Here is a 342,720-nt window from a genome sequence, read left to right as displayed (position 1 = left end):
GGGAGGAATAGTCCCGACCGTTCACAGCGTCCTCGCTGTGTTTTACTTCAAAGGAACCTCGCCCCAGCAGAGCTGGAGACGGGGTATCAACATATCTGGCGTTGACTTTTGGCACGCTGTTGAGTTCTCAAGGAACGGACGCTTCCTTCGTACTCACCCGAGAGACTCTCTCAGGCTTTCCTCCGGGCGCTTCCCTTCGGTGCTCCCAACTCTATCAGCGTTTTTCCGTCTCTCTGACCACCGTTCTGCGGGCATGCAGAAGGGCCCCCGAGAGAGGATCCGACAAGTTGGGTGCTGCCAGGCAAGGACGCTTGTTCGCATCACTCGGCCTCAGGCAGGGCTACGACTGTACACGGGGCCGCGGACGAGGTGCAAATCGATTACGGGACGCTCCGGGGGGGGCGCCAACCGCTACGTCTCGCGCGGAACCCGCAGTTCATATGACATACGCTGCACAGCAGTGCGCCGTCCGGGACAGGCAGTGACGGCCCATTTGGATCTCCACCCCTGGGAGGCTTCCCATGACCACCGTGACGTCCCCTCTCGCAGGACGCGCGATCGGACTGGCCGCAGTGCCCGACCCCGTCTTCTCAGGAGCGATGGTCGGGCCCGGCGTTGCGATCGACCCCGCGCGTGAGCCCCTCGAGGCCGTCTCCCCCGTGGACGGGGTCATCGTTTCGCTTCACCCGCACGCCTTCGTCGTGGTCGACGGTGAAGGCCACGGTGTGCTGACCCACCTCGGCATCGACACCGTGCAGCTCAACGGCGAGGGCTTCGAGCTGCTCGTCAACAAGGGTGACACCGTCACGCGAGGTCAGGCCATCGTGCGCTGGAACCCTGCCGCCGTCGAGCAGGCCGGGAAGTCTCCGGTGTGCCCGGTGGTGGCGCTCGAGGCCACGGCCGATTCCCTCTCCGGTCTCCGTGAGGACGGCGATGTGAAGGCAGGCGACCAGCTCTTCGCCTGGCAGTGATGTCAGCGCCGTACGGAACGGCAGAACAGACAACCATCGCGGTGGCGATACCCGCCGCATGATTCGGAGACGGGTGAGATGGAGACAACGCTGCGAGGCGTCGGTGTGAGCCACGGTGTGGCGATCGGCGAGGTCCGGCACATGGGGACGGCGGTGCTCGAGCCCCCGGCGAAGCAGATTCCGGCACAGGACGCGGAGCGCGAACAGGGGCGCGCCCGCCAGGCCGTGGATGCTGTGGCCGCCGATCTTGTCGCGCGCGGCAATCTGGCGGGTGGCGAGGCGCAGGCAGTCCTTGAGGCTCAGGCGCTGATGGCCCAGGACCCGGAGCTGATGGCGGATGTGGACCGTCGTATCGCCGTCGGCAGCACGGCGGAGCGCGCGGTCTACGACGCGTTCGCCGCATACCGTGAGCTGCTGGCGAACGCCGGGGAGTACCTGGCCGGACGGGTGGCCGACCTCGACGACGTGCGGAATCGTATCGTCGCACGCCTGCTCGGGGTGCCCATGCCAGGTGTTCCGGACAGCGACGAGCCGTACGTCCTTGTCGCCCGTGACCTCGCGCCCGCGGACACTGCCCTGCTCGACCCGGCCCTGGTGCTCGGCTTCGTCACCGAGGAGGGCGGCCCTACCAGCCACAGCGCGATCCTGGCGCGGGCACTCGGTGTTCCGGCCGTCGTGGCGCTGCCTGGCGCGGGTGAGCTCGCCGAGGGCACGGTGATCGCCGTCGACGGCAGCACCGGCGAGATCTTCGTGAACCCGAGCGACGAGAAGCAGACGCAGCTCGAGGCCGCGGCCGCCGAGCGCAAGGCCGCCCTCGCGGCCTCGACCGGGCCTGGTGCCACCGCCGACGGTCACAAGATGCCGCTGCTGGCGAACATCGGCGGTCCCGCGGATGTCCCGGCCGCTGTCGAGGCCGGGGCCGAAGGTGTCGGTCTGTTCCGTACGGAGTTCCTGTTCCTGGACGACAACAAGAACGCGCCGTCCGAGGAGAAGCAGGTCGAGGCGTACCGGCAGGTCCTCGAGGCCTTCCCCGAGGGCCGTGTCGTGGTCCGGGTGCTGGATGCCGGTGCGGACAAGCCGCTGGACTTCCTGACCCCGTCGGACGAGCCGAACCCGGCGCTGGGCGTGCGTGGTCTGCGGGCGCTGCTCGATCACCCCGAGGTGCTGCGCACGCAGCTGACCGCACTCGCCAGGGCCGCGGCGGGGCTGCCGGTCTACCTCGAGGTCATGGCGCCGATGGTCGCCGACCGCGTCGACGCGAAGGCGTTCGCCGACGCGTGCCGTGAGGCCGGGCTGCAGGCGAAGTTCGGTGCCATGGTGGAGATTCCGTCGGCGGCTCTGCGGGCGCGCGCGATCCTGCAGGAGGTCGAGTTCCTCTCGCTGGGCACCAATGATCTGGCGCAGTACACGTTCGCCGCGGACCGTCAGGTCGGTGCGGTGTCGCGTCTGCAGGATCCGTGGCAGCCGGCGCTGCTCGACCTGGTCGCACTGTCCGCGGAGGCGGCCAGCGCCGAGGGCAAGACCTGCGGCGTCTGTGGTGAGGCCGCATCGGACCCGCTGCTCGCGTGTGTCCTGACCGGTCTGGGTGTCACCTCCCTGTCCATGGGCGCGGCGTCGATTCCCTATGTCCGCGCCACGCTGGCGAAGTACACGCTGGCGCAGTGCGAGCGTGCCGCGGCGGCCGCGCGTGCCGCCGACACCGCCGATGAGGCGCGCCGGGCGGCTCAGGCGGTGCTGTCCGGCGAGTAGCCGGGACGGGTCGTCGCTCCGGGCGTCGTGGTGAGGGGCACTCCACCTGCGGGTGGGGTGCCCCTCACCCCTTTTCGTGCGGGTGACCTGTCGGCTTCAGTGACTGTGGCCCGTGGGGTCGGTGTCGATTCCGAGGTCGGGTGGGGCGCAGTAGTCGACGTCGGACTCCGGGGAGACCAGGTCTCCGGACTCGATGTCGGTGCAGTAGGCGTCGAAGACCTCTGCCGCGGTGAGCGGTTCCAGGCGTTCTCCGCGCAGGCGCCAGCCGTAGACACGGTCCGCGGTGCCGGGTGCGGTGGTGCGCATGACGAGTCCGCCGGCGCTGTGGGTGGCGATACCCAGCGCGAGGACGGAGGTGAATTCGAGTGCCTCTGTTTCGTCGATGCGGGTCGTGCCGTCGGGGTCCTGGTCGGCGTGGAGGACCGCGACGAGTGTCTCGGGTGCCGCCGAGACGCTGCACACGAGGTGCCGGTGGCCGGGGCTGGCGGTGTCGAGGATGCGGGTGAGGAGCCGGGAGGCCTGAGCGAAGGCGGCGCGTCCGATGTCCTCGCCGCACGAGGCACAGCTGCCGAGGTGGGCGAGCACCGTGGTCGCGTACTGCCAGGCGGCCTGACGTACGGCTTCGTCGACCAGTTCCGGGACGAGTTCGGCCAGTGGCTGTCCCTCGTACGGGACGGTCGCTCCGGTGGCGGCCAGTTCCGCCGTGAAGCGGGTGCGGCTGGCCGGGGCGTCCGGTTCCAGGCCGCCCTCGGCGCAGTAGTCGGCGTACTCCTGTGGGTCGAAGAGGGCGACCGTGGTGTGGCTGCCCTGGGCGGCGAGGGTCTTGAGCAGGTGTTCGACCTGCTGGAGGTAGGCGGTGTGGTCGTCGAAGGCGAAGGTGCGGTAGCGCCGCATCGCGATGAAGTCGTGTTCATCGGTCAACAGGCCGATGGTGCCCGCGATTTCGCGGCGCAGGACGCGTCGGATCGCCCGGTTCTCGGTGTGCGCCATTTTTCCCCCTACGTACAGTCGATCATTCCTCACTCACAGTAATCGAAGCCACTGACAATGCCTTCGACGGGGGCGAACGGTGGTCAGGCTCGCTTGCGGGCCAGGTCCTCGTAGAAGTGCAGCAGGTCGAGGTTGTCGACGGAGCCCGGATTGACGGCCTTCTCCAAGGGGGTCCCCTGAAGAAGTCGTTTGACCGGGACCTCGATGCGCTTGCCGGTGAGGGTGTGCGGGACGCCCGGGACCTCGATGATCTCGTCGGGTACGTGACGGGGTGAGAGCTCCTCGCGGATGGTCCGCTTGATGCGGTTCAGGAGGGTGTCGTCCAGGACGACACCGTCGGCCAGGTGGACGAAGAGGGGCATCCAGTAGCCGCCGTCGGTCTGTTCGATGCCGATGACGAGGGACTCCTTGATCTCGGGGAGGCGCTCGACGGCTTCGTAGATGTCGGCCGACCCCATACGGACGCCCTGGCGGTTGAGCGTGGAGTCCGAACGGCCATGGATGATCACCGAACCGCGGGAGGTGACGGTGATCCAGTCGCCGTGGCGCCAAACGCCCGGATACATGTCGAAGTAGCTGTCGTGGTAGCGGCTGCCGTCGGGGTCGTTCCAGAAGCGGACCGGCATGGAGGGCATCGGGTTGGTGACGACCAGCTCGCCGACCTCGTCGATCAGGGGTTCGCCGCTGGGGTCCCAGGACTGCAGGTCGGTGCCGAGGCCGGGCGCCTGGAGTTCGCCGATCCAGACCGGGAGGGTCGGTACGGCTCCGGCGAAGCAGGAGCACACGTCCGTACCGCCGCTCACGGAGGCGATCCACAGGTCGTCGCGTACCTCGTCGTGGAGCCAGGCGAAGCCGTCCGGCGGCAGCGGCGAGCCGGTCGTGGCCACGCACTGCACGCGGGCGAGGTCGTAGTCGCGCACCGGGTGCACGCCGGCCTTGCGGCAGGCCATGACGTACGCGGCGGAGGTGCCGAAGAGCGTGGCCCCGGTGCGCTCGGCAACGCGCCACTGGGCGCCGGTGCCGGGATGCCCGGGGCTGCCGTCGTACAGGACGATCGTGGTGCCCGTCAGGAGGCCGGAGACGAGGAAGTTCCACATCATCCAGCCGGTGGACGTGTACCAGAAGAGGCGGTCCCCGGGGCCGAGGTCGCAGTGCAGGCCGAGCTGCTTGAGGTGCTCGACCAGGATGCCGCCCTGGGACTGGACGATGGCCTTGGGCAGACCGGTGGTGCCCGAGGAGTACAGCACCCACAGCGGGTGGTCGAACGGGACCTGTTCGAAGACGGGCTCGACGTCCGCCGACGTCAGGGCCGACCACTCCAGGGCGCCTTCGGGGGCTTCGGTGCCGAGCAGCGGGATATGGACGACGGCGCGCAGGGTGGGCAGTTCGCGGCGCAGCTCGGCGACGGTCTCGCGGCGGTCGTGGTCCTTGCCTCCGTAGCGGTAGCCGTCGACCGTGAACAGGACGACGGGCTCGACCTGCTGGAAGCGGTCCAGGACGCTGCGGGCGCCGAAGTCGGGTGCGCAGGAGGTCCACACGCCTCCGACCGCGGCTGTGGCGAGGAGGGCGACGACGGCCTGCGGGATGTTGGGGAGGTACCCGCTGACTCGGTCTCCAGGGCGTACACCGAGGGCGCGCAGTTCGGCGGCGAGGGAGCCGACCTGGCGGCGCAGCTCGGACCAGCTGACCGGGCGGGGCTCGTGGGTCTCGTCGAGGGCCAGGACGGCTGGTTCGTCGGCATGCGTGGCCGCCGCCCGGAGGGCGTGTTCGGCGTAGTTCAGGGTCGCCCCGGGGAACCATTCCGCGCCCGGCATGGAGCGGTTGCCGAGCACGCGCGCGTAAGGCGCGGAGAACCGGACGTCGAACCACTCGGTGACGGCCTTCCAGAAGGTGTCCAGTTCGGCCACGGACCAGCGGTGCAGGGCCGCATAGCCGCCCTCGGAAGGGGCCCCGTGGTGTTCGGCCGCCCAGGCCTGGAACCTGGTGATCTGGGCCCGGGCGATGCGGTCGGCATCGGGCTGCCAGAGTGGCGTGGGGTTCGCTGAGGTCATGGGCCTGCTCCCGGACTGTGCGCGTCGTGTGCGTGGGTCGCGCACGAGCGGGGTGTGCGCGTACGCGGCTGACACGGACGATGCCATGTGATCGACTTCTGCACCAGGGTGTGCCACACATAGTCGGCGTCGTGGACGTGTTCTCTCGCCACGGGTGAACGACAGTTGAACGGCGCACCCGTACGGGGACGTCAATGGCAGGGTGAGCAGCATGGACGGTCGTGACCTGGTGCGTTCGGTGAAGGCGGTCGGTTCGGGAGGTGCGGCACAGGGCCTGCGCACCATGCGGGCCGCATGGCGCAGAAGGCGTGCCGACGCCAGCGGCCTGCCGCGACGGCGTGCGGAGCGGGCGCGGGTGCCCGGCCCCGTGCAGGACGTGGAGCCGGGAACGGGCGGCGGGGTCGTACGCTTCGCCCGGACCGAGCTTCGGATCACGGTCGCGGTGAACGGTGCCGTGTTCTGGGGCTGGGACGGGGCCGGCCCGGAGCCTTCCTACGCACTCGCGGGCCACGGCCCCGAGCCGGATCCGCGGGCGGTGCTGGAGCCGGACAAGGACGGCGGCTGGCGGGTCGTGGCGGAGCGCGTCACGGTCGTGGTGTCGCGGCACGGCGCGATCGAGGTGCGTACGCCCGGCGGGGTCACCCTGCGCCGGGATCTGCCGCCCCGGTGGTGGGAGCCGGCGGACGGGGGCGGCGCGCGCTGGATGCAGCGGTCGGAAGTCCTGCCGGACGCACGGTTCTTCGGGCTCGGCGGGCGGGCAGCGGGACCACGGTTGCGGAACGGGACGTACCGGCTGTGGAACACGGACCCTGGACGCCCCTTCGGGCCCGGTGACGACCCCCTGTACATCACCATGCCGGTGCAGATGGTGGTCGCCGACGCTGCCACGCACCTGGTGTTCCACGACACCTCGTGGGACGGCATGGTGACGTTGCGCGAGGGCGAGGAGGGCGCAGGATCGGGGCACGACCGGCCGGGGACCTGTGACCTGCGGATGGACGGCGGGCCGCTGCGCTGCTGGGTGATGGTGGGCACCCCCGCGCGCGTGCTGCTCGTCTGGGCGTCCCTGACGGGGGCTGCCGCCCTGCCGCCGGCCTGGGCGCTGGGTCACCATCATGCGCGGTGGGGCTTCGGCAGTGAGCAGGAGGTGCGGCGGATCGTCGCCGGCTACCAGGAGCGCGGTCTTCCGCTCGACGCCGTGCATCTGGACATCGACCACTACGACGGCCACCGGGTGTTCACGGTCGACCGGGAGCGCTTTCCGAAGCTGCCGGTGCTGGCCGAGGAGCTGCGCCGGGACGGGATCCGTCTGGTGTCGATCGTGGACCCGGCGGTCAAGGCCGAGCCCGGTCATTCCGTGTACGACAGCGGTGGCGCCGAGGACGTGTTCGTGCGGAACGCCTCGGGCCGGCTCGTCGAAGGGGTCGTATGGCCCGGGGAGGCGGTCTACCCCGACTTCACGCACGCGGGCGTGCGCACCTGGTGGGGCGGACTCTACGAGGAACGTCTCGCGCAGGGCTTCGCGGGATTCTGGCACGACATGAACGAGCCGGTGTCGTTCACGGCCTTCGGGGAGAAGACCCTGCCCCGTTCGGCCCGGCACGCGCTGGAGGGGCGGGGCGGTGACCACAGGGAGGCCCACAACGTGTACGCGCTGTGCATGGCCCGTGCCGGGTACGAGGGCCTGCGCGACCTGGTCCCCGAGGAGCGGCCGTTCCTCTTCTCGCGCTCGGGGTGGGCGGGAATGCAGCGCTACGGGGGGACCTGGTCCGGGGACGTGGCCACGGGCTGGCCCGGACTGCGTGCCTCGCTGTCACTCGTGGTGGGTCTCGGTCTGTGCGGGGTCCCCTATTCCGGGCCGGACGTGGGCGGCTTCGACGGAAGTCCGTCGCCGGAGCTGTATCTGCGCTGGTTCCAGCTGGCCTCGTACCTGCCGCTGTTCCGTACCCACGCGAGTATCCGGGCAGGGCGCCGGGAGCCCTGGGAGTTCGGCGACGACGTCCTCGAGCACGCGCGCGTGGCGCTCGTCGAACGGCGCCGCCTGCTGCCGTACTTCGTCACACTGGCGCATCTGGCACGCCGCACCGGTGCGCCCTATGTGCGGCCCCTGTGGTGGGGCGCGCCGGAGGACCGGGCGCTGAGGGACTGCGAGGACACCTTCCTGCTCGGGGACGGCCTGCTGGTGGCACCGGTGCTGGATCCCGGCGCGGTCCGGCGGACGGTGCCGCTGCCGCGGGGGCGCTGGTACGACACGGTGACCGAGCAGGCGTACCAAGGGCCGGGTCAGGTGGTGATCGACGCCCCCCTGGGGCGGATTCCGGTGCTCGCGCGCGCGGGCACCGTCCTGCCCGTGCGGGGTGAGGACGGCGGCTTGGAGCTGGAGGTCTGGGCACCCGAGCGAGGGCGGTCCGGGGGCGGGCTGGTGGTGCCTGACGCGGGCGACGGCTGGGACGAGCCGGAGATCGAACGGTATGTGACGCGGTGGAAGGGCCGGCGGGTGGTGGTCCGGCGGGAGGGGGCCGAGGGCCGGAGCGAGTCCGCGTATCCGGTGCGTGTGCGGGGCCTCGGCTCGGGGTGAGGCGGCGGCACGCGGTGCCGTCCCCGGCCGTGGCGCGGCGGGACGCGCAAGGGCCGTCCCGCCCGCGGCTCACACGTAGCGCCCCTCGAACCATCCCTGCACCGCCAGCGTGTGCAGCGGGAAGGCGAGTTCGGCCGGTCGGCGCAGCAGGTGCCAGCCCTCGGTCTCGTCCGTGCCGGCGGACGGCGGCAGGTCCGCGGCCGGACGCTCGGGGAGGAGCCCGAACAGCAGCAAGTGACCGTCGGGTGAGCTCATCGCGTCGACGAGCCGCACGTCCCGGGCGGCTGCGTCGATGCCCGTCTCCTCCTTCAGCTCACGCACGACGGCATGCCGCCAGTCCTCCCTGTGGTCGATGAACCCTCCGGGCAGGGCGATGCCGCCGCGTGCGGGACGGATCGTGCGGGTGATGACGACCAGGGCCGAGCCCTTGGTGTCGTACACGGGCTGGAGGGCCACCGCTACGGGCAGCGGATTGCGGTAGGCCACCGTGCCGCACGCGGCGCAGGTGCGCGGCCAGCCGGAGACGCCTTCTCCGTAGGACGCCCCACAACCGGAGCAGTGGGAGTCCGGCACGGAGCCGGCGGATGGGAACGAGGATTCGGACACGGGGCGGACTGTAGCCGATCACCGGGAGGGCGTCTTCCGGGGCGGTTCAGTGGTGGGAGGTGAGCGAGTTCATGGAGACCGGGAAGTCGAAGTACGTGTCCGGGTAAGGCTCCGGCTTGTAGGTGTAGTGCCACCACTCCTCGGCCAGGTTGACGAAACCGAGGCCCTCGAGCGTGCCCTTCAGGAGCTGCCGGTCGGCACGCTGCTCGCCGACGATCCGGGGGTCGTCGGTGTGGGCGAGGGTGTCGAAGCAGTCGAATCCCGTCCCCATGTCGACGGAGTTGTCCGGGAAGCGCTCGCTCTTGGGGGCATAGCACGGCACGAGCGGTTCGCCCGGAACATAGGGCCGGGTCGGCCCGGCCGGAAGCCGCACGATCGTCAGGTCCATGGTGGAGCCCCGGCTGTGGCCCGACTTCGCCGCGATGTAGCCGTCCGCGAACAGGCGGGTCTTGTCGACCTGCGGATAGAACTCGGTCTGCATCCTCCGGTCGTCGAGGTCCTTTGCCCACCGCACGAAGTGGTCGACGGCGCGCTGGGGCCGGTAGCAGTCGTAGACCTTGAGTGTGTAGCCCTTGCGGAGCAGCTTCGTCTGCGCCTTGTGTAGGGCTTCGGCGGCCGGGCGGGTGAGGATGCACAGGGGCTGGCGGTAGCCATCGATGCGTTCGCCGACGAAGTTGTGCGGGGTGAAGTAGCGGATCTCCTGGAGGATCGTCCGGTCCACGGATCTCAGCGCCACGAAGTCCTCGGGGGCCTTGGGTTCGGGCGTGGCCCGGGCGGTGGCGGAAGCGGACGCGACGGCCAGAAGTGCGGCGAACGCGGTGACGAGACCTCGTACCGCGACAGAGAGACATGTCATGCCCACTCCATTTATCAGCCAAGAGTTCCGACGGGGAAGCACAGATGCGGCCCTCCGTGACGGCTGCCGATTTCCGGCCGCCCGTGGCACACTTCTGACGAGTCGTCAGATTAGATACCGGGAGGGGCCATGTCGCGTACCCGCACCCCCGTGGTGGCCGGATGGTTCACCGGCGAGGGGGACGAGTTCCGTCTCGTCGGCACGCGCTGTTCGGCGTGCCGGTCGGTCTTCTTCCCGCGGGAGGACGTCTTCTGCCGCAATCCCGGGTGCGAGGGCGGGGATCTCGTCGCGGTGTCACTGTCCGGACGAGGACGAATCTGGTCGTACACCGACACCCGGTACCGACCTCCGTCACCCTATGTGACGAATCCGGAACTTCCGTGGGAGCCCTACGCGTTGATCGCGGTGGAACTGGAAGCAGAGCGGATCGTCGTGCTCGGGCAGGCGGTTCCGGGGGTGACCGTCGCCGATCTGGCGGTGGGCATGGAGGTGGAGGTCGTCCCCGGAGTGCTGAGCGAGGACACGGAGACCATCTGGACGACATGGCACTGGCGGCCGACGGGGGTGGCGGTATGACGGACGACGTGGCGGTGCTCGGCGCGGGCATGCATCCCTGGGGGAAATGGGGACGCGGCTTCGCCGTGTACGGGACGGCGGCAGCGCGTGCGGCGCTCGCCGACGCCGGGCTCGACCGGCGGGACATCGGCTCGATCGTGGGCGCGGACACGGTGCGGGGCGGCTATCCCGGGTACGTGGCGGGAGCGACGTTCGCCAAGGCTCTCGGCTGGCAGGGGGCTCGGGTCACGAGTGTGTACGCGGCGTGCGCGTCGGGCGCTCAGGCCATCGGCACGGCACGGGCGCAGATCCTCGCGGGACTCTCGGACGTGGTGCTCGTGATCGGTGCGGACTCGGCGCCCAAGGGGTTCTTCCGCCCGGCGGGCGGGGACCGGCCCGACGATCCGGACTGGCTGCGGTTCCGGGTGCTCGGAGCCACGAATCCGGCGTACTTCGGGCTGTACGCACGTCGGCGGATGGCCATGCACGGGGACACCGTCGACGACTTCGCCCGCGTCAAGGTGAAGAACGCGACCGCGGGAGCCCTCAACCCGAACGCCCGCTATCGCAAGCGGGTCACCGCCGAGGAGGTCGCCGCCTCCGCGGTCGTGGCCGATCCCCTCCGGCTGCTCGACATCTGCGCGACCTCGGACGGCGGGGCGGCACTCGTGCTGTCGAGCATGGCGTTCGCGCGACGGCACGGAGCGACGGATCCGGTGCGGATCCGGGCGGTGTCGACGATCACGCCCCGCTACCCCAACACCGTTCTGGACCTGCCCGACATCGCCACGGACTCGGCCGTGGCGGTGGAGCCGACGGGTGAGACGTTCCGCGCGTCGATCGTGCGGGCCGCGTACGACGAGGCGGGGACCGGGCCCGAGGACCTCTCCCTCGCCGAGGTCTACGACCTGTCCACCGCCCTGGAGTTGCAGTGGTACGAGGACCTGGGCCTGTGCGGGGAGGGTGAGGCGGCGAAGCTGCTGCGGGACGGGGCCACGACGCTCGGCGGGCGGATACCCGTCAATGCGAGCGGCGGGCTGGCGTCCTTCGGAGAGGCCGTTCCGGCTCAGGCGATCGCCCAGGTGTGCGAGCTGACCTGGCAGTTGCGGGGCGGCGCGGGCGACCGGCAGGTGGCGGGAGCCCGGGTCGGGATCAGCGCGAACCAGGGGCTGTTCGGACATGGGTCCGCCGTGATCGCGGTGCGGTGATCGGTGACGGCGAAGGCCCTCGCGACTGCGGGCGAGCCGGGGGGCAGGCCGCCATGTCCTTCGGACGGCGACCGTCAACCCCTCTCCCCACAGAGGCCGTTCACACGCTCCGTGATCGCCCGGGAATCCTGTGTGAACAGGTCATGAACCGGGCCCCAGGGCGCACCGACGGCGTCATGATGCTGCCGTGCCCTCCTGGACGGATACTCTCCGCTTCGCCTTCCAGCCGGTGGTCAACTTGACGACCGGAGGCGTCACGGCGCTGGAGATCCTCGCACGCCCGGAGACCGGCGACGTCCTCGCCCAGGCCCGCCGGGACCCCGGACTCGACGGGAATCTGGCCGCGCTGGCGGTCCGCGCCGCGGCGCGCAAGGAAGCGCTGCTGCCGCTGCACGTCAATGTGTTCGCCGGAACCCTCGCCGACCTCGGCGGCCTCGCCGCACTTCGGGAGGCCGTGGCCGAGGCGGGACGCCTGCCGTGGGAAGTGACGGTCGACATCTGCCCGCCGTACGCACATGTGCCGCACCGCGCGCTGCTGGAGGCGCTCACAGTGCTGCGCGCCGAGGGCTTCCAGATCTGCGCGGACGGCGTCGGCGACGGCGACCTGCCCCTGCGGCTGCTCTCGGACTTTGAGCCGGACCTGATCAAACTCGACGTGTCCCTGCTGACGCGGCCGGCCGCTGTGCGGGCCATGCGGACGCTGTGCGAGCAACTGGGCGCGCTGCTCTCGGTGGAGGGCGTGGAGACCGAGCTGCAGTGCGCGGACGTGAGGGCGGCGGGCGCGCAGTTGGCGCAGGGCGACCTGTTCGCACCGCCGTCACGGCGGCCCGCAGCGGACGTATACATTCCGGGGCTGCCGGCTTCCGTGGTGGCGACACCGCGCATCGGGCCGTCGGTGCGGCAGTTCCTGCGGCCCGCTGCGTTGCTGCCGGTCACGGCCTCGGCCGGGCAGGTGCGGGCGCTGCTCACCGGATCACCCGAGGTGTCGGGGGTGCTGCTGGTGGATCCGGACGGGACACCGGTCCGTTCGGTGCACCGCTCGCGCTTCCTGCTGTCGTTGTCGGGACGCTACGGCCATGCGCTGTACGCCGACCGGCCCGCCGCGAAGCTCGGTGATGCGCCCCGTACGGTCGGAGTCGACGCCACCGCCTGGGAGGTGCTCGACGTGGTCGCGGACGGGGAGCGGGACCGCACCTCGGACGACGTGGCGGTCGTCGACCACCATGGGCGGTGCGTGGGCGTCGTACGCCTCGCGGATCTCGTACGGGCGCTGGCCGAGAGCCGGGTCGAGGAGGCGGCGGGGCTCAATCCCCTGACGCGGCTGCCCGGTTCGGACGCGATCACAGGTGAGGTGGACCGGCGGATCGCTGACGGTCGGATGTTCGCGCTGAGCTGGCTGGACGTCGACCACTTCAAACAGGTCAACGACGGGGCGGGGTTCGCCGCGGGCGACGAACTGATCCGCGCGGTGGGACGGGCGTTGCAGGCAGTCGCGTCCGGGAGCACGCGCGTGGGGCACATAGGCGGGGACGACTTCCTGGTGCTGGCGGACCCGGAGGGGCTCGATCCGCTGGCCGTTTCGCTGCTGGACGCGCCCTGGTCGGCCGGTGGGCGCATGGTCACGTTGTCCCTGGCCACGGTTGTGTGCGCACCCGGCAGCGTGACCGATCACCGTCAGGCGGCGGCTTGCCTCGCGCCTCTCAAACAGGCCGCGAAAGCGCTGAGCGGGGCAAGTTGGGTGTTGGGCCGAGCCGGTCTGCCCGGCCATGAGATCCTTCGCGGCTCGGCGCCGGCCCCGGCCGGGGCGGGCGGCCCGAGATGGGGTTGAGTCGGCCGCACCCGGCCTTCCGCGGCTCGGCCGCCCTTCGCACCGGACCGGGGATACCGCTCCCAACCGATGCCGTCGCCGACCTTGACGCTCCGTGGTAGCCGGGGAAAACTTCCGGTTGTCAGTCGGCATCGCCGCATTCGGGCGTATTCAGATGGCGGGCCCCCGAAGCCCACGCCGGTCCGACGGGTCATCCCCCACGGGCGATTCCGCTGCACAGGCACGCTCGTCGCGGACGCCGGGCGGGGCGCGGCGCCCTCCCTGCCATCGGCTGAAGTCGCCAAGGGAAACGCACCCTGCACGGAGGACGGACACGGGGCGGGACAGCCCCGGGCGAGGGCCTAGGAGCCGCCATGACCCATGGAAGCATCTTCGTCGGCGAGTTGATCGGAACGGCCATCCTCATCCTGTTCGGCGCGGGTGTCTGCGCCGCCGTCACTCTCCACCATTCCAAGGCCAAGGACGCGGGCTGGATCGTCATCGCGTTCGGCTGGGGCTTCGGCGTGCTGGCGGGCGCCTACTCCGCCGCTCCGAAGTCGGGCGGTCATCTCAACCCGGCGGTGACCCTCGGTCTCGCCGTCGCCGGCATCACCAAGTGGGGGGACGTCCCCTACTACCTGCTGGGGCAGATGGCGGGCGCGATCCTCGGCGCCGTCCTGACCTGGCTGCTCTACTTCGCCCAGTTCCAGGCCAACGCCGAGGAGGACAGCGCCCAGCCCACGCTCGGGATCTTCTCCACGGCCCCGGAGATCCGCAATCCGGTCGCCAACCTGATCACCGAGATCATCGCGACCGCCGGTCTCGTGCTGCCCATCCTGTTCTTCGGCAAGAACCTCGGCACCGGCATCGGCCCGATCCCCGGTACGACGGCGTACGGCTCCGGCATCGGAATCCTGCTCGTCTCCCTGCTGGTCGTCGGCATCGGCCTGTCCCTCGGCGGGCCGACCGGGTATGCCATCAACCCCGCCCGCGACCTCGGCCCCCGCATCACCCACTCCCTGCTGCCGATACCCAACAAGGGGACCTCGGACTGGGGTTACGCCTGGATACCGGTGGCGGGGCCGCTGATCGGCGGGGCGCTGTCGGCCCTTGTGTACAAAGCAGCCTTCTGACCTTTGACGAATCCGACCCTTTGACGAAGGGGACGTCATGACGGACAACGCCCAGAAGTACGTCGCCGCGATCGACCAGGGCACCACGTCCAGCCGCTGCATCATCTTCGACCACGACGGTGCGATCGTCGCCGTCGACCAGCGCGAACACCGCCAGATCTTCCCCAAGCCCGGCTGGGTGGAACACGACGCCACGGAGATCTGGTCCAAGGTGCAGGCGGTCGTGGCGGGCGCGATCGCCAAGGCCGGACTGCGCGCCGACCAGATCAGCGCGCTCGGCATCACCAACCAGCGGGAGACAACGGTCCTGTGGGACCGTGCCACGGGCAAGCCCGTGCACAACGCGATCGTCTGGCAGGACACCCGGACGGCCGCGCTGTGCAACGAACTCGGGGGCTCCGACGGGCAGGATCGTTTCCGTGAACCGACGGGACTGCCGCTGGCGAGCTACTTCTCCGGGCCCAAGGCGGCCTGGCTGCTCGACAACGTGCCCGGCCTCAGGGCCCGCGCGGAGCGCGGCGAGATCGCCTTCGGCACCATCGACTCCTGGCTGATCTGGAACCTGACCGGCGGAACGGACGGCGGGCAGCACGTCACCGACGTAACCAACGCCGGGCGCACCATGCTGATGAACCTGGAGACGCTCCAGTGGGATTCCTCGATCCTTTCGGCCATGAACGTCCCGGAAGCCGTCCTGCCCGAGATCAGGTCGTCCGCCGAGGTGTACGGCGCCGCCGTCGGCCAGCTCGCGGGCGTCCCCGTCGCATCGGCGCTGGGCGACCAGCAGGCGGCCGTGTTCGGACAGGCCTGCTACGACGTGGGCACGGCGAAGAACACGTACGGCACAGGCAGCTTCCTGCTGCTCAACACCGGGAACCGGCCGGTTCCGTCGAAGAACGGGCTGCTGACGACCATGGGTTACAAGATCGGCAGTGAGGCGCCGGTCTACTGTCTGGAAGGCTCGATCGCGATCACGGGTGCACTGGTGCAGTGGTTCCGCGACCAGCTCGGCATCATCCGCACGGCGGACGAGATCGAGACCCTGGCGGCGAGCGTGGAGGACAACGGCGGAGCGTACATCGTGCCCGCGTTCTCCGGCCTGTTCGCGCCGTACTGGCGTTCCGACGCGCGCGGAGTGATCACCGGTCTGACGCGGTACGTCACCAAGGCACATCTCGCGCGGGCGGTGCTCGAGGCCACGAGCTGGCAGACGCGCGAGGTCGTGGACGCCATGTACCAGGACTCCGGGGTGCAGATCACCACGCTCAAGGTTGACGGCGGCATGACCAAGAACGATCTGCTGATGCAGCACCAGGCGGATGTGCTCGGCGTGCCCGTGATCCGTCCGAGGGTCTCCGAGACGACGTGCCTGGGCGCCGCATACGCGGCCGGCCTCGCGACCGGGGTGTGGAACGACCTCGACGAGCTGAAGTCGCACTGGCAGAAGGACGTCGAGTGGACGCCCGTCATGGAGGCATCGGTGCGCGACCACGAATACCACAACTGGCGCAAGGCCGTGGAGAAGAGCTTCGGCTGGCACGAGGACGGGGCGCACTGACCTCCCTCCACGCGCGCGTGCCTGACGTGTGAGCCACGCGCGCGTGCACCGCTGCGGCTCGTACCCCGGTCGGCGGGGGTACGGGCCGCATGTGCCGCACAGGGGTCAGGTGGTGAGACTTTCCCGACGGTGGTCGGCCGAGTGCGTCATGGCGTGCCGGACGACCTCGACCAGGACCTCCTTGACCGACTCCCGATCGCGGGCGTCGCAGAGGACGACCGGCACGTCGTCATCCAGGTCGAGGGCCCGTCGTACGGCGTCGGCGGGGTAACGGGCTGCTCCTTCGAAGCAGTTGACGCCGACGATGAAGGGGATGGAGCGGCGCTCGAAGTAGTCGACGGCGGCGAAGCAGTCCCCCAGGCGGCGGGTGTCTGCCAGGACGACGGCACCCAGGGCACCGGTGGCCAGTTCGTCCCACAGGAACCAGAAGCGGTCCTGGCCCGGCGTCCCGAACAGGTACAGCACCAGGTCCTCGCGGAGCGTGATGCGGCCGAAGTCCATGGCGACGGTGGTGGTGTGCTTGGCCTCCACGCCGCTGGTGTCGTCGACCGGGCGGCCCGCCTCGGTGAGCAGTTCCTCGGTGCGCAAGGGCCTGATTTCGCTGACCGCACCGACGAGGGTCGTCTTGCCCACGCCGAAACCGCCGGCCACGAGGATCTTGAGCGTGACGGGCTCGACCGGAGGCTTGCCGCGCTCACTGCGCCCGACGATCATCGTTCTCTTCTCCTGCTCGGTGGGGGTCGGTCGGCGGCGTTCCGTAGCCTCCGCCGCCGGGGGTCTCGATGACGAGCACGTCGTCGGGGCCGACATCCACCGCATCACTGCCTGCAAGATGCAGCACGGTGCCGTCCACGCGTTCCACGCGGTTGGCGCCGAGCGCTCCCGGCTCGCCCCCCGCCATCCCGTAGGGCGGGATCCTGCGGTGCTGGGAGAGGGTGGAGACGGACATGGGCTCCCGGAAGCGGACACGGCGGACGGCGCCGTCCCCGCCGCGCCAGCGGCCGGCACCCCCGCTGCCGTACCGTACCGCGAACTCCTCGACCAGGACGGGCAGTCGCCACTCCAGCACCTCGGGATCGGTCAGGCGGGAGTTGGTCATATGGGTCTGTACGACCGGTGCGCCCGGGAAGCCGTCCCCCGCGCCGGAGCCGGAGGCCACGGTCTCGTAGTACTGGTACCGGTCGTTGCCGAAGGTGACGTTGTTCATGGTGCCGGAGCCCTCGGCCTGCACGCCCAGGGCGGCATACAGGGCACCGGTGATGGCCTGCGAGGTCTCGACGTTGCCGGCAACGACTGCGGCCGGGGGCTCGGGCGCCAGCATCGAACCGGCCGGCACGACGATGTCGAGGGGGCGCAGGCAGCCGTCGTTGAGGGGGATGTCGTCGGCGACGAGGGTGCGGAAGACGTACAGGACGGCGGCGTTGACGACCGAGAACGGCGCGTTGAAGTTGGTGGCCAGCTGAGCGGACGTGCCGGTGAAGTCGACGGTCGCGCAGCGGTTCTCACGGTGCACGCGGACGCGGACGCGGATGACCGCGCCGGAGTCGGTCTCATAGGCGTACTCCCCGTCGTCCAGGGCGTCGATGACGCGGCGGACGGCTTCCTCGGCGTTGTCCTGGACGTGCTTCATGTAGGCCTGGACGACGTCGAGCCCGAAGTGCTCGATCATGCGGCCGACTTCGTCGACGCCCTTCTGGTTGGCGGCGATCTGGGCCCGGAGGTCGGCGAGGTTGGTCCCCGGATTGCGTGACGGATAGGGCGCCCCGGTGAGCAGGCGGGACGTCTCCTGCTCCCGGAAGCGGCCTGCTTCGGCGAGCAGCCAGTTGTCGAAGAGGACGCCCTCCTCCTCGATGGTGCGGCTCTGGGCGGGCATGGAGCCGGGCGCGATCCCGCCGATCTCCGCGTGGTGGCCGCGGGAGGCGACGTAGAACAGGATCCGCTCACCGTCCGTGTCGAAGACAGGGGTGATGACGGTGACGTCGGGCAGATGGGTGCCGCCGTGGTAAGGGTCGTTGACGGCGTAGGTGTCGCCGGGGCGCATGCTGCCCGCGCGCCGCCGGACGACCTCCTTGACGCTGGTGCCCATCGAGCCCAGGTGCACGGGGATGTGCGGGGCGTTGGCGACCAGGTTGCCCTCGGGATCGAACAGGGCGCAGGAGAAGTCCAGGCGCTCCTTGATGTTGACGGACTGGGCGGTGGACTCCAGTCGGGCGCCCATCTGTTCGGCGATGGACATGAAGAGGTTGTTGAAGACCTCGAGCAGAACGGGATCGGCTTCCGTGTCCAGATGGGAACTCTCCGTAACCGCCGCGCGTTCCATGACCAGATGTCCGTCGTCGGTCGCCGCGGCCCGCCAGCCGTCGTCGACGACGGTCGTCGCACTGGCCTCGGTGATGATCGCGGGGCCGGTGACGGTTTCGCCGGGAGGCAGATCCTCGCGGCGGTGGAGAGGTACGTCGCGCCAGGCGCCGCCCGTGTGGAGGCGGACGGTCCGGGGGGCGGCGGAGCGGCCTTCGTACGGGGCGAGGGCGGAGAGATCGGGGGGTTCGGTGATGCCGGTGGCTTCCACGGAGAGGGCTTCGACGACGATCGGGCGGTCGAGTGCGAAGGAGTACGTGGCGCGATGACGTTCTTCGAAGGCGTGACGCATCGTGTCGGGCTCCGCAAGCTCGACCGTAAGGGTGGTGTCGGTGCCGTCGTAGCGCAGCTGGGCCTTGCGGGTGATCCGGATGCGGTCCTCGGGCACGTCCTCGGCGCGGAGTTCGGCACGGGCGGCGTCCGCCAGGTCGTCGGCGGTCTTGAGGACGCCGGGCATCGAGGCCGGCTCCAGGGGTGCCTCGACGGACTGTTCGCGCATGGCGGTGGTGTCGGCGAGCCCGATGCCGAGCGCCGAGAGCACCCCGGCCATGGGCGGTACGAGAACGGTGCGGATGCCCAGGGAGTCGGCGACCATGCACGTGTGCTGGCCACCTGCACCGCCGAAGGTGGTGAGCGCGTAACGGGTGACGTCGTGGCCCTTCTGCACCGAGATCCGTTTGACGGCGTTGGCGATGTTCGCGACGGCGATCTGCAGGTAGCCCTCGGCGACCTGTTCGGCGGTGCGGTCGTCCCCCGTCTGCTCGCGGATCTCGCATGCGAGGGCGGCGAAGCGGTCGCGGACCAGCGTGTCGTCCAGAGGCTGGTCGCCGTCGGGGCCGAACACCCGGGGGAAGTAATCGGGCTGGATGCGGCCGAGCATGACGTTGGCGTCGGTGACGGTGAGCGGGCCGCCGCCCCGGTAGCAAGCCGGCCCCGGGTCCGCGCCCGCCGAGTCCGGCCCTACGCGGTAGCGGGAGCCGTCGAAATGGAGGATGGAGCCACCGCCCGCCGCGACCGTGTGGATGTCGAGCATGGGCGCCCTCAGCCGGACTCCGGCGATCCGGGTGGTGAAGACGCGTTCGTACTCGCCGGCGAAGTGCGAGACGTCGGTGGACGTGCCGCCCATGTCGAAACCGATGACACGGTCGAAGCCGGCGAGCTGCGACATCCGGGCCATGCCGACGATGCCACCCGCGGGCCCGGAGAGGATGGCGTCCTTGCCGCGGAACTGCCCGGCCTCGGCGAGCCCGCCGTTGGACTGCATGAACATCAGCCGCACGCCTTCGAGTTCATCGGCGACGTGCTGGACGTAGCGGCGCAGTACGGGCGAGAGGTAGGCGTCGACGACGGCCGTGTCGCCGCGCGGTACCAGCTTCATCAGAGGGCTGACCTCGCTGGAGAGCGAGATCTGCGGGAATCCGGTGCGGGCGGCCAGCTCGCCGATGGCCTGCTCGTGGGCGGGGTGCAGATGGCTGTGCATACAGACCACGGCCAGCGCGCGGATCCCGTCGTCGTACGCCTCCCGGAGCGGTCCGGCCAGAGCGTCCAGGTCGGGGGCGCGCAGGACGGTACCGTCGGCGGCGATGCGTTCGTCCACCTCGACGACCCGTTCGTACAGCAGCTCGGGCAGTTCGATCGCCCGGGCGAAGATGCGCGGACGGTTCTGGTAGGCGATGCGCAGGGCGTCACGGAAGCCGCGGGTGATGACGAGCAGGGTGCGATCGCCCTTGCGTTCCAGGAGGGCGTTGGTGGCGACCGTGGTGCCCATGCGGACCGCGTCGACGGGGGCGCCGTCCTCGAGGAGCTCGCGTACGCCCGCGACGGCCGCGTCGGCGTAACGGTGGGGGTTGTCCGACAGCAGCTTGTGGGTGAGCAGGCGGCCGTCCGGGTGACGCGCGACGACGTCGGTGAAGGTGCCGCCGCGGTCGACCCAGAACTGCCAGCCCCTGGCCCTGGTCACGTCCGTCTCTCCGATCGCACTGCTCGGAACCGGATCCGCAGGCGGCTGATCGGCGCGCTGCGGTCAATGGTCGACGATCGCTCAGATCATATCGGGAGGACCGCCTCGACGCCGGTCCGAGGACTTCGGCGCCCCGGCGGTCCGCACGCGTGCCGGGCAGGCGGCGGGCTACGCCGTCCCGGTCACCGGCCGCGGGTGCCCGGCGGCACCTGGGGGACGACGGCCGCCGCCGAGCCGCGACGGCCGGTCGTCCGGTCGGCCGGGGTTTCCGTGCGCTCTGGCGAGGCGGACGGAAACCCTCGCTCACAGGGCCCGCAGGCCGCTGATCACATCACGCAGAATGCTCTCGTCCACCAGTTCGGCGGGCGGCACGGGACGCGTCACATGCACCAGTTCCTCGTCCACGAGGTCCCCGACGAGCACACGCACCACGCCGACGGGGAGATCGAGTTCGGTGGCGAGTTCGGCGACCGACTGGGGGGTGTCACGGCACAGGTCGACGATGTCCACGTGTTCCGGGGACAGCGACGGGTCCGCCTCGGTATCGTCCACGTGCGGTTCCGTGACGACCACCGCGATCAGGTCGAGGCGGTGCTGGACTTCGTGGCTGGTGCGGCCGCGCGTCATGGCGTACGGGCGGACCACCGGTCCGGCTTCGTCGTCGAACCAATGGCTGCTTCCCTGACCGTCTCCACTCATGCCATCTCACTACCCGCCCGAGGGCAGATCGGTGCGCGGAGCCGACCCCAGATGTACTCCGACCCGCTTGACGAGCAGGGTCATCTCGTAGGCCACCTGGCCGATGTCGGAATCGGCGTCCGACAGGACGGCCAGGCAGCTGCCGTCGCCGGCGGCCGTGACGAACAGGAACGCCTCGTCGAGTTCGACGACGGTCTGGCGGACGCCGCCCGCGTCGAAGTGCCGGCCGACGCCCTTGGCGAGGCTGTGGAATCCGGAGGCGACCGCCGCCAGGTGCTCGCTGTCCTCCCGGCTCAGTTCCTTGGAGACTCCTGTGGGCAGGCCGTCGCTCGAGAGCACGAGCGCCTTGCGGATGCTGGCGACGCGCTCCACCAGGTCGTCGAGGAGCCAGTTCAGCTCTCCCGACCCCGTGTTGATCGCATGGGACCCTGCGGCCTTCGGTGCGGTCATCGACCGTCCCCCTCTGTCGTTCCTCGTGCTGAGCCGTCCCGGGCCTCGTCGCCCGCGGCGTTCTCCTTGCGGCCGCGCTGCCAGCCCCGCTGGAGCGAGGCGAAACGGCTGCGTACCTCGTCGGCGTCGCGCTCGGCGAGCCCCGCCCGCTGCGCGGTGCGGGACCGCTCGCGCTCGGCGAGCCGGTCGGGGTCTTCCTTCAACTGCGGGGCAAGACTGGCCTGCCGCACCCGGCGGGGCAGAGCGCCCCCGCCCGATTCTGCCGGTCCGGCCGCGGTGTCCGGGTGCGGGGTGGACCCGTCCGGTCCCCCCGGAGGCCGGGTGCGGCGCCGCTGAGGCAGGGCAGGGGCCTCGTCGCGGTCATCGGGCAAACGCGCGGCGCCTCCCCTGGGTTCCCCTGAGCGGCCGGCCGTTCGCCTGGCCTCCTGAAGCTCGGTCACGCGCCCTTCGAGCGGATCGGGCCCCTCGTCCGCTGCCCCGCGCCGCGGCCCCGATCCCGTGACGGGGCGGCCGTGCGAACTGACGAGCTTGGGGGTCCGGCGCCGCGGCAGCGGGACCGGGGCGCCCGGGTGGTCGGTGTCGCCAGGACAGCCGGACTCGGGCCTCGTGTCGCGGCCCGGCTGGTGCTGCCGGCCCGGCGTGTCCGCCAAGGAACGCCGCGGGCGGAAAAGACCGCCGGGCCGGCTGTCCTCCTCGCCGAGAGCGCCCGGGAACCCGTCGAGCGTGTCCAGATCGACGGGGGCCTCCAGTTCGACCGGACCGTCCAGGATCGATGCCGGGATACCGGGCAGCGCGACGGGCCCCGGAGGCAGCCCCGGGTCCTCGGCGGCGGCGGCCTCCGGGTCGGGCAGCGCGCGGTCGAGCCGGAAGCCCATGCCGTTGGTGTCGGGGGCGTCGTCGGTGAGCAGTGCGTCGGGGATGAGGACGATCGCCGTCGTGCCGCCGTACGGAGAAGGCTGGAGGGAGACGCGGACGTTCTGCCTGCGGGCGAGCCGGCTGACCACGAAGAGGCCGAGCCGGTCGGTGTCGGAGAGCTCGAACTCGGGGGTCTCGGCGAGCCGTAGGTTGGCGTCCAGGAGCGCCTCGGCCGCCATGCCGAGGCCGCGGTCGTGGATCTCCAGGGTGAAACCGTTGGCGACGCGTTCGCCGATGACCTGCACGGCGGTGTGCGGCGGCGAGAACACCGTGGCGTTCTCGAGGAGTTCGGCCACCAGGTGGGTGAGGTCGGCGACCGCGGGGCCGGTGACGGCGACACGGGGCAGCCTGCGCACCTCGATGCGCTCGTAGTCCTCGACCTCGGCGACGGCGGCGCGCACCACGTCCATGAGCTGGACGGGCTTGCGCCACTGCCGGGAGGGGGCAGCGCCGGAAAGGATGACCAGGCCCTCGGCGTGCCGGCGCATGCGTGTTGTCAGGTGGTCGAGGCGGAACAGGTCGGCAAGTTCCTCGGTGTCATCGGTCCTGCGCTCCATCGTGTCGAGCAGGGTGAGCTGCTTGTGCAGCAGGACCTGGCTGCGGCGGGCAAGGTTGACGAAGACCTCGGAGACCCCGGCACGCAGCTCGGCCTGTTTGACGGCGGCTTCGACGGCAGCGCGCTGAAGGGTGTTGAGGGCCTGGCCGACTTCGCCGATCTCGTTCTTGTCGAACTCGAGGCGCGGTACCTCGGTTTCCACGTCGACGTGTTCGCCCGCCGACAGACGGCGTATCACGCTGGGCAGCCGCACCCCGGACGCCTCGTGGGCCTCCAGGCGCAACCGGCGCAGGTCGCGGATGAGGCCGCGGCCGATGCGTATGGACATGATCAGCGCGACCAGCAGGGCGACGAGTCCGAGGACACCCGCGACGGCCGCCTTCACGATGACGTCGACGGCGAGGGGGCGGGCGCGGTCCTGGTAGCGGTCGCCCGCCTGGGTGCTCATCGTGTCGAGCCGGTCGAGGACTTGGCCGGCGGCCTCGTCCCAGCTCTTGGCGCTCACGCCGTGCGGGGCGCCGGGGGCGGCGCTGATGACGGACTGCTCGGCCGCGCGCAGGGTTGCGGTGTCGGCGTTCTTCCAGTAGCCGTCGAACCGCTCGCTCTCCGAGTCCGGCAGCAGCGGCAGGCTGACGTCGTACATCACGGCCCGCTGGGCGACGAGGTCGGAGACGTCGTGGATGGTGGTGCGGGCGATCCGGCCGGAGACGAGCGCGGAGCCCAGGAGCGCGTCCTCGCGGGAGAGCAACTCGCGGGCGCGGAAGACATTGACGAGCGCGCGACCCTCCTTGTCCACGTCCACGTCGTCGAGGACGTGGAGATTGCCCAGCAGCGTGAAGCAGGGGTCGACCAGCCGGTTGTAGAGGTCGAAGGCCTGGGAGGCGTTGACAGTGCCGTCCTCGACGCCGCGGCGCAGCGATTCGACGCCGTCGAGGGCGTCCAGGATCGAGGTGAGTCTCTCGGCGGTGCCCTCTCCCATGACCTCGTGGAGGTCCTCGTCCTTGCTGTTGCGACGGAGCTTCGCCACGACCTGGTCGGTGGCTGCGCGGCTGCGGCGCAGTGCGACGAGAGCTTCGGAGGCGCGCGGGTCGGCGAGGTAGACGAGCGTCTGGCGGCGTTCCTGCTGCAGGACGCGGACGGTGTCCTCGGTGGGGTAGCCCGCCTTTTCGACGATGGACGAGACGTTGAACAGCGACTGTGCCTCACGACCTGTGATCACGGTCGCGAACGCCCAGATGGCGGTCAGGGACAGCAGCGGCACGAGGAGCAGCGCCACGATCTTCCGGCGGATGGACTTCCCGCGAAAGCGCATGGCCTCCCCCAGCTCGACCCCCTCGGCCCGGGGGTACACATGTGCGTCAACAAACGGCGTGAGCCTACTACCGACACACAGGTATCTCGAAGGGCCGACGGGGCGCACCACCCCATGGACAGCGAACCGGACATGGGCAGTTGTCCCGCCATTACGGGAGATTGCCTCCCGGAGCCGACGTGGGGTCCAGGGGGACGTGCGGTGCGGAACAGGGGCCGGTTGGCCGGAATTTGCCGTTCGTTGGGAATCTTCGCGGCACATCCGTCGTCTTCATGTACGGGAAACCGGGGGCGGAATCGGCCACAGGCGCCGCATGCCGCACTCAGGCGGCATAAAACAGCGTAAGCCGGGCAGCCACTGGGGAGCCGGGTTCGGTGACACCGGGACGAGCGGTCCTCGGGGGATGGGGAGTGACAAGGTGATGGGCACGGTGGAGCAGCGCGAGAAGCCCGTGGCGGGCATTGCGACGTCCACGACGGCGCGGCGGGGCCCGGAGACACCGGATCACGGCATTCAGGAGGGCATCGACCGCCGGACGACGACAGTGCGCGACCCCGCGGACGGGTGTGGCGCTCCGGCCGCCGCGCGAAGCGCCACGACGGAAGAGGGAGAGTACGAGGCGTCGTACTACCGGCCGTTGTGGGTGGAGGAGCCCGCGCGTCGGCGGCGGCTGCCGGATCCCGTGCGAACGGCGGCGGTGCGGGCGGTGCTCATCATCGCCCTGACGCTGATGCAGGCGGTGATCGCCTTCCTGTGCACCCTGGCCGGATCCTGGCTGGCGTTCCCCATGGTGCTGAGCAGCGTGGCGAGCACGGTGGTCGCCACGTGGGGCGTGCTCGATGTGTGGGTGACGCGCCAGGTGTGGAACCAGCGTCATGGCGTGGTGTCGGCCCCCAACAGCACGGCCCGGGCCCTGCGCCGCGAGCGCCGGATGGCCCGCCGTCAGACGCGGGCCGCGGCGCGGGCACAGGAACGCATACGCAGGCAGAGCGGGGCCGGGCAGCTGTCGCACCCGTGACCTGTTGGCCGCGGGGCGGGCCCGCCGCCGGTGGCCGCGGGGCGGCTTCCTCGGCGAGCCCGTCGCGGAGCGGTCGGCGCGGTCGAGGGGCGCGGACTCCACCGGGTCGGCGCCACACGCCAGTTCACGCCGGACCGGGACTGTCATGGCGGATCTGATCTCCGTCAACCCGGGCGTCACGACGATGACGATCGGCGAGAGGTGCGCGGATCCTCTGAAGGAGGACGTGTGACGGCTACGCGGGTCGTTTGAACATCCGTGTCGCCGTGATCTCGCTGTGCACCGCCTCTCCGGCCTGGGGCTGCTGCGGCAGTCCCGGCCGGAGGTGTTCCTCCACCCGGATGTACTTCAGCCCGGCCCGCAGGTCGGCGTCGTTGCGCAGCCGGATCACCAGGGGGAACTCGGCGAGTGCGGTCGTGTCGAACAGACCGGTGGTGTAGAGGAGCTGAACGCCGAGCGCGTCCGACACGGCCCGCTGGAGTTCCAGCAGGTACGTCGCGTTGGCGCGCCCGATGGGGTTGTCCAGGAACAGCGTGCCCGCGTGGCGGTGCTTGTCGCGGCCGCGGTCGTTGGAGCGCAGCGCGGCCATCGTGCAGTACAGGGCGATGGCGGCGGTCAGCAGCTGGCCGCCCGAGAACACGTCACCCATCTGTCCGACCGGCACGCGCTCGGCGCGCAGCACGGCGTCCGGCTTGAGGATCTCGACGGCCACTCCCCTCGGATGGAGCGCCGCGCCGACTCCCCGCAGGAGCAGCGACATCCCGTCACGCCTGAGGTCGGAGTTCTTCTTGACGGCCGCACGGGTCGCGTCGTCGATCACCTCACCGAGGCGTTCGACGAGCGTGGCCTGGTCGGGCTCCTCGAAGCGGATACGCAGGAACTCCTGCCCCGACCACTCGCCCAGTCCCTCCGGCAGTCGGGAGAGCCGCTGCGCCGACCGCAGCGTGGCGAGGGCCGACTCGACCAGTCCCCGCAGCCGGTCCACGATCGAGTCGCGGTTGCGCTCCAGCTGCGCCAACTCGTCCGTGAGGACCCTGAGGCGAGGCGCGAACGCCTCGGCCCACTTCTGTGCGTGCTCCGGCAGCGCGGACCCGGGCAGCTCGCGGATCTGCTGCCGGGCGGGCGTGCGGACCTGCTCGTACCGGGTGGAGTTGGCGTGCCGCACGAGTACGTCGCTCGCCTCGCGCACGGCCGTCTCGGCTGCGGACAGGTCGCCGGCACAGCCACGCAGCGACCGTCGGGCCTCGGCGGCGGTGTGCCGGGCCTCCTCGAGCGTGCCCGGATACGGCTCCTGTTCCTCCTGCTCCTCGTCCGGTGTGTGCTCGCGCAGCAGGTCACGGAGCATCGCAGCGATCTCGTCGAAGCCGCTCGCCGCGTCCGCGGCGGCTCGGTGGGCTTCCAGGAGTTCGGTGTGGGCCTCCCGTGCCTGGCTCAACGCGTCGGTGCGGGAGGCGAGTTCGGCCGTCGCCGTGCGCAGCAGGGCCTGGGCCTGCTCGGTGTCGCCGGGGACCAGCTCCTCGGGCAGCTCGGTGTGGGCCCCGCCGCTCTCGGGCGCGTGCCGCTCGGCCTCGCCGCGCAGCCGGCCGAGTTGCTCGCTCGCCGTGGACATGCGCGTCTCCAGGAGCTGCACCAGCTCCTCGGCGCGCGCGGCGGCCGCCTGCCGGGAGGGGCCGTCGGAGCCGTCCGGCGACTGGAGGAGCTGCTCGGCGCGGGTGCGCACCTTGTTGCTGAGCCGGTCCAGTTCGGCGAGCGCGGCGGACTCGTCGCTCTCGGCCCGCGCCTGTTCGGCGCGCAGGTCGGCACCGACGCCGACCTTCTCGTAGACCTGAGAGGCGGCCCGGTAGGCCTCGCGGAGGGCGGGCAGGGACGCCTTGGGCGCGTCCGTGTCGTCGTCCGGTACGTCGTCGGGGGCGCCCGCGATCTCCGCGCGCTCGGCGCGCAGCGCACGCGCCGTGCGACGGGCGTCGTCGGCGGCGCGCTGGGCGGCACGCCGGTCCTCGTCGGCGGCTCGGGCGCGCTCCAGACAGGACTGGGCGCGGCCCTCCGACTCGACCGCCTCGTCGGCGAGTTCTCTCAGTTTGACCTGCCAGCCCGCGCGCTCGCGCAGCCGGAAGGCGAGCCCGGCGAGCGCGTCGGCGGCACGCCGGGCCTTCTGCGCGGCCTCCTGCCGCTCGTCACGCACCTGGGAGGCCTCCGCCGCCGCCTCGTCGGCCTCGGCCCGGGCGGTGCGCGCCTCGGCCAGCTCCGCCTCGGACTCCTCGGCGAACGCACGCGCGTCCAGGGCGGCCGTGGCGAGTTCGGCGAGCCGTCCGGCCGGGCAGCCGGTGCGCCAGGAAGCCAGCCGGGCCGCGAGTTCCCGGTCCTTGCCGAGCCGGGCCGCGAGCGCCCGGATCTCCTCGTCCCGCTCGGTGGCCCGGGCACGCAGCCCCCGCCGCTCCTCGTCGGCCGCGTGCTCGTCGTGCATGGCCGGGTTCGGTGGTACGAGGAAGACGCCGCCGACTGCGCTGTCGCCCTCGTCGAGGGCCGGTGTCGGGGCGAGCAGCGCGGCGGCGGTGCCGACGGCGACGGCGGAGCGCGGCAGCAGCGCGGCCTCGCTGAGCGTTTCGCGGGCCCGGGCGTGCGAGGCGGGGTCGGTGATGATCACGCCGTCGACCAGCTCGGGGCGGGCGGCCAGCACGCGCGCGTGGTCGGCCGGGTCGACGGCCTGCGCGAGATAGCGCCAGCCGGGGAGCGCGGGGATGCCGTGCTCGCCCAGGAACTCGACGGTCGCCAGCACGTCCGGGCCCGGCGGCAGCAGCCCGCCGTCACCGAGCGCGCCGAGGATACGGGCGTCGTCGGCCGCCGCGGTCCGCAGCTCGAAGAGGTGCCGTTCGGCGGAGGAGACGGAGGCGTCGAGCAGCGCACGCAGTTCGTCGGCGAAGCGGTCCAGCTCCTCGGCGGCGAGAGGGCCCTCCTGGGCGGCCGGGGCGTGGGCCGCGCTCGTGTCCTCGTCGCGGCGGGGCCCCGACACCCACGTACGCGCGTCCGTGCCGGACAGGCTGAGCAGTTCGGCGAGCCGCTCCTCCGCCGCCAGCGTCTCGGCCGTCCGGCGCTCGGCCTCGTACGCCCGCTCCGCGGCCGTCGCCGCGTCCGCCGCTCGAGCCGCCGTCAGTTCCGCGCGGGACTCGGCGGAAGCCGTCTCACGCGCGTGCTCGGCGGTCCGGCGGGCGGCCTCGCGAGCGGTGTCCCAGGCGGCGACGGCCCTCTTCTCGGCGTCGCTCGCGGCGAGTGCGGCCCGTGCCGGGTCGGCGTCGGGCGCGCTGTCGTCCAGCCAGCCGACTCGCACGGCCTCGGCGGTCTCCTGCTCCACCTCGGAGAGACGCTGGCGCAGATGTCCGCTCTCGCTGCGGGCGCGCTGGGCCTCGGTGGCGGAGGCGGTCGAGTCGCGGTACGCGGACTCGCTCACTTCCTGGAGCGCGGCGGACCGCTCCTCCTCCTCGTTGGCGAGGGACTCGGCGCTCTCGGCGGCGGCGTGCAGCGCCCGTACGAGGTCGACGGCCGCCTTGGCCCGGGCGGCGAGGGCGGGTGCGGCGTCCCGCTCGGCCTCGCGGATCGCGGCGGCCACGCGTGCGGAGCGGTCGGCGGCGGCGCGGTGTCGCAGCACGGCCTCGGCGGCCTGCCACGCGGAGTACAGCTGGCGTGCGTCGGCCAGCTCACGCTTCTGCGCGGCGGCGGCCTTCTCCGCTCCGGCGAGCGCCAACGAGGCGTGGCGGTACGCGAGTTCGGCGGCGATCAGGGCACTGCGTTCCCGGGCGCCCTCGGCGTGTGTGACGGTGTGGGCGGCCGCGGTCACCCGCTGGGCCAGGTCGGCGGCCCGTACCCGCTCCTGCACCCCGCGCGCGGACAGCCGTCGTGCCAGTGTTCGCGTGCGCCGCTCGGCGCCGGTGTGGATGTCACGCGCCCGCGACCGCGCCTGAGCGGCGTCGACGATGCGGCCGAGCAGGTCCACCGACCCGGCGGTGAAGTCGCGTTCGGCGATCAGTTCGGAGCGCCGTCCCAGCTTGTTGCCGAAACCGCCGACCAGGTCGGCGAGCCCGTCGGTGTCCCGGGTGTCGGTGACTGCGCGCAGCAGCAGGTCCGTGAAGTCGGAGTCCTTCTTGACCGCGAAGAGACCGGCGGCCTCACCCTCGTCGGCGTTCATCTCCCGCTGGTAGCGAAAGAGTTCGGGATCGAGCCCGAGGTGCGTCAGATGCTCGTTCCAGCGGTCGTGAATCTCCTCCCAGTGCACCTCCAGATGCGGATAGGCCTTGCCCGCCTCCGTCAGGGCGTCCCGGAAGCCCTTCATCGTGCGGCGCCGCCCCTGAGCCCCGGACGCTCCCTCGACGGGCGGCCGTACCGCGGTGGACTCGGCGACCGGCAGATTGTCCAGGCTGAGTCCCGGGCCGGGCCGGAAGGAGTACCAGGCCTCCGCGAACTTCCGCGGGTCGTTGGAGACCTGGCGCCCGCGCCATTCGCTCACCTTGCCGACGACGACGCACTCACCGGTCAGCGTGTGCTGCCACTCCAGCGCCACATGCCCGCAGTCGTCGGCGAGCAGGAACTTGCGCAGAACACCCGAGCTGGCGCCGCCGAGGGTGTTGCGGTGGCCCGGAAGCATCACCGAGAAGATCAGCTTGAGGAGCACGGACTTGCCGCCGCCGTTCTCCAGGAAGAGGACGCCGGCGGGCGCCGGCCGGCGCGGCGGCCCGACGGGCTCCTCCTCGAAGAACTCCGCCTGGGTGGGCGCGGGGTCGGGCACCGGATCACCCACACCCCGCAGGTCCAGCACGGTGTCGGCATAGCGCGCACCGGCAGGCCCGATGGAGTAGAGGCGGACCCGGGACAGCTCGTACATGGCGGCGGACTCTCGTCGTTGGTCTTGCTAAGTCTTCGGAAACGTAGGGAAGTTCGTGAGCGAGGTGGGCTCGTGGGCGTGGTGGGTGCAGTGGGTGCGGTGGGCGCGTCAGGCGCTTCCGGAGTGGAACGGCAGCCCGGCGTCGGCCACCAGCTCCAGGCCGTCGGTGTCCTCGGCGGGCAGCAGGGTGGCGGTGCCGTCGGTCACCGGGACGACGCCCAGTTCGAGGAGTTCGGACATCGCGGCGCTGCCCGCCATGTCCCGCACCTGGAGCTGGTAGCGGGCCGTCGTGCGGTAGGTGCCGCCGCTCTCGTCGCCCGTGCGCTGCAGGAACCCGGAGTCCGTGAGGAACGCGACGGCCTTGCCGACGATTCCGGTGGTCGAACCGGCCAGTCTGCGCGCGTCCTTGGTGGCCCCGGTCGCGCTGCGTCTGGCCCAGATGCGCCAGGCAGCCTCCAGGCCCGGCGCGTCCGTGGCCGGGTCGGTGTTCTCACCCTGTTCGTCGGCCCGCTCCTCGAGGCGACGGCAGGCCTGGCGCACGAACGCGTCGACGCCGTTGACCGTGACGCGCCCGATGTAGCCGTCGTCGGCCAGGTCCTCGGGGCGCGGGAACGCGAGGGCGGCGACGGCGAGATGGGCGAGTCCGTGCAGGAAGCGGTCACCGGAGTCGGCCGACGTGCGACGCGCGTAGTCACCCATGCGGACGGCGAACACGGAGTCCTCGGCTGCGGTCACGGCCATGCCCGCGCGCGGGGACACCTCGAGGACGACAAGACCGAGCCCGGCGGCGACGGCGTCCGCGAGCCGCGCGAACGGCGGGTCCTCGCGGTAGCGGCGCAGCAGCTCCGCGTACTCCTGGTCGCGGGCGGGCTGCAGCTTCGGCTGCAGCCCGAAGGCGACGAGCCGCGCCGCGTCGGCGGCGTCGGCGGGGGTGACGGCGCTGCTCACCGACGCGGCGGCCTCCGGCTCACTCCACTCGACGTGCTCGGTCACGGTTGGGACTCCTTGTCGCGCTGGTACTCGTACGTGCTCATGCCGCTTCCGACCGGTCCGCCGCCATGCCCACCGCGTCCAGCAGGGCGGTCCCGACAATGAGGTCGGCACCGCCGAACTCCGGGTCGTCCAGCTCCGTACCGTCGTCCACGGCGAACAACAGCTTCTCCTCGCCCTGCCGATACGCGGTGCCGACCGGCGGACTGGCCGCGTGCACGGCCAGCAGGGCGACGAGGTAGGGCAGGTCGGGATCCTGGCGGCGCGCCTGAGCCAGCAGCCCGGACAGCCGGCGCGGCGCGTCCGCCGGCAGGTCGAGCAACTCCATGGCCGCGGCCAGTTGCTCCTCGCTGAACCGGCTGTCGTCCGGCGTGGCGATCAGATCCGGCTCGGGCATCTCGGCCCCGAGGTGCTCGCGCTCCACCGGGGGCGTCAGCAGCAGGTCGACAAGGTCCCCGACCCGCACGGCCCCGGGTGTGCGCAGCCCCGTCCCGTGTGCGAAGAAGGCGTCCGTGACACGGATCGCCTGCTCCAGCGGAAGCGGCAGCACCGGTGCGACGAGATGGCCGTACAGATCTGTCCCCGAAGTCGTCATCGGCGTGGCGAACGCCTGCCGGTCCTGCTCGGCACGGAACAGCGGGCCCGCTTCGAGGAGCCGCGACTGCAGCTGCGTATGCCGGCGGATGCAGTCCTTGACGATGTCGACGAGCTCGGCGGCCCGTCGCTTCTGCTCGGGGTCCTCGGACTCGTCACGGGCCTTGCGGATGTTGGTGAGGATCGCGTTCTCGTGTCGGTAGCGGTCGGCGACGTGGTCGAGGGCTTCGGCGATCATGTCCGGCACCGCGTTCAGCCAGTCCACCGCCCGCACATTGCGCCGGGTCGCGTCCAGGGCCTTGCGCAGGGTCTCCGAGTACTGCACGGTGCGGTAGCGCGCCTGCTCGGCGGCGAGCTGGGCGTCGGCGAGGCGCCCACGGCTGATCAGCACCTCCAGCTTGACCTCGGCGGCGATCTGGGCGCTGGTGACGTCCGTGTCCAGGGCGCCGACGAGGACGTTGACCGCCTCGTCCGTCGTTCGCAGGTAGACGCTCCCGCCGTATCCCGGCACCTCTTCGATCAGTTTGAAGTCGTAGTCCCTGCGGACATAGGTTCCGTCCGGCGCGAACGTGCCGTAGACAGCGCGGAAACCGCGGTCGACGCTGCCGACGTTGATCAGGTTCTCCAGGACCCACCGGGCGACGCGTTCGTGCTCGACGACCGGTCGCCGCGGAGCCTGGGCGGCGATGCGCGGGATGAGGCGGGCGACTATCTGGTCGTGGTCCGCGCCCGTGTCGAAGTCCATGTTCAGCGTGACCAGGTCGATGGCGGCGAGGGCGACCTCCGCCATCCCGTACACCGAGTACTCACCCGCGAGGTTCGCCTTGCGCGCGTCCAGGTCGTGCAGCGGCGCGGTGCAGGCGAGCGCGCGCAGCCGCCGCGCCAGCCCCTCGTCGGCAGCCGGGCCCGAAGCGGGGCGCGGCCCCGCGCTGAGCTGGGGCGGAACCCTGTCCGTCGATGCAGGCGAAGTCACGGTGCACAGACTAGGTCCTCGGTCCGACAACGACCCAAACGACGCAGATGCGCCCTGGCGTCCGGGCTGTCCCACCGCTGCGACCGGCCCGCTACTCGTCCTCGCCGACCCGCCGCCGGTACACCTCCACGACCCGTGCCAGCGAGTCGTCGAGATAGACCGCGAGCAGATTCTCGGCCTCGGTCCGCTCACCCTCCTGCAGGGCCTGGAGGATCTGCTGGTTGCGCACGAGATACGGCTCGTGCAGTCGGCGCGGGTCGTCCACGACGTGGAAGGCGAGCCGCAGTTCGGCGAAGACGCTGCGCATCAGCTCGTCCGTGCGTTCGCTGGCCGCGAGCGCCACGAGTTCGCGGTGGAAGTGGATGTTGGCCGTGCCCAGCCCTTTCCAGTCACCTTCGCGCGCGGCCCGCTGCCCCTCCGCCACGGCCTCGGCGAGCCCGTCGAGCGGGTACGGAGGCTCCCCGAGCCCCCGCACGACGGCGCACTCGACGAGTCCCCGGGTGCGGTAGATGTCCTCGACGTCCTCGACGGTCAGCACCCGCACGAAGACCCCGCGGTTCAACTCGTGGACGAGCAGCCTCTCGTGTGTGAGCAGCCGGAACGCCTCTCTCAGGGTGTTGCGGGAGACACCGAGCGCGCCGCCGATGCTCTCCTCCGACAGCCGGGTGCCGGGCGGGAAGTAGCCCTCGGCGATCCGGCTTCTGAGGATGTCCGAGACCCGCTCGGCGGTGCTGGTGCGCCCCAGCAGGGCACGGTCGTCGGCCAGGCCCGTCAGCTGCTCTGCCATGCCCGGAATTCAACCGCAGACACCAGAACGAAACAACAGGGGTATTGAAGGATCGTTCAACGATCCTCTACCGTGCTGCACGGCTCATCGCACGGCTCGTTCCGCACGCACCCTTCGTCCCTCATTGCGAGGTGCCCATGAGCACGACCCCTCCATCCCGGTCCCTGACCACCGACACCCGCTCCGGCGCGGGCGAACGCGGCGCCGACGACGGCCCGTTGGGCTGGCTCCGCGCCCTGGGGCCGCGCGGCCGGCGCGCCTTCGCCGGCGCCTTCGGCGGCTATGCCCTGGACGCCTACGACTACTTCACGCTGCCGCTGAGCATGGTCGCGCTCGCGGCCCACTTCGGTCTGAACAGTGGCCGGACCGGCCTGTTCACCACGGTCACCCTCGTCGTCTCGGCGGTCGGGGGCGCCGTCGCCGGCGTGGTCGCCGACCGCATCGGACGGGTCAAGGCCCTGATGATCACCGTGGTCACGTACGCCGTCTTCACGGTCGCCTGCGGCTTCGCGCCCACCTACGAGACGCTGCTGGTCTTCCGTGCCCTCCAGGGCCTCGGCTTCGGCGGCGAATGGGCGGTCGGCGCGATCCTGGTGGCCGAGTACGCGAGCGCACGGCACCGGGGCCGTACGCTCGGCGCCATCCAGAGCTCCTGGGCCGTGGGCTGGGCGCTGGCCGCGATCGTCTACACCCTGGTGTTCACCTTCGTGGGCAACGACCTCGCCTGGCGCGTGATGTTCTGGACCGGCGCGCTGCCGGCGCTGCTGGTGATCTGGGTGCGCCGCCGGGTGCACGACGCCCCACAGGCGCAGGCCGAGCGCGAGCGGAGCGACCAGAAGGGATCCTTCGCGGCGATCTTCAAGCCGGGGACGGCCGAGGCACCGGGGCTGCTGCGCACGACGGTCTTCGCCTGCCTGCTCTCCACCGGTGTCCAGGGCGGGTACTACACCCTGGCGACCTGGGTGCCGACGTACCTGAAGACGGAACGCGGCCTGTCCGTCGTCGGCACCGGCTCCTACCTCACGTTCCTGATCTCGGGAGCCTTCATCGGCTATCTGACCGGCGGACATCTCACCGACCGGCTGGGCCGCAGGCGCAACATCTGGCTCTTCGCGCTGCTCTCGGCGGTCTGCGTCCTGGCGTACGCGAACATCCTCGGCGGCGCCAACACCCTGCTCCTGGTGCTCGGCTTCCCGCTCGGGTTCTGCATGTCGGCGATCTTCAGCGGCTTCGGGTCGTACTTGAGCGAGCTGTACCCGACGCCGGTGCGGGGCACGGGACAGGGCTTCACCTACAACACCGGCCGCGCCGTGGGCGCCGTCTTCCCGACCCTCGTGGGCTTCCTCGCCGACGGCTGGGGCGTGGGCGGTGCGCTGGTCTTCGGCGCGATCGGATACGGCCTCGCGGCACTGGCGCTGCTGGGACTGCCCGAAACGCGCGGGAAGGAGTTGCAGTGAACCGTACGGAAGACCGCCCCCTGACCCTCGTCGACGAGCACGCGCACGCGTGGAGCGCGAAGGACGCCCGGGCCCGCTTCCGGGAAGGGCTGACCGGTCCGACGGCCGGGGCCGCCGCGGGCCACACCCAGGTCAATCTCGTCTCGGTCCCCGCCGACTGGGCCTATGAGACGCTGCTGTTCTGCCAGCGCAACCCGAAGCCCTGCCCGGTTCTGGACGTCACCGACGCGGGCTCCGTCACGACGGTCCTCGCCGAGGGTGCCGACCTGCGCACCGATCTGCCGCGCTATCGGGTGTGGCGGGACGGTGAGCTGGTGGACGAGCCGACGAACGTCCGGGAGCACTGGCGCGACGACCTCGTCTCCTTCCTCATCGGGTGCAGCTTCACCTTCGAGTGGGCACTCACCGAGGCGGGAGTCCCCCTCCGCCACATCGAGCAGGGCCGCAACGTCCCGATGTACGTGACCGGCCGCCAGTGCCGTCCGGCGGGGCGGCTGCACGGCCCCATGGTGGTGTCCATGCGCCCGGTTCCGCCGCAGCACCTGGCCGCCGCGATCCGGGAGAGCAGTCTGCTGCCCGCGGTGCACGGCAGCCCCGTACACTGCGGCGATCCGGCGGGCCTGGGCATCGAGGACCTCGGGCGCCCCGACTTCGGCGACCCCGTGGACGCCGAACCGGACGACATCCCGGTGTTCTGGGCCTGTGGTGTGACCCCGCAGGCGGCGGTGACGGCCTCGCGCCCCCCGTTCGCCATCACCCACGCACCGGGGCAGATGTTCATCACCGACGCCCGCGACGACCAGTACCGCGTCGTCTGACGTCGAACGACGGGGAGGGACCATGATCGATCTGAACGCCGACCTCGGCGAGGGTTTCGGCCGCTGGCGGCTCACCGACGACGAGCGGCTGCTTTCGGTCGTCACGAGCGCCAACGTGGCCTGCGGCTTCCACGCCGGGGACGCGGCCACCATGCGCCGGGTGTGCGAGCTGGCGGCCGAACGCGGCGTACGGATCGGCGCCCAGGTCTCCTACCGCGACCTGGCCGGCTTCGGGCGGCGCGCGATGGACGTGCCGCCCGCCGAGCTGGCGGCCGAAGTGGCGTATCAGATCGGCGCGTTGGAGGTGTTCGCACGCGCGGCGGGCTCCCGGGTGTCCTACGTGAAGCCGCATGGCGCGCTCTACAACCGGGTGGTCCACGACGAGCGGCAGGCCGGGGCCGTCGTCGACGGCGTGCTGCTCGCCGACGCCACCCTGCCCGTGCTCGGGCTGCCCGGATCACGCTTCCTGGAGGTGGCCGGGAAGGCCGGACTCCCGGTCGTCGCCGAGGCGTTCGCGGACCGCGCGTACACCGAGGAGGGCACCCTCGTACCGCGCGGCGAGGAGGACGCGGTGGTCACCGACCCCGACACGGTCGTGGAGCGCTCGGTGAGCCTGGCCCGCCTCGGGGTGGTCGCCGCGCGCTCCGGGCGGGAGATTCCCGTCCGGGCGCGCTCCTTGTGTCTGCACGGCGACACGCCCGGCGCGGTCGACCTGGCCCGCCGGGTGCGCGCCGCGCTGGATGCCTCGGGCGTCCCGGTGGAGGCCTTCGCATGAGGACACTGCCCGTCGGTGACGACGCCCTGCTGGTGGAGCTCTCCTCCGGCGACGAGGCCCAGGCCCTGCACGCCGAGCTGCTGCGCCGCAGGGCGGCGGGAGAGCTGACCGTGGGCGAGATCGTCCCCGCTGCCCGTACGGTCCTCCTCGACGGTCTGTCCGAGCCCTCCAGGCTCGCGGCCCGGCTCGCCGGATGGAACATCCCGCATGTCCCCCCGCGCGCGGAGGAGGCGATCGAGATCCCCGTACGGTACGACGGTCCCGATCTGGCGGACGTGGCCGCTCTGTGGGGCGTACCGCGGCACGAGGTGGCGCGGATCCACGCGGCCGCCGAATTCCGGGTCGCCTTCTGTGGGTTCGCGCCCGGCTTCGGCTATCTGACCGGTCTGCCGGATCGCTACGACGTGCCGCGCCGCGCCACCCCGCGCACGGCCGTCCCCGCAGGCTCGGTGGCGCTCGCGGGCCCGTACACCGGCGTGTACCCGCGCTCGTCGCCGGGCGGCTGGCAGCTCATCGGCACGACCGACGCGGTCCTGTGGGACCACGCGCGCGTGCGGGCCGCACTGCTCGCTCCGGGCGCCCGGGTCCGCTTCCTCCCGGTGGGTTCCTGATGACGGACCGTGCGCTCTGCGTCGTACGCGCCGGGGCGCTGACCACCGTCCAGGACCGGGGGCGGCCCGGCCACGCCCACCTCGGTGTGCCGCGCTCCGGGGCGCTCGACGCGCCCGCGGCGGCGCTCGTCAACCGGCTGGTCGGCAATGTGCCTGAGGCGGCCGTGCTGGAGACCACTCTCAACGGCTGTTCCCTGCGTCCACGTTCGACGGTCGTCGTCGCGGTCGGCGGCGCGCCCTGCCCGGTCACCGTGGACGGGCGCCCCGCACCCTGGGGGGCGCCGGTGCGCGTCCCGGCCGGGGCGCTGCTGGACATCGGGCCCGCCCGGCGTGGGGTACGGAGCTATCTCGGTGTCGCGGGCGGCGTGGCCGTGGAGCCGGTGCTCGGCAGCCGCTCGACGGACCTGCTCTCCGGTCTCGGGCCGCCCCCGCTGGCGGACGGCGCCGTTCTCCCGCTGGGAAGGCCGGTCGGGCCGCCCGCGCACGTGGACGCGGCTCCACAGCCGGGCCCGCCGGCCGAGCTGGTGCTGCGGGTGACGCCGGGACCACGCGACGACTGGTTCACGGCGGACGCGGTGCGCACCCTGCTCACGCGCGCGTACCGCGTGTCCCCCGCGAGCAACCGTATCGGCCTGCGCACGGAGGGGCCCGCCCTTGCACGTGCTGTGCCGGGCGAACTGCCCAGTGAGGGAGTGGTGCTGGGGGCCGTCCAGGTGCCGCCGGAAAGCGGACCGGTCGTCTTCCTGGCCGACCATCCGACCACCGGGGGCTACCCGGTGGTCGCGGTCGTGCGGGCCGCCGACCTCGCGGCCGCCGCCCAGGCGACTCCGGGAACCCCCGTGCGCTTCACGGCCGTGGGCCGGCGTTGAACGTCCACTCAAGGGCGGAGTGCCCACTCGGGGGCGGAGTGCTCGCACACGGTCGGACAGCCCGGTCACAGTCGGACCGCCCGCGCAGACGAACCGCCCGAACACGATCGAACAGCCCGGTCACAGTCGGACCGCCCGCCCACAGGCAAACCGCCCGCACAGACGAACCGCCCGCACAGACGAACGGCCCTCATACGGTAGAACGATCCTCATACGGTCGAACGGTCCGCTCAAGCCGCGTCCGGCTGCTCGGTCACGGACAGCGCGGCCAGCGCCGATGCCACCGCGTGCGAGGCGCTCAGATCCAGCCGGGAGCTGGTCCCCCAGGCCTTGTGGCGCACCTCGGCGGCGGCCAGGGTGAGCAGCTGCGGCAACAGGTCGGTGCACCGCCGCGCCACCCAGCCCGTTCCGGCGGTGGCCAGCCACCAAAGGCTGGCCGATCGCGTGGGCGCGGGGAACTCGGGCTCGGCCGCGGGAGCGGTGCCCGTGGCGAGACCCGCCTCGGCGAGCACCGCGTGGAATCGCAGAGCGAGCTGCCGGTGCCCGCGCTCGCCCGGGTGCAGCCGGTCCGAGCTCCACATCGAACGGTCGGTGACCCAGCCCCCTTCCGCGGCATGCAGGTGCACCGCCTCGTACCGTTCGGACAGCGCGTGCACGACCGTGTTCACGGCCCGCTGCCGGCGGGCCAGCGGACGCGCCAGCGCCCCGGGCAGCCGGAGCATCGTCCCGGGGTCGGGCAGGCAAGCCGTGAGCAGGACCGCGCCCTGCTCCCGGAAGGCGGCGTACACCTTGTCGAGCCGGGCCGCCACGGCATGGATGTCGAAGGTGCATCGCAGCGTGTCGTTGACGCCGATGACGACGGAGACGATGTCCGGACGCAGGGCGAGCGCCGCCGGGGTCTGCCGTTCCAGCACGTCCCGGGTCTGGGCGCCGCTGACGGCGAGGTTGGTGAACTCCGCGGGGGCGTGGGCCGGACCGATTCCTTCGGCGAGGAGCGCCGCCCACCCCCGCCAGGCGTCCCCGACGGGGTCGCCCACGCCTTGCGTCAACGAGTCACCGAGCGCGACGAACCGCAGCGGTCTCATGCGACGCCCTCCCGGGCGGCGTCCCGCGCGCGGGCGTCACCGGCCGCCGACGGCGCGGCGCACGGCTGCGCGCCGTGGGCGGCGCACGGCTGGGCGTCGTGCGCGGCGAGGAATGCGTCCACCGCGGTCTTCCAGCCGAAGCACTCGGCCCGCGCGCGTGCCGCCTCCCGGCGCTCGCCCTCGGACCGCTCCATCAGCAGCCCGACCGCGTCCGCGAAGGCGTCACCGGTGTTCACTGCGGTGGCCCCGGCGGAACCGATCACCTCGGGCAGCGCGGAAAAGGCGCTGGCCACCACGGGGGTTCCGCAGGCCATCGCCTCCAGGGCGGCGAGCCCGAACGTTTCGGCCGGCCCCGGGGCCAGGCATACGTCGGCCGAGGCCTGGAGCGCGCCGAGAAGCTCCCGGTCGGCGACATGGCCGAGGAAGGTCACCGGCAACCGCCGCTCGTGCGCCCGCTGTTCGAGCCGGGGGCGCAGCGGCCCGTCACCGGCGACGACGAGCACCGTGCGCCGTCCTCGCAGCAGCAGTGCCTCCAGGGCGTCCAGCGCGGTGCCGGGGCGCTTCTCCACGGAGAGGCGGGAGCACATGACGAGCAGGGCCTCGTCCGCGCGCGCGTACCGGTCGCGCAGGGCCGCGTCCCGCAGCGCGGGGCTCCGCTGTTCCAGATCGACGCCCAGCGGGGCCCGTACGACGTTGCGGGCCCCGATCCGTACGAACTCCCGCTCGGCGAACTCGGTCGTGCACACCACGCGCGCGTAGGTGTGCGCCGTACGGGTGTTGAGGGCGTCCGCGGCGCGCCGGGACAGGTTCTCGGACAGGCCCCAGGTGCGCAGGACGCCGTCGGCGGTCTCGTGGGAGACCATCACGGCGGGGATCCGGGCGCGCCGCGCCCACTTGCCGGTCCAGCGCAGCGTGGTCCGGTCGGAGACCTCCAGCCGGTCGGGGTCCAGCTCCTCCAGGAGGGCGGCGACGCGCCGCTTGTCCGTCAGCACGCGGTAGCCGCCCGTGCCGGGCAGCAGCGGCCCGGGCAGGGTGATGACCCGTCCCTGCTCGGTCTCCTGGTCCGTGTGGCGCTCGCCGGGCACGATGAGCACCGGTTCGTGGCCGGCCTCCTTGAAGCCCTTGCCCAGCTCGCGCAGCGCGGTGCGCAGCCCGCCGGACGCGGGCGCGACGAAGTTGGCGAGTCGCACGATCCGCAGAGCGCCGCCGGTCCGCTCGGTGGCGAAACTCATGCCGCCACCGCCGTCCTGCGCTCGGCGAGCACATCCGTGTAGTGCCCGATGAGCTGGTCGCCGACGGCCGCCCAGGTGCGCCCCTCGACGGTGGCGCGTCCGGCGGCCCCGTACGCGTCCCGCAGTGCCGGGTCGGCGGCCAGGGTCCCCACGGCGTCCCGCACCGCGTCCGCGTCTCCGGGAGGGACGAGGAGTCCGGTGCGGCCGTGCGCCACCAGGTCGAGCGGTCCGCCCGCGGCGGGCGCGACGACCGGCACTCCGCTCGCCATGGCTTCCTGCACGGTCTGGCAGAACGTCTCGAACGGGCCGGTGTGAACGAAGACGTCCAGGGAGGCGAAGATCCGGGCGAGTTCGCCGCCGGTGCGGCGGCCCAGGAAAGCGGCGCCGGGAAGGGCGCCCTGCAGGGTCGTCTCGCTGGGCCCGTCGCCCACGACGACGACGCGTACGCCGTCCAGTTCGCAGACACCGGCGAGGAGTTCCACCTGCTTCTCGGGGGCGAGCCGGCCCACGTAGCCGACGATCAGCTCGCCGTTCGGGGCGAGTTCGCGCCGTATCGCCTCGCCGCGAAGGTCTGGCCGGAAACGGACGGTGTCGACGCCGCGCGGCCACAGTTTCACCCGGGGCACACGGTGCGCCTCCAGGTCGCGCAGGGCCGCGCTGGAGGGCGCGAGGGTGCGGTCGGCGGCGGCGTGCACGGAGCGGATGCGCCGCCAGGCCGCGGCCTCACCGGCGCCCATGTAGGTACGGGCGTATCCGGCCAGGTCGGTCTGGTAGATGGCGACGGCCGGGATGCCCAGCCGGGCGGCGGCCGCCATGCCGCGGACACCGAGGACGAAGGGGCTGGCCAGGTGCACGATGTCGGCGCGGTGTTCGGTGATGGCCGCTGCGACGCGTCGGCTGGGGAGGGCGACGCGGACCTGGGGGTAGCCGGGGAGCGGAAGGGAGGGGACACGGACGACGGGGCACGGTGCCAGGGCGTCGGCCCCGGCCCCGGCGACGGAGGCACCTCCCTGTTCGAGCGAAGTCGAGAGCTTGGGGGAGGTGGCCGGGGCGACGACGAGGGGAGCGTGACCGCGATCGACGAGGTGCCGGGCGGTCTGGAGCGCGCAGTGGGCCACGCCGTTCACATCGGGGGGAAAGGATTCGGTCACGATGACGACACGCATAACCGTGTTCTCGCCGTGCCGGACGTGGCCGCGTCAACGTCGATCTTTCCGGCCGGGGAACGTCCTGTGAGCGTTGAGATGCGCGACCGACCAGGTCAGCGGGCGTCCATACGCTCCTGACCTCCGGGTCACCGAACGTTCATACGGCCGGCATGTCGGGGCCGATCCTGCTGCGTACGGCCGTCTGGACCTCGGCCTCCTCGGCCGGATCCGCGGCCAGCCGACGCAGTTGCTCCACGACGCGTGCGTCCCCGGTCTCGGCGTGCCGTGCGGCGATCTCACGGGTGGACTCCTCGCAGTCCCACAGGCATTCGACGGCGAATCCGGCGGGGAAGGAGGGGTCGGTGGCGGCCAGCGCGCGGGCCGCGCGGCCACGGAGATGGGAGGAGGCGGTCTCGCGGTAGACATGACGCAGAACCGGTGCGGCGCAGGCGATGCCGAGTCTTCCGGCACCGTCGACAAGGGTCCACAGCGTGGGCGCGTCGGGGCCCTCGCCCCGTACCGCCTCCCGCAGCGCCGCGAGCACCGTGTCGCGGTCCTGTACCCCGCCCCGGCAGGCGAGCATGCGGCCGGCGGCGGCCCCCAGGGCGTCCGGCCGGCGGGCCCAGCCGCGTGCCCGGTCGACGGCGGCGAGACTGTGCATGCGTTCGAAGGCGGCCACGGCGGCGTCGACGACGAGAGCGGATCCGGTGGAGACCGCACCCTCGATGAGGTCGAGGGCGGCGGGATCATTGCTGTCGGCGAGGTAGCGCAGCGCGGTACAGCGCGCACCGTCGCCACCCGATCGGGCGGCCTCCACGATCTCGGGCCGGTCCTCTGGGCCTGCTACCGCCGTGAGGCAGCGGGCGGCGGGCACATGGAGCACGGCACCGCGTTCGATGCCCTGCTGGGCCCAGTCGAAGACGGCCTGCACGCTCCACCCCGGCTGGGGCCCCTGCGGCCGCATCTGTCGCTGCCACCGGTCGAAACAGCCGGCCTCGTGGGCGGCACGCACACGCGTGGCGATGGATTCGCGCGGGTCCTCGGCCCACAGGCGCCAGGGCCGCGGCTCGAAGGCGTCCCGGACGGCGGCGGCGAGTTCGGCCTCGCCCTCCGCGTCCGCGGGAAAGCGTGCCAGGACGGGAGCGGCGAGGGCGCGCAGCCCCGCGTCGTCGTCGCGCAGTGCCAGCTCGTCCAGGGCCCAGGCCCAGTTGGAACCCGTGGCCGCGTACCTGCGCAGCAGTTCGAGCGCGTCACGCCTGCCGTACGAGGCGAGGTGCCCGAGGACCGCGAGGGCGAGACCCGTGCGGCACTCTTCGGTGTCGAGGACGTCCTCGGCGCCGAAGAGGTGCGCCTCGATGCCGTCCAGCTCACCGTTCAGATCGAGATAGAGCCGGGCGTAGTACAGAGAGCGGTTCTCCACCTGCCAGTCGTGGCGGGGATCGCGCAGCACACAGTGGTCGAGAGCCGCGAGCGCCTCGGCCCGCGGAGCGGTGAGCGCGTGCAGCGTGCCGTCGCCGCGGCCCCTCTGGAGCAGGCCCAGCAGCGTACCGCTGGGCGCTATGACCGGTTCGAACATGGGAAACAGCCTCACATCAAGCGTCGACGCAACCGGGGAACACGCATTACCTGGCCGCGTGACAACACGTCGGAGCGCCCGCCGTCTCTTGCTTGCTGTAGACCATCTTCCTCTGCCTCTCGTTGGTGGCCCATGCGGACCGCATCACGGTCCGCGCGGTGCGGCAACACCTGCCCAGCCATCGCGTCCGTGAATCACGACGTCATGATGACCCGGCGTCTCTCGCTGCCGCGACCTTATTTCGGGCGGCCCCGTTCCGCCTCCCCCGTTTTCGTTGTTGTCGCTGGTCAGAGCGTTCGCATCAGTGTGCGCCGAACAGTTCGAGCAGTTCCGTCTTGCCGAACATCTGGGCGGTGTCGATGGCCGAGGGAGTACCGGCGGCCGGGTCGGCACCGGCGTCCAGCAGGGCTCGCACGACCTCCATCTCACCCTTGAAGACCGCGCCGGCGAGCGGGGTTTGGCCTCGGTCGTTGATCCGGTCCGCCTCCGCCCCGCGCTCCAGCAGGGCCCGGACGGTGCCGGAATGACCGTGGTAGGCGGCGAGCATCACGAGCGAGTCGCCGCGGTCGTTGGTGAGGTTGGCCGGAACGCCCGCGTCGACGTAGGCCACGAGCGTCTCGGTCTCGCCTCGGCGCGCCAGATCGAAGATCTTGGTCGCGAGCTCCACGACCTCGGGGTCGGGGGCTTCACTCATCGGCCGGACCGCCTCTCACTACGACTGCTGGGGACTGCGGGAGCGTACGACAGCGAGCGCTGCGGTCGTACACGGGTTCGTGCGGCGACGAGCGGTGACGCCGTACGGGTGAATCGCCAGCGTACTGGCTTCCATGACACACGGCAGGCATCGCACCAGGCAAAGATCAGGGGAGCGCCCACTGAGCGCACATCCCTGCTCAGGCAGTGCAGGCGGCTCCGCCGGTCGGGGGAAAACCAGGAAATTTCACCCAGTTGCACCTTTTATCCTATGGATACATTCTGTGATCCTGGAAGGACTCATGGTGACTGTCCCCACGAACCAGGAGAGAGCAAATGATTCTGAACATCTCGGGCGTCGTCCTGCTCGGCACCGTCGTCTTCCTGTTCTGCCGCAAGGACGGCCTGAAGGGCTCTCACGCCACGGTCTGTGGGCTCTTCGGGTTCTACCTCTCGAGTACCGCCATCGCCCCGAGCATCAAGGCCGGTGGTCAAAGCCTCGCGGGACTCCTCGGCGGGCTCAATTTCTGACCCCGCTCCCGTTCGCACGTACCACCAGGAGAACCCCGTGGCCCGGCGCCCACTCCCCCGCATTCTGAGCAACGGCAGCGCCCAGATCGCCCGCACTCGGGAGCTGGCTCGGACCGCGGCCGGCGGCGCCAACGACGTCCTCCAGCCACTGATCACCATTACCCGCGGGCTGCGCCTGCTGGCCGGGGCAGGGCGGCGCAAGTGGAGGGAGACACCCAAGGACCGGCGGGGACCGCTCCTCTTCCTGATCGCCGCGGTGATCCTCGTCGTGGCCCTGGTGCCGTACGGGCCGCTGCTCGCCGCCGTCACGGTCATGGCGGCGGCGGCCTGGCAGGGGCGCGACCGAAGGGCGCCCGCGCCCACGGGTCCGGGCGACGCGGGGACCAAACGCCTGCGGTCGCTCTACGAGGCGCTCGTGCCGTACTTCTCCGTCGCCGAGGACCCGGCCCCGCTGTACGCGCACGGCGGGGACTGGACGCAGGCGTTCCCCTCCTACGACTTCGACGACAGCGGCCGCATCTCGCGCCTGCTCATCCGCTACCCGGCCTACTTCACCGACGGCGAGGCCGCCTCCCGGGCCCGGATCGAGCAGCTTCTGCACGCCAAGTCGGGCCGGGGCCGCGAGTACCACTTCGCGTGGAACGAGGAGGGCAACGAGCTGACGCTGACCGTGCTGCCGCCCCTGCCCACCGATATCGCCGCCCAGCGGTTCGTGACCACCCCGGGCGAGACGGTCCTGGGCTTCACCGACCCCACCGGCGTCCAGCGCACCCTCCCCCTCACCCACGGCGAGGAGCAGCGCGACGTCCCCCCGGTGGTGTGGCGCACGGGGATGCGCTCCACCGAGCCGCATCTGCTGGTCGTGGGCGGCCCGGGCAGCGGAACGACGACGCTGGTGCGTTCCATCGCGCTGCAGGCGCTGCAGCACGGCGACGTCCTGATCGTCGAGGGCGGCGGCACCGGAGAGTACGCGTGCCTGACGGGCCGGCACGGCGTGCTGGCGGTGGAGTGCGGGCTCGCCGGCGCGATGGCGAGCCTGGAGTGGGCCACGCATGAGACGGAGCGACGGCTGATCGCGGCGAACCGTGCCCGGCAGGCCGGACATCCCCCGCCGGACGACGTCAGGCGCCCGCTGTGGATCCTGCTGGACCGGCCCGGCGTACTGGGGCATCTCGCGGCGGCCGACGGACGGGGGGACCCGCAGGCGCTGCTCCAGGTGCCCCTGCGCCATGGGCGTGCGGCGAACGTCACGGTCGTGGTCGCCGAGCAGTTCGACGGACTGGAGGGGCTGTCCGACGCGGTCCGGCAGTACACCCGCGCGCGCGTGGTGCTCGGCCCCGCGGCGCCGGACGAGCTGGAAGCCGTGCTCGGTGCGCCGCCGCACACCACGCCGGTGAAGGACGTCCCGCCCGGTCGCGGCTACGCCCGCCTGGGGTCGGGGCCGGTCCACCGCCTCCAGGTGCCCGCCACCCCGGATCCGTACGACGACGCGACCAGTGAACAGCACCGGCAGGCGGTCCTGGGACTGCTGCCGCGCCGCAGCGACCCCGTCGAGGCAGTGCCGATGGAGGCGGTGCCGATGGAGGCGTTGGCGACAGAGGCGGTCGCGACGGAGAGCTGAGGGGGCGCCCGCCGAGGCACGGCGGCGGAGCACTCCGGGCCGGTGGCCTGCCGCCAGTGCCCTGCCTCCCGTGCCCTGTTGGGGGCCCGGCCGCATATCCACCCGACGGGCCGGCAACCCGCCGTCCCATGCATCCGACGAACCGGCAGACGTCAAGCCCACGTCGGCTGACACACCATCAAAGGCCACGCCGAAGAGACACCCCGCGGCTCGACCCCGTACAGCCGCCCCCGGCCGCAGTCGGGCCCGCACTGGAGGGCTCCGGTCCGGGGCGGCTGATCAGGCGACGAAGGTGCGCGGTGCCTCCGTCGGACCCGACGCGCCCGTCTCCACCAGGCGCGCCGCGGCCGCCAGGCGTACCGCCGCCTCCTCCGCCACCGCGCCGCCCACCGTGAACGGCAGCCGCACATACCCCTCGAACGCACCGTCCACGCCGAAGCGCGGCCCCGAGGGAACCCGGACGCCGACCCGCTCCCCGGCCTCCGCGAGACGGGACCCGGACAGACCGCCTGTGCGCACCCACAGCGTCAGCCCGCCCTGCGGCACCGAGAACTCCCACGACGGCAGCTCCCGGCGCAACGCGGCGACCAGCGCGTCCCGGTTCTCCCGGGCCTGCCCGCGCCGCAGCTCCACCGCCTGCTCCCAGCCGCCCGTGCTGAGCAGCCAGTTCACGGCCAACTGCTCCAGCACCGGCGTGCCCAGGTCGGCATAGGCACGGGCCGCGACCAGGCTGCGGATCACATCGGGGGCGGCCCGCACCCAGCCGATGCGCATGCCCGCCCAGAACGCCTTGCTCGCCGAGCCGACGGTGATGACCGTCGAGCCCGCCGGGTCGAAGCCGCATGTCCGGCGCGGCATCGCCATGCCGTCCTCGAGATACAGCTCGCTCATCGTCTCGTCGACGACCAGGACCGTCCCCGCGGACCGGGCCGCCTCCACCAGACGGCGGCGCTGGCCCTCGTCGGCCAGGGCGCCCGTCGGATTGTGGAAGTCCGCCACCACGTAGGCGAGCCGCGGCGCGGCCTCGCGCAGCACCTGGCGCCAGCGGTCCATGTCCCAGCCGCCGAGCCCCTCGGCCATGGCCACGGGGACGAGGCGGGCGCCGGCCTCCCGCATCAGCTGGAGGATGTTGGCGTACGACGGCGACTCCACCGCGATGCGCTCACCGCGCCCGGCGAACAAGTGGCAGATCGCGTCGATCGCGCCCATGGCGCCCGTGGTCACCATGATCTGCTCGGGCATGGTCGGGATGCCGCGTGCCGTGTAGCGGTCGGCGATCGTGGAGCGCAGTGCGGGCAGGCCCGCCGGGTAGTCGCCGTGCGTGTGCGCGTACGGCGGCAGCTCCTCCAGGGCGCCCTGTACCGCGCGGGTGAGCCACGGCTCGGGGGCGGGCAGCGCCGCACAGCCCAGGTCGATCATCGAGCCCAGCGCCTCGGGCGGGAGGGGCTCGAGTCCACGCGCCGGAAGCGGGTTTCCGGCCGGAACGGCGGTCCAGCTGCCCGCTCCGCGGCGGGACTCCAGGAAGCCCTCGCTGCGCAGCGCCTCGTACGCGGCCGCCACCGTCGTACGGCTCACGGACAGGGCGAGCGCGAGCTCACGCTCGGCGGGCAGCCGGGCCGCGACCGGCACCCTGCCTTCCAGGACGAGCAGCCGGATGCCGTCGGCGAGCGCGCGGTAGGCGGGCGGACGGCGGGTGCCCGGGCCCGCCGGACGGTCGTGCTGGGAGTTGAGCAGCCGGGCGAGCTGCGCCGCACCCACCGCTGAGGTCCACTGCGCCATGATTCCCAGTCCACCTTCCCGGAATTGGCCATGGATGGCTTCTCTTTCCAAGCCACAGAGTGACATGCACCAGGCCACTAACACCACAGGGGGGCACGTTTTGTCCGCTGATGCGTCCGAGTCGTCGACGTCGTCGACGTTGTCCACGTCATCGCCGTCGTCGACGAGGAGCCGTATCGTCCCGCGACTGATCCAGCTCTACGCGGGCCTCGCGCTGTACGGCGCGAGCTCCGCGCTCCTAGTGAGAGCCGGCCTGGGCCTCGAGCCCTGGAACGTCCTGCACCAGGGTCTCGCGCAGCTCACGGGGCTCAGCATGGGCCTGACGCTGACGATCGTGGGTGCGAGCGCCCTGCTGCTGTGGATCCCGCTGCGCCAGCGCCCGGGTCTCGGCACCGTCTCCAACGTCCTCGTGATCGGTTTCGCCATGGACACCGCCCTGGCCGTGTTCCCCGCCGCGCACTCGCTGGTCGTGCGGGTGCCCCTCCTCCTCGCGGGCATCGTCCTCAACGGGGTGGCGACCGGCCTCTACATCGCCGCCGCGTTCGGCGCCGGTCCGCGCGACGGTCTGATGACCGGACTGCACCGGCGCACCGGCCGCTCGATCCGGCTGATCCGCACGGCCGTGGAGATCGCCGTCGTCGCGACCGGATTCGCTCTCGGCGGCACCGTCGGGGTGGGCACCGTCCTGTACGCGCTGTCCATCGGACCGCTCGCCCAGCTGTTCCTGCGCGTGTTCGCCGTCGTCCCGGCATCGGGGCGCAGCACGGTCGTTGCCACCGGGCAACCGGAACGAGCGATACTGCCCGGGTGACCACCCTTACACGCCACCCCTACCTCGACCATCCCGGCCCGATCGCCTTCGCCCACCGGGGCGGGGCGGCGGACGGCCTGGAGAACACCCTGGCCCAGTTCCGGCGCGCGGTGGCGGCGGGATACCGCTACATCGAGACGGATGTGCACGCCACGGCCGACGGGAAACTGGTGGCGTTCCACGACGCGACCCTGGACCGGGTGACGGACGGGGCGGGGCGGATCGCCGACCTGCCCTGGGAGGACGTACGGCACGCACGCGTGGCGGGCGTCGAGCCGGTGCCCCTCTTCGAGGAGCTGCTGGAAGAGTTCCCCGCGGTGCGCTGGAACGTCGACGTCAAGGCGGAGCCCGCCCTGCGCCCGCTGCTCGACCTGATCGAGCGCATGGACTGCTGGGAGCGGATCTGCGTCGGCTCGTTCTCGGAGGCACGCGTCGTCCGCGCCCAGCAGCTGGCCGGGCCGCGCCTTGCGACGTCGTACGGCACACGCGGCGTACTGGGCCTGCGGCTGCGCTCCTGGGGCATACCGGCGCCGCTGCGCCGCTCGGCGGTCGCCGCCCAGGTCCCGGAGATCCAGTCGGGCGTCCAGGTGGTCGACCACCGCTTCGTGCGCACCGCCCACGCGTACGGGCTGCAGGTGCACGTGTGGACCGTCAACGAACCGGATCGCATGCACCGGCTCCTGGACCTCGGAGTGGATGGCATCATGACCGATCACATCGACACTTTGCGCAAGGTCCTCGAGGAACGGGGCACCTGGGTCTGAACGCCCCGCGCGCGGTCACGTTCACGGGGAAGCGAGGGCACGGGTGGGCATCGAAACCGTGCAGACAGCCGTCGCCGACGAGGCCGCCGAACGGCGGCGCGAACAGCGCGGCTGGTACATCTACGACTGGGCGTGCTCCGTCTATTCGACGAGCGTGCTGACCGTGTTCCTCGGCCCCTACCTGACGTCCGTGGCCAAGTCGGCCGCGGACGCCGACGGCTATGTGCACCCGCTGGGTGTCCCGGTCCGCGCGGGCTCGTTCTTCGCGTACTCCGTCTCCGCCTCCGTGGTCCTGGCGATCCTGGTGATGCCGCTCGCGGGCGCGGCGGCCGACCGCAGCGGCCGCAAGAAGCCCCTGCTCGCGGGCTGTGCGTATCTGGGTGCCGCCGCCACCGCGGGCATGTTCTTCCTGGACGGGGACCGCTATCTGCTCGGCGGTCTCCTGCTGGTCGTCGCGAACGCGTCGGTGGCCGTCTCGATGGTCGTCTACAACTCCTATCTGCCGCAGATCGCCCCGCCCGAGGAGCGTGACGCGGTCTCCTCGCGCGGCTGGGCCTACGGCTATGCCGCCGGTTCCCTGGTGCTGGTCGCGAACCTGGTCCTCTTCACGGCACATGACTCCTTCGGGGTCTCCGAGTCCATGTCCGTGCGGATCTGCCTGGCCTCCGCGGGTCTGTGGTGGGGCGCCTTCACGCTCGTACCGCTGCGGCGGCTGCGCGACCGGCGTACGACGTCGTCCGCGGCCCCGGCGGTGCACGGCTGGCGGCAGCTGGCGGCCACGGTGCGGCACATGCGCCGCACACCGCTCACCCTCGCCTTCCTGTTCGCGTACCTCATCTACAACGACGGCATCCAGACGGTGATCTCCCAGGCCTCGGTGTACGGCTCGCAGGAGCTGGGCCTGAGCCAGTCCACACTGATCGCCGCCGTCCTGCTGGTGCAGGTGCTCGCGGTGGGCGGCGCCCTGGGCATGGGACGGCTGGCCCGGACCTACGGCGCCAAACGCACCATCCTCGGTTCCCTCGTCGCCTGGACCGTGACGCTGGGCGCAGGCTACTTCCTGCCCGCGGGCGCGCCGACGTGGTTCTTCGTCCTCGCCGCCTGTATCGGACTGGTACTCGGGGGCAGCCAGGCGCTGTCCCGGTCCCTCTTCTCCCATCTCGTGCCGCCGGGCAAGGAGGCCGAGTACTTCTCGGCGTACGAGATGAGCGACCGCGGCATGAGCTGGCTGGGCCCGCTGCTGTTCGGGCTCACCTTCCAGCTGACCGGAAGCTACCGGGACGCGATCATCTCGCTGGTGGTCTTCTTCGTCCTCGGGTTTGCGCTGCTGGCCCGGGTCCCGGTACAGCGGGCGGTGCGCGACGCGGGCAATCCGGTACCCGAGAGGATTTAGCACCCGGACGCAAAGGGCTGTAGTGTACGCGTTTGGCCTGCCTGGCGTACCGTTACTGCGCGTCAATGGAGCCGAAACGCTGGGTGACATCTGCTAGCAGATGTGACAAACCGGGCGCCGGTGGGTACAACAAGGGGCGGCTACGACGGCGACGCACGACCCGGAACGGGACTCGGAACGGGAATCTTTACCGCCGACCGGACGTTGACCGGATGACGACGACAGCGACACCTGTCCTGTGGGCGACAAGCCCGGGAGGCACGATTCATGAGTGAGCGAGCTCTTCGCGGCACGCGCCTCGTGGTGACCAGCTACGAGACGGACCGCGGCATCGACCTGGCCCCGCGCCAGGCCGTGGAGTACGCATGCGAGAAGGGGCACCGCTTCGAGATGCCCTTCTCGGTCGAGGCGGAGATCCCGCCGGAGTGGGAGTGCAAGGTCTGCGGAGCCCAGGCACTCCTGGTGGACGGCGAAGGCCCGGAAGAAAAGAAGGCCAAGCCCGCGCGTACGCACTGGGACATGCTGATGGAGCGGCGCACGCGCGAGGAGCTTGAAGAGGTCCTCGAGGAGCGCCTGGCCGTTCTCCGTTCCGGCGCGATGAACATCGCGGTTCATCCTCGGGACAGCCGCAAGTCCGCGTAGTCCCCTGCGGGGGTTGGGCGGCATACAGCGCACGCTGATTGGCAGTGGGCGCCGCACGTCGATGTGACGTGCGGCGCCCACTGTTGCGTGTGTGCGGTGTGTCGGCCCGCGGGCAGGGCTCAGCGGGTCAGCGGCGGGCGCGGCTCAGGGGAGGCGTCGTTCCCGCCCTGCGTGTCATCCCTGATCACCTCGCCCTGGACGATCTTGCCGTCCGGGCGATGGATACGGGCCTGCTGGAACGCGTCGCCGAAACTCCCGTAGGGCGTCTGGCGCAGCTTGCGGTCGATGGTGCGCTCCGTGGAGCTACGCACCGTCTTCTGGACCGGCGGGAGCAGGAGCAGCAGGCCCGCCACGTCGGAGATCAGGCCCGGCAGCATCAGCAGCAGGCCGGCCAGCATCGTCAGGCCGTTACCGCTCTCGCCCCTGGCTTGTGTGCCGGACTCCTCCGAACCGGCCGAGCGGGCCTGGAGCGACTCGGTGAGATTACGGAAGGCGCGGCGCCCGGCCCGCTTGATGACCACGGAGCCGAGCACGAAACCGGCGACCAGCAGCAGGAACACCGTGATCCCGCCGACCGTGCCCGCCACCAGTGTGAGCAGCCAGATCTCCAGCACCAGCCACGCGGCGATACCCAGCGGCAAGAACGTGCCCAGCCGGGAACGCCGTGGCCGGGCGGGGTACGAGGAGGTCGATGCGCCAGTCGTCATGCTCCCAGTCTGCCTGGCGCATCCTCAATGCGGGATAAAGGGGTTGATCAACGGCCCCTGCGCACTCAGGGCCCGCCCCCGTGAACCCGTACGAGCGATCACGGGAAGCACGCCCTGGTTGACAAAGCGGCCCGCGGGGCGCCGCGGCCTCGCTCAGGAGGACTTGCGGCGGCCCTTGACCTTGGCGACGCGGTCCCCGACGCCCCATGCCGTGACCCGCCACAGCGCCTCGACCAGGATGTCGCGGCTCATCTTGGAGTCGCCGAGCTCCCGCTCCACGAAGGTGATCGGCACCTCGACCACGTGGTAGCCGGCCTTGACCGCGCGGCGGGCCAGGTCGACCTGGAAGCAGTACCCCTGCGAGGCGACCTCGTCGAGGCCGAGGCCATCGAGGGTCTCGCGGCGGAAGGCGCGGTAGCCGCCGGTGATGTCGCGCAGCGGCAGGGCGAGCGCGAGGCGGGAGTAGAGGCTGCCGCCCCGGGAGATGAACTCGCGGGTCTTGGGCCAGTTCACGACCCGGCCGCCCGGCACCCAGCGGGAGCCGAGCACGAGGTCTGCGCCCTTGAGCGCGGTGAGCAGGCGCGGCAGCTCCTCCGGCTGGTGGGAGCCGTCGGCGTCCATCTCGACCAGCACGCCGTAGTCGCGCTCCAGGCCCCACCGGAAGCCCGCCAGATACGCGGCGCCCAGTCCTTCCTTGCCCTTGCGGTGCAGCACGTGGACGTGGTCGTCCTCGGCCGCCAGTTCGTCCGCGAGCTTGCCCGTGCCATCAGGGCTGTTGTCGTCGGCCACAAGGATGTGCGCCTCGGGCACAGCCGACCGCACCCGGCCGACGATCGTCTTGATGTTCTCCGCCTCGTTGTAGGTCGGGATGATCACCAAGGCCGTGCCGAGCGGACCGAACTGCCTCCCCTGGGCTCCAGCCGCAAGGGTCCCGTCGCCGTCGTTCACTGCTGCCCCTTCATGTCCGTTCGCAAGGGGACCAACCATAGTGTCCCCCGTATGCACCGACGTGACCGCACGGTCGTATGGGGGTGTCGATTCCACAAGAGTCGGGTAAGAGGGCCGCTCGCGCTTCCGGGGCCGTGCAGCGGTCGTTGCGGGCTGTCCGGGGCGGCCGGTGGGGCGAGACCGAGGGCGGCTCCGGATGAACCCGGCCGCCGGGCCACGCTGCGGATCGGGGCCCGGCGCCCTTCGGGCCGACCTGGGACCCGCTGGCTGCGGGTCGACCGAAAGCCGTTGTCTACTGGACGTCCGGGCCCCACCCGGGTCACACCCTGCCGACCGAAACGTTGCCCTCGCCGTGGCGCGGGCGCTGAGCCTGGCTCCCAGTGGTGGTGCGCCGGTGCGGCACGCCATCCCTGACCCAGCGGCGCTCCGGCGACTGCGCGGAGGTTTCCGGTCGGCCGTCCGGTGGTGGACTCGGCCGAACCTACCGGCCCCACGCGCCTCGCTGTCAACAGTCCCCCGACCTGCGGGTCTTTCGTCAATGGCCTGGTCAGGGCGGAGGATACGCAGGTCGTACGACGCGGTCCCGGCGGGTGAGCGCCCCCGCGCCACCCCCGGAGATCACTCGCCCGGCCGTACGAACACCGTCCGGCCGCCGACCACGGTACGCAGACAGACGGGGAGGTCGGCGTCCGGCGTCAGATCGGGAAGTCCCGGGGTCCCGGAACGCGGATCCGTGGACCAGCGGGCCACCCGGTCGTCGGGGGCCTGGACGACCAGCTCGCCGGTGCGCCACACCGCGTAGTCCGCGGGCGCGCCCGGCACCAGCACACCGGCGTCGTCCCGGCCGATGGCCCGCCAGCCGCCGCGCGTGTGGGCGGTGAAAGCCGCGCGTACGGAGACCCGGTGCTCCGGGGTGCGGTGGAGGGCCGCCGCCCGGACCGTGCCCCACGGATCCAGTGGGGTGACGGGGCTGTCGGAGCCGAAGGCAAGCGGGACACCGGCGCGCAGCAGAGCCGCGAATGGATTCAGCGCCCGGGCCCGCTCGACGCCGAGGCGCTGGGCGTACATGCCGTCCGCACCGCCCCACAGCGCGTCGAAGGCGGGCTGGACGGAGGCGGTGAGGCCGAGTTCGGCGAAGGCCGCGATGGTCTCGGGCGTCAGCATCTCGGCGTGCTCGACCCGGTGGCGGGCGGCGCGGACGCGGCCCAGGCCGACCTTCTCGGCGGCAGCGCGGATCCCCTCGACCACCGAGGTGACGGCGGCGTCACCGATGGCGTGGAAGCCCGCCTGCAGCCCGGCCTCGGTGCAGGCGACGACATGCGCCGCGACGGCGGCGGCGTCCAGGTACTCGGTGCCGGTGTGGCTCGCGTCGGCGTACGGGGCGTGCAGGCACGCGGTGTGCGAGCCGAGGGCGCCGTCGGCGAACAGGTCACCCGCGGCGCCGAGCGCGCCCAGCTCCCGTGCCCTGGTGACGCCCTCCTCGCCCTCCTCGGCCCAGTATCCGACGACGCGGGGCCCGGTCTGCTCGGCGGCCAGACGCAGCAGACCGGTGAAGTCGTCCTCGGAGGAGATCTCCGGTCCGGCGCACTCATGGACCGAACCGATGCCGAGGGACGCGGCGTGCGCGAGGGCCGCGCGCTGGGCCTCGGTGCGCTGGGCGGGGGCCAGCGCCGCGAGCGCGGCGGCGCGCACGGCGTGGTGGGCGTCGCGGGTGAGCGGTTCCCCGTCGGTGTAGCCGGACCTGTCGCGCACGCCCGGCACCAGCTCCAGCAGGGCGGCGGTGACGACGGCCGAGTGCACGTCGATCCGGCTGAGGTAGAGCGGGCGGCCGCCGGTGGCCTCGTCGAGTTCGTCCCGCCGGGGGGCCCGGCGCTCGGGCCAGCGGGCAGCGTCCCAGCCGTGGCCGAGGAGGACGCGGTCGTCCGGGCGGGCGGCCGCGAAGTCACGGACCAGGCGGAGCGCTGCGGTCAGGGAGGACGCGCCGGACAGGTCGAGACCCGTGAGGGCAAGGCCCGTCGCGGTGGTGTGCACGTGCGCGTCGGTGAACGCCGGGGTGACGAGCGCGCCGTCCAGGTCGATGACCTCGTCCACGCCCTCCGCGAAGGCGTCCGCGGCGCCCTCGGAGCCGACCCAGGCGACCTGTCCGCGCTCGACGACCATGGCGGTCGCGAAGGGATCGGCAGGGCTGTGGACTTCTCCTCGGCGCAAAAGGACGGTCTGCGACGGGGCGCTGCGCTCATTCATGGGGAACAGTCTCGCGCCTCCCTCGAGCCGCCCGGCACACAGGGCCGCCGTGTGCGGGACCGCCGCCCCGTGAGGCATCCGCCCCCGAACGGGCATCGAATACGGGACGGTCCAGCCCCCGAACGGCATCAGATGCGGGGCGGCCGAGCCTCGTACGGTGTCGAGAGCACCACTGTCGTACGCGTCGAGACCCCCGCGATGGTGCGCAGGCGCGCCAGCAGCTCCTCCAGTTCATGGGGAGTGGCCACACGGACCTTGAGGATGTAGTTCTCATCGCCCGCGACGCTGTGGCACGCCTCGATCTCCGGGACGCCTGCCAGGCGTTCGGCGATGTCGTCGGGCGCGCTGGGGTCGAACGGCTTCACCGAGATGAAGGCGGTCATCGGCAGGCCGACGGCCTCCGGATCGACGACCGCCGCGTACCCGCGGATGACGCCCCGCTGCTCCAGCCGGCGCACCCGCTGGTGCACGGCCGACGTGGACAGGCCCGTGGCCTTGCCCAGGTCGGTGTAGCTCATCCGCCCGTCCTTGACGAGCAGCTGCACGATCTGTCGGTCCAGCTCCTCCATGGCGCTAGAACTTACAGTGCGCTTGATCCGCGCGGATACCTCGGCGGCGCAGGCCATGCCCGGTTTGTGATGTGGCCGCGAGCGGTGTTTGAGCCGTCCGTGGGACAAAGCCGCCGTGCTCGGCACCTGCGGGCGGCATGTGACGAATGCCACAAGGCCCGGATGGGCTTCGTGATGTGCTCGTGATTACCGCCGAGACCGGACGGGAAGTGCTTGCTGTGGTCGAGGCCACAGCGCCTCGCCGGCCCAGCCCGAGGGGGAGAATCCCATGCACAGTCTCAAGCGCCCTGGTCGTACCGTGCCCAAGCGGCAGCAGCCGCTCGTCGAGCCCGAGCCGGAGGGCGTCGAAACCGCCGACGACGAGTTCGACGCGTACGACACCTTCGAGATGTACCGGGTGATCTGCCCGGACTGCGCGCAGCCCATCGCCCTTCTGGCGGACGAGGAGGTCCTGCCCGAGCACGCGCTGTGCGCGTCGCCGTGGAACCCGTTCGGTCTCACCGTCTGCGCCGGTACGGGTCGCGCGGCGGCCGGTCTCGAGCCCGCGGACGAGTCCTCGGCGCCCCAGGAGCAGGACACGGCCCTGCTGTTGACCCTCCCCCAGGGACTCGACTGGCGGACGCAGCCGTTCTCGCACGTCGGCGGCCCGGGCTCGCGCCCGATGCGCATGAGGACGCGGCGGCGCCAGGCCGCCTGACCCGCACGCCCACAGGCACTGCGGGGCCCGGATAGCGCCTGGCGCGCCGTCGTGCCCGAAGAAGGCGCGTCATGCCCTCGTACGAGCCCCCGGGGAACTCACGCGCGATTGCCGAGGCCGGTGACCTGCGCACAGGCCCCGGCGTTCCCCAGGCATGACGCCTACACCATCGGCGACCGGACACCGGCGACGGGTGTTCGTTCCGGCACCGGCCGACTGGCTTCCGCCGCCTCAGCTCCCCGATCCGCCCATCTACCGCGCTCTGATGCGGACCTGGGCCGACCGCGGCCGTACGCTGCCCGGGCGCCACGACCCCGAGTGGGTACGGCTCGCGGCGCCACCGGCGGGGCCGGGTCGGCGCGGGGCGGGCCAGGTCCCGTTCAGCGCGACTCCGGACCTGCCAGGTGACGGGCGATGACCATCCGCTGGATCTGATTCGTCCCCTCGACGATCTGCAGCGCCTTGGCCTCGCGCATGTAGCGCTCGACCGGGAAGTCCGCGGTGTAGCCGTACCCGCCGAGCACCTGGACGGCGTCGGTGGTCACCTTCATCGCCGTGTCGGTGCAGTGCAGCTTGGCCATAGCCGCCTGTTTGGCGAACGGGCGGCCGGCGTCGCGCAGCCGCGCCGCCGCCAGATACAGCGCCCGGCCCGCCTCGATCTGCGTCGCCATGTCGGCGAGCATGAAGCGCAGCCCTTCGAAGTCGGAGATCGGCCGTCCGAACTGCCGTCGCCCGGTGGCATACGCGAGGGCGTCGTCGAGGGCCGCCTGGGCCACGCCGATCGCACAGGCCGCGATGCCGAGGCGTCCGGAGTCGAGCGCGGACAGGGCGATCGCGAAGCCCTGCCCCTCCTCGCCGACACGCCGCTCGTCGGGCACCCGCACCCCGTCGAAGTGGACCTGCGCGGTGGGCGAGCCCCTCATGCCCATCTTCTTCTCGGGTGCCGCACCGCTCAGCCCCTCGGCGTCGCCCGGCACCAGGAAGGCCGTGATGCCGCGCGGGCCCTCCTGGCCCGTCCGCGCCATCACGGTGTAGAAGTCGGCGATGCCGCCGTGGGTGATCCATGCCTTGGTGCCGGTGATCGCCCAGTCGTCGCCGTCACGGACGGCCTTCGTCCGCAGGGACGCGGCGTCCGATCCGGACGATGCCTCGGACAGGCAGTAGGCACCCAGCAGACCGCCGCCGAGCATCGCCGGGAGGTGCTCGACCTGCTGTTCCTTGGTGCCGTAGTGCGCGAGGGCGTGGCAGGCCAGGGTGTGGACGCTGACGCCGAGGCCCACGGTGAGGCGGGCCGCGGCCAGTTCCTCGAGCACCTGGAGGTAGACCTCGTAGGGCTGGTCGCCGCCGCCGTACGCGGAGTCGTAGGGCAGGCCGAGGAGCCCGGACTCGGAGAGCAGTCGGAAGATCTCGCGCGGGAAGCGCCCGGCATCCTCCTCCTCGGCCGCCTTCGGGGCGATCTCGTGCTGCGCTATGTCACGGACGAGCGAGATCAGGTCCCGGGCCTCCTCCGAGGGCAGTTGACGGTCCACCGGCTGCGGGGCGCGGTCGGGCATGGCGGCGCTCTCCTCCCTGTCGGGCACATCGGCGGGCGTGCGCCTTGGGTGGGGCGCCCCCGCCGGGTCTCACTGGGCCCAGCCGATGCTCGCCGCTCCGGGTCTCGGAGGCGGCTGACCAGCAACTGTGGCGCTTGGAGTATGCCCGATCGGAGGCACCGCGTCACTGGTTAACGACCGCTCACTTCAAGAAACCTGCAACGGTCCGCGGTGGATCCCTCCCAGCCGGGGTTGCATTGGTCCAGTCCTCACCTGGTTCAGCCCCCGAGCAGAGCGCCCCGACGGGGCCGCCGCCCGGGGCGGAGCCGAGGCGGCTTCCGCCCCGGTGGGAGGTCAGGTGTCCCGTCGGGCGGGGAGCGGGGCCGCGTACGCGGGTGCCAGCTCCTCGATGGCGCGCAGGGTGCCGCCGAGCGTCTTCACCAGCAGTTCGCACATGGCCTCACGGGACAGCTCGGGACGGTCGATCCAGTCGAGGGTCGCCCCCTCCACACTGCACACCCACCCGAGCAGGCCCATGCGTGCCAGCGGGTCGATGTCACGCCGGCCGTACGCCCCCTCCGCGATGGTGGCGACGATCGCCTCGCGCACCCCGTCCCGGATGGCGTGCACCTGGGCGTCGAACCCCACGCCGCCGCTGACAATCGTGCGATAGGCGGCCTGGTTGTTCTCGGCATAGCGCAGGTAACGGTCGATGGTGCGGTGTACACGCTCCACCGGCGGCAGTTCGAGACCGCCGGCCGCCCGGGTGACGAGATCGGCAACGGAATCCTCGACAATGGCCAGGTAATAACCGCGCTTGGATTTGAAGTAGTAGTAGATCAGCCCTTTGGCCACGTGGGCGTGGCGCGCGATGTCGTCCATCGACAACGCGTCGTAGGAGGTGTCGGCGAATAACTTCCGCCCGATGGCGATGAGTTCGGCGCGGCGCGCCAGAGAGCGATCGTTACCGCGCACCCGGGGGCGTACGGCGCCTCGCTGTTGACTGTTGTTCAATTTCGGCCCAAGTCTCCGACTGCCGGCGGAACAGCGGCAGTATTGCAGAACGGCACCGTCGGCATGTTCGACTCTGATCGACAGATCGGATGCCGTGTCGAAATCAACCGGCCGACGCGGAAATGACGGGGCCGTCCGGCTCAGAGCAGGCCGAGCTGCGTGATCAGCATGGCGAGGACCACGACGAGCGCCCAGCCCGCGATGTGCTCGAGGACCTTGGGCCCGTCGTCCTTCGGGCCGCCCGTGCGGGCGCGGAGACGGGCGGAGGCGGCGGAGGTGGCGGTCATGGCAACTCGCTGGTCTCGGGCTGTGCGGTGGACTCCCCCCACGGGTTGTCCACCTTGCCACCCCTGCGGACCGGAGCGGCCGAGATCTTGGTCACACGCGTGGCCCCCGGCATTCCGGGAGCCACGGCGTCGCCGGGGATCGCGCGGTGTCAGCGGACGCCCACCGCCGCCAGCGCCTTGCGCTGCCCGGCGGTGAGACGGGCGGGGAAGTACAGGTAGCAGACGCCGCCGCTCCCGGAGACCACCTTGCCGGAGGCGTTGTGGCGCTTGGTCCTGAGCCAGATGTTCTCGAACTCGCGCCGCTTGTAGACCCGGCGTACCGCCTGATCGCTGGGCGAGGCGGGGTCGTTGGCGATGACGTCGCCGTCGGCGGTGAAGCCGATCACGGCCATCAGATGACCCGAGGTGCCGTACCCCGCCCCGGTCAGCTCCTCCTTCAGGAACGACTGGGACGTTATGGCCGGGATGCCCGCAGCGATCAGCGTCTCCAGGTCGGTGAGCGAGGACAGCCGGGTGACCACGCCCTGGAGGTCCTTGAACGTAGCCGCGTAGGCCGCGTTGAACGGCCAGTTGCCGCACCCCTGGTACTGGTAGTCGTACGTGAAACGGGCCGCGTTGCAGACCTGCGGGTCGGCGAAGGACGGATTGACCCAGGCCAGCTGCTCACGGGTGAGTTTCCGACCCCAGTACTCGATGATCATCTGCGAGGAGGTGGGACTGCACCAGGCCTCGCCGCCGTTGTCGTACTCCGGGTACTGGCCCTTGTGGATCTCCTGCGAGTAGCGCGGGACGACCAGCTCATGGGCGAGCCGCGGCGTGGAGGCCGGGACCGTGAAGCGGTCGGGGACGGCGGAGCCCATGGCTCCGAGCCGCCACACGGTCGGGGTGGCCTTCGTACCGGGCTTGCGGTAGAGGGTCAGACGCAGACGGCAGGAGACCAGACGCAGGCCCGATGCGGCGTCCGCGACGGCGAAGGTGTCGGTCGAGATGCTGCTCTTGCCGTCGGTCTGGTTGTCGACGGAGGTCCGCCGGATGTCCTGGTCGCCCGCGGCCCAGCGGCCCATCACGTACCAGGGGGTGGCCGTGCCGTCGGAGTAGGTGCCCATCAGTTCGACCTGGAGCCAGGTGCCGGCCGGGGTGCGCGCGTTCCACGACGCGACGGCCTCGGTGGCGGGGACGGCGAGCCGGTGCTCCGGGGAGGTCCAGATGGCGTACTCCCAGGTGGCCGTCCTGCCGGTGTGCGGGTCGGTGTAGTCGGTGCGGCCGGCGGGGGTGGCGATCTCCACGCCGGGGCGGGTACCGGGCACGGCACGGACGCCTTGCGCGTTGCCGCTGCGCCATTCGGAGTACGAGGTCCAGGCGTGGTAGTCCACGAGGCTCGGGGATGCTTTCGTCGGCCCGCCGGCCGGAGTGGCCGCGACCGCCGGGCCCGTGGCCCCGGCCGCCGTGGCCGCGGCGGCCGCCACGGCGAGGAGGGTTCTGCGGGACGGCTCTGCGGCTCTGGTCATCGGTGTGTGACCCCCAGTTGTCCGGATGGCGGCGGTTCGAACGCTTGGTGTGCGCCAACTATGGCCGTCGCGCGAGCACTTCTGCCAGCACTTCGACCGTCGGCGCGTCTCCCAACATTGGTCTCGACCACTGGCACGACTGGGGTGCCGCGGCCCCGGCGGACACGGATCGCCGTACGCCGGAGCCGCGGCAGCGCTCAGACGAGGTCCATCGCGGCGACCTCGTCCGGACGCCCGTAGCTGACCGGTCCCCGGAAGCGGCGCCGCGCGGTGGCGAACCACCACACCGTGGCGACGACCAGTACGGCAGCGAGCGCGATCGGCGCGTAGTTGAAGGAGTCGACGGTGATCGGGGACGCCTGGGGCAGCATGAAGAGCACGCTGCTGAGCAGGATCCAGACGACGGCGAGCGCACCGATGGGCTTGCTCCAGCGCCCCAGGTGCCAGGGCCCGGGCCGGAACTCGGCACCGAGTCGCAGCCGCAGGAAGATCGGCACGGCATACGCGAGGAACAGCCCCACGACGTTGACGCTGACGATCGCGGTGAAGGCCGTGTGGGACCACCAGCCGGGCAGCACCAGGACGAGCGAGCAGGCGACCGCGAGCCAGACCGCCTTGACCGGGGTACGGGTGCGCGGCGAGACCGAGTGCCACCAGCGGGAGCCGGGCATCGCGCCGTCCCGGGAGAAGGCGAAGATCTGCCGCGTGTTGCTGGTCAGGTTGGCCAGACCGCAGAAGAGCATGGCGCCGATGACGATCAGTAGCAGCGCCTTTGCAGTGCCCATGCCAAGCCCGTCGATGAGGATCTGGACGGGCGGAGCCGAGGAGCCGGCCACCTTGCCGTAGTCGCCGATGCTGTACACCAGGGCGAGGATGAGGATCAGACCCGTCACCGCCGAATAGCCGATGGAGCGGGTGATCCCCCGGGGCGCGTTAACCGTCGCCCGGACCGTCTCCTCGGACATGTGGAAGCTTCCGTCGAAGCCGGTGAAGGTCCAGCTGGTGACGAGCAGTCCGAGCATGCCCCCGTACAGCCCGTTGCTGAAACCGGTGTTGTTCACGAAGTGGGTGGCGAACGACGCGGGCCGGTGCTCGTGCGGCCCCGCGACCAGTGCGCCCACGATCACCACGAGCCCGATCAGCAGCCACCACACGGAGATCCGGTTGAGGACGGCGACGAGCCGCACGGTGTAGGTGTTGGCCAGCCCCTGGACCGCGATGATCAGCGCCGTGATCAGCACCGTCTGGTGCACGGTCGGCTCGTACGAGGGCCACTGGAGGGCGAGGAAGGCCTGAATGAAGGTCGCGGCCGCGTATCCGGTGGCCGCCGTGCCGCCCACCTGCCCCACGAAGTTGAGCCAGCCCGTATACCAGGACCATGCGCCGTGATGCCGTTTGGCGAGTTTTCCTGCGGAGAAATACAGGGCCCCGCTCGTCGGATATGCGGAGGCGACTTCCGCCATCGCGGCGCCGATGAACAGCACCATGACGGAGACACCGATCCATCCGAATACGAGAATGCGCGGACCGCCCGCGTTCATACCGAACCCGAATGAGGAGAAGATTCCGGAGAGGATATTGATGATGGTGAAGGATATGGCGAAGTTGTCGAATGCCTGGAACCGCCGGGTGAGTTTTCGCGGATATCCCATCGCGTGCAGGGTCGCGTCGTCGTCGATCACGACGGGTTCCCGGCCCGCATGTCGCCTCGTACGGGGCACTGACGTCCGTTCTGACACAACCGGACCTCTCTGTGTGGGGGTGGGTGGAAAGGAGGATCGAGGGGTCAGGGGGCTCCCGGCACGGGCAGTCCGCAGGCGCGGCGGGCACGCGAGAGCTGCTCCTCGGGATCGCCGAAGGCACTCCAGGGCATGCGGGAGGCGTAGGGCCCCATGGCCATGAGGACGGCGCGCGCTTCGAACTCGCACTGGGCCATGACCAGCGCATGCCCGAGGTATGCCAGATCGAGCACGGGCGTGAACCGGTAACCGGCCACCTCCGGCAGCCAGTTCTGGTAGTTCGCGAGTGCGGCGGAGCGCCACTGCGGCTGCTCCCAGACTCGGTCGGCGAGCAGTTGTGAGGGGTTGTAGCTCTCGACGAGCGCGACCAGGGGCAGCAGGCGCAGCGACGACGTGGCGGGGGCCCGCTGGCCGAGGAAGGCAGCGACGTCCCAGGCGGCGTTCACCGAGCCGCCGTGGCGCACGAAGAAGTAGGCGAGGAATCGGTGGTGGCCCTCGCGATGGAAGGGGTCGAGCCGCAGGATGTGCGAGAACAGCTGCCAGGGGCCCGGCGGCGCGGTGAGCAGCCCCTGCGGGGCGGGCTCCCTGATCTCGTGCAGCCGCGCCAGTGCCAGCCTGGCCACCCAGGGCGTGGGATCGTACGGCGCCATGGCCGTGGCGCGTTCACAGGCGCTCAGCGCGATGAGCTCCAGCGCGCGGGCCCGCTCGTCCTGGGCGTCGGCGGCGCGCAGCGACCGCAGGACGGCAACCCGGGCCCACATCAGCGCGGCCTCAGGGGTGGGTTCCTCGGCCAGCCAGCGTTCGGCGAGGTCGGAGTCGGCGGCCTCGGAGGCCAGCACGAGGGAGCGGTGGGCGCGCAGCCCCATGTCCTCGCGCGTCTCGGCGAGCAGTTCGTACGCGCCCCGATAGCGACCGGCCCGCACTTCCACGCATACGCTCGCCAGCTCACGGTCGTCGGCCGCCGGATGCCACACGTACTGCCCTTCGAATAACCCCGCGGCCATGCTCCCCTGTCCGTCCCCGTACGACACCACGCAGTTGCGCAGCAGGCACACTACTCAGCATCGGGCGCAACCGGAACGGCCATTCCCAAATAGTCGGCCGAAAGCGTTCCTCCGGGTCAGCGAGGGCGATAGGACGACGCCATTGATTGATCGATGAACAGTTCAATGCAATACGATTTCCGTGTCCAGGCCCAGGCCGGGCCGTGCGCCTGCCGTCGTCCGCCCGGCCGTGCGGCTTCAGGACCCCCGTAAAATGTTCCTCCGGAATACGCCAGAGTCCCTCGCACCCCGGGAATCGCCATTTTTCACCTCCTCGCATCCCGACTGCGGCGCCTGCCGCCGTCCTGCGGCCCCGTCCGCCTCATCGGCGTCGACGGTCACGCAGGCTCCGGGAAGACCACGTTCGCCGGGCGGTTGGCGGCGGCACTCGACGGCGCGCCCGTGCTGCACCTCGACGACATCGCCACCCACGAGGAACTGTTCGCCTGGACGGAGCGACTACTGCGGGATGTGATCCAGCCACTGGGCCGCGGCGAGGTCGCGCACTACCGCCCCTACAACTGGCGGGCCCGGAGCTTCGGCCCCGCATGCGCGCTACCGCCCGCCCCCGTGGTCCTGGTCGAAGGGGTCGGCGCCGGCCGCCGGGTCCTGCGCCCCCATCTGGCGCGGCTGGTGTGGATGGAACTGACCCACGAGGAGGCCTGGACCCGCGGACGGGTCCGGGACGGCGAGGAGCAACACACCTTCTGGGCCGAGTGGGTCGAGGCGGAGCGCCGGCACTTCGCCGGGGACCCGTCACGGCCGTTCGCCGATCTTCTGGTGCGGCAGGGGACCATGGGATACGAGGTGCTGCCGGGGCCCGCCGGGACTTCTGGTCCGGACCAGGATCTCACCGACAGTGACGGATCATCGGCAGCGAGCTGAGCTTGTGAAGGCCCTTGCGGGAGAACTTCCTTGACTGCTCCAGGTCGGCTTGACCCGGGGACCGTACAGGTCTTACGTTCTCAATGTGCGGCTTTCGTGGTCGCCCCAAGTCGCGAAGCCCCCGGTTGTTCCCCCGTGATCGGGGGCTTCGTTCTGTTCCGGACACCTTCTCCGGGCGCCCCGTGGCGTGGCGCGCTCACCCTCGGTCACCACGTGGAGTGCGCCCCATCTGCTCCCACCTCGCCAAACGGCCTGTGCGGCACCCTTCGGTGCGCCACTGCCCCGCGGGTACGATGCCTCTCGGTGCGACCTTCGGATGACGCTGCTCTGCGCACCGTTGCAACTCCGGTCCGCTGCACGGCGGTTCGAGCAAGGCGGCCGCCGGGCACGGGCCCGGCGGTGAACCAACGGGGGCACGGTTTGTGGGGGACGTGATGGACTTCGGCACGCAGGGCCTCGAGGCCCCGGCCGACCTCGCCTGGTTGCGAGGGGTCGACGCCTACACGATGGGCGCCTATCCGCAGGCGGAGGAGGAGTTCCGCGCTGCGGTCCGGATGGATCCGGGGATGGCCGACGGCTGGCTCGGGCTGCACGCACTGCGGGTCGACACGACGACGGCACTGCTGAGGATGTTCCGCCACCGGGACCGCTTCGGGGAGCAGCGCGCCCGGCATCGGCGCACCCTCAACTCCTGGTACTGGCTGGGCTGGTGGGTGCAGCCGGTCCTGGAGAGCCCCCGCGACCTGCTGCTCGCCCACGCCTCGCACTGGCTGGACGGCCGCCACGTACCCGAACTGGACCGGGCCCTGGCGGGGCTGCCGCCCGTGGACACCGACGCCCAGGTCCGTTTCCTGCACGCCTGCCGGGCCTATCTGGTCAAGGACTGGGAGGAATTGATCCGGCACACCGACCCGCTGATCGACGACCCCATGCTGGGCATCGAGGCCGGGCTGTTCGGCGGGATGGCCCGGGTCCGTCTGGAGATGTACGGGCAGGCCGAGCCGCTGCTGTCCGCCGCACTGATGCGCTGCCGCAGCGAACAGCCGCAGCGCAAGGAGCTGCGGTACTGGCTGGCCCGGGCCCACGAGGGCACGGGCCGCTCGGCCGCCGCGCTCCCTCTGTACCGTGCGGTGCACCGCGTGGATCCGGCCTTCATGGACACCTCGGCGCGGCTCGCGGCGATCGCCGAGGGCGACGGGTACGACGAGTCCGCCGACTTCACGGCGATGGCGTTCGCCGGGGGCGGTGACGCGCTGGAGAGCCCTGACGGTCTCGATCCGCTCTTCGGCTCGGACGGCAGGGACGTGAAGCTGTCCGACCCCGAACCGCCGCCGGGTGCGCTTCCGGCACAGAGCGATCTCGTGCGGGAGAAGGCCGCGGCATCGACGCAGCCGTTGCCCGCGGGGCCCACCGATCCCGCGCTGCTGGAGGAGGCGCTCGCCGAGCTGGAGCGGATGGTCGGCCTGGAGCCGGTGAAACGCCAGGTCAAGGCGCTGTCGGCGCAGTTGAACATGGCGCGCCTGCGGGCGGGGCAGGGCTTACCCGTGCAGCCGCCGAAACGGCACTTCGTCTTCTCCGGCCCCTCGGGCACCGGCAAGACCACCGTGGCGCGCATTCTGGGCCGGGTCTTCTACGCGCTCGGGCTGCTCGGCGGCGACCATCTGGTGGAAGCCCAGCGGGCGGATCTGGTCGGCGAGTACCTGGGCCAGACCGCGGTGAAGGCGAACGAGCTGATCGACTCGGCGATCGGCGGCGTGCTGTTCGTGGACGAGGCCTACTCACTGTCCAACTCCGGGTACGGCAAGGGCGACGCGTACGGCGACGAAGCCCTGCAGGTGCTGCTGAAGCGCGCCGAGGACAACCGGGACCACCTGGTGGTGATCCTCGCCGGCTACCCCGAGGGCATGGACCGCCTCCTGGCCGCCAACCCCGGCCTCTCCTCCCGCTTCACCACGCGGGTCGACTTCCCCTCGTACCGCCCCCTCGAGCTGACCGCGATCGGCGAGGTACTGGCCGCCGAGAACGGTGACGTCTGGGACGAGGAGGCACTGGACGAACTCCGCTCGATCGCCGGGCATGTCGTGGACCAGGGCTGGATCGACGAACTGGGTAACGGCCGGTTCCTGCGCACGCTGTACGAGAAGAGCTGTGCGTACCGGGATCTTCGGCTGAGTGGGTACCCGGGGGTGCCGACTCGGGACGAATTGTCGACTTTGCGGTTGCCGGATCTGATGCAGGCGTACGGGGAGGTCCTGTCCGGGCGCGGTCCTCAGGACCCTTCCGGTTTGTGACCGTCCCCGGGAGCCAGGGCGGTGCTGACGCTCTGCGGGTGCTGGTGCACCGTGGTTGGCGCGCCCACGCGGCGGAGCCGCGTATGGACACGGGGCCCCGCGCCCCTTCCGGGGCGCGGGGCAGACCGGACTCAGCTCGGCACCGCCTCCTTCGGCGGTTCCGCCATGCGGGGCTGGGGCGGAGCCTCCCGGTGAGCCGGGTCCCTGACCTCGCCGACGAGGAGTTCCAGTACGTCCTCCAGGGCGACCAGGCCGAGCACCCGGCCGGCGCCGTCGGCCACCTGGGCCAGGTGCGTGGCGGCGCGGCGCATCACCGTGAGCGCGTCGTCCAGCGGCAGATCCGCCGCGAGCGTGGTCATCGGCCGCCAGAGCTGCCGCGGCACCGCCCACTCCGAGTCCTCCAGGTCGAGGACGTCCTTCACATGCAGATAGCCCATGAAGGCGCCGTTCTCCGCGACGACGGGGAACCGCGAGTAGCCGGTGCGCGCGGTGAGCGCCACGACCTGGCCCGGCGTGACCATGGGCCCCACGGTCACCAGCAGGTCCGGGTCGAGGAGCACATCCGTCACCGGCCGGGAGCCCAGCTCGAGCGCGTCCTCCAGCCGCTCCTGCTCCTCGGGGTCGAGCAGTCCGGCCTGGCCCGCGTCCTCCACCAGCTGGTTGAGCTGTTCGCTGGTGAAGACCGCCTCGACCTCGTCCTTGGGGTCCACCCGGAACAGCTTGAGGATCACCTTGGCGCAGGCGCTCAGTGCCACGGTCACCGGCCGGCACAGCCGGGCGAACGCCACGAGCCCGGGGCTCAGCCACAGCGCGGCCTTCTCCGGCGCCGCCATCGCCAGGTTCTTCGGCACCATCTCACCGATGACCAGATGGAAGAAGACGACCGCGGCGAGCGCGATCACATACCCGAGCGGGTGCACCATCTCGTCGGGGATGTGCGCCGCCGCGAACACCGGCTCGAGAAGATGTGCGACCGTGGCCTCGGCGACGGCGCCGAGCGTCAGCGAGCACACGGTGATGCCGAACTGGGCGGCCGCCATCATCTGCGGCAGCCGCTCCAGCCCGTACAGCACCTGCCGCGCCCGCGCGGTTCCGAGGGGCTCGATCTGACTGCGGCGAACGGACACGAGCGCGAACTCGGCGCCGACGAAGAACCCGTTGACGAGCACGAGCAACACGGCGAACAGCAGTTGGAGAAGGCTCATCGCACTGCCTCCGGACCCAGGGCCGGGGCGTCCGCCGTCTTCACGAGCCGCACCCGTTCGGCGCGGTAGTGCCCGACCTCGCGGACCGTGAGGCGCCAGCCCGGCAGTTCGGCCCGGTCGCCGGAAGCGGGGATCCGGCCGAGCAGGTCGGCGACGAGTCCGGCCACGGTCTCGTAGGGCCCCTCGGGCACGTCGAGGCCTATCCGCTGCAGGATGTCGACCCGGCAGCTGCCGTCGGCGTCCCATGCGGGGCGCCCGTCCTCGGGCGGCACGGCGGCCAGCTCGGGCAGGTCCAGTCCGTCGTGCTCGTCGCGCACCTCGCCGACCAGCTCTTCGACGATGTCCTCGAGGGTCACGACGCCCGCCGTGCCGCCGTACTCGTCGACGACGACGGCGATGGGCTGCTCGCTGCGCAGCCGCTCGAGGAGGGGCTGCACGGGCAGCGTCTCCGGGACGAGCAGCGGCGACTGGGCGATTCGGGTGACGGGCGTGCGCAGCCGGTCGTGCGAGGGCACCGCGAGGGCGTCCTTGAGGTGCACCATACCGACGATCTCGTCGATCCTCTGCCGGTAGACGGGGAAGCGGGACAGCCCGGTTGCCCGGGTCAGGTTGACCACGTCCTCCGCGGTGGCGGACGACTGAAGCGCGCTCACCTTCACCCGCGGGGTCATCACGTGCTGTGCGGTCAGCTCGCCCAGGGACAGCGTCCGTACGAACAGGTCGGCCGTGTCCTGTTCCAGCGCGCCGGCCCGCGCGGAGTGCCGGGCCAGGGAGACGAGTTCGTCGGGGGTGCGGGCGGAGGCCAGTTCCTCGGCAGGCTCCACGCCCAGGGCGCGCACCAGCCGGTTGGCGACCGCGTTGAGAGCGGCGATCACCGGCCGGAACAGCCGTGAGAAGACGTGCTGCGGGCCCGCGACGAAGCGTGCGACCTGCAGCGGTCGGGACACCGCCCAGTTCTTGGGGACGAGTTCGCCGATCACCATCTGGGCGGCCGACGCGAGCAGCATGCCGAGGACCACGGCGACTGGGTCCGCCGCGCCCTCGGGTATCCCGACGGCGGTGAACGGGTCGTGCAGCACCTGGGCGAGCGCCGGTTCGGCGAGCATGCCGACGACGAGCGAGGTGATGGTGATTCCGAGCTGGGTGCCGGAGAGCTGGAAGGACAGCTCCTTCAGCGACTCGACGACCGAGACGGCCCGTCGGTCGCCCTCGGCCGCTGCCTTCTCGGCGTCGGGCCGCTCGACCGTGACCAGTCCGAACTCGGCCGCGACGAAGAAGCCATTGGCCAGGATCAGCAGGAACGCCGCTCCGAGGAGCAGCAGGGGCATGGTCATGATGCCGCCGCCTCCGCGTGCGCGCGTACCTCATGGGTGCGGTGCGCGCTATGTCGGCAGGGGGCGGCGCAGGTACTACAGGACGATCCGTCCATCGCCGGAGGGAGTCACTCCTCGGATAGCAGGTGCCCCCGAGTCCCGGGCGGAGCATCAGGGGCGAAGGCGCCGTGCGAGCGCCTCCGCATCCAGATTAATCAAGACACCGGCATGTGCGTCAGGGTGGACGGTACCGAGTCAGTCGCGATGTCGCTCCGGCTCGGCCGTGGAGCGGGCCTCGGCGAGCGCCCGGAGGGTGCGCGCGTCCTCGATGGCGCGCTGTTTGGCGATGCCGGGCTGGATGCCGAGGACGGGCATGCTGGTGCCGTCGCTCAGGTCGAGGAACACCCAGGGATCGCCGGGACGCAGGTTGACCTGGAGGATCTGCGCCCAGTCCAGGTGGCGTCGGCCGGCGATGTTGACGACGGTGACCCCGGTCTCGTCGGCGACGACCTTGGGGCGGGAGAGCATGAGCAGCACCCCGCAGAGGACCGCAGCCATGAAGACGAAGCTGAGGCGCTCTCCGGGGGTGAGACGCTCCAGGAGCATCGCGACCGTGGTGATGACCACGAAGATCGCGACGCCCGCGGTGAGCAGCACGGCACGGGTGCGGCCCGGCCGGAAGGTGACGGGGAGGGTGGGCAGGTCCGACATCGCCGTGCGTCCCTCACAGACGGCAGGCGTGGATGGCCGTGGTCAGGATGGCCCGGGCGCCGATGTCGTACAGGTCGTCCATGATCCGCTGGGCCTCCTTGGCGGGGACCATGGCACGCACCGCGACCCAGCCCTCGTTGTGCAGGGGCGAAACGGTCGGGGACTCCAGACCCGGGGTGAGCGCGACTGCCTTGTCGAGCTGCTCGACACGGCAGTCGTAGTCCATCATCACGTACGTCCGGGCCACCAGGACGCCCTGGAGGCGGCGCAGGAACTGCTGGACCTTGGGCTCCTCGGTGCCCGCGCCGGTGCGGCGGACGACGATGGCCTCGGACTTCATGATCGGCTCGCCGATGACCTCCAGACCGGCGTTGCGCAGGGAGGTGCCGGTCTCGACGACGTCGGCGATGACCTCGGCGACACCGAGCTCGATGGCGGTCTCTACGGCGCCGTCGAGGTGGACGACGGAGGCGTCGACGCCGTTGTCGGCGAGGTGCTTGGCGACGATGCCCTCGTAGGAGGTGGCGACCGTCATGCCGTTCAGGTCCTCGACGCCGTTCGCCGTACCGGCCTTGGTGGCGTAGCGGAAGGTGGAGCGGGCGAAGCCGAGCGGCAGGATCTCCTCGGCGTTGGCGCCGGAGTCGATGAGCAGATCGCGGCCGGTGATGCCGATGTCGAGGCGGCCGGAGGAGACGTAGATCGCGATGTCGCGGGGGCGGAGGTAGAAGAACTCGACCTCGTTCTCCGGGTCGACGATCCTCAGCTCCTTGGACTCGCGGCGCTGCTGGTAGCCGGCCTCATGCAGCATCTCCGCCGCAGGGCCGGACAGGGAACCCTTGTTCGGGACGGCGATGCGCAGCATGGGGTCGGCTTCCTTCGTTCGTCGCGTGCTGTACGCGTGCGTGCGGTGTACGGCTGTGCTTGGTGCGGCTCAGAGGTGGGCGTAGACGTCGTCCAGGGAGATACCGCGCGCCACCATCATCACCTGGACGTGGTACAGCAGCTGCGAGATCTCCTCGGCGGCCTCCTCCTTGCCCTCGTACTCGGCGGCCATCCAGACCTCGGCGGCCTCCTCGACGACCTTCTTGCCGATGGCGTGGACGCCCTTGCCGACCAGCTCGGCGGTGCGGGAGGTGGCGGGGTCGCCGTGGGCGGCCTTGTGCTGGAGCTCGGTGAAGAGCTCCTCGAACGTCTTCTTGGACATGGTGGTCCTAACCCTACGCGCTCGGGGCCGCTCCTCAGTGCCAGGGTTCGGATACTGAACGCAGCGTGGCGGCCGTGGCGACCGCCGCCGTCACCGCCTCGTGGCCCTTGTCCTCGTTGGAGCCTTCCAGGCCGGCCCGGTCCAGCGCCTGCTCCTCGGTGTCGCACGTCAGCACCCCGAAGCCGACGGGGACGCCGGTCTCGACGGAGACCTGGGTCAGGCCCTGGGTGACGCCCTGGCACACGTAGTCGAAGTGGGGGGTGCCGCCGCGGATGACGACCCCGAGGGCGACGATCGCGTCGTAACCACGGCCCGCGAGGACCTTGGCGGCGACCGGGAGCTCGAAGCTGCCGGGGACCCTCAGCAGGGTCGGTTCGTCGATCCCCAGTTCCCGCAGGGCGCGCAGCGCGCCGTTCACCAGACCGTCCATCACCGTGTCGTGCCACTGTGCCGCGATGACGGCGACCCGCAGATCGCTCGCGTTGCGTACGGACAGCTCCGGTGCACCCTTGCCGCTCACGTCTCTCCTCAGTGCTCTCTTACTGGTTGCCGCAGGTGGACACGGCGGGCGCGTCCAGCCAGGGCAGGTCGTGCCCCATCCGGTCCCGCTTGGTGCGCAGGTAGCGGAGGTTGTGTTCGCCCGCCTGGACGGGCATCAGCTCCCGGCCGGTGACCTTCAGGCCGTGCCGGAGCAGGGCTTCGGTCTTGTCGGGGTTGTTGGTCATCAGACGCAGGCTGCGGACGCCCAGGTCCTCCAGGATCCGTGCGCCCGCCGCGTAGTCGCGGGCGTCCGCGGGCAGGCCCAGCTCCAGGTTGGCGTCCAGGGTGTCACGCCCGCGCTCCTGGAGTTCGTACGCGCGCAGCTTGGACATCAGCCCGATGCCACGGCCCTCGTGGCCGCGCAGATAGACGACCACTCCGCGGCCCTCGGTCTGGATGCGCTGCATCGACGTCTCCAGCTGGGGGCCGCAGTCGCAGCGCAGCGAGTGGAAGACATCGCCCGTGAGGCATTCCGAGTGGACGCGCACGAGGACGTCCTCGCCGTCGCCGAGGTCCCCGTGGACGAGGGCCACGTGCTCGACTCCGTCGACGGTGGACCGGTAGCCGTACGCCGTGAACTCCCCGAAGGCCGTGGGCAGATGGACCTCGGCCTCACGGCGGACGGTGGGCTGCGACGCGGCTCCACCCCGCTCATGGAGGTCCTCCCGCTCGAGCGAAGCCGACGGTGAGGGAGAAGACGGCGGCTCGAGGGAGCGCCGATGGGCGATCAGGTCCTCGATCGAGATGATCGTCAAGCCGTGCTTGCGGGCGAACGGGATCAGCTCGGGCAGGCGCAGCATATGGCCGTCCTCCCCCGCGATCTCCACGATCGCCCCGGCCGGGCGCAGCCCCGCCAGCCGGGCGAGGTCGACGGCGGCCTCGGTGTGGCCGTTGCGTACGAGCACACCGCCGGGCTTGGCGCGCAGCGGGAAGACATGGCCGGGCCGGACGAAGTCGCCGGGTCCCGCCTCTCCCCCGGCCAGCATCCGCAGTGTGGTGGCACGGTCGGAGGCGGAGATGCCGGTGGTCACCCCGTGGGCGGCGCTCGCGTCGACGGACACGGTGAACGCCGTGCGCATCGACTCGGTGTTGTCGTCCACCATCTGCGGGAGCTGGAGCCGGTCGAGTTCGTCGCCCTCCATCGGGGCGCAGATCAGACCGCGGCACTCGCTCATCATGAAGGCGACGACCTCGGGCGTGGCCTTCTCGGCGGCGACGACGAGATCGCCCTCGTTCTCCCGGTCCTCGTCGTCGACGACCACGACCGGGCGGCCGGCCGCGATGTCGGCGATGGCCTGCTCGACCGGATCGAGCGAGAAGTCCTCGATGTTGTCCGTGCGGTACAGGACCGGCGCGACCGTCATGCCGGGGCTCCTTCCAGAACGGGCCGCGCCGCCTTGCGGGAGCGCAGCCACCAGTCGCGCATGCCCCACAGGACGAGCGCGCCGTAGATGACGTAGACGAAACCGGAGAAGGCGAAGCCGCCTGCGAAGTTGAGCGGGACGCCGACGACGTCGACGAGCAGCCAGGCGAACCAGAACTCGACCATGCCGCGCGCCTGGGCGTACATGGCGACGATCGTGCCGACGAAGATGTACGCGTCCGGCCACGGGTCCCACGACAGCGTCGGGAAGGCGGTGAACAGGCCCGCCACGGCGAGCGTGCCCACGGCCGCGGCGCCCGCCAGGACCGCGCGCTCGAGCCAGGTGGCGAACCGCACGGCGATGTGGCCGTCCTGCTCCTGGCTCGTGCCGCGCTTCCACTGCCACCAGCCGTAGGCGGCGACGACCATGACGACGACCTGCTTGCCGGCGCTGCCGGACAGGTGGGCCGTGGCGAAGGCCGAGAAGAGGATGACGCCGGAGAGGAACTGCGCCGGCCAGCTCCATATGGAGCGCCGCCACCCGAAGGCGAGGGCGATCAGGCCGATCACGTTGCCGATCATGTCCGACCACTTGATGTGCTGGCCGAAGAGCGTGAAGGCCTCGGAGTTCAGCCAGTTCACCGCGTGGCCCCCTGACCGGCCAGCAGTCGCTCGACGTACTTGGCGATGACGTCGACCTCGAGGTTGACCGGGTCGCCGGGCTGCTTGATGCCGAGCGTGGTCAGCGCGAGGGTCGTCGGGATGAGGCTGACGGTGAATCGGTCGGGGCCGGCCTCGACGACGGTGAGGCTGATGCCGTCGACGGTGATGGAGCCCTTGTCCACCACGTAACGGGACAGCTCCGCCGGGAGCGAGACCGTGACGAGCTCCCAGTTGTCGGAGGGCCTGCGCTCCAGGACCGTGCCCGTGCCGTCGACGTGGCCCTGCACGATGTGCCCGCCGAGGCGCGCGCCGACGGCGGTGGGGCGTTCGAGGTTGACGCGGGAGCCGACCGTCAGGGCGCCGAGGCTGGACCGCTTGAGGGTCTCCGCCATGACATCGGCGGTGAACTCGTCGCCCTCGTGCTCCACGACGGTGAGACAGACGCCGTTGACGGCGATGGAGTCCCCGTGCTGGGCACCTTCGGTGACGACGGGTCCACGGAGCCGGAAGCGGGAGGAGTCGCCGAGGTTCTCGACGGCGGTGACCTCACCCAGCTCTTCGACGATTCCGGTGAACACTTCCCGGGTCCTCCTGCCACGTTCGGGCACGGACTCCGGGGACTGTCGATGACGACAGCGGACGCGAGCGAGAACACCGGGACGACGCCGGACGGCGCCCGTCCGTGTGGACGAGCCGGTACGGCGGCGCGCACGAATGCCCGCCCGCCGCGCACTGCCTCCCATCCGGACTTTAACCGTCGGTCCAGGAATTTCACCTGGTCAACCGGCCGCTGGAAGCGACCGGGTCGCGGACTGTAACCGCCGGTTCGGACTTTCACCGACCCCGGAGTGCGCTGCTTCTGGTACAGCCTCAGTCTGCCACGCCCGATCGACGGCCATGCGAGTGAACGACTGTGTGCTGGATCACATGTTCACATACTGGACTTCCACGGCCGCTCGTACGGGGTTCGCACCCGCTGCCACCAGGGGCAACTCCCGCACCACGCAACACCAGTTGACGATTGGTCCATACCTATTGACGGTGTTGGTCTAGTCCTCTTATGGTCGGCGTCCCGGCGCTGCACGCGTCCACGAACGGCTCGGCGGCGGTGACGGTGGCCCTTGCCCCGCCGCCGGGCCTCCACCATGCGGTACGAGCCGTGTCACATTCCGGAGGCTCTGTCCGGTCGTAGGGGATGAAGGGCACTCCACGAGGGAGCGCCCGGCGTCCGGAAGGCTGAACAGCATGACCACGATCCTGGTGACCGGCGGCACCGGAACCCTCGGCCGGCTCGTCGCGAAGCGGCTTCGCACGGACGGGCACGAGGTCCGCGTCCTGTCGCGGCACGCGCAGCCGTACGCCGTCGATCTGATCCGGGGCGGCAGCGGTCTGGACGCGGCCGTCGCGGGCGTGGACACGATCGTGCACTGCGCGACCACGCCGCGCGGCGGCGACGAGAAGGCGGCCGTCCATCTGATCGAGGCCGCGCGGCGGGCGGGCGTGGCCCACCTCGTGTACATCTCCATCGTCGGCGTGGACGTGGTGCCCCTCGGCTACTACCGGGCCAAGTACGCCGTCGAGAAGCTGATCGAGGAGTCCGGTCTCGGCTGGACGATCCTGCGGACCACGCAGTTCCACGATCTGCTCGTGCGAGTGTTCGAGGCGATGGGCAGACTGCCTGTGCTGCCCGTCCCGGCGGGGACGAGCGACCAGCCGATCGAGGTCGCCGAGGTGGCGGAACGACTGGCGGAACTGGCGCCCGGTGAGCCGAACGGACGGGTCGAGGACATGGGCGGGCCCCAGGTACGGACGCTCCCGGACCTCGCGCACGCCTGGCTGCGCGCGACGGGGCGCCGACGGCCGGTGACGGCCGTACCGGTGCCGGGCAGGGCGTTCCGCGCCCTGCGGACCGGCGGCCACCTCACGCCCGGGAACGCGACGGGCAAGGGCACGTTCGAGGAGTACCTGGCGGCACGGTACGGGGGCGGGTCCACGGGACGTTGACGGGGCGGTCCGGGACCGGGCGGCCGAGGTGAGGGGCCGTCGGCGCAACCGTGCCGGCGGAAACCCCGGGGGGAGCCGCCGGGTCAGCGGGCCGGTCGCGCGAAGAGTTCGTCCTGGGCGCCGTCGCGCGCCGTGAGCAGCGCACCGCGCAGCACCGCGCCACCGCCCAGCGCGCTCGCTCGCACCTCGGTCGGCAGCGGCGACATCCGTTTCAGCCGCTCCTCGACGCGCGCGGCGAGCTCGTCCCCGCCCGCCTGCCCGATCTCGCCGCCGAGCACCACACAGCCGGGGTCGAGGATGGCGGTGACCGAGGCGGCACCGATGGCGAGGCGGTCGGCGAGCGCGGCGAGGAAGCGCGCGGCGCGCGCGGCGTCGGCCGCGCCGGACGCCATCGACCGCACGGCGCCCCGCACCAGCCCCGCGGCCGGCGGTTCGCGGTCCGTGCCGCGCGTCAACAGGCCGTGCTCCCCGGCCAGTTCCGCGATGGCCGATGCTCCCGCCAGGGAGTGGAAGCCGCCCTCGCAGTCCGTTGCCGACGGCAGCGTTCCGGTGCCCGGCACCGGCAGGAAGCCGATCTCGCCGGTGCCGCCCGACGCGCCCCGGCGCAGCGCGCCGTCCAGCACCACGGCCGCACCGGTACCGTGCCCCAGCCACAGCAGTACGAAGGTGTCACGGTCCCGGGCGACGCCCTCGCGCTGTTCCGCCAGGGCGGCCAGATTGGTCTCGTTCTCCACGATCACACGCGCGGGCAGCCGTTCGTGGAGCGCGGCGACCAGACGGCGGTGCCACTCCGGCAGCCCCGAGGAGTCGCGCAGTTCGCCGCCGGCCGGATCGATGAGCCCGGGCGCCCCGATACCGACCGTGTGCAGCCGTTGGGCGCCGGCCTCCTTCGCGGCGCGCTCCACGAGCGCCACCGCCTGTTCGACCGCGGGTCCCGTTCCGGTGTCGCCGCCGATCGGCACCGACGCCTCGGCCAGCACCCCGCCGAGCAGATCCGACACGAGGACGGCGACGCCTTGGGTACGCACGTCGAGCGCCGCGAGATGGGCCCGGTCGGCGACGATCCCGTACAACCGCGCGTTCGGACCGCGCCGCTGCTCGCCCGACTCCCCGACCACCGCGACCAGTCCGGCGTCGGTGAGCCGTTCCACCAGGTCGGCGACGGTGGGCCGGGACAGTCCGGTGAGCTGCTTCAACTGCCCGGCCGTCAAAGGGCCTTCCTGCTGCAGCAGCCGCAGGGCGAGGCGGTCGTTGATGACCCGGGCGGTGCTCGGGGATGCGGGCATGCCGGGATCCTCCCAGATCGGCGGGGCCGCTCACCGGACGGCACGTCGGTCCCCCGGTCGCTCCCTATCTATCAGGCAGGGTTCCTGATAGTTTACGCGGGCAGTCGGCGCGGACACAGCCGGGAGGGGCCGAGGATGGACGGGGTGGCCGAGGGGGGCCGACGGCAACGCGAGGTGAGGCGCGCCCGTTACGCCGTGGCCGCGGTGTTCGCGGTGCACGGCGCCGTCACCGGTTCATTCGCCACCCGTGTGCCGTGGATCCAGGACCACGCGCAGGTCGGTCCGGGGCAGCTGGGCTTCGCCCTCGCCTTCCCGGCACTCGGCGCGTCCGTCGCCATGCCGCTCGCGGGCCGGATCAGCCACCGCTTCGGCACCCGCACGGCACTGCGCGGACTGATCTCGCTGTGGACGCTGTGCCTGATCCTGCCGTCCCTCGCCCCGAGCCTGCCGACGCTGTGTCTGGCCCTGTTCGTGTACGGCGCCTCGTCCGGCATGGCGGACGTGGCGATGAACGCGCTGGGCGTGGAGGTCGAGAACCGTCTCGGCAGGTCGATCATGTCGGGTCTGCACGGCCTGTGGAGCGCGGGCGCCCTGGTCGGTTCGGCGGCCGGAACGCTCGCCGCGCACCTGGGCTCGGATGCCCGCCTGCACCATGCGCTGGCGTCCGCGGTGCTGACCGTGCTCGGCCTCGTCGCCTGCACCTGGGTGCTCGATCTGCAGCCCGCCGAGGGCGAGGAACCACCGCCCCGGTTCGCCCTGCCGCCCCGGTCGGCGCTGCTCATCGGCGCGGTCGGCTTCTGCGCGGTGTTCGCGGAGGGGGCGAGCCTGGACTGGTCGGCGGTGTACCTGCGCGACCGGTTGGGCAGTTCGGCGGGTCTGGCCGCCGCGTGCACCACGGGATTCACGCTCACCATGGCGGTCGCGCGGATCGCGGGCGACCGGGTGGTGGACCGGTACGGCGCAGTGCGAACCGTCCGGGTCGGCGGTGTGCTCGCCGCGCTCGGCGGGCTGCTCGTCGTCGTCGCGGGCCACCCCGCGCCGGCGATGGGCGGGTTCGCGCTCATGGGCCTGGGCATCGCGGTCGTCGTGCCGCTGTGCTTCGCTGCGGCCGGCCGCAGCGGTCCCAACCCGAGCCAGGCCATAGCGGGCGTCGCGACCATCACCTACACCTCCGGGCTCGTCGCCCCGAGCGCGATCGGCACGCTGGCCCAGGCGACGAGCCTGGTGGTGTCGTTCGGCCTGGTCACAGTGCTGGCGTGCGGGCTGGCCGGGTTCGCCGGTGTCCTGCGCGCGGGCGACCGCGACCGCCCGAGGGTCAGTCGGCCGGGCGCAGCAGTTCCCGGCCCACGGCCCTGAACCGCTCGCTCCACGACGTCGGGCGCAGCGTGGCCGCGTCGAGCCGGACGAGAACCCGGGTGCCGTGCGCGTACGTCGTGGCCCCGTCGGCCGAGCAGAACCGGAACCCGTACGTCAGTCCGGTGTTCCCGAGCCGCTCCAGCCACAGGTGCACGGCGTAGGCGCCCGGCTTGTTCACCGGGGCCTGGTAGGTGATCCGCAGCTCCTTGACGGCGTTGCAGAAGTCGCCCGCCGCCTCCCAGTCGCCGTCGAAGCCGAAGCCGCGCTCGTGCCACAGGGTGGTCCAGGCGCGCTCGACCATGACCGGGTAGCGGGCGTTGTGGAGCAGGCCCAGAGCGTCCAGGTCGTCGAAGTGGACGGCAACAGCGATCAGCCGGCCGTGGGACAGAGCGGGCACGGCCTGGGCTTCGGCGGTCACGGGCGGGGCTCCTCGGAGTGGCCTGGTGAGGCGCTCGCGACACCGCGGCGCTGGACCCGGCAATGGTAAGCGGTCGCTCAGAAGGCTTTGCCCATGGGCCGGCCCGCGATCCCGGCTGCCATACGCTGCGGGCGCCGGGACCCGCGCACCGCGGGACGCAGGAGCCGCTGCTCGACTCGGTGGACCGCGATCCAGCCGAGGACCTGGGAGTCGACGGGCCGGTCGAGCCGGGCGTCGGCGGCCACAGTCGTCGGACTTCCGGTGGGCGGGGAGGCCGTCCGGCCCGGCGCGGCGGACGACGGCCTCGGGGGGCTCGGTGCCGGGCCGGGGACGGAGGGCGTGCTCGGCGCCGACGGCGGGGGCAGCGGCTGCACGGGCGTCGAGCGGGCGACGGCCGGACGGGCCCGGTCGACTCCGCCGCTGCCCTCGGACCCGTCGAACGCCGACATCGTCGCCACCGCGGTGCCCACCGCCACGACCACCGAAGCCACCGCGACCATGGCCGCGCGCCGGGCGGCACGCCTGCGTGCGGCCCGGCGGCGCGCCGGGCCGGACGCGTAAGCCCGACACGGACCGCTCACCCCCTTGTCCCCCGTACGGCCCACCGGTGGGGTCCCCCGTTCCGGGGAAGCCCGCGGGCCGGTCGCACTGCGGGCAGCCTGCGCCTGGAACCCTGCCTCCATGGTGCTGTTGGAGCAGTTCACGACCGACGTGGACACGGTCGTCTCACGTATGCGCGCGCTCCGCGCGACCTGGCCGGAGCAGGACGGGGTCGCGGTGTTCAACCGCGTCTACCTGACCGTCACGGAGGAGGTCGACCGCCGGCTCGACACCGGGTGCTTCGCGGACGCCCAGGCGGCGATCACCCTGGACGTGCGGTTCGCCGAGCGGTATCTGCGTGTGGCGGAAGGGGGGCCCGTGCCCGCCTGCTGGCGGCCACTGTTCCAGTTCCGGCGCCACCCGGGCGTACGTCCGCTGCAGTTCGCGCTCGCGGGCATCAACGCGCACATCGGGCACGATCTCGCGCTCGCCGTCGTGGACGCCTGCCGTACGCTCGGCTGCGAACCGGCCGATCTCGAGGACGAGTTCGACCGCGTAGGCGACATCCTCGTCTCGCTGGAGGAGCGGATCCGCGACGATCTGATGCCCGGTCCCGATCTGCTCGAGGTCGCCGATCCGCTCACACATCTGTTCGGCGCGTGGAGCCTGGAGCGGGCCCGTGAGGCCGCCTGGTCGGCGGCCCGTGCACTGTGGGCGCTACGGGAACTTCCGGATCTGGCCGAGGAGTTCGGGCGCCGCCTGGACGCGGCGGTGGGATTCGCGAGCCGGATGCTGCTCACACCGCTGCCGCACTGATCGGGCCATCCGTGCCTGTCGCGGCCGGAACTGCCGTGTGATCACGGTACGTTGAGCCCGAGGCACATCCATTGCGAAGGAGCAACAGGTATGGTGACCCGGCTCGGACTCAGCCTCCCCCAGAACAAGCAGTACGACATCGGGCGCGACGTGCCGGACGTGGCACGCGCGGCCGAGGAGATGGGCTACGAGAGCCTGTGGGTGTACGAGCGGGCCCTGTTCCCCGAATCCGCCTCGCAGGGCCTGTACGGCATCGAGGGACTGCCCTGGCCGGACAGCTACCGCGGGGTGGCCGAACCGCTCGTGACGCTCACGCTCGCCGCCGCCGCCACCCACCGCGCCCGGCTCGGTACGAGCGTGTTGGTGGCACCCCTGCACGTGCCCTTCCAGCTCGCCAAGGCCTTCGCCTCGCTGGACGCGGCCGCCGGCGGCCGGGTCGTGGCGGGCCTGGGCACGGGCTGGTCCCTCGACGAGTACGCCGCGGCCGGCATCCGCCCCTTCGAGGAGCGCGGCCGGGTCATGGACGAGGTGATCGACGTGTGCCGCGCGGTCTGGGGCCCCGACCCGGTCAGCTACGAGGGCACGATCACGAGGATCGACTCAGCGGTGGTCGCGCCCAAGCCCGCCAGGCCGATCCCCATCCTGCTGGCGGCGAGCAACAGGACCGCCCAGCGGCGGCTCGTCGACAAGGCCGACGGCTGGATCCCGGTGGGCCTGGGCGCCGAGGCGCTCGCCGCGCAGTGGCGCGAGGTGCAGGAGCTGGCCGCCGAGCGGGGGCGTACCCAGCCTCTCCAGACCGTGCTGCGCACCAACGCCGCGTACTCGGCCAAGGCGTACGACGGCCCGGACCGCGGCCCCTTCCAGGGCAACGTCGATCAGATCGTGGACGACCTCGCGGCCCATGCCGAGGTCGGTCTCGACGAGATCTTCATCGATCTGCAGGGCACGGCACGGGACGCCGAAGAGCTGAAGGACGTTGCCGCCGAGCTGTACACGGCGGCGCGGGCGGCCGGGATCTGACCGGTCGGCCTCCGACCGGCCGCCCGGACACCGGCCCCGCTCAGTCCTCCGGCAGTTCGACCGGGGCGATCTCGTCGTAGACGTCACCGGGGCCGGGGTTGGCCGGGTCGGTCGCACCACCGAGGTGGTGCATGACGCCCCACACGGCGTTCAGCGCGGTCTGCACGGCGCCCTCGGCCCAGCCGGCGGTCCAGGAGATGTCGTCGCCGGCAAGGAAGATGCCCCGCTTGTCGGCGGGCAGCCGGTCCTGCATGAAGTGCGTGAACAGGCGGCGCTGATAGCGGTAGTGACCGGGCAGGTTCGCCTTGAACGCGCCCATGAAGTAGGGCTCGTTCTCCCAGGAGACCGTCACCGGGTTGCCGATGATGTGCTTCCTGATGTCGACGTCCGGGTAGATCTCGCCGAGCGACTTCAGCATGACCTCCATCCGCTCGTTCGCGGACAGCGGCAGCCACTTCAGGCTGTCGTCGCACCAGGTGTACGACAGGCAGATGACGGCGGGCTTGTCCGGACCGTCGTCGAGCAGGTAGGTGCCGCGGGTCATGCGGTCGGTGAGCGTCATCGACATGACGTCACGCCCCGTCTTCTCGTCCTTGTCCAGCCAGAACGGCCGGTCGACCGGGACGAACAGCTTGGAGCTCTCCATGTAGTGGGTCCGCTCCATCGCCGTCCAGTGGTCGATCGGGAAGAGCGAGTCGTCACAGGCGATCTTGGACAACAGCATCCAGGACTGGGCGGTGAAGATGGCCGCCTGGTACGTACGGATGTCGCCGTGCGCGTCGGTGACGGTGATCCGGTTGCCCGCGGTGCGGTGCAGCCGGGTCACGGCCGGACGGGGCTCGCCGTTCTCGTGCAGGGACTTCAGCGAGGTGCCGTGGGCCCAGTGCACGATCTTCTCCGGCTCACGCTCCCACAGGCGCAGCGGCAGCTGCTGGGAGCCGCCGACGATGCCGCGGTGGTGGTCGTCGGCCTCGGTGTAGACGACCCGCAGGATCTCCAGGATGGAGTTCGGGAAGTCGGTGTCCCAGCCGCCGGTGCCGAAGCCGACCTGGCCGAAGATCTCGCGGTGCCGGAAGGACTTGAAGGCCTGCGAGTCACAGAGGAAGCCGTAGAACGTCTGGTTGTCGAGCTTCTCGACGAGCTTCGCCCAGATCTCGCGGATGCGCGGGACGTCCCGCTCGCGCATGGCGCGGTTCATGTCGGAGAAGTCGGCGCCCTCCTCCAGGCAGGCGTTCCAGGCGTTCGCCACGTCGCGGTAGACCTGCGGGAGGTCGTCCAGCGTCTCGGCGTAGTGGGCCTCGCCCTTCAGGTCGACCACGGTCGACGGGGTCGCCTCGGCCAGCGGGTTGGGGAACGGCCTGGTCTCAAGGCCCACCAGGTCGATGTAGTGCTGCAGCGCCGTGGAGGACGGCGGGAAGCGCATGGCGCCCATTTCGGCAGTCAGGGCGGGGTCGCAGCCCTCGAAGCCGACCGTGCGCAGCCGGCCGCCGATCTGGTCGGCCTCGTAGACGACGGGCTTGAGGCCCATCTTCATCAGCTCGTACGCGGCCACGATGCCGGACAGGCCGCCGCCGATGACCGCGACCTCGGTGCCGTGCTCGGTCGCGGGTATCTGGCCCAGACCGGCCGGGTGGGCGACGAAGTCGTCGTACGCGTACGGGAAGTCCGGGCCGAACATGGTGATCGGCGGCTGCTGCTCGTCTGCGTGCTCGACGGCGTTGGGCACCATGGACGTCATGGGGTAGGGACTCCTTGCGCGGGAAGAACTCTGGGAAGAGGGCTGCGGGGGTCAGGCGAGGGACCCGTAGAGACCGGGGCGGCGGTCCTTGAGGTACGGGTTCGCCTCGCGGGAGGCGGCGAGGTGGGCGGGATCCACGTCGGCGAGGACGAGCTGCTCGCAGCGGCCGGCCCGGGCACGGGCGATCCCGTCGGGCCCGGCGAGCGTGGAGAGCCCGACGAACTCGAACTCCCCTTCATGTCCGACGCGGTTGACGTACGCGACGTACATCTGGTTCTCGAAGGCCCGTACCGGGACAAGGGACTCGGCGACGAACTGGAACGGATGCATCTGGGCCGTCGGCACCACGAGGAGGTCGGTTCCGGCCAGGGCGTGGGCGCGGACGTTCTCCGGGAACTCGACGTCGTAGCAGATCATCAGGCCCACGGTCAGCCCGTTGACCTCGGCCTGCACGACAGGCTTCTCGCCCGGCGTGAAGTGATCGCGCTCGAAGCAGCCGAAGAGGTGGGTCTTGCGGTAGTTCGCGAGGCGGGTGCCGTCGGAGGAGATCAGCTGCGCGGAGTTGAAGACGGTCTCGCCGTCCCGCTCGGGGTAGCCGTAGGCGACCGCGAGGCCGTGGCGCGAGGCGATCTCGGCGACCGTGTCCGCCGAGTCGCCGTCGGCCGGCTCGGCGAGCCGGCCGATGCCGTCGCCGATCGCGTACCCGGTGAGGAACATCTCCGGCGCCACCAGCAGCCCGGTGCCCACGGCGGCGGCACGGCCTGCGGCCTCGTCGAGCACCTTGAGGTTCTCGGCGACCGAGCCGGGGCGTCCGGAGCTCTGGAGCAGGGCGGTGCGCATGCGTGTTCTCCACTGGGGCGGGAGGGGGACGGGGACAGAAAGACGGTACGGTCGGCGCCCTCGGCCGGACAAGGAGGAGTCGTTGCGCGCCGGTGAGCGGATCGTTGCGTGCACTCCGTGCCGGGCGGCGATTCGTTGCGCGCCCTCCGCCTGTGACCTGCGTCTCAGAGCGGACAGGGCCGCCGTCTCACAGCTCGCGCAGGCGCTCCACGATCTCCTTCAGCAGGTCCGGGTCGGCCGTCGGCGCGCCCCGGGGCACACGCCGCGGTGCGTCGATGCGCACCAGCCCGTCCTCGGCCAGGTCACCGAGCAGGACGCGCACGACGGTCAGCGGCAGATCGGAGTCCGCGGCGAGCTCGACGACGGGCCGCGGTCCTCGGCGCACCAGGTCCAGCAGGGCCGCGCGGGCGTGGTCGACACCCGGTGTCCCGTCGTCCGTCTCCACGGCGGTGACCCGCGACATCAGGTCGATGCTGTGCCGGTCCGAGGGGCGCGTCCGCCCCCGGGTCACGGTGTAGGGGCGCACCATCGACCCGGTCTCGTCCTCGTACCAGTGGTCGTCGGCCACGGCCGGTCAGGAGCCGGCGGGGTCCGCCGCCGAGCGCACGGCGGCGTCCAGGTGGCGGCCCACCCGGCGGACGAGCAGTTCCATCTCGTGGGCAAGCTGCCCGACGTCGGTCTGCACCTCGCTGAGGACGGCCAGCCGGGTGCCGTCGCCGGCCGGGGTGATGAAGAGGTAGGCGTCGTCGAGCATGACCATCGTCTGCCGTACCTTTCCGGCACCGAACCGCTCCCCTGCGGACAGGGCGAGGCTGTGGAAGCCGGAGCAGACGGCGGCCAGGTGCTCGATGTCCCGTCTGCGCATGCCCTCCGAACGGCTCAGGGGAAGGCCGTCCGCGGTGAGGAGCACGGCCTGGCGGACATGGTCGGTCCTGGCGACGAGGTCGTCCAGCAGCCAGCCGAGGTCCGTGCCCGGCGGCTCGACGGCCTCGGCGGAGTACTCGGGGTCCTGGTCACGGCGCATCGTCGGCCACCGTTCCTTCCTCGGTGTCGTTTCGTTCCGTCGGGCCCGTACCCGTGGGGATGCCCCTGCGGCCCCGGTCGATGCCGCGCTGGAAGGCACCGAAGACGGCCCTCATCTCGTCGGCGCTCACCTCGCGCCCCGCGGCGCCGTCGTCGGCCGGGCTCTCGTCGCGCAGCCCGGGGGCGAGGGAGGTCTGACGGACGCGGGTGGGGAGGGCGCGGGCAGGGCCGCTGTCCGGTCCGTCCGTCCCGAGGCCCATACGCGGGCCGTCCGCCGTACGGCCCGTAGCCGGGCTGTCCGCGCTGCGGCTTGTGTCCCGGCCGTCCGCCGTACGGGCCTCCACCTCGCTGTCGGCCGTCCGCGTTTCCTCCCCGCTGTCGGCCGTGGGGCCGACCGCCCGCAGTCCCTGCTCGCGCGAGCGCTGCGGCGCCCGTTCCCGGGCGAGCACGGCTGTTGTTCCCCGCCGGGCGGGCAGCGCGCGCACCGGCGCGTCCGCCGGGTGGACGGGCATCGGGGGCTCCACGTCCGCCAGCACCGCCTCCGGCAGCAGCACCACCGCCGTCGTACCGCCGTACGGCGACCGGCACAGCGTGACCTCGATGCCGTGCCGGGCGGCGAGCCGGCCCACGACGTACAGCCCCAGCCGGTCGTGCCGGGTCGGGTCGAAGTCGTCCGGGCGGGTGAGGGTCCGACGGGCCTCGTCGCTCTGCTCGGGGCCGAGGCCCAGGCCGCGGTCGTCGATCTCCAGGACGAAACCGCCGCGTGCCCGGCCGGTGCGTAGGGTGACCCGGGTGTTCGGTGGCGAGAACACGGTGGCGTTCTCGAGGAGTTCGGCGATCAGGTGCACGACGTCGGCGACGGCGTCCGCCGCGACTCCGACGGCCGGCATCGGCGGGACCACGACGCGCGCGTAGTCCTCGATCTCGCTGACCGCGGAGGACACCACGTCGGCGACCGGCACGGGCCGCCGCCATTTGCGGCCGGGCGCCGCGCCGGAAAGGATGATCAGGCTCTCCGCGTGGCGCCGCATACGGGTGGTCAGATGGTCGATCCGGAAGAGCTCTTCCAGGACGTCCGGGTCGTCGGTGCGTCGTTCCAGCGTGTCGACGAGCTTCAACTGCCGGTGAACCAGCGCCTGATTGCGCCGCGCGATGTTGAGGAGGACCGCGAACAGCCCCCGGCGCAGGGTGGCCTGCTTGACGGCGGCCTCGACGGCCGCGAGACGCGCGGCGTTGAAGGCCCGGCCGACCTGGCCGATCTCGTCGGGCTTCAACTCCTCGTCGGCCAGGGGCGGCGCCTCGGCCACGGCGTCCACCTCCTCGCCCTCGCTCAACCGCTCCATGACGTGTGGCAGTTGCCGGGTGGTCAGCAGGTCGGCGGTGTCCCGCAGGGTCTCCAGACGGCGTGAGATACGCCGCGCGCCGCGCACCGCGAACCACAGTGACAGGCCCATGGCGGCGAGGCCGACGACCCCGACGACGGCGGCCTTGAAGAACTCCCGGTAGGCGAACGCCCGCCCGCGCGCGGCGGAGTTCTTGGCCGACTGCGTGCACAGCAGCATGTACTGCTTGACCGCCCGGTCGGTGGTGGTGCGCCACGAGTCGGCCGCCACGGCCTGACCCGCGCGGCCGGCCCCCGCCCGCAGCAGGGCGTCCTCCCCCCGGGTCAGCGCCTGGTGCACCGCGCCGCGCTGAAAATCCTCGAAGAGCGCCCTCGAGTCGGACGGCAGGTCGGGGACGTACGTCCGCTCGAAGACGCGCCGGTCCTCGATGGTCGCCGTCAACGTGTCGTACTGCCCGTCGGTCAGGCGGCCCGCGGCCCGCGCCCCCGCCACGAGCGCGTCCTCGCGCGAGACGAACTCCCGCACCCGCACCAACTCGACGACGACCTGCGCCTCGCGCGCGAGCTGCCCCGCTTGCAGGGCGGTGAGCGAGGACTGCACGCCGAAGCCCGGTTCGACGAGGGTGCTGTACTCGGCCACCGCGCCGTCCCAGGAGATGCGGCCCCCCAGCACGCGTTCCCGAAGCCCCTCCAGCTTGCCGAAGGCGCCGAGCGTGCCGTCGAGCACCTGGCGCTGCCGTGCGGACAGCCGGCTGCGGTCCCCGTTCTGGATCGCGTCGCGCATCGCGTTCACGGCCTGGTCGGTGCGGCGCTGCTGCTCCAGCAGGTCGACCGCCGCGCCGTTGCGGTGACCGCCGCCCAGGTACGCGGCCGCGAGCCGCCGCTCGATCTGGATCTGCCCGATCGCCGTGTCGACGGGTGTGCCGAAGTCCACGTACACGCCCTGGAGTCTGACGAGCGCGCGGAGTTCGCCGGTGACCGACACCATGGCGAAGCTCCACAGCGTCATCAGGGCGAGAGCCGGAGCGAGCGCGAGCGCCACGATCCGGGCTCGTACCGTGGTGGGACGGCCGAAGGGCCAGCGCATGGTCTCCCCAGGGCGACAGGACGTGCGATATAAGCCGGGCGGGTCGGGTTACCCGCAGTTACCCGCCGGTAGCGAGTGCGGCACAACCTACGGGATGACCTCCCGGACCGCAATGGTTGCCTTGGGTAACACCGCGTCAGGACGTCCGCGGCACGCCGAAAGTGGTGACCACCGCCGCGTGGTCCGACGGCCAGTCGTTCCCCGCGACATCGGGCCAGGGGCGCGGGGTGCCCACGACGTACGTCCGGGAGTCCAGGACCGTGAGACCGCGGTGCAGCACGTAGTCGATCCGGTCCTGCGGTTCGGGGCGTCCGCTGCCGTCCTCGTGCACGGGATGGATCGGCGACCAGGTGGTGCCCGGGTCGGCGAGCGCATCCGGGTGCGCCTGACGGTAGGAGTCGCGCAGGCCCGCCCGCTCGGCGGCCTTCGTCACCGGCCACTCCACGTCCGGCCAGTCCAGGTGCGAGGGGCAGTTGAAGTCGCCCACGAGGACGACCGGGACGCCGTCGGCGCAGGACTCGCCGATCCGCCGCAGGGTGTCCCGCATCTGTGTGAGCCGCACCTCCTCGTGTGCGATCAGCTCGGCCGGCGGGAGCCCGTCGAAAGCGGACTCGTAGGGCCCGTACGGCGTGTAGTGGAGATGGGCGGTCCAGACGTCCACCTCCAGCCCCCGGTCCATCCGGATGCGTACGCCCGCCGCCCCGTAGAAGCCCACGGTGGGGTCCCCGAAGCGAGCCGTGATCGGATACCGGCTGATGACACCGAGGTTCTCCCCGGCGCGGTGGTGGTACCAGCCGAGCGCCTCGGCCAGTTCCTGGGCCGCGGTGCCGCCCGTCTCCTGCAGCCCCACGACGTCCGCCCCGCTCTCCAGAACGGCCTTGAGCTGCTTGGCCCGGTGGTCGTCGACCTCGCTTCCGCCGAGCCAGAGGTTCCAGCTCATGACGCGCAGTTCACGGGTGACCAGGGCGCCGAGCTCCTGCGGGGTGACACCGGTGAGGCTTTCCCGCACGGTCCGGCCGGGCGCCGCGTCGATGGGTGCCAGCGACGGCACCGCGAGCACCGCGCAGCCCGCCGCCTCGGCGGAGGTGACACCGGTCTCGGTGTCCTCGACGGCCACGCAGTCCACGGGGTCGACGCCCAGTGCGCGGCAGGCGGCGAGGTACGGGTCGGGCGCGGGCTTGGTGCGCTCGGTGTCGTCGGCGGTCACGGACACGGCGAAGCGCTCGGCGCCGAGGGCCTCGAGCACGGTGTCGGCGACGGCGCGAGGGGAGGCGGTCACCAGGGCGGTGGGGACGGCGTCACGGGCGAGGGCGTCGAGCAGTTCCAGGGCTCCGGGGCGCGGCACGATTCCGGTGCGGACGCGGCCGGTGAACTCCCGGTGCAGCGCGGCGGCGAGGTCCGCGACGGGCGCGCCCGTGGCCGCGCCCAGCCACGCCGCGGTGTGCTCGACCGGCCGGCCGAGCACCTCCGGCTGGTCCGCCTCGGTCAGGGGCCTTCCTGCGACGTGCTCCACCGCCTCCCACCACAGCCGCTCGGTGTCGACGAGCGTGCCGTCCATGTCGAACAGAACGGCCTGGAGCGGGAGTCGGGGGTGGGGGGTCACGTTTCTCTCTTTCACGAGTGGTTCGTACGTTCTGCCACCAGGACCGGACGGTCGGGCAGTGACACGCCGACGGAGGTCCCGGCGCCGAGGCCGGCGGCCTCGTGGGCGGGGACGTCGGCCTTCAGCTCGGTGCCGTCGGCGAGCCGGACGGTGACGCGGACGGCCGCGCCGAGGAAGGCCGTGGCCACGACCCGCGCGTCGCTCTTCTCGTCCGGCTGCACCCGGACCGCCTCGGGCCGCACGAGCACGTCGACCTCCGTCGCGGCGGGCGCCTCCCCGTCGACCGGCAGCGACCGGCCGAGCACGTCGACCGTGTCGCCCTTGCGCACACCGGGGATCCGGCTCATCGTGCCGACGAACTCGGCGACGAAGGCGGTCGCCGGACGGCCGTACAACTCGTCCGGGGCGGCGCACTGTTCGAGCTTCCCGGCACGCATCACCGCGACCCGGTCCGCCATGGACAGCGCCTCCTCCTGGTCGTGCGTGACGAACAGGGTGGTGATGCCGAGTTCCTGCTGCAGGCGGCGGATCTCCTCGCGCAGGGTGAGCCGCACCTTCGCGTCGAGCGCGGACAGCGGCTCGTCGAGCAGCAGGACGCGCGGGCGCAGGGCGAGCGCGCGGGCCAGTGCGACACGCTGCTGCTGCCCTCCGGAGAGCTGGTGCGGGAAGCGCTCGCCCTTGTCGCCGAGGCCCACCAGTTCGAGCAGCTCGGCGGCCCGGGCCCGGCGCTCGGACGTGCGCACCTTGCGCATCCGCAGCCCGAACGCCACGTTGTCGAGGACGCTGAGGTGCGGGAAGAGGCTGTAGGACTGGAAGACCATCCCGGCGTCGCGGCGGTGGGCCGGGACACGGGTGACGTCCCTGCCGTCGACGAGCACCTCACCGGAGTCGGGGTGCTCGAAACCGGCGAGCATGCGCAGGGCGGTGGTCTTGCCGCAGCCGGACGGACCGAGCAGGGCGAGGAGTTCGCCGGGCCGCACCGTCAGGTCGAGCCCGTCGAGGGCGACGGTCGGTCCGAATTCCCGGCGCAGGCCCTGGAATTCGACGGTGGCGGCCTTTTCGCGGGTCGCGGCCATGTCGAGCGTCATGTGATTCATCCCTTGGCGGCGGTACGGGAACGTCCGCCGAAGACGGCGAGCGAAAGGAGCAGGGCCCAGGTGACGAGCAGGCTGAGTACGGAGACGGCGACGGACAGCTGGGCCTGCGAGCCGCCGACGCTGTAGATCCACACGGCGAAGGGCGTGAAGCCGAGCAGCTGGGCGACGGTGAACTCACCGAGGACCAGCGCCAGGGTGAGGAAGGAGGCGTTCAGCAGCGCGCCGCGCAGATTGGGCAGCACCGCCTGCATCAGGGCCCGCGGCAGGCTCGCCCCGCAGCTGCGCGCGGCCTCCACGAGGGTGCGTACGTCGATGGCGCGCAGTCCCGCGTCCAGCGCCCGGTACACGAACGGCAGGGACATCACCGCGTAGGCGAGCACGAGTACGAACGGGAAGCTCGGGTTCTGGATCGCCATGATCGTCTGGAAGAACGGGGTGCGCGACAGGTACTCGGGCCCCCACTTCAGGACCGTGCTGATCCCCGCGACGAACGCGATCGGGGGTACGACCAGCGGCAGCGAGCAGATCACCTCGACGACGGGCCGCAGCCGGGGCGCGCCGAGCCGCAGCGCGACCGTGGCGGGCACCATCAGCAGCAGGACCACCGCGATGGTGGCGACGGCCAGCTCCAGCGAGAGCAGCAGGCTGGAGCCGAAGCCGGGGGCGGTGACGATCTGGCGGTAGGCGTCGAAGGTGATCCCCTGGCCGGGCACGTCGATGGTGAAGACCACGGACGCGGCGAGCGGGACCAGGAAGTACAGTCCGGCGCAGGCCAGGACGGCCCAGCGCCACAGGTTCAGGCGAGCCATCGCGCACTCCGTCGTTGCAGGGGCAGGTAGACGGCCATGACCAGGGCGGCGACGAGGACCATGTCGAGGCTGAGGGCGAGTGCCACGTTCTCCTGGCCGACCAGGACGTTGCCGGAGATGGCGTCGGCGATCTGCAGGGTGACCAGCGGGACCGCGCTGCCGACCATGGCTGCGGCGGTGGCGTAGGCGGCGAAGGCACTGCCGAAGAGCAGCACGAATCCGCCGAGCAGGGAGGGCAGCAGCACGGGCAGGGCCACATGGCGCCAGTACTGGAAGCCGGTGGCACCGTTGTTCTGCGCGGCCTCGCGCCACTGGGAACGCAGGCCCTCCAGGGCCGGGGTGATGGTGAGGACCATCAGCGGGATCAGGAAGTACAGATAGACGATGACCAGACCCCAGAAGCTGTAGAGACTCCAGCCCTTGTCGGTCAGGCCCAGGTGGCGGGTCAGGACGCCGGAGTTGCCCAGGGTGGCGACGAAGGCGAACGCGAGGGGGACGCCGCCGAAGTTGGCGAGGACACCGGAGGCGGTCAGCACGGCCTCGCGCAGGGCCCGGGCGCGGGAGGTCACCACGGCCTGGGCGAGCAGCAGTCCGAGCACGGTGCCGAGGGCGGCGGAGAGCGCGGACAGCTTGATGCTGCCGATCAGGGCCGTGAAGTAGGCGCCGTGCAAAGAGGCGGTCAGGTTTGCCGTGCTGTACGAGGTGGCGCCCGACGTCGGGTCCTTGACGGTGAAGGCGCCGTTGAGCATGGCGAGGGCGGGGATCCCGAAGGCGATCGCCGTCACGACGAGCAGCGGGACGACGGCGAGCCAGCCGGGGGTGCGGCGCCGCCGCTGCTGCGGTGCAGCGGCGGGCGCCACCTCGGCCTCGGTGAGGACGACGGTCATCCGGAGACGGCCTTCCCCCAGCCCTGCGCGATGACCGTCTTGGCCTTGCTCTGCTGGGCCTCGGTCGGGAAGGCGGGCGTGCCGCTGACCTTGGGCAGCTTGGCCGCGGCGGCCGAGTCGAGCGTGCCGGCCTTCTCCATCGCGGTCATCAGCGCGGGGCGCGCGTACCCCTTGAGCCACAGGTTCTGGCCCTCGGCGCTGTAGAGGTACTCCTGCCACAGCCGGGCGGCCGCCGGGTGCGGGGCGTCCTTGTTGATGGCCTGGGAGTAGTACTGGGCGTACGTCCCGTCGGTCGGGACGGCGACCTTCCAGTCCACGCCCTTGGACTTGAACTCGTCGGCGTACCCGGCGTTGAGGTAGTCCCAGTCGATGCTGATCGGCGTCTCGCCCTTTTCGACCGTGGCGGGCGTCGACTCGACCGGCGTGTAGTTGCCGCTCTTCTTCAGCTTGGCGAAGAAGTCGAGGCCCGGCTGAATGTTGTCGAAGGATCCGCCGTTCGCGAGGGCCGCCGCGTAGACACCGCCGAAGGCCGAACCCGACTTGGTGGGGTTGCCGTTGAGGGCGACCTGGCCCTTGTACTGCGGCTTGAGCAGGTCCGCGAAGGTGGTCGGGCACGTCTTCACGCGCTTGGCGTCGCAGCCGATGGAGACGTAGCCGCCGTAGTCGTTGTACCAGCGCGCCTGCGGGTCCTTCTGGGTGGTGGGGATGTCGGCGTACCCGGTCACCTTGTACGGCGCGAGCAGCCCCTGCTGGGCGGCGCTCAGCGCGAAGGAGCTGCCGAGGTCGAGGACGTCGGGGGTGCGGTCCTGGCCCTTGCGGGAGGTGACGGCGTTGATCTCGTCCTGGCTGGAGCCGTCCGGGTTCTCGACGTCGACCTTGATGCCGTACTTCTTCTGGAAGCCGTCGATCAGGGCGCCGTAGTTGGCCCAGTCGCGGGGCAGGGCGATCGCGTGCAGCGTGCCCTCCTTCTTGGCCGCCTTCACGAGGGCGTCGAGGCCGCCGAAGTCCGCGGCCGAGGCGGCGGAGGCCGCGCTCTTGCCGTCGGCGGTGGTGGCGGCGTTGTCGGGGGCGGCACCGCAGGCGCTGAGGGCGAGTGCGGCGACGACGGCGAGGGCGCCGCCGAGGGCGGCTGTTCTCGGCAGGGACACGGTCACGGGTCTCTCCAGGAGTGCGCGCGAGGGTTGGGAGCGAAGGAGAACTTGTCTGAACAAGTTGGCCTCAGTCAGCCTGCCAATGGTGTCCAACTCGTAAACACCTGCGAAACCCTGGCCCGCGATTCTTTGCACAATTGGGAGCCTCACCGATCACTTCGGCTTTCGATTAGGCTGGTCACGCTGTGCACAGAAGCCGACTCAGAGGGGAAGCATGGCGGCGCGACATGAGGAGATCGCGGACGAACTGCGGCGGGCGATCGACCGCGAGGAGTACACGGTGGGCAGTCTGCTCCCGGCGGAGACGGACCTCGCGGCCCGGTACGGTGTCTCGCGCGGCACGGTCCGCCAGGCCGTGGCGGCCCTGACCGCCGAGGGGCTCATCGGCTCCCGGCAGGGCGCCCGCCGGGTGGTCCTCGCGAGCCGCCGCAGCCAGAGCTTCGCCGAGCTGCGCAGCTTCGCGCAGTGGGCGCGCGCGATGGGGCGCGAGGCGACCGGTCGGGTGGTGGAGCAGGAGTACCGGCCGGCGACGAAGGAGGACGCCCTGCGCCTCCATCTGCGGGAGCGGACACCCGTGTTGCATGTGCTGCGGGTGCGCGGGCTGGACGGCGAGCCCGTGCTGCTCGAGCGGACCGTGTACGCGGACTGGATCTCCCCGGCGGTCGAGTCCATCGAGCCCGACTGCCCCTCCGTCACCCAGCGGCTCCTCGACGACACGGGCCTGGTCTTCGCGTACGGCGAGCACGTCATCGACGCGGTCGCGGCGGGCGCCCAGGACGCCGAGCTGCTCGGCATCCGGCGCACCAGCCCGCTGCTGCGCGTCCGCCGCGTGACGACCACACGCGAAGGGCGCCCGGTGGAGTGGTCGGACGACCGCTACCGCTCGGATGCCGTGAGCTTCAGCGTCCACAACTCGATCGGGAACAACGCGCTGGCACGCAAGACGGCGGACTGACCGGGCGCGGGGCGGGTCCTCAGGCGCCGGCCCCGCAGTCTCCTGGCCAACGACCCGCTCAGCCGCGGGCGTTCACGAACAGGCTCTGCACGCTGCGGCCGATCGGGCCCTGCGCGTCGTGGAGCGCGGCTTCCGCCATCCCCAGCCCGTCGGCGTCGATGCTGGTCCGAGCGTCGACGCAGACCCATTCACCCGCCGGATGACGGTGCAGGTGCACGGTCAGGTCGGGGTTGATGAACACGTGCGACGCGAAGTCCAGCACATTGCTCAGCCCGTTGCCGGAGTCCGCCGCCACCAGGACGCGGTCGAGCGGCATGATCTTCTCCCCCGTGACCAGGGGGACCTTCATCCGCAGCCAGCAGGTCGCCGGCCCCCGTGCGAGGAAGGAGCCCGCCGCGAACCGGGCCTCCATGGCCGTGTGGTAGCCCGCGTCCCAGGGCACCGGGAAGAACGGCTCGGGACGGGACCGCTCGGGGACCGGGACGGCGAGAGCGCCCTTCGTCGGCGACACGGAGCCGGGAGCGGTCCGGATACGCAGGGCTCTCGCCCGCATCACCTCCTGCCCGCCGTCCGGGGTCAGCGACGCCTCGACCAGCTCCACACTGCGTCCTTCCCTCAGGATTCGCGTGGTAACCGTCAGCGGGCGCAGCGGCACGGGCCGCAGGATCTCGAGGGTGATCCGGGCCAGGCGCATGTCTTCGCGGGCGCCCGGACGCAGCTGGACGGCCCGGCCGAGCAGGGCGGCGGGCGGGCCGCCGTGCTGGCTGTGCTGATCCCAGGGGCCCCGGGTGTAGGCGGTGGGGACGAATCGATCGTCCGCCACCTGCTCGAAGAACGCCTCGGCGTCACCGACAGACACGGCCACGGTTTCTCCGCTCCTTCCGACCGGGGGCCGTCATGTTACTCGCTGGTCACTCCTGCCTCTCCCACCGGTCCGACGGCCTCGGTCGCGGCTCGTGCGCCCGCGGGGGCGGAGTCCTGTACGGGGTCCCGGCTGCCGCACCGGGCGCGCCCTCCCCAGGGACGTCAGAACCAGCACCTGCCCAACTGCGGGGCATCTCCCCGTCATTGACAGCGAACGGCCCCAGTGGTTCAGTGGCTGAGCCACCGAACCACTGGAACCGGACTCCACAGAGGACCGACGGATGAGCACACGCGGCACGGCCTTCGCCGAGACGATGCTCGGCACCCTGCTGCTCCCCGGGAAGACCGAACCACGGAGAGTCCGCCTGGACCTCACCGTCCGTGCGGAGCAGGTGCTCGCGCCACACCGCACCACCAACGCGCGGGTCTCCGGGCGAGTCCGGATCCAGGGTCTCGCCGACGACCCCGACGCCACCGGAGAGATGGAGATCTCCCCGATCGCCCGGCGCAGGATCCTCTACCGCGTCCGGTTCACGGCTGCCGGCCGGCGACACCTCCTCATGGGCTGGAAGTCGGTCTCCCTGCGCCGGCCGCTCACCTCGATGACAGTGCTGCCGTACGGCGTCTACGTGGACGGCCAGCAGGTCGGCCACGGCACGCTGCGGTTCCCCCTCGCGAGCCGACTGGTGCCGTTCCTGAGGAGCTGGCGTTTTCCCCGCCAGGAGAGCCCGTCCGCCTACGCAGCGCGCTGGGACGGCTCGCCGGGGCGGACGGAGGTCTGGTACACCACCCTCACCGATCCCGTCACCGGCACCGGTGTGTGGCTGCACCACGAGTTGACGGCGCCCACCGGCGGTTCCCCGGCGTACGCTCACGGCTGGGTCGCGGTCTTCCCGCCCGACGGACCCGTGGAGCACGCTCGTTTCGGCCCCGAACCCTGGTCGGATCCCTCGCAGGGCTTCACCGCCGCCGGGACCGAGGTACGGCCCGACAGGCTGCGCGGCACGGCCGGGGAGTTCCGCTGGGACCTGGAACAGGACCCGCTGGGCCAACCCCTCTACACCTTTCCGCGCTGGGCCTGGCAGCGCTCGGTGCTGCCCGCGGCACACATGCTCCCGTCCTCCGGATCGCATTTCAGCGGTGCCGTGAGCCACCCCGGCGGCCGGCTCTCCCTGCACAAGGCACCCGGGGCCACCGCACGGATCTACGGACACGGCAACGCCCGGCGTTGGGCTTGGCTCCATGCCGATCTCGGCGGCGGAGACGTGCTGGAGGTCGTCGCCGCGGTCGCGACACGGCCCGGGCTGAACAGGCTCCCGCCGTTGGTGTTCCTGCGGCTGCGCCACCGTGACCGCACCTGGCCGCGCCTCGGACTGCGCTCGGCAGTCGGCTGGGCAGGAGCCGGTCGATTCCGCGCGCGCATCGGGCTGCCGGTGTGGTCGGTCACCGGCCGAGCCGGACTGCGCCGTATCCGCGTCACGGTCGCCCAGCCCGAGGAACGCACCCTGACGCTCGACTACGCCGATCCCGACGGCAGCGGCCCGGTGTGCCGAAACAGCGAATCCGCCGATGCGCACATCGTCCTGGAACGGTGGTGGGGCCGCTGGCGGCCCGAGGCGCGATGGACGCTGGAGGGGACCGCTCACGCGGAGGTGGGCGAGCGATGAGCCGCAGCCTGCGCGGCCTGACCGCCGCACTGCTCGCCGACGACGGCTCGGAACACTGGCCGACGGCGGTTCCGCACCGACTGGAATCCCTTCTCGCGACGATTCCGCGGCCCGCCCGCGCGGGGATCCGATGCGCGGCTGCCGCCGTCGACGTCTACGCGGCTCTGCGCACCGGGGCGAGACTCGACCGCCTCACCCCCGGCGAACGTGACGAGGTACTCGCCTCCCTCGCCGCCCGGCCCGCGCTGCTCCCCGTGCTCGACGCGCTGAAGGTTCCCGTCCTGCTCGCCGGGGCGACCGAACGCATGCTGCAACGTGATCCTCGTCCGGCCGCGGCTCCCCCGGCGTCCGACGACCCTCCGCTGGACTGTGTGTCCTCCTCGCAGTGGCCGGACCGGTCCACGGCCGACGCAGTCGTCGTGGGGTCCGGGGCCGGAGGTGCGATCGCCGCGCGCACCCTGGCCCGTGCGGGACTGCGTGTCGTCGTCCTCGAGGAGGGCCGCCGGCACACCACTGCCGACTTCGCCCGCCGCCTACCGCTGGACCGCTTCGCGGAGCTCTACCGGGACGGCGGGGCGACCATGATGATCGGCAGACCGCCTGTTCTCCTCCCGACCGCCCGGGCCGTCGGCGGTACCACCGTCGTCAACGCCGGCACCTGTTACCGCACCCCCCACCGCGTCCTCGCCCGCTGGCGTGACGTCCACGGAGTGGGCCTGGCCGATCCGGCGGTCTTCGCCGCACATCTCGACAACGTCGAACACACCCTCGGCGTGGCGCCGCAGCCGCTCGATGTGCTCGGTCGCAACGGCCTGCTGGCCCTGCACGGAGCCGGGAGTCTGGGCTGGAGGGCCACCCCGTTGCGCCGCAACGCACCGGGCTGCAAAGGCTCCTGCCAGTGTGTCGTGGGATGTCCGACCGGGGCCAAACACAGTGTTCAGCTGTCGGTGCTGCCCGATGCGTGCTCGGCGGGTGCCCGGATCGTCACCTCCGCCCGCGCCCGCCTCGTCCTGGTCGACCCCGACCGCCCCGGCGGCCCGCGCGCCGCGGGCATCGCGGCGGCACGGCCCGACGGGTCACGATTCGAGATCCTCAGCCCGATGGTCGTGGTCGCGGCGGGCGCCCTGCAATCTCCCCTGCTGCTGCGGCGTTCGGGGCTTGCCGGGCATCCGGGGATCGGCCGCAATCTCGCCGTGCACCCCGCCACCAGCATCGCCGGCCGCTTTCCCGACACCGTCCACGACGGCCCCGCGGTATTGCAGAGCGCCGCGGTCGAGGAACTGCACGATGACGGCATCCTCATCGAGGCGACCGCACCGCCGCCCGGCATGAGCTCCTTCGTTCTGCCCGGCGTCGGACGGCAGCTGCGGGCCGGACTCGAGGAGGGCGAGCGCCTCGCGACCCTGGGAGCGATGATCGCCGACCGGCCCGGCGGCAGGGTTCTCGGCACCCGGCGTCCGGTGCTGCGCTACGACCTCGACCCCGTGGACGGGGCATCACTGGTGCGTGCCGTCGCCGCGATGGGTGCGGTGCTCTTCGCGGCCGGGGCCGAGGAGGTCCTCACCGGCGTGCCGCACACCCCGACGGTTCGTTCCACCGACGAACTGCACCGCGCCCTCAGCAATGTGACTCCCCGTCAGTTGCACCTTTCGGCCTTCCATCCGACGGGAACCATCGCCATGGGGACGAACGACCAGAAGGCCCCCGCCGATCCCCGGGGATGGCTGCGAGGCGTGCGGGGCGTCCTCGTCGCGGACGGATCCGCCCTGCCGAGCTGCCCCGAGGTGAACCCACAACTCACCATCATGGCAGTTGCGTTGGCCGTGTCCTGTGCTGCGGCCGGATCCGTCTGACGGTTGGCTTCGGCCGGCCGCTCACCGGATCGCGTGTGCCTGATTCGCCTTGTCCAGCGCGCCCAGCATGAGCTTCTCCGTCTCGCGCAGATACCTCTCCGCCGCGCGTTCCGCGTCCTGTGGGCGACGGTCGATCACTGCGCGGACGACCGGGTCGAGCCGGGCGGCAGCCTTGGCCGGGTCCTCGAAGGGTGCGCACAGCGCCCGGCGGACCGGCATATAGGCGTTGAAGAGCGTATTGGTGAGCAGCAGGTACACCCGGTTGCCGGTGGCCCGGGCCAGCTCGCGATGGACTTCGACGTCGGCCAGTTGGGCGGCGTCGGCGTCGGGCGCCGCGGCCACCGCCTCCAGCAGCTCGGCCAGCCGCCGCGACTGCCGGGCCGTACGGCGGGTTGCAGCACGCCGAGCGATCAGCGAGCCGATGTGCCGCCGTACCTCGAAGATCTCCACCAGCCAGCCGCTGTCCTGGGAGGCAAGCATCGGCAGCAGGTCGGCCCCGCCGACCCGCAGGAAGTCCCGGACCCGGGTGCCGATGCCGTGGCGGGTGCTCACCATCCCGGCCTGCTCGAGCCGTGAAAGGGCGTGCTTGAGGGTGGTACGGGTGACGCCGTATCCGGCCGCGAGTTCACGCTCGGGCGGCAGGAGCGTGCCAGGGGTGTGCCTCCCGCGCAGAATGTCCTCGCGCAGCCTGGCCTCCAGCAGGTCCACGACCGACTGGTGCTGGATGCTCTCGACGGTCACGGAGGTACTCCCGGTGCGCGCTGACTGCGGACCAGTGGCTGAGCCACCGTTCCGCAGTCAAACAGGTGTCACATCCTCGGGTCAACTCTCCGCCCGAGCAGGCAAACAACGCCCCCGGACACACGTCTACGTCGGCGAACCCGACGAGAACCGCCGCAGCAGCGGCGACAGTACGAGCACGGACTTCGTCCGCTCCACGAACGGCTCCCCGGCGATGCGTTCGAGGACGCGCTCGAAGTGACGCATGTCGGAGGCGAAGACCTGGGCGATCGCGTCCGCCTCACCGGTGACGGTGGAGGCGGCCACGACCTCCTGGTAGCGCTCCAGGCCCCGCTGGATGGTCTCCGGCGAGGTGTTGCGCCGGCAGTAGATCTCGACGAACCCCTCGGTCTCCCAGCCGAGCGCCGCCGGATCCACCCGTACGGTGAACCCGGTGATGGCGCCGGTCGCCCGCAGTCGGTCCACGCGCCGCTTCACGGCGGGCGCGGACAGGCCGACCAGTTGCCCGATGTCCGCGTAGGAGCGGCGGGCGTCCTCGGCGAGGGCGTGGACGATGCGTTCGTCGAGATCGTTCAGCACGGCGGGCGGTTCACTTCTGTGCGGTGACTGCGGGGGCCGCGGGCTCCACGGCGGCCAGCCGGGAGCGCCGGTGGCCATACAGGAAGTAGAACACGAGCCCGACGGCCATCCAGACACCGAAGACCACCCAGGTGACGGCCGAGAGACTGCCCATCATCCACACGCAGAAGGAGAAGCCGATCGCGGGCAGCACCGGCGACAGCGGCACCCGGAAGGTGCGGGTCATGTGCGGCCGCGTCCGGCGCAGCACCACCACCGCGACATTGACCAGCGCGAAGGCGAAGAGGGTGCCGATGCTGGTTGCGTCGGCGAGCTGCCCGAGCGGGATCGCCGCGGCGAGGACGCCGCAGAAGACGGACACGATGACGGTGTTGGCGCGGGGGGTGCCGGTCCGCGGGTGGACGCGCGAGAAGACCTTGGGCACCAGGCCGTCCCGGGACATCGCGAAGAGAATGCGCGTCTGGCCGTAGAGCACCGTCAGCACGACGCTCGCGATGGCGATGACCGCGCAGGCCGCGAGCAGCGTGCCCCAGAAGGTCTGTCCCGTGACATCCTTCATGATCTGGGCGAGTGCGGCCTCGGAGTCGTTGAACCGCTTCCAGGGCTTCGCGCCCACGGCGACGGCCGCGACGACGACGTACAGCGCCGTGACGATGACGAGCGACAGCATGATCGCGCGCGGCAGGTCGCGCTGCGCGTTCTTCGCCTCCTCACCGGCAGTGGAGGCGGCGTCGAAACCGATGTACGAGAAGAAGAGCGTCGCCCCGGCGGCGCTGACGCCGGCCATGCCGAGGGGCATGAAGTTGGCGTAGTTGCCCGAGCGGAAGCCCTGGATGCCGATCAGGCAGAACAGCAGCAGCGCGGCGATCTTCACGAGGACCATGATCGTGTTGGCGCGCGCGGACTCCTTGGCGCCGCCCAGCAGGAACGCCATGGCGAGCAGGACGACGATCAGCGCGGGCAGGTTGAAGATGCCGCCGTCCCCGGGCGGCGCGGACAGGGCGGCCGGGATGGTGACCCCGATGGTCCCGTCCAGCAGCTCGTTGAGGTACTGGCCCCAGCCGACCGCGACGGCCGCAACCGACACGCCGTACTCCAGGACCAGGCACCAGCCGCAGACCCAGGCGATCAGCTCGCCCATCGTTGCGTAGGCATACGAGTACGACGACCCGGAGACCGGGATGGTGCCCGCCAGCTCGGCGTACGAGAGGGCGGAGAACAGCGCGGTGAGACCGGCGATCACGAAGGAGAGGGTGACGGCGGGACCGGCCTTGGGGACGGCCTCGCCGAGGACCACGAAGATGCCGGTGCCGAGCGTGGCACCGATGCTGATCATGGTGAGCTGCCACAGCCCGAGGGAACGCCGCAGCGTGCCTCCCTCACCCTGGCCGCCCTCGGCGACCAGGCTCTCCACGGGCTTGCGGCGCATCAGACGCGCGCCGATGCCGGGTGTCGCGGGGACTGGATGACTGCTGGACTGCGGAGGTGCGCCTTGGTCGAGCACGCGTCGGCTCCTTATCGCTGCCGGGCAAGGGGGCAGGCGGGACCGGCGGCACCCCACAAGGGCGGGGACCACCGAGCGGGTCCTCACCACGCCACGTACAGCGCATGACCCTACGAGTCCGCCCTCCACGGGCGTAATGCAGCAGCCTTGCGCATCTCCGCAAGATCATTGCGTTCATCGGGCGGGTGCGGATGTTCGTTGCGCAGGCCCTTTCGATGTTTGCGCAGCCCGGCCGCGGGGTGCGGGTTCCCAGCCGTCCTGCACGGCCCCGGCGATCGTGCGTGCCTGGGCTTCGTCCGCCGCGTCGGAGCCGGTCACCATGGAGCCGACCGTAGGACGCGGGTCGTCGCGTCTCCCGGTGTCTCCCGGTGTCTCCCGGTGTCTCCCGGCTTTCGGCCGGACGCGCGGACGGCCCCCGCGGTCCCGCGACGGGACAACAGGGGCCGTGCCGAAGGGGGGTGTCTCAGCTCCAGCTGGCGTGCAGGGGCTCGCCCTCCGCGTAGCCCGCCGCGCTCTGGATGCCGACGACAGCGCGCTCCGCGAACTCCTCGAGGGAGCCCGCGCCCGCGTAGGTGCAGGAGGACCGGACGCCCGCGATGATCGAGTCGATCAGGTCCTCGACACCCGGCCGGCCAGGGTCGAGGAACATGCGGGAGGTCGAGATGCCCTCCTCGAACAGGGCCTTGCGGGCACGGTCGTACGCCGACTCCTCGGACGTCCGGTTGCGGACGGCGCGGGCCGAGGCCATGCCGAACGACTCCTTGTACAGACGGCCGTTCGCGTCCTGCTGCAGATCGCCGGGGGACTCGTACGTGCCCGCGAACCACGAGCCGATCATCACGTTGGACGCGCCCGCCGCCAGGGCCATGGCCACGTCGCGCGGGTGACGGACGCCGCCGTCGGCCCACACGTGCTTGCCGTACTTCTTCGCCTCGGCCGCGCACTCCAGGACCGCCGAGAACTGCGGGCGGCCGACGCCCGTCATCATGCGCGTGGTGCACATGGCGCCGGGGCCCACCCCGACCTTGACGATGTCCGCGCCCGCCTCGATCAGATCGCGCACGCCCTCCGCGGCGACGATGTTGCCCGCCGCGAGCGGCACGTTCGGGTCCAGCGCCCGTACGGTCCTGATGGCGCTGATCATCGACTCCTGGTGCCCGTGCGCGGTGTCGATGACAAGTGTGTCGACACCGGCGTCGAGCAGCTGCTTGGCCTTGCCCGCGACGTCGCCGTTGATGCCGACGGCGGCGGCGATGCGCAGCCTGCCGCCCGCGTCGGTGGCCGGCGTGTAGAGCGTGGCGCGCAGGGCGCCCTTGCGGGTCAGGATGCCGGCGAGCCTGCCGTCCTTGTCGACGGCGGGCGCGTAGCGGCGGTTGGCGCCGTCGAGGATGTTGAAGGCCTCCCGCGGGTCTATGCCGGCGTCGAGGAGCAGCAGGTCCTTCGACATGACGACCTCGAGCTGCGTGAAGCGGTCCACTCCGGAGAGGTCCGCGTCGGTGACCACACCGATCGGCCGGTGCTCCCCGTCGACGACCACACCGGCGTTGTGCGCGCGCTTCGGCAGCAGTGACAGCGCGTCGGCGACGGTCTGGTGCGGGGCCAGCACGATCGGGGTGTCCAGCACCAGGTGGCGGCTCTTCACCCAGGAGACGACCTCGGTGACCACATCGATCGGGATGTCCTGGGGTATGACGACGAGGCCGCCGCGACGAGCCACCGTCTCCGCCATACGCCGGCCGGCGATCGCGGTCATGTTGGCGACGACCAGCGGAATGGTGGTGCCCGTGCCGTCCGGGGAAGCGAGGTCCACGCCCTGACGGGAGCCGACCGCGGAGCGGCTCGGCACCATGAACACGTCGTCGTACGTCAGGTCGTACCCGGGCTGGATGTCATTGAGGAAACGCACGTGCTGCACATCCCAGTCGATCAGAGGCGGCCCCCGGACAGGACAGCCAGGGGGAAGAGCACGTACTTCATTCTCCCATGGCGGGGGCCGTACGGTCCCCGGACAGATCATCCAGGCAGGTCAGCGGGGTCTTCGTGGGATCCTCCAAGCGCGAGCGCGACGGAGAGCCCCGGCGTGCGGTCCACCGCCTCGGCGAACACGCCCTGAGCGATCTCCCACTCCTGCGGGCGCGCCGTCGCGTAGCCCCGCCAGCCGGTGACGACGATCAGCAGCCCCTGCCCGGCCGCGGCCTCGGGCCAGACCGAGGGGTCGGTGAGCGAGTCGGCGAGCGCGTCCCAGTTGCGGCCGAACCAGTCCGGCAGGTCCAGGGCGCGGACGGCCCGCTCCATGAACACGGCCTTGTCGGCGACCCCGTCGAGGTTCAGCGCAACCACGAACCGGCCCCTGAGGTCGTCGGTCATCTCAGCACCGCCCTGAAGGAGTTGTAGTGATCGTCGGTGTAGTAGATCTCACCGCCCTGCCCGGTCACGATGCGCCGGGCCCCACGGTCGCGCGAGCCCGGCATACGCACCGTGTACTCGTGGTAATAGCCGCGCGGGTGCGGTGGCAGCCGGCGCTCGAAGTTGCCGAAGACGACGCCGTCCTGGGTGTAGGGGTACGGGCCGCCCTTGTCGATGAGGACGAGGGTGTGCCGGGCCTCCGCGGGGAGCTCGGACTCCTTCACGGTGGCCAGGTGCCGAGCCCAGGAGGGGACCGGAGCCGAGGCGGGGGCACGGGTCGCCGGGCCGGCGGTGTGCGTCGGGGAGCAACCGGTGAGCAGGACGGTCAGACAGACGAGGAGCCCCGCGAGCATGCGAGGGACGGACCGCAGCAGCATGGCGCCGATGCTGCCACAGCCGTCCCCGCGCGGGCGGTCGTCAGGACCCGTCGGGGTCCGCGCGGTTCAGCGCGGGCTTCGGCGTCGGCCCCGCCGTCATCAGGTAGTCCGCCGCCGACGTGTCCGTCACCAGGCTGGTGACGAGCCCGGACCGCAGAACCGCGTCGATCGCGGCCGCCTTCCGCTGTCCGCCCGCGATCGCGACGACCTCTGGGATACGACGGAGCTGGTCCGCCTTCACCGTGATGCACCGTTCCCCGAGGTCCCGTCCGACCCGGCGGCCCTCGGCGTCGAAGAGGTGCGCGGACATCTCGGCGGCTACACCGAGGGACGCGTAGTGGGCGCGTTCCTCGTCGCTGAGCATGTCGTGCACCGTCGAGATGCCGGGCTCCCAGGAGCCGATGGAGACGCAGGCCACCGTGACCTTGTCGAAGTACTCGAAGGCGCGGGCGATCCCCGTCTGGTTGCGCAGCGCCGCCGCGGTCGCCGCGTCGGGCAACAGCATCGGCGCGTAGATGGGGTGCGCGTCCCCGCCCGAGACCTGCGCGGCGCGGCGAACGGCCTCCACCGAACCGCGCTCGGCGGTCCCGGCGTCGTACACGCCCGTCAGCTGCACCACCGTGCACGGTGGCAGCCGATCCAGGGCCGCCGCCATGTGGATGGTGGAGCGCCCCCAGGCCAGGCCCAGCACATCGCCCTCGGCGACCAGCTCGCCGAGCAGGTCGGCGGCGACCTCCCCGAGGTTCTCCGGGTCGGGCGACTCCTCGGCCTCGGCCGGGGACTCGACCACGACCGCGTGCCTGAGGCCGTAGCGGGCGCGCAGCGCGTCGGAGCGCTCGGCGTCCAGCTCGGCCGGAACACGGATCTCGATCCGTACGAGATCCCGTTCGAGGGCGGTCTCCAGGACCCGGGCCACCTTGAAGCGGCTGACGCCGAACTCCTCCGCGATCTGGATCTTGGATTTGCCCTCGAGATAGAAGCGACGGGCCATGGCCGCCGCCTGCACCAGCTCAGCGGGTCCCATCCGCATGGCTGACCGGCCCGCCGACATACCCGACACGGCCATCTCCTCACTGCTGTGCACACACTGCATTCGCCGTTCATCCTTGCAGATCCGGCGAACTTGATCAGCCCGGACGGTCGGCGTTCAGGTTCCGTTGGCTCAGTCGTCGCACGCCCAGGACGCACGGGCGGTCGCCCGCTCCGCCTGGGTGCGCAATGCACGTACCGCCGCGGACGGGTCGGCCGCGCCGTACACCGCCGAACCGGCGACGAAGACGTCCGCCCCCGCCTCGGCGCACTGCTCGATGGTGGAAGCCGAGACACCGCCGTCGACCTGCAGCCAGAGCTCGAGGCCGTGCTTGCTGATCAGCTCTCGGGTGCGGCGGATCTTCGGCAGCATGATGTCGAGGAACGACTGGCCGCCGAAGCCGGGCTCGACGGTCATGATCAGCAACATGTCCAGCTCGGGCAGCAGGTCCTCGTACGGCTCGATGGGCGTGGCGGGCTTGAGGGCCATGGAGGCCCGGGCGCCCTTGGCCCGGATCTCGCGCGCCAGTCGCACCGGCGCCGAGGCCGCCTCGACGTGGAAGGTGACCGATCCGGCGCCCGCCTCGACGTACTGGGGCGCCCACCGATCGGCGTCCTCGATCATCAGGTGCAGGTCCAGCGGGGTGTCCGTCGCACGGACCAGGGACTCCACGATCGGCACGCCGAGCGTGAGGTTCGGGACGAAATGGTTGTCCATGACGTCGACGTGGAGCCAGTCGGCCCCTTCCACGGCCTTCGCCTCCTCGGCGAGGCGGGCGAAGTCGGCGGACAGGATGCTGGGGTTGATCTGCACGGCCATGAGCCAAGCCTGCCATGCCCGGCGCCGACTGTTGTCGTCGGTCCGGCTGGTGGATGGGGCCCGGATCCGGCCATCCCCCTCGTCTCGACGGCGACCGCTGCCGTGCGGGCGTGCGGTGCACAGGTCAGGCGGTCCGGCGGACGAGCGCCAGGTACATCGCGTCGGTGCCGTGCAGATGCGGCCACAGCTGTACGTCGGGGCCGTCGCCGAGGGCCGGTACGCCGGGCAGCAGCGGCCGGGCGTCGACGAGTTCGGCGTTCCGGCACTGCTTGAGCACGTCGTCGACCACGGCACGGGTCTCGGCGAGGTGGGGCGAACAGGTGGCATAGCCGACGACGCCACCGACGCGCACCGACTCCAGCGCCGTTCGCAGCAGGGAGCGCTGCAACGGCGCGAACCCCTCGAGGTCCTCGGGCCGACGGCGCCACCGCGCCTCGGGGCGGCGGCGCAGCGCCCCGAGACCCGTGCAGGGCACGTCCATCAGTACGCGGTCGAAGGAACCGGGCAGCCACGGCGGACGGGTGCCGTCGGCGGCGATGACCTGGTACGGCCCGGGGTTCCCGGCGAGCGCCTTCGCGACCAGACCGGCCCGGTGCGGCTGCTTCTCGGAGGCGAGCAACGCGGCACCGCGCTCGGCGGCCAGGGCGGCGAGCAGCGCGGCCTTGCCGCCGGGCCCCGCGCACCCGTCGAGCCAGCGCTCGTCGGGCCCCTCCAGGGGCGCGTTCGCGAGTGCCAGCGCGACGAGCTGGCTGCCCTCGTCCTGGACACCCGCACGTCCTTCCCGTACGGCCTCGACGGCGCCGGGCTCGCCGCCCTCGGTCAGCCGGACGGCGTACGGGGACCAGCGGCCCGGCGCCGCGGACTCTTGGCGGAGCAGCTCCTCGGTGGTGGCACGGCCGGGACGGGCGACGAGGGTGACCTCGGGCCGTTCGTTGTCGGCCGCGAGAAGGTCCTCGATCCCGGCGCGCCCGCCGCCGAGCGAGTCCCACAGGGCGGAGACGACCCAGCGCGGGTGCGAGTGCACGACGGCGAGGTGGTCCTCGGGGTCCTCCTCGTAGGGCGGCGCGACCCGCTCCAGCCAGCCGTCCAGGTCGTCCTGGGCCACCTTGCGCAGCACCGCGTTGACGAACTTGGCGCGCCCGTCGCCGAGGACGACCCGGGCGAGTTCCACGGTGGCGGACACGGCGGCGTGCGACGGGATCCGCGTCGCGAGCAGCTGATGGACACCGAGACTCAGCACGTCGAGGACGGGCGGATCGACCTCTCGCAGCGGCCGGTCGACACAGGCCGAGAGGATGGCGTCGTACGTCCCCTGCCTGCGCAGCGTCCCGTACACCAGCTCGGTGGCGAGCGCCGTGTCCCGCCCGTCGAGGCCGTCCCGCTCGCGCGCCTTGCGCAGCAGCGGCGGCAGGACGAGGTTCGCGTACGCGTCCCGCTCGTCCACGGCTCTGAGCGCGTCGAAGGCGAGGATGCGGACGGGGTCCTTCTTGGGGCGGCGGTAGGGCTTGCCGGGCTTGCGGGGACGACGGGACTGGTCGCTCACGAAAAAGGTGCTCCGGGTGTGGGACGACGTGCGCTTCCAGCGTACGTCCGTGGGGTGTCGGGCAGGAGTGGAGGTCAGTTCCCGAGGGTCTCCCCCGCTCCGATCCGCACCCCGCGCGCCCAGTCCGCGGCCCGCATCGGCTTCTTGCCCTGGGCCTGCACCCACACGAGCTCGACGGCGTACGAGCCGGTGCCGACGTACACGTTGTTCTTGCCGATGGACAGCTGCCCGGGGGCCAGGTCCGTCCGGTCGGGGAGAGGCGTGACCTGGATGAGTTTGAGCCGCTCGCCGCGGAAGGAGGTCCATGCTCCGGGTGCGGGCGTGCAGGCGCGGACCATCCGGTCGACGCGGAGCGCGGGCGCGGCCCAGTCGACGTGCGCGTCCTCAACGGTGATCTTCGGCGCGAGAGTGACGCCCTCGGAGGGCTGCGGGACAGCCTTCAGGGTGCCGTCCTCGATGCCGTCCATGGTGGCCTCGAGCAGTCCCGCACCGGCGAAGGCGAGCCGGGTGAGGAGGTCGCCGCTGGTGTCGGTGGGGCGGACCTGCTCGGTGACGGTGCCGTAGACGGGCCCGGAGTCGAGTCCCTCTTCGATGAGGAAGGTGGAGGCTCCGGTGATCTCGTCCCCCGCGAGGAGTGAGTGCTGCACGGGGGCTGCGCCGCGCCAGGCGGGGAGCAGGGAGAAGTGCAGATTGACCCAGCCGTGGGCGGGGATGTCGAGTGCGACGCGCGGCAGGAGCGCACCGTAGGCGACGACGGGGCAGCAGTCGGGCGAGATGTCGCGCAGCCGGGCGAGGAAGTCCTCGTCCCGGGGCCTGTTCGGCTTGAGGACCTCGATGCCGGCCTCGTCCGCCCGTTCCGCGACGGGACTGGCGACCAGCCTGCGCCCACGCCCCGCCGGCGCGTCGGGCCGCGTGACGACGGCGGCCACCTCGTGCCGGCCGGACGCGATCAGGGCGTCCAGCGCGGGAACGGCGACCTCGGGGGTACCTGCGAACACAAGCCTCATGGGTGAGTGACGGCCTCTCGGGCGGGAGTTTGACGGTGCCGTACGCTTCCGGCTGCGCGCGGCGGGCGGGCAGCGCACCAGTCTATGGGGGCCGGGGCATCGTGGGCGCGACGGCTGCCACGACCCGCGTCGCATACGTCTCGCAGCGCACACCACCCGTGGGGGCGTACGCATATGCCCTTACGCCCCCGCACCGTGACCACAGGCCAATAGACGCGTTGGTCAAGAGAGAGTTGACCGCTCCGGGCCGCGATCGCGGCCCGATCCTTTTCAACGCCGGTTCGAGAGGCTTGTTCATGGCCGACCACGCAACCCACGACGCCCAGGCCCGGGCCAGCCTGCACTTGCTGGTGCGGGACATCGAGCGGGTCCGCCGGCAGGTGGACGCGCTGCGCACGCTCACCGCCCAGTTGGGCAACGTCTACCGCCCGCGCCGCTCCGGCCCGTCCACGGGCTTCGTCGTCTACGGACGCGCCCCCGCCCCGACCGTCCGTCTCGCGCAGGAGTTGCGGGACAGTGTCGAGACCCTGGTCACGGCGGCCGTGGACTTCGACCGCTCGCTCGGCTTCTCGTGGGACGCCGTGGGCTCCGCACTCGGGGTCACCAAGCAGGCGGTCCACCGTCGTTACGGCGCCCGCCGCGCCGCCGCCCAGCCAGCGGCCGAGACCGAGCGCGCACCGGAGCCGTCCGGCAGCCGCACGCTCAACGTAGGCGCGGGCATCCCCACCGTCCCCGCGGCCCGCTCGATGCCGACCCAGCCGACAGCGGGCAGCCCCACCCTGCGCGACGAGGCGCGCCCGTCGGCCTTCCCCGGCCCGCGCAGCGGCTGAGCCACCCTCGGTGCCCTGCCGGGGGGCGTCCGTGATGTGTGCCTGAGCAGCACCGACGGGCGCCCCCCGGACGCGCGACGGCCCCGCCGCGGGACGGCACCACGCGCACACGCCACGCGGACCTGGCCGCCGGTCCCCCCCCCGGCCGCCGGATCGATCCGGCTGGACCGGGAATCACCCTGAAATCGACCCGAAATCGACCCACGATGGCCGGAATCAATCTGTAGCGGCCGGGGTCGATGCGCAGCGATCCTGATCCATCCGCAGCCGCCGCGTTCGGCTCTCAGCCGATGTCGGGCGGATCGATCCGGATCCGCACCGCGTCACTTCCTCCCCGCGCCGTCCGGGCCGCCTGTGCGGTCTTCAGCCCGGCGGCCAGTGCGGCCCCGCTTCCGGGTGGCACCCGGAAGAGCACCCGCACCCACCGCTCCCCCGATGGCGGCCCCCCAGCCCGCCGTGGCCGCCCGGCCTCGGTGACCGGCACCGGCACGGGTCCCAGCACCTCGGCGTCCGGCGGGAGTTCGGCGCCGGCGAGGAAATCCGCCACGGCCTCCGTCGGCCCGGACACCGCCGCCATCCGCGACACCGGCGGAAATCCCAGTTCCGCCCGCTCGGCGAGCTCCCGCACCGCGTGTCCGACGGGATCCCAACGGACGAGCGCCTGAACGGGCCGCAGCGTCGGCTCGGCGACGACCACGACGGTTCCACCCGCCGACTGCGGACGTACGAGCGCACCCGCGCCGATCCAGCGCCGCAGCGCGTCCTCGCCCGCACGCAGATCGGGGCGCCCGAGCATGGCCCACCCGTCGAGGAGCAGCGCGGCCGCGTACCCGCCCTCGGCGACGGGCTCGGCACCGGGCGTACTGACGACCAGGGCGGGTGTCCCCGGCACCGTGTCCAGCACCTGCTCACGTCCCGAGGTCCGCACCGGGACGGCCGGAAACGCGCGCCCCAGCTCCTCGGCGGTCCTCCGGGCCCCAACGACCTGGGCCCGCAGCCGGAATCCGCCGCACTCAGGGCAGTGCCACGCGGTCTCCTCACGTCCGCACCACCCGCACCGCAACTCCCCGGCGTCCCGCGCCGTCAGGGGCCCGGCGCAGTGGCGGCACCGGGCGGGCGCGCGGCACTGCGCACAAGCCATCCGGGGTATGTAGCCACGCCGCGGCACCTGCACCAGTACGGGGCCCTGCCGCAGCCCGTCCCGTACGACCTCCCAGGCGAGTGTCGGCAGACGCGCGGCCCTGGCCGCCTCGTCCCGGGCGAGGTCTCCGTCCCCCACGGTCCGTACAAGCGGCGCGGTCGCCCGCACCCGCTCGCGGTCCGCAACGAGCGGCGCCGCCCAGCCGGTCTCGACGAGCTGGGCGGCCTCCACGGTGCAGCTCCAGCCGCCCAGCAGAAAGCCGCATCTGTCGCGGGAGGCGCGCAGCTCCAGGACCTCGCGGACATGCGGAAAGGGAGCGTTGTCGTCGCTGTGACCGGCATCGCCGTCGTCCCAGACGACGACGAGCCCGAGATTCTGCACGGGCGCGAACATGGCGGCCCGCGTCCCCACCACCGCCCGCACCGCGCCGCGCCGTACCGAGAGCCACTCTCGGTAGCGCCGCTCCTGCCCGGCGTCGGCCGTCAGCACCGCATGCTGCCCGTCGCCCATCAGCCCGCGCAGCGCCGCGTCGACCCGCGCGGCGGGCCGCCCGGCGGGCACGACGACCAGCGCCCCCCGGCCGGAGGCCAGCGTCGCCTGCACGGCTCGGGCGATCTCCTCCGCCCACTCCGGCCCGGGCAGGGCGGTCCACACGGCCCGGGGCGCAGCTCCGGCAGCCAGCGACCGCAGGAATTCCGCCCCCCGCCCGTACCGCCGCCACGACCCGGGCTCGGGCGCCGGAGGAGGCGGGGGCGGCGCACCCGTCTGTGCGGCCTCGGCCCGGGCGTGCCGCGGCGGCACGGCCAGCTGCAGTACGTCGGCGAGGCTGCCCGCGTACCGGTCGGCGACGCCCCGGGCGAGCCCCAACAGCTCGGGCGACAGGACGGGCTCGGGTGACACCACCTGGGCCAGGGCCGCGAGGGGTCCCGCGTAGTCGGACTCGGCCACCCGCTCGACGAGGAACCCGTCGATCAGCCCGCCCCCCTCGCGGCGCCCTTCGCGCACATTGCGCCCGCCGGCCCCGAACCGCACCCGGACCCTGACCCCGGGCTGTGCGACGGCGTCCAGCTCCTCGGGCACCGCATAGTCGAAGTACCGGTCGAGATGCAGCACGCCCTTGTCGACCAGCACACGCGCGACGGGCAGCTCCTTGGCCAACGCGGCCCCCCGCCACGTCCGCGGCTTGGCCCTGGGTACCTGGGCCTTCCGCACGGCCTCCCGCATCAGCGCAAGCTGCTCGGGCGGCGCGGCTTCTCCCTCGCCCGCCCGATGCTGCCCGTTCCCGCTGCTCACGCTTGCATTCTTACCAAAGACCACTGACACCGGGGCGGGCCCGAGCTCACTCGGCCGTCGCTCGCCCGCGTCCGAAGGCGGTGTCCGAGGCGTTCCGACGCGACGAAGCCCGGTCGCCCCAAGGGCGCCGGGCCTCGTCGCGGACGTGTGGGAAGGGCTACAGCCCCGCCGCCTTCCGCAGGGCGTCCACGCGGTCCGTGCGCTCCCAGGTGAAATCGGGGAGTTCGCGGCCGAAGTGGCCGTACGCCGCCGTCTGGGCGTAGATCGGGCGGAGCAGGTCGAGGTCGCGGATGATCGCGGCCGGGCGCAGGTCGAAGACCTCGGCGATCGCTTGCTCGATCTTCTCGGCGTCGACCTTGGCCGTGCCGAACGTCTCCACGAACAGACCCACCGGCTCGGCCTTGCCGATCGCATACGCGACCTGGACCTCACAGCGGGAGGCCAGACCCGCGGCCACCACGTTCTTGGCGACCCAGCGCATCGCGTACGCCGCCGAACGGTCCACCTTGGACGGGTCCTTGCCCGAGAACGCACCGCCACCATGACGGGCCATACCGCCATAGGTGTCGATGATGATCTTCCGGCCGGTCAGTCCGGCGTCACCCATCGGACCGCCGATCTCGAAACGCCCGGTCGGGTTGACCAGCAGACGGTAGCCGTCCGTCTCCAGCTTGATGCCCTCGTCCAGCAGCGCCTTCAGCTCCGGCTCGACCACGAACTCACGGATGTCGGGAGCCAGCAGGGACTCCAGATCGATGTCGCTCGCATGCTGCGAGGAGACCACCACCGTGTCCAGACGGACCGCCTTGTCACCGTCGTACTCGATGGTGACCTGCGTCTTCCCGTCCGGACGCAGATAAGGGATCGTGCCGTTCTTGCGGACGTCCGACAGACGCTTCGACAGACGGTGCGCCAGGAAGATCGGCAGCGGCATCAGGGTCGGGGTCTCGTCCGTCGCGTATCCGAACATCAGACCCTGGTCACCGGCGCCCTGGCGGTCCAGCTCGTCGTCGTCGCCTTCGACACGGGACTCGTACGCCGTGTCCACACCCTGCGCGATGTCCGGGGACTGGGAGCCGATCGAAACCGAGACACCACAGGACGCGCCGTCGAAGCCCTTCTTCGACGAGTCGTAGCCGATCTCCAGGATCTTCTCGCGCACCAGCTGGGCGATCGGCGCGTACGTCTTGGTCGTGACCTCGCCGGCCACATGCACCAGGCCGGTCGTGATGAGCGTCTCCACGGCGACCCGGGACGTCGGGTCCTCGCGCAGAAGCGCGTCGAGAATGGTGTCGCTGATCTGGTCAGCGATCTTGTCGGGGTGGCCCTCGGTCACGGACTCCGAGGTGAACAGGCGACGGGACACAACGCTCCCTGTGGTTGCAGCGGCTGCTGGCTGATCATTGGCGGACGGGACGGGGGCTGCGCCCGGCGTCGTCCGGAGACAGTTTATCGGTCGCGCTCGGCCACCGGCCCACGTGTCTCGCCTCTCGGGAGCGCTGTGACCTGCGGCACAGGCATTCTGCCCAATGCCGCACGCTCATTTCCAGGGTCGCCACGCGTGAATGTCCGGGGTTCGGACGGGTCTCGTACGAAATGAAACGTTCAGGCCAGGCGGCGTGCCACGAGGTCCCACACAGTTTCGGCCAGCGCTTCCTTCGGCCCGTACGGCACCGGGGTCTCACTGCCGTCGACACCGAGCACGACCGCCTCGTTCTCCTCGGAGCCGAAGGTCTTGCGCTCGCCCACCTCGTTCACCACCAGCAGGTCGCAGCCCTTGCGTTCCAGCTTCGTCCGGCCGTTCGCCAGCACGTCGTCCGTCTCCGCGGCGAAGCCGACGACCACCTGGCCGGGTCGGGCGCGGTCGGCAGAGATCTCCGCGAGAATGTCCGGATTCCTGACCAGGACGATCGGCTCGGGGTCCTGGCCGTCCTTCTTCTTGATCTTTCCCGACGCGTACACCGCGGGGCGGAAGTCCGCCACCGCGGCCGCCATCACCACGGCGTCCGCGTCCGCAGCGGCCTTCAGCACGGCCTCGCGCAGCTGCACCGCGGTCCCCACCTGTACGACGTCCACCCCGGCCGGATCGGGCAGGCCCGTGTTCGCGGCGATCAGGGTGACACGGGCGCCCCGGGCCGCTGCCGTACGAGCCAGGGCGTAGCCCTGTTTGCCGGAGGAGCGGTTGCCGAGGAAGCGGACGGGGTCGAGCGGCTCGCGGGTGCCTCCGGCGCTGACCACGACGTGCCGGCCCGTCAGGTCCGGCTCGGTCACGCCCCGCGCGAGCACCCGGCGGCACACCTCGAAGATCTCGGCCGGGTCGGGCAGCCGGCCCTTGCCCGTGTCCACGCCGGTCAGCCGGCCCACGGCGGGCTCGATCACCACGGCGCCTCGACGCCGCAGCGTCGCCACGTTCTCCTGGGTGGCCGGGTGCTCCCACATCTCGGTGTGCATCGCCGGGGCGAAGACGACCGGGCAGCGAGCGGTCAGCAGCGTGTTGGTGAGGAGGTCGTCGGCGAGGCCGTGAGCCGCCTTGGCGAGCATGTCGGCCGTCGCGGGCGCCACGACCACCAGGTCCGCGTGCTGACCGATACGGACGTGCGGGACTTCGTGGACGTCGTCCCAGACCTCCGTGGAGACGGGGTTGCCGGAGAGGGCGGACCAGGTGGCGGCGCCGACGAAGTGGAGGGCGGAGGCGGTGGGCACCACACGCACGTCGTGCCCGGACTCGGTCAGTCTGCGCAGCAGCTCGCACGCCTTGTACGCGGCGATGCCGCCGCTGACGCCCAGAACCACCTTCGGCTTGTCCACCGTCTCTCCCCGGCCTCGGAAACGTACATCCCCATGCTGCATCACCGCGGGGGACGATCCCCCGCCTCCGAGCAGACCACAGGCCCGGCAGCCGCGCTGCCGGGCCTGTGGAAAAACCTACTGCGGTCCGCAGATATGACTTACTGCACCCGGGCCTGTTACGCCGGGCCCTCGACGGCCTCGGACGTCAGCAGACCCGCGTTGATCTCGCGCAGGGCGATGGAGAGCGGCTTCTCGTGGACGTGGGTGTCGACGAGCGGACCGACGTACTCGAGGAGGCCCTCACCGAGCTGCGAGTAGTACGCGTTGATCTGGCGGGCCCGCTTGGCCGCGTAGATCACGAGGCTGTACTTCGAGTCGGTGGCCTCGAGGAGCTCGTCGATCGGCGGGTTGATGATGCCCTCGGGCGCGGTGATGGAAGAGGACACGCTCTACCTTCCGAAAGATGGGAAAGATCAGACCTGGTCACACAACCCTGATCAGACAACGTCCGTCAAGGCTAGCAGCTCGCGCGCCACGTCCTCGACCGAGGTGTTGACCAGGGTTGCGTCGAACTCGGGCTCCGCCGCCAGTTCGATCCTGGCCGCCTCCAGACGGCGCTCGATCACCTCCGGCGGCTCGGTGCCCCGTCCGGTGAGCCTGCGCACGAGCTCCTCCCAGGAGGGGGGAGCCAGGAACACCAGCTGGGCCTCGGGCATGGACTCGCGGACCTGCCGCGCGCCCTGGAGGTCGATCTCCAGGAGGACCGGCACACCCGCCTCCAGGTGCTCCAGCACGGCCGCTCGCGGGGTGCCGTAGCGGTTGCCCGCGAACTCGGCCCACTCCAGCAGCTCGCCATTGGCGATCAGCTTGTCCATCTCGTCGTCGGTGACGAAGAAGTAGTGGACTCCGTGCTGCTCACCGGGGCGGGGCTTTCGGGTCGTCGCCGAGACCGAGAGCCAGACCTCGGGGTGTTCCTTGCGCATATGGGCGACGACCGTGCTCTTGCCGACCCCTGAGGGGCCGGAGAGCACGGTCAGCCGCGGACGTTCACTCATGCAGCGATTATTCCAGCAATCCCGGAGTGCCCGGGACTCAGCTGGCGGTACCGCCGAACTCGCGCTCGAGGGAGGCGATCTGGTTGGACCCGAGGCCCCGCACGCGGCGGCTCTCGGAGATACCGAGTCGCTCCATGATCTGCTTGGCGCGGACCTTGCCCACGCCCGGCAGGGACTCGAGGAGGGCGGAGACCTTCATCTTGCCGATGACGTCGTTCTCCTGGCCCTGCTTGATGACCTCATGAAGGGAGGCGCCGGAGTGCTTGAGTCGATTCTTGACCTCGGCCCGCTCCCGGCGAGCCGCGGCGGCCTTTTCGAGCGCGGCTGCGCGCTGTTCAGGGGTAAGGGGCGGAAGAGCCACGCCTACGTCACCTCGGATGTCGAACTGTCGGATACGGACCGGTGAGGAACCTAGTCGCCCCACACCTGGGGAGCTACGAGCAACACGCTTGCCCGTTCACTCTCGTCGGAGACTAGCGGGCAAGTGCGCCAGAGTCAGCGAGAACAGCGGAAAAGTCCTGGTCAGCCTCCGTCGAGCCGGACTTTTCGGACATACTGCCCCGGATTTGAGGATGTATTCAGACTTGAGCCGCGTCGAAGACACTCATCGGAGGACTCACAGGGCCCCCGCGGAGGGTCTAGCGGGCGGCCACGGAGGCCCGGATCTCCTGCGCGAAGCGTTCCGCGGCGTCACGCAGAGCGACGACATCGGGACCGTGCCGCAGCACTCCCCGGCTCACGTTCGGCACCACATTGCGCACCGCCGCCCCGAAGACCCCGGGAAGATCGGCCGGAGTGGCTCCCTGTGCCCCGATGCCGGGCGCGAGGAGCGGTCCGTTGATGTCGAGGTCGTAGGACGACAGGTCGCCGAGCGTGGCGCCGACGACCGCGCCGAAGGAGCCGAGGGGCTCCTCCCCGGCGTTCTCGGCCGCGAGGTGGGCGAGCACCGTAGCTCCGACGTTCCGGCCGTCGGCGCGGACGGCGTGCTGTACCTCGCCGCCCTCCGGGTTGGAGGTCAGAGCGAGCACGAAGAGCCCGGCGCCACTCTCGCGCGCCAGCTGCACGGCCGGCTCGAGCGCCCCGTAGCCGAGGTAGGGCGAGACGGTCAGCGCGTCCGAGAACAGCGGGGAGTCCTTGCGAAGGAAGGCCTCGGCGTAGGCGGCCATGGTCGAGCCGATGTCGCCTCGCTTGGCGTCCATGACGACGAGCGCTCCGGCCGCCCTCGCCTCCTCGACCGCCTTCTCCAGGACGGCGATGCCGCGGGAGCCGAAGCGTTCGAAGAAGGCGCTCTGCGGCTTGAGGACCGCCACCCGCTCGGCCATCGCCTCGACGACCGTGCGGCTGAACCGCTCCAGGCCCGCCACGTCGTCGTTCAGGCCCCACTCGGCGAGCAGCGAGGCGTGCGGGTCGATGCCGACGCACAGCGGGCCGCGCTCGTCCATGGCACGGCGCAGGCGCGCGCCGAAGGGTTCCAGACCTGTCATGCGGGCTTCCTCACGTCGGCGCCGACCGCGTCGGCGAGGGTGGCGTACGGGCTGGTGCGCAGGCGCGCCGCGAGCCCCTTGTGGATGGCGCGGGCCCAGAAGGGCCCTTCGTAGATGAACGCGCTGTAGCCCTGCACCAGCGTGGCACCGGCGAGGATGCGCTGCCAGGCGTCCTCGGCGTTCTCGATGCCGCCGACGCCCACCAGGGTGATGCGGTCGCCCACGCGCGCGTAGAGGCGGCGCAGAACCGCCAGGGAGCGCGTTTTCAGCGGCGCGCCCGACAGCCCGCCGGTCTCCTTCACCAGGGAGGCCGCGGACTTCAGACCCAGGCCCTCACGCGCGATGGTGGTGTTCGTGGCGATGATCCCGTCCAGGCCCAGTTCCACGGCGAGGTCGGCGACGGCGTCGATGTCCTCGTCGGCGAGGTCGGGGGCGATCTTCACCAGGAGCGGGACGCGCCGCGTGGCGACCATACGATCGGCGGCCTCGCGGACGGCGCTCAGCAGCGGGCGCAGTGCCTCGGTCGCCTGCAGATTGCGCAGGCCGGGTGTGTTCGGGGACGAGACGTTGACGACCAGGTAGTCGGCGTACGGTGCGAGCCGCTCGGCCGACTTCACGTAGTCCCCGACGGCCTCGGCCTCCGGGACGGCCTTGGTCTTGCCGATGTTCACGCCCACGACGGTCCGGAAGACGGGCGTGCGCGAGGCCAGGCGCGCGGCGACGGTCAGCGAGCCGTCGTTGTTGAAGCCCATCCGGTTGATCAGCGCCCGGTCCGCGACGAGTCGGAACAGCCGCTTCTTCGGGTTGCCCGGCTGCGGTTCCCCGGTCACGGTGCCGATCTCCACGTGGTCGAAGCCGAGCATCGACATCCCGTCGATCGCGACGGCGTTCTTGTCGAAGCCGGCCGCCAGCCCGAAGGGGCCGTGCATACGCAGCCCGAAGGCCTCCGTGCGCAGCTCCTTGTAGCGAGGCGCGAGGGCGGCCGCGAAGAACGTGCGCAGTACGGGGATGCGGACGGCGCGGCGGATCCAGCGGAAGGCCAGGTGGTGGGCCTGCTCCGGGTCCATCCGCTGGAAGACCAGACGGAAGAAAAGCTTGTACATCACTCAGTGTCCTCACGAAGAGGGGGACACCGTTTCCGATGTCCCCCTCAGGGCTGCTAGTCGCGGGCGGCGGTCAGGTGTTCCGCGTGTTCCTGGAGCGAACGGACGCCGACGTCGCCGTGGTTGAGCGCGTCGATGCCCTGGACCGCCGCGGCGAGCGCCTGGACCGTCGTCAGGCACGGCACGGACCGGGCCACGGCCGCCGTACGGATCTCGTAGCCGTCGAGGCGGCCGCCGGTGCCGTACGGGGTGTTGACGATCAGGTCGACCTCGCCGTCGTGGATGAGCTGGACGATGGTCTTCTCGCCGTTCGGGCCGGTGCCCTCGGACTGCTTGCGCACGATCGTGGCGTTGATGCCATTGCGCTTGAGCACCTCGGCTGTGCCGGACGTGGCGAGCAGCTCGAAGCCGTGGGCGACCAGCTCACGCGCCGGGAAGATCATCGAGCGCTTGTCCCGGTTGGCGACCGAGATGAAGGCGCGGCCCTTGGTCGGCAGCGGACCGTAGGCGCCCGCCTGCGACTTGGCGTACGCCGTACCGAAGACGGAGTCGATGCCCATGACCTCGCCGGTGGAGCGCATCTCCGGGCCCAGGACCGTGTCGACGCCCCGCCCGTGGATGTCACGGAAGCGGGACCACGGCATCACGGCCTCCTTGACGGAGATCGGAGCGTCGAGCGGAAGCTCGCCGCCGTCGCCGTGCGCCGGCAGCAGCCCCTCGGCCCGCAGCTCGGCGATGGTCGCGCCCAGGGAGATCCGGGCGGCGGCCTTCGCCAGCGGCACCGCGGTCGCCTTCGAGGTGAAGGGGACGGTGCGGGAGGCACGCGGATTGGCCTCGAGGACGTAGAGGATGTCGCCCGCCATCGCGAACTGGATGTTGATCAGCCCGAGTACCCCGACGCCGCGCGCAATCGCCTGGGTCGAGGCCCGCAGCCGCTTGATGTCGAAGCCGCCCAGCGTGATCGGCGGCAGCGCGCACGCCGAGTCGCCGGAGTGGATGCCGGCCTCCTCGATGTGCTCCATGACCCCGCCGAGATAGAGCTCCTCGCCGTCGTAGAGGGCGTCGACGTCGATCTCGATCGCGTCGTCGAGGAAGCGGTCGACCAGTACCGGCCGGGAGGGGCTGATCTCGGTCGACTCGGCGATGTACGACGCCAGCCGGGCCTCGTCGTACACGATCTCCATGCCGCGTCCGCCGAGGACGTAGGAGGGCCGGACGAGGACCGGGTAGCCGATCTCGTCAGCGATGGCCTTGGCCTCCGCGAAGGTGGTGGCGGTGCCGTGCTTGGGGGCCGGGAGGCCGGCCTCCGCGAGCACGCGGCCGAACGCGCCGCGGTCCTCGGCGGCGTGGATCGCCTCCGGGGAGGTGCCCACGATCGGCACGCCGTTGTCCTTGAGCGCCTGCGCCAGGCCCAGCGGGGTCTGGCCGCCCAGCTGGACCACGACACCCGCGATCGGGCCGGCCTGCTGCTCCGCGTGGACGATCTCCAGCACGTCCTCCAGCGTCAGCGGCTCGAAGTAGAGCCGGTCGGAGGTGTCGTAGTCCGTGGAGACCGTCTCCGGGTTGCAGTTGACCATCACGGTCTCGTACCCGGCGTCGGACAGTGCGAAGGAGGCGTGGACGCAGGAGTAGTCGAACTCGATGCCCTGGCCGATGCGGTTGGGGCCGGAGCCCAGGATGATCACCGCGGGCTTCTCACGCGGCGCGACCTCGCTCTCCTCGTCGTAGGAGGAGTAGAAGTACGGCGTCTTCGCCGCGAACTCGGCGGCGCAGGTGTCGACCGTCTTGTAGACCGGGCGGATGCCCAGCGCGTGCCGGACCTCGCGCACGACGTCCTCGCGCAGCCCGCGGATCTCGCCGATCTGCTGGTCGGAGAAGCCGTGCCGCTTGGCCTCGGCGAGCAGGTCGACGTCCAGGCGTTCGGCCTCGGCCAGCTCGTCCGCGATCTCCTTGATGAGGAAGAGCTGGTCGACGAACCACGGGTCGATCCTCGTGGACTCGAAGACCTCCTCGGGTGTGGCGCCCGCGCGGATGACCTGCATGACCGTGTTGATCCGGCCGTCGGTGGGACGGGCGGCCTCGCGCAGCAGCTCGTCCTTGTCGCCGGGGTCCCCGACGAACGTGAACTGGCTGCCCTTCTTCTCCAGCGAGCGCAGCGCCTTCTGGAAGGCCTCGGTGAAGTTGCGCCCGATCGCCATGGCCTCACCGACCGACTTCATGGTGGTCGTCAGCGTGCTGTCGGCGCTCGGGAACTTCTCGAAGGCGAACCGCGGAGCCTTGACGACCACGTAGTCGAGGGTCGGCTCGAAGGAGGCCGGGGTCTCGCGGGTGATGTCGTTCGGGATCTCGTCGAGCGTGTAGCCGACGGCCAGCTTGGCCGCGATCTTGGCGATCGGGAATCCGGTCGCCTTGGAGGCGAGGGCCGACGAACGCGACACGCGCGGGTTCATCTCGATGACGATCACACGGCCGTCGTCGGGGTTCACCGCGAACTGGATGTTGCAGCCGCCGGTGTCGACGCCGACCTCGCGGATGACGGCGATGCCGATGTCGCGCAGGATCTGGTACTCGCGGTCGGTCAGCGTCATCGCCGGGGCGACGGTGATCGAGTCGCCGGTGTGCACGCCCATCGGGTCGAAGTTCTCGATGGAGCAGACGACCACGACGTTGTCGTGCTTGTCGCGCATCAGCTCCAGCTCGTACTCCTTCCAGCCGAGGATGGACTCCTCCAGGAGCACCTCGGTGGTCGGCGAGAGGGTCAGGCCCTGTCCGGCGATGCGGCGCAGCTCGTCCTCGTCGTGCGCGAAGCCGGAGCCGGCGCCGCCCATGGTGAAGGACGGGCGGACGACGACCGGGTAGCCGCCGAGCCGCTCGACGCCGGCCAGCACCTCCTCCATGGAGTGGCAGATGACGGACCGGGCGGACTCGCCGTGCCCGATCTTCCCCCGGACGGCCTCCACGACCTCCTTGAACTGGTCGCGGTCCTCGCCCTTGTGGATGGCCTCGACGTTGGCGCCGATCAGTTCGACGCCGTACTTCTCCAGTACGCCGTTCTCGTGCAGCGAGATGGCCGTGTTGAGCGCCGTCTGGCCGCCCAGCGTGGGCAGCAGCGCGTCCGGCCGCTCCTTGGCGATGATCTTCTCGACGAACTCCGGGGTGATCGGCTCGACGTACGTGGCGTCGGCGATCTCCGGGTCGGTCATGATCGTCGCGGGGTTGGAGTTGACCAGGACGACCCGCAGGCCCTCGGACTTCAGGACCCGGCACGCCTGGGTGCCGGAGTAGTCGAACTCGGCGGCCTGGCCGATGACGATCGGGCCGGAGCCGATGACCAGGACGGACTGGATATCGGTGCGCTTAGGCACGCTGGCCCTCCATCAGGGATACGAAGCGGTCGAACAGGTAGGCGGCGTCGTGCGGACCCGCGGCAGCTTCGGGGTGGTACTGGACGCTGAAGGCCGGCCGGTCGAGCAGTTGGAGACCCTCCACCACGTTGTCGTTGAGGCACACGTGGGAGACCTCGGCACGGCCGTAGGGGGTGTCGGACACCTGGTCGAGCGGGGCGTCGACGGCGAAGCCGTGGTTGTGCGCGGTGACCTCGACCTTGCCGGTCGTACGGTCCTGCACCGGCTGGTTGATGCCGCGGTGGCCGTACTTCAGCTTGTAGGTGCCGAAGCCGAGCGCGCGGCCCAGGATCTGGTTGCCGAAGCAGATGCCGAACAGGGGTGTGCCGCGCTCCAGGACGGCCTGCATGACCGAGACGGGGTGGTCGGCGGTGGCCGGGTCACCGGGGCCGTTGGAGAAGAACACGCCGTCCGGGTTCACGGCGTACACGTCCTCGGCGGTCGCCGTCGCGGGCAGCACATGCACCTCGATGCCGCGCTCGGCCATGCGGTGCGGGGTCATGCCCTTGATGCCGAGGTCGACGGCGGCGACGGTGAACTTCTTCTCACCGATCGCGGGGACGACGTAGGGCTGCGTGGTGGCGACCTCGGCGGAGAGGTCCGCGCCCTTCATCTCGGGGGACTGGCGGACCTCGGCGAGCATCGTGCCCTCGTCGGGCAGCGCGTTGCCGGAGAAGATGCCGACGCGCATGGCGCCGCGCTCGCGCAGATGGCGGGTCAGCGCACGGGTGTCGATGCCGCTGATGCCGACGACGCCCTGGTGGCGCAGTTCCTCGTCCAGCGAGCGCTTGGCGCGCCAGTTGGAGGGCACGCGGGCGGGGTCGCGTACGACGTAGCCCGCGACCCAGATCCGCTTCGACTCGGGGTCCTCGTCGTTGACGCCGGTGTTGCCGACGTGGGGGGCGGTCATCACGACGACCTGGCGGTGGTACGACGGGTCGGTGAGGGTCTCCTGGTAGCCGGTCATACCGGTCGAGAACACTGCCTCGCCGAAGGTCACCCCCACGGCCCCGTAGGCACGGCCGCGGAAGATCCGGCCGTCCTCCAGGACAAGAACGGCGGGAGCCTTCGCAGCTCCCCTGGTGGAGGTCGTCATCGTGCGCCTTCCGTCTTGTTGATCATCTGGTTCAGGGTGGCGACCCACTCGTTGTGCTCGGCCGCGCGGTCGGAGCGGAACCCCGAGTCGATCAGCCTGTCGCCGTGCGCCCAGGTCACCACCAGCAGACCGCCCTCGGTGAGGACCTTGCCCGCGATGCCCTTGTCGAGCCGGGCCTCACGCAGCTGCGCGGCCGGGACGAAGAAGTCGCTCGCCCCGGGGCGTACGACGTCCAGGCCCGCCTCCGTGAGCGTGAGCTCCACCCGGCTACGAGTGCCCAGCCCATGGGCCACGATGCGGTCCAGCCACTGTCCTGCGGTGGTGGAGCCGTGGTAGCGACCGCTCATGCTCAGTTTCGCCGGGCCCGGCTCCTCGGGCGCGCTGGGCAGCTCCGGAAGGTCGCCCTGGAGGGTGCCGCGCCACTTCCAGCCCTCGCGCATCAGCCAGTAGACGAGGGCGACGAGGAGGACGAGTCCGACGAGCCAGCCGATACGGGCGGCCCAGTCGGTCACTTCCGCCGATTTCTTTTCGGCGGCGAGCAGGATGAGAGGTGTCACGCGAGCTTCCCGTCGACGAGCGTGGCCTTGCCCCGCAGCCAGGTGTGGGTGACACGGCCCGGCAGCTCACGGCCCTCGTACGGAGTGTTGCGGCTGCGCGAGGCGAAGCCCGCGGGGTCCACGAACCCACGGTATGCCGTGTCGACGAGCGTGAGGTTCGCGGGCTCACCTGCCGAGACGGGGCGGCCGTGGCCGGTGGCCCGGCCGATCTTCGCGGGCTGGATGGACATGCGGTCCGCGACGCCCGACCAGTCGAGCAGCCCGGTGTCGACCATCGTCGCCTGGACCACGGACAGGGCGGTCTCCAGACCGACCATGCCCATGGCGGCGGCGGCCCACTCGCAGTCCTTGTCCTCGTGCGGGTGCGGGGCGTGGTCGGTGGCGACGATGTCGATCGTGCCGTCGGCGAGGGCCTCGCGCAGCGCCCTGACGTCGCGTTCGGTGCGCAGCGGCGGGTTGACCTTGTAGACCGGGTTGTAGGTGCGCACCAGCTCGTCCGTGAGCAGGAGGTGGTGCGGGGTGACCTCGGCGGTGACGTCGATGCCGCGGGACTTCGCCCATCGCACGATCTCGACGGACCCGGCGGTCGACAGATGGCAGATGTGCACCCGGGAGCCGACGTGCTCGGCGAGGAGGACGTCGCGGGCGATGATCGACTCCTCGGCGACCGCCGGCCAGCCCCCGAGCCCCAGCTCGGCGGAGACGACGCCCTCGTTCATCTGGGCGCCCTCGGTCAGCCGCGGCTCCTGGGCGTGCTGGGCTACGACACCGCCGAAGGCCTTCACGTACTCCAGCGCCCGGCGCATGATCACCGCGTCGTCGACGCACTTGCCGTCGTCGGAGAAGACCGTGACCCCGGCCGCCGACTCGTGCATGGCGCCCAGCTCGGCGAGCTTCCTGCCCTCCAGGCCGACGGTGACGGCGCCGATGGGCTGCACATCGCAGTAGCCGTGTTCCCTGCCGAGCCGCCAGACCTGCTCGACGACACCGGCGGTGTCGGCCACCGGGAAGGTGTTGGCCATGGCGAACACGGCCGTGTAGCCGCCGCTCGCGGCGGCCCGCGTACCGGTCAGGACGGTCTCGGAGTCCTCGCGGCCGGGCTCGCGCAGATGGGTGTGCAGATCGACGAGGCCCGGCAGCAGCACCTTGCCGTCCGCCTCGACGACCTCGGCGCCCTCGGCGGACAGCCCGGCACCACTCCAGTCGATTTCGCCCTGCCGGGCGGTGGCGGCGATCGTCTCGCCGTCGATCAGCACGTCCTGCGGCTCGCCGCCGAGCACCTTCGCACCACGGATCAGGATCTTGCTCATGGGTTCTACTTCTCCTCGGTACGGGTCTGGGTGGCGGCGGGCGCGTGGTTCGCGTCGGGGGCGGCCTTCGTCTCCGCCACGGCCCCGCCGAGCAGCAGGTAGAGGACCGCCATGCGGATGGAGACGCCGTTGGCGACCTGCTCCACGGCGGTGCAGCGGTCGGAGTCGGCGACCTCGGCGGTGATCTCCATGCCGCGGACCATCGGGCCGGGGTGCATCACGATGGCGTTCTCGGGCATCTTCGCCATGCGGTCGGCGTCGAGGCCGTAGCGCCGTGAGTACTCGCGCTCGGTGGGGAAGAAGGCGGCGTTCATGCGCTCGCGCTGGACGCGCAGCATCATCACCGCGTCGGACTTGGGAAGGGTGCTGTCGAGGTCGTAGGAGACCTCGCAGGGCCAGGACTCTATGCCGACCGGCAGCAAGGTGGGCGGGGCGACGAGGGTGACCTCGGCGCCGAGCGTGTGCAGCAGGTCGACGTTGGAGCGGGCGACACGGCTGTGCAGCACGTCGCCGACGATGGTGATGCGCTTGCCGGCCAGGTCGCGGCCGAGCCCGGCGTCCCGGCCGACGAGGCGGCGCCGCATGGTGAAGGCGTCGAGCAGGGCCTGCGTGGGGTGCTGGTGGGTGCCGTCGCCGGCGTTGATCACGGCCGCGTCGATCCAGCCGGAGTTGGCCAGCCGGTAGGGGGCCCCGGAGGCGCCGTGCCGGATGACGACGGCGTCGACGCCCATGGCCTCCAGGGTCTGGGCGGTGTCCTTGAGGGACTCGCCCTTGGAGACGCTGGACCCCTTGGCGGAGAAGTTGATGACGTCCGCCGACAGGCGCTTCTCGGCGGCCTCGAAGGAGATCCGGGTGCGGGTGGAGTCCTCGAAGAAGAGGTTGACGACGGTGCGGCCGCGCAGGGTCGGCAGTTTCTTGATCGGCCGATCCGCGACCCGGGCCATCTCCTCGGCGGTGTCGAGGATCAGGACGGCGTCGTCACGGGTGAGGTCGGCGGCCGAGATGAGATGACGCTGCATCTTTCAGGCTCCGTAAGACATGTCAATCGGGAGGATTCGGGCGGACGGGCGCGCGTGAGAGCGCACTCCGGGCCATACGCCGGTGGCGTACGCCGGAGTGCTACTGCTGTGCGCCCGGGGCGGCCTGCTTCACGCCGAGCAGCACGGTGTCGCGACCGTCCTCCTCGGCGAGCTGGACCTTGACCGTCTCCCGCAACGACGTGGGGAGGTTCTTGCCGACGTAGTCGGCGCGGATCGGCAGCTCGCGGTGGCCTCGGTCCACGAGGACCGCGAGCTGGACCGCGCGGGGACGCCCGATGTCGTTCAGGGCGTCGAGGGCGGCGCGGATGGTACGGCCGGAGAAGAGGACGTCGTCCACGAGGACGACGAGGCGGCCGTCGACGCCGTCACCGGGGATCTCGGTGCGGGCGAGCGCACGCGGCGGCTGCATGCGCAGATCGTCCCGGTACATGGTGATGTCGAGGGAGCCGACCGGTACGGAGCGGCCGGTGATCTGCTCGAGCTTGGCGGCCAGCCGCCGGGCGAGGAAGACCCCCCGGGTCGGAATGCCGAGGAGAACCACGTCGTCGGCTCCCCTGGCGCGCTCGACGATCTCGTGGGCGATACGGGTCAACACCCGTGCGATGTCAGGGCCTTCGAGGACGGGCCGTGCATCGGAATACTGCATGTCCATACGAAACGGACCTCCTTCTCCGCCTCACGGGACGGACCTTAAAGGACGTCGGAATTGCGCCATACACGCTACCAGCCCGCCGACGGTGGCTCTTCACCCCCCTGGCGTCTCCCGTCACTCGTGTGGCGTTACCGCACGTCATCTACCACGGAAGGGTCGGTCGGAACCATTCGGCTTGACGGGGGAGAGTCACGCTGCGTAACCTCACAGTGAGTCACCAGCCTTCGTCCGGGGAGCCATATGTCCAGCGAATACGCCAAACAGCTCGGGGCCAAGCTCCGGGCCATCCGCACCCAGCAGGGCCTTTCCCTCCACGGTGTGGAGGAGAAGTCCCAGGGACGCTGGAAGGCGGTCGTGGTCGGTTCGTACGAGCGTGGGGACCGCGCCGTCACCGTGCAGCGCCTCGCCGAGCTGGCGGATTTCTACGGTGTTCCGGTACAGGAGCTGCTGCCCGGCACCACCCCTGGTGGGGCCGCCGAGCCGCCGCCGAAGCTCGTCCTTGACCTGGAGCGCCTGGCCAACGTGCCCGCCGAGAAGGCAGGCCCCCTCCAGCGGTATGCGGCGACGATCCAGTCCCAGCGCGGTGACTACAACGGCAAGGTGCTGTCGATCCGCCAGGACGACCTGCGCACGCTCGCGGTCATCTACGACCAGTCGCCGTCCGTCCTGACCGAGCAGCTGATCAGCTGGGGCGTCCTGGACGCGGACGCACGCCGCGCGGTCTCCCACGAGGAGAGCTGACCGCTCCAGTCCCAGCAGAAACGTGCCGCCCGGGGTGACCGGACCACTGTGGTCCGGTCACCCCGGGCGGTTTTCGTACTCCGCCGGGCACGGGAGCGCCGTGCTCGCTCCAACGGAAGCGCCGGCCCGCCCGTACGCCGGGGGCCCGCAGCACACTGGCTGCGGGCCCCCGGCATTCGTATGACGTTGTGCTTCCGGTGATCACCGTGCCCCCGAGGGGCGCACCGGGCGGAGCGGCGTCGCGGAGCTACTCTCGGCGCAACGACGGCTTCAGATCCTTCAGCCGGCCGAGCAGCCCGTTGACGAAGGCGGGCGACTCGTCCGTGGAGAACTCCTTGGCGAGCTGCACCATCTCGTCCAGCACCACGGCGTCCGGGGTCTCGTCGACCCAGATCAGCTCGTAGGCGCCGAGGCGCAGAATGTTGCGGTCGACCACCGGCATCCGGTCGAGCGTCCAGCCGACCGCGTACTGCGCGATCAGCTCGTCGATGCGCTTCGCGTGCTCCGAGTAGCCCTCGACAAGCTGCATCGTGTACTCGCTCACCGGCGGCTGCCGGGTGTCGGTCCGCGAGTGCCGGATCCAGTCCGCGAGGACCGTGAGGACGTCGGCCTCGCGCTGGTCACCCTCGAACAGGATCTGGAAGGCGCGCTTACGGGCCGTGTTACGAGCAGCCACGGTTAGCTGTTCACCCGGCCGAGGTAGTCGCTCGTACGGGTGTCGACCTTGATCTTCTCACCGGTGGTGATGAAGAGCGGGACCTGGATCTGGTGGCCGGTCTCCAGCGTGGCGGGCTTGGTGCCGCCGGTGGAGCGGTCGCCCTGGACGCCCGGCTCGGTCTCGGCGATCGTCAGCTCGACGGCGGCGGGGAGCTCGACGAAGAGCACCTCGCCCTCGTGCCGGGCGACGGTGGCCGTGAAGCCCTCGATCAGGAAGTTGGCGGCGTCACCGACGGCCTTGCGGTCCACGTGGAGCTGGTCGTACGTCTCCAGATCCATGAAGACGAAGTACTCGCCGTCCATGTACGAAAACTGCATGTCGCGCTTGTCGACAGTGGCCGTCTCCACCTTGACGCCGGCGTTGAACGTCTTGTCGACGACCTTGCCGGAGAGCACGTTCTTGAGCTTGGTGCGCACGAAGGCCGGGCCCTTGCCGGGCTTGACGTGCTGGAACTCGACGACGGACCAGAGCTGGCCGCCTTCGAGCTTGAGCACCATGCCGTTCTTGAGGTCGTTCGTGGAAGCCACGGTTGCGGAATCTCCTGGACTGACGTACGACCCCGGGGCGCGCGCTACAGCGCGAGCAGCTCCTTGGTCGTGATGGTGAGTAGCTCGGGTCCGCCGTCCGCCTCGGGGCGTACGACGAGCGTGTCATCGATCCGGACACCGCCCCTGCCGGGGAGGTGGACCCCCGGTTCGACAGTGACCGGCACGCAAGCGTCCAGTTTACCCATGGCCGCGGGAGCCAACTGCGGGTCCTCGTCGATTTCGAGCCCCACACCGTGCCCGGTCAACGGCGGAAGGCCCCCTCCGTACCCCGCGGAATCCAGTACCTGACGTGCGGCGCGGTCCACGTCCCGGTACGCGGCGCCGGGCGCGAGAGCCTGGCGTCCGGCGCGCTGGGCAGCGAAGACGAGGTCGTACAGCTCGATCTGCCACTCGGCGGGCGAGGTGCCGATGACGAACGTACGGCCGATCTCGCAGCGATAGCCGCGGTAGGTGGCTCCCAGGCAGACGGAGAGGAAGTCCCCCTCCTCCACGCGCCGGTCGGTGGGGCGGTGACCACGGCGGCCGGAGTTCGGGCCGGTGGCGACCGAGGTGGTGAAGGCCGGCCCGTCGGCTCCGTGGTCGACGAGGCGACGCTCCAGCTCCAGGGCGAGATGGCGCTCGGTGCGGCCCACGAGGATCGATTCGAGCAGCTCGCTCAGGGCCTGGTCGACGATCTCCGCCCCGATCCGCAGCAGGGAGATCTCCTCCTCGTCCTTGATGAGGCGCAGCTGCTCGACCGCGCTGCCGAGGTCGGCGAGCCGCAGCCGGGGCGCGATCGTCCGCAGGGCGCGGTGCCGGGCGACGGTGAGGTGGTGCTCCTCGACCGCGAGGGACTCCGCACCCTGTGCGGCGGCCAGATCGGCCGCCGCGACGGCCGGGTCCTGGCCGGTCACCGGCAGCACCTGCACCCGCAGCGCCTCGTCGGGGCGCCCGTAGGCGGGGTGGTCGTCCGGCGGCCCGGCGCACAGCAGTACGTCCTCGCCGAGTCCCAGCAGCAGTACGGCGCCCTTGGGAGCGGCGCCCGCGAGATAGCGGACATTGGCGGGACGGGACACCAGCGTCGTCGCACTGCCACCCGCGCTGCAGCGTTCCCTCAACCGCTCCCGGCGGGCCGCGTACACCTCTGACATGACCCGAGCCTACGAGCGGTGGCCGGATGTCGCCGGTCCAGCGGGTCCGGACGGGCGGTGGGCGCCCGTCCGGGGCGCCGGGGGCTCTGGGCAGCTCCCGGCGCCCGACGATCCGGGAGGCGCCCTCCTACGGCTTTTCCATGGCGGCGGTCAGCACCTCACCATGGGGGCGGGCTCGCGATCGAGCGGGCCAGTACCTCGTCCAGTACCCGGGCCGTGCCCACCACGTCGAGCTGGGAATTGTCGATGATCGGCAGCCCCGAGCCGTACCAGCCGGCCATCCGGCCGTGGATCCGGGCGACCTCCTCGTCGGTGAGACGGCGGTTGCCGGTGCGCTCCGCGTTGCGCTCCAGGACTATCTCCAGGCCGGGGAGCAGGACGACCGGCAGCAGACCGGGACCCACATGCCGTTTCCAGCCACCGAGGCCGACGACGGGGCGGTCCGGGAAGACGGCGTCGTCGAGGATGCAGGATATGCCGTTGGCCAGGAAGTTTCGGGCCGCGAAGCCGCAGGTGCGGCGGGCGAGACGGTACTGCGCCTCCGAGTTGTCGTTCCACCCCGACTGGGGGTCGGCGAAGCCCGAGCGCACCCATTCGCGGACGTCGTCGAGGCTGATGTGAGCCGTGGGGACCCTTCGGTGGTCGGCCCAGTACTTCGCCACGCTGGTCTTGCCCGCACCGGCCGGGCCGATGAGCAGCACGGCCAGCGTGGTGCAGGAGGGGTCGGGCGCGCCCGCGGCGGGCGGCGTGGCCGGTATCCCGACCGGATCGCCCTGCGGAAGCTGCACATGGCCCGTGGTGTCGGATGCCGGAGGTGCGGGTGCGGGATGCGGCGGAATGTGCATGTGGGGTGCACCGGGAGGCACCGGTGGTCCCGTGAAGCCCGGCGCGGGAGCGGGCGGAATTCCCGGCACTGGGCCCGGATGGGCGCCCGGCTGTCCCGGGTGGTGTGCGGCCGGGGACCAGGCGGTCCCCGGATCGTGCCCCGGCTGGTGGGGCGGCGGCAGCGGAGCTCCCACTGCGTGCTGCATCCGGTGCCACTCCGTCTCGTTCTTTCGGGCTCGTTCGCCTCCGGGGCGCCAGAGCCGGTGCCGAGCACCTCGGTTCACCCGCTGCAGGCGATTGTCGCTGGCAGCAGGGCCTGACGCCCTGCTCCCACCGAACGGTACCGTCCCCGGCCGTCGTTGTGTGAACGGCCGGGGACGGCCCGAAGTGCCCATCGCCACAGGCAAATCCGGTCAACCCGCTCCGACGGTGACGACCCGCCCGCCGCGGTGCCGGGGAGGAGCTACTCCCCCACTTCGCCGTACGCGGCGAGGAGAACGGCGGGGTCGGGGCCTTCCAGGACGGTGGGCTTGGCCAGGCCGTCCAGGACGATGAAGCGGAGCAGGTCACCGCGGGACTTCTTGTCGACCTTCATGGTCTCCAGGAGCTTGGGCCACTGGTCATAGCGGTAGTGCAGTGGCAGCCCCACCGACTCCAGGATCGTGCGGTGCCGGTCGGCGGTGGCGTCGTCCAACCGGCCCGCCAGGCGCCCCAGTTCGGCGGCGAAGTGCATACCGACGGCGACGGCGGCGCCGTGCCGCCACTTGTACCGTTCGTTCTTCTCGATCGCGTGACCGAGCGTGTGCCCGTAGTTGAGGATCTCCCGCAGACCGGACTCCTTCAGGTCCGAGGAGACCACCTCGGCCTTGACCTTGATGGAGCGCTCGATCAGCTCGGCGGTGTGCGGGCCCGCCGGAGTGCGGGCGGCCTGAGGGTCGGACTCGATCAGTTCCAGGATCACCGGATCGGCGATGAAGCCGGTCTTGATGACCTCGGCCAGCCCGGAGACGTAGTCGTTGACCGGGAGCGAGTCCAGCGCCGCCAGATCGCACAGCACGCCCGCGGGCGGATGGAATGCGCCCACCAGGTTCTTGCCCTCGGCCGTGTTGATGCCTGTCTTGCCGCCCACCGCCGCGTCCACCATCGCCAGCACGGTGGTGGGGATCGCGATCCACCGCACCCCGCGCAGCCAGGTCGCGGCCACGAACCCGGCCAGGTCCGTGGTGGCCCCGCCGCCCACGCCCACAATGACGTCGCTGCGGGTGAAGCCGGACTGGCCCAGCGCCTTCCAGCAGTAGGCGGCGACCTCCGCGGTCTTCGCCTCCTCCGCGTTCGGCACCTGGATCGCGATCGCCTCGAAGCCCTGCCCGGCCAGGTCGGCGCGGAGCGCGTCACCCGTCCCGGCCAACGCCTCCGGGTGGATCACCGCGACCCGCTTGGCCTTGTCGCCGACCAACCCGGCGAGTTCGCCGAGGAGTTGACGGCCCACCAGGACCTCGTACGGGTCGGTGCCCGCGGTGCCGCCGACCTGGATCCGCGTCACTGCCTCGCTCATGCTTCCTTCAACTCCAGTGCGTCCAGGACGGCTTGCGTGACCTCTTCCGGGCCCCGCCGGTCGGTGGCGACGACGGCCGTCGCGACCTCCTCGTACAGATGGCGGCGGGACTCCATCAGCTCGCGCCACTGCCGGCGCGGATTGACCGCCAGCAGTGGGCGGGCCGCGTTCAGACCGGTCCGCTTGACCGCCTCCTCGACGTCCATCGCCAGATAGACGACAGGCCGGCCGGCCAGCAGCTCCCGGGTGTCAGCGTCGAGGATCGCTCCGCCGCCCAGGGCGAGGACGCCGTCGTGCTCGGCGAGCGCCCGCTGCACCGCCTGCTTCTCGATCGCGCGGAAGACGGGCTCGCCCTCGTCCACGAAGATGTCGGCGATGGTGCGGCCCTGTTCGGCCACGATGTCCTCGTCCGTGTCCCGGTAGCCCACGCCCAGCCGCTCGGCCAGCAGCTGCCCGACGGTGGACTTGCCCACGCCCATCGGGCCGACCAGGACGACCAGCGGCGTGTTCACCGGATGGCCAGGTTCTCGAGGTACGACCGCACGTTGCGCCGGGTCTCGGTCACGCTGTCGCCGCCGAACTTCTCCGCCACCGCGTCCGCGAGGACGAGGGCCACCATGGCCTCCGCGACGATGCCGGCCGCCGGCACCGCGCACACGTCCGAGCGTTGGTGGTGCGCCTGCGCCGCCTCGCCGGTGGACACGTCCACCGTCTGCAACGCCCGCGGCACCGTCGCGATCGGCTTCATCGCGGCACGCACGCGCAGCAGCTCACCCGTGGACAGACCGCCCTCGGTGCCGCCGGAGCGGCCCGTGGCCCGCCGGATGCCCTCGTCGGTGACGACGATCTCGTCGTGCGCCTTCGAGCCCGGCACGCGCGCCAGCTCGAACCCGTCACCGACCTCGACGCCCTTGATCGCCTGAATGCCCATCAGCGCCGCCGCGAGCCGGGCGTCCAGGCGCCGGTCCCAGTGCACGTGCGAGCCCAGCCCGACCGGAACGCCGTACGCCAGCACCTCGACCACTCCGCCGAGGGTGTCACCGTCCTTGTGCGCCTGGTCGATCTCCGCGACCATCGCCTTCGAGGCGTCCGCGTCAAGGCAGCGCACCGGGTCCGCGTCGAGCCTGTCCACATCCGCGGGGGTCGGGTGGACGCCGTAGGGGGCCTTGGCCGAGGCCAGCTCGACGACGTGCGAGACGACCTCGATCCCGGCCGTCTCCTTCAGGTACGACCGCGCCACCGCTCCGAGCGCCACCCGCGCCGCCGTCTCACGGGCCGACGCACGCTCGAGAATGGGCCGCGCCTCGTCGAACCCGTACTTCTGCATGCCCGCCAGATCCGCGTGCCCGGGACGCGGGCGGGTCAGCGGCGCGTTGCGGGCCAGGGCGGCCAGGGTCTCCGCGTCCACCGGGTCGGCAGCCATCACCTGTTCCCACTTGGGCCACTCGGTGTTGCCCACCATGATCGCCACCGGGGAGCCGAGCGTGAGGCCGTGCCGGACGCCGCCCAGGAAGGTGACCTCGTCCCGCTCGAACTTCATGCGCGCACCGCGCCCATAGCCCAGCCGCCGCCGCGCCAGGTGATCCGCCACCATCTCGGTGGTGATCGGCACGCCGGCGGGAAGGCCCTCCAGCGTCGCGACAAGTGCGGGACCGTGGGACTCCCCCGCGGTCAGCCAGCGCAACCTGCTCAACGGTGCTCCTCAGTGCTCGCGCCCTGGTACTGCCCTGCGTACGCGCGTCCTCGCGTACGGCGACGGCGCGACCGGGTGCGCGGCCCCGGCCCGCCACCTCCGATCCTCCCACGTCCGGCGGCACGAACCGGTCCCAGGTCCATCAGGCGGACGCGAGCGGGCACGGGTCGGCACTCCACCGTCACCGCCTCCGGGCGAGTCCGTCCTAGCGGGCCGCCAGGGCGTGCTCACCCGCCTTGCGCATGGCGTCCAGCGGGGCGGGTGCGCGGCCCGTCATCTGTTCGACCTGGAGCACCGCCTGGTGAACAAGCAGATCAAGGCCGCTGACGACGGCGCCGCCGTACCCGGACCAGCGCGCCGCGAGAACGGTGGGCCAGGGGTCGTACAGCACGTCGAACAGGGTCGCCGGACGCTCCGGGACGGCCGCGGCCAGGGCGTCCGTCGTCCCGGCCGGAGTGGTGGCGACGACCAGTGGCGCGCGCAGCGCGCGTTCGGCGTCCGCCCAGTCCGCGGTCCGCACGTCGACCTCGAGCCGCTCGCCCCACTGCCGCATCTCGGCGGCACGGGCCTCGCTGCGCACATAGGCGACGACCTCGCCGGTGCAGATCCGGGCGAGCGCGGCGAGCGCGGAGGAGGCGGTGGCACCGGCGCCGAGGATCGCCGCCGAGTCGACCTGTTCGATCCCGCGCTCGCGCAGGGCGGCGACCATGCCGGGGATGTCGGTGTTGTCGCCGACGCGCTTCCCGTCCCGGGTGAACACCACGGTGTTGACGGCCTCCACCGAAGCCGCCGTGTCGCTGATCGAGTCGAGCAACGGAATGACGGCCCGCTTGAGCGGCATGGTCAGCGACAGCCCGGCCCACTCGGGCCCGAGCTCCGCGAAGAACCCGGGCAGCGCCTCCTCGTCGACCTCGAACCGGTCGTACGACCAGCCCTTCAGCCCCAGTTCCTCGTACGCGGCGCGGTGCAGCACCGGTGAGAGGGAGTGGGCGATCGGGGAGCCGAGGACGGCGGCCCGGCGCTTGCTGGCGGTGCCCGTCATCGTCCCTTCATTGTCCCTTCTTCTGCTCTTGAAGGTATTTCTCGCGGTTGCGGTTCTGCTCCGCGTTCGTCTCGGCGAAGAGCGTCTCGTTGTCGCTGATCGAGACGAAGTAGTACCAGTTGCCCTTGGCGGGGTTGAGGGCGGCCTGGATGGCCACCTCCCCGGGGTTGTCGATCGGTCCGGGGGGCAGGCCCTTGATCTTGTACGTGTTGTACGGGTCGTTGATCTGCCGCAGTGCGTTGACGGAGCCGGTGGCGAGCTTGGACTGTCCACGCAGGTAGTTCACCGTCGAGTCGAAGTCGAGCAGGCCGTAGGTCTCGGTGTTGTCCGGCTTGAGCCGGTTGTAGACGACCGTGGCGACCTTCTCGAAGTCGTGTTTGTACTTGCCCTCGGCCTGGACGAGGCTCGCGACCGTCAGGACCTGCAGCGGGTTCTGCAGATTGAGGCTCTGCGCCTTGGCCTGGATGCCGAACTCGGCGTACTTCGCCTTGGCCATGTCGACCATTTGCTTGAGGACGTCCTCGGGTGTCATGCCCTTGGCGACCGGATAAGCGGAGGGGTACAGGAATCCTTCCAGCGGATCCTTGATCCCCTTGCCGGTGTCGGCCCAGTCGGGAAGCCCGAAGGTCTTCCACTTGCTCTTGGCGATGTCGCTGGTGGTGCCTGCCTTGAGCTGGAGACGGGAGTCGATCGCCGCGTAGATCTTGGTGTTGCGCCAGCCCTCGGCGATGATCAGGTTGTTCTTGCTCTTCGGGCTGAGCATCAACTCGACGGCGGCGGCCGCGGACATGTGCTTGTTCAGCGTGTACGTGCCCGCCTGGATGGTCTTGCCGTTGGGGTTCTGCGCCTGCGCCGCCACGAACGCGTCCACGCTCTTGACGACACCGGCCTGTTTCAGCACCTGTCCGATGGTGTAACCGCCGGACCCCTTCGGGATGGTGACCGTGACCTGCTCGCCCGTGCCCTCCCCCACATAGTCGGGCGCGGCGCCGAAACGGCTTTTGTAGTACTGATACCCGAAATATCCGGCTCCGCCGATGCCACCGCCGAAGACCAGCACGACCACCAGGCAGGCGCAGCCGTTGCGGCGCTTCTTCCCCTTGCCCTTGCCGCCGCGCCCCCGGCGGTCGTCCTGCTCGTCGTCCTCCGCCTCGTCATCGTCGCCCCCGCCCGCAAAGAAGGCGTGTTCGCCCTCGTCGGGCCCCGGGTCCCAGTCGGTCTGGGGTTCCGGTTCCGCGCGCCGCCGGTTCGGCGGCTCGGGCGGCGGGTACGCGTCGGGCGTCTGGTAGAAGTCGGGCTGCCCATCGCCGTACGTGCCGGCCTGCGTGCCGTACGGATCGGCGGGGTCGGCCGGGTAGGGAGCATGGCCCTGCCCGCTGCCGTCCCAGCCTCCGTTGCCGTACTCCTGCGGCGTTCGACCGGGGTAGTGCTGCCCGTGCGGTTGGGGTCCTGGCTGCTGGTACTGCTGCTGCCCCTGGCCCCCGTACTGGTCGTGGCCCTGCTGCCCCTGGTTCCCGTACTGGTTGTGGCCCTGCTGCCCCTGGTTCCCGTACTGGTCGTGGCCCTGCTGCCCCTGGTTCCCGTACTGGTTGTGGCCCTGCTGCCCCTGGTTCCCGTACCGCTGGTAGTCGTTGTGCCCCTGGTCGTATCCGGCCTGCGGACCGCTCTCCCAGTCGCCGTAGTGCTGCTGCGGCTGCCCCGGGTAGTGCTGCGGCTGGCCGCCGTAGGGGGACTGGGCCGCGTGGGCCTGCTGTCCTCCCCATCCGCCGTCCCCGTACAACGGGTCCTCCGGATGCCACGGTGCGGAGCTTGAGCCCCGGCCATACTCAGTCATCGATCCCCTTGAGCCGCGAGACGGCGGTCGCGGCCGATCCCGACCCGGCTTCCGATCCGCCTCTTGCTGTGCGATGGCTGTTCGAACACCCTCGCATCGCGCGGAACGTTACCGTATCGCGATCAGATGACCACTTCGACGCCCTCGCCGGGTGATTGTCCTGACACCCGTTCGGATTCCAGCGCCTGCTGCAGGATGATGACGGCGGCCGCCTGGTCGATCACGGACCGGCCCTTCCTGGACTTCACGCCCGAGGCTCGCAGCCCCTGACTGGCCGTCACCGTGGTCATCCGCTCATCCACCAGCCTGACCGGAACGGGCGCGATCGAACGGGCCAGTTCCTGGGCGAAGCCGCGGACCTTGACGGCAGCCGGGCCCTCGCCGCCCTTGAGGGAGCGAGGGAGACCCACGACGACCTCGATGGGCTCATACTCCTCGACGAGTTGCTTCAGCCGGCGATGGGCCGCCGGGATGTCCCGCCCCGGGACCGTCTCCACCGGAGTGGCCAGGATCCCGTCGGGGTCGCACGAGGCGACCCCGATCCGGGCGTCACCGACATCGATCGCGAGTCGGCGTCCTCTTCTCATGCTCGCGGCCGTTCCTACTTGGCTGTCTCGGCGACCAGGCGCTCCACGGCGTCGACGGCCTCGCCGACGGCGGACGGGTTCTGGCCACCGCCCTGCGCGACGTCCGGCTTGCCGCCACCGCCGCCGCCGAGCGTCTTGGCGGCCGTACGGACCAGTTCACCGGCCTTGAGACCGCGCTCGCGGGCGGCCTCGTTGGTGGCGATGACCGTCAGCGGCTTGCCGTTGTTGACGGTGAACAGGGCGACGACCGCCGGCCGCCCGCCCTGGATACGGCCGCGTACGTCGAGAACCAGCTTGCGCAGGTCGTCGGGCGTGGTGCCGTCGGGGACCCGGCCGGTGACGACCGCGACGCCGCGGACGTCCTTGGCGGCCTCGGCGAGACCGGCAGCGGCCTGCAGCACCTTCTCGGCCCGGAACTTCTCGATCTCCTTCTCGGCGTCCTTCAGCTTGCCGAGCATGCTGGAGACCTTCTCGGGCAGGTCCTCCGGACGGCCCTTGAGCAGCTCGGTGAGCTGGTTGACGACCGTGTGCTCGCGGGCGAGGAAGCTGTAGGCGTCGACGCCGACCAGGGCCTCGATACGGCGGACACCGGAGCCGATCGAGGACTCGCCGAGCAGCTTCACCAGACCGAGCTGGGCGGTGTTGTGCACGTGGGTGCCGCCGCACAGCTCCTTGGAGAAGTCGCCGATGGTCACGACGCGCACGCGCTCGCCGTACTTCTCGCCGAACTCGGCGATGGCGCCCTGCTTCTTGGCCTCGTCGATGCCCATGATCTCGGCCTGCACGTCCAGGTCTCGGGCGAGCACCTCGTTGATCTTCTGCTCGACGTCGGTCATCACGGCCGTCGGGACGGCCGACGGGGAGCCGAAGTCGAAGCGGAAGCGGCCGGGCTGGTTCTCGGAACCCGCCTGGGCGGCCGTCGGACCGAGGGCGTCACGCAGGGCCTGGTGGGTGAGGTGCGTGGCCGAGTGGGCGCGGGCAATGGCCTTGCGGCGGCGCGAGTCGATCGAGGCGTGGGCCTTGGCGCCGACGGTCACCTCGCCGACCTGCACCACGCCCTTGTGGACGTACACGCCCGGGACCGGCTTCTGCGTGTCGCGGACCTCGATCACGGCACCGGAGTCCACCTTGATGCGGCCGGTGTCGCCGATCTGGCCGCCGCCCTCGGCGTAGAAGGGGGTGCGGTCGAGGACGACCTCGACCTCGTCGCCCTCGGTCGCGGCCGGCGAGGAGACGCCGTCGACGAGGATGCCGACGATGGTGGACTCGCCCTCGGTGTCCGTGTAGCCGATGAAGTCGGTCTCGCCGGCGGCGTCGGCGATCTCACGGTAGGCGCCGAGGTCGGCGTGGCCGGTCTTCTTGGCCTGGGCATCGGCCTTGGCGCGCTCCCGCTGCTCCTTCATCAGCCGGCGGAAGCCGTCCTCGTCCACGGAAAGCCCCTGCTCGGCGGCCATCTCGAGGGTGAGGTCGATCGGGAAGCCCCAGGTGTCGTGGAGCAGGAAGGCCTTGTCGCCGGGCAGAACACTGCCGCCGGCGGCCTTGGTCTCGGTCACCGCCGTGTCGAGGATGTTGGTGCCGGCCTTCAGCGTCTTCAGGAAGGCGGCCTCCTCGGCGAGGGCGACCTTCTCGATGCGCTCGCGGTCGGTGATGAGCTCGGGGTACTGCTGGCCCATCATCTCGATCACGGTGTCGATGAGCTCCTGGACCACCGGGCCGGTGGCGCCGAGCAGGCGCATGTTGCGGATGGCGCGGCGCATGATGCGGCGCAGCACATAGCCGCGGCCCTCGTTGCCCGGGGTCACTCCGTCACCGATGAGCATGGTGGCGGTGCGCATGTGGTCGGTGACGACGCGCAGCGAGACGTCCGAGTCGTGCGAGTCGCCGTAGGCGACGCCGGTGAGCTCGGTGGCCTTCTTGATCACGGCCATGGAGGTGTCGATCTCGTACATGTTCTGCACGCCCTGCAGAATCATGGCGAGCCGCTCCAGGCCGAGGCCGGTGTCGATGTTCTTGCTCGGCAGATCGCCGAGGATCTCGAATTTGTCCTTGCCGGTGCCCTCGCCGCGCTCGGACTGCATGAAGACGAGGTTCCAGATCTCCACGTACCGCTCGTCGTTGACGGCGGGGCCGCCCTCGACGCCGAACTCCGGGCCGCGGTCGTAGTTGATCTCGGAACAGGGGCCGCAGGGGCCGGGCACGCCCATGGACCAGAAGTTGTCCTTCATGCCCAGACGCTGGATGCGCTCGGCCGGGACGCCGATCACGTCGCGCCAGATCTGCTCGGCCTCGTCGTCGTCCTGGTAGACCGTGATCCACAGGCGCTCGGGGTCGAGGCCGTAACCGCCCTTGTCCTGGGGCGTGGTGAGCAGTTCCCAGGCGAACTTTACGGCGCCTTCCTTGAAGTAGTCGCCGAAGGAGAAGTTGCCGCACATCTGGAAGAACGTGCCGTGCCGCGTGGTCTTGCCGACCTCTTCGATGTCGGGCGTGCGCACGCACTTCTGCACGCTGGTGGCGCGCGGGAACGGCGGCTTGACCTCACCCAGGAAGTAGGGCTTGAAGGGCACCATGCCGGCCGGGACGAGCAGCAGAGTCGGGTCGTCCGCGATGAGCGACGCCGAAGGGACGACGGTGTGACCGCGCTCCTCGAAGAAGCTCAACCAGCGGCGGCGGATTTCAGCCGACTCCATCAGTGGTCCTCATTCCGGTTGTACGAGTACGTCGACGTGTCGATGTACTTCGGGTCGTTGCGGTTCTCGACGGCGGTGTACCGCCGGGGTGCGGGGAGCTGGTCGACGGGCGCGTTCAGCCCGAGCGCGTCGTCCAGCTCGGCCTCCCGCTGGGCCATGCCCGCGCGGACGTCGGACGCGAAGTCCAGCGCGCGGTCCTTGAGCCGGTGGCCCGTCTCGACCGCCTTGTTCGCCGCCTGCGCGGCCAGGCTCTCGGGGGTCAGCTGCCTCAGCTTGCGGTTGACCTTGGTGGTGGCCCACACACCGGCGGCGACGCCCGTGGTGAACCAGAAGGTACGGCGGAACATCGCTCGGTCAGTTCCCCTTATCCCGGTTGTTTCCCCGGCTGTTCCCCCGGTCGTTCCGCTTCTCCCGTCGCGGGGACGGGACGGTGCGGCCCACGATCACGGTACGCCGGGGCGCCTTGGCGGGCACGTTCTCACGACGGCCGGCGATCGCCCGGCGCACGCCGTAGCCGAAGGCGGCGACCTTGACCAGGGGGCCGCCGAAGGTGGACGCGACGGTCGTCGACAGAGCCGACGCGTTCGACGTGACCTCCTGTACGTCCGAGGCGATCGCGTCGACCCGGTCGATCTGGCTCTGTGCGGAGCGCACCGCGGTGGAGGCCTCGGCCAGCAGCGGTACGGCCTGGTCGGTCACGTCCGCCACCAGCTTGGTGGTCGCCTTGAGCGTCTGGGCCAGCCTCGCCAGGGCGACGGCGAGGAAGGAGACCAGGATCGCCCAGAAGACGGCCACGAGGATCCCGGCCACTTCTCCACCGGACACCGCGCGCACCCGCTCCCTAGAACGTGCCTGAACATCGAAAAGTCGTGCCCCGAGCCTATCGCGCCGGGGCGGCCGGTCCGTACCGGATTAGGGGCCGCCCCTCGGGGAGTTGCGCCGGGCCAACGCGGCAGCCCGCCGTCCCGCCCGGCCCGGTGGGGCGGGGGGACGACGGGCTGCTGTGCTGGGAGTGCTGCGTCCGCGGAAAGCGATCAGCGGGCGTAGTACTCGACGACGAGCTGCTCGTCGCAGATCACCGGGATCTCCTTGCGGTTCGGCTCGCGGTCCAGGCGGAACGCCAGGGCCTTGAGGTTCACCTGGAGGTAGCGCGGGGTCTCGCCGTCGGGGGCGAAGCCACCCTCGCGGGCGACCTGGAAGAGCGTCTTGTCACGGCTGCGCTCGCGGACCATCACGACGTCGTCGGGACGGACGCGGAACGACGGCTTGTCGACCTTCTGGCCGTTGACCTCGATGTGGCCGTGGACGACCATCTGGCGGGCCTGGTAGATCGTGCGGGCGATGCCCGAACGCAGGACCAGCGCGTCGAGACGGCGCTCGAGCTCGATGATCAGCGCTTCACCGGTCTTGCCCTGGACCTTGGAGGCACGCTCGTAGGCGCGCACCAGCTGGCGCTCGGACACGTCGTACTGCGCGCGCAGACGCTGCTTCTCCAGCAGACGGACCTTGTAGTCCGAGTTCTGCTTGCGGCCGCGGCCGTGCTCGCCCGGCGGGTAGGGGCGGGCCTCGAAGTACTTGACGGCCTTCGGGGTCAGCGCGATGCCGAGGGCACGGGACTTCTTGACCTTGGGGCGGGACTGGTTCGCCATGAACCAAACACCTCGTGTTTCTGTGTGTAATCGGCTTCACCAGGGTTAGGGAGGTCGCATCCGCAGCCGGGGAAACCCTGCGGGTCCGCGTGGGACCTGCCGGGCAGCCGCTCCCCTGGTCTGGGCACATACGTGCAGCACGCGAGTGGCCCACCGACCTGTCCCCGGGGCTTCCGGGGAGGTGGTGGGCTGCCCGCGACACCGTTCGACGGTGCGCGACGCTCCTGGATCCCCATGCCGTACGGCGGTGGGGTTCCGGCTGGATGTCCCGCTCTGGTGGCGCCGGCTCCCCTTTTGTGAGGTGCCGGACACGGGACGCAGCGCTTCGGGTAAGTCTACAGGCTGACTACGGCTGCTTCCGACCCAGGTGCTTGCGGGTCCACTCCACGGCGTCCGCGTACCGCGCCTCGGCGCCGTGGCGGGTCGGGGTGTAGTACTCCCGGTCCTTGAGCGCGTCCGGGGCGTACTGCTGGGCGGCTATGCCTTCGGGCAGGTCGTGCGGATACACATACCCCTGTGCGTGGCCGAGCTTGGCCGCGCCCTTGTAGTGCCCGTCGCGCAGATGCGGGGGCACGGGCCCGGCCAGTCCCTTGCGGACGTCCTCCATGGCCGCGCCGATCGCCGTGGTCGCCGCATTGGACTTGGGGGCGAGGGCGAGGGCGATGGTGGCGTGGCTGAGGGTGAGCGCGGCCTCCGGGAAGCCGATCATCGCGACGGCCTGGGCGGCGGCGACGGCTGTCGGCAGCGCGTTCGGGTCGGCGAGGCCGATGTCCTCGCTCGCGGAGATCATCAGACGCCGGGCGATGAAGCGGGGGTCCTCCCCGGCCTCGATCATTCGGGCCAGGTAGTGCAGCGCGGCGTCGACGTCCGAGCCACGGATCGACTTGATCAGGGCGCTCGCCACGTCGTAGTGCTGGTCGCCGTCGCGGTCGTACTTCACCGCGGCCCGGTCGACGGTCTCCTCCAGGGTCGTCAGACCGATCTCCGGCTCGTCCTTGTCGAGGGCGGCCCCGGCCGCGGCCTCCAGGGCGGTCAGGGCGCGGCGGGCGTCGCCGCCGGCGATCCGCAGCAGATGGGCCTCGGTGTCCTCGGGGAGCGTGACGGCGCCCGCCAGGCCGCGCTCGTCGGCCAGGGCCCGGCGCAGCAGTCCGCGCACATCGTCGTCCGTGAGCGGCTCGAGGGTGAGCAGCAGGGAGCGGGACAGCAGTGGGGAGATCACCGAGAAGTACGGGTTCTCCGTGGTCGCCGCGATCAGGGTCACCCAGCGGTTCTCGACGGCCGGGAGCAGGGAGTCCTGCTGGGCCTTGCTGAAGCGGTGGATCTCGTCCAGGAACAGGACGGTCTCCTTGCCGAAGCCGCCGGTGGCGCGGCGGGCGCCCTCGATGACCGCGCGGACCTCCTTCACGCCCGCGGTGATCGCCGACAGCTCCACGAAGCGCTTGTTGGTGGCCTTCGAGACGACATAGGCCAGGGTCGTCTTGCCGGTGCCGGGCGGGCCCCAGAGGATCACCGAGGAGGGACCGGCGGGCCCTCCGCTGCCCTCGCCGACCAGTCTGCGCAGCGGGGACCCCGGCTTGAGCAGATGCTGCTGGCCCACCACCTCGTCGAGGGTGCGCGGGCGCATGCGTACCGCCAGGGGGCTGCCGGTCGGGTCCTTCTCCTGGCGTTCTTCTGCGGCGGCGGTGAACAGGTCGGGCTCCACGCTGAAACCCTACCGGGGGTCTCGGGGTGTACCCCGCAAAGCGCAGTACCCCACTGGCGACGCCGCCCGGCCCGGCGACCGGCCCCGGCTCAGGCCCAGAGCTGGCTTCCCCACCGGGTCAGGATCAGCATGGCGATGATGCCGACATGGGTGACGGGGAGGACCCACGTGAACTCGCCGAGGAAGTTCTTCAGCGGGCGCGGGGCGGGCAGGAAGTCGTTGCGCACGTTGAACGAGGTCACGTACCAGAACATGGTGATCGTGGCGACCCACGCCAGCGAGCACCACAGGCACAGCGCGTTGATCCGGTACAGCGACTCGAACTGCAACCAGGTCACGAAGGCGACGCCGAACAGCGTGCCGAAGTTGAAGGTCAGCCAGTACCAGCGCGGGAAGCGGGCGCGCGCGAGCAGGCTCATGCCGACGCAGATGACGATGCCGTAGCAGACGAGGCCGAGCATCGGGTTGGGGAAACCGAAGACGGCGGCCTGCTTGCTCTCCATGACGCTGCCGCAGGACACGATCGGGTTGATGCTGCAGCCGGGGGTGAACGTCTTGCCGCTCACCTTGCCCTCGAGAATCTTGAACTTGTCGATCGTGATGACCCACGCGGCCAGCAGACCGGCGGCACCGGTGATCACCAGCAGCACGGCGAACGCGCGGCTGCCGCCGGCCGTCCGGGGCGCGTCCGTGCGTTCCGGCTCGGTGTATCCGGTGGAGACGTCCCTAACTGTCGTCTTGGTCATCACGCCGATTCCGATGCTCGGGGTTGGATCTGCGGGCTGAGGTCATTGTGCCGCACACGTGCCTGTGTCCACCGTTCGATGGACATAAGGAAGTACGCACGGTCGTCGCGGAACGTTCGGTTCAGGCCGAGGCTCGTGGCCATGACCACATACGCGAACGGACTCGCGGTGGACGTACGAGGGCTGCGCAAGCAGTACGGGGACGTCACCGCGGTCGACGGAATCGATCTGGAGATCCGGCGGGGCGAGGTGTTCGGCCTGCTCGGACCCAATGGAGCGGGCAAGAGCACCACCGTGGAGATCCTCCAGGGAAACCGCGACCGGGACGGGGGAGAGGTGTCCGTGCTCGGGGCGGACCCGGCGCGCGCCGCACGCGCGTGGCGCTCGAAAATCGGGATCGTCTGGCAGGACGAATCCGCGCCCGCGGAGTTGACGGTCCGCGAGACCGTGCGGCATTTCGCCCGCTACTACCCCCGGCCGCGCGACCCGGAGAAGGTCATCGGGCTGGTGGGACTCGAGGCGAAGGCGGACAGCCGGATCAAGGGGTTGTCGGGTGGCCAGCGCCGCCGTCTCGACGTGGCGCTCGGCGTGATCGGCGACCCCGAGCTGCTGCTCCTGGACGAACCGACGACGGGATTCGACCCGGCGGCCCGGCGCCAGTTCTGGGAGCTGATCCGCACGCTCGCCGACGAGGGCACGACCATCCTGCTCACCACCCACTACCTGGAGGAGGCCGAGGAACTGGCGGACCGGCTGGCAGTGGTGGCCAAGGGCCGGGTGGTGGCCGAGGGCACCGCGTCGGCACTGCGGAACCGATTCGGCAGCGAGGCCATCGTCGAGTGGACGGAGGCGGACGGCAGGAACCGCCGTGAGCGCACCGGGACGCCGACCCGCACGGTCACCGAGCTCACGCGCCGCTTCGACGGAGAGATCCCGGGGCTGCGGATCAGCCGCCCCACCTTGGAGGACGTGTATCTGCGGCTGACCGGGCAGGAGGACGCGCGATGACCACGACAGCCGTACGGACCCGGACGGAGGCCTCCGCCGGGCGGCTGCCCGGGGCCTGGGTCCTCGGACTGCACCGGGGCGCCCTGGAGATCAAGCAGTTCTTCCGGCAGCGCGAACAGGTGGTGTTCACCTTCGCCTTCCCGGTCGTCTTCCTGTTCCTGTTCGCGTCGATCTTCCACGACGCCGTGCGCGGCACCGGCGTCACCGCCTCGCAGCTGTACGTCCCCGCGATGATGGCCTCGGGCATCATGTCGACGAGTTTCCAGTCCCTGGGGATCTCGATCGCGGTGGAACGCGACGAGAGGGTCCTGCGCAGGCTGCGCGGCACCCCCATGCCCCCGACGGCGTACTTCCTGGGGAAGATCTGGCTCGTCCTGTTCACCGGTGTCCTGGAGACGGCGATCCTGCTGCTCGTCGGGACCACCGTGTACGGCGTCGATCTGCCGTCGGACGCCGGGAAGTGGTTCGACTTCGGCTGGATCTTCGTGCTCGGGCTGACCGCGTGCGCGCTGCTCGGCATCGCGATCAGCTCCGTACCGAAGTCCGCCAAGAGCGCCAGTTCGGTGGTCGTCCTGCCCTTCCTGGTGGTGCAGTTCGTCTCCGGGGTGTACATCTCCGTCAACGCCATCCCCCACTGGATGCTCGACATCGGCGCCCTGTTCCCGTTGAAATGGCTGTGCCAGGGGTTGCGGGGCGTGTTCCTGCCCGACTCGGCGAAGGTCCTGGAGCAGGCGGGAAGCTGGGAGTTCGGGCGGATCGCGCTGGTGCTCGCGGCCTGGTGCATCGCAGGATTGGCGCTGTGTCTGCTGACGTTCCGCTGGAAGGACCGGCGCGAGGGATGACGGAGCCCGGCACGGCGCGAGGGGCGACCGATCCCGGCACGGCGCGCGCCGCGCATGCCTGGGACCGTTCGATCCGGCTGTGGGACACGTACTTCGCGGTCGCCTGGGCGGCCACCCTGGCGTTCGTGCTCGACGCCGCCCACTCGGGGTGGACCGCCCGTGCCGTGGCGGCCGGGCTGCTCGTTCCGCTGGTGCCCTGGTACGTGGTGGTGGGTCGCGCGCTGCTCCAGGGGGATCCGCCGAAGGAGCGGCGGGCGCTGTGCTACCTCGGCGGGGCGATGGCGTTGTTCCTGCCCTCGGCGGTCCTGGTCGGCGAGACACGGCTGATGTCGTTCGCGCTCATCCCGCAGTGCTTCATGGCGCTGCGGATGCCCCGGGCGCTCGTCGCCGTGACGCTCATCAACCTGCTCCCCGTGGCGGGCTGGGCGCTGCTGTGGCGCCCGGCCGCCGGGGATCTCGTCTCCAACGCCCTCTTCGCCCTGGTGACCCTCGTCTTCTCGGTGGTCATCGGAAGCTGGATCATCCGGATCATCGAACAGAGCGGGGAACGGGCCGAGCTGATCGCGGAGCTCGACGCCAGCCGGCACGAGATCTCCCGTCTCTCCGCCGCGCACGGTGCGCTCACCGAACGCGAACGGCTCTCCCGCGAGATCCATGACACGCTCGCACAGGGCTTCACCAGCCTGCTGATGCTGGTCCAGGCGGTGGAGGCCGAACTCGAGCACGACGTGCCCCAGGCCCGGCGCCATCTGGCCCTGATGGCGGAGACTGCCCGGCAGAACCTCGCCGAGGCGCGCGCCCTGGTGGCCGGGGGTGCGCCCGCCGACCTGGACGGGTCGTCGCTGCCGGACGCCCTGCGGCGACTAGCGGCACGGCACGACGCGCTGGTGGAGGTCACGGGGCCGGTGCGCGCGCTGCCCGCGGGGCCGGAGGTCGTGGCGCTGCGCTCGTGCCAGGAGGCGCTGGCCAACGCACGTAAGCACGCCGGGAGTTCGGTGTCCCTCACGATCACACTGGCGTACGCCGACGACGCGTTGACGGTCTCCGTGCGGGACGACGGCTGCGGCTTCGACCCGACCGCGCCGGCCGCCGGCTACGGTCTGAACGGGCTGCGGGCGCGCGCCGCCGAGGTGGGCGGTGCGGCGGTGGTCCGCAGCGCGCCCGGCGAGGGCACCACCGTCACCGTCCGGCTGCCCGCCCTGTCCGCTCTCGGGAGTGCCTTGTGATCCGTATCGTCCTCGCCGACGACCACCCCGTCGTACGGGAGGGGCTGCGCGCGATGCTGAACGCGGAGCCCGACCTGGAGGTCGTCGCCGACGCCGCCGCCGGGCCACAGGCCGAGGCCCTGGCGGCCCGGCTCCGGCCGGACATCGTGCTGATGGATCTGCGGATGCCGGGCGGCGGAGGTGTCGACTCCATTGCCCGGATGACTCAGGCTGGGCTGCCGTGCCGGGTGATCGTCCTGACGACGTACGAAACGGACCGGGACATCCTGCGGGCCGTGGAGGCCGGGGCGGCGGGCTATCTGCTCAAGGACCTGCCGCGGGCCGAGCTGGCGGACGCGGTACGGGCGGCGGCCCGGGGGGAGACGGTGCTGGCGCCCTCGGTGGCGGCCCGCCTGGTCGACCGGCTCCGCACCAAGCCGGAGCGCCCACGCCTGTCGGACCGGGAGACGGCGGTTCTGCGGCTGGTGGCCGAGGGCTGCACCAATGCCGAGATCGGGCGGCGGCTGTTCATCGGGGAGTCGACGGTGAAGACCCATCTGCTGCGGATCTTCGGAAAGCTCGGGGTGGACGACAGAACGGCGGCGGTGATCAGCGCGATGCGGCACGGGCTGCTCGACCGATGAACACCACAGCTCGGTGACCGGCGCCCTGCGGCACGATCGGCCGATCCACGGGGAAGGGCCCCGGGCAACGTGTGCCCGGGGCCCTTCTCATGTGGTGGTGTCGTACCGGTTCAGCCGAGCCGGGACTCCAGCTCCGCCACGATCTCGTTCACCCCGATCGCCGTCTGCTCGCCGGACTCCATGTCCTTGAGCTGGACGACGCCCTCGGCGAGGTCGCGTTCGCCCGCGACGATCGCGTAGCGGGCGCCGCTGCGGTTCGCGCTCTTCATCGCACCCTTGAGTCCCTTGCCGCCGTACGAGAAGTCCGCCGCAATGCCCACCTTGCGCAGCTCCGTGACCTTGGCGAAGAGGACGCGCCGCGCCTCCTCGCCCAGCGGGACCGCGAACACACTGGTGGACGCGGGCAGTTGGAGTTCGACGCCCTCCGCCTCCAGGGCCAGCACGGTGCGGTCGACGCCCAAAGCCCAGCCCACGGACGGCAGCGCGGGGCCGCCGATCATCTCGGACAGACCGTCGTAGCGGCCGCCGCCGCCCACCGCGGACTGGGAGCCCAGACCGTCGTGGACGAACTCGAAGGTCGTACGCGTGTAGTAGTCCAGCCCGCGCACCAGCTTCGGGTCGTCCTCGAACCCCACGCCTGCCGCCGTGATCAGCTCACGGACCTCCTCGTGGTACGCCTTGCACGCATCGCACAGGTAGTCGCGCAGCAGCGGGGCGCCCGTCAGCTGCTTCTGGACCGACTCGCGCTTGTCGTCCAGCACCCGCAGCGGGTTGATGTCGACGCGGCGGCGGGTGTCCTCGTCCAGGTCCAGACCGCGCAGGAAGTCCTGCAGGGCGGCCCGGTAGACCGGACGGCACTCCTTGTCGCCCAGGCTGTTCAGCAGGATGCGGAAGTTCCTGAGGCCCAGCGAGCGGTACGCCTGGTCCGCCAGGATGATCAACTCGGCGTCGAGCGCCGGGTCCTCGGCGCCGATCGCCTCCGCGCCGACCTGCGAGAAGTGGCGGTATCGGCCCGCCTGCGGCTTCTCGTACCGGTAGTACGAGCCGGAGTACCAGAGCTTGACCGGGAGGTTGCCCACCTTGTGCAGGTTGGCCTCCAGCGCCGCACGCAGTACGGAGGCGGTGCCCTCCGGGCGCAGGGCCAGCCTGTCGCCGCCCTTGGTCTCGAAGGCGTACATCTCCTTCGTCACGATGTCGGTGGACTCGCCCACGCCACGCGAGAACAGCTCGACGTTCTCGAACCCGGGCGTCTCGATGTAGCCGTAACCGGAGTTGCGCAGCGGAGCGGCGATCGCCTCGCGGACCGCCAGGAACGTCGCAGAGCGCGGCGGGATCAGGTCGTACGTGCCCTTGGGGGCCTTGAAGGTGCTCACGAAAGGTCTCGTCACATTCCTCGTCGGGGAGCGTCGTCGAGGTGCGCTCCCGGGCCGGCCGCCACCTGGCGCAGATAGGGGTTGGTGGCGCGCTCCTGGCCGATGGTCGTCTGGGGGCCGTGGCCGGACAGCACCACGGTCGAGTCGTCGAGCGGCAGGCACACACGGGCCAGCGAGTCGAGGATCTCGGCCATGTCGCCGCCGGGCAGGTCGGTGCGTCCGATGGAGCCGGCGAACAGCAGGTCGCCCGAGAAGAGGATCGGCGGGATGTCCGCCGCCTCGGGCATGCCGAAGGTCACCGACCCCTTGGTATGGCCGGGCGCGTGCGCGACGGACAGCTCCAGACCGGCAAGCTCCAGCCGCGTACCGTCGGCGAGTTCCTTGACGTCGTCCGGCTCGCCCACCGTGAGCTCGCCCATCAGCGGCATTCCGATGGATCGCCCGAGCGCCTTCTCCGGGTCGCTCATCATGTACCGGTCCTCGGGGTGGATCCAGGCCGGCACGTCGTGGGCTCCGCACACCGGCACGACCGAGGCGACATGGTCGATGTGGCCATGGGTGAGGACGACTGCGACGGGCTTGAGCCGATGCTTCCGGAGCGCCTCCTCGACTCCCTGGGCGGCCTGGTGGCCCGGGTCGATGATCACACACTCCTCACCCGCGGCGGGGGCGACCAGATAACAGTTGGTCCCCCAGGCCCCGGCGGGGAACCCGGCAATCAGCACGATCGTCCTTTGTTGTGGCGTACGGGTCACTGGCTGTGGGTCAGAGCCTACCGGCGCTGCCGATTCCTCAGCGAACCCATATACGGTACGGGGCACGCGCATGCGGTCGGCACACCAGACGCACGCGTACCGGTCGGCGTACGAGACGCATGAGGAGAAAACCCCGTGGTCACCCAGGAACAGCGGCGGCGACAGCTCGCCCGGGAGAAGTTCTTGCGGCAACAGCAGCGGCGCACGGAGGCGCGGCGCAAGGCCCGCGTGCGCAATTCCGTGATCGCGTCGGTGCTCGGCGTGGTTCTGGTGGGCAGCGTCGTGTCGTTCGCGACCGGAGTCTTCAAGAACGACGGCAAGAAGGCCAACGCGGGCGCCGAGGTGTCCCCCAGTGCCTCCGCCCCCAGCAAGGCTCCGGACCCGTGCGGTAAGCCCGCCGCGGGCAAGGTCAAGCCGCTGAGCTGGAAGCAGGAGCCGGCGATGACCATCGACACGTCCGCGAAGTACACGATGAAGCTCGCGACGACGTGCGGCGACATCGGCATCGCGCTGAAGACGGCCGCCGCCCCGCACACCGTGAACTCGTTCAACTTCCTCGCGGGTCAGGGCTTCTTCGATCACACCAAGTGCCACCGGCTCACCACCAACGGCATCTACGTGCTGCAGTGCGGCGACCCCAAGGGCACCGGCACCGGCGGACCCGGATACACCATCCCGGACGAGAACCTCAAGGACACGAGCCTCAAGGGGAACGTGTACCCGGCGGGCACGATCGCGATGGCGAACACCGGGCAGAAGCACACCGGCGGCAGCCAGTTCTTCCTGGTGTACCAGGACAGCCAGTTGCCGCCCACCTACACACCGTTCGGTACCGTCGACGCGGCGGGCCTGAAGGTCCTGAAGAAAATCGCCGCCGCCGGCGAGAGCACGGGAGCGGGCGACGGAGCACCCAACGCAACCGTCGTGATCAACAAGGCGACTGTGACGAAATCCTGACCGTCAACTGCGAAATTTCGGTCGCGCGGGATGCGGACAGCCGCCCCGCCGTTCGCCTATGTTGGCCGTGACGAAACTGTGGACGATGCTCGGGGGCGCTGAGGCTCCCCATAGGCATCATGTGGAGGAGGCGCTGTGAGCAGCGACCCGTGGGGCCGCGTCGACGAGACGGGGACCGTGTACGTGCGTACGGCCGACGGCGAGCAGGTCGTCGGTTCCTGGCAGGCCGGCTCCCCTGAGGAAGCGCTGGCCTACTTCGAGCGCAAGTACGAGGGCTTGGTTGTCGAGATCGGCCTCCTCGAGCGGCGTGTGCAGACCACCGACCTGTCGGCGAAGGACGCCCAGACCGCCATCGACCACCTGCGCGAGCAGGTGGAGGCCCACCATGCGGTCGGTGACCTGGACGCGCTGCGGGAGCGCCTGGACAAGCTCGTGAAGACCGTCGAGTCGCGCCGTGAGGAGCGCAAGGCGCAGCGGGCCAAGCAGTCCGACGAGGCCCGTCACGCCAAGGAGGCGCTGGTCGTCGAGGCGGAGGAGCTGGCGCAGTCCGACCAGTGGCGCGCGGCCGGCGAGCGGCTGCGGGCGCTGGTGGACACCTGGAAGGGGCTGCCCCGGCTCGACCGGAAGTCGGACGACGAGCTGTGGCACCGCTTCTCGCACGCCCGGTCGGCGTTCTCCAAGCGCCGCAAGGCGCACTTCGCGCAGCTCGACGCACAGCGCGAGGATGCCCGCAAGACCAAGGAGCGGCTGGTCGCCGAGGCCGAGGCCCTGTCGGACTCGACCGACTGGGGTCCGACGGCCGCGCGCTACCGCGATCTGATGTCCGAGTGGAAGGCGGCGGGCCGCGCGCAGCGCGAGCACGAGGACGATCTGTGGAACCGCTTCCGCGGCGCCCAGGACGTCTTCTTCGCCGCCCGCAGCTCGGTCTTCGCGGAGCGGGACGCCGAGCAGGCCGAGAACCTCAAGCTGAAGGAGGAGCTGGCCGAGGAGGCGGAGAAGCTGCTGCCGATCACGGACCTGAAGGCCGCCCGTGCCGCCTTCCGCTCGATCAACGAGCGCTGGGAGGCCATCGGTCATGTGCCGCGCGATTCGCGTCCGCGGATCGAGGGCCGGATGCACGCGGTCGACCGCGCCATTCAGGAGGCCGAGGAGACCGAGTGGCGCCGGACGAACCCGGAGGCGCGGGCTCGCGCCGAGGGCCTCACCGGCCAGCTCCAGGCGGCCGTGGACAAGCTGCAGGGCCAGATCGAGCAGGCTCGGGCCCAGGGCAACAACGCCAAGGCCGACAAGCTGGAGAGGGAACTGGAGGGCCGCCAGGCGCTCCTGGACCAGGCGCTGAAGGGCCTGCAGGAGTTCGGCGGCTGAGGCTCCCGTCCCCTGCCTGCGAGAGGGGCTCCCGTACGGTGCGTACGGGAGCCCCTCTCGTCTGCCGTGCCGACGGCCGGCTACGACGGCCTGCGGGCCGATGTCACGCGGTACACGTCGTACACGCCCTCCACGCCCCGTACCGCCTTCAGGACGTGGCCCAGGTGCTTCGGGTCACCCATCTCGAAGGTGAAACGGGAGGTGGCCACGCGGTCGCGGGAGGTCTGAACCGCCGCCGAGAGGATGTTGACGTGCTGGTCGGACAGGACCCGGGTGACATCCGAGAGCAGTCGCGAGCGGTCCAGCGCCTCCACCTGGATCGCGACCAGGAAGACGGACGACTGGGTGGGGGCCCACTCCACGTCGAGGATGCGCTCGGGCTCGCGCGACAGTGACTCCACGTTCACGCAGTCGCTGCGATGAACCGATACGCCGCTACCGCGCGTGACGAAGCCGATGATGGGGTCGCCGGGGACGGGCGTACAGCAGCGGGCCAGTTTGACCCAGACGTCATCGACGCCCTTGACGACGACGCCGGGGTCCTCCCTGCGGCGCCGCTTACGGCCGCGGCTCCGCGACGGCGGAACGGCCTCGTCGATCTCCTCGGTGGCCGCTTCCTCGCCGCCGAGGGCCTGCACCAGCTTCTGCACGACGTTCTGCGCGGCCACATGGCCCTCGCCGATCGCCGCGTACAGCGAAGAGATGTCGGGGTAGCGCATCTCGTGGGCGAGAGTCACCAGCGAGTCGCCGGTGAGGATGCGCTGGATCGGCAGGTTCTGCTTGCGCATCGCCCGCGCGATCGCGTCCTTGCCCTGCTCGATCGCCTCGTCGCGCCGCTCCTTGGAGAACCAGGCGCGGATCTTGTTGCGGGCGCGCGGCGACTTCACGAAGCCGAGCCAGTCGCGGGACGGGCCCGCGCCGGGTGCCTTGGAGGTGAAGACCTCCACCAAGTCGCCGTTGTCCAGGGTGGATTCCAGCGGGACCAGCCGTCCGTTGACCCTGGCCCCTATGGTGCGGTGGCCGACCTCCGTGTGGACCGCGTAGGCGAAGTCCACCGGAGTGGCGCCGGCCGGCAGCGCTATGACGTCGCCCTTGGGGGTGAAAACGAAGACCTCGTTGCGGGACAGGTCGAAGCGAAGGGACTCCAGGAACTCGCTCGGGTCCTCGGTCTCCTTCTGCCAGTCCAGCAACTGGCGCAGCCACGCCATGTCGTTGACGGCGTCGTGGTCCTTGGCGTTCTTGGCGCTCGACCGAGGCGCGTCCGTACGGATCTTGGAGGCGCCCGCGACGGCCTCCTGCTTGTACTTCCAGTGCGCGGCGATGCCGTATTCGGCACGACGGTGCATGTCGAACGTGCGGATCTGGAGTTCGACGGGCTTGCCGTTGGGACCGATCACCGTCGTGTGCAGCGACTGGTACATGTTGAACTTGGGCATCGCGATGTAGTCCTTGAACCGCCCCGGAACCGGGTTCCAGCGGGCGTGGACCGTGCCCAGTGCCGCGTAGCAGTCGCGGACCGTGTCGACGAGGACGCGGATGCCGACCAGATCGTAGATCTCCGCGAAGTCCCGGCCGCGGACGATCATCTTCTGGTAGACGCTGTAGTAGTGCTTGGGGCGGCCGGTGACGGTCGCCTTGATGCGGGCGGCGCGCAGGTCGGCCTGGACCTCGTCGGTCACTATGGCGAGGTACTCGTCGCGTTTGGGGGCGCGCTCGGCGACCAGGCGGACGATCTCGTCGTACATCTTGGGGTAGAGGATCGCGAAGGCGAGGTCCTCCAGCTCCCATTTGATGGTGTTCATGCCCAGCCGGTGGGCGAGTGGCGCGTAGATCTCCAGCGTCTCGCGCGCCTTCTTCTCCTGCTTCTCGCGCTTGAGGTAGCGCATCGTGCGCATGTTGTGCAGGCGGTCGGCGAGCTTGATGACCAGGACGCGCGGGTCCTTGGCCATGGCGACGACCATCTTGCGGACGGTCTCGGCCTGCGCGGCCTCGCCGAACTTGACCTTGTCCAGCTTGGTGACGCCGTCGACGAGGAGCGCGACGGTGTCGCCGAAGTCGCGGCGCAGCTGGTCCAGGCCGTACTCGGTGTCCTCGACGGTGTCGTGCAGGAGGCCCGCCATGAGGGTGGCCGGGTCCATGCCGAGCTCGGCGAGGATGGTGGTCACGGCGAGCGGGTGCGTGATGTACGGGTCGCCGCTCTTGCGCTTCTGGCCGCGGTGCCAGCGCTCGGCGACCTGGTAGGCACGCTCGATCTGGCGGAGGGTCGCGTTCTCGATCTTCGGGTCGTTGCTGCGCACTATCCGAAGCAGCGGCTCGAGGACCGGGTTGTACGGGTTGGCGCGCTGTACACCGAGACGGGCGAGGCGGGCGCGGACGCGGTTGGAGGAGCCGGAGCGCGCGGGCGGGGCCGGAGCCGGGCGGACCGCCGGGGTGCGCTCGGGCGGGACCGGCTTGGGACGTGGCTGCTCGGCTGCCTGCTCGACGGGCGCGGACTGGGCGTGCTCGACCGGCCCGTGCGAGGCGTCCTTCGCGGCGCGCGCGGGCTGGGCCGCGGCCTTCGACGTCGGGTCGGGCTTGGCCGCGGTCAGGTGCTGGGCCTCGTCTGCCAAGAGGGCTCCTCGTGCGCGATCCGGGTCCCCCGGTCAGGCTCCGGAGACCCCATGGTAGCGATCCCGGGCTCCGGGCTCGCCCGGAGGCCGCCGAGATCGCCTTCACAGGAGAAACGCACGAGGCGGGCGCCGGATTCCTCCGGGCCCGCCTCGCGGCGTCCTACGGCCGTCCTTGTCCTTGCGCGGAGGTGTACCGCGCGGGTCTCACACCTGGAGCAGCGCCTCCAGCGGCGCACCGTCCAGGGCCGGCTCCAGCCGGGCGCGCCCGCCCAGGAAGCCCAGCTCCATGAGCACGGACACACCCGCGACCTCGGCGCCCGCCCGGCGGATGAGCTGGAGCGAGGCCTCGGCGGTGCCGCCGGTGGCGAGCACGTCGTCGATGACCATCACCCGGTCGGCGGGGGCCAGGTCCTCGGCGTGCACCTCGATCTCGGCGGAGCCGTACTCCAGGTCGTAGGCCTGCCTGAGCGTTGCTCCGGGGAGCTTGCCCGCCTTGCGCACGGGGACGAAGCCGACGCCCGCGCGGACGGCGACCGGGGCGCCGAGGATGAAGCCGCGGGCCTCCAGGCCGACGATCTTCGTCGCTCCGTGGCGCACGGTCAGCTCCGCCAGAGCGTCGGTCAACGCGGTGAACGCCGCCGGGTCCGCGAGCAGCGGGGTGATGTCCTTGAACATCACACCCGGCTCGGGGTGGTCGGGGACGTCACGGATGCGGCTGAGCAGAAGCTCCCTGATCTCGGTCGTCGGCGCCTCTATGTCCGTCATCGGCGCTTCCCGGAGGGTCGGCCCCGGCCCCGTCCGCGGGACGCGGGCTGGCTGCGCTGGCCGACGACCGCGGGCGCGGCATCCTCCGGATCACCGGCGCCCGATCCGTCGTCGGCGCGCGCCGCGACGAGCTCTTCCCCGGCGGCGGCCTGTGCCCGCTTGGCGAGGACGCGCTTCCTCAGGGCCTTCATCTGAGGCTCGCGCTCCTTGAGGTCGGCGACGAGCGGCGTGGCGATGAAGATCGAGGAGTACGCACCGGCCGCGAGGCCGACGAACAGCGACAGCGAGATGTCGTTGAGCATGCCGGCGCCGAGGACGCCGCCGCCGATGAACAGCAGGCCCGCCACCGGCAGCAGCGCGACCACCGTGGTGTTGATGGAACGCACCAGGGTGCTGTTGATCGAGCGGTTGGCCACATCGCTGTAGGTCCAGCGGGTCTGCTTGGTGAGGTCCTTCGTCTGCTCCTTGAGGCTGTCGAAGACGACGACCGTGTCGTAGAGCGAGTAACCGAGGATCGTCAGCAGACCGATCACGGTGCCGGGCGTGACCTCGAAGCCGACGAGCGCGTAGATACCGGTGGTGATGGTGATGTCGTGGACCAGGGCGACGAGCGCGGCCACGGCCATGCGCCACTCGAAGGCGATCGCCAGGTAGATCACGACCAGCACCATGAAGATCGCCAGGCCCTCCCAGGCCTTGTCGGCGATCTGCTGGCCCCAGCTGGGGCCGACCAGGTCGGCGTTGATCTTGTCGGAACCGACGTTCAGGTCCTTGGCCAGCGTGTCCTTGACCTGGTCGGACTTGCCGGTGTCGACCCCGGCGATCTGGATGCGCAGGCCGCCCGTGCCGAGCTTCTGCACCACGGCGGTGTGACCGGAGGCGTCCTGGGCGTAGGTCTCGGCCTGGGCCACCGAGACGCTTGTCTTCGGGGTGGTGAGGACCGCTCCGCCCTGGAACTCGATGCCCATGTTCAGGCCCCGCACCGCCAGGCCGAGGATGGCCGTGATGGTGATCAGGATGGAGATGCCGTACCAGATCTTGCGGTTGCCGACGAAGTCGTAACCGACCTCGCCACGGTGCAGTCGGGCGCCGATGTTGCCGAGCTTCGACATCTCACGCCTCCTTCGTCTCGACGGGGGCGGAGGGACGGCGGGTGCGCCGCAGCGGGGGCTTGGCACCCAGTCGCTTCGGATCGAGGCCCGACCACCTGTGACCGCTCGCGTAGAACTTCCGTCGGGCCAGGAGCGTCAGCAGCGGCTTGGTGAAGAGGAACACCACCACCACGTCGAGCAGGGTGGTCAGACCGAGCGTGAACGCGAAGCCCTGGACCTTGCCGACGGTGACGATGAAGAGCACCGCGGCGGCGAGGAAGGACACGAAGTCGGAGACCAGGATGGTGCGCCGGGCGCGGGGCCAGGCCCGCTCGACGGCGGGGCGCAGGGAGCGGCCTTCCCGGATCTCGTCGCGGACACGTTCGAAGTAGACGATGAACGAGTCCGCCGTGATACCGATCGCGACGATGGCACCGCACACTGCGGGCAGGTTCAACGCGAAGTGGATCGTCGGGCCGAGCAACGCCATGATCACGTAGGTGAGGCTCGCGGAGACCATGAGGGACGCGACGGCGATCACGGACAGGCCGCGGTAGTAGACGACCAGGTAGATCACGACCAGGGCCAGGCCGATGGCGCCGGCGACCAGACCGGCCTGCAGCTGCTCACCGCCGAGCGCGGCGGTCACCGTGGTGACGCTCGACTCCTTGAACGTGAGCGGCAGCGCACCGTACGACAGCATGTTGGCGAGGCTCTGGGCGTCCTGCTGGCTGAAGCTGCCGGAGATCTCCGCGTTGCCGCCGGTGATGGGCGTCTGGACGTACGGGTGGGAGACGACCTCGTCGTCGAGGACGATCGCGAACTCGTTCTGCGGGGTCGTCTTCCGGGCCAGCTGGCTGGTGATGTCGGCGAACTTCTTGGTGCCGCTGGAGTTGAAGGTCATCTGGACCTGCCAGCCGGCGGCGCTCTGGGTGTCGTAGGCGGCCTGGGCCTTGTTGACCTCCGTGCCGTCGACCGCGACCGGGCCGAGCAGGAACTTGGTCCACACCTTGCCGTCCTTGCCACAGGCGACGGTGGGCTCGCCGGGCTTGGCGCCCTTGCCGGCCGTGGCGCGCTGCTCGGGCTTGCTGCAGTCGAGCGCGGCGTACTGGGCCTGGAGCTTGCCTGCGGCGTCGGCGGGGGCACCGCTTGCGGACGGCGAGGCGCCGCCGGGAGCCTTCGCCGAGGGCTTGGCGGAGGTCTTGGCCGATGCGGAGCCGGCCGCCGACGGAGAGGGGGAGCCGGCCTTCAGCGCGTCGGTGACGGCACGGCCCTGTGACGTGGCCGACGCCGTCGGGCTGGCCGATCCGGACGTCGCCTTCTGCTTGCCGTTCGCCTTGGCGGAGCTCGACGGGCTCGGCGAGGCGCCGCTGCCCGCGCCGGAGCCGGTGCTCGGGCTGGCGCTCGGGGTGGTCGAGGCGCCGGTACCGGAGACGTCCCGCTGGATGACCGGGCGGAAGTAGAGCTTGGCGGTGGTGCCGACCTGTGCCCGGGCCTCCTTGGAGTTCGTGCCCCGGGGGATGTTGACGATGATGTTGCGATCGCCCTGGGTCTGCACCTCCGTCTCGGAAACGCCCAGACCGTTGACACGGCGGTTCATGATCTCGACCGCGGTGTCCATGTTGGTCTTGTTGATCGCGTTGGGCTGACCGGGCTCGTTGACCGCCGTCAGTGTGATGCTCGTGCCACCGGCGAGGTCGATGCCGAGACGCGGAGTGGTATGCCCGGAGGCGAACATTCCCCCGGTGAGCGCCGCGATGGCGATCAGGATGAGGGCCAGCGAGCGCCCCGGCCTGCTCTGGGCGCCCGCGCTCCGGCCCTTCTTAGGTGCTGCCACCTTCTCGTACTCCCTCTCGGGCCGCCCGGCGCCGGACGGGCGCGCGGACGGCCATGACATGGTGTCGGGATTCCGTGCGCGAAACGCACGTCCCGGGAGGCAGGTGACGCGGGTGGTCGTGATCCGCGCCGCACTCCCGGGGCGTGACTACTTCGCGTCGGACCCGCCGTCGGTCTTCTTCGGCTCTGCTTCCTCGGCCTTCGCGTCGGCCTCGTCGGCCTCGTCGGCCTTCGCGTCGACCACGTCGTCCGCGTCCTTCTTGCCGAGGTCGATCGCCTTGCCTTCGGAGGCGTCGGAAGAGGCGTCGGCGGCGAGCTCGTCACTCTCGGTGAGCGAGGAGGCGTCGTCCGGCACGACGGTGCCGTCACCCTTCAGGTCGTGCTCGATGCCGTGGACGATGCGGTTGTACTCGTCGTCGGAGAGGACGGCGCCGATCGCGTTCTTGGCGAAGAGCAGCTCCACGCCCGGGCCCGCGTCAAGGAGGACCGTGTCCTCGTGGACCTCCTTGACCGTTGCGTACATGCCCCCGATCGTGCGGACGCCGCTGCCGGGCTGCATCTCGTTGCGCATGTGAGCGGCCTGCTGCTGCTTCTTCTTCGCAGAGCGGGTCATCAGGAACATGGCCGCGATGAGCACGATGAACGGGAGAAGGGTCAAGGTATTCACGGGACGGAGTTTCCTTCGCACGACCGCTGGATCTGCGGCCTGGTGGATGGGGGTGGTGGGCACCGCCCGCAAGGGCGGCATCGGCGGAGTCTAAGCGAGTCCGCGCACATGGAACAACGCTCAGCATGGCACCCGAGTTCCTGCTGAGGCGAGTACCGCGCCGTCAGGCCCCGAACAGGTCCTGTTGTCCGTTCCCCCCGGTCGCCCCGCGCGGTGCGGTCAGACCGAGGTGCGCCCAGGCGGCAGGGGTGGCCACACGCCCGCGCGGAGTCCGGGCGAGCAGACCTTCCCTGACCAGGAACGGCTCGGCGACCTCCTCCACGGTCTCACGCTCCTCCCCCACCGCGACCGCGAGAGTGGACAGCCCGACGGGCCCGCCGCCGAACAGCTTGAGCAGGGCCTGAAGGACGGCCCGGTCCAGGCGGTCGAGGCCGCGGGCGTCGACCTCGTAGACACTGAGCGCGGCCGCGGCGATCTCCCGGGTGATGACGCCGTCCGCCTTGACCTGCGCATAGTCCCGGACGCGGCGCAGCAGACGGTTGGCGATACGGGGCGTGCCGCGGGACCGTCCGGCGATCTCGGCGGCGCCTTCGGGGTCGATCTCCACGTCGAGGAGGTGCGCCGACCGGTGGATGACGCGCTCCAGCTCGGCGGGCTCGTAGAACTCCATGTGCGCGGTGAAGCCGAAGCGGTCGCGCAGCGGGGGCGGCAGCAGGCCCGCGCGCGTGGTGGCTCCCACCAGGGTGAACGGCGGCAGCTCGAGCGGGATGGCGGTGGCACCGGGGCCCTTGCCGACGATCACATCGACCCGGAAGTCCTCCATGGCCATGTAGAGCATCTCCTCGGCGGGCCGGGACATGCGGTGGATCTCGTCGAGGAACAGGACCTCTCCCTCCTGGAGGGAGGAGAGGATCGCGGCGAGGTCGCCGGCGTGCTGGATGGCGGGTCCGCTGGTGATACGGATGGGGGCGCCCATCTCGGCCGCGATGATCATCGAAAGTGTCGTCTTGCCCAGACCGGGGGCGCCGGACAGGAGGACATGGTCGGCGGTGGCACCCCGTGCGCGGGCCGCTCGCAGGACGAGGTCGAGCTGCTCGCGGACCCTCTCCTGGCCGATGAACTCGTCCAGGTCCTTGGGGCGCAGGGCAGCCTCGACGGCCTGGTCCTCACCGTCGGCGGCGGAGCCCACCAGCCGCTCCGCCTCGGGGCCGACGAACCGCTCGGGGGCGGGGGTGTCGGTCGTGTCGTCCCAGTTCATTGCGTGTGCCTCGGGGTCGCGGTCGGGTGGAATCGTACGGGCGTGGGATGCCCTTGCCGGGCTGCGTCAGGCCGTGGCGGTCGCAGGGTCGGGGCCGCCCTCGCTCAGCGCGCCCTGTTCAGGGTCTGCAGGGCCGCCTTGAGCAGGACGCCCACCTGGGGCGTGCCCCCGGTGGCCTCGGCCTGCGGGGCGACGGCGGTGACGGCGTCGTCCGCCTCGCGGGTGGCGTACCCGAGGCCGATCAGCGCGGCGTGCAACTGGTCGCGCCAGCCGGAGGTGACCGGTGCGCCGACCGTGGGCGAGCCGATCGGCTCGCCCAGACGGTCCTTCAGCTCCAGCAGCAGCTTCTGGGCGCCCTTCTTGCCGATACCGGGGACGGCCACGAGCGCCTTCTCGTCACCGGTCGCCACGGCACGGCGCAGGGCGTCGGGGCTGTGGACGGCCAGCATCGACTGGGCCAGGCGGGGGCCGACGCCGCTCGCGGTCTGCAACAGCTCGAAGACCTGGCGCTCGTCGTCGTCCGCGAAGCCGTACAGCGTCAGCGAGTCCTCCCGCACCACCAGGGACGTGGCGAGCTTGGCCTGCTGTCCGATCCGGAGTCCGGAGAGGGTGTTCGGCGCGCACTGGACGGCGATGCCGACGCCGCCCACCTCGACCACCGCGGAGTCGGGGGCGAGGGCGGCGACCGGGCCGCTGACGAAGGCGATCATGCGGTACGGCCTTTCGATGCATGCAGGGCGACGGCCTGCTGGAGTCGGTTCTGGGCGGGCGCGCGCCAGATGTGGCAGATGGCGAGGGCGAGGGCGTCGGCGGCGTCGGCGGGCCTGGGCGGGGCGTCCAGCCGCAGCAGCCGGGTGACCATGGCGCCGACCTGAGCCTTGTCCGCCCGTCCGCTGCCGGTGACCGCGGCCTTGACCTCGCTGGGGGTGTGCAGGGCGACGGGGATGCCGCGGCGGGCGGCGCAGAGCATGGCGATGGCGCTGGCCTGGGCCGTGCCCATCACCGTACGCACGTTGTGCTGGCTGAACACACGCTCCACGGCGACGACGTCGGGCCGGTGCTCGTCCAGCCACTGCTCGATGCCCTGTTCGATGGCGACGAGGCGGTGGCCCAGGTCCGCGTCGACGGGGGTGCGGACGACACCGACACCGCGCATCGTCAACTGCCGCCCCGGGACGCCCTCGACGACTGCGACGCCGCATCGGGTCAGTCCGGGATCCACACCGAGTACACGCACCTCGCTCCTTCGCCTCCCCGCCTCTGTCCGTGGCCTGTCCGTCCTGCTGCGTCAGGCTATCCGCCGCCACCGACAACGCGTCGCCCCCCCGTCCCCGGAAGGGCTCCGGAGCACCGGCCGAAGGACCGACGTGCACGCCGCCCGGCTCCCTCATGATCCTTAAAGGAGAAGTAAAGGATCATGCTGGAGTGGCCCACTTTGCCCGACAAGTCATCAGAAAGCAGGTCGGCAACGGCCATTCATCGTTGCTTCACATCCTTGATCACTTATAACTTCCGGTGCGGCGCGAACAGAGGACCACTGTGCGCGCTCAAGCGAACTGACGTTCGCATCGACCACATCGGACAAGAATCGGGGAATCCATGCGCTCCATAGCCAAGGCTGCTGTGACCGCGTCCGTTCTGCTGGCCGGCATGGCCATCGCGACTCCTGCGCAGGCCGCGGCCGACTCCAAGCACACCGGCCACAGCGGGTGCTTCAACTGGTCGTGGGCCGACGGCATTTCGACCACGACCGTCTACTTCCACAACACCTGCAACACCACGTCGACCATCAACATCTGGTGGAAGGACGGCCAGTTCGAGGACATGCGCGCGGCCACCGTCCCCGCCGACGGCAAGGGTCACCTGAAGCACACCGGCACGGTGAAGAGCATCGACGGCTGATCGAACACCGCGCGTCGGCCGCCCCTCGAGGCGCCGGTAACGCATAGCGATGGCCCGCCGAAGAGACTTCGGCGGGCCATTCGCATGTCCGGCGGCCGGCGCCGGACCAGGTGTCCGGCGCTCGGCGCTCAGGCCTCGACCTTCTCCATGACTTCGTCGCTCACATCGAAGTTGGCGAAGACGTTCTGCACGTCGTCGCTGTCCTCGAGCGCGTCGATCAGCTTGAAGATCTTCTTGGCGCCCTCCTCGTCCAGCTCGACCTGGACGGACGGCACGAAGTTGGCCTCCGCGGAGTCGTAGTCGATCCCGGTCTCCTGGAGGGCGGTGCGGACCGCGACCAGGTCGGTGGCCTCGCTGATCACCTCGAAGGACTCGCCGAGGTCGTTGACCTCCTCGGCGCCCGCATCGAGCACGGCACCCAGGACGTCGTCCTCGGTCAGCCCGCCCTTGGGCACGATCACGACGCCCTTGCGGCTGAACATGTACGAGACGGAGCCCGGGTCGGCCATGGAGCCGCCGTTGCGCGTCATGGCGACGCGGACGTCGGAGGCGGCGCGGTTGCGGTTGTCGGTGAGGCACTCGATGAGCACCGCGACACCGTTCGGTCCGTAGCCCTCGTACATGATCGTCTCGTAGTCGGCGCCGCCGGCCTCGAGGCCCGCACCACGCTTGATCGCCGAGTCGATGTTCTTGTTCGGAACCGACTGCTTCTTCGCCTTCTGCACGGCGTCGTACAGCGTCGGGTTACCGTCCACGTCGGCGCCGCCCATGCGGGCCGCGACCTCGACGTTCTTGATCAGCTTCGCGAAGAGCTTGCCGCGCTTGGCGTCGATCACGGCCTTCTTGTGCTTCGTCGTGGCCCATTTAGAGTGGCCGGACATCTGCCTGTCTCCTTCGCGTAACCCATCTCTGCAACGAACGCCAGAGATCCTACAAGGACTCCGCCGTCCGTTCGGCGCGCACCATGTCGACGAACAGGGCGTGCACACGGTGGTCTCCGGTCAGTTCCGGGTGGAACGACGTGGCCAGCGCGTTGCCCTGGCGTACGGCGACGATGTGACCGTCGTACTCGGCGAGCACCTCGGCCTCGGCCCCGACGGACTCCACCCAGGGGGCGCGGATGAAGACGCCCTCTACAGGATCGCCCTCGACTCCGCTGACGTCGACCGCCGCCTCGAAGGACTCGTTCTGACGTCCGAAGGCGTTGCGGCGCACGATCATGTCGATCCCGCCGATGGTCTCCTGGCCCGAGCGCGGGTCGAGGATCTTGTCGGCGAGCATGATCATGCCCGCGCAGGTGCCGTAGACGGGCATGCCGCCGCGCACGCGCGCGCGGAGGGGTTCCATCACTCCGAACAGGACGGCCAGCTTGGAGATGGTGGTGGACTCGCCGCCGGGGATGACGAGGCCGTCGACCTCGGCGAGCTCTTCGGGGCGCCGCACCGGCCTGGCCACGGCGTCGGCCGCGGCCAGGGCGATGAGGTGCTCCCGTACGTCGCCCTGGAGGGCCAGGACGCCTATGACGGGTGCGTCAGTCATGTAAGTGATGTCCTCGAGCGGTGACCGGTGACTTACCAGCCGCGGTTGGCGTAGCGCTGGGCCTCGGGGAGGGTGTCGCAGTTGATGCCGACCATGGCCTCGCCGAGGTTGCGGGACGCGTCCGCGATGATCTTGGGGTCGTCGTAGAAGGTGGTGGCCTTCACGATGGCGGCGGCGCGCTTGGCCGGGTCCCCGGACTTGAAGATGCCGGAGCCGACGAAGACGCCCTCGGCGCCGAGCTGGCGCATCAGAGCCGCGTCGGCCGGGGTGGCGACGCCACCGGCGGAGAACAGCACGACCGGGAGCTTGCCCAGCTCGGCGACCTCCTTGACCAGCTCGTAGGGGGCGCGCAGCTCCTTGGCGGCGGCGTACAGCTCGTGGTTGTCGAGGCCGCGCAGACGGGCGATGTCGCCCTTGATCTGGCGCAGGTGACGGACCGCCTCGACGACGTTGCCGGTGCCGGCCTCGCCCTTGGAGCGGATCATGGCGGCACCCTCGGCGATGCGGCGCAGGGCCTCGCCGAGGTTGGTCGCGCCGCAGACGAACGGCGTGGTGAAGGCCCACTTGTCGGAGTGGTTGACCTCGTCGGCCGGGGTGAGGACCTCGGACTCGTCGATGTAGTCGACGCCGAGGGACTGCAGGACCTGGGCCTCGACGAAGTGACCGATGCGGGACTTGGCCATGACCGGGATCGAGACGGCGTTGATGATGCCCTCGACCATGTCCGGGTCGGACATCCGAGCAACCCCGCCGTCCTTGCGGATGTCGGCCGGGACCCGCTCCAGAGCCATGACGGCAACGGCGCCCGCGTCCTCGGCGATCTTCGCCTGCTCCGGCGTGACGACGTCCATGATCACGCCGCCCTTGAGCTGCTCGGCCATGCCGCGCTTGACGCGGGCGGTGCCGGTCTCGGGGGTCTGGGGGGTGGAGAGCGTGCTGGACACGGGTTCGACCTCACTCTGGAAAAGAGGGAATTCTGCTCGACCGAGGAAACGGGAGGGGACCAGGCCACAGCAAGGGCCAATGAGGAGGCGGTGGATCGTTTTGCGGACCACCGGGGGTACGTGCCGGGGTCGCGCCGGGACGTCACCCGCGCCGGCCCGGACCCGCTCTCACACCGTCGAACGGTCCGTCAGCGCCGGCGGCGGCTCGTCGTCCATCTCGAAGGCCATCGGGAACGGGGCGTGGCCGGCGAGGCGGAACCAGCGCACCTTACGGTGACGCCGCAGCGCCCGGACCGCCCGCACGGCGTCGTTGTGGAACCGCCGCGCCATCGGCACCCTCCGCACCGCCTCGGTCAGCTCCCGGGCCGCCGCTTCCCCGCCCGGTGCCTCCCGGACCGCCTCCACCTGCTGCGCCTCGCCGAAGACGGCCCGCAGCGCCTGGCTCAGCTCGCTCTCGGCGACCTCACGCTGCTCCTCCTCCGCCTGCCGGGCCGCATGGGCGGCCTCGTAGAGGACGATCGACGCGGCCGGGTCGAGCACGCCGGCGGTCGCCAGCTCCTGGGCGACCGAGGCGCGGCGCAACAACTGCGCGTCGAGTGCGGCGCGCGCCGCGTCGATGCGGGAGTGCAGCCGGTCGAGGCGCCCCGCGGTCCAGCTCAGGTAGAGGCCGATCACCACGAGGGCGACGAGGATCCAGATGAGGGTTGCGGTCACGGGCGGCAAGGCTACCTGTCCGCGCTCCCCTCACCTGGAGCTTCGGGACGCCGCGGCTGGAGCTTCGGGGCGCCGCGGCGGCCGCCGGACCGTGGCGTCCAGCCGGGCCCGGCGGCCAACTGCTGCCGGCAGTCGGCCCCAGCCCCGCCCACCAGGCCGCGCCCCCGATCACGGCACTCCGACCCGCCCGGCCCCGTGGTCGGCCGTACCGGCGCGCGGTGGTCGGAACGGGTCAGTCCCGGGCCAGGCCGAGGCGGGCGCGCAGGCCCGTCCGTTCGTCCGCGGCCACCGCCGCCGTCCCGTCCGTCACCGTCTCGTAGACCGACAGGATGTCCGCCCCGACCGTCGACCAGTCGAAGCGCCGTACGTGGGTGCTGCCGCGCTCCCGCAGTTGTGCGCGCCGCTCGGGGTCCCCCAGCAGCCGCACCGCCGCATCGGCGAGTGCGTCGGCGTCCTCGTTGGCGAACAGCTCGCCGGCCGCCCCCCGGTCGAGGACCTGGGCGAAGGCGTCCAGGTCGGAGGCGAGCACGGGGGCGCCCGCGGACATGGCCTCCACCAGAATGATCCCGAAGCTCTCGCCCCCGGTGTTGGGAGCCACGTACAGATCCACGCTGCGCAGGAAGCGGGCCTTGTCCTCGTCGCTGATCATCCCGAGGAACTCCACGCGCGAGCGCAGCCGAGAGGGGAGCGTCTCCACCGCCTCCTTCTCGTCGCCCCGGCCGGCCACCAGCAGCCTGGTCTCCGGGCGGGCGGCCAGGATCTTCGGCAGGGCCTTCATGAGGACCGGAAGGCCCTTGCGCGGTTCGTCGATGCGCCCCATGAAGCCGATCGTGTTCCCCTGCCACTCGGCCTTGGGCTCGGCCTTCGCGAAGAAGTCGACGTCCACGCCGTTCGGGATCACCACCGCGTCGCCGCCGAGGTGTTCGACCAGGGTGCGCCGCGCGTACTCGCTCACCGCGATGCGCGCGCTGATCTTCTCGAGGGCGGCCTGGAGGATGGCGTACGCGGCGACCATCGCCCGGGAGCGCGGGTTCGACGTGTGGAAGGTCGCCACGATCGGGCCCTGCGCCGCCCAGCAGGCCAGCAGGCCCAGCGACGGCGAGGTCGGCTCGTGGATGTGGATCACGTCGAACTCGCCGTCGTGCAGCCACCGCCGGACCCGCGCGGCACTGAGGAAGCCGAAGTTCAGGCGGGCCACCGAGCCGTTGTACGGCACCGGGACCGCGCGGCCCGCCGAGACGACGTACGGCGGCAGGGGTGTGTCGTCGTCCGCGGGGGCCAGGACGGAGACCTCGTGCCCGAGCCGGATGAAGTACTCGGCGAGATCCCGGATGTGGAACTGGACGCCGCCCGGAACGTCCCAGGAGTACGGGCAGACGATGCCGATCCTCACGGCGTGCCCTTCCGCGGGTCCTTGCCGGGGTCGAGGTCGGCGAGCCACAAGCGCTGCAGCATGTGCCAGTCCTCCGGATGCTCGGCGATCCCCGTGGCGAAGGCGTCGGCCACCGCCTGGGTCATCACGGACGCCTTCTCGGCCCGGCTGCCTTCCTCCGGCACCCCGATCGGAGGGTGAACGCGCCCCTGCATGACGGGCGAGTCGTCGTACCAGAGCGTCACCGGCAGCAGCAGCGCGCCGGTCTGCTGGGCGAGCAGCGCGGGCCCCGCGGGCATCCGGGCCGTCTCACCGAAGAAGGTGACCTCGATGCCGGAGTCGGACAGGTCACGGTCGGCGACCAGGCAGACCAGCCCCCCGTCGCGCAGCCGCCGGGCCAGGGTGCCGAACGCGGAGCCGCCGCTGTGCGGCAGCACCTCCATGCCGAGGCCCTCACGGTAGGCGACGAACCGGTCGTACAGCGTCTCGGGCTTGAGCCGCTCGGCGACCGTCGTGAACGGCGTCTCCAGTTTGGTGGTGACCCAGGCGCCCGCCAGATCCCAATTGGCCAGGTGCGGCAGCGCAAGGACGACGCCCCTGCCGGAAGCCAGTCCGTCGGTGAGGTGGTGCAGATCCTTGGGTTCGAAACCGCCCTTGACGCGCTCCTCGCTCCACGCCGGGAGCCGGAAGGACTCCATCCAGTAGCGCAGGTACGAGCGCATGCCCGCCCGGCTGAGTTCGGCGAGCCGCTCGGGACTCGCGTCGGGCACCACGCGCGCGTAGTTGCTCTCGAGCCGTCGCACGCCCGCGCCTCGCTGCTTCCAGACAAGGTCGGCGATGGACCGGCCCAGCGCGGTGGCCACAGGTTCGGGCAGCTTCTTGACCGTGCTCCAGCCGAGGCCGTAGAGCCCGTCCGTCAACCGCTCCTGGAGGCTGGTCATGAGGCCGCCTCTCCGTCCTGCTCTCGGTCCTGCTCTCGGTCCCGCCCGTCGTTCACGTGGCCGCCTCGCTCCCGTGCGAGGCATTCTCGCTCTTCTCGTCGGCCGCGGCGGCGTCCGCCTCGGCGGCTTCCCGGCGCACCGTGACCACCCGCTGGATCAGCGTGACCAGGCTGCCGACGGCGACGATCCACAGCGCGATCGGCAACAGGACCTGGATGCCGGGCACACCGAACCTGTGCAGGCCCGCGAGACCGGCCGCGACCAGCGAGATCACCAGGCGTTCGGCGCGCTCCACGAGCCCGTTGACCGCGACGGGCAGGCCGATCGACTCGCCCCGGGCCTTGGTGTACGACACGACCTGGCCGCTGGCCAGGCAGAAGATCGAGACCGCGCACAGGACGTCGTCGTGGCCCTTGCCCGCGTACCAGAGGGCGAACCCTCCGAAGATGGCACCGTCGGCGACCCGGTCGAGCGTGGAGTCCAGGAAGGCTCCCCAGCGGCTGGAGCGGCCGAGCTGGCGGGCCATGTTGCCGTCGACGAGGTCCGAGAAGACGAACAGGGTGATGACGACCGTTCCCCAGAAGAACTCGCCCCGGGGGTAGAAGACCAACGCGCCCGCGACCACTCCGGCGGTACCGAGGAGCGTGACCGCGTCGGGGCTGACGCCCCTCCGGATCAGAAACGCGGCGAACGGTGTGAGGACACGCGTGAAGAATGCACGCGCGTACTTGTTCAGCATGGCCTTCCCGACGGTCGGTGCGCCGCGCGGCCCCTGCTGGCCACCGGCTGGCCCATCGTAGCCACGCGCGCGGGTGCGCGACGGCCGGGCACCCGCACCCCGTGTCACGTCCTGACGGCGGGGGCCACGGCGCGATCGCGGGCCGACGCGGCACGCACGGGTGGCGGGATCGCGTCCTTCGTATGGACGCACCGTGACGCGAGTGCGAAGCTCGAAGACACCGCGGGCGCCATCGGAGCCGCCACCGCACGCGGGTCCGCATGTCCCCGCCCACAGTGACCTCACCGTGCACGGGAGGCAAGGCCATGGGCGACAAGGCGAATACACACACCGGAGCCGCCGGCAGGGCAACGGCGGCCGACCGCCCCGCGTCCGTACGGAATGTGGTGCTGGTCGGCCACAGCGGATCGGGAAAGACGACTCTGGTGGAGGCTCTCGCGCTGACGGCGGGAGCGGTGAACCGGGCGGGCCGTGTGGAGGACGGCGGCACCATCTCCGACTACGACGAGATCGAGCACCGGCAGCAGCGCTCGGTGCAGCTCTCCCTGGTCCCCGTCGATTGGGACGGGATCAAGATCAACTTGCTGGACACTCCTGGATACGCCGACTTCGTCGGGGAACTCAGGGCCGGTCTGCGCGCCGCGGACGCGGCCCTTTTCGTCGTCTCCGCCTCGGACGGGGTGGACGGCTCGACCCGCATGGTCTGGGAGGAGTGCGCGGCGGTCGGTATGCCGCGCGCCATCGTGATCACGCACCTGGAGGCCGCAAGGGCCGACTTCGAGGAGATGACCCGGGTCTGTGCGGAGGCGTTCGGGGCGGACGACCCCGATGCCGTACTGCCGCTGTACCTGCCGCTGCACGGCCCACAGGGGCCGGACGGGCACGCGCCCGTGACCGGGCTGACCGGCCTGCTGTCGCAGAAGCTGTTCGACTACTCGACCGGCGAGCGCAAGGAGTCCGAGCCGGGGCCCGACCAGCTGCCGCTGATGGAGGAGGCCCGCAACCGGCTCATCGAGGGGATCATCGCGGAGAGCGAGGACGAGACCCTCATGGACCGCTATCTGGGCGGCGAGGAGATCGACTTCGGCACGCTGGTGCAGGACCTGGAGCGGGCCGTCGCCCGCGGCAGGTTCTTCCCGGTCCTGGCCGCCGCGCCCGCCTCCGACGGCGCCCGGCAGGGCCTCGGCACGGTCGAGCTGCTCGAGCTGGTCACGGGCGGCTTCCCGACTCCGCTGGAGCGGGAGGCACCGACGGTCACCACACCGGACGGCAAGCCGCGCGACCTCAAGCTCTGCGACCCGGACGGGCCACTCGCGGCGGAGGTCGTGAAGACGTCGTCCGACCCGTACGTGGGGCGTGTCTCGCTGGTCCGCGTGTTCTCGGGCACTCTGCGCCCCGACGAGACGGTCCATGTGTCCGGGCACGGGCTCGCCGACCGCGGCCACGAGGACCACGACGTCGACGAGCGCATCGGCGCCCTGTCCGCGCCGTTCGGCAAACAGCAGCGTCCCCTCACCCATTGCATCGCCGGCGATCTGGCATGCGTGGCGAAGCTGAACCGGGCCGAGACCGGCGACACCCTGTCGGCCAAGGACGACCCGCTGCTGCTGGAACCCTGGGAGATGCCCGACCCGCTGCTGCCGCTCGCCATCCAGGCGCACAGCAAGGCGGACGAGGACAAGCTCAGCCAGGGGCTGGCACGGCTGGTCGCCGAGGATCCGACCATGCGGCTCGAACAGAACCAGGACACCCACCAGGTGGTGCTGTGGTGTCTGGGCGAGGCCCACGCGGACGTCGTCCTCGAGCGGCTGCGCAGCCGGTACGGCGTCCAGGTCGATGTGGTCCCGCACAAGGTCTCCCTGCGGGAGACTTTCGCGGGCAGGTCTGCCGGGCGCGGCCGCCATGTGAAGCAGTCCGGCGGCCACGGGCAGTACGCGATCTGCGAGATCGAGGTCGAACCGCTGTCCGGCGGCTCCGGCATCGAGTTCGTGGACAAGGTGGTCGGCGGGGCCGTGCCCCGGCAGTTCATCCCGTCCGTCGAGAAGGGCGTCCGGGCCCAGGCCGCCAAGGGCGTGGCCGCCGGCCACCCCCTCGTCGACATCCGCATCACGCTCCTCGACGGCAAGGCGCACTCCGTGGACTCCTCCGACGCCGCCTTCCAGACGGCGGGCGCGCTGGCCCTGCGCGAGGCTGCGGCCGATGCCACGATCCACCTCCTGGAACCGGTCGCCGAGGTGACGGTGCTGGTCGGCGACGAGTACGTCGGCGCCGTGATGAGCGACCTGTCCGGGCGGCGCGGCCGGGTGCTGGGCACCGAGCAGACGAGCGGCGGCCGCACCCTCGTACGGGCCGAGGTGCCGGAGATCGAGATCGGCCGGTACGCGGTCGACCTGCGCTCCCTCTCGCACGGCACCGCGCGCTTCAGCCGCTCCTACGCCCGGCACGAGCCGATGCCACCGCAGCTCGCCGTGAAGGTCCGCGAACAGGAGCGTGAGGCCTCGTAGTTGGACCTGTGTTCCCTTTCCCTCCCGTCGGTGGACGGCTTCCGGCCGTCCACCGACGAATGCCGGCGCCTGCGGATACGCTGATGACCTGATCAAGTTGAGACGCGACCAGCACGATGACCTGTTCAACAGGTGTGCGGGGCAAGGAAGTCGGGAAGGCCGCAGGAGCGGGTTCGGCGGCGATGGGGGCGGCAGTGACGGACGGATTCGATTTCAGCCCCGGGGCCCAGGTGCCCCTGTCGGGCTCCGCGGGCCAGACGGCGGCGACCTTCGCGCTGGCCTCGGCGGCCTACCGCGACGCGAAGGTCGAGACGATCCTCGACGCCGACAACGAATGGCACCAGTCGGCCGTCACCCCCGGCCGCTCCTGGGCGAGGATCTTCCGGCCCAACCTCGGGGAGGCCTTCTCGCTGGCGGTGCGGGACCGGATGCTGGGAGCCGGCCGCAAGCCGCTCATCCAGTCCTTCGGCACCGAGCCGCAGGTGGTCGTGGAGCACTGCCTGGCCGCGCACCGCATCCGCCGGGAGCGCGACAACTGGCTGTCGGCGGTGACGGTGCTGTGCGGGGTGCTCTTCCTTCCGGGGCTCCTGGTGTGGCTGCTGGTCTTCACGATCCGGGCCACCATCACCCGGCGGGACGCCAAGCGCGGTTCCGCTCTCGGCACCACGCTGCTGGCCGCGGTGGGCGTCCTCGCGGTGATCTTCCTGATCCGCATTCCGTTCGGCGGCTTCTGGGCGTGGTACGCACGCGCGGCGGTCGTGCTGCCGGTCGTCGGCTGGTTCTGGGCGAAGCAGATCTGCGAGCGTACGGCGCGCGACCTGCGGGAGCGCTGGGACAGCCTGCTCTCCGGCGGCGGACTCGGCGCGAAGATCCCGGAGGCGGTGCCCGGCAGCCCCGGGGAGAGCGCCGCCGAACTGCTGCGCCAGGCGCTGGTCCGGCTGAGCGCCGAGCAGCAGTCCAACTCCGTCTTCTACGCCGGGCCCAAGGGCATCCTCGGCATGGGCACGCGCTGGGGCAGCTGGCAGCTCGCCGAGGACCTGGTGCCGCGCGATCCGGACAAGGAGATCCATCCCTTCCGCAGCTGGGACGTGATCAGGGCCATCCACGACCAGCTGCGCATGCTGGAGCGGGGGCCGCTGAACACCGGAGGTTTCACCACCCCGTCGATCCGGCACTGGGTCGTCAACCCGATCGGGGAGAACGCGAAGGAGGTGTCCCGTCCCGAGGGCACGGACGTGGACGCGTACCAGATCAAGACCCACGCCATCCAGGACATCTGCAACAAGCAGCAGTTCGGCAGCGGTGAGCGGCACTACCTGGGGGTCCAGTGGACGCTCTGGGACGGCCAGCTGATCATCACCATGCTGATCACGGTGACGGTCCTGCACGAGACGCTGCGCATCGAGGTCACCGGGCATGCCCTGGGCCCCGTGAACGCGCTGTTCACAACCAAGCCGGCGGCGCCGACCAAGACCGTGCAGAAGCAGGTCAAATTCTGGGAGACCCGAGAGGTGAAGCTCCCGCTGGTCGACACGGACGAGGTGGTGCGGCTCGCCGTGCGCGCCCCGCTCACCTGGTATCCGCCGCTGCTGAACTGGCTCGGCGGCTCGCTGACGCTGCCCGAGCCGTTCGGTCTGCGCCACGCCTGGGCGGACCAGCCGTGGCGGCACCGGTTCATGGCGGACGACGCGCTGCGCGCGGCCACGCCCGTGCTGCGGGTGGTGCACGCGGCGGCGATCCGGGTGCTGGAGGAGAACGGCGTGGACACGGAGAAGTTCGGCACGCGGTCGTCGTTCCTCAGCACGCAGGTGCAGGACGTGTCGCCGCGGAAGGCCGACGTCTACGACGCCTAGTCCCTTGGGCGGTGAGCCGGGTCCGCCCCGCCGGACGGGGCCGCCCGTCCCCGGGGGCCGCCGTCCCGGGAGGCACGCCTGCCCGAGGCTAGCCGGACGTCGTCGGCCAGGCCTCCGCCAGCATCTTCCTGGTGTCGGCCAGCAGTTGCGGCAGGACCCTCGTATGGCCGATCACCGGCATGAAGTTGGTGTCGCCGCCCCAGCGCGGGACGACGTGCTGGTGCAGATGGGCGGCGATGCCCGCGCCGGCGACCGTCCCCTGGTTCATGCCGATGTTGAAGCCGTGCGCCCCGGAGGCCGTGCGCAGAGCGGTCATCGCCTGCTTGGTGAGCTCGGCGAGTTCCGCGGTCTCCGGCTCGGTCAGATCCGTGTAGTCGGCGACGTGGCGGTAGGGCACGACCATCAGATGGCCGCCGTTGTACGGGTACAGGTTGAGAACCACGTACACCTGCTCACCGCGCCTGACGATCAGCCCGTCCTCGTCGGACTTGGCCGGGATCGAGCAGAACGGGCAGCCGTCGCCGGCCCCGGGGCCGGTCGGCTTGTTCTCGCCCTGGATGTACGCCATCCGGTGAGGCGTCCACAGACGCTGGAACGCGTCCTGGGTCCCCACTCCGATCTGCTGTTCCGGCTCACTCGTCATGCAGTGCAGCATATGGCTTCGCTCGTTCGCGGCGTGTCGGCGGGGCTCGGGCAAAACGGTCGCGGGCCAAGCTGGGCCGATGGACGACGACAGCCGTACGGCCCGCTGGGAGCGGCGGGCGGGGATCCCGCTCGGCGCGGCCTCCCTGCTCTTCCTCGGCTCGTACGCGGCACGGGTCCTGGGCGAGGGGCTGCCCGGTCCGGTTCGCGACATGTGCCTGGCGGTGACGTACGGAACCTGGGCGCTGTTCATCGTCGACTACTCGGTGCGCTGGCATCTGAGCGGTGAAGGTGTGCGCTTCGTCCAGCGGCACTGGCTGGACTCACTGGTCGTGCTGCTGCCTCTGCTGCGGCCGGTGCGCATCGCACGGGTCTACGACGCCCTCCAGGAGCACCGCCGGGGGACGCCCCGGCTCTCCCTGCAGGCGCGGGTGATGCTCTACGCGGGTCTGTCGGCCGTGCTGCTCGGCTTCTCCGCCGCGCTCGCGGTGTACGAGTACGAGCACACCGACCCGGACGCGACGATCCGCACGTTCGGTGACGCGCTGTGGTGGGCGGCCTCCACCCTGGCGACGGTGGGCTACGGCGATGTCGTGCCGGTGACGCTGCCGGGTCGGCTGGTCGCGGTGGTGCTGATGGGCTGCGGCCTCGGTCTGCTGGGCGCGGTGACGGGGTCCTTCTCGTCGTGGCTGATGCAGCGGTTCACGGTGCGGGACGACGGCGGAGGGCCCCCGGGGAGGTGAACTCCCGGGGGCCCTCCGGCACGCACGACGGGTCAGACCTGCGCCCGCTCCTCGACCACCTTCGCGATCTTCGCGATGGCCTCGTCGAACGGGATGCCGTTCTCCTGCGAGCCGTCCCGGTAGCGGAACGACACCGATCCGTTGGACATGTCCTCGTCGCCCGCGATGACCATGAAGGGCACCTTCTGCTTCTGGGCGTTGCGGATCTTCTTCTGCATCCGGTCGGAGGAGGAGTCCACCTCGACGCGCAGCCCCTTCTTCCGGGCCGCCGCGGCGAACTTCTCCAGGTACTCCACGTGCGCGTCGCCGATCGGGATGCCGATCGCCTGCACCGGCGCCAGCCACGCCGGGAACGCGCCCGCGTAGTGCTCCAGGAGCACCGCGAAGAACCGCTCGATCGAGCCGAAGAGGGCACGGTGGATCATGACCGGACGCTGCTTGGATCCGTCCGGACCCGTGTACTCGAGGTCGAAGCGCTCCGGCAGGTTGAAGTCCAGCTGCACCGTGGACATCTGCCAGGTGCGGCCGATCGCGTCCTTCGCCTGCACCGAGATCTTCGGGCCGTAGAAGGCCGCGCCGCCCGGGTCGGGGACGAGCGGCAGGCCCTGCTTCTCGGCCACCTGGCGCAGGGTCTCGGTGGCTTCCTCCCAGACCTCGTCGGAGCCGACGAACTTCTCCGGGTCCTTGGTGGACAGCTCCAGGTAGAAGTCCGTGAGGCCGTAGTCGCGCAGCAGGTTCAGCACGAAGGTGAGCGTGCGGTCGAGCTCGTCGGCCATCTGCTCGCGCGTGCAGTAGATGTGCGCGTCGTCCTGGGTGAAGCCGCGGGCACGGGTCAGTCCGTGCACGACGCCCGACTTCTCGTACCGGTACACGGTCCCGAACTCGAAAAGGCGCAGCGGCAGTTCACGGTACGAGCGGCCACGCGCGTCGAAGATCAGGTTGTGCATCGGGCAGTTCATGGGCTTGAGGTAGTAGTCCACGCCCTCGTCGAGCTGCATGGGCGGGTACATGCCGTCGGCGTACCAGTCCAGGTGGCCCGAGGTCTCGAAGAGCTTCCCCTTGGTGGCGTGCGGGCTGTAGACGAACTCGTAGCCCTCCTCCTCGTGGCGGCGCCGCGAGTAGTCCTCCATCACCCGGCGGACGATGCCGCCCTTGGGGTGGAAGACGGCGAGACCGGAGCCGATCTGTTCCGGGATCGAGAACAGGTCCAGCTCGGCGCCCAGCTTGCGGTGGTCGCGCTTCTCGGCCTCGGCGAGGAAGTCGAGGTGCGCCTTCAGCTCGTCCTTGGACGGCCAGGCGGTGCCGTAGATGCGCTGGAGCATCGGGTTCTTCTCGCTGCCGCGCCAGTACGCGGCGGCGTTGCGCATCAGCTTGAACGCCGGGATGTTGCGGGTGGAGGGCAGGTGGGGACCGCGGCAGAGGTCCTTCCAGCACAGCTCGCCGGTCTTCGCATCGAGGTTGTCGTAGATGGTCAGCTCGCCCGCGCCGACCTCGACGTCCGCGCCGTCCTCGCTGGACGCCGAGCCCTTGAGGCCGATCAGCTCCAGCTTGTACGGCTCGTCCGACAGTTCCTCACGGGCGGCCTCGTCGGTGACCACACGGCGCGAGAAGCGCTGGCCGCGCTTCTGGATCTCCTGCATCTTCTTCTCGACGGCCTTGAGGTCCTCGGGCGTGAACGGCTTCTCGACGTCGAAGTCGTAGTAGAAGCCGTCCCGGACCGGCGGGCCGATGCCCAGCTTGGCCTCGGGGAAGAGCTCCTGCACGGCCTGGGCCATCACATGCGCGGTGGAGTGGCGCAGGATGTTCAGGCCGTCCTCGGAGGAGATCTCGACGCCCTCGACGGTCTCGCCGTCCTTCACCTCGTACGCGAGGTCCTTCAGCTCACCGCCCACGCGCGCGGCGACGATCGAGCGCTCGCCGGCGAAGAGGTCGGCGGCCGTTGTGCCCGTCGTCACCACGCGCTCTTCCCGCTCGGAATCGCGTTGGATGATCACACGGACGTCTGACACCGGTCTCTCCTGACTGCTGATGGATGCGGCGCCATACCTGGAGCGCGCGCATGACTGGGATCGTACCGACCCGCAGCCCCCCGCCGCGAAACGGTAACCGTCACTCCCCTCCGCAGGCCTCCTCGAAGAACGCCGTGATCTCCGCGGTCTCCTGGAGCGACTTCATGAGCCGGTCCCGCTCGGCCTCGTCGACCTGCACCGGCGCCACCCCGGACGCGGCCACGAGCCGCCGGAACCCGCCCCGGCTCTCCAGCCGTCCGTGCACCCGCACCGGGAGCCCGACCAGATGCGCGTGGCCCGCGATCCGGTACGACTCCTCGTCCAGCGTCATCCGTACGTGAGGGACCTCGGCCCCGGCGATGACCCGCAGCCGCACGGTGCCCTCGCCGCGCGGCCCGGACCTGCGCAGACGGACGACGGCCCCGGTGATCCGCACCGGTACGGACGGCTCCGCGCGCAGATAGCGGGCCCCGGCCTCGCGCAGCACGGGCAGGTCGCCCGGTGAGAACTCGACCGGCTCGGACTGTGTCGCACAGCCCTCGGGCACAGCGGCCCCGGGCGCCCATTCGACGGCGATCCGGGCGCCCTCCGAGCCTCGCACCAGGGCGACCAGCGCCTCGGTCAGCTCGTGGCTCACGCCCGCCTCGACGGCCGCGTCGAAGGCATCCATACCGCCGGTGGCCCGCTGGTAGTCGACGGCCTCCCGGGCCGCATACAGCGCCTGGTGCAGTCGCACGGCGAGCGGCCGGCCCGTGGAGACGGGCAGGAAGGCAGTGAGCCTCCGGCCGCCGGGGGCCGCCCCGACCAGGACGTTCTCCAGGGACGCTGCGGCGGGCCCCCGGTGCCGGGCCCCGTAGTAGCCGGCACGGGCGCGGGTGGCGAGCGCCCCCGCCAGCAGCATCTGGCGTGCGGCGGTGCGCAGCTGGTCCTCGACGGCCCAGGAGGCTGCGTCGACGGGGCCCGTGGGCACGTCCCGCCACCAGCGGATCTCGTCGCTGGGCACGGCGAGTGCGACCAGCACGTCGTGGGCGGAGGGCGAGCCGCTGCGGGACAGTGCCATGAGGGCCTCACCGAGCAGGTCCTCACTGTCGGGGAAGGCCCGGCTCTCCGGCACCAGCAGGCTCGTCCCGCTGCCGCCGGGGCCCGGCGAGGTCCACCGGCCGTAGCGTCCGGGGGCGCCGCCGCGGCGCTGCCAGCCGTGGCGGTGCAGAAGGGCGCTGAGTACGGCCGGGTCGACCTGGGCGGGGTCGGGCGGCTGATTCCAGAGCGGCGGCTCCACCGGGTGCGGCCGGACGATGCGGGCGGGCTCGTCGAGGGGACGGTGTGTCATGGTCTGCCTCCCGTTCCGACCCGGGTCATGATCTCGCAGAGCGCACGGTCGTCGAAGATGCGCGCGGTCGGGATGCGCACGGTGGTGCGGTGCCGGCCCGTGATCGGATGTCCGGCGAGGTTGATCCAGTAGCAGCAGTGCCGCAGGTCGAGGCGATCGTGACCGGCCCGCAGCCACTGCTCCTGGGAGCGGGGGACGATCATCACGACGAGGATCTTGTGCACCGAGACCGGGGTGCGGGCGAGCTTCGCCAGGTGCTCGTTGTCGAGCGTGAAGGAGAAGGAGCGGCCCAATCGGGGAGGCGGGGGCGCAGCACCCTCCGTCGAGGGGTGTGACGGGGGAAGGGAGGGCACGTTGGGCGCGATCTGGTACGTGCACTTCAGCTGCACCTTGATGGTGACCTCGTCGTCGACGGTGTGGCCGGGTGCGCTGTGGCTGACGTGCCAGTCGATGCCGTTGTCCGGAAAGGGCTGTGACAGCGAACAGCCGGCCGCCGCGGCGACCGCGTGCAGATAGCCCACCTGCAGGGTCTCCATGCAGGCGGTGGTGGCGAGTGTGCCGCGCTGGGGCGCCGTCCGCTCCGGAAGCAGCCCGCCCCGCTCGGGCTGCGCTATCGCCATGGCCAACAGCCTTCCCACCGGATGTATCCCCGCGACGGGCCCCTGAACTGCAAAGACCCGTACTCCTGTTGTGTCCTTCCGGCGTACGGCGCAAACAGCCCGGGTATCACCGAATCGGGCAGCGGACGGTATGTCAACTGCCGAGCGTGATCAAGGAGTTGGGTGCGCATGACGTGCTGGTACGAGGGGCCTCTGGCCGCCTTCGACACGGAGACCACGGGCGTGGACGTCGAGACCGACCGGATCGTGTCGGCCGCCGTCGCCGTCCAGGACGCCCCGGGCACCCGGCCGCGGGTGAGCCGCTGGCTGGTGAACCCGGGGGTGCCGGTGCCGGCGGAGGCGACGGCGGTGCACGGGCTGACACAGGAGTATCTGCAGCGCAACGGCCGCTGGCCGTCGCCGGTGATGGAGGAGATGGCCAGGGCGCTGGGCGAGCAGGCCGCGATGGGCCGGCCGCTGGTGGTGATGAACGCGCCGTTCGATCTGACGCTCCTGGACCGGGAGTTGCGCCGCCACCGCGGCTCCTCGCTCGACCGCTGGTTCACGTCGGCGCCGCTGTGCGTGCTCGACCCCCGGGTCCTGGACAAGCACCTGGACCGCTACCGAAAGGGCCGCCGGACGCTCACCGACCTGTGTGCGCACTACGAAGTCGTGCTGGAGGGCGCGCACGACGCGGCGGCGGACGCGCTGGCCGCGTTGGAGGTCGTACGGGCGGTGGGGCGCCGCTTCGCGGGCCGTCTGGAGCGGCTGTCACCGGCGGAGCTGCACACCCTGCAGACGGGGTGGCACGCGGCGCAGGCGCGCGGGCTGCAGGCGTGGTTCGCGCGCAGCGGCACGGAGGAGACGGTGAATCCGGACTGGCCCCTGCGCCCGGAGCTCCCGGCGGCGGCCTGAGCATGCGAAAGCCGGCCCGTCGATGACGGACCGGCCCTCTCCGGGTGGGCGATACTGGGTTCGAACCAGTGACCTCTTCGGTGTGAACGAAGCGCTCTCCCACTGAGCTAATCGCCCGGGAACGCAGTGAACAATACAGGTCCCGGCGGGTTTCCTTCAAACCGCTTCGAGGTGCGCCACGAGCCCCCGCCGTCCGGCCCGCATCATCAGCCGGTGGTTGGCGCGGAAGACGGGCCGTCCCACCACGGCGAACCGCCTGAGCAGCGCCTTGTTCACGTCGACGACCTGGTCGTAGCGGGCGACGGAACCGGAACCGGCCGCGACGACCGTCCAGCGGGCCCAGCCGTCGATGTCACCGGACATCGCGATCTCCAGCACACCGGCGACGGGATCGCGGCGCACCTGGCGTGCGGTGAAGGTGATGGCGTACGGCAGCAGGGACCGGACGGTGATCAGGGCGTGGCTGTCGTCGAACCGGTTCACCGCCCGCACCTGCGGCCACCAGCGGGGATAGCCCTCGGCCTGTTCCAGCGCGGCGTACGCGCGGCCCGGCGGCACGGGCAGCGCCCACACGCTGCGGAAGCGGTAGTGGTACCAGTCCATGGGCCGAGTCTGCCCGTGCGGAGCCGTCGTGGCGCGGTACCCGGGTACGGATCTGAGTACGCGCACCCATGCAAAATCACGTGACGCGCGCCACACTCCCTGGTATGACCCACATACCGCCCCCGGCGGAGGAGTTGCGGATCCTCGACGCCGAGCTACGGCAACTCGATGTCCGCCGGGCCCATTTGCTGGCGCGTCGTGCCGTACTCGTCGGGCTCCTCCGGCCCGCCTTTCCGCCCGCTCCTGCGGTGCCACCGCGGCCGGAGACCACGGCCCCCCACGCGCCGAGGCGCCCCGAGACCACGGCGTCCGGCGTGCAGAATGTGCTCCTCGTACTCGGCGGCGTCCTCCTGACCGTGGCCGCGCTCGTGTTCACCCTGGTCAGCTGGGGGCTCCTGGGGATCGCCGGGCGGTCGCTCGTGCTCGGCGCGGTGACCGCTGCGGCACTCGGCGTGCCCTGGGCGCTCGTGAGGCGCGGTCTCCGCTCGACCGCCGAGGCGGTGGCGGGACTCGGTCTGGCACTGACGGTGCTCGACGCCTACGCGCTGCACGAGGTCGCTTTCACGGTGTCGGACGGCGCGGGGTACGCGGCGGTCGCGTCCGGGGTCCTGGCCGGGGCGTGGACGGTGTACGGCCTTGGCTTCGGCGCGCTGCCCGGCCCGGCCGCCGCCGGCGCGGGCCGCGGTACGACGGCGGAGTCCCGGCCCGAGGGCCTTCACGATCCGGCGGGGCTCCGGCTTCCTGCGCTCCGCATGCCGCTGCCCATGGCGACCGTGGCCGCCCAACTCCCGCTGCTGCTGTGGGTGATCGCGGTGGATGCGGGGCCTGCCGCCACGGCGGCCACGCTCCTGGTGACGGCCGCGGGCGACACCGTCCTCGCGCTCCGGGTGCCTCTGCGGTCCATACGGGTCGTCGCGGCGGCCGGTGCGTGCGGAATGGGGACCTGGGGCGTCCTGGCGGCCTGCTGGCTGTCCCTGACGGCCACGGGCCCGAGCGCCGCCGCCCGTGCGGCGGCGCTCCTCGCCCTCGCGGCGGCGATCGCACTGGGCGTCGCGTGGCGAGCCCCGGGGCCGGGCCTGGCCACCGGCGCCACGGTGACCGGCGGGCTGCTGCTGGTCGCGGGCTTCGGCGGTGTCCCGCGCGCGGCACTGCCCCACGTGTGGGCGGTGCCCGGCTACCTGGTGTGCGGAGTCGCACTGCTGCCGGCCGTACGCTCTGCGCTCCCGGGGCACATGCGGCGCGGCTTCGCCTGGGCCTCGGGCTGTGTGCAGGCCCTGGCGGTGGTGTGGGCACTGCCGGTGGTCGTCGTCGCGCTGCTGGGGCCGGTCGGCCGGGCGGCGCACATCTGGGCCGGCGCTCCGTCGGATCTGCGCGCCGCGCTGTGGGCGCCCTGGCCGCCGGACGCGACGGCGAGAACAGCGGTACTCGCGGTGGTCGCCGTGATGCTCGCCCTGGCGGCCCGTGCCACCACGGCCTGGCGTGCCCAGGCCGCGACCGGTGCTGTTGCCCTGGCCTGGGCCACCGCGCTCGTCCTTCCGGCGGCACTGCAACTCCCCTACGCCGCCGGGCTGTTCGCGCAGGGGCTGACACTGGTGGCGGGGCTGGCCGTGGCGGCGTACGCGCGTCGGGCGCCGACGTCCCTGACCGCCCTTCTCCTATCGCTTCTCACGGCACTCGGCATCGCCGCGCTGTCGCTCGCCTCCCGGACCGCGACCCTGGTCGTCCTCGCCGCGCTGACCGCACTCTTCGCGACCGCCGCCGCGCACCGGCGACTGACCGCGGTCTCGGTGTGTGCATCCCTGGCCGGCGCGACCGGTCTGGCCTGCGCGGTGGGTGCCGCGGCGGACTGGCGGGCGCCGCACGCCGCCCTGCTGGTCGTGGTCGTCCCGGCCGTCGCGGCTCTGCTCGCCGCGCGTGTCCCGCGGACCGGGAGTCCGGTCGAGGCTGTCGGAGCCGCCGCGGGGCTGGTGGCCATCGGGCTCGCCGTCACCGACGGACCCGTGCTGGCGCTCGTACTGGCCCTGTGCGGCGTGATCGCGGCCGGGACCGCCCTGCGCACGGACCGCCGTCCGGCCGGTTACCTGGCCGCCGCCCTGTTCGTACTGGCCGCCTGGGTGCGGCTCGGCTCCTGGGCCGTGGGCGCCCCGGAGGCGTACACCCTGCCGGTGACCGTCCCGGCGCTGGTCGTGGGGATCGTCCGGCAGCGCCGGGACCCTCTGGCCTCGTCCTGGACGGCGTATGGTCCGGGCCTCTCGGTGACACTTGTACCAAGCCTGCTCACGGCGTGGGACGACGCTGACTGGCGGCGCCCGCTGCTGCTCGGCACCGCGGCCCTCGCCCTGACGCTGCTGGGCGCTCGCCATCGACTGCAGGCGCCGCTGGTCCTCGGCGGGAGCGTGCTCGTACTGGACGCGCTGCATGAACTCGCCCCGTATCTGGTGCAGTTGACCGGTGTACTCCCCCGCTGGGTGCCTCTCGCGCTCGCCGGACTGCTGCTCCTCGCGCTCGGGGCGACGTATGAGCAGCGGATCCGCGACGCCAAGCGGGTGCGGGAGGCACTGGGGCGGATGCGCTGAGCGAGGGTTGCGGCATCCCGGCCACGGCAACGGCAGGAATGCCGAGCAGCTTTCCGTGGGCCTCTCCGACCTTGGCGACGCCCTTCCGGAAGCTGACCGTCCACAAATTCCCGGCGTCCATCCGGGACTTGAGATCGAGCAGAACACCTCTCTTGTCGTACTTCCGCAGAAATCCCACGGCGTTCCGGAATACGTCCGGGGGATTTCCGCGCGCCACCCGGGGCGGGTACTTCTCCCAAAAGACCGCGGAATCCCGGAAGTCAGTCTTGACTTGATCTTCGGGTACATCTGCCGGTACATCATGAATCGTTTCAAGAGACTCGCACCCACAGGGAAGTCCTCGTCGCCTGCCGCCCGCCGGGGCACCCAGGAGGGCCCTGACACCCCGAGCCCGCGCAGGCACGGGGAGTTGAGCCGCGCACTAGGGGCTCATCGGGCCACCGGGAAGCCGACGGGAGTTCCGAAGAACTCCACGGGAAGCCATCGGACACTGGCCCAGCCCACCCCGGACAACTCCCGTCACAGGGACGGCGCGCAGGCATCCGCGGCGAGTGATGGCATTCATCGGCACCCTCGCGGACCGGGCCGCCGGGCGGCCAAGGGGTGGGAACGCAACGAGGGCGGCACGACCCGCGTTGTCCGCGAGTACACGCCGCCCTCGACCCTGTGGGCGATACTGGGATCGAACCAGTGACCTCTTCGGTGTGAACGAAGCGCTCTCCCGCTGAGCTAATCGCCCGGGCACAGGAAGAACATTACCCCATGTCAGGGGTGCCCCCGACCACGCAGTGGATCACTCGTCCTTGATCCTCCAGGGCATCGCGAGGCCGAACTGCCAGACGTAGAGGCCCAGGAGAGCGGCCACGATCGTCACACCGACCGTCGTCAGAACGATGTTGCGGCGGCGCACCCTGGGCTCGAGCGCGCGCCGGGGCGGCGTCCGTGACCTTGCGCCTCGTCCAGCGGAGCACCAACCGGGCCCAGACGAACTCGGTCGCCCAGACCGCCATTCCGGCGAAGATCACCAGCCAGCCCGGACCGGGCAGCGGAAGCATGATCACGCCCGCGCCGACCACGGCGAGGCCGACCAGGAAAACACCGGCCTGCCAACCGACATGCAGCGCCCGTCGCGCCTTGATGAATTCCGGCGCCCTGGAACCGAGCGCCCGCTCGGCCTTGGATTCCCCGTCGGTCACGACGATCTCGCCCTGTTCGTCACTCCCCGTATTCGTACGGGGAAACCCTACCGGAGAGAAACCAGTCACCGGAATGGCCGTACCTCGCGAACGATGTCTCGGCCGGATGAGCTACGTAAAGACAGGCAAAACACTCAGAGGGGTTTACAACGGCACCGTAGGTGGCATGTCGATTTCGCCGACGTGCGAATCCCCGAGCGCACACTGAGCGAAAGGCCCTGGCGCTTATGAACACCACGGTCAGCTGCGAGCTGCACCTGCGCCTCGTTGTGTCGAGCGAGTCCTCACTGCCTGTACCCGCGGGACTGCGGTATGACACGGCCGATCCCTACGCCGTGCACGCCACCTTCCACACCGGAGCCGAGGAGACCGTCGAGTGGGTGTTCGCCCGCGACCTCCTCGCTGAGGGCCTCCATCGGCCCACAGGGACCGGTGACGTCCGCGTCTGGCCGTCCCGCAGCCACGGTCAGGGCGTCGTATGCATCGCCCTGAGCTCTCCGGAGGGCGAGGCCCTGCTCGAGGCCCCGGCGCGGGCCCTGGAGTCGTTCCTGAAGCGGACGGACGCTGCCGTGCCGCCGGGCACGGAGCATCGCCATTTCGATCTGGACACGGAGCTCTCCCACATCCTGGCCGAGAGTTAGTCCACGATCCTCAAGCCGCCCGTCGCCATCCACTCGGGGAGATGGCCCGGGCCAGGACAACCGCATACGGCACACCCGGGCGCCGTCGCCGCGAGCCCTCGCGGAGGCGGCGCCCGGGTGCATGCGGAGGGTGACATTACGGGTCGGGTCCGTGACCGAAGGGTGGCCCCGGGGTCACGGAGTCGTTGCGGTCGCCACGAGGCGCCCCGGCTTGATCTGCGGCGGCCCGATAGCGGCGGCGGAGCCGCTAGGCTCGGCCAGCGTCGGCGGGCGCCCGCCCGACCCCCCAGTCCAGGGAGCACACGTGCTGATCACCCACGACACCCGGTGCGCGCTCGATCTCGTGGTCGACCTGGTGAACACCGCGCCCGAGGGCGACGAGACGGACGGGCTCCCGGATGTCGGAGCCCTCGATGCATTCGCCCACAAGTTCGCCCTGAGTGATGTCGGCACCCTGTCGGACCTCGACCTCTCGGCGGTGCGCAAGATCCGCGGACGGTTTGCCGCGGTCTTCGCCGAGACGGACGCCCGGACCACCGCCGGGCTGATCAACGAGCTGGTCGCCGCGGCAGGGACGACGCCCCGGCTGACCGACCACGACGGCTACGACTGGCATGTGCACTACTTCGCACCCGGCGCCTCCCTCGCCGATCACATCGCCGCCGACTGCGGGATGGCGCTGGCTTTCTTCGTGGTCGCCGGGGAGCAGGAGCGGCTCCGCCGCTGCGAGGCGCCCGACTGCCGACGCGCCTTCGTCGACCTCTCCCGCAACCGGTCGCGCCGCTACTGCGACAGCAGGACCTGCGGAAACCGTCTGCACGTGGCCGCGTACCGAGCCCGCCGGAAGGAAGCGGCGGGCTGAGCGGTGCACGGCTCCGGCATGGACCCGGGTGCGGCCGGAAGTGGACCGGGTGCGGCCGGCATGGGGGCTTCACTCGCACTCCGTGTCACCGGACGCTGACCGGGCGAGAGCACCCTTCTTACTCTCCGTGACCGAGATGACCGAGCGCCTGGACCGTCGCCGCCCTCTCCGCGATCCCGCTCCCCTCCGCGATCCGCGGTGCCGGCCGACGGAGCCCTCGACGGGTGACGCCAGGGGCTCCGCATACGGCTCAGAGCAGCAGCAGGTCGTGCAGTGATGCCATGAGCAGCAGACAGCCGATCACCGCAAGGAAGATCATCAGCGGTGGCTGGGAAAGCGCGAAGAGACAACCCCGGCGCTCCTCGGGAGGAGCAACGGTGTCGCTCTGGGTTCTGTCCAGCATCTCGCGGCGATGATGACGCAGGTGACAGCGGCAATGCGATCAACACGCCCGGAATGACGGGGAGTTCGCCAATATCCGCGACGTCGCGAACGAAGATGATCTCTCCGTGAGCGCCCGTGATCATCCGGCACGGTGAGCCACCGATCGCTGTGTCGTTTCAATCGGTCATATGCCGTGCTTCTTGAGGATGGCCTCGATGTCGCTGAAGTCGTCCTTGGAGTCGGCCGCCCGGGGCGCGGACGCGGGCGGGGCCGCGGGACGGCCGCCGGTGCCCAGCGCCGGCGTGCTGGAAGCGGAGGACGAGGGAGCCACCACCTCGCGCTGCGCGGCCCGCGCCGCCCTGCGCTCCTTGCGGTTCCGACCGCCCCGGCGTTCCACGGTGCGGGTGGACGTGAACAGCAGCCAGGCGACGGCGAGCACGCCGAAGCCCGCCCATGCCGTGGGGCTGAACGCCGTGTGGGCCAGCCAACCCACGGCTCCCGTCATCACCAGGCCGATCGGCACGAGCGCGTACGCGGCGATACGGGCCGCCGCGAGGAAACGCTTGCGGTAGGCGGTGACCGCTGCGATGCCCAGGCCCGCCACGGAGGCGGCGGAACAGACTGTCTCGGCAATCATCCGGTCCTCCAGGCGGTGATCGGTCGGGCGGGTCGGTTCGTCCTTTCCATCCTGCACCGCCCCCTGCCCGGCATGCCACGCTCCGACCGCACCTCAGGGACATCTCCGGGTCCGGCTCGGGGTCTGCTCCTCCTCAGGGTGCGGTCTCGTCTCCACCTGTGACCGCACAGGTCCCGCTCACACCTCCGCCCCGAGCCGTCGGGGGTCCCGGTTGGGCGCGCTCCCCGGTGCTGGGAGACTGGTGACCATGAGTGACTCCTCCCCGACACGGACCGCCGCCCCCGTCCTGGACGTCTGGTGCGAACTCCAGTGCCCCGACTGCCGCACCGCCCTCGACGACCTGCGTGCGTTGCGCGCTCGCTACGGCGACCGGCTGGAGCTGCGGCTGCGGCACTTCCCGCTGGAGAAGCACAAGCATGCGTTCGCCGCCGCGCAGGCCGCCGAGGAGGCGCTGGAACAGGGTCAGGGCTGGCCGTACGCGGAGGCCGTGCTCGGCAGGGTCGAGGAACTGGACCGCAGGGGTGAGGAGCTCCTGATCGAGGTGGCCGCTCAACTGGGGCTGGACGCAGAGGAGTTCGACACGGCGCTGATCGACGGCCGTCACATCCTGATCGTCGACGCCGACCAGGCCGAGGGCAAGGCGATCGGCGTGACCGGCACTCCTACGTATGTCATCGGCGGGGAACGCCTCGACGGCGGCAAGAGCCAGGAGGGGCTGCGCGGGCGTATCGAGGAGATCGCGGACCGCCTGCTGGCCGAGCGGGAGGCCTGACGCGTCGATGTCCCGGGCCAGGCCGTTCCTCGCGGTGCCCGGCCGTCACACCAGCGGTTTGTACAGGGCGTACTGCGTCGTCTCGTAGCCCATGGACTCGTAGAGCCGCTCGGCCGGGGTGTTCCCCGCGAACACGTTCAGGCCGAGGACACGTCGGCCGGCGGCGGTCGCCTGGATCTCCGCCAGCAGCATGAGCGCCCGGCCGTGACCCCGGCCTCGGTGGTCCGCGTCGGCCTCGACGTCGAAGACGAAGGCCTTCTCCTCACGCAGCGCCACCCAGAGGGTGCCCACGCGTGTCCCTTCCTGTTCCAGGACGCTGAACAGCATGTTCTCGGTGGCCGCCCCCTGCGGCAGGAGCTGGTCGTGATCGCGCCGTGCCTTGGCGTACGCCTCGGCCTCCGGCACGCCCCGCTCGATCCACGTGCGCGCGTAGTGCTCGAACTCGTACGCCTGCCACGCGTCGAACTCCGCCTCGGTCATGGGCCGTCCGCTGCTGCCGACGGGCAGTTCGGGCGGGGTGTCACCGAGCTTCTTCTCCATGCCCCGGTTGCGCAGGACGTAGCCGAGCGCTTCCGTTAGCCGCAGTCCGGCCTCGGCGCCGGCGGGGACGATCGTCTCGATCTGCCGGCACCCCCAGCCGCGCGCCACCTCCTCGGCGGCGAGCGCCGCCACCGTGCCCCGGCCGCGCCGCCTGTCCGGCTCCTCGATGCGCAGATCCAGGATCCGGGCCACCGAGTCACCGAAGGAGGGAGAGGTGCCGAGGTGTATCGCACCGACGGGACGGCTGTTCACGCACACCTGGTAGCGGCGTGAACGCGTCCCGTCGGCCGCGCGCTGGAGCGGCTCGGTCGGCCGCAGGGTCGTGGTCATCAGGGGTGTTCTACCCGTCGCGAAGACCCGGGTCAGCCGAATTTCCGCGGCTTTTCACGGCTCGAGGTCGTTCCCGGACCGCTCGTCGAAGATCCGCATGGCCTTGGCGGTCACCGGGCCCGGCGCGCCCGGCATTTCGCGGTCGTCGATCCGGTGGACGGCCTGCACGTCCCGCAGGGTGGACGTGAGGAACACCTCGTCCGCGTGCTCCAGGACGTCCCACGGAAGGTCGGTCTCCTTCGCCCCGGTCCACTCGATGGTGAGCGCGCGCGTAATGCCCGCCAGACAGCCGGAGGCGAGCGGCGGGGTATGGATCTCGCCGTCGAGGACGACGAAGACGTTCGACCCCGTGCCCTCGCAGAGCTGTCCCACCGTGTTGGCGAACAGCGCCTCGGACGCGCCCTGTTGGGAGGCACGGGCGAGGGCGACGACGTTCTCGGCGTACGACGTGGTCTTGAGTCCGGTCAGCGCGCCGCGTTCGTTGCGGGTCCACGGCACGGTGATCACGGCGGTGGAGTCGGGGCGCCGGCTGGTCCCGCCGAGGGCGACCACGAGGGTCGGGCCGTGCTCGCCACGGTCGGAGCCGAGCGGGCCGTGACCGCCGGTGTACGTGATGCGCAGGCGGCCGAGCGGCATCGGATTGGCCTCCAGTACCGCGGCGCATGCGCGGCGGACCTCGTCGTGGTCGGGGTCGGGCAGACCCAGGCCACGCGCGGAGCGGGTGAGCCGGTCGAGGTGGCGGGTCAGCGCGAAGGGTCGCCCGTCCACGGCCTTGACGGTCTCGAAGACGCCGTCGCCGACGGTCAGTCCGTGGTCGAAGACGGAGACGCGGGCGGACTCGGCGTCCTGCAGCCCGCCGTCGAGCCAGATCTTCACGTAAGGGTCCTTCCACTCGCCTCGTACTCTCCCGACGCTACCGCGAGCAGCCGCGCGGCCTTCAGCTCGGTCTCGTGCCACTCCCCCTCGGGATCGGAGCCCCAGGTGATCCCCGCGCCGGTGCCGAAGCGCAGCACGCCCTCGGCCCGGTCGATCCAGAAGGTGCGAATGCCGACGGCCAGCTGTCCCGCCCCCCGGTCCGCGTCGACCCATCCGATGCCCCCGCAGTAGGGCCCGCGCGGCGCGGTCTCCAGTGCGTCGATGATCCGCAGGGCGCTGGACTTGGGGGCGCCGGTGATCGAGCCGGCCGGGAATGTGGCGGCCAGCAGCTGCGGCCAGCCGGCGTCCGCGCGCAGTTCGCCGCGGACCGTGGACACGAGGTGGACCAGGCCGGGGTGCTTCTCGACGGCGCACAGGTCGGGGACGGTGACGCTGCCGGTGACGCAGACGCGCCCGAGGTCGTTGCGGACCAGGTCCACGATCATCACGTTCTCGGCGTAGTCCTTCGCCAGGAGGTCCGCCTCGGTGCGGCCGGTGCCCTTGATCGGACCGGATTCGACGACCCGTCCGTCGCGGCGCAGGAACAGCTCGGGAGACGCGGTGGCGATCTCCACGCCGTGATCCGGCAGACGGATCGTTCCTGCGTAGGGCGCCGGGTTGCCGCATGCCAGCACGGAGGTCAGCGCGTCCACGTCGGCGTCGGGCTCGATCGGCGCGGAGAGCACACGGCAGAGGTTGGCCTGGTAGACCTCGCCGGTCGCGATGCGCTCGCGTATGCTCCGCACCCCCGCCGTGTACGCGGCGCGGTCGAGCGAGGACGTCCAGTCACCGGTCGCCGGCCCCCGCCAGCCCCCCGGCACGGGGGCGGGCACCGGCTCTTCGCGTACGTCCGCGAACCGGGCACAGGTCAGACGTCCCTCGTAGTCCGCGCACACCGCCCAGAAGCCGGTGGAGTCCAGGGCCGCGGGGTCGCTGGTGACATCGAGGAGACCGGTGGCGACGCGGTCGCCGAAGCGGGCAAGAGGAGGCAGGTCGAGCACGCAGTCGAGTCTATGGCGGTGTCCCGCGGGTGGCCCGAGCATGTCCCCTTGGTGCCCTGGCCATGTCCCTGACCAGGCGCAGGGCAGCACGCTGCGCAAACGCGTTTTTGTACTGGCCCGGGAATCCGCTAGAGTTCAACACGTCGCCGGGCCGCGGGAGCGGACCGAAACGACAAGCGGACGTAGCTCAGTTGGTAGAGCGCAACCTTGCCAAGGTTGAGGTCGCGAGTTCGAGCCTCGTCGTCCGCTCGAAAACCAGGGGATCTTCGTGACCCCCTGCACTCCTGGTGGAGTGGCCGAGAGGCGAGGCAACGGCCTGCAAAGCCGTCTACACGGGTTCAAATCCCGTCTCCACCTCCAAGGACGATTAGCTCAGCGGGAGAGCGCTTCCCTGACACGGAAGAGGTCACTGGTTCAATCCCAGTATCGTCCACTGGTCCGCAAGGACGTCGGCCCGCAAGGGTCTGTATGATCCCCGAGGATCCCCGCGCGATTAGCTCAGCGGGAGAGCGCTTCCCTGACACGGAAGAGGTCACTGGTTCAATCCCAGTATCGCGCACGCAGTACTCATGGCCGTCCGCAGGGCATGGCCATGATCCCGAGGACGATTAGCTCAGCGGGAGAGCGCTTCCCTGACACGGAAGAGGTCACTGGTTCAATCCCAGTATCGTCCACGCACCGAAGCCCCCGGCCCCGCGGCCGGGGGCTTCCTCGTGGCCTCAGCTGGAGAACAGCATGTGGCCGAAGCTCTTGTGCCCGTGGTGGCCGTAGTGACCGTGGCCTCCGTGGTGGCCGCCGTGCGGGGCGCCCCAGGCGGGCACGGCGGGGTATCCCCCCGGGGCCGGCGGGGGCGGCGGGGCCGGCTGCGCCCACTGGGCCTCCAGACGGGTCAGGGCCTCCAGCTCGCCGTAGTCCAGGAAGATGCCGCGACAGCCGCTGCACTGCTCGATCTGGACGCCGTTGCGGTTGTACGTGTACATCGGCGCATGACACTTCGGACACTGCATGGTCGGCTCAACTCCTCGCCGGTCGGTGGTGCTTCGCCAGGTAGGGACTCGTTCCGGTCCTGGCCGGTTGCAGCCCACGTCGCACGTCCTTACGACAACTCAGGCGAAATGGTGCTCATTCGGGCACAGGCGTCGACCACCGCCCGCTCCACCTCGTCCAAGGGGCGTTTCGCGGCGACGGATTTGGCGATCGCCAGGGCCGCCGTCTGCACGGTGAGGGCACGGGCCGGGACGTCCAGGGCGCTCCACGGGTCGCCGGAGGCGGGGACGGCCGGGCCGCCCTCCTGCCGGTATGCGGACAGGAAGCGGGCCCATACGTCGGGCGGGAGCAGACCGCAGGCGTACCAGGCGGCCGGACGGGCCAGATCCCAGGCCGGGCCGCCCACTCCGAGGTCGTCGACGTCGATGAGGAGCCAGGGGCCGGTGTCCACGGGGTGGCGTACGAGCTGCCCGAGGTGCAGGTCGCCGTGGCAGAGGGTCCGCGCGGACGGTACGGGACTCTCGGCGCGGGCCCAGGGCGGAAGCGCGGCCCAGGCGCGGAGGACCGGCTCGGCGGCGGGACGGGGGCCGACGGCACGCAGACGCCGGATCGCGCGGGCCGCCTTGGCGGGGCCGCCCATGGGCGGCAGGCCGGCGGGAACGGGAAACCGGTGCAGCCGGGCGAGGAGGGACGCGGCCGCCTCCCACGGCGCGGCCTCGGGGGTGTCCGGGTCCACGGGGGTGCCGTACGGCCAGAACGTCACCGGGCGTCCGTGGAGGTCGACGGGGGCCGGGCGGAGGGGGGCGAGAAGGATGCCCGGGAGCCGGGCGGCGGCCGTGAGGCGGAGGGAGAGGCGGGCGGGGTCGGCAGCGGCGGCGTGGGCCTTGGCGACGGTGTCTCCGTGCCGGACGACGGTGGCGTCCTCGCGGTCGGCGAGGACCGTGTCGGGGGCCGGGCAGCGGCAGTGCGTGCGGGTGGTCCTGTGCACCGCGGCGCGTGCCCTCGCATGGAGTGCGGGCAGCAGGGCGTTCACGGGCTCCCTCGGGTCGTACGGCGTGTCGGGGAGCGTACGTGGTCGTGCGGCCGGGCGCGACGGGTGCCCGCGAACATGACCGCCACGCTTGCCTCACGGTCGGCAGTACCGCTCCCAGCCGTGCGCACAAACGCAACGCCCGCGCAGCTCCCCAGCTGCGCGGGCGTGTGTGCCGTCCGCCGCACCCCCGTCCCCACGGGGTTTCATGGGTTGATGTCCCCGCCCGGACCGCTCTTCCGGGCCCGGGGCGCCGCTCAGCGCCCCAGCATCACGCCCACGGACGACGCTTGTGTGACCACTGCATCCCAGCCGCCGAAGGCGTACGCGAGCAGGGCCGCCAGGGGGAGGACCATCGCGGTCGCCACCAGCGGGTGGCGACGGCCCGGGCGGCGGGTGCGGAACGCGGCGCCGTGCGCACTGCGTCCCTGCGTGCGGACCAGTGCCCGCGGTGCCGTCGGGGTCAAGGTCCCTCTCCTGACCGTAGTGCTGTTGTCGTTGGCAGCGGCGGGTACCTGACCTCGGGGGACGAGTGCTGCACCCGCCGCTTGACCTCAAATCTAGGCGCCGGGCGGGCTGGGGTCGTCATGCCCTCGTATCGATTGCCTGGCCTCCCGAAGGATGAGCGATGACCTGCGGTGTACTCCCCTGGGTGGAGACGCGGTCCCAGGTCTCAGGGTCTTCCCGGAGGGGAACGCCCCGTGTGCCCCATCCGGGACCCCCACGGGTGACTTCCCTCACTTCCAGGGCGTCCCCGCCCACCGCCGTCCCCGAGCGTCGGCCCGCCCTGCCCGCCGGCGCCCCGTGGGTGCTTGTCGTGTCGCCGGAGTCCACGCACCCCTTCACGCGATCCCCTCCAGCCCCTTCAACCACCCTTGGCCGATGGGTGGTTGGGATCACCGGCGGCACATCACCACAGGGCTCGCACCTCCCCTGACCACCTCTCAAGTTTCCTGCCCTGCACAGACAATCGATGGGGGCGAGAGGGCGCGGCCTCTGCGCGCACCCGGCCGTGGAAACGTAAGCTGTGGCTCGTCAAACGGACCGGGCAGCGGGGATGGACATGGCGATGATGCGCCTGAGGCGTGAGGACCCGCGTGTCGTCGGCTCGTTCAGGCTGCACCGGCGGCTCGGCGCGGGTGGGATGGGCGTCGTCTACCTGGGCTCCGACAAGCGGGGGCAGCGGGTCGCGCTGAAGGTGATCCGGCCGGATCTCGCGGAGGATCAGGAGTTCCGGTCGCGGTTCGCACGTGAGGTCTCGGCGGCACGGCGGATCCGTGGCGGCTGTACGGCCCGGCTCGTGGCCGCCGACCTCGAGGCGGACCGTCCGTGGTTCGCCACCCAGTACGTGCCCGGGCCCTCCCTGCACGACAAGGTGGCCGAGGAGGGCCCGCTGACGGCCGCCGAGGTCGCGGCCGTGGGCGCCGCCCTGTCCGAGGGCCTGGTGGCGGTGCACGAGGCCGGGGTCGTCCACCGCGATCTGAAGCCGTCCAACATCCTGCTGTCCCCGAAGGGGCCGCGGATCATCGACTTCGGCATCGCCTGGGCGACGGGCGCCTCGACGCTCACACACGTCGGCACGGCCGTCGGCTCACCCGGCTTCCTCGCCCCCGAGCAGGTGCGCGGGGCCGCCGTCACCCCGGCCACGGACGTGTTCTCGCTGGGCGCCACGCTGGCGTACGCGGCCACCGGCGACTCGCCTTTCGGGCATGGCAGTTCCGAGGTGATGCTCTACCGGGTGGTCCACGAGGAACCCCATCTGAACGGCGTGCCGGACGCGCTGGCCCCGCTCGTCCGTGCATGTCTGGCGAAGGATCCCGAGGAACGGCCCAGCACGCTCCAACTCTCCCTCCGGCTCAAGGAGATCGCGGCCCGCGAGGCCCAGGGGCTCGCGGACGTACGGCCGCCCGCACAGCGCGGTGAGCCGGACCGGCCGTCGGGAAGGCTGGCGGAGCAGTACGCCGAGCAGCGCACCCTGCGGCGACCGCAGGGGCCGGGGACTCCTCCGCCCCGTAGCCACGGTTCCCGGCCCGGGGCCCGCCCGACGCCTGCGCAACGCAACACGACCCGCTCGGGCAGCCGGCCGGGGCCGCGCAGCGGGGCCGGCCGGCCGGCTCCCCGCACCACGGGGACCGGGCGGCGCCCCGCCAACCCGCGGTTGCTGCGCCAGCGGCTCTTCGTGTTCGTCGTGGTGACGCTGCTGGTCGCGCTGGGCATCGCGGCGGCCCAGGGCTGCCAGGGGCCGGCGCGCGGGCTGCACGACGGCCGCGTACGCAAGGACGTGGGGCCGCAGCAGCCGTACGCGCCCCCGCCCGGGGGCCTGCTGGCCGAGCAGTACCACAGCGAGCTCAACACGGACCGCTGATCCCCGAGTACCCGGCCCGGCCGGGCTCCGCGGGCGTCACAGCCGTGGCAGGATCCGCTCGAAGAGCTCGGGGTCGCAGTCGAAGCCCGGATCCATCGCGACGAACTGGGCGTGAGGAACCGAGCGATGCGCCGCGGGACCCCGTTGGATGAGGAGCATCCGGCCGGGGCGCCGCGACACCGCGACGATCTCCTCGCGCCGGTCCACAGGGGCCATGGGGAACAGGGCCTATGGGGACGGGGGGCGGCCGGTGGCCACCGCATAGAAGGCGACGGCTGCCGCGGCGCCCACATTGAGGGAGTCGACGCCGTGGGCCATGGGGATGCGGACCCATTCGTCGGCGGCGACCAGTGCCTGGGTGGACAGGCCGTCGCCCTCCGCGCCCAGCATCAGCGCGACGCGCTCCATCAGGTGCGGTGCCGTCTCGTCGAGGGTCTTGGCCTTCTCGTCGGGAGTGAGCGCGAGGAGCGTGAAGCCCGCCTCGCGGACCGACTCCAGGCCCTTGGGCCAGGTGTCGAGGCGGGCGTACGGCACCGAGAAGACCGCGCCCATCGAGACCTTCACACTGCGCCGGTAAAGGGGGTCGGCGCAGTCGGGCGAGAGCAGGACGGCGTCCATGCCGAGGGCGGCGGCCGACCGGAATATCGCGCCGATGTTGGTGTGGTCGTTCACGGACTCCATGACCACGACCCTTCGGGCGGCCGCCAGGAGTTCATCCGCCGTCGGCAGCGGTTTGCGCTGCATGGAGGCGAGCGCGCCACGGTGCACGTGGTAACCGGTGACCTGCTCGGCCAGCTCCGGGCTGACCGCGTAGACCGGGGCCGGGAGTTCGTCGATGACGTCCCGCATGACGTCGACCCACTTGGCGGACAGCAGCATGGAGCGCATCTCGTAGCCGGCCCCCTTGGCCCGTCTGATGACCTTCTCGCCCTCGGCGATGAACAGGCCCTCGGCGGGTTCGCGCTTGCGGCGCAGCTCCACGTCGGTCAGGCCCGTGTAGTCGCGCAGGCGCGGGTCGTCGGGGTCCTCAACGGTGATGAGATCGGCCACAGGGGTGATACTGCCTTGTCCTGGGAGCGGTGCCAACGGCTGGAACTGGACGGGTTACCCCGGGTTACTCGACCGGTCGCGGTCCGGCCTTCACGACCTCGCCGATGACAATGACCGCCGGGGGCTTCACGCCCTCGGCCCGTACGGTTTCGGCGACGGTCGCGAGGGTGGCGTCGACCCGCCGCTGAGCGGCCGTGGTGCCCTCCTGGACCAGGGCGACCGGGGTTTCGGGAGCCTTGCCGTGGGCGACGAGCGTCTCGGCGATCTTCCCGATCTTGTCGACGCCCATGAGGATCACCAGCGTGCCGGTGAGCCCGGCCAGGGACGGCCAGTCGACCAGCGAACGCTCGTCGTCAGGGGCGACATGGCCGCTGACCACCGTGAACTCATGTGCGACACCGCGGTGGGTGACGGGGATGCCGGCTGCGCCGGGCACCGAGATCGAGCTGGAGATGCCCGGGACCACCGTGCAGGGGATGCCCGCCTCGGCAAGCGCCTGGACCTCCTCCATGCCACGGCCGAAGACGAACGGGTCGCCGCCCTTGAGCCGGACGACCGACTTGCCCTGCCTGGCGTGTTCGATCAGGGCGTTGTTGATGGCCTCCTGGGCCATGAAGCGGCCGTACGGGATTTTCGCCGCGTCGATCACCTCGACGTGCGGCGGGAGTTCGGCGAGCAGGTCGCGCGGGCCGAGGCGGTCCGCGATGACCACGTCCGCCTCGGCGAGCAGTCGCCGCCCGCGGACGGTGATCAGGTCCGGGTCGCCGGGGCCGCCGCCGACCAGTGCGACGCCGGGGGTGCGGGTGCGGTGGTGCGGTGCGACGAGCGTGCCGTCGCGCAGACCCTCGACCACGGCGTCCCGGATGGCGGCGGTGTGACGGGGGTCCCGGCCCTTCGCGGCGGTGGTCAGGACGGCGACCGTGACGCCCTCGCTGTGGCCCGTCGCGGGGGTCCAGGCGGTGGCCGCGTCGGCGTCGTCGGAGCGGACGCACCACACCCGGTGTGCCTCGGCCTCCGCGGACGCCCGGCGGTTGGCCTCGGGATCGCTGGTGGCGATGAGGGCGTACCAGGCGTTCTCCAGGTCCCCGGGCTCGTAGCGGCGCTTCAGCCAGCTGATCTCACCCGAGTCCGCCATCGCCTCGACCGACGGGGTGGCCTCCGGCGATACGAGGAGGACGTCGGCGCCCGCCGCGATGAGGGCCGGGAGGCGGCGCTGGGCGACCTGGCCTCCGCCGAGGACCACGACGCGACGGCCGGAGAGACGGAGGCCTACGGGGTAGGGCGGGTGTTCGGCCATGGAGATGCGGCTCCTCGTCCAGGCTGTGCGGAACGATGCCTCTGCGGCTCTGCAGTGGCCCTGACATGCGGATTTTACGGTGCGGGTGAGCTGACGGGTCAGGTACCCCCATGAGCTGGGCACCGTCGCCGGCTGCTGGGCCCCGGGCGTTCGCGCCCACCCGTTCCGCCCGGGGAACGGATGCCCGAGACCGCCGCACGGTGACGCGTCGCCGGGGCCGCGGCCCCGGGCACCGCCCTACTTCTCCGTCACCCCGGCCGAGTCGAACGTCGCCACCTCGTGCATCGCCCTGGCCGCACTCTGGACGAGCGGCAGGGCGAGCAGCGCACCGGTGCCCTCGCCCAGACGCAGGTCCAGATCGACCAGGGGACGCAGCCCCAGCTTGTTGAGGGCGGCCACATGGCCGGGCTCCGCGCTGCGGTGACCGGCGATGCACGCCGCGAGGACCTCGGGAGCGAGTGCGCGCGCCACCAGGGCGGCGGCGCCGGCGCTGACACCGTCCAGGATCACCGGAGTGCGCAGGGAGGCGCCGCCGAGCAGGAGGCCCACCATCGCCGCGTGCTCCAGACCGCCGAACGCGGCCAGCACGCCGATCGGGTCGGCCGGGTCCGGCTGGTGGAGCTCGATGGCCCGGCGGACGACCTCCGTCTTACGGGCCAGCGTCTCGTCGTTGATACCCGTCCCACGGCCCGTCACCTCGGAGGGGTCGGTGTCCGTGAAGACCGAGATCAGGGCGGCCGAGGCGGTCGTGTTCGCGATGCCCATCTCACCCGTGAGCAGTGCTCTGTTGCCCGCCGCCACGAGGTCGCGGGCCGTCTCGATGCCCACCTCGATCGCCTGCTTGACCTCCTCGCGGGTGAGCGCGGGGCCGGTGGTCATGTCCGCGGTGCCCGCGCGGACCTTGCGCGGCAGAAGGCCCGGAGTGGCGGGCAGATCCGCCGCCACTCCCACATCGACGACACACACCTCGGCGCCGACCTGGTTGGCGAAGGCGTTGCAGACCGCGCCGCCGCCGAGGAAGTTGGCGACCATCTGGCCCGTCACCTCCTGGGGCCAGGGGGTGACGCCCTGGGCGTGCACACCGTGGTCGCCCGCGAAGATCGCGACGGCCGCGGGCTCGGGGATCGGCGGAGGGCACTGCCGGGACAGGCCGGACAGCTGCGCGGAGATGATCTCCAGCATGCCGAGCGCGCCCGCGGGCTTGGTCATGCGCTTCTGCCGCTCCCAGGCCTCGCCGAGCGCCTTGGCGTCCAGCGGGCGGATGCCCGCCACGGTTTCGGCGAGCAGGTCGTGCGGCTCCTCGCCGGGCAGCGCGCGACGGCCGTACGTCTCCTCGTGCACGACCCAGGACAGGGGGCGCCGCTTCGACCAGCCCGCCTGCATCAGCTCGGGCTCCTCCGGGAACTCGTCGACGTAACCCACACACAGATAGGCCACGACCTCCAAGTGCTCGGGCAGGCCGAGCGCGCGGACCATCTCGCGCTCGTCGAAGAAGCTGACCCAGCCGACGCCGAGGCCCTCGGCGCGGGCCGCGAGCCACAGGTTCTCGACGGCGAGGGCGGAGGAGTACGGAGCCATCTGCGGCTGGGTGTGGCGGCCGAGGGTGTGGCGGCCGCCCCGGGTCGGGTCCGCGGTGACCACGATGTTCACCGGGGTGTCGAGGATGGCCTCGATCTTCAGTTCCTTGAACTGCTTCGCGCGGCCCTTGGGCAGCGACTTCGCGTAGGCCTCGCGCTGGCGCTGGGCCAGTTCGTGCATCGTGCGGCGGGTCTCGGCCGAGCGGATGACCACGAAGTCCCAGGGCTGGGAGTGGCCGACGGAGGGCGCCGTGTGGGCGGCCTCCAGGACGCGCAGCAGCACGTCGTGCGGGATCGGGTCGCCGCGGAAGCCGTTGCGGATGTCGCGGCGCTCGCGCATCACGCGCAGCACCGCCTCGCGTTCGGCGTCGTCGTATCCGGGGGCCGCCGGGCCGGTGGACTCTCGTACGTCTGCCACTTCGGCCGTGCTCTCTTCCTGGTCGGCGGCCCTGGTGTCCAGGTCGTCCGCCTGCTGTGCGACTACGGACTCCGGGTCCGCGGCAAGCGGCTCCGGGGCGGGTGCCTCGCCCTCGCGCGGGGCGGGAACGATGACGACGGGCTCCTCCGCCGCCGGCCGGTCGGTCACCGGCTCCTCCTGCTCGGCGGCGGCCGGAGCAGGCTCCTCGGCAAACTGCTGCTCCTGGGCGGGCAGCGGCGGCACGCTCAGGGCGTGCGGCGGGGTGGGGGACAGGTGCGACGCGTGCGGCACGGCGCCCTCGACGGGCAGGAACTGGCCCAGCGAGGGGTCCTGGGGGGACTGGGCGGAGGCAGCGGGCACGGCGGCCGGCTCGGCGTGCGCGGGCTGCTCGCCCGGACCCTGCTCGGCCGTCGCCTGGAGTACCACGCCCTGGGCGGTGACAGCCGAGGGCACGGTCCGGGCGGCCTCGGCCACGGCGGGCCGCTCCACCTCGGTGGCCGCGGGCTCCGCCAACTGGGCCGCGGCGTCCGGGACCTGACCCTCGGTGTCCGCGACGTGGACGACCGGTGCGACGGGCCCCGGCTCGGGCGCCTGCCCACCGGGCACGGGCGTCATGCCCTCGGCGGGGTCCTGAGCCTGCTCGGCCGGAGCGGGAGGGACGGGCTCGGGAGCCTGCGCGGGCGGCGGAATGGCGCCGGGGTACGCGGGGACGTCGGCGCCGGCGGTCTGCCCGGGTACGCCTGCGTCGGCCGCGGGCACGGCCGCGCCCGCGTGTGCCGTGTCGTCCGCCTGCTGCCGGGCGTCCGGCTGGGGCGCGAAGGCCGTGGCGTCCGGCGACAGGGCGTGCGGCACTGCCTCCGCCGTCGGTACGGCGTCGAGGGTCCCTGATACGTCCGGCGTCGGCGACAGGGCCGCCGCTTCGGGGATCTGGTGGAGGGACGGGGCCGACGCGTCCTGCGGCGCGTGCCCGGGCTCGGCACCCGGCACGCCTCCGTGCAGGCCGAAGGCACCGTCGGGCGCCGGCACGCCATGTGTGGCGTCGGCAACGTGCGGCGTGGCCGCCTGGGACACCGACCCGCCCTGGGCGTCCTGCGTCACGCCCGGCACCTGCGGCAGCTCGGCGTCGGCCGGCGGCGCGGAGGCCTCGAGCGCCTCGGACCCGGCCGGGGCAGCGTGTCCCGGCAGCGGCCCGGAACCCACCGGTGCCCCGGGCTCCGCCTCGACGGCCGGAGCCGGCACCGGCTCGGGCATAGGCGCCGGAGCGACCGTTTCTGCGGCCATCCCCTCGAAGCCGGCCGGCGGAACGGGCTGCGCCTGCGGCGGAGCACCCCACGGCACCGCGCCCTGCGGGGAGTTCTCCCCGAGCTGCGGCACGTCGAGGTACTCGGGTCCGGCCGTCGGCGGCCCGGAGGCACGCATCGGGACGTCCGCGGGCCCGCGGTCGGCGAGCGAACGAACCGGGCTGGACGACGCGTCCGGAGTCGGCGGGCCGAGGTGCAGCGGGCGGCGCTGCGGCGCGGACGCCTGGGACGGCGTACGGACCCCGCCGAGGTCGATCGAACCGCTGTCCCGGCCGGCCGCCTCGTGCGGGCCCGGCTCGTGGGCGAATTGCGCCGGGGCCGGGCCGGGCTGCGGCATCTCGTTGCCCCACGCGCCCTGCTGGCCGGGCATCAGGAGCAGGTCGTCGTCCTCGGCGGGGGTGTCGGAGGGGTCGAGGTAGGTGTACGCGCCCGGCGTGAGGACGCCCGGCTGCTCCACCGTGCCTGCGTTCTCCGGCAGCCCCTCGCCCGGGACCTGGCCGGTGTCGGTCATGCGTACCCCTCGCCCATCGGTTAGTGCTTCTACGACCAGCTCGCCCGGAACGTCGCGCCGACCGCCCGCAGTGAAGAACGAGCGTGCGTGCCCAGCGGCACGAACGACCCGCCAACAAAGCGACAAAGCCATTGAAGGGCATTGTCGCGGTCGTCCCACCGTCGCGACAGCTTGATCCGCGGCGGTCCGCTGTGGACTGCGCCACGTTGCGCGTCCTCCGGTTCTGCCGTACCACACTCGCCCCAAAAGGGGCGTGGTTTCCGGACATTGACTGACGAAGTGCCGGATCACCCGAGTGGAGTACAACGATCGGCCAGCCTACCGCGCCGGTACGACAACCGGATCACGGGCAGCGGTCGGTCAATCGGCCGCTGAGCAGGAACGCGACACTCCGTTCCTTCTCCGTCCAGGCCCGCGTGTCGAGTTCCACGGACTGCAGCAGGGCGCACTCGACGTCGTAGCCGTGTTCGGACAGGTCCCGGCCGACGAGTTCGGCCGCGTCCCGGGTCGCGGCGTGCGCGACGATGCACTGCGGGCGGCGGTCGGCGACGGCCGAGACGACCGCGGCTCCCCCGCCGCCGACCCGAACGACGTCCGGTTCGGGCAGGTTCTCCAGGATGTGCGGAGCGGCGCCGTGCACCACCTGGAGCTGCACTCCGAAGTGGCGGGCGGCGGCCGCCGTGCGGCCGCAGGCGTCCCTGTCCCGGTCGACGGCGATGACGGCGGCCCCGCAGCGGGCGGCCTCCACGGCGAAGGCACCGCTGCCCGCGCCGATGTCCCACACCAGGTCGCCCACCCTCGGGCCCAGGCGGGCGAGTTGGGCGGCGCGCAGCAGATCCGTTTCACCTTCGCCGAGCAGGCCGCCGTACGCCTCCGCGGGCAGCGCCCAGCCGCGCGGCCCCGCGCCCGGGTCGCGACCGGCGATCCAGCCGCCGCCGGCCGCGGTGACGGGGCCGCCGATGACGATGACGACGTTGGGATCGCGCCAGGTGTGGTCGGCGGCCTTGTCGGAGGTGACGACGGTGACCTGTTCGCGTTCGGTGCCCAGTTCCTCGCAGATGACGAAGGTGCGGTGGATCCCGTCCAGGAGCAGCCCGAGTTCGGCGGGCCCGGCACCCGGTGAGGTGAGCACCGCGACCTTGGTGTGGGCGCGGCATACATTCACGGCGCGTCGCAGGGTGCGGCGGTGTGCGACGACCACCTGTGCGTCATCCCAGGGCATCCCGGCCCGAGCAAAGGCGGCGGCCACCGAGGACACGGCCGGCACGACCTCGACCTCCAGACCGAACTCGGGGACGCGCAGGGTGCGTACGACGCCGAAGAAGCCCGGGTCGCCGTCGGCGAGCACGACGGCGGTGCCGCGGTGGGCGGCGATACGGCGGGCGGCGAGCTCGACGCTGCCGAGACGGATGCGTTCGGCCGTCCTCGGCACATCGGGGAGCGCGAGATGGTGGGCCGCGCCTGCGACGAGCGTGGCGGCCCCGAGGGCCGAGCGCGCCGCGGCGGTCAGCGGCGAGCCGTCCCAGCCGATCACCGTGACCCGGTCGGCCATCGTCGTCAGTCTCCAGGGGGTTTGCGCAGGTCGTCAGGGACAGCCCGTACGGCGGGCTCCGTGAGGGTACCTGGTTCGGCCGTGTTCGGCGGTGCGGTGTCCGGCCCGCGGGAACGGCTCCCGGCCATCAGTTCCAGTTGGAGAACGACGTGAAACCACCGGTGTCGGCCAACCCCTCGCCGACCCCGTCGAGGTCCTCCGGCAGCAGGCTCCACACGATGAAATCGGTCCGTACGTCGGTCCAGATGCCGTCCTCGGTACGGACGTGCGCTATGCAGGCGTTGCGCAGCACGCCCTCGCTGATGCAGCCGATCTTCTGGGCGACCTGCTGGGAGGCGGTGTTGTCGGCCGCCGTGCGCAGTTCGATCCGCTCGAACTTCTGGTCGCCGAGAAGCCATTGGGCGATGGCGAGCGCCGCCTCGGAGGCATACCCCTCGCCGCGGGCCCAGGGGGCGATGACATACGACAGTTCGGTGGACCGGACGTGCCAGTTGGTCCTGCCGAGCTGGACGACACCCACCAGCCGCTGGGTGAGGAACTCGGTGACCGCGAGGTCGAGGCCGCGGCCCGCGGCGCGTTCCGCGGGGGCGTGCTCGGTGATCCAGATGCGGGCCGCCGCCTCGGTGAACGGCTGGGGCACGTCGGTCCAGGCGCCGACCAGTTCGTCGTTCATCATCTCGGCCAGCGCCGGAACGTCGTCGTCCTCGAGAGGGCGCAGTACCAACCGCTCCGTGCTGATGGAGACGTTGGGGAAGGTGCTCGTCATTGCGCCGCTCCGTAACCTTCGGAAACCGTCAGTACCTGCTGAGCTGCCCAGCATGCAACATGGAAGCACCGAGCCGCACCACGGGGTCCACTCCCGGTGAGGGAGCGGACCCCGTGCGTATCGGTACGCGGTTTCCGTGGGACGGCTCAGAAGGACGCGATGACCGAGCCCTGGTACTTGTCCTCGATGAACTTCTTCACCTCGGGAGAGGTGAGGAGCTTCGCGAGCTTCTGAACGCGCGGGTCCTTCTCGTTGCCCTTCTTCACCGCGAGGAAGTTGCCGTACGGGTTGTTCTTCGCGGACTCCAGGACGATGGCCTGCCTGGCGGGGCTGAGGCCCGAGGAGATGGCGTAGTTGCCGTTGATCACCGCGGCGTCCACGTCGTCCAGGGAGCGCGGGGTCTGTGCCGCCTCAAGCTCCTTGAACTTCAGGTTCTTCGGGTTCTTGGCGATGTCCTGGGGGGTCGCCTCGCTGCCCACGCCGCTCTTGAGCGTGATGAGCCCGTTGGCGGCGAGCAGCTTGAGCGCCCGCGCCTCGTTGACCGTGTCGTTCGGGACGGCGATGGTCGCGCCGCTCTTCAGCTCGTCGGCCTTCTTGACCTTGTGGGAGTAGAGACCGAGCGGCTCCAGGTGCACCGTGACGACGGGCACGATGTGGGTGCCGTTCTTCTTGTTGAAGTCGTCGAGGTAGGGCTGGTTCTGGAAGTAGTTGGCACCGACGGACCCGTCCTCGGTCGCCGTGTTCGGCGTGACGTAGTCGGTGAACTCCTTGACCTGGAGGTCCAGGCCCGCCTTCTTCGCGAGGTTGTCCCTGATGTAGTCGAGGATCTCGGCGTGCGGGGTGGGGCTCGCGGCGACGATCAGCGGGCCGCTGGTGTCGGAGGCGGCGGAGGAGCTCTTGCCGGAGCCGCAGGCGGTGAGCCCGAAGGTGAGGGCTCCGGCGGCGAGAACGACGGTGGTGATCTTGGCGGTGTTACGCACGAAAAGTGCCTTTCCTGGAGGGGTGGTGCGGCCCCTTGAATCAAGGGGCGGCGGCGCGAAGCGCCGTCGGGGAGGGGTGATGGTCGGGTGGTGGATGTGCGGCCGTGGAGTTCTGGGTGGGGCGACCGGGTTCAGGCGACCTTGCTCACGTCGGCGGCGGTCTCGTCCGCGACGGTCCCGGCCGTAGCGGTCTCGGCCGCGACGGTCCCGGCCGTAGCGGTCTCGGCCGCGAGCGTCCGGTCCCTCAGCAACCGGAGCCGGGGCGCCGCACCCGAGCCCCCGCCGCGGCGGTGCAGTGCGCGGGCCGCGTAGTCACCGGCGAACTGGATCAGCGAGATGACGACGGCGAGGATGCCGACGGTGATCCACATCAACTGGGTCTCGAAGCGCTGGTAGCCGTAGCGGATGGCGATGTCACCGAGCCCGCCGGCGCCGACCGTGCCGGCCATCGCGGAGTAGCCGATGAGGGCGACGACCGTGGTGGTGGCGGAGGAGATCAGGGAGGGCAGGGCCTCCGGTACGAGGACCTTGCGCACGACCGTCCAGGTGTTGCCGCCCATCGCCTGGACGGCCTCGACGAGCCCGCCGTCGACTTCACGAACGGCCGTCTCGACGAGCCGAGCGAAGAACGGGATCGCGCCGATGGCCAGGGGCACGATCGCGGCCTCGCGGCCGATCGTCGTCCCCGTGACGGTGCGCGTGAAGCTCATCAGCGCGACCATCAGGATGATGAAGGGCATCGAGCGGGCGACGTTCACGACCTGCCCGATGACCTTGTTGGCGACGACGCTCTGGAGGAGTCCGCCGCGGTCGGTCAGCACGAGGAGAACGCCGAGCGGGAGCCCGCCGACGACCGCGATCAGGGTGGACCAGCCGACCATGTAGAGGGTGTCCCAACAGGCCTCGGACAGCAGCGGCTGCATCGCCGGCCAATCCGTCCAGGTCACTTGGCACCTCCCTGAACCAGCGCGGGCTCGGGGCCCAGGACGTCGATCTGCAGGCCCTGCTCGCGCAGGAAGCCGATCGGCACGACGTTCTCCTCGTAGGGGCCGGGCAGTTCGATGCGCATCCGGCCGACCTGCCTGCCGCCTACGGTGTCCATCGCGGCGCCGAGGATCGAGATGTCGATGTTGTAGGTGCGCGAGAGCTGCGAGACGACGGTCTGGGTGGCCGCCTCGCCGTGGAAGGTGACGTCGACGACGGTGCGGTCGTCACCGGAGGCGTCGCCGCTGACCGGGAAGAGCGCGGCGGCGAGTTCGGACCCGGGGGTCGCCAGCAGTTCGCTGACCGTGCCGGACTCGACGATGCGGCCCTTCTCCATGAGGGCGGCGGAGTCGCAGACGCTCTTGACGACGTCCATCTCATGCGTGATGAGCAGGACGGTGAGGCCCAGCTGCCGGTTGAGGTCGCGCAGCAGCTGGAGGATGGAGCGGGTGGTCTCCGGGTCGAGGGCGCTGGTCGCCTCGTCGGAGAGCAGCACCTTGGGGTCGCCGGCGAGGGCGCGGGCAATGCCGACGCGCTGCTTCTGGCCACCGGAGAGCTGGGCCGGGTAGGCCCCCGCCTTGTCGGCGAGGCCGACGAGGTCGAGCAGTTCCAGGGCCCGGCAGGAACGTTCCTTCCCAGACCTGCCGAGGATCTCCAGCGGTAGCTCGACATTGTCCTGGACGGTGCGCGAGGACAGCAGGTTGAAGTGCTGGAAGACCATGCCGATCCGGCTGCGCGCCTGCCGGAGCTCCTTTCCGGCGCGTGGTCCGCGGCCGGTGAGCGCGGTGAGGTCCCGGCCGGCCACGGTGACCGTGCCGGAGGTGGGGCGCTCCAGGAGGTTGACGCAGCGGATGAGCGAGGACTTGCCGGCGCCGGACTGGCCGATGACGCCGAACACCTCCCCCTCGCGTACGTGCAGGTCGACGCCGTCGAGGGCGGTCACCTCGCGGCCGCGCGAGCGGTAGACCTTGGTCAGGCCCGATGTGGTGATCACTGGGATTCCGTCACTGTCGAGTGCAGGGCGTGGATGTGCGCCGGGCACGGGTGCATTGCGTGGGAACGCGGCACGGTTCTCGCAATGGCGATCGAACCGGGGAGAACGTGTGCGCGGTGGGTCCCCATGCCGTTCAGGCGGTGGGGGCGGCGCGGTCACGTACGAGGCAGGTGTACGGACATGCCGGGGCGGTCTCGCTTCGGGGCGCGAGGCTCTGGGGTGGTGCAGGGGCCCTCTAGCAGGCGCACATTCGACACATACAACGAGCACCGGGCGTCATGGTCGCCTCGGTCGCAAAGGTGCGGCTGCTCGTCGTGGTCATGGGATCAAGTAAAGCAGACACAGAGCCGGAACCTGCCACGCCTGTCCGAATAGCGGACAGGCGTGGACAGTCTTCAGCCGTAGACGGAGTTCTCCACGGCTCCCTCCGTGACCAGGGCGGACAGGGCCGAGCTGTCCTTCACCGCGAGATCGGCGTCTCCTTCGCGGGCCGGACGGGTTGTGGCCAACGCCACGGCGGCCACACCGGCGGCACGGGCGGCCGCCGGATCCGGCGGGGGTCTTCGCGGACGACGCGGCGGCACGGGTCGACGCCCCCGCCCTGCGCGTCCTCGGCCTCCAGCCGCTCGCTCCGCCCGGGGCCGAGCGCATCGGGGCGTTTGGTCCGTAATAGGGTCACGGCATGCTTGATGCCCTGACGCTGGCGACCGGTGTCGCCGCGCTGCTGCTCGCCGCCTGGTGCGGGTGGGCGGCCTACCGCGACCAGCCCACGAAGGACTGGCACTTCATCGGCATGGCCGTGGTGACTGTGCTCGCCTTGGTGCAGCTGGTCGTCGGTGTCGTCCAGTTGGCGCGGGGCGAGAAGCCGGCCCAGGGCACGACCATCTTCGTCGCGTATCTGCTCGGTGCCTTCGCGTGCATCCCGGCGGTGGGTTTCATGTCGCTGGCGGAGCGCACGCGCTGGGGTTCGGTGACGGTCGCGGCCGGCGGCGTGGTCCTCGCCGTGCTCGAGGTGCGGCTCTACGACATCTGGGGAGGCTGAGATGACGGCCACGCAGGAGAGGCCGGCGAAGGCACGGCTCATCAGCGGGCCCGGCATGCTGCTGGTCTGGCTGTACGGCGTGATGGTCGTCGGGGCGGTGTCGCGCTCGGTCGTACAGATCTCGACGCAGTTCGACAAGGCTCCGCTCGCGTACTCCCTTTCCGCCGTCGCCGGTGTCGTCTACGGCTTCATCACCTACTCGCTGGTCCGCGGTGGCGAGACGGCGCGCAGAGCGGCACTGGTGTGCTGCGCGGCCGAGCTGGTGGGAGTGCTGACCGTGGGCACATGGACGCTGGTCGAGCCGTCGGCGTTTCCGGACGCGACCGTGTGGTCGGACTACGGCATGGGGTACATCTTCATCCCGGTCCTGTTGCCGCTGTCGGCCATGTACTGGTTGCGGAAGGGATCCACGCGACAGGGAGACGCGGTCTGAGCCCGTTGCGCGACTGCGGGTCGCCACGGCCGGGCGCGCCCCTTGCGGGGCGCGGCACTCACGCCGTCGTCGCGTAGGCTCCCGCCGGCTTCTCCAGGACGACCATCGGGACGCCGTCGTCGCCCTGGGAGGTGCCGACCGCCTGGTAGCCGACACGGCGGTACAGGCGCAGGTTGACCTCGCTGCGGTGACCCGCGCTCAGACGGAACTTCTTCGCGCCGCGCTCCTCCACCAGCGCCGCCTCCGCCGCGCGCAGCAGCCGGGCACCGATGCCGTGGCCCTGCAGCCGCGGGTGCACGCAGAGCTTGCCGATGGACGCCGCACCGTCCTCGGTCACACTGCCGCGCACCGAGCCGACCACCTCGTCGCCCAGCCGCGCCACGAAGACGCAGTCCGAGACGACCTCTTCGCGGACCGAGTCGAGGCTCTGCACGAGCGGGTCGATGCGGTAGTTGCCGTACAGGGCGGCCTCGCTCTGGAAGCACAGGTACTGCAGCCTGAAGATCTGCTCGGCGTCCTGCTCGGTCGCCCCAGAGATGGTCACGCTCATGCCCATGTGCGCATGCCTCCCGCTCACCTGATCACCGATCGTCCCTCACTCCTATCCCCGCGGTTCATGAGCCGCAACCTCCGCGGCCAGCAATCGCCGTAGACATCCCAGGCATTTGGAGCGTTCCGGGCCGAGACTCCCCTGTGAGATACCCAACTCCCCTGCGATTTCCCGATAGGTCAGGTCCTGCGGGGACAGCAGCGCCGCCATCAGGCGGGGACAACGGCCGGGAAGGCGGCGCACGGCCGCGTACAGCGCCCTGCGGCGGGCCGCCGTGAGTGCCTGCTGCTCGGGACCGGGCCCCGTGTCGTCGGCGGGCTCGGCACGGTACGGCAGCTCGAGGCGAGCGGCACGGCGGCCGCGGCGCGCCTCCGAGCGGACGGCCCGGCGCAGCCACCCCTGCGGGTCGACGAGCGGCCGGTCCACCTCGAGTCGCTCCAGCAGCCGCAGCCACACCGCCTGTTCCAGGTCGCCCTGGTCCATCCCGCACGCATACGCCTCCGCCGAGGCCTCGGCGGCGAGCAGGGGACGCAGTGCCGCGAGCATCTCGTGGGTCATATGCGGCGTGACGTAACCGCCCCGGCGAGGGGTTGCCGTGGCAGGCCGAAAGTCACCCGAATCGGTGTTGGTGCGTCAGATATTGACCCCGCGATGGTGCAGGAAGTCCTCGCGGGCCAGCACCCCGGTGTCGGCGTTGTCGGTGAAGACGCCGTCGATGCCGGTCGCGAAGTACGCCTTGAAGGCGCCGAATACGTCCCCGTAAGCGGCCGGGTCCTTGCCCTTCTGGAAATTTGCGGGCAGGAAGGTGTTCTCGTCGCGCATGGTGTACGGGGTGAGGATGAGGCCCGCGGCGTGTGCGTCGGCGACGAGGGTGGACGGCTTGGTGAGGTTGCCGTTCGCGTCCTTGGGGATGACCAGGTCGAGGGTCGGGCCGATGCCCTGCGCGTACGACGCGATCTCCTTGAGGCCCTTGGGGGTGATGAGGTCGGCGACCGTGCGCCTGTCGCCCGTCTCGACGAAGTCCCAGGGGCGGGTGCCCGCTGCGGACAGCAGCACCACGAGCGGGTTGCCGACGAGCTTGTTCAGGCGCTGGATGCTGCTCGGCTCGAAGGACTGGATGAGGACCGGTGAGTTCTTCCTGTCCTTGCCGTGCCTGCGCAGGCTCTTCGCCAGCAGCTGCTCCATGTCGAGGCCCTGCTTGCGGAAGTAGGTGGGGTGCTTGGTCTCGGGGTAGATCCACACCTGCTTGCCGCGCTTGCGGGACTGCTCGTCCTGCCAGGTGAGCACCTCTTCGAAGCTGGGGATCTCCCAGCGGCCGTTGTAGATCGTGTTGTGCTGGCGGGTGGCGGGGATCCGCTCGATCGCCCGCAGGGTCTTCAGCTCGGCGAGCGTGAAGTCCTCGGTGAACCACCCGGTGGTGGAGACGCCGTCCAGAACCTTGGTGGTCTTGCGGCCGGCGAACTCGGGGTGGTCGGCGACATCGGTGGTCCCGCCGATCTCCGGCTCGTGCCGGCACACCAGGTGGCCGTCCTTGGTGGGCACCAGGTCACCGGCCTCCACGATGTCGGCGCCCAGGTCGAGCGCCAGGTCATAGGAGCCGAAGGTGTGCTCCGGCCGGTAGCCGCTGGCCCCGCGATGCCCGATGATCATCGGCACCGGCAGGCCCTTGAGTCCGCCGCCGTGCCGCGCGTCCGCCGTCGCGGCGGCGGGCAGTCCGAGGACCGCTCCGCCCGCGCCGAGCACCGCGGCCCCGAGCAGCGCCCGCCGGCCCGTCCCTCGTCCCTGCTCGTACGACTCCTGCGTCGCCATGTATTCCTCCCACCACACCAGTCGAGTGCGGATCGATCGTAGGTGCGTTCGGGTGACGGCCGGGAGAAGTACACGGGAACGCATCGCGGACGGGGACGGTCCTCAGGGATGCCCGGGGTGCGTGGCGGCATGCATGGGTGACGGCGTAGGGGACACCCGGATAATGACGGCCCGTCATACGTCGGGTGCGATGTCCGTCACACCCGGCCGGCGCATGACGGCCGGGCAACACCGGGCCGCCGCAGGTAAACACTCGTCAATGACATGTATCCACTCGGTGACCCGATGTGCGATCCGCCGCCGGCCACGAGTAATGTCCTCACCTGCACAGACTCATAACCGCATCCCTTGACATCGGAGGGCCCGTTGTCCCGCTTCGTGCTCATCAAGGCAGTGCTCGCACCGATCATGCGCCTGATGTTCCGCCCACGGGTGGAGGGTGCGGAGCACATCCCGGCCGACGGCCCGGTCATCCTGGCCGGCAACCACCTCACGTTCATCGACTCGATCGTGCTGCCGGTGGTGACCAAGCGGCAGGTCTTCTTCATCGGCAAGGACGAGTACGTCACCGGCAAGGGTCTCAAGGGCCGGCTGATGGCCTGGTTCTTCACGGGCGTCGGCATGATCCCGGTGGACCGGGACGGCGCGAGCGGCGGAGTGGCCGCGCTGATGACCGGCCGCCGGGTGCTGGAGGAGGGCAGGATCTTCGGCATCTACCCGGAGGGCACCCGCTCCCCCGACGGCCGGCTGTACCGCGGCCGCACCGGAATCGCCCGCCTGACCCTGATGACCGGCGCCCCGGTCGTGCCGTTCGCGATGATCGGCACGGACAAGCTGCAGCCGGGCGGTCGCGGTATGCCGCGTCCGGGGCGGGTCACCGTGCGCTTCGGCGAGGCAATGGAGTTCTCCCGGTACGAGGGTATGGACCGCGACCGGTATGTGCTGCGTGCGGTGACCGACTCCGTGATGACGGAGGTCATGCGGCTGTCGGGACAGGAGTACGTGGACATGTACGCCACGAAGGCGAAGGCCGCGTAGCGCCTTGGGCGGTTTGCCGGTTTGCCGGTGCGGGTCGTCCGTGGTTGCTCGCGCAGTTCCCCGCGCCCGTGTCGGGGCGCGGCCCAGGGGATCACGAAGTGCCCTCCAGCCTCTGTCCCCGCAGCAGGATCCAGGCCGCCACAGCCGTGGCCAGCAGGACCGCCGCGCCGGCTCCTGTCGCGAGCGTGAGGCCGTGGACGAAGGCCTCGCGGGCCGAGGACAGCAAGGCCTGGCCGGTGGCCGTCGGCATGGCGGCGGCCGACTCGACCGCGCCGCCCAGTGATTCACGGGCCACGGCCGGGGTGCCGATGGGGCCCGTGAAGTCCCGGTAGACGCCGGTCACGATCGAGCCCAGCAGGGCGATGCCGAGGGCCGCGCCGAGTTCGTACGCCGTCTCCGAGACCGCGGAGGCGGCTCCCGCCTGCTCCTTGGGCACGCTGGAGAGGATCACATCGGCGGTCACGGTGAACGACAGTCCCGCGCCGACGCCCACGACGAGCAGCGCGGTCCCGATGAGCGGGTAGCCGGTGGACCGGTCGAGCACGGTGAGGGCCGCCAGCGCCAGGCCCACCGCGGCGAGCCCGCCCGAGACCACGGTCCGCACCGAGGAGCGCCGCGCCGCCGCGCCCGCGACCATGCCCGCGACCACCGCGCCGACAGCGGCGGGCAGTTCGGCGAGACCCGCCTCGAACGGCCGCCTGCCCTGCACCAGTTGCAAGTACTGCGAAAGGAAGAAGACCAGTCCGGACATGCCGAGTACGGTCAGCAGGTCGGCGAGCACGGCACCGCTGAAGCCGCGGCGGTGGAACAGCCGCATGTCCAGCAGCGGTACCGGCAGCGTCAGCTGACGGCGCACGAAGCCGTGCAGCGCGGCGGCGCCGAGGACACCGGTGGCCGCGGCCGGCCAGGTGAACCCGTGCGCGGCCGCCTCCTTGACGGCGTACACGGTGCCGACCATGCCGACGAGCGACAGTAGGACGCTGATCAGGTCCCAGGGGCCGGGGTTCGGATTGCGGGACTCGGGCAGCGTCCGGATGCCGACGACGACAAGGACCACCATCACCGGCAGGTTGATCAGAAAGACCGAGCCCCACCAGAAGTGCTCGAGCAGGAAGCCGCCGACGATCGGCCCGACCGCGGTACCTGCCGAGGCGGTGGCGCCCCAGATTCCGACGGCGAGGCTGCGCTCGCGCGGGTCGAGGAAGAGGTTGCGGATCAGGGCGAGGGTGGCGGGCATCAGGGTCGCGCCCGCGACACCGAGCAGCGCACGCGCCAGGATCATCGTCTCGGGCGTCGCCGCATAGGCGTTGAGGACGGATATCAGTCCGAAGGCGGTGGCGCCGCCGAGCAGGATCCGCTTGCGGCCGATGCGGTCGCCGAGGCCGCCCATGGACACGAGCAGACCGGCGATGACGAACGAGTAGACGTCGCCGATCCACAGCAGCTGGGTGCCCGAGGGCCTCAGGTCCTCGCTGATGTAGGGGGTCGCGAGGCCGAGGACTGTCGCGTCCACGGCCACCAGCAGCACGGCGAGCACGAGGACGCCGAGCGCGAGCCAACGGCCCGGACGCTTCTCCGTCCGTGACGCGATCTCCCCCGGGCTCTCGGCATTGCTCGAGCGGGGGGCACCCCCGTGCTGCAGGGTGCTGGTCATGATTCCTCTCTCCGTAGTGCGCCGCCGAGCAACAGCTCGACGATCATGTGGGTGAAGTCCTTGGGGGCGAGGCGCCCCTCCGTCACGGCCCAGGCGCCGGAGGCCAGCAGGCCGTAGAGCGCCTCGGTGAGCCAGGCCGGGGTGAGGTCGATACGGAACTCGCCGCTCGCCTGGCCGCGTCGGAACAGCGCGGCGATCCGGGCGTCGATCCGGGCCCAGCCCGCGTTCTGCTCCTCGCCCTCGAACAGCTGGTTCTCCGTGTAGAGAAAGGCGAGGAGCCCCGCGGCGGACTCGATCTCCGTCACGAAGCGGCGCACGGCCTCCTGAGCCGAGTCGTCGTCGAGCCGGGCGGCGTCCAGGGCCGCCTCGCACTCCTCGATGCCGAGTGCCTCCAGCGCGCGTACGAGCGCGTCGCGCCCGGCGAAGTGGCGGTGCAGCGTGGCCCGGCTGATCCCGGCCGCCTTGGCGACCTCGTCCATGGTGGCGGTGGATTTCCGGGTGAGCAGGGCGGCTGCGCTGCGCAGCACGTGGTCACGATCGACAGCCATGAGACAAATATAGCCCATGTGAGACATCCATGTCTCACAAGAACCATGCGCGTCTCACAAACTCGTTGAGCGGTTACTCTTGGTATCCAGCAGTGGCGCTCAGTGCCAGGGCAGCTGTCCGCGCCGTTCCCAGTACGTCCTCGGCTCCTCGGCGAGCTCCTCGAGGCGGGCCAGCTGGTCCTCGTCCAGGTCGACGGCGGCGGCGTGCAGGTTCGAGGCGAGCTGGCCGGTGGTGGCCGCGCCGGAGAGGACGACGCCCACCCAGGGCCGGCACAGGATCGCGGCGAGGGCGACCGCGTCACAGCCGAGGGACGTCTCCGCGGCCACGGCCCTGAGGACCTGAGGAGCATGCGGGGCGGCCAGCCGTCCGTTGGCCATGCCCTCCTTGACGATCACCGTCAGGCCGGCGTCGTGGGCCTCGGCGAGCGCGGGGGCGGCCGAGGTCTCCAGCAGGTTGTAGGTGGACTGGACGGTGCGGAAGAGCGGCTCGCCGTCGACCGTCACGGCGAGCGCGGCGCGGATCGCGTCGGCCTGGGCCGGGCCGCTGGTGGAGAAGCCGATCGTGATGCCCTCCGCCGCGGCCTCGGCGAGCCTGGCGTGGAGTTCCTTGTCGGTGAGGGCCGGGCTGTCGGGGGTCACCGAGTGGATCTGGTAGAGATCGAGCCGGTCGCCGAGCAGGGCGGCGGTCTCGGCGCGCTGCCGCTCATAGGTGGCGACGCCGTGGTCCTTGACCTCGTGCTGCGCGGCGTCGGTGCTCCAGCCCGCGGTGTACGTGTAGCCCCATTTGCTGCCGACGACGACGTCTTCGATGCCCGGGCGCGCGTTCAGCCAGTCGGCGAGGAACTCCTCCGAGCGCCCGTACGAGCGGGCCACGTCGAAGTAGCGGACGCCCTGGGCATGGGCGGCGTCCAGGAGTTCGTGGGTGCGCTCGCGCAGGGCCTCCACGGTCCGCTCGGCCGGGAGGTCGTCCTCCCGGCCGAGATTGATGTAGCCCGGACGGCCCACGGCTGCCAGTCCGAGTCCGATGTGTGCGGTGGGCGTGGTCGCGGTGGCCAGGCGGCTGAACGGCATGCGGACTCCCTGCACGATCGGCGGACCGGAACCCGCACCAATCTACCGGCGCCCTGCGGTTCAGCCCGTGCTGACGCAGCGCGGCTCGAAGGCCGGGTCGGCCGGTCCGTTCCGCTGCAGGGCGTTGAGCACCCACTGTTCGACCAGCGGTGACTTGGGTGCCTGGTCGTGTTCGGTGGTGTCGAGCGGACAGCGGTCCTGGAGCAGCACGTTGGTCACACGGGAGGCCGGGCCGTCGAGGAAGGCGCTGGTGTACGGGACCACGACCTCGTCGTTGCGGGTGGCGATCGCCGTGTAGTCGGGGCCGGTCGGGGTCTCCGGGTCGGAGTTGAGCTTGGCCAGGAAGTCCGAGCCGGCCGTCTGGTCGGCGCAGGAGGGGCAGACGGTGGCGCCCGCCGCGAGGGCGAGGGGGTTGGTGGTGCCGTGGTTGGAGGGCACGATACCGACGAGGTCGTCGACCTTGGTCGCGCCGCCGAGGAACTTGACGTAGTAGCGGGGCATCATGCCGCCCTGACTGTGGCCGACGATGTCGACCTTCTTGGCGCCGGTCGCGCCGAGCACGGCATCCACGAAGTCGCGCAGTTCGGCCGCCGAGTCCGGTATCGGGGCGGTCTCCAGGCCGCCGTAGCCGAACGAGAAGACGCAGTAACCGGCGTTCACCAGCGCGGGCGAGAGGGTCAGCCAGTTCTCGTACGAGGTCTTGAAGGTGCCGTTCACCAGGACCACCGGCTGTGGGTGGGCCGCGTCCGGCTTGCAGGACCAGTTGTTGGCGCCCGGTGGCGGAGTGTCGGCGGTGTCCGCGCTCGCGGGGGCCGTGAGGCCGAAGGCGCACAGGGCCGCGGTTGCGACGGCGGCGAGAAGGCGGGCGGCTCGTCTTGCGCGCATGGTGTCCCTTTCCTGCTGAATCCTGGCCGACCGGTGTTCGGCAATGCCGACCAGCAAACGGAATAGTCACCTCCGCACAGATGCCACGTCAAGGATTCGGACACTGGCTGAATCCCATCTGTTACCCGGCGGGCCCGGACACGACGAAGGGCCCGGACGCGATGTCCGGGCCCTTCCGAGGGAACCGTGGGGCGGCCGTTTCGCCGACGGCACGGCCCCCGAGTACCGCTACGCCTTCTTGGCGGTGGCCCACGCGTGCTGTGCCGCGACGTCCGCCTTCACCTCGGCGAGCTGGACGGCGACCGCCTCGGGGGCCGTGCCGCCGCGGGCGTTGCGAGAAGCCAGGGCGCCGGGGACGTTGAGGACGGACCGCACCTCGGGGGTCAGATGGACGGAGATCTTCGCGAACTGCTCGTCGGTGAGCTCGTCCAGCTCCTTGCCCTCGGCCTCGGCTGCCTTCACGCACTCCCCGGCGACCTCGTGCGCGACACGGAACGGCACGCCCTGCTTGACCAGCCACTCGGCGATGTCGGTGGCGAGCGAGAAGCCGGCCGGGGCCAGCTCCTCCATCCGCTCACGGTGCACGGTCAGGGTGGCCATCATGCCGGTGAAGGCCGGAAGCAGGACCTCCAGTTGGTCGATCGAGTCGAAGACCGGCTCCTTGTCCTCCTGCAGGTCGCGGTTGTACGCGAGCGGCAGGGCCTTGAGGGTGGCCATGAGCCCGGTGAGGTTGCCGATCAGACGGCCGCTCTTGCCGCGCGCCAGCTCCGCGATGTCCGGGTTCTTCTTCTGCGGCATGATCGACGAGCCGGTGGAGAAGGCGTCGTGGAGCGTGACGAAGGAGAACTCCTTCGTGTTCCAGATGATGACCTCCTCGGCGATCCGGGAGAGGTCGACGCCGATCATCGCGGTGATGAAGGCGAACTCGGCGACGAAGTCGCGCGAGGCCGTGCCGTCGATGGAGTTGGCCGAGCTGCCGCGCTCGAAGCCGAGGTCCCGGGCGACCGCCTCGGGGTCGAGACCGAGGCTGCTGCCCGCGAGCGCGCCCGAGCCGTACGGCGACACGGCCGTGCGCTCGTCCCACTGGCGCAGCCGCTCGGCATCCCGGGACAGCGCCTGGACATGGGCGAGGACGTGGTGCGCGAAGAGGACGGGCTGGGCGTGCTGGAGGTGTGTGCGACCGGGCATCGCCGCGTCCGGGTGGGCCTCCGCCAGACCGATCAGAGCGTCCTGGAGGTCGGCGATCAGACCGCCGACGATCCGGGCGTGGTCGCGCAGGTACATACGGAAGAGGGTCGCGACCTGGTCGTTGCGGGAGCGGCCCGCACGGAGCTTGCCGCCGAGGTCGGGGCCCAGACGCTCGAGCAGGCCGCGCTCCAGAGCGGTGTGGACGTCCTCGTCGGCGATGGTGCCGGTGAACTCGCCCGAGGCCACGTCCGCTTCCAGCCGGTCGAGCCCCGCGAGCATCCGCGTCAGCTCGTCGTCCGAGAGGAGCCCCGCCTTGTGCAGCACGCGCGCGTGGGCACGGGAACCGGCGATGTCGTAGGGCGCGAGCCGCCAGTCGAAGTGGACGGACGCGGACAGCTTCGCCAGGGCCTCGGCGGGGCCGTCGGCGAAACGGCCGCCCCAGAGCCGTACGTCACCGCTGTTGCTGCTCACTTGCGTTGCTCCTCGGAAGGTCTGGATGTGCCGCCGCCTCCCCACCCGGGAGTGAGGAGGCGGCTGTCAGGCTGATGCGTGTGGGGTGCCCGGAGGCCGGTGCTCGAGGTCCGCGTCAGGCGCCTGCGAGATCCCGTCGCGCGGCGATCTTCGACGACAGACTGTAGATGTCGATGAAGCCCCTGGCAGCCGACTGGTCGAACGTGTCGCCGGTGTCGTAGGTCGCGAGGTTGAAGTCGTACAGCGACTCCTGGGAGCGCCGGCCGGTGACGACCGCGCGGCCGCCGTGCAGGGTCATCCGGATGTCACCGGAGACACGCTGGTTGGCCTCGTTGATGAAGCCGTCCAGGGCGCGCTTGAGCGGGGAGAACCACTGGCCGTCGTAGACCAGTTCGCCCCAGCGCTGCTCCACCTGCCGCTTGTAGCGGGCGAGCTCCCGCTCGACGGTGACGTTCTCCAGTTCCTGGTGGGCGGTGATCAGGGCGATCGCGCCCGGAGCCTCGTACACCTCGCGGGACTTGATGCCGACCAGCCGGTCCTCGACCATGTCGATCCGCCCGATGCCCTGGGCGCCCGCGCGCTCGTTGAGCTGCTGGATGGCCTGCAGGACGGTGACGGGCTTGCCGTCGATGGCGACCGGGACACCCTCCTTGAAGGTGATGATCACCTCGTCGGCCTCGCGGGACTCGGCCGGGTTGGAGGTGTACTCGTAGATGTCCTCGATCGGGGCGTTCCAGATGTCCTCCAGGAAGCCCGTCTCCACCGCGCGCCCGAAGACGTTCTGGTCGATCGAGTACGGGGACTTCTTGGTGGTGGCGATCGGGAGCTGCTTCTCCTCGCAGAAGGCGATCGCCTTGTCCCGGGTCATCGCGTAGTCGCGGACCGGGGCGATGCACTTCAGGTCGGGGGCGAGGGCGACGATGCCGGCCTCGAAGCGGACCTGGTCGTTGCCCTTGCCGGTGCAGCCGTGGGCGACCGTGGTGGCGCCGTGCTTCTTGGCCGCGGCGACGAGGTGCTTGACGATCGTCGGCCGGGAGAGGGCGGAGACCAGCGGGTAGCGGTCCATGTAGAGGGCGTTGGCCTTGATCGCCGGGAGGCAGTACTCGTCGGCGAACTCGTCCTTGGCGTCGGTGACCTCCGCCTCGACGGCACCGCAGGCGAGCGCGCGCTTGCGGATGACGTCCAGGTCCTCGCCGCCCTGGCCGACGTCGACCGCAACGGCGATGACCTCGGCGCCCGTCTCCTCGGCGATCCAGCCGATGGCGACGGAGGTGTCCAGACCGCCTGAGTAGGCGAGTACGACGCGCTCGGTCACGGGTTTCTCCTCACAGTGCATTCGCTGACATGCATGAGTATGCAGAAGTCTGCATGGTTCGTCAATCCTGGACGGTCCGGCGTGGCGGATCGGGGCGGCACGGCGGGTCGGCCGGGGCGGCCACGGATTCCACGGGGCCCCGACGCATCCCGACGCCGCAATTCCTTAGACGGCCGAAAGGCTTTCCGGCGATAATCCCTGGACATGGGAAAGACCTATGAACGCATTGACGGCAGACTGTGCACGTTCATCGAGGCACAGCCCCTGTTCTTCACCGCGACCGCTCCGCTGGCCGCCTCCGGCACGGTCAACCTCTCCCCCAAGGGGCTCAAGGGCTCCTTCGCGGTGGTCGACGAACACACCGTCGCCTACCTCGACTTCGCCGGGTCCAACGCCGAGACGATCGCGCACCTGCGCGAGAACGGCCGGATCACCCTGATGTGGTGCGCGTTCCAGGGCCCGCCGAACATCGTGCGGGTGCACGGACGCGGGGAACCGGTCTTCCGCGACGACCCGCGCTTCCGGCACCTCCTCGGCCACTTCCCGGGCATCGACCCGACGCCGCACGGCCTGCGGGCGATCATCGTCGTGACGGCCGAGCTGATCCGTGACACCTGCGGATACGCGGTGCCCTTCATGGCGTACGAAGAGGAGCGCGATCTGCACGGCAAGCGGTTCGCACGCGAGGACGACACCTCCCTCGATGCGTACTTCAGGGCGAAAGACCACGTCGAAACCAGCCTGGACGGCCTGCCGGGGCTGCCGTTGCCCCTGCCGCCCTCTACGTTCTGAGCCATGCGCCCCGGTGTCGTCGCCGCCCTCGCCTCCGCGTCCCTCCTCGTGCTCGGCGCCGCGCCGGGCAGCGCCGAGGAGGCCACGCTGCCCGAGCGGATGGCGGACACCGGCGGCGGCACCCAGCTGATCACCGCGCAGGCGCCCCGCGCGGGAGCGACATCCGGGACGGTCACATGGTGGGACCGCCGGGGCGGACGCTGGGGGAAGTCCGGTACGGCCGCCGCGCGCTTCGGGGCGAACGGGCTCGCCGAGGGCACCGCCCGCAAGCAGAGCACCAGCACCACGCCCACCGGTCTGTACGACCTGCCGTACGCGTTCGGCATCAAGGCCGCGCCCACGGGGACCAAGGCGCGGTACCGCCGGGTGCGCCAGGACTCCTGGTGGTGCCAGGACATCGGCTCACACTCCTACAACCGGTGGACGGAGCCTCTTGCTGCCGACTGCCGGGCCTCCGAGTCGGAGCACCTGATCTCGTACAGCCCGCAGTACGCCTACGCCTTCGTCATCGGGTTCAACTACGACAAGCCGGTACGGGGGCGCGGCGCCGGGATCTTTCTTCACGTCGACGGCAAGGGCGCGACGGCGGGTTGTGTGTCGGTGCCGGTGGATGCGATGCGACGGGTTCTGGCGTGGGCGGATCCTGCCCGAAGGCCGCACATGGCGATCGGGACGGCCGGCGGGGCTACGGCGATCACGCGCTACTGAGCGGTGCGGCCGGGGTCGGCACACCCCCTGCCACCTACTCGGCAGCCGGTAGATCCACGGTGAACGTCGTCGACCCCGGGCGGCTCGCCAGCCGCACGGTTCCCCCGTGCGCCTCCGTCACCGCCGCGACGATCGCCAGGCCCAGCCCGGCGCCGCCGCCCCGGTTCTCCGGTCGGCGTCGGTGGTCGGCGCGGGTGAAGCGTTCGAAGACACCGGGCTGGATGTCGTCGGGGACACCCGGGCCGTCGTCGTGCACCGTGAGGACGGCGGTCGTGCCCTCGGTCTCCAGCGCGATGGTCACCTTGGTGCCCACGGGGGTGTGCAAACGCGCGTTGGCCAGCAGGTTGGCCAGCATCTGGTGAAGCCGGTGCTCGTCGCCGGTCACGGTCACCGGCTCCTCGGGCAGCTCCAGCGTCCAGCGGTGCTCGGGACCGGCCGCGCGCGCATCCGTCACCGCGTCCAGGACCAGCCGGGTGAGGTCGACCGGGCGGCGCTCAAGGGGGCGGCCCGCGTCCAGTCGCGCCAGGAGCAGCAGATCGTCCACCATCTCCCCCATGCGCGCCGACTCCGCGGCGATCCGCTCCAGTGCGCGGGTGACCTCCGCCGGGACCGGGCCCGGGTGCAGCAGCGCCAGCTCGGCGTGGCCGCGGACCGACGCGACCGGCGTGCGCAGCTCATGGCTGGCGTCGGCGGCGAAGCTGCGCAGCCGTTCCTCGCTCGCGTGCCGCTTGGTCAGCGCGTCCTCGACATGGCCGAGCATGCGGTTGAAGGCGGTGGCGACCCGGCCCACCTCGCTGCGCGGATCGCTCTCGGGAGCGCGCGACGGCAGCACGACCTCGCCGCTGGCGAGCGGGAGCTCGCTGACCCGGGTGGCGGTGGCGGCGACCCGGCTGAGCGGCAGCAGCGACCAGCGCACCCAGAGGGCGCCCGCGACGCCGGTGACCGCGAGGGCCGCGCCGAAGACGACGGCCGCGACGAGTTCCAGCCGGTGCACCGCGGCCTCCACCGGTTCCAGCGGGAGTCCGGTGATCAGTACGTCGCCGTCCAGACCGGTCGTCGCCATGACCCGGTATCCGCCGAGGGAGGACAGGTGAACGCTGTGGCCCCTGCCGTCCGTGGGTACCGCTGCCAGCATGTGCCTGTCCCGCTCGTCCAGCGGGGCGCTCAGATCGGTGCTGTCGCTGCGGGGGCGCACCACCGCCACATTGGTGACCGTGCCGCTCACCAGCCGGGCCCCGAAGGTACCGGCGGACTGCTTGCGGGTGTCGCCGTGCTCGTCGCCGTCGTGGTCCGAGGGTATGAGGCCGTGCTCCAGACTCGCGGGGAACCGCGGGCCGACGTCGTGCAGCTGCTGGTCCAGCCGGCCGGTGAGGAAGCCGCCCAGTTCGACCACCGCGGCCACCCCGACCGCGGCGCAGCTGAGCGTGAGCAGCGCGACGAGCCCCGCGGTGAGCCGGGCCCGCAGCCTGCGCGGCCGGGGCAGGCGTCGCGCCCACCGCACCGCGGCCCACGGTCCCGCCCTCACCGGGCCACCGGCTTGAGCACGTAGCCGGCCCCGCGCACCGTGTGGATCATGGGCTCCCGGCCCGCGTCCACCTTCTTGCGCAGATACGAGATGTAGAGCTCGACGACATGCGCCTGGCCGCCGAAGTCGTACGACCACACCCGGTCGAGGATCTGTGCCTTGCTGAGCACGCGCCGCGGGTTGCGCATCAGGAAGCGCAGCAGTTCGAACTCGGTGGGCGACAGCTCGATCAGCTCACCTGCCCGGGTCACCTCCCGGGCCTCCTCGTCCATGACCAGGTCTCCGACGGTCAGCCGGGGGCCCTCCTCCAGCTGCCGGGCCATGCCGGCGCGGCGCAGCAGTCCGCGCAGCCGGGCGACGACCTCTTCCAGGCTGAACGGCTTGGTCACATAGTCGTCGCCGCCCGCCGTGATGCCGGCGATGCGGTCCTCGACGGCGTCCCGCGCAGTGAGGAAGAGCACACAGACGTCGGGCTTCACCTCGTGCAGGGAGTGCAGCACGGCGAAGCCGTCGGTGTCCGGGAGCATCACGTCCAGGACGACGGCGTCGGGCATCAGGTCGCGGGCCTCGGTGACGGCAGCGGCGCCGTCACCGGCCGTGCGCACCTGCCAGCCCTCGTACCGCAAGGCCCCGGACAGCACCTCGGCGAGGTCCGGGTCGTCGTCGACGACGAGGACCCGCAGGGGCGTGCCGTCGGGGCGGGCGAGGGCGGGGCGGCGGGAGCGTGGTGTGTTCATCGCGCCTACCAGCATCGCCCACCCGCGGGAGTGGCCGGCGACGCCGGTCCCTCTGAGTTCCCTATGAGTGCCGGGGTGCGCCCGCCGGGACTTCCCTGCGCAGGGCTCGTGTGTCCCCGGGCCCTTCAGCACAGCCTCAGATTCCTCAGAGCCGCCTCAGAGGTTCCACCCGCACAGTGACGTCCTCGATGCCGGAAAGGAACGGATCATGGCCACGGTCCACCAGCAGCAGGCGCCGCCCTTGCCACCGCTCGTCAGGCGCTCCCCTGCGGGCCCGGTGCTGGCACTGCTGTGGGCCGGGGCGGCCGCCGTGGTGGCCCTGTGGTGGCAGGACACCGGATCTGTGGTGGGCACGGCCGGCTGGCTGACCGGGGCCGGACGGATCGCGGGGCTGCTGTGCGGGTACGCCTGCGTCGTGCTCGTCGGGCTGATGGCCCGCGTGCCGCTCCTGGAGCGGCGGATCGGCTCGGACCGGGTGGCCCGCTGGCACGCGATGGCGGGCCGGTACACGGTCTGCCTGCTGGTCGCGCACATCGTCCTGGTCCTCTCCGGGTACGCCGCCCAGGACCGCGCCTCGCTGGTGCACGAGACGGTCACCGTGGTGCTGGACTACCCGGAGATGCTCAAGGCCACCATCGGCACGGTCATCCTGCTCGCCGTCGGGATCACCTCCGCGCGGGCCGTCCGCCGCAAGGTCGGCCACGAGTTCTGGTACTACGTGCACCTGCTCACGTACGCGGCGGTCTTCCTCGCCTTCGGTCACCAGCTCGCACTGGGCGCGGAGTTCACCGGGAACGCGGTTGCGCAGGCCGCCTGGTACGCGCTGTACCTGGGTGTCGCGGCCCTGGCGGTGTGGTTCCGGGTGCTGACCCCCGTGCGGCTCAACCTTCGTCACCGGCTGCGGGTGGAGTCGGTGCACCAGGAGGCGCCCGGTGTGTGGTCCGTCGTCATGCGGGGCCGCCGCCTGGACGAACTGGGCGCCGAACCGGGGCAGTTCTTCCGGTGGCGGTTCCTCACGGACGGCCTGCGCTGGACGTCCACGCCCTACTCGCTGTCAGCAGCGCCTCGCCGGACCCGGCTGCGCGTCACCGTGAAGGCGCTCGGCGACCACAGCGCCTCCGTGGCCCTGCTGCGTCCGGGCACCCGGGTGTGGGCGGAGGGCCCGTACGGGTCGCTGACCGCCGGCCGGCGGACCACCGGCAAGTCCCTGCTGATCGCGGGCGGTGTCGGGGTCACGCCGCTGCGCGCACTGTTCGAGACGCTGCCGGGCGAGGTGACGCTGTTGTACCGGGCGCGCTCGGCCGAGGACCTGGCACTGGGCGGGGAACTGGAGGCCATAGCCCGCCAACGTGGCACGCGGGTGCTGTACGCGCTCAACGGCGAGGACGGCTCGCGCCCGCGCCTCACACCCGGCGCGCTGCTCGGCGCCGTGCCCGACCTCGCCGACCACGACGTCTATCTGTGCGGTCCGGCCGGATTCGCCGAGGACATGTACGAGGCGCTGCGCGCGGCGGGGGTCCCCGACCGCCGAATCCACCACGAGTCGTTCGAGCTGTGAGGCCGTCATGCACGCGTTGAAGAGGAAGAGCCCGCTCCGCCGGATGGTGCTGGCCGGCGCCGCCACCGTCTCCGGGATGGTGCTGCTGCTGTCGATGAAGCCGCATTCCACGGCCGGGGTCGCCGTGGCCGCCCCGGCACCGTCCAACGGTGCGCATGCGTCGGCCGGATTCGGCGGTTCCGGGGGTTCCGGGGGTTCCGGGAGTTCCGGCGATTCCGGGGGTTCCGGCGGTTCCGGGAGTTCCGGGAGTTCCGGGGGTTCCGGCGGGTCGAGCGGGTCGAGCGGGTCGGCCACGACCGGCACGAGGACCGTCACCGGCGAGTCGGTCCAGACCCGGTACGGCCCCGTGCAGGTCCGGATCACCCTGAAGCACGGCAGGCTCACGGACGTCACGGCGGTGTCCTACCCCCAGGACAGCCCGAGGGACCAGGAGATCAACAGCTATGCCGTCCCGCAGCTGACGCGGGAGGCGCTGGCCGCGCAGAGCGCGGGCATCGAAGCGGTCTCCGGGGCCACTTACACGAGCCAGGGCTACCAGCAGTCACTTCAGTCGGCGCTGGATGCCGCGCGGGGTTGAACACGCGGACGCTCCGCCACGTACCTCTGGGCCAAGGGGGCCACTGGCCTCACCCGCCCCACGGAGGACCACGGAGGAGACCGTGTCCACGATCGCCGGTGGCCGCGCCGCGCGGCGCCAGACGATGCGCGCCATTCGCCCACGCCGCTCCCCTGCCGTCCCGCTGCTGGCCGCCGTCTGGGCGGGCGCGGCGGGCGTCATCTGGCTCTGGTGGATGAACACCCCGTCCATCGCCGACAACAACAGCAGGATCCTCAACGCGGGGCGGATCACCGGCCTGCTCGCCGGCTATCTGATGGCCCTCGTGGTGCTGCAGATGGCGCGGGTGCCCGCGCTGGAGCGCCGGGTCGGCTCCGACCGGGTCGCCCGCTGGCACGCGATGACCGGGCGGTACACCATCTGCCTCGTCCTCGCCCACCTCTTCCTGACCATGTGGGGCTATGCCCTGCAGGCGGGCAAGGGGCTCGGCGGGATCGTGCAGCAGACCATCGATTCGGTCAACCAGTTGCCGGACGTGGGCAAGGCCGCCATCGGCACGGGCCTGCTGGTGCTCATCGGCCTGATCTCGATCGGCCCGATCCGCCGCAGGATCTCGTACGACCTCTGGTACCACGTCCATCTGCTCACCTACGCGGCCACATATCTGTCGTTCTGGCACCAGCTGTCGACCGGCAACGAGTTCGCCGCCCAGCCCGGAGCGAAGACCGCGTGGTACGCGTTGTACGGCTCGGTGACCGCGCTGGTGATCTGGTACCGGATCCTCACGCCGATCCGGCTGAACATGCGCCACCGGCTGCGGGTCGAGGCGGTCATCGAGGAGTCGCCCGGAATCGTCTCGGTGCTGATGACGGGCCGGAAGCTGCACCGGATGGGCGCGGAGGCCGGGCAGTTCTTCCGCTGGCGGTTCCTCGCGCCCGGTATGCGCTTCAGCTCGCACCCGTACTCGCTTTCGGCCGCTCCCCGCCCCAACATGCTCCGCATCACGGTGAAGGCGATCGGGGACCACAGCTCCGCGCTGCGCGACCTGCAGCCCGGCACCCGGGTGTGGGCGGAGGGCCCGTACGGGGCGCTGACCGCCGACCGGCGCAGCCGAGGCAAGGTGCTGCTGGTGGCCGGTGGTGTCGGTATCACTCCGATGCGGGCGCTGTTCGAGACGCTGCCCGGGGCCGCCGGCGATCTGACGTTGCTGTACCGGGCCAACAGCACCCAGGACCTCGCCCTCTGGGACGAGCTGGCGCAGATCGCCGAGGAGCGCGGCGCCCGGCTGATGTACGCGGTCAACAGCCCCGACGGGGAACGCCCGGACATCTCGCCGGACACCCTGCGCCGCAAGCTGCCGGACATCGACGACCACGACGTCTTCATGTGCGGGCCGCCCGGCTTCGCGCAGCAGGTGTACGAAGCACTGCGCGGCGCGGGGGTCCCCGCCCGCCGCATCCATCACGAGTCGTTCGAGATGTGAGCGACGGGAATTCAGGAGCTCAGGAACGATGAGGAAGAGCCACCCCATTCGGCGATTCGTGCTCGCCGGGGCCGCCACCGTGTCCGGAATCGTGCTGCTGCTGTCGCTGAAGCCGGCGTCCGGCCCGGCCTCGGCCCAGGCGGCGGGCGGAGTCGCGCCGCAGCAGGGCGCGGCGGCCCAGGCATCGCCGCAGGGCGGCAGCTCCCAGCAGGCGGGCACGCGGACCGTCACCGGCGACGTGGCGCAGACCCAGTACGGCAACGTCCAGGTGCGCCTCAGTGTCAGCGGCGGAAAGATCACCCAGGCCGAAGCCGTCCAGGCACCCAAGGGCGGCCTCAGCGACCAGAAGACCGCCATGGCCGTCCCCAAGCTCAACCAGGAGGCGGTGAGCGCACAGAGCGCGAACATCGACGCGGTCTCGGGCGCCACGTACACGAGCGGCGGGTACAAGAAGTCGCTGCAGTCGGCGCTCGACAAGGCGAAGGCCGCCTCCTCGGGCGGCAGCTCGTCCGGCGCCGCCAATGGTTCCGGGTCGTCGGGGTCGTCGGCCAAGGCGCGCACGGTGACGGGTAACGTGGCGCAGACCCAGTACGGCAACGTCCAGGTGCGCCTCACCGTCAGCGGCGGAAAGATCACCCAGGCCGAAGCCGTCCAGGCACCCAAGGGCGGCCTCAGCGACCAGAAGACCGCCATGGCCGTCCCCAAGCTCAACCAGGAGGCGGTGAGCGCACAGAGTGCGAACATCGACGCGGTCTCCGGTGCGACCTACACCAGCACCGGATACAAGCAGTCCCTGCAGTCGGCCCTGGACAAGGCCGGTGGCTGAGTGGCCGATCAGGTGACCGACCCCGCCGAGGCACCGCCCGCGCTGCGCCACGCGGAGGAGGTGATGGGCACCGTCGTCTCCTTCGACGTGCGCGGCGGCGATCCCGAAGCCGTGCGGGCCGCGCTGGTCGAGGCGATCGCCGGACTGCACCGGGTGGACGAGGTGTTCAGCACCTACCGGGAGCGGAGCCAGATATCGCGGCTCGCCCGCGGAGAGGTGACCGTCGGGGAGTGCGCCCCGGAGGTCGCCGAGGTGCTCGCCCTGGGCGCGGAGGCGGAGCGGCGGAGCGACGGCTGGTTCAGCACGCGGTACGAAGGCCGGATCGACCCGACCGGGATCGTCAAGGGCTGGGCGGTCGAACGGGCGGCCCGGCGGCTGGCGGCGGCCGGGGTGAGCGGGGTGAGCGTCAACGGCGGCGGGGACGTGCAGGTGTACGGCGTGCCCGGGCCGCACCGACCCTGGCGGGTCGGCGTGTCGGATCCGCTGCGGCCCGGTGGGCTCGCCGCGGTGGTCTCCGCGGCCGGCGTCGGTGAGCTGGCGGTGGCCACGTCCGGGACCGCGGAGCGCGGCGCGCACATCGTGGACCCGCGCACGGGCCGCTCCGCGGTGACCGACCTGGTGGCCGTGACGGTGGTGGCCCCTCGCCTTACCTGGGCCGACTGCTGGGCGACGGCCGCGTTCGCGATGGGGTCGCGTCAGGGGCTGGCCTGGCTGGAGTCCCTGCCGGACGTGGAGGCGCTGCTGATCACGGCCGGGGACGAGGTGCGGTGCACGGGAGGACTGGCGGCACGGCTGGGATGACCAAGTACGAGGCGGGCGTACCGATTCCGGTACGCCCGCCTTGCAGGTTTCAGCTCCCGTTCTGCGCCAGCCGCAGCAGATGGTCCGCGAGCGCCTGCCCGCCGTCCGGAGCCCGGCTGATCAGCAGCAGCGTGTCGTCACCCGCGATGGTGCCGAGGATGTCGTGCAGTTCCGCCTGGTCGATGGCCGAGGCCAGGAACTGCGCCGCGCCCGGCGGGGTGCGCAGGACCACGAGGTTGGCGGAGGCCTCCGCGGAGATCAGCAGCTCCTGGGACAGGCGCCGCATCCGCTCCTCCTTGGCCGACTCGCCCAGCGGTGCGCGCGGGGTGCGAAAGCCGCCCTCGCTCGGTACCGCGTAGATGAGGTCGCCGTCGGTGTTGCGGATCTTCACCGCGTTCAGCTCGTCCAGGTCGCGGGAGAGCGTGGCCTGGGTTACGGTCAGCCCGTCGTCGGCCAGAAGCTTCGCCAACTGGCTCTGGGAGCGCACCGGCTGCCGGTTGAGGATGTCCACGATCCGGCGGTGGCGTGCGGTGCGGGTCTGCGGCACGGACGGCCCCGCGTGCTCGTGGTCCTGCGCCTGACTCATCGTCGTCTCATTCTCCGGATCGTCCGTCCCCGTGCACTGCGTCGAGGACACCGGGGAGCGCCTGCAGAAAGGCCGCCACGTCGTCGTCGCCGAGGTTCAGCGGCGGCATCAGCCGTACGACGTTCGGGGCGGGCGCGTTCACCAGGAGACCGGCGTCCTGAGCCGCCTGCTGCGCCTGCGGCGCGAGCGGCTCGGTGAGCACGATACCCAGGAGCAGGCCCGAGCCCCGGACATGGTCGATGAGCGGGTGCGCCAGCGCCTCGATTGCGTCCCGCAGCGTCTCGCTCTGCCGCTTCACGTTCTCCAGCAGGCCCTCGGCCGCGATGGTGTCGAGGACGGCGAGCCCCGCGGCGCACGCGACGGGGTTGCCGCCGAAGGTCGTGCCGTGGTGACCGGGCCGGAGCAGCTCGGCGGCACGGCCGAAGGCGACGGTGGCGCCGAGCGGCAGTCCTCCGCCGAGGCCCTTGGCGAGCGTGACCACGTCCGGCAGGACGCCCTCGTGGGCCTGGTACTCGAACCAGTGCCCGGTGCGGCCGATGCCGGTCTGCACCTCGTCGAGGACGAGCAGCGCCCCGGTGGCCGCGGTGATCGCGCGGGCCGCCTTGAGGTAGCCGGCGGGCGGGACGACGACCCCGTTCTCGCCCTGGACGGGCTCGATGATCACGAGGGCGGTGTCCTCGGTGACCGCGGCGGCCAGTGCCTGGGCATCGCCGTACGGGACGTGCGTGACGTCGCCGGGCAGTGGCAGGAAAGGCTCCTGCTTGCCGGGCTGGCCTGTGAGGGCCAGGGCGCCCATGGTGCGGCCGTGGAATCCGCCCTGGGTGGCGACCATGTGGGTACGCCCGGTCAGCCGGCCGATCTTGAAGGCGCCCTCGTTGGCCTCGGCCCCCGAGTTGCAGAAGAACACCTTGCCCTCGCGGCCGAACAGCTGGAGCAGCCGTTCGGCGAGCGCCACGGGCGGTTCGGCGATGAACAGGTTGGAGACATGGCCGAGGGACGCGATCTGCCTGCTGACGGCCTCGACGACCGCGGGGTGGGCGTGGCCGAGCGCGTTGACCGCGATACCGCCGACGAAGTCGACGTACTCCTTGCCGTCGGCGTCCCACAGACGGGCGCCCGCGCCACGGACGAGGGGCAGTCGGGGGGTGCCGTAGTTGTTCATGAGCGCGCCCTGCCACCGCTGGGTGAGCTCCTGGTTGGCCGTCATGCCCGGCATGCCCGTCATCCCTTGTCCCCCTCGTGCTCGTCGGGCAGCACCATCGTGCCGATGCCCTCGTCGGTGAAGATCTCCAGCAGGATCGAGTGCTGGACCCGGCCGTCGATGACGCGGGCCGTGCGCACGCCGTTGCGCACGGCGTGCAGACAGCCCTCCATCTTCGGCACCATGCCCAAGGACAGCTCCGGCAGCAGCTTCTCCAGCTGGGAGGCGGTGAGGCGGCTGATCACCTCGTCGCTGTGCGGCCAGTCCTCGTAGAGGCCCTCGACGTCCGTGAGGACCATGAGGGTTTCGGCGCCCAGTGCCGCAGCGAGTGCCGCAGCCGCCGTATCAGCATTGACGTTGTAGACATGTCCGTCGTCCTGGCTCCGGGCGATCGAGGAGACGACCGGGATACGGCCGTCCGCGAGCAGGGCCTCGATCGCGCCCGTGTCGATCCCGGTGATCTCGCCCACCCGTCCGATGTCGACCAACTCGCCGTCGATCTCGGGCTGGTGCTTGGTGGCGGTGATGGTGTGCGCGTCCTCGCCGGTCAGGCCGACGGCGAGCGGTCCGTGCTGGTTGAGCAGCCCCACCAGCTCGCGCTGCACCTGCCCGGCGAGGACCATGCGGACGACGTCCATGGCGTCCTCGGTGGTGACGCGCAGGCCCGCCTTGAACTCGCTGACGATGCCGTGCCGATCGAGGGCGGCGCTGATCTGGGGGCCGCCGCCGTGGACGACGACCGGCTTGAGCCCCGCGTGCCGCAGGAAGACGACGTCCTGGGCGAAGGCGGCCTTCAGCTCCTCGTTCACCATGGCGTTGCCGCCGAACTTGATGACGATCGTCTTGCCGTGGTGCCGGGTCAGCCAGGGCAGCGCCTCGATGAGGATCTGGGCCTTGGGCAGCGCGTTGTGCTTGCGCGTCGTGCTCGTCTTGTCGGGGGTCTCGCTCATGAGGAGTAGGCGCTGTTCTCGTGGACGTAGTCGGCGGTGAGGTCGTTGGTCCAGATGGTGGCGGTCTCGGAGCCGGCGGCGAGGTCGGCGACGATGTGCACCTCGCGGTAGCGCATGTCGACGAGCTCCCGGTCGTCGCCCACGGAGCCGTTCTTGCAGACCCAGACGCCGTTGATGGCGACGTTGAGCCGGTCGGGGTCGAAGGCGGCGCTCGTGGTGCCGATCGCCGACAGGACGCGGCCCCAGTTGGGGTCCTCGCCGTGGATGGCGCACTTGAGGAGGTTGTTGCGGGCGATGGAGCGGCCCACCTCGACGGCGTCCTCCTCGGTCGCCGCGTTCACCACCTCGACCTTGATGTCCTTGCTGGCGCCCTCGGCGTCCCGGACGAGCTGCTGTGCGAGGTCGTCGCAGACGGCGCGGACGGCCTCGGCGAACTCCTCGAAGCCCGGGGTGACTTCGCAGGCGCCCGAGGCGAGCAGGAGCACGGTGTCGTTGGTGGACATGCAGCCGTCGGAGTCGACGCGGTCGAAGGTGACCTTGGTGGCTCCGCGCAGTGCCTTGTCCAGCGTCGCGCTGTCGACGTCGGCGTCCGTGGTGAGGACGACGAGCATGGTCGCCAGGCCCGGCGCGAGCATCCCGGCGCCCTTGGCCATGCCGCCCACGGTCCAGCCGTCCCCGCTGACGACGGACGTCTTGTGGACGGTGTCGGTGGTCTTGATGGCGATGGCGGCCTTCTCGCCGCCGTGCTCGCTCAGGGACGCGGCCGCGGTCTCGATTCCCGGGAGCAGCTTGTCCATGGGGAGCAGCACGCCGATGAGACCGGTGGAACAGACGGCCACCTCGGCGGCGCCCACGCCCAGGACGTCGGCGGCCTTCTCCGCGGTGGCGTGGGTGTCCTGGAACCCCTTGGGGCCCGTACAGGCGTTGGCGCCACCGGAGTTGAGGACGACCGCGGAGAGCTGTCCGCTCTTGAGGACCTGCTCGGACCACAGCACCGGCGCGGCCTTCACACGGTTGGAGGTGAAGACGCCCGCGGCGGCGCGGCGGGGCCCGTTGTTGACCACGAGGGCGAGGTCCGGGTTGCCGTTCTCCTTGATGCCTGCTGCGATGCCGGAGGCGGTGAAGCCCTTGGCAGCGGTGACGCTCACTGCATCTCCTTGTTCGCTTCTCCGCCCGTGCAGCGCAGAAGTGCGGGTTTCGTCGTTGGCTGCGGCCCGGTGGCTGCCCGTGCGTCGCTCACGGTGCGACTCCGATCGTGGAAAGCCCGGTGGTCTCGTCGAGCCCGAGGGCGATGTTCATGCTCTGGACGGCACCGCCCGCGGTGCCCTTGGTCAGGTTGTCGATGGCGCTGATCGCGATGATGCGGCCCGCGGTCTCGTCGTACGCGACCTGCACCTGAACGGCGTTGGAACCGTGGACGGACGCGGTGGCGGGCCACTGCCCCTCGGGGAGGAGGTGCACGAAGGGCTCGTCGGCGAACGCCTTCTCGTAGGCGGCGCGGAGTGACTCGGCGGTGACGTCGGCCCTGGCCTTGGCGCTGCAGGTGGCGAGGATGCCCCGGGACATGGGCGCGAGGGTGGGCGTGAAGGAGACGGAGACGGCCTTCCCGGCGGCGGCGCTGAGGTTCTGGACCATCTCGGGGGTGTGCCGGTGGACGCCTCCGACCCCGTACGGGGACATCGAGCCCATGACCTCGCTGCCGAGCAGGTGCGGCTTGGGGGCCTTGCCGGCGCCGGAGGTGCCGGAGGCGGCGACGATCACCGCCTCGTGCTCGGCGAGCCCGGCGGCGTACGCGGGGAAGAGGGCGAGCGAGGCGGCGGTCGGGTAGCAACCGGGCACCGCGACGCGCTTGGACCCCTCCAGCGCGGCGCGGGCACCCGGCAGTTCGGGGAGGCCGTAGGGCCAGGTCCCGGCGTGCGGCGAGCCGTAGAACTTCTCCCAGCCGGCCGCGTCCTTCAGCCGGAAGTCGGCGCCCATGTCGATCACCAGGGCATCCGGCCCCAGCCGCTCGGCGACTGCGGCGGACTGCCCGTGGGGCAGGGCGAGGAAGACGACGTCGTGCCCGGAAAGAATCTCCGGGGTGGTCTCCGCCAGCGTACGGTCGGCCAGGGGCAGCAGATGAGGCTGCAGCGCGCCGAGCCGCTGTCCCGCGTTGGAGTTCCCGGTCAGGGCGCCGATCTCGACCTCGGGATGCGCGAGGAGCAGACGCAACAGCTCCCCGCCTGCGTACCCGCTCGCTCCGGCCACCGCCGCACGTACCGTCATCGATCCTCCTCCTGGATGGCATGACTATACGTTGTGCTGCACGTTTATGCAATCCTCGCCTGTGCCGGAGGTTGCTTCCGGTCACCGACCGACCACGTCCGCCTTTGCCGGCACGCACAGCCACGCAAAAGCCGCGGCCGTCAGGTAGGCGAGGGCCCCGATGACCATGCTGGTGCGCAGTCCGGTCCCGTAGTCGGTGCTGGTGGCCAGCAGGCTGCCGCCGAGTGCCACGCCGGTGGCGCTGCCGATCTGGCGGGTCGTGTTGAACAGGGCGGAGGCGGCCCCCGCGTACGCCAGGGGTGCGGCACCCATCACGGTGGTGGTCGAGCCGGTGAGCGCGAAGGACGTACCGAACCCGGTGGCCATCATCGGGGCCACCAGCAGCGGGTAGGCGGGATCGGATCCCGCGGCGGCCCAGCCGGCCAGGCCGAGGGCGCCCAGGAGCATGCCGGAGACGACCAGCGGGCGATCACCGGTGCGGCGGGTCAGCCGCCCGGACAGGACCGAGGCGAACATGGTCATCGCCACCGCCGGGAACAGGGCGAATCCGGTCTCGAGGGCGCTGAATCCGCGCTGGTGCTGGAAGTCCAGACTGGCTGTGAACACCATGCCGTAGAAGCCGAAGTTGAACAGCAGGCCGACGACGGCCGCGCCGCTCATCGCGCGCGAGCGCAGCAGACGCAGCGGGAGGGCAGGAAACCGGGCGAACCGCTCCCGGCTCACGAACGCTGCGACGGCCAGCACGGCCAGGCCCAGTCCGGCGAGTACAGCGGGATCGGACCAGCCGCGCCGTCCGGCCTCGTTCAGCGCGGCGGTCAGCAGGGCCACCGCCGCCACCACGGCGCACTGTGCCGGCCAGTCCAGGGCCCGGTCGCAGTGCCGCGCCGAGGGCGCGACGTACCGCAACGTCAGCACCAGGCAGGCCACGCCGACGGGCAGATTGATGAGGAACACCCACCGCCAGCCGACCGTGGACACCAGCAGCCCGCCCAGCAGCGGCCCGGAGGAGGCCGCGACGCCCGCCATCGACCCCCACAGCCCAAAGGCGCGTGAGCGTGCCGCCGGCACCGGATAGGCCTCCTGGAGCAGGGCGAGGGAGCCGGGGACGATCAGCGCCGCCCCGAGCCCTTCCACGAGTCGGGCCGCGACGAGAAAGGAGGCACTCGGCGCGAACGCGCATGCGGCCGAGGACACCGTGAACACCATCGTGCCCGAGGAGAAGATGCGCCGGTTGCCCAGCCGGTCTCCCAGCGCGCCACCGGTCATCAGGAACCCGGCGAAGACCAGGGTGTACCCGTCCGTGATCCACTGGATGCCGGTGAGCGAGGCCGACAGTTCCCGGCCCACCACGGGCACGGCGACGTTGATGATCGTGACGTCCAGGATGACCATGAAGTACCCGGCGCACACGGCCAGCAGCGGTACCGCAGAGCGCCCCCCGACCGTCGAGGCCGGCCCAGGGGGGCCGGGCTCACCGCCACTGATCGACTCCGCGAGGGGCACGTCGCCGACTCCGTCCTGTCCGCGGAATCCCTGAGCAGTCAGCATGCTAAGGGGGACGGAACGGCGAGTCGACGACCTCCGGCCCTCCAAGCGCCCGGATGTCGGACGCGGCTTACGGCAGTTGCTGATCCACGCAGTTCAGGCGTACTGCGGACGCCGGTCGACGGCATCGCTTGACCTGGAGCACACTCCAGGTTCTACGGTTCTCTTCATGACCAGCGGACAGCCCCTCCCGCAGGACCGGCAGCAGTCTTTGACCATCGCCCAGGTCGCCGAACGCACCGGCCTCACACACGACACGCTGCGCTACTACGAGAAGGCCGGCCTGATCGAGCGGGTCGGCCGGACCACCGGCAACCAGCGGCGTTACCAGGCGGCCGACCTGGCCTGGCTGGAGTTCCTGCTGCGGCTGCGCGAGACGGGCATGTCGATCGCCGACATGCAGCGCTTCGCCGGGCTGCGGGCCCGGGGCGACGAGACGGTCGCCGACCGGCTGTCGATGCTGCGGGAGCACCGCGCCGAACTGGCGGAGAGGATCCGTGCGCTGCGCCGGAACGCGGCCGCGCTGGACGACAAGATCGATCACTACGAACGGCTGCTCGACGAGCGGCAGCCGGGGACGGACGGACCGACATGAGCGACAGCACCACCCGAACCACCCGTGACGAGCGCTTCGCCCAGGGCCTGGGGGTTCTGAAGCAGGTCGACGGCGAGGCCGGGCAGCGGGTCGTCGACTCGCTCGCCGACGTCAGCCCCGAGCTCGGCCACCAGATCGTCGCCTGGGCCTTCGGAGAGATGTACGACCGGCCCGGGCTCGCTCCACGCGACCGGCAGCTGGTGACGCTGGGCGTGCTCACCGCGTTGGGCGGCTGCGAGCTCGAGCTGGATGTGCACGTCAACGCGGCCCTCAACGTGGGCCTGGCTCCGGAGCAGATCGTCGAGGCCCTGCTGCACTCCGCGGTGTACTGCGGCATACCCAGGGCGCTGAACGCGACTCTCGCCGCGAAGAAGGTCTTCGCCGAGCGCGAGCTGCTGCCGCTGGGCGGTGTCTGACAATCCGCGTCGGATCAGCGCGCGGCGTCCGGTGCAGGGGGCACCTCCCAGCGGTGGCCGGGGGAGCATCGCAAGGCGGAGGGTCTCCCCGCGTACTGGGCGTACTCGGGTGGTCCGACAACGCGGCGAGGCGCCGTGCCAGGCGTCGCGCGCCCGGCGGGAATTGTCGGACACCGCCCGGGGCGGCAGCCCGCGGACCGGCGGCTGACTCTGCCCGGTCCGCAGGAAGGCGACCGAGTTCGCCGGGAAGGTGCACATGGACCGTTCGGCGACTCCCGTGCAGGTGGGGGTGTCCGGGGCGAGCGCGGTGGACGTGCCGGTGTGCATCGCGTCGAGCGCAGCGGCCGGTGCGGTCACGCGCCGGGAGACCCTGGGGCCCGCCACGCGGAACCGTCATGGACGTAAGGTCGACCCAGCCGCCCGACCGGTGGCGACCGAAGAGGGGATGACGATGGGCGAGTTCCTGGCCCGTGAAGAACGTGCTGGTCCATCTGGCCGGGTGCTGGCGCGTGGAGCGCACGGTGCAGGACCTCGCGAGCGGGGAGGAGGGACGCTTCAGCGGGACGACCGTGTTCTCGCCGCTGGAGGACGGCGGTGACGGTCTTCTGCACCAGGAGTCGGGCACATTCCTGTGGCGGGGTGCCTCTCGTCCCGCCGAGCGGACGCTGTGGTTCCTGCCGGGCGACTCCCCCGGCACGTCGCTGGTGCGGTTCGCCGACGGCCGCCCGTTCCACGACCTCGATCTCACGACCGGGCACCACATCACCGAGCACCCGTGCGCCGCGGACCTCTATGGCGGCGAGTTCACGGTCCACGACGAGGACCACTGGCGCACGGTGTGGCGGGTCGGCGGGCCCGCGAAGGACCTCGTGCTGACCACCGAGTACACGCGCGAGCCCCGGACGTCAGACCCGCTGTCGTGACGAGGCCTCCAGACGGAGGTTCCAGCGCCCGTGGTGCCCGGCGAGCGTGACCGTCGACAGCGGGCGGACGTCGATGTTCCAGTACGTCGCCGGCTGTGCCCTGAGTGCATAGACCAGCGCGGCCCGCACCACCGACGGCTCCGCCACGGCGACGATGCGGCTGCCGTCGTCCACAGGGCGCGTATCCAGCCAGCCGCCGACCCGGGAGATGAAGGACATCAGCGACTCGCCGCCGTGCGGCGCGGAGCGGGGGTCCGCCAGCCAGGCATCCACGGCCGAGGGCTCCCGGGCCATCGCCTCGCCCAGTGTGAAGCCGCGCCAGCGGCCCATGTCGCAATCCCGCAGCGCGGGCTGCACGAGCGGCGCGTACCCGAGCGAGTCCCCGGTCGCCCGGCTCCGTGGCGTCGGTGAGCAGTAGCGCAGCTCGGCCGCCGCGAGCGGCACCAGGTCCCCGGCGACACGCTGCACCTCGTCCCAGCCCGCCTGGTCCAGCGGCCGGTCGTCCTCGAAGCGCTCCGCGAGCAGCGAGGAGCTGCGCGCGGCGGCGACGAACGTGACCCGAAGATGCATGCGGCGATCGTGGGCCGCACAAGTGTGCAGGTCAAGAGGCGCCATTCAGGAGTTACCGAGGGTGCCGAAGGCCTCACGCAGGGCTCTGGGCCGCCCGGTCGAACCAGAGCACCATCCACTGGTCCGGTCGGTCGAGCGGCTCGAAGCCGAGCTTCGCATAGACCCCGTGCGCGTCGTGCGTGGCCAGCAGGACGCGGCGCAGGCCGAGCGGGGCGAGGTGGTCACGGACCGCGCCGACGAGTGCGGTACCGATGCCCTTGCCGCGCACCGACCGGTCGACGTACACGTCGCAGAGCCAGGCGAACACCGCCTCGTCGCTCACCACGCGCGCGTACGCCACCTGATCACCCGACACGGCCTCGTACACGCCGAAGTTGAGCGAGCTGGCGACCGCGCGCTCGTGCTTCTCGCGGGGACGGCCCATCGCCCAGTAGGCGTCGGTCGACAGCCAGTGGTGGGTGCGTCCGACGTCGATACGGGCGGGGTCGGCGGAGAACTCGTACCCTTCGGGCAGGCGTGGTGCGTCGGTCATGTCGGGAGGCTCGCAGGCCGGGGCGGTGCTGTCGAACGGTTTTCGCCCGCTCGGCGTGGGCGTTGTCGGTGGTGGGTGCGATGCTGCGGGCATGACGGGAGAGACGACGGCGGCGGACCATACATGGCTCGGCGAGCAGTACGACGACCCGATGCCCTGATGCGGGCGTACTGCGTGCCGCCGGTGCGCGGACTCGCACCGGATGCCCTGCTCGAACGGCAAGGCGGCAAGGCGGACATACGGCCCCGGGGGGGGCGGCGGACCTGACCGAGCGGGCGCACGACCCCCGGGACGCGTACGACGGCGACCGGCAGTTCGTCGCGGTCGCTGCGTCCGGCCCCGCTTCGAGCCGCTGTTCCCGAGCGCGCGGCACGGGAGCGGCCCCGCCGAACTGGTCGCGGTGATGCGGGAGCTGGGCCTCACCCGAGCGAGGGAGACGACCGGTCGCACGAGACGCAGACCCGAGCCGCGTTCGCGCCGTCCGGGCGCATCACCGGCGACCGCGCGACGCCGGAGCTGTTCGCGTCCCCTGAGTTCGTCTGCGGGCCGGTACCGATGCGCTAGTGCGGCCCGAGCACCGCGTCGCAGGCGGCACGCAGTCGGCGTACGCCCTCGGCGATCTCCCCCGCCCCCGCGACGGCCGCGAAGCTCAACCGCAGGTGTCCGGCGGGCGGTTCGGCACTGAAGTAGGGGCGGCCCGGAGTGACCGCCACGCCCGCGCGCAGGGCGCCCGCGACGAGGAGCGTCTCGTCGGTGCCCTCGGGCAGGCGCACCCAGAGGTGGTAGCCGCCGGACGGCACGTGCGGCAGGGCGAGTTCGGGCAGGACCAGGCGCAGGGCGGCGGTCATCGTGTCGCGACGCTGCTTCAACTCGGCGGAGACGGCGCGCAGATGGCGGGGCCAGGCGGGCGAGCCGACGAGTTCGAGCGCGGCCTCCTGCAGGGGGCGGGGCACAAAGAAGGTGTCGACGATCTGGATGGCGCGCAGGCGCTCCACGACCGGACCGCGGGCAGCCAGGGCGCCCACCCGGAAGCTGGGCGAGGTGGCCTTGGTGAGCGAGCAGACGTGGACCACGACACCGTCCGGATCATCGGCGGCGAGCGGAGGGGGCAGCGGGCCCGCGTCCTCGTGCACCAGCCGGCGTACGAAGTCGTCCTCCACGACGAACGCTCCGGCGTCGCGCGCGATACGCAGCACCTCGCGCCGGCGGTCGGGCGCGAGGACCGCACCGGTGGGGTTCTGGAAGAGCGGCTGGCAGACGAAGACGCGGGCGCCGCTCGCCCGGAAGGCGTCGGCGAGCAGGGCCGGCTTCACCCCGTCCGCGTCGACCGGAACGGGCACGGGCCGCAGGCCTGCCGCGCGGGCGATCGCCAGCATGCCGGGGTAGGTCGGCGACTCGACCAGGACCGGGGCGCCCGGGGGTGCCAGTGCTCGCAGTGCGGTGGTCAGCGCGGACTGGCCGCCCGCCGTGATCAGTACGTCGGCCGCGGTGATCGCGCCGCCGATGCTCCGGGCGAACCACTCGCGCAGCTCGGCGATCCCCTCGACGGGCGGGCGCGCCCATACGCCGGGCCGTCGCCCGGCGCGCGACAGGGCCGCGCCCATCGCGCGCTCCGGTTGCAGCGACGGATGCAGATAGCCGCCGTTGAACTCGACGACCCCGGCGGGCGGGGCGGTCAGCGATACCACCACGCCGGACGCGTCGACACTGCGCGGCACGAGTTCGGCGGAGGCGTCGGCGCTGAGCGCGACCTCCTGCCAGGCGGTGTCCCCCACCGCCGGGGCGGCGGCGCGCGGCTCGGCGCGAAACGCCCCGGCCCCCGGGCGCGTGACCACGAGCCCCTCCGCGGCCAACTGCCCCAGGGCCCGTGACACGGTCACCGGACTGACCCGGAACCGCTCGACGAGCGCCCGGCTCGACGGCAGCTTCTCTCCGGGCGAGTAGCGCTTCAACTCCACTCGCAGCCGGTTCGCGAGTTCACCCACACTGCTACGCTCTTGCATGAGAGCTCAGGATAGCGCTACTACCGATTCCTCGATAGCAGCCGAGGCCACCGCCCGGAGTGGGCGCCCGGCTGCCACCGCACGCCCGGAGCCCGCCGCCTCTCCGGCCCGGCCGGGCACCCCAGCCGCGGGCCGACGGTCCGGCACCGTGCAGGCGGCCCTCGGTGTCGTCGCTTTCTCCCTCACGTTCCCCGCCACCGCCTGGGGACTGGAAGGGTTCGGCCCCTGGTCGCTCGTGGGGATGCGCAGCGTGCTGGCCGCCGTCATCGCCGGCAGCTGTCTCCTCGCCCTGCGCGTCCCCCTGCCGGCGCGGACGCACTGGACGGGACTCGCCGTCGTCGCGGCCGGCGTGGTCCTCGGCTTCCCACTGCTGACCACCCTCGCCCTGGAGACGTCGACCACCGCCCACGCCGCGGTGGTCGTCGGGCTGCTCCCGCTCACGACGGCCGTCCTGTCGGCCCTGCGGGTCGGCGCACGCCCCTCGCGCACCTTCTGGCTCGCCGCCCTGGCAGGCGCCGCCGCCGTCATCGCGTTCACCGTGCAGCAGAGCGGCGGCGCGCTGACCGCCGCGGACGGATATCTCTTCGCCGCGCTGCTGGTGTGCGCCGCGGGGTACACGGAGGGAGGAAGGCTGGCCCGGATCATGCCCGGCTGGCAGGTCATCGGCTGGGCGCTGGTGCTGTGCCTGCCGCTCACGGTACCGGCGGCAGTCGTCGCGCTCTCGTATGAGCCGGTCCGCCTCACGGTGCACGGAGTGGCCGGACTGCTGTGGGTGGCGGCAGGTTCGCAGTTCCTCGGCCTGGTCGTCTGGTACCGGGGCATGGCCGCCATCGGAATACCGAAGGCCAGCCAGTTGCAGCTGGCGCAGCCGCTGCTCACACTGGTGTCGTCGGTACTGCTCCTCGGCGAGCACCTCACCCCGGCCGCACCGCTCACGGCCGCCGCGGTACTGGTTTGCATCGCGGTAACCCAGCGGGCGCGGGGCTGATCGGGGCGGCGCGCGCGGACCGGGTCGACCGGCGTCCCGGCCGTGGACCCGCGGCCTCGGACCGATACACCCGCACGTGACGAGGAGGCCCATCAGATGCACGCAACCGTGGGCGACAAGCTGGTGCAGCACGGCAGGGTCGTCGGGCAGCACGACAAGGTCGCCGAGATCGTCGAGGTGATGGGCGCGGAAGGCACCCCTCCGTACCGCGTCCGCTTCCAGGACGGGCAAGAGGCGGTGTGCTGCCCGGGCCCGGACTCGGAGATCCGTCACAAGGACATGAGCCGACAGATCGGCTGAGGGGTTCAGCGCGGGGGCTTCGCCGGCCGCTGATAGTGGTCGGCGACCACCCGCGCCATCGCGCCGACGGGGTCCGCCGCCACGTCCCGGGCGGCGAAGAAGACATGCCCGCGCACCTGCGGGTAGCGCCGGGCGAACGTGAGGTGCCGCGAGAGTTCCGCAGGGTCCTGCCAGGCGGCGGGCTGCGCCGCGGCACCGGCCTTGTACAGCGCCTCCCCGAGGTACAGCTGCGCCTGCGTGCCCTGGACGACCTGCGCCCACCAGGGCACGAGTTGCGCGTAGTCGGCGTCGGCGAAGCCGATGTTCCAGTACAGCTGGGGGCAGATGTAGTCCAGCCAGCCGGATCTCACCCATTTCCTGGTGTCCGCGTAGAGGTCGTCGTACGTCTGTACTCCCGCTCGGGTCGCCGAACCCCGCACGTCGGTCTGGGCGTTGCGCCACACCGCGAAGGGGCTGATCCCGAACCGGGCGGCGGGCCGGAGTTCTCTGACTCGGGCCGCAGTCTCCCGTACCAGGAGATCGATGTTGTTGCGGCGCCAGGCGGCCCGGTCCGGGAAGCCCCGGCCATGGGCCTGGTACGCCGCGTCGTCGTCGAAGGCCTGGCTCGCCACGGGATACGGGTAGAAGTAGTCGTCGAAATGGACGCCGTCGACCGGATAGCGGCGTACGGCATCCAGGATCGCCTCCTCGACGAAGGCGCGGACCTGCGGCAGTCCGGGGTTGTAGTACAGGCCACCGCCGTAGGCCACGATCCAGTCGGGGTGCGTGCGGGCGGGATGCGAGACCGCGAGCCGACTCAGGTCGGTGTGGGGGGCGACCCGGTAGGGGTTGAACCAGGCGTGCAGCTGCAGTCCCCGCGCATGCGCCTCCTCGAGGGCCGTGCCCAGCGGGTCCCAGCCCGGGTCCGTCCCCTGAGTGCCGGTGAGGTAGCGGGACCAGGGTTCGTACGGCGAGGGCCACAGCGCGTCGGCCGAGGGCCGCACCTGGAAGAAGACGGTGTTCAGCCCGTGCCGTACCGCGGTGTCGAGCAGGGCGCGCAGCTCGGCACGCTGCACGGAGCCCGTCAGCCCGGAGCGGGAGGGCCAGTCGCGATTGCCCATGGTCGCCAGCCACATGCCCCGCATCTCGCCCGAGGCGGCGGGCATCCCGCCGGGCGCCGGAGCCCTCCCCGCTGTCGCCGTGCGCCGCGGCGCGGCGGCGGCGTCGCCCGCCGCCACCAGCGTCGTGAGCGCGGCCACCGTGAACGCCCGGCGTGACATTCGTCCCATGCACTCATCCCCATACGCTGCGGATCCGCCCGGTCACGGATCGTGTCCCGGCACAGCATGCCGGACCCGGACGATCGATCATCGGTGCCTCGGAGGTAACGTGCACGAACGGAGCAGGCACCGAACCACGGGGGACCTGCCGGAGGGCGTCTCGTCGTGCCGCGAGCCGGCGTGAACCAGGGGACCCCTCACCAGGCCCGATGATCAGCGAAGGGGACGATGTGACCGACATCGAACGCGTCGGAGTGGTGGGCTGCGGCCAGATGGGAGCGGGCATCGCCGAGGTGTGCGCCCGCGCCGGGCTGGACGTGAAGGTCGCCGAGACCACCGGCGAGGCCCTGGAGATCGGCAGGACCCGTCTGTTCACCTCCCTGTCCAAGGCGGCCGAGCGCGGCAAGATCTCCGAGGAGGAGCGGGAGGCGACGCAGGGGCGCCTCACCTTCACCACCGACCTCGGCGAGTTCGCGGACCGCGACCTGGTGATCGAGGCGGTCGTCGAGAACGAGCAGGTGAAGACCGAGATCTTCCAGGTGCTCGACCAGGTGGTGACCCGCCCGGACGCCATCCTCGCGTCCAACACCTCCTCGATCCCCCTGGTGAAGCTCGCGGTCGCCACCTCGCGGCCGGACCACGTGGTCGGCATCCACTTCTTCAACCCGGCTCCGGTGCAGAAGCTCGTCGAGCTGATCCCGGCCCTCACCACCTCCGAGGGCACCCTCGGCCGGGCCCAGCTGTTCGCCGAGAAGGCCCTCGGCAAGCACGCGATCCGCGCCCAGGACCGTTCCGGCTTCGTGGTCAACGCGCTGCTGGTGCCCTATCTGCTCTCCGCTATCCGTATGTTCGAGTCGGGCATCGCGGGCCGCGAGGACATCGACAACGGCATGGAGATGGGTTGCGCCCACCCGATGGGCCCGCTGAAGCTCGCGGACCTGATCGGCCTGGACACCATCGTCTCGATCGCCAACTCGATGTACGAGGAGTACAAGGAGCCCCTGTACGCGGCTCCTCCGCTGCTGCAACGCATGGTTGAGGCGGGCCGGCTCGGCCGGAAGACGGGCTCGGGCTTCTACACGTACTGACGAGCGCGGCGACGCCGCCAAGTGGTGCTGTTCCAGGGCGAGTTCACCCGGAACAGCGCTCACTCGGGTGCCGCGGCCGGCGCCTCCGAGGCGACCGTCAGGTCCTCGTCCGCGCGCCCTCACCCAGCCCGGGCGGACGACAGGGGGACGCGGCCCGGCGAGCGGGTTCGACTGACAGCAAACCGCCCCTGAACTGGGCCCTTGCTCCTTTCGAAGCTGTCGGTCTCTTTCCTGCTTACTCAGCGGAATGTCCCTGAAAAGTCCCTGGGAGCTCCCCGCCTCGGAGCAACCCGACCAGCGGTTACGAGCCCGCACCGGTGTCGTCTCGGCGCCGCTGGACCTACCCGACGCCGCGGTCGCCTTCGACGCCCTGGAACTCGGCCGAAGCGAACACCTCCTGGCTGGTCGAGACCCATCAGCCCACCGCCCACAGTCAGCTCACGGCCTGCCGTGGCGGGACATCGCCGTCCATCACACCGGCCTCGGGCCAGCGGGCGCGGACGCCGCGAGTCCCGCTCGATCAAGAACTCCGGGCGATGCGCGCATCAGCCTGGGCTACTGACCTCTCAGCGCAACCAGAGCCCCTGTCACGACGGCCATCAACGTAAGTGTGGCCGCGAACGCCTTCGCCGACCGACTCAGTGCAGCGGGGTAGGAGGCGCTGTCCCGGCGAGCCAGATAGCCAGCTGCGACCGCGACCAGTACCGCCACCAAGACAAACAGGGCAAAAGCCAACGCCGTTACGGCACCGTTGTCGTGCGTCATGGCATCTCCATCCTTCATACCGGTTGAGTGGTGCAGTTAAGAATTGACAAGCAATGCGTTCACCGTGACATCCGCGAAAAAATACGAGAACCGGCGCACAGCACGACATGTTCGGCGGGACCTGATCCGGGATCTAAGGGATGCGAGAAAGCACAAAAGACTGTCGCGCCACGAGTAAGGGTGGTGGATCTCGGGAGTACATTTTCCGCCCCGCCGATTTTCCCGCTCAACCACGAACGAGCCAACCACGACAGTTCCCTCCGACACGCAATGGAGCCTTCTCAAGATCACCCCCTCATCTCATCCCACGACAACCCGAGAGCTACCCGTCCTGGCTGCCCCAGCATGTAGCCGAAAGTCCGTCGACACAACTCGACTACCAACCAACGAGAGATCTGTGATACGGCAACGAACATCTACATCAAAAATGGGAAGAATCCCCCTGCTGCCCACGATCGCCACGCAACGCGCATACCTTCCACCTAGGCAGAAGGAGTGCAAGCAGAACCAAACGCGACTATTAGGAATAGTTGCCAGAAACTGCGCAACTTCGCGGAGGCTCAACCCGTTGCAAGCTCATTCTCAGATGCATGTAATCCGTCGCCGAAAGTTCTTGCGTCGAATTGAGGGGCTTCGTTAAGATGCGACCCTTGGACCCGGCGCATTCGCCGCGGATCTCATAGACCGGGGGAGTCGTCAAGCATGTCGAGCCGCGCCATGCCTTCAAGTCGCCACATCAACGACTGAAAATCATTTTTTCGATCAGGCCTTCGGTCGAAGATCTCATTGCCTGTACTGAAGACTGCTTTCTTTCGAAGCAATCTGGGGGATGTTCTGTCGTGTCCTTTTCTGTACCGGAAACGAACAGTGTCGTAAAGATGGTCGAGGACCTGTCAGAGCGGGTCCTGAATGTCTACAGAGCCGACCCGGGCCACGTCCTGGAGCACGCGAACAACGAGCGACGCATCACCCAAGGGGGTTACGGTGAGCGACAGATCTACGAACTCGTCCAGAACGGCGCGGACGAGAACATGGAACGGGGCCCCGGAGTCGCGGGCACGATCCACGTGCTTCTCACGGCCACACACCTCTACTGCGCCAACACCGGCACGCCCATAACCCCTGCCGGCACCGACACGATCCTGCGCATGGCGGTGTCCCGGAAACGAACCGGGAAGATCGGACGCTTCGGGGTGGGTGTCAAGTCGGTGCTGAGCGTGTCGGACACTCCTCGCTTCTACAGCACGACCGGCTCGTTCGGCTTCGACAAGGATTGGTCGGCCCGGGTCATCCGGGACACGGTCCCCGACCTCTCGGCGCTGGACCCCACCCCGGTGCTGCGGATGGCGCAGTCGCTGGACCTGGACTCGGACCGTCGGCTCGACAAGCATCTCGACGAACTCATGACGTGGGCGTCGACAACGGTGGTGCTCCCCCTGCACGACGGTGCCGACGACAGACTGGGGCGGGACATCGTCAACTTCCCGGCGCATTTCATGCTCTTCTCCCCCCACATGGACCGCCTCGTTCTTGAGGACGCTCGTGCCGGCCACGAACTGTGCCGGGATATCACGCAGGAGAGGGAAGGCGTCCAGCGCCGAGTCGTGGAGCAGCACGACGGTGCCCGCCACAGCAGTGAGCGCTGGTTCGTCTTCAGCGTCGACCACGAGCCGAGCCCAACTGCGGCGCAGACAGCGGGAGAGCTGCATGATCGGCCTGTCGTCACCATCTCCTGGGCGGTTCCCGACAAAGGCGTCCCGCTGCGCCTGAAACGAGGAAACTTCTGGGCCTACTTCCCGACCAACTACGACACGACCCTGACCGGCATCCTCAACGCGCCCTGGAAGACCCCGGAGGACCGCCAGAACCTGACCAAGAGCGACTTCAACGAGGAGTTGGTGACCAGGGCGGCGGAGCTCGTGGTCGACTCGATCCCTCAGCTGTATGAGGAGAAGGACCCGGCGTCCTACCTCACCCTGCTCACGGCCCGCGGCCGGGAAGCCTCTCAATGGGGCGACGAGATGCTGAGCCAGAAGGTGCTGCAGGCGGCTGCCCGCAGGCCCTCATTGCCGGACCAGGACGGAATCCTCCGCCTCCCCAAGGAACTGCGCCTGCATCCGGAGAACCTCGCACCGACCTGGCTGGAGCAGTGGGCAACCCACCCGGGCCGTCCCAAGCACTGGTGCCACCACAGTGTGGAAAATCGTGAAAGGCGGTCCCGGGCAAGGGACATCCTCGACCAGGCCGGCGTCGCTCCGTCCTCGCTGCGCGACTGGCTGGAAGCACTCGTCTCCGACCGCAGTGTCGAAGGGGCGAAGTGCGCACTGGCCCTTGCAGCCTCGGTCGTGGAGGCCGGCAACCAGCTCCAAGTGGCCGAGGCGCGGGCTGCGCGGCTCCTGCTGACCGAGCGGGGTGACTTCCGTTCGTCTTCCGAAGGCACGGTTTTTCGCCGACACGACGGCATTCGTCTGCCGTACGAGACGACGGTGTACCTGCACGAATTGATCGCAAACGACGTCGAGATGCTCCACTCGCTGAAGGTCCTGGGTGTCGAGGAGGCCAATGCCGCCGGACGGCTGCGGGCCGCCGTGTCGTCGGGCTTCGCCAGGTACAAGAACAACGACTGGGAGGACTTCTGGTCTCTCGCACGCACGGTCGAGCGCGACGAGTTGGTCAGCATCGTCAAGGAGCGTTACCCCGAGCCCGAGAACGTTCTCAAGGTGCACACCGCCACCGGCCAGTACCGGGTCATCCGTGACTGCATCCTGGGGGGCCCCGTTGTGCCCGTGGACGGACAGCGCGATGCCTCGATCCTCGTGGACCCGGTTTTCCATGCAGGCGACGCGGAGGTACTCAAGGCCCTTGGTGCCGTTGATCGACCGGCGACCCGGGTGAATCCTCGCCCGGACTCCTGGTTCAGCGATTACAGCAATGTCATGTACAACGAGTTCTGCGCGACCCTCGGGCCCAACAGCTCCCGCCCACGGGCGTCCTCCGTGAGTCTCATCGGCCAAGATCCCCCCGGACCCCTGCACCTTCTGCGGGAGCTCTCCCCCGAAGGTCGAGCCGCTTTCGCGCGGGAGCTCCCTGATCTCGGAATCGTGCCCGACTGGCGATGCATCCGGACCTCCGGACAGGGTGGGGACCTCCGTGTCGTGTCGCCCCTGGTCTGGCTGCTCCGTCAGCAGGGCATGCTCGGTACCTCGCTCGGAGTGAGGCGGCCGACTGCCGCGGTGAGCCCCGAGCTGGACGTGGACAGCACCCTGCTCCCCGTTGCCGATCTTTCCGTCACGTATGCGCGTGCGCTCGAGCTGCCTTCCAACATCCAGGACGTACCGGCTGCTTTGTGGGCCGAACTGGTCCAACGAGCGGACTCGGGGACGGATACCGAATTCGTCGGAAGGGCCTACGCGTTTCTGGCCCGATCAGCGCCCTCAGGCACTCTGAAGCACGAGGAGCACCTTTTCCGTTGCCGGGTGGGTGACGACTGGGAGGTGCAGCGGAATGAGAGCATCGCCGTCACATTCGACGAAGCCCAGTACGACGTCCTGCTCCGTGAGCGTGTGCCCGCACTCCTCGTCCCCACCGACACCGACGCACATTTCCTGGTCGACCGATTCCGTTTCCGGATCCCCTCCGACCTTCTGGTCGAGGAGATCCACTCCGTCCCGCTGGCGGAGCCGGTTTCCCTGACCGACGTCTTCCCACGGTTGCGTCAGGTTCTGCCTCGAGGGTCGGCCTGGAAGCTGGCGCATTGCTCCGACCTGGTCAGGATCATCCGTGGGCCGGAGGGTCGACGGGAGCAGGCACTGACCGAAACTGTCCAGGGGCTCACCGTTCTGCTCTGTGGGGGGCACGACGAGAAGTCGAGCCTGGAAGCGGTGGATCGGCTCCTGGGGCTGCGACTCGGGGTCGAGGGACGCGAAGCGCTCCTCCGCCAGCAGGAACAGGACCAGAACGACAGAAGGTTGCTGAAGGTCCGCCAGGAGACCGACCCGGCCACCAAGCTCTTGCTCGCCCTCGGCGAGAGTCGACTGATCTCCGAGCTCCCTCCAGGACTGGCGCTCGCCGACGCGGAGTTGCGCGGAACCGGCATCGACGGCATGCGCGCGGCGGAACTGCTTCTCGCCGCTCATGGAGAGGACATCCTGCGTGTACTCGCATCAGCGCTCGCCGAAGCGGGCTTCGACGTGCCTCAGACATGGACGGGTGGGTCGGCTGCGCGGAGCTTCGTCCGTGCGTTCGGTTTTCCGGAGTCCTGGGCCGGCGACCCGCAGACTTCCGGCTCCCCCTCCCCGTACGAGACCGTCCCTGGCCCACGCAAGCCTCTGGAGCTTCATGACTACCAGAAAACACTGGTGCGGCGCATGTACGACCATCTCGCCCAAGGCGAGGAGAGAAGGGCGATGCTGCAGACCCCCACTGGGTCTGGCAAAACGCGGATCGCTGTCGAGGCAGGAGTCCGGGCGATGCGCGACGGCCTCCTCGACCGCCCGATCCTCTGGATCTCCCAGAGCCAGGAACTAGCGGAACAGGCCATCGAGACCTGGGCCTACGTCTGGCAGACGGAGGGAACGGATAAGCCGCTACGAATCACCCGATTGTGGGGCGGAATGCCGGATGCCGTTCCCGTCCCCGACGGGCCGCAGGTGGTCGTCGCCCTCGACGACACCGCGGTGCTAAGGCTCCCGAAGGAGGACTACGCCTGGCTGCGTGACTGCGCCCTCGTCATCGTCGACGAGGCCCACTTCGCCGTACCGAAGACCTACACGCGCATCCTCGACGCTCTCGGTATCGACCAGTATCGGACCTCGCGTCATCTGGTCGGTCTGACAGCGACGGCCTTCCGCGGCGACAGCGACGACGAGACTCGGACCCTGGCCTCCCGTTTCGGGCACAAACGCCTCGACTTCGGCGTGTTCCAGGACGACGACGCCTACAGGCATCTGCAGTCCTTGGAAGTCCTGGCCGAGGTCGAGCACGAGGAGCTGCTCGGCGGCTCCTACGCACTGGACCCGAAGCAAGTGGCCGAGATGCAGAGCACGCACGCGATGGCCCTGCCTGCGGACGTCGTCAGGCGCCTCGCCCAGGACGTCCCACGCACCCGGCGAATCGTGGACAGGATCGAGGAATTGCCCCCCGACTGGCCCGTCCTGGTCTTCGCCACCTCCGTGGAGCATGCTCAGGTCCTTGCCGCACTGTTGCAGGACCGTGGCATCACAGCGGCCTCGATCGACGGAAGGACACCGCCGAGCATCAGGCGACGCCGCATTGCCGCGTTCAAGGAGAACAGAATCAGGGTCCTGACCAACTACAAGGTGCTGACTCAGGGATTCGACGCTCCTGCTGTCCGCGCCGTCGTGGTGGCCCGCCCCACGTTCAGCCCGAACACCTACATCCAGATGATCGGCCGAGGCCTGCGCGGCAAGCTCAACGGTGGCAAGGGGTCCTGCCTGATCCTCAACGTGGCCGACAACATCGAGAACTTCGGTCGCGGGCTCGCCTACACGCGTATGGAGCATCTGTGGCACAGGAGGACCCCGTGACCGCATCCGCAGCGGTGGCAGATGAACCGACGGACGGCCAGCGCCGCATCATCGAGGAGCATGCCGGACGCAAGGTGCTGGTTACCGCGGGCGCCGGAACCGGTAAGACCTTCACATTGGTCAGGAGGATCGAGCATCTCTCCTGGGAAGGTCTGGCCGGCGGAGACCTCCTGGTCCTGACCTTTTCGCGCGCCGCCTCGGCCGAGTTGCGCGAGCGACTGCGGTCACTCGGCGGCAGGTCGCAACACGTGCGTGTCTCGACGTTCGACGCCTGGGCCCTTGCGTTGCTCAGGGAGACCTCGAACGACGATGCCTGGCACGCCTCCTCCTTCGACGAGCGGATCCGTGCGGCCGCTCGGCTCATCGAGGACGAGACGACCGCTCCCGAGTCGCTCGACGAGATTCGACATGTCATCATTGACGAGGTCCAGGACCTTGTCGGCGATCGCCGGCGGCTCGTGACGACCTTTCTGGAAGCCTACGAGTGCGGCTTCACCATTGTCGGCGACCCGGCCCAGGCCATCTACGGCTTTCAGGTGAAGGATCCGGAAGAGCGGGCCCACGAAACGGGCAGGTTCTTCTCCTGGCTCCGCACGCGGTTCGAGGGCGAACTCATCGAGTTCACCCTCGCCGAGAACTTCCGGGTCGCTTCCGACGAAGCGGGCTGCGCGCTCCCCTACGAGGCCGCGGTTCGCTCCTGCGTCACCTCCTCGGAAGCCGACACAGTGCACGAGCATCTCCGCACGGAGTTGGCCACCAGGCTGGAGTTCGGCGACCTGGAGGTCCCTTACGTGCGGGCCCACCTCTGCGACTCCAGCATGACGACCGCCGTCCTGTGCCCCACCAACGGCGATGCACTGCTGATCTCTCGCTGGTTGGCCGATCTGGGCATCGGCCACCGGGTCCGCAGAGGCGCCGGTGAACATGCCGTTCCCTCATGGGTCGCAGGGGTCGTGTCCCAGCTGTCGGACGCCGTCTCGGTCTCGGAGGACCGGTTCCTCAAAGCATGGGAGGCTCTGCAGCACGCGCCCGGCCCCGACCGAAGCCGGAGCGCGTGGCGGTTGCTTCTGCGGGCCGCGTGCGACCGCAGCGGACGTGTCGTGGAGGTGGGGCGGCTCCACGAAGCCGTCGCCCGTGGGAACCTGCCGGACAGCCTCGTGGCGCAGGAGGACGACGGCCTGCTCGTCTCGACGTTCCACCGCGTCAAGGGTCTCGAGTTCGACCGGGTGCTCGTCGTCGACCCGGGCCCACCGGACGACGGGCGCGAGCAGGTGGCTGCCGATCGCTGCGACGTCGCCCGGGCCCTTTACGTGGCGATGACCCGGGGCCGTCACGAGCTCTACCGCCTGCAGCCGCCCGACGCATACCTCACCCGTTCCCGCGGATTCCGACTGGTACGGAAGGTCAAGGGCACGGATCGATGGGGGCGGTACGGCTACAAGCGGAGCCATCGGTTGGGTCTTTCCGTCCTGGCCGGGGACGTCCATCGTGACCACCCCGTAGGGCTCGAACACGTCATTTGCGACCCCGGGCAGGTGCAGAAGTACCTGGCCTGCAGAGTCCTCCCGGGTGACGAGGTGGTTTGGACACGACTGGACGAGGTGGTCGAGACACACGAGAGCCGAACGGCCCCCGGTTACGCCCTGCTCCACGACGAACAAGTCGTCGGCGTCGCCTCTGAAGCCTTCCGTCGCGACCTCTACCGCTTCATGCAACAAGGGAAGTCACACCAGCCGGCGCACTGGCCTCGCAACATCACCGGAACCCGGATCGATCTCGTCGAGACCGTCGCCGGCGAGGACGCCGCAGCCGTGCGTGCCGGTCTCGGCGCGCGCGGACTCTGGCTTGCACCGCGGCCGATCGGTATCGGCCGGTTCCACTACGACGGCAGGATCGAGGACGCATGACGGACGACCACGAGCAGCACTACGGCTTCCGCGAGCAGTTGGTCGAGCGATTGAAGTCGGACCTGCTCGGCCCGCACGGAGAACACGGCCAGGACGTCGAGATCCTCGACGACTGGCCGGTCACCACCTACTCCACCGGGGTACTGTTTCCGCGCGTCGTAGGCCCGACAGAATCGGAACGGTCCGATCCGGAAACTGCGGAGCAGGACCTCGACGATGCCGACTCCACTGTGGCGGTGAACGAGTCCCCCGATGCGGACATCGTGCTCACCAAAGTCAAGCGTCCCTCGGCGACCGGTCTCACCTTTGCCGTCGACCCGGCGCGCAGCCGCCACATACTCGTGCACGTGTCCGCGGCCGTGTACGAGCCGGTGGGGCCCTCGGGTGAACCTGTGGTACCCGAACGTGCCGAACAGGGCAGCACCGAAATACCCCAGGTGCGCTGGCGCCGCCGTCCCCTCCGACTCCCCCCTACACCCGTTGACGTTCAGGGCCCACGCGCAGAAAAGGTGGAACTCGACAACGGCCTGAGCCTGCGCCTGCGCGTTCGTCCTCCTCGCGGGCCCCGAAACACGATCTCCGTGACCGCCACCCTTGTGAACACCCACCCCGTGGAGCAGCAGGAGATCAAAGATCTGAAGTGTTTCTTCCAAGTGGGACTGCGGATCACGGTTCCCGACCGAAGCGCGGCGCTCGTGGAACGCCCGACGGTCCGCGAACTCGACGACGAGAGCCGGCTCACCCTGCTCCTCCACCGTCACGCCCCCACATTCGCCGTCGGCCACGGCTGTGCGGTGGACTGGTCCTGGACCCCCTCGCCGGTCGGAGGGCCCGCGCGACATGAGACGCCCGCGGGAGTCAGCTCCGTGTGGACGGAACACGTCCCCGTGAACGAGGTCCTCCTCGCCGACTCGAACTCCTCCGTACCCGGCACCCTCCTGAGCATGCAGTACCTCGCCGCTGCACCGAAGCACGAACTGATCGACTCCCTACGCAAGTTCGTCTCGCTGTACCGGAACTGGATCGACGACCGTGTCGCAGACGCGGAGCTGCTGCGCGACGGAATCTACGACGATCCCTCCTACGTGCACCTTGCCGAGGAGCAGTTGGAGCGCTGCCGTGTCGCCCAGCGGCGCATGAGCGCCGGTGTGGACCTCTTGGAGCGCGATCCCGATGCATTGGAGGCATTCCGCCTCGCCAACCGCGTCATGGCGCTCCAGCGCGGCAGAGGCCAGTGGATCAAGCGGGAGCGTGTGGGAGAACCGTCGCCCGGGGGCTCGTGGCGGCCGTTCCAGCTCGGGTTCATCCTGCTGTGTCTCAACGGCATGGTGGATCCGGCGCACTCCGACCGATCCGTCGCCGACCTCCTCTGGTTCCCGACCGGTGGTGGCAAGACGGAGGCATACCTCGGGCTGATCGCCTTCGCAGTCTTCCACCGACGTCTGCGCCACGGCCCGTCGGGGGGCGGAGTGAGTGTGCTCATGCGGTACACCTTGCGATTGCTCACCCTTCAGCAGTTCGAGCGTGCAGCCCTGCTGATCTGTGCGATGGAGAGCGTACGGGCCGAGCAACCGAAACGCCTGGGGCAGGAACAGATCTCCATCGGCATGTGGGTGGGGAGGGCTGCCACACCCAACAATCTCAAGGATGCCGAGAAGGCGCTGAAGAAGCTCATGCGCGGTGAGAAGCTCCAGGAGGAGAACCCCGTCCAGCTCAAGGCCTGTCCCTGGTGCGGCACCTCCTTGTTGGTCCGCAACCATGAGGTCGACGTGCCCGGGAACCGCATGGTCATCCGCTGCGACGACCGCGCGTGCGACTTCTCCCCCGGGCTCCCTGTGCACGTCGTCGACACGGAGCTCTACCGAGTCCGACCCACGCTCGTCATTGCCACTGCTGACAAGTTCGCCCGTGTTGCCTGGCGTGAGGACGTCGCGGCGCTCTTCAACCGGGACAAGGGCAGGCTCTGGCAAAGCACCCCACCACCGGAGCTGGTGATTCAGGACGAACTTCACCTGATCTCCGGACCACTCGGAACCCTCGCCGGCCTCTACGAAGCGGCCGTGGACATCGCGTGCGCCCGCCCGAAGATCATCGCGTCCACGGCAACGATCCGGCGCGCCCAGGAGCAGGGACGAGCGCTGTTCGGGAGGGACGTGGCGCAGTTCCCACCGTCCGGCCTGGACGCCCGCGACTCGTGGTTCGCTGTCGAGGCCCCCAGGGAGCGGAAACCGTCACGGCTCTACGTGGGTCTTCTCGCGCCCGGGCTCTCCCAGGCGACCCTCCTCATCCGCGCCTATGCGTCCCTCCTGCACAACGCAGGGCACCTCCGGTGTCCGGACCATGCGGTACGGGACACCTACTGGACGCTGCTGGGGTACTTCAACAGCCTGCGACTGCTCGGTGCTGCCGAGCTGCAGGTGAACGCGGACGTCAACGAACGCCTCAGGGCACTGGCCGCGCGTGACGATGTGGAACCTCGGCAGGTCGTCCCGACCGAGATCACCAGCCGTGTCCCGTCCAGTGACCTTCCAGGGCTCCTCGGCGCCCTCGGACAATCCCTTGGGACCGGGTCTGCTCTGGACGTGCCGCTGGCAACCAACATCATCTCCGTCGGTGTCGACTTCGACCGCCTCGGCCTGATGGCCGTGACCGGGCAGCCACAGACAACTGCCGAGTACATCCAGGCCACCAGCCGTGTCGGCCGCGCCCACCCCGGTCTCGTCGTGACCCTGTTCAACGCGGCTCGATCCAGGGACCTCTCCCATTACGAGAACTTCGTCGGCTACCACTCGGCTCTCTACCGGCAGGTCGAATCGACCAGCGTTACCCCCTTCGCGGCGCGCGCCCGTGACAAGGCTCTCCATGCCGCGTTCCTCGGACTTGCCCGCCTCCTCCACCCGGAGATCCGCGCGAACGTCGACGCCAAGGACGTGAACAGCTTCGGTCAGCAACTGGCTGCGGTCCGCGAGCAGTTGGTGAACCGTATCCGACAGGTCTCACCTGCCGAGGCCGAGCACGCAGACGCGGAGATGCGTGCTTTCGTCGACCACTGGCATCAACTCGTGGAGACCAACGATGAGCTGAAGTACGAGGCCGATTTCGAGTTCAAGGCCGACCCTCACCGCAGGCCGGACCTGGCCCTGCTCCGCACCCACGTGGACCACGACCTCACCGAGGCCCGCCAAACCTTGTGGAGCCTGCGCGATGTCGACGTCGAGTCCCACCTGTACCTGGAGAGCTGACATGCCTCGCAGAACCAACTCCGGCACTACCGGGACCGACGACGCCCGCAAACGCCCGTCCGTCGGCTCCGTCCGGCGTGCCCAGCAGATCACCACGTACGGCGTGGGTGGCCTGCTCGCTGTCGCCGACCAGTCGTACATCGTCAGCGGGCTGGACACCTGGGACGTCACGGGCGAGCCCGATCTCCGGGATCAGCGCCTGGAACCGATACTGCAGGTCAGCGGGTTCCGCCGCCCGCCCGCAGCCCGCGTCCCCACGGGACGCGGCGTCCGCGTGCGTCGTTTTCCCGACACGTACTCGTGCCCTGAATGCAAGGCCCTCAAGGCATTCCGCCACCTCAGCGCAGGGCCGGACAGCAATCGTTGTGCCCGGTGCTCGACCCTGCTGGTGCCCTCGCGCTTCATGGTGGCCTGCGAGGACGGACACCTCGACGAATTTCCCTACTGGGCTTGGGTCCACGCCGACCCGGAGCGCAAGAGCGGTGCCCCCACCTCGTGCTCGCGGGCCACCGCTGAACTGACTCTGGAGACCGACGGCCGCACGTCCAGTCTCCGCAGCGTCGTGATCATCTGCAGCTGTGGGAAGAAGGCATCGATGGACGGTGCCTTCGGTGAGAAGGCCCTCGTCCGCCGGGGCCTTCGCTGCCATGGTACCCGCCCATGGCTGGGGCGCGACGCAGCGGAGCGCGATTGCAGTCGGCCTCCGCAAACCCTCCAGCGAGGATCCTCGGCAGCCTGGTTCGCCGAACTGCGCTCGGCTTTGTCGATCCCCCCGTGGCACACGGAGCTGATGGAGCTCGTCGAGGCAGACCGCAAACACCTCGTCGGCAAGAGCGACGAGCGCATCGCGGAGTTCGCAGAGGACGAAGGCTGGCTGAGGCCCGGCGGATTCTCCCTTTCACAGGTGCTGCGCACAGTCCGAACGCTTGAGAACGCAAACCGGCCCGAGCCAACGCCCGACGACGAGGACGAGATCCGGTTCGCCGCCGGCGAGTTGCTCCGGCAGGAGGAGTACGAACAGCTCCGCAAGGTCACCGAGGACACGCCCGAGAACAAACATTTCGTCTGTGAGCCCCCCAAAGACCGAGGCCCGTCCGACATTCCAGGCGTCGGCCATGTGATGCAGGTCAAACGCCTCCGCGAGGTTCGGGCCCTGACCGGCTTCACCCGCATCCGCCCTTCGCAGGGCTCGAAGGCCGACCGGGCTCGTGTTGGCAGTCTGAGCAAGAATCCGGACCTCGGCTGGCTCCCGGCGATCGATGTCGTCGGCGAGGGCGTCTTCCTCACCCTGGACCAGACGCGACTCCGGCAATGGGAGTCGGCGGTGCACCCCACCGAATCCGACCGGATCCGGCGCATGCGGGCCGCTCACGAGGCCATGCTCCGGGAGCAGGGGTGGGAGAAGCCCCACTCGCCGCTGACGTCACGCTTCGTCCTTCTTCACACGCTCGCTCACGTGCTGATCAACGAATGGAGCCTCGACTGCGGCTATCCCGCGGCGTCCCTGCGGGAACGGCTGTACGTCAACGACGAGATGTGCGGTGTCCTCCTCTACACCGCGACGAGCGACTCGGCAGGCAGCCTGGGCGGCATCGTCGCGCGAGGGGAGATCGCACAGCTGTCCAGGAGCCTCTTGTCCGCCCTGGAACGTGCTTCCTGGTGCTCGTCCGACCCACTGTGCATGGAGGCCGACGCCAACGGTGTCAACGGGCTCAACCTTGCGGCCTGTCACGCATGTGTCCTGCTGCCCGAGACCAGCTGCGAGATGAACAACACGTTCCTCGATCGTGCGCACCTTGTCGGGGCGCACGACGAGGGCTTCCTCGGCTATTTCGACCCGTGGTCCACCTTGGGCGGATGAACCCCGCGCTCGCGCTCATCCGCGTCCTGCGCGAGCCGACGGCGCGGGTCCTGCACCCGAACGCATGACGTCGTGGCGCTGCCTACGCGGGTGGTACCACGCAGACGGAGAAGCAGGGGCAGGCCTCCCTCCCCGATGGAGAACTAATCCGCCTCTCACCGACGCCAGGTCAGAGGCCTCTCCAGCGCACTGTTCAGTTCGGCATCGAGGCCCAACGCTGCGGCCAGGATGTGCATGCCGAAGCGCGGCGGAACAGCGTTGCCGATCTGTTGTGCGATGACGCTGCGCGCGCCGGGTGCGCTTCCGTCGTCGCCGTTACGGCGTCGCCACGGATAGTCCGCCGGGAAGGTCTGCAGCTGTCCCAGCTCGGCCAAGCCGAATTCGCCGAGCTTGTGTTCACCCCATACCAGTTTGTTCCGTGACCCCTTGCCAGTGACCGTGGCCGACGGCTGATCGTGACGCCGCCGCCCCCGGGCCTTGGGATCGCCCCCTGTGCCGTAGTTGGACACCACCTCGAACGGACCTCGGCGAGCCAGCACCATGCCCATGGTGACCCATTCCTTCAGCGCCGGATCACCGGCGTCACGAGGAATGCTTCTCCTGTAGGGCCGGTGGGTGGGCTCAGGCAGCTTCGGCTGCTCCGGCAGGAGTGCTCCCGGTCCCTTCCATCGCGCGATCATGATCGCCCTCCGGCGCGTCTGCGGCACGCCGTACTGCTCGGTTCGCAGTATGTCCGGCTCGGCAACGCTGTAGCCCTTTTCCGAGAGAATACCGGCGAACACCTTCCATACCGGAAGCACGGCCGGTACTTGCTCGAGAACGATCGCCTGGTAGGGCTGCCTTCCTCTGAGCAACGCCTCAAGAACCCACCGAAGGGGCTCGAGCACCAAGCCGGTGCGCTCGTCACTCAGGTGTTTCAGTTCCTCGCCGATCGATGCGAAGTCTTCGACGATCTCGACTTCGGCGTACCGTTCGGCGAACTTCGTCACCTCGTGCAGCGCAGCACGCCCCTCCCCGTTGCCAGCTACAGTGAAGGTCTGGCAGGGCGGGCCGCCGACGAGTACGTTCGCCTCGGAATAGTCCTCGGGCCCGAGCTCCCGCACGTCCCCGCAGTGTGTGGGCAGATCCGCGGCAACGCGAGTGGCGCACGCATCCTGGTCCCACTCGATCCCTTCGACGACCTTGATGCCCAGGTTTCGAGCGGCCACGTCGAATCCGCCCGGGCCGGCGAAGAGATCGAGGATCTTGAAGGTGTCGGACACGCGCAATCCTTGCAGGGCGAGGAGGGGACAGGCTGGCTTTCCTCGCCGCTCCCCTGGTCAGGGCATGGAACAGCCCCCATGGTAGCCGGCAAGGCGGCCTGTGAGAGCCGCCTTCGACTGCCATAGCACAAGACGAACCGCGCTCGCCGCAGTCCGGGCCGGTCGAGCACGCCTTGGCGCACCTGAAGAACTGGCGCGTGCTCGACAAGGTCCGTACCGACCCGGCATGGGCGACCGCCCTGGTGAGGGCCCTGCTGGTCCTGATGAACCACGAAGTCTCCCGCTGGCCGACGATCTTCACCGAAGTCATCCACCCACGACCAGCACGAGGATCGAGAACCCCGCGCATACCAGACCGTGACCTGCAACTTCACGATGCACACTGCTCAATGTCCGGGGGCCTGGCGGCCGAAGGCCTCGGCGGGGCGGTCGTGGATCGAGCGCATGCCGACGATGCGGGCGCCCTTGGAGGCGTCGGGCCTGCTGCAGGGCCCGAGGACGGTACGACGGCTGGGCAGCGTCACGTCCAGGCAGGCGAGCTCGCCCTTGGGCAGTGCGTAGATCCAGATGTAGACGGCCTCGTGGAGATTGTTTCCCCGCCAGCCGGGAGCGAGCCTTCCATGAGGGCCAAACTCGCGTCTGTGGCCTCGAGTTTCAAACGGCCCGCAATTTTCAAACGGCCCGCAATCTGGTTCGTTGTCCGCCCGTACCGCAGGTCCGCCAGCATCCGCTCCCGCAGAACCAAGTTCCTGTCCAACAATTGCTGTTGAGGTCGCCGGCACCGCTGAGCAGCCCGGTGGTGGGCGGTCGAGGCCCGGTAGCCGCGAGTAGAGGAGTTACGTTCCAGCTCCCGACTGACCACGGACGGGGCCCGACCGATCCGCCGGGCGATCTCCCGCACTCCCTCGTTCCGGGCGCGGCCGACCGCGATCTCCTCACGCTCCTCGAGGGCGACGGTCTCCGCACTGCCACGAGCAGCCCTTCTCACCTGCACTGCTGCTTCGAGGCTATGACACCGCCGACCCCTGTTCCGCTGCCTAGCTAGATCCCGAATGTGGTCTAACATCGAGGCATGTCACAAGAGGCGCTGGCAATTATGCTACGTTCGGTCGCTAAGCGAATGAGGGCCGATTTCGACCGGTCGAAAGTTCTCAACCACAACGGTGAAGCAGGAACTTCGAGAGAGGTTTTGGTTCGCGACTTTCTTTCATCCTGCTTGCCGGCGCATGTGCAAGCAATCCATAACGCGGAGATCGTTGCAAGCGACGGTGGCGTGTCGCGACAGTGTGATGTTGTAGTTGTCAATCGGGAGACGCCCCCCTCTCACGTCGTTGGATGGATATCGAGTAATCCTAACGAGTGTATCTACGGGCTGGTCGAAGTGAAGACCAACTTGACTCGCAAAGATCTTCTAGACTCCTGCGAAAAGATCAGAAATGCTCGGCGATTTGAGCAAGACCGCATATCTTAGGGTGCCGGGCCCTATCATGCGAACGACAAGCGCCTATGGCCGCACTCACGACCATTTCCTAACTTCTGGAATCGTGGTCGCATTTGACGGGTTGAACCTGCAAACCCTGGGTGATCACCTTGTTGAGTGGTGCAAGGAGCGTCCCGTTTGGGAGTGGCCAGACAGTATCTGGGTCCTTGGAAAGGGGGCACTTCAGTGGAGGAATGCAACGAGTGGGTTGCTGGATCGGACGCCTTCACCCGGGGCTCACCTAGTACAGGTAGACGCTCCAGAGGGTGAAGATGTCCTACTGCCTCTGGCGCGCCATCTGAACATCCAATTCTCCGAGGCGTGGATGCATCCGGTTGACCTGGTGCCCTACGCCGGTAAGGCTGTGCTGGGCACAGCGGTTAGAGAATGGACTGTCCTGTAATGGGTCGGTACTCGTGAAGGCAGCGAATCGCTTATAGAGATCTCTCGAAATCTCCATTCTTAGTGCGGTAGACCAACGATGTCTCGTGGTCCTTCAGTAGTCCCTCGATGTCCCTATCAGGGCGTCCAGGCAGAAGGACTACGGTGTCGGGCCCATATTGACGGTCGCGCTGCCTGACATACCTGCGGTAGTCCAGTAGTCACCCAAGGGCTGTCCTCACAGAATCACGGTCGCTCGCGCCTTGTGCTTCGTACAGAACGTGGTCTGTTGCATCGAACAGGTCAGTTCGTAGGGTCGAGGGGAGAAATGCCGCGCTGCGGGCTTCCGCCGAAAACCGCGTGAATCTCAGCGCGAGTCCGGATTTGTCCAGGAAGGATCACGTGACCGTCAGTCATCCCGCCAGCTTAGATCTTGGCAGTGACAGCCCGCCTGCGTTTGTGGTGGCGCAGGTTGCCAGCGCGGTTCGCCTCTCGCGCAGGCCAGCGCCCAGGGCGATTTCAAAGTCTGAGTGATCTTGCAAGTGTGCAGGTCACGACAACGTGACGATGTCTGCGGGCTGCGCAACGCAGCTCCGTTGTGGAGGTGACCTAAGTCGCCTTCGCCCAACGGAGCTTCGATGTGCCGTCAGTCTGCCACCGTCTGCCTGACCAAGTCGCCCAGTCGTCAGCATCGGCCTCCGGAGCTTCGCCATCAACCAGCTCCGTGCCGCCAGCCACAGCAACATCGCGGCCGAATTACGGGAGATGGCCCTCCGCCCCTTCAAGCGACCGCTGACCCTCCTCGGACTCAGCTGACCAGCACCAACCCAAGATCATCAGACTTTGCAATAGCTGCGCCCCGTCCGTGCCATAAAGCAGGCCTATACATCTGAACAGAATTCCCGACTCGGAACACTAGCCGCGCAACGCCGCCGCGATGGCCCGTCCCACTGCAGCGGCCAGGGGCGGGGGCATGGCGTGACCGACCTGACGGTATCTGGAGGTCTTGCCGCCGAAGAAGCGCCAGTCCTCCGGGATCGCCTGGATCAGCGCAGCCTGGTCGACGGTGAGCTTCGGTTGTTCATCGGCCGGGAAGTCGATGTCCGGCGGGGCGTCGGCGAGGCTGTTGCCATTCACACCGAGCGCGGCCCACGCCTTCTTGCTTCCGGTCGGACCCAGGTCGGCCCCACCGCGCCGGTCGGAGCCTCCGACGAGAGCGGGACCAACGCGGTCGGCTCCCTTGATCCAGCGTTCTGCACCGGTCCAGCCGTTTGCGGACATGGAAGGGCCGAGGACCTGACCGACGGTGGGTGACGGCAGCTCCTCGGGCTCGGGCCAGGAGAGGCGGGAGAAGTAAGGTTCCTGGAGGGCGACGAGGAAGCCGCTCCTGCGGTTCTGGGGTACGCCGAAGTCCGCCGCGTTCAGCACCTTCCAGGCCGAGCGGAACCCCGCCTCCTGGAGTTCGGCCTCGATCCATGAGCGGTCGGCGTCGAAGTCCGGGCTCTCGACAAGGTCAGGGACGTTCTCCAGCAGCACCGCCTTGGGGCCGATGCCCCGTACCAGGGCTATCGCGGCCCTGAGGACCTTGCGCTCCTCCGTGTCCTCGGCCCGAGCGACAGTCGCCATGGACTTCACACGTGGGAGGCCGGCGCTGAGAAGGTCGACTCCGATCGTCTCCGGGCGCTGGTCGGGGCGGAACTGCACGATGTCCATGCAGACGACGTCCCATTCTGGCCGGTTGAGATCGATCGTGAAGCAGGCATCAGCCTTGCTGTCGATGAGCAGTACCGGGTCGAAGCCGGCCCGCTCGAGACCCAAAGCCTGTGCTCCTGCGCCAGCGCAGATCTCGAGCGATGTGAACTGCCGTGCGTCGACGGATAGCGCAGATGGAGCGGCTGGGAGGGTGGGGGGCTCGGCCTCCTGTCGCGCGGATGTCGATGGCTCGCCGGCCTCAGCGGGGCGGATTGTTCCGTGCGCGGGGAGAGCGGCCTGGTCTCCCCCGGGTGCGTCGGCGCGGCGTTGAGCGTCGACGGATTCCTGGGCGACGGCGCGCAGTTCGTCGTCCAGGGCGTCCCCCTCGATGCCGTCGAAGAGGACGAAGGGGGCAAGGCGGAGCAGTCGTTTGAGGAAGTCGCGGAGGGTCTCACGTTCGCTGAGTCCGGTGAGGTCGAGGTCCTTCCAGACCCGAAGGATGGCCCGGACCAGGTGTGGGCTGCCGCCGAGGGCGGCCCGCCGGGCATAGATCTGGTCGAAGGCGGCCTCACCGAGAATCTTGAGGGCACTGTAGGGCTCGGGGTCGTCGGAGGACCGTACGAGCTGGGCGCGCCACCACAGTCGGCCGAAGACGTGGCGGGTGAGGTCGGTGCCCAGGATACGGTCCTGGGGAGGTTTGGGGTAGCGCCAGAAGGCGACGTCCGGGATCAGGACAAGGGCGAGGAAGGCCCAGACGTCGCGGGAGGCGGCCTCGGCCGGCACCATACCCATCTCGGCATGCAGCAGGGCAGCGACCTGGAGGTCGAACTCGGCGTTGCGGGCGCGGTCGGAGTCGTCGGGGAATCCTGCGCGCTTGGCGAGGTCGACGACGCCGGTTCGCAGTTCCCGGAGCTGCTGGGCGGAAATTCGGTCCCCGCCGGTGGCCACGTAGACCGCCGATTCGTGGGACAGGGCGACGCGACCGGCAAGCTCGGCGACGGCGAGGTGCCGGTACTCCTCGAAGAGTGGTCTCGCCTGCTCGGCGAGCAGCCGAGGATAGAGGAAGCTCATCGGGACACCTCGAAGATCTTGACCGCTGCCTGCACATCGGAGGCGAACAGAGCTGGTGACTTACGTTGGCGCAGGCGGATGTCGGTGATCGGCTGTCCCGGGAACAGCTGGTGAAAGAGATTCAGCAGGGTGGCGCCGAGTGAACCGTCGGGGAAGTCGGCGTCCTCCGTGAAATCGTCGTGGCCGAGGGCGTGTTCGACCATGACCCGGGCGGCGTCGGCGTACACCGCGGAGAGCACGAGCCGATCAATTGGACGGGGCTTGGCCGCGTTCTCGAATGCAGTGGTGGTGACAGAGTTCCGCTCGTTGACCAGCAGGAGCAGGGATCCCATGGTGGCGCTGTCCAGACCGCCACTGATCTGCAGGTGCCAGGCAGCGTTGTCGGGGAAGGAGGTCAGAGCGAAGTCGATCACGGCCATGGGGAACTGGGGCGCGTCGCCCTGGAGGCGCAGCGACTCCCGGTCGCTCCACAGCACGGAGCCGGCCCGGCGGGGTGAGGACGGGCGGGCATCGCGGCGGCGCTCGGCCAGGACGAGAGCGGTGTCGAGGAGGAGGAGGCCGCCCAGGTCGGCTCCGCGCAGCAGGACGTCGATTTCCGTGGTGATCGTGCCGTCGTCGGTCAGGCGTGCGTGGTTCGCCGGCCCGCTAAGGTTGGACCCGGTGGCTGTCCACACGACGGCAAGGGCGAGTGCCGCGTCCGCTGGGAGGCCGGACTGCGCACGGGCCCGGTCCAGGTCGACGCGGACGGTCCTGCGCAGATGCAGGTCCATGTGGTAGTCCCAGTCCGGCAGGGCCTCGGGCATGGCGGCCTCTCCGTCCTCGGTCACGAGCAGCCATGGCTCGGCGGCGACGACGTCCTCGGAAGGGGAGCGGTACGGAAGTACGCGCCGGGTCACTGGCTGCTCACCGCCCCGACCTTGATGTCGATCTCGGTCATTGTGTCCGGTGCCGGGCGTACGAGGACGCGCCAGAGGGAGTCCCCGCCCTCGATCTCGCACGACTCGGTCGTGTGGAGGTCCCCGGCATCGTCCTCCCACCCGACGAGAGTGGGCATGCTCGCGCCCATGGGTGGATCCGTCTCGCGGCCGTTGGCACCGGGGAGTGTTACGGCGAGTTCTATCCGAACTCGCTGAGGTCCGGGGACGGGGAGCCGGAATTCCTGGACGAGCACCGTGTCGTCGTCCCGGTCGTCGTAGTAGGGCTCTCCGACATACTGGACGCGTGGCCGTCGACGTGCCGTGACGGCGGCACCGTTCGTCAATTCATCGGTGAACGAGTGCTGGTCGTCGGTGGAATCACCGGGCCTGGCTGCTTCAGCGCCGGCGGTCCGATCTGTACCGAGTCCACGGTTCGGGGTGGGGCGGCCCGAGGTGGCGCCGCCTGGGCCCTGCTGCTCGTCGTCGGGACCCTGAGGGCGAGAACGTACGGCCGTGCTGCCGGGCTTGGCGTAGGCGGTGGCCCCGCCGATTCCCCAGGCTCCGCCCACGAGCCCGGAGAAGAGGGAACTGGCCGCGCCGAGCGCTACGTGGCTGGCGCCGGGACGAGCGACGCCCCCGAGCGAGAGCAAGCCTTCCAGCGCTTCGTCGATGCGCCGGAATGTCGTGTGCACGAAGGTGCTCTCCGGCCTGTCGAGTGACTGCGGGTGCCAGGCGTCGTGCGTTGGCGGCTCGGCCTTGGCGTAGATCTCGTCCATGGCCTCGTCCGCGCGGAAGACTCCGGCGTAGCCCTGGCTGGCGCTCGGCGGCTTCGGTCCGGACCGGTAGGTGACGACGAGCTCCGCGGGGCGCATCAGGCACACGTGATGGACGAGGTCCTCGATGTCGACCATCCGCGAGGCGCGGGTCGGCTCCAGGGGCGGCATGATCCGCTTGACCAGTCCGAGGCGCCCGAGATGGCGCTTCGGCTTGAAGCACTGGAGGTCGCTGCCGGCCGGGCCGGTCATCGTCTCGTAACTCGCGACGAACATGTTGAGCGGCCGGGTCTCCCTGGGGTCCGGCACGTGGTGTTCAATGCCGTCACAGGTGACGGTGAAGCGCATGGCCGGAGGCTTGCCGTCCGTGGAGATCATCTTGGGCCAGAGGTGCCAGGCGATGGTGTCGGCCAGGTAGTCGGCTGCCGCGGCGGGCTCGAGTTCGTCCAGGTTCGGGTCGACGACGACGATGGTCGTCCCCGTCTCGTCGGGTCCGAAGGGCCTGAGTCCCAGGCGCCGCGCTGTGGTCTCCGCCTGCTGGCCGACCAAGGGTTCGACGACGTTGCCGGAGGTGTCGCCCCACCAGTGGCGGCCGGTGTAGCGGCGATCGCCCTGCGGCTCAGCGGCAACGTAGCTCTTCCAGAGGGTGCAGCCGATGATCCGGGTCTCGTGGCCGCCCTGCGGCGTCCGGCAGCGGGAGTGCACAAGGATCGTTCCGGGCCTGGACAGAAGGTAGAAGATGCCCTTGCCGAAGCCGTAGGTTCCGCCGCCCAGCGCGGTGTCGCGCGGTTCTCCGATGTTGCGGATGAAGGACACGAAGTCGCGATCGGGGCCGAGGGCGTTGTCCGCACGGGTGGGACCTCCCAGTCCTCGGGTGCCGCGGTCGGAGACGGCCAGGACCCGGACCGGGCCTCGCTTGAGCGTCTCGCGCAGCGGAAAGTGCTCCGGCCCCGAGGGAGCGCCCTCGAGGAGCGGTTCGCGCCATGCGGCGGCGTGTGCCGGGCCGACCGTCCACATGTCCACGCGGTAGTCGATCGGGCCGGGTGATGGCGTGAGTCGGGCGTCCCAGCTGTTCTGGGCGGACTCGCGCACCAGAATGGTGAGCAGGTCGAGCTCGGGGCGTCCGAGCTGGTTGCGGATGCCCTCGGCCGCGCTCGCGCCTTCCGGCGGATAGGGCTGGGAGAACCAGCGGGGCTCCGTCACACGGACTCCTGGATCATGCTGTCGATCATCTGGGAAACCTGGTCGGGCGGAAGGGGGGCGGGGATCGCGCCGGACAGGTCGATGGTGTATTCGACGTCCAGCACCGACACCGGGACGCCTGCCGCGGTGAGGGCCCGGGCCGTCAACCCGGGGAAGTGGGCGTCGACGCCGTACCACCTCTCCTCGGCAATCGCGAACCGCACGTCCTGGTAGTGGTCGGCATCGGCAGGGTGGTAGCGGGCCCGCGCGAGCAGGTCGAGCAGCGCGCTCTCGTCGTCGCAGAGCCGAAGTGCCTCTCCGACCGCCTCCGTGAAAGCGGTTCCGACACCGTTCGCGCCAGCGCGGTCCAGGCGGAACCAGACCAGGCAGAGTGTTCCGTGCTCCGGTGCCTCGAGTTGGTCGAGGCCGTGGATCCGTGGCCTTCGCCCTTCACTGCTGGCAGTCGTCTTCACCTCCACGGCACGCGTCCCGGCGAAGAAGTCGTGGCGGTACCCCTCGGGCCCGCACCAGAGCCGGTGGGCGCTCGGATCCTTGCGGAGAAGCCGGTTAAGTACCGTCAGCTCGCCGAAGAGTCCTGCGAGTTCGTCGGGTCCCAGTGGCTTGCCCTGTGTTCGGAACAGGGCCTTCCACCGATCGAGCACACGGTAGAGCGCCTTGACGGGGTTGTCGGGCAACTCCCTGGCCGCGCCGAGCACGTCGACGCACAGCTCCGTGAACAGATCGTCGAGGTCGTGCCGCAGGCAGGCGAGGTCGGCGTAGGTCTGGTAGGTCTTGGCGTCCTCCAGAGGACGCTTGCGCAACCGGAGCACTGGTCCGTCCAGCCCCTGGCGGACCTTGCGGTGTGTGGCTATCGGAACGAGGACGTGCCGGGATCCCTCGTGGTCGACAGCCAACGCCAACGGCCCGCTGTCGACGTCGACGGGCAGGTCGCAAACCCGCAGGCGTCGTTCCCCTGTGGCCGCCTCGGCCTGCAGCGCTGTCCACTGCTCCTCGACGAGACTGCGCAGCTCGTCGTCGTTCATCCGTCCTCGCCGTCGAGGAGGCTGTAGTCCTCGTCCTCGATCCCAACCCTGGACAGGTCGGCGGAGATGTAGCTCTCCACAGTGCTGTCCCCGTGCCGGGGTTCGGGGAAGACCAGGCCTACGCCGATGACGTGCTCCTCTGCATTCAGGGGTGCACGCAACTTCTTCGCGGGGCCTGGCTCGGAGACCTTGTCGATCGGGTAGAGGACCAGTAGGCCGGTGTCGGGGAGTTGCTTCCGACGCTCGTCCATGATGCCCTTCTCGGTCAGGTTGCCCACTTCCCCGATCAGGTCCACAGCGGCGTCCCGACGGCTCATCAGGGTCTTGATGTCGGCGAAGTCCGGGGTGGGGTTGGGGAGCTCGAGGCGGGCACGGTTGTTCCGCCCGACGCACACTCCGGGGGCGAAGGTGAAGTCGTCCCCCTTGGGGTTGCCGACGATCGCGACGTTCCATCGGCGCAGCGATTCGGCTGCGGTGACTCGCTTCCGGATGTACTGGATGATCAAGTCTGCGTCGTTCTCCGGCGACTTCTCGTGGAACTTGTAGCTCGACAGGAAGTCGATCACGATGTCGTGCGGCACGTCGCGGAAGACGTATCGACCCTCGGCCCCCCGTTCCTCGGACCGGACCGCGTTCGCCGCAGCGGACGCGACCAGATCGCGTGCGGCGGTGATGTTGTCGCTAAGCCAGTCGGCGTTCGTGTGGAAGTAGTGGGTCTGGACTCGCTTGCCGCCGTAGGACGAGGCCGCCACCACCGCATCGCGCATCTTGGCTGCAGCGGTCACGCGCAGGGCCGGGTGCGTGCGTAGGCGCACGGCGAAAGTCAGCGGAGTCTCGGACTCGGTCATGTAGATCTCGATGTCCCGACGCATCTCGGTCTCGACCGTGGCCAGGTGCCGGAACCACTCGGCCAGCTCGTCCGTCATCCAGATCCGCGGCAGGTCGGCGTAACCGTTGCGAAAGCCGAACCAACGCCCCATCTGCAGCAGCGTGTCGTACGCCGAGACAGAGCGGACGAAATAGCTGACCGACAGACCTTCGAGAGTCAGTCCTCGCGAAAGGGTGTTGCCGCCCACGGCGATGGCCACGACCGGACCGTTCTCGTAGTCGAGGCGGTCCTCGCTGCTGGAGTTGTCCATGATGATGCGGCAGCTGTCGAGTACCACGGGCAGCTCGGGCAACAGCTTCTCGAACTCCACCTTCGTCTCGCCGAAGTCTCCGGCCGGCACGCGCCTGGTCTCCTCGTCCCACAGATCACGCAGCCGCGAGAGGAAGTCGGCGTCCGCCGAGGACAAAGACTGCGTGGACCGGTCGCGCAGATGCTCCAGGGGTCTCTTGAAGCTGTTTTGCACGGCGGTGTTGACGCTGGTGTGGATCAGCATCGTGTTGTGCGGGTTGCCCGTCCCGCGTACCCGTCGGGCAGCGGTGACCAGCCAGAAGTAGTCAATCGCCCGGCGCAGAGTGTCAGTGATGACAGGTTCGAAGCCTTCGACGTCAGCCCTGGTCTCGGGGCGCACGGCCGGCACGTCGGCCTCGGGTACCGACCGGATCATGTCGTAGCCGTCGTCGACCTGCTCCGGGTCCTCGCCGTCGAGGGCATAGCGGCCGAAGAGGACCTCGGTGCCGAAGTGTCCCGCAGGCTTCGGGAGATTGACGACGAAATCCTTGGGATACAGATCCTGCGCGCTCGGGTCGATCAACAGGTTTGCGAAGGGGGAAGCCGTGTATCCGACATAGGCGGACCTCGGCAGGCGACTCATGATCTCAAGAATGAGCGGGTTGATCGACTTCGTCGCCACAGTGGCCTGGTCGGCCTCGTCGTCGATGATCAATGCGGGGCAGTCCTGGAGGTAGTCCGACGCCTTCTGGAGCCAGCCGGCCAGTTTGCGCAGCACCGTCGCGTTCTTCTTCACCACGCACAGCACGTGCGTCCGGTTGCTCCGCCCGAAGTACGAAGCCGGGTTCTCCTGCGGCGTAAAGTCCCTCTCGAGTCCGGTGAGCTGGGACCACCGCGAGGGGTTGGGTTCCACAAGCTGCTGCACAAGTCGAGCCTGAGTCTGGCGCCTGAGCCCGTTGTGGATTCCTGCCAGAACGATGAACAGCTTGTAGCCGCGGTCGGCCGCCTTGGCCATGACCGAGGTGAAGTTGGTCGTCTTGCCCGACTGGACGTAGCCAGCGACCAGGCCACGCGTCGAAAACGCCTTCTCCTTCGGGTGGTTCAGCAGCGAGACGACGCGGGTGGAGGAGTCGTCGAGGCTCCGGATCGCCGGGTCCTCGGGCCAGCCGTCCTTGCGTAGCAGGTCCACGATCGCAGGCCAGCACTTGTCTTTGGCCTGCGGCCCCGTGTACCAGGTGTTGCGACCGTCCAGAACAACGGCGTGCGGCTCCTCGAGCTCCCTGATCCGAATCGTCTGCTGCTCGTGCCGCTCCCGGATCCGTTCCACGATGTCCGGGCTGATGCCCAACTGCTCCAGCCGCTTGACCGCTTCCGAAGGGGGGAACGCATCCAGGAGCGCCTTGAACGTGTCGTACATTCCGTCGAGATCATCGGTCATGGCAGTCGACCGTTCCCCGCTTCCACTCTATGCACACAGCCGGACCATCGAGGGCACCCCGCCTCGGAGTACAGCTCACAGGCGGCAAGGGCCCCCCAGGCACGCACAACACGCTTCCTCGCACAATTCCCACACATTAGCCGTCGCGCTCAGGGCACAAGAGCAGAACGAGGTCACGATCTGCTTTCGCACGCCCCGCTGGAGCATTTCGGCCCGCATACCCCACGGGTCAGTGCTGTTCGGACCGCCTCGCCCGCACCTCGGCGGCGATCCGCTGCGCGATCCCCTCGGGCGCTTCGTGCTCCCAGAACCTCAGCACCGTCCAGCCTGCCGAAGTCAGGTGTTCCGCGGTCTCACGATCACGGGCGATGTTGCGGTCGAGCTTGGTGCGCCACCACTCCGCGTTCGCTCGGGGACTCGTCGCGTGGTCGGGGCAGCCGTGCCAGAAACAGCCGTCGAGGAACACGGCGATCCTCAACCTGCCGAACAGGATGTCCACCGTCCGGCGGGGCATACCGGGCACAGGGACGTGCACGCGGTACCTCAGTCCGCTGCTGTGCAGCAGGCGACGTACGGCGAGCTCCTGCGCGGTGTCGCGGGATGCCTGGCGACTCATGCGCGCGGCAACGGAGGCCGACGATGCGATTGGCGACATATGACCAGTCTCCCGCACTCGCGGGTGATCGGACTGCGGCGTCGATCGGATCGCCGAGCTTGCCGCGGTCTTCGGGCGGGCAGCGACCACCCGTTGCCCTGTGGGCGACAGGCAGTGACTGGGTGGCGGCATGGCCTACCGTACGGGCCCCTGCTGTCACCCCCGGGACAGCAGCGGCATGCAGCAGTGGCGCTGTGGGAGACTGCACGCGTGTCCCGAACCCCCGTAGAGCTGACCATCGACGCCGACGGGCGAGTCTCACTCCCTCTCGGACTTCTCGCCGAGGCCGGACTCGACGCTGGGAGCCGCATCCTCGCCTACAGTGAGGGCGACGGACGCTTGGTACTCCGCCGCGAGGAGGACGCGGTGCGCGACCTGTTGGAGCGAGGCACCCTGTAGGCCCTGCCTGGTGTCACGACAGCCGGGTGCTCTGAGTGCTGCACCAGCAGAGCGGCAACATCGCAAGCAGGATGTGGCGGCCAGCCACAGTGGCATGGGCGGTAGGCCGCCGGTTCACGCGACTGCGGGTGTCGTCCCAGCTTGCCTGCAGGCCACCATTCCGAGGTGGCCGAACGCTGAAGGACGGTTTCTCCGGCGACGTAATGAGAATCGGCCTTCTCGGGACGGGCAACTTGGACAAGGCGAGGTCGCCGATCCAGCGGGCGATCGAGGCGGCCTGACGCAAGACGAAGGGCGCCTGGTGCATTGGCTTCTCGATGCACCAGACGCCCCCTTGCATCTGCGGTCCCTTGGCCCCAGCCTGGTCGGTCTCATGCTCACGCCTCTGGTCCTGCCAGGACGAAGTCGTCCTGGGTCAGCTCTGCTCGGAGCCTGCGTTCGGCTACCTCGGCGTAGTGCGACGACAGCTCGACCCCGACGAATCGCCGGCCTTCCCGCAGTGCGGCAACGCCTGTGGAGCCGCTGCCGCTGAAGGGGTCGAGCACGGTGCCGCCTTCGGGGCAGATCCGCACGAGGTGCTGCATGATCTCGACCGGCTTCTGCGTGATGTGCACCTGGTCCTTACGGGGCTGGGAGGCGATGAAGTGGCCGGGCAGGTAGAGGTCCCGGTTCTTGTCGAGGCTGCCCTTGACGCCCCAGGTGATGAACTCGGCCGACTGCTTGAACCCGCCCTTGCGGGGCCGGCTGGCTGGTTTGATCCAGGGGATCGTGCCGCTCCAGGTCCAACCCGCCATCTGCAGGGCGTCGGACGTGGTCGGCTCCTGGCGCCAGTCGGTGAAGACCAGGGCGACGGTGTGCTCGGTGGAGGCCCGGTACGCCTCGGTCAGCAATGCGGTCAGCCAGCTTCGGTACGAGCGCTGGTCACGGTTCTCGCCGGGGAAGTTCTGCAGGTCGTGCGCGGACCCACTGGTGACGTACTTGGCGCGGGCGGTGCGGCTGGTGCGGTCCGAGCTGGTGCGTCCGCCGGAGTTGTACGGGGGGTCGGTGATGACGGCGTTGACGCTCTCCTCCGGGAGATTCTTCAGCACGGTGAGGGCGTCGCCTCGGTGCAGTGTGTAGCTCATGTGCGGGGCCTCTTTCAGGGCACGGCGGGACTTGGCCCGCTCCGGTCGGCGCTCAACAGCGTCCGTTCAGAGCGGGGTTGTGCCGGACGTTAGCCGCGATTTCCGGCCGCACCTACCGAGCCCTGGTGGTGCTCCCGGGTCCGACGGCCGTTTGGTGCGGCCGGAATCCCGGTCTACTGTCTCGCCACATCACCGAGGCGGAGCCCAGCTCCACCCTCGCTGACCTGTGCTGATCCGTGTCGCCACGTCCAAAAACGCGGCCCCGTGTTCTCGTTGACCCCCGTCCCCGAAGCCGTGAGGAGACCTGGTGCACCGCCTGAGATTACGAGCGCGGCTGGCAGCCGCGCTTGACCTAAGGCTGGCGTCCGGGAGCTACCAACTCCCCTGACCCGGGCCCGCCCTGTGAGGCGGATTCACATCGGCGCGGTGCCGACGGCTTCGCACGAGAAGTCGGCATCGCGCCTCCTACGAACCGCGAGGAGCCACTGCGATGCAGCACGTCCTGGTACGCCCACGCCCTGACCCAGCCCCGTTGCCCGGCCGGGCTGTCCGCCCCGGCGAACGGCGGCGGCGATGAAGAAGACCACCGCTTCAGCTGGCCGTTCCGATCCTCGCCAGAGGAACTTGTCCACCGCCTCCGTGATCTCACCAGGGGTGAAGGTGTCGCTGCTCCGCTTGCACTGGATCACCACGTACGTGCCGTCGTGCCGGCGGGCGTAGAGGTCGATCCCGTCCTGTGCCTGGCCCGGGACGCCAAAGATCCTCACGTCTTCCACGCTCCCCTGCACGCGCGCCAGCCGGTGGCAAAGGCGCTCGAAATCCCGGGGCGTGAGGGAACCGAGTCGCAGCCGCTGGGGACGCGTGCTGATTGGGGCCTCTCCGCAGTTCTCGGGTGGCGTCGCGAGGTACGTCGGCGCAGCATCATCCTGAGTCCTGGAGGCCATTCGCTCATCCTGTCACCGAGGAGAGCAGCAGCGCACTGCACTCGCGGAACCTACGGCGCATGCAGCTCAACCTGGCCCGAGCACGCCTTGCGCGGCCGGACCGCCGTCGGATCACGGATCAGTTGGCGAGGCAGTGCCGAGGAGTGAGAACTGCACCCGCCACCGGTGAAGCGGCACACCGCATCGCGCACCATGGTTGTATTCGACCAGGTTTGGCGCCTGATCGACGCCCCGGGTCCGGGATGGCCCGCCCAGGTCACCGACGAGGGCCTCGAGGCGCTGGGTGCCTACTGAACGCCTCGGCCGAGGCGGGGGTGACCTGGACCTCCCATGGGCTGTGCAACCGACTGGATCAGGAACGGGGCGTGCGGGTGTCGGCGGCGTGGCTGAGCGAACTGCTGCGCAGGGTGGGGTTCCGTTGGAAACGCTCGGGACCGTTACTGCCGACAGCCCGGCGCAGATCACCAGCACTGTGCTCGCCGGCAGCAGGGTGGTCCACGCTCGGGCCTACGTCCCATCGATCCGAAACCGCCCGAAGGCGTCGCTCCCCCTCCACTCCAGGGACTTTTCAGGGACTTTCAGCGCTGTCCGAGGGACTTCCGAGGGACTTTCAGCCGCCTAACGCGACAAGCCCCTGAAAGATCGGAAAGGACCTCCGACGCGGGTCAGAGGCCCTTTCCCAGGCAAAGCCGCAGGTAGCCGCAGACGAGTCGGGCTGTATGCCGGGTTCTGTTCTGCACGCGACACGGGACGTCAGGGTGAAGTCGTGTGCCGGTGGACGCACACAGGTTTGAAGAAGGCTCTGGCTCCCCAGCGGACGCACTAACTAACCGGTGTTCAAGCAGTCCACGACGTTGCAGCCGAGCCCGATCCACGGCTGCAGCCACCGTCGTACAGGCCCCTCCCATCGCGAAGCCAAGGACCCAGCTTCGGCTGGGTCATCGGGTCGGTGGCGCTCGACACCTCCCAGTCCTCGGCGCAGCCGATGATGTGGCCTCCGACAGACCCGGCGGCGGTCAGCACGTCGTCCTCGCTTTGCCGCTCCGGAGACCACGTGGCGAGCTTCATCTCGACAGCCGTCGTACGCCGAGCAGGCCTTTCCCGCAGCCGTCGTGGACATACGCCACCGAGACCGGTTCGCCGGAGTGATCCACCCGTATCAGCACGCCCGCCTGATCTAGTCGGATGAAATATTCGGCAACTGCAGCCAGCCCGAGAGCTACCTCCCCGGCCTCCATCTCCGCGCCTCAATGAGCCTTTTCCAACCTCACGTTGACGCGAGATGAAGGACGAGGACGGCCTTCACGACGTCGGTGATTCGGTTGGTGCTGCAGCGGAGCTTCCGCCAGGGGGCGCCACCCCTTGAGGCTGGTGATCACCTCGCAAGGCAATCGAATCAACTACTCGATGTGGAACAGGCTGAGCTGGGTGCCGGCACTCGCAACGGCCGGTGTCTTGAAGAAGGTCGGCGAGAAAGTCAGGACGTACGGAGGCCGCAGCCGTCGGTACCCTATCTACGAACTCTCCCGGGAGGACATGTTCCACGTCCTCCGGCACACGTACGCGAGTAAGCAGTTTGAGGCAGGCGAGTCGATCGTGAGCGTGTCGGCGTGGCTCGGGCATGCTTCGCCGCAGACCACACTGACGCACTACGCTCACTTCATGCCCGGGGCGGGCAGGCGGGGCCACGCCGCCATGGACGAGTGGTTCGGTCAAGATCTACAACCGAATGTCCCTGAGAAGTCCCTGGGCGCCCCGCAGGCCCGCAACATGCCATGAAACCGCAGGTGGGAGCGGCAAACGCCACACTGACGGCATGGACGAGGAGTACAAGGAGCCCCTGTACGCGGCTCCTCCGCTGCTGCAACGCATGGTTGAGGCGGGCCGGCTCGGCCGGAAGACGGGCTCGGGCTTCTACACCTACTCCTGATCACCGACCGTAAGGCTTGGGCTCGCGCGGGCCCGGCACCGTCCTCGGTGCCGGGCCCGCGCCATTCACACACCGTGTGCGCACCGGACACGCATATGCCGTTCGCACACTCTCCCCACGTGACCACCAGGCGAGTTGACTCTTGATGCCCATTGCAAGGGATGTGACGACTACGGAAAGGAGCGGACACGTGACCGCCGACCCCGAGCATCCCGTGGTCCGAGGAGAAGTCGCAGAGTTACGCCGTCGCCTCGATGTGGCGCACGCACGGGTCGAGGGGGGACTGGCCCTGCTCAGTCATCGAGCCGAACAGACCGCCAAGGATGTCGACGACCTGAGCCTGAGGGTCGTCGCGCTGGAACACACGCGCTGGCCGCTGCCCGCGGTCGCCGCCCTCACGGCGGTGGGCGCACTCGTCGTGGCGATCTGGCAGGCTCTGGGCCGTTAGCCCGTCGGACGCGTGGGGGGATCAGGGCAATGCGTCCTGCCCGAGCCTGAGGTGGTGCAGGAGGAGCAGTGCGGCCGCCATGTTGGCGGCCGGGACCTCTCCGCGGGCGACCATGTCGGGGACGAGCTTGAGGGGTACCCATTCCCGACGATCCGACTCGAAGTCGTCCACGGGATGTCCGACGTACTCGCCCTCGTCGGCCCAGTAGACATGGTGCCGGGCGTCGGTGAGGCCGTTGGAGGGCTCGACGCTCATCAGATGGTGCAAGGGTCCCGGCCGCCAGCCGGTCTCCTCCTCGAGTTCGCGGGCCGCCGCCTCGGCGATGTCCTCGCCGTCCTCGACCACGCCCGCCGCGAGTTCCCACCCCCAGCTGTCGGTGATGAAGCGGTGCCGCCACAGCAGCAGCACTTCGTTCGCCTCGTTCACGACGGTGGCCACGGCGACGGGCCGCAGCCGTATCAGGAAGTGGTCGAGATGCCGACCGTCCGGCAACTCGACGTCCGCCAGATTGACGCTGAACCAGCGGTTTTCATACACAGTTTGTTCGTTCTGCTTCGTCCACTGCACGGTTCTGCCACCTTCCGCCGAGTAAGTGGCAATATCGCAGCAGGAGCGTCCACTCAGCAGTGTTCACAGCGGCGCATGCCCGGCGCAACGGCGGGCGCGTCGTCCCCTCCGACGGGGAAGCGGGGCTGTGCGGCAGTGGTGGGGCGGTGTCTACAGCGGTACGCGCAGTGCCCCGTCGATGAGTTCGGCTGCCTCGGCCGTTTTGGCGCAGCCGCTGCGTACGAGGTGTTCGCGCACCGCCCGCAGTCTGTCGCGCAGGCGCATGGACTCCATTCCCCGGGCCCGCTCCGCCATCTCGACCGCGGTGGCCACCGCCTTGTCGGCGTTTCCCTGGCGCAGTTCGATCTGGCTGAGCATGGCGAGCCGGTGCACCCGCCCGCGGTCGTGCGCCGGGGTGCCGACGGCGGCCGTGGCGTGCTCCCCCGCCGCCACCAGATCGCCCAGGCTCAACAGCGCCTCCGCGACCTGGACGTTGACGAGGCCGGGCTGGACATAGCCGGTCTCGTCCGGTTCATGGCCGCGCCGGATGCGTTCGGCGGCCGACTCGGCCCGCCGGATGCAGGACAGCGCGCTGGTGGCGTCGCCCAGGTGCGCGTACGCCTTCGCCTGCATCGCGTACAGATCGGAGGCGAGCGCCGGGGTGATGTGCTTGCCCGCGGTGCGCAGCGCCGCCTCGGCGAAGGCGACGGCCTGGCGGTACTCCTTCATGAACAGCGACTGGTTGACGAGCAGGGCTATCACATAGGCGCCGAGTCCGCGGTCCCCACTGGCCTTGGCCAGGCGCAGGGCCTGGTGGAAGTAGCGCTGGGCGAGACCGTGGGCGTCCGAGTCGTACGCGCAGATGCCGGCGATCGCCACAAGACCGCCGGTGGCCCGGTGCAGTTGCCGGCCCGTGGCGTCGGTGTAACTGCCGCGCAGCAGGGGTGCCGTCTCGGCGTTGAGGAAGCCGACGATACGGCTGCGGGTCGCTATGCCACCGGCCTTGCGGTACATCTGCTCGTAGTGGGCGCGGGCGGCGCGCAGCATGGCGATGTCGGCCGGGGTGACGCGATGCCGGCCGCCGCGCGAGACATCCACGTCCTCCGGCGGGTTCTCCCACTCCCACACGGGCATCACGGCGGGAGTCCCGGTCACGGCCGGGGCGCCCAGGACGTGGGGGCGCTGCTGCTCGTCGGAGCGCCACAGTGCGGTGGCCCGTTCGACGAATCCGGACAGGGTGGAGCCGTGCGGGGCGACCGGTTCGCCGGGCACGCCGAGCCCGATGTCGTCCAGGGTCACCGGGCGGTGCAGCCGGGCGGCGAGCACCTCGCAGATCAGGTCGGGCACCTGACCGCGCGGGCGCTGGCCCTTCAACCACCGTGCCACGGCGGTGTGTTCGTATCTGAGCGTGAGGCCGCGCGCCCGACCTGCCTGGTTGACATGAGCGGCCAGTCCCGCGTGGGAGATCCCGGCCTCGTCGAGGATCGCGTCGAGCAGGGTGTTGGGCTGCATGGGTGCCCTCCGGTGGCTCGGTGTCGACAGGGTAGTGCGTGCGGGTTCACACGGGGTGTGAACGGAGTGCGCGAATCCGGGCTGTGCGTGCGCTGTTGCGGAGAGTTTCCGGCCGGTTGACTGAAATCCCTCGTAAGAGGCCGGCCGGGCCGCCGGCTCCCCCTCGTACAGTGCGGTGGCCCGATTCCGCGCCGTCCGCCCAGCTGCCTGCCCGACACTCCGTGGCGGGGCGGACGGCGCGTCGGCGCTCCGCTGGAAATGCCGGGTTACTGCAGGTGGTTCGTCGGCTGCTGGTCCGTCGTCGTTTCTCGCGCAGTTCCCCGCGCCCCTGAAGGGGCGCTCCTGGCCGAGCGGTTGTTACGGAGTACCAGAAGGGCCACGTCGTCCGCCGGACGGCCGCCGATGTGCCGCAGCAGGCGGGTGAAGACGGTTCGCAGCACTGTCTGCGGGATCACCGAGGAGCGGTCGCGGACCGCCTCCGCGAGGGCGGCCTCCAGGGGGAAGAACCGGCCACGCGGGTCGCGGGCGTCCTCCGCACCGTCGGTGTGCAGGAACAGTGCCTGACCGGGCAGCAGTTGTCCGCAGTCGGCGGGAGTCAGCTCGTCGGGGAGCGGGAACGGCCCGAGCGGAGGCAGCGGTTCGGTGCGGGCCAGCGGTTCAGCCCGGCCCGGCTCCAGCAGATACGGCCAGGGGTGACCGCAGTTGAGGGCGTGCAGTGCCCCGTCCCCGCCGATCTCCAGGAGCAGGAGGGTCACGAACTCCTCGGCGACCGGGCTGTCGGGCTCGCGGCCGGCCGAGGGGTGCTCGGCACGGGCCCGCTCGCGCAGGTGCCGGGCCAGGGCCCGATCCAGTCGGCGCAGCACCCGGTCGAGTTCGGGCTCGTCGTGCACGGCCTCACGGAAGCTGCCGAGGAGGGCGGCGACGGTGGCGAGGGCCGCGAGTCCGTGTCCGCGGACGTCACCCATCACGACGCGGACGCCGTGCTCGGTCGCGATCACCTCGTACAGATCGCCGCCGACGCTGGCCCCGCGGTCCGCGGAGAGCTGGGCGGCGGCGACGTTCAGCCCGTCGATCCGCGGCGGCAGCGGGCGCAGCAGCACACTCTGGGCGGCACCGGCGACCTTGCGGGCCTGTCGCAGTTCCCTCAGGAGGACGCGCCGGACGTGCAGGAGCAGCCCGGTGCCGACCGCGAAGACCATCGCGCCGCTGACGATCCGTGCGCCGAGTCCGCTCTCCTGGGAGAGCGGACAGGCCAGCTTGTACGAGATCGCGCAGGCGCCCCAGACGGCGGGCGGCCCGATGGCGAGCGCGCGGCGCACGGGCCGGGGATCCCTGCGGGCCCGACGCGCGGCACCGCGGTCGCCGAGGGTCCTGAACCCGTCGGCGGGTTGTGCTCGGGGCCGTGGCCTGCGGGCAGGCCCAGCCTTGATACGGATCATGCCGATCGGCCCCCCATGAGAGCCCTGAGAGCGCAGAAGCGGCCCCCGGAGTCCCACCTCGCAACCCCCTGGGCCGGTCCGATTGTGTCGACCGCATGCCCCGTTCGGCCCGGATCACCCGGGCTTGCCACCCAAATGAGTGAGCTGATCGACGGGTAGCGGAGGCGCCCCCGTGGGGGCCCGGGGAACTGCGCGCCCGGCCACGGACAATCCGCAGCCGGCAAACGCCCGCAGTCCCCCGGTTCCCCCGGTTCCCCCGGTTCTCCCGGCTCTCCCGGCTCTCCCGGCGGAACTAACTCCGCAGTGCGGCTCCCGTACGCTCCGCCGCCAAAGCGACCGCCGCGTCACGGGCCGCGGAGGCCTCGTCGACGGTCAGCGTGCGGTCGGGGGCGCGGAAGCGCAGCGCGTAGGCCAGCGACTTCTTGTCCTCGCCGAGTTGCTCGCTCTCGTAGACGTCGAACAGCCGGATGGATTCCAGCAGCTCACCGGCGCCCTCGCGCAGCGCCGCCTCGACGTCCGCGTGCGGGACGGTCTTGTCGACCACCAGCGCGACGTCCTGGGTGGCGACCGGGAACGCGGAGATCCGCGGTCCCTTCACCAGGCCGGCGCTCGCCCGCTCCAGCACGTCCAGGTCCAGCTCCATCGCGCAGGTACGGGCGGGCAGGCCCAGGGTCTTCAGGACACCGGGATGCAGCTCACCGGCGTACCCGATGACCTGCTCGGTCCCGTCGACCTCCACGGCCAGCTCGGCACAGCGGCCGGGGTGCCACGGGCCGTACTGCCCCTTGCGGACGATCAGGTCGGCCCCGATCTCGCGGGCGACGATCCGCGATGCCTCCACGGCGTCAGCCCAGTCGGCCGGGCGGCCCTTGCCCCACCAGCCGGCCTGCTCGCGGGCGCCCGCGAGAACGACGGCGACGTGCCGCGGCTGCTCGGGGAGAGCGGCTGTGAGCGAAGCGATCTCCTCGTCGGTCGGGCGGTGGTCGACGGGCAGGCGCGCGGCGACGCGCTGCTCCTCGGCGGGATGGAAGACCAGTCCGGTCTCGAAGAGCGCCAGGTCGTGCGTGCCGCGGCCGTCGTTGCGGCGGAGCGCGCCGAGCAGGCCCGGCAGCAGCGTCGTACGGAGGGCGGGCTCCTCGTCGGAAAGCGGGTTGACCAACTTGACGACCTTGCGGTTCGGGTCGTCCTCGGCGAGGCCGAGCTGGTCGAGGATCTGCTCGCCGATGAACGGGTAGTTCAGCGCCTCGACATACCCGGCTCCGGCCAGTCCGCGGCCCACCCGGCGGTGCAGCCGCTGCCGGTCGGTCAGACCGAGACCCGCCGGGGGCTTGGGCAGCGTGGAGGGCAGGTTCTCGTAGCCCTCGAGCCGGATGACCTCCTCGGCCAGGTCGTTCGGGTCGGTCAGGTCGGGCCGCCAGGACGGGACGGTGACGATCAGCTCGTCCTGCCCGTAGACGTCGCAGCCGACCTGCTGGAGCCGCCGGACGACGGTCTCACGGCCGTAGTGGACGCCTGCGACCTTGTCCGGGTGGTTCGCCGGAATGGTGATCGTGCGCGGCGCGGACGGCGCGATGACCTCGGTGACACCCGGTTCGGCGGTGCCGCCCGCGAGCAGCACCAGCAGGTCGACCGTGCGCTGGGCGGCCGCGGAGGCGGCCAGCGGGTCGACACCGCGCTCGAAGCGACGGGACGCCTCGGATGCCAGCTTGTGACGGCGGGCGGTGCGCGCAATCGAGATCGGGTCGAAGTGGGCGGCCTCGATCACCACGTCGGTGGTGGCACCCGCTTCGTGGTCGGTGTCGGCGATCTCGGTGTCGGCACCGCCCATGACGCCCGCGAGGCCGATGGGGCCACGGTCGTCGGTGATGACCAGGTCCTCGGGGTCCAGCGTGCGCGTGACACCGTCGAGGGTGGCGATCTGCTCGCCCGGCTGGGCCCGGCGCACACCGATCGGACCCAGGATGCGGCGGCGGTCGTACGCGTGCAGGGGCTGGCCCAGCTCCAGCATCACGTAGTTGCTGATGTCGACGGCCAGCGAGATCGGGCGCATGCCCGCCTTCTGCAGCCGGCGCTGCATCCAGATCGGGGAGCGCGCCTCCGGGTCGATCCCGGCCACCGTACGGGCGGTGAAGCGGTCGCAGCCGAGCGGCTCGGAGATCTTCACCGGGTAGCCGAGCGCGTTCGGCGCCGGTACGTCGAGCAGCGCCGGGTCGCGCAGCGGCAGACCGTAGGCGATGGCGGTCTCACGGGCGATGCCGCGCAGCGAGAGGGCGTAGCCGCGGTCGGGGGTGACCGCGATGTCGAGCACCTCGTCGACGAGCTCGAGCAGCTCGATGGCGTCGGTGCCGACCTCGTGCTCCGGCGGCAGCACGATGATGCCGTGGGTGCCGTCGTCGCCCATGCCCAGCTCCTCGGTGGAGCAGATCATGCCGTGCGACGTCTTGCCGTACGTCTTACGCGCCGAGATCGCGAAGCCGCCGGGCAGCACGGCGCCCGGCAGGACCACGACGACCTTGTCGCCGACGGAGAAGTTGCGGGCACCGCAGACGATCTCCTGCGGCTCGCCCGTGCCGTTGGCCTGGCCGACGTCGACCATGCAGAACCGGATGGGCTTCTTGAAGCCATCCAGCTCCTCGATGGACAGCACCTGGCCGACGACCAGCGGTCCCTTGAGGTCGGCACCGAGCTGTTCGACGGTCTCCACCTCGAGACCGACCGAAATGAGCTTCTCCTGGACGTCGCGCCCGGTCTCCGTCGCCGGCAGGTCGACGTACTCCCGCAGCCAAGAAAGCGGGACCCGCATCAGATCTCCATCCCGAACGGCCGGGTGAACCGGACGTCACCCTCGACCATGTCTCGCATGTCTTCGACGTTGTGGCGGAACATCAGCATCCGCTCGATGCCGAACCCGAAGGCGAATCCGCTGTACTTCTCCGGGTCCACGCCGCAGGCGACGAGCACCCTCGGGTTGACCATGCCGCAGCCGCCGAGCTCGATCCAGCCCTCGCTGGAGCAGGTGCGGCAGGGCCGGTCCGGGTTGCCGACCGACTCGCCCTTGCAGACGTAGCAGAGCATGTCCATCTCTGCGGACGGCTCGGTGAAGGGGAAGTAGTTCGGCCGCAGCCGGGTCTTCATCTCCGGCCCGAAGAGCGACTGGACCATGTGGTCCATCGTGCCCTTCAGGTCGGCCATGGTCAGGCCCTCGTCGACGGCCAGCAGCTCGATCTGGTGGAAGACCGGGGTGTGCGTGGCGTCCAGCTCGTCGGTGCGGTACACCCGGCCGGGACAGACGATGTAGACGGGGGGCTCGCGGTCGAGCAGGGAGCGGGCCTGCACCGGCGAGGTGTGGGTGCGCAGCACGACACCGGACTCACCGTGATCGCCCTTCGGGCCCTCGACGAAGAAGGTGTCCTGCATCTGCCGGGCGGGGTGGTCGGGGCCGAAGTTCAGGGCGTCGAAGTTGAACCACTCCGCCTCCACCTCGGGGCCCTCGGCGATCTCGTACCCCATGGACACGAAGACGTCCGCGACCCGCTCCATGAACGTGGTCAGCGGGTGCCGGGCGCCGGGCGGGACACGGTCGTAGGGCAGCGTGACGTCCACCGACTCCTCGACCAGCACGCGGGCGTCCCGCTCGGCCTCGAGCTCGGCCTGGCGCGTGGCGAGAGCCTTGTTCACGGCGCCGCGGGCCATGCCGACGCGCTTGCCGGCCTCGGCCTTGGCGTGCGGGGGCAGGGCGCCGATCTCGCGGTTGGCGAGGGCCAGCGGCGAGGCGGGGCCGGTGTGGGCGACCTTGGCCTCGTGGAGCGCGTCGAGGGAGTCCGCGGCGGCGAAGGCGGCGAGCGCCTCGTCCCGCATGCGCTCGATCTCTTCCGGTTTCAAGGCCTCGACCTCGACAGGGTCGTACGACTTATTGGGTGCCGACATCTCTTCCCGTGCTTCCGATTGGCTGGCTGAAGGTCCCGTCACTGGTCCTGACACTGGTCCGATGAGCAATCGTCGCCGACTTCGGGACGCAAAGGTGCCAAAGGCCGAGTCTAACGGGGTGGGAGCGGCTGCCGGACCGGGTGTCCACGACAGGGCCCGAGGCTCCCGGGGAGGGCGGAGGAGCCCGTGGGCCCTCGCGGCGTTACTGGAGATACGCCGGGGCGCCCACGGGCAATGTAAATCGGAACTCGGCCCCGCCGCCCGGGGCACGACCGACCGTGATGGCGCCGCCGTGAGCCTCGACGATGCCCTTGACGATATACAGCCCGAGGCCCGTGCCGCCGCGCTTGCTGCCCCGCCAGAAGCGGGTGAAGACGCGGTTCATGGACTCCTCCGGAATGCCGGGACCCTCGTCGCTCACCGTGACCGACGTGGCGGTGTTCTCGTCGCTCCCCCCGTCCGTGCCTTCGCGCAGGGACGCCGAGGGCGTGACGTCAATCGTGACGGTTCCCTCGCCGTGGCGCACGGCATTTTCGAGGAGGTTGCTGAGCACCTGGTCGATCTTGTCCGGGTCTGCCCACAGGGCGGGCAGGGGCTGCTCCACGCGCAGCAGGAAGCGGTCTGCGGGCTGGCCCGCGGCGACGTACGCCTGGATGTGCCGGCCGACCGCCGCGGCTATGTCCACCGGCTGGCGGCGCACCTCCAGCCGCCCGGAGTCGATCCGTGAGATGTCCAGCAGTTCGGCGATGAGCCGCGTGACCCGGTCCGCGTCGGCGTCGACGGTCTCCAGCATGAGCCGCTTCTGGTCGTCGGTGAAGCGTTCCCACTTGGCGAGCAGGGTGGCGGTGAAGCCCTTGACGGAGGTGAGGGGCGAGCGCAGCTCGTGGGCCACGGTGGCGATCAGCTCGGCGTGGCTGCGCTCGGTTCGGCGCCGGGCCTCGGTGTCGCGGAGACAGACGACGACGCGGCGGATCGGCCCGGTGGGATGCGTGCGTACGTACCGCGCAGACACCATGACCTCCCGGCCGCCGGGCAGCAGCAGATTGCGCTCGGGCTGCCGTACGCGGATGGCGAGCCCGCCGTAGGGGTCGGTGAGCTGCCACCAGCGGCGCCCCTCCAGGTCCTCCAGCGGCAGCACGTGTTCGAGGCGCCGGCCGAGGGCGTCGGCGACGGCGACGGCGGTGATGCGGGTGGCCGCGGCGTTGAAGGAGATCACGCGGCCGTGTTCGTCGGCGATCACGAGTCCGTCGGGGAGGTCGTCCGGGTCGATGCCGAGATCGGCGAGATCGGCGAGATCACCGCACAGGGACGCGGGCGCGCGGCGCGCGCCGCGTACTCCCGGTGCTCTGCTCGTGCCGACACCCATCCCCGTACCCCACCTCTCCTCTGGCATCGGGGTACCTCCCTGCTCCGGGCCCACCGCCCGAGCGAGGCCGCGGGCGGGGAGACAGGCCGAGAGCCTGGGGAGGGCCCCCGAGCCCGCCACCCTACTAGCCGGGGGTGACTGAACGGCACCCTCCGGCCGCGCGCTGTGCACGAGCGGACGCATAGAGACATACGGCCGCGGCGGTCGCGAGGTTCAGACTCTCGGCCTTTCCGTGGATGGGCACGCGGACGACGGCGTCGGCGAGCGCACGGGTCTCCTCGGGGAGCCCCCAGGCCTCGTTGCCGAACACCCAGGCGGTGGGGCCGCCCATGGTGCCCCGGTCGAGCTCGTCGTCGAGGTCGTCCTCCCCCGCGCCGTCGGCGGCGAGGATCCGCACCCCGGCGTCCTTGAGCCCCGCCACGGCGTGCTCGACAGGAACGCCGACGGCGACCGGCAGATGGAAGAGGGACCCGACGGAGGCGCGCACGGCCTTGGGGTTGTAGAGGTCGACGGAGGCGTCGGTGAGCACGACGGCGTCGGCCCCCGCGGCGTCCGCGCACCGCAGCACGGTCCCGGCGTTCCCCGGGTCCCGCACGTGCGCGAGCACGGCGACGAGCCTTGGGCCGCTGTCCAGGATCTCCTCGAAGGGGGTGTCGAGGAACCGGCAGATCCCTACGAGGCCCTGCGGGGTGACCGTGGTGGAGATGTCGGCGATGACCTCTTCGGAGGCGAGGTGCACCCGGGCACCGGCGTCCCGGGCCTCGCCCACGATGTCGGCGTACCGATCCGCGGCGTCCGGGGTGGCGAACAGTTCGACGAGCGTCGCCGTGCCGTCGGCCCGGTGCGCCGCCGCCTCCCGCACGGCCTGCGGTCCCTCCGCGAGGAACAGCCGCTCCTTCCCCCGGAAGTTCCGCTTGGCCAGCCGCCGTGCGGCACTGACGCGGGGCGACCGGGGGGAGATCGGCTCGGGCGTGGCGGGGGGCATGCGGTTCACCTTCGGGGAGGTCAGGAGTCTCGGATCAGCGGCCACCGGAGGCTTCGGCACCGCGGTCGGCGGCAGCCGCTTTCCTCTGCGGCGGCGGCGCGGGGCCACGCGGGCGGACGACGGCGGTGCCCGCACCACCGGTGGCGACGCGCAGCGTGCTGTCCGAACCGGAAGGGTCTCGCCCACCCGGCCCCGGCAGGGTGCCGCTGCGCGCGCCGTGGGCCCCAGCGGCACGACGGCCCGCGACCGTGCGGAGCCGGACGCAGTCGGACCCGCAGGCTGCGAAGCCTGCGGGTCCGTGGTTACGTCGGCCTGCGCCGGCGCAGCGGTCAGGCCGCCTTCGGCGCGTTCACGTCCGCCGGCAGCGCCTTCTGCGCGGCCTCGACGAGCGCGGCGAACGCACCCGCGTCGTTGACGGCCAGCTCCGCGAGGATCTTGCGGTCGACCTCGATGTTGGCGGCCTTCAGACCCTGGATGAAGCGGTTGTAGGTGATGCCGTTGGCGCGGGCAGCGGCATTGATGCGCTGGATCCACAGCTGGCGGAAGTCACCCTTGCGCTTCTTGCGGTCGTTGTAGTTGTAGACCAGCGAGTGGGTGACCTGCTCCTTGGCCTTGCGGTACAGGCGCGAACGCTGACCGCGGTAGCCGGAGGCCTGCTCGAGGATCGCCCGGCGCTTCTTGTGGGCGTTGACTGCCCGCTTGACGCGTGCCACTTGTTAACTCCTTGTAGCGGGGCCGCGGTTGGACTCACGCGGCCCGGAATCGATTGGGTCCCGGTCCAGACGTACGGCGCTCAGGCGCCGAGGCGTCACTTGCCGAGAAGCTTCTTGATCTTCTTGGCGTCGCCCGGGGCCATCTCGGCGTTGCCGGTGAGGCGACGCGTCAGACGGGACGACTTGTGCTCGAGCAGGTGGCGCTTGCCGGCGCGCTCGCGGAGCACCTTGCCGGAGCCGGTGATCTTGAAGCGCTTGCTGGCACCGCTGTGCGACTTGTTCTTCGGCATAGCGCCGTTCTCTCCTCGTCGGTGGCGCTCCGGTGCCCGGTCGCGAAACCGGGCACGTTGGAGCGTCGCTCTTGTATCGGTTACATCCTGGGACTGGCGTCCCGGGTCTTCCGGGGTCCGTACGTCCTCCTTGCGGAGGTGCGTACGTCCGTACGTCCGGTGCTCCCCCGGGGCCTTCGCCCCGGGATCACGCCTCGGCGGAAGCCTCGGCCGGGGCCTCAGTGGTCTCGGCATCAGCGACGTTCTGCGAGCGGCCGGGGTTGGCCTTCGCGGACGCCTTGCGGGCCTCCTGCGCCTGACGGGCCTCGGCCATCGCCTCGGTCTTCTTCTTGTGCGGACCGAGAACCATGATCATGTTGCGGCCGTCCTGCTTCGGGTTCGACTCGACGAAACCGAGGTCCTGGACGTCCTCCGCGAGGCGCTGCAGCAGTCGGTAGCCCAGTTCGGGCCGGGACTGCTCGCGACCACGGAACATGATCGTGATCTTGACCTTGTCGCCCTGCTTGAGGAACCGGACGACGTGACCCTTCTTGGTGTCATAGTCGTGCGGGTCGATCTTCGGCCGGAGCTTCATCTCCTTGATGACCGTGTGCGCCTGGTTCTTACGCGCCTCACGGGCCTTCATGGCCGACTCGTACTTGAACTTCCCGTAGTCCATGAGCTTGCACACGGGCGGACGGGCGTTCGCCGCGACCTCGACCAGGTCCAGGTCGTACTCCTGCGCAAGCTCCAGGGCCTTGGCAAGCGGCACAATGCCCACCTGCTCGCCACTGGGACCGACAAGTCGCACCTCGGGAACGCGAATCCGGTCGTTGATGCGGGGCTCGGCGCTGATGGATCCTCCTCGGTAGCACCACACGGCCGTCTGGCGGACAGCCGCGTATGTCTGGATGACATAGGGACCAACCATCGCGACGCATCAAAAAATGCCCCGGACGGTGCACAGGCGGGACTCCGAGCTTTCCGGAGCACCGCCGCGGTGACCGCGGGGCGCGCTTTCGGGCGACTCCACCGTCCGTACGGAACGGTGGTGGCCGCCTGACCGGTGACCCGCCGCCCCGGAGGGCGGCCAGGTGGGAGATCGGAGCCTCCACTTGTGGGCCGGACACAGTCGCATCCAGCCGGTCGTCACACAAGGTTAGCAGCTCCCCCGGAGTGGTGCGAACCGGAGTGCACCCGGCACCCAACGCCCCGCACCCGGCTCCCTCCCGCGCCCCTCCCGTGCGCGGGAGGCAATACGCCGGGGCCTATCGTGTGGGACATGAGTGACACCTCCCCCGAGGAATCCCCGGCGTCCGCAGAATTTCCGGCTGCCGCCGACGGTCCCGACTTCGACGCCATGACCCGTGACATCGCGGAGGTCCCCGCGGTCGAGGTGATCGTGACGGTCGCCGTCAACCTGATGAGCGCCGCCGCCGTGAAGCTCGGTCTGACCGAGGAGGGCGACAAGTACAAGGACCTGGACGAGGCCCGCAAGCTGGTGCACGCCCTCGCCGGTCTGCTCGACGCGAGCGCCACGGAGATCAGCTCCTTCCACGCGGCCCCGCTGCGCGACGGCCTGAAGTCGCTCCAGCTGGCGTTCCGCGAGGCGTCGATCGTCCCGGACGAGCCGGGCCAGGGACCCGGTGAGAAGTACACCGGGCCCGTCTACGGCTAGTTCACCCGGCCCTTCGGCCGGTTCATCCGGATCACCCGGCTCGGCGACCGGTTCATCCGGATCACCGACATACGAACTTCACCGACGTACGAACAAGGGCTCGCCCGGCGGTGTCGCCCCGGCCGGCAGTACTGCCAGGTCGAGGCCGCGCACCAGGCGGGCCCTCAGCGTTTCGTCTGCGGCCAGGCGCCGGGCCACTGCGCGTGCGGCCTCGGCCGGGTCCGCCGCCGGGTCCAGGACGAGCGCCAGGATGCCGTCCGCCTGCCCCGGGCCGAGATAGGCGCGCACCACGGCGGGCTCCGCGACGACGGCGGCCCGTACGGCGCCGGTCACAGCGGGGTCGGCGAGCGGATCGGTGGACGTACGGCCCTCCGCGAGGGCGACCAGAGCGGGGCCCGTCAGCTCGAACGGCACCGGACCCGACATGTCCAGCACGATCGTGTCGGCTTTCTCGTGCACGGCGGCCTGCAGGGCTTGGTGCAGGGGGACGGCGACGGGGCGGGCCGCGGGGTCCCACCGGCCCAGCGTCTCGGTGGACGTGAAGGCGGGCAGGGCGGTGCGGCCCGCGGCCTTCAGCGTCGGCACGGCCATCTCGCTGGTCTTCTCGCGGCGCAGGCCGTTCTCGTCCTCCTCGACCTCACCGAGCAGGGCCACGACCGGCACAAGCAGCCGGGCGCCCTTGAGTGCCTCCAGGACAGGCTGCACGGCGGTGCGGTCCTCGGCCCACGCGGCGAGCGCCGCGCTCAGCCGGGGATCGGCGGAACCGTCGTCGTCGGAGAAGCCGGAGTCGGGAATGTTCTTGTTCGCCACGGTCACCGACCCTATCGGGGGTCTCTGCCGCACTCGTGCCGCCCCCGGGACGCGGAGCCCCCCGTACAGGAGACGGCGGATACGCGGTACAGGAGACGGTACAGACCAGGAGAAGGCGGATGCGAGGGTGCGGGCGCACGCCGTTGCGGGGCCGTATCGTCGCAGTCGGTCTGTGACGCCCTCGGCGTCGTCCTCCAGGAGCCGGGAGGCATCGGTGGAAGCTGCGGCGGAGCCCTCGGCGGACCCGGACGCGCTGCTCGGGACGGCCATGAAGTCGGTGACCGTCGAGGACGGCGCGGACGTGGCCGTGGCGGTGCTGGACATGGAATCCGGCCGGAGCGCCACGCACGGCCGGGGCACCTTCGGCACGGCGAGCATCGTGAAGGTCGACATCCTGGCGGCGCTGCTGCTCCAGGCGCAGGACGCCGGCCGACATCTGAGTGCGCGGGAGAGGTCGTACGCCACCGTGATGATCGAGAACAGCGACAACGACTCCGCGTCGGCGCTGTGGACCGCGATCGGGCAGGCGGACGGCCTCGACAGCGCCAACAAGCGCTTCGGCCTGACGGACACCAAGGGTGGCGACGGCGGGCTGTGGGGGCTGACCCGGACCACGGCGGCCGATCAGCTCGTCCTGCTCCAGCAGGTGTTCGGGGACGACTCCCGGCTGAGCGAGGGCTCGCGGGCGTATCTGCAGGGGCTCATGGGCAACATCGCCGAGGATCAGGACTGGGGCGTGTCCGCGGTCGCCGACGGCTCGCGGTGGGCGCTGAAGAACGGCTGGCTGCCGCGCAGCACGACCGGGCTGTGGAACGTCAACAGCATCGGTCGGGTGACGGCGGACGGCCGCGACTGTCTGGTGGCCGCGCTGTCGAACGGCAACACGACGAAGGCGATGGGGATTTCGCTGGTGGAGGCGGCGGCGCAGGCGGCCGTTTCGGCGTTCCGGGACGCCGCGTGGTTCAGGGACGGCGTCGAGCTCGGGTGCGACGAGTAGCTCACGTAGGAGGTCCCGCCCCTATTGGGCGCCCCTGCGTCGGCCCCGCCACAGCACAACCGAGACCACCAGCAGTGCCACGCCCAGGCCGCCCGCGAGCGCGCCCGCCCAGCCGGGGGAGCCCGCCGCGTCGTCGCTCGTGTCGGGGCCCGTGCCGAAGTACTTCTGCCCGTATGCCGCCGCGTGCAGCCCCTCCGGCTTCAGGTGTGCCGCCGCCCTGATGGCCGCCACGGGGTCGATGAAGCCGAAGCCACGGGCGTCGTCGCGGCCCCCGGTGGGGGCGTCGCGGGCGGTCCTCTCCAGGAGTTGCTTGATCTGGGCCGGGGACAGCCCCGGGCGGGCCGCCTTGATCAGCGCGACGGCACCGGAGACGAACGCGGACGCCGCGCTGGTGCCCCAGCCGTCGTAGTACTTGCGATCGGGGTCGGCGATGACCACGTCGACACCGGGTGCGCTGACGGTGGCGTACCAGCGGCGGGTGGAGAAGGAGGCGCGGGTGCCGTAGCGGTCGACGGCGGTCGCGGCGATGACTCCCGGGTAGGCCGCGGGATACGAGATGTGGTCGCCCTTCTCGCCGCCGTTGCCGGCCGAGGCGACGACGGCGGCGCCCTTCTTGAGGGCGTACTGCACCGCCTCGTCCTCGGCCGCTTCGGGGTGCGCGGAGTCGGAGTCGTCGCCGAGGGAGAGGTTGATGACGTCGGCGCCGTGGTCGGTGGCCCAGCGGATGCCTTCGGCGAGTGCGTTGCCGCGGGCGTTCCGCGCCCTCGTGCGGGCCGGGTCACCGTCCTCGAGGATGACGCGGACGGGCAGGATCTTCGCCTCGGGGGCGATGCCGATGACACCGTCGCCATCGCCGATGCCGTGGCCGTGACCGGCGATGATGCCGGCCATGGCGGTGCCGTGCCGGGCCCAGGGGCGGTCGCCGCGCCGGGCTCCGAAGCCGACCATGTCCTTGCCGGGCAGGACGTTGCCGGTCAGGTCGGGGTGGGTGCCGTCGACGCCGGTGTCGAGGACGGCGACGGTGATGCCCTTGCCCTTGGTGGTCTGCCAGAGCGCCTGGCTGTGCAGGGCGTCCAGGGCCCACTCCTGGGCACGTATGCCGTCGGCGTGAGCGGCGGTGGAGGGCAGCAGGGCCAGGGAGCCGGCGAGCAGGAGGGTCAGCAGGCGGGCGCCGGTGGTACGGGTGCTCATGACGGCTTCTCCGTGGCCGCGGTGATGGTGGTGCGCAGGTCCCCTTCGATGCGGTCGGCGAGGCCCACCGCCTCGTTGCCGAGGCCCGCCTGGGCGGGGGCCGTGGTGGCGCCGGTCGCCATGGCCGCGTCGGCGGGCTGCGGTTCGGTGACGGTACGGCCGTCGGGGAAGCCGGAGACGGCGTAGACGACGACGGGCATGTCCGTGCGGACCGAGATCGTCCAGGAGGCGCGCTGGGCGTCGCCGAATCCCTCGGCGACGGTGCCCTTCGCCGCGTACGGACGGGGCATCAGATCGGTGCGCCGGTCGAGGCCCTCCCTCTTGAAGCGGCTGTTCAGGGCGGTCATGGCGGGAGCGTCGGCACGGGTGAACAACAGCCCCACCGTGGTGACGTCGCTGCGGGTGGCGTCCGTGTAGGTGGCGCGCAGCAGCCGCAGACAGCCGACGGGGGTCAGGGCCTTGCGCAGCAGGGGGTCGAAGGCGTCCGCGCAACCGCTGTCGGGGGCTACGGCGATGCGGGTCCAGACGCGGTCCGAGCCGCCGGGGCCGGCGCCCGGTCCCGCCACGGTGGGCGGGAAGAGCTGGTCGACGGGCACGCTGTGCCACAGGCTCCCGGCGATGGTGAACCCGCCCCGTGCCCCGCCGTCGGCGTCGTCCCCGGTGAGCCAGCTTCCGGCAACGGCACCGCCGATGAGCCCGAGACCGAGGACCAGACAGGCGGCGGCCGCCGCGGCGCGGGGCCGTACCCGGATACCGAGGAGCCGGGGGCGCTCGGTGTCGAGGGCACGCGTGTCGGGCTCGGCGAAGGTCACGATGGGGCGGGTGGGGGCCGCGGGCCGGTTTTCGTCATGGCGGTGCCCCACGCGCGCGGTCGTCTCCACGATGCCGTCGGTGGGCAGGGGGGTGCCGGGCGGCGGCACGGCGTCCGCGTCGGCGCCGCGCGCGGGCACGCCGGCCGTCGGCGGCGCGTCCGGGAAGCGGGCGGAGGGCGCGGGCGGGGGCGGGTCGACGGGCTCGGCGGTGCGGCCGATCCGCAGGTTCGGGAACCGCTGGGATGCGGGAGTGCGCCGTGCCGCACCGTCCGTCTCGCCACCGGAGGCGGGCCGTTGCCTATCGCCGGGCACGTTCGTGGGCCGTTCGGTGTCGGGCGCCAGGATCCGGAAGGGCCGTGCGACGGCGCGGGCCCCAGCCGCCCCCGCACCCGAACTCGAGGGCCCCGAGGACCCGTTCGCGCCGGACCACGCCGCTGAACCCTCCACCCCGGACCGGGCCGGAGCCCCGGACGCGGCCGGCACGACAGGGGCCTCCGGGCAACCGGGGGCGCCATTCGGACCGGAGCCCGCAGGAGCCCCGCTCGCCCCGGCGTGGGCCGGCGTGTCCGCCGGGCGCGAGGGCTCCGGGGTGCCGTTCCGGCCGGGCGGCCCATCGGACCCGGACGCGCCGGTTCGGGCAGGGGACTGGGCCGCGCCCGGGTGCTCGACGGTGCCGTTCGCGACGGGGCCCCCGGAAGAACCGTTCATGCCCGGGCGGTCGGGCGAGCCGTTCGCCGCGGCGGAGCGCGGTATACCGTTCCCGGTCGCCGTCGGCGTCCCGGGCCGGGTCGCGGCCGGGGACGCGGGCGTCCCGCGCGGCGGACCGCTGGGCCGGGGAGGTGCGGCGGCCGCGCCGGATGCGGCCCCGGCCGGCCACTCAGGGCGCGTCGGAGCCGGGATCGGGAACGGACGGGCGGACCGGGCCTCCTGCGGTCCTGGAGCGCTCCCGGTGGCGGGCGGGTGTCCGGGGCGGGGCGGGACCGGCCCGGAGGCGCGGTCGCGCGGCGCGGACCGGAGCGGACCCTGCGCGGCGGGAGGCGTACGGTCCGGCTCCGCGGACGGTTCGCCCGGAGGGGCCGGCGGACGGGGCGGGGTCGTGGGGCGCGGAGGGATGGAGGCGCGGCGCGCTTCCGTGCTCATGCTCCCCCCGTTTCGTTGTGCCGGGCCGCCCCCGGGTCCGCCGGGGTGTCCGACCGCCCCTGCGGAGCGGCCGGTACGCGTGGTGCGGGACGCGCCGCCCGTCCTGGCAGGCATACCCGCGCGGGCGGATACCCATCCCGGGCGTACGCGCCCGGGCGGAGCCACCGCTTCCCACGTCCGCGTCACTCTACGGGTTGATGCCCCTCGAACGGGAACCAGTCCGCGGCACCGGGGCATCTGCCCGGAACGTCCCCCTACCCTGCGGTAATCGCATCTGGCACGCTGCGTTCATGACTGCCCGCGCCGCAGACCGCGCCCGCTACGACCGGGCCACCGAACACCTCGACGCCCCGCTGGCGATCGTGGACCTGGGGGCGTTCGACGCGAACGCCGACGACCTCCTCCGCAGGGCCGGCGGCAAGCCGATCCGCGTCGCCAGCAAGTCCGTCCGCTGCCGTGTCCTGCTCGAACGCGTCCTGGCCCGTGCGGGGTTCGCGGGCATCATGTCGTTCACGCTCGCCGAGTCCCTGTGGCTGGCCCGCTCCGGGTTCGACGACGTGCTGCTCGCCTATCCGTCGGCCGACCGGCAGGGTTTCGCCGAACTCACCGCCGACCCCAAGCTCGCCGCCGCCGTCACGGTGATGATCGACGACCCCGCCCAGCTGCGGCTCGTCGACGACGCCCGCCGGGGCGGCACCGAAGTGGTGCGTGTCTGCGTGGAGTTGGACACGTCCCTGGTGCTGCTCGGCGGGCGCGTCCGCGTCGGCGCGCGCCGCTCCCCGCTCCGCTCCCCGGCTCAAGTCGCCGAGCTGGCCCGCGCGGTCGCGCGCACGCCGGGTTTCCGGCTGGTGGGGATCATGGCGTACGAGGGTCATGTGGCCGGGGTGGGCGACGCGGTGGCCGGGCGTCCGGTGCGCTCACGGGCGATCCGGCTGATGCAGGCCGCGGCGCGCCGGGAGCTCGCGTCGCGGCGTGCCGAAGTGGTGCGCGCCGTCCGCGCCGTGGCGCCGGACCTGGAGTTCGTCAACGGCGGCGGGACGGGCAGCGTGCAGTACACCGCCGCCGAGGACGCGGTGACCGAGATAGCGGCGGGCTCGGGGCTGTACGTACCAAGGCTGTTCGACAACTACACCTCGTTCCACGGCTGTCCGGCCGCCCTGTTCGCCCAGCCGGTCGTGCGCAGGCCGGGTGTCGGGGTGGTGACCGTGCTGGGCGGCGGCTATCCGGCGTCGGGCGCCGCGGGCCGCGACCGGCTGCCCGTCCCGTATCTGCCCGAGGGACTGGAGTACGACCCCCAGGAGGGTCCCGGCGAGGTGCAGACGCCGCTGCTGGGCGCGCCCGCCGACGACCTCCTCATCGGTGACAAGGTGTGGTTCCGGCACGCCAAGGCCGGCGAGTTGTGCGAGCGCTTCGACGCGCTGCACCTGGTGGAGGGCGACAAGGTCACGGCGACCGTGCCGACGTATCGCGGCGAGGGGCGCACGTTCCTGTGACGCCCGTCCACGGGCCTTCGGTGAGCGGCTACGACGGGGCGCGGCACCGGCCCGGCGGGGGCGGCGTGCCGCTCGCCCCCGCCGCTCCAGGTGGTGCCGCGCGTGCCGTGGCCCCGCTACAGAGGCGTGACGTACGCGCCGGAGATCCCGCCGTCCACCAGGAAGTCGGTGGCGTTCACGAACGAGGAGTCGTCGCTGGCGAGGAACGCGACCGCCGCGGCGATCTCCTCGGCCTCCGCGAACCGCCCGACCGGGATGTGGACCAGACGGCGGGCGGCCCGTTCGGGGTCCTTGGCGAACAGCTCCTGCAGGAGCGGGGTGTTGACCGGCCCGGGGCACAGGGCGTTGACCCGGATGCCGTCCCGGGCGAACTGCACACCCAGTTCGCGGGACATGGCGAGCACACCGCCCTTGGATGCCGTGTACGAGATCTGCGAGGTGGCCGCGCCCATCCGGGCCACGAACGACGCCGTGTTGATGATGGAGCCCTTGCCCTGACGCCGCATGTAGGGGATGGCGGCCTTGCAGCACAGGTAGACGGAGGTCAGGTTGACCTCCTGGACCCGCTTCCAGGCCTCCAGGCCGGTGTCCAGGATGGAGTCGTCGTCGGGCGGTGAGATGCCCGCGTTGTTGAAGGCGATGTCGACGGAGCCGTAGGCGTCGTACGCGGCCTTGAAGAACGCTTCGACCTGCTCGGGGTCGGTGACGTCGACGTTCACGAACAGCCCGCCGACCTCCTCGGCGGCAGCCTTGCCGCGGGTCTCGTCGACGTCGCCGCAGACGACGTGGGCGCCCTCGGCGGCGAGCCGGCGTGCGGCGGCGAGACCGATGCCGCTGCCGGCACCGGTGATGACGGCGGTACGGCCGACGAGCCGGCGGCAGACGATGTCTTCGCTGGGTGCGGTCACTGTGCGGGGCCCTCCGTACTGATGAAGACGTTCTTGGTTTCGGTGAAGGCGGTCAGGGCGTCCGGGCCGAGTTCGCGGCCGATCCCCGACTGCTTGAAGCCGCCGAAGGGGGTCCAGTAGCGGACGCTGGAGTGGGAGTTGACGGACAGGTTGCCGGCGCGGACGGCCCCCGAGACACGCAGCGCCCGGCCCACGTCGCGGGTCCAGATGGAGCCGGAGAGCCCGTACGCAGTGTCGTTGGCGAGGCGGATCGCGTCGGCCTCGTCCTCGAAGGGCAGGACGACGGCGACAGGGCCGAAGACCTCCTCGACGGCGACGCGCGCGTGCGGGTCGACATCGGTGAGGACGGTGGGCGGGAACCAGAAGCCGGGGCCTTCGGGAGCCTTGCCACGGATGCCGGGCGTGTCGACCGGGACGTACGAACGGACGCGGTCCAGCTGGGACTTGGAGATCAGCGGACCCATGTGGGTGTTTTCGTCCGCGGGGTCGCCGACCAGGACGGACTCGACGGCGGGGGCGAGGAGGCCGAGGAAGCGGTCGTAGGCGGAGCGCTGGACCAGGATTCGGGTGCGGGCGCAGCAGTCCTGGCCGGAGTTGTCGAGGAAGGACATGGGGGCGGCGGCCGCGGCGGCGTCCAGGTCGGCGTCCGCGAAGACGATGTTGGGACTCTTGCCGCCGAGTTCGAGGGTGACGCGCTTGAGAAGGGCGGAGCCCTTCGCCAGTACCTGTCTGCCCACGGCGGTCGACCCGGTGAAGACGATCTTCGCCACGCCCGGGTGCTCGACGAGCGCGTTGCCCGCCACGGGTCCGAGGCCGGGCAGCACCTGGAACAGCCCGTCCGGCAGCCCCGCGTGCAGCGCCAGCTCGGCCAGGCGCAGGGCCGTGAGCGGGGTCGTCTCGGCGGGCTTGAGGATCACCGCGTTGCCCGCCGCGAGCGCCGGGGCCGTGCCCCAGGCGGCGATCGGCATCGGGAAGTTCCAGGGCGCGATGACGCCGACGACGCCGAGCGGTTCGAGGATCGTGATGTCCAGCCCGCCCGGGACCGGGATCTGACGACCGGTCAGTCGCTCCACTCCCCCGGCCGCGTACTCGAGAAGGTCACGGACGTTGCCCGCCTCCCAGCGGGCGTTGCCGATGACGTGCCCGGCCTCCCGTACTTCCAACTGCGCCAGCTCTTCGAGGTGTTCGTCGACGGCGACCGCGAACCGGCGCAGCAGCCTGGCGCGATCGCCGGGCGCGAGGGCGGCCCACCGGGTCTGCGCCTTCGCGGCCCGCGTGACCGCCGCGTCGACGTCGGCCGCCGTGGCGGCCGCAACGGTGGCGACGGCCTCTTCGGTGGCCGGATTGAGTACCTGCAGCTCGTGCTGGTCGGACAAGGGAAGACCTCTCACATGCGTTCGAAGGAGCGGCGCAGCTCCCAGTCGGTCACCGCGGCGTCGAAGGCGGCCAGCTCGACGCGGGCCATGTTGCGGTAGTGCGCGACCACCTCGTCACCGAAGGCGGCCTTGGCGATGGGGCTGTTCTCCCAGAGCTCCGCAGCCTCGCGCAGCGTGGTGGGCACATGTTCGTACGCGGCGGTGTAGGCGTTGCCCGGGCACGGCTCGGGCAGCTCCAGCTTCTGCTCGATGCCGTACAGTCCGGCCGCGACCATCCCGGCGACCGCGAGGTGCGGGTTGACGTCGCCGCCGGGCAGCCGGTTCTCGAAGCGCAGCGAGCGGCCGTGGCCGACGACCCGCAGGGCGCAGGTTCGGTTGTCGTACCCCCAGGCGACCGCGGTCGGGGCGAAGGAGCCCGGCTGGAAGCGCTTGTAGGAGTTGATGTTGGGGGCGTACAGCAGCGAGAAGTCCCGCAGAGCGGCGAGCTGCCCGGCGAGGAAGTGCCGCATGACCTCCGACATGCCGCCCGGCTCGCTTGACGTGCCGGCCATGACGCCCCGGCCGTGCTCGTCCGCGAGGGAGAGGTGGATATGACAGGAGTTGCCCTCGCGCTCGTTGTACTTGGCCATGAAGGTGATCGAGACGCCCTCCTGGGCGGCGATCTCCTTGGCGCCCGTCTTGTAGATCGCGTGCTGGTCGCAGGTGACCAGGGCCTCGTCGTAGCGGAAGGCGATCTCGTGCTGGCCGGGGTTGCACTCGCCCTTGGCCGACTCCACGGTGAGACCGGCGCCCGCCATCTCGTTGCGGATGCGGCGCAGAAGGGGCTCGATCCGTCCCGTGCCGAGCACGGAGTAGTCGACGTTGTACTGGTTGGCCGGGGTCAGTCCCCGGTAGTTCGCGTCCCAGGCCTGCTCGTAGGTGTCCTTGAAGACGATGAACTCCAGCTCGGTGCCGACCCGGGCGGTGTGCCCGAGGGCGGCGAGTCGGTCGAGCTGGCGGCGCAGGATCTGGCGGGGCGCGGCGGCCACGGGCGAACCGTCCGCCCAGGCCAGGTCGGCGATGAGCATGGCCGTACCCTCGTTCCACGGCACCCGGCGCAGTGTGCTCAGGTCCGGGTGCAGGGCGAAGTCTCCGTAGCCGCGGTCCCACGAGGACATCTCGTAGCCGTCGACCGTGTTCATCTCGGTGTCGACGGCGAGGAGGTAGTTGCAGCCCTCCGTGCCGTGCTCCAGCACCTCGTCGAGGAAAAAACGTGCGGCGAACCGCTTGCCCTGGAGGCGCCCTTGCATGTCGGGGAAGGCCAGGACGACAGTGTCGATCTCGCCGCCCGCGACGAGGGCATGCAGCTCCTCGATACCGAGCGGGGGTGTGCGGTCTGCCACGGGAGGTCTCCTTAGGTCCGCCGAGAGTCATAAGGTATTTCCGAGAACCATTGCTTGGGAAGGGGGCGCGGCAAGATGTCGCAGGCGGAAACCGAGGACGGCTTCGGCGGCCCGCGGGATCGGTTGACGCCGGTCCTGCGGCCCGTGCGGGCCGGCAACGGCTTCGAGGAGGCACTGGAGCAGATCCTCCAGGTCGTCCGCCTCGGGCTGGTGCCGGGCGGTGAGCGGCTGCCCGCGGAGCGGGAGCTGGCGGACCGGCTGGGGATCAGCCGGGTCACGCTGCGCGAGGTGCTGAAGGTGCTCCAGGACCAGGGTCTGGTGGAGTCGCGCCGCGGGCGGTACGGCGGCACGTTCGTGCGGCCGCGCATCGACGTCGGCGGCGAGGACGAGCTGCGTCGGCGTATCGAGAAGGTCGACATCGAGGACGTGCTGCGCTTCCGTGAGGTGCTGGAGGTGGGGGCGGCGGGCCTGTGCGCGGCGCACGGCCTCACCGCGGAGCAGGCCGAGCGGCTGCGGGAGGCGCTGGCGCGCACCCAGGACGCGCCGCTCGCGGAGTACCGGCGGCTGGACACGCTGCTGCACCTCACGCTGGCCGAGTTGTGCGGGTCGCCGTCGCTGACGGGGCAGTACGCGGCCGTACGGGCGACGGTGAACGACCTGCTGGACTGCATCCCGCTGCTGGTGCGGAACCTGGAGCACTCGCAGCGCCAGCACGAGGCGCTGGTGGAGGCGGTGCTCGACGGGGACGCGGACGGGGCCCGGGAGATGATGCGGGAGCACTGCGCGGGAACGGCGGCGTTGCTGCGGGGGTTCCTGGCGTGAGCACGCCATGCAAAGGTACGAGGGGGATCCATTGGAACCCGGGGAGGCCCGCATGACCGGACGACCGCTGATCGGTGTGAGTACGTATCTGGAGGCCGGGACGCGCTGGGGCATCTGGGAGCTGGACGCGGCGCTGCTGCCGGCAGGCTATCCCCTGCTCGTGCAGCGGGCCGGCGGGCTCGCCGCACTCCTGCCGCCGGACGATCCGGCCCGCGCCGCGGCGACGGTGGCCCGGCTGGACGGCGTGGTGATCGCGGGCGGACCGGACGTCGACCCCTCCCGCTACGGCGCGGAGCGCTCCTCCAGGACCGGACGTCCGGCGCCGGAGCGCGATGCCTGGGAACTGGCCCTGATCGAGGCGGCGCTGGCGTCCGGCACCCCGCTGCTCGGCATCTGCCGCGGTATGCAGCTGCTGAACGTCGCCCTCGGCGGCACGCTCGTGCAGCACATCGACGGGCACGCGGAGGCCGTCGGGGTCTTCGGCCGGCACCCGGTCACGCCGGTGCCCGGCACCCGGTACGCCGGTGCCGTCCCCGAGGAGACGTCCGTACCGACCTACCACCACCAGGCCGTGGACCGCCTCGGCCGGGGTCTGGTGCCGTCCGCGTACGCGGCGGACGGCACCGTGGAGGCGATCGAACTCCCGTCCGGGGACTGGGTGCTGGGCGTCCAGTGGCATCCGGAGATGGGAGAGGACATGCGGGTGATGAGGGCGCTGATCCGGGCGGCGGCCGGCTAGCCGCTCGCCCAACCCCGGGGTCGGCTCCGGCAGTTCCCGTTACCCCCGCGTCAGCCCCAGCAGTTCCCGTCCCGGCCCCGTCGGGCGGTGGCCCGTGCGCCACACCGCCCGTAGCTCCCGGTCCAGCCGTACGCCCTCGACCGGCACGCTCACCAGACGACGGGATGCGAGTTCCTCCCCCACGGCGAGTTCGCTCAGGACCGCCGGGCCCGCGCCGCTCACCGCGGACGCCTTGACCGCCGTCGTCGAGGACAGTTCGAGCAGCGGGCGGGCCAGGCCGCCCAGGGCCGCGTTCAGCACCTGGCGGGTGCCCGAGCCCTCCTCCCGGAGGATGAGCGGGGTGGACGCCAGCTCCCCGGCCGAGAGCGGCCCCCGGCGGCGTGCCCACGGGTGCCCCGGTGCCGTCACCACGATCAGACGGTCGTGGGCCACCACGGCCCCGTCCAGGCCCGCGGGCAGGGACAGCCCTTCCACGAAGCCCAGGTCCGCCTCGTCCGCGAGCAGGCGTTCGGCGACCGCCGCCGAGTTCCCGGCCAGCAGCGACACCGCCGTGTCCGGCCGCAGCGCGCGCAGCGCGATCAGCCAGCCCGGCAGCAGGTACTCCGCAATCGTCATGCTCGCCGCCACCCGCAGTCGCGAATCCCGCCGCCCCCGCAGCGCCTGGGCCCCCGCGTCGAAGGCCTCCGCCGCCTCCATGATCCGCCGCGCCCAGTCCGTGACCAGCGCCCCCGCGTCGGTCAGCCGCGAGCCCCGCGGCGACCGGTCCACCAGCGCCACACCCAGCTGCCGCTCCATCGACCGGATCCGGCTGCTGGCCGCGGGCTGGGTGATCCCCAGCTCCCGCGCGGCCCGCCCCAGACTGCCCAGCCGGGCCACGGCGAGCAGCAGCTCCAGCGCGCCCAGATCCGGCACCCGGTGCGCCAGACCACCGCGCGGATATGCCTCGTCTCCGCCCTCGCTCATAAGGACAGCTTATGCCCCCATAGACACGTACTCCCTGGTGGGAACGGCGCCCCCGCGGAAGCGTGCTTTCCATGGTCATCGCAGCCCAGCCCCTCGCACGCGCCGCCCGCCCACGGCGTGCCCCCGTCGTCCGCCACCTCGGCCCGAACTGGTACGCCTCCGTGATGGGCACCGCGATCGTGGCGACGGCCGGCGCCGGTCTGCCCGGCGCCGGGCACATACCCGGGCTGCGTACCGTCTGCGCGGCCGTCTGGGCGCTCTCGGCGGCTGCTCTCGCGGTCCTTCTCGGCGCTCGCGCCCTGCACTGGATCCACCATCGCGACCAGGCCCGCGCCCATCTCCTCGACCCCGCCGTGGCCCCCTTCTACGGCTGCCTCGCCATGGCCCTGCTGGCCGTGGGCGGCGGCGCCCTGGCCGTGGGCCGGGACTGGACCGGTACGGGCCCGGCCGTCGTCCTGGACGCCGTCCTCTTCACCGCCGGCACCGTCGTGGGACTCGTCGCCGCCGTCGGGGTGCCGTATCTGATGATCGCCTCGCACCGCATCGAGCTGGGCGAGGCCACCCCCGTCTGGCTGCTGCCGCTGGTCGCCCCCATGGTCTCGGCAGCCCAGGGCCCGCTGCTGGTCCCGCATCTGCCCGCCGGCCAGCCGCGGGAGAGCCTGCTGCTCGCCTGCTCCGCAATGTTCGGGATCTCGCTGCTTGCCACACTCGTGACGCTGCCGCTGATCCTGGCCCGACTGATCACCGCGGGCCCGCTGCCGCTCGCCCTCACCCCGACCCTGTTCCTGGTCCTCGGCCCCCTGGGCCAGTCCACCACCGCCGTCGGCACGTCCGCGAGCGTCGTACCGGCCCCGTACGCCCGGGGCTACGGCGTTCTCGCGGTGCTCTACGGCGTGCCGGTGCTGGGGTTCGCCCTGCTGTGGCTGGCGCTCGCCGCGGCACTGGTGGTGCGCGCCCGGCGGCGGGGGATGGGGTTCACGATGGCCTGGTGGGCGTTCACCTTCCCGGTGGGCACCTGTGTCACCGGTGCGGAGGCGCTGGCCCGACGGACCGGGCTCGTGGTCCTCGCCGGGCTCGCGGTTCTCCTGTACGCGCTGCTCGTCGCCGCCTGGGCCGTTGCCGCCGCCCGCACGGGCCGGGGGGTCCTCAGTGGCGACCTGCTCGCAGCGCCTCGGCGAGGACGCGCGGAGCCTCGGTCAACGACGGCCCGTACCAGGTGAGGTGGCGTCCTGCGACCAGTGCGCACGGTGTGTCCCCGAATGCCTCCGGGCCGTCCTCGGCGGTGAAGCGGTACGGCTCGTCGGGCAGCACCACGAGGTCGGGGGCCGCCGCGCGCAGCTCGTCCAGGGGGATGCGCGGATAGCGCTCCGTGTGCGCCGCGTACAGGTTGTCTACGCCGAGCCGGGCCAGCACGTCCCCGGCGAAGGTGTCCCGGCCCAGCACCATCCAGGGCCGTCGCCAGACGGGGACGACGGCCGTCGTGCGACGCTCCGCCACCGGCAGGCCGGACCACGCGGCGCGGGCCTCGTCCAGCCAGCGCGGCGGGGAGGGGGCCCCGCACACGGCCACGACCCGCTCCAGTTCGCGGAAGGCCTCCGGGACGTTCCGCACCTCGGTGACCAGGACCTCGAGGCCCGCCTCGCGCAGGGCGGCGAGATCCGGCTCGCGGTTCTCCTCCTCGTTGGCGAGCACCAGGTCGGGGGCGAGCCGGACGATCCGCTCGACCCTGGGGTTCTTGGTGCCGCCGATCCGGACGACGTCGAGGTCTGCCGGGTGGCTGCACCAGTCGGTGACGCCGACCAGCGCGCCCGGCACCGACACGGCGACGGCCTCGGTCAGCGACGGCACGAGGGAGACCAGCCGCATCACGACGGCCGTTCCCAGGGGCCGGTCGCGGGACCGGAGTTGTCGGTCATGTCGATCAGTATGCCCGCGCCGCACCCGAAGGGACGCCCCCGAAGGGACGCCCCGAAAGCTTCAGCGCCGGCCCGAGGGGTCCTCGACCGCCTCGATGTGGTCCGCGACCGCGACCACGATCACCCGGGTGTCCGGCTCGGTGGCCCGCCAGCGGTGGCGCACTCCCCCGCTCAGATACAGCGTGTCACCGCGCCCGAGCCGCTGCGCCCGGCCCTCCGCCTCGACCTCGACGGCGCCGTCGACGATGTACATCAACTCGTCGTTGCGGTGCTGGAACTCGCGTCCCTCGTCGTGATCCCCGATGAACTCCATCGCATGCAGCTGATGGTGACCGCGGACCAGAGGGCGCACCCGTGCCTGACCGGGGGGTACCGCCTCGTCGTCCGCGCGCAGGACGTCCACGCTGCACGCCGGGTCGGCCGCCGCGAGCAGTTCGACGGCGGTGGTGCCGAGGGCGTCGGCGATCCGCTCGAGGGAGGGCCGGCTGGGACGCGCCCGCTCGTTCTCGACCTGGCTCAGGAACGGGACCGACAGGCCGCTGCGCTCGGCGACGACGGCAAGGGTGAGCTCCAGCGCCCGGCGCCGCCGCCGGACGGCCGCGCCCACCCGAAGGGGCTGTTCTTTGTGGTCGCCCATCGCTCCGGCTCCCTCCCTCGCTCGTCGGTCCGCTGCCCTGCCCGGCGGGCGTGCCGCCGCATTCCGATGGTTCATCGGTGCACTGCTTCTGTTGAGTTGTCTGCACCCTACGCATGTTCGGCAAACCGTTTCATGCGCCCGTCACATCGGTGTCATATACAAGAGTGGTGAGGGCCACGGTTCGCGCCACCGGACGAGCCGCCCGCCTCCCCCGCGCACGCCGCCCGCAGGTGTGACGAAAGGGGCAGACCAGGGGGCAGGAAACCGGCCTCGGAGCGTGACCCCGATCGGGCGAGGGGTGCCGGGGGCCACGGGGGCCCTCGAGTGCAGGTCGGGCGGTGCGGACGGGCGCGCAGGCGAGCCGGCTGCACCCGGCAGCAGCACAAAAGGGCCCCGAGGCGCCGAAACGGTGTTCGGCACCCCCCGGTCGGCGGAGCGTGGGGACGGGCGTGGTCGTGCGCCCGATCGGGTTGTCCGGATCCTTCCCGTACGCCAGTACGGAGTGCGGCCCGCCCGCGGATTACTGCGGCGTCATCCGCGCCGCCGTTTCCCCTTTCCGCGTGAGCCACGGAGCACCTGGGGCCCCTTCCTGGCCCCGGCCGGTTCTCGTCTCGCTCTCCAGGCTGCCCAGTTCGGCCTCTCCATCCTGAAGCTCTCGATCCCTCTTGTGAGTTGGGGGTAGCGGAAAGGCGCGCTTGGTGAGCCGGTACTCACCGCAGGCCCAGTGCGGCGACCGGAGCACGACGGCGACCGGCCCCTTCCTGGCTCAGGCGCACCGCCTCCGAGCCGCCCAACAAAATGTGGAACTTGCAACAAATCTCGCTCCGGGATGCGCCACCCGCGTCCACACCGGCAAACGCACCCGGCCCGCCTTGCACAAGGCGTTCACGGTGCCGCATGAGGGGGGCCACCCGGCACCGGCGGATCGCTGTCGGTGGCGTACGGCATGATGCGGAAGGTGACCCGACGCCTGATGCTTCTCGACACCGCCTCGCTCTACTTCCGCGCCTACTTCGGCGTCCCGGACTCCGTGCGGGCCCCGGACGGCACCCCCGTGAACGCCGTGCGCGGGCTGCTCGAGTTCATCGACCGCCTGGTCCGCGACCACCACCCGGACGACCTGGTCGCCTGCATGGACGCGGACTGGCGCCCGCACTGGCGCGTCGAACTGATCCCCTCCTACAAGGCGCACCGCGTGGCCGAGGAGCACGAGGCGGGCCCGGACGAAGAGGAGGTGCCGGACACGCTCTCCCCGCAGGTCCCGGTCATCGAGGACGTCCTGGACGCGCTGGGCATCGCGCGCGTGGGCGTCGAGGGATACGAGGCGGACGACGTGATCGGCACGTTCACGGCGCGCGCGGTGGGCCCGGTCGACATCGTCACCGGCGATCGCGACCTGTACCAGCTGGTCGACGACGCGCGCCGGGTCCGGGTGCTGTATCCGCTCAAGGGCGTGGGCACGCTCCAGTTCGCCGACGAGGCGTTCCTGCGCGAGAAGTACGGAGTCGACGGGAGGGGTTACGCGGATCTCGCACTGCTGCGCGGCGACCCGAGCGACGGACTGCCCGGCGTACCCGGCGTCGGCGAGAAGACGGCCGCGAAGCTGCTCGCCGAGTTCGGGGACCTGGCCGGGATCATGGCCGCGGTCGACGATCCGAAGGCGAAACTTTCCCCGGCGCAGCGCAGACGGCTCGAGGAGGCGCGGCCGTACGTCGCCGTCGCGGCCAGGGTCGTACGGGTCGCCGACGACGTACCGCTGCCACAGGTCGACACCGCACTGCCGCACGCGCCGCGCGACCCGGCCGCCCTGGAGGCGCTGGCGACCCACTGGGGGCTGGGCGGGTCGCTGCAGCGACTGATCACCACGCTCGGCGCCTGACGGTCTGCCGACGCAAGGCCGAAACCGCTCCGGCGACGAGTGACCCTCAACTCCTCATGGGATGGGTGTTAACTGTTAGGAGGTGCTAACTTAGGTAAACCTAAGCATGGGAACTGGGAGGCGGTTATGTCAGAGCGCCCGGCAGGCAGGGCCCGCAAGGCGCATTCCGCGCAGGTCATCCGCACGGAGCGGCTGACTCCGCACATGCAGCGTGTGGTGCTGGGCGGTGAGGGTCTGGCCGACTTCGCTGCGGGCACCTGCACCGACCATTATGTGAAGCTGCTCTTTCCGGCCGAGGGCGTCACCTACCCGGAACCCTTCGACTTGCAGCGGATCCGCGAGGAGTTCCCGCGCGACCAGTGGCCGGTGACGCGGACGTACACCGTGCGCGCCTGGGATCCCGAACACCGCGAGCTGACCCTGGACTTCGTGATCCACGGCGACGAGGGCCTCGCCGGACCGTGGGCGGTGCGTGTCCGGCCGGGCGAGACCGTGCGCTTCATGGGCCCCGGTGGCGCCTATGCCCCGGACGCGAGCGCCGACTGGCATCTGCTCGCGGGGGACGAGAGCGCACTGCCCGCGATCGCGGCCGCCTTGGAGGCACTGCCCGACAGCGCCGAGGCCCGCGCCTTCGTGGAGGTGCCCGGGCCCGAGGAGGAGCAGAAGATCGACTCCGATGTGAACGTGGTCTGGCTGCACCGCGGGGACCGGCCGGTCGGTGCGGCGCTGCTCGAGGCGGTGCGGACGCTGGACTTCCCCGAGGGCCGGGTGCACGCGTTCGTGCACGGCGAGGCCGCCTTTGTGAAGGAGCTGCGCCGGCTGCTGCGCGTCGAGCGCCAGATTCCGCGCGAGAACCTCTCGATCTCCGGCTACTGGCGTCTCGGGCACAACGAGGACGGCTGGCAGGCGTCGAAGCGTGAGTGGAACGCGCGCATCGAGGCGGAGCAGGAAGGCGCGTCCGCCGCGTAGGACACGGGAAGCGGCGGCACCCTCGAGGTGCCGCCGCTTCCTCGTGCCGTGCTCACACCGATCGCTGGTACGACCGGAACGTCCGGATCGACAGCCATACCGCGACGACCGCCAGCACCAGCAGCGCTCCGCCCCGGCCGGCCACCACACCCCAGTCGGGATGCTCGGACATCGCCGAACGGCCCGCCACCATCGCCCAGTTGAGCGGATTGAAGTCGGCGATGTGCCGCATCCACGAGGGCATCTGCGACGTTGCCATGAACGCCGAGGACAGGAAGGTGAGCGGGAGCAGCAGGAAGGTGTTGATCCCGATGATCGACTCCCGCTCCCGTACCAGCATGCCCAGCGCATTGGACAGCGCCCCGAAGACGGTGCCGAGCAGCACCGCGGCGATGATCAGTATCGTGACGCCCGCGGCCCCGCCGGGGTAGTCCGCGCCGCCCAGCAGTCCGAGCAGCACGATGATCACCGACTGCAGGGCCGTGGTGAGGGCGTTGTGGACGACGTTGCCGTTCATCAGCGCGGCCCGGCTGACCGGGGTGGTCAGGAAGCGGTTGAGCGTGCCCCGCTGGATCTCGTCGAGCGTACTCATCCCCGCCCACATGTTGGAGCTGAGGGCGCTCATCACGACCACGCCCGGCACGAGGTAGTCCAAGTAGGACGTCGTGCCGAAGCCGCCCAGTTCGACGACCTTCCTGAAGAGACTGCCGAAGAGGAAAAGCCAGATCACCGGCTGGATCAGGGTGACGACCGCGTAGGCGGGCTGGCGCGCGAACACCATGAGCTGACGCTGAGTCATGTACCAGGTCTGGGAGACGGCGGTGCTCATCGGGCACCTCCCGCGAGGGCGAGGACGCCGGTGCCTTCGGCTTCGGCCTCGGAGTAACGGCGGCCCGTGTAACGGAGGTAGACGTCGTCGAGTGAGGGGCGGGCGATGGTGGCGGAGGCGACCCCGACCCCGGCACGCTCCAATGAGCCGAGCAGCACGGGTATGGTGGCCGCCCCGTCGTCGGCGCGGACGCTGATCCGGCGCCCGTCGCACAGCACCTCGTGCACGCCCGGCAGGGAGCCGAGGGCGCCGCGCAGCAGCGTTCGTCCGGCGTCGCCGACCGCCTCGCGCAGTTCCATATGGACGGCGTCGCCGCGCAGTTCGCCCTTCAGGGATTCCGGGGTCCCCTCGACCACGACTCGGCCGCGGTCGACGATCGCGACGCGCTCGGCGAGCCGGTCGGCCTCCTCGAGGTAGTGCGTGGTGAGCAGGATGGTCAGTCCCTCGTCACCGGCGAGGCGGGCTATCTCGTCCCACATTGCGGCGCGTGCCTCCGGGTCGAGTCCGGTGGTGGGCTCGTCGAGGAAGAGCACCTCGGGGCGGTGGACGAGACCGAGCGCCACGTCCAGGCGGCGCCGCATCCCGCCCGAGTAGCCCTTGACCGGGCGCCGCGCGGCGTCGGCGAGCTTGAAGCGCTCCAGCAGCTCGTCGACGCGGCCGTTCAGCGCCGTCCCCCTCAACCCATGGAGCCTGCCCTGGAGTTGGAGGTTCTCACGGCCGGTCGCGACCGGGTCGGCGCCGGAGCTCTGGGCGACGACACCGATCGCACGGCGCACCCGGTCGGGGTGGCGCAGCACATCGTGCCCCGCGACGGTCGCGGTGCCGGAGTCGGGGCGCGCCAGGGTGGTGAGGATCTTGACGGTGGTGGACTTGCCGGCGCCGTTCGGCCCCAACAGGCCGAACACGGTGCCCTGTTCGACGGTGACGTCCATGCCGTTGAGGGCGGTGACGTCCCCGGGATAGGTCTTGGTCAGCTGACGCGCCTCTACTGCGGACGCACGGGTGGTCATGACGACTGCTCTCCTGTGGACAGCGGACGACGGCGGGTCCGCGGTATGCGGACGGCGCCGCCCTCCGGACGAGCGGATGACGACTGATCCGCGTGAAGAGCGCCGGGCTATCCTGGGTGTGCCGCACCTCGATCGCCTGGATGTGCCTCACGGCGGATTCAGCTCGGGGTCGGGGACCCCGGCCCGGCTGCTGCAACAGCCCTGCCGGGGTCCTCTTCTCTACGGCGGCTACGGTCTGTCGAAGTCGCCGCCCTGCAGCTTCCGGTACTCCTGAGGGACCTCCCCCGTCTCGTTGAACGTCCGCCACTCCTCGACCCCGGGGAACGTGCCTGCCGTGATCTCCGCGAGGAAGCCGCGGACCCAGGCGGCCTCCGCCTCGATCATGTGCAGCTTGTACTCGGACTCGATCAGGAAGAGCCGCGGAAGGGCCTCGGAGAGCTTCTCCAGGCCGCCGCGCAGGCTCGCGGCCCGCACCTCGAGGGTGTCGAGCCGCTCCCCCAGCAGACGGGCCACCTCGTCGGGGTGAAGCATGCCCAGCAGGGAGAGCGCCGCCTCGAAGACGGGGTACTCCTGCACCGGGACGGCGAGCAGGTCGGACAGCCACTCCATGGCCTCCACCCGCCCTGCGTCCGTGATGCCGTAGAGCGTGCGCTCGGGGCGGTTGCCCTGCCGCTGCACCTCGGCGACCTCGACGAAGCCGTGCTTCTCCAGGTTCTGGACGACGGTGTACAGGGAGCCGTAGTTGATCTTCAGGCTGGCGTCCTTGCCGCGACGGCGCAGGGTCTGGGCGATCTCGTACGGATGCATCGGCTTCTCGGTGAGCAGCACCATGACCGCGAGCGCCAGCGGGTTGCCCAGCTTCCGACGCTTCGTCGCCATGGCGTGCACCTCGCTCCACACTCCGTCACCGAATATCCGTGAACGAACATATCGCGTTGACGCGAAGCCCGCAATAGACACGATGTATCGCGTCCCGCGAGGTCTCGCAAGAGCCCAGCCCACTGACGGGGCCGGTGTCCGACCGGTTCGTCCCGGTGGGTCAAGCACGGCCGCGCCGCTCGACCTACCGGGCCGAGGCGGCCGGCGAGGGCTGCGACGAACGTCGTAGGGAGAACCGATCCGCACCACCGGAGGGAGACCCGACGATGGCCGACACCGGAACGCTCGACCGGAGGACCTGGCAGACCGCCCTCGACGAGATCACCCAGGAACACGAGGGGGAACTCGTCACCATCGAGATACTGGACCCCGAGATCGGGCACCAGCACGAGGCCGAGCGACTGCCCTTCGCCTACGAGGCCTACGACCCCAAGGACGACGTGGTGGTCGTCGCCGTCGGCGGGCAGTCGTCGCGCTACCCGGTCGTCCTGCGGCACATGGTGCAGAACCCCAGGGAGATCGACGTCGCCCCGAGCGACATCGCCGAGCCGACGATCCGGATCGTCGACAAGGACGGCACCGCCACCCTGATCACCTTCTACCGGGAGCAGTCCGGCACGGGGTCCTGACTGCCGAAGCCGTTGCGCTCCGGGCCCGCGGCGGTCACCGCACCTCGTACGCTTGGCCGTGATGCGACGCAAGACCCGGATCCCGCCCCCTCCCCTCCCCCAGCGCGACGGGGTCGACCCCGTGCGGGTGCGGTTGCCGTTCGGGGAGGGGTGGGCGACCGTGCGGGACCATCTCGTGGCACGGCTCGCGGCCGGGGACGGGACGATCGACGGGATGCTCGAGGCGGGGCTGGTCGTCGGGGCGGACGGGCGGCCCGTCACGCGTGACGCGCCGTACGTACCGGGCATGTACGTGTGGTTCCACCGCGCCCTGCCCGACGAGGTGCGCGTGCCCTACCCGGTCGAGGTGGTCCACCGAGACGAGCACATCGTCGTCGCCGACAAGCCGCACTTCCTCGCCACCACCCCGCGCGGCAGCCATGTCGCCGAGACGGCCCTCGCGCGGCTCCGGCGCGACCTGGGCATCCCGACGCTGACCGCCGCACACCGGCTGGACCGGCTCACCGCCGGGCTCGTGCTGTTCACGGTGCGGCCCGAGGAGCGCGGGACGTACCAGTCGCTGTTCCGCGACAGACGGGTCGGCAAGGAGTACGAGGCCGTCGCCCCGTACGACCCCGAGGTGGCCCTGCCCACCACCGTGCACAGCCGGATCGTGAAGGAACGCGGGGTCATGGCCGCCCGGGAGGTTCCCGGCGAGCCCAACGCAGTCAGCCGCATCGAGCTGCTGGAGCACCGCGCCGGGCGTGGCCGCTACCGACTGTTTCCGCGCACCGGGCAGACGCATCAACTGCGCGTGCACATGGCGACGTTGGGACTACCGATCCTCGGCGATCCGCTCTACCCGGTGGTGACCGCCCCCGTGCCGGCCGGCGACTTCCGGCGCCCGCTCCAACTGCTGGCGCGGGTACTGGAGTTCACCGATCCGGTCACGGGTCGCGCACACCGTTTCGTGAGCGGGCGGGAGCTCCGGTCGTGGTCGTCGTACGACGACTGGTCACCCTGAGCGTGTCCGACCGGTGCGCGCCCGGCGGGAACGGTCAGACCGCGCCGGCGGCTCACTCACCGCGCCACCACCGCACCACCCGCCGCCAAAGACCCGGACGGCGGCGGGGCTCGGCGGCCCGCTCGAACGGTGCCGGACGGGCGGCCGGCTGCGTCGGAGCGGCCGGGGCAGCCGCCGGGTCCGCGGCCCCGTGCGTCGTGATCAGCCACCCGGGGCGCTGCTGCGGCATCGGGCCCAGGGCCGGCTGCTGGGTCACGTCCTGCGGTGGCCTCGGCTCGAACCGCACCGGCAGCTCCACCAGATGCCTTGAGGCGATGGACCCCGTCCAGCGCAGTTCGCCCTCCGCACAGTCGAGTTCGATGTCCGGCAGGCGCATCAGCAGCGCGTCGATGCCGGTGTCGGCGATCGCGCGGCCGATGTCCTGCCCGGGGCACTCGTGCGGGCCGCCGCCGAAGGCGAGGTGGGACCGGTTTCCCTGCATGCTGGCGGACAGGTCGGGCCGCACCCGGGGGTCGACGTTGCCGGGCGCGATGCCCAGCAGCAGGCCGTCGCCCTTGCGGATGCGCCGACCGCCGAGCTCCGTGTCCTGCTTGGCGAAGTAGCCGAGGATGCTGCTGAAGGGCGGCTCGTCCCACAGGGACTGCTCGACCGCCTCGGGCACCGTCATCTGCCCACCGTTGAGCTGGGCCCGGAAGCGCGGATCGGTGAGCACCACGCGCAGCACATTGGCGAGCAGATTGGCGGTCGCCTCGTAGGCCGCGATCAGGACCAGCCGCAGATGCTCCCTGATCTCGTCATCGGTGAGCCCGGCCGGGTGCTTGATGAGGTGGCTGGTGAAATCGTCCTCGGGTTGGGACCGGCGGGACGCGGTGAGCCGGGTCAGGGCGTCCACGATGTACTGGTTGCTGGCGATCGCGGTCTCGGTGCCCTTGAGCATGTCCCGGGCCGCGTGCACGATCCGGTCGTTGTACTCGTCGGGCATGCCGAGGACCTCGCACATCACCGCCATCGGCAGGTGGTCTGCGAACTGGCCGACCAGATCGGCCTGGCCCTCCTCGCAGAACCGGTTGACGAGGGCCTGCGTCGCCCGGTTGATGTACCGGCGCAGACCTCGGTAGTCGATGGTCGAGATGGCGCCGGTGACCGCGCCGCGCAGTCGCAGGTGCTCGTCGCCCTCGGCGTACGAGCAGATGGGCTGCCAGGCGAAGTGCGGCGTCAGCGGGTGGTCGGGCTGGATCTCGCCGGACAGCAGCGGGGCCCAGATGCGGCTGTCCCGGGTGAAGTGCGCGGGGGAACGCACCATGTGCAGGTTCTCGCTGTGACCGAGCACCACCCAGATCGGCACGTCGTCGTGGAGCAGCGCGGGGGCCACGGCCCCGTGTTCGGCACGCATCTTCTCGTACAGGGCTTCCCGGTCCTCCGCCTCGGGACCGTACAGCCGGTGCACCCCGCCGGGGCCGCGGCCGTGGGCCGGGCAGCCGGGCGGCGGGACGGGAGCCGGGTCGTGGGTACCGGCGAGGTTCATGGCGGTGAGGTCCGTGCCGGTCAGGGAGTGGGATTCAGGCGTCACGGTGATCGCTCCGAGAAAAGCTGAGGTGGATCCGGTGTCTGGGCATGAGGGACGGGACAGGGCGGTGGAACGGGTTCGGCGGGGTGCGTGGCCGGTCAGACGCGCGCGCGGGCCGTCGCCAGGGAGTGCAGGAAGCGCATCAGTGTCATCAGGACGTCGCGGCTGGAGGCGCGGCGGCGCGCATCGCACTCCAGGATCGGGATCTCGACGGACAGGTCCAGGGCCGCGCGGAGCTCCTCGACGGGATAACGCGGCGCGTCCGGGAAGGAGTTGACGGCGATGACGAAGGGAACGCCACGCTCCTCCAGTCGGCCGATCACATCGAAGCTGACCTCGAGGCGGCGGGTGTCGAGCAGCACGACCGCGCCGAGCGCGCCCTCGAACAGGCCGTTCCAAAGGAACCAGAAGCGTTCCTGGCCGGGGGTGCCGAACAGGTACAGCACCAGTTGATCGGTGATGCTGATCCGGCCGAAGTCCATGGCCACGGTCGTCGCCGTCTTGCTGTCGGAGCCGTAGTTGTCGTCGACTCCGATGCCCGCCTGGGTCATGGTCTCCTCGGTCGTCAGCGGCCTGATCTCGCTGACGGAACCGACCATGGTCGTCTTGCCGACCCCGAAGCCGCCCACGATCACGATCTTGACCGCGGCCTGAGCCGTGTGCGGCAGGTGGTCCCCGGCCCGTGGACCGGGGACGGTGTCAGAGCTTTTGAAGTCCATGTATCACCGCTTCGAGGAGGGAACGGTCGGGCACCGCCTGCCGGACGACCGGGGCGCGCGCCTGGACCAGTTCGGCCGCCAGCAGGTCGGTGAGCAGGACGGTCACCACACTGAACGGCAGACTGAGATAGGCCGAGATCTCGGCCACGGACAGGGGGGCCCGGCACAGCCGGAGCAGCGCCGACTGCTCCGGGGTGGCCGTGGGCGGGGGATCGGCGCTCGCCACGATCAGGGTGACCAGGTCGATGGGGGCCCGCCCGGTCCCGTCGGCCGCGCCGGTGAGGATGTACAACCGCTCGGGGTTCTTCTCCTCGCCCTGCTTCCCGCCGTCGGAGGTGACGGGCTCCGGCGGGGGCTGCTCCTCTGGTTTGCGCCTTCGGCGTTGCGGAGGAGTCATACGGTCTGCCCGTTGCGCCGCGGCGGACTCGTCAGATGGGAGCCGATGCGCAGGACCAGGTCGCGCATGCGGTTGCTCATCAGACCGGCCTCCGCGACGGTGTCGGCGAGCACCGCGAGATAGGCGTTGGGACCGGCCGCCATCATGTAGAAGTAGCCGCCGTCGATCTCGATGATGACCATGCGCATCCGGCCGTCGCTGTCCGGGATCTCCGCCGCGACCGCCCCGGCCAGGCTCTGCAGTCCGGCGCAGGCCGCGGCGACCCGGTCGGCCGCGTCGGGGTCCCCGCCGTAGCGGGCGATGCGCAGACCGTCGGCGGAGAGGACCACCACCTGGTGGACGCCCGGTACGCCGTCCGCGAGCTCCTTCAGCAACCAGTCGAAGTTGCCGCGCTGCTGGATCATTTGAGGTCCCCCTTGTCGTCGGCCTCGGCGGGAGCCGGCTCGTCGTTCCTGCTGAATGCATGCGCGTCGTCGGCCGGGGGCCCGGCGGAGAAGGCGTTGGGGTCCGGGTCGGCCTTGAGCCCGTTCATGAACGCCTCGACCCACAGGCCGGGGGCGGGCTCCTCCTTCTCCGGTTCGGGTTCGGGTCGCCAGGGGGCGTGCGTCGCGGCTTTCACGGCCCGGGCGGCGGCCTCCGCGTCGGCGGCCTCCGCGATGCGCTGGCTCAGCGGGATCTTCACCCGGCTGCGCCGCTGCGGCAGGCCGCCCGCCGTCCACTCGGTGACCACGGGGACGTCGTCCTCCATGGCGAGCTGCGCCGGGATCCGGGGCCCGGTGGTCGGACGGCGCTTCTTCATCGAGCGGTCGGGGCCCTTGACCCCGTCGTTGTCCAGAGTCGGCACGGAGGTGGCGCCGATGCCGTGGGCGAACCCGGGCGCCGGCTCGGTGGTCAGCATGTCGTTCGGAATGACGAGGATGGCGCGGACACCGCCGTACGCCGACTTCCGCAGCGAGACGTGCATGTTGAACATCGACGACAGGCGCCCGACGACGGCCAGACCGAGGCGCGGCGCCTCGCCGAGCTTCTGGACGTCCACGCCCGCCTGGGCGTCGGCGAGCATCCTCTCGACCTTGGCCCGGCTCTCCTCGCTGAGGCTGATGCCGCCGTCCTCGATCTCGACGGCGATGCCGGTCTGCACCTCGGTGGCGGTGACGTGCACCCGGGTCTGGGGCGGCGAGTAGCGGGTTGCATTGTCGAGGAGTTCGGCCGCGGCGTGGATGATCGGCTCGACGGAGGTGCCCTTGATGTTGACCTTGGCGATGGAGTCCAGGTCGATGCGCCGGTACTCCAGGATGCGGGACATCGCGCCGCGCAGCACGCTGTAGAGGGGTACGGGCTTGGGCCACTGGCGGCCGGGGCGGCCGCCGCCGATGACCGCGATGGAGTCGGCGAGACGCCCGATCAGCGCGGTGCCGTGGTCGATGCGCAGCAGGTCGTCGAAGACCTCGGGGTTGCGCCCGTGGTCCTCCTCCATCTCCCTCAGTTCCTTGGCCTGCTGGTGCACGATCGCCTGGACGCGGCGGGCGATGTTGACGAAGGCGCGCTGCGAGGAGTCGCGCATCGCGATCTCGCGGTCGACGATCTGGAGCAGGGTGCGCAGCAACTGGCGCTGGGGGTGGGGGATTCCGCGGAACTGGGGACTCGCGTCGACGACCGTGCGGATCACCTCGGCAGGGGAGACTCCGCCGCGCAGCACCTCGAGCGTCCTGGGCAGGACCTCCGTGCGGAAGTACTCGAGGTCGTCGTCCTGGGAGGCGATGCGCTGTTCCAGAAGGGCGGTGCGCTGTGCGAAGTCGGCACGCAGCGCGCGGAGGGTGCGGCCACGGCGGGCCGCCATCGACGCGAGGGCCGTCACCAGGATCGTGGCGACGGCTCCGCACCAGCCCACGGCGATCCGGGCGGGCCCCGGCACCACCGCGACGGCGGCCCCCGTCGCCGCTCCCATCAGTATGGCGGGCAGCAACAGCTCGCGCGGGGAGGGAAGTTCACGGCCACCGGGGGGCGATTGAACACTCACCATGTATGCCTCTGAGACGAATCGGCTGGATCTGGGTGCTTGCGGAAGGAAAGCGGGGGTAGGTACCGGATCGAATGAGGAAGCAACTGGATCTTCGGAATTTTTGGGAACAGGCGCGCGAATTCACCTCAACTCGGTGCGCCGCGGGCGAGCTTAGTCCGACCGGATCATCGCTGTGTCATATTCAGCAAGCACCTGAAATCGCCACTGGAGCAGGAGTACGCTCGGCAGCATTTACACACTGCGTCTTTGTTCGAACGCAATGAGTCACGGTGAACGGACGTCCGGAATCGACCGCCCGCACGGGTGAAATCCCTTGAAACACTTATGAAGTGACTACGCGTCAGGAGTCGGCGACAGCGGGCGCGGCGTCCACCGCTGCCTCAGTGAAGACGGCGACCACCCGATGACGCCGGGCAGCGTCGAACCGGCCGACGCCACCCGGGTGCCGGGATTCCCTGTTTCAGCCGACCGACGAGTAGGCCACAACTCCCCGCAACAGGCCGTCCACCGCCTTGCGGGCGTTCTTCGTTACGGTCGAGCCCTCTTCTGCGGGAGCGGCCGCTATCTGGCCGAGGACGTCGATGACCTGCTTGGTCCAGCGCACGAAGTCACCGGCCGGCATCTCCGCCTCGCGCAGGACCTCGTCGAGTCCCTTGCCGCTCGCCCACATGTACGCGGCCCACGCGAAGCCGAGGTCCGGCTCGCGCTGGCCGACACCCTCGGTCTGGGTGATCCGGAACTCCTCCTCCAGGGCGTCCAGCCTGCCCCAGATGCGCACCATCTCGCCCAGCGCGTCCTTCGCCTTGCCGGACGGCAGCTTCGGCGCCATCGCGTCGTCGCCGGCTCGGGCCTCGTACACCAATGCCGAGGCGCAGGCGGCCAGTTCGGCCGGGGCGAGGCCTTCCCACACGCCGGCCCGCAGGCATTCGCTGGCCAGCAGGTCCAGTTCGCCGTACAGCCGCGCGAGGCGCTTGCCGTGTTCCGTCACCTCGTCACCGCGCAGATAGTCCAGCTCGGTGAGCAGCGCAACGATACGGTCGAAGGTGCGGGCGATGGTGTTGGTACGGCCCTCGATACGGCGCTCCAGCTGCGAGGTGTCACGCAGCAGCCGGTGATGGCGCTCGGCCCAACGGGCGTGGTCCTCACGGTCGTTGCACCCATGGCAGGGGTGGGCGCGCAGCGCCGTGCGCAGCCGGGCGATCTCCCGGTCGTCGGCGGCCTCCGACCGCCTCTTGCGGTGCCGCTCCGGCGGGATGTGCCCGGCCTTGGTGCGCAGCGCGGAGGCGAGGTCGCGACGGGACTGCGGCGAGCGCGGGTTGAACGACTTCGGGATGCGCATCCGCTCCAGCGGCTCGACGGGCACCGGAAAGTCCATCGACGCCAGCCGCTTGACCTGCCGCTCGGCGGTGAGAACCAGCGGGCGCGGACCGTCATGGTGTTCGAATCCGCGATGCCCGTTGGAACGGCCGGCGGGCAGACCGGGGTCGAGGACCAGGGCCAGGCCCGCGTACTTCCCGGTCGGGACGTGGATGACGTCACCGGGCTTGAGCTTCTCCAGGGCGACGGCGGCCTCGGCGCGGCGCTGCGCCGCGCCCTGCCGGGCCAGCTGGGTCTCGCGGTCCTTCAGCTCGCGGCGCATCCGGGCGTACTCCTCGAAGTCGCCGAGATGGCAGGTCATGGCCTCCTTGTAACCCTCGAGGCCCTCTTCGTTGCGCTGCACCTGACGCGATATGCCGACGACCGACTTGTCCGCCTGGAACTGGGCGAAGGACGTCTCCAGCAGCTCGCGGGAGCGGTGCCTGCCGAACTGCGCGACCAGGTTGACCGCCATGTTGTACGACGGCTTGAAGCTGGAGCGCAGCGGGTACGTGCGCGTGCCCGCCAGGCCCGCGAGGTGCTCGGGGCTCATGCCGCGCTGCCACAGCACGACCGCGTGCCCCTCGACGTCGATGCCGCGCCGGCCGGCCCGGCCGGTCAGCTGGGTGTACTCGCCGGGAGTGATGTCGGCGTGCTGCTCGCCGTTCCACTTGACGAGCTTCTCCAACACCACGGAGCGCGCGGGCATGTTGATGCCGAGCGCGAGGGTCTCGGTCGCGAACACGGCCTTCACCAGGCCCCGTACGAAGAGCTCCTCGACGACCTCCTTGAACGTCGGCAGCATGCCGGCGTGGTGGGCGGCGATACCGCGCTCCAGGCCTTCCAGCCACTCGTAGTAGCCCAGGACGTGCAGGTCCTCGGCGGGAATGGACGCCGTACGCTCCTCCACGAGGGAGCGCACGTGTTCCCGCTCCTCCTCGTCGTTGAGCCTGAGGCCGGCGTACAGGCACTGCTGGACGGCGGCCTCGCAGGCCGCCCGGCTGAAGATGAACGTGATCGCGGGCAGCAGGCCCTCGGCGTCGAGTCGCTCGATGACCTCGGGCCGGCCCGGTGTCCACACCCGGGAGCGCTGTCTGCGCTCCCGCTCGCGGTCGGCCTCACGCATGGCCCGGCCACGTCTGCGGTCCTGGTACGACGGGCGGCTGGCCTCCATCCGGGCCAGGCGGGTGAGGTCCGGGTTGACGGCCTTCTTGTGGCCCTCGCCCTCCTCGAACAGGTCGTACATCCGGCGGCCGGCCAGAACGTGCTGGAACAGCGGCACGGGCCGGTGCTCGGACACGATCACCTCGGTGTCGCCGCGGACGGTGTCGAGCCAGTCGCCGAACTCCTCCGCGTTCGACACGGTCGCCGACAGTGACACCAGCGTCACGGACTCCGGCAGATGGATGATCACTTCCTCCCAGACGGCGCCGCGGAAACGGTCGGAGAGGTAGTGCACCTCGTCCATGACCACGTAGCCGAGGCCGAGGAGCGTCTGGGAGCCCGCGTACAGCATGTTCCGCAGGACCTCGGTGGTCATCACGACGATCGGGGCTTCGGAGTTGACGCTGTTGTCACCGGTGAGGAGGCCGACCTTGTCCACGCCGTAGCGGCGGCACAGATCGGCGTACTTCTGGTTCGACAGCGCCTTGATGGGTGTCGTGTAGAAGCACTTCCTGCCCTGTCCGAGGGCGAGGTGGACGGCGAATTCGCCGACGATCGTCTTGCCGGAGCCGGTGGGCGCGGCCACCAGCACGCCCTTGCCCGCCTCGAGCGCCTGGCAGGCCTCGATCTGGAAGGGGTCGAGGCCGAAGTCGTACATCTCGCGGAAGGAGTCGAGCGCGGTGGCCTGCTCGGCAGCGCGCTGGCGGGCTGCCGCGTACCGCTCGGCCGGTGAGAGGTCCTCTGTCATCGTGCTTTCGAGCGTACCGGGACCCACTGACAACGGGACGATCATTAACCGGATCACGAGGACGACGGTGTGCCCCGCCGATGTCCTCGGTGGGGCACACCGCCGTTGTCAGGGCGCCTCGGGGTGTGTCCGGGGACTCACGTCACGTCGTCGTAACCGTTGACCCGGTCCTCGCCCGAGCCGTTCTCCGGGAGCGCGCGGGAGGCGGGAACCGCTTCCACCTCGCCGATGGCCTCGGGTGTGAGGTCCAGGTCGGAGGCCTCGTCGTCGCCCGGGCCCATGGCCGCCCGCTGGCGCCTGCGCTTGTCGTTCATCAGCGCGAAGACCACCGCTCCGAAGTACAGCACCCAGATCGGTACCGCGAGCGCCAGCATCGTCAGAGGGTCGGTGCTGGGCGTGGCGAAGGCGGCGAAGATCGTGATGCCGAGGATCATGCCGCGCCACCAGCCGAGCATGCGCTTGCCGGACAGCACGCCCGTCAGGTTGAGCATGATCAGCAGCAGCGGAAGCTCGAAGGAGAGACCGAAGACGATCACCATGCGCGTGACGAGATTGAGCAGGTCGTCCAGCGGCAGCAGGTTGTCGACGCCGTGCGGCGTGAAGTCGATCAGGACCTTCGCGGTGGTGGGCAGCACCTTGTATGCGAAGAAGGCGCCGCTGAGGAAGAGCGGGACGCCGGTGCCGACGAACGCGTAGGCGTACTTCTTCTCGCTCCTGTGCAGGCCGGGGGCGACGAAGGCCCACAGCTGGTACAGCCACACCGGCGTGGCCAGCACGACGCCGGCCATCAGGGACACCTTCAGCGCGAGCGTGAACGGCGCGAGCAGTCCGTTGATCGTGATCCGCGCGCAGGTCGCGCCCTTGGGCTGCTTCGCAAGTTCGGCGAAGCTGGTGGGGCAGCCGACCGAGCTGAGCACCGGCTTGGTGAAGAAGTTGATGATGTCGTTGTAGAAGAAGGCAGCGACGACCGTGACGGCGAGAATCGCCAGCATCGCTTTCGCGAGCCGGTTGCGTAGCTCACGAAGGTGATCCGCGAGCGGCATCCGCCCCTCGGGATCCTTCTCCTTCTTGCGGGCAGGCTTGAGCAACCCACATCCTCATCTCGTGCAGTGGACCGGGAGTCTCCGGTCCGTGCGTCAGCGCTGGGTCGTGTCCGTCGGCTCGTTGACCGGCCGGGAGCTGGCCACATCGCCGGGCGAGGCCTGGATCGTGCGCTGGGCCGGGGACTGCTCGTCGTTCGGCGGGCCGGCCGGCGTGGACGGCTTGCCGTCATCCTTCATCGCCTTGGCCTCGCTCTTCAGGATACGGGCGGACTTGCCGAGAGAGCGCGCCATGTCCGGAAGCTTCTTCGCGCCGAACAGCAGGACGATGACGACGAGGATGAGAATGATCTCGGGAGCTCCGAGCCTTCCGAACATAAGTCTTTACCTTCTCACCGAGGCGGCATGGGGTGGGGATGCTGTCCGATTCAGTCGGACATGTGTCCGGCTACCGTGCAGCGATCGTAACGCTCAGGGATGAACGCGGGGCAATCCCTGTGCGTACTCCCGCGCTGCGGACCGCGCCTCGTTCTCCGGGCCGCGATCAGCAGGGTACCTGTCCGCGGAGGCAAGTAGACAGGGCGAAGTACCTCATTGCGCCCCCTCCCGGGCGACTCCTGTCGCAGGCACCTGCCGTCCTGACTCGGATGAGACCGTCGGCCCGGCCCCGGCGCGGGGAAGCGGCTCATATCCGCTCGGCGGCCTGCGCGGCGCCCACGGTCGCCCGCTCCAGGTCCGCCGCGGCGCGGTTGATACGGCGAGCGGATTCCGACACCTGCCGCCCAAGACGCTCGGCCTCCAGGAAGACCCGGACGGCGAGCACACCCAGAACCACGAGCCCGAGGAACCCCAGGGCGATCGCGAGCATCGGCCAGAACATGACGCCGAGCCTAGAGGGTCGAGTGCAGACGCAGGGTCCGCACCCCGCCCCCGGTGAGGAGCTCGACGATGCGCTCCCCCGCCGGCTTGCGGACGGACGCACCGCACTCGGGGCACGTGAAGGAGTAGAAGGTGGTCTTGCTGGTGGCGCCGATCGCCAGCCGCAGCGCGCTCGCACCCAGTTCGAAACGGGCCCTGCAGTCCGGGCAGCCGGCTCTGAACACCACGTCGGCCACCCGTCTCATACCGGCGAAGGCCGTCCGCACCGACATCTCCGCGACCCCGGGCGCCTGCTCCACACCGGTCAGCGCACCCGGCTGCTCCGAGGCACCAGACATCGTAGAACCGCTCACAGCCCCTGCTCCCGCCTGTCGTACGGCCCGTCCTCGACCCTGTCCGGTCCGTCGTACGCCGCCAGCGCCTCACGGGCCGCCCGGCGGGCACTGTCCGCGAGGTCCGGCGGCGACACGATCCGGCCGTCGTGCCCGAGCCGCAGCGCCAGCCGGCGCAGCGACGCCGGATCCGGGGTCCGAAGGGTGATACGCAGCCCGCCGTCCGGCAGCTCATCCGCGCTGTCGTGCGGGTAGTACTCGGCGACCCAGCGCCCGCCCGGGCCGACCTCCACGACCACCTCGGGGTCCTCCGCGGCGGGCTGGACCAGCCCTTCCGAAAGGTCCCGCAGCTCGACCTCCGGAGGCTCCGACGGCTCGTCCAGGATCTTGATCTCGGCGACCCGGTCGAGCCGGAAGGTACGGCGCGCCTCCGAGCGGCGGCACCACGCCTCCACATAGGTGTGACCGACGGAGACCAGCCGGATCGGGTCGATCTCGCGCTCGGTGACCTCGTCACGGGCCGGCGAGTAGTAGCGGATCCACAGACGGCGGCGCTCCGAGATGGCCCGGTCGACGTCCGCGAAGACACCGCCCTCGGACTCGAAGGTCACCGAGAGGCGGGAGCTGGCGCCCGCGGCCTCGCCGGCCGCGTTCTCCACCTTGGCCGTGGCGCGCAGCAGCGCCTGCCGGTCGCTCTCGCGCAGACCCGGCAGGGTGGCGACCGCCCGCGCGGCCACCAGCAGCGCGGTGGCCTCGTCGGCCGCCAGGCGCAGCGGCTCGGCCGCATCCTCCCCGAGGGCGGCCGGGTTGTGCCACCAGATGTGCTCGCCGTCGGTGTCGATGTCGAGCAGGTCACCGCCGCGGAAGCTGGTGCCGCACATCGGCAGCACGTCGAGGTCAGAGACCAACTCGTCCTCGGTGATCCCGAACGCCCGCGCGACGTCCTCCACGCGCGCGCCCGGGCGCTCCCGCAGATACGTCACCAGGGAGAGCATCCGCCGGGTCTGGTCGATGGCGTTCGCGGGCCTGGCCGGTTTGCCTGCCACTGTCCTACGTCTCCCCCTCAGCCCTTGGCCACGGCACGCAGCCGGTCCACCACGTCGGCCCGCAGCTCCGCGGGCTCCAGGACCACCACGTCGGGCCCGAACTCGACCAGCCACGCGTCCAGGCCGTGCCCGTACGGAATCTCCAACTCGTCCCAGCCGTCACCGAGTTCCCGTACGGCGGTGGCCTTCGCCCGAAGGGGATAGCCCGCGCCCGTGCGCAGCCGGATCCGGGCCGAACGGTCGGTGATCTCCCCCGCCCAGCCGGCGACGGTCTCGCGGACGGTGACCACGTCGGGCACCTCGGCGGTGAAGCTGCCGCCGCGGCTGCGTACCTTGCCGGTGATCCGGGACAGCCGGAACACACGCTCCGCGCCCCGGTCCCGGTCCCAGCCGGCCAGATACCAGTGGCCACGCCAGCACTCCAGCGCCCAGGGCTCGACATGGCGCGGCTCGGGACGGGCGGCGGTGGCCTTGCGGTAGTCGAAGACGACGGGGCGGCGGTCGCGGCAGGCCAGCATCAGCGGCTCGAAGGCGGCCTCGTGCACGGGGATGCGCGGCTCCAGCGCGCCATGGACCTCGTACGGGTCCACGTCCTCGGGCAGGCCCGCGGCGCGCAGCTTCTGCAGGGCACCGCTCGCGGCGCCGGCGAGACGGGCCTGCTGCCACACTTTGGCGGCCAGCCCGAGGGCGGCGGCCTCCTCGGCGTCGAGGGTGATGGGCGGAAGGCGGTTGCTGTCACGGCGGGCGAGATAGCCGACCTCGCCGTCCAGGTTCTCCACCGTCTCGATGACCAGGCCCAGCTCACGCAGGTCGTCCTTGTCCCGCTCGAACATGCGGTTGAAGGAGTCGTCGGACCCGGCCGCGGCCTTCTCCGGCCCGGAGGCCGCGCCTCTTCCCGGCCCAAAGGCCGCGCCTCTTCCCGGCCCAAAGGCCTCGACGTAAGCCTCGATGGACTCCCGCAGCTCGCGCTTGCTGAGCGGCCGTCGCGTCCCGAGCAGACACAGCGCCAGGTTCATCAGCCGCTCGGCCTTGGCAATGGCCATCGACGCCCTTCGCCTTCCCTATATTGCTTACGGTCGACGACCGTACCGCTCGCACGGGTCGCGGCAAAAGCCGAGGGCCCATGCCCTGACAGGCATGGGCCCCAGCTGATCGTTTCCGGTCGGATCAGACGGCTACCAGGTCGCAGACGAAGATCAGCGTCTCACCGGGCTTGATACGGCCGCCGGCGCCACGGTCGCCGTAGGCCAGGTGCGGAGGAATGATCAGCTGGCGGCGGCCGCCGACCTTCATGCCCTGCACACCCTTGTCCCAACCCGGGATGACCTGGCCCACGCCGAGCTGGAACCTCAGCGGCGTACCGCGGTTCCAGGAAGCGTCGAACTCCTCACCCGAGGAGAAAGACACGCCCACGTAGTGGACGGCGACGGTGTCGCCCGCCTTGGCCGCCGGGCCGTCGCCCTCCCAGATGTCCTTGATCTCGAGGTCGGCCGGGGGCTCGCCGCCCGGGAAGTCGATCTCGGGCTTCTCGATGCTCACGTCAAAAGCTCCTGGTTGTTCTTGTCGAGGCCATTGCGGCACCACCGACACTCTCACATCCCCGCGGGGGTTACATCTTCGCCAGGATGTCCACGGAGAAGACCAGTGTGGAGTCCTTCTTGATGTCGCTGCCCTGGGGCGGGTTGTTGCCGTAACCAAGCTGCGGCGGGACCACGATGAGCACCCGGCTGCCCACCTTCTTGCCCGTCAGGCCCTCGGCCCAGCCCTTGACGACCTGCTGCAGCGAGAACGACGCGAGCTGACCGCGGCTGTACGTGGAGTCGAACTCCTTGCCGGTGTCCCACAGCACGCCCTTGTACTGCACCAGAACGCTGCTGTTCGCGGCGACCTTGTCCCCGTCACCCTCGATCACGTAGTCCGCGACCAGGCCCGTCGGAGGCTTCGCCTTCGGCACCTGGATCGACGGAGCCTTGCCGTCGGTGTTGGTGCCGACCTTCGGCAGATCGGCGTTGTTCTGCGGAACGACCTTGCCCTTGGCGGAGCTCTTGGAGTTGAACGTGTTCTGGATGTCCACCACGAACACCAGTGTGTCGGTGCCCTTGATGCCCCCCTGCGGGTTGCCCTGCGAGCCATAACCCCAGGCCGGGGGCACGGCCATCTCCACGCGGCTGCCGGCCTTCTTCCCCTGGAGGGCATACCGCCAGCCGTCGATGATGCCGCCCCGGGACAGCTGGATCACCAGCGGAGTCTTGCGGTCGTAGGAGTTGTCGAAGACCTTCCCCGTCGCCCAGATCTGGCCCAGGTAGTTCGCCTGGACGTAGTCGTTCTCCGCGACCGTCTGGCCGTTGCCCGCGATCACCGTCTTCACCGCCAGGTCCTTCGACGGGGAACCGGTGCCCTTGGCCACCGTCGGCTTCTCGCCGAACCCGGTGCCCGCGGTGATCGGAGGCAACGGCCCCGAGACGATCTTCGGCGGAGGTACGGCGGAGGTGGCCGGAGCCGCCGGAGAGGAACTCGTGCCGGACACGCCCTTCCCGGACTTGTTCTCGCCACAGGCGGCGAGCGTGACCAGTCCGGCGGGCACGGCGGCAAGAAGAAGAGAGCGTCGGCGCACGATGGAGCCTCGTATCGGTCGATCTTGATGGATGACGTGCGCGCAACTCTACGGCGTGGGACGGGCGCCGTACGGGAAACGTACGGCGCCCGCGTTGCGTTCCTGCGATATGCAGGGAAACGCGTGACTCACATTCCCGCGATGAGCTTCTCCACCCGGTCGTCCACCGAACGGAACGGGTCCTTGCACAACACCGTCCGCTGGGCCTGGTCGTTGAGTTTGAGATGCACCCAGTCGACCGTGAAATCGCGGCGCTGCTCCTGGGCTCGCCGGATGAAGTCGCCGCGCAGCCGCGCCCGAGTGGTCTGCGGAGGCACCGACTTACCCTCGAAAATCTTCAAGTCGTTGCAGATCCGGGCGGCTTGGCCCTTCTTTTCCAGCAGGTAGTACAGGCCGCGGCGACGGTGGATGTCGTGGTACGCGAGGTCTATCTGCGCGACCCGCGGATGCGACATCGTCATGTTGTGCTTGGCGCGGTACCGCTCGATGAGCTTGTACTTCATCACCCAGTCGATTTCGGTACCGATCCGGTCCAGGTCCTCCGACTCGATCGCGTCCAGCGTGCGGCCCCACAGCTCCAGGACCTGCTCCACGGTGCCCGTGCGGATGCCACGGCGCTCGCAGAAGTCCACGGCCTTCTCGTAGTACTCCCGCTGCACCTCCAGCGCGGAGGCCTCCCGGCCGCTCGCCAGACGTACCTTGCGGCGGCCGGTGATGTCATGGCTGACCTCCCGGATCGCCCGGATCGGGTTCTCCAGGGTCAGGTCACGCATCACCGTGCCCGCCTCGATCATGCGCAGCACCAGATCCGTGGCGCCCACCTTGAGCAGCATGGTCGTCTCGGACATGTTCGAGTCGCCGACGATCACATGCAGACGGCGGTAGCGCTCGGCGTCCGCGTGCGGCTCGTCACGCGTGTTGATGATCGGCCGGGAGCGCGTGGTCGCCGAGCTGACGCCCTCCCAGATGTGCTCGGCCCGCTGACTCACGCAGTACACCGCACCCCGCGGGGTCTGCAGCACCTTGCCGGCACCGCACAGCAGCTGCCGCGTGACCAGGAACGGAATCAGAATGTCCGCGAGCCGCGAGAACTCCCCGTGACGCGCCACCAGATAGTTCTCGTGACAGCCGTAGGAGTTGCCCGCCGAGTCGGTGTTGTTCTTGAAGAGGTAGACGTCACCCGCGATTCCCTCCTCGTGCAGGCGACGTTCGGCATCGACGAGGAGCCCCTCGAGAATGCGCTCACCGGCCTTGTCGTGAGTGACCAGTTCGATCACATTGTCACACTCGGGTGTCGCGTATTCCGGGTGCGAGCCCACGTCGAGATAGAGGCGGGCACCGTTCCGCAGAAACACATTGCTGCTGCGGCCCCATGACACGACACGGCGGAAGAGGTACCGCGCCACCTCGTCAGGAGACAGGCGGCGCTGTCCCCTGAACGTGCACGTGACGCCGTACTCGTTCTCCAGCCCGAAAATGCGGCGGTCCATGACTGAACATTACGCCCGATCCCCTGAGCTGAAACGGGGTTCGACAGCACGGTTTCGATCATTTTCCGGTGAACCCGCAACCACCTCACCCCCAGCGGGAGCTGCGAGGACCCGCCCGGTGGCCACCAACACCAGCAGCGACACGGCCCCCGCGGCGCCCGGCACCGCGAATCCCCAGCGGGCACCACCCGCCTGCACGACCGGACCCGCCAGCCCCGTCCCCACCGACGCGCCCACCGTGAACGTCGTCACAAGCCAGGAGAACGCCTCGGTGACGGTACCGCTCGGCGCATGCCGGTCCACGATGATGAACGCGCATGCGATACAGGGCGCCAGGAAGACCCCCGCCAGCGCCGTGAGCAGCACCATCGCCACCACCCCCGGCATCAGCGTCAGCGGCAGGTAACACACCGCCAGAAGCCCCACGAGCGCACGCAGTCGCCGCTCCGGCGCACCGGACCACTGCCGCGCCCCGTACAGGGCTCCACCGACCAGCGCCCCGAGCCCCACCGCGGCCATCAGCCAGCCGTACGCCGCATCGCCGCCGTGCCCGTCGGCATACGACACCGCCGCAACCGTGATGGAGCCGAGCGCGATCCCCACGAACAGGAACGAGCCGAGCAGCGCCAGCAGCCCCGGCGAACGCAGCGCACCGAGCCAGTGCGCCTCCCGCGGCGCCGACCGCCACGCACGCGACGGTGTCGAGACGACCACCGACAGCGCCCCCAGCACACCGAGGGCATTCAGCACCACGAGCGCGGCCCCCGCCGACCACAGCGACACACACAAGGTCACCAGCAGCGGGCCGACGGTGAACATCACCTCCTGGGCGACCGCGTCCATGGCGTACGCCGTGTGGACCTGCTCCTCCCGGCGCAGCACGACCGGCCACAGGGCCCGCAGACCGCCCTCCAGGGGCGGCGTGAACAGCCCCGCGACGACCATGGCGGCATACGCCACCACGAGCGGTCCCAGGCCCGTCAGAGCGAACACCGTCATGGCGAGCGCGGAGACGACCGCCGCGGGCACCTGCACACGCGGCTGCCCGTACAGGTCGACGAGCCGCCCGAGCAGCGGCTGACCCACGGCGTTGGCGACCCCGTAGACCGCGGCGAGCGCCCCGGCCAGACTGTAGGTGCCGCCCTCGGCACGCACGAACATCACCACGGCGATCGCGGCGGTCGCGTTCGGCAGCCGGCCCACGAGCGTCCCGACGAGCAGGCGCGCGGCGTGCCTCGCCCTGAGGATCTCGAGGTACCCGGCGGCCATACCCACCCCTTCCCGTGCTTCTGCCGTGCCTGTCCGTGCGGCGACGGGCCGCGACGAAAGAAGTTTTACGTATAACTTCTCCTGCCATACGTACCATGTGCGCTGTCCGAGAGTCCAGACGAGAGAGCAGGCCCACGGTGGCACGAGAGCAGGTCCACGGTGGCACGAGCTAGCACGCGACCCACCAGCCGCGACGTCGCCCAGGCCGCCGGGGTCTCCCAGGCCGCGGTGTCACTCGTCCTCGGCGACAAATGGCGCGGACGCGTCTCCGAGACCACCGCCGAACGCGTCCGGCAGGCCGCACGCGAACTCGGTTACCGGCCCAACCTCGCCGCCCGCAACCTACGCCTCGGCCGCACCCGCACCGTCCTCCTCGTCGTCCCCGCACTGACCACCGAATTCTTCGCCGGCGTCTACACCGGCGCCGCCCGCGTCGCCGCCGAACACGGCTTCGGCGTCGTCCTGTACCCCTCGCCCGAAGGCGTCGGCCCCGCCCGAGACCCCTTTCACTCCGCGCAGGCAGCACTCGACGGCGTGATCGCCTCCTCCATGGCTGCCGACGCCCTCACCGCGATCCGGGGCGACCAACTCCCCCTCGTCATGCTCGACAGCGACCCCGAAGGCAGCCTCGGCGCCGCCACCGTCAACCTGGACATCGCCGACGGCGTACGACAGGTCGCCGAACACCTCCTCACCCTCGGCCACCGCCGCTTCCTCCACCTCGCCGCCGACGTCCCCTCCTGGACCTTCGAAATACGAGCCCGCGAACTGGCCGACCGCCTCGCCCAGGTGCCCGGCACCAGCCTGAGCACCACCCGTGCCCCCATCTCCATCGAGGACGCCCGCGCCGCCGCCGAAGCCGCCCTCGCCGCCCCGGAAGGCCTCTGCCCCACCGCCGTCGTCTGCGACGACGACAAACTCGCCGCCGGCGCCTACAAGGCAGCCCGCCGCCTCGGCCTCCGCATCCCCGACGACCTCTCCGTCACCGGCCTCGACGACCTCGCCCTCGCCACCGCCCTCGACCCCGAACTGACCACCGTCCGCCTGGACGCCGAACTCTTCGGCGAACGCGGCATGCGGGCCCTCCTCGCCGTTCTGGAAGGCGGCACCCCCGAACAGGGCGACATCCCCGTGGAACTCGTCGCACGAGGGTCCACGGCACCCCCACACTCCTGACCCACACACTCCTGACCGACAAACGCCGCGCGCCCCGGCCGTCGAAACGGCCGGGGCGCGCGACATGATGCGGACGAGGCGCCACACACCTCACCCGGGCAGAACGGACGATCACTCCTCGTCCTCCGAACCCTCCCCTTCGGCCTCCGCCTCCGCCTCCGCGGCCGAGGTCGCCCCGTCGGCCTGCAGCAGACGCGCCAGCTGACGGCCGACGATCCGCTTGAACTTGCGCTTCTGCGGACGCGTACGATCCAGCACCGCCACCTCCAGGCGCTCCGCGGGAATCTCCCGCTCACTGCCGTTGGTGTCACGCGACAGAGCCTGCACGGCCAGCTTGAGCGCCTCCGCCAGAGTCATCCCGTCGCGATGACGCTGATCCAGGAAGTTGCTGATCTGCTCGGCATTGCCGCCCACCGCGACCGAACCGTGCTCGTCCACGATCGAACCATCATGCGGCAGACGGTAGATCTGGTCGCCCTCCGGGGTCTCCCCCACCTCGGCCACCACCAGCTCCACCTCGTACGGCTTCTCGGCCGCACTCGAGAAGATCGTGCCCAGCGTCTGGGCGTACACATTGGCCAGACCACGGGCGGTCACATCGTCACGGTCGTACGTGTACCCACGCAGATCGGCATAGCGGACACCGCCGATCCGCAGATTCTCGTACTCGTTGTACTTACCGGCGGCCGCGAAACCGATCCGGTCATAGATCTCACTGAACTTGTGCAGCGCACGGGACGGGTTCTCACCGACGAACACGATGCCGTCGGCATACTGCATCACGACCAGGCTGCGGCCGCGCGCGATGCCCTTGCGGGCGTACTCCGCCCGGTCGGCCATGGCCTGCTGGGGGGAGACATAGAACGGCGTCGACACCGGTTATCCGTCCCTTTCAGTCGAAGTCACTCGATCACCTTGCCAAGAACCGGACACGCCCGCCGTCAGAGCAGAGCGGCCCTCGGGCCGTCCGGCTGCCGCAGACGGTGCTCCAGGACCGCGTGCGAGGTCTCGCCCGCCTCATCCTCGGTGAGCCTGCGGAAACCGTCCTCGGTGATCACCGTGACAATCGGATAGATCCGGCGGGCGGGATCGGGACCACCGGTCGCCGAGTCGTCGTCAGCCGCGTCGTACAGAGCCTGGACCACCAGCGTCGTCGCCTGCTCCTCGGTCAGGTCCTCACGGTAGAGCTTCTTCATCGAGCCGCGCGCGAAGATGGAGCCGGAACCCGTCGCCGCGTACCCGTGTTCCTCGGAGCGGCCGCCCGTCACGTCATAGGAGAAAATGCGGCCCTTGTCGCGGTCCACGTCATAACCGGCGAAGAGCGGAACCACGGCCAGGCCCTGCATGGCCATGCCGAGATTGGAACGGATCATGGTCGACAGGCGGTTCGCCTTGCCCTCCAGGGAGAGCTGCGCGCCCTCCACCTTCTCGAAGTGCTCCAGCTCCAGCTGGAACAGCTTCACCATCTCCACGGCGAGACCCGCCGTACCGGCGATGCCGACCGCCGAGTACTCGTCCGTCGGAAACACCTTCTCGATGTCCCGCTGCGCGATGACATTGCCCATCGTCGCCCGCCGGTCACCGGCGAGCACCACGCCGCCGGGGAACGTGGCGGCCACGATGGTCGTGCCGTGCGGGGCCTCGATCACGCCCTGGGTGGGGGGCAGCTGACGGTTGCCGGGCAGCAGCTGGGGCTGGTGCTCCGACAGGAAGTCCATGAAGGACGACGACCCAGGCGTCAGGAAGGCAGCTGGTAGACGCCCGGTGCTACGAGTGTTGGCTTCCACGCGTTTCCTTCCAGGTAGTCGGCAGCTCGGTGCGCAGCTGCGGGATCGTCCCTCAACAGGCCGAGGCCGGAATTGCAGTTGAAGCACAGTACGCCACGGACCCTACCCGTCTCATGGCAGTGATCCACATGCGTTGCCGGAGCTGACAGAGATATGCAGCAGACGCCCCCTCGGGAGGCGATCAACGCGTCGTGTTCGGCTTCGGTGATGCCGTACGGACGCTTCAGGCGGCCGACTCGGTTGTCGATGGCCCGACACGCCTGGCGTCGCGCGACCAGGCCGCCGGATGACGCACTCGTGCTTCGGCCCCGGTCAGAGTGCGGCTTTGTCGCGAAGACTGCGCGCGGCTTGACCTCGCCGCACCGCGCGCAGCACTTCACCTTCGGCGCGTCCACCACCCCTGAACCCCGTCCACCTTCGAATCGCAGGGAAGAGTGGCCTACTGTCCGCCCTTTTGAACGAAGGAGCGCACGAAGTCCTCGGCATTCTCCTCGAGCACATCATCGATTTCGTCGAGGACGGAGTCCACGTCGTCGCTCAGTTTCTCGTGCCGCTCCTTGAGGTCGCCCTGCGCCTGCGCGTCCTGCTCCTGCTCCTCGACCTCCTCCGTGGAGCGCGTGGCCTTCTGCTGTCCGCCGCCGGTGTCCTTGGTCGCCATAACCCTCACCCCGCTCAGTTCGCCCGACATGGTCGGCAATCGTGCCGATTGGTGATGATCAGACCCTACAAGCCGGGTCCGACATCGGCCCCGCAGTTACTCCAACGTACGGGGCGCACCTCGATGATTCCCGGCCGCCGGGTTTTCCACCCCGTCCGCCGGGACGGCCCTGTGCCCGCTCAGCCGCCGGACAGGACCCTGACCAGGTCCTCCGCCGTGCGGCAGCGGTCCAGGAGCTCCTTGACGTGATTACGCGTTCCGCGAAGCGGTTCCAGGGTTGGGACGCGCTGGAGCGAGTCGCGGCCGGGGAGGTCGAAGATGACCGAGTCCCAGGATGCGGCGGCGACGTCGTCGGCGTACTGCTCGAGGCAGCGGCCGCGGAAGTAGGCGCGTGTGTCCTCCGGCGGCTTGGTGCGGGCCCGCTCGACGTCGGTCTCGTCCAGGAGCCGCTTCATGCGTCCGCGGGCCACCAGACGGTTGTAGAGGCCCTTCTCGGCGCGTACGTCGGCGTACTGGAGGTCGACGAGGTGGAGCCGGGCGGCGTCCCAGTCGAGGCCGTCACGGCGCCGGTAGCCCTCCATGAGCTCTCGCTTGGCGACCCAGTCCAGTTCGCCGGCGAGGCTCATGGGGTCGTTCTCGAGGCGGTTGAGGGTGTCTTCCCAGCGGGACAGGACATCCTTCGTCTGTTCGTCGGCATCCGCCCCGTACCGTTCCTCCACGTATTTGCGTGACAGCTCGTAGTACTCCATCTGGAGCTGGACGGCGGTGAGTGTCCGGCCGCTGCGGAGGGTGACGAGTCGCTTGAGGGTGGGGTCGTGGGAGACCTGGTGGAGGGTGCGTACGGGCTGGTCGACGGCGAGGTCGACGGCGATGAAGCCGTCCTCGATCATGGAGAGGACGAGGGCGGTGGTGCCCAGCTTCAGGTAGGTCGAGATTTCGGACAGATTTGCGTCACCGATGATGACGTGCAGTCGCCGGTATTTCTCGGCGTCGGCGTGCGGCTCGTCCCGGGTGTTGATGATGGGGCGCTTGAGCGTCGTCTCGAGGCCCACTTCGACCTCGAAGTAGTCGGCGCGCTGGCTGAGCTGGAAGCCGTGTTCGTGCCCGTCCTGGCCGATGCCGACCCGGCCCGCTCCGGCGAAGACCTGGCGGGAGACGAAGAAGGGCGTGAGGTGGCGCACGATGTCCGAGAAGGGAGTCTCCCGCTTCATCAGGTAGTTCTCGTGCGTGCCGTAGGAGGCGCCCTTGTTGTCGGTGTTGTTCTTGTAGAGGTGGATCGGCTGGGCGCCGGGGAGCTGGGCGGCCCGTTCCGCGGCCTCGGCCATGATCCGCTCGCCGGCCTTGTCCCAGAGGACGGCGTCGCGCGGGTTGGTGACCTCGGGCGCGCTGTACTCGGGGTGTGCGTGGTCGACGTAGAGCCGCGCGCCGTTGGTGAGGATCACGTTGGCGAGTCCGATGTCCTCGTCGGTGAGCTGGCTGGCGTCGGCGGCCTCGCGGGCGAGGTCGAAGCCTCGCGCGTCGCGCAGCGGGTTCTCCTCCTCGAAGTCCCAGCGGGCCCGGCGGGCCCGGTGCATCGCCGCCGCGTAGGCGTTGACGATCTGGGACGAGGTGAGCATGGCATTGGCGTTGGGGTGGCCGGGGACGGAGATGCCGTACTCCGTCTCGATGCCCATTACTCGCCGTACGGTCATGCGGCCCTCCTTGCCCGGCGGCGCCCTCGGTCGGGGGCGGCGCTCAGATACCGCTGGTGCTCCGGTGCGCGTGCGGTGCCCGTCCCCGCACGGCGCGACGCGGCGGTACGAAAGAGCCTAGAACGCCTTTGCGCTGGTGGGGAGATCATTTGCGTCATTGCTGTGCTCCAGCCGTGGCCTGAAAAGCGGGCGGCTGCGGGTACCCGGTGAGGGCACCCGCAGCCGCCCCGCCTTTTACAGGTACTGACCGGTGTTCGCCACCGTGTCGATGGAGCGTCCGGTGTCTGCGCCCTGTTTTCCGGTGATGAGGGTGCGGATGTAGACGATCCGTTCACCCTTCTTTCCGGAGATCCTGGCCCAGTCGTCCGGGTTGGTGGTGTTGGGCAGGTCCTCGTTCTCCTTGAACTCGTCCACGCACGCCTGGAGGAGGTGGGAGACCCTGAGGCCCTTCTGGCTGTGTTCGAGAAAGTCCTTGATCGCCATCTTCTTGGCGCGGCCGACGATGTTTTCGATCATGGCGCCGGAGTTGAAGTCCTTGAAGTAGAGGACTTCCTTGTCGCCGTTGGCGTAGGTGACCTCGAGGAAGCGGTTCTCGTCGGATTCGGCGTACATCTGTTCCACGGCGGTCTGGATCATGCCGTGGACGGTTGCCGACTTGTCGCCTCCGTGCTCGCTGACGTCGTCGCCGTGCAGCGGGAGCCTTTCCGTGAGGTACTTGCCGAAGATGTCCTTGGCCGCTTCGGCGTCCGGACGTTCGATCTTGATCTTCACGTCGAGGCGGCCGGGCCGCAGGATCGCGGGGTCGATCATGTCCTCGCGGTTGGAGGCGCCGATGACCACGACGTTCTGCAGGCCTTCCACGCCGTCGATCTCGGCGAGCAGCTGGGGGACGATGGTGTTCTCCACGTCCGAACTGACGCCGGAGCCGCGGGTGCGGAAGAGGGATTCCATCTCGTCGAAGAAGACGATGACGGGGGTGCCCTCGCTGGCCTTCTCACGGGCGCGCTGGAAGACGAGGCGGATCTGCCGCTCGGTCTCGCCGACGTACTTGTTCAGCAGCTCGGGGCCCTTGATGTTGAGGAAGAAACTCTTGCCCGCGGCCTGGCCGGTGACTTCGGCGACCTTCTTGGCCAGGGAGTTGGCCACGGCCTTGGCGATGAGCGTCTTTCCGCATCCGGGGGGCCCGTACAGCAGGACGCCCTTGGGCGGCCGCAGTTCGTGCTCCTTGAACAGGTCGGGGTAGAGGTACGGGAGCTCGACCGCGTCGCGGATGGCTTCGATCTGGTTACCGAGGCCGCCGATCTGGTCGTAGCCGATGTCGGGTACCTCTTCGAGGACGAGTTCCTCGACTTCGCTCTTCGGTACGACTTCGTAGACGTAGCCGGAGCGGGGCTCGAGCAGGAGGGCGTCGCCGGGGCGGATGGTGACGTCCAGCAGCGGCTCGGCGAGCCGTACCACCCGTTCCTCGTCGGTGTGCCCGAGCACGAGGGCGCGCTCGCCGTCCTCGAGGACTTCCTTGAGGGTGACGATGTCCCCGACCCGCTCGAATTCCATGGCCTCGACCACGTTGAGCGCCTCGTTGAGCATCACTTCCTGGCCGCGGCGGAGCTCGTCGAGTTCCACGCTGGGGCTGACGTTCACCCGGAGTTTGCGGCCTCCGGTGAAGATGTCGGCCGTGCCGTCCTCGTTCGCCTGCAGGAAGACACCGAAGCCGGCTGGTGGCTGTGCGAGCCGGTCGACCTCTTCCTTGAGGGCCACGATCTGGTCGCGGGCCTCACGGAGCGTGTTGGCGAGCCGCTCGTTCTGCGCGGATACGCCGGCCAGGTTGGTCTGCAGCTCGACGATCCGCTCTTCGAGAATCCTCGTGTGTCGCGGAGAGTCGGCGAGCTTGCGTCGCAGGACGGCGATCTCCTGCTCAAGGTAGGCGATCTGCCCGGCCGGGTCTTCGGACCCTCGTCCCGGGCGGATGCCGCGGTTCATGTCGTCGTCGTGGGCTGCCACGGTCCTCACCTCCTCCAAGGGGAGCTGGACGCTTCCAGACCCTACCTGGGTGGGTGTCGATTGAAACCCCTAGATCACAAAGACTGTCGAGGTGTGTCCGATCTTCACCCTTGCGCTCTCCCTCACGCCAGGGGAATACCCACCGAACATGATTGGAAAGCGGCCGAAGGTAGGGTCGGGGTGTTCAACACCCGTCAGAGCTGGCCGGATTCCCGGGCCGCTCTGCGCAGCGATCGGCAGGGGAGATGACCGTGCAGCAGGCCGGAGTCGGCGGCGAGGCGCTGGAGGTCTGGATCGACCAGGATCTGTGTACCGGCGACGGCATCTGTGCCCAGTACGCGCCTGAGATCTTCGAGCTGGACATCGACGGTCTGGCCTATGTGAAGGGGCCGGACGAGGAGCTTTTGCAGGCCAGTGGGGCGGCAACGCCCGTACCGCTGCCGCTTCTCACGGATGTGGTGGACTCGGCGCGGGAGTGTCCGGGTGAGTGCATCCACGTACGTCGCGTTTCGGACAGGGTGGAGGTCTACGGGCCGGACGCGGAGTGATCGTACGACCACTGCAGGTCATGTGCTGTCTGGTTTCTCACATCGGGGTTGCGCCCTGAGGCGGTGCGTCCACGGACTGGTGGTGCGCCCGGGGGCGGGTGTGGAAGCGTGGGGTCACATGGTCTGTGCGCCGGAGGGTGTGGAGCGGATGAACGCGCCCCCCTTCCACTGCCATTTGACGGCGCTCTTCACGTCCGGGCAGCAACTGGGTACGTCGGCCGAGGAGTAGCCGAGCAGCGTGGCGGTGACGGAGGCGTCGCGGACGGTGAAGTCGGTGACGGTGAGGCGGTCCTTGGGGTTGACGAGGGTGGCGACGACGCGGGGCCGGGGGGCGTCGGCGGTCCGGGTGAGGACGTAGACCCCGTCGGGTGGGGTGCCCATGCTCGCGTCGCAGTGGACGACGGCGACGGTCTCGGGCCGGCCGTCGCCGTCGAGGTCGCCGGTGGCCTGTTTCACGATGAGGATCTTGGTGGGGCCGCAGTCGAGGGGGAAGTCGGCCTTGGCCGGGTCGGGGGGTGCCGGGGCTGCGGGGGCCGACTTCGTCTCGGCCTGGGGCTGGGCCGCCGTCGCGGAGGCGGGGTGCAGCACGGAGGCCAGGGCGATGGCGCCGGAGACGGCGGTGGCCGTGGCGACCCAGTGGATGGGCCGGGGGGTGGTGTGAGCGAGTTCCGGGGCGGCGGGGTGCTGCACGCGAGAAGTGTCTCCTGTGAGAGCTGTGCCGGTGGCGGTGTCCCGCATCGTGCCACACGTCACAGTGCAGGGGAACGGCGGGTGCGTACTTCTGGCGGCGCGTCAGGGTCCGGTGGGGGGACGGTGTGCCAACGCATGAGCGCCGTGGCCCAGTTCCCGGAATGTCTCCGGGAACTGGGCCACGGCGCTCATGCGTTGGCGGGGGCGCGGGGCGGCGTCAGCGGCCGGCGCCTCCGTCGGGGTTGGGGCCGGCGTAGTCCTCGCCGTAGGCGCCCTTGGCGGGGCGGCGGCGGCGCATGGGCGGCTCGACTCCGTCGGCGAGGCGGCGGGCGGTGAGGAGGAAGCCCGTATGGCCGATCATCCGGTGGTCGGGGCGGACGGCGAGGCCTTCGATGTGCCAGTTGCGGATCATCGTCTCCCAGGCGGTCGGCTCGTTGAAGCAGCCGATCTCGCGGATGGACTCGACGGTCCGGGCGAGCTGGGTGGTGGTGGCCACGTAGCAGCAGAGGATGCCGCCGGGGACGAGTGCCTTGGAGACGGCTTCGAGGCATTCCCAGGGGGCGAGCATGTCGAGGATGACGCGGTCGACGTCGGTGTCGCTCAGGTTGTCCTGGAGGTCGCCGACGGTGAGTTGCCAGGCGGGGTGGGGGCCGCCGAAGTAGCGTTCCACGTTCTGCTGGGCGATCTCGGCGAAGTCGGCGCGGCGTTCGTAGCTGTGGAGCATGCCCTGGTCGCCGATGGCGCGCAGCAGGAAGCTGCTGAGCGAGCCTGAGCCGACGCCGGCCTCCACGACGCGTGCGCCGGGGAAGATGTCGGCGAAGGCGAGGATCTGCCCCGCGTCCTTGGGGTAGACGACGGCTGCCCCGCGGGGCATGGACAGGACGTAGTCGGGGAGCAGGGGGCGCAACGCGAGGTAGGCGACGTTCCCGGTGGTGCGGACAACGCTGCCCTCGGGTGCGCCGATCAGTTCGTCGTGGGGGAAGGAACCCTTGTGGGTGTGGAAATTCTTCCCCGCTTCGAGCGTGAACGTGTAGTGGCGGCCCTTGGGATCGGTCAGCTGTACCTGGTCCCCGACCTTGAAGGGCCCGCGACGGCGGGCGGCACCGGTCGGTTCGGACATGTGACCAGCCTACCGGTCGCCGGAGGGGCCGCCGACCACGTGCCCGGGGCGTGGGCCCGGCCGGGGCGGCCCGTGGTTCAGCTGGGGCGGGCCATGGCCTTCACGAAGGCCCGTTCCACGTCCGCGGCGGACAGGACTCCGTAGATCTCGCCGGTTTCCTCCACGACGAGGTACTCGGTCGCCGGGGTGGCGCGCAGGACGTCGAGGAGGTCCTCGCCGGCGAGTTCCGCGGAGACGCGCATGCCGTCGGTGAGTTCCTGGGCGAGGCCGCTGACGGCGACCCAGGGACGGCGGTGTTCCGGTACGCCGACGATGGCCGCCTCACGGACGAGGGAGAGGGGTTCGCCGTGGGGGTCGACGACGACGAGGGCGCGGGCGCCGGCGTCGTTGGCGCGGCGGAGGGCTTCGGAGAGCGGGGTGTCGGTCTCGACGGGGACCGCGCGGCGGGTGAGGGTGCGGGCGCGCAGTTCGGGGAGGTGTTCGCGCAGGCGGGCCATGCGCAGGCTGTTGCCGGCGCCGGTCCAGATGATCGCGGCGAGGATGGCGGCCAGCAGGGCGTCGGTGACGGTGTCCACGCCGACGCTGTCCTCGGCGGTGGCGCCGAGTGCGCCGGACTGGGTGAGCAGGGGGAGGCCGATCAGGACGCTGACGGCGAGGGCGCGGCCGACCCAGGCTGCTGCGACGGTGCCGCTCATCGGCCTGCCGGTGATCTTCCAGACGACGGCGCGGAGCATACGCCCGCCGTCGAGGGGCAGGCCGGGGAGCAGGTTGAAGGCGGCCACGATGAGGTTGGAGATCATCAGGCCGGCCAGCAGGACTCCGGTGACGGTACCGGGTTCCACGGGCTGGAGGGCGAGGTAGAAGACGCCGGCAAGGACGAGGGAGAGCAGGGGGCCGACGAAGGCGAGGAGGAACTCCCGGCCGGGGGTTTCGGCCTCCTTCTCGATTTCGGACACGCCGCCGAAGAACTGGAGCTGGATGCGGCGCACCGGCAGCTGGTAGCGGAGGGCGACGACGGTGTGGGCGAGCTCGTGGATGAGGACGGAGGCGTAGAAGGCGACGGCGAAGAAGAGGGAGACGAGGTAGCGGGTGAGGCCGAGTCCGGGCAGTACGCGGTCGAGCTGGCCGCCGAACACCCAGGTGATCAGAGCGGCGACGAGGAACCAGCTGGGGGCGACGTAGACGGGAACCCCGAAGGGGCGCCCCATGAGGATCCCGCCGCCGGGCTCTCTGGGCCGCTGCGGGGGCCTTCCCCGGACACCGGCACGGGCGTGGGCATGGCTGCGCTCCGGGGCGGTGACGGCGGGCCGGCCGGCCGGCGGGGTGTCGGCGGGGTCGTGGGGTGACGCACTCGGCGGCTGCTCGCCGCCGACCGTCCGCTCTCCAGGGGAAGTTCGCTCTCCGGGGGGCGTTCGCTCTCCGGGGGGCGTTCGCTCTCCGGGGGGCGTTCGCTCTCCGGGGGGCGTTCGCTCTCCGGGGGGCGTTCGTTTCCCGGGAGCCGTTCGCTCTCCAGCGGCCGTTCGCTCCTCGGGGGCCGTCTGCTTCCCGGGAGCCGTCGTGGGCTTGTCGTTCTCGGGGGAGGCCGCCGACCCCTGCGCCTTCTCTGCCGCGTCGCGCGGCGGCACGGAGTCCGCGGGCTCCGCGTGGGGCGCTGCGGATTCCTTCTCCTCCGCGCGGGGTACCAACGGGCGGTCCGCTTCCTCACCCGGCTCGTCGGGAGGCGTCACGGTGCCCTCCGGCTCCGTCGCGTGGGGCGTGGTAGGGGTCCGGTTCCGATCGGGTCGTGCCTCGGGGGCCTTCGTTTCGCGGTCGGTCGCCCCGTCGTTGCCGGAGCGCGGCTGTCCGCTCCCGCCGCTCTCGTCCACGATGTCCCCTCGTTCGAAGCGTCTGCCGGGGCCCGGTCGTGCCGGGTGGCAGGGTCTGGAGTCGATGGTATGCGGCCGTCGCGTCGTGTTCCGCCCCGGCACCCCCTCCGTTCTCCCGTCCGTTCGCCCCTCCGTCGCCCGGCACACCGCCGCACCGCGGGGGCCGGGCCGCGACTGGGTCACTGTCAGTGTCGGGCCGTATGGTCTGTGGTCATGGAAACCAGCTCCGACGGTGCCGCCGTGCCGTCCGCCGTGGCCGCCGCGCCTCCGGAGTCGCTGTCGCCCTCGCGCGCCGGTGACTTCATGCAGTGCCCGCTGCTGTACCGCTTCCGGGTGATCGACAAGCTGCCGGAGAAGCCGAGTGAGGCGGCGACCCGGGGCACGCTGGTGCATGCGGTGCTGGAGCGGCTCTTCGACGTGCCCGCGGTGGAGCGGACCGCGCCCCGGGCCAAGTCCCTCATCCCCGGCCAGTGGGACCGGCTGCGGGAGAGCAGACCTGAGATCGTGGAGCTGTTCGCGGACGATCCGGACGGTGAGCGGCTGGCGCGCTGGCTCGGTGAGGCGGAGCAGCTCGTCGAGCGCTGGTTCACCCTGGAGGACCCGGCCCGCCTGGAGCCCGCCGAGCGGGAGCTGTTCGTGGAGGCGGTGCTGGAGTCGGGGCTGAAGCTGCGCGGGATCATCGACCGGGTCGATGTGGCGCCCACGGGCGAGGTGCGGATCGTCGACTACAAGACGGGCAGGGCACCCCGGCCGGAGTACGCCGAGGGCGCACTGTTCCAGATGAAGTTCTACGCCCTGGTGGTGTGGCGGCTGAAGGGGGTCGTCCCGCGGCGGCTCCAGCTCGTGTATCTCGGCAGCGGCGATGTGCTGACGTACGACCCGGTGCTCGCCGATCTCGAGCGCGTCGAGCGGAAGTTGCTGGCGCTGTGGGAGGCGATCCGGCTGGCGACCGAGACGGGCGACTGGCGGCCGCGCCCCACCAAGCTGTGCGGCTGGTGCGACCACCGGGCGGTCTGTCCGGAATTCGGCGGCACTCCCCCGCCGTATCCGCTGCCGGTTCGATCGGGCGGGCCGGTGCCGGTCAGGGCGCCCGAATCGGGCGGCGACGAGCAGGGCAGAATGGGGCCGGACTAGCGAAGGAGACTTACGTGGCCATCCGCGTCCTACTGGTCGACGACCAGCCGCTGCTGCGCACGGGCTTCCGGATGATCCTGGAGGCGGAGCAGGACATCGCGGTCGTCGGCGAGGCCGGAGACGGCCTCCAGGCACTGGACCAGGTGCGTGCCCTGCAGCCCGATGTGGTTCTGATGGACATCCGTATGCCCCGGATGGACGGCGTGGAGGCGACCCGGCAGATCACGGGGCCCGGCCGGGACGGTCCGGCCAAGGTGCTCGTGCTGACCACCTTCGACCTCGACGAGTATGTGGTGGAGGCACTGCGCGCCGGTGCCAGCGGCTTCCTCCTCAAGGACGCTCCGGCGAACGAGCTGGTGCAGGCGATCCGGGTGGTCGCGGGGGGCGAGGCGATGCTCGCTCCGAGCATCACGCGCCGACTGCTCGACAAGTACGCGGGGCACCTGCCGTCCGGGGAGGAGCCGGTTCCGGACACGCTGAACACGCTCACCGAACGTGAGGTGGAGGTGCTGAAGCTGGTGGCGCGCGGGCTGTCCAACGCCGAGATCGCCGCCGATCTGTTCGTCAGCGAGACCACGGTCAAGACGCACGTCGGTCATGTCCTGACGAAGCTGCGGCTGCGGGACCGGGTGCAGGCGGCGGTGTACGCATACGAGAGCGGGCTGGTGCGCCCGGGCGCGCAGTAGCCCTTGCGACCCGCAGGAACTCCTGCGCCCCGCAGCGACTGCCGCGACCCCTGGTGCACGGAAGGCTCCCCCTTCTCCGAGGGGGAGCCTTCCGTGCGTACGGCCCTGGTCAGTCCTTGGTGATCTCCCAGAACCGGAACACCGTCGAGGCGTCGAGGCAGTACTCGAGCCCGTAGACGTTGTCCCGGCGCAGCGCGTACTGCTTGGCCTGCCAGACCGGGATCATCGGCACGTCCTGGGCGACGATGTCCTGGAGCTTGCCGTACTCCTTGTCGGTCGAGGAGCGGTCGCTCTCGGCGGCCGTCTTCGGGATGAGTTCGCCCGTGATCGTGCTGTTGATGTAGTGGTTGTCCAGCACGTTGCCCTTGCCGAAGAACGGGGCGGTGAAGTTGTCGGGGTCCGGGTAGTCGGGGACCCAGCCCTTCACGTACACGCCGTACTTGCCCGCCGCGATGTCCTTCTCGTACTGGTCGAAGGCGACGGACTTGACGCCGGCGTCGAACAGCCCGCTGTCATTGAGCTGCTGGGCGATCGCCTTGAACTCCTCGTCGGTGGCGGGTCCGTAGCGCGAAGGGGTGGACCACAGGGTCAGCTTCACCTTGCCGGTGATGCCGTCGGCGCGCAGCGCGGCCGCCGCCTTGATCCTGGAGGGGCGGGCGCCGTAGGTGTCGAAGAAGGCGGTGTCGTGGGCGGTGATGCCTGCCGGGATGATCGAGTACAGCGGAGTCGCCGTGTTCTCGTACACCTTGTTGACCAGGGCGTCACGGTCGAGGAGGTAGGCGATGGCCTTGCGGACTCCGAGCTTGCCCGTGACGGGGTCGGCCATGTTGAAGACCAGGTGCTGTACTTCGGCGCTGGAGCCCTCGACGACCTCGATGCCCTTGCCGGTGGAGGCGTTGTTGTCGATGTCGGCGATGTCGGCGGCGGCGAGACCGCGGTAGGCCAGGTCGACCTGGTGATTGAGGAGGGCGTTCTTCAGGGCGGACTGGTCGCCGTGGAAGAGCTTCAGGGTGACGCCGGAGTTGCGTACCTTGGCGGTGCCCTGGTAGTTGGGGTTGACGGAGAAGACGGCCTGGTCCTTGGTGAAGGAGTCCAGCTTGTAGGGGCCGGAGCCGACCGCCTGGCCGTCCTTGCGCAACGCGTCTTCCGGGTAGGCCTTGTGGTCGACGATCGAGCCGGCGCCGGAGGCTATCTTGCTGGGGAAGGTGGCATCGGCGTACTTCAGCCTGAAGACGACGGTCTTCGCGTCGGGTGTCTCGACCGAGCCCAGCATGGGGAACATGATCGCGGGGCCGGCCGAGTCGTTGATCTTCAGCATGCGGTCGAAGGAGAACTTGACGTCCTTCGAAGTGAGCGGGTCACCGTTGCTGAACTTCAGTCCGTCCTTGAGGGTGCACGCGTACGCCATCGTCTGCGTGTCCGTGAACTTGCACTCCCTGGCGGCTTCCGGCGCGGGTTCCGTACCGCCCTTGGGGAAGCTCAGCAGGGTTTGGAAGACGTTGTCGAACAGCAGCCACGATCCCGGGTCGTAGCCGGAGGCGGGGTCGGTGGCCAGGACGTCGTCGGACATCCCCATCACCACGGAGGAGCCGGTGCCCGAGGAGTCGCCCGTCGGGCCGCCGCATCCGGTGAGCAGGCCTGCGGCCAGCCCCGTCGCGACGGACAGGACCGGCCACTGGGTGCGCATGTTCACGTGCATGTGCCTTGTCTTCGGTTCTCGTTGGCCCCGGACTCCGCGTGCCCGGGGCGTGCGGGAGCCTCCGGATCCTACCGCGAACGCGGCCAAGGCCCCCGGGCCGGGTGCCCGGGGGCCTCGCGGTGGCCGTTCGAGACCTGCGCGGTGGCCGTTCAGAACCTCGTGGGACCTGCGGAGTGGCCCTTCAGAACCTTGTGGGACAGACCTGCGCGGTGGCCGGTCAGCCGCCCACGCCGCGGCCCAGCTCCCACAGCTGGAGCGTGGAGGAGGAGTTCATGGCGTACTCGCTGCCCGTGATGTCGTCGCGGGTGGCGACGTACTGCTTGCCCTGCCACAGCGGGAGGATCGGCACATCCTCGGCGACTATGTCCTGAATGTCGGTGAGGCTCTTGGACGCGGTGAGGCGGTCGGCCTGCCGACGGGACTGCGGGATCAGGGCGTTGCGGATCTCGGCGTTGGTGTACGGCGAGCCGAGGGTGTTGTCCGTGTCGAGGAACGGCGCGAGGTAGTTGTCGGCGTCCGGGAAGTCGGGGAACCAGCCCATCCCGTAGACGTCGTACTGTCCCTTCTTCTCCGCCGGGCGGAACTTGTCCCAGGGGGAGCCCTCGACGCTGACGTCGAACAGCCCGCTGTCGTTGAGCTGCTGCTTGAGCACCTCGAACTCCTTGGCGGTGGCCGAGCCGTAGTGGTCGGTCGTGTAGTGCAGCGTCAGCTTCACCGGGGTGGTGATGTTCGCCTTGGAGAGCAGCGCCCGGGCCTTGGACAGGCTGGGGTCGCCGTACTTGTTGAAGAACGAGTTGGAGTGGCCGGTGATGGTGGCCGGGACGAGCGAGTACAGCGGCTGGGCCTGGGTGCCGTACACCTTGGCGACCAGTGCGGCGCGGTCGATGAGCTGGGCCATGGCCTGGCGGACGGCCTTGGTCTTCACCGTCGGGGCGTCGGTGTTGAAGGCCAGGTAGCGGATCTCGAGGCCCGGCATCTCCACCAGGTTGACGTTGCTGTTGGTCTTGTTCTGGAGCTGGCGGATCTGGTCCGGCGCCATCGTGCGGGTCATGACGTCGATGTCGCCCTTGTCGAGCGCGGCGCTCATGGCGTTGGAGTCCGCGAACGACTCCAGCTGCACCTGGTCGTTCTTCGGCGTCAGCAGCCCCTTGTAGTTGGGGTTCTTGGCGAAGGTGGCCTTGACCAGCTCGTTGTTCTTGACCTCGGCCTGCATCGTGTACGGGCCGGAGCCGTCGACCTGGAAGCCGTCGCGGAGCTTGCCCTTCTCGTAGTCCTTGGGGTTGATGATGCCGGCGACCGGCGTCGACAGCTTGAAGGGGAAGGTGGCATCGGCGGTCTTGAGGTGGAAGATGACTTCGTTGTCACCCTGCGTCTCGACGGTGTCGACGGTGGAGAGCAGGGCGAAGACACCGCTGTCGGCCTTGAGGGCACGCGCACGGTCGATGGAGTACTTCACATCGGCCGCGGTCACCGGGTCCCCGTTGGAGAACTTCAGGTCCTTGCGCAGCTTGCAGGCGTAGCGCTCGTTGCCGGTGTCGGTGAAGCCGCAGCTCTCGGCGGCCTCGGGCTCGGGCGTGCCGTCGCCGCGGGGCTGGACCATCAGCGTCTGCACGGTCTGCCGCAGGATGTTCCAGGAGCCCACGTCGTACGCGTACGCCGGGTCGAGCGGCGCGGGGGCGTCACCGGAGGCGGTGAACCGGTCGGTTGTGCCGACGACGATGGCGTTACCACTCTTGCCCCCAGTGGTGGACCCTCCGCAGGCAGCGAGGACAGGGGTGAGCAGACCGGCGACGGCCGGCAGCACCAAAGTCTTGCGGTTCATGCTCGAGTTTCTCCAGAGCTGTTGGGTCCGTGTATCCGGCATGCAAGGGTGGTGCGGCGGATCACGGGGGTGGGGTGATGTTCTCGCGATGAGATTAGTCCGCGCCCACAGGAGCGCTGACAACAACCGGAGTTGAGTTCCCATCACGCTGCGAAACCAGCTGTGGACGCACCGAAAGACCGGTCGGGGGAAGGATTAGTGCAGTGTCTCACCAATCGGGACACAAGGGCGCGCAGAGGCCACCCGAATGGGGTGGAACAGCACACGCCGGGCCCCTTGTCGACCCCCATGCCGGTGGCGAACGTCACACTCTCAACTCGGGCAGAAGCTACCGGAATTCATCGGGCCGACTTGGTATTTATTTATTCGTTCGAACGGCTCGCGGTATTCCGCCCATTCGAACTGCACGCTCGGTGAACGTCTACCGCATTTCCGTCATCAATCGCTGCAGAAATGGCAGGTCGACCTCTTCGAGTGAGGTCACGACGGTGCGGCCCGCGGCAGGTGCGATCGGGGCGACGGAGGGGACGGCGACCACCCGGCAGCCCGCGGCCTCGGCGGCCGCGACGCCGGTCGCCGTGTCCTCGATGACCGCGCACCGGGTGGGATCCGCGTCCAGGCCCCCTGCCGCCAGCAGATACGGGTCCGGGAACGGCTTGGTGCGCTCGACCTCGTCGCCCGCGACGGTCAGCGCGAAGTAATTGGGCCCTACCGAGGCCAGGATGCGGTCGATGATGCGCCGGTGCGACGCGGAGACGAGGGCGGTGGGAATCTCGTGTGCCGCCAGCTCGGCCAACAGCCGGGCGGCTCCCGGCATCAGGGGGAGTCTTCGGTCGATACGGTCCTCGAACCCGTCGTTGAGCAGCACGGTGAGCTCGTCGAGGGTGATGTCGGCGCCGGTGGCCTCGATCAGGAAGCCCGCACTGCGCGTCATGGGGCCGCCGACCACCACATGGCGCCACGACTCGTCGAGCGTGTGGCCGAGGCCGGCGAAGACGTCCACCTCGACGTCCCACCAGAAACCCTCGGTGTCCACGAGGGTGCCGTCCATGTCCAGGAGCACGGCCTGCAGGGCGGAGCCTTCGGCCGTACGGGTTCCGAGCGCGGGGACCGTCGTGGTCATCCGGCGTACCTCCTTCTGGGGACGACCAGGCCGGTTCCCACGGAGGGAACCGGCCTGCGGTGGACCGACCAGTGTACGACGCTCGCGGACGAAGTGCCTCTCGATACGCAGGTGCCCCGTGCCGCGGGCGCACGGGCCGAGTCGGGACGGCGTATGGGGAGGGGTCCGGGTGCGAGCGAACCAGGACGCCGCCTCCGGGCCGGGCGTACCGGGGCACGCCCCCGCACGGCCGGGTCGTGTGCCCGTACGGCCGTGTCGCGGACCAGCATCCCCGGCGCCCGCGGCCCGGCACCTCGGGTGCGGGCGCGGCCGCCGACGTAGGTCGTGACGGTGCGCTAGCGGGCGTTGAAGTACTTGGCCTCGGGGTGGTGGATCACGATGGCGTCGGTGGACTGCTCCGGGTGGAGCTGGAACTCCTCGGAGAGGTGGACGCCGATCCGCTCCGGCTCGAGCAGGCGGGCGATCTTGGCGCGGTCCTCCAGGTCGGGACAGGCGCCGTAGCCGAGCGAGAAGCGGGCGCCGCGGTACTTCAGGGCGAACATGTCTTCGATGTCGGCCGGGTCCTCACCGGCGAAGCCCAGCTCCGAGCGGACGCGCGCGTGCCAGTACTCGGCGAGCGCCTCCGCCAGTTGCACGGACAGGCCGTGCAGTTCGAGGTAGTCGCGGTAGGAGTTCGACTCGAAGAGGCGCCCGGTCTCCTCGCCGATCCGGGAACCGACGGTGACGACCTGGAAGCCGACGACGTCCGTCTCGCCCGACTCCTCGGGGCGGAAGAAGTCGGCCAGGCACAGCCGGCGGCCCCGGCGCTGGCGCGGGAAGGTGAACCGGGTGCGCTCGTTGCCCTGTTCGTCCAGGATGATCATGTCGTCGTCCTTGGACACGCAGGGGAAGTAGCCGTAGACGACGGCCGCTTCGAGGAGGTTGTCGGTCTGGAGCCTGTCGAGCAGGCCGCGCAGCCGGGGCCGGCCCTCGGTGTCGACCAGTTCCTCGTAGGTCGGTCCCTCGCCCGTGCGCGCCTGCTTGAGGCCCCACTGGCCCTTGAACAGTGCGCCCTCGTCCAGCCAGGAGGCGTACTCCTTGAGCGGGATAC

304 protein-coding genes, 7 tRNA genes, 6 pseudogenes and 1 riboswitch are annotated in these 342,720 nt (G+C 70.7%); of the genes and pseudogenes, 98 read left to right on the top strand and 219 right to left on the bottom strand.

The annotated features are described in order from the left end of the window. The first annotated feature begins 521 nt into the window (after positions 1-521). A complete protein-coding gene (locus AAW14_RS03880) occupies positions 522-971 on the top strand; it encodes a PTS sugar transporter subunit IIA (protein WP_265559858.1) in 450 nt (149 codons plus the stop codon). Positions 972-1,049: 78 nt separating this feature from the next. Then, positions 1,050-2,720: a phosphoenolpyruvate--protein phosphotransferase gene (gene ptsP, locus AAW14_RS03875; protein ID WP_265559856.1), complete on the top strand. Its 1,671-nt coding sequence runs from the start codon at positions 1,050-1,052 to the stop codon at positions 2,718-2,720. A 96-nt stretch (positions 2,721-2,816) separates the two neighbouring features. On the opposite strand, the gene AAW14_RS03870 is transcribed toward ptsP, so the two are convergent. Then, positions 2,817-3,710, bottom strand: a complete 894-nt coding sequence (locus tag AAW14_RS03870; protein ID WP_265559854.1) for a hypothetical protein — start codon at positions 3,708-3,710, stop codon at positions 2,817-2,819. Positions 3,711-3,793: 83 nt separating this feature from the next. Beyond that, positions 3,794-5,761 (bottom strand): acetoacetate--CoA ligase, encoded by a 1,968-nt coding sequence (locus AAW14_RS03865; protein ID WP_265559853.1) that lies wholly within the window; start codon positions 5,759-5,761, stop codon positions 3,794-3,796. Positions 5,762-5,972: 211 nt separating this feature from the next. On the opposite strand from AAW14_RS03865, the gene AAW14_RS03860 reads away from it, so the two are divergent. Continuing rightward, on the top strand, positions 5,973-8,339 hold the full coding sequence (locus tag AAW14_RS03860) for a TIM-barrel domain-containing protein (RefSeq protein ID WP_265559851.1): 2,367 nt from the start codon (positions 5,973-5,975) through the stop codon (positions 8,337-8,339). 69 nt (positions 8,340-8,408) lie between these two features. Here AAW14_RS03860 and AAW14_RS03855 read toward each other — a convergent pair whose 3' ends face one another. Beyond that, positions 8,409-8,945 (bottom strand): NUDIX domain-containing protein, encoded by a 537-nt coding sequence (locus AAW14_RS03855; protein WP_265559848.1) that lies wholly within the window; start codon positions 8,943-8,945, stop codon positions 8,409-8,411. 46 nt (positions 8,946-8,991) lie between these two features. Further along, positions 8,992-9,801, bottom strand: coding sequence for a M15 family metallopeptidase (locus AAW14_RS03850; RefSeq protein ID WP_265559846.1), 810 nt, complete (start codon positions 9,799-9,801; stop codon positions 8,992-8,994). A 150-nt stretch (positions 9,802-9,951) separates the two neighbouring features. Here AAW14_RS03850 and AAW14_RS03845 point away from each other — a divergent pair, with 150 nt between their 5' ends. From AAW14_RS03845 to glpK, 5 genes are all read left to right on the top strand, one after another. Next, on the top strand, positions 9,952-10,377 hold the full coding sequence (locus AAW14_RS03845) for a Zn-ribbon domain-containing OB-fold protein (RefSeq protein ID WP_265559903.1): 426 nt from the start codon (positions 9,952-9,954) through the stop codon (positions 10,375-10,377). Beyond that, complete coding sequence (locus AAW14_RS03840; protein ID WP_265559844.1) at positions 10,374-11,564, top strand: lipid-transfer protein; 1,191 nt, start codon at positions 10,374-10,376, stop codon at positions 11,562-11,564. Before AAW14_RS03845 ends, AAW14_RS03840 begins: the two co-directional genes overlap by 4 nt. Before the next feature lie 187 nt (positions 11,565-11,751). Next, positions 11,752-13,392 carry a GGDEF domain-containing protein gene (locus tag AAW14_RS03835; protein ID WP_265559842.1) on the top strand — a complete coding sequence of 547 codons (1,641 nt, stop codon included), beginning with the start codon at positions 11,752-11,754 and terminating at the stop codon, positions 13,390-13,392. A gap of 353 nt (positions 13,393-13,745) precedes the next feature. Continuing rightward, on the top strand, positions 13,746-14,504 hold the full coding sequence (locus AAW14_RS03830) for an MIP/aquaporin family protein (RefSeq protein ID WP_265559840.1): 759 nt from the start codon (positions 13,746-13,748) through the stop codon (positions 14,502-14,504). Between the two features lie 37 nt (positions 14,505-14,541). After that, on the top strand, positions 14,542-16,062 hold the full coding sequence (gene glpK, locus AAW14_RS03825) for a glycerol kinase GlpK (RefSeq protein WP_265559838.1): 1,521 nt from the start codon (positions 14,542-14,544) through the stop codon (positions 16,060-16,062). A gap of 105 nt (positions 16,063-16,167) precedes the next feature. On the opposite strand, the gene AAW14_RS03820 is transcribed toward glpK, so the two are convergent. The 5 genes from AAW14_RS03820 to AAW14_RS03800 form a co-directional block, all read right to left on the bottom strand. After that, a complete protein-coding gene (locus tag AAW14_RS03820; RefSeq protein ID WP_265559836.1) occupies positions 16,168-16,776 on the bottom strand; it encodes a GTP-binding protein in 609 nt (202 codons plus the stop codon). After that, positions 16,757-20,380 carry a hydantoinase B/oxoprolinase family protein gene (locus AAW14_RS03815; RefSeq protein WP_265559834.1) on the bottom strand — a complete coding sequence of 1,208 codons (3,624 nt, stop codon included), beginning with the start codon at positions 20,378-20,380 and terminating at the stop codon, positions 16,757-16,759. Before AAW14_RS03815 ends, AAW14_RS03820 begins: the two co-directional genes overlap by 20 nt. 303 nt (positions 20,381-20,683) lie before the next feature. After that, complete coding sequence (locus tag AAW14_RS03810) at positions 20,684-21,079, bottom strand: DUF742 domain-containing protein (protein WP_265559832.1); 396 nt, start codon at positions 21,077-21,079, stop codon at positions 20,684-20,686. A gap of 9 nt (positions 21,080-21,088) precedes the next feature. After that, positions 21,089-21,529, bottom strand: a complete 441-nt coding sequence (locus tag AAW14_RS03805) for a roadblock/LC7 domain-containing protein (protein ID WP_265559830.1) — start codon at positions 21,527-21,529, stop codon at positions 21,089-21,091. Beyond that, entirely contained in the window at positions 21,526-24,312 is a 2,787-nt protein-coding gene (locus tag AAW14_RS03800) for a nitrate- and nitrite sensing domain-containing protein (RefSeq protein WP_265559827.1), read from the bottom strand. The genes AAW14_RS03805 and AAW14_RS03800 overlap by 4 nt, the downstream gene beginning before the upstream one ends. 403 nt (positions 24,313-24,715) lie before the next feature. On the opposite strand from AAW14_RS03800, the gene AAW14_RS03795 reads away from it, so the two are divergent. After that, positions 24,716-25,330, top strand: a complete 615-nt coding sequence (locus AAW14_RS03795) for a hypothetical protein (protein WP_265559825.1) — start codon at positions 24,716-24,718, stop codon at positions 25,328-25,330. Between the two features lie 235 nt (positions 25,331-25,565). Here AAW14_RS03795 and AAW14_RS03790 read toward each other — a convergent pair whose 3' ends face one another. From AAW14_RS03790 to AAW14_RS03775, 4 genes are all read right to left on the bottom strand, one after another. Continuing rightward, entirely contained in the window at positions 25,566-30,203 is a 4,638-nt protein-coding gene (locus tag AAW14_RS03790) for a hypothetical protein (protein WP_265559822.1), read from the bottom strand. A 108-nt stretch (positions 30,204-30,311) separates the two neighbouring features. Continuing rightward, a complete protein-coding gene (locus tag AAW14_RS03785; protein ID WP_265559820.1) occupies positions 30,312-31,196 on the bottom strand; it encodes a hypothetical protein in 885 nt (294 codons plus the stop codon). Positions 31,197-31,233: 37 nt separating this feature from the next. Next, positions 31,234-32,760 (bottom strand): hypothetical protein, encoded by a 1,527-nt coding sequence (locus AAW14_RS03780; protein WP_265559819.1) that lies wholly within the window; start codon positions 32,758-32,760, stop codon positions 31,234-31,236. 91 nt (positions 32,761-32,851) lie between these two features. Continuing rightward, positions 32,852-33,547, bottom strand: coding sequence for a GntR family transcriptional regulator (locus AAW14_RS03775; protein WP_265559817.1), 696 nt, complete (start codon positions 33,545-33,547; stop codon positions 32,852-32,854). A gap of 137 nt (positions 33,548-33,684) precedes the next feature. Between AAW14_RS03775 and AAW14_RS03770 the strand changes: the two genes are divergently transcribed. The 5 genes from AAW14_RS03770 to AAW14_RS03750 are packed head-to-tail and all read left to right on the top strand — an operon-like array spanning position 33,685 to position 38,077. Further along, on the top strand, positions 33,685-35,004 hold the full coding sequence (locus tag AAW14_RS03770; protein WP_265559815.1) for an MFS transporter: 1,320 nt from the start codon (positions 33,685-33,687) through the stop codon (positions 35,002-35,004). Beyond that, positions 35,001-35,822: a putative hydro-lyase gene (locus AAW14_RS03765; RefSeq protein WP_265559813.1), complete on the top strand. Its 822-nt coding sequence runs from the start codon at positions 35,001-35,003 to the stop codon at positions 35,820-35,822. The genes AAW14_RS03770 and AAW14_RS03765 overlap by 4 nt, the downstream gene beginning before the upstream one ends. A gap of 22 nt (positions 35,823-35,844) precedes the next feature. Further along, positions 35,845-36,597 carry a LamB/YcsF family protein gene (locus AAW14_RS03760; RefSeq protein WP_265559811.1) on the top strand — a complete coding sequence of 251 codons (753 nt, stop codon included), beginning with the start codon at positions 35,845-35,847 and terminating at the stop codon, positions 36,595-36,597. Then, positions 36,594-37,208: a 5-oxoprolinase subunit B family protein gene (locus tag AAW14_RS03755; RefSeq protein ID WP_265559807.1), complete on the top strand. Its 615-nt coding sequence runs from the start codon at positions 36,594-36,596 to the stop codon at positions 37,206-37,208. Before AAW14_RS03760 ends, AAW14_RS03755 begins: the two co-directional genes overlap by 4 nt. Then, on the top strand, positions 37,208-38,077 hold the full coding sequence (locus AAW14_RS03750; protein WP_265559805.1) for a biotin-dependent carboxyltransferase family protein: 870 nt from the start codon (positions 37,208-37,210) through the stop codon (positions 38,075-38,077). The genes AAW14_RS03755 and AAW14_RS03750 overlap by 1 nt, the downstream gene beginning before the upstream one ends. 230 nt (positions 38,078-38,307) lie before the next feature. Here AAW14_RS03750 and AAW14_RS03745 read toward each other — a convergent pair whose 3' ends face one another. The 5 genes from AAW14_RS03745 to AAW14_RS03725 all read right to left on the bottom strand — a co-directional run bounded on the left by AAW14_RS03745 (position 38,308) and on the right by AAW14_RS03725 (position 43,812). Next, on the bottom strand, positions 38,308-39,162 hold the full coding sequence (locus tag AAW14_RS03745) for an SGNH/GDSL hydrolase family protein (protein ID WP_265559802.1): 855 nt from the start codon (positions 39,160-39,162) through the stop codon (positions 38,308-38,310). Beyond that, positions 39,159-40,394, bottom strand: coding sequence for a glycosyltransferase (locus tag AAW14_RS03740; protein ID WP_265559800.1), 1,236 nt, complete (start codon positions 40,392-40,394; stop codon positions 39,159-39,161). The genes AAW14_RS03745 and AAW14_RS03740 overlap by 4 nt, the downstream gene beginning before the upstream one ends. Beyond that, a complete protein-coding gene (locus tag AAW14_RS03735) occupies positions 40,391-41,560 on the bottom strand; it encodes a glycosyltransferase family 4 protein (protein ID WP_265559798.1) in 1,170 nt (389 codons plus the stop codon). Before AAW14_RS03735 ends, AAW14_RS03740 begins: the two co-directional genes overlap by 4 nt. A gap of 139 nt (positions 41,561-41,699) precedes the next feature. After that, a complete protein-coding gene (locus AAW14_RS03730) occupies positions 41,700-43,118 on the bottom strand; it encodes a HEAT repeat domain-containing protein (RefSeq protein ID WP_265559795.1) in 1,419 nt (472 codons plus the stop codon). A gap of 301 nt (positions 43,119-43,419) precedes the next feature. Then, positions 43,420-43,812, bottom strand: a complete 393-nt coding sequence (locus tag AAW14_RS03725; RefSeq protein WP_265559792.1) for an ankyrin repeat domain-containing protein — start codon at positions 43,810-43,812, stop codon at positions 43,420-43,422. A gap of 335 nt (positions 43,813-44,147) precedes the next feature. Between AAW14_RS03725 and AAW14_RS03720 the strand changes: the two genes are divergently transcribed. Next, positions 44,148-44,342 carry a hypothetical protein gene (locus AAW14_RS03720; protein WP_265559790.1) on the top strand — a complete coding sequence of 65 codons (195 nt, stop codon included), beginning with the start codon at positions 44,148-44,150 and terminating at the stop codon, positions 44,340-44,342. 37 nt (positions 44,343-44,379) lie between these two features. Further along, complete coding sequence (locus tag AAW14_RS03715) at positions 44,380-45,963, top strand: ATP-binding protein (protein ID WP_265559787.1); 1,584 nt, start codon at positions 44,380-44,382, stop codon at positions 45,961-45,963. A gap of 279 nt (positions 45,964-46,242) precedes the next feature. On the opposite strand, the gene AAW14_RS03710 is transcribed toward AAW14_RS03715, so the two are convergent. After that, positions 46,243-47,742 carry a PLP-dependent aminotransferase family protein gene (locus tag AAW14_RS03710; RefSeq protein WP_265559785.1) on the bottom strand — a complete coding sequence of 500 codons (1,500 nt, stop codon included), beginning with the start codon at positions 47,740-47,742 and terminating at the stop codon, positions 46,243-46,245. 64 nt (positions 47,743-47,806) lie between these two features. On the opposite strand from AAW14_RS03710, the gene AAW14_RS03705 reads away from it, so the two are divergent. From AAW14_RS03705 to AAW14_RS03690, 4 genes are all read left to right on the top strand, one after another. After that, positions 47,807-48,553 carry a YczE/YyaS/YitT family protein gene (locus tag AAW14_RS03705; RefSeq protein WP_265559783.1) on the top strand — a complete coding sequence of 249 codons (747 nt, stop codon included), beginning with the start codon at positions 47,807-47,809 and terminating at the stop codon, positions 48,551-48,553. After that, positions 48,550-49,317: a glycerophosphodiester phosphodiesterase gene (locus AAW14_RS03700; protein ID WP_265559781.1), complete on the top strand. Its 768-nt coding sequence runs from the start codon at positions 48,550-48,552 to the stop codon at positions 49,315-49,317. The genes AAW14_RS03705 and AAW14_RS03700 overlap by 4 nt, the downstream gene beginning before the upstream one ends. A gap of 43 nt (positions 49,318-49,360) precedes the next feature. Continuing rightward, complete coding sequence (locus AAW14_RS03695; protein WP_265559779.1) at positions 49,361-50,710, top strand: MFS transporter; 1,350 nt, start codon at positions 49,361-49,363, stop codon at positions 50,708-50,710. 267 nt (positions 50,711-50,977) lie between these two features. After that, positions 50,978-51,352 carry an RNA polymerase-binding protein RbpA gene (locus AAW14_RS03690; protein WP_099500427.1) on the top strand — a complete coding sequence of 125 codons (375 nt, stop codon included), beginning with the start codon at positions 50,978-50,980 and terminating at the stop codon, positions 51,350-51,352. Positions 51,353-51,471: 119 nt separating this feature from the next. Here the strand turns inward: AAW14_RS03690 and fxsA are convergent, their stop codons facing one another. The 4 genes from fxsA to AAW14_RS03670 form a co-directional block, all read right to left on the bottom strand. Next, positions 51,472-52,059 (bottom strand): FxsA family membrane protein, encoded by a 588-nt coding sequence (gene fxsA / locus AAW14_RS03685; protein ID WP_265559774.1) that lies wholly within the window; start codon positions 52,057-52,059, stop codon positions 51,472-51,474. A gap of 153 nt (positions 52,060-52,212) precedes the next feature. After that, a complete protein-coding gene (locus AAW14_RS03680) occupies positions 52,213-53,007 on the bottom strand; it encodes a polyprenol monophosphomannose synthase (protein WP_265559772.1) in 795 nt (264 codons plus the stop codon). A gap of 618 nt (positions 53,008-53,625) precedes the next feature. Then, on the bottom strand, positions 53,626-55,251 hold the full coding sequence (locus AAW14_RS03675; protein WP_265559770.1) for an amidohydrolase: 1,626 nt from the start codon (positions 55,249-55,251) through the stop codon (positions 53,626-53,628). 128 nt (positions 55,252-55,379) lie between these two features. Next, the gene (locus AAW14_RS03670; protein ID WP_265559769.1) at positions 55,380-55,820 is read right to left on the bottom strand and encodes an Lrp/AsnC family transcriptional regulator; all 441 of its coding nucleotides are present in this window, start codon (positions 55,818-55,820) and stop codon (positions 55,380-55,382) included. Between the two features lie 268 nt (positions 55,821-56,088). On the opposite strand from AAW14_RS03670, the gene AAW14_RS03665 reads away from it, so the two are divergent. Together AAW14_RS03665 and AAW14_RS39700 are read left to right on the top strand one after the other, a co-directional pair. Next, positions 56,089-56,517, top strand: coding sequence for a hypothetical protein (locus AAW14_RS03665; RefSeq protein ID WP_265559767.1), 429 nt, complete (start codon positions 56,089-56,091; stop codon positions 56,515-56,517). A gap of 154 nt (positions 56,518-56,671) precedes the next feature. Continuing rightward, positions 56,672-56,935, top strand: a complete 264-nt coding sequence (locus AAW14_RS39700) for a hypothetical protein (protein ID WP_416223248.1) — start codon at positions 56,672-56,674, stop codon at positions 56,933-56,935. On the opposite strand, the gene AAW14_RS03660 is transcribed toward AAW14_RS39700, so the two are convergent. From AAW14_RS03660 to AAW14_RS03635, 6 genes are all read right to left on the bottom strand, one after another. Next, positions 56,898-58,070: an acyl-CoA dehydrogenase family protein gene (locus AAW14_RS03660; protein ID WP_265559765.1), complete on the bottom strand. Its 1,173-nt coding sequence runs from the start codon at positions 58,068-58,070 to the stop codon at positions 56,898-56,900. The two genes, AAW14_RS39700 and AAW14_RS03660, sit on opposite strands and share 38 nt — an antisense overlap. 333 nt (positions 58,071-58,403) lie before the next feature. After that, positions 58,404-59,063: a TetR/AcrR family transcriptional regulator gene (locus tag AAW14_RS03655; protein WP_265559763.1), complete on the bottom strand. Its 660-nt coding sequence runs from the start codon at positions 59,061-59,063 to the stop codon at positions 58,404-58,406. Positions 59,064-59,203: 140 nt separating this feature from the next. Next, complete coding sequence (locus AAW14_RS03650; protein WP_265559761.1) at positions 59,204-59,350, bottom strand: SCO1431 family membrane protein; 147 nt, start codon at positions 59,348-59,350, stop codon at positions 59,204-59,206. A gap of 149 nt (positions 59,351-59,499) precedes the next feature. Continuing rightward, a complete protein-coding gene (locus AAW14_RS03645) occupies positions 59,500-60,858 on the bottom strand; it encodes a peptidase C39 family protein (protein WP_265559759.1) in 1,359 nt (452 codons plus the stop codon). A gap of 197 nt (positions 60,859-61,055) precedes the next feature. Continuing rightward, positions 61,056-62,597 (bottom strand): amino acid permease, encoded by a 1,542-nt coding sequence (locus AAW14_RS03640; protein ID WP_416223247.1) that lies wholly within the window; start codon positions 62,595-62,597, stop codon positions 61,056-61,058. A 47-nt stretch (positions 62,598-62,644) separates the two neighbouring features. Beyond that, positions 62,645-63,601: a hypothetical protein gene (locus AAW14_RS03635; RefSeq protein ID WP_265559756.1), complete on the bottom strand. Its 957-nt coding sequence runs from the start codon at positions 63,599-63,601 to the stop codon at positions 62,645-62,647. Positions 63,602-63,895: 294 nt separating this feature from the next. Between AAW14_RS03635 and AAW14_RS03630 the strand changes: the two genes are divergently transcribed. Then, positions 63,896-64,525, top strand: a complete 630-nt coding sequence (locus tag AAW14_RS03630; protein WP_265559899.1) for a uridine kinase family protein — start codon at positions 63,896-63,898, stop codon at positions 64,523-64,525. A gap of 434 nt (positions 64,526-64,959) precedes the next feature. Next, positions 64,960-66,816 (top strand): AAA family ATPase, encoded by a 1,857-nt coding sequence (locus tag AAW14_RS03625; RefSeq protein WP_265559754.1) that lies wholly within the window; start codon positions 64,960-64,962, stop codon positions 66,814-66,816. Between the two features lie 131 nt (positions 66,817-66,947). Here AAW14_RS03625 and AAW14_RS03620 read toward each other — a convergent pair whose 3' ends face one another. The 9 genes from AAW14_RS03620 to AAW14_RS03580 form a co-directional block, all read right to left on the bottom strand. After that, positions 66,948-68,021 carry a hemolysin family protein gene (locus AAW14_RS03620; protein ID WP_265559752.1) on the bottom strand — a complete coding sequence of 358 codons (1,074 nt, stop codon included), beginning with the start codon at positions 68,019-68,021 and terminating at the stop codon, positions 66,948-66,950. Then, positions 68,018-69,355 carry a hemolysin family protein gene (locus AAW14_RS03615; protein WP_265559750.1) on the bottom strand — a complete coding sequence of 446 codons (1,338 nt, stop codon included), beginning with the start codon at positions 69,353-69,355 and terminating at the stop codon, positions 68,018-68,020. Before AAW14_RS03615 ends, AAW14_RS03620 begins: the two co-directional genes overlap by 4 nt. Positions 69,356-69,589: 234 nt before the next feature. Continuing rightward, positions 69,590-70,045, bottom strand: a complete 456-nt coding sequence (locus AAW14_RS03610; RefSeq protein ID WP_265559748.1) for a PH domain-containing protein — start codon at positions 70,043-70,045, stop codon at positions 69,590-69,592. 13 nt (positions 70,046-70,058) lie between these two features. Then, positions 70,059-70,907, bottom strand: a complete 849-nt coding sequence (gene hisG / locus AAW14_RS03605; protein WP_265559747.1) for an ATP phosphoribosyltransferase — start codon at positions 70,905-70,907, stop codon at positions 70,059-70,061. A gap of 69 nt (positions 70,908-70,976) precedes the next feature. Then, entirely contained in the window at positions 70,977-71,249 is a 273-nt protein-coding gene (locus AAW14_RS03600) for a phosphoribosyl-ATP diphosphatase (protein WP_265559745.1), read from the bottom strand. 34 nt (positions 71,250-71,283) lie between these two features. Further along, positions 71,284-71,769, bottom strand: coding sequence for a 6,7-dimethyl-8-ribityllumazine synthase (ribH, locus tag AAW14_RS03595; protein ID WP_265559743.1), 486 nt, complete (start codon positions 71,767-71,769; stop codon positions 71,284-71,286). A 19-nt stretch (positions 71,770-71,788) separates the two neighbouring features. Next, positions 71,789-73,153, bottom strand: a complete 1,365-nt coding sequence (locus AAW14_RS03590) for a bifunctional 3,4-dihydroxy-2-butanone-4-phosphate synthase/GTP cyclohydrolase II (RefSeq protein ID WP_265559742.1) — start codon at positions 73,151-73,153, stop codon at positions 71,789-71,791. Further along, positions 73,150-73,794 (bottom strand): nicotinamide riboside transporter PnuC, encoded by a 645-nt coding sequence (pnuC, locus tag AAW14_RS03585; protein WP_265559740.1) that lies wholly within the window; start codon positions 73,792-73,794, stop codon positions 73,150-73,152. The genes AAW14_RS03590 and pnuC overlap by 4 nt, the downstream gene beginning before the upstream one ends. Then, positions 73,791-74,393 carry a riboflavin synthase gene (locus AAW14_RS03580; protein ID WP_265559738.1) on the bottom strand — a complete coding sequence of 201 codons (603 nt, stop codon included), beginning with the start codon at positions 74,391-74,393 and terminating at the stop codon, positions 73,791-73,793. Before AAW14_RS03580 ends, pnuC begins: the two co-directional genes overlap by 4 nt. A 147-nt stretch (positions 74,394-74,540) precedes the next feature. Then, positions 74,541-74,671: riboswitch (FMN riboswitch) on the bottom strand. 389 nt (positions 74,672-75,060) lie between these two features. On the opposite strand from AAW14_RS03580, the gene AAW14_RS03575 reads away from it, so the two are divergent. Further along, positions 75,061-75,819, top strand: a complete 759-nt coding sequence (locus AAW14_RS03575; RefSeq protein ID WP_265559735.1) for an SDR family oxidoreductase — start codon at positions 75,061-75,063, stop codon at positions 75,817-75,819. A gap of 83 nt (positions 75,820-75,902) precedes the next feature. Here AAW14_RS03575 and AAW14_RS03570 read toward each other — a convergent pair whose 3' ends face one another. Next, positions 75,903-77,105 (bottom strand): ROK family transcriptional regulator, encoded by a 1,203-nt coding sequence (locus AAW14_RS03570; protein ID WP_265559733.1) that lies wholly within the window; start codon positions 77,103-77,105, stop codon positions 75,903-75,905. A 144-nt stretch (positions 77,106-77,249) separates the two neighbouring features. On the opposite strand from AAW14_RS03570, the gene AAW14_RS03565 reads away from it, so the two are divergent. Further along, positions 77,250-78,461, top strand: coding sequence for an MFS transporter (locus AAW14_RS03565; RefSeq protein ID WP_265559731.1), 1,212 nt, complete (start codon positions 77,250-77,252; stop codon positions 78,459-78,461). Here AAW14_RS03565 and AAW14_RS03560 read toward each other — a convergent pair. Then, positions 78,421-78,879, bottom strand: a complete 459-nt coding sequence (locus tag AAW14_RS03560) for an acyl-CoA thioesterase (protein ID WP_265559730.1) — start codon at positions 78,877-78,879, stop codon at positions 78,421-78,423. The two genes, AAW14_RS03565 and AAW14_RS03560, sit on opposite strands and share 41 nt — an antisense overlap. 77 nt (positions 78,880-78,956) lie before the next feature. Continuing rightward, positions 78,957-79,124: a hypothetical protein gene (locus AAW14_RS03555; protein ID WP_265559728.1), complete on the bottom strand. Its 168-nt coding sequence runs from the start codon at positions 79,122-79,124 to the stop codon at positions 78,957-78,959. A gap of 16 nt (positions 79,125-79,140) precedes the next feature. On the opposite strand from AAW14_RS03555, the gene AAW14_RS03550 reads away from it, so the two are divergent. The 3 genes from AAW14_RS03550 to AAW14_RS03540 all read left to right on the top strand — a co-directional run bounded on the left by AAW14_RS03550 (position 79,141) and on the right by AAW14_RS03540 (position 81,255). Further along, positions 79,141-79,440 (top strand): hypothetical protein, encoded by a 300-nt coding sequence (locus tag AAW14_RS03550; RefSeq protein WP_265559726.1) that lies wholly within the window; start codon positions 79,141-79,143, stop codon positions 79,438-79,440. Between the two features lie 120 nt (positions 79,441-79,560). Continuing rightward, the gene (locus AAW14_RS03545) at positions 79,561-80,235 is read left to right on the top strand and encodes a DUF5995 family protein (RefSeq protein WP_265559725.1); all 675 of its coding nucleotides are present in this window, start codon (positions 79,561-79,563) and stop codon (positions 80,233-80,235) included. Between the two features lie 90 nt (positions 80,236-80,325). Further along, positions 80,326-81,255, top strand: a complete 930-nt coding sequence (locus AAW14_RS03540) for an LLM class F420-dependent oxidoreductase (RefSeq protein ID WP_265559722.1) — start codon at positions 80,326-80,328, stop codon at positions 81,253-81,255. 40 nt (positions 81,256-81,295) lie between these two features. Here AAW14_RS03540 and AAW14_RS03535 read toward each other — a convergent pair whose 3' ends face one another. From AAW14_RS03535 to AAW14_RS03490, 10 genes are all read right to left on the bottom strand, one after another. After that, positions 81,296-82,993 carry a flavin monoamine oxidase family protein gene (locus AAW14_RS03535; protein WP_265559720.1) on the bottom strand — a complete coding sequence of 566 codons (1,698 nt, stop codon included), beginning with the start codon at positions 82,991-82,993 and terminating at the stop codon, positions 81,296-81,298. A 51-nt stretch (positions 82,994-83,044) separates the two neighbouring features. Next, positions 83,045-83,833, bottom strand: coding sequence for a carbon-nitrogen hydrolase family protein (locus AAW14_RS03530; protein WP_265559718.1), 789 nt, complete (start codon positions 83,831-83,833; stop codon positions 83,045-83,047). 187 nt (positions 83,834-84,020) lie between these two features. Beyond that, on the bottom strand, positions 84,021-84,401 hold the full coding sequence (locus AAW14_RS03525) for a DUF742 domain-containing protein (protein WP_265559716.1): 381 nt from the start codon (positions 84,399-84,401) through the stop codon (positions 84,021-84,023). A gap of 6 nt (positions 84,402-84,407) precedes the next feature. Further along, positions 84,408-84,857: a roadblock/LC7 domain-containing protein gene (locus tag AAW14_RS03520; protein WP_265559714.1), complete on the bottom strand. Its 450-nt coding sequence runs from the start codon at positions 84,855-84,857 to the stop codon at positions 84,408-84,410. Beyond that, entirely contained in the window at positions 84,847-87,285 is a 2,439-nt protein-coding gene (locus AAW14_RS03515) for a nitrate- and nitrite sensing domain-containing protein (protein WP_265559712.1), read from the bottom strand. The genes AAW14_RS03520 and AAW14_RS03515 overlap by 11 nt, the downstream gene beginning before the upstream one ends. Before the next feature lie 136 nt (positions 87,286-87,421). Continuing rightward, positions 87,422-88,888, bottom strand: coding sequence for an HAD-IA family hydrolase (locus AAW14_RS03510; RefSeq protein ID WP_265559710.1), 1,467 nt, complete (start codon positions 88,886-88,888; stop codon positions 87,422-87,424). Between the two features lie 11 nt (positions 88,889-88,899). Further along, on the bottom strand, positions 88,900-89,976 hold the full coding sequence (locus AAW14_RS03505; RefSeq protein ID WP_265559709.1) for an ABC transporter ATP-binding protein: 1,077 nt from the start codon (positions 89,974-89,976) through the stop codon (positions 88,900-88,902). A gap of 5 nt (positions 89,977-89,981) precedes the next feature. Further along, the gene (locus AAW14_RS03500; protein ID WP_265559707.1) at positions 89,982-90,794 is read right to left on the bottom strand and encodes an ABC transporter permease; all 813 of its coding nucleotides are present in this window, start codon (positions 90,792-90,794) and stop codon (positions 89,982-89,984) included. After that, positions 90,782-91,681, bottom strand: a complete 900-nt coding sequence (locus AAW14_RS03495; RefSeq protein WP_265559705.1) for an ABC transporter permease — start codon at positions 91,679-91,681, stop codon at positions 90,782-90,784. The genes AAW14_RS03500 and AAW14_RS03495 overlap by 13 nt, the downstream gene beginning before the upstream one ends. Further along, complete coding sequence (locus AAW14_RS03490; protein ID WP_265559703.1) at positions 91,678-92,835, bottom strand: ABC transporter substrate-binding protein; 1,158 nt, start codon at positions 92,833-92,835, stop codon at positions 91,678-91,680. Before AAW14_RS03490 ends, AAW14_RS03495 begins: the two co-directional genes overlap by 4 nt. Positions 92,836-93,046: 211 nt before the next feature. On the opposite strand from AAW14_RS03490, the gene AAW14_RS03485 reads away from it, so the two are divergent. Further along, the gene (locus AAW14_RS03485) at positions 93,047-93,787 is read left to right on the top strand and encodes a GntR family transcriptional regulator (RefSeq protein WP_265559701.1); all 741 of its coding nucleotides are present in this window, start codon (positions 93,047-93,049) and stop codon (positions 93,785-93,787) included. Positions 93,788-93,845: 58 nt separating this feature from the next. Here AAW14_RS03485 and AAW14_RS03480 read toward each other — a convergent pair whose 3' ends face one another. Beyond that, positions 93,846-94,652 carry a thioesterase family protein gene (locus AAW14_RS03480; RefSeq protein WP_265559699.1) on the bottom strand — a complete coding sequence of 269 codons (807 nt, stop codon included), beginning with the start codon at positions 94,650-94,652 and terminating at the stop codon, positions 93,846-93,848. Positions 94,653-94,932: 280 nt separating this feature from the next. Here AAW14_RS03480 and AAW14_RS03475 point away from each other — a divergent pair, with 280 nt between their 5' ends. Both AAW14_RS03475 and AAW14_RS03470 read left to right on the top strand, forming a co-directional pair. Beyond that, positions 94,933-96,318 (top strand): hypothetical protein, encoded by a 1,386-nt coding sequence (locus AAW14_RS03475; RefSeq protein ID WP_265559697.1) that lies wholly within the window; start codon positions 94,933-94,935, stop codon positions 96,316-96,318. Next, positions 96,315-98,171, top strand: coding sequence for a GMC family oxidoreductase (locus AAW14_RS03470; protein WP_265559695.1), 1,857 nt, complete (start codon positions 96,315-96,317; stop codon positions 98,169-98,171). The genes AAW14_RS03475 and AAW14_RS03470 overlap by 4 nt, the downstream gene beginning before the upstream one ends. A gap of 21 nt (positions 98,172-98,192) precedes the next feature. Here the strand turns inward: AAW14_RS03470 and AAW14_RS03465 are convergent, their stop codons facing one another. From AAW14_RS03465 to fmt, 10 genes are all read right to left on the bottom strand, one after another. Continuing rightward, the gene (locus AAW14_RS03465; RefSeq protein WP_265559693.1) at positions 98,193-98,912 is read right to left on the bottom strand and encodes a FadR/GntR family transcriptional regulator; all 720 of its coding nucleotides are present in this window, start codon (positions 98,910-98,912) and stop codon (positions 98,193-98,195) included. Positions 98,913-99,038: 126 nt separating this feature from the next. Continuing rightward, positions 99,039-99,491 (bottom strand): Lrp/AsnC family transcriptional regulator, encoded by a 453-nt coding sequence (locus AAW14_RS03460; protein WP_265559691.1) that lies wholly within the window; start codon positions 99,489-99,491, stop codon positions 99,039-99,041. Between the two features lie 10 nt (positions 99,492-99,501). Beyond that, positions 99,502-100,995 (bottom strand): amino acid permease, encoded by a 1,494-nt coding sequence (locus tag AAW14_RS03455; protein WP_265559688.1) that lies wholly within the window; start codon positions 100,993-100,995, stop codon positions 99,502-99,504. Positions 100,996-101,458: 463 nt separating this feature from the next. Next, positions 101,459-102,901 (bottom strand): GuaB1 family IMP dehydrogenase-related protein, encoded by a 1,443-nt coding sequence (locus AAW14_RS03450; protein WP_265559686.1) that lies wholly within the window; start codon positions 102,899-102,901, stop codon positions 101,459-101,461. Between the two features lie 107 nt (positions 102,902-103,008). Beyond that, complete coding sequence (locus AAW14_RS03445; RefSeq protein ID WP_265559684.1) at positions 103,009-103,362, bottom strand: barstar family protein; 354 nt, start codon at positions 103,360-103,362, stop codon at positions 103,009-103,011. Continuing rightward, entirely contained in the window at positions 103,359-103,778 is a 420-nt protein-coding gene (locus tag AAW14_RS03440; protein ID WP_265559681.1) for a ribonuclease domain-containing protein, read from the bottom strand. Before AAW14_RS03440 ends, AAW14_RS03445 begins: the two co-directional genes overlap by 4 nt. Positions 103,779-103,818: 40 nt before the next feature. Then, complete coding sequence (locus AAW14_RS03435; RefSeq protein ID WP_265559897.1) at positions 103,819-104,862, bottom strand: sugar-binding transcriptional regulator; 1,044 nt, start codon at positions 104,860-104,862, stop codon at positions 103,819-103,821. Between the two features lie 78 nt (positions 104,863-104,940). Continuing rightward, complete coding sequence (gene rpe / locus AAW14_RS03430) at positions 104,941-105,627, bottom strand: ribulose-phosphate 3-epimerase (protein ID WP_265559679.1); 687 nt, start codon at positions 105,625-105,627, stop codon at positions 104,941-104,943. Between the two features lie 124 nt (positions 105,628-105,751). Beyond that, on the bottom strand, positions 105,752-107,170 hold the full coding sequence (locus AAW14_RS03425; protein WP_265559677.1) for an RsmB/NOP family class I SAM-dependent RNA methyltransferase: 1,419 nt from the start codon (positions 107,168-107,170) through the stop codon (positions 105,752-105,754). A 74-nt stretch (positions 107,171-107,244) separates the two neighbouring features. Beyond that, complete coding sequence (fmt, locus tag AAW14_RS03420; protein WP_265559675.1) at positions 107,245-108,177, bottom strand: methionyl-tRNA formyltransferase; 933 nt, start codon at positions 108,175-108,177, stop codon at positions 107,245-107,247. 296 nt (positions 108,178-108,473) lie between these two features. Here fmt and AAW14_RS03415 point away from each other — a divergent pair, with 296 nt between their 5' ends. Further along, positions 108,474-109,007 carry a hypothetical protein gene (locus AAW14_RS03415; protein WP_265559673.1) on the top strand — a complete coding sequence of 178 codons (534 nt, stop codon included), beginning with the start codon at positions 108,474-108,476 and terminating at the stop codon, positions 109,005-109,007. 283 nt (positions 109,008-109,290) lie between these two features. Here AAW14_RS03415 and AAW14_RS03410 read toward each other — a convergent pair whose 3' ends face one another. The 14 genes from AAW14_RS03410 to pyrR form a co-directional block, all read right to left on the bottom strand. Continuing rightward, the gene (locus tag AAW14_RS03410; protein ID WP_265559671.1) at positions 109,291-111,441 is read right to left on the bottom strand and encodes a primosomal protein N'; all 2,151 of its coding nucleotides are present in this window, start codon (positions 111,439-111,441) and stop codon (positions 109,291-109,293) included. 157 nt (positions 111,442-111,598) lie between these two features. Next, positions 111,599-112,807 (bottom strand): methionine adenosyltransferase, encoded by a 1,209-nt coding sequence (metK, locus tag AAW14_RS03405; RefSeq protein ID WP_265559669.1) that lies wholly within the window; start codon positions 112,805-112,807, stop codon positions 111,599-111,601. A 239-nt stretch (positions 112,808-113,046) separates the two neighbouring features. After that, positions 113,047-114,249 carry a bifunctional phosphopantothenoylcysteine decarboxylase/phosphopantothenate--cysteine ligase CoaBC gene (coaBC, locus tag AAW14_RS03400; protein ID WP_265559667.1) on the bottom strand — a complete coding sequence of 401 codons (1,203 nt, stop codon included), beginning with the start codon at positions 114,247-114,249 and terminating at the stop codon, positions 113,047-113,049. A gap of 158 nt (positions 114,250-114,407) precedes the next feature. Continuing rightward, positions 114,408-114,677, bottom strand: a complete 270-nt coding sequence (gene rpoZ / locus AAW14_RS03395) for a DNA-directed RNA polymerase subunit omega (RefSeq protein WP_129310310.1) — start codon at positions 114,675-114,677, stop codon at positions 114,408-114,410. Between the two features lie 51 nt (positions 114,678-114,728). Then, the gene (gene gmk / locus AAW14_RS03390; RefSeq protein WP_265559664.1) at positions 114,729-115,286 is read right to left on the bottom strand and encodes a guanylate kinase; all 558 of its coding nucleotides are present in this window, start codon (positions 115,284-115,286) and stop codon (positions 114,729-114,731) included. Between the two features lie 37 nt (positions 115,287-115,323). Continuing rightward, entirely contained in the window at positions 115,324-115,647 is a 324-nt protein-coding gene (locus tag AAW14_RS03385; protein ID WP_103844829.1) for an integration host factor, read from the bottom strand. A 277-nt stretch (positions 115,648-115,924) separates the two neighbouring features. Next, positions 115,925-116,770, bottom strand: coding sequence for an orotidine-5'-phosphate decarboxylase (pyrF, locus tag AAW14_RS03380; RefSeq protein ID WP_265559662.1), 846 nt, complete (start codon positions 116,768-116,770; stop codon positions 115,925-115,927). Beyond that, positions 116,767-117,873, bottom strand: a complete 1,107-nt coding sequence (locus AAW14_RS03375) for a quinone-dependent dihydroorotate dehydrogenase (protein WP_265559660.1) — start codon at positions 117,871-117,873, stop codon at positions 116,767-116,769. Before AAW14_RS03375 ends, pyrF begins: the two co-directional genes overlap by 4 nt. 56 nt (positions 117,874-117,929) lie before the next feature. Further along, entirely contained in the window at positions 117,930-121,238 is a 3,309-nt protein-coding gene (gene carB / locus AAW14_RS03370) for a carbamoyl-phosphate synthase large subunit (protein WP_265559658.1), read from the bottom strand. Then, positions 121,231-122,373: a glutamine-hydrolyzing carbamoyl-phosphate synthase small subunit gene (gene carA / locus AAW14_RS03365; RefSeq protein WP_265559656.1), complete on the bottom strand. Its 1,143-nt coding sequence runs from the start codon at positions 122,371-122,373 to the stop codon at positions 121,231-121,233. The genes carB and carA overlap by 8 nt, the downstream gene beginning before the upstream one ends. After that, a complete protein-coding gene (locus AAW14_RS03360; protein WP_265559654.1) occupies positions 122,370-122,930 on the bottom strand; it encodes a hypothetical protein in 561 nt (186 codons plus the stop codon). The genes carA and AAW14_RS03360 overlap by 4 nt, the downstream gene beginning before the upstream one ends. Next, the gene (locus AAW14_RS03355) at positions 122,927-124,240 is read right to left on the bottom strand and encodes a dihydroorotase (protein ID WP_265559651.1); all 1,314 of its coding nucleotides are present in this window, start codon (positions 124,238-124,240) and stop codon (positions 122,927-122,929) included. The genes AAW14_RS03360 and AAW14_RS03355 overlap by 4 nt, the downstream gene beginning before the upstream one ends. A 5-nt stretch (positions 124,241-124,245) precedes the next feature. Then, positions 124,246-125,259: an aspartate carbamoyltransferase catalytic subunit gene (locus AAW14_RS03350; RefSeq protein WP_265559649.1), complete on the bottom strand. Its 1,014-nt coding sequence runs from the start codon at positions 125,257-125,259 to the stop codon at positions 124,246-124,248. A gap of 100 nt (positions 125,260-125,359) precedes the next feature. Next, positions 125,360-125,932 (bottom strand): bifunctional pyr operon transcriptional regulator/uracil phosphoribosyltransferase PyrR, encoded by a 573-nt coding sequence (gene pyrR / locus AAW14_RS03345; protein WP_265559647.1) that lies wholly within the window; start codon positions 125,930-125,932, stop codon positions 125,360-125,362. A gap of 240 nt (positions 125,933-126,172) precedes the next feature. On the opposite strand from pyrR, the gene bldD reads away from it, so the two are divergent. Then, positions 126,173-126,673, top strand: a complete 501-nt coding sequence (gene bldD, locus AAW14_RS03340; protein ID WP_055492879.1) for a transcriptional regulator BldD — start codon at positions 126,173-126,175, stop codon at positions 126,671-126,673. Positions 126,674-126,920: 247 nt separating this feature from the next. Here bldD and nusB read toward each other — a convergent pair whose 3' ends face one another. The 16 genes from nusB to AAW14_RS03260 all read right to left on the bottom strand — a co-directional run bounded on the left by nusB (position 126,921) and on the right by AAW14_RS03260 (position 143,389). After that, positions 126,921-127,349, bottom strand: coding sequence for a transcription antitermination factor NusB (gene nusB / locus AAW14_RS03335; protein WP_265559645.1), 429 nt, complete (start codon positions 127,347-127,349; stop codon positions 126,921-126,923). A gap of 2 nt (positions 127,350-127,351) precedes the next feature. After that, a complete protein-coding gene (gene efp, locus AAW14_RS03330) occupies positions 127,352-127,918 on the bottom strand; it encodes an elongation factor P (RefSeq protein ID WP_265559643.1) in 567 nt (188 codons plus the stop codon). A gap of 44 nt (positions 127,919-127,962) precedes the next feature. After that, entirely contained in the window at positions 127,963-129,069 is a 1,107-nt protein-coding gene (locus tag AAW14_RS03325; protein WP_265559641.1) for an aminopeptidase P family protein, read from the bottom strand. Between the two features lie 158 nt (positions 129,070-129,227). Continuing rightward, a complete protein-coding gene (locus AAW14_RS03320) occupies positions 129,228-130,100 on the bottom strand; it encodes a Pro-rich N-terminal domain-containing protein (protein ID WP_265559639.1) in 873 nt (290 codons plus the stop codon). A gap of 257 nt (positions 130,101-130,357) precedes the next feature. After that, positions 130,358-131,449, bottom strand: a complete 1,092-nt coding sequence (gene aroB / locus AAW14_RS03315; RefSeq protein WP_265559637.1) for a 3-dehydroquinate synthase — start codon at positions 131,447-131,449, stop codon at positions 130,358-130,360. Then, positions 131,446-131,961 (bottom strand): shikimate kinase, encoded by a 516-nt coding sequence (locus tag AAW14_RS03310; RefSeq protein WP_265559635.1) that lies wholly within the window; start codon positions 131,959-131,961, stop codon positions 131,446-131,448. The genes aroB and AAW14_RS03310 overlap by 4 nt, the downstream gene beginning before the upstream one ends. Beyond that, entirely contained in the window at positions 131,958-133,142 is a 1,185-nt protein-coding gene (gene aroC, locus AAW14_RS03305; protein WP_265559633.1) for a chorismate synthase, read from the bottom strand. The genes AAW14_RS03310 and aroC overlap by 4 nt, the downstream gene beginning before the upstream one ends. A 205-nt stretch (positions 133,143-133,347) precedes the next feature. Next, positions 133,348-134,184: a shikimate dehydrogenase gene (locus AAW14_RS03300; protein ID WP_265559631.1), complete on the bottom strand. Its 837-nt coding sequence runs from the start codon at positions 134,182-134,184 to the stop codon at positions 133,348-133,350. Positions 134,185-134,191: 7 nt separating this feature from the next. Then, positions 134,192-136,018: an endolytic transglycosylase MltG gene (mltG, locus tag AAW14_RS03295; RefSeq protein WP_265559628.1), complete on the bottom strand. Its 1,827-nt coding sequence runs from the start codon at positions 136,016-136,018 to the stop codon at positions 134,192-134,194. 122 nt (positions 136,019-136,140) lie between these two features. Then, entirely contained in the window at positions 136,141-136,605 is a 465-nt protein-coding gene (gene ruvX / locus AAW14_RS03290) for a Holliday junction resolvase RuvX (RefSeq protein ID WP_265559626.1), read from the bottom strand. 14 nt (positions 136,606-136,619) lie between these two features. Beyond that, positions 136,620-139,292, bottom strand: coding sequence for an alanine--tRNA ligase (gene alaS / locus AAW14_RS03285; protein ID WP_265559624.1), 2,673 nt, complete (start codon positions 139,290-139,292; stop codon positions 136,620-136,622). Then, complete coding sequence (locus tag AAW14_RS03280) at positions 139,292-139,639, bottom strand: hypothetical protein (RefSeq protein ID WP_265559622.1); 348 nt, start codon at positions 139,637-139,639, stop codon at positions 139,292-139,294. The genes alaS and AAW14_RS03280 overlap by 1 nt, the downstream gene beginning before the upstream one ends. A gap of 7 nt (positions 139,640-139,646) precedes the next feature. Then, positions 139,647-140,126 carry a DUF948 domain-containing protein gene (locus AAW14_RS03275; RefSeq protein ID WP_265559620.1) on the bottom strand — a complete coding sequence of 160 codons (480 nt, stop codon included), beginning with the start codon at positions 140,124-140,126 and terminating at the stop codon, positions 139,647-139,649. Positions 140,127-140,326: 200 nt separating this feature from the next. Further along, entirely contained in the window at positions 140,327-140,941 is a 615-nt protein-coding gene (rpsD, locus tag AAW14_RS03270) for a 30S ribosomal protein S4 (RefSeq protein WP_141309379.1), read from the bottom strand. 346 nt (positions 140,942-141,287) lie between these two features. Further along, positions 141,288-142,643 carry a replication-associated recombination protein A gene (locus tag AAW14_RS03265; RefSeq protein ID WP_265559617.1) on the bottom strand — a complete coding sequence of 452 codons (1,356 nt, stop codon included), beginning with the start codon at positions 142,641-142,643 and terminating at the stop codon, positions 141,288-141,290. An 89-nt stretch (positions 142,644-142,732) separates the two neighbouring features. After that, the gene (locus AAW14_RS03260) at positions 142,733-143,389 is read right to left on the bottom strand and encodes a vitamin K epoxide reductase family protein (protein WP_265559615.1); all 657 of its coding nucleotides are present in this window, start codon (positions 143,387-143,389) and stop codon (positions 142,733-142,735) included. A gap of 141 nt (positions 143,390-143,530) precedes the next feature. On the opposite strand from AAW14_RS03260, the gene AAW14_RS03255 reads away from it, so the two are divergent. Genes AAW14_RS03255 through AAW14_RS03240 form a run of 4 tightly spaced genes read left to right on the top strand, consistent with a single transcriptional unit; the run spans position 143,531 to position 147,088 of the window. Then, positions 143,531-144,397 carry an ABC transporter ATP-binding protein gene (locus AAW14_RS03255; protein WP_265559614.1) on the top strand — a complete coding sequence of 289 codons (867 nt, stop codon included), beginning with the start codon at positions 143,531-143,533 and terminating at the stop codon, positions 144,395-144,397. Continuing rightward, complete coding sequence (locus AAW14_RS03250; protein ID WP_265559612.1) at positions 144,394-145,239, top strand: ABC transporter permease; 846 nt, start codon at positions 144,394-144,396, stop codon at positions 145,237-145,239. Before AAW14_RS03255 ends, AAW14_RS03250 begins: the two co-directional genes overlap by 4 nt. Beyond that, on the top strand, positions 145,236-146,465 hold the full coding sequence (locus AAW14_RS03245) for a sensor histidine kinase (protein WP_265559610.1): 1,230 nt from the start codon (positions 145,236-145,238) through the stop codon (positions 146,463-146,465). The genes AAW14_RS03250 and AAW14_RS03245 overlap by 4 nt, the downstream gene beginning before the upstream one ends. Next, positions 146,462-147,088 carry a response regulator gene (locus tag AAW14_RS03240; protein ID WP_265559609.1) on the top strand — a complete coding sequence of 209 codons (627 nt, stop codon included), beginning with the start codon at positions 146,462-146,464 and terminating at the stop codon, positions 147,086-147,088. Before AAW14_RS03245 ends, AAW14_RS03240 begins: the two co-directional genes overlap by 4 nt. Before the next feature lie 110 nt (positions 147,089-147,198). On the opposite strand, the gene hisS is transcribed toward AAW14_RS03240, so the two are convergent. Both hisS and AAW14_RS03230 read right to left on the bottom strand, forming a co-directional pair. Further along, positions 147,199-148,461, bottom strand: a complete 1,263-nt coding sequence (gene hisS / locus AAW14_RS03235; RefSeq protein ID WP_265559607.1) for a histidine--tRNA ligase — start codon at positions 148,459-148,461, stop codon at positions 147,199-147,201. Between the two features lie 11 nt (positions 148,462-148,472). Beyond that, positions 148,473-149,186 carry an MBL fold metallo-hydrolase gene (locus AAW14_RS03230; protein ID WP_265559605.1) on the bottom strand — a complete coding sequence of 238 codons (714 nt, stop codon included), beginning with the start codon at positions 149,184-149,186 and terminating at the stop codon, positions 148,473-148,475. Positions 149,187-149,351: 165 nt separating this feature from the next. On the opposite strand from AAW14_RS03230, the gene AAW14_RS03225 reads away from it, so the two are divergent. Then, positions 149,352-150,173 (top strand): peptidylprolyl isomerase, encoded by an 822-nt coding sequence (locus tag AAW14_RS03225; RefSeq protein WP_265559603.1) that lies wholly within the window; start codon positions 149,352-149,354, stop codon positions 150,171-150,173. A gap of 135 nt (positions 150,174-150,308) precedes the next feature. Continuing rightward, positions 150,309-151,538: a DUF349 domain-containing protein gene (locus AAW14_RS03220; RefSeq protein WP_265559601.1), complete on the top strand. Its 1,230-nt coding sequence runs from the start codon at positions 150,309-150,311 to the stop codon at positions 151,536-151,538. Between the two features lie 80 nt (positions 151,539-151,618). On the opposite strand, the gene AAW14_RS03215 is transcribed toward AAW14_RS03220, so the two are convergent. From AAW14_RS03215 to ruvC, 8 genes are all read right to left on the bottom strand, one after another. Then, positions 151,619-154,147, bottom strand: a complete 2,529-nt coding sequence (locus AAW14_RS03215) for a RelA/SpoT family protein (protein WP_265559599.1) — start codon at positions 154,145-154,147, stop codon at positions 151,619-151,621. Positions 154,148-154,351: 204 nt separating this feature from the next. Further along, positions 154,352-154,912, bottom strand: a complete 561-nt coding sequence (locus AAW14_RS03210; protein ID WP_265559597.1) for an adenine phosphoribosyltransferase — start codon at positions 154,910-154,912, stop codon at positions 154,352-154,354. Beyond that, positions 154,909-156,024: a protein translocase subunit SecF gene (gene secF, locus AAW14_RS03205; RefSeq protein WP_265559594.1), complete on the bottom strand. Its 1,116-nt coding sequence runs from the start codon at positions 156,022-156,024 to the stop codon at positions 154,909-154,911. Before secF ends, AAW14_RS03210 begins: the two co-directional genes overlap by 4 nt. A gap of 1 nt (position 156,025) precedes the next feature. Then, entirely contained in the window at positions 156,026-157,840 is a 1,815-nt protein-coding gene (gene secD, locus AAW14_RS03200) for a protein translocase subunit SecD (protein ID WP_265559593.1), read from the bottom strand. Between the two features lie 147 nt (positions 157,841-157,987). Further along, positions 157,988-158,506: a preprotein translocase subunit YajC gene (gene yajC, locus AAW14_RS03195; protein ID WP_265559591.1), complete on the bottom strand. Its 519-nt coding sequence runs from the start codon at positions 158,504-158,506 to the stop codon at positions 157,988-157,990. Between the two features lie 163 nt (positions 158,507-158,669). Further along, positions 158,670-159,764, bottom strand: a complete 1,095-nt coding sequence (ruvB, locus tag AAW14_RS03190; protein ID WP_265559589.1) for a Holliday junction branch migration DNA helicase RuvB — start codon at positions 159,762-159,764, stop codon at positions 158,670-158,672. A 104-nt stretch (positions 159,765-159,868) separates the two neighbouring features. Further along, the gene (gene ruvA, locus AAW14_RS03185; RefSeq protein ID WP_265559587.1) at positions 159,869-160,474 is read right to left on the bottom strand and encodes a Holliday junction branch migration protein RuvA; all 606 of its coding nucleotides are present in this window, start codon (positions 160,472-160,474) and stop codon (positions 159,869-159,871) included. Continuing rightward, a complete protein-coding gene (gene ruvC, locus AAW14_RS03180) occupies positions 160,471-161,001 on the bottom strand; it encodes a crossover junction endodeoxyribonuclease RuvC (RefSeq protein ID WP_265559585.1) in 531 nt (176 codons plus the stop codon). Before ruvC ends, ruvA begins: the two co-directional genes overlap by 4 nt. 362 nt (positions 161,002-161,363) lie before the next feature. Here ruvC and AAW14_RS03175 point away from each other — a divergent pair, with 362 nt between their 5' ends. Beyond that, the gene (locus AAW14_RS03175; protein WP_265559583.1) at positions 161,364-161,666 is read left to right on the top strand and encodes a hypothetical protein; all 303 of its coding nucleotides are present in this window, start codon (positions 161,364-161,366) and stop codon (positions 161,664-161,666) included. A gap of 128 nt (positions 161,667-161,794) precedes the next feature. Here AAW14_RS03175 and AAW14_RS03170 read toward each other — a convergent pair whose 3' ends face one another. From AAW14_RS03170 to pgsA, 7 genes and pseudogenes are all read right to left on the bottom strand, one after another. Beyond that, on the bottom strand, positions 161,795-162,547 hold the full coding sequence (locus AAW14_RS03170; RefSeq protein ID WP_265559581.1) for a YebC/PmpR family DNA-binding transcriptional regulator: 753 nt from the start codon (positions 162,545-162,547) through the stop codon (positions 161,795-161,797). 49 nt (positions 162,548-162,596) lie between these two features. Beyond that, positions 162,597-163,205, bottom strand: coding sequence for a pyridoxal 5'-phosphate synthase glutaminase subunit PdxT (pdxT, locus tag AAW14_RS03165; RefSeq protein ID WP_265559579.1), 609 nt, complete (start codon positions 163,203-163,205; stop codon positions 162,597-162,599). 32 nt (positions 163,206-163,237) lie between these two features. Next, the gene (pdxS, locus tag AAW14_RS03160) at positions 163,238-164,149 is read right to left on the bottom strand and encodes a pyridoxal 5'-phosphate synthase lyase subunit PdxS (RefSeq protein WP_265559578.1); all 912 of its coding nucleotides are present in this window, start codon (positions 164,147-164,149) and stop codon (positions 163,238-163,240) included. Between the two features lie 168 nt (positions 164,150-164,317). Next, on the bottom strand, positions 164,318-164,863 hold the full coding sequence (locus tag AAW14_RS03155) for a hypothetical protein (protein ID WP_265559576.1): 546 nt from the start codon (positions 164,861-164,863) through the stop codon (positions 164,318-164,320). A 232-nt stretch (positions 164,864-165,095) separates the two neighbouring features. Then, on the bottom strand, positions 165,096-166,256 hold the full coding sequence (locus AAW14_RS03150; RefSeq protein ID WP_265559574.1) for a glycosyltransferase family 4 protein: 1,161 nt from the start codon (positions 166,254-166,256) through the stop codon (positions 165,096-165,098). After that, positions 166,253-167,176 (bottom strand): phosphatidylinositol mannoside acyltransferase, encoded by a 924-nt coding sequence (locus AAW14_RS03145; RefSeq protein ID WP_265559572.1) that lies wholly within the window; start codon positions 167,174-167,176, stop codon positions 166,253-166,255. The genes AAW14_RS03150 and AAW14_RS03145 overlap by 4 nt, the downstream gene beginning before the upstream one ends. Positions 167,177-167,228: 52 nt before the next feature. Beyond that, positions 167,229-167,971 (bottom strand): annotated as a pseudogene (pgsA, locus tag AAW14_RS03140) (phosphatidylinositol phosphate synthase). Between the two features lie 249 nt (positions 167,972-168,220). On the opposite strand from pgsA, the gene AAW14_RS03135 reads away from it, so the two are divergent. Together AAW14_RS03135 and AAW14_RS03130 are read left to right on the top strand one after the other, a co-directional pair. Next, positions 168,221-170,419, top strand: a complete 2,199-nt coding sequence (locus AAW14_RS03135) for an elongation factor G-like protein EF-G2 (protein WP_265559895.1) — start codon at positions 168,221-168,223, stop codon at positions 170,417-170,419. 182 nt (positions 170,420-170,601) lie between these two features. Further along, positions 170,602-172,272, top strand: a complete 1,671-nt coding sequence (locus AAW14_RS03130) for a hypothetical protein (protein WP_265559568.1) — start codon at positions 170,602-170,604, stop codon at positions 172,270-172,272. Positions 172,273-172,360: 88 nt separating this feature from the next. On the opposite strand, the gene AAW14_RS03125 is transcribed toward AAW14_RS03130, so the two are convergent. Beyond that, the gene (locus AAW14_RS03125) at positions 172,361-172,927 is read right to left on the bottom strand and encodes an HIT family protein (RefSeq protein ID WP_265559566.1); all 567 of its coding nucleotides are present in this window, start codon (positions 172,925-172,927) and stop codon (positions 172,361-172,363) included. A 67-nt stretch (positions 172,928-172,994) separates the two neighbouring features. Here AAW14_RS03125 and AAW14_RS03120 point away from each other — a divergent pair, with 67 nt between their 5' ends. Then, a complete protein-coding gene (locus tag AAW14_RS03120) occupies positions 172,995-173,657 on the top strand; it encodes a potassium channel family protein (protein ID WP_265559564.1) in 663 nt (220 codons plus the stop codon). Positions 173,658-173,689: 32 nt separating this feature from the next. On the opposite strand, the gene thrS is transcribed toward AAW14_RS03120, so the two are convergent. From thrS to AAW14_RS03105, 3 genes are all read right to left on the bottom strand, one after another. Further along, a complete protein-coding gene (thrS, locus tag AAW14_RS03115; protein WP_265559561.1) occupies positions 173,690-175,666 on the bottom strand; it encodes a threonine--tRNA ligase in 1,977 nt (658 codons plus the stop codon). Positions 175,667-175,766: 100 nt separating this feature from the next. Then, a complete protein-coding gene (locus AAW14_RS03110) occupies positions 175,767-176,996 on the bottom strand; it encodes a hypothetical protein (protein ID WP_265559559.1) in 1,230 nt (409 codons plus the stop codon). Beyond that, a complete protein-coding gene (locus AAW14_RS03105) occupies positions 176,993-177,616 on the bottom strand; it encodes a DUF4365 domain-containing protein (RefSeq protein WP_265559557.1) in 624 nt (207 codons plus the stop codon). Before AAW14_RS03105 ends, AAW14_RS03110 begins: the two co-directional genes overlap by 4 nt. Positions 177,617-177,784: 168 nt before the next feature. Between AAW14_RS03105 and AAW14_RS03100 the strand changes: the two genes are divergently transcribed. Next, the gene (locus AAW14_RS03100) at positions 177,785-178,510 is read left to right on the top strand and encodes a 3'-5' exonuclease (RefSeq protein WP_265559556.1); all 726 of its coding nucleotides are present in this window, start codon (positions 177,785-177,787) and stop codon (positions 178,508-178,510) included. A 45-nt stretch (positions 178,511-178,555) separates the two neighbouring features. Here AAW14_RS03100 and AAW14_RS03095 read toward each other — a convergent pair. After that, positions 178,556-178,627 (bottom strand) — tRNA-Val (locus AAW14_RS03095). Between the two features lie 39 nt (positions 178,628-178,666). Further along, complete coding sequence (locus tag AAW14_RS03090; protein WP_265559554.1) at positions 178,667-179,113, bottom strand: SRPBCC family protein; 447 nt, start codon at positions 179,111-179,113, stop codon at positions 178,667-178,669. Positions 179,114-179,217: 104 nt separating this feature from the next. Here AAW14_RS03090 and AAW14_RS03085 point away from each other — a divergent pair, with 104 nt between their 5' ends. Then, a complete protein-coding gene (locus AAW14_RS03085; protein ID WP_265559552.1) occupies positions 179,218-181,689 on the top strand; it encodes an SCO7613 C-terminal domain-containing membrane protein in 2,472 nt (823 codons plus the stop codon). A 667-nt stretch (positions 181,690-182,356) separates the two neighbouring features. On the opposite strand, the gene AAW14_RS03080 is transcribed toward AAW14_RS03085, so the two are convergent. Continuing rightward, a tRNA-Val gene (locus AAW14_RS03080) sits at positions 182,357-182,428 on the bottom strand. A 54-nt stretch (positions 182,429-182,482) separates the two neighbouring features. Next, positions 182,483-182,954, bottom strand: a pseudogene (locus AAW14_RS03075) (TIGR02611 family protein). Positions 182,955-183,112: 158 nt separating this feature from the next. Between AAW14_RS03075 and AAW14_RS03070 the strand changes: the two are divergent. Both AAW14_RS03070 and AAW14_RS03065 read left to right on the top strand, forming a co-directional pair. Beyond that, positions 183,113-183,526 carry an SsgA family sporulation/cell division regulator gene (locus tag AAW14_RS03070; RefSeq protein ID WP_003959770.1) on the top strand — a complete coding sequence of 138 codons (414 nt, stop codon included), beginning with the start codon at positions 183,113-183,115 and terminating at the stop codon, positions 183,524-183,526. Positions 183,527-183,830: 304 nt separating this feature from the next. Continuing rightward, positions 183,831-184,388, top strand: a complete 558-nt coding sequence (locus tag AAW14_RS03065; RefSeq protein ID WP_265559550.1) for a CGNR zinc finger domain-containing protein — start codon at positions 183,831-183,833, stop codon at positions 184,386-184,388. A gap of 250 nt (positions 184,389-184,638) precedes the next feature. Here the strand turns inward: AAW14_RS03065 and AAW14_RS03060 are convergent, their stop codons facing one another. After that, positions 184,639-184,791, bottom strand: coding sequence for a hypothetical protein (locus AAW14_RS03060; RefSeq protein WP_265559548.1), 153 nt, complete (start codon positions 184,789-184,791; stop codon positions 184,639-184,641). A 165-nt stretch (positions 184,792-184,956) separates the two neighbouring features. Continuing rightward, on the bottom strand, positions 184,957-185,409 hold the full coding sequence (locus tag AAW14_RS03055) for a hypothetical protein (RefSeq protein ID WP_265559546.1): 453 nt from the start codon (positions 185,407-185,409) through the stop codon (positions 184,957-184,959). A 247-nt stretch (positions 185,410-185,656) separates the two neighbouring features. Here AAW14_RS03055 and AAW14_RS03050 point away from each other — a divergent pair, with 247 nt between their 5' ends. Beyond that, positions 185,657-186,181, top strand: coding sequence for a DsbA family protein (locus AAW14_RS03050; RefSeq protein WP_265559544.1), 525 nt, complete (start codon positions 185,657-185,659; stop codon positions 186,179-186,181). A gap of 45 nt (positions 186,182-186,226) precedes the next feature. Here the strand turns inward: AAW14_RS03050 and AAW14_RS03045 are convergent, their stop codons facing one another. Genes AAW14_RS03045 through AAW14_RS03035 form a run of 3 tightly spaced genes read right to left on the bottom strand, consistent with a single transcriptional unit; the run spans position 186,227 to position 188,967 of the window. Then, a complete protein-coding gene (locus tag AAW14_RS03045; protein WP_265559542.1) occupies positions 186,227-187,051 on the bottom strand; it encodes a GNAT family N-acetyltransferase in 825 nt (274 codons plus the stop codon). 54 nt (positions 187,052-187,105) lie between these two features. Beyond that, positions 187,106-187,927, bottom strand: coding sequence for an aminotransferase class IV (locus tag AAW14_RS03040; protein WP_265559540.1), 822 nt, complete (start codon positions 187,925-187,927; stop codon positions 187,106-187,108). Continuing rightward, complete coding sequence (locus tag AAW14_RS03035; protein ID WP_265559538.1) at positions 187,924-188,967, bottom strand: chorismate-binding protein; 1,044 nt, start codon at positions 188,965-188,967, stop codon at positions 187,924-187,926. The genes AAW14_RS03040 and AAW14_RS03035 overlap by 4 nt, the downstream gene beginning before the upstream one ends. A gap of 176 nt (positions 188,968-189,143) precedes the next feature. Here AAW14_RS03035 and AAW14_RS03030 point away from each other — a divergent pair. The 5 genes from AAW14_RS03030 to AAW14_RS03010 all read left to right on the top strand — a co-directional run bounded on the left by AAW14_RS03030 (position 189,144) and on the right by AAW14_RS03010 (position 189,641). After that, positions 189,144-189,216: transfer RNA gene (locus AAW14_RS03030), tRNA-Gly, on the top strand. A 37-nt stretch (positions 189,217-189,253) separates the two neighbouring features. Beyond that, positions 189,254-189,327 (top strand) — tRNA-Cys (locus tag AAW14_RS03025). Position 189,328: 1 nt separating this feature from the next. Then, positions 189,329-189,400 (top strand) — tRNA-Val (locus AAW14_RS03020). 54 nt (positions 189,401-189,454) lie between these two features. Beyond that, positions 189,455-189,526, top strand: a tRNA-Val gene (locus AAW14_RS03015). 43 nt (positions 189,527-189,569) lie between these two features. After that, a tRNA-Val gene (locus AAW14_RS03010) sits at positions 189,570-189,641 on the top strand. Positions 189,642-189,686: 45 nt separating this feature from the next. Here the strand turns inward: AAW14_RS03010 and AAW14_RS03005 are convergent. From AAW14_RS03005 to AAW14_RS02995, 3 genes are all read right to left on the bottom strand, one after another. Continuing rightward, positions 189,687-189,974, bottom strand: a complete 288-nt coding sequence (locus tag AAW14_RS03005) for a zf-TFIIB domain-containing protein (RefSeq protein ID WP_265559537.1) — start codon at positions 189,972-189,974, stop codon at positions 189,687-189,689. An 89-nt stretch (positions 189,975-190,063) separates the two neighbouring features. Continuing rightward, the gene (locus tag AAW14_RS03000) at positions 190,064-190,987 is read right to left on the bottom strand and encodes a phosphotransferase family protein (protein ID WP_416223246.1); all 924 of its coding nucleotides are present in this window, start codon (positions 190,985-190,987) and stop codon (positions 190,064-190,066) included. Between the two features lie 254 nt (positions 190,988-191,241). Then, positions 191,242-191,451, bottom strand: coding sequence for a hypothetical protein (locus AAW14_RS02995; protein WP_265559535.1), 210 nt, complete (start codon positions 191,449-191,451; stop codon positions 191,242-191,244). Positions 191,452-192,041: 590 nt separating this feature from the next. Here AAW14_RS02995 and AAW14_RS02990 point away from each other — a divergent pair. Continuing rightward, positions 192,042-193,349 carry a serine/threonine-protein kinase gene (locus AAW14_RS02990; RefSeq protein WP_265559890.1) on the top strand — a complete coding sequence of 436 codons (1,308 nt, stop codon included), beginning with the start codon at positions 192,042-192,044 and terminating at the stop codon, positions 193,347-193,349. A gap of 36 nt (positions 193,350-193,385) precedes the next feature. On the opposite strand, the gene AAW14_RS02985 is transcribed toward AAW14_RS02990, so the two are convergent. The 9 genes from AAW14_RS02985 to AAW14_RS02945 form a co-directional block, all read right to left on the bottom strand. Continuing rightward, on the bottom strand, positions 193,386-193,565 hold the full coding sequence (locus AAW14_RS02985) for a hypothetical protein (RefSeq protein WP_265559533.1): 180 nt from the start codon (positions 193,563-193,565) through the stop codon (positions 193,386-193,388). A gap of 12 nt (positions 193,566-193,577) precedes the next feature. Next, a complete protein-coding gene (locus AAW14_RS02980) occupies positions 193,578-194,399 on the bottom strand; it encodes a TrmH family RNA methyltransferase (RefSeq protein WP_265559531.1) in 822 nt (273 codons plus the stop codon). A gap of 64 nt (positions 194,400-194,463) precedes the next feature. Further along, on the bottom strand, positions 194,464-195,696 hold the full coding sequence (gene cobA / locus AAW14_RS02975; protein ID WP_265559529.1) for a uroporphyrinogen-III C-methyltransferase: 1,233 nt from the start codon (positions 195,694-195,696) through the stop codon (positions 194,464-194,466). A gap of 237 nt (positions 195,697-195,933) precedes the next feature. Continuing rightward, positions 195,934-199,503 carry a nicotinate-nucleotide--dimethylbenzimidazole phosphoribosyltransferase gene (gene cobT, locus AAW14_RS02970; protein ID WP_265559527.1) on the bottom strand — a complete coding sequence of 1,190 codons (3,570 nt, stop codon included), beginning with the start codon at positions 199,501-199,503 and terminating at the stop codon, positions 195,934-195,936. A 343-nt stretch (positions 199,504-199,846) separates the two neighbouring features. Then, positions 199,847-201,055: a precorrin-6y C5,15-methyltransferase (decarboxylating) subunit CbiE gene (gene cbiE / locus AAW14_RS02965; protein ID WP_265559525.1), complete on the bottom strand. Its 1,209-nt coding sequence runs from the start codon at positions 201,053-201,055 to the stop codon at positions 199,847-199,849. A 127-nt stretch (positions 201,056-201,182) separates the two neighbouring features. Further along, a complete protein-coding gene (locus tag AAW14_RS02960; protein ID WP_265559523.1) occupies positions 201,183-201,821 on the bottom strand; it encodes a GNAT family N-acetyltransferase in 639 nt (212 codons plus the stop codon). 146 nt (positions 201,822-201,967) lie between these two features. Next, positions 201,968-202,801: a MetQ/NlpA family ABC transporter substrate-binding protein gene (locus tag AAW14_RS02955; RefSeq protein ID WP_265559521.1), complete on the bottom strand. Its 834-nt coding sequence runs from the start codon at positions 202,799-202,801 to the stop codon at positions 201,968-201,970. Positions 202,802-202,932: 131 nt separating this feature from the next. Continuing rightward, positions 202,933-203,724 carry a methionine ABC transporter permease gene (locus AAW14_RS02950; protein WP_265559887.1) on the bottom strand — a complete coding sequence of 264 codons (792 nt, stop codon included), beginning with the start codon at positions 203,722-203,724 and terminating at the stop codon, positions 202,933-202,935. A gap of 20 nt (positions 203,725-203,744) precedes the next feature. Then, positions 203,745-204,779, bottom strand: coding sequence for a methionine ABC transporter ATP-binding protein (locus AAW14_RS02945; protein WP_265559519.1), 1,035 nt, complete (start codon positions 204,777-204,779; stop codon positions 203,745-203,747). Positions 204,780-205,461: 682 nt separating this feature from the next. On the opposite strand from AAW14_RS02945, the gene AAW14_RS02940 reads away from it, so the two are divergent. Continuing rightward, entirely contained in the window at positions 205,462-205,821 is a 360-nt protein-coding gene (locus AAW14_RS02940) for a hypothetical protein (RefSeq protein ID WP_265559517.1), read from the top strand. A gap of 1 nt (position 205,822) precedes the next feature. Then, positions 205,823-206,254 (top strand): hypothetical protein, encoded by a 432-nt coding sequence (locus tag AAW14_RS02935; RefSeq protein WP_265559515.1) that lies wholly within the window; start codon positions 205,823-205,825, stop codon positions 206,252-206,254. Positions 206,255-206,312: 58 nt separating this feature from the next. On the opposite strand, the gene AAW14_RS02930 is transcribed toward AAW14_RS02935, so the two are convergent. The 3 genes from AAW14_RS02930 to AAW14_RS02920 all read right to left on the bottom strand — a co-directional run bounded on the left by AAW14_RS02930 (position 206,313) and on the right by AAW14_RS02920 (position 208,613). After that, positions 206,313-206,810, bottom strand: a complete 498-nt coding sequence (locus AAW14_RS02930; RefSeq protein WP_265559513.1) for a GNAT family N-acetyltransferase — start codon at positions 206,808-206,810, stop codon at positions 206,313-206,315. A 45-nt stretch (positions 206,811-206,855) separates the two neighbouring features. Beyond that, entirely contained in the window at positions 206,856-207,362 is a 507-nt protein-coding gene (locus AAW14_RS02925; RefSeq protein ID WP_265559511.1) for an RNA polymerase sigma factor, read from the bottom strand. A gap of 75 nt (positions 207,363-207,437) precedes the next feature. Then, positions 207,438-208,613: a glycerophosphodiester phosphodiesterase gene (locus AAW14_RS02920; RefSeq protein WP_265559509.1), complete on the bottom strand. Its 1,176-nt coding sequence runs from the start codon at positions 208,611-208,613 to the stop codon at positions 207,438-207,440. Positions 208,614-208,979: 366 nt separating this feature from the next. On the opposite strand from AAW14_RS02920, the gene AAW14_RS02915 reads away from it, so the two are divergent. After that, positions 208,980-209,651 carry a lysophospholipid acyltransferase family protein gene (locus AAW14_RS02915; protein WP_265559508.1) on the top strand — a complete coding sequence of 224 codons (672 nt, stop codon included), beginning with the start codon at positions 208,980-208,982 and terminating at the stop codon, positions 209,649-209,651. A gap of 91 nt (positions 209,652-209,742) precedes the next feature. Here AAW14_RS02915 and AAW14_RS02910 read toward each other — a convergent pair whose 3' ends face one another. The 6 genes from AAW14_RS02910 to AAW14_RS02885 all read right to left on the bottom strand — a co-directional run bounded on the left by AAW14_RS02910 (position 209,743) and on the right by AAW14_RS02885 (position 216,783). Next, positions 209,743-211,305: an MFS transporter gene (locus tag AAW14_RS02910; RefSeq protein WP_265559506.1), complete on the bottom strand. Its 1,563-nt coding sequence runs from the start codon at positions 211,303-211,305 to the stop codon at positions 209,743-209,745. Then, entirely contained in the window at positions 211,302-211,853 is a 552-nt protein-coding gene (locus AAW14_RS02905; protein ID WP_265559503.1) for a TetR/AcrR family transcriptional regulator, read from the bottom strand. The genes AAW14_RS02910 and AAW14_RS02905 overlap by 4 nt, the downstream gene beginning before the upstream one ends. Before the next feature lie 99 nt (positions 211,854-211,952). Beyond that, entirely contained in the window at positions 211,953-212,924 is a 972-nt protein-coding gene (locus AAW14_RS02900) for an aldo/keto reductase (protein WP_265559502.1), read from the bottom strand. A 60-nt stretch (positions 212,925-212,984) separates the two neighbouring features. Beyond that, entirely contained in the window at positions 212,985-213,809 is an 825-nt protein-coding gene (locus tag AAW14_RS02895; protein WP_265559499.1) for an alpha/beta fold hydrolase, read from the bottom strand. A gap of 228 nt (positions 213,810-214,037) precedes the next feature. After that, positions 214,038-215,468, bottom strand: coding sequence for an argininosuccinate lyase (gene argH, locus AAW14_RS02890; RefSeq protein ID WP_265559497.1), 1,431 nt, complete (start codon positions 215,466-215,468; stop codon positions 214,038-214,040). A gap of 115 nt (positions 215,469-215,583) precedes the next feature. After that, complete coding sequence (locus AAW14_RS02885; protein WP_265559495.1) at positions 215,584-216,783, bottom strand: argininosuccinate synthase; 1,200 nt, start codon at positions 216,781-216,783, stop codon at positions 215,584-215,586. 204 nt (positions 216,784-216,987) lie between these two features. Here AAW14_RS02885 and AAW14_RS02880 point away from each other — a divergent pair, with 204 nt between their 5' ends. Together AAW14_RS02880 and AAW14_RS02875 are read left to right on the top strand one after the other, a co-directional pair. Further along, positions 216,988-217,575: a pyridoxamine 5'-phosphate oxidase family protein gene (locus AAW14_RS02880; protein ID WP_265559493.1), complete on the top strand. Its 588-nt coding sequence runs from the start codon at positions 216,988-216,990 to the stop codon at positions 217,573-217,575. A 3-nt stretch (positions 217,576-217,578) separates the two neighbouring features. Beyond that, the gene (locus AAW14_RS02875) at positions 217,579-218,283 is read left to right on the top strand and encodes a L,D-transpeptidase family protein (RefSeq protein ID WP_265559491.1); all 705 of its coding nucleotides are present in this window, start codon (positions 217,579-217,581) and stop codon (positions 218,281-218,283) included. 34 nt (positions 218,284-218,317) lie between these two features. Here AAW14_RS02875 and AAW14_RS02870 read toward each other — a convergent pair whose 3' ends face one another. Together AAW14_RS02870 and AAW14_RS02865 are read right to left on the bottom strand one after the other, a co-directional pair. Continuing rightward, positions 218,318-219,808 carry a sensor histidine kinase gene (locus AAW14_RS02870; RefSeq protein WP_265559489.1) on the bottom strand — a complete coding sequence of 497 codons (1,491 nt, stop codon included), beginning with the start codon at positions 219,806-219,808 and terminating at the stop codon, positions 218,318-218,320. Beyond that, on the bottom strand, positions 219,805-220,545 hold the full coding sequence (locus AAW14_RS02865) for a response regulator transcription factor (RefSeq protein ID WP_265559487.1): 741 nt from the start codon (positions 220,543-220,545) through the stop codon (positions 219,805-219,807). The genes AAW14_RS02870 and AAW14_RS02865 overlap by 4 nt, the downstream gene beginning before the upstream one ends. Positions 220,546-220,753: 208 nt before the next feature. Between AAW14_RS02865 and AAW14_RS02860 the strand changes: the two genes are divergently transcribed. The 5 genes from AAW14_RS02860 (at position 220,754) to AAW14_RS02840 (ending at position 225,769) form a co-directional block, all read left to right on the top strand. After that, a complete protein-coding gene (locus tag AAW14_RS02860; protein WP_265559485.1) occupies positions 220,754-222,103 on the top strand; it encodes a ferredoxin reductase family protein in 1,350 nt (449 codons plus the stop codon). A 7-nt stretch (positions 222,104-222,110) separates the two neighbouring features. Further along, positions 222,111-222,680 (top strand): FMN-binding protein, encoded by a 570-nt coding sequence (locus AAW14_RS02855; RefSeq protein WP_265559483.1) that lies wholly within the window; start codon positions 222,111-222,113, stop codon positions 222,678-222,680. Positions 222,681-222,804: 124 nt separating this feature from the next. Further along, the gene (locus AAW14_RS02850; protein WP_265559886.1) at positions 222,805-224,142 is read left to right on the top strand and encodes a ferredoxin reductase family protein; all 1,338 of its coding nucleotides are present in this window, start codon (positions 222,805-222,807) and stop codon (positions 224,140-224,142) included. Between the two features lie 28 nt (positions 224,143-224,170). After that, positions 224,171-224,968: an FMN-binding protein gene (locus tag AAW14_RS02845; RefSeq protein WP_265559481.1), complete on the top strand. Its 798-nt coding sequence runs from the start codon at positions 224,171-224,173 to the stop codon at positions 224,966-224,968. Between the two features lie 12 nt (positions 224,969-224,980). Further along, positions 224,981-225,769, top strand: coding sequence for an FAD:protein FMN transferase (locus AAW14_RS02840; RefSeq protein WP_416223250.1), 789 nt, complete (start codon positions 224,981-224,983; stop codon positions 225,767-225,769). A gap of 49 nt (positions 225,770-225,818) precedes the next feature. Here the strand turns inward: AAW14_RS02840 and AAW14_RS02835 are convergent, their stop codons facing one another. From AAW14_RS02835 to AAW14_RS02810, 6 genes are all read right to left on the bottom strand, one after another. Further along, complete coding sequence (locus AAW14_RS02835; protein ID WP_265559476.1) at positions 225,819-226,355, bottom strand: arginine repressor; 537 nt, start codon at positions 226,353-226,355, stop codon at positions 225,819-225,821. Positions 226,356-226,362: 7 nt separating this feature from the next. Beyond that, positions 226,363-227,562 (bottom strand): acetylornithine transaminase, encoded by a 1,200-nt coding sequence (locus tag AAW14_RS02830; RefSeq protein ID WP_265559884.1) that lies wholly within the window; start codon positions 227,560-227,562, stop codon positions 226,363-226,365. A gap of 14 nt (positions 227,563-227,576) precedes the next feature. Continuing rightward, a complete protein-coding gene (gene argB, locus AAW14_RS02825; protein WP_265559474.1) occupies positions 227,577-228,506 on the bottom strand; it encodes an acetylglutamate kinase in 930 nt (309 codons plus the stop codon). Further along, positions 228,503-229,654 carry a bifunctional glutamate N-acetyltransferase/amino-acid acetyltransferase ArgJ gene (argJ, locus tag AAW14_RS02820; RefSeq protein WP_265559472.1) on the bottom strand — a complete coding sequence of 384 codons (1,152 nt, stop codon included), beginning with the start codon at positions 229,652-229,654 and terminating at the stop codon, positions 228,503-228,505. Before argJ ends, argB begins: the two co-directional genes overlap by 4 nt. 88 nt (positions 229,655-229,742) lie before the next feature. Further along, entirely contained in the window at positions 229,743-230,771 is a 1,029-nt protein-coding gene (gene argC / locus AAW14_RS02815) for an N-acetyl-gamma-glutamyl-phosphate reductase (RefSeq protein ID WP_265559470.1), read from the bottom strand. 81 nt (positions 230,772-230,852) lie between these two features. After that, positions 230,853-232,274: an MFS transporter gene (locus AAW14_RS02810; protein WP_416223245.1), complete on the bottom strand. Its 1,422-nt coding sequence runs from the start codon at positions 232,272-232,274 to the stop codon at positions 230,853-230,855. 211 nt (positions 232,275-232,485) lie between these two features. Between AAW14_RS02810 and AAW14_RS02805 the strand changes: the two genes are divergently transcribed. The 3 genes and pseudogenes from AAW14_RS02805 to AAW14_RS02795 all read left to right on the top strand — a co-directional run bounded on the left by AAW14_RS02805 (position 232,486) and on the right by AAW14_RS02795 (position 234,250). Continuing rightward, positions 232,486-232,911: a MerR family transcriptional regulator gene (locus tag AAW14_RS02805; protein ID WP_265559468.1), complete on the top strand. Its 426-nt coding sequence runs from the start codon at positions 232,486-232,488 to the stop codon at positions 232,909-232,911. Beyond that, complete coding sequence (locus AAW14_RS02800) at positions 232,908-233,327, top strand: carboxymuconolactone decarboxylase family protein (RefSeq protein ID WP_265559466.1); 420 nt, start codon at positions 232,908-232,910, stop codon at positions 233,325-233,327. Before AAW14_RS02805 ends, AAW14_RS02800 begins: the two co-directional genes overlap by 4 nt. A gap of 451 nt (positions 233,328-233,778) precedes the next feature. Further along, a pseudogene (locus tag AAW14_RS02795) lies at positions 233,779-234,250 on the top strand (DUF6314 family protein). On the opposite strand, the gene AAW14_RS02790 reads toward AAW14_RS02795, so the two are convergent. Both AAW14_RS02790 and AAW14_RS02785 read right to left on the bottom strand, forming a co-directional pair. Next, positions 234,233-234,820, bottom strand: coding sequence for a histidine phosphatase family protein (locus AAW14_RS02790; RefSeq protein WP_265559462.1), 588 nt, complete (start codon positions 234,818-234,820; stop codon positions 234,233-234,235). The pseudogene AAW14_RS02795 and the gene AAW14_RS02790 overlap by 18 nt on opposite strands. A 73-nt stretch (positions 234,821-234,893) precedes the next feature. Beyond that, the gene (locus AAW14_RS02785) at positions 234,894-235,352 is read right to left on the bottom strand and encodes a GNAT family N-acetyltransferase (protein WP_265559461.1); all 459 of its coding nucleotides are present in this window, start codon (positions 235,350-235,352) and stop codon (positions 234,894-234,896) included. Here AAW14_RS02785 and AAW14_RS02780 point away from each other — a divergent pair. Continuing rightward, positions 235,351-235,512 carry a hypothetical protein gene (locus AAW14_RS02780; RefSeq protein ID WP_265559458.1) on the top strand — a complete coding sequence of 54 codons (162 nt, stop codon included), beginning with the start codon at positions 235,351-235,353 and terminating at the stop codon, positions 235,510-235,512. The two genes, AAW14_RS02785 and AAW14_RS02780, sit on opposite strands and share 2 nt — an antisense overlap. A 42-nt stretch (positions 235,513-235,554) precedes the next feature. Next, positions 235,555-235,782 (top strand): annotated as a pseudogene (locus AAW14_RS39695) (DUF6461 domain-containing protein); the annotation flags it as partial. 130 nt (positions 235,783-235,912) lie between these two features. Here the strand turns inward: AAW14_RS39695 and AAW14_RS02775 are convergent. Then, the gene (locus AAW14_RS02775) at positions 235,913-237,355 is read right to left on the bottom strand and encodes a PLP-dependent aminotransferase family protein (protein WP_265559456.1); all 1,443 of its coding nucleotides are present in this window, start codon (positions 237,353-237,355) and stop codon (positions 235,913-235,915) included. On the opposite strand from AAW14_RS02775, the gene AAW14_RS02770 reads away from it, so the two are divergent. Both AAW14_RS02770 and AAW14_RS02765 read left to right on the top strand, forming a co-directional pair. Beyond that, entirely contained in the window at positions 237,354-238,343 is a 990-nt protein-coding gene (locus AAW14_RS02770) for a DMT family transporter (protein ID WP_265559454.1), read from the top strand. The genes AAW14_RS02775 and AAW14_RS02770 overlap by 2 nt on opposite strands. 96 nt (positions 238,344-238,439) lie before the next feature. Then, positions 238,440-238,643, top strand: a complete 204-nt coding sequence (locus AAW14_RS02765; protein WP_055492788.1) for a DUF1918 domain-containing protein — start codon at positions 238,440-238,442, stop codon at positions 238,641-238,643. A gap of 5 nt (positions 238,644-238,648) precedes the next feature. On the opposite strand, the gene AAW14_RS02760 is transcribed toward AAW14_RS02765, so the two are convergent. Next, positions 238,649-239,911: a glycoside hydrolase family 10 protein gene (locus tag AAW14_RS02760; protein ID WP_265559453.1), complete on the bottom strand. Its 1,263-nt coding sequence runs from the start codon at positions 239,909-239,911 to the stop codon at positions 238,649-238,651. Positions 239,912-240,132: 221 nt separating this feature from the next. Between AAW14_RS02760 and AAW14_RS02755 the strand changes: the two genes are divergently transcribed. Beyond that, the gene (locus AAW14_RS02755; protein WP_265559451.1) at positions 240,133-240,990 is read left to right on the top strand and encodes a 3-hydroxybutyryl-CoA dehydrogenase; all 858 of its coding nucleotides are present in this window, start codon (positions 240,133-240,135) and stop codon (positions 240,988-240,990) included. 555 nt (positions 240,991-241,545) lie between these two features. Here the strand turns inward: AAW14_RS02755 and AAW14_RS02750 are convergent. Next, on the bottom strand, positions 241,546-241,755 hold the full coding sequence (locus AAW14_RS02750; RefSeq protein WP_265559449.1) for a hypothetical protein: 210 nt from the start codon (positions 241,753-241,755) through the stop codon (positions 241,546-241,548). A gap of 878 nt (positions 241,756-242,633) precedes the next feature. On the opposite strand from AAW14_RS02750, the gene AAW14_RS02745 reads away from it, so the two are divergent. From AAW14_RS02745 to drmB, 4 genes are read left to right on the top strand one after another with little or no spacing between them, the layout of a single operon-like run. Beyond that, positions 242,634-247,301: a helicase-related protein gene (locus AAW14_RS02745; protein ID WP_265559447.1), complete on the top strand. Its 4,668-nt coding sequence runs from the start codon at positions 242,634-242,636 to the stop codon at positions 247,299-247,301. Further along, a complete protein-coding gene (locus AAW14_RS02740) occupies positions 247,298-249,208 on the top strand; it encodes a UvrD-helicase domain-containing protein (RefSeq protein ID WP_265559445.1) in 1,911 nt (636 codons plus the stop codon). Before AAW14_RS02745 ends, AAW14_RS02740 begins: the two co-directional genes overlap by 4 nt. After that, positions 249,205-252,450: a helicase-related protein gene (locus AAW14_RS02735; RefSeq protein WP_265559444.1), complete on the top strand. Its 3,246-nt coding sequence runs from the start codon at positions 249,205-249,207 to the stop codon at positions 252,448-252,450. Before AAW14_RS02740 ends, AAW14_RS02735 begins: the two co-directional genes overlap by 4 nt. Position 252,451: 1 nt before the next feature. Next, positions 252,452-254,311, top strand: coding sequence for a DUF1998 domain-containing protein (gene drmB / locus AAW14_RS02730; RefSeq protein ID WP_265559442.1), 1,860 nt, complete (start codon positions 252,452-252,454; stop codon positions 254,309-254,311). 155 nt (positions 254,312-254,466) lie between these two features. Here the strand turns inward: drmB and AAW14_RS02725 are convergent, their stop codons facing one another. Continuing rightward, positions 254,467-255,573 (bottom strand): DNA cytosine methyltransferase, encoded by a 1,107-nt coding sequence (locus AAW14_RS02725; RefSeq protein WP_265559440.1) that lies wholly within the window; start codon positions 255,571-255,573, stop codon positions 254,467-254,469. A 136-nt stretch (positions 255,574-255,709) separates the two neighbouring features. Between AAW14_RS02725 and AAW14_RS39410 the strand changes: the two are divergent. Beyond that, positions 255,710-255,857: pseudogene (locus tag AAW14_RS39410) on the top strand (IS5/IS1182 family transposase); the annotation flags it as partial. Positions 255,858-255,959: 102 nt separating this feature from the next. Here the strand turns inward: AAW14_RS39410 and AAW14_RS02720 are convergent. Together AAW14_RS02720 and AAW14_RS39690 are read right to left on the bottom strand one after the other, a co-directional pair. Then, positions 255,960-256,097, bottom strand: coding sequence for a hypothetical protein (locus AAW14_RS02720; protein WP_265559438.1), 138 nt, complete (start codon positions 256,095-256,097; stop codon positions 255,960-255,962). Continuing rightward, positions 256,094-256,639: a helix-turn-helix domain-containing protein gene (locus tag AAW14_RS39690; protein WP_416223249.1), complete on the bottom strand. Its 546-nt coding sequence runs from the start codon at positions 256,637-256,639 to the stop codon at positions 256,094-256,096. Before AAW14_RS39690 ends, AAW14_RS02720 begins: the two co-directional genes overlap by 4 nt. A gap of 6 nt (positions 256,640-256,645) precedes the next feature. Between AAW14_RS39690 and AAW14_RS39685 the strand changes: the two genes are divergently transcribed. Beyond that, the gene (locus tag AAW14_RS39685; RefSeq protein ID WP_416223244.1) at positions 256,646-257,044 is read left to right on the top strand and encodes a DUF6602 domain-containing protein; all 399 of its coding nucleotides are present in this window, start codon (positions 256,646-256,648) and stop codon (positions 257,042-257,044) included. Positions 257,045-258,349: 1,305 nt separating this feature from the next. Here the strand turns inward: AAW14_RS39685 and AAW14_RS39405 are convergent. The 6 genes from AAW14_RS39405 to AAW14_RS02680 form a co-directional block, all read right to left on the bottom strand. After that, positions 258,350-260,197, bottom strand: a complete 1,848-nt coding sequence (locus AAW14_RS39405; protein ID WP_322741005.1) for a DNA cytosine methyltransferase — start codon at positions 260,195-260,197, stop codon at positions 258,350-258,352. Beyond that, the gene (locus AAW14_RS02700; RefSeq protein ID WP_265559434.1) at positions 260,194-261,093 is read right to left on the bottom strand and encodes a hypothetical protein; all 900 of its coding nucleotides are present in this window, start codon (positions 261,091-261,093) and stop codon (positions 260,194-260,196) included. Before AAW14_RS02700 ends, AAW14_RS39405 begins: the two co-directional genes overlap by 4 nt. Then, positions 261,090-263,090: a hypothetical protein gene (locus AAW14_RS02695; protein WP_265559432.1), complete on the bottom strand. Its 2,001-nt coding sequence runs from the start codon at positions 263,088-263,090 to the stop codon at positions 261,090-261,092. Before AAW14_RS02695 ends, AAW14_RS02700 begins: the two co-directional genes overlap by 4 nt. Further along, complete coding sequence (locus AAW14_RS02690) at positions 263,087-264,112, bottom strand: PD-(D/E)XK motif protein (protein ID WP_265559430.1); 1,026 nt, start codon at positions 264,110-264,112, stop codon at positions 263,087-263,089. The genes AAW14_RS02695 and AAW14_RS02690 overlap by 4 nt, the downstream gene beginning before the upstream one ends. Beyond that, on the bottom strand, positions 264,109-266,667 hold the full coding sequence (locus AAW14_RS02685) for a Z1 domain-containing protein (protein ID WP_265559428.1): 2,559 nt from the start codon (positions 266,665-266,667) through the stop codon (positions 264,109-264,111). Before AAW14_RS02685 ends, AAW14_RS02690 begins: the two co-directional genes overlap by 4 nt. 229 nt (positions 266,668-266,896) lie before the next feature. Then, positions 266,897-267,322, bottom strand: coding sequence for a very short patch repair endonuclease (locus AAW14_RS02680; RefSeq protein WP_265559426.1), 426 nt, complete (start codon positions 267,320-267,322; stop codon positions 266,897-266,899). A 210-nt stretch (positions 267,323-267,532) separates the two neighbouring features. Here AAW14_RS02680 and AAW14_RS02675 point away from each other — a divergent pair, with 210 nt between their 5' ends. Further along, a complete protein-coding gene (locus tag AAW14_RS02675; protein WP_265559424.1) occupies positions 267,533-267,721 on the top strand; it encodes a hypothetical protein in 189 nt (62 codons plus the stop codon). Between the two features lie 377 nt (positions 267,722-268,098). On the opposite strand, the gene AAW14_RS02670 is transcribed toward AAW14_RS02675, so the two are convergent. Further along, the gene (locus AAW14_RS02670) at positions 268,099-268,845 is read right to left on the bottom strand and encodes a DNA-methyltransferase (RefSeq protein WP_265559422.1); all 747 of its coding nucleotides are present in this window, start codon (positions 268,843-268,845) and stop codon (positions 268,099-268,101) included. A 413-nt stretch (positions 268,846-269,258) separates the two neighbouring features. Further along, on the bottom strand, positions 269,259-269,789 hold the full coding sequence (locus tag AAW14_RS02665) for a restriction endonuclease (RefSeq protein ID WP_265559421.1): 531 nt from the start codon (positions 269,787-269,789) through the stop codon (positions 269,259-269,261). Positions 269,790-270,103: 314 nt separating this feature from the next. Here AAW14_RS02665 and AAW14_RS39680 point away from each other — a divergent pair, with 314 nt between their 5' ends. After that, positions 270,104-270,427 (top strand): winged helix-turn-helix domain-containing protein, encoded by a 324-nt coding sequence (locus AAW14_RS39680; RefSeq protein WP_416223243.1) that lies wholly within the window; start codon positions 270,104-270,106, stop codon positions 270,425-270,427. A gap of 629 nt (positions 270,428-271,056) precedes the next feature. Here the strand turns inward: AAW14_RS39680 and AAW14_RS39675 are convergent. Continuing rightward, positions 271,057-271,159, bottom strand: a pseudogene (locus tag AAW14_RS39675) (IS5/IS1182 family transposase); the annotation flags it as partial. On the opposite strand from AAW14_RS39675, the gene AAW14_RS02660 reads away from it, so the two are divergent. From AAW14_RS02660 to AAW14_RS02650, 3 genes are all read left to right on the top strand, one after another. Beyond that, complete coding sequence (locus tag AAW14_RS02660; protein WP_416223251.1) at positions 271,152-271,568, top strand: hypothetical protein; 417 nt, start codon at positions 271,152-271,154, stop codon at positions 271,566-271,568. The pseudogene AAW14_RS39675 and the gene AAW14_RS02660 sit on opposite strands and share 8 nt — an antisense overlap. After that, positions 271,519-271,719 carry a 3-hydroxyacyl-CoA dehydrogenase family protein gene (locus tag AAW14_RS39670; protein ID WP_416223242.1) on the top strand — a complete coding sequence of 67 codons (201 nt, stop codon included), beginning with the start codon at positions 271,519-271,521 and terminating at the stop codon, positions 271,717-271,719. The genes AAW14_RS02660 and AAW14_RS39670 overlap by 50 nt, the downstream gene beginning before the upstream one ends. A gap of 190 nt (positions 271,720-271,909) precedes the next feature. Continuing rightward, the gene (locus AAW14_RS02650; RefSeq protein WP_265559419.1) at positions 271,910-272,167 is read left to right on the top strand and encodes a hypothetical protein; all 258 of its coding nucleotides are present in this window, start codon (positions 271,910-271,912) and stop codon (positions 272,165-272,167) included. Positions 272,168-272,188: 21 nt separating this feature from the next. Here the strand turns inward: AAW14_RS02650 and AAW14_RS02645 are convergent, their stop codons facing one another. The 10 genes from AAW14_RS02645 to infC all read right to left on the bottom strand — a co-directional run bounded on the left by AAW14_RS02645 (position 272,189) and on the right by infC (position 283,804). Further along, complete coding sequence (locus AAW14_RS02645; protein ID WP_265559417.1) at positions 272,189-272,734, bottom strand: NUDIX domain-containing protein; 546 nt, start codon at positions 272,732-272,734, stop codon at positions 272,189-272,191. A gap of 150 nt (positions 272,735-272,884) precedes the next feature. Continuing rightward, positions 272,885-274,225, bottom strand: a complete 1,341-nt coding sequence (locus AAW14_RS02640; protein ID WP_265559415.1) for a transcriptional regulator — start codon at positions 274,223-274,225, stop codon at positions 272,885-272,887. A 266-nt stretch (positions 274,226-274,491) separates the two neighbouring features. Next, on the bottom strand, positions 274,492-275,664 hold the full coding sequence (locus AAW14_RS02635) for a PP2C family protein-serine/threonine phosphatase (protein WP_265559413.1): 1,173 nt from the start codon (positions 275,662-275,664) through the stop codon (positions 274,492-274,494). Between the two features lie 292 nt (positions 275,665-275,956). Continuing rightward, positions 275,957-278,467: a phenylalanine--tRNA ligase subunit beta gene (gene pheT, locus AAW14_RS02630; protein WP_265559411.1), complete on the bottom strand. Its 2,511-nt coding sequence runs from the start codon at positions 278,465-278,467 to the stop codon at positions 275,957-275,959. Then, entirely contained in the window at positions 278,467-279,591 is a 1,125-nt protein-coding gene (gene pheS / locus AAW14_RS02625; protein WP_265559409.1) for a phenylalanine--tRNA ligase subunit alpha, read from the bottom strand. The genes pheT and pheS overlap by 1 nt, the downstream gene beginning before the upstream one ends. A 202-nt stretch (positions 279,592-279,793) precedes the next feature. After that, the gene (locus tag AAW14_RS02620; RefSeq protein WP_265559877.1) at positions 279,794-280,957 is read right to left on the bottom strand and encodes a sensor histidine kinase; all 1,164 of its coding nucleotides are present in this window, start codon (positions 280,955-280,957) and stop codon (positions 279,794-279,796) included. Positions 280,958-281,081: 124 nt separating this feature from the next. Continuing rightward, positions 281,082-281,942: a TrmH family RNA methyltransferase gene (locus AAW14_RS02615; RefSeq protein WP_265559407.1), complete on the bottom strand. Its 861-nt coding sequence runs from the start codon at positions 281,940-281,942 to the stop codon at positions 281,082-281,084. A gap of 329 nt (positions 281,943-282,271) precedes the next feature. Beyond that, on the bottom strand, positions 282,272-282,655 hold the full coding sequence (gene rplT / locus AAW14_RS02610; RefSeq protein ID WP_100825257.1) for a 50S ribosomal protein L20: 384 nt from the start codon (positions 282,653-282,655) through the stop codon (positions 282,272-282,274). A 95-nt stretch (positions 282,656-282,750) separates the two neighbouring features. Further along, positions 282,751-282,945 (bottom strand): 50S ribosomal protein L35, encoded by a 195-nt coding sequence (gene rpmI / locus AAW14_RS02605; protein WP_003947156.1) that lies wholly within the window; start codon positions 282,943-282,945, stop codon positions 282,751-282,753. Positions 282,946-283,132: 187 nt separating this feature from the next. Next, a complete protein-coding gene (gene infC, locus AAW14_RS02600; RefSeq protein ID WP_265559875.1) occupies positions 283,133-283,804 on the bottom strand; it encodes a translation initiation factor IF-3 in 672 nt (223 codons plus the stop codon). Positions 283,805-284,206: 402 nt separating this feature from the next. Between infC and AAW14_RS02595 the strand changes: the two genes are divergently transcribed. After that, a complete protein-coding gene (locus AAW14_RS02595) occupies positions 284,207-284,602 on the top strand; it encodes a DUF1844 domain-containing protein (protein WP_265559381.1) in 396 nt (131 codons plus the stop codon). A 78-nt stretch (positions 284,603-284,680) separates the two neighbouring features. Here AAW14_RS02595 and AAW14_RS02590 read toward each other — a convergent pair whose 3' ends face one another. Then, complete coding sequence (locus AAW14_RS02590) at positions 284,681-285,412, bottom strand: SseB family protein (protein WP_265559379.1); 732 nt, start codon at positions 285,410-285,412, stop codon at positions 284,681-284,683. On the opposite strand from AAW14_RS02590, the gene AAW14_RS02585 reads away from it, so the two are divergent. Beyond that, complete coding sequence (locus AAW14_RS02585; RefSeq protein ID WP_265559377.1) at positions 285,396-286,409, top strand: serine hydrolase; 1,014 nt, start codon at positions 285,396-285,398, stop codon at positions 286,407-286,409. The genes AAW14_RS02590 and AAW14_RS02585 overlap by 17 nt on opposite strands. Before the next feature lie 21 nt (positions 286,410-286,430). Here the strand turns inward: AAW14_RS02585 and mycP are convergent, their stop codons facing one another. Together mycP and AAW14_RS02575 are read right to left on the bottom strand one after the other, a co-directional pair. Next, a complete protein-coding gene (gene mycP, locus AAW14_RS02580) occupies positions 286,431-287,600 on the bottom strand; it encodes a type VII secretion-associated serine protease mycosin (protein ID WP_265559375.1) in 1,170 nt (389 codons plus the stop codon). Further along, the gene (locus tag AAW14_RS02575) at positions 287,597-288,724 is read right to left on the bottom strand and encodes a hypothetical protein (RefSeq protein ID WP_265559373.1); all 1,128 of its coding nucleotides are present in this window, start codon (positions 288,722-288,724) and stop codon (positions 287,597-287,599) included. Before AAW14_RS02575 ends, mycP begins: the two co-directional genes overlap by 4 nt. 1,118 nt (positions 288,725-289,842) lie before the next feature. Between AAW14_RS02575 and AAW14_RS02570 the strand changes: the two genes are divergently transcribed. Continuing rightward, on the top strand, positions 289,843-291,045 hold the full coding sequence (locus AAW14_RS02570) for an amino acid deaminase/aldolase (protein ID WP_265559371.1): 1,203 nt from the start codon (positions 289,843-289,845) through the stop codon (positions 291,043-291,045). Positions 291,046-291,161: 116 nt separating this feature from the next. Here the strand turns inward: AAW14_RS02570 and AAW14_RS02565 are convergent, their stop codons facing one another. From AAW14_RS02565 to AAW14_RS02555, 3 genes are read right to left on the bottom strand one after another with little or no spacing between them, the layout of a single operon-like run. Continuing rightward, on the bottom strand, positions 291,162-291,953 hold the full coding sequence (locus AAW14_RS02565; RefSeq protein WP_265559369.1) for a 3-oxoacyl-ACP reductase: 792 nt from the start codon (positions 291,951-291,953) through the stop codon (positions 291,162-291,164). Next, the gene (locus AAW14_RS02560) at positions 291,950-293,329 is read right to left on the bottom strand and encodes an aldehyde dehydrogenase family protein (protein ID WP_265559367.1); all 1,380 of its coding nucleotides are present in this window, start codon (positions 293,327-293,329) and stop codon (positions 291,950-291,952) included. The genes AAW14_RS02565 and AAW14_RS02560 overlap by 4 nt, the downstream gene beginning before the upstream one ends. An 11-nt stretch (positions 293,330-293,340) precedes the next feature. After that, positions 293,341-294,711 carry a glutamine synthetase family protein gene (locus AAW14_RS02555; RefSeq protein WP_265559365.1) on the bottom strand — a complete coding sequence of 457 codons (1,371 nt, stop codon included), beginning with the start codon at positions 294,709-294,711 and terminating at the stop codon, positions 293,341-293,343. Between the two features lie 75 nt (positions 294,712-294,786). Between AAW14_RS02555 and AAW14_RS02550 the strand changes: the two genes are divergently transcribed. Both AAW14_RS02550 and AAW14_RS02545 read left to right on the top strand, forming a co-directional pair. Then, on the top strand, positions 294,787-295,533 hold the full coding sequence (locus AAW14_RS02550) for a FadR/GntR family transcriptional regulator (RefSeq protein ID WP_265559363.1): 747 nt from the start codon (positions 294,787-294,789) through the stop codon (positions 295,531-295,533). Between the two features lie 52 nt (positions 295,534-295,585). After that, entirely contained in the window at positions 295,586-296,272 is a 687-nt protein-coding gene (locus AAW14_RS02545; RefSeq protein ID WP_265559361.1) for a gamma-glutamyl-gamma-aminobutyrate hydrolase family protein, read from the top strand. 39 nt (positions 296,273-296,311) lie between these two features. Here AAW14_RS02545 and AAW14_RS02540 read toward each other — a convergent pair whose 3' ends face one another. Continuing rightward, the gene (locus tag AAW14_RS02540) at positions 296,312-297,235 is read right to left on the bottom strand and encodes a LysR family transcriptional regulator (protein WP_265559359.1); all 924 of its coding nucleotides are present in this window, start codon (positions 297,233-297,235) and stop codon (positions 296,312-296,314) included. Between the two features lie 71 nt (positions 297,236-297,306). On the opposite strand from AAW14_RS02540, the gene AAW14_RS02535 reads away from it, so the two are divergent. After that, complete coding sequence (locus AAW14_RS02535) at positions 297,307-298,455, top strand: TDT family transporter (protein ID WP_265559357.1); 1,149 nt, start codon at positions 297,307-297,309, stop codon at positions 298,453-298,455. On the opposite strand, the gene AAW14_RS02530 is transcribed toward AAW14_RS02535, so the two are convergent. After that, positions 298,382-299,101: a helical backbone metal receptor gene (locus AAW14_RS02530; protein ID WP_265559873.1), complete on the bottom strand. Its 720-nt coding sequence runs from the start codon at positions 299,099-299,101 to the stop codon at positions 298,382-298,384. The genes AAW14_RS02535 and AAW14_RS02530 overlap by 74 nt on opposite strands. Before the next feature lie 111 nt (positions 299,102-299,212). Beyond that, entirely contained in the window at positions 299,213-299,788 is a 576-nt protein-coding gene (locus AAW14_RS02525; RefSeq protein WP_265559355.1) for a helix-turn-helix domain-containing protein, read from the bottom strand. Between the two features lie 949 nt (positions 299,789-300,737). Between AAW14_RS02525 and AAW14_RS02520 the strand changes: the two genes are divergently transcribed. Continuing rightward, positions 300,738-301,667 carry a 5'-3' exonuclease gene (locus tag AAW14_RS02520; RefSeq protein WP_265559871.1) on the top strand — a complete coding sequence of 310 codons (930 nt, stop codon included), beginning with the start codon at positions 300,738-300,740 and terminating at the stop codon, positions 301,665-301,667. 126 nt (positions 301,668-301,793) lie between these two features. Then, a complete protein-coding gene (locus AAW14_RS02515; protein ID WP_265559353.1) occupies positions 301,794-302,636 on the top strand; it encodes a siderophore-interacting protein in 843 nt (280 codons plus the stop codon). A 52-nt stretch (positions 302,637-302,688) separates the two neighbouring features. Here the strand turns inward: AAW14_RS02515 and AAW14_RS02510 are convergent, their stop codons facing one another. The 3 genes from AAW14_RS02510 to AAW14_RS02500 form a co-directional block, all read right to left on the bottom strand. Continuing rightward, positions 302,689-303,465, bottom strand: coding sequence for an ABC transporter permease (locus tag AAW14_RS02510; protein ID WP_265559351.1), 777 nt, complete (start codon positions 303,463-303,465; stop codon positions 302,689-302,691). Continuing rightward, positions 303,462-304,475, bottom strand: coding sequence for an ATP-binding cassette domain-containing protein (locus AAW14_RS02505; RefSeq protein ID WP_265559349.1), 1,014 nt, complete (start codon positions 304,473-304,475; stop codon positions 303,462-303,464). Before AAW14_RS02505 ends, AAW14_RS02510 begins: the two co-directional genes overlap by 4 nt. Before the next feature lie 228 nt (positions 304,476-304,703). Further along, positions 304,704-305,354, bottom strand: a complete 651-nt coding sequence (locus AAW14_RS02500) for a PadR family transcriptional regulator (protein WP_265559347.1) — start codon at positions 305,352-305,354, stop codon at positions 304,704-304,706. Positions 305,355-305,620: 266 nt separating this feature from the next. On the opposite strand from AAW14_RS02500, the gene AAW14_RS02495 reads away from it, so the two are divergent. Both AAW14_RS02495 and AAW14_RS02490 read left to right on the top strand, forming a co-directional pair. Beyond that, complete coding sequence (locus AAW14_RS02495) at positions 305,621-305,983, top strand: DUF5335 family protein (RefSeq protein WP_265559345.1); 363 nt, start codon at positions 305,621-305,623, stop codon at positions 305,981-305,983. 61 nt (positions 305,984-306,044) lie between these two features. Continuing rightward, positions 306,045-306,986, top strand: coding sequence for an RluA family pseudouridine synthase (locus AAW14_RS02490; protein ID WP_265559343.1), 942 nt, complete (start codon positions 306,045-306,047; stop codon positions 306,984-306,986). A 52-nt stretch (positions 306,987-307,038) separates the two neighbouring features. Here AAW14_RS02490 and AAW14_RS02485 read toward each other — a convergent pair whose 3' ends face one another. The 16 genes from AAW14_RS02485 to AAW14_RS02410 form a co-directional block, all read right to left on the bottom strand. Then, a complete protein-coding gene (locus tag AAW14_RS02485; protein WP_416223241.1) occupies positions 307,039-308,556 on the bottom strand; it encodes a cytochrome P450 in 1,518 nt (505 codons plus the stop codon). 95 nt (positions 308,557-308,651) lie between these two features. Then, the gene (locus tag AAW14_RS02480; RefSeq protein ID WP_265559342.1) at positions 308,652-309,272 is read right to left on the bottom strand and encodes a GTP-binding protein; all 621 of its coding nucleotides are present in this window, start codon (positions 309,270-309,272) and stop codon (positions 308,652-308,654) included. Beyond that, entirely contained in the window at positions 309,253-309,669 is a 417-nt protein-coding gene (locus AAW14_RS02475) for a DUF742 domain-containing protein (protein WP_265559340.1), read from the bottom strand. The genes AAW14_RS02480 and AAW14_RS02475 overlap by 20 nt, the downstream gene beginning before the upstream one ends. Beyond that, on the bottom strand, positions 309,666-310,073 hold the full coding sequence (locus AAW14_RS02470; RefSeq protein WP_265559338.1) for a roadblock/LC7 domain-containing protein: 408 nt from the start codon (positions 310,071-310,073) through the stop codon (positions 309,666-309,668). Before AAW14_RS02470 ends, AAW14_RS02475 begins: the two co-directional genes overlap by 4 nt. Next, on the bottom strand, positions 310,070-311,692 hold the full coding sequence (locus AAW14_RS02465; RefSeq protein ID WP_265559336.1) for an ATP-binding protein: 1,623 nt from the start codon (positions 311,690-311,692) through the stop codon (positions 310,070-310,072). Before AAW14_RS02465 ends, AAW14_RS02470 begins: the two co-directional genes overlap by 4 nt. Before the next feature lie 460 nt (positions 311,693-312,152). Continuing rightward, positions 312,153-315,005 (bottom strand): DEAD/DEAH box helicase, encoded by a 2,853-nt coding sequence (locus tag AAW14_RS02460; RefSeq protein WP_265559868.1) that lies wholly within the window; start codon positions 315,003-315,005, stop codon positions 312,153-312,155. Between the two features lie 92 nt (positions 315,006-315,097). Continuing rightward, a complete protein-coding gene (gene tatC, locus AAW14_RS02455; RefSeq protein WP_265559333.1) occupies positions 315,098-316,048 on the bottom strand; it encodes a twin-arginine translocase subunit TatC in 951 nt (316 codons plus the stop codon). A gap of 48 nt (positions 316,049-316,096) precedes the next feature. Further along, a complete protein-coding gene (tatA, locus tag AAW14_RS02450; RefSeq protein WP_265559330.1) occupies positions 316,097-316,378 on the bottom strand; it encodes a Sec-independent protein translocase subunit TatA in 282 nt (93 codons plus the stop codon). Between the two features lie 307 nt (positions 316,379-316,685). Then, positions 316,686-316,880, bottom strand: a complete 195-nt coding sequence (locus AAW14_RS02445; RefSeq protein ID WP_265559328.1) for a hypothetical protein — start codon at positions 316,878-316,880, stop codon at positions 316,686-316,688. Positions 316,881-316,890: 10 nt separating this feature from the next. Further along, positions 316,891-317,217: a hypothetical protein gene (locus tag AAW14_RS02440; RefSeq protein ID WP_416223240.1), complete on the bottom strand. Its 327-nt coding sequence runs from the start codon at positions 317,215-317,217 to the stop codon at positions 316,891-316,893. 11 nt (positions 317,218-317,228) lie between these two features. Continuing rightward, a complete protein-coding gene (locus AAW14_RS02435) occupies positions 317,229-318,257 on the bottom strand; it encodes a helix-turn-helix transcriptional regulator (RefSeq protein WP_265559326.1) in 1,029 nt (342 codons plus the stop codon). 17 nt (positions 318,258-318,274) lie between these two features. Next, entirely contained in the window at positions 318,275-319,300 is a 1,026-nt protein-coding gene (locus AAW14_RS02430; RefSeq protein ID WP_265559324.1) for a helix-turn-helix transcriptional regulator, read from the bottom strand. A gap of 124 nt (positions 319,301-319,424) precedes the next feature. Further along, positions 319,425-319,796: an FKBP-type peptidyl-prolyl cis-trans isomerase gene (locus AAW14_RS02425; protein ID WP_265559323.1), complete on the bottom strand. Its 372-nt coding sequence runs from the start codon at positions 319,794-319,796 to the stop codon at positions 319,425-319,427. A gap of 70 nt (positions 319,797-319,866) precedes the next feature. Next, on the bottom strand, positions 319,867-320,871 hold the full coding sequence (locus AAW14_RS02420; RefSeq protein WP_265559321.1) for an FKBP-type peptidyl-prolyl cis-trans isomerase: 1,005 nt from the start codon (positions 320,869-320,871) through the stop codon (positions 319,867-319,869). 128 nt (positions 320,872-320,999) lie between these two features. Next, on the bottom strand, positions 321,000-322,361 hold the full coding sequence (gene pafA / locus AAW14_RS02415; protein ID WP_019754142.1) for a Pup--protein ligase: 1,362 nt from the start codon (positions 322,359-322,361) through the stop codon (positions 321,000-321,002). Between the two features lie 9 nt (positions 322,362-322,370). After that, the gene (locus tag AAW14_RS02410; RefSeq protein WP_265559316.1) at positions 322,371-323,630 is read right to left on the bottom strand and encodes an MFS transporter; all 1,260 of its coding nucleotides are present in this window, start codon (positions 323,628-323,630) and stop codon (positions 322,371-322,373) included. A gap of 159 nt (positions 323,631-323,789) precedes the next feature. Between AAW14_RS02410 and AAW14_RS02405 the strand changes: the two genes are divergently transcribed. Beyond that, positions 323,790-324,806, top strand: a complete 1,017-nt coding sequence (locus tag AAW14_RS02405; protein WP_265559314.1) for a LacI family DNA-binding transcriptional regulator — start codon at positions 323,790-323,792, stop codon at positions 324,804-324,806. Between the two features lie 111 nt (positions 324,807-324,917). Here the strand turns inward: AAW14_RS02405 and prcA are convergent, their stop codons facing one another. From prcA to arc, 6 genes are all read right to left on the bottom strand, one after another. Beyond that, the gene (gene prcA / locus AAW14_RS02400; RefSeq protein ID WP_265559312.1) at positions 324,918-325,682 is read right to left on the bottom strand and encodes a proteasome subunit alpha; all 765 of its coding nucleotides are present in this window, start codon (positions 325,680-325,682) and stop codon (positions 324,918-324,920) included. Between the two features lie 65 nt (positions 325,683-325,747). Beyond that, on the bottom strand, positions 325,748-326,593 hold the full coding sequence (prcB, locus tag AAW14_RS02395) for a proteasome subunit beta (protein ID WP_265559310.1): 846 nt from the start codon (positions 326,591-326,593) through the stop codon (positions 325,748-325,750). Continuing rightward, positions 326,545-326,973, bottom strand: coding sequence for an endonuclease VII domain-containing protein (locus AAW14_RS02390; protein WP_265559864.1), 429 nt, complete (start codon positions 326,971-326,973; stop codon positions 326,545-326,547). Before AAW14_RS02390 ends, prcB begins: the two co-directional genes overlap by 49 nt. A 59-nt stretch (positions 326,974-327,032) precedes the next feature. After that, entirely contained in the window at positions 327,033-327,251 is a 219-nt protein-coding gene (locus AAW14_RS02385; protein ID WP_265559308.1) for a ubiquitin-like protein Pup, read from the bottom strand. 179 nt (positions 327,252-327,430) lie between these two features. Next, on the bottom strand, positions 327,431-328,942 hold the full coding sequence (gene dop / locus AAW14_RS02380; protein WP_416223239.1) for a depupylase/deamidase Dop: 1,512 nt from the start codon (positions 328,940-328,942) through the stop codon (positions 327,431-327,433). 234 nt (positions 328,943-329,176) lie between these two features. Further along, on the bottom strand, positions 329,177-330,943 hold the full coding sequence (arc, locus tag AAW14_RS02375) for a proteasome ATPase (RefSeq protein WP_265559305.1): 1,767 nt from the start codon (positions 330,941-330,943) through the stop codon (positions 329,177-329,179). Between the two features lie 245 nt (positions 330,944-331,188). Between arc and AAW14_RS02370 the strand changes: the two genes are divergently transcribed. Continuing rightward, positions 331,189-331,491: a ferredoxin gene (locus tag AAW14_RS02370; protein WP_265559303.1), complete on the top strand. Its 303-nt coding sequence runs from the start codon at positions 331,189-331,191 to the stop codon at positions 331,489-331,491. Between the two features lie 114 nt (positions 331,492-331,605). Here the strand turns inward: AAW14_RS02370 and AAW14_RS02365 are convergent, their stop codons facing one another. The 3 genes from AAW14_RS02365 to AAW14_RS02355 form a co-directional block, all read right to left on the bottom strand. Further along, a complete protein-coding gene (locus AAW14_RS02365; protein ID WP_265559301.1) occupies positions 331,606-332,181 on the bottom strand; it encodes a hypothetical protein in 576 nt (191 codons plus the stop codon). A gap of 217 nt (positions 332,182-332,398) precedes the next feature. Continuing rightward, positions 332,399-333,301: a tRNA (adenine-N1)-methyltransferase gene (locus AAW14_RS02360; protein WP_265559299.1), complete on the bottom strand. Its 903-nt coding sequence runs from the start codon at positions 333,299-333,301 to the stop codon at positions 332,399-332,401. Between the two features lie 77 nt (positions 333,302-333,378). After that, positions 333,379-335,166, bottom strand: coding sequence for a site-2 protease family protein (locus AAW14_RS02355; protein ID WP_265559297.1), 1,788 nt, complete (start codon positions 335,164-335,166; stop codon positions 333,379-333,381). A 213-nt stretch (positions 335,167-335,379) separates the two neighbouring features. On the opposite strand from AAW14_RS02355, the gene AAW14_RS02350 reads away from it, so the two are divergent. Next, positions 335,380-336,300 carry a PD-(D/E)XK nuclease family protein gene (locus AAW14_RS02350; RefSeq protein WP_265559295.1) on the top strand — a complete coding sequence of 307 codons (921 nt, stop codon included), beginning with the start codon at positions 335,380-335,382 and terminating at the stop codon, positions 336,298-336,300. A 14-nt stretch (positions 336,301-336,314) separates the two neighbouring features. Beyond that, positions 336,315-336,986, top strand: coding sequence for a response regulator (locus tag AAW14_RS02345; RefSeq protein ID WP_265559293.1), 672 nt, complete (start codon positions 336,315-336,317; stop codon positions 336,984-336,986). Between the two features lie 109 nt (positions 336,987-337,095). On the opposite strand, the gene AAW14_RS02340 is transcribed toward AAW14_RS02345, so the two are convergent. The 4 genes from AAW14_RS02340 to AAW14_RS02325 all read right to left on the bottom strand — a co-directional run. Next, on the bottom strand, positions 337,096-338,679 hold the full coding sequence (locus AAW14_RS02340; RefSeq protein ID WP_265559860.1) for an ABC transporter substrate-binding protein: 1,584 nt from the start codon (positions 338,677-338,679) through the stop codon (positions 337,096-337,098). Positions 338,680-338,902: 223 nt separating this feature from the next. Continuing rightward, positions 338,903-340,507 (bottom strand): ABC transporter substrate-binding protein, encoded by a 1,605-nt coding sequence (locus tag AAW14_RS02335; RefSeq protein ID WP_265559291.1) that lies wholly within the window; start codon positions 340,505-340,507, stop codon positions 338,903-338,905. Between the two features lie 421 nt (positions 340,508-340,928). Next, positions 340,929-341,630 (bottom strand): HAD family hydrolase, encoded by a 702-nt coding sequence (locus tag AAW14_RS02330; RefSeq protein WP_265559289.1) that lies wholly within the window; start codon positions 341,628-341,630, stop codon positions 340,929-340,931. A 335-nt stretch (positions 341,631-341,965) separates the two neighbouring features. Further along, positions 341,966-342,720, bottom strand: a 755-nt coding sequence (locus AAW14_RS02325) for a vitamin B12 dependent-methionine synthase activation domain-containing protein (RefSeq protein ID WP_322741004.1), incomplete at its 5' end; no start/stop codon positions are given.

The sequence above is a fragment of the Streptomyces hygroscopicus genome, assembly GCF_026168105.1.
Taxonomy (GTDB): Bacteria; Actinomycetota; Actinomycetes; order Streptomycetales; family Streptomycetaceae; genus Streptomyces; species Streptomyces hygroscopicus_D.
Note: the sequence above shows the minus strand (reverse complement) of the source record. Positions and strands in the feature narration are given on the sequence as shown.

Coding starts and splice junctions, on each gene's coding strand:
- AAW14_RS03880 (WP_265559858.1), top strand. CDS start 522: ATGACCACCGTGACGTCCCCTCTCGCAGGACGCGCGATCGGACTGGCC.
- ptsP (WP_265559856.1), top strand. CDS start 1,050: ATGGAGACAACGCTGCGAGGCGTCGGTGTGAGCCACGGTGTGGCGATC.
- AAW14_RS03870 (WP_265559854.1), bottom strand. CDS start 3,710: ATGGCGCACACCGAGAACCGGGCGATCCGACGCGTCCTGCGCCGCGAA.
- AAW14_RS03865 (WP_265559853.1), bottom strand. CDS start 5,761: ATGACCTCAGCGAACCCCACGCCACTCTGGCAGCCCGATGCCGACCGC.
- AAW14_RS03860 (WP_265559851.1), top strand. CDS start 5,973: ATGGACGGTCGTGACCTGGTGCGTTCGGTGAAGGCGGTCGGTTCGGGA.
- AAW14_RS03850 (WP_265559846.1), bottom strand. CDS start 9,801: ATGACATGTCTCTCTGTCGCGGTACGAGGTCTCGTCACCGCGTTCGCC.
- AAW14_RS03840 (WP_265559844.1), top strand. CDS start 10,374: ATGACGGACGACGTGGCGGTGCTCGGCGCGGGCATGCATCCCTGGGGG.
- AAW14_RS03830 (WP_265559840.1), top strand. CDS start 13,746: ATGACCCATGGAAGCATCTTCGTCGGCGAGTTGATCGGAACGGCCATC.
- glpK (WP_265559838.1), top strand. CDS start 14,542: ATGACGGACAACGCCCAGAAGTACGTCGCCGCGATCGACCAGGGCACC.
- AAW14_RS03820 (WP_265559836.1), bottom strand. CDS start 16,776: ATGATCGTCGGGCGCAGTGAGCGCGGCAAGCCTCCGGTCGAGCCCGTC.
- AAW14_RS03810 (WP_265559832.1), bottom strand. CDS start 21,079: ATGAGTGGAGACGGTCAGGGAAGCAGCCATTGGTTCGACGACGAAGCC.
- AAW14_RS03805 (WP_265559830.1), bottom strand. CDS start 21,529: ATGACCGCACCGAAGGCCGCAGGGTCCCATGCGATCAACACGGGGTCG.
- AAW14_RS03800 (WP_265559827.1), bottom strand. CDS start 24,312: ATGCGCTTTCGCGGGAAGTCCATCCGCCGGAAGATCGTGGCGCTGCTC.
- AAW14_RS03795 (WP_265559825.1), top strand. CDS start 24,716: ATGGGGAGTGACAAGGTGATGGGCACGGTGGAGCAGCGCGAGAAGCCC.
- AAW14_RS03790 (WP_265559822.1), bottom strand. CDS start 30,203: ATGTACGAGCTGTCCCGGGTCCGCCTCTACTCCATCGGGCCTGCCGGT.
- AAW14_RS03775 (WP_265559817.1), bottom strand. CDS start 33,547: ATGGCAGAGCAGCTGACGGGCCTGGCCGACGACCGTGCCCTGCTGGGG.
- AAW14_RS03770 (WP_265559815.1), top strand. CDS start 33,685: ATGAGCACGACCCCTCCATCCCGGTCCCTGACCACCGACACCCGCTCC.
- AAW14_RS03760 (WP_265559811.1), top strand. CDS start 35,845: ATGATCGATCTGAACGCCGACCTCGGCGAGGGTTTCGGCCGCTGGCGG.
- AAW14_RS03755 (WP_265559807.1), top strand. CDS start 36,594: ATGAGGACACTGCCCGTCGGTGACGACGCCCTGCTGGTGGAGCTCTCC.
- AAW14_RS03750 (WP_265559805.1), top strand. CDS start 37,208: ATGACGGACCGTGCGCTCTGCGTCGTACGCGCCGGGGCGCTGACCACC.
- AAW14_RS03745 (WP_265559802.1), bottom strand. CDS start 39,162: ATGAGACCGCTGCGGTTCGTCGCGCTCGGTGACTCGTTGACGCAAGGC.
- AAW14_RS03740 (WP_265559800.1), bottom strand. CDS start 40,394: ATGAGTTTCGCCACCGAGCGGACCGGCGGCGCTCTGCGGATCGTGCGA.
- AAW14_RS03735 (WP_265559798.1), bottom strand. CDS start 41,560: ATGCGTGTCGTCATCGTGACCGAATCCTTTCCCCCCGATGTGAACGGC.
- AAW14_RS03730 (WP_265559795.1), bottom strand. CDS start 43,118: ATGTTCGAACCGGTCATAGCGCCCAGCGGTACGCTGCTGGGCCTGCTC.
- AAW14_RS03725 (WP_265559792.1), bottom strand. CDS start 43,812: ATGAGTGAAGCCCCCGACCCCGAGGTCGTGGAGCTCGCGACCAAGATC.
- AAW14_RS03720 (WP_265559790.1), top strand. CDS start 44,148: ATGATTCTGAACATCTCGGGCGTCGTCCTGCTCGGCACCGTCGTCTTC.
- AAW14_RS03710 (WP_265559785.1), bottom strand. CDS start 47,742: ATGGCGCAGTGGACCTCAGCGGTGGGTGCGGCGCAGCTCGCCCGGCTG.
- AAW14_RS03705 (WP_265559783.1), top strand. CDS start 47,807: ATGCACCAGGCCACTAACACCACAGGGGGGCACGTTTTGTCCGCTGAT.
- AAW14_RS03690 (WP_099500427.1), top strand. CDS start 50,978: ATGAGTGAGCGAGCTCTTCGCGGCACGCGCCTCGTGGTGACCAGCTAC.
- fxsA (WP_265559774.1), bottom strand. CDS start 52,059: ATGACGACTGGCGCATCGACCTCCTCGTACCCCGCCCGGCCACGGCGT.
- AAW14_RS03675 (WP_265559770.1), bottom strand. CDS start 55,251: ATGAATGAGCGCAGCGCCCCGTCGCAGACCGTCCTTTTGCGCCGAGGA.
- AAW14_RS03670 (WP_265559769.1), bottom strand. CDS start 55,820: ATGGAGGAGCTGGACCGACAGATCGTGCAGCTGCTCGTCAAGGACGGG.
- AAW14_RS03665 (WP_265559767.1), top strand. CDS start 56,089: ATGCACAGTCTCAAGCGCCCTGGTCGTACCGTGCCCAAGCGGCAGCAG.
- AAW14_RS39700 (WP_416223248.1), top strand. CDS start 56,672: ATGACGCCTACACCATCGGCGACCGGACACCGGCGACGGGTGTTCGTT.
- AAW14_RS03660 (WP_265559765.1), bottom strand. CDS start 58,070: ATGCCCGACCGCGCCCCGCAGCCGGTGGACCGTCAACTGCCCTCGGAG.
- AAW14_RS03650 (WP_265559761.1), bottom strand. CDS start 59,350: ATGACCGCCACCTCCGCCGCCTCCGCCCGTCTCCGCGCCCGCACGGGC.
- AAW14_RS03645 (WP_265559759.1), bottom strand. CDS start 60,858: ATGACCAGAGCCGCAGAGCCGTCCCGCAGAACCCTCCTCGCCGTGGCG.
- AAW14_RS03635 (WP_265559756.1), bottom strand. CDS start 63,601: ATGGCCGCGGGGTTATTCGAAGGGCAGTACGTGTGGCATCCGGCGGCC.
- AAW14_RS03625 (WP_265559754.1), top strand. CDS start 64,960: ATGGACTTCGGCACGCAGGGCCTCGAGGCCCCGGCCGACCTCGCCTGG.
- AAW14_RS03620 (WP_265559752.1), bottom strand. CDS start 68,021: ATGAGCCTTCTCCAACTGCTGTTCGCCGTGTTGCTCGTGCTCGTCAAC.
- AAW14_RS03615 (WP_265559750.1), bottom strand. CDS start 69,355: ATGACCATGCCCCTGCTGCTCCTCGGAGCGGCGTTCCTGCTGATCCTG.
- AAW14_RS03610 (WP_265559748.1), bottom strand. CDS start 70,045: ATGTCGGACCTGCCCACCCTCCCCGTCACCTTCCGGCCGGGCCGCACC.
- hisG (WP_265559747.1), bottom strand. CDS start 70,907: ATGCTGCGCATCGCCGTCCCGAACAAGGGTTCCCTGTCCGGCCCTGCG.
- AAW14_RS03600 (WP_265559745.1), bottom strand. CDS start 71,249: ATGTCCAAGAAGACGTTCGAGGAGCTCTTCACCGAGCTCCAGCACAAG.
- AAW14_RS03590 (WP_265559742.1), bottom strand. CDS start 73,153: ATGACGGTCGCGCCGGTCCTGTACCGCACGGACAACATCGAGGACTTC.
- AAW14_RS03575 (WP_265559735.1), top strand. CDS start 75,061: ATGACCACGATCCTGGTGACCGGCGGCACCGGAACCCTCGGCCGGCTC.
- AAW14_RS03570 (WP_265559733.1), bottom strand. CDS start 77,105: ATGCCCGCATCCCCGAGCACCGCCCGGGTCATCAACGACCGCCTCGCC.
- AAW14_RS03545 (WP_265559725.1), top strand. CDS start 79,561: ATGGTGCTGTTGGAGCAGTTCACGACCGACGTGGACACGGTCGTCTCA.
- AAW14_RS03540 (WP_265559722.1), top strand. CDS start 80,326: ATGGTGACCCGGCTCGGACTCAGCCTCCCCCAGAACAAGCAGTACGAC.
- AAW14_RS03535 (WP_265559720.1), bottom strand. CDS start 82,993: ATGACGTCCATGGTGCCCAACGCCGTCGAGCACGCAGACGAGCAGCAG.
- AAW14_RS03530 (WP_265559718.1), bottom strand. CDS start 83,833: ATGCGCACCGCCCTGCTCCAGAGCTCCGGACGCCCCGGCTCGGTCGCC.
- AAW14_RS03520 (WP_265559714.1), bottom strand. CDS start 84,857: ATGCGCCGTGACCAGGACCCCGAGTACTCCGCCGAGGCCGTCGAGCCG.
- AAW14_RS03515 (WP_265559712.1), bottom strand. CDS start 87,285: ATGCGCTGGCCCTTCGGCCGTCCCACCACGGTACGAGCCCGGATCGTG.
- AAW14_RS03505 (WP_265559709.1), bottom strand. CDS start 89,976: ATGACGCTCGACATGGCCGCGACCCGCGAAAAGGCCGCCACCGTCGAA.
- AAW14_RS03500 (WP_265559707.1), bottom strand. CDS start 90,794: ATGGCTCGCCTGAACCTGTGGCGCTGGGCCGTCCTGGCCTGCGCCGGA.
- AAW14_RS03495 (WP_265559705.1), bottom strand. CDS start 91,681: ATGACCGTCGTCCTCACCGAGGCCGAGGTGGCGCCCGCCGCTGCACCG.
- AAW14_RS03485 (WP_265559701.1), top strand. CDS start 93,047: ATGGCGGCGCGACATGAGGAGATCGCGGACGAACTGCGGCGGGCGATC.
- AAW14_RS03475 (WP_265559697.1), top strand. CDS start 94,933: ATGAGCACACGCGGCACGGCCTTCGCCGAGACGATGCTCGGCACCCTG.
- AAW14_RS03470 (WP_265559695.1), top strand. CDS start 96,315: ATGAGCCGCAGCCTGCGCGGCCTGACCGCCGCACTGCTCGCCGACGAC.
- AAW14_RS03445 (WP_265559684.1), bottom strand. CDS start 103,362: ATGACCGACGACCTCAGGGGCCGGTTCGTGGTTGCGCTGAACCTCGAC.
- AAW14_RS03440 (WP_265559681.1), bottom strand. CDS start 103,778: ATGCTGCTGCGGTCCGTCCCTCGCATGCTCGCGGGGCTCCTCGTCTGT.
- rpe (WP_265559679.1), bottom strand. CDS start 105,627: ATGGCCGTGCAGATCAACCCCAGCATCCTGTCCGCCGACTTCGCCCGC.
- fmt (WP_265559675.1), bottom strand. CDS start 108,177: ATGAGGCTTGTGTTCGCAGGTACCCCCGAGGTCGCCGTTCCCGCGCTG.
- AAW14_RS03415 (WP_265559673.1), top strand. CDS start 108,474: ATGGCCGACCACGCAACCCACGACGCCCAGGCCCGGGCCAGCCTGCAC.
- gmk (WP_265559664.1), bottom strand. CDS start 115,286: ATGAGTGAACGTCCGCGGCTGACCGTGCTCTCCGGCCCCTCAGGGGTC.
- pyrF (WP_265559662.1), bottom strand. CDS start 116,770: ATGACAGGTCTGGAACCCTTCGGCGCGCGCCTGCGCCGTGCCATGGAC.
- AAW14_RS03375 (WP_265559660.1), bottom strand. CDS start 117,873: ATGTACAAGCTTTTCTTCCGTCTGGTCTTCCAGCGGATGGACCCGGAG.
- carA (WP_265559656.1), bottom strand. CDS start 122,373: ATGACGACCTCCACCAGGGGAGCTGCGAAGGCTCCCGCCGTTCTTGTC.
- AAW14_RS03355 (WP_265559651.1), bottom strand. CDS start 124,240: ATGAGCAAGATCCTGATCCGTGGTGCGAAGGTGCTCGGCGGCGAGCCG.
- AAW14_RS03350 (WP_265559649.1), bottom strand. CDS start 125,259: ATGCAGCGTCATCTCATCTCGGCCGCCGACCTCACCCGTGACGACGCC.
- pyrR (WP_265559647.1), bottom strand. CDS start 125,932: ATGGACATGCAGTATTCCGATGCACGGCCCGTCCTCGAAGGCCCTGAC.
- bldD (WP_055492879.1), top strand. CDS start 126,173: ATGTCCAGCGAATACGCCAAACAGCTCGGGGCCAAGCTCCGGGCCATC.
- AAW14_RS03325 (WP_265559641.1), bottom strand. CDS start 129,069: ATGTCAGAGGTGTACGCGGCCCGCCGGGAGCGGTTGAGGGAACGCTGC.
- AAW14_RS03320 (WP_265559639.1), bottom strand. CDS start 130,100: ATGCAGCACGCAGTGGGAGCTCCGCTGCCGCCGCCCCACCAGCCGGGG.
- aroB (WP_265559637.1), bottom strand. CDS start 131,449: ATGAGCGAGGCAGTGACGCGGATCCAGGTCGGCGGCACCGCGGGCACC.
- AAW14_RS03300 (WP_265559631.1), bottom strand. CDS start 134,184: ATGACGGGCACCGCCAGCAAGCGCCGGGCCGCCGTCCTCGGCTCCCCG.
- mltG (WP_265559628.1), bottom strand. CDS start 136,018: ATGACTGAGTATGGCCGGGGCTCAAGCTCCGCACCGTGGCATCCGGAG.
- ruvX (WP_265559626.1), bottom strand. CDS start 136,605: ATGAGAAGAGGACGCCGACTCGCGATCGATGTCGGTGACGCCCGGATC.
- alaS (WP_265559624.1), bottom strand. CDS start 139,292: ATGGAGTCGGCTGAAATCCGCCGCCGCTGGTTGAGCTTCTTCGAGGAG.
- AAW14_RS03280 (WP_265559622.1), bottom strand. CDS start 139,639: ATGTTCCGCCGTACCTTCTGGTTCACCACGGGCGTCGCCGCCGGTGTG.
- rpsD (WP_141309379.1), bottom strand. CDS start 140,941: ATGGCGAACCAGTCCCGCCCCAAGGTCAAGAAGTCCCGTGCCCTCGGC.
- AAW14_RS03260 (WP_265559615.1), bottom strand. CDS start 143,389: ATGACCAAGACGACAGTTAGGGACGTCTCCACCGGATACACCGAGCCG.
- AAW14_RS03255 (WP_265559614.1), top strand. CDS start 143,531: ATGACCACATACGCGAACGGACTCGCGGTGGACGTACGAGGGCTGCGC.
- AAW14_RS03250 (WP_265559612.1), top strand. CDS start 144,394: ATGACCACGACAGCCGTACGGACCCGGACGGAGGCCTCCGCCGGGCGG.
- AAW14_RS03245 (WP_265559610.1), top strand. CDS start 145,236: ATGACGGAGCCCGGCACGGCGCGAGGGGCGACCGATCCCGGCACGGCG.
- AAW14_RS03210 (WP_265559597.1), bottom strand. CDS start 154,912: ATGACGGACATAGAGGCGCCGACGACCGAGATCAGGGAGCTTCTGCTC.
- secF (WP_265559594.1), bottom strand. CDS start 156,024: ATGTCGAAGCTCGGCAACATCGGCGCCCGACTGCACCGTGGCGAGGTC.
- ruvB (WP_265559589.1), bottom strand. CDS start 159,764: ATGAACTGGGACGACACGACCGACACCCCCGCCCCCGAGCGGTTCGTC.
- ruvA (WP_265559587.1), bottom strand. CDS start 160,474: ATGATCGCCTTCGTCAGCGGCCCGGTCGCCGCCCTCGCCCCCGACTCC.
- AAW14_RS03175 (WP_265559583.1), top strand. CDS start 161,364: ATGCGCTCCATAGCCAAGGCTGCTGTGACCGCGTCCGTTCTGCTGGCC.
- AAW14_RS03170 (WP_265559581.1), bottom strand. CDS start 162,547: ATGTCCGGCCACTCTAAATGGGCCACGACGAAGCACAAGAAGGCCGTG.
- pdxT (WP_265559579.1), bottom strand. CDS start 163,205: ATGACTGACGCACCCGTCATAGGCGTCCTGGCCCTCCAGGGCGACGTA.
- AAW14_RS03145 (WP_265559572.1), bottom strand. CDS start 167,176: ATGACCAGCCTCCAGGAGCGGTTGACGGACGGGCTCTACGGCCTCGGC.
- AAW14_RS03135 (WP_265559895.1), top strand. CDS start 168,221: ATGGGCGACAAGGCGAATACACACACCGGAGCCGCCGGCAGGGCAACG.
- AAW14_RS03130 (WP_265559568.1), top strand. CDS start 170,602: ATGGGGGCGGCAGTGACGGACGGATTCGATTTCAGCCCCGGGGCCCAG.
- AAW14_RS03125 (WP_265559566.1), bottom strand. CDS start 172,927: ATGCTGCACTGCATGACGAGTGAGCCGGAACAGCAGATCGGAGTGGGG.
- AAW14_RS03120 (WP_265559564.1), top strand. CDS start 172,995: ATGGACGACGACAGCCGTACGGCCCGCTGGGAGCGGCGGGCGGGGATC.
- AAW14_RS03110 (WP_265559559.1), bottom strand. CDS start 176,996: ATGACACACCGTCCCCTCGACGAGCCCGCCCGCATCGTCCGGCCGCAC.
- AAW14_RS03105 (WP_265559557.1), bottom strand. CDS start 177,616: ATGGCGATAGCGCAGCCCGAGCGGGGCGGGCTGCTTCCGGAGCGGACG.
- AAW14_RS03100 (WP_265559556.1), top strand. CDS start 177,785: ATGACGTGCTGGTACGAGGGGCCTCTGGCCGCCTTCGACACGGAGACC.
- AAW14_RS03090 (WP_265559554.1), bottom strand. CDS start 179,113: ATGGACTGGTACCACTACCGCTTCCGCAGCGTGTGGGCGCTGCCCGTG.
- AAW14_RS03085 (WP_265559552.1), top strand. CDS start 179,218: ATGACCCACATACCGCCCCCGGCGGAGGAGTTGCGGATCCTCGACGCC.
- AAW14_RS03070 (WP_003959770.1), top strand. CDS start 183,113: ATGAACACCACGGTCAGCTGCGAGCTGCACCTGCGCCTCGTTGTGTCG.
- AAW14_RS03060 (WP_265559548.1), bottom strand. CDS start 184,791: ATGCTGGACAGAACCCAGAGCGACACCGTTGCTCCTCCCGAGGAGCGC.
- AAW14_RS03055 (WP_265559546.1), bottom strand. CDS start 185,409: ATGATTGCCGAGACAGTCTGTTCCGCCGCCTCCGTGGCGGGCCTGGGC.
- AAW14_RS03050 (WP_265559544.1), top strand. CDS start 185,657: ATGAGTGACTCCTCCCCGACACGGACCGCCGCCCCCGTCCTGGACGTC.
- AAW14_RS03045 (WP_265559542.1), bottom strand. CDS start 187,051: ATGACCACGACCCTGCGGCCGACCGAGCCGCTCCAGCGCGCGGCCGAC.
- AAW14_RS03005 (WP_265559537.1), bottom strand. CDS start 189,974: ATGCAGTGTCCGAAGTGTCATGCGCCGATGTACACGTACAACCGCAAC.
- AAW14_RS02990 (WP_265559890.1), top strand. CDS start 192,042: ATGGACATGGCGATGATGCGCCTGAGGCGTGAGGACCCGCGTGTCGTC.
- AAW14_RS02985 (WP_265559533.1), bottom strand. CDS start 193,565: ATGGCCCCTGTGGACCGGCGCGAGGAGATCGTCGCGGTGTCGCGGCGC.
- cobA (WP_265559529.1), bottom strand. CDS start 195,696: ATGGCCGAACACCCGCCCTACCCCGTAGGCCTCCGTCTCTCCGGCCGT.
- cobT (WP_265559527.1), bottom strand. CDS start 199,503: ATGACCGACACCGGCCAGGTCCCGGGCGAGGGGCTGCCGGAGAACGCA.
- cbiE (WP_265559525.1), bottom strand. CDS start 201,055: ATGGCCGACCGGGTCACGGTGATCGGCTGGGACGGCTCGCCGCTGACC.
- AAW14_RS02960 (WP_265559523.1), bottom strand. CDS start 201,821: ATGACGAGCACCTTCCCCAACGTCTCCATCAGCACGGAGCGGTTGGTA.
- AAW14_RS02950 (WP_265559887.1), bottom strand. CDS start 203,724: ATGCAGCCGCTGCTGTCCGAGGCCTGTTGGGACACCCTCTACATGGTC.
- AAW14_RS02940 (WP_265559517.1), top strand. CDS start 205,462: ATGCTTGATGCCCTGACGCTGGCGACCGGTGTCGCCGCGCTGCTGCTC.
- AAW14_RS02935 (WP_265559515.1), top strand. CDS start 205,823: ATGACGGCCACGCAGGAGAGGCCGGCGAAGGCACGGCTCATCAGCGGG.
- AAW14_RS02930 (WP_265559513.1), bottom strand. CDS start 206,810: ATGGGCATGAGCGTGACCATCTCTGGGGCGACCGAGCAGGACGCCGAG.
- AAW14_RS02925 (WP_265559511.1), bottom strand. CDS start 207,362: ATGACCCACGAGATGCTCGCGGCACTGCGTCCCCTGCTCGCCGCCGAG.
- AAW14_RS02920 (WP_265559509.1), bottom strand. CDS start 208,613: ATGGCGACGCAGGAGTCGTACGAGCAGGGACGAGGGACGGGCCGGCGG.
- AAW14_RS02910 (WP_265559506.1), bottom strand. CDS start 211,305: ATGACCAGCACCCTGCAGCACGGGGGTGCCCCCCGCTCGAGCAATGCC.
- AAW14_RS02905 (WP_265559503.1), bottom strand. CDS start 211,853: ATGGCTGTCGATCGTGACCACGTGCTGCGCAGCGCAGCCGCCCTGCTC.
- AAW14_RS02900 (WP_265559502.1), bottom strand. CDS start 212,924: ATGCCGTTCAGCCGCCTGGCCACCGCGACCACGCCCACCGCACACATC.
- AAW14_RS02895 (WP_265559499.1), bottom strand. CDS start 213,809: ATGCGCGCAAGACGAGCCGCCCGCCTTCTCGCCGCCGTCGCAACCGCG.
- AAW14_RS02880 (WP_265559493.1), top strand. CDS start 216,988: ATGGGAAAGACCTATGAACGCATTGACGGCAGACTGTGCACGTTCATC.
- AAW14_RS02875 (WP_265559491.1), top strand. CDS start 217,579: ATGCGCCCCGGTGTCGTCGCCGCCCTCGCCTCCGCGTCCCTCCTCGTG.
- AAW14_RS02865 (WP_265559487.1), bottom strand. CDS start 220,545: ATGAACACACCACGCTCCCGCCGCCCCGCCCTCGCCCGCCCCGACGGC.
- AAW14_RS02860 (WP_265559485.1), top strand. CDS start 220,754: ATGGCCACGGTCCACCAGCAGCAGGCGCCGCCCTTGCCACCGCTCGTC.
- AAW14_RS02855 (WP_265559483.1), top strand. CDS start 222,111: ATGCACGCGTTGAAGAGGAAGAGCCCGCTCCGCCGGATGGTGCTGGCC.
- AAW14_RS02850 (WP_265559886.1), top strand. CDS start 222,805: ATGCGCGCCATTCGCCCACGCCGCTCCCCTGCCGTCCCGCTGCTGGCC.
- AAW14_RS02845 (WP_265559481.1), top strand. CDS start 224,171: ATGAGGAAGAGCCACCCCATTCGGCGATTCGTGCTCGCCGGGGCCGCC.
- AAW14_RS02835 (WP_265559476.1), bottom strand. CDS start 226,355: ATGAGTCAGGCGCAGGACCACGAGCACGCGGGGCCGTCCGTGCCGCAG.
- AAW14_RS02830 (WP_265559884.1), bottom strand. CDS start 227,562: ATGACGGCCAACCAGGAGCTCACCCAGCGGTGGCAGGGCGCGCTCATG.
- argB (WP_265559474.1), bottom strand. CDS start 228,506: ATGAGCGAGACCCCCGACAAGACGAGCACGACGCGCAAGCACAACGCG.
- argC (WP_265559470.1), bottom strand. CDS start 230,771: ATGACGGTACGTGCGGCGGTGGCCGGAGCGAGCGGGTACGCAGGCGGG.
- AAW14_RS02805 (WP_265559468.1), top strand. CDS start 232,486: ATGACCAGCGGACAGCCCCTCCCGCAGGACCGGCAGCAGTCTTTGACC.
- AAW14_RS02800 (WP_265559466.1), top strand. CDS start 232,908: ATGAGCGACAGCACCACCCGAACCACCCGTGACGAGCGCTTCGCCCAG.
- AAW14_RS02790 (WP_265559462.1), bottom strand. CDS start 234,820: ATGCATCTTCGGGTCACGTTCGTCGCCGCCGCGCGCAGCTCCTCGCTG.
- AAW14_RS02780 (WP_265559458.1), top strand. CDS start 235,351: ATGTCGGGAGGCTCGCAGGCCGGGGCGGTGCTGTCGAACGGTTTTCGC.
- AAW14_RS02785 (WP_265559461.1), bottom strand. CDS start 235,352: ATGACCGACGCACCACGCCTGCCCGAAGGGTACGAGTTCTCCGCCGAC.
- AAW14_RS02770 (WP_265559454.1), top strand. CDS start 237,354: ATGAGAGCTCAGGATAGCGCTACTACCGATTCCTCGATAGCAGCCGAG.
- AAW14_RS02775 (WP_265559456.1), bottom strand. CDS start 237,355: ATGCAAGAGCGTAGCAGTGTGGGTGAACTCGCGAACCGGCTGCGAGTG.
- AAW14_RS02765 (WP_055492788.1), top strand. CDS start 238,440: ATGCACGCAACCGTGGGCGACAAGCTGGTGCAGCACGGCAGGGTCGTC.
- AAW14_RS02760 (WP_265559453.1), bottom strand. CDS start 239,911: ATGGGACGAATGTCACGCCGGGCGTTCACGGTGGCCGCGCTCACGACG.
- AAW14_RS02750 (WP_265559449.1), bottom strand. CDS start 241,755: ATGACGCACGACAACGGTGCCGTAACGGCGTTGGCTTTTGCCCTGTTT.
- AAW14_RS02745 (WP_265559447.1), top strand. CDS start 242,634: ATGGTCGAGGACCTGTCAGAGCGGGTCCTGAATGTCTACAGAGCCGAC.
- AAW14_RS02735 (WP_265559444.1), top strand. CDS start 249,205: ATGACGGACGACCACGAGCAGCACTACGGCTTCCGCGAGCAGTTGGTC.
- drmB (WP_265559442.1), top strand. CDS start 252,452: ATGCCTCGCAGAACCAACTCCGGCACTACCGGGACCGACGACGCCCGC.
- AAW14_RS39690 (WP_416223249.1), bottom strand. CDS start 256,639: ATGTTAGACCACATTCGGGATCTAGCTAGGCAGCGGAACAGGGGTCGG.
- AAW14_RS39685 (WP_416223244.1), top strand. CDS start 256,646: ATGTCACAAGAGGCGCTGGCAATTATGCTACGTTCGGTCGCTAAGCGA.
- AAW14_RS39405 (WP_322741005.1), bottom strand. CDS start 260,197: ATGAGCTTCCTCTATCCTCGGCTGCTCGCCGAGCAGGCGAGACCACTC.
- AAW14_RS02690 (WP_265559430.1), bottom strand. CDS start 264,112: ATGAACGACGACGAGCTGCGCAGTCTCGTCGAGGAGCAGTGGACAGCG.
- AAW14_RS02685 (WP_265559428.1), bottom strand. CDS start 266,667: ATGACCGATGATCTCGACGGAATGTACGACACGTTCAAGGCGCTCCTG.
- AAW14_RS02680 (WP_265559426.1), bottom strand. CDS start 267,322: ATGTCGCCAATCGCATCGTCGGCCTCCGTTGCCGCGCGCATGAGTCGC.
- AAW14_RS02670 (WP_265559422.1), bottom strand. CDS start 268,845: ATGAGCTACACACTGCACCGAGGCGACGCCCTCACCGTGCTGAAGAAT.
- AAW14_RS02665 (WP_265559421.1), bottom strand. CDS start 269,789: ATGGCCTCCAGGACTCAGGATGATGCTGCGCCGACGTACCTCGCGACG.
- AAW14_RS39670 (WP_416223242.1), top strand. CDS start 271,519: ATGTCCCTGAGAAGTCCCTGGGCGCCCCGCAGGCCCGCAACATGCCAT.
- AAW14_RS02640 (WP_265559415.1), bottom strand. CDS start 274,225: ATGCAGCCCAACACCCTGCTCGACGCGATCCTCGACGAGGCCGGGATC.
- AAW14_RS02635 (WP_265559413.1), bottom strand. CDS start 275,664: ATGATCCGTATCAAGGCTGGGCCTGCCCGCAGGCCACGGCCCCGAGCA.
- pheT (WP_265559411.1), bottom strand. CDS start 278,467: ATGCGGGTCCCGCTTTCTTGGCTGCGGGAGTACGTCGACCTGCCGGCG.
- pheS (WP_265559409.1), bottom strand. CDS start 279,591: ATGTCGGCACCCAATAAGTCGTACGACCCTGTCGAGGTCGAGGCCTTG.
- AAW14_RS02620 (WP_265559877.1), bottom strand. CDS start 280,957: ATGGGTGTCGGCACGAGCAGAGCACCGGGAGTACGCGGCGCGCGCCGC.
- AAW14_RS02615 (WP_265559407.1), bottom strand. CDS start 281,942: ATGCCCCCCGCCACGCCCGAGCCGATCTCCCCCCGGTCGCCCCGCGTC.
- rpmI (WP_003947156.1), bottom strand. CDS start 282,945: ATGCCGAAGAACAAGTCGCACAGCGGTGCCAGCAAGCGCTTCAAGATC.
- AAW14_RS02595 (WP_265559381.1), top strand. CDS start 284,207: ATGAGTGACACCTCCCCCGAGGAATCCCCGGCGTCCGCAGAATTTCCG.
- AAW14_RS02585 (WP_265559377.1), top strand. CDS start 285,396: ATGTTCTTGTTCGCCACGGTCACCGACCCTATCGGGGGTCTCTGCCGC.
- mycP (WP_265559375.1), bottom strand. CDS start 287,600: ATGAGCACCCGTACCACCGGCGCCCGCCTGCTGACCCTCCTGCTCGCC.
- AAW14_RS02570 (WP_265559371.1), top strand. CDS start 289,843: ATGACTGCCCGCGCCGCAGACCGCGCCCGCTACGACCGGGCCACCGAA.
- AAW14_RS02550 (WP_265559363.1), top strand. CDS start 294,787: ATGTCGCAGGCGGAAACCGAGGACGGCTTCGGCGGCCCGCGGGATCGG.
- AAW14_RS02545 (WP_265559361.1), top strand. CDS start 295,586: ATGACCGGACGACCGCTGATCGGTGTGAGTACGTATCTGGAGGCCGGG.
- AAW14_RS02540 (WP_265559359.1), bottom strand. CDS start 297,235: ATGAGCGAGGGCGGAGACGAGGCATATCCGCGCGGTGGTCTGGCGCAC.
- AAW14_RS02535 (WP_265559357.1), top strand. CDS start 297,307: ATGGTCATCGCAGCCCAGCCCCTCGCACGCGCCGCCCGCCCACGGCGT.
- AAW14_RS02530 (WP_265559873.1), bottom strand. CDS start 299,101: ATGCGGCTGGTCTCCCTCGTGCCGTCGCTGACCGAGGCCGTCGCCGTG.
- AAW14_RS02525 (WP_265559355.1), bottom strand. CDS start 299,788: ATGGGCGACCACAAAGAACAGCCCCTTCGGGTGGGCGCGGCCGTCCGG.
- AAW14_RS02520 (WP_265559871.1), top strand. CDS start 300,738: ATGCGGAAGGTGACCCGACGCCTGATGCTTCTCGACACCGCCTCGCTC.
- AAW14_RS02515 (WP_265559353.1), top strand. CDS start 301,794: ATGTCAGAGCGCCCGGCAGGCAGGGCCCGCAAGGCGCATTCCGCGCAG.
- AAW14_RS02510 (WP_265559351.1), bottom strand. CDS start 303,465: ATGAGCACCGCCGTCTCCCAGACCTGGTACATGACTCAGCGTCAGCTC.
- AAW14_RS02505 (WP_265559349.1), bottom strand. CDS start 304,475: ATGACCACCCGTGCGTCCGCAGTAGAGGCGCGTCAGCTGACCAAGACC.
- AAW14_RS02500 (WP_265559347.1), bottom strand. CDS start 305,354: ATGGCGACGAAGCGTCGGAAGCTGGGCAACCCGCTGGCGCTCGCGGTC.
- AAW14_RS02495 (WP_265559345.1), top strand. CDS start 305,621: ATGGCCGACACCGGAACGCTCGACCGGAGGACCTGGCAGACCGCCCTC.
- AAW14_RS02490 (WP_265559343.1), top strand. CDS start 306,045: ATGCGACGCAAGACCCGGATCCCGCCCCCTCCCCTCCCCCAGCGCGAC.
- AAW14_RS02480 (WP_265559342.1), bottom strand. CDS start 309,272: ATGGACTTCAAAAGCTCTGACACCGTCCCCGGTCCACGGGCCGGGGAC.
- AAW14_RS02475 (WP_265559340.1), bottom strand. CDS start 309,669: ATGACTCCTCCGCAACGCCGAAGGCGCAAACCAGAGGAGCAGCCCCCG.
- AAW14_RS02470 (WP_265559338.1), bottom strand. CDS start 310,073: ATGATCCAGCAGCGCGGCAACTTCGACTGGTTGCTGAAGGAGCTCGCG.
- AAW14_RS02465 (WP_265559336.1), bottom strand. CDS start 311,692: ATGGTGAGTGTTCAATCGCCCCCCGGTGGCCGTGAACTTCCCTCCCCG.
- AAW14_RS02460 (WP_265559868.1), bottom strand. CDS start 315,005: ATGATCGTCCCGTTGTCAGTGGGTCCCGGTACGCTCGAAAGCACGATG.
- tatA (WP_265559330.1), bottom strand. CDS start 316,378: ATGTTCGGAAGGCTCGGAGCTCCCGAGATCATTCTCATCCTCGTCGTC.
- AAW14_RS02445 (WP_265559328.1), bottom strand. CDS start 316,880: ATGTTCTGGCCGATGCTCGCGATCGCCCTGGGGTTCCTCGGGCTCGTG.
- AAW14_RS02440 (WP_416223240.1), bottom strand. CDS start 317,217: ATGTCTGGTGCCTCGGAGCAGCCGGGTGCGCTGACCGGTGTGGAGCAG.
- AAW14_RS02430 (WP_265559324.1), bottom strand. CDS start 319,300: ATGGCCATTGCCAAGGCCGAGCGGCTGATGAACCTGGCGCTGTGTCTG.
- pafA (WP_019754142.1), bottom strand. CDS start 322,361: ATGGACCGCCGCATTTTCGGGCTGGAGAACGAGTACGGCGTCACGTGC.
- AAW14_RS02410 (WP_265559316.1), bottom strand. CDS start 323,630: ATGGCCGCCGGGTACCTCGAGATCCTCAGGGCGAGGCACGCCGCGCGC.
- AAW14_RS02385 (WP_265559308.1), bottom strand. CDS start 327,251: ATGGCGACCAAGGACACCGGCGGCGGACAGCAGAAGGCCACGCGCTCC.
- dop (WP_416223239.1), bottom strand. CDS start 328,942: ATGACCGTACGGCGAGTAATGGGCATCGAGACGGAGTACGGCATCTCC.
- AAW14_RS02370 (WP_265559303.1), top strand. CDS start 331,189: ATGACCGTGCAGCAGGCCGGAGTCGGCGGCGAGGCGCTGGAGGTCTGG.
- AAW14_RS02360 (WP_265559299.1), bottom strand. CDS start 333,301: ATGTCCGAACCGACCGGTGCCGCCCGCCGTCGCGGGCCCTTCAAGGTC.
- AAW14_RS02350 (WP_265559295.1), top strand. CDS start 335,380: ATGGAAACCAGCTCCGACGGTGCCGCCGTGCCGTCCGCCGTGGCCGCC.
- AAW14_RS02335 (WP_265559291.1), bottom strand. CDS start 340,507: ATGAACCGCAAGACTTTGGTGCTGCCGGCCGTCGCCGGTCTGCTCACC.
- AAW14_RS02330 (WP_265559289.1), bottom strand. CDS start 341,630: ATGACCACGACGGTCCCCGCGCTCGGAACCCGTACGGCCGAAGGCTCC.